The following is a 461,373-nucleotide window of genomic DNA, read 5'->3' as shown; positions in this document are numbered from 1 at the left end:
TTGCCTTCGTGATCATGTAGTTTTGCTCCTGGGAGGGCTAAAGGAACTATGATATCAGGACGGCAATTAGGGGACCCACAAACTATTTGATGTTCTTGTTGTCCATCGAAAAGAGTAGCGACTACGAGTTTATCAGCATTGGGATGGGGAACTGTTTTTAATATTTTTGCTGTGACGATAGAAGAGAATGAACATGTAAGAAGTGTTTCTATTTCAGTTTCTATTCCTATATGATCACAAGCTTCTATAATTTGTTTTATAGGTAAAGGAGAAGAAAAAAATCTTTGTAATGAGGATAAAGAAACTCGCATGGATATTAAAGATGAGACGTTTTTATGACAGATTTTACGAGGAGGAGTGTATAGTGGCAAGTATTTTAATGTTCAGAGAGAAGCTAAGTTTTAGGAGTAATCTTTAATGACCTTGCAAAAAACGAGTCGATGGCTATGGCAAGCATTAGTTTTAAGTGCGGTATTAAATATTGTTTTCTTACTTTTGTTTTACTCAACTATCTTCCGAAAGGATATTTATAAACTACGTTTATTTTCTGGTCCTTTAGTTGCTAAGAGTTGTCGGGTGAAATATATTCCCCAAGATTTTCTAGAGAATTTATCAAAAGCTTCTCTTGAGGAGTTGTATCGTTTATTGGATGAAGATCATTTACTTTATGGACGTCCGCTAAAATTATGGGCATTAAGTGTAGCTATCCATACTTACGATCTGGATGTGGGCAGTGCGCTTTCTCATCCTTTGACATTCACGCAATTGCGCAGCCATGGAAAAACCTGGTTGCTTCCTAATATCGATGAGAGAGAGTACAGCTTAGTGCGTCGTTATTTATCTTATGAGCGTTATCCTTTTACATCTCGAGGTTTATTTGTTTCCATTTCTAAAAACTTGGAGCAAGGTGTTGTTGACGAAGATTGTTTGTATCATTTTTGTCATACTCCTGAATTTCTCTATTTGCGTACGTTGCTTTGTGGTGCTGATGAGCAAGTAGCCTCTGTTGCTTCCTTAGCAAGAATGGTAATACGTAATGAAGAGCAAATATTTTTTTCTCTATGTAATGAAAATAACCGTGCTACGGAAATTTCTGATCAACAACGACAAAAAATTTTATCTGCTTATATGAATGTAGGAGAGCCTTTAGCAGCTTTATTATTACTTGTTCATGATGAAGATTGGGTGATTCATGAGTTTACAGATGAGGACTTAAAGACATTTATTGATCTTCTTCCTAAAGAATCTCCCTATAGTCAAAATTTTATTTCTCGTGTTGCCTCAACACCACGTTCTTTTCTTACAGATGCTATCAATACGGCGAAAACCCTCGATACGGATACGCAAGAGGCTGTTTGCGAAGATTATATTATAAAAGATGGAGATTCTTTATGGCTGATAGCACGTCGTTTTGGAGTGACTATCGATGAGATTATGCGTGTGAATCACATGAGTCATCATCGTCTATTACCGGGGAAACGTCTAAAGCTTCCTCTAAAGTAGTCATAGGCACAAGATCTATTCCTCCTGGATGCCAGGGGCCACATTTTCCTATTCTTTTTATTGTTAATCCGAGACCTTTGATACACCCATGATGTTTTAGAGCCTGCAGGCCATATTGTGAGCATGTGGGGAAAAACCTACATGGATTTCCTAACAAAGGGGAAATTGTCCATCTATAGATATGGATAAGAGCACGACATAAGTGCATGGGTAGATTTGTAAGTAATTTAAATGACATTAAACACATCTTTAAGTAAAGCGACAGAAACTTCTAGCATAATCAACCAAATAATTGTCCATTCTAATGATGAGGAGTGTTGGTGATTGAGTTGGTCATTTAAAATTTCCAATACATCTCCAAGGATCGTTAATCTATGATTGAGAACATTAATTCTAGAGTTAATGTCTAAGCAATTAAGAACGTCAATATAAATGGGTTGTGTTTGCGGATGTTCCCAGAAAAAGTCGGGTTCATCAAGAATATCAGAATGAAGATTTACAGAGGCTTTATCCAAAAATAATTTACCAATTTTTTTTGCTATAGCCTTCCTTGGCATCGAAATTTTTCCTTTTGTAGCCAAGTCTTGAGGTAGGCGTTTAGAATCCTCAATAGTTTTATAAATAGTAGCTTCGAATATGGTGAGCTTTACTGATTGAGCAAGACCAAAAGATATAGCTAGCTTTGTATTGAGTTGCGAATCTGCTAGGATCAATCTATCCCTACGTATTTGAAGCTTTTCTCCATAATGGAAATTGTAACAATCGATTTCTGGTTGGGGAAGGATTTCTGGAGAAGCTGTAACAATAGATTGTAGGACTTTGATTTCTTCAAATTCGTCCCATCCCCAAAATACAGCAACTCCAAAGGGGAAAAATACAGCAATGTTGTCACATTTATCGGGATTTTCCGAGGATACTAAAACGTATTCCCTAGATAAGACCGTAGGGAAGCGAGTTTTTAGTAAGTGAAAGAGCACGTGCAAGTTATAAGATGAAGCTGTGCAATGGGCAGTACAACGCATGATTCTTAGAAACTATTGTTAAATCTTTCCCTAATGTACTTCATTTTTACTCAGTCGGAAACATTTTTTTTCTTGAGGTAAAGGGGATTTCCTAGCTAAGCTATTTTTTTTGCGGAAGTGGCGGAATTGGTATACGCGCTATCTTGAGGTGGTAGTGGAGCTTTCCTTAGGGGTTCGAGTCCCCTCTTTCGCAATAGAAGTTGCTCATAGGCCTCTTCTTCTTGATTTCTTTATCTTGAATTTTCATATTGAGCATAGTTTCAAGTTTGGGGTGTAAACCTTGCGGTTTCTTTCGATTTTTTTCTTTGTATTCTCGGCATTGTTATCGGTAAATCACCCAGTCTTTTCTGAACATTATATTTCCGAAGACGAAAAATTTTATATAGATCGATTTAATTTTTCCGGAGAGTTTCCTGATATGGAAACTATGGAAATTCATGCACAGAGAAAAAAACGGGTGCATTTTGATGTGTCTGGAGAGTTTCCAAAATTAGAATCTATTGTTTATAATGGATCATTCGGATTTTTACGAGCTAAGTTGACGGGGAATTATCCTGAGCTCACCTCTTTAGTATTCGCTTGTTCATCATGTAAGATGGATTTAGATTTCCGAGGAAATTGGCAGCAAAATACTACGATTTCCGTTAGTAATGAGTCAGAACCTCTTACATTGACTTTCCCTAAGAATGTAGGCGTGATTGTGCATACGAAAGTATCTACAAAGGGGAAGGTAGTTCTAGAGGGAGATTTCGAAAAACGTGGGCGCGGTATTTGGAATAAAACGTATCACAATTCTTTAGTAGGTATAGCACCTATTACTTTAGTCTTTGAAGTTCGCAGTGGCTCTGGGGGAACGATTACTCTCCGATAGAGTCTTATTCTTATCTTCATGAATTGTACTTTCAAATATTCGAATAATCTTTTCTGAAAATTCCAAGTGAAAATCTGATAGATGTAAGAGATCTTGGAATTTTTTAGCATGGAGAAGAGCAAAGAGAATTTGCTCTTCTTCATTTTCTATAATGACGGCCCCTTCAGGGCCGTGGTCTAGACAAAATTTGAAGCCTTTATAACGATAGAAATTCGGAGAAATAATAGTTTTTTTACAATATGTGCATATCGAGGACAGGTCTAGCACCCCTTCATATTGTAAAAGTTTAAGTAAGAAAGTTGCTGAAAACATTTCAGGATTTTTACTTTCTGGTAAGCGATATAAGAAATTTAACAATAAGGAAAAAAGTTCTTGAGAGGGCTTTTCCTGCCACTGTGATTCTAAAATACCTTGAGCCATTTTCCCTGCTGCTTGCAGTAAGGGAAGAGAGGATTTTATTTCTGAAAATGTATTTTTTATCTCTGCGCAGATTAGCTTGCGCATTTTTGGCGGAGAGTAATCGAGACTATAGATTCCTAAGGACAGGGGGATAAGAGCTTCTCTGAAATCGCAATAAATAGATTGGCCTTGCTTTGCGAAGAATGTAAGGAGTCCCAGAGGGGAAAATACTGTGGTTACACAATGGTTTTTCCCTATGGGGAGATTTTGTAGTGCAATAGCCGGAGTAAGGGTGTGCATGTCTTTAATTTATAGATTGTAGAGAATTTAATTTAAGATAGTAAGAAAGTAGCTGGGGGTAGCTAGGGAGACCTGGATAAAAATCTAATGTTTGTGTTTTAGGATTTAAAAATCCTGTTTGTTGTTTTCTATAACATACGACAGAAAGACACGGGGCTCCAATAATATAGTTATAGCTTAACAGCTGGTTCATTGTTTGTTGGTTAATTACCCGAGCTTTGCATTCGATAAGCAAAAGTGGTTTTGGATTTCCTAAATTATAAGTTTTTCCTTCAAAATTTGTATAAGTTGCTGGCGTTATAACAAGAAGATCAGGACGACGGCGCGGAAGACGGATATTCTTACGGGTAAGAAGAGGGAATAAGGTTTTAAGCCCCTTTTCCACAATAATCAAAGATGAGGGATAAAGCAATTCTTCGATTAAAAAGGCAATAAGCTCCTGGCGGACCTTCTCTTCAGGTGTTGATGCCAGGATCTTATGTCGTATCGGATCAAAGATTGTTAAAGAATCAGCATTTGTAGATATCTGTTCATTAGAAGATGTGAAATCCTGGGGCGATGATAGGCTCGATGAGGACATAGTTGTCGTCGTTTTGTTTATGGATTAGCTGAATCTTATGCTCTTTTTCATTTAGGAAGACTAGTACTTTATCTCGGGAAGCTTCGAATTTCTTAACGGCTTCATCTTCAGAAAGAACAGGTAAATTGATTTTTTTCTTAGAGAGAGTCTTTTTCGCAGATCCGGGGATATAACCATACTGTTTTAAAGAATCCCATGCATCCATAGTTTCTATGGGTAACATATCATCGTAAAGATGAATAGCTTCTTGAAACTCAACGATATGCTCTTCTTTTTTTGATAGCCCTATGTCATGTTTCTTCTTGTCTTGGCGTATTTTCAGATGTTTATTCGCTAAAGTGCGAATTTTTTTAAAGGCCGAAATTACAGCACTATAAACATTGCTGTGTTGTGTTTTTACTTGGAATGTCTCTTTCCCTACAGTCGCGGTTAGATGCACTTCGGTTCCTTGCTTCTCTTTGTGCGATGTCAATACTACATGAATAGAATCTACTACAGGTAGTTGACCGCTTTTTTCCATGATCAACTGACGTAGAGGTTGGGAAACATGAAAGGATTTACCCGTAATTTCTAGATTGGCAATCTCATCTCTCGGAGTTTTTTTTTGCCTTGCCGATCGACGTTGAGGATTGTGCATACCGTCTCCTTATGGTGAAAAGATTGATACAACATATGGAGATGAAAAAAGTCGAAAAAAGAAAAAGAGATTCTCCTACTTGTATTATACGAGGGAAGCTCTTTATTCTAAAAAGTTTTTAACGCACCGAAGAGGGCTCGAACCTCTAACCACCTGGTCCGAAGCCAGGTACTCTATCCGATTGAGCTATCGGTGCCTAAGGCAGCCCTGTTCCAGGGGATCTGAGACCTTTGAGGATAGAAAGCTTAACAGAAGTTTCTCCGAAACTCAAGAAAAACTCCCTCTCTTGCCGGGTTGGGAGTTTTTAGCATAGGGCCAGCATAGTGTCGGTGAGATAAGTAGGGCTTTCTAGGATAACAACTCTTTCCAATACGTTAGAGAGTTCTCGGATATTTCCAGGCCAGGAGTAGTCAAGAAGCGCGGTCTTAGCACTTGCTGAGAGGGTTTTTATAGGTTTATTGTTTAATCTACAAAATTTTTCTAAGAAGTATTGAGATAGGGGAAGAATATCTTCTTTTCTCTCTCTTAAAGGAGGGAGATAAAGGGGGATGACATTGAGGCGATAAAATAAGTCCTGTCTGAAGATCTTTTGGTCAACAGCTTCCTGAAGATTACGATTTGATGTGGCTAGGATGCGCACATCTACGGATAGAGTTTTTGTCCCTCCGAGATGTTCAAATTCTTTCTCCTGAATTGCTCTAAGGAGCTTTGCTTGAAGATTGATAGGTACTTCTGTAATTTCATCCAACAATAAAGTCCCCGTATGTGCGAGTTCAAAACGCCCGGCTTTTTTTGCTGTAGCTCCAGTAAACGCTCCTTTTTCATGACCGAAAAATTCGGATTCTAATAGGGTTTCTGGAATGGCTGCGCAATTAACCTTTATGTAAGGTTGGCAGGCCCTAGGAGAGTTTTTATGAATGAAAAAAGAAAGTACTTCTTTCCCGCATCCCGACTCTCCGTGAATGAAGATGTTAGCAGAGCTATCAGCAGCTTTTTTTGCTTTAGATAGCAAATCCTTCATAGAAGGGCTTTCAGCAATTAGAGGATGAGATTCCAATGAAATTTGCGACTTTAGCAAAAGATTCTCGTTTACAAGATCTTGCAGTTCTTCAGCTTTTGCTATGAAGGCAAATAAAGCTTCTGAGGAGAAGGGTTTAGTGAGATAGTTAAACGCTCCGTGGTGCATCGCTTTTACGGCGTTTTCTATAGTTCCATAAGCCGTGATCACTAAGACAGGAGTTTGTGGAGAGCATTCTTTAGCTATTTTGATAATATCAATACCACTACCGTCGGGCATATTCATATCCGATATGATCAGGTCGTATTTCTCCGAACGTATCTTTTGACAGCCTTGCTTAACATTATCCGCTGTAGATGGCGAAAATCCTCGGGATAAAAGAAGCTCAGAAAGAAAATCTCTGAGCAAGGGCTCATCATCTACTATTAACACTCTTTCTATAGTCATTAGGCATTTTATTAATTTTTAAGTTAAGATTTCTTATTACTAAATAGAATTACTCGGTGTAAAGAAAGATTTATTTATTCTTAATAATCTTTTTACTTCTGTGTTTAAGGTTTTTTTCAATTGATTTTTAGTAGTTTAAGATAGTAAAATATTTCGACTTAATTTTATTTAGGGCACTTATAGCATGGCTTCTTCTCCAACACCGAACTCTTTGGTTTCTTCGTTGAATCCAGACGTTACACAATCTCGTTTATCCTTGTTTTCAGATTTAACTCCTCTAGAGAGGGGAGAGATTTCCTCTGCTTGGAAAGCGCGGTGTCAGCTTGCCTCGTGTATTGGGCTGTTTTGTTTGTCTCTTCTCGCTATTTGTGCTGGAACTTTAGTTCTTACTTTATTACCGGCCACCCCCATGTTTATTGGGATAGCATTTATTGCTCTCGGGAGCGTTTTGTTGGTTACGAGTTTGCTACTACACTTGTCAACACGACCGAATAAGAAAACAGTAACGCAACAGGTAAATATTCAAGATTTACAGACGCAACTTCAGGGCTTGTTAGCAGCAACGGATGCTCGTGGTTTAGCTATAAACGGTTTTTATTCTAATGGCGATCCAAAATTAATAATTCAAGGACGAGAGAATCTATTAGCAAAATTCGATAGAGATTTGCGTAAAAAGGAAGTGGATTTATACCGTCTCATATCTTCTGAAACAGAAAACAGACATCGTGTTTTATCTGATTTATCGGAATTTCGTGAAATGCAAGAGCGGATCGGTGAGGAGCTTGAGCTTTTATATCGTTCTTACAATCAGCATATAACAGGAACGCGAGATACGGGACGCGATGGGCGTTTAATGGAGCTATATCAAGAGAGAGATTTGCTCATTCAAGATCTTGCTGATGTGAGTATTGAAAAAGCAAATCAAACCGAGACTATTGCACATTTACAGACGACCTTAAATACTCTTATTCAACGTATCAGATCATTGGAAAATCAAATTTCTACTGATGCTGATAATGGTCAGCAACATGCAGGATTGGTAGCGGGTCTACAACCCCTATTGCAAGAGCAAAATATTTTATTATCCAGGCTCTCTCAGGCATACGAGTCGCTAATCAATTTATCCATACGCGATGAGAACTTAACCAATCGACGTATTGACTTAGAGAAAGAAATTCAATCACTTATTGAAGCTACATCTGAAAGGATAGTATTTAATCGTGAATACAGAGATAGATATCTACGTTCTGCGGGGACCATAAATCAATTAACGAATAACCTACGTGAAAAAGAAGCAACACTTTTAGGACTTACCCAGGAAATAGAAGTGTTAACTGAAGAAGTAGAAAGACTGCGTAATCGCCAACTAGGTGGAGAATATACTCAAGAAGATATCGATCGTTACCGCAACACTATAAGTGTTAAAGAAATGGCTATTGAGCAGCTTCAAGAACAGCTTGTAAGGTATAGACAGCTTATCGATGAGGCAGCTGTTGTTAATAGCCGCATCTCTCAAGGGACTCAAGAAAGTGAAAGACGAGCTTTACAGATTGCAGCTTTAGAACAGAGAGAAAGAGTCTTAAATACGAAGATTCTTGCGCTACAAGGGGACATCGATAGACAAGAAGCAGAAAAACAACGTCTACGTCTGGAAAACGAGGAATTGCGAGAGTTGGTATTAACTGCTGAGAGCAATCCCGGCTCTAATGCACAAATAGAGGCTCTTCAAAGAGAAATTCGAAGATTAACAGTAGATTTAGAAGCTGTTATTAGAGAACGAGCAGATCTCTCAGAAGCTCTTTCTATAGCACGTACACAACTAACAGATTCGCAATTGCGCTATGCAACCCTTAGAGAAGAAGTTCTAGCTAAGGATGAGGAAATAGCAGGTCTTAAAATAGAAGTTGATCGACTTCGTGCGAATATCCGTGCTTATGATAACGATATTGATAATCTACACCGTTCTTTACGAGGTGAGGGAGAATTAAGAAATTCTATAGATATCTTAAGAAATGAGATTGATAGATTAGAGCAAGAAAAACTCAATCTTAATGCACGTCTATTAGACACGGTTGAGCAAAACCGTACAAATATAGAACTGCTACAACAAAGTGAGCAGGAAAAAGAAAGGCTTATTCAGGAGATTCAAGGTTTACGCATACGGCATGATCAAGAGAAGGCGGGTTTACAAGAGCAGATATCTCAACTACAACAGACTATGCAGGATCGTCATCTACAGCATACAGAAGAGACCTCGCGATTGAAATTAGAAAATAATCAGCTGGAAGACCTTCTCAGAGATGCAAATAGACTGGCTGAACATAGTGAAGAGGGTGCTATGCAGATGCTGGCTACACAGTTGATTGCTTTATCCTCCCACATTAAGCAAAGGAAAAAAACTGAAACTCAACGTCTCGAATTTTCAGAGATGCTTGCTTTTACTGCTCCAAGATTTTTCGGCCACATAGGAACAGGTCTTTCCTGCAGGCAATTACGTCCTGGAGTATATTTAGAAGCAGAACTACCAGAGGATGCTACAGATGCTCAAAAACGTGCTGTTATCGAACAGCGTTGTTTGCGTGAATGGTTCTTAGCATTGTTGGGCTTCTGCACTATAGATCAAATAGAAGCGATATCGCAAAGAGCTAATGCATTAGTTGCAGCATCTCAGGGACAACCACATTTGGATGAACTATTTGATGAATTGGCCGAAGCATTCCCTGAAATCCGCACTTCTTCGGGAACGCTTACCGAATGGTTATCAACTTGCTATAGCTACGTGACAGATCTACAGATTTTCAGTGATTATCCACGTTGGACAGGTTTCTTATTCTCGATGTTGCAGAAAATGCATAGAGGAGCAGGAGGCATGTTGGAGAATTACTCTGAAGAAGAAAATGACTTCTTAAGAGCTATGTCAAACTTCTCTGGTAAGATTCCTTTAGTTTTAGGAAGTATTGGTCACGGTGAGGGTACAACACCAGGAGCCGCAAATCCTTTAGGAGATTTGAACTATGAGAATCTGGGAAATATTACATGGAATCGTTTAATAAGAGTTGTAGAGCAGCTTTTATCTGTGAGAAGCGGTCTTAATGGCCCGTTTATCTTAGAAGTACATGATATTTGTGAAAGCGCTGTGAGGACCGTAACTGCTGGAGTTTACACTGATACGTTAACTCGACAGTACCAACCAACTAGATGGAATCCTCCAAGCGATCTTTAATTCTTTATTTTAGGGTTGGGGAATCTTTAGAGTGAAGGTGATATTTGCGTTAGCATTTTCTACGTGAATGTCACCACAGTGCAAACGCATGATCTTTAAAGCTTCTGCCAATCCTAAACCATTTCCTTGAGCTTTCGTTGTAAAAAATGGAATAAACAGCTTATCAAAAATCTCTTGAGAGATATGACCCGGATTTGTTACCGAAATATCTCCCGACGGGTGTAGGGTAACTGTCATAGGGGATTCTGTTGCTTCAGCAGCGTTTTTTACAAGATTCCACACCACACTATTCATTCTATCAGGATCTATGGAACGTATTATAGAATTTGAAGTCTCACGTTCGAATTTGCAAAAGGGAAACATGATCGACAATAGTGGAATGAGTGATGAAAAAAAATCTTGTAGGTCTATAGCTTTTAGATTTAGTGGTTGGGATTTTGTGTATTCTAACATTGAAGAAACTAAAGTGTTTAAAGAACGTGTTCCATCAATGATTGAGGAAAGCATACGCTGATGACGTGGGGAAGAGAGCTCTTCTTTTAATAGGGAGGCAAATCCTGCAATACCACTTAAGGGATTGCGAATCTCATGAGCTAGGGTTGCTGTCATTTTCCCTAGTTCGGCTATATTTTTATATCTTTCAATAGCATTTTCTAATTGCTTATATTCTGAGCGATCTCGAATTAATAGAAAAAGATAACCATTTAAGGAGTTTCTTCTTACGAAGATTTCTGCATCACGATCTTGATCATTTTTCGACAATGTTAGGCGTATTGTTTTTGGGGAGGGTAAAGATTGCAAAGCTTCATTTATAGAAAATCCAAAGAAAGTTTCTGGGAAAAAATCTGTGAAGGGTTTTTGCAATATTTCTAATTCTTCAGGAATACCTAAAATTTCACGAGCTTGTGAATTACAAATTAAAATGTTGCCTATTTCTGAGAGCAGGATAATTCCATCAGGAATGGCTGTAAGAATAGTATCCGCTTCTTTATAAGATTGGGTGATACGAGATTTGATCTCTATCAACTCTTGAGTTGAAGAACATGATTTACAATCGTTGCTGCTCATAAATCCCTAATTCTTTTTTTCTCTGCAGATAGTTGAGTTTGTCCGTATCAAGAATTTTCGTGATGATTTCTCGAATGTCCGAGAGTTCTTCTTGAATATCTTGAGGTAATACCGGAGTAAAACAATGCCGAAATTCTTTAATCTGGTTATCAACTTTGTCTATACAAGATAGAAGTGTTTTTTTCTGCTGTAATACTTTTTCAAGTTCTACAGGAGTTAATGAAGGCTCTGTTTCAGTAAGATCAAGAATAGCTAAGAAAAAGCCTTTCTTTTTTTTAAGGAGAAGTAGGAGAGCTTGTTCTTTCATAGGAAGCAAGGGGTTCGGCACGTAGCTTTTCTTAAAAAAAACTACTAACGAATTTATTAGCAACCTGAAAAAACTCAGAAAGAAAACTTATGCCGGCGATTGGACTCGAACCAACACCTTATTGCTAAGAGTAGATTTTGAGTCTACCGCGTCTACCATTCCGCCACGCCGGCATAAAGTGCGTCTACACTGTACGTGTTCTTTTCTAATAAGCGCAAGGGAAATCTCTTAAGATAGGGGAGATGGGGGAGTCTCTATAGGCTGATTTTTTTCTAGATCATAAAGCATTTCTATAGCTAGGTAGGTTCCCTCATTTTTTCGTGTTAGAGTTATGAGAAACTCCTCATTTCTTAGGGCTTGTTCTGTGGTTATAAAATCTATAGAACATGGGTAGATATGTTTCTTTTTATAGAGAGAGCGCAAGAGAGAACTCAGGGTCTCTATAGAAAGTTCTTTATCGGTGAATAAAAGAGCGGCATTTCCATTAAGATGCTTAGTGGATAGCATCTCTCCGGAAGCTTTCAAAAAACGAAAATGTTTATGACAACAAAATCCTTCGATTATGGAGATAGTATTTTGTGTATTTAATAAACGCGTAATGTCAATAATTCTTGAATGAATGGGAAAGATTTTACACAAGCTATGGTTCAATCCATCACAATCATAGAGAGTGCCCGTCTCTGTTTCGATAGAAATTAAGGATCCGTGGCAATGAAACGAATACCCGGTGATTACCCGTTGTTGTGGAGTAGGCCAGGAATATTCAGGTAAAGGATAGTCCTGCCTCTCGGGATAAATAACGACAGAATGTCCTTGTTGTGAGGTGATTCTCCCCGCACATATATGCCTACGCGGTGTCTCTGTAGAATTTGTACAGCTACAGATTAAGGGAAATAAAAATAATCCAAAACTTATCTTAATAAGAATCCTGTGCACAGGTTAGAATCTCACGTAATGTTTTTAGTTGTTTTAGAGAAATAAAGTACAAATTCTAAAGTCTATTTCCTTGCATTGTAGATTTACTATATTCAATTAGCGAAAAAATATAATAGGGTGGGGTTAGGATAGCCATGAATATCAATGATTATCAGGTTTTCTTTTTTGATTTAGACGGTTTGGTTATCGATACTGAACCTTTATATTATAGGGCATTTTTAGAGGCATGTAGAGAGCATAGACTCGATGTTACTATGGATTTCTCTACATATTACTTATTTTCGATGTTGGGAAGAGAAGTTTTTAAACAGAAATTTTTAGAGATGTACCCTAATACAGAATCTTTTTTCCCACAGTGTTTTTATGATCGAGAACGTATCTATAGGGAGTTAATACAAACTGAGGTTCCTTCTTTACTTCCCGGTGTTGAAGATTTGCTAGGATTGCTATTAGCTGAAAATAAAACTATAGGTGTGGTTACGAATTCCTCAGAAGTACTCGTCCAACGTTTTCGAGAGGTTCTTCCTGTGCTTGATCAATTTCAGTTTTGGGTAACTCGTGAAGATTACGAACGTCCTAAACCTTATCCCGATAGTTATCAACACGCTTATGGAGCGTTTGTTCAAGAAGGAGAGAAGGTTGTAGGTTTTGAAGATAGTGTAAAGGGGCTGCGAGCTCTTACAGGGATTCCAGCAACATTAGTTGCTGTGAATGCGATTTTGCCATTGTCTCGAGATAGTCACGAAGATTTTTGTGAGAAAGACTTTCACTATTTCGCATCTTTTAATGAATTGATTACACATTCCGGAGTACAAAACCAATTATAAGGTTTAGGATAACATACGTGATGCAAAGATAACGCATAGCTAGGAGCTGTTGGTGGTCCTTGTCTACGGTTTTTCTTTTCTAGGATCTCTTGGATGTAATCAGGAGGATATTTTCCTTTACTAATGTCTAAAAGAGATCCAACGATGTTCCTTACCATTTTATACAAAAAACCATTCCCTTTACAGATGATGGTTACTGTTTCTCCCTTATCTATAATTTCTAGTTTGAATAGGGTTCTTACCGTAGAGTTATAATTTCTTCCATGATTTGCGAAAGAGGCAAAATCATGAGTCCCTAATAGATATTTAGTTCCTTTTCGCATAAGATCTACATCTAAAAGATGTCGTGGGTAATAGGAAAAGTAACGTTCCCAGGGAAGAGGTTTCTGAGATCTTGTGAGTGAATAGCGGTATTCTTTAGCGATAGCTGCAAAGCGAGAATGAAAATCGTCATCAGTAAGAACAACATCACGAACAACAATATCTTTTGGTAAAATAGCATTGAGCATTTTTTTTATGTTCCGAACTTGTGAAAACAGTGGATGGTCGGGTTGTGAAAAATGCGCTACTTGACCAAAAGCATGAACTCCCGAATCCGTACGTCCTGAAGAGGTTACGACGACACGTTTCCCTAAAATTCTTTCTAGGGAGTTTTCTATAACTTCTTGAATAGAGAGATCATTAGGTTGTCTTTGCCAACCGGCATAAGCAGTTCCTTGATAGGCTAGGAGTAGAACGACTCGTGTCATAGCAAGGCAAGAGCGATGGTTAAATCTTCGGGGTAAGTGATTTTTATCTGAGGATGTTTATTGGATACTAAAGATACGGGAACATTTAACAGTTCCGCAGCCTGTGTATCATCAACCAGGGTAATTCCTTCCTTATTAGCAAACTCAAGACCTGCTAACAGTATCTCTGTCTTTATACATTGAGGTGTATGAACAATGGAGAGGGCGTCACGATTTAAAGTTTTTACAGGATTGCGTTGTTTGATTGTGTAGGGAACACTAGATACTAACGTTGCAGCCCCTGTTTGTTGAGCTATAGCGATAAGTTCGCTAACCTCATCAGGATAGATAAAAGGGCGGACACCGTCATGTACTAATACCCAGGGATTAGTAACATGTTGTAGTCCTGAAAAAACAGAATCTTGACGACGTGATCCAGATTGAGCGAATTTTACAGAATACCCTTCAAAAATATGATGGTAGTTCGCATCACAAACAATGATAATTTCAGTAATTTCAGGGATCTGAAGAGCTGTTTTTAATGCATGTAGAATAAGAGGCTGACCTTGGAAAGGGAGATATTGTTTAGGTTGATTTGCTCCGAAGCGTTCCCCTTTACCCCCACTAAGTAAAATCAAAGAACATTTAGGATCCATATACACACCGTACACAACAAATTTCTGGAGGAGAGCAGAAACGTAATCTTTTAAATCCTCCAAGACCGCGATTTACATATAATTGCCTTTTCCCTTCTCCGAAGAGGAAATGCCCCCGCGCTAGATCTGGATTTTCTAATCCAGAGATTTTGTTCATAATCCTATTGGCAAATTTCGGCCAGGGGATAGAAATTTGCGGTCCATGTGTGTGGCCGGAAAATATAATATCTCCAGGATATGGCTCTAGCTGGTGTACAGTATCAGGATTGTGAGAAAGGATAATACCAGGTAAGGAAGGATTATAGCGCATAAACGCTTTTTCGGGATCAAATTGTTTAGCGAAAAGATCTCCTAAACCAACAATGTTTATCATATCGGTAATTAGATGACTTTCATTATGCAATAATCGGATAGGTGTATTTTTTAATAACTGTAAGAGCGCTTTATTAGGTTCTTGTCTTTCAAGTCCTTCAGCATACGCATAACCTCGAGATCCGAATAGTCCTTGGGTTATTGAAACGAAAGCCCGTTTTAATGGTTGGCTACTTTTCATGGAAATAACATCTATCTTTCCCTGACTATTGCGTGAAATATAAGATTGGTAATCGTGATTTCCAAGAATGGCAAATGTCCCCAAAGGTGCGTGTAAAGTATTTAAAAAAACCTCTAATCGCGAACGATCTTCTATTTGTGCTCGGCAAAGGAAATCGCCAGAAAATAAGAGAATATCCGGAGAGAATCGTGAGATCTTAGAAGAAACTTTTTTAAGAAATTTTTTGGGAACGAATTTGTGAAAATGTAGGTCAGAGATTTGAGCAATGCGCAACCCATGAAGGTGAGCATACTTTTTAGGCAGCTTCCATATTAACAAAGATGTTTGCAACCAGTTCGGCTCTATGAAATTTGCCCACGAAAAGGCGGCGAGAGGAACTGCAGCAGCTAAAGATAAAGAAGCTAAGACCACAATAACACTATAAATATATTTTCTCCTCGTCCTACAGGACGAGGATCCTGAAAAAGAGCCAACTCTTAATTTTATTTTACGATATGAGTGGAAAGAGCTTTTGTCATTTGAAACATATCGATTGGGTTTTTAGAACCAAAGACTTTAGCTAGGGCGTCGTCGGGGAGGATATTTCTTTTATTCTTAGGGTCTTGAAGGTTATTTTTTTTAATGTGCTCCCATACTTTTTTTACAATTTCAGTGCGGGGCATTGGTCCCTTGCCAACGATAGCTGCTAAATCGGGGGTAATATTGACAGGGTTCATAAAAGCAGAGTTTTTGTTTTTTTGACTCATCGGTTACTCCTAGTAAAGGTGGTACGAAGAGACACAAGCTCTTCATCGCAACTTTTTTATCTTTCAAGAAGGTTTCTCGTCAAAACAAAAAAACAGAATTCGTTCCTCAATTACTCTTTATTAATGCTTTAAGTGGCAATCTGGAGGGGGATTGGTGAGATAAAGAATAAGAGGAAATAATGAGAGAATCTCTAGAAAAATTTATAAAAATAGGACACGTTGACTTTATTGTTTTTGCTTTTCTAGAATCCTAATATTAAGTCTTTTTAAGAGTCATGTATGCACGAAAGTTTAGATAAACGGTTAGAATGTCTGGTAGCTGGCTTGGCTTTAGCCGGGAGGTCTCTTTGACCTTGAGGGTAAGAGACAAGAGTTGGCCAAACTAGAAGATCAGACCTTGAAAGAGGACTTTTGGCAAGATGTTGCTAACGCGGGAAAAATTTCTGAACGTGTTGCTTCGTTAAAACGACAAATTTCCGATTATGAAGAATTCAAAAGTAAGATTGATAATCTGACTTTTTTCTTAAATGACAGTGAAGCCTCTTCAGACCCCGAACTTCGTGAAGATTTAGAAAAAGAATTTTCTGTTTGTGAAAATATCCTTTCAGAATGGGAAACACAACGTTTGCTGTCTGGTGAGGTCGATAAAAATCCTTGCTTTTTAACGATCAATGCTGGTGCTGGAGGCACAGAATCTTGTGATTGGGTGGAAATGCTTTTTAGGATGTATTCTCGTTGGGCATCCCAACATCAATGGAAAGTCGAGGTTATAGATCGTCAAGAAGGGGATGTTGCTGGGATTAAACATGTCACCGTAAAGTTTTCAGGAGACTATGCTTATGGTTATGCTAAGGCAGAGCGTGGTGTGCATAGATTAGTGCGTATTTCTCCTTTCGATAGTAACGCAAAGCGTCATACGAGCTTTGCTTCTGTAGATGTGTATCCTGAAATTGATGATGAGATAGAAATTGATATCCGTCCAAATGATTTGCGTATTGATACATACCGATCTTCGGGAGCGGGGGGACAGCATGTCAATGTTACTGACTCTGCTGTGAGAATTACTCATATTCCCACGGGAATTATTGTTTCTTGTCAAAGTGAGCGTAGCCAAATTCAGAATCGTGAAAGTTGTATGAAGATGTTGCGCGCAAGAATGTATCAACAGATTCTTCAAGAACGGTTAGAAAAGCAACTTCTTGATAGAAAAAATAAAAAAGAAATTGCTTGGGGTTCGCAAATTCGTAATTATGTTTTCCAGCCTTATACTTTGGTCAAGGATGTGCGTACAGGGCATGAGACTGGTAATGTTCAGGCTATGATGGACGGAGAATTGCTAGATGATTTCGTCAAAGCGTATTTAGCAGAGTATGGAGAAGTCTCATGACAGAGCACAAAGATACAGGAGTTCCTGGATTAGAAATACGCTATACACTTCCTAGTGATGGCGTGTATATGCAGCAATGGTTAAATGATCCTAAGATCCTTCGAGGATTTCCTTTGAAAACCGAAGCGGAAATTCGTGATAGCGTAAATTTTTGGGTGGGATTTTATCGATATCACAGTAGTTTAACAGCTGTGTATGAGGGAGAAGTGGCTGGGGTGGCTACTCTTATTTTAAATCCCTATATTAAAGTGTCTCATCATTCATTAATTTCCATTATTGTTGGAGAGCCTTATCGAAATAAGGGTATAGGAACAGCTTTGTTAAATAACCTATGCCATTTGGCTAAAAGTCGTTTTCATTTAGAGATTCTCTATTTAGAGGTGTATGAGGAAAATCCTGCCATAGATTTGTATAAACGTTTTGGTTTTGTTGAAGTAGGAAGACAACGGCGTTTTTATAAGGATGAGATAGGCTATCTTGCAAAAATTACTATGGAAAAAGATCTTTAAATGCTTGTGCTAAAATCTATTTTATAAGTCTTAGTATTGTATGGCATTTCAGAAAATCCGTAGGGTCCTTAGAAAATTTTCTCGATCACTTCTTGTCACTAAGTCTTCTTCCACGAATCTACTGGGGATCTATAATCCTGTTCGTGTAAGATCTTCTATTCCTATCGATTATACTCCTGGAAGAGTGTATGATCTAGAAAGAATATATCAAGATCTCAATTTGAGATTGTTTGAAGGTTCTTTGAATTTAAAAATCGGATGGTTTGGTCGAGAACGCTCAGGAAATGCCCGAAGGATTGTTTTAGGATCTTATCATGAAGAAGAACAACTAATACGTATACACCGTTCATTAGATCGTGAAGATATTCCGTTATTTTTTATGGAATATATTATTTATCATGAAATGGTTCATAGCGTAGTTCCTCGTGAATATTCTCCATCAGGGAGAACAATTTTTCACGGGAAAAAATTTAAAGAATGCGAGAAACGTTTTCCGCTATATGAGAGTGCTGTAGCTTGGGAAAAGGCAAATATTTACGTATTATTGCAGGGATATAAAACAAGATTAGGTAGGAAACATGGCAGGACACAGTAAGTGGGCGAATACAAAATACCGTAAGGAAAGAGCAGATCATAAAAGGGGGAAGATCTTTTCTCGGACGATTAAAGAATTAATGGCTGCTGTGAAGATGGGAGGTCCTGATCCCAAAACAAACGCACGTTTACGCGTAGTCATACAAAAAGCCAAAGATCAAAATATTCCCAATGAAAATATCGAAAGAAACCTGAAAAAAGCGTCTTCTGCAGATCAGAAAAATTTCGAAGATGTTACCTATGAGCTTTATGGTCATGGAGGAGTGGGGATTATTGTTGAGGCCATGACGGATAATAAAAATCGTACTGCTTCTGATATGCGCATTGCTGTGAATAAGCGTGGAGGGTCTCTCGTAGAACCTGGTAGTGTTCTTTATAACTTTTCTCGTAAGGGAGCCTGCTATGTTCCTAAGAGTTCTATAGATGAGGCTACTCTATTATCTCATGTGATTGATGTGGGAGCTGAAGATCTCGATAATGATGATGACGAGCATTTTATTGTACTTTGCGATCCTATAGAACTAGCTTCTGTGAAGGAAAAATTAATTGCATTAAGTGTAATATGTTCCGAAGAAAAGCTTATTTATGTCCCTTTGCGTCTCGTAGATTGTGATGAAAAAGATGGAGAGGCAAATCTTGCTCTAATCGAATGGTTAGAACAAATCGATGATGCCGATGAGGTCTATCATAATATGGCCTAAGGCTTTCCTAATATTAGAAAAGCCTTAAGAATTTTGCTTAGGAGCGCCTTTGAGGTGGAGGTGGAGGAGCTCCCGTAACTTTGGATAATGTTTTTGACAATTGTGTTGTTGTCAATCTTGCAGCATTCAATAGTTGTTGACCTTGTGTAGATCCTGTATCCGCACTATCAAGAGCTTCTTGTAATCTTGTACCTTTTTCAAACAGTAAGAGTTTATTAGCAACATTGTTTAATGTTGCTGTAACATTTGCGGCTGCTTGAGGGATCCCCGAAGTAGCCCTTCCTGTTGCCGGAGCGGCTGTTTGTCTAGTCCCTGCTACAGGTGAGGAGGTTGCTGTACCTTGCACCGGAGCCGGGGAGGTTACCGTAGTGCTTGTCGTAGAAGGTGTCGCAGATTGTAATAGATTGGATAAACTACTGGCTACACCTCTGGCAGCCCCATGAAGACCAGAGGATCCTCCGGTAGCGATTGTTTCTGCTGTCTGTGCTTTAGGAAGAGGTGTCACAGTTGCAGATTGTTGTTGCACAGGACTACTAGCGACTACTGTAGCTTGCGCAGCTACAGGTGCAGTAAGACCTCCGGATCCTGTACGCGCTTGAAAAGCCTTGATGAGCTGTCCTACGTTTGTTCTTTGGGGAGTAATAAGATTCCCTTGTTTATCAAACGCATCATCTAGATGGGATCGCAACTGGGGTAAAAGATGTTCTAATCCTCCTGGGCCATCTCCACTTGTAGCACCCATTAAGTTACTTGCTGGTGATCCAGAAGAAGTTCTTGAATTATCCCCGACTATATTTCCATTGTCATCAAGGTTAACTCTTTTTGCAAAGAATACACCGTCATTTCCTCCTGTTCCTTGCGTTGTCGTTGAGCTATCACCACCAATGTTGATACGTCTTGCAAAAAACACTCCTTCAGGCTGGGTAGGCTTTGGTGTGTTTCCTGATTCAACAGCTTTAATTACGTCTCCGAGATTCTGATTTACAGGAATAGGCTCTCCTCTACCGCCTCCAGGATAAACAACATCTAAATGCTGACGGACGTGGCTTAAGATATTACCTAATTCATTACCATCATCGTCATTATTAGAATCTCTTCTTTGTACACCACGTCCACCATCACCTTGATTGTTATTTAACAATACTGTAGGCGTGTATGTGCCATCTTCTGATGTTCTAACAACCGTACCTAGGTCTTGGTTTCCTTGATGATGCACACCATTTTGATCATAGACGGTATCTAAATGCTGACGGGCATTGGTCAATACTTGCTGTAAAGTAGCTGTTGGCATTCCTGTGATATTGACACCACCTTGAGCTGCAGGTGGCGGCCCAGGAGGTGGAGGAGGACCAGGAGGTAGGGGAGCTAAGCTATCCTCACCTTCCCCCTCACTTTCGAAGTATAATTCCTGATCATTTTGAGTGCTGGTACTTTGTGTCTCTACATCGTCAAAATCTGCAGCTCCTGCACCCTGATCATGAGTAACGCGATCGCCATCTCCAGAAGTGTCGGTAGGCGTAGTTGAGGAGCTGACTGTAGTCGTCGTCGTCCCGCCAGTAACGTTTACGCTAGTACTAATGCCCCCTAAGTTAACATTGATAACAGGTTGAGCGTAAGGACCAGGTTGAGGTTGCGGTTGAACAGGTGTCGCTGTTTCTCTTGAGAATGCTGTGCCCTCGTCTGGTTTGGTGAAATTATTCCAGTTAATTCCTTTCAAGCCACCAACATCACCCCAGATAGGTCCGGAATCACACTTGGTACCACGACGCCATACTGAAGGTGTGTAATTACTGCTAGATTCTTTAGCATTCCAAGGACCGTAGAGCACAGTAGTTTTAAACTTCATGCTCATAAGTAGGTGATCGTAATTTCCTTTCTCTCCAGTTTGTCCTGCAATACGTGGTTGAATATTATTTGACCAATCAGCCTGCATGGATTCATAGCCGACACAGAATTTAGCAATACATGTTTCTAAATCTTTAACATCTGTGATGGGCTCTTTTGTTTTTCCGTTAGTTATAGCTATAGACTCCGCTGTATTCCAGTCACCATTTCTTACGAAAATAAAGCTTCCCCTGGCCTCATCCATAAAAACAATATGGTTAGCTTTAGTCTGTAATTTTGCTTGTACAGATGGTTCAGATAGGAATTTGATAATCGAAGCTTTATCTGTTGGATCGTATTTCGGGAGGGTCATACTTGGTAGACCGCCAGGACCCATAGCTCTTTCAGCACCATCGGCAGCTTCTGAACCTCGCAGACCAGCAAGATCTCCCAAATCTACATCAGAAGAAGGTTCTTCGGGTCCCTCTGCTCCTCCTGTAGCTCCGGTATCTTGAGTTGAAGATGCGCTTGAAGTATCGGAGACACTGCTATCACTACTACTACTTGATGTACTATCGGTTCTTGCTCTTCCTGTTCCAAGAATACGAGATCCTAATAGGCTGGCTGCTGTAGCTGTCGCAGCAGCTCCTCCTGTAGTTGGAGCTGTTGTAGTTACATCTCTTTGAGTTGTAAAAATCACCGATCCCGTATCGGATTCTGCCTGAGCCACCGCTTGTTCTGCTGTTGTATTAACAGCTTGTGCAGTTGTTTCTAAAGCTCCAGTCCCTGTGGTAGATACAACGTGACCCCCAAAGGATGTAGATGTCGTTACTACAGGAGTTGATGTCGTAGTAGTCGTGACATTCGTTGTAGACGGATTATTAATAGGACTAGTCATGATTTAACAACTAAATAAAAAAACTCTAATTTAATTAGATTGTAAAACAAATTATTTATTAATATCTCGAGTTTTTATTTAGTTAATAAACTAACTTCCGTTTTTAATAGTTTTTAATTGTTGTGAATAAAAGACCTTTGTTTTTTAAAAAAATGAAAAGTTTGCATGGAAAATAACGCTAGGGAGAGTTAACGTTTCTTTAAGATGATTGGAAAAAGGTGACAAGGAGCAAGGAATGACGGCAGCAGAAGTCTTTGGTGGTTGTGTGTTGCAAGGTTCAGTACGCGTGTCTGGAGCTAAAAACTCTACAACTAAGTTGCTTGTTGCTTCGCTACTATCCGATCGCAAATGTATTTTGCGTAATGTTCCTGATATTGGTGATGTACGTTTGACAGTTGAGCTATGCGAATCTTTAGGGTCTATAATTCATTGGGATAAGCAAGCAGAAATCATAGAAATTCACACACCTAAGATTCACATGTCTGAGGTATCAACACAATTTTCTAGGGTAAATCGTATCCCGATTTTATTATTAGGAGCTTTGCTGGCGCGTTGTCCCGAAGGTGTTATTGTCCCGTGTGTTGGGGGAGATGCTATTGGAGAAAGGACCCTGAATTTTCATTTTGAGGGTTTAGAGCAGCTGGGAGCAAAAGTTGCTTACGATGGGCATGGATATCAAGCTTCTGCTCCTAAAGGTCTTGTAGGAGCTTATATCACTCTTCCTTATCCTTCTGTAGGAGCTACAGAAAATTTAATCTTGGCTTCAGTACGTGCTCAGGGAAGAACGATCATTAAAAATGCTGCTTTAGAAGTGGAAATCCTTGATCTTATTTTATTTTTACAAAAAGCCGGTGTTGAGATCACTACAGATAATGATAGAACTATAGAAATTTTCGGTTGCGATGATTTTTATGAGATCGATCATTGGATAATTCCTGATAAGATAGAAGCAGCCTCATTTGGTATGGCAGCGGTACTTACTGGCGGTCGTGTTTTAGTGGAAAATGCTGAGCAAGATCTGATGATTCCTTTCCTCAAAACTTTACGATCGATAGGTGGAGGATTTTCAGTTACAGAAACTGGGATCGAGTTTTTCTATAATGAACCTTTAAAAGGAGGTGTTGTCTTAGAAACAGATGTACATCCCGGATTCCTCACTGATTGGCAACAACCATTTTCTGTTCTTCTCTCTCAAGCAGAAGGATCTTCGGTAATTCACGAAACTGTTCACGAGAATCGCTTAGGCTATTTACGAGGTTTACAACGGATGGGAGCCAATTGTGAGTTATTTTATCAATGTTTAAGCTCAAAAGCTTGTCGCTATGCTACAGGCAATTTTCCTCATAGTGCTGTAATTCATGGTATGACACCTCTGAAAGCTTCGCATCTTGTTATTCCTGATTTGCGAGCAGGGTTTGCCTACATTATGGCTGCGCTTATTGCTGACGGGGGCCCGTCCTTAATAGAAAATACTCAATTATTAGATCGTGGATATTATAATTGGGTGGAGAAACTCAGTTCGTTAGGAGCAAAGATCCATTTACTATCTTTAGATCCTGTAGCTTCTTAATTTACAATCTGTCTAAAGTTTGCAATCCTAATAAATGCATGCCTGCAGCTAGGGTCTTTTCAACAAGAGCACAAAGATACAGACGTTCTTTTTGATGAGAGGACCCCTCAATATGACAATCTCTAAAGAAGGCATTGAACTTGTTTGTAAGCATGTATAAATAATCAGTTAGGAAATGCGGGCAGAGTTCCTTCAGAGTTAGATCAATGGCTTCAGGGAAGCGCAATAGTGCTAAAGCTAAGGCTTTTTCAGAAGGTTCTTGAATGCTTGCCGTTGCTTTTAAGTCTAATTTTTCAATTCCCAAACGCCGTTTTATTCCTTGAATACGTACGTAAGCATAAAGAAGGAACATTGCAGTGTTACCCTCAAAACGCAGCATTTTTTCAAAAGAAAAGATATAATCACTCACGCGATGAGAAGAGAGATCTGCATATTTAATTGCGTTAATACCTAAAATAGGAGCACGTGTTGTAATCTCTTCATCAGACATTTCTGGACGGTGTTCTCTTAAGGTAGCTTTTGCTTGATCTATAGCAGTATCTAACAACTCTTTGAGTTTTATATTTTCTCCAGAACGAGTTTTGAATTTTTTCCCTTCAGAATCAAGAACAAGACCAAAACCTACATGGGAGAAGGTTTCTTTATTAGGCAGGTAGCCTGCGGCTAATGCCGTAGCTTCGAGAAGTTGGAAATGTAGGGATTGTCCCATATCGGTAACAATGATAATTTTATCGGCACCGTCGTTTTTTACGCGATGGCGCATAGCAGCTAAATCTGTAGTCGCATAGTTATAACCTCCATCGCTTTTCTGCACCATTAGAGGAATGGAAAAGCCCTCATGGAAAACACATTTTGCGTTATCAGAAATAGTAATGAGATTCTTGCTTTCTAAATCTTGAATAATTTCAGGAAGGAAAGGATTATAAAAAGATTCCCCCCGTTTTTCGATAGCAATATCTAAAACATTGTAAATCTTTTGAAAAGCTCGTTCAGAAATATCACAAATTTGCTTCCATAATTTTAAAGCGGCAGGATCTCCAGCTTGTAAAGCAACAACATTTGTTTGTGAGCGTTTTTTAAATTCTGCATCCTCAGCAAAGCGGGCATGCGCTTTTTTGTATAATGCTGTTAGATCTTCGAGATTCTCTATATCTTCGGAAGATTCTTCTTGAAGGTAGGTGATTAACATGCCAAAAGCTGTTCCCCAATCACCAATATGATTCAAGCGTAAAACATCATTGCCTACAAAAGCAAAAACACGTGCTAAGCAATCTCCTATAATTGTGGAGCGTAGGTGTCCCACATGCATATCTTTAGCAATATTTGGAGAAGAAAAATCAATAACAACTTTTTGGGGATATTTAACACGAAATCCTGCAGATAAATCCTCAGAAAATATTTTCAGACTTTTATTTAGAAATTCTTTTGAAAATGTAAAATTGATAAAACCTGCGCCAGCAATTTCTATAGAAGCAAAAATCTCTTTAGGAATGTGATTGACAATGGATTCAGCAATGGCTCTGGGAGCCATTTTTAATGTGCGAGCGAGTTTCATCGCATCATTACATTGATAATGACCAAAATGATCTTTTGTAGATTGAGTAATATCGGGAGAAATGTTGTCTACTTGAGGAAATGCTAATAGAGTTGCTTCTCGACATAGAGAAGATAAATAAGACAGCAGAGTCATATGTAGTTAAGGGACCTCTCCTATACAGCCATTTTCATACCAAGTTTTTAGCTCAGCTATTTTACTCATGATTCTATCAGTAGCTATTTGATAAGCTTCTTTAGAGTTTAGAGTGTGATTATCAATCAAATCGTCAAAAGTTAGCGGTGTACCAAAAACACAGGTAACGGTTTTCCAAATTTTAGGGAACTTTTGATAACGATTAAAAATTTCATAAGTCCCCCCAACATAGACGGGAACTACAGGAACGCGAGCTTTAATAGCTATTAACCCAACCCCAACTTTCCCAGGAAGCAGCTCGCCTGTCGGGCTGCGTTCTCCTTCGGGATAAATAATAAGCTTTTTCTTCTTTTTGAAGAGTTCAAAAGCAGCTTTAAATGCTGCGGAGTTGCCTCCGCCTCTTTTAACGGGATAAGACCCCCATTCTTTATGCAACCACCCTGTAAATCGATTGCTGAATAATGTAGAGCGTGCCAGATGATGTAGACAACCACGAACAGATAAATTTAGAGCTATAGGATCTAAATAGGAATTGTGATTAGAAGCAATGATAGCGGCTCCTTTAACAAGATTCTTTTTTACCCCATAAACCTTATGTCTATAAAGTAGGGTAAAAGCAACTCTGGTAAGGAATTTACAAACTGTAAATATCATGGCAATTTCGGGAAAACTAAAGTTAAAATTTTCTCTAGAACTTGGCTTATTGTCAAATCTGAAGAATCTAAAATGATAGCACCTTCAGGAATGACCAGGGGATCATGGGCGCGTTGGCTATCTGCTTCATCACGCTTTACAAGTTCAGCATGTAAAGTTTCTTTTGACAGAGAGTTTTCTGGTAGATCTTTTAGTCTTCGTGCAGCTCTTACCTCCGCATTTGCTGTGAGAAAGATTTTTACATCAGCATCAGGGAAAACCTTGGAACCCATATCTCTGCCTTCAAAAACACAATTGCCTAATTCTGCATATTTTCTTTGGAGCCTATGCATAAAAGAGCGTACTTCAGGAAGCTGAGAAAGTTTGGATGCTGCATTGGCTACTTCTTGAGTTCCTAGTTGTGCGGATAAGAGTTTCCCATCTAGAAAAGCTTCCAAAGGTTGCCCTGAAATAAATGAAAATGAAAACGGTGGGTTATCTATAAGTTCTTGGATTGATAGATCTTTCCAAAATTCTTGTAAGTGTGTGTAGGCTAAAGCGCGATACATTGCGCCTGTATTGCAATAGTTAAAATTCAAGTCTTTAGCGAGAGCTTTTGCTATTGTGCTTTTCCCCGTTCCTGAGGGGCCATCTATTGTAATAATCATCTTAGAAACATGGACTTTTGTGTAATCAGAAGTAGAATATACACAATAGGGGTAGAAAGTAATAGAGAATCTAGGGTATCTAAAGTACCGCCTACGGCTTTTAGTTGGTTGCTATTTTTAATTTTAGCATCGCGTTTGAAAATAGATTCGATAATATCTCCAAAAAATCCACTAATTCCTAAAATCACTCCTAAGGCAATTAAAATACTTGGCATAGTGATGTAATTCGAAAATCGTGTAGGGATTTGCAAAAAGAATGCCACACTGATTAATGTAGCTCCTAAACATCCTGCAACAAAACCAACAATAGTTTTATGTGGGCTGATTTCTGGAGTAATTTTCTTTTGACCAAATGCTTTCCCAAAGAAATAACCAAAAATATCCGCTCCTTTTGTTGTGGCAATAAGGAAACATGCCCACCAAACACCTAAAAACGGTTCATCCGTATGAATAAATCCGTAAAGGATATGTAAGAATAGACGCACAGGAATACCCACATAGAGCATAGAAAACAAAGTAATACCTGAAGTCTCTAAGGGACCACATTTATTTTTTCTGGATCTAAAGACGTTAATAGTTATCCAAACAAATAAGAAGCACCAGGGGATGGTAGAAATAAATCCAGGAAATATATGATGCCAGCGAATCGCAATAAAGCTGGTTAAAACAAAAATGAAAGATCCTATGGCGCTATATAAACGGAAAGCATAGTGCATCTTAACTTTTGCCATGGTTCCATATTCATAAGTTCCTACAGCACTACAAAGAGCTGTGATAAATCCTAAAGCAAAAGATGTCACAGGAAATAGAGAACTATAAAGAAGAAGTACTAGGAAAGTAAGAACCAACGAGTGTACAACAACTCGTTGAAAAAGATCTCCATAGAAAGGAGTTTTAAACTTATTCAGTTTCAACATGGCTACTTGCCTCCTCGTCGTGATCTGTGTTGGTAAGCTTTAATGGCGTCTAGAAGATGATTGGGTTTAAAATCTGGCCATAAAACATCAGTTACATATAGCTCTGTATATGCTATTTGCCATAAGAGGAAATTACTGACACGCATTTCGCCACCTGTGCGAATTAATAAATCAGGATCAGGAATTTCCGAAGTATCTAAATACAAACGGATTAACTCTTCTGAAATAAATTTCGAAGATATTTTTTGCTCTATCAAATCCTGATGGAGTTTTTTAAATGCACGTACCAGCTCATCTTTTCCACCGTAATTAATTGCTAACACAAGATCTCTATGCGAGTTTTGGTGGGTTTTTAAGGAGATTTCAGAAATTTTTTGTTGTAATTGTAAAGGTAGTGCCAATAAGTTCCCTATACAACGTAGGCGAATCTTATTTTCAATAAGATAAGGAAGCTGTTCATCCAGTTGCGAGTCGAAAAGAGAAAAGAGCTCCCCGACTTCTTCAGTTGATCTTAGAAAATTCTCTGTGGAAAAGGCAAATAGTGTAAGAACCTCAATACCTAAAGAAAAAGCAGATTCGATAATATTGGGTAAAACTTTAGCTCCATAGTAGTGCCCGGAAGAATACTTGACCTTACACTGTGCTTGATGTTGCTGATACCAGCGACGATTGCCATCCATAATGATGGCCACGTGTCTTGGTAAAGACTGGGTGGATAGATTAGCTTGATTCGCCTGTTTTAAGGTGAGAGACATATCTACATCGTTAGTTGTGGCAGTGTGTTATGATTGGGTTTCAAAAACAACAGCTGAACCTCTTCTTAAGCTAAAATAATAGACAAAGAGCTTTTTAATTGTCTCAGAATGTAAAACAATAATGAGGGTTAAAAAAGTTGCGATCTCCGAGAGGCATAGTAGAAGAAACGTCATATCTTGACAAGTTGACATTCTTGAATTGAAAATAATGAACAGAACAAGCGAGTCTTTCTAAGAGTTAAGGTATACATTTTGTAATGTTCTAAACATTATTTCAAATAGGCATTGATACGTGTACTACAGAGTTAACTTATTCAATTCATCTATACATTCCTTAAAATATATTGTTGAACACCATTTTAATTTCTGTCCAAGGCAATGATAGAGCAGTCATCCTGAGGTATCTATGTAACTGATATCCTCAATTATTTAATTACAAAAGTAATAAAAATTTTTTTATTTGGAAGATCCTAGAGGTTTTTTATTTCTTTGATTTGTTATACTTAGTTACATTTATAAAGTAGTTGTTTTTCAGTCATGAGACTAATACTTCCAACTTATAAGGTATCTTAAATGAAATTGCCTCGAATGTGTTTTGGTTATCTTCCGAAACCCGCATTTATGTCTACAAAAGAGAAGGGCAGTATTCATTATATTCCTACAGCTCGCCATGCGGCTAGAAAGGTTATTTCAGGGCTTTTTGCGTTATTGGGTGTAGGCGCATTTTCCTGTAGTATACTTGCTGCTAGTATGTGTCAGACTTTCCTTCCTTGTATTGGGTTATTAATTCTTGGAATCCTTTTATGCATTGTTGCATATCGTCAATACATAAGCGCGTGGACACGTATCGAAATTCCGAAATTACACTATCGAAAACACGTAATCTCTTCAGTAACTGAGCAAGAATATCGCTCTTTATTGCGAACATGGCGTTTGCTATCTCCAGGGGCATACGCTCATCGAGTAAATAAAAACATTCATATCTGTGAAGGGACTAAGGAGAATCTAAAGAAAATTTTAGAAAAAAGATCAGTTAAAAAGAACGGAACGATTTTAATTCAAGAATTAGATTTAGACGCGATTAGAAACGGACAATTAGAAACAGAAACCCTATATCAGGAAGTTTTTCAGCTTCCTTCTACTATGCAGGAGTGTATTAAAAATTCATTAAGAACAAGTCATTCTCAAGATAGAATTGTCACCACTCCTTGGATCGATTGTCTTCACGGGCCCAATCCTCAAGAAGTACTTTATACACATATTCCTGGATTGCGTCAGGAAGAAGCACAAACTGAATCCTCTCTACTTTCCGTTTATACAGAAGCGTATATTGAAGCTTTTAAAGCAGCAATCGAAAGGGTGTCGACTTCTCGTTTTGTAAATAAAGAGGGAATTTGTCTTTTAGTTTGTCCCTTGGGAGTTATAAAAGGATTAGATAATACAGCTCTACGTTCTGCAAAAATTCTTTCTAAAACAGCTTTTCTTCAAGCCGTAGAATTTTTAGCAACTGAAGTCGTTCTTCCAGAGAATAAATCGAGAATTTCAATAACCGTAGCTCTTGTTGATCCAGATAGTGTTGCTCCCTTAAGATCTGTGGATACAAATGTGATGTTCCCGATTAGAGAAAGCTTATCTTTCTCTGATTTCGCTCCATCTAGTTCTTCTTGGTGTCATGTGATCTAATCGACACGAGAATAACTTTCGATGAGTAGATGCATTTTTTATAAATCTAAAATTAGAAAATAATAATTCAAATGGACGACTCTAACTTCATAGATTATGGCCTTAGGATTGTATTGATAATTTCGCAATAAATTACTTGTTTAAATTCCTAAACAGGTCTCCATTTGACGATTTTATTTTCAATTGGTATTTTAGTTCATTAGTATTTCTATTCAAAATATTCGCTAATTTAAAAGAGCCTCACAATGAAACAGAGATTTGGACGCAATTTAAGTATAATTGTTTTTGTTTTTGGATTAGCTCTGTACTATGTGTTGCCCACATGTCTTTACTACTCTAGACCATTGAATAAGAAGGTTGATGAGAAAGAGGCGCAACAGATTATTCGTAAATTAACGAATCAAGTTTCTGAAGTGCGTAGTGACATTATTCCTAGAGTTTCTTCAGTTCTTTCGGCATTGAAATTGCGAGGACATATTACACAACATCCGAGTATCCCGGGAGTAGTGAATATTCATTTCAAAGATAATGCAGATGCGTATGCTTTTCTTGAAAATATGGTTTATGGTGAACCTACGGTCCCCATTAAATCATCACGCTTGTATGTTCTAGGATATGAAAGAAAAGAGAATAGTATTGTCCAAGTTACTGGATCTTTGACCACGGCCTTAACAGAAAATGATTTTTCTTTCGTTTCGTATAATAGAGAGGATGCTGAATCAGGAAAAGAAACCTTGAATGTTGTTTCATCTTTGATTGCTCTGGCTCCTTCTGGTGCATGTTCCTGCGGTTATACCTCTACTTGGAATACAGCATCTATAGATAGAGTAGTCCAACTAGCTAAGAACCTTTCATTGGGTTTAGAAATTCTTCCTAAATCAAGAACATCGGCTTTACTCAACTACTTCTTCTCTTCAGAAAAAGAGTACTCCTCATTTTTAGCGCGATTAGAAAGTCTATCTGCAGATCCCGATCTTGCACAGCAGCAACAATCTATTTTTCGAGATCTATATCATAATTTAAAGACAAGGGCTCATAGATGGAAAAAAACTGCCACACGTATTGTAGATAATTCTTTAGACTGTAGTGCAGTGTCTCCTTTCTTTTCTTCAGTAGAATTTTCCTCCAAGGAAAGAAAAATAGTATTCTATCTCGATCCTCATGTGCTTACTAAACGTGAAGAACTGTCCGTAGAACAACGTTTGGATTTTGATTCATGGCTAGCCAAAGAAAAACAAAGACTAGCGCATAAATTCCAAAAACCTATTCAAGAGTCTTCTCAAGGATTTTCATTTAACCTAAGTGATAAAGATGCCAGTGGAAAAATTGTTTTGCACGGGCAGCGTATCTATCAGGGAATGGTTGAGCATCTAGCTACATTGGCATTGAATAGACCTCCAGCACAATCATGCGATCTTATACGAGAAAATTTTCCTATACATTGTCGTGTGCCTAAAGAAAGCGATACATTTGGTTGTTTTATTTTCTCCCCAGAGAAGAGTTGCGCACACTTTTCTAAAGGATCTGTTTATGTAGTTTTGAAAGGATTACGCTCTGTCGCAGCGAAATATGAAAAGGGAACAGCAGAAGATGCTAAGATCTTTGATAAGGATCTACAGAATTTATATAATTGTTTTGCTCACACAGACGCAGCTCCATGGAGTATCGGAGAAGATGAGGTTTTAGAAGTCAGAGAGCCTCTACAGAGATTTTTTGATGTTTGGGGAGAGAATTTCGTTGTTAATAACGAAGGTGAAACTGCTAGCCTCGAAGTTCGTGATATACGAGATCGTTTAGAAACTTTGAATCGCATTGAAAAGCATCGGCAAGAAGAGTGGGTGCGTTGGCATGAACAATATCAACAATCCAGTTGTTCTATGGATAATCAACAGCGTATACGTGCTGCCGTACCCCATCGCAGTGCTTTTGTTGAAAATCTCAAACTTAATTTACGAAAATACTCTCGTGGAGACAGTGTCTTGCGCTTGGGTATTGATTTTGTCGGAGGGAAACAAATTCGTTTAGCTTTTAAAGATCATCAAGGAAAGCAATTAACGGATAAGGAAGGAATCCTTAAAGTTTCGGATGAACTTTATGCTCGTTTAAATAAATTGGGTGTTGCAGAAGTCGAGATACGCAGAGAAGGAGATAATGTACATCTATGTGTTCCTGGATCTACTAAAATTTCTTCCGAAGAACTTTTAGGTGCTTCTCAAATGACTTTCCATGTAGTAAATGAGAAGTTTTCTCATTATTCTGCATTGCGCTATGAAGTACAAAGGTTTTTGGACTATCTGTGGTTTACAGCACAAAGTCAAGAGACCACATCTCCGGAAGCTATTAATAGATTGGCAAGTCGTATCTTTAATGATCAAGAAATCCATTTGCCTACTAGTGTTAAAGAAGCAATCACGAAATTACAGCAAGAAGGTCTAGCTTTCCCTCAAATTGATGAAGAAATTTCTTCTTCTCATTTAGATACGACGTATTCAATGATTGCTATTGAAAAGAATGTTGAAGGCAAAGCAAATCCTTTGATGATTGTTTTCCGTAACTATGCTTTAGATGGAGCTTCTTTAAAAAATATTCGCCCAGAATTTGCTGTAGGGGAAGGCTATATCTTAAACTTCTCAGTAAAAGATACTGCAATAGCTCAAAGAGTTCATGATATTTCCCCGACAGAGAGTTTTCATGCCTGGACAACTGCTTATTGTCAGGAAGGAGTAAGTGGGACAACCAATAGCCAATATTCTTCTGGAAGAGGCTGGAGAATGGCTGTAGTTCTTGATGGGTATGTGATCAGTGATCCTGTATTAAATGCACCTTTAAAAGATCACGCTAGTGTTTCCGGGAAATTTTCTCATCGCGAAGTACATCGCTTAGCTACTGATTTAAAATCAGGATCTATATCATTTGTTCCTGAGGTTTTGAGTGAAGAAGTTATTTCTCCTGAATTAGGCAAACAACAACGTACACAAGGGATCATCTCTATATGTTTAGGCCTCGCTGTCTTGATAATTTTGATGAGTGTCTATTACAAATTCGGTGGGGTTATTGCTTCAGGAGCTGTAATTTTAAATCTTCTCTTAATTTGGGCAGCTCTACAGTATCTTGATGCTCCATTAACTCTTACAGGATTAGCAGGAATTATACTGGCTATGGGAATGGCTGTAGATGCTAATGTACTTGTATTCGAAAGAATTCGCGAGGAGTATTTATTATCTCGAAGTCTTACTCAATCTGTAGAAGCTGGATATAAAAAAGCTTTCAGCGCTATTTTTGATTCTAATCTGACCACGGTATTAGCTTCGCTGCTTCTTTTGGTTTTAGATACGGGGCCAATTAAGGGATTTGCTCTTACTTTAATTCTTGGTATTTTCTCTTCGATGTTTACTGCTTTATTCATGACGAAGTTTTTCTTCATAGTATGGATGAGTAAAACTCAAGAAACTCAATTACATATGATGAATAAATTCATCGGTATTAAACATGATTTCTTGAAAGAGTGTAAAAGACTTTGGATGGTATCAGGCAGTGTTATTATTTTAGGATGTATTGCCTTGGGTTTTGGAGCGTGGAATTCCGTTTTGGGAATGGATTTCAAGGGTGGTTATGCTTTCACCTTGAATGTGTCTGATCAGGACACGATAGATCTTGCTCAATTCCGCAATAAATTAGGGGATAAATTCAAGCAAGTAGGCTTATCTTCTAGAGATTTTAAAATTAAGACTTTTGATTCTTCTGAGAAGATCAAAATATACTTCAGTCAGAATGCGTTAGCTCGAGTACAAACTCCTGAGAAAAAAGTATTCGAAACTCTTGATCCTAATTTATCGATAGTCATGAACATACTTTCTGATACGGGAATAGATGTATCTTCTGATAATTTTAAAGATACACAGAATTTCTGGCTTAAAGTTAGTGGGCAATTCTCTAACAAAATGCGTCGACAAGCTTGTATAGCATTGATCGGTGCCTTATGCATCATCTTACTTTACGTAAGCTTGCGTTTTGAATGGCGTTATGCGTTTAGTGCTATCTGTGCACTGGTTCACGATCTTGTTGCTACTTGTGCAGTATTAGTAGCTACACATTTCTTTTTGCAAAAGATACAGATTGATTTACAAGCAGTTGGCGCTTTGATGACAGTTTTAGGGTATTCATTAAATAATACTCTGATCATATTTGATCGTATTCGTGAAGATCGTCAGGAAAAATTATTTACTCCAATGCCGATTTTAATTAACGACGCGCTACAAAAAACCTTAGGAAGGACAGTAATGACTACAGCGACAACGCTATCGGTATTATTAATTTTACTGTTTGTTGGTGGCGGGTCAATCTTTAACTTTGCTTTCATCATGACAATAGGTATTCTCTTGGGTACACTATCATCTCTATACATAGCACCACCTCTTCTTCTATTCATGGTTCGTAAAGAGGAAAGAAGTAGGCATAGCTAAAAGTTATTGCCTATTTTGGTACAGAAGGATGAGAAAATTCTCTTTAGAAAAGTAGATTTTTAAAGAGTTTACGGCGCGAAAATCTATGGCAAGTAAAGATAATTCTTCTGTACCCAGTCCCAACTGGGTATACCCTAGGCAAGATCCTACATTGCTTTCTACAGTCATAAAGGAATTGCATCTTCATCCAATAGCTGCGCAGATCTTCATTTCTCGCGGATTTCAAACTGTGAATGAAGTTCGGGATTTTCTCTATGTACACCTAGATAATCTTCATGATCCAGAACTTTTACTTGATATGTCCAAGGCTATAGAGCGTTTGCTTCTTGCTAAAGAACGCAACGAGCATGTCATGATTTACGGTGATAGTGATGTTGATGGAATGACAGGAGTCGCTCTTCTCGTAGAGTTTTTAAGATCTATAGATATGAAAGTGAGCTACTGCTTTTTAGGTGCTCTACTAAAACACTATGGGGAACCGTCCTCTCTGATTGCGAAAATGAAAGAGGAGAAAGTCTCGTTACTGATTACAGTAGATTGTGGCATCACCGCGGGGAAAGAAGTCAGCGATATCAACAAGCAGGGAATTGATGTGATTATTACAGATCATCATATGCCTACGGGTAAAATTCCCCACTGTATAGCAACATTGAACCCTAAGTTAAGAGATCGTGCTTATCCAAATAGGGAATTAACAGGTGTGGGTGTCGCATTTAAGCTCGCTCGGGGTGTTCTTAATGCATTAAAGAAAAAAAATCCGAAATTAAAAATAGATATTAAACATCTATTAGATTTAGTGACTTTAGGGACCGTGACTGATGTGGGGACTCTTTTAGGAGAAAATCGCACTATGGTACGTCATGGTATTAAAGAGATAGCCAATGGTTCACGATTAGGACTTCATAAATTATGTCTTCTTGCTGGAGTAAAGCCTTCTGAAGTTACCTCAACTGATATTGTTTTGAAAATAGCTCCAAAATTGAATAGTTTAGGTAGGCTTTCTGATGCTTCTAAGGGTGTCGAACTTTTACTTACCGAAGACTCAGAAGTCGCGGATGAGATAATCCAGTACCTCGATAAGATAAATAGAGAACGGCAAAAAATAGAAGCCGATGTTTTTCATGATGTACAAAAAATTTTAAAAAATAAACCCGAGATAGTTAAGCAAGCTGCTATTGTATTATCCTCTAAAGATTGGCATTCAAGAGTTATTCCAATTATTTCTGCACGTCTTGCTAAAGCTTATAATAAACCTGTGGCTATTATTTCTAATCAAGGGGGTATAGGTAAGGGATCATTAAGGACTATAGGTTCTTTCCCTCTTCTTGGTATATTACAGAAATGCGCATCTTTGTTCATATCCTATGGCGGGCATGATTTTGCTGCGGGGATTATCATTAACGAAGACCAAATAGAGGTTTTCAGAAAGAAGTTCATTCATCTTGTGAACTCATCATTAAAAAAAGATAAGGCTGTTCTTACCTTGCCTCTTGATGCTCGAGCTGATTTTGATGAGATAGATCACGATTTATTATCTTCTATAGATCTTTTTGAGCCTTTTGGGAAAGGTAACCCCGTCCCAGTATTTTATACCGTAGTCCATCAGGTGCGTTATCCAAAGTTGTTACCGGGGAACCATCTAAAGCTCTATCTTAGTCGTGGGGAAAGGAATTTAGAAGGTATTGCTTTCGGATTAGGGGATAGGATAGATGCACTCAAATCTAATTGGAATAAGCCTCTGGAACTTGCTTATACGCCACGTTTATCTCAATCTTCTAATGGAGGAGTTATTCATTTACTAGTTCGGGATTTCCGAATTCTTCCTCTAAATTATCAAGATGCCAGTATCGAATTTTAATTCTTTGAATACGAAGATAGTGCTTCTTAGATTTGCGTATTTTCTAATACTTTTTTCTTGAGTTTTTCTACAGGCTCGTTTTAAATGATTCACCCAATTTTATTGATGGTGGATGTCTCCTGAAGTTTATTTTCTCTGGATATTTTGTCTAAAGAAAAACCTCCTGATTCAGGACGAATAGTTTTCCTAAGAGCATCTCATAGAAAAGGATACAACAACCAAGAGATCTAAACAGTTTGATAGTAATTCGTAAAGGCAATTTTGACGGTTTTTTATGAAACTGTAAGGATGATAAAAGATGAAATTCTTTATACTTTTTATTTTAAAAATTATTCCTGCTAATAAGAAGTATTTAATTTAAAATAGCAAAATAGAAACATTTTCTTTGTTTTATTCCATATTTTTTTTTAAAATATCCACTTTTAACTCCCATATTTGCAGCAGATATGTTTTCAGTTACCCAATCATCTGTTATAGGTAATCCCCTGTTCACGATGAACCCAAAACCTGAAATTTTTATGTTTTCCTCAGAAGCTGCTCGTAAAGCATATGAGAGGAGAGCACAGTGCCCTTTACTTTACACTTTAATCGATGTGATCTGTGAAGTGGTGAAATTAATTTTTCGCATTATTTTATTTATTCCTATTGGATTATTTTGGGTATTGGGGAAAATTTGCCAGAATGTGCTACTTCCTGCAGCTGGAGGGGCATTCTCGGGACAACTATGCTTTGTGAAGAGGTTATTACAAGAAGCTTTTCATATTCGTGTAAGCTATTGGGTAGATAGCGGCTATGCAAGTTCTGTACAACGTATTCCTATTCAAAATGATGATTTATTCATAGATACACTTCGTATTGAATTTCCTAATGCTAGGAAAGATAGATGGATGCTGATTTCCCTAGGAAATAGCGAATGTTTTGAAAACAGAGCTATTCTTCGTCGGGGTGATGATTGGATGTTGAATATAGCAAAACAATCACAAGCTAATGTTTTAGTATTTAATTATCCCGGAGTGATGCATAGCACGGGTCCTATTTCGCGAGAATCTTTAGGAAAATCTTATCAGGCATGTGTTCGTTATCTTCGTGATCATCCTGAGGGACCGAAGGCAAAGCAAATCATTGCTTATGGTTATTCTTTAGGAACACTAGTGCAAGCATTGGGATTAAGCAAGGAAATCACTGATGGGAGAGATGGGGTTGATTGGTTCATCATTAAAGATCGTGGACCGAAGTCTGTTTCAGCAGTAGCATCTCAATGGGTAGGGAAATTAGGTGAATGGGCAACAAAATTATTGGGTTGGGAGATCAACTCAGCAAAATTAAGTGAGTCCCTTGCTTGCCCTGAATTATTTATACACGGGGTGGACGGTCAGTCTCAGTTAATAGGCGACGGTTTATTCAATAAAAATAATTGTTTTGCAGCACCATTTTTAGATTCCAATGCCCCTAATCTTCCTGGTAAGAAAATGTCTGTAGGAGAGTATCTTCTACTGCATCAGGGCGTTCTTCAGAAGACCACTGTGCAGCAGATAGTTAAACACATTACGGATCACTTTGATCCCGGAGATCCGACTGAAACGCCAGGTTCTGGGGAATAACTTCGATAATACGAAAGCGTATTTTGCCTCAATAGAGAATCTTTTACGTAAAAGATTCTCTATGGCACTGTTGTCTCTGCCTTGGATTTGTCTTCAAAATTAAGGATGCTAGTACGCGTACAGCGACTGAGATACAAAATGCGATTCAGAATAACTTACTACTATAGTTGAATAGACTCTTGAAAATGGTCGGACAAGCTAATGGAGCAAAAATGAACGCTATTACAATAAGATCTAGTTTTTTCTGACCTATCTATTTGATTTTCAGAAGAGTTAATAGTTATTTTCAAATAACTATGTAAAGACTGTTGAATTTAGGAGGATCAGGACTCGATCCGCACTTCCTAAAATTTTTCCATTTTAACAAGTGTTTTAGGAGAATAGGTTTATGACTGAATAAACCACTGTCTCTAAGACCTCTATGTTTTAATGTTAAGAAATATTAATAAATTGAAGGAGTTATTTGGTTTTATTAAGATTTAAACCAAAAACATCAACTTTGTATTAACAAAAAAGCTTGATTAATAAAGCTTTTCTTAGGAAAATACTTATTTAAAAATTTCTAAAAATTAAGGAAGAACTACTAACTATTAAGGTTGTTTTAATTCTAGAATATGTTGAGGGGGGAGGTTTGCTAACGTATGGAATGCATACAACATGAAAGCTGTTTCGATTTAGATGACAGAGAAGATGCACAGCAACTTGGGGTACAAGAAGGAACCGAGATGGTTTCTATTACACAAGCTGCAAAGTTGCATAATGTGACACGTCAAGCAATTTACGTGGCAATCAAACAAAAGAAACTAAGGGCTTCTAAAACAACCCGATGGGAAATCGATCTTAAGGATCTGGAAGACTACAAGCGTAACCGTTATTCAAGAAAAAAGTCCCTTTATCAAGGGGAGCTACTTTTTGATAACGATAGAGGATACTACTCTGTAAATCAGGTGGCTGATATGCTAGGAATTCCTGTGCAGAAAGTTTATTACGCTACGCGTACAGGAACTATGCGAGGAGAGCGTAAAGGTGCTGCTTGGGTTATCAGTCAATCAGAGATCGATAGATATAAGAGCGATTATTTGAATAAGCAAACAGCGAAGAAAATAAAAGAAGCTGCAGTTGAACATGCTACAGCTACTCCAGAGGATATTGTTTCTTCCGGAACCCTCTTATTTGAGAACGACTAGTTCGTATTTATCTTCTTTTGCTCCTTAGCCATTGCTTTTACTTCCTTCGCCCTTCTAATATCTCGTATTTTTTTTGTTTTCTGTTTATAGCAGATAGATTAAGTCTGCGTGTAAATTTTCATAGAAACTCTGTAGCTTTACTAGGGATGCAGAGTTTATTTCTTTGCTCGCTTCTAATTTGGTTAATAGAGACGCCTAGAGAGAATTTCTCTTGAAGAAATAACTAGGTTCAAGGTATCAAGTCTCTTTCGTCTTAGGATTAAAAAAGAATGGCTTGGGAAAACGTACGTGTTAGAGTTGCGCCGTCGCCTACGGGGGATCCCCATGTAGGGACAGCCTATATGGCTTTGTTTAACGAAATCTTTGCAAAACGATTCAACGGAAAGATGATCCTGAGAATCGAGGATACGGATCAAACACGTAGCCGGGATGATTATGAGAAGAATATTTTCTCGGCTCTTCAGTGGTGCGGTATTCAATGGGATGAAGGACCAGATGTTGGTGGTCCCTATGGTCCCTATAGACAATCAGAGCGTACAGAAATCTATAGAGAATATGCCGAGCTTCTTTTAAAAACAGATTACGCCTATAAATGCTTTGCTACGCCCAAAGAGCTTGAAGAAATGCGTGCTGTTGCTACCACCTTGGGATATCGCGGGGGGTATGATCGCCGCTATCGCTATCTTTCTCAAGAAGAAATAGACGAGCGGACACGAGAAGGCCAGCCCTATACGATTCGGTTAAAAGTTCCTCTTACTGGTGAATGTATTCTTGAAGACTATTGTAAGGGTAGAGTTGTTTTTCCGTGGGCAGATGTTGACGATCAAGTTCTTATGAAATCAGATGGTTTCCCGACATATCACTTCGCTAACGTGGTAGACGACCATCTTATGGGTATTACACATGTTCTTCGTGGAGAAGAATGGCTGAGTTCAACTCCTAAACACCTGCTTCTTTATGAAGCTTTTGGTTGGGAACCGCCTACATTCTTGCATATGCCATTACTCCTCAACCCAGATGGAACAAAATTATCTAAAAGAAAGAACCCTACTTCGATCTTCTATTATCGTGATGCCGGATACATCAAAGAAGCCTTTATGAATTTCCTCACTCTCATGGGCTATAGTATGGAGGGAGATGAAGAGGTGTATTCTTTAGAAAAGCTTATTGAGAATTTTGATCCTAAGCGAATTGGAAAATCTGGAGCGGTTTTTGATACTCGTAAGCTAGATTGGATGAATAAGCACTACCTAAATCATGGGGGATCACCAGAAAGTCTATTAGCTAGATTAAAAGACTGGTTGATCAATGACGAGTTTTTCTTAAAAATTCTTCCCCTCTGTCAATCTCGGATTGCAACACTTGCAGAGTTTGTAGGATTAACAGAGTTTTTCTTTTCAGTTCTTCCTGAGTATTCAAAGGAAGAACTTTTGCCGGCAGCAATTTCTGAGGAGAAGGCTGCTATCCTTTTTTACAGCTATGTAAAGTATTTAGAAAAAGCTGATTTATGGGTTAAAGATCAGTTTTATTTGGGTTCTAAGTGGCTTTCAGAGGCTTTTCGATTAAACCATAAGAAAGTAATCATACCGCTTCTTTATGTGGCTATTACTGGGAAAAAACAGGGCTTGCCTTTGTTTGACTCTATGGAGTTGCTGGGGAAACCTCGTACACGTATGCGCATGGTACACGCTCAAAATCTTCTTGGGGGAGTCCCGAAGAAGATTCAAACAGCTATCGATAAGATTCTTAAAGAAGAAAATTTCGAGAGCAAGGTTTTAGAATTCTAGTTCTAGAGTAGCAAAATGCTCATTATCTGGAGCCTGCACAAGATAACACTATATGTTTTGTGGATAGGATGCTTGAAATACTGACTTAGCTAGGGAGAATTCTAAAGAATTCGCCTGCTTAGTTAGAGGAATACGTCCTTGTGCAAGAATATAGCTACGAGGGGGGGGGGCATAGGAACAGCTGGAAACAAACAGAGATGTGAAGAAAACCATATGTAAAAAAGAAAATCTTTTCATTTCCCAACTCCCTATTTGTTTAAATGTTAGAACAACATTTGTTTTATTATCTATTAATTAAAAGTATTGTTTTTATAACAAAGATGCAATCTTATGGCAACCAAGGGCTTAGGGTGCATAAAAAAATTCTCGTCCATCGATGTAGTGAACGTAAGTTGTTCATAATAATATTCTTCTAGTTTCTTCTATAACACAGTTCTATTTAATAAACTTGCTTTAGTTAATATTCTAGTTTGATTTTCTCTATCAGAAAAATAATTAGTTTAAGAAAAATATAAATAGAAAAAAGAATTGATAAAATTTTTATTTTCTATTGTAATATTGTTCATGGGAAAGTGCTTTATTAATTATTAAAAATTGAAAGGGTTTTTTAATAAGAAATCAAGCGCGTTAAGTTTTCTAATTAGAAAGGAGTTATAAACTTATGAAGAAAGCTGTTTTACTAGCTGCAGTATGTTGTGGTGTTGTTGGCTTAAGTAGCTGCTGCCGTATCGTAGATTGCTGTTTTGAAGATCCTTGTGCACCTAAGTCCTGCAATCCTTGCAACGCTTTCAACAAGAAAGACAACGCATGCAGTCCTTGTGGTACCTACACACCTTCTTGCTCCAAGCCTTGTGGCTCTGAGTGCAATTCAGGAGTTCAAGGACCTCAAGCTAAAGGTTGTACATCTCCAGACGGTAGATGCAAACAATAAGTAACGGTTCTTAACTATTTACTTAAATTGGTTAGGTAGTTAGGAGGTAAATTATTTCCCTGCTAACTGCCTTTATGAAAATAAACTTAAATGTTGAGGGTAAGAGTTCGTAACTTTCTACCCGATGGCAGAAGAAAAAATAACACACGCGATAGGAGATCCCTATGTCCAAACTCATCAGACGAGTAGTTACGGTCCTCGCGCTAACTAGTATGGCGAGTTCATTTGCCAGCGGGAAGATAGAGGCCGCTGCTGCAGAGTCTCTTGCTACAAGATTTATTGCCAATGCTGACACCTCAGATGACAATATCTTGCAGACAACAGCCAAGAAAATTAGATTTGGCCGTAATAAAAATCAAAAACAAGAACAAAAAAATAATGGCCCTTGCTGTGATAAAGAATTTTATCCTTGTCAAGATGGCTCATGCCAATCATCAGTAGATACAAAACAAGAGTCTTGCTACGGCAAAATGTATTGTGTGCGTGTTAACGATGATTGTAACGTTGAAATTAGCCAAGCTGTACCTGAATATGCAACAGTAGGGTCTCCTTATCCTATTGAAATTCTTGCTGTAGGTAAAAAAGATTGCGTTAATGTCGTTATCACTCAACAACTTCCTTGTGAAGTTGAATTTGTAAGCAGTGATCCTGCTACAACACCTACTTCTGATAGCAAATTAATTTGGACAATTGATCGCTTAGGTCAAGGTGAGAAATGCAAAATTACCGTTTGGGTAAAACCTCTTAAAGAAGGTTGCTGCTTCACAGCTGCTACTGTATGTGCTTGCCCAGAGCTTCGCTCTTATACCAAATGCGGACAACCTGCTATTTGCATTAAGCAAGAAGGCCCTGATTGCGCTTGCTTACGTTGCCCAGTTTGTTACAAAATCGAAGTTTGCAACACAGGTTCTGCTGTAGCTCGCGGTGTTGTGGTTGATAACCCTGTACCCGATGGTTATACTCACGCTTCAGGACAACGTGTTCTTTCCTTTAACTTAGGAGATATGCGTCCTGGTGATTTTAAATCATTCACTGTAGAATTTTGTCCTCAAAAAAGAGGAAAAGTTACTAACGTTGCTACTGTATCTTATTGCGGAGGACATAAATGTTCTGCCAATGTAACTACTGTTATCAATGAGCCTTGTGTACAAGTAAATATCTCTGGAGCTGACTGGTCTTACGTATGTAAACCTGTAGAATACACAATTGTTGTATCTAACCCAGGTGATCTTAAACTTTACGATGTTGTTATAGAAGATACGGCACCATCAGGAGCTACGATTTTAGAAGCTGCTGGAGCTGAAATTTGCTGTAACAAAGCTGTATGGTGCATTAAAGAAATGTGCCCAGGAGAAACTCTTCAGTTTAAAGTTGTTGCTAAAGCTCAAAGCCCAGGCAAATTCACAAATCAAGTTTCAGTAAGAACAAACTCTGATTGTGGATCATGCACTTCTTGCGCAGAAGTTACAACTCATTGGAAAGGTCTCGCAGCTACTCATATGTGCGTAATCGATACTAATGATCCTATTTGCGTAGGTGAAAATACCGTATACCGTATTTGTGTAACTAACCGCGGTTCTGCAGAAGATACTAACGTTTCATTAATTCTTAAGTTTTCTAAAGAATTACAACCAGTTTCTTCTTCAGGTCCAACAAAAGGAACCATTACGGGTAATACAGTAGTATTTGATGCTTTACCTAAACTGGGCTCTAAAGAATCTGTAGAGTTTTCTGTAACATTGAAAGGGATTGCTCCTGGAGATGCTCGCGGAGAAGCTATTCTTTCTTCAGATACTTTGACAGTACCTGTAGCAGATACGGAAAACACACACGTTTATTAATCTTTTAAATTTCTTTAAAAGTTCTTAAACGAAAAAGCCGTCCTAGATTATGTCTAGGACGGTTTTTTGTTTTCAGCTTCTTGAAAATCTTTGGAATTTCTCGGAGACTCGTCTTTATAAAAATCTAAAAAAATTCAATTAAAAATTTTAATTAATACCAGAGTTGGTTAAACTTTTTCGTCTTACGTGTTTAGAGAAGGAGTTTAACATGACAACAGGTGTATCAAATGGTGACGTCTTAGTCGATCTAATCAAGCCGGGATTAGAGGATGTAATGAAAGACGAAACAGTACAGGTAACTTTGATCAATTCCGTATTGGGATGGTGCAAAGTACATATAGTTGATCCAGTAAGAACATCAAAAATTGTACAATCAAGAGCATTCCAAATTACAATGATTGTACTTGGGATTATCCTACTTGTTGCTGGTTTGGCTTTAACTTTTGTACTGCAAGGTCAGCTTGGCAAAAATGCCTTCTTATTCTTAATCCCTGCGGTTATCGGTTTGATTAAACTTCTAACAACTTCAGTGTTTATGGAACAGCCTTGTACTCCAGAAAAATGGCGTTTATGCAAACGTCTTTTAGCAACAACTGAAGATATTTTAGATAATGGAGTGCTTGATAATTCCAATACGATTTTCACTACGGAAAGTACTGATGCAACGAGCACATCTAAATAGTTAAAACGGATAGTCATTAACTGTATAATATTTTGAGACATTAGGAGGCACTTAGCCTCCTCAAGGAATGAGAGATTTACGATCTCTTAAAAGAATCATATCTTTTAAAATATTTACAGATTCTTCCATTTGTAAATCATTGCTTCCAAAAGGTCGAATTGCCTCTGAAGGGTCTTTTAGTTCATCTAAAAAGATCTTGTAGTTTTTATTTTCACTTAGTCGTTGTTTACTATTTGCAGTTAACTGAGGGAGCATCTCTCTCCATACAGTCTCTTCTTTCTGTAAATTTGGAGTATAGTATTTTTGAAACCATGGACGCATATGGGAGTCCAGATCTCCCAAATTATCATTCATCACATTGTCACAACTATCCGCAGGTAGGGGGTGTTCTAGATAACGTTCTCCTAAAGGTTCTTCAAAATAGCGCGAAGCGATATGGATATCAGAGCGTACACCCTGAAGTTGCGTAGATTTCCCGGAAGGAGAGTAGTATTTCCCTACAGTCACTTTGAAGAATCCCTCTTTATCAGAATCTGCCGTAATTGTTTGATGCTGGATTGTTCCTTTCCCATAAGTCTGTTCATCACCAACAATTATAGCTACGCCATAATCCTGTAGCGTTTGAGCAACAATTTCTGCAGCAGATGCGGAGCTTTTCGAAACAAGAATAGTTAAAGGACCGTCATAGAATTTCTTAGGAGACACTGTCCGGTAACGTTTGATACTGCCATCTGCATAGCGGGATACCACGACGACTCCGTTAGTCATAAATAATCCTGAAACTTTAATGGCTTGTGATAGAAAACCTCCTGTATTTTCTCGGATATCTAAAACTAACCCTAGGAGATTCTTGTCTTGTAGACCTTGAATTGCACGTTTTAGATCTTGTTCGCTAGAGATTTGATTTTCTCCTTCATAAAAAGAATGTAGGGTGATTTTTCCAATAACCCCATTACCGTAAGACTCATAGGAAACATCCACACGACGATCATCTAAACTGATCTTTTCACGTCTTAATTTCACCGTGCGGTTTTGATCTTGGCTGTGTACATCTAAGATGACTTCAGAGCCCTGAGATCCTCTAAGACAGTCTAATACAGCTCTAAAGGGAAGATTTTCTATGTTTTTGCCATCAACACGATAAATCACATCATCAATATGCAGGTCTCCAGCTTTGTCCGCAGGTCCTCCAGGAATGATCTCTTTTACAATAACCCCATCAATATCTTCTTTTAAGATTACACCAATTCCGCACATGCCTTTTTCTAATTGAATACGCATAGCAAGGGCTTCATCTTTGCTAAAGTATGTTGTATGAGCATCCAAACTGTGAGCCATAGCCTTGACTACACGAACATGAAAGTGATGGGATTCCTCTTGAGGTGACATGGGTTTCCCGTAATCATTCACACCTAAATAAGGGTTCTCATATGCTTCGAGTTGGCGTACACAGAGTTTAGTTAAAGAGGCTTCTTTGCCCTGATATCTATCTTTAGAACTATCTGATAGATACACAGAAATATAAGAGAGGAGTAAAGAGCGCTGTCTTTCTTTTACTTCTTGGGTAGACTGTGCCCAATACTTAGGTTTTTTAATAAGTACATGTGTAGAGGCTTCTTTAACTAGTGTCTCAGGATCAGATAACCATTCAGTTCGCCACTGACGTGCTCGAGTAATGCTATCTTTAACTACACGATTTAAATTCTGATACACTGAAAAATTATTCGTTTTATAATTTTTCAATAGGCGCTTTTTGATATCCGTAGATTGGATAAAATTACTTACTTCTTGTTCTGTAAGATAAGCTTTATGGGGGTCGAATGATTGGGAGTATCCTATTAATGAACGCATAAGAATATCAGAAGAGATATCTTGAACATCCACATGATATTCAATTAACTTATCAACAGTTTTTCGGATGTCTTCTTCATGTAGTAATTCAGAAGCAAAAGATAAACTAGGGAAGCACGTTAGAACAAGAGCGCAAAGACGTAGTATTTTTATCATTACAAATATCTTTGTTGATCATGGATATTCGTAACATCGACACAAAATCCTCAGGCTTGAGCGAAGATTTTTAATCTCAAAAAAAAACTATTTAGAATAAACAGTTTGGTAAAAAAAAATATTCTTTCTAAGATGGCGGAGCGAGGGGGCGTAATTTGCTGCACATGTCACAAAGTGTATTGATCAATAATATTCCGGCTGCAATGAAAACTAAGAAGGAACCCATAACAAAATAGGCTCCTGAAAATGGTAGTGTTGCTTGGGGAAGGAAACTTAAACCAGAAAAAATCAAAGCTAGAATCAAAAATACAGCGGCCATTGCGATCATCACAACATTACGGGAAGAAGCATACACTTGTTGTTGAAAGTCTATGCGTAAAGAATTGACTGGAATTTCCGTGGTCATGGGTTTCCTTCGACTTAAAGAATAAATATTATAAAAAAAATGACATAAGAAAACACTGAAAATAAAAGTTTTAAATCTAATATTACACCTTAGATTGTTTTTGAGATTCTTTTATGCATTATCTTTATTTTTTTGCATTGATGGTTTCCTTTTTAATTCCCGGAGCCTTCTCTTGCGCGTATTCTGAAGAGTTCCCCTGGATACCGCCTAAATCTCTTACCCTACTTGGTAGCCCTTTTATTGACGTCGTCCTCGATGTTGATGGAGAATTTATTGAAAGTTGTAATTTGAAAATTGGAGAGATCCAGACTATAAGTGCTTCCGATGTTAAAAAAATTTTTTTTATGTACAAAGGAGCTTTCCCAGAAGACCCTATCCGCGTGACGAGGAAGGAGCCTCTAAGTCTTACAGAAGATCAGCTAGCAAATCTGGGTATCAAGAGTTTTCGTAACGGGAATCCCTACTTTAGTTATCTAAAACAGACGGAGTATGGCCCTGCATTTAATGAGTTAGATCAATTTCGGCTAGTCTTGCGTTGTCCGAATCAAGAAGATACCTTATGTTATTTTCTTCAAAATGTTTCTGAGTATTCAACAGAACTTTGTCTATCTCCAGACGGAGGCTATACTCTCATTGATAGTGAATTATTGATTTCTGGTTTCTGTATAGAAAGTTTTTTAAAAAAGAGTAGAAACCAGTCACAGAAAATTATGTTTGATCTCAATAACTCACGTATTGCGTATCAGTTTAGGGATCGGATTTGGTCATTATTGCCCCATGTAGATGTTCTTTTTTTATCAGAGAATTCAACAGAAGCTTTGACGGGCATTGCAAATTCAACTGTGGCAAGGCGTTTGCTTTCTCGTGTCATCCCTACGATATTTGTACAAAATATATCCGAAGATGGATCGTATATTTATTTTATTCAAAACGGGAAAGAAGCAGCTTATTGTTCAAAAGAAGATCTCCAGCAAATAGTTTTGGGGTTTCTTTTTGGTTATATTAACAATAATGTAGTAGATTATTGTTTTCACTCCGCTGATCTTTTGAATGATAATGCCTAATTTCTTCTCCTATGAAGGTGGGGAGTCGTTTTCTGAATTCTAAAACTGAAAAATAAGTTTTTCATATTAGAATGATTTTTTTGAATATCAGATGATTATGCCCCAATTCCTATCTAAAAATAAGCCCTTGCAAACAAAGGGATCCTTACTCTATATTTTCCCCCTTATAGTAGTTAGGTTGAATTGAGAAGGATACATGCCAACCATTAATCAATTAATACGTAAAAAGCGTCAATCTAGCGCGTCTAGAAAGAAATCTCCAGCCTTGCAGAAATGCCCGCAGAGACGTGGTGTATGCCTACAAGTGAAGACAAAGACTCCTAAAAAGCCGAACTCAGCTTTACGTAAAGTTGCCTGGGTGCGCTTGTCGAATGGCCAAGAAGTTATCGCCTACATCGGTGGTGAAGGGCATAATTTACAAGAGCACAGCATCGTTTTGGTTCAAGGTGGTAGGGTTAAAGATTTGCCCGGTGTTCGTTATCATATCGTTCGCGGAGCTCTAGACTGTGCTGCTGTCAAAAATAGAAAACAAAGCCGTTCTCGATACGGAGCAAAGCGTCCTAAGTAGGACTATTCTTTATTTAGGAATGAGAAGTTAGAGGTTAATTTATATGTCAAGACGACATGCCGCTGAGAAGAAAGTAATTCCAGCAGATCCTATCTACGGAAGTGTAACCCTAGAAAGGTTTATTAATAAGGTTATGATGCATGGAAAAAAAAGCATCGCTAGAAAGATAGTTTATTCTGCCCTAGAGAGGTTTTCTAAGAAAATAGGAGCAGAGAATGTTCTAGAAGCTTTTGAAGAAGCCTTGGAAAATGCGAAGCCTTTACTTGAAGTTCGTTCTCGTCGTGTTGGTGGGGCTACATATCAAGTTCCTGTAGAAGTTGCTTCCGGTCGAAGAGATTGTTTGGCTATGCAATGGATTATTAAACACGCTAGAGCAAAGCCTGGAAAATCTATGGAAATGGGATTAGCAACCGAGCTCATTGATTGTTTCAATAAGCAGGGAGCTACTATTAAAAAACGTGAAGATACCCACCGTATGGCTGAAGCTAACAAAGCATTTGCTCATTATAAGTGGTAAAATAATATTTAATCTCGGTTTGGAAGAGGCATAACAAGTTCATGAGTGATCAGGAATTCGATTTAAGCAAAATTAGAAACATCGGTATCATGGCCCATATCGATGCGGGAAAAACGACAACTACAGAAAGAATTCTTTATTACGCTGGAAGAACTCATAAAATTGGTGAGGTTCATGAAGGCGGAGCCACCATGGACTGGATGGAACAGGAGCAAGAAAGAGGTATTACTATCACCTCTGCTGCAACGACTGTTTTCTGGCTGGATTGTAAAATTAATATTATTGACACTCCTGGGCACGTAGACTTCACTATTGAAGTTGAAAGGTCTCTTCGTGTTTTAGATGGTGCCGTAGCTGTATTTGATGCAGTGTCTGGAGTTGAGCCTCAATCGGAGACCGTATGGAGACAGGCGAATAAGTATGGTGTCCCTCGAATAGCGTTCGTAAATAAAATGGATCGTATGGGTGCGGATTACTTTACAGCCGTAGAATCCATGAAAGAAAAACTTGGCGCTAATGCTATTCCTGTGCACTGTCCTATTGGTGCTGAAAGCCAATTTGTTGGAATGGTCGATCTGATTTCGCAAAAGGCTCTATATTTCCTAGATGAAACTTTAGGTGCTAAATGGGAAGAACGTGAAATTCCCGAAGAACTTAAAGATAGATGTGCGGAGCTTCGGTATGCGCTTCTTGAAGAACTTGCTACAGTAGATGAAAGTAACGAAGCTTTCATGATGAAAGTTCTCGAAGATCCAGATTCTATTACTGAAGAAGAAATCCATGACGCGATGCGCAAAGGGGTTATTGAAAATAAAATTAACCCTGTATTGTGTGGAACCGCATTTAAAAATAAAGGTGTCCAGCAGCTTCTCAATGTTATCGTGAGATGGTTACCTTCACCTAAAGATCGTGGTGTAATCCATGGAATTAATCTAAAGAACAACGAAGAAGTTCATTTAGAGCCTAGAAAAGACGGGCCTCTAGCTGCTCTTGCCTTCAAAATTATGACAGACCCTTATGTTGGTCGTATCACCTTTATACGCATCTATTCAGGAACTCTTAAAAAAGGTTCAGCAATTCTTAATTCTACTAAGGATAAAAAAGAGCGGATTTCTCGTTTGCTAGAGATGCATGCTAATGAAAGAACCGATAGAGACGAATTTACTGTTGGAGATATCGGTGCCTGCGTAGGTTTAAAATATTCAGTTACGGGTGATACACTTTGCGATGATAATCAGGAAATTGTTCTTGAGCGTATTGAGATTCCTGAACCTGTGATTGATATGGCTATTGAGCCGAAATCTAAGGGAGATAGGGAGAAACTAGCTCAAGCATTGAGTGCGCTTTCTGAAGAAGATCCTACTTTCCGTGTTACTTCAAATGAAGAGACTGGACAAACAATTATCTCTGGAATGGGCGAGCTACATTTAGATATTCTTCGCGATCGTATGATTCGCGAATTTAAAGTGGAAGCTAATGTTGGCAAGCCTCAAGTTTCTTATAAAGAAACAATTACCAAGAATGGTAATAGCGAAACGAAATACGTGAAACAGTCTGGTGGTCGTGGACAATATGCTCACGTTTGCCTCGAGATTGAGCCAAATGAACCAGGAAAGGGCAACGAAGTTGTCAGCAAAATTGTTGGTGGTGTTATCCCTAGAGAGTATATTCCAGCAGTTATGAAAGGCGTAGAAGAAGGCTTAAATACAGGTGTCCTTGCTGGTTATGGTCTAGTAGATGTTAAAGTAAACATCGTGTTTGGATCATATCACGAAGTGGATTCCAGTGAGATGGCATTTAAAATATGCGGTTCAATGGCTGTGAAAGAAGCCTGTAGAAAAGCTACTCCGGTCATTCTAGAGCCTATTATGAAAGTCGCAGTCACGACTCCTGAGGATCATTTAGGAGATGTTATTGGCGATTTGAATCGTCGTCGTGGAAAAATTTTAGGTCAGGAATCTTCACGAGGTATGGCACAAGTGAATGCCGAGGTTCCTTTAAGTGAAATGTTTGGATACACAACATCTTTAAGATCCTTGACTTCCGGAAGAGCAACATCAACAATGGAACCCGCCTTCTTTGCTAAGGTTCCTCAAAAAATTCAAGAAGAGATTGTTAAGAAGTAAGGAATATATGAAGCAGCAAAAACAGAAAATCCGTATTCGTCTGAAAGGATTCGATCAAGGACAGCTAGATCGATCAACCGCAGATATTGTTGAGACTGCTAAAAGAACAGGCGCTCGTGTAGCAGGTCCTATTCCTTTGCCTACAAAGAGGGAAGTATACACTGTGTTGCGTTCTCCTCACGTAGACAAAAAGTCTAGGGAGCAGTTTGAAATTCGTACGCACAAGCGTTTAATAGATATCCTGGATCCTACAGGAAAAACTATAGATGCCTTAAAAATGTTAGCTCTTCCAGCAGGGGTTGATATTAAGATCAAGGCCGCATAAGTTATTTTGGCTAGGCCATGCATTTATTAGAGAAATTTAAAGCTCAGAGGGTTTCTCTTCTCTCGCGAGAGCTCATTTCTTGTTGCGATTCTACCATTGCTTCTTCTGATGCAGGCCATGTCTATCAATTGTTTTTCAGTACAACAGATTCTAATCTACTTTATAAGGTAGGGGATTCTTTGGGTGTGTTTCCAAAGAATCCTATAAGTGTTGTTGAGAAGATTCTCGAATGTTTACGTTATTCTCCAAAACAACTAGTGCAGACTCGAGAATCTTCCCACGTTACTTTCTATGATTTTTTAAGATGCCACGCAAATATAGATAAAATTCCAACGAAGCTTAAACCCTTTTTCCCTGATACAGAAGATCCTATAAATTTTTATGATGCTATCCAAAAATACAAACCTAATATTCCTATAGAGCTATTTGTACAAAGTGTCTTACCTTTGCTACCCCGCTTTTATTCGATAGCCTCTGCTCCACATCCCAAAGAAAAAAAGATAGAACTTTTGGTTAGGCTTGTAAGTTACCCTGGAGAGTACGAGCAGCGTCATGGAGTATGTTCTTTCTTTTTATGTAAGGAATTAGAGTTAGATGAGAGCTGTTATGCATATGTACAGCCTACCAAGCATTTTACCATTGGAAATCATGTTCAGAATAAGCCCATCGTCATGATTGGCTCAGGGACAGGAATTGCTCCGTATAAAGGTTTCTTACAGCAGCGTATTTATAATAAAGATCCGGGAATGAATTTACTCTTTTTTGGAGAACGGTTTGAAAAAGCCAATTTTTATTATCAGGATTTTTGGAAACAAGCTATTGACAACCAATTATTGAAGCTTTTTTTAGCTTTTTCTCGTGATAGAGATCAAAAGATCTATGTACAAGATCTACTCAGAAAAGAGACGGATACAGTCTTGAAAGCCTATGAGGAGGGAGCATACTTCTTTGTTTGCGGAAGTAAGGTGTTGGGAAGTGAAGTTAAAAAGACTCTAGAAGATATCTTAGGGAAAGATAAGCTCTCCCAATTGAAGGAAGAGCGTCGTTATGTTATCGATGTCTATTAATTGCAATATTCCATAACTGTGAGTACGCAAAAACATTGTACACCATCACCACAGCCAAAATCACTCAACCCTTCCCCAGAGGTTGCAGTAATACCTACAGATCCTAAAGGAATGTTTAAAGCTGAGGCAATACTTTGTCGCATAGCAGAGAGTTTTGGGAGAAATTTAGGACGATTTCCTTCGATAGTAATAGCTACATGAGAAATCATTTGGTTTGATTTTAAGGATTTTATAGCTTCGGATAAATACACACTACTGTCGGTAATACCACGAGTATGGAAAAGCTCATCGGCAACTTCTCCTAGTATGATTCTATGAGTTACAGAAGAGATAGCGTTACAAATAGCGTGGAAGACAATATCACCATCGGAATTTGCTTGGAAACCAGGACTATTTTCAAAGATTACCCCAGCTAAAATGCAGGGTTTTGCAGAACTTTCGGAAAGGAAACGATGGCTATCTTGCCCGATTCCTACACGATAAATCCATTGCGGTTTAGGCAAAGGAGAGTCATTTTCTGCGTTCATATTTATTGTACCGTTTTAATATTCCTTTTTTGAGATTATCTCCATTTAATAGGGTTGTAAATCACCATAAGCTCAATTTTACCCTAAGTTGAGAATCCCGTGAGAAAATATACAAAATAATCAGAATTCACGCACCTATACATGTATAAAAATTCCTCTACATAGAATCTTAGTCAATCTATAAAAATATTATTTTAATCTATATAGAACCCTAGAAAGTAATTTATTTTTAATATAAAATGATTAATAATATTATGATTTTTTTATTCTAATATAGATTTTAATTACAGCTATGCAAATCAGATTCCAAACAACCCAAGATTTTGACGATAGAATAGGACAAATATTCCCTAGAAATTGTTATATGTTATTTCCTAGAGATGATGAAGGTATTTGGGATATCTCTTATGATTGGGATCTAACGAATCCTACGGCTTTGAAAAATTCAGCTTTAGCAGTAATTCCTGTGATTGGTTCAGTCATTGGATTAATCAAGTTATTCAGCGTATGGTCTGTTAATCTACGTGGTGAAAGTAAAAGAAAAATACTTGCTTATACAGTCACCGGATTGATGGAATTTTGTGGGTTAGGGATTGTTACTTTAGTGCTAAAAATTCTTTGTTTATTTTTTAAAATTATTTGCATTCCATTTAAAAGTATTTTTTCTAGAAATAGAAGAGAGCAAATTCTTCCTGAATATTCCCAAAATCGTAGTTATACATCTGCCGGTCTGATTTTTTCGTAAACTCTTTGATTAGAGTTTATGTTCTTAGAAATATCATTGATTTAAAGCGAATATTTCCCTATGATAACCTACTGAAATGGCTGGATAGCTCAGTTGGTAGAGCAGAGGATTGAAGATCCTTGTGTCGTCGGTTCGACCCCGGCTCCGGCCATACTCGGTTAACGTTCAACGTGTCTAGTTTTTCTTGAAAAACTAAAATCAAGGACTTTGTATTTTTTATAATTTCAGGGTTTGCTAAAGTATTTGGCAAATCTATTGAGTCCTAAGCACAGAATAAAGAATCATAAGGAAAGAATTAATGAAGTCTTACGCGATAATTCAGACCGGAAGCAAGCAATATCAGGTTACTGAAGGAGATGTAATTGACGTCGAATTGTTAGACGGCGTTTCCGAGGGGCAAGAAGTTGTTTTCGATCAAGTGTTGTTTACTTTTGATGGATCTAAAGTTTCTTTGGGGACTCCTACGGTAAAGAACGCTGTAGTAAAAGGTCAGTTGCTTTCTCGAGTTCGTGGAGAAAAAGTAACTGCCTATAAATACAAAAGACGTAAAAATTATCATCGTAAGACTGGACACCGTCAGAACTATCTTAGAGTAAAAATTAGTAATCTAGTGATGTAATCGACTGGTGGATAACTAAAGGATTTTGAAATGGCACATAAGAAAGGTCAGGGAGCAAGCCGTAACGGTCGCGATTCAGAGTCAAAGCGTCTCGGCATGAAAGTGGGCGCAGGACAAAGAGTTTCCACAGGAAGTATTCTTGTAAGACAAAGAGGCACTAAGTGGCACCCTTCTCAAAACGTAGGTAGAGGTCGTGACGATACTTTATTTGCTTTAATAGACGGTATTGTTGTCACTAAGAAGACAGATCGTACATATATTTCTGTTCTTCCAGAATAAGTCTTAAAAGACTCTTCAAAAACCAATTATCTAGGAAGCTCTGTTTTTTGCTCACGCATAAAATGGGGCTTTTCTGTTTTAACAGCGTTTACGATTTAGGGATAAGTATACAATGTTTTTAGATCAAATTACTATAGAGTTACGTGCTGGTAAAGGCGGTAACGGTGTTGTAGCTTGGAGAAAGGAGAAATATCTACCGAAAGGCGGTCCTTATGGTGGTAACGGCGGTGTTGGTGGATCTATTGTTATCGAATCAGCTACACACGTGTACTCTTTTGAATCCTATAGGAATATACGCTTCTTAAAGGCTGAGGATGGACAATCTGGAGCAACTAATAATCGTTCTGGAAGAAACGGAAAAGATTTGGTTTTGGTAGTTCCTGAAGGAACGTTATTACGTGATGTAGAGACTCGAGAAATTCTTTATGATTTTGCCAAAGACGGAGAACGTTTAGTTATTTGTCGTGGAGGCAAAGGTGGAAAAGGAAATACTTTCTTCAAGACATCTACCAATCGTGCTCCTACAAAAGCCACTCCAGGAAAACCTGGAGAAGTACGGCAAGTCGAGCTAGAGTTAAAACTCATCGCTGATATCGGTCTTGTAGGCTTCCCAAATGCTGGTAAATCCACATTATTTAATACTCTTGCTAAAACAGAAGTTAAGGTGGGGGCATACCCATTTACTACACTTCAGCCTGTCTTAGGGTTGGTTCCCTGTCAGGAGAGATTGTACCAGAAACCATGGATTATCGCAGATATTCCCGGAATCATAGAAGGTGCTCATCAAAATCGTGGTTTGGGATTAGATTTTCTAAGGCACATTGAACGCACTAGATTGTTATTATTTGTTATTGATATTTGTGGATGCGAGAGATCCTCTCCCGAAGAAGATCTACGTATTCTCATGGACGAACTTTTACATTATAAAGAAGATCTTGCAGATAAAGGCAGGATCATCGCTTTAAATAAAATCGATGATCTTCTTCCTGATGAGAGGCAGGAACGCCTAGAGAATTTTCAGAGACTCTTTCCCTCTGAAAAATTTGTGATGTTATCCGGACTTACCGGGGAAGGTGTGGATCTACTGAATAGTCTTTTTACAAATAGACTTACTGTATAAGCAATACCCATCAAAATAGCGATCGTTGGTCCTGCAGGGAAATCTAGGGCATAGGCAAGGACAATTCCGGAAAATGAGCATAGGATGTTTAAGAGAACGGAAACAATCATAATGTTGACCATTCTATAGGAAAACCTGCAAGCGATCGATATAGGCAAAACAAGCATGCTTAGCATTAAGATAACACCCATGATGTAAATCAGCATAACAATGGTAATTGCCGTTAAAATTAGTAAAAGGAAATACCATGTTTGTACAGAGTAGCGACTGAGCATCATGTACTTTTCATCGAAACATAGCGCAAGGAATCTTGTATGACAGAGCGCTACGGTTGTGAGAACAACAACATCTAGTATCCCTAAGCTATAGAGATCATGAGTAGTTACCCAAAGAATATTTCCGAAAAGAAAATTCACTAGCTCTGAATTAAAAGCAGGGAGTTGGGAGATAAAGATAATCCCAATTGCCATGCCAACAGACCAAATCATAGCAATGAGGGCATCCTCTCTTTCTTGATACTTGAGATGAATTTTTCCAATACAGATTGCTAGGATTATTGCTCCAACTATAGCCCCGTACATAGGAGAAAATTCAAGATTCAGTCGATATTGAATCCATAAGGTAAGACCAATTCCTCCTAAAATAGAATGGGAGATACTTCCACTAATAGAAACGATACGTTTCACTACGATGTATGTTCCTACAACTCCCCCAGCAATAGATGCTCCTAGAGCTGCAAGTAGAGACGGTAAGAGTAGCGCGGGAAGGATATGATCAAAAAAAGAAATCATAGATCAGCCTTTTTTTCGAAGGAATCGCAGCAAAACTCTTGAGATATTGTTGGTGTATTGGTCAATGTTGTTAGAGTTCTGCTCATATAAAATACTTTATTGAAGTGACTAGTTGTATGATGCAAATCATGTGTGATCATAAGAATCGTACACCGGGCATTAAGTTCCGTGAGAATCTGTAGGATGCGTTGTTGATTTTCAGGATCGATATTTGCTGTAGGTTCATCCAGGATGAGTAGTTTAGGATGAGATGCCAGGGCTCTAGCAAGTAGCACTCGTTGTATCTGTCCCCCAGATAGATGGGAAAAGCAGGTATCCTTATGATGTAAAAGATCTACAGTTTCTAAAGCTTGCTCAGCAGATTCATGATCGTATTTAGAATATTTCCCATGCCAGCGAAGAAAAGAAAGCCTTCCTGATAGAACAACTTCTTTCACAGAAATGGGAAAGGAAAAGTCATAGGAGAAGTGTTGCGGAACCCATCCGATAGTTAATTCAGATTCTTTTCTGCATGTAGAAAATGTTTCTAGAGTTCCTAGAGTAGGTTTTAATAAACCTAGCATGAGCATAGCTAAAGTTGTTTTTCCGCCACCGTTAGGTCCTATAATACCGACAAAATCTCCCTCATGAATCATAAAAGACACATTATTGATGATCCAAGAGCTTTTTGGTCCATAGCGGAAGGAAAGATCCTTAACGAGTATTTGTATTGTCATAAATTAGCAAGAGTTGTTGCTATGGTTTTCAAATTATTTATAACGTTTTCTTCATAGGGATCTAAATTTACTATATCCATATGGAAGCGTTCAGCGAGCATAGCACTACTGCGTTTGCCTGCATGACGGAGTAAAATCATAGATGAAATCCCGTGTTCACGAATACTTTGAGCGGCACGGACAACATCTTTTGGGGAGGGATCAGCATGATTACTTTTTTCGACAACATGTTGGAAAAAATTGTAATCTCTACAGAAATAGCCGAAGGCTCCGTGTGCGACTAAAATATGACGCTGCTTAGCAGAGGCTGTGATTTCTTGAATTTCTATATCTAGGGTTTCAAGCGTCTTAAGTAATTTTTCTCCATTACTTTGATATAACGCAGAATGTTCCGGGAAATAGAAGCACAGGGCTTCTATAATAGTCGCTACCTGTATTTTCAGATTTTTAGGACTTAACCATGTATGGGTATCAAAGCTGTGAAAATGATGAGAACATCCTGTATATCCAGGAATTACTTGAATGTTTTTATTAAGATCTACTTGAGGACAAGAAACGTTTTTCTCGCAGGACTTTTCAAAATTTTCTCCCATACGGAACCAAAGTTGCGCACGAAGAAATTTTTCCATATGTCGGGGAGACAGTTCATAGGTGTGAGGATCATAGTTATTAGTAACTATAGAGCATACCTCACAAGTGTCCTCTGTTATCTGTTCAACTAGAAATTTATAAGGAACTATACTAACAAGGACGTGTTTTTGTTCTGTTTTAGAGTCTCCAAAAGTATAGGAACAACACAAGAGGAACAAAAGAAGGATGAATATTCTACGCATGATCTAAATAGATTGATGAATTCAACTATTATCCTATTGAGCCACAATTTTAATAAAGAATGAATTCAAAATAGCTTTGTAGATTTTTTAAAAATCCTTTGTATTCAGACGAATCTTGATAAAAATGGATGTATTGGGATATCTTCAGTTCAAGTTTTTCGAAAGAATATCCTTATTTAGCTAGTGGAGAGGTGTCCGAGTGGCTTAAGGAGCACGCTTGGAAAGCGTGTGTGCGTTAACGCGTACCGAGGGTTCGAATCCCTCTCTCTCCGTCAATTTCTAGCAATCCATTCTTCTTCATCCTATCAATCTATTAATTGAAAATAAACGTTGAGAAATATCCTTTTGTATTTTTTATTCTTGTATATCAAGGATATTTGCTTTAACCTGTCCTGATTTTTTAATTCTCTAGAACCTCTAAACGTGTGAATCTTTGCTGTTTAGATGAAAAAAGTTCTTAGAACCTGCTCGAGTTAATACTTGCGAAGGGAGTTGCGTTCATTTCTGTTCTTAAGGGTTTTCTTTAGGGATATTTTAACCTCTTCTCTCTTGCGTAAACGTGTGCATATGTAGGGAGGAAACCTTTGGAAGAAGACTTTTTCAAACTCATTCTAATCACCAATAGACAGAACACCCCGGTAGAGGAATATCTCGATTTTATAGCTGTTTGCATACAGTCTGGTGTGACTTCTGTTCACCTTCGTGAAAAGGGGCTTTCACACAGGGAAATTTTAAGTTTTGGAGAAGCGTTAAAGTCGATCCTAGATCCTTGGGAAATTCCTTTAATTGTCAGTGATAGCGTATCTGTATGTTTAGATTTGGATGCTTCAGGCGTTCATTTAGGGCAAACAGATGGAGATGTTATAGAGGCTAGAGAGCTTCTAGGTCCTGATAAGATTATAGGGTGGAATGTAAATACTCTTGATCAGCTTCTCAATGCCAATACTTTACCGATTGATTATTTAGGGTTAAGCGCGATGTTTGCAACTCAGAATAAGCCCGATGCTACCAATCTTTGGGGATTTTCTGGTTTAGAACAGGCTGTTTCTCTATGCGAACATCCTATAGTTGCTATTGGTGGCATCGATGAAAGTAACGCTGCTGAAGTGGTGGAAGCTGGTGCTGCAGGTATTGCTGCTATTGGAGTGTTTCATTCTGCGCAAAATCCGAGTTTAGTAACAAAAACACTAAGAGAAATTGTTGATAGGGGACTTAGATGTTAGAACGAATGAATGAAGCACTGCAGCGCATAAAAAAGGAAAAACCCGTAATTTTGAGCATTACAAATTACGTTTCTATGGATTTTCTTGCGAATTGCTTTCTAGCTATCGGAGCTTCACCTATTATGAGTGTGTCCGATTTAGAGTTAGAAGAGTTAATAGGATTAAGTTCGGTTGTTTATCTTAATATTGGAACTCTAGATCATCTATTTATTCAGAGGTCTTACAGAGCGGTAGACATTGCTTTAAGAAAGAATAAGCCTGTAATTTTTGATCCTGCAGGTTCAGGAGCTACAAAAATTAGAACAGAAGTTTCTCATCATTTGCTTACCCATGCTACGATTGTTCGGGGAAATGCCAGTGAAATTCTCTCTTTTGGAGATGTTCCTACAGAAACACGTGGAGTGGATTCTGTTAATACTACCCATGATGCTAAAGATATGGCAATCGCTTTAGCTAACGAATGTTTATGTGGTTGTGCTGTTGCTGTTACTGGCGCTGTAGATTTTATTACTGATGGAAATCGTAGTGCAACTATAGAGCTCGGAGATCCATTAATGTCTCGCGTTACGGGAATGGGTTGCTCTTTAACTGGGGTGCTTGCTGCATTTAGATCGATAATAGATGATTCTTTTGAAGCTACACGATTAGGTGTAGAATATTTTACTCTTTGTGGAATGCTTGCTCGTGAACGCTGTGAAGGTCCAGGATTATTTAAGGCTTATCTTCTTGATGAATTGTATACTGCGGACTTTGATAGAATGCGTCGTTATTATGAGCAATAAAGATATCTAAATTCTATTCTTTGGGACCGTATTGTTCCGTCTTTAGTTTTGTAATTGAGAACCCTCCTAGGTTCTACAATTACAAAACAAATTCAAATAGATGAGTTTCTCAGCTTTTAGCTTTAAAAGATCATACGTGCGCCACAGTTAGCCATTTGTACTAATGAAGACATTCCAGCATCTACAGTATAGGTGCCGTAGAGTGTCCAGTATGGGCCTAGATAGATTTGCGAGCTATACTCTATTCTTCCTGCATTTCTTGTAGGAATTACACCAGAAACTTCACCGATTTGTCCTGTGGAGTCAACTCTGTAAGTACATTGCGGTTTATTCCTATAGATAACGGGTACATAAGCAAGAGAGAGCTTGTTGTACATCAGGATATCGTATTGTATCAAAGCCCCTTCGAAAATAAAACCTAAAGGAGTTGCAAGATTTCTATAAGCGAAAGAATCGAATGTTCTAGGGTCATAGTCAAGTTCTGTAAATTGTTTTTGACGTACTCCTGTATATTCTGCTTCTGAGTAGAAGGAGAATCTTGTTGTGGAATTGTTTGAAGGCTCTTTTAAATCAATAATCATACGAACATCAAACAGCCAGCCAAGATCTTCCCAATTGCCAAGATTACGCTCTTGAATGGATGGATAGTAGGTGGTTGTATCGTGCTTCATATAGCCATAAGTCATCACACCCTGAAGAAGTATCGGGCGTGGGGCTTTTGTTTGTCTATGAGGCAAATATAAGGCTCTACCGGCATATAAAGTTCCCTGGAAGGAGTGATCAGAACCTTTATGCTTGTAATTCTCAATAGTTTTTTCGGATTTAGCGTGTCCAAAGACTTGGCTAAATGAGGCTCCTAGAATAAATTCAGGACGTGGTTTAGCATCTATAGCGAGTGAATAGCCACGACTATGATAAGAGAAGGATCTAGCTTCTTCTCCTTGTTCTTTCTGTAAGAACGATCCTATACCGCATAACCAAAGGTTATTGTAAGCAGCGTCATCAAAACGTGCGTTATTAAGCATATTGTTGACGATGCCTTGCTTTACAGCAATCAAGGAGTTTTGAGAACCGAGAATAGAGTTAACGTAGAAGTAATTATCACGAGGGATATAGACCCATCGACGATATTCTTCAAATTTCCAGCTAGCTTGTAGCTTGCCGTTTTGATCTGCTGTACCTAATGTCCAGGTACCAATATAACCTTTTTGAGGTTTGGTATCTCCTGCTAAAGTTAGGTCAGAAATATCTACTTTGCTAGATTCCGTAGGTAGTTTTAATAATTCAATTTCACGATCTTCGCCTAAGTAGGGGTTTTGGTAAAAGGCTCCCGAAGGATCTATAAGGGTTAGTGTACCTGTCAGGTAGATTTTTTCCTGATTTACATCAGGTGCAACTTTATTAGCTTGTGGAATTGAGTTTTTCTCACTTCTATGCCCTCTAGGCCCTGCTGCTCGTACTGGTTCAACCCCTAATTTCAAAGCAGGTGGGGTGGCTACTCCGTTTTCCGAAACAATCTCACTAAAATCAATAGTAAGATTATTAATTGCTATACCTCCGGTCGTTCCACCTCCACCTGTTGTTGGCTTCTGAGTAGATAATACCGCACCTGGTCCCATAACGAGTAAAGATCCAGGTTTCTGATCAAAAGAAATAACATTTAATTCTGTATTTTTCCCTAAAACTAACGTTCCGTTATGTAAAACAGTCTTTTGAGGAATGAAGGACTTATGCTCATGAAATTCTCCAGAGAATAGTACAGTTCCTGTATATTTTGGAGGATTGTCCCCTGTAGCTGCTTTATTGATATCTAAGGTCTCATAGCTGCTACCTGTCTTAACTGTTTTAGTATTTACAGCATCGTAGAAGTTAATTGATTGATTTTCTGCAGCGTTAAGAGTGAGTTTAACTTTCCCTGTTATACTACAAAAAGAAGTAGCAGTTTCTTGTGCTGCAGGCAGGCACTGGTTATTTTTAAATGTGATACTACCACCTAAAGCAGTAAGGTTTAATATTGCATCTGTGCTATCAGTTCCTTCACCATAGATCGCTGCACCTAAGTTTTTAACTGCAGATTGTCCTTGAGCGGTGGGAGTTTGTGCTAAGGTAACCTTATTGTTAAGGAACAGAATAGACGAAGCAGCCGTAATATCTGCCTGTTTTGTGAAATAAATCGCACTACCATCATTTGCAGAACTATTGTTGGAAAAGTTCATGTATCCTTTCGGAATAGATAGGGTAGCTGCGTAGATAGCTCCACGATTTTTAGCTATATTCTCTTCAAAGGAACAGTAGACGGAATCGGTAAATGTTACTGTACCGTTTGAACCGTTATTTTTGCATCCAATTGCCGAACCGATGTCTGCAGAGTTGCCTTTGAAAAATAATGCTTGGTTACCTGTAAATGTAACGCTAGTTGTTCCTGCAATAGCTCCACCAAAGGTTTCCTTTGGAGTGATTTGTATAGCTCCCGCAGGAGGTTCTGCTGGTGTACATACAGCTGAGTTATTGACAAAGTTAATAGCTTGAGAACAATTTGTAATTGTAACAGTAGGAGCGTAAATAGCTCCACCGGCTACCTGTCCTGTTGTTGCAGATCGTTTTGTAGTTGCAGAGTTGCCTGAAAAGGTTAGATTTCCAGTGCTATTTTGTAGGGTGAAGGTGGTTTTAGCATAGATCGCTCCACCTTGAATATCAGGATCTGCCGGAGGATTGTTAGTTCCAATAACTGCATTGTTATCAATAGCTTGGTTACCGGAGAATGTACAATTTCCCACCAATTTTTCTAAGACAAGTGTTTCTGCATAAAGGGCACCGCCAGTAATTGCTGTAGGGACACTAGCAGCATTTGGGTCTGTTGTAGTAGTCGAGGTAGTCTCTGCCTTATTATTGCTTATAGTTAATCCTGCAGGAAGGTTTGTGCAGGTAAGTGCTTTCGCATAGATCGCACCACCAGCTTCTTTTGCAGTATTTTCTGAGATCTTTGAAACTTCAATACCTTCAAGAGTCAATGCTTCTGTAAAGTAGAGACCGCCACCACATTTCCCTGCGGAGTTTCCTGTGATGTTTAAATGATCAAGACGAGAGATTTTTCCTTTTTTACCGTAAACACCCCCACCACTTTGTGAGGCAGCGTTTTTCGTGACATTTGTCGTAATAACGTAGTCAACTTTAAAGTCTAAATCATCCTGAGGAGGTTGTCCAACTACAGCCACAACAGCACCTGCTGCAGGTATAGTTTGTGTACAGAGACCAGCACCATTTTTAGCAGCGTTTTGACCAATATCGATCAATTCAAGACTAGTGAAGGAAGCTTTTGTTGTGTAAACACCACCACCATGCTCTGTAGCTTGGTTTCCAGTAATAACAGCACTTCCAAATACAGGAACCGCAGCAGGTGGTGTTGTAGCGGAAGAGTCTGGATTAGGATTAGGGAATGTAAAAATAAGCTCTTTAGGGATGTTTGCCCCACCGCCACTTTTGCTCGAGGTATTGTTTATTAGGCAAAAGCTCTCTAAGTTCGATAAGGTTAGAGATTTTTCTGGTGCTAAGCAGATACCTCCGCCCTCTTCTGTAGCAACGTTACCCTGAAAGAGAGTTTTTCCTGTAAGATTTGTGAATGTCACATCGCTTTCACAATACAGACCACCACCAGATTTTTTTGACGTATTTGTGGTGAATTGTATTCTATGAGAATTTTCACATGTTAGAGTGCCTTTAACATAAGCTCCCCCACCATGATCCGTAGCCTGGTTATTTAAGAATTCTAAAGTTGAAGCAATCTTAGAAACATTAAGATTTTTCTCAACATAGATACCCCCACCTTTCCCTAAAGGAGGAACAATAGGTACAAGTGCTTGCGCTGGTTGAGAAGAAGCTGCAGCAGCAATGGGTTTTTCTTTACTGGGTACAGTGATAGTAAGATCGTAATTTCCAGCTTTGTTAGCCCCAAAACGTGCTTGAGAAAGGTTTGTAAGAGTTACGTCTCCTAGACAATAAATACCTCCACCACCAGTTTTCCCGTTGTTTCCATTAAACTGGGTAAGGATGGAAGAATCTTGTATTGTCAGATTCTCTTTAGAATAAATTGCTCCCCCGCGGGTATCTGCAGAGTTGCTTTGGAATTTTAAATTAGCAACCTTACTAATCGAGATCGTTTTATCTCCATAGATAGCACCCCCAGCCCCTGTAGCAGTATTTAATATGAATAGGGTATCTTCAGATCCATCACTAATAGTAATAGTATCCAAACCAAAGATAGCTCCTCCGGATCCTTTGATAACAGGTTCTGGAGAGGGAACTGGAGCAGCAGCAGCATCGGAAGATAAGATGTTAGAAACTTTAGGAGCCACAGCTTTTGCTTTTTTAATGGCTTCGATTTGTTCTCTGATTAAGTCGATAATAGGAGGGAATTCTGCAGAGTTACCTCTGAAAGTCATATCTTTATAAGTAGAGATGACAATTGCACCTTTAGCAAAGACGGCTCCACCGTTTCCTGCGGTTTCTGTTGTATATGTAGGGAGATCAGGTGTTTGAGAGCTTGCATCAGCACTTCCTGTTTCCGCTATATATCTGCGGAAAGGATGAGTATCGTGAGAACTGCTAGGAGCCACAACACCTCCAGTTCCAGGAACTGCTGGCGTTACAGGTGTGGATGGTTGAAGAGGAATCAGAGGAACAGGAACGCGCGCAGCGTTATTTGTAAATTCGATAGAATTAAGGATGTTCCTGATGGTTAGCGTAGAATCTGTAAATAGAGCGCCACCAGCTTCTTGGGATACGTTATCTTTGAATGTAACGTTTTCTAATCCATCAAAAAATATAGGACCTTTGGAGTATATTGCTCCTCCCTTTCCTGTCATTTTGATTAGAGAGCAGGAGATAGATCCTGGATTTCCAGCATAGGTAATAAATGATAGGGGACCACCTTTATCATTATAAAAAGCTCCACCGCCTTTTGGAGTGGGAGTAGAAGTGGATTGATCTACGGTTGTAACAGGAGCTGCAGCTAGAGGGAAACTTAGTGCATGAGATTCCTCAGATGTGAAATTACTAAGATCAAAATTGTCCTGATGTAATCTTGAAAAATGAGCAAATGATGAGGAACTTAGATTTTGTAGGATAGATAGATAAAGCTGTTCCCGAGGTTGAGCAATAGTGCTAGCTTGTCCTGTTGTTGGCTGTGGTGCGCTACTGCTGGAGGAGCCTTGATCACTTGGTGTGGGTGCTGGTGCTGGTTCAGCTGCTGGAGTTGGCTTAGGCTCGGGAATGTTTGTGAATGTTGTGAATGAGACATTCCCAGAAACTATATAAGTTGTTCCGCTCTCATCTTGTGTTTGTTGCGTGAAGTTATTCGAATGAGAATCTGAAATGCTTGATCCTGATCCTCTATAACTAGAGTTTAATTCTTTCGAAAGGGGTTCACCAAATACTGTAATCGAGGGGAGCACGGCAGCAAAAACAGCTGTAGCTGATAGCCACTTCATAGAACAAAAACCTACTGCGAACATTCACTGACTAGATATGTGTTAGATAAATCAGAAAGGCAAATTAGGCAAGGGATAATAAAAGGGGGTAAGAAAGATCAAGATATTAAAGATGAGCTTTAGGGAGACAAGAGCGCATCTATAATATCTTGACGAATGTTATCCATAATCATTAATAAAGTTCCTAGTCAAGGAAAAATTAGAAACTTAGGGATAAACCACCAAAAGCATCTCCAGAGAGATTGTTTCCTTCGCGTTGTATTGTTGAAATTCCTAAATAAGCTGTAGCTAATCTATATTTGAAGGTAGTGCGGAACTTTAGGTTCATAGCTTCTTGTCCTATAAAGACTCCTGAGACTTTCCAAGAATGTTGATTTAGGATTAATGAAGCAGTTGTTACAGGATTTTCTCTGAGCAAGTCTTTGATATAGGCCATGCTAAATTGCGTAAAGAGAGAATATTTCGCTCCAAAGAAGCGCATTTCTAAAGAAACTCCTGTGGGAAGAGCAAGATTACTCAAATGTGAAGAGGTGAAATACCGAGGATCATATCCTGTTTCTATGAAAGGATTTTGATTGATTATGGTATACTCAAGATCTACAAATGGAGTAATTTTAAGACAACGAATTCCCTTTGGATAGGCATAAGATAAGCCTACACTACTTCGGAATCCTTGGTTCTTCCAAGAGCCTCGGGTAATGTCCTTTTTTGAGAACTGATGTTTCATAACATGAGATTCTTCAGCATAGCTTACAGAAGATCTAAAAGATAAAGCACGCCAGTTCTTAAAAGCTGCTATTGTTCCCAATAGCATATGCGAGTGGCTTTTCCCTGGAATGTTATCCTGAAAGCTAGATCCATGAAGCTGTGTGAATGTGGCACACACAACAGTATTTGGTGAAAAAGGAAGTTTAATTCCTAGATTATGACCAGTTTGTGTTGTAGAAAAGTTATTATAGTTATCAGCATTTTGTTCCATAACACTAGAGACGATACCACCAAAAATACAAATATGCTTAATAGGGATAAGCATATTGTTATTTAAGTAGTTATCAAGGATAGCATCATTGGAAGAGCGCATACCTGTAAATGTTGTCCATGTAGAAGATGGAACTAGATAACCCTCTTTCTCTGGGTTCAAAATGAATGTTCCCGTAGGGATCCATAAAGCTTTTAATGTTTTATGGCGTTTGGAATTTTCACCAGACCAATTAAATTTCCATACACCTTGGTAGCCATAGGCATTTTGTTGCACAGCAATCTCTTCAGGAATAAATCCATCAGTATTGATATTTTTATCAGACTTGAAAATGATTTCCATCTGGTATGGCTGAGATGCTAGATCATGATTATCATAGAAGATATTATCGGGATCATGAATTTGAGGAGATCCCGAAAGTCGGATCCCTGAATTTCCTAATGCGCGTATTTCAGCGGGGAGATGAGAATTAGTAGAATCTAAACCGAAGCTAATATTAGAAATGATTAGATCTTTTCCTAAGCTGTTGTAGCTTGTTAACATAGATCCTGGGCTAAGGTTTAATATCCCACCTAATTGCTTAAATTCTTGAACGGCAAGAATGGCACCGCTTGTAATAGAAAGAGTCCCGTTATTTAGATATACAGGTTGGTTAAAGATAGAAGTTTTATTACTTTTATCCTGGCGATCTATCGCAAGTTTTTCTCCTGAAAAGATAACAGACCCACAATGGAAAATATTATCAACAGAGTTAATATCCACAGGATTTATACTTTGTGATGTTGCAAGAATTGGATCATAGAAAATAATTGATTGATTTTCGTTGGCAATGAGCCGGATAGCTTCGGGAGCACCTTTGATTGTAATCGCATTGTTATTTGTAATTGAAGAGTGCTTGGTAGAGATCTTTGTGGTGTTTCCACTAAATATAATATCTGCATTTTGTGCATGCAAATGTAGTTTTGGCTGCGGCCCACTTAAATAAATTGCGCCTCCTCCAAAATTTCCAGATGAATTTTCAGAGAAGATAATTGGTTGGGAAGCTGTAAGATTGCAGCTTGTTGAGGCTATAGCTCCACCACCTTCTGCGTGATTTTCACTAAAGAAAATAGACTCATCATTGTTTTTAATAATTATCTGTTGAGAATAGACGGCACCACCCAGGTTGCGAGCGCTATTTTTGCAGAAAGATATCGGAGCAGATTGCTTATTTATACTACAGAGATTCGTATAAATAGCACCTCCGGATTCTAAAGCTCTATTTTCTATGAAGGTAATGGTATTTTTATTCTTAGTGAACTCAACAGTTCCTTGGGCGTTATAGATTCCACCACCAGATTTAGCATGATTTTCTTGGAAGAGAATTTCCTGATTCCCATCAAATAAGATAGAAGATCCAGCAACTTCGCTACTGATAGCCCCGCCATTACCTGAATTCGTAATATTTTTTACAACTTCTGCACGATTCTTAATAAAAGAAATTAAGCCACGTTGCTCACTAAATATCATGCGATTTGGTTGCGCTCCTGTAAGAAGAATCGCACCTCCTGGGCCACGGCTTACATTATTTTGAAAAAGTAGATTTGTATTTCTAGTGAAGAACATATCCTGTCTAGAGGTAAGAACTCCTCCAGTGCTTTGATTGTTTTCCACATTGACTGCTTTTAAATTTTCAAAAGTAAGAAAAGATTTAGAAAATACACCCGCTCCCTGACCACCTAGTTGTAAATTAGTGAAATTTAATGTCGCTAGGGGAGTGCTACCTGTAAATGTAAGATTTCCTTCTAAATTGCGAAATGCTCCTCCCGATTTATGGATACTGTAACCAAGAAAATCCTTAAGAGTAAACTCACCTCGTAAGGTGTAATTGGTTCCTTGAGGGGATGTAGTTAACATGGTGAATAATTCAAGGTCTTCACCTGTATGCATTCCCGATAAAGGGAGAACAATCTCCGTTCCTGATAAATGAGAAGTGTAGGCTAATGGTACTAGTGAAGAAAGAAGTACGAATTTCCAAAAAAACATCTGCTTCATGTTTCAGAATCCTAGTCGTTTCACGGTCTAGAGTAAGAGATCTAACTTACATAGAAAGATAAAATAAATACATGGAAATAAAAAATTGATCTAAGCGTATGTTAATAAGAATGGAATAGTTAAAGTCTATTCTATTTTTCTTTAACTATGTTGAGGCATACCTCTAAAGACGATATATATCTTTCTCTTTAGAGGCCATAGAGGGAATAATTAGACGAAATTAATCTTTAGTTTCATCGATCATTGCTTTTGTGAAATCTTTGATTTCTTTAGATATGTTTTTCGCTAGCATTTTTGTTTGTTGAGCAAAAGCTTTCGTGTGTTGTTTAGAGTGTTTGAATAAAGTTTTGCCTTTTTTCGTTCCTGAGGTTTTTACTCTAGAAAGTTTTTTCCTCAACTGCACACCACTTTTTGGAGTGAATAAACAAGTAAGCAATGTAGCTATAAATCCTCCGAATAGTACACCTCTGAGCCAACGCCAACGTTTGCAAGTTTTTTTATTGGGCTTGTGATTTCTAAACATACCTTCTTTTTCCCCCTACGACAGATTAATCTTTTTTGCGAAATACACACCAAACGAGTAGAGCTGCAGCAGTCCACTTCGCTCCTCGACAGATTTTTCCGATCCAACTGCTCTTACTTTCCTCACAGAGGAAATCTTCAATATCTTTAGGTAAACGCTTATTACGTTTGCGCAACCAACCGAAAATTAGCTTTTTCCCTAATAATAAAGGAGCTAGGATCTTAGCTTCAAAATTTAAAATTGTCGTAATTTTACTGACATTTTTAACTATCTTATTGAGCCTGTGTAATAAGCTAATAGTCAAAACGAACATTGTTACCATGCACGTTGATAGCAAGACACAACAGACAATTATTGCTCCCGTGAGGTAAGTATTCATATAAAGTGAATAAAACAATTTTTATTTTTATTAATTAATTTCACTTCTTATTTTCGGTTTATTTTAAAAAAAATTAAAGAAAATACTTTTTAATAAGTAAGTTAGAAGCGTAGAAAAGAAAATCCCCAACAGATGTTGGGGATATGTGCTTGATAATAAATAAGATGGGATTCAAAAGGAAATGAACCCCTTGAAATTCCTATTCTGCTGATGAGTGAAGCTCAATCGCTTTATCGGATGTTGGGAATTCCACCTCTTTTCTCATTAGGAAGACCCCGAACAGGTTAAAGCATAGGAGAAGAGCTCCGGATACAGACATTATCAATAGAGCTGTATTTTGCGATAAGAAGCAAAATGCTGGTAATATAGCAGCTCCGTATAGAGTATAGATCTTTGATCCAGCGTTTCCGTAAAGAAACTTTGCACATTTTTTTCCTACGAGGAAATACGAAATAATTGTTGTATAACCTGTCACAAAGAAGAATGTGGGGAGTAAGATCTTCACAAGAGGGAAGTACGTTGCTAGAGCATGTTCAACAGCTTGAGAAGCGTTGTCAAGGCCTAGAGACCATGATCCTGATGCAAGCACCATAAGTAAGCTTAGAGTACAGATAAGATTATCTATAGCGAGTCCTATGATACTTAACTGAGCTTGTGTTTCTGGACGTTTTGCAGAACTTTCACTTTGAATAATAGAGTCAAAGCCAATACCAATATCTCCAGAATAAGCCGCTCTAGAGATACCTTGGTGAATTGTAGTTGCTAAAGTACAGCCGGCAAATCCGCCAATAGCTCCGTGTCCTGTAAATGCTGATGAGAATACAGCAGAAAATAGGGAAGGAAGTTGGTGGAACTCTTTTACAAGTATGTATAGAGATAGTGCGCAATACACGGTAAGGAAAAATGGAAGCACGAAAGCACAGATTTTTCCAATACGTTGTAATCCTCCTTGAACTGCGTAGAGAATTAAAAATAGCAAGCCAAAAATGGTGAACAATTTTGGAATGCTCCAGCAATGAGAAATCGTGTCGGCAATAACAGAAAACTGATAAATTTCCACGCCGTAGATACAAAGTAGTACAGCTACAATAATAGGTATGAGTTTGGTTCCATAAGCTTTATCTAGGAAGTACATCGGCCCGCCTTGATAAACACCATCATTATCTACTTTGCGGAATTTAATCCCTAAGTACACTTCGGAGTATTTCACAATAGAACCAAAAATTCCTGCGATCCAAACCCAGAATAGGGCTCCGGGACCACCAATGCACGCAGCAGTAACAATGCCTACAACATTACCAATACCGATATTTCCGCTTGCTGAAGCAAAAAATACCTTCAATGGATGAACACCTCTTTCGCTGTCCTTCCCCTTTTTATTGGAAGACTCCTGCGAATACTGGTAGAAAAGCCTGCAGAATTGAGGAAACTTGGTGAATTGAGAAAAACCAGATTTCCATGAAAAGCTTAGCCCCAGAAAAATAATCATGAGAAAAGCCACGTATGACCAGAAGAAGTCATCGAAGGCTGCTAGTAAAGACAAGACTGTGTTCATGGTAAAAACTTTTTTTAATAATTAAAATATTTAAACAGTTGTTCATCAAGACGATGGGGAAACTATTATCCCTATTTCATCTTTTGTTTAGTAGGAAAATAAAGCTTATATACGAAGATTAAAGTTCCTAAAGAGATAAAAATATCGGCAAAATTAAATGTTGGAAAGGACCAACGTTTGTAACCGATAGAAATAAAATCCACTACATGCCTGTAAAATAGGATGTCTCCAACGTTGCCAATAGCTCCGGAACAAAGGAGAATCAGGGAGAAGCGGATTGAAGGGGAGGTTCTTTTCTTTCTTAGAAAAAGAAAGGCAAGAATACCTAAAATAATTGCTATACGTATAACGAATAAGAAATATTTATATTTTGAAAATAATCCGAAGGCCGCGCCTTCATTAAAGGTGGGACAAATGCAGAAAAATAGCTTACCCCAACTACATTGGTATAGTATGGGGCTAGCTTCAGGCAGATTTCCTCGATACAGCAAAACAGCTAGTTTAGTGACCCAATCAATAAGGACGAAAAATGAAATAGTAAGGAAGGTAGATCGGGAGCGACTAGACATTGGGGTTAGTTTCCATAAAGTAAGCCTTTCTCGAATTGTGATTGAGCTTTGACCGTCATTGTAGCATAAGGAATCGCCATTAAACGAGCTAGAGGGATTTCTTCTCCGCTTACATCACAGATCCCGTAAGAAGACTCCTCGATTTTTTCCAGAGCTCGATTAATTTGTCTTAATAATTCGTATTCTTTAGTCGTCACCTCTAAACTGATAGTTCTATCAAAAGTATCGGTACCCTGATCAGCTTGATGTTGAGAATATCCAGTAGCTTCGTTAGGTTTTTTGACTTCTTGAGCATTCCCTTCTAGGGTATGAGATAATTTATATTTCATTTCTAGAAGTCTTTGTTTAAAATTGGCTATTTCGTCCTCAGACAACGGCATAGTTTCCTCTCCTTAACCTTAAAATAATAACTATTTTTCCATATCCGGAGTTGCAGATAGCAAAACCTCCATTAATTCGCCAACATCTTTAAATCTTCTATAGACGCAGGCAAATCTAATGTAGGCAATCATGTCTGCCTTTTTTAGATATTTCATTACTAGTTCGCCAATTTCTTTGGTAGAGATTTCCCTATTTTGTTTACCCAATAGTTCAGATTTTACGTTAGAGGCTATTGCATGCACTTGATCTTGACCTATACGTGTGTGACTAGAGGCGGCATTTAATCCGTTAATTAGTTTAGATTCTTGGAAATTCTCGTAACGACCATCGCGTTTCAATACCTGCAGAGTTAGCTCAACGGTTTCAAAAGTTGTGAACCTTTGACCACAATTTAAGCATTCTCGTCGGCGTTTAATTGCATTTGCTTCTGGCGCATTTCTCGAATCTATAACTTTTAATTCCCCATGATTGCAAAAAGGACACTGCATGGGAGCTACCTCCTAAGGTTAAGGTAGTCTAAGAAAATAATAATTTTAACGTAGGATAAATCTATGCGACTATAAGTTGCAAATTTTTTTTCCCAATCTATAAAAATAGGGCTTGCGACAGATGCAGATAGCGTGATAACTTTTCGCTCTTTTTGCGAAAGGATACTATCTTACCGCAAGGATGTTTTATTGTAAATGCTAGTTGCTTAGGAATTAAGAATGTTTTCTGGAATAGTTCAGGAGCTGGGCGAGATATTTAGTATTCAGCCGAGAGATGAAGGTTTAACTATAGGTGTAAGAGGGTCTTCGAAATGTATTTCCGAGTTGGAAATTGGTTGTAGTGTTGCTATTGATGGCGTTTGTCTTACTGTAGTTAAACTTGAAGAAGAAGGTAAAATGTTTTTTGATATTATTCCTGAAACTCTTGCTTGTACTACAATAGGAGAGAGAGTTGTAGGCGATCGTGTAAATATTGAACGCTCTTTAAGAGCCTCTGATGCAATCGGAGGACATATGGTCTCTGGTCATGTTTGTGGTGTCGGAGAGATTGTATGTATAGAGAAAAATCGGTATTATTTTCGTGTCCCTAGTTCCTTATCTATATATCTTTTTGAGAAGGGATTTGTTTCGGTAGATGGAATTAGCCTGACAGTTGTTACTATAGACAAAGATGTATTTTCAATAGGATTAATTCCCGAGACATTATCTCGAACGACTTTAGGATATAAACGGGTGGGGGCGAAAGTAAATATTGAGCCTGATATGGCAACAAAAACACAAGTGGATACCTTAAGGCGTTTATATCCTCCGAAATAAAATAAATAGTATGGATTACAAATTACTGGATAGTGGTGATGGGAAGAAGTTAGAAAGCTTTGGACCAATAACTCTTATCCGACCCTCTTGCACGGCAATCTGGCCTAAGAGTTCGCCATCTCTATGGAAAAAGGCGCATGCTGAATATCAAAGATCGGGTGAAGATGGGCAATGGCATTGCAGATCTTCTGTTCCTCAAGAATGGCGAATCATTCTGAATAACGTTGACTGTACATTAAAACTCACTCCTTTCGGTCACATAGGTATGTTTCCTGAACATAGCGGTTTTTGGCCCGAATTGAAACAAAGCATAGAAAAACATTTTGAATGTCGTGTGTTAAATTTATTTGCTTACACAGGTTCTACGTCAATCTTTGCTGCAAAGTGTGGAGCAAAAGTATGTCACGTTGATGCTTCGAAATCTGCGGTAAAATGGGCACAAAAGAATGTTGAGAATAACGCCTTGTCTGAGAAAAAGATCTTTTGGGTTATTGAAGATGTATTTTCTTTTCTGCAAAAAGAAATACGGAGAGGGAAGAAATACGAGGTGATTTTATTAGACCCGCCTACTTACGGCCGAGGACCTGATGGCGAGGTCTTTAAAATAGACAGGGATTTCTTTCCGTTATTGCTTTTATGTTCTAAATTACTTTCCGATTCTTCTTCTTATATTTTGATTACCTCGCATACACCAGGTCATACACCTGCTTTTTTATATAGTTTAGCTACTAGAGCTTTATCTTTAGATAAACAGTATTGGTCTTCTGGAGAAAGTTTTTGTGGTGATGGAAATCAAGCTTTACCTTCTGGAGTATTTGCTAAATGGAGTTCGTAGGGAAAAATAACCCTAAAGTGAAAGAGGCAATAGCATTAAAACAAAGTCGCTCTCGCAAGGGCTCTCTCTTTATTTTGGAAGGATTTCGAGAAATTCAAAAGGCTCTGACCTCAGGATATGAATGCGAGCGGATTTTCTGTGGAACTAATATTTCGGAAAAAGAGCAATCTTTTTTAAATCGAATTCAAAAAACCCCCCTGGAAAAGATCTATTGTTTGGAGGAAACTCTTTCAAAACTTTCTTATAAAGAGCATCACGATAATTTTATTGCTGTGATGAAAAAACGTTGGTGGTCTCGAGAAGAGTTTTTAAGTCAGAAAAAAAATCCCCTACCTTTTTATTTAATCATAGAACAGGTTGAAAAACCTGGTAATGTTGGAGCTCTACTTAGGATAGCTGATGGAGTGGGTGCTGACGGAGTGATTTTATGTGATCCTATAATTGACCTTTATAACCCTAATCTTATCCGTTCTTCACTAGGAACAGTATTTACTCTTCCTATCTGGTCCGCCACCTTGGATGAGGTATTACAAACTATTGAAGAGGAAAAATGGCATGTTTTTGTGACTTCTCCTAGGGCAAGTTCAATGTACTTTTGTGAAAATTATAATCAGCCATTAGCTCTAGTTTTTGGTTCGGAAAAGGATGGTCTAACTTCTTCTTGGTTTAAAGGAAATTTTTCAAAAATTTCTCTTCCTATGCTTGGACAAGTGGATTCTTTAAATTTGTCCACAGCCGTATCTGCTGTTGCTTATGAAGTAATTCGACAACGCTGGCTATCCTAGTTTGACGAAAAATTCCCGAAAAACATTTTCTATGAGATCAAAAAATAATTCGTATTATTTATCACTGTGACGTGAATTAATTAAAAAATAGATTCTATTAGTTGTTATATAAGTTTTTTTTAATTTTCTTGTGTAAACTTGATTTTTAATGTTTTTTATGAGATGCTTAACGTTTCCAAGATGCGGCGAAGATTGTGGTTTTAAACAATCATAATTTTCTGAATGGATTGATCAGTGAGTTATAATGAAGTTCGATGAAAACACGCTTTCCTTCGCCCTTTTTTATTTTTTATCGTCGCTTAACCGTAGCAATTAGCTACGGGAAAATCTTGGGTTGGGGGTGTTTTGGGAAAATCCTATCTTGGATATTTGCCCGCACTGCAGGCTTTCGTCGAAAGCTATTTTGTTCAGCACCCTACCGCGCGTCTTCTACTGTAATCAGTGTGGGAAACATTGTTCTCGGGGGTTCAGGTAAGACGCCCACAGTATTGTGGTTGGCTGAAAATCTGAAAGCACGAGGATATTCTTGTGCCGTTCTTTCTCGCGGATATAAAGGAAAATGTAGTCGTCAGAGAAAGCTCATCATAGTCGATCCTAAGACGCATAACGCTGCTTATGTAGGAGATGAACCCTTGCTTATGGCGGGTAAACTCCCAGAGGGTTCTGTTTTTGTGCATAAAGATCGGAGAGTTTCAGCTAAAGATGCCGCTAGGAATTTTGATATTTTGATTTTGGACGATGGTTTCCAGAACAATAAACTACACAAGGACGTGGAAATTGTCGTAGTTAACGGTCAAGATCCCCTAGGGGGAGAAAAATTTTTTCCCCGGGGGCGCCTTCGAGATTCTCCTAATAGATTAAAGGAGGCCGATTTTATAATAGTTAATGGTTCTTGTTGCTTAGAGAATCAAAAACTTTTAAATACCTGGTGTCCATCGCTAAAAATTTTTGTTGAACCTCGCATCTCTCAGGTGTTTTGGGAGTCAAGTGAGGAGAAACTTCCTTTGGACGGTCTTTCTGGACTAGCCGCCGGCGTTTTCTGTGGTCTAGGATTCCCGCAGGGATTTCTTGATATGTTGAAACATGCCGGAGTGAAAATACTAGGAACATATTTATTGCCTGACCACGCGGGAATAACAAAGAAAGAATTGCACTACTTCAGCTCAAAAATAGCTATGCGTCAAGGGCAGGGGATATTGTGCACAGAAAAGGATAGCGTAAAGCTCGGAAACTTAATTCATGAGCAAGGGATTCTTCCGATTGGTAAGGTACAAATGCATTTTGATTTTTCAGATCACGAAGGCTCTACAGCTTCCTTATTGGATAGAATAGATCAAATACATAATAGTAAGAGGTAACTAATGAAACTATGGATGAAAATCTTTATAGGATTATTTGTCGGGGTTACCCTAGGTTTAATTTTAGAAGACAAGGCGATCTTTTTTAAACCAATAGGAGACATTTTTCTAAATCTATTAAGCATGGTTGTCTACCCTCTGGTATTTTGTTCCATGGTTCTAGGTATTGCTTCTATCAGTGATATGAAGAAATTAGGCCGGATAGGAATGAAAAGTGTAGGCCTATATTTAGGTACTACATGCGTAGCCATTGTTATAGGTTTATGCTTCGCCCAATTTTTTAGCCCCGGAGAGGGTTGTGACTTATCACAAAATGTTATCGAAACAACTATAGTTGCTCCTGAAAAAAATACTGCCTATTTCTTATCTTTGATTTCTCAAATTTTTCCTTCAAACCCAGTTCGATCTTTCGTTGAGGGAAATATTTTACAAATCATAGTCTTCGCTATTTTCTTAGGAATAGCTATGCGTCTTTCTGGAGAACAGGGACGACCCGTTGCGAAGTTCATAGAAGGTTTTTCTGAGATCATGTTACGCATGATTAATATGATCATGGCTTTTGCACCTTATGGTGTGGGAGCAAGTATGGCGTGGATTTCTGGTAGTCATGGTTTAGTCATTCTTTGGCAGTTAGGGAAGTTTATCTTAGCTTACTACCTCGCATGTCTATTTCATGCTGTGATTGTTTTTGGCGGTATTATCCGCATGGGCTGTAAGATGTCCTTCTCTAAATTTCTTTCTGCGATGATGGATGCGATATCCTGCGCGATATCCACCTCGAGTAGTTCGGCAACATTACCTGTAACAATGCGTTGCGTATCTAAAAATCTTGGAGTTTCCTCGGAAGTTTCTGGTTTTGTTTTGCCTCTAGGTGCTACTGTCAATATGAATGGCACTGCTATATTTCAAGGTATGGCTGCTGTGTTTATTGCTCAGGCCTATAACTGTCCTTTACCTTTCAGTAGTTTGCTACTGATTGTTATTGCAGCAACTTTCTCTGCTGTAGGCAGTGCGGGTGTTCCTGGAGGAGGAATGATCACTTTAGGGTCTGTATTAGCCTCTGTAGGCTTGCCTATTCAAGGAATCGCTGTTTTAGCAGGAATTGATAGATTGCGAGACATCATAGGAACTCCTATGAATATCCTTGGAGATGCTGTAGTAGCTGTTTATGTGGCTTCTGGAGAAGGTGAGCTATCGACACCGATAAAAGACAAGGTAGCTTTAGAAGACGAAAGTAGAGAGACGGTGTAGGGGAGTTTACGCATGTTTGAATTTCGATTTCCGAAAATAGGAGAGACTGGTTCCGGAGGGTTTGTAGTTCGTTGGCTTAAGCAAGTAGGCGAGTATGTTGCAAAAGACGAACCTATAATTGAGATATCTACAGATAAGATAGCCACTGAATTAGCATCTCCTAAAGCAGGAAAGTTAATTCGTTGTCTTGTAAATGAAGGCGATGAAGTTGCCTCTGGAGAAATTTTAGCTATAATTGATACGGAATCAGATATTCAAGAAGAGGTAGTTTTACAAGAGCCCTGTTCTGAGATTTCTTGCTCTCAAGATTCGGGAAATACTACAGCATGGTTTTCTCCAGCGGTTCTTAGTTTAGCGCATCGTGAAGGTATCAGCATCCAGCAGCTCCAGCAAATTTCCGGAACAGGAAATGAAGGGAGAGTGACCCGTAAAGACTTAGAAAGCTACATTTCTGAAATGCGTGAGCCTTCGTATTCAAAAATAACAAATGCGAATGAAAATCGCATTCCGATGTCTCCATTGCGTAGGGCCATAGCGTCTTCATTATCTAAATCTTCAGATGAGGTGCCTCATGCTTCTCTTATTGTAGATATTGATGTCACAGATCTGATGAATTTAATTTCCGAAGAGAAAGATCGATTCTTTGCAACACACGGTGTAAAGTTAACAATAACAAGTTTTATCATCCAATGTTTAGCAAAAGCTTTGGAGCAGTTCCCGTTATTAAACGGATCTTTAGACGGGGATACAATTGTTGTGAAGAAATCGATAAATGTAGGAGTTGCTGTTAATCTGAATAAAGAGGGTGTTGTCGTTCCGGTTATTCGTAATTGTCAAGACCGCGGTTTAGTAAGTATTGCAAAGACTCTTGCTGATTTATCGACACGATCTCGCGCTAATAAGCTTGATCCTTCAGAAACTCAAGATGGCAGTGTCACAGTTACTAATTTTGGTATGACTGGAGCTTTAATCGGCATGCCTATAATTCGTTATCCTGAAGTGGCTATTTTAGGAATAGGGACAATACAAAAACGTGTTGTTGTTCGCGATGACGATTCTTTAGCTATCCGAAGAATGGTATACGTAACCTTAACGTTTGACCATAGGGTGCTTGATGGCATTTATGGTAGTGAATTTTTAACCTCATTGAAAAATCGGTTAGAGTCTGTTACGATGAGCTAACACACTACGATTTTTTCCAAGGATTAAAGGGATGGGTTCTCCCACAACAGCTATTGATTTATGCCAAGATATTGTTGCTAAGCAAAAGGAATCTTTAGAACGCTTTTTTTCTACTTTCCAATGTGAGGGAACTTGGTTGCTAGCTGAGAAAATACTGAATCACCAAGGTTCTATATTCTTTTCTGGTGTGGGGAAAAGTGGTTGCATTGCAAGGAAGATAGCTGCTACTTTACAGTCCTTCGGAGAACGTGCTTTTTTTCTTTCTTCAGGAGATCTTCTTCATGGGGATCTTGGTATTATTCGCTCTGGAGATATTGTTTGTCTTTTTTCTAAAAGTGGGGAAACTCGGGAGCTTTTAGAATGGATTCCCTATTTAAAGGAACGAGGTGTATTTACTGTAGGTATTACGTCTGCTGCTTATTCCAGTTTAGCAATTCTTTGTGATCATGTGATTATCTTACCCATGATAGAAGAATTAGATCCTTTTAATCTTGTTCCCACGATATCAACAACATGCCAGTTATTATTTGGAGATCTTCTTGCTATTACACTACTGCGTAGTCGGGGGATATCTCTAGCGGATTATGGGAAGAATCATCCTGGTGGGCAAATTGGTTTGAAGGTTGTTGGGAAAATCCGAGATTATATGTTCCCAAAGACAGAAGTTCCTTTTTGTTCTCCAGAAAATACAATCGCAGATTCCTTAGATATTTTTTCTTCTTATGGTTGTGGTTGTGTTTGCATAGTGAATGAAAAATTCGAAATGCTGGGAATATTCACGGATGGAGATTTACGTAGATCGTTATCTCGTCATGGAGGGGATATCTTATTGCAGAAGCTTAAAGATGTTATGACTCCAAATCCTAGAGTAATCAATGAGGATGCTGATGTTCTTCTTGGTTTGCAAATGATGGAAACAGGAAGTCCTGTAACTATCCTACCTGTTGTAGATGCTAAAGATCAACGCTATGTTGTGGGATTGCTTCAGATGCATACGCTGGCAAAAGCAGGACTTATCTAAAGAATTAAAAAAATATCGGAAGAGAGAGTAAGCCGGATTCTGTCTACAAGATGGAAAAGACCATCTTGAGGGCAACCATTCATCTAGGGGATATATTACTATACCCCTCAAGCGATTATGAAAAAGTCTATGAGGAAGAAACTTCCTCACTATGCAGAAACAAAAACTTTTTCTCTTGCTTCAGATAGGGTTTGCATGTCTATTAAGTCACCTTAACAGCTCCTACTCTTAAAGTAGGAATTTTCAGCCTGTCTATAAAAGACCCTTTTATAGCGGAATGTTTTCTGTTGCACTTTCCGTAGCCTTACGGCCCCTGGAGTTTCTCCAGTATCTCTTCTTATGAAGTCCAGACTTTCCTCTCAATATACCTTATTAGAGATATAAAAAGCGGTTGCCTTTCTCTTCCGATGAACTTGTTATACAGCGGCGCGTCTTCGACGACGTTTTGCTGTAGAGCTATCAGCAGCGAGAGTGTCAGGTTCTCGCCAATATAAAATTCTAGAACAATGTTCACAGAAAATCAGTCGATCTTTTTTGCGGACTAAATTCTCATGCTGGGGAGTTAAAACTATGTGACATCCACTACAAACACGATTTTCTATGGGAACAACAACGCGATCTTTTTTATTGTTTAATAAACGTTCGTAAATAAGAAACATTTCAGGATCCGTAGCTTCTTTTAATTCACTACGTTGCTGTAATAAAGCTCTGCCTTCTTGATTAATATTCTTAATACTTTCACAGATTTCTTTTTCAATAGCGAAGCTGCTATTTTCTGTAGATGTTAGACTTTCTTTTAGGGAAACAATCAGGTCTTCACTTCCTGCTTGCTTATCCATAAGATCACTAAGTTGATGTTCTAGTGCACGACGCTCTTTGTTTGCTGCGGTCATTTCTTGAGTGAGCGCATTAAACTCATCCATCTTCTTCACAGCTGCTTGTTGACTTTCTAATTTGTTAATTTGATCAGAAATCTCTTGAATCCGATTCTCACCTTCTTTAATCTGATTCTTTAAGTTTTCCATCTCCAATTCTTTTTCCTGAACTTTACGACGAATGTCAGATTTAAGAGATTGGACTTTAGCGAGCTCTTTTTGATGCTCTTTCTTGACTCGCATCAAGCGAATCATTTTAATATCGAGCTCTTGAATGGCTAAAATGCTCTGGAGGGCTTCATGCATGAAAACTATTCCTTGCTTGGCTTAGTGGTTCCTAAATACGGATACGAAATCATGAGATTTAGGAATGAATACATCTGAAGAAGAAAGCAAGTTTACTGCTTTTTTAGCAAGAAGTAAAGAACGTTTTTTTCAATAAAAGAAATTCCTAAGAGACAATGACTTAAGAAAAGGCAAAAGTTTAACCACCCAACTAGTATGTGAATTAATTTTTACCAGTTCAACCCAAGAGCGAGTTTAAAAGATGATTTGAACTTGTTCCTTTGCCGTATAAGGCAGTCCGCCGCTTTAAAACGCTCCCAGCTTCTCTTTAGTTCTCTTTCCTAAATACGTAATTCACAGGGTTATTATCCTTATGAATCTAAGAGTAGGTTAATGGTGGGAGGAAAAAAATAAAAGGTTCTTTTTTGGGAATTTTTTATTTGAATGGTAGAGGAGAGATTTCTAATTGAAAACTCTCCTTTTTGTATTTCTCTAGGGAAGGGATGCAAACGGATCTTGTAAAAGAACAAGTAATTTTAAAGAATTCGGATTGGCAAGTGCTATGTTATTAATAGCTTCAACTAACGCTTTTTTACATAGATCATTGCAACCTAATAGCCACTCATAGTTTTGATTTCTCCTTGGTAAAAGGTCTCTTCCATTCACTTCATAAACAGAGGAGAATAGAGGGAGAGAAACTATGGAACAGCCTTTTTCAATAGCCTCATTTAAACAGTTCTCGTAGGCAAAAAGCGCGCGATTATAGTAACCATTCATTACTTCTTGATCACTTCCTGAGAATTCTTCAAGTTTAGGACCACGAATGTGTCCTATGAATTCTGGATATCTTTCTTTTTCTGAAAGCGGAATGGACGAGTTGTCTTTTATATTTAATTCTGTAGAGCGTGCTTCTGTTGGGGCAAATGGTATTTTAATAGAGGTTTGTCCCTGATATTGAGACGCGCCCCAATTTGAATGTTGCCCAAGTGAGGTTAATTCTCTAAACAGAGCTCGGGATTGATTTGAATTTGCCGTAATAACTGTTTGTGGACCCGGAGTTACTGCATTGAATGTTATTCCGCTTTGGCTTGTCACCATTCTCACAGTGTTTGATCTAGGAAGAGCGGAGAATTTAATAGAGAAGCCTGTAGTGGTATCTTCTTGGATTCCAAGTTTAATCCCAGGATTTTTCTTATTTTGGTAGAAGGATAGGCGGGTTCCTGGTGTGGTGACAAAGTTCGCATCTGCGGTCTGGGAGGGGAGAGCTCTAAAGTCTTGATCTAATGCTTGCGCCCAGTCTCCATCAGCTTTCTGTGTTAGCTGTTTGTGGACAAGTATAGCTACTCCAGCGAATAACACCGAGGCGATGGCTAAAGCAGCAAATACTGGAGATCCTAAAACAACGGCCAGAGTAATACCAGCTATTGTGGTTCCAACAGCTAATGCGCCAAGAATAGATAGAGAGGCTATCTTCAGTATCTTATTGTGTTTCTGAGTGGAGATCTCTCTGGAAGAGAGTGCGGGAGTCAAATTCGGCGCGTTGCGATTTCCGATTTGGTTATGGGAATCACCCGGGTTAATACTAGGCATAAAAAGTAATAATATTTAGTTTTTGTTAATTAATTTTATTAAAACTAAATGGCAATGACTAGTGATTTTATTCTTTATAATTTCTTAACTTTAGAAGAAAACGATGTCATAGATCTTATCCTCAGAGGGATACACTTTGAATGCGATGTATAGATCGCGAAGTTTATCAGCAGCTAAATTTCTAAGGGATATATAAACAGGGATGATGGCAATAAGAAATATGAAAAACATGGGGTGCATACAACAGCCCAGGGCCATGATTCCTGCTGTGAGCGTTGTTAAAACTAGCGCTTGAATTATACAGTGTACGATAAAATGAATTAGTTTGCCTCTGGCCTCACTTCCCTTGGAGAATAGATTTAGGGGCTCTTGATTTTGTGCTGGTGTTGCTGAAATTGACATACAGAATACTGTAGAGTAAAAGCTTAGGAGCGAGATAATTTTACTCGTAGAAACTGTTTTTTGTCATTAGCTTTCCACGGAGCTCTCCTCTTGAAGAAGTTCTCCAGGATGACTATAAATTTTTTGAAATTCTTTTAATGTGATAGGACCTTGGCAAAGATGTATTCTATTTGGGAGAATAGGGAAAAGTTTTGCATAAGCTCTAACTCCTGAAGGACTGGTTAGAATTACTCGATTACATTGATCAAATATTTTTGATTTTAACCGGAGTTCTTGAATCCTGTAGTGAGGATAAGCAAAAAAATACCTACTTTCTTTTTTTAAAAAATCTTTGATAACAGATCGAGATAGAGCGGAGTGAGGGTAGAGAATACGGGCATCCTCGGGTAACGAGGAAATCATAGGGAGGACTCCCTCTCCTGTTTCAATAGTAGCTAGAGAATACGGTGCTTTTGGAAGAAGTCTTACAAGACGATGTGCTGTGATTTTCCCTAAACAAAGATAATGTTTATTTTCTAAAGTTCTTTTAGATACTTTCCTGCTCATTCTAGAGATAAATAGAGATGTTGAAGAGGGACTGGTAAGTAAAATGTGAGAGGTTTTCTCTAGGTAGCGAAAAGCAAGGCGTAATTGGGGTAGACTTCTTGCAAACGGAACGATCTTCAGGATAGGAACAAAATGAGCACAATATTTTTTTGCCGTTTGTTGATTTAATCCTAGATATATGGTCATGAAAGTATCTTATTCTAGAAATGAATCTAAATATGCAGTTTAGATAGCGCAGGATTGTTTCGCATCTAGAAAACAGTTTTGATCTTCATAATAGTCGTAGTAGAGACTATAGTAATGTACCATCTAAGATGCTCGTTTTTAATGGTGCATGGATTGCATGATGAGCGGATTGACATTTTTCGATGTGGGAGCTAGGATGTCTTTTTCTAGATCTTAGCTTTTTCTCCAAGGGAAAAATGGCAGTAATTCTTAGGCTTTCTTGGGTTAAGTGCGGAGAGCTTCGCTTTATATTTAGTTTTTCGTTTGTAGATAGTTATTAATAGAGGTTCGGCAATGGCATCATTGTTGCATAAATTTTTAGAAAATGCTTCGGGGAAGAAAGGTCAGGATCTGGCTTCTACCGCATATTTAGCTGCATTAGACCATCTTTTGCATTCCTTTCCTTCCATTGGGAAGAGCATCATTGATGAACTAAAGAGTCAACGTTCTCGTTTAAAGATGATTGCTTCTGAAAATTATGCATCTATTTCGGTTCAGCTCGCTATGGGGAACCTGCTTACGGATAAATATTGTGAGGGGAGCCCATTTAAGCGATTTTATTCTTGTTGTGAGAATGTTGATGCTATTGAGTGGGAATGTGTTGAAACAGCTAAAGAACTTTTTGGTGCAGAAAGTGCTTTTGTACAACCACATTCCGGAGCAGATGCAAATTTGTTAGCAATAATGGCGATTATCACTCAGAAAATCCAAGCTCCTGCTGTTAAACGTTTAGGTTATAAAACGATCAATGATCTTACTGATAAGGAGTATGCTGAGTTAAAAGCTGAGATAGGTTCTCATGTATGCCTAGGTCCTTCATTGAACTCGGGAGGCCATTTAACGCATGGAACCGTACGTCTAAACGTGATGTCGAAATTAATGCGCTGCTTGCCTTATGAAGTTAATAAAAAGACAGAGCTTTTTGATTATGCTGAGATTGCACGTTTGGTGCGGATACATAAGCCTACAGTATTAATTGCTGGCTATTCTTCCTATTCTCGTAGGTTAAATTTTTCTACTCTAAAACAAATCGCTGATGATTGTGGAGCTGTTTTATGGGTGGATATGGCGCATTTTGCAGGTCTTGTTGCTGGCGGCGTTTTTGTTGAAGAAGAAAATCCTATTCCTTTTGCTGATATTGTAACCACGACAACTCATAAAACTTTGCGCGGGCCCCGTGGAGGTTTGGTTTTAGCCTCTAAGGAATATGATGGGGTAATTAATAGAGCTTGTCCGTTAATGATGGGAGGGCCTTTACCTCACGTTATTGCTGCGAAGGCTGTAGCATTAAAAGAAGCCCTTACTGTGGATTTTAAAAAGTATGCTCATCAGGTTGTGGACAATGCTAGAACTTTAGCAGAACATTTCCAAAAGCAGGGATTACGTTTACTTACAGGTGGTACAGATAATCATATGTTGATTATTGATCTGACTTCTCTAGGTATTTCCGGACGCATAGCTGAGGATATCTTAAGTTCCGTAGGTATTGCAGTAAATCGCAACACTATACCATCGGATGCTGTAGGCAAATGGGATACTTCAGGAATACGTTTGGGAACACCTGCTTTAACAACTCTTGGTATGAGCAGCGATGAAATGGAAGAAGTTGCGAATATTATTGTGAAAGTATTGCGAAATATTACTTTGAGACGTAATGCTGATGATAGTTTTAGTAAAAGTGAAGGAGAGCTTCCAGAAAACATTGCTCAAGAAGCAAGAGCACGAGTCGCAGACTTATTATCGCGGTTCCCGCTTTATCCTGAAATTGATCTGGAAACTTTAGTTTAGTTAGGAGATATGTTGTTCTATGCCTGATGGGGAAGTAGTTAATAAGTTACGAGATGTTATAGATAAAAAAATCTTAGATGCCCGTCGGGTATTCTTTTCAGAACCTGTAACAGATAAGAGCGCAGCAGATGCTATTAAAAAGCTTTGGTATTTAGAACTTACCAATCCTGGTCAGCCTATAGTATTCGTAATTAATAGTCCTGGAGGATCCGTAGATGCAGGGTTTGCAGTTTGGGATCAGATAAAAATGATGACCTCTCCAGTAACTACTGTAGTTACAGGATTAGCTGCTTCTATGGGGTCGGTATTAAGTTTATGCGCTGCTCCTGGTCGTCGTTTTGCAACTCCTCATTCGCGTATTATGATTCATCAGCCATCCATAGGAGGTCCAATTACAGGACAAGCTACGGATTTAGATATTCATGCCCGTGAGATCTTAAAAACGAAAAAACGCATCGTGGATGTGTATTTAGAAGCCACAGGGCAACCTCGAGAAGTCATTGAAAAAGCTATTGATAGGGACATGTGGATGACAGCAGATGAAGCCAAGGATTTTGGTTTATTAGATGGCATCCTTTTCTCGTTCAGCGATTTATAAGCCTTACTTATACTCTGGGGCAGGAAATCGCTTTATTCTTAGTGAGACCTGTCCTGAGATTGCGACAATCTCCGTTTTATGTAAGGAGGAACAAGTAGATGGATTTTTACTTATTCTTCCTTCGTCAGTTGCTGATGCTAAGCTAATTATTTTTAATGATGATGGTTCTCGACCTAAGATGTGTGGGAACGGTCTTCGTTGTGCTATAGCCCATCTTTCTTCAGTATTGAGAAAAGAAGAAATTTCTGTAGAAACCGATTCAGGAATCTATTTTGGAAAATTTTATTCTTGGGATCGTGTTGTTGTAGATATGACTCTTCCAGATTGGAAATATCATTGTCATAGTCTCTCGTATACTATTTCACAGATTCCTAAAAAAATTTTTAGTATAAACACGGGAGTTCCTCATCTTGTCGTTTTTGTCGATAATGTATCTTGTGTTCCTATAGATCTTTGGGGAAGTTTTCTACGTTACCATGAGGATTTTTTGCCTCAAGGGACTAATGTAAATTTCGTTGAAGGAATAAATTCTAAAGAGTTTCGAATACGTACTTATGAACGTGGATTAGAAAGAGAATGTTTGGCTTGTGGAACCGGAGTTACAGCAGCAGCTCTTGTTGCATCTAGGCGCTACAATTTATCAAATACTCAAATGCGTATTCGGACATGGAGTGATATTTTAATTAAAATTTTTTTAGATGGCGATCGAGTGTATCTTGAAGGTCCTGTAAATAAAGAAGTCTTTCATTAGAGTTTTCAAATTTTTATATTGAATCTGAATAGAAAAGGCTTCAAAAATAGTTGAGAGGAGGAATATCTATCTGTGATTCTATATTGTGAATTTATTTCTTAAGGATAGATCTCTTGCCCTCTAACTCCAATTCTTCTATAATCTTGATTTATGACTACGTATCCTGTACCACAAAATCCTCTTTTATTACGTGCCCTGCGTCTTATGGATGCCTTCTCTAAGTCTGACGATGAGAGAGATTTTTATTTAGATCGTGTTGAGGGGTTTATCCTCTATATTGATTTAGATAAAGATCAAGAAGACTTGGATAAGATCTATGAAGAATTAGAGGTAAACGCGGAACGTTATTGTCTAATTCCTAAGTTAACGTTCTATGAAGTTAAGAAAATCATGGAGACGTTTATCAATGAAAAAATTTATGATATTGATACGAAAGAAAAGTTTCTTGAAATTTTACAATCTAAAAATGCTCGGGAACAGTTTTTAGAATTTATTTACGATCATGAATCTGAATTAGAGAAATGGCAACAATTTTATGTAGAACGTTCTCGTATACGTATTATTGAGTGGTTGCGTAATAATAAGTTTCATTTTGTCTTTGAGGAAGATCTAGACTTTACGAAGCATATTTTAGAACAATTTAAAATTCATCTTTTCGATACCAAAGTATCAAAAGAGTTATCACAAGCACGTCAGTTGCTCGTGAATAAGGCTAAAGTTTATTATTCTAACGAAGCACTAAATCCTCGTCCTAAACGAGGACGCCCTCCGAAGCAATCAGCAAAAGTAGAATCTGAGACTACGATATCCAGTGATATTTATACTAAGGTACCCGCAGTTGCTCGACGTTTTCTTTTCCTTCCAGAAATTACTTCAGCATCTTCAATCACATTTTCTGAGAAATTTGATACTGAAGAAGAGTTCCTTGCGCATTTGCGTGGATCAGGCCGTGTTGAAGATCAATTAAACCTTGCTAATCTTTCAGAAAGATTCGCTTCGTTGAAAGAGCTGTCTGCAAAATTAGGTTATGATTCACTGTCTACGGGAGATTTCTTTGGAGATGATGACGATAGTGATGATGATGAGAAGCCTGCGCCTAAGAGTAAGGCTCCTGCTAAACGTGGCCGTAAGAAGTCCTCATAGACTTCAGATCTTTCGTAATATCCAAATAGTCGCTGCCCCAAAGGCAAGTTTTCTTTTTTTGTTTATTTGGAATTTGGCATTTTTGAAGATTTGCTCTAGGTAATCGTCACTAGGAAGATTCTTAATGCTTTCAGCTAAGTATTGATAAGCTTGTTTATTTTTAGAACATAATCTTCCTAGCCAGGGAACCAAAGATTTTAAATATAACCGATGTGCTAGATACAGGGGATGATTATTAGAAGGTGAGGTGAGTTCTAAAATTCCTAGGGATCCGTCTTGTTTTAAAATACGATAGATTTCATGAAGAGCATTTTTAGAATCAGGAAGGTTTCGTAATCCATAGGCCATTGCTGCTAACGGCTGTGATTCTTGATTGATAGGCAATTGGATAATATCTCCTTCTATAAAGGTGAAAGGAGCGTTAGGGTAACGTTGTTTTGCTTTCAAGAGCATATTCGACGAGAAATCTACTAGTGTTGCTTTTGATCCTGGATAATCCCGAATATATCTATAGGCAACTTTCCCCGTACCTGAACAAAGATCTAAAATACGTTCTGACTTTCCTAACATTTTTGAAAACTTACGATTCCATAAATGATGCATTCCTAAAGATAGGATAGAATTGATCCTATCATATTTAGGTGCCAAAGAATCAAACATCTCCTGAAGATTAGGCTTGTTGATAGATGGTTGCATGATATTCTCGGAATCTTTCTAAGCCTTCATAGTCTTCTTCTCTTAGACGATAACGACAGAGAGAGTAATACTCTTTAATAAGAGTTTTTGGCAACTGGGTGCGTTCTATAGCTTTTGCTATAGCTGTTTCTGGGTGAGATTCAAAATAGCTCAATGAGCTTTCTAATGCTGCTTGTATAACATCCCTTCCCTGAGGATTATTGGACAGGACAACAGCAAAAACAAAAGGTAACTGGGTAAGTTCATACCACCCTTGAGCAAGATCATAAGTTGCAAATCCTGCGATGTAAGGATGGTGTAGAGCTTTATCGCCAATTAATAATAAGCCATCATATTCTTCAGCTTTCTCGATCACTTCCTCGGAAGAGAGCTGAATAATCTCTGGGAGAGGGGTATTCCATAAATGACGACAAAGAACATTCAGTAACATTACTGAAGAGCGGCTTTCTTTTGTTGCTGCAATACGGAGTTTTTCTGAGGTAAAAAATGTCGATGCAGCATAGAGATTTACACTAAGAATTTTCTTATAAGCAGCTATGCCAAATCCTGGAAGCTTTCCTAAGGGATGGGTTAGCAATCCTACTGCAGAGGTAAGAGCAAATTGTAAACTACCGTCAAGGAGTTTCCCAAGTAGATCTGCTGGAGGTGCTGTATGAAGAAGGATATCCTCATGTTTGGCAAGTTCTAAAGAAAAAGGAAAAGCGTTGATATAGCTTACACAACCTAAAGTTATACGTCTCTCGAGTTTGTCAGACATGGTATGCGTCCTTGTTTTTTGATGAGGCTTGCCATTCCCTCAATATCCATTTTTATATTTTGATTCGAAGAGGCCATTTGAAAAACCTTTTCTCCGATATGTGTGGACGAGAAATCGTTGGCTCCACAGGATAACAAATGTAGAGCTTGCTCGATTCCTAGATAATTCCACAAGGCTTTTATATTTCTAAAATTATCTAAAAATAATCTTGCTACAGCAATGATAGATGCTGGCATGATATTATGGGAACTACCTAATTTACGTAATCTTTTCCCTAGAGGATTGTTTTCTGTTGCAAACTTTAACAATACAAAGTTCTTAAATCCTAAAGTATCGTCTTGAAGATTTCGTAATTTATTCATATGTGTGACGATATCTTCAGGACGTTCTCTATGGTAACATAGCATAGTACTGTTACTAGGTATGCCGAGATTGTGCGCTTCTTTATGAATTTCTAAGAAATCTTGAGAAGATAAACGTCCTGGAGCTAGTATTTGCCGTATTTCATCGACAAGGATATCAAATCCTCCTCCAGGAATAGAATCTAATCCAGCATTCTTTAGGATTTTCAATACTTCTATAACAGGAATATTGTGCAGATTGGCGAGATAAGCATATTCGATACCTGTTAATGCTTTGATATGGATATGAGGGAAATTTTCCTTAATCTTACTGAATAGCTCAGTATAATAGTCTAGATTACAATCTGGGAAACATCCAGCAACGATATGTGTTTCTGTAATGGGAACATCTAGGGCGCGGATCTTTTCTATTAACTGATTTGGTGTATAAAACCAACCTTTAGGATCCCCTGGTTTTGCATAAAAAGCACAGAAAGTACAATTGAATTCACAGAAATTGGTAGGATATAAATAAAACGTTGAGGAGTAGTAAACGACATCTCCGACGTATTTTTGACGTACCATATTTGCAAATGCCCATAAAGCATGCTGATCGTCTTCATCTTCGAGGAGAAGTAAGCGTAAGGCATCTTCTGTGGAAAGACGTGCTCCTTCTATATAGTTATCGAATAAATGCTTCAACCAAGAGTTTTTAGGTAGAATGCGGGGGATGCGTGTCGTCGTCATAAGGTGGCGCTTTAGTTGTAGAATCAGATCGAGTTTGTTTATCGCATGCTTTTTTATGGCAACAGTCCGATTTTCCACATCCTTTAGATAGAGGTCTACCTAAGAGATAAGAGCCTATGAGTAAAATGACTATGCCTACTCCTAGTAGTGCTGTAGCGCAGCAAATAAGAAGAAAAAGAGTCATCATAAAAAGATCAGCCTTCAATCGGTAGTATTAATGAAGATCTACCCAAATAGGAGAACTCCATGCCATAGATTGGTCTATTTGAGTTACTCGGAGATAGTAGAACACAAAAGGAATTTTTCCTTTAGGATCTTTAAGAGTTACTTTAGATAGAGGTTCCATATCATCATATTCGTAATCTAGGTTGTTACTATCAGGATGGAATGTTTTTATAACTTTCCCGTTACGGATAATCTCAACAGTTTTTAGTTGAGCTGTTCCTGCAACATATCCTGAGATATGACGATTTACAGCAAGGCCGGGTTTTGTAGTTGTTGACAACTCAGAACCCATGGGAGCTGAGGTAATGTTAAAGCTAACAATAATTCTTGGTCCTGTAGTTGCGTAGCAGTGACGCTGATATAAAGCTTCTACAAGAGATTCTCGATTGTATTTGTTACATACAATGGCAGTGAGTCCTGGAGTGTATTGTTGTTGGTTGACATCGAAAAATTTGCTATAGATACCACGATCATCAAGGCCACCTGCAACAAAACCAAAACGCAAGTTGCGTTTTAATGCTTCTATTAATGTCCCTGATTCAACTTCAGAATCAGATCCCTTGATAGGGAAAATATTCCCTTCTTTTTCTGTTCGTTCTGAGCATCCCCAGGAGTTATAAATTTCTACAACACGTTCAAATTCCGGATGGAAGTTGTTAAAGTTAAATCCATAATGTTTCGATGCAGTGAAACATGGTATTGAGATAATTTCGTGACCCGAAGCGCTTTTATAGAGTTTTGATAAAGAAGCAATCTTACAGTCTTTATGTTTCGAACAAGATTTATTTTCTTTTATATAGAGAATTTGGCGAAGACCTTCTTCTCCAGGTTCTCCAAAATATTGTACGCCAGATAAAGAGACAAAACGATCTTCTTCATTAAAATCTCCTATAGTCTGGTTGATCATTTTCCAAAGATCAGGAGTTAAACCTTCTTGATTATCGAAAGAGGACGACGCATAAAAGTTTAAAGCACAATCATCCCTAAAATGTCTTAAACATGCCTCTATGTTTTCTTCAGAATCTACACGTTCTGATTCTCCGTGTAGTAGACCCCACATAAGATTTGGAGCTGACTCTGAAAAACATTTTATAGGTGCGGAAATGAAGATTTCATTCGTTAAAAGGTTTTTTAATTGAATTCTATAGATTCCAGGTTCGTTGAAGTAGAGATTAGGTAGAATAACGAATCCAGTTTCAGGAATAAATAATTGCCAATTAAGGTTTTCTCTTAGATGTTCATAGGAGAGTTCAATACGTGTATTTTCTGGAGAGAAGTTCGTAAGGTTATTGAACTCATCTTCAAACCGCACGGTGATATCGAAGCGTTTATTCTTTACAACATAGGAAGGTGTAAAAATCTGGATATGTTTAAGAACATTACCTCGAATATCCATGGTAAAGATATCGGGCTCATCATAGTTTCCCTTACCTTCGGTATCTACATAAAGATAGAAAGGTTTTCTACGTTGAGTAAATAGCTGAGCACCATTTCCTGCTTCATCTGTTTGCGGATGTTCTGGAGAAGGCCCGAGAATAATAGTAAGAGTCTCACCGGCTTCTAATTCATAGGGGAGGGTAAATTCGTATTGATGAACCAGGCTATTGGGTATGGGGATCATTACAGCAGTAAGAATATCCCCTCTGGGTGTTTCTAAATAGATAGTATTGCGAGATTGTTTTAGATCGATAGAGGGAGTTTCCCAATCTATTGGCCTTCCTTGACATCCCAAGTCAAATTTAAGTTTTGTTCCTTCAGGAAGATAGTCAACTAGAGAGTAAAGAAATTTCCATGTGGATATTTGCCCAGCTCTAGCTACGGAAGGATTAACATAACAAACAGATCTGCGCATAGTAACATAGCGGGTTGGAATCAACTGAAGGCATTATCATATACGAGAAAAAGGTTTTTCTCAATCTTCGTCTTTGCTTAATGTTTGTAATGCTTCCTGTACGCTATTGAACATTTTAAAATATGAGAGGAATCCGGTAACGTATAAAGTTTGCTCTATTGTTTTAGGGACACAGGTAAGAACAATTTTTCCCGAATGTTTTCCTACTTGGTGGTAGCTTTGTAAAAGAACTCGAATGCCAGCACTAGACATATAGTCTAAATTCGCGCAATCAAGCACGATATTTTTGATTCCTGAAGATAGGGATTGTGAGATATTTTCTTGTACTTCCGGAGAAGAGATCCCGTCAAGTTTTCCTTGGAGATGTAAGACAGCAGTGGTTCCGTGCTCTTCTTTTTGGATGTTATTCATTATCGATGATGCTCCCAAACCTATGGTGATTTCTCAAGACCTAACTCTCGTAAATCTTTAGGTTTTTTGCAAAGAGATTTTTCTATTCTTTTGTTTCTCTGTATATTATAGGAAGTTACGAAGGAGATAGTTTCTTTTTTCTTGGGGTGATTTTGAGTTTGCCTACACTACGTTCTGAGCAAGTGATAATTTCGATATCAAAGTTTTCGTGATGAATTTTCATACCTTTTTGTGGGACAGCACCAACTTTATGAAAAACATGTCCTCCTAAGGTGTCATAGCTATTTTCATGATGGATTTTTAGATTAAAATATTCCTCAGCATCAGAGATATTCATACGTCCATCTACGATCCAAGAGTTTCCAACTTTTTTATAAGGAATATCTTCTTGAACGTCATACTCGTCAGCAATTTCACCGAAGATTTCTTCAATGATATCTTCCATACTGACAATCCCTTCGGTAACACCATATTCATTTACTATGATTGCTAAGTGGCGATGTTTCTGACGGAATTCTTGAAGTAGTGAAGAAGCTTTTTTAATTTCCGGAGCATACAATGGAGGCTTAGCTACTGAAGAGACGGGTTGAGAGGAGTCTATAGATTTAGGATACATGGCCAACAAATCTTTTACCAGAAGTACGCCAGTAATATTATCGATATTTTTTTTATACAGAGGAATCCGGCTATAGCCTTCTTCTACGATAGCTGGGAATGCATTGCGGATGGGTGTATCTTCTTGAATAGCAAAGATATCTACTTTAGGAATCATAATTTCTCGAACGATCAATTTATCAAAAGATGATACAGCTTCAGACAGTTGATTCTCCATTTCTGAACTATGAATTTTAGGATCATCTTTATTGTTATTAATGGATCGTTGGAAGGGGAGAAAAAATGCTTGAAATAGAGAAGAGATGAAACATAGTGCGGAGCCAATTCCTCTGTGGAGTTTTATACAATAAGGAAGGAAACCGTAAGCCAATGAAGCTGCAAGAATATAAATTACCCAAAAGGTTAGAGATAAGCTTTTGGTTGAGAATGTATATTTAGAGTAAATAGTGATTCCCAAAATTCCGTATAAACTGAGTAATACAGAGGCTAAAAGAATAGGAGTATTTGACTGACAATATTGTCGGTGCTGCTTATCATCTTCATCTTGTATTTTGACAGATTTTTGTGTGAGTGCTGTCGCAAACAGAAGAGTGAGGATAGAAATTGCTAATAGGAAATCAAGCATTTTAATCTGATAAAAGCGCGTCTTTTTCTCTTAACATACATAGCGCTTGATTTTCTTTACCTCTCATTTTTTTTCTTTCTTCAGGAGTTAGATCATCATATCCAAGCATGTGAAGGAGAGAATGAACAACATAACGAGAAATCTCTTCATATAGAAGATCAGAATCTTCAGCGCGATCTTTCAAAAATCGTATAGCAGCTTTCGGACTAATGAAGGCTTCCCCAAGAATATGAGGTTGAGAAGTAGTTCCTGGAGAATCTATAGGTAGAGTAATAGTGTCCGTTAGTGAAGGATCTGAGAATATTTTATCGTGAAGGTGTGCTAAGGCTTCGTCTTCTAAGAAATAAATGTATACTTGATCCGTATGAATTTTCCAATGTTGTAGACAACAAAGGACTAACTTTTTCGCTGATTGTATCCGAATGGGAACATCACTTTGCTTGTTGGAAATACAAACTTCTATAGGAACTTCTTTCAAGATAAATCAGCGTAGATTTTTTATTTCATTACCGGAGTTTTAGGAAGACCCGTAGCTTTTTTTGCTGTAGCATCATTCCAACGGCCTAGTCTACGCAAAACGTCTATTCGTTCAAAACGCTTAAGTACGTTTCTTTTAGTTTCCCCTTTAATGGATTTACCGTAACTACGATGTCGTGACATAACTGGTACTCTAGTAACTAACTAATTTGTGGAATAAAAATACTTTCACTGCTTACAACATTTTTACGTTCTTTGTAAGCGATTCTTGGAGCGGGTTTTGGATGAGTAATTGCATAAATAGGTTTACGCTTTTTTGGACTCACTGCTCTTCGACGAGCTTGTTTACTCATGCGTGTCATAAGATAACTCGATATTTAACTTTTTAATTCTCCAAAGTGATCGAGAGAAAGATCGGAGACTTATAATTAAGGAAAAGGATAATCAAAGGAACGTTTTTTTTCAATAGGATGACCCATTTATCACTGAGGATTTTGTCCTAAAGCCTCAGTAATTGGAGAACAGGAGGTATTTGATCCCGAAGTAAGCACGCCACAAGAAATAATATATTTGAAAGCATCCTCAATTTTCATGTCTAAGAAAGTAATATCAGATTTTTTAAAAAGCGTAAGAAAACCTGAAGTAGGATTGGGTGTTGTAGGAATAAATACTGTAATCATAGGATCTTCGGGATCATCGGAGCAGATATTTGGTGCATCCCCTGCAACGAGACCGATACAACGTGTTTGTGCATTGGGGAAGGGAACCATAACAACTTGTTTGAATGATCCGGATTGGGATCCGAAGATTGTTGTCATGACTTGTTGAGCAGCCTTATAGACAGTTTTTATGATAGGGATTTTGTGAAGAACTTTATCGTAAATAGATAGCAAAGATTTGAAAATCATTAAACGTGCGAGAAATCCTAGAAGGACTGTAGCAAAGAATAGTCCAAACAAAAGGATGATCTGCAAGACAAATTTTAGTAGAGCTTTGTGTTTGGAATAAAAGCTGATACGTTCGAAAAATCCTGAAACCAGGCCAACAAACGGCTGAGTAAGAAAATTCATTATCATTCCGACAATAGCAAGAGTAATTGCTAAGGGAAGAAGGATAACCAGGCCTGTAATAAAGTGTTTTTTCATAAATCACTATTTTTGAGTTAGAGGATTTCTAGTTTTAATTGAACTAACATAAGAACAGAGTTTACGATATGACTCCATAATATTTTATTAGATTTTACTTGCCATATCAGAGGTTAGAATACTTATATTCTTTATGTTTAATTTTTTTTAGCAATTTTCAATGCTTTTTTCTCTAAATTTTTCTTAATTTTTTATATTTAATAAAAATCTCCAGGGAAGATCACGGTACTCTTCGGCATAATCAATACCTATGCGAGGTGTTTGTGTAATTATTCCTGAAATTTTTTCTTTGCTTATATGAAGATTTGGTGAGGTAAGAGAAAGGGTATTATGTTCAAGGGTAAGATTGAGTGCTTGACAAACTTTTCCTGGTCCATTGGTAAGCAGGTGTTTGGATTTATTTTGCCAACGACGTCTTTCGATCATAATATCTTCTCCCTCATGAGGAAGGATAGCTCGAATCAGTACTGCGTGAGGGAGATCTTTATCCCCGGTTACTACATTGAACAAAGAGTGCATACCATAGCAACGATAGATATAAGCAATACCTCCACGGCTATACATAGGACTATTTCTTTTTGTTTTTCTATAGTTATAGGCATGGCAAGCTTTATCATCTGGCCCACGATACGCTTCTGTTTCTACGATAAATCCTGAAGTTGTTTTTCCGGAGAGTTTGGTGATAAGAATATGTCCTAATAACTCTTTTGCTAAATGAAGAACGTCATCGTTTAGAAAAAAACTTTCAGGAAGCATTATTCTGTTTTCCTTTTCTTCTAGTTCTAGGTTTCTTTTCCGGGTTAGATTGTTTTTTACTAGTAGTTTTTGGTGTTTTGGTTACCAAAGACCAGGTAATTGCCTGATTCAGAAGGTTCACTTCAGCAAGTTTTACCTCTATTATTGCTCCAGGACGCATTTTGCTTGGAAAATCATCGGGAGAAGTTTTCTTTTTCAAGGAATATTCTTTGGGCAATTGCGCTGCTGGAATACAACCTTCTTGGCAAAACTCTGGAACCGTGAAGGAAATTCCCTCAGGATTTGTTGTAATGATAAAGCCTTTATAAATTGTTTCAGGTTGTTCTTTTAAGAACTTATCTAAAAAACGGGTCTTCTTAAGATTTTCGAAAGCAAATTCGGCTTTCGCAGCTATGCGTTCTTGTGTTGAGCAGGCTCTTACGATGTGTTCTAAGCGAGTTTCTTCTATCGACATGGGATGAAATAGAAGTCTATGAACGACAAGATCAATGTAGCGACGAATAGGACTTGTAAAATGTGTATAGAAATCGAGTTTTAATCCGTAATGCCCCTTATTTTCTGTTGAATATGAGGCTGTTTTCATACTCCGGACAAATTGTGAATGTAGAATCGATTCTAAAGGATGCCCTGCAGAGCTTTCTTGTAGTAAATATTGGTAATCAGGTTCTTGAGCTGGAGTCATAATAATATCAAAACCCATAGCTTTTGCCATCTCTTGGAATGAGAGTAGACTTTCATCATTTGGAGATTCATGAATTCTAAATGGTAGAGTGACCCCTTGATGGGAAATATGATAAGCAATCACTTCGTTAGCTTTAAGCATAAACTCTTCGATGAGTTTATGTGATAGAGTTTGTCGTGTTTCTATAAGAGCTACAGGTTCTTGAAGATTATCTAACGACATAGTAAATGAAGGTAGAACGAGTCGGATGCAACCACGTTTTTCTCGAATATCCGCGAATTTCTCGCTTAACTCTGCCATAGCAAGGAGAGTTTTTGATATGGGATGGGGTTGTTTGTTTTCTACAATCTCATCTACTTCATCGTAGGTCATACGGTATTTACTCCGAATCACGCTACGAAATACTTCGTAATCAGATAAGTGTCCTTCCTTGGTAAAAGTCATAAATACAGACACTGCAAGCCTATCTACATTAGGTTTTAAGCTGCAGAGATTGTCAGAAAGTGCTGAAGGCAACATCGGGATCACTTTCCCAGGAAAGTAAATAGAGTTGCATCTTTTACTCGCTTCTTGATCTAAAGCAGAATGTGGTGTCACGTAGTGAGAGACATCTGCAATATGGACACCAAGAATATAATTGTCGTTGTTATCGTAAGTTAACGATACGGCATCGTCGAAATCTTTTGCGGTTATCGAATCGATTGTAAAGCATAGGAGATCACGAAGATCTTTCCGTGATCGTAGGGCTTGACTAATATGCTTTTGTGAGAAATGGCTAGTTTCTTCAATAACAGCTTCTGGGAAATCTTCTTCAATAGCATATTCTGCTTTTATACAGGGGAAGTCTGATTTAGCATTGGAGATATTTCCGATAAATTCGAGCATTTCCAATGGAGGAGGTTCTTTAGATTCAGGTTTTTCCTTCCATACAGGGGTGCTTAGTAATAAACGATCTCCAAGTTTATAGGAGCGTTTAGGGAGAAGTTTTGCTTTTACAGGGATATCTGGTCCTAAGGCGTTAACACAAACGAGAGCGGTTGTTGCATCAATTACTGAGGTTATGGTTCCTACGAGAACCGTCTTTCCTCTAGACACAACTTGGTGAATTACTCCTTTTCTTTTTTCCCCTTCTTTAGAATTTGGGAAAAGAGAGACAACTACATGGTCTCCGTCTAGAGCACCTTTTAGGTCTCTTGCAGGAATAAAAATATCAAAGGGGTATTCTTCAGGATGGTCAGGAGTAACAAATCCAAAACCTTTCTTGGCATGAACAAATAGGACACCGGAAATTAAGATTTGCTTAGAGCTTCTTCTAAAGCCTTTAGGTCTTCTTTTTCTTATTTTTTTCACCAACTTTGCTCCATGTCTGAAATTATAATTTTCACGGGTTTACCTAGCCTTTGTTGGATGTTTTTAATGCAAAGATATTTTTATGGATAGGGTTAAAAAGAAAATTCCCTATCCCTCTGCAGAGAAATAGGGAATAAAAGATAAGATTTTTAGGATATTAATCGTTAGGTTTATCTACGATTTCAACATCCGCATCTTCAATATTATCATTATTTGAACTTGAGGAAGCAGAATTTCCTGAAGGTGGTTGTGTACTGAAGCTATGTTTTTTCAAATCTTCTGTATTGATATTAGGACCACCTTGAGCGTTAGCAGCTGAAGACGCAGCAGCGGATGCAGATTGTGATTGCATAGCTTCTCCAATCTTTTGCATATGACGGCTGAGTTCTTCGGAAGCTTCTTTGATTTTCTCAACAGAAGCATCTTCTTTAAGAGCTGTACGTACTTTTTCTATACGTTCTTCAATTTCTTTGACTAAAGATTCAGGGATATTTTCTTTATAATCACTGATGGCTTTTTCAGCTCTGAAGATCATACTATCAGCTTCGTTTCTTGCGTCGGAAGCTTCGCGGCGTTTTTTATCTTCCTCTTTATTTTTCTCAGCATCATTGATCATTCTTTGGATTTCATCTTCCTTTAATCCAGAGCTTGCTTCGATACGGATTTTTTGCTCACGACCGCTAGCAGCATCTTTTGCAGACACATGAAGAATCCCGTTAGCATCAATATCGAAAGCAACTTCGATTTGAGGGTGTCCCCGAGGTGCTGGAGGGATATCTGTAAGGTCAAATCTTCCGATTTCTTTATTGTCTTTTGCCATAGGGCGTTCCCCTTGTAAGACAACAATAGTTACTGCAGGTTGGTTATCTGCAGCTGTTGAGAAAATTTGTTTTTTCTGTGTAGGGATTGTAGTGTTTCTCTCTACGAGGGGAGTCATCACACCTCCGAGAGTTTCAATACCTAATGAAAGAGGAATCACGTCGAGAAGTAAGACGTCCTTTACTTCACCACCAAGAACACCACCTTGAATAGCTGCTCCAATAGCAACAACTTCATCAGGGTTTACACCTTTATTTGGTTCTTTACCAAAGATTGATTTTACCACTTCTTGAACCGCAGGCATTCTTGACATGCCCCCAACGAGCAATACATCATCAATATCGCTTGCAGAGAGTTTCGCATCTGCTAAAGCTTTTTGACATGGAGCTTTTGTACGTTCTATTAAACTAGAAGCTAACTTTTCAAAATGTGCACGTGTTAATGTTAATGTTAAGTGTTTGGGCCCACTAGCATCCATAGTGATAAATGGCTGATTAATCTCTGTGGAAGACATCCCTGAAAGTTCGATTTTTGCTTTTTCAGCAGCATCTTTGAGTCTTTGAAGAGCCATATTATCTTTGCTAAGATCAACGCCTTCTTGTTTTTGGAATTCTTCGATCATCCATTTAATAATAACTTCATCAAAGTCATCTCCTCCTAAATGGGTATCCCCATTTGTGGAAAGCACTTCAAATACGCCATCGCCAATCTCTAAAATGGAGATATCGAAAGTTCCTCCTCCAAGGTCAAAAACAGCGATTTTCTTATCACCAGCTTTGTCAATTCCATAGGCAAGAGCTGCTGCTGTTGGTTCAGGAATAATACGTTTGACATCTAAGCCTGCGATACGTCCAGCATCTTTTGTAGAAGCTCTTTGAGAATCGTTGAAATATGCTGGAACAGTAATTACAGCTTCTGTGACAGGTTCTCCAAGATATGCTTCAGCAGTCTCTTTCATCTTTATAAGAACTTGAGCACCAATTTCTTCAGGTGTATATTGTTTTCCATCCACTAGGAAGACGACATCACCATTAGATCCTGAAGCCACCTTATATGGTACTGTTTTAATTTCAGATTCTACTTCAGAATGTTTTCTTCCGATGAAACGTTTTGTAGAGCCTAAGGTTTTTTCAGGATTTGTGACAGCCTGTCTTTTTGCAGGAATTCCTACTAAAGTTTCGTTTCCTTTGAATGCTACGATAGAAGGTGTTGTGCGTGTTCCTTCTGAAGAGGTGATGACTTTAGCCTGTCCACCTTCCATTACAGATACGCAGGAGTTAGTTGTTCCTAAGTCTATCCCTATAATTTTACTAGATTTTTTTTGTTCGCTCATGATTCTTACCTAATCTCTAGGGGGGTTATTTTATTTTTCTACTTCTTCTTTTCCTTGAGGTGCGGGTGCCTTCGCTACTTTGACTTTCGCAACGCGAATAGGACGATCTCCGATTTTATAGCCTTTAGAAAATTCTTCCATGATAGTTCCCTCGGGGACTTTTGTAGTTTCTTCTGTTTCCACTGCCTCATGTAAAAATGGATTAAATTTTTGTCCTACTGAGGAGTATTCAACGATACCCTTCTCTTCAAAAACTTGTTTAAACTGTTGCAGGATCATATTGAATCCTAATGCCCAATTTTTCACTTCATCTGACATTTGTGATGCAAATCCTAAAGCCTTTTCCATACTTTCTATAGGCACTAAAAAGTCTATGAGAGCATTTTCCACTGCATATTGCATCATTTCTTGACGTTCTTTTTGCATACGCTTGCGGGCATTTTCTGATTCCGCAAGGACCATTAAATATTTATCGTTTTTTTCTTTTAGCTCCGCTTTTAACGTGGCTATTTCTTGTTGGAGATCCTGAATCTCATTATCGGGAGTGGGAGTTGAAGGATTTTCTGCCTCATGTTCGTTAGAGGAATCTGTCATGACGTCTCCTTAGGAGGTAAGAGTTTTATAGAAGAGTATCTTGCCAGTAATGTGGGTTCTTTGGAGAGTTTAGGATCGGAAGGACAAGGTCTTCTGAAGGATAATTTAAACTTATAAAAACTTTGTGTCAGGCTTGCTTTGATTTTGTCTGCAAATATTGTGAGGGTTCTATAAATCTCCTTATAAGGAAGATTGATAGGGCCTAGCACACCAAAGGCTCCTAATGGAGTACGATTCATGTAGTAAGGAGTCGTGATAACAGCACACTGTGGGTTTGGAGTTCCAAAAATATCAGAAAGCTCATTACCTATAAATGCTGTGGGGCGGTCTCTGTGCATGCCAATATCTAAAAGTTTGCACATATGGCGGCGATTTTCAAAAAATGATAACCCCAAGGCTAGCATATCAGGATCTTTGAAAGACTCATATCTTAGGAGTTTTGATAATCCTGTTTGATATAAATCCTCCTCACTGAAATTACAGTAACGGGTGAGATAACGCACCACAACTTCGTTATATAACGTCATTCCTAGGTCTTCTTCTTTTTGCGAAAGAATCTCTGTTGGAGGTTGCTTACGAACATAACTTTGAAGAAAAGTTTCGATACGTTTTAAAGAAGCTGGATGTGATGTTTCTGATAGCCATAGGGTATCCGTAAATACCTGACCGAATTCTGTTGATAGAATGACAACAGCGCGTTGTTCGTCTACTAAAGAAAGTTGGATATTGGTTACGGAGTCATTTTCAAATCGCGGAGAGGAGAAGCATGTGGGTAACTGTAGAGCTTCTCCTAAGAGTTCTGATGCCTTTTGTAAATCTTTGACGATATTTTGGCTCTCTTCAGGCAATTGATTTAACAGATTTATTGTAGATTCGGGTAACTCATCCTGAGAAAAATCTGCGCAATGGTCTACATAATAACGAAAAGCTAAATCCGTAGGGATCCTTCCTCCGGAGATATGATTCTTTTTTAGAAATCCTTCTGCCTCTAACTCCGAAAAATAATTGCGAATAGTTGCCGTGCTCAGATTGGAAGATTCATATTCCTTCAGAGTTTTTGATCCAACAGGTTGACCTGTTTTTAAATACAGCTCTGTTGTTGTTAAGAGTATGTAAAGAATCTTAGACTCTCGTTTTGAGATCCACGACCTGGACATGTCAGTTTTCCAATATAAGTAATCTGTTCGCTGGTGATTATTATAGGAAAACGATCCCCTGAGGTCAAGGTTATTTAGCACTCGATTCCAAAGAATGCTAATCTATCTCTAGGAAATGGGGGAGAAACTACGGGATTTTGGAAAATAATTCTCACACCAATTGAAAAAATCTTTTGGTTCTACGGAAAACTTTTCTTTAGATCGAGATTCTATTTCAAGGATCCCAGAACTTTGGAAAGTTTTACCAAGAATGAGTTTATACGGAATTCCGATAAGATCGCTATCCTTTAATTTAAATCCAAGTCTTTCATTGCGATCATCTAATAGGGGTGCGTAACCGTAATTTTTGAGATCTTTATAGATTTTTTCAGCAGCTTCTTCAGATATAGAGTCGCCACCATTATAGAGAATAGCGATATCAAAGGGAGCAATAGCTTTAGGCCAGACGATACCGCGGTCATCAGCAAGTTGTTCTATACAAGCAGCTAGGGTTCGGCCGATGCCAATGCCATAGGTTCCCATCCAACAGGTTTGTTGTTCACCCTGTTCGTTTTGGAAGCCTACCTCAAAACATTCTGTATAGCGTGTGCCTAAATTGAAAATATGTGCAACTTCTACACCTTCAAAGATTTCATAGGGGGCATTGCCATTTGCTGGACAAAGATCTCCTGCTTCAGCAAGAAGAAAATCTGCATATTCAGGTCGAGGAATATCCCGGTCCCAGTTTACGTTTTTATAGTGTTTATCTTTTACGTTTCCTGCACAGACAAAGTTTGTCATGCAGCGTGTAGTTTCATCGGCATAGAATTCGATAGGGCAGTTTAAAGGACCGATGAAGCCCTTTTCTGTGCCCAGATGTTTTTGAATTTCCTCATCAGAAGCTAGACTGCACTCATCAGCATTAAGTTTAGAGCGTATTTTAGTCAGATTGAGCTGACGATCTCCACGGATGCCTATAGCAGCAAACTTGTCTTTTCCTCCATAAGAGAGCTTAACTACTAGAGTTTTAATAATTCTATGGGGAGGAAGGGAGAAAAAGTCCTGGAGATTTTCTATTGTTCGAATATCAGGTGTGACTACTTCTTCTATAGGAAGATGTTCTTTATCATACGTATATTGTTGAGGTTGTGAAACTGCAGCTTCGATATTCGCACCGTAAGCACCACTCACACAAATAGTATCTTCTCCTAGGGAACAGAGAACATGGAATTCTTCAGATTTTCCCTTGCCGATCTTCCCTCCATCTGCTTCTACAATAACATATTTAATTTCTAATCTATCGAAGATATTTTGATAGGCTTGTCTAAGCTTGGCGTATTGCTCGTTCATCTGTTCTGGAGAATCCGAGAATGTATAACTGTCCTCCATTAGGAATTCTCTAGCGCGCATTAATCCGAATCTTGGTCGGATTTCATCTCGGAATTTTGTTGCAATTTGATATAGATGGATAGGTAGCTGTTTTCTTCCTGATAGCCATTGGGAAACAAACATGGAAATGACTTCTTCATGAGTAGGAGCAAGACAGAGTTCTTTATCCTCTCTATCCGTTAGGGTATAAAGCAGCCCTTCAGAGCGGAATGCTTCCCAACGTCCTGTCTTTTGCCAGAGTTCTGCAGGATGAAGAATAGGAAGCACAAGTTCTTGCCCCCCGATAGCATTTAACTCCTCGCGAATGATATCCATCATTTTAAGAGCTACCCGCCAAAATAATGGAGTATAGGTATAGATTCCTTTTGCTGTTTTGAAAATATACCCGGCTTTTTCCAGAAGCTCATAGGATAAAACGGTGGCTTCTTTATTTGCATTTTTAGAAGTTTTGTAAAAAAGCTGGGAAGTTTTCATAGGGTAGCAATCACAGATCTTTGATTTTTAACCGGCAGATACCGAAATAGATACTATTTTCTTTATCAAAATATAGAAGTCTTTACGGATCGACAAATCTTAACACAGCAGCTTTTCTTGATCAATTGCTAGTATTAACTACAAATGATTGTTTTTTAGTTAATATTATTTACATTACTCTTTTGTTTTTAAAAAATAAATATCCAATTAGATATAAATATAATTAGTTAAAAAGAAGATTTTTTTATTTTTTATTCGGTAATCTTATGTCATCAGTAAGTGGAAGTTCTGGTCAAAATCTTAATCCTGTTCCAGAGGATCCAAACGCTCATTTGGATAATGTGGATAATACAGATAGCTCTTCTCAAGATCAAGGAGGCGCTGCTGGTGGTGTTAATGAGACAGGATTAAGTATTGAGGTTTTTTCTGCTGGAGAGGTGGCGAACATAGATGCTGCGATTGCTGATATTCAAGATGTAGCCAACTCGGTAATCGTTGTTGGGATGCCCTCTAGTTTATCTCCGTTATCGCCCGAATCTGCGGGGCTCACTGAAGAAATTGTGAGTGATCTTCATAAAAAAGAAGAAGAACTTTTCGGTAAGGTTGACATGTTCTCAGATGCTTTATTTGATGGCGTCGAAGAAACTAAGACTTTAGTTGATAACTTGAAAAGAAGGATTGAGGATTTTCAAAAGACGAAGCTTGGTGCTGCAGGACAATCATCTAGAAAATCTACGGAAGATGATGTAGATCTCCAGGAAAAATTTCTTGATTTACGTCGTGGAATGGCTTCGTTAAACGGTCGTATAAATGCATTGGAAAGTGCAGCAGTGCGTCTGGTATCTGCTTTGGGGGATACGCATCATGAGATAATGAGCTTGTCTATAGATGATTTAAAGAATGCCTTTGGAAGACGCTATGAGGAAATTATTTCAAACCTAGATCACATTGGATTGCGTTTTGGTGAGGAAGGTTGGAAAATTGACCCTAGGGGTGCTATTCCTACAATATCTCAAGAGATTCAAGATGTGCGTCTTCTTTTAGAAGGGATACATTTTCCTACAGAGGAAGAGTTCATTCGATCAGCTACAGAATCAACCGAAGAGGCAGCTGCAACAGTTTCTTGCTGTCAAGCTTTTATCAATAAGTTAAAGACATTATGGAATACCTTAGTACAGATGTTTCACACTCTGTATGATAAAATGCTATTTTTCTTATTTTGGATAGCGAAAAAGATTCGTAGCAAACTGCAATTTCCTTCTAAAGATAAGAATGAGAAAAATCCTAGATTTGAAAATCCTTTTGCCTCTACATCAGGAACTACTTCGGAGCATCAAAATACGGCTTCCGTAAGAACTTTAGTTTCTGGAAGAGGAGATTTATCTGATGAGGATACGATACGTCGTCCTGAAGATAACACTATAGAAACTCAAGATGTTGATAATCAAGATTGGGAAGGGCAGAGGAGAGATGAGGATGATTCTTAAGAGTAAATAAGTAGAGAAAGCTTCTTGCGATCTGTTTGAGTGTTGTCTTTTTTGAAATGCTCTAGTATGTTCACTCTTGTTACTACGGATTGTTTAGGACACCTTTATTTATGAATATCAAAAGAAAACGCTCATTGCCAGTGTATTTGGGAATGATGTTTCTGCTAATTACGGGCTGTTGTCCCTTTGCAGATAGAAATACTTCCTGTTCTCCTAAAAAGTATCTTCCTATTGTAAGTCATCTTTTAGAGCTTTGTGATTTGCCCGAGGTAGAAACGCCTGAGGAATTAGTAGAGGTAACAAAGCCTTTATTATTAACTCGGGAGCAGCGTATGGCTGCTGATTTCGGTTCTTTACCAATAAAGGATGATCATGCTTTTTATAATGATCTTTCTTTATTGAGAATGACGCAGGTAGTTCCTGCTTATGCAGCTACTTATGGTAGCGCTGTAGTCTTTGGTGGTACACTTGCGACTATTCGTCAGCGTTTAGATTTCCTTATTCGTGAATGGAATCGTGGTGTACGTTTCAAAAAGATTATTTTCCTATCTGGAAGACGAGAACGCTATGCTAAGGTTGAAAACCCTGATCAATTTTATGACAACCGTCATAATCCATTTCCTATAGAAGAAAATTGGAATCCTGGAGAGCATAAACTTCCTTCTTCAGAAGACGAAATCGCGAGGTTTGTCTGGATGCAGATGGTAGTTCCTACTGCGTGGAGAGATGCTTCAGGTGGTATTGAGGTGGAATTTCTAGTTGCTGAACCTGCAGAAGGTCAAAAGTATGGGACGCGCCATGATACATTAAAAATCCTTCGCGCATATCATGGAGATGGTTCTGAGCGCATTTTATTTGTAAGTAGCCAACCTTTTATCCATTTAGATCGTTCTCGGGTAACTAAGCATTTTGATAAGGAAAAATACGATATTTCTGGCCCTGGATTTGCGCAAGCAATTCTAAAACACGATTGGGCTCCTAGAGTATGTCTACATTCTTTAGCAGCATGGGCAAGTGAAACTGATGGTTATCTTATAATATCTCAGGAGTAGTCCTTGAATGAGGAATATTGGATTTTGGAGGTGAAGGTTACCCCAAAATCTAAAGAAAATAAAATCGTTGGATTTGAAGGTGAAGTGTTGAAAATGCGTGTCACCGAAGCTCCAGAAAAAGGAAAGGCTAACGAAGCAGTAATTGCTTTGTTAGCCAAAACTTTATCCCTTCCCAAACGTGACGTTACGTTGATTTCGGGAGAGACCTCTAGAAAAAAACGAATCTTATTACCTAAAGCTACGGAATCTATAATCTCTAATTGGAGAGAATGCGGATTTTAAGCTGGGCTACAAGTCTTTTCACCTTCAGGCTTATCACTTTTTACAGCAGCCTTCTTATCTCTATTTTCTTTAAAGATAATAGAACGGAATTGCTTGCGTTCAGCTCTGTTTATTTTTAATCCTAGACGACGGATAACATCCTCATTAAATGTTGTTGTTTGTGGTAGAGGTTCAGCAATGATTTTTCGTAATCCTTCGATATCTTGATGTCTATTGAGTAAATGATACACCATTTGCGCTGCTTGTTTCCCAGATTTTTTAAAATCAACACCACAAGCAACACATGCTCCTTCGGCTACTAAAGAGAAGTCGTCGGTAATTACAGGGATTTTTTCTTTAAGGATATCTTCGATAAATGTTGTTCTCTGTTTATGAGCTAAAGAGGAAAAAGGAATAAAAATTGCTGAGGGGCGTTTATCGATAGCTTGTTGGATACGTGTTTTAAAATTTGCAGGTGTTACAGTAATTTCTGTAACGGCGATTCCTGAAGCATGGAGTTTCTTCTCAATTTCTTTTTGTAATGCTGATGGGAAGGGTTCAGTAGGTTTTATATAGATTAAAGATTCGGCATTTGTTCTTACTGCTTGTATAGCAAAACAACATTGATTGATATCTAGAGTATCATTAACGCCGTAAATATTTATTTGCTTTTTAGGGAAAACTAATGTTTCTCCTTCAGGTACAGCGGCATAGATAATCGGTTTTTTCGTCTCAATTTGGCTCATAATTTTTGTTGCTATAGAGCCTAGGGTGACAATAGCTACAACATCTTGATCACTATGCAAAGTGCGAGCGAGTTTCCTTGCTTTAACAACGCTATCTTCAGCATTGACAACAAGCACTTCTGGAGAATTTTCTAATGTTTTTAAAACATCTATACAGCTTTGACTACAATCTTCGAGTATGGAGTGGGAAAAAGATAAGAACACAGCGACTTTAGGAGATCCTTGTTCTGGATTTGGTGAGGAGACGACTACCGAAATAAAAGAACAGATAATGGAAAGAAAGAAAGCATATTGAGCAATTTTACGAAGAATCATAGTGACAACACCATTCTATCATGTACAGATGTTAGGGTTAACCGTTGGCAAGCTGCAACAATATCTTCTGTTTTCCCTAAAGAAGAAAAACGAACAAAACCTTTCCCACACGAGCCAAATCCTTTACCAGGAGTGATGGCAATATGATACTGCTGTAAGAAAAAGTCAAAAAAATCTTCGTCAGGGATAATATTAGGAACTTCAACCCAAAGGTAGGGAGCGTGTTCACCACCATATACAGAAAATTCGGCTTTTTTTAGAGCCTCACGCAAAAGTGAACTATTATGGCGATAATGCGTGATGGTTTCTAAATTTGGAAATAAAGAAACTCCGGTAATTGCGGCTTCTTGAACAGGTAAAGAAGCCCCATTAAATGTCGTATGTAGGAAACGTTCCCAATCGCGGATTACAGGAGAACCATCGCTGTATTGAAGATCTTTAGGAATCACATTCCATCCTAAACGTACTCCTGCAAATCCTAAAGACTTAGAGAAAGAGTTAATTTCTACAGCACAAGAGCGTGCTTCGGGAATCTCAAAGATACTTTTTGGTAAGGAAGGGTCAGAAATAAATGCGCTGTAGGCAGCGTCAAATAGAATTATACTTCCATTAGAATTTGCGTACGCAATAAGTTCTTTTAGCTGTTCTTTAGTTAATACGGTGCCTGTAGGATTATTAGGAGAACATAGACAGAAAATATCTATGGCTTCTTCTTGGGGGATCAAAGGAAAGAAATTGGTTTCTTTTGTACAGGGAAGTTTAACAATCTTTTTAGCTCCTACAAGAAGAGCAGCATCTATATATACAGGATAGGAAGGATCTTGAACGGCTACAGTTTTCCCAGGACCGAATAGGGATAGTAGACGGAAAATATCCATTTTTGCTCCGTCTGAGATAAAAACCTCTTCGGGAGAAATTTTCCCATTATAGAAAACTTCAGAGAGTTTTTCTCTTAAAGCTAGCAGGCCTAACTCAGGACCATAACCGCGGTAGGTTTTCGGATTCCCTAATTTCTGTACAGATTTTGTAAAGATATCAATGACTGCCGTATGCAGGGGTTGGGTGGTATCCCCTATAGATAGATCGATAATAGAAGCTTCTGGAAATTCTTCACGAAAAGTACGAATTTTTTGACGAATACTAGAGAAAAGATAATTGGTTTCTAATTGTGAAAAGTTACTATTTCTGCGCATCGAGTTTTTTCGTTATCTGTGGTGTCTGTCGGACATCTTAAAAAAGGCTCTGCTTTTTTCATATACCTTTCTGTTTTTTCTAAAACAAACGTTCTTCGTTATCTAAGATCCACTAGAGAAATATAAATCGTTCTCTCTGAAAAATCATTAAGAATTCTTAATTTATTATTAAATATATTGTTTTTAGCATTTTAATTGGTTCTTATTTTCAAAATAAGTTTTATAATTTAATTAAATATAAAAGATTATTTTTAGGTTTAATTATGAATCCGATTAACCCTTATGGAAGTTCTGCCGCAGGACCATCTCGTGGCCCTGAAGATAATAAAGACGATCCTCTTCGTGGCATAGGGGGAAGTTCAAGATTCACAAGAAGGGGTGCTGTTCGTGGACAAAAAGGTGTGCGAGGTGCTTCGGGATATCTCGAATCTAGAGTAGGCAGAACGGGTGGGAAGAAAGCTCACGAAGCTGCTGCTAAGATATTGGGATTGGGTCAAAAAATCAAAGAATCCGGAGAAAGAGCAGGAGCTGCCGTAGGGGGTGCCGTAGGTGGACTTAGAAAAAGAATAGCTGCTACTGCGAAGCAGGTAAAAGGGAAGATTCAAGAAAAAATTGGCGGTAAGAAGGGGAAGAAAACTCCAGAACAAATAAAAATGAGAAATCTTGCCAAAGAAGCAAAAGCTAGGGTTGGGAAACTGGTTCCCGGGGGCAAGAGAACGAAAGATATGTATAAGCCTGAACCTTTAGGCCCAGCTTTCAAAATCCCCAGACCTGAAGTTAAAATAGATGATGGCTCATCTACCTTTAGCCCAGATTTAGGTGCTACACGAGGGAATAAGAAACCAGTAAAAATCCCTAGAGCTAAAGTTCCAACAGGAAAAGGTGGTCCTTCTAAAGCTGAGGGAGCAAGGAAATCCGCACGTTTACAACAAAAGGCAAAAACAGATGGTAAAACCGAGGGATATGAGTTTAGCCCTGATTTAACCAAAGTGAATCCTGAAAAGTTTATATTCCCCAAAGCTAAGGCTTCTAGTGGAGATGCCCCTAAAGCTGAGGGAACAAGGAAGTCTGCACGTATAGAGGGAAATAAAAATAAGGGAATTCTTAAAAAACCTGGAGGGCCTAAAACAGGTGGTAAAGGTGGAATCCGTTGGGCAGATCAAGACGGCAAGCCTCTCGAACAGTAAATTCTGACGTTTGATTAGATTTTCGTTTTGTAGAAAAAAGCTGCATCTTAAAAATATTAGGATGCGGCTTTTTTTATATAAAAATCCCACCCAGTTAACTGGAGTAACTGGATGGGAAAGGGAAAGTTTTCTTTTTTCGTGATGCTAAATTTACATTTAGAATCACAAGCTTAGGAGTGATAGAGGAGTCACAGGCGGGCTGTTCCTGTGATTTAAGTATTCCAAACTCGTTCTTTTCCTTATAAATATTCTTCTATTTTTGTCGTGCTGTTTTTTAACTTTAATTAATTTAATTTTTCTTTGTTAAAAGAACTATTTTTGTGTTTATCTTCTTCATAAGAGAAGTTTTAGCTGTTAAAAAGTGCAGCTTTTCTCCCTTTTGTCTTATTTTTTTTGTTCTCATAGAGTCTTTGGTTATTAGTTACATATTCCTTTCAGGATATTTTTGAGATCGATTTGATAAGATAGATTTTTGTGAATCCACGTTCGATTGTTGCTAAATAAATCAGCTCTTTCTATAGATTGTGAATACCATGGGAAGACTGTTACATTATAGCTGCTGTTTATGCAGCTTAGTATTTATTTGCTATTTTTCATCTTGTTTAACTGTTGCAGCTCAAGAAGCTGGACGTTGTCCCGATTGTGAGAGTTTTAGAAAAGCTGTTACTCGCTCAGATCAGTTACCAGAAAATATCCAAGAATCTGAAAATGGCTGTTATCTTACGGGATATGTACAAGCCCTCGTGGACATGCATTTTTTAGATAGTTGTACTCAGGTAGTTGTTGAAGATAACGTTGCTTATGTATTTTCCCTTCCTGTGGATACAGTCCTTTCCAATGCGATTGTAGATTTCATCAAAGATTTGCCCTGCATTACTGCTGTAGAGATTTGTGATAGCTCTTATCAAGAATGTCGTAATCGCTATAGAGAAGGTTGTCCTATATTGCCAAAGCAGAGAGCTTTAGGGATGGAGATTGTCTGTGGTAAAGAGGGCGTGTGGTTGCCACAAAATACCATACTTTTTGCTCCGTTAATTGCTGATCCTCGTCAGGTAACAAATAGTGCCGGAATTCGTTTTAATGAGAAGGTCATAGGGAATCGCGTAGGTTCTGCTATTTTTGGTGGAGATTTTATTCTCCTACGTCTTTTCGATATTTCTCGATTTCATGGGGATTTAGATATTGGTCTTCAAGGTGGTGTCTTTTCTGTTTTCGATTTAGACCATCCTGATTCGTGCATGGTAAACTCTGACTTTTTCGTCGCAGGTCTACTAGGATTTGCTGTAGATAAATGGAGTTTTCGTTTACGCCTTTGGCATCTCTCTTCACATTTGGGAGATGAGTTTCTTCTGACTCATCCGAATTTCCCAAGATTTAATCTTAGTGATGAGGGAATCGATTTCTTTGCTTCTTTACGCTATAACGCGCAACTGCGTCTTTATGGAGGTTTAGGTTATATCATCAGTCGAGATCTGACATTTCCTGAGCGCCCTTTATACATAGAGGCGGGAGCAGAATTACGTCCTTTTGGATTACGAGAAGGAAATTTACACGCACAACCCATTTTTGCTATGCACTTTCGCTTTTGGGAAGAGCAGCGTTTTGGCATAGATCAAACCTATATCCTAGGTATGGAATGGTCAAAATTTCGTGATGTAGGCAGAAAAATCCGTGCTTTTGTTGAGTATCACCAGGGATTTTCTAAAGAAGGTCAATTTGTGCGAGAGCCGTGTAATTACTACGGCTTTCGCTTAACCTACGGCTTCTAAATTACACCTCTATGAATCCATCAGGATAGGGAGGGTATTCCGGTCCTATAGGTAATGTATTATTGAGATATCTTCTGAAAATCTCGATGCCCGCCTGAGGGGTAGAAATACAGAATACGCAATTACTTACCCATTCTGAACCGCGATTTGTTCCTGCTTTGCAGTTGCTTTGATATGTAGGGGTAACCTTTTCTCTCCAATAGGAAGCTGGACCAATTAAGAATATAGGAACAGGAGGTTTCTTCCCTGTTTTTATACTGATAAGTTCAAGAGAAAATTCAAAATCTGTTCCCATACCTCCTGTAACAAATAGAGCAAGATCTACATGGAAGTGTTCTTGACGTTGAATTAAAGAGGAGAGTCGGTAGGTCATTTTTGCTTGCGTATAGGGATTCGCAGCTTGGTGTGTTCCTGGAGATTGCTCGAAATCTACAGTATTACCACAAGAGAGAAGGTTTAGTTCTGTAGCGACTTCATTCCCTATGGCCATAGCTCCTGGTCCACCTCCTGTCATAATTGCTAAGGGAGTGTTGGGAGGGAATCCAGGAATAGGCAGAGCTTGGGTAAGATCATGAAGACCTTTTAAAAATGCGCGGAGATCTTCTTTATAACCTTCTGAAACAATACAAGAGCCGTGAATGCCAATAAAATAGGCAGAGCGAAATTCTTGAACACGTTGAGTAGGAACAAACATTCCTGAATCTTTCCCACGACGTTTTACATATTGTAACACGCGTTTAGAGACTTTATCTACCCAGAATGTAGAAATCCCTGCAAAGTATAAGTCCATAAGTAACGAACGGTCATGTTCAGAGAAATATTCTCCATAGGTATAGGAGGGTATTTGGAAATAGATTTGCTTTAGGTAATAGTTTACATGGTAAGAAAGCAACATGCCTTTGAGACAGGCAGAAGGAAAATATCTAGAGAAAATTACTCCTTGGCTTGTGATGTGTCCCGTTTCCATAGCTTGTAGGAAGGGAAAGCAAGGTTGTTCTTCTATGTATTCTTGAAGATTTATAGGGTAGGGTTCTGTTTTATTGTATAAGGATTTTGCGGAACCAACTAACCAGGAATTTTGTGATAACTCTGAAATCTCACTACCTTTAGAAATGAAGGTTGCAGCTTTTTCTTGAGTGCCTGGTGTAGTTTCAAAAATATCAAAAATACATTGTTCAGATTCTAAAGAAGATTTTAGTAGATCACGATAACAGAAGAAAGAGTGTTCTTTATAGGGCTCAATAGTGAAAAATTCCAAAGGAATTGTTTCTACAGGGACTGAACTTGTTCCATAGAATTCGTAAATATCTCCAGACTCTTGTGTCGTGGGCTCTAAAATGTTTGCCGCAGTATGTTTTATCCCTTCAGGAAGAAGAGAATCTACAACGCGAGCAAATACGGTGCGAATATGTAAGGGTTCGGTTTTTATGAGTAATATACGGTCACGGAGAGGTAGTTTTTCACGCTCTACTTTATGTTGGTATAGAGAAAGGAAGTTTCTTACTCTCATGTTGGGCTGACCTAATGCTTTTCCTATTAGAGGAAGTAGGCCATAAATTTTATGATCATAGTGAATCACACCGGGAAGAGTGGGAAGAGAGACTACAAGACGATCATCAATAACATCTAAAGAAATTAGATGTTCTAATTTTTTACCAAAACATAACAAAGGCATGCCTGACTTATCCGTATGTTTCAGCATTCTCTCTAGATATTGTGGAGAACGTACTAATCTACGATCATCAGAAGCAAATAATTTTGCGATGTAGTCACCAGATTCTAATAGGGTGAGCATAACGGAGGCAACGGGATCATGACTGCTAATTTGTAATAATAGACGGGCTCGTGAGCGTTCTTTACTGAGTTCGGCTTCTTTAATCTTTGCATCTACACCTAACTGTGCGAGTGAGCTTTTTAGATTGAGATGTAAGCAGTGCTTAGGTAAATGAAAACCCAAGAAGTACTCGGGGATATTTAGTATTTCTATTTCTCCTTCATAGATATTGGGCGAAAGTATACGCAAAGGAGAGGTTAGATACCCATCAGGAGAAGTTGCGTCATGGTTCCTGTGGAATAAATTATACATGTATCCTCCAAAAAAATCGGCTTTTCTAGCTAGAAGGTTTTGTTTTAGATGAAAAAGATTTTTAAGAAAACGGAAAGAAACGTCTTTGCGATTGAGAATTATTTTTCTCTGGATACAATGGAGGGTTTTTAAAAAGGATGGGAAATATGCGAATTCCAAGAAGCGTTGGTACACACGACGGTTCTTTTCATGCTGATGAGGTCACAGCGTGTGCATTGCTTATTTTATTTGATCTTGTTGATGAAGGGAAGATCATCCGTACGCGAAATCCCGAGAAACTTGCAGAATGTGAGTATGTGTGTGATGTTGGTGGCATTTATTCTGTAGATCAAAAAAGATTTGATCATCACCAAGTGTCTTATGAGGGCCCTTGGAGTAGCGCAGGTATGATATTAGATTATCTTAAAGAACAAAGATTGATTGATTTAGAAGAGTATCACTTTCTAAATCAGACATTAATTCATGGTGTTGATGAACAAGATAACGGCAGGTTCTTCTCAAAAGAAGGCTTCTGTTCTTTTTCCGATATCATTAAAATATACAATCCTGAAGAAGGTAGGAATTCTTCGGATGCAGATTTCTTTTTTGCTTTAAAATTTACTATAGATTTGTTGAAGCGCTTAAGAAATAAATTCCGCTACGATCGCATGTGTAGAGATGTTGTCAGATCCGCTATGGAAAAAGATGAATTCTGTTTGTTTTTCGATCGGCCTTTAGCATGGCAGGAGAATTTCTTTTTCTTAGGTGGAGAACGCCATCCTGCAGCGTTTGTGTGTTTCCCAGCCTGTGATCAATGGATTCTTAGAGGAATTCCCCCTACCTTAGATAGACGTATGGAAGTTCGTGTCCCTTTCCCAGAAAGTTGGGCTGGACTTCTTGGTAAAGATCTCGAAGAGGTTAGTGGTATTCCTGGAGCAATTTTTTGCCATAAGGGCCTATTTTTATCTGTTTGGGATAGCAAAGAACATTGTCGACGCGCCCTGCAACTGGTACTAGAAAATCGAGGATTAGTATGACCATTTTTGAAAAAATTATCGAAGGCTCAATAGAGTGCGAAAAAGTTTTTGAAAATGAGAATTTTATAGCTATTAAAGATCGTTTTCCCCAGGCTGCTGTTCATTTATTAATCATTCCTAAGAAGCACATCGAAAGAGTGCAAGATATGCAAGAAGAGGACTTTCCCTTGCTTGCTGAGGCAGGAAAGATTATTCAACAATTGGCAGAAGCTTTTGGTATTGCTGATGGATATCGTGTCGTGATCAATAATGGTGTCGAGGGGGGACAGAGCGTATTCCATTTACATATTCATCTTTTAGGTGGAAGCTCTTTAGGGGCTATTGCTTAATTTTCCTCTGTTTATTTACGCATGTAGCACAAGGATCGCAGTCTTTGCGCCAGCATTTGCTCATTCACGATTTCCCTGAAGCTATCAAGAAAGCTAAGATTCTTTTGTCTTCTTCCGATTATTCGTTTTTAGATACGCGTCTTGCTTTGAAGGCATTCGCACAAGGGAAGGATTATACAACCTGGAATCAAGAATTTAATAAGTCTCGTCAACGTTATCCACAACTTGCTAAAGATCGCGATATATTAGAAGATTTCGCTCAACAAATTCTCTGCGATGGAATTTCGCATCCTTCGATGACAGTTCGTGCTGTGAGTATTCTTGCTATAGGTCTTGCTAGAGACTTTCGCTTAGTTCCTTTAGTATTATCTAGTCTTTCTGACGATAGTGTTGTGGTGCGAACATTAGCTCTACAGGTTGTTTTGCAATATGGGACACAGAGTTTAAAGGATGCTGTTTATAAGATTGCTCATCATGACGAATCTATGCAGGTGCGGATGACAGCATATCAGATTGCTGCAATGCTAGACATTGACGAATTGCTGCCTCATCTTCAGGAACGAGCAAATAATAAACTTGTTGACGGTGAGGAGCGTCGGGAAGCGTGGAAAGCATCTTTGATGCTTACCCCACAACTACTCACAGGATCTAAAGTAAAAGAAGATATGGATCAGGCACTATTTGCCTGCGAGCTTTTGCGTCACGAAGGAGATGGAAAAGATGAAGACATCCTCTTAGATTTATTATCTATTCAGTATCCTGAAGTACAGGAAACAGCGCTCCGCGCAGCTTTAGCTTGCGGACGTAGGGTAAGCTGTGAATCAAGAAAAATTGCTGATGAAGTGCGGCATATTGCACAAACATCGCCATTTCCTAAAGTACGCTTGCAAGCAGCAGCAATATTATATCTTCAGGGAGATGCTTTAGGGGAGGAGCTTTTAGTTAAAGGTTTACAAGCTCCCTTCGCTTCTATTTGTGAAGCAGCTTCTGTTGCTGTGTGTTCTTTAGGAATACGGGGAAAAGATCTTGCTAATAAATATCTGCATATTGTGACTTCTAGAAAGGCAGCAGCAAATCTTGCGATTTTACTTCTTGTCAGTCGTACAAATATAGAAAAAGCAGGAGATGTCGTCGCTGATTTTATTTGTGATCCCGAAATGTGCTGGGCTATAGAACAATTTCTTTGGAATTCACAATGGAATCCTAAAAGTGCTGCTCTTCCTCTTTATTTTGATATGGTAAAAAGGGAAATTGGAAGAAAGCTTATCCGTTTATTGGCGATAGCAAAATATAGTAAGGTTAAAAAAGTCACAGAAGATTTTCTTTCTAACCGTCAGCAGCAAGGATGGAGCTTTTTTTCAGGAGTATTTTGGGAGGAAGGAGACGAACAGGCTGCACAAATATGGACAGCAGATAAGAGCTTCGCTTCTAAATTAGAGTCGACATTAGCTATGTTATGCCAGAAAAAAAATAGAGAGTCCTTACATAAAGCTATAGATCTTTATCCTAAAAGTCGCTGGCAAGACAAACTTGCTATTTTAGAAGGCATAGCATTTTCTGAAAACACAGAGGCAGTGGATTTCCTTCTAGAATGCTGTTATCATGAAACCCCTTCGCTACGCAGCGCAGCGGCAGGGGCTTTATTTGCTTTATTTAAGTAGGTCCGTTTCTGTCAGCTTGACTAGATTATCTAGAGGATTAGAAGGATCAATAGCTACAGTATCTAGGTTTTCTTTATACTTTTGTAACTCTTCAATTAATGAAGATAGGGCACGATCACATTCTTCTTTAGAAAATAAAGATTTACACTGTTTTTCCAAAGCTTCTAAAAAACCGTCTACAAGATGGATTATGTTATAAATAAATTTTTTTAAATAAATACTAGAATTCTTTTTAATGTTTTTATTCTTCATGAATTAATTTTAATTTGTTTCTTTGTCTCTTTATTTAAAATAACAGAGATTTTTTTCTATATTTTTTAAATATACAACGAGAAACAGAGACTTTTTATAGATTTTTAAGAGGAATTATTTTATATTTATGTGAAAGTCTAAGGCGCTAGGTTTTTTAGATATGCAAACATCATCTTTTTCTTTGAAAATGCTTCGCGCTTCTCTATTTTCTTTAAGCTTCCGCTACTCCGGTCGCTACCTCCATCGAATCTAAACTGTTTTTTAAAGTAATTTTTTTTGCTGAAGATTTGTGTTGTTTCTGTCTTATTTTGACAGTTGCTCTTCGGCGTATTTATTTTTTTACAGTTGAGAGTTTCAAAATGAATTTTGGATTATTTTTAGGTTGTTTGCTTGGTGTTCAAGCTTTTTGTTTATTTGTAGGGCGTAAGGGTGGTTCTACAGTTCAAGATCGCGAGGGCTATTTCCTAGCGGGAAGAAGTTTAAAAACATTTTCGTTAACAATGACATTTATTGCCACGCAGATTGGTGGTGGGGTCTTGCTCGGTGCTGCTGAAGAAGCTGCGCGTTATGGTTATATGGTAATTTTGTATCCTTTAGGAGTCGCTTTAGGGTTAATATTACTTGGCGTTGGTCCCGGAAGGAAATTGGCTTCAGGATCTATTGTTACTGTTGTGACACTTTTTGAAAGTGTCTATAAGTCGAAAAAGCTGCGTAAAATGGCCTTTCTCCTTTCAGCATTATCTTTATTTTTTATTCTTGTAGCACAGATTGTGGCTTTGGATAAGCTATTCAGTGTTTTTACTTGTGGTAAGTATCTAACAGCTATTTTTTGGATAACCTTAGTATTTTATACATCTACAGGGGGATTTCGAGGAGTAGTAAGAACGGATATCATTCAGGCAATTTTCCTTCTCATTGCTGTGACTACCTGTGCTATTTCTGTTTGGTACGGCTCTTCTGAGTTTACTCCTATACTCTCTAGTTCTGCATTCGAGCCTTTGCCAACGAGTAAACTTCCGGGATGGATTTTCATGCCTATGGTATTTATGATTGTTGAACAAGATATGGCGCAGCGTTGTGTAGCAGCATCGTCACCACGACGTTTACAATGGGCAGCAATACTTGCAGGTATTGTCATTCTTCTGTTTAATTTTATCCCGTTATTTTTAGGATCTTTAGGAGCAAAACTTGGCATAGCTCAGGGGTGTGTGCTTATTGATACAGTAGCCTATATTAGTGGTCCATCACTTGCAGCTGTCATGGCAGCTGCAATTGGTGTGGCAATACTTTCTACAGCAGATTCGTTGATCAGTGCTGTTGCACAGCTTGTCAGCGAAGAAATCCCTCAGATATCTTCGATAAACTATCGTTACTTGATTTGTATTATTGCTGTGTTAGCACCCCTTACTGCTATGGGCTTTAGCAACATCGTAGATTTGCTAATGCTAAGTTATAGTCTTTCAGTATGTTGTCTTTCTGTCCCGATAGGTGCAGCCCTTCTTACACGTTATCAAGCTAGTCCTGCAGCAGCTTGGGCAGCGGTTCTTATAGGTGGAGGTGTGTATAGTTGTGGATATTTCATCACTATTCCTTTCTCTAGAGATTTGATTTCTTGGCTATGTTCACTGCTAGCGTTTGTCTTTGTCGAAATTCTCTATGTATATAGTAGAAAGCCTTCAGAGGGGCAAGCCTAGTCTTTTTCTAGGTAAATTTTGCGTTGATCTTAATAGGGATATTCTCTGGGTTCACCTTCTTGTTTTTTTCAACAAGAAGGTGAGTTTCATTAATTAAGTTATCTTACGTCGGGATTCGGAAGTTGTTTTAAGCTAGAAAGAAGATCTATAAGAGAGGATAGGAAGGCTTGGAACAAAGGTTCATCGGGATGGTCGGGTATGCCTCTGAGTAATTTTCTACAATAGTAAATTAGCCAGTATAAGGCGTAAAATAGACATTGTAAAAGGTAGAGTTTGCATGTTTGTGTTACCATATACCTCCATGAAGAAAATACTCTTATTCCTTCATTGTTGTTTCGCAATCAAATAGTTAAAACAAACAAAATTTTTCAATTCAATTCTTTAAGAATTATAAATTTTCTTTTTAAAAAGATTTAATATTTTTAATTTTAATTAAATTATTTTTAGATTTAATTCTGTTTAGTTGTAAACAGAGTGAGTCGGGTAGGTATTCCCTAAAGTTTAGATGTGGAGTGAGAGGATATTTAATTCCCAATTTTTTGATAGATAGCATTTGAACGCTCTTCTTTTATGGAAGAGAATAAATCCGTAAGTTCTTCGGGAGTGATATGCTGTTTCCCATCACAAAGAGCTTTTTCTGGATATTCATGCATTTCTATCATTAATCCGTCAGCACCTACAGCCATAGCGGCTTTTGCGAGCGGCACGACTAATGAGCATTTTCCTGCAGCATGAGAAGGGTCAACAATTACTGGAAGAGGACAAATTTCTTTGAGCAGAGCAACTGTATTTAGATCTAGTGTGTAACGCGTGGATGTTTCAAAAGTGCGTATGCCGCGTTCACAAAGAATTACTCCGGGACATGTCGGAGAGTTAAGCAGATATTCAGCTGAGCATAGCCATTCTTCTATAGTTGCTGAAGGATGACGTTTGAGAATAATTGGACGGTGACTTTGGCTAGCTTCTTGAAGCAAAACAAAGTTTTGCATATTCCTCGCACCTATACGAAGAATATCAACATTTTCTGATGTGATTTCCACATCTCGAACGTCTAGAACTTCTGTTTCTGTGAGTAATCCGTGAATACGCTGAGCTTCTTTATGCCAGATAACTCTTTCTTTTTCCCATCCTTGGAAGGTGTAGGGGCTCGTTCTAGGTTTCCTTATTGACCCCCTCAATACCGTAGCTCCTGCTGCTTTAGCAGCGAGGCCTATGGCTACTGTGTGTTCATAACTTTCTAGAGTGCAGGGACCCGCAATAAGAAGAGGGTTCCCCCCTCCTACGGATATTTCCGAAGATAGGGGAAGGATGATATTTGGATCTTTAGGGGATCGTTTTAGCGTGTGAGGTAGGGGGTAGGTAGTCGTAAGAATAAGAAAGCTTCCCTTAATTGATAGTTTTGGTTCTATGGATTTCCACGATTTGCTGCTCTCGTCGTATCGTTAGCATCTTTTGGTAATAAACAGTTGTAGTGGTTATTAGCACGTAGAACAAAAATCCGTGCTTGTTGTTCTGGGGTGTAGTCTGTCCGGAAGAACCCGTAGCTATTTGCCAGTCGTCTCAATTGGCTTACAGTTTGTGTTAAACCGCCATCTGCTAAATATTGACAAAGCGCTAGAGAGCCTAAAGCGTGAGAAATGGCAGAGATATGCTCATCTTCTGCTTGCGTATTTACAGAGTTAAACATACGCATAAGCTCTCGAATGTCCATAGTATTCAGATCATGGATAAAGGATTGAGATGCTTCTGGATGGGCATTTTCTCGGCGTACTAAAGAGAATAGGAAGACTTTTTGCAAATTATTATAGGTATTTATTTTCTCTAAGTTTGCCCAGAACAATACAGTCCAGCGATCAAAGTTATTCACGATACTCGTTTTAATGCGCGTTGTTTGCTCAGTAATATAAGCAATTAACCTGGTTGTCAACTCTGTAGTATGATCTAAAACCTGAGGATGTGTATTCAAGAAACTATAGAGTAAAATATCTGGACTGAGTGTTTGGCTGAAGGGTCTATTGGCGTTTTGAGGTGTGGCTCTATGTCCTACTATATCTAGATGTTGAATAAAGTTTTCCCATAGCTCAGGGAAGGTTGTCTGTACTTCTTGAATTAAGGCAGAGATCCTTAATAGATTTCCTGAATCCATAATTTGGAAGAAATCATTTCTCATGCTTTGGCAAAGCGAAAGCGCTGCGGGATCCCTAGCTAGGAAGGATAGTGTAGATTCAATAGTTTGAGCATTGACATCATGTCCAAATACAGGACCGGACCAGCAGAAGGTTCCAAAAATACTTCCCCCTGTAGATAAAACACGATGCGCATTCACTTTCTTTCGCAATGCTTGTTGCAGATGCGGTTGATAAAGCAACATAATCTGCTTTGCAGCATTTGCAGTAGCCTGATTTTGAAGTAAAGAAGGATATTGCAATAGGAAGAAGAACATTTTTATTCCCTCTGCGTATATCCTATCTTGAGAATTTGCTGAAGCCTCTAATTCTAATCCTGCAAATATAGGGGATGTGGTCATTTGAAGATACGTTTCCGCGTTAGAGCCTTGATTAATGTGCGCTAAAAGAGTATCTAAAGTGGTTCGTAACTGCGCTTCAGGAATAGTTTGTAATGTGGTTTGCATTAACTTGGCAATGAGTTTATAGGTGATGCCTAGTTGTACAACGGTCCCTGAAGATTTAAATCCGTTACAAAGATCAAGAGCAACCTCAATCAAGCTACCAGCCTGTTTTTGAGACCAGGAGGTTTGTAGCTTTGCATCAAGTACTGCTGCTTTTTCTCCGTTCCATCCTAAAAATGCTGCTAGGGTTATGTCATTTCCTAAAACGCCTTCACATACAGTTTTTGCTTGTTGTAGGAAGTCAGAACATAGATGATTATTTGCGGCACATGAGGGATGGGAAAGAAGGAAAGAAAGAAGAATTAACGGTGTAGGCAGAGGAGTATCAGGTCTGGTTGCAGTAATAGCCTGAGAGAATTTTTGATAGTGTCCTTGAATTTCTGGAGGAAGATTTTGTAAGATGGGCGCAACATTTTCTTCGGTTAAGTTTCCAGAAACTAAGACGGCAGTTATGGTATCCATAAGCTCATTTAATGATGCTTGAAATTGCGTAGCTTCCTGCTGTTGTTCCTGAGGTAATTGTTGAATATCTTGATTATTGAGCAGTAGTTGCGATAGGAACTCTAAAGTGAGTTCGCTTTGTTGCGCAGCTCCTGTTATCGGCAATGTGTTGCCGCGGAAGATATGATTTAAAATAGGACTAGATGGTTCCGTTTGGATGATCTTTCTTAGGGAATCAGCTAACATTTCTGGGGCTTCTGTCATCTGAGCTAAAATTAAAGCACGAACGTTTTCACTTCCTCCCATGCTTGTTATACGATTTTCATCCATAGTGAAAAGAGCGAGATTTTTTAAATAAGAGATGGCCACAGGCGTATGTATAGGCGAGAGAAGAACGTGATCGTATAGGTCTTTAATATTTTGATGGCTTTGGCAGGACCGGATAATTCGAGCCATTTGCTCAGATAATAAGCGATTTCTTATCGATGATTGTGCAAAAGGTAATCCTAGAATACGTTGAGCCTCATTTTCGAATGCTTGAGGATTCGCAGAGCGCCTTAAAGAACACATCCAGCCTATATAGAAAGAACGGTAAAAACAATTCCCATCTCCTGGAACATCCACAAGATAATAGTTGGCGTCTAAGTGTCTTAGCTGATTTAACAATAGGTGAGCAACTTGAGTATTTTCAACCTGAGGATTTCCTGTACGTATGATATTCTCCAAATCTCCTATCATAATTTGGAAATTTGATTGAATACGTTTAGGATACGTAGCTACAAATAAGGGATTAAGAATTTGTGCTGCTGTAATAGTTAAACGCGCGCTATTTGGGGCTAATCCTTGCTCATTAAAATTAGCCATAGCTTCTAAAGATTTTCTATCTACACCTGCAGGTAAGACCCCCAGGTTTTGCATGCGATCTACAATCTCGGTTAAAGTAGGTAATCCTGGTACTGGTCTGGGAGCCGGTGCTGGTGTTGTTATAGGAGTGTCTATTGGAGGAACTGTAGGGGGTGTTGTGTCTAATGGCTGTACCGGTGTTTGTGGTGCTGGAGAGACAGGCTGTTGTTCTGGAGTAGGTGTTGTTGTGGGAGGAAGATCCAGGGAGCCTTTAGTAATGGGTAGCGTAGGAGAGGCAGGTTGTTGTGTTGTTGGAAGTGTGGTAGGTTGAGTCGGTGCTGGTGTTATTAAAGGAGTACCTGCTGGAGGAATTGTAGGAGGTGTTGTGTCTACTGGTTGCGCAGGAGGCTGTGTGGTATCTACTGGCTGTGCTGGTGTTGTAGGAGGAAGATCCAGCGAGGCTTTGGTAACGGGTTGTTGTTGGGGCTGAGGTGTAGGGCTTCTTCTTGGAGAGACAGGAGATTGTATCGGTGATGCTGTTGGAGGAGGTGTCGGAGTTTGTGGTTGTACGGGGATAACGGGTATAGGTGTCTCTTCTATTGCATGATTGGTGCAATAATGGAAAAGTAGGAGAAGACCTAATGTAATAATATGTAATAGCACATAAGCAACCAGTCTCAGAGCTCTAATACATAGAGGATCCTGTGGGTTGGTTTGTAGGTGATAAAGATTGTTTCTTCCTGGAGGAGGGCAGGAAGGAGGAGTGGAAGATGGTGAGCTCATAATTGAATTTTTTTTTATAACTACATACTTACTCGCTATCGATGTCAATTAATTTAAAAGCATATTCGAGTTTGATGATTTATTATTCCGTATGTACAGTATAGCATATTTTTAGTTATTCTAGCATAGTTTTTATGAAACAGTTTACTTTTTGCCTTCGAGCCTTGTTTTGTGTATTTTGTTTATTCTTAGTGGGTTGTAGTTCTTCTGCTAATAGGGATAAAATTTGGATAGTGGGGACAAATGCTACCTACCCACCTTTTGAATTTATTGATGAAAACGGCAAGGTTGTAGGTTTTGATATGGATCTAGCTGAAGCTATTAGCAAAAAACTAGATAAGCAATTGAGAGTTATGGAGTTTTCTTTCGATGCGCTAATTTTAAATCTCAAAAAACACCGTATAGATGCTATTTTGGCAGGAATGTCGATTACTAGATCACGTCAAAAAGAAATCACTATGATTCCTTACCACGGAGAGGGGGTTTGTGAGTTGACCATTGTGTCTAAACAACCTATAGGAAAGGAAGATCTTCTTCCATTATCTAAATACTCATCAGTTGCCGTGCAGACAGGAACTTTTCATGAGGATTACTTGTTATCTTTACCTGGGGTTTGTGTGCGTTCTTTCGACAGTACTTTAGAGGTGCTAATGGAAGTTGGTTGTAAAAAATCTCCCATAGCTATTCTTGAACCTTCCGTTGCCCGTGTAGTATTGAAAGAGTTCCCCGACTTATATACGACAACTATCGATCTTCCTGAAGATTGGTGGGTTTTAGGTTGTGGCTTAGGAATCGCGAAAGATCGTTCTGAACATGTAGAAGAAGTTCAAAAGGCTTTAGATGAGCTGCAAGCAGATGGAACGATTCGTGAATTAGAAAAGAAATGGGGTTTAGATCAAAAAAACTTTTAACATTTCTTTTTATTAAGAAGAATCTTCGTATCAGAAGATTCTTCTTGTCTATCTTCTAAACAGTAATTTTATTTTTCAAATCTATCTTCATACTCTTATTTTTTAAGTTTCTTATATTATATAGCAATTAATTCGTATCTATTTCTAAAAACTCTTTAATTTGATCTTTTCTATTCTTTTTGTTATTTTTTTTCTTTCTGGTTATTTTAAGGGGCTGTGTATGTTTGGTTCCTTCCCGTGTTATCCTGGTTTCAAGGATAGTGCTCAATATGCTAACACGCATTTTTATTGTTCCTCTTGTGAGAGTGTTGTACAACCTAGTGAGGTTTCTGTCCTTGTCGTGGGTAGTGATGGTCATCCTAGTGGCGTGGCTCCTGTTTTGCGATGTAAGAATCATCCAATTAAGGGGACATATTCTTCAGGGCCTTTGACAACATTATGGGGATTGCACCCCAAAGACGCCGAAGCTATTGCTGTTCGTGAGCAAATGCGTAATGTATGTTTTCGAGTGCGTAATTTAGATATCTGCTCTTTATTAAGTTTTCTTGGGGGAGGTATCCTATTTCTTTCAGGCGTTATTCTTGGTGTGATTGTTTCTGCCCCTGTAATTCCTGGCTTACATCACTGGTGTTTCCCCGCAATTTTGTTAGGCGTTGGTTTAGTCCTATGTTTAATTGGGGCAATTCTTAACTATTTTTCACGGGCGCGTGTTCGGGAATGGTTAAGCTTATCAAAGGATTATACTGAACGTTGTGAACTTGTTCATGTGCAAGACGGTACAGAAAAGTATGTCGTACTTACGGATTTCCCTCCTTCATGTCATTTGTTGGATCCTATATTAGCTAACAATTCTCTTCCTCCTTCCGCAATTTCTCTACCTATTTCTGAGGCTATGCCTTCCGAGCCCGCTTCTTCTTTTTCTTAATTTTCTAGACAGCTACAATTTCATTTTTAGGAATGTGTTGAGGACTGTCTGTGGAAAAAGAGACTCGGGGAGATTTTTCGTCAGGTAAATTAATCTTTTTAGGATCAGGAAATCCCGAAGGAATTCCTGTTGCCTTTTGTTCCTGTGCCATTTGCACAGGAAAACAAATACGGCGTTTGCGTCCTTCCGTGCTTATTGAATGGGCAGGAAAGAACTTTCTTATTGATGTTGGTCCAGATTTTCGACAACAGATGTTAGAAAATAACATTCAAAAACTCGATGGAGTATTTCTTACTCATCCGCACTACGATCATATTGGGGGTATTGATGATTTGCGCGTTTGGTATGTGATGCATCAAATTTCCCTCCCTGTTGTCCTTTCCGCATTTACTTATAAATATCTTTGTAAAGCTCGTGAGCATATTGTCTTCCCTCAAGGTGGTGACGCCACACTTCCTGCTTCTTTAGATTTTACCATTTTAAATGAAGCTTATGGTGAGAATACATTTTTAGATCTTCCGTATACCTACGTTTCCTATTATCAAAAATCTTGTGAAGTTATGGGGTATCGTTTTGGAAATCTCGCTTATCTTACTGATATGAATAGGTATGATCAGGAAATTTTCAATTATCTTTCTGGAGTGGAGACCCTAATTTTATCAGTTTCTCCTAGTCAGCCTCCTCCAGCTTTTTATGGACGCGGACACGCACATTTTACTATGAGTCAGGCAGAAGATTTTGCCTCCTATGTTGGAGCAAAGAAATTAATCATCACACATATCAGTCATAATCTACAAAAAGAACTCGCAGATTATTCTGATAAGGTGTGTGCTTATGATGGTATGGAAGTTTCCTGGTCTTTATAAGGATAGATAATGAAAAAAAAGCCTAAAGAAGAGAAAAAGAGTCGTGAAAGTGCGTTAGGATGGCGTTTTTCTCTTCCTAGAGAAGAGCAAGATCCTTCTCAAGCTTTAGCAGTTTCTTGTTATACAGGAAAAGCTGATCAAAAAAATGTTCAAGAACATAGCGAGGAGTTAGTCTCTCTTGCTGAATCATGCGATATCACAGTGTTGGAAACACGTTCGTGGATTTTGCGTATGCCATCATCTTCGACGTATTTAAATGAAGGCAAGCTTTTAGAAGTAGAGGAGATTTTACACGCATTTCCTACTATTGGCACCTTGATAGTTGACGAAGAAATTACTGCTTCACAACAGAGAAACCTGGAAAAACGTTTAGGTCTTGTCGTTTTAGATCGTACAGAGTTGATATTAGAGATCTTTGCTAGCCGTGCTTTTACAGCAGAAGCAGGACTTCAAGTAGAATTAGCCCGCGCACGTTATCTTCTTCCTCGGTTAAAAAGAATGTGGGGCCACTTATCACGTCAAAAATCTGGAGGCGGTAGTGGCGGAGGATTCGTTAAAGGAGAAGGAGAGAAACAAATTGAGCTCGATAGAAGGATGATTCGTGAAAGAATTCACAAATTGACTTCCGATCTTAAATCTGTAGAAAAGCAAAGAAAAGAGCGTCGCAAAGCTAAGGAAAAACGAGGAATTCCTTCATTTGCTTTGATTGGTTATACCAACTCTGGAAAGAGCACGTTATTGAATCTTTTAACCTCTGCAGAAACTTATGCAGAGGATAAGCTATTTGCTACCTTAGATCCTAAAACGCGTAGATGTATTCTTCCCAGTGGTCAGCGTGTTCTCGTTACAGATACAGTAGGTTTTATCCGTAAATTGCCTCACACTCTCGTTGCAGCATTTAAAAGTACTTTAGAAGCTGCTTTACATGAAGATGTTTTACTTCATGTTGTCGATACATCACATCCCTTAGCTTTTGAGCATATAGAGACAACAAAAGCAATATTACAAGAATTAGGAATCGATCATCCTAAAATCATTACAGTATTGAATAAGGTCGATGAGCTTCCTGATGGGAAAGCATCTACGAAGCTTCGTTTGTTATCCCCACGTGCTGTATTAGTTTCTGCAAAAACTGGAGAGGGAATACAAGATCTTCTTGAAGCAATGACCGACATTATTACCGAAGGATGCCCCGAGGTGACATTAAGATTTTCTTATAAAGACTACGGGAAGTTTACCGAGCTTTATGATGCAGGATTAGTACTTTCACATCGTTGTAAAGATGATATTTTAATTGTAGAGAGCTATCTACCAAAAGAATTGGAGAAAAAGTACCAACCGTTTATTTCTCGTTCTTCTCAAAAGAAAAAAGAAGATTAGATTTTATACTAGGAAGTTTTTTACAGGCTAATAAGAAAAAGAGAATCTTTATTAGTGAGTAAAAGTAGGGATACTTTAGAATACTGTTTTCTTATTTTTTCAGATCTCGCTAGAAACTTATGACAGTTGTAGAAGTAAAGGGAACGTTTAAACTTGTTTGTTTAGGATGTCGTGTAAATCAATATGAAATTCAAAGTTATCGAGATCAGCTGAATTTCCTGGGCTATCGCGAAATTACCGACCCCGAGGTTCCTTGTGACCTATGTATTGTCAATACGTGTGCTGTTACAGGATCTGCCGAGAGTTCAGGACGTTATGCTGTACGTCAAGTTTGTAGACAAAATCCCGATGCTTTCTTAGTCGTCACAGGCTGTTTAGGAGAGGCTGATAAAGAATTTTTTAATTCTTTAGAAAGGCAGTGTCTTCTTGTGTCCAATAAGGAAAAACATCAATTAATGGAGAAGATTTTTCCCTCTATTCAAGATCTTCCTGAGTTTCGTATTCGTAGTTTTGAAGGGAAATCTCGAGCTTTTATTAAAGTTCAAGATGGGTGCAATTCCTTTTGTTCGTATTGTATTATTCCTTATTTACGTGGTAGGTCACGTTCGCGACCTATTCAGGAAATCCTCGAGGAAATTTCTGGACTAGTTTCTCAGGGATATCGAGAAGTTGTAATTGCTGGCATTAATGTTGGTGATTATCAAGATGAGGGAAAGTCTTTAGCGGATCTTATCCGTCGGGTAGATGAGATTGAAGGTATAGAAAGGATACGGATTTCTTCTATAGATCCCGAAGATGTTCAGGAAGATCTTAGAGATATTTTACTTTCAGGAAGACATACATGTCATTCTTCGCATCTTGTTTTGCAATCGGGATCTAATGCAATTTTAAAACGCATGAATCGTAAATATTCAAGAAGTGATTTTTTAGATTGTGTAGATGCTTTGCGTTCTGTGGATCCTAAATATGCTTTCACGACAGATGTAATTGTTGGATTCCCAGGTGAAACAGATCAAGATTTTGAAGATACCTTACGGATTATTGAAGATGTTGGTTTTATCAAAGTACATATTTTTCCTTTCAGCCCTAGAGAACGAACAAAGGCCTATACGTTCTCTTCTCAACTGCCCCAATCTGTAATTAATGAAAGAAAGAAGTGTCTTGCTCAGGTTGCAAAAGAAGTAGCCCGTAAGGAGATGGCACAGCGTATTGGAGAAACGCTTTCTGTACTTGTTGAAAGAATTGATGGGGGCATTGCTTACGGTCATTCTCCCTATTTTGATATGGTAGGTTTTCCTGCGGATCCTCATGTAGCTGTGAATACGTTAGTAGATATATATATAGATGCTGTTGAAGAAGATACACTTAAAGGAAAACGTGTATGATTAAAATAACTCAGAGTTTTAAGCCTTATACGTTGATTCCAGGAACATTTATGCCCATTCCAGGATCTGAGCTTTATGCTCAGATATTCCCTACATTATGGCGTATATTCTCTGCTTCTCATGAACTTCTTAATGAAGGTTACGTAGACGCTCGGGGACCCTTAAAACGCTTTGCTGTTTTCCAAGATTTGCATCGTGGAGGCTTAGCTATTGCTTCTGAGCAGTATAAATACTACATTCTTCCTTCCGGGGAAAAGGTAGATTCTTTGAAAGGGCAGCTACCCTGTGCAGATTCCGCAGAACCGCTACTTTCTTTAGGGGTACATAAACACGCAGATCTACATAAGATTCGCCATCGCAGGGATCTAAAAGAGGTTCTTCCTTTATTGCTACGACTTAGTTCTCTTACTCCCGCTTCTTCAAGAGATGAGGAGTATTTAAAGAAGGGAAGTGGGATCTTATTCGTTGATGCTTACGAAAAGATTCAATCAAGAAGGAAAACGGAGATCTATTCGGCATTATCTTCTTTATATCTTGCAGGATTTTCTGAGAATCTTTTGCCTAGGGTATACGATACTGAATATCAGGGAATTCTTGACGAACTTCCTAAAAAAAATAAACGTGAGAATATTCCTTTTGCATTACTTTCCTCCACTATGTCTATGCTATGTGATCTCTTTATTTTGTACGATAAGGAGATCGTGGAAATCCTTCCCTCCCTACCTCCAGAGTTTCCCTGTGGAAGATTTATCAATGTCTATCTTCAAGGAATAGGAAAGTTCTCTTTAGAATGGAGTAAAAAGACAATCCGTCGTGTGTGTTTGCATGCTCAGGAAGCAACATCTTTGCTTTTGGGTTTTTCTCCAGAATTATCCCATTGTCGTTTACGCCAATGGGAAAAGAAACAGTTAGTAAATTCTTCTAAGATTTCTTTAGGAGAAAGTATGGAGATAAAAGCAGGAACTACGTATTTATGGGATTGTTTCCATAAGTAAGCTAGTTTCCCAATGGTCGAGAGGATTTTAAACTCTGAAGATATTTCCTTGTTAATTTCTGGTAGGGAGAGTAATCCTCATAAGTTTTTAGGGATTATTTCTGAGAGTTCTTCACAAGATAGAATCATTCTTTTCCGACCTGGAGCACATTCTGTAGCTGTGGAGCTTCAAGGCAATATTGAGCGTGCTACACATCATCATTCGGGAATATTTTCCCTAGCTACTCCTAAAGGAATAGTTCCCCACGATTATCGCATTTATCATCAAAATGGCTTACTAGCTCACGATCCCTACGCTTTTTCTCCTTTATGGGGAGAGATGGACTCCTTTTTATTTCATCAGAGTACGCACTACAAAATTTATGAGCACATGGGAGCCATTCCCTGTGATATTCTAGGGATTTGGGGAGTTCTTTTCGTTGTATGGGCTCCACATGCACAACGTGTTTCTGTAGTTGGAGATTTTAACTTTTGGAATGGTTTAGTTAATCCTTTACGTAAGGTTTCTGATTCTGGAGTTTGGGAGTTGTTTATTCCCGGTCTTGATGAGGGAACGCTATACAAATGGGAAATCGTTAGTGCTTCCGGAGAGGTTCTTATTAAAACTGACCCTTACGGGAAAGGTTTTGATATTCCTCCCCAAGTTACATCGCAAGTTGTAAATAGCGATCGCTATACATGGCACGATACAAAATGGATGGAAAATCGTAGTAATACAAGAGACCAACCTTTAGCTATTTATGAGGTGCATGTAGGTTCTTGGCAATGGGATGATGGGCGACCTTTAGGTTATCGAGAATTAGCGAAGAGATTGTCTCAATATTGTAAGGACATGCACTATACGCACGTGGAGTTATTGCCAATCACAGAGCATCCTTTAAATGAGTCTTGGGGTTATCAGGTAACTGGATATTATGCGCCTACATGGCGGTACGGATCTTTCCAAGATTTTCAGTTTTTTGTTGATCATCTCCATGGTGAAGGCATTGGAGTGATTTTAGATTGGGTGCCAGGTCATTTTCCTACAGATTCTTTTGCTTTAGCTTATTTTGATGGAGAGGCTCTTTATGAGTGTGTGGATCATAAAGAACCCCTACATCCTCATTGGCATACTTATACTTTTAATTATCGCTGCAGTGAGGTTGTAAACTTCCTTTTAGGAAGCGCTTTGTTTTGGTTAGATAAAATGCATATCGACGGTTTACGTATGGATGCTGTGACATCGATGCTGTATTTAGACTATGGAAGAAAAGAGGGGGAGTGGTCCCCAAATGTTTATGGAGGAAAAGAAAATCTCGATGCTATTGAATTTATCAAGCATTTTAATTCTGTAGTGCATAGGGAATTTCCTGGAGTGTTGACGTTTGCCGAAGAGTCTACAGATTTTCCCAAGGTTACAGAATCTATAAATTCTGGAGGTTTAGGGTTTGATTATAAGTGGAATTTAGGATGGATGCATGATACATTTCGCTATATCAAAGTGGATCCTTTATTTCGTTCTTATCATCATAATGATCTAACATTTAGTCTGTGGTATGCTTTTAACGAAAGATATCTTCTACCTCTCTCCCACGATGAAGTTGTTCATGGTAAGGGAAGTCTATTACAAAAAATCTCTGGAGATACGTGGACGAAATTTGCTCATATGCGTTTGTTACTAAGCTATCAGATATGTCAACCTGGGAAAAAACTTATATTTATGGGAGGGGAATTTGCCCAATGGAGAGAGTGGTCTCCTGATAGCCCTTTAGATTGGCATTTACTAGACAATCCTTATCACGCATCTTTACACGCATGCGTAGCAAAAATGAACACCTTGTATTGTGCTCTTCCTTATTTTTGGCAAGGAGATGATAAACAAGAGTCTTTCCTCTGGGTAGATTTTAAAGATACCGAAAATAATGTGATTTCCTATTACAGATTTTCAGGAGAGGATCGTAGTAGTGCTTTACTATGTGTTCATCATTTCAGCTCGGGATATTTTCCTTCCTATATTCTACATTCCCAAGGTATTAAAACATGTGAGTTGCTCTTTAATAGCGATGATATAAGTTTTGGTGGCTCAGGAAAAGGCAATCGCTTACCTGTGCTATGTATAGATCATAATTTCCCTTGGGGAATCGATATAGAGCTCCCCCCTCTAGCAACTCTAATTTTTCAAGTTAGCTTTTCAAAATAAGATATTTTTATTTTTAAATAATTTTCATTGATTTTGTTGTGTTTTATTTAATTAATTGATCAATGTTTGATATCTGAATTTGTGATTATAATTAATTAACAACGAATTTTATTTTTTGTTTTTTAATTTATGTCAGTTTCTAAAGTTCCAGGCGATGATCATAGACGTTCCGGGCTTATAAGAGCGGGAGCTTCCCCTCAAGTATCTCAGGGTAATACGGTAGGTGCACACCTACACCGTCCTATGCGTATTGAAGATACGACTATGGATAAAAGGAGGTTTTCTCATTCTGTAGGGTTGCTAGCGGGATTGATGGTGTTTGCCTTAGCTATGGTTATCGTTGTTGTAGCTTTGACATGTTTAGCTCCTGGAGTTCCTCAAGGTATTGTATTAGCGTTAGCTTTATCTGGGGTGTCTCTCGGTGGCTTCGCAGTTATGAAAAACGTTGTTAATAAGGTTCGAGATCTTTTTGCTCCTAAAATGTCAGAGAGGCAGAGGTTAAAAAGTGCTGCAGGTATAGGACTTGGGTTTACTGGATTGGGATTGGCCATGAAAGTGGGGGCGAGTTTCATTCCCGGAGGATACGGAGGGGTTGTTGGGAATTTAGGGGGAGCTGCGTATTCTAAGGGTAGTCAGTCGGGATTTGCAAGTATCACGCATTACATATATGTAAAATTTTCTCGTTCTGAAAAAGCTGCTTCTGGAGAGCCCTTATCGCGTATAGAGATTATGCAAGAGGCTAAGAAATTACATCGTATTAGCTTAAGTCTTTTGGTGATAGGTACGGGTTTTGTGATTTTAGGGGTGGCCCTTGCTATTGTGGGTACTATTCTTTTGGGGGGAGCTCCTGCTACAGCTTTGATTGTTCTTGCTCCTCCTTTTGTTTCCATAGGAATAGGATTAATTCTTCAGACGTTATTGCATAGTAGTGTAGGGAAATGGAAAAGCTTTTTAGAAGCGCAAAAAGGTCAGATGCTTTTTGCTGATACAGGATTAAAAAATATTCGTAATGAAGATATTGCAGTAAAAGAGCTTGTTGAAGAGCCTTTAGAAGAAATCTCTAGGAATAAGATTAAAGTAGAAGAAGAAAAGATTACTCTTGTTGAGAATTCCGAAGAGATTTTCGAAAATAAGAGAATCACCACTGAGGAAATTGATAAACGTTTATCCCTAACTCCCAGACAAAAGGTGATATTCGCCTTATCTATGTTACTTGTACTTGCAGGATTAGCTGCTGTCGTTGCTGCAGGATTTGCTGGGCTACCAGCATTACAAGTGCTTCTTATTGCTGCTGTAGGCTCTTCGGTTGCTTCTACAGTGTTGCCTATGGCATCCTCAGGTTTGGTTTACAATGTATTTCAATGTAAGTCCCGATTAAGCATTGCTAAACTACGTTGGAAAGAAGCCAGGGCAAAAGCAAAATTTGCAAAACGCATAGCCAATGCTTCAGATCTTCCTAAGACAGATATTGATAAAGCTTGGTTACATGTTGGCAAAGATACGATTCTCGAAACCGATCGTGCTATTCGTGAAGAAATCGCAGATTTTGAAAAAGGTCGTGGTGTTAATAGCGTTATCGTTGCGGGGATTTTTATTGCCGCAGGTGTCGGAGTCATGCTTCTTACTCTCATTCCTGCGTTAGCTCCTATTATTGCCGGGGTATTGGCAATAGGTTCTACGTTAGTTACTATTGGATCTGCTATGTATTTACAAAAACTCACGGCATGGCTCTATGATCAGTTAGTTATGTTAAGAGAGCGTTTACGTTCACGAAGAACCTATCTAAATGACATTTCCGGAAAATTACAAATCTCCACAGAGGATCTCGTTGTTGATGCGAACTTTGATGATTTTGATCTTGAGGTTGGAGATGACGACGTATTTGCCGATGCTTTTGAAGAATAAGCTATTGGTTGTCTGTGGATTGCGTTAAAATACACTAAGTCATTTCCTTTTACTATTGTAAATAGGTAGTCCTTCTATATTTTTTATTGTTTAAAAATAAATATAGTGTCTTTGTTTTGTTAATTCTTAAAAAGTTGATAAAATTAAATTATAACAATGTAATTTTTTTAGATTTAATATAAAAGAGGCGCGAATATGGCTGGGGTAAGCGGAATTGGAGGTGGCGGTGGGTCAGGAAGAATCCCTCCTCATGGCAATGATGACGATAAAAAATCTGGATCAGCCAGTTTCGGGGGCCATAATATAGTTTATGGGGATGGTAATCGCTCTAGATCAGGTAGTTCGAGTAGTGAAAGTTCAATAGAAGAAAGAACTCGTATGCTCATGGAGAGCGGCTTTCAAGTGCTTACTCCCGATGAGGTAGAAGAGGCTCAGAAATCATCTATTTCTCCAGAGGGGACATCAAAACCTGGCTTCTTTTCTCGTATATGGTCAGCTGTTAAGGGGATATTCACAGGTGGGAAAAAGAGTAAAGAAACTCAAAAGCCTATGGAAATTTCCTCACCTATCATTCCGGGATATCAACAACATGGAGTGCGTCTTCCTGAAGCTCGAGCAATGCAAGCATATTGGAATCAAAGTTCTCAAGATAGTTTTTCAACAGACGCTACAGACACAACAGTAGATATAGATACTGGAGATACAGATGTTACGGATGTTTCTGATGAAGTTCCTGTAGGGCGTCTAGTAGATATTGATACAGAAGATAACTCCAGAGCTTCTACATCCTCAGGGAGATCTGGTGCTAGTGGATTTGCAGCTCGTGTTCGTGGTTGGTGGGATTATGCCACTAGGAAACAAGAAGAGCCTGTGGATGGAATGATCGGTATGACTCTTGGTGAGTTAGTCGATATGGTCAGAATGTATGATCAGATGATTGCCGAAACGGACAATAAAAAAGAGCAGCAGGAATTCACAAAGTACCGCGATACGTATCAAGCTCATGTTAATAAGATGTTAAGTGCCGGAGCAACCTCACTTACAGATAGGTTAAATCCGTTAGATGATTCTATCAATATAACAACATCTTCTTCTAAAAAGTACAATGATGGCGTTGGAGAAGCTGTATTTTTAGATATGGATACAGATTTATCCAGTGTATTTGAAGAAGTACTTTTAGATGACGTAGGAAGGGGCGATGATGCCGATAGTATTTTAGGAGAGATTAGTCCTGAAGCAAAAAGAGTATTAGAAGAAGCTAATAAACTGCGTTTACAATTTGATGCAGGAATATCCGAAAGCGTAACACCTACATTAAGAGAACGTATTAAAGCTGCTCTTGAGAAGTTGCGTCAAGGAATTATCAATATACTTACCATTATTAAACTTAACTTAGTGGCTCTAGCGCGTTTAGTAAGAAAAGGACTGCAATCTCTTGGTGAGCTTGTAAAGCGCTGTTGCGTTCGTAGGAGAGGTTATTATAGCTTCCTTCCCGGAGACAATGCGTATGCTGAAGAAGTCGCAAGATTTATTCAAAAACACACCGACTCAGACGATCCTTATGATCCGGGTACTCTTACAATTCCTGATTCCATGGTGAACGCTTGGGTAAATGGACAACCTGAGGTTGTCTATATTACCGATGTTCGCGGAAATTTTGGTCATGAAATTGTACAAACTCTAGTCGATGGCCATGAAGGGACATACGAGATAATCGGTGCTAGCTGGTTGCCATATGGGAATACTGGCTATGAGGATATGCGTCCTGTTTTGCCGGACAACCATCCAAATGATACAGATTATGAAAATATGGCAGGACGTCCTGATCCCGAAGGTCTTTATACAAGAGCAAATAGAAATCGTAACGTTGGCGGATCTATATATGATCAGCTAAGAGGGAGTCGTCGTAAAAAAGAAGATGATGAAGAACACACTTATGATCTTCCAAGTTCTCAAAATAGAATGTCCATAAAACGTGGTGATAATGACAACAATATTTATGATATGCCACGTCCTGGTGCTTCCCCGATAAGCTCTTCAATAAGAGGAGATCAGGATAATATCTATGATACGCCAAGAGCTGGTCCCGAAATATTTAATGAGATTTATGATGATGGCTATATGGTTCCAGATAATCAATTAGGATTTGCTCTTGGAGTGACCCCAGGATTTGGAAATGGCATAGGAGCAGTTTCTTTTTCAGAACAAATTGATCTGTTAATTGAGGAAACTAGAATGAGACGAGAGGGAGCTACAAATCGTGGTCCTTTACCTCCTCTTCCCGTACCTCCAGCTCTTGATACTTTAGCTAATCGTCCTTTACCCCCTAGACCTGAAGGACCCTATGATCCTAACACTAACCGTCCTTTGCCTGTGCCTCCTCCTTTGCAAACCCCCCCAGAGACTCCTTATGGAAGTGGTAGAATGATGCAAATGATGAGACTAGTACAAGAGAGGGCAAGAATTTTTAGAGATCAACGTAAGGATAAGCAGTAAGACATCAAGATGTGCTGGTGAAAGGCTATAAAATCTCTTTATAGCCTTATGCATTTTAAAAGGTTAAAGCGCTTCCTGCTTTTAGGTAATTAGAGAAAGTAGAGGAGGAAAACTCTCCTTGATAGTTTAAGAAGATCTTCAAATAAGAGAAGAGTTTAGTTTCATTTCCTATTTTATAAGCGAAAGCATGGCGTGTGATTGGTGTCCCTTGGGAAGGCCATGCACCGCTACTTGCCAATAGTGTTGTCAAAACCTTAGGGTAGTGTCTATAAACAACAGGATGATAGGCAAGTTGTACTTGCCAAATCGTTGGCAAGTGTACATCACGTGCCCATTGTATGATCACCCCGATAGGCAATGTGATGCTTTCTAAAGGTCTATTTACTGAGAATTTTCGTGCAAAATCTCCCTGTTCTATGAAGCTTGCGAGGGTAGCTCTAAAGGCTAAAGCTTCTATGAATGGGGAGACGGAAAAAGCATTATTAATTGGGCTAAGATTCAAAGTGCAATTTAGAGAAGCTCCAAACGTATGACTATAAAAATACCCTTCGGAATCCTTGCTATCTTCCATATAGAAATGCTTCGTGGTATGGTCTCCATAATTATAGGCTAAGGATCCTGTAGTAACCAAAGCATCATCTAACCAAGGAAGACGCAGCTGCACGCCTCCGAAGTAATTTTTCGAAGAGACTTTATTGGATGTTGCATGCTCTTTAATGTGAGACATTTGCTGAGAAAATGCAAAGGAGATCCTGTGGTTTATCTCTGTTGCAGCCGACGAGGTCGCTGCATAACCTGCAGATTCCATATGAAATCCACGAATTCCTAAGCGATTACGTTGATGGACAGTCATGAGTAATCCCTGACCGCCGAGTTCAAAATAATTAGGATTAGCTACTGGAGAAGGCAGAGTACGCATTCCTGAAAGTGTAGTATAGACAGATCCCCAGAGGGCATTTGCTACTAAAGGCGTTTTATATTTTGGATTAGGAATATAGCCAGTAGGTGTCCAATCGGCGTAGAGTATACGGTGGGAAGTATTTGCTGTCTCTGGTGAAGCAGAATTGGTGGTTGTCGTGTATTCTTCCCAATATGGAGACCAGACTCCTTGATAGCCATAACGTTTCGTATTGTTAATAGCTTCGATATCTAAATCTGTGACTGTAATTTTCTTTGTTGCGTTATCACAAAGATATAAGAAGGGAACACGTGTAATTCCACTGGATAGATCTAAGGAGTCGTGGGGATCTTCGTTATCACTGTTAAATAGTTGTAGAGGGCCGGAAAGCGTGATGGTCGGATTAGTATCCTCGGTATAAGTGGTCGTATTATTAGTTGTAGAACTTGTAGGATAGATCCAAATCTTGGGAGCTTGAGCTCCCTTTTGAAGCAGAGAGGGGAGATTTAGAGCAAGGCTTTTAATATCAAGAGCAGAACCGTTGCTTGTTTGAGCTGGGGGATTGCTTCCTGAGGTGTTTTCAGCTTTTATATTTGTTCTGACAACTGCGCCATTACCTAGGCGTAATGTACTTTTTTCTTGGGTAATTTTATAGACAGCCAGTCCTGCTCGCTCTTCAATTGCAAGAACTCCGTATTTAATAGTTATCGGATTTCTTATATAGCTAATGAAGTTCCCTTCTCCTTTGAAAGAATCCGGAACAAATACCCCGGATAATAAAATCGTTCCTTGGTGATAATCTTCATTATTAAATGTGACTGATGGAGATTGGTAAACGCATTCAATAGGATCGTAGAATTTCACACAGTAATTTTTTTTTGCACCAACTTTTAAAGTTGTTCCTGTCGTACAGTGCACGGTGTTTCTATACAGTTGACTACTCCCAATTCCACAATTACTATCAAAAATAATATCCCCATTATCTGCGGATAGATCACAAGTCCCATTATTTTTAATGAGGAAGGCTCCTCCCCACTTACTTCGATTATTGATAAATTGAACAGGCCCATTATTTTTAATAGTTAAAAATTGACACCATAAGGCGCCGCCATTACGATCTACGATGTTATTGTTGAAGCAAATAGGACCGGAATTGTTCTCTATGTTTATAGTTGAAGCAGAGACGGCGCCTCCAGAGCTTATCGCTCCTAGAGGGCGATCACATACACCAGAGTTATTGGCGAAGAAAATCAAATCAGAATTATTTTTAATTGTGACAGTAGAAGTTGCGTGACAAGCACCGCCAACAGGAGATGTGTTAGAAGTTATACATATAGGCCCAGAATTGTCTGAAATCTCACAATTTTGACAATAAATTGCTCCGCCTTGTGCGTTTGTTGTTCTATTTCCGTTACTTACGTAAACAAGATGAAAGGCTAAATTGTTCATTAACAGAATAGGAGCTGAATTTCCTGTTATCTTAAAATTCCCATCTGCGGAAATAGCCCCCCCACGAATTCTTGCTGTATTATAAGCAAAACAAATAGCCCCACGATTCTTAGATAACTCAAGATCTCCTCCACAACAGATAGCTCCTCCATAGTTTGTTGAGTTACTAACATTAGCAGGAGCGATAGACTGGTTGCTAATGTAGTATTGTTTTCCTAGATTTTGAGTAATGCTACAGTTTCCTGTAGTATAGATAACCCCGCCTTTATTTCCTGTTATGTTTGCGATGAATTTCACGTCATTTTTAATGTTTTGTAAAATTACCGAGGCAGCATCGAAAACCCCACCACTTTTATTAGAAATTTGCTGATAGCAGATAATATTTTTATAGTTTTCAACAGTAACAGCACCTGTTGAACGTGTAAGTCCTTCAAGGGTATTTTGTTCTTCAGAAATATCAGAGAATATTTCCGGACAAAGAAGCTGTTCATAGCCAAAGCTTTGAAATGGGCATGTAGCTTTTTTTGTGGATGCATCTAAAGAAAGTGATAAGCAAGCTAATAAAGAGGTCAGAAGATAAGCGCTGAAGAGAGAGGAGGACTGTATTTTCATAGAGGTACTTATTTTCTAAATCTAAAATTTGATTTCACTCGTTATGTTTAGAAAGTTACACAGTGTAGATTTTGAAAAATCTCCACGATAGTTAATGCTCAGACTCATAGTATTGAATAGAGCTGTAGTATTTTTTACCAAAATAGAGCCTGCATGGTGATCTACAGGTGTTCCTGACGTGATCCATGTCCCTTGACTTATCAATCGTATAGTGGTGATCTTAGGCTTTTGTCTGTAGATAGTCGGGGTGTAGGCAAGTTGAATTTCCCAGCTGATCTTTAAATTAGCTTCATGTTCTGTGTAACAATAGAGTCCCAAAGGTAATGTTACGTTAATTAAGGGATCTTTGGTTTCAAAACTGCGGATTTGTTCTCCAGTTTCTGTGAAGCTTTCTTGAATAGCATGTATGCCCAAAGCTTTAACGAAAGGACGGAATTGTAAATTCGAGATATTGCCTTCAGGAAGCATGCAGCAAAGTTCGCTTCCTAAAGTATGTCCGTGGAAATGCCCTTCAGAATTTGTATTTGTAGTTTGATTTTTCGTTTTTGCACGGCTGTGTGAATAAGCATAACCTAAGGATGCTGACGAGAGGATATTTTCATTAAACCAGGGGATTTGTAGCTGTGCTCCAGCAAAGTAACAGTTAGAAGAGATTTTGTTTTTAGACTTAGACTCTTTTATTTCACTGTAGAACTGAGAGAAATTTAACGCGAAGTTATGATTTGTATCTGTAGAACGCGAAGCTTGAGCAGAATAACCTCTAGAGAATAAATCAAATCCAGGTTTTAAGTTGCGAGTCTTCTGTGAGATATACGCACCTGATCCACCTCCAGCAACTCCTGTACGACTTGCGTTGGGGGGGGTTAGGCTATGTAGACCAGTGATTACGTTATACGCGGCTTGCCAGAGAGCGTTAGCAACGAGATCACCGCGATATTCTGGATTGGGGATATAACCCGTAGGGGTCCAATCTGCGTAGAGGTATTTATGATGTGTGTTTGCTGTTAGATCGGATGAAGAATTTGTCGTTGTTGTATATTCTTCCCAATAGGGAGACCAAACCCCTTGATGGCCGTAGTGTTGTTTATCATTGATGGCTTCAATGTTTAGATCGTCCACAGTAATTTTCTTATTTGTATTGTCACAAAGATAAAGAAAAGGGATGCGTGTGATTCCGCTGGAGAGATTTAAAGAATCGTAGGGATCCTCATTATCACTATTTAATAGGGTTAGAGGTCCAGAAATAGTAATTGTCGGGTTATCGTCTTCTGTATAGTTATTGCTACTAACAGAAGGGTAAATCCAGATTTTAGGAGCTTGAGCACCTTTAGTAAGAATAGAAGGGAGATTTAAAGCAAGTTTAGTAATCGTGAGCGTGCACCCGACCGTTGTTTGTTGGTTGCTAGTGGCATTTTTAATAGTAGTAATAACTGCGCTATTCCCTAGGCGTAAGGTTCCTTCATCTTGAGTGATTTTATAAATAGCTAATGCTGCTCTATCTTCAACAGCAAGCACCCCATGAGCAATTTTTGATATATTTCTCATTTGACTCTGGAGATCAGCAAAATTAGTATTATTTGGAGATACATCTGCTCCAGAGAATAATACGGTTCCTAGGTGATAACTTTCTGGATTAAATATAAGAACTGAAGATGAGGGGTGCCCGTTTTCAATAGGATCATAAAATTTAACGCTATGACCTTGCCTTGCTCCTATCTGTAGATTTAAGTTAGGGGTCGAGTGGAGAGCATTTCTATAACTTCCCGAAGAGTTAAAACAAAAATTCCTTTTAAATACGATGTCGCCAAGATCAGCTGACAGATAAAAGTTCGATGTATTTCCACGATTTTGAATAGCAGCTCCCCATGTCGAAGAGTTGTTTATAAATAAAATGGGTCCATTATCTTTGATAGTGAGATCTTGAGCATAGATTGTGCCTGCATTACATTTTGAAGTATTATTCTGAAAAATCAAGCCTTGAGGATTATTAGTGATTGTACAGGTGTTACAATAAATAGCTCCACCGCCGGCTGGATTGTTTTGGCGTGTCGAACTATTATTAAGAAATTTAACAATACCTGAGTTATGAGAGATCGTACAAGTTCCTGTAACGTATATGCCGCCAGTACAACCAGCCTGATTATCTATTAAGGTTATGGGAGCATAGTTGGATGTAATAGAGCAATTAGCACTGTGTATACAACCCCCATAACTATCTTCTTTTAAGCACTTATTGTTCCTTAAAATTATTTCGCCATAATTATTGGTGATACTGACATCATTATCAGTTTTAATTGCTCCTCCTGATAGAGAAGCTGTATTATTTAAAAATTGACACTGTCCAACATTGTCAGAAATAACGAGTTGGGAACATTTAATGGCTCCACCAGAACGAACATTGGATTGATCAATAAGGACATTAGCCATGTTGTTGATGAAACAACATGCTTGTTTATTGTATGTAATGTTGCAATTGGTTGAGGAAATAGCCCCGCCATTGTCATTGGTGATATTTTCTCTAAAAATTATAGGACCAATGTTTTTCGTAATATTTAAAGTTTGAGCTGTAACAGCTCCACCGCTTCCTCTATTATATTGATAATTAACACAAAAATACTTTTGGTTAGTGATATCTATATCAGCATTTTGATTATGGAGCTCTCCGACTGACATAGGAGATCTTTTAAGAATTTGATCAATTCCATAAGGGCTTGACCATGGGCAGATATGACCAGTTTCAGTAATTTCATGGAAAGAGCATACTTTCTTTTCTTTGGCAAGACAGCCTACTTTCTGAGAGCAAATACTCAGGCTAATTAAGCATAAAAATGGATAGGTGTAGGGGCGCATACTGGGATAATAAAGATCTGAGACCACACATAGCCGCCCCTATACGCGAAGAAATATAAGATTGTCTAGGGTTTTATAAATCCGTGATAGTCTCAGTATTTATGCGTGACTTGTTCTTGAATTGTGGATGTTTTAGAGATAGAAGATTGATTTTAAGCAATCTACTAACAACAAAACATGCTGGAAATATAAAGATGTGTTTCTTAAGTCATAGTCTTTCTAATTCTAATATTTTTCATCAGCTTCAGTTTATTATGAGATTTCAAAGATCTCGAATTTCTCCATATTTCTTAAAATTCTAGGGCACTTCCTGCTTTTAGGTAATTAGAGAAGGTAGAGGAGGAAAACTCCCCTTGATAGTTGAGGAAGATCTTCAAGTAAGAGAAGATTTTAGTTTCATTCTCTATTTTATAAGCGAAAGCGTGGCGTGTGATTGGTGTTCCTGATGAGGGCCATGAACCACTACTTGCCAGTAGTGTTGTCAAAACCTTAGGGTAGTGTCTATAAACAACAGGATGATAAGCAAGCTGTACTTGCCAAGTCGTTGGTAAGTGTACATCTCGTGCCCATTGCATGATCAATCCGATAGGCAATGTGATAGTTTCTAAAGGTCTATTTACTGAGAATTTTCGTGCAAAATCTCCCTGTTCTATGAAGCTTGAAAGCGTAGCTCTGAAGGCTAAAGCTTCTAAGAATGGCGATACAGAAAAAGCGTTATTTATGGGGCTGAGATTTAGCATGAAATTCAGACGAGCTCCGAATGTATGACTGTAAAAACACCCTTCGGAATCCTTGTTATCTTCTGTATAGAAATGCTTCGCTGTGTGGTCTCCATAATTGTAAGATAGAGATCCCGTGGTAACTACAGCGTCTGCTAACCAAGGAAGACGCAGTTGCACGCCTCCGAAGTAATTTTTCGAAGAGACTGTATTGGATGTTGTATGCTCTTTGATGTGAGATATTTGGTGAGAAAATGCAAAGGAGATCCCGTGATTTATCTCTGTCGCAGTCGATGTCGTTGCTGCAAAACCTGCAGACTCCATGCGGAATCCGTGTATACCTAAGCGATTACGTTGACGAACAGCCATGAGTAATCCCTGACCACCGATTTCGAAATAATTGGGATTAGCTACTGGAGAAGGCAGAGTACGCATTCCTGATAGTGTGGTATAGACAGATCCCCAAAGAGCGTTGGCGATGAGAAGAGTTTTATACTTTGGATTAGGAATGTAGCCGGTAGGTGTCCAGTCGGCGTAGAGTATACGATGGGAAGTATTAGCAGTATCTACAGAAGTATTAGCAGCAGTAGTTGTGTATTCTTCCCAGTAGGGAGACCATAGTCCTTGATGGCCATAATGAGCGTTTCGATTGATAGCATGAATATCTAGGGAATCAATATTGATTTTCTTTGTTGCATTATCGCAAAGATACAGGAGAGGTATTCGTGTAATACCGCTGGAGAGATCCGTATCATCATACGGACTATATCCTTCTTCGTTAGCTAGTATTAGATCGCCGGAAACACTGATTGATGCTTGTGTGTTCTCTTGAAAAGAATCAGTGGAATTTTGTGTGGTTTTGGATGGATAAATCCACAATTTTGCTGCTTTTGCCTTACTTGAAAGTAGTTGAGGAAGGATTAATCCAAGATTATTTAATTGCAGATCGGCAGCTTGGTTATTACTAGCGTTTTCTCTTGTTGTTAGTGTGCCTCCTGTTCCTAAACAAATGAGCCCTCCCGTTTGTACAAATTTAAATGTTGCAATCCCCGCGTCATTTTCAATTGCTAGAACACCGTTTTTAAGCTCTATAGTGTTTTTGCATTTTGAAAATAAGTTATCCTCTGTTTTAAGAGCATCGATAACTGTAGCACCCGAAAAGATAACACAACCTTGATCCTCACTATTAGGATTAATGAGCATATTATTGGATGTAGGAAGGTTATGTTCAATAGGATCATAGAAAAGGATATGCCGTCCTATTTTTGCTCCAAATTGGGTAGAGGTAGAGTTGCTACTGCCTATGTGAATAGCATTTCTATAGATAGTATTTGCTGAGGATAGAGATAAGTTGTTATTGAAAATGATATTTCCATTGTCTGCAGATAAATCAACGCTACAGCCATTGCCTATAACGATTATAGCTCCTCCTAATTGAGAAGAGTTATTTGTAAAATAGACATCATTGTTGCTGCGGATAATAAATTTAACGCATTTGCAAGCTCCACCATAGACCGCGGAAGAGTTATTATGAAAAGAGGTTATTCCTTTGTTATTTTCTAAGGTAATAGTTCTTGCTTCTATAGCTCCACCAGAAATATTATTATTGCCTGTGGAAAAAGCTATGTTATTTTTAAAAATAATGTTTCCTAGATTATCTGAGAAATGACAATCATATAATGAAGAGATCGCGCCTCCAGATCCTGACTGATTGTTAATAAAAAGTATGTCATCGTAGTTCCTCTTACAATTGAAATACTCTAATCTTAAAGCGCCTCCTGAACCATCCGATAAGGTTTCGTTATCATAGAAAATACAGGAAGATAGATTGTCAGATAAATTAAATGTTTTCCCTGCCATGATGGCACCGCCATTAGAAGTAGCTGCATTTCTAAGGAAATAAATAGGCTCTTTGTTGTTTGTAATATCGAGATATCTCGTGTACAGAGCCCCTCCCATATTTGAACGAACTTCAATCGCCGTACTTCTAGCTAGATTATTTGAGAAAATAATGAATTTATTATTATTTCTGATCTCTAAGTTATTATCAGCATAGACTCCGCCTCCTGAACGTGGGGTGATATTGCCAATTAGAATAATAGAACCTTGAGTATCTTGAATATAGATTTTATTACACTTTAAGCATGCTCCCGCTGAATCATTAGAGAGTTGGGAAATAGAAAAGATCTCTTCATAATTTTGTAATGTTAATGAATCAGAAGAACGTGTCTTTCCAGTTAAGTTTGTTCCCTGCAGTAGTAATTCTATAGATTCAGGGATGTAGAAGTATTCCACAGAGGGCATTGGGGAAGGAACAATCACTTCTCTAGCATCTATACTATAAAAATAAGCCAACCAAGATGTTGAGAGAATAAGATTGTTAATAAACTTATGTTTCATAGCGAGTTTTCTCAAGTTCATAATTTATCAAAACACCACTCTACTTCCGGCGTTTATATAGTGAGACGTCGTAGATGAAGATAGATCTAGTTGGTAGTTCAAGAAGGCAACTATATTATGAAATAGATAAACGGAGTTTCTTCCTTCAGCATGTAAGCTGTGTCGTGTTGCTGAAGATCCTGAAGATATCCAAGATCCGTTACTTGCTAGTAGTGTGGTAAGGATTTTCGGATTTTGTCTATAGATTGAAGGCCGATAGGCGAGTTGGATTTCCCAGAAGCTTGGTAGATGGGTTTTAGGTGCCCAAGAGGTTTGAATTCCTATAGGTAGAGTTACATCAATCATGGGATGCTTGTTAGAGAATTTCCTAGGGAAATCTCCAGTTTCATTGATTTTAGTTTGTTCTGCACGTACACCACTTAATTGAATAAATGGTGTAAAGTAATGATTCAAAAGAGAAAGTTTTTCATAAAGATAACAACTTATACGTGCACTTAGAGCATGATCTTCGAATTGTGTTTCTGATTTCTTATTTTGTGTGTAAAAACTTTGCATATGATGATCCCCATAACAATAGCCTAAAGAGGCTGTAGTTATAAGATGTTCATTAAACCAGGGCATTTGCAAAGATAGGTTTACTAGGTAGTTGTGAGAGCTAATTTTATTTGTTGATATGTGTTCTTTTATTTCTCCAATCACTTGTGAGAATGTGAGCAAGAACTTATGATTGGTTTTTGAGGAAAGAAGACATTCTCCACTATATCCTAAAGAACTAGAAGAAAATCCTAAAATTCCATTTTTATCTTTTTGGTATGTATGCATTCCTAATCCCTGACCTTGTAGATAAAAGGATGGGTTGCTATCTATTAGGGAAGGGTAAAAAGTAGTTGCTTTATAGGCTGTTTGCCGAAGTGTATTGGCTACAAGATCTGCTCGATGTTGTGGATTTACTATGTAACCTGTGGGCAGCCAATTAGCATAGAGGTACCGATGTTTCGAATTTGTTGTATCTGATGATGTCGTAATAGATGGTGTTGTGATTTCTTCCCAATACGGAGTCCAAATTCCTTGATGACCGTAATGTTGATGAGAATTTATCGATTGAATATCAAAATCATCAACTGTTATTGGATTATTTTCTGGTTCAGAAAGATGTAGGAGAGGAATTCCGTCAATAGGTTCAGAAAGATCTATGCCATCGTAAGGATCGCAATAACATTCATTCCATAAAGTTAGAGAGCCTGATACCGAAATTTTTGCATCAGAGTTCGGAGAGTACCTACCCCCCCCCCCCCCTGGATAAATCCAGAGCATAGGAGAAATAGCTTTAGGTTGTAGGACTTCTGTGAGAAGAATTGCTATATTTTTTATTTGTAAACTACTGTCTTTTATTGAATCACTTTTCTGTTGAGTTTTAACAACGGCACTATTGCCTAAGCAAAAATATGTATTAGCTTCGGAAGTGATTTTATAGGCTGATAACTGCGCACCATTTTCGACAGAGATGATACCATGTTTGATTCTGAGCTCATCATTATAGCTAGTTTGAATACTTTTTAGATTTGTAGTTAAATTTGGTTGAACGTGAGCTGCTGAAAATACTACCGCTCCCGTGTGTTTAGCTTCAGGATTAATAGTAAAAGAGCTTACATTGCTAGTATCTATTGTATCGAAAAAGCATACACGTTGATTGCTAGCCGCGCCTAACGATAATGTGTGATTGCTAGAGAAATACATGGCTGATCGAGAAGCACCATTTCTATCTATCGCGATATTATTATTGAAAATTATATCACCATTATCTGCTGATAGCACGGTGGAACCGTTTTCTGTTTGTCCATAAAATGCACCTCCCCAACAAGCAGTATTATTGAAAAAATAAATAGGCCCGTTGTCTTGGATAGTTAAGTTTTGATAGGATAGAGCTCCTCCAGCATGAGCTGCTGAGTTGCCATCAAGCATAATAGCTTGTTTATTGTTTTCGATTATGATTGTTGTAGTGCTATTAATTGCCCCACCATTTCCCTGAGCATAAGGCGTCCCATTACAAGCAGCATTATTGAAAAAAGTAATAGAAGCACGATTATCGGCAATACTTGTAGAAACAGTAGAATAGATAGCCCCGCCCTTTCCACATTTATTTCCAGCAAAGAGAATTTTTCCAGTATTACGAGAAAACTCACAAGATTTTGCATAAATAGCTCCCCCGAGTCCGTCTAGGTGATAACCTCTATTGTTTTCAAAGCGTAAAGAGGAGGAATTATCGGTAAATTTACATGTTTCTGATGAATAGATCGCGCCACCATTCATTTTAGTAAAATTAGAAATGAAAAATGTTTCTTTATTATTAAAGGTGGCTTCAAAATTTTTCGTATATATAGCACCTCCCGCAGTGTCTCTAGAAGGATTTTTCTGACTGAAAGCACTATTTTGATAAAAAATTACTTGGGAATTTTTTGAGACTATTACGTGTTCAGTAGAACAGATTGCTCCGCCGTTATCAGTGGCTCTATTATCTCCAAAGAAAATAGGTTGGGTATTGTTTGTAAGATTGCAAGATCTACAACTAATCACACCACCATTATCTACATTAGATTGGCATATAAATACTTTAGGTTGCTTATCATAGGAGATGACAATGTCTTCTGAAGGACTACGCAATACTCCATAATTCTTTTGTAAAGGAGCTTGATTTATAAGAGTTAATGCAAAATCTAAATAATAAAGTTGTTTATGGATCCCCTCAGAAGGTATCATAATGTCGTTGCTATAGATAATGCTGTGAGCACAAGTCGATAAGATGAGAGAATAAAGAAGAGATTTTAGAGACATATCTGAAAAAAAACATAGTTATGATATGGTTTTCCCTCCTATAAAATACTTCTTTTATCTTTGTCTAGAATTTCTATACGAATTTACTGCTGATATTGTAGATATAAAAAGATAAGTACCAGTTTCTTTTGTTGTTAGAATATAAGGCTATTTCTTTAATATTATTCTATAAATGAAGAAGGTTTGTTTTTAGTAAAACAAACCTTCTAATATCGTTTATTTTTAAAAATAAATTAGCAGATTGAGAGCTTCCTAAACTTTATCTTTATAGTTTTAGAAAGAGAGTTTCCCTCCACCCAGTATGTAATGGCTACATGTAGATGAAGAGATATCACATTGATAATCAAAGTTTATATGTAGATGTTTGAATAATCGCGTTTCATTTTTAAGATTTATAGAAAAAGCATGATAGTTCACATCTGTAGGTGAAGAAATCCAAGAGCCGTTATCTGCTACTAATACGGAACCCACTAAAGGTGTTTTTCTTAGGAGTGTTGGTCTATAAGCAACTTCTAATTCCCAAATGGATGGGCAGCATCCATGGAAGGCTAATTTATTATGCAATCCGAAGGGTAGGCTGACATCAACAAGATCATCAGGTGTTACGAAAGTACGTACGCGAGCACCGTCTTCTGTGAAGCTATCTTGTTTTGAGATAAAGGCTTGATAGCGGAAAAATGGAATGATAGTCAAACGATCATTTGTTCTAGCCTTTAAAGGGAAGTAAAAGGAGAGAGCGCTACCTACGGTTTGACTTTCGAATGAGCCATAGCAAGCTCCTAAAAGTTGACGATGAGTATAGTTTAGCTCATGAAGACCTTGGGTATAGAGATAGTTTCCTGATAGGATAAATTTCCCTTTAAAACAATGGATTTCCCAGTAACTTCCTAAGGATAAATAATCTGATGCTACTTCATTATGACCAATATTAGCATTAGCATTGGTATGCTGGGAAGCAAATTTAAAACCAATTTTGTAAAGGGAAGGAGATCCAAAGGAGATACCAGTATAGTATCCTGTACCATCCATATGGAATCCTACTTTTTCCCCGATATCTTGTTGATAAAGACAGAGACCTAAAGCACCACCTTCAATATCAAAATAAAAGGATTTATCACTTAGAGATTCTAAAGATAACCTGGATGCATTCATTCCAGATGTTGCAGCGTAGGTAGATTGCCAAAAGATATTCCCTACAAAATCCCCTTTGCGATCTGTCTTTATTTCGATTTCTTTAGTTGTTGGATTTGTAGAGGTTTGAGTTGCATCATCAGCATATGCATTGCTAAACAGTGCAAGAGTAAGACTTATAGATGTGAAGTATTTCGTTAATTTAGATCCCATATCATTCTCTCGGGGCTTATGTAGATTGCGAACATAATCCCCGTAGTATTTAGAGTATCGTATAATCGAGATGGGGGATTTACTCTAAATAATCTACAGATAATCAAACATTTTGGGAATACATAGATTATATTTTATTCTTTCTAAATGAATGTTTTTATTGTGTATTTTGTGAAGTAGATGTCTGTGTTATTATGAGAATTTAGAAAGTATTAACTTTTACTTCATAAGCGATTTCTGAGATCCCATGCCCTTTTTTCATTTAGGATAGATAATACTTTCTTATAACAAGTTTGGCATTTCTTAAAATTCTAGGGTACTACCTGCTTTTAGATAGTTGCAGAATGTAGAAGAAGAGAAATTCGCTTGGTAATCTAAAAAGACTTTTAGATTTGAGAATAGATAGGTTTCATTGCCTACAGCAAACGCTAGTGCATTACGTGCAACGTGAGTACCTTCGGATTCCCAAGATCCCTTACTTGTTAATAGTGTAGTGCGCAATTCAGGATAGTGTCTATAGATCACAGGATGGTAGGCAAGTTGTAGTTTCCAAGAGGATAGAAGATGTACATCATGTGACCATTGGCAGAGAATCCCCATAGGTAGGGTAACATTATATAGTGGATGAATAACCGCAAAGCTTCTTGCATAATCTCCGATTTCTGAGAAACTAGATAATGATCCTCTAAAGGCCATAGCTTCTATGAATAGAGCACAGTCAAAACCTTCATAAATTGGATTTAGCTCAAATGTGGTGTTGAAAGATGCTGCAAAGCTATGGCTATAGAAATCTCCACGAGAGATTTTGTTCTCTTTTCTATAGTTGTGTTTTGTTTTGTGAGAGCCATAGTTATAAATCAATGTTGTGGTTGTAATTACATCCTTATCAAACCAAGGAAGGCGCAGCTGCATACCCGCAACATAGTTTTTCGAAGAAAGCTTATTTTCTGATTCCTTTTCTTTAAGATGGGCAAAATGCTGAGCAAAGGAAAAAGAGATTCTCTGTTGTGTTTCTTTTACTGAAGATGTGCCTACAGCATATCCTGAGGATTCCATGCGGAATCCAGGTTTCTTCAGACGATTGTCTTGATGAATCGATGTTATCAATCCCTGTCCTTGCAGTTCAAAGATAGCGGGAATTTCCATGATATCAGGAAACGTGCGCATGCTTGACATCGTTGTATAGAAAGTCTCCCAAAGAGCATTAGCAACAAGTACTGTTTGGTATTTTGGATTAGGGAGGTAGTGCGTTGGTGTCCAATCTCCATACAGGTATTTATGATTAGTATTGGCTTTATCTGCTGAGGTACTGTCTGTGACGGTTGTCTTAGCTTCCCATTTTAAAGCCCATAATCCCTGATAACCGTAATGCTCTGTATCATTAATCGCATTGACATTGAGGTTGTCTAAAGTAATTTTCGAAGCCGTATTATCACAAAGATAGAGTAGGGGAATATGATTCCTACCTTGAGATAGATCTAGAGTATCGTAGGGGTTATTGCCTTCTTCATCAGTTAGTGTAAGATTTCCCGATAGGGTGATGGAAGCTGCAGTATTTTCTGCAAATGTTGTTGTGGCCCCAGCTGTTGTTGTAGCTGAAGGATAGATCCATAATTTTGCAGGTTGTGATCCTGAAAGTAGTGAAGGAAGGTTTAGACCAAGATCTGTTATTGTCGCTGTAGCAGTTTTCACACTATCACTTTGTTCTTTTGCTGCGAGAGTTCCTCCGCTTCCAAGGCATAACCTGCCACCGGTTTGCTCAAATTGGTAGGTAGCTATTCCTGCACCATCTTCGATGGCAAGAACCCCATTTTTAAGCTCTACTTTAGTTTTAGATTGTGAAAACAGATTCTTCTCTGTTTTCAGATCTTCGTAGACAGTAGCTCCTGAAAAAACCACACAGCCTTGATGATCGCTATGGGGATTGATGACTATACTAGATCCCGTACCGTCATGTTCTATAGGATCGTAAAAAAGAATAGCTCGGGAGTATTTCGCTCCTAACTCTATTTTAGAGTTATTTCCTACATTTATGGCATTTCTATATATATCCCCACTAACAGGAAGACAAAGGTTATTGCTGAAAGTTACATTGCCGTAATCTGCAGATATAGATAGAGATCCGCTGCTTATAGCTCCGCCTTTTTCTGCAGAATTATCAAGGAAATATATGTCATGATTTTCGCTAATATTTAAAGAGCTACATTGAACAGCTCCTCCTGATCCTGTGGAGGAATTATTTTGGAAAATGATTTTTCCAGAATTTCCAGTAAATCCTAAAGAGTTAGCTGTTATACCGCCTCCATTAGAATTATTTGTTCCGCCTAGATTAGAAGATACATTATTTGAAAAGACGATATTTCCTTGATTGTTAGAAAAAGTACAACCACCGTATGAAGCAATTCCTCCACCTGTTCCTGCACGATTATCAATAAATAAAATGTCTTTAGTATTCTTCGAGCTTTCGAAACTATTTGTTCGTATAGCCCCACCTCTACCCGTATCCCATAGGGATAAGTTACTATAAAAGAGACATGGCGCTTTATTATCTGATAACGTGATGGTATTTGTTGTTTGTATAGCCCCTCCATCAGTAACTGAGGAGTTCATTAAGAAATAAACAGGTTGTTTGTTATTAGTTATTCCAAGTTGGTCTGCTCGTATAGCTCCTGCCAAAGAAAATATACTAGCGTTGATATCGGTAGAGCTATTTCTTGCTGAGTTATTGGAAAATAGAATAAAGCCATTGTTACCAGATATCTGCAATTTATTTGCAAAAAATGTTCCCCCTGCTTTTTGTGTACTGTTGTTTACAAAGATCATAGGGCCTTGCGTATTGCAAATATCTAAGTTGTGACAATCTAAAACAGCGCCTTGTGAAATTGTTAGTTGTGCGGAGGCTATGAGTTTTTGATAACCATCTAAAGTAAGGGAAGTTGCTCCACGTGTATTTCCTAATAAATTTGTCTCCTCCATATAAGCTTCTAAAGAATCAGGGAAAGAGGGAAGACCTAAGGAAGGGATAATGAAGGGGAAAGATAGATCTCTAGCTTCTAAGGAAGTAATAAAGGTTAGAGAAAACAGAGCAAGTAGACGTAGAGAGAGATTGCGCATGAGTATCTTTTTAAGCTTCATAATTAAAATAACCACCTACTTCCTGCATGTATATAATGTGCTGTTGTAGATGAAGATAGGTCGAGTTGGTAGTTCAAGAAAACACGTAAATTAGGGAAAGGATCAATGGAATATTTTCCCTTAGCATGGAAGGCATTTTTCGTTACGGAGGTTGCTGAAGATGTCCATGATCCTTTACTTGCAAGTAAAGTGGTGAGCACCTTCGGTTTATTTCTATAGATTGTTGGCCGATAGGAAAATTCTAATTCCCATGTTGTAGGAATTTTAGAATAAGAAGAACCGGAGATTTCTCCTCCTATAGGCAAGGCTATATTTCTTAGGGGATTTTGATTAGAAAATGTACGCGCATGATCCCCAACTTCTTTTATATTTGTTTGCTCTACTTGTAGAGCAATCATCTGCATGAATGGTGTGATTGAAAAATGAGAAAAAGCATACCATTCGGGTAAAGCCCATCCAAAAACTGCACATAAAGCGTGATTGTAGAACTCAGCTTGTGATTTTTCTTGTCCATGATTGTAAGAGTTTTTCAGATGATGATCTGAATAGCAGTATCTAAAAGATGCTGATGTAATTAAAGACTCATCAAACCAAGGCACATGGTAGGAAAGACTAGCAAGGTAGCTGTGGGAGTTACTTTTATGATTCGTTTGATTTTCTAGAGTTTTCTCAATAACCTGAGCAAAAGATAAAGCGAAGCACTGATTTGTTGCTGATTTTGCTTGCCCTTTTACGGCATAGCCATAAGCTCGAGAAGAAAATCCTGAATTTCCATGTTTATTCTTTTGATGGATATAGAGTCCTAATCCTTCTCCCTCGATAAACATATTTTCTTCGAGATTGCTTTTAGGCATCGATGAGGGAATATTTGCTATAAGGTAGGCAGATTGCCAAAGGAGATTAGGAACAAGATCTCCTTTGTATAAAGGATTTGGTGTGTAGCCTAACGGTGTCCAATCAGCATAGAGATATCTATGTTTAGTATTAGCTGTAGCTGCACTAGCATCGTTTGTTACTGTTGTAATTTCTCCCCAATAGGGAGACCAAAGACCTTGATAACCGTAGTGCTCACCAGGATTTATCGTTTGGATATTCAAATCTGTAGTTGTAATGGGATTGCCAGAAGTCTCGGAAAGGTGTAGCAAAGCTACACCATTGATAGGTTGAGAGAGATCTAAACTGTCGTAAAAATCTTTTTCTTTCCCGTCGTAAAGCTCCACAGAGCCTGTTATCGTGATTTTCGCCGTAGTATTTTCCGTAAAATTACTATTATTTGTATCTGGATAAATCCATATCATCGGAGGTTCAGATTGAGGACTTAAAACTTCCGGAAGATCAATGAGGAGATTTTTTAGCTCTAAAACGCTAGTTTTATCAGAAGAACTTTTCTCTTGTGTTCTAACAACAGTATTTTTCCCTAGAGCTAGGTAGGTAGATTCACTTTGTGTAATTTTATATGCGGAAAGCTGAGCACCGCTCTTTATAGCTAGAGTGCCGTATTTAAGGGTGATTTCTCCAGTATAGCTGGTTTGAAAATTCTCTATGTCATTAGCTAAAGCAGGCTGTACATGCTTTCCTGAAAATACTACGGCCCCTATATGGTAAGCCTCAGGATTGATAGATAAAGTCGTGAGATTAGAGGTATTTATCGTATCATAGAGACATATTTTATAATCTTGGCGAGCTCCTAAGGATAGAGTATGAGAACCCCGAAAATAATTTATGGACCGGCGAAGACGATTGCCTTCATTCATAACGTTATTATCAAAAATAATATCTCCATTATCTGCGGAGATAGTGGTTGTGCCGCTACCGTTTTTTACATATAAAGCAGCCCCTTGATGTGCACTATTATTTAAGAAATATACAGGGCCATTATTTTTGATGGTAAGGTTGGTATAATCTAGTGCTCCTCCGTAAGCAGAAGCCATATTCCCATCGAAGTAAATAGGTCCGGTATTGTTTTCTATAGTAATTTGTGAACTAAGAATACCTCCGCCTTCGGAATATTCATCATTGGCTGTGAAAGGATTCATACCAGATATAGATGCACGATTATTCATAAAAATAATTGTGCCAGTGTTATCTTTGATAGTTGTTGATGTGGTGGCTTGAATAGCCCCACCTTGTCCTCCATTATTAATAAAAGTGATTTTCCCTGAATTATTAGTAATTTCACAAGTTGCTGTATAAATTGCCCCACCAAAACTAGGCATAAACGTAGAGAGATTCCCTTCAAAAAGAATATCAGCAGAGTTGTTGGAAAAAGCACATTTTGTTTCTGCATAGATGGCTCCGCCATACATTTTAGCACTATTGGCAATGAATTCTAAAGATTTCGTGTTGTAAGAAGCTTCGAAGTTCTTTGTAGCTACAGCTCCTCCAAAACAAGTAGAATTCATTGGTGTAGAAAATAAATCTAAAGAGTTGTTTTTAGAAAAAACAACACTAGTGTTTTTGGATATTGAAACATTTTCTACGGCATAAACGGCTCCACCGTTTTGTAAAGCCCTATTTCCTACAAAGAAAATGGTCCCCAGATTGTTCGTTAGATTCAGAGATTTGCAGGTAACCGCGCCCCCCTTATCTCTGTTAGATTGATCAGAGAAGAATTCCGTCTGAAGATAATTCGATATTGACAGATCTTTAGAGACATCTCTCGATAAACGTTTGTCTATCGGAGAATATTCCCTCATAGGAATAGGAAAGTCGAAATGAGAAAGAGAAGAATTATCATCCGTTGTAGAATGCTCTTTTCCGTATCCGTAAGAGCAGAAACAAAGGAACAAAACTAAAGAGAGAGGCGCTAAATACATATCTGAGAAGGTCGTAGAGGATATGGTTTCCCGCTATATAAAGTTTTTTTGGATCTTTGTCTAGTGCCTACTGAAGATATTTACTTTGCTAGCAAAAGGTTAGAGAAAAACAGCTAAATTTTCTGTGGTATTACGGGTAACTTGTGAATTAAAAGAGTGTTGAATGAAGCAGAAGAAAGAGAGAGAAATTCCCCTAGGGCAAAGAAAATTTCTCTCGGTAGGTGTTTAAAATCTTCCTTGCAGTCCTGTCGTGATGCGATGGCCTGCATAAGATTTTTTCGAATCAAATACGTAATCTACGAATCCTGTAGCGTGTTGGGAGAGTTCTACACTGTCATGCATCTGTAGGTAGAATCCATTACGAGGGATTTGTGCTCCCGTTATAGGAATACTCTCACCGTTAGCTAAGATAGTGATTACGTTATGTGGGTTCACTCTATAGACATCAGGCTTATAAGCGAGTTTTAATGTCAGAGTTGAAGGTGCCTTTTTAAATGGTGTGTACCATTCGGAAGTAAATCCAATAGGTAGGGTAATGTTGTGCCCACGACCTCTAGAAAAACTACGTGGTAGCGCACCTTTTTCAGAAAATGCATTTTGCCAACCACCCATAAACTCTGCGGATATAAATCCTGAGAGCTCAAGATCACGAGCAACTTTACGTGTAAGAGTGCACCATGTTAAGAACGGATGTTCTACAGATACGGAAGCATAGTATGTATTGTTATGCCAACGTCCCTTAGACTTTCTGGTTCTTTGCGTGATGGAGTTTAGGTAATTTGTTTTCATATGGTTTACTGCGTAACCATATGAAGCTTCCCAGGAGATGCTCGTTGCAGTATTTTCTGTAACAACGGGGAATTTCCCGAAGAAAGCAACTAAACTGATTTGTTCTGTACTTTGTGCATCGTAAGGTTTGCTCTTTACCTGACCATAAAGCTGACCAAAAGCTAAGCCTACAGAAGCATCATCAGGATAATGGATACCAATAGAGGCTTGATAACCTCCGTATCTTCCTTTAAATCCATCATGTGTCTTCTGTACAGGATGACGGACATAGCTACCGATAGCTTTTGCAGAAACAAGAACACCTTCGTGTTCAGAAAGGAAGGTTTCTTCTAAAGCTTCTGAGAATGCCTGCGTTGCTAAGAAGGAAGTCCATAGGGTATTGGATACAAGTTCTCCACGACGTTCAGGATCTAAAACATAGGGAGCATGGTAGGCGGGATCTGGTCTCCATACAACATAGAGAGTACGATTATTTGTTCCTGTTGGGATGCCGCCATTAGGTGTAGGAGCTAGTAATGGTGTTGTCCATGTAGATGACCACACTCCTTGATAGCCGTAATGTTGAGAAACAGCAAGATCTCCTACGGTGAAGTTCGTTTTTATTGGATCAGTAGCGCTACCGTTATTACTTGTGAAGGTAGCTATAGGAATAGACAATGAGGCTAACAATAAGGGATTATCATAGAGATCTTCGTTATCCTCAGAAACAACATCTAAAGAACCTTCTAATGTAATTGTCTTACTATTAGATGTTGTGACAGTGGCGGTGGTATAATTGGGATTTAGATAAGACTTAACATCAAAACCTAATTTTTTAATGCTAAAGTTTTCTGGAGTAGGCTGATTATTTGTTGTTGTAAGCAAGCCAACAGATGCTCCAGAACCTAAAGTTAGTCTGCCTGTTTCTGCAGTTAAACCAAGAACATTGACTGTAGCATTGTTAGTTACAACAAGTTGACCGTCTTCAATAACAACTTTACCAAATAAGGAAGTTGTAGAGTTTGCTGGGTTTAACTTCTCTGATATGGTAAGTGTCTCTGAAGTGAATTTTACTGATCCAGCAAAGCCAGTAGAGTTGATTTTAATCGTGTCTAAAGTTGTGGGATTTGTAGTTGTGGGACCCTTATTTGTAATAGGATCATGAAAGATTATATTAGATAATCCTGTAGCATTAAGAGAGGTGATTTTACCATCTCCTTCAACTTGGATAGCATTACGTGTTCCTGGACGATTGTCGAGCATATTGCCGATAAAGACCATATCCCCAGAACTTGCTGTTAAACTTAACGTTGAATTTGGAGGATTATTAGTTTCACCAACAGTAGAAGCAACATAAATAGCCCCACCTTTCTCTGCCCTGTTGTTAAAGAACACCATAGGGCCTTTAGAATTTATAGTAAGAGCCTTTGTACAGATAGCTCCACCGTTTCCTTTGGCAGCATTTTTATTTAAATAGGTATTAGAACTAGTTGTAAGATCACATGTAGTCGCATAAATTGCCCCGCCGTCTTTTTCAGCAAGGTTATAATTTATGGCACACTCACCAGTATTATTAGCAAAGCTCACAGACTTTGTTGGTGCGCAAATCGCACCTCCACAACCTGCACCTATAACTTTAGCAGGAGTGGGAGTAGTTGTTAGTAATCCATTTGCTGCAGTGTTTCCCGCTAGGGTAATCGGTCCGGAGTTATTCTTAAAGGTAATCGTTCCGTCATAAATAGCTCCTCCACCACAAGCAGCAAAGTTTTGAGAGAAAGAGATTGCTGCGGAGTTATTCTCAATGTTGCAGGTGGCTGCCGTATCATTAAGGAGAGCTGCTCCGAAGTTTCCGGAGTTGCTATCAAAGGTAATATTACCACGAATTTTCGTAATATCTAATTTTGTCTCTGTACGAATTGCAGAACCGCAAAAACAGTTTACTGTGGTTGAGGCGTTAGGAGTGGTAACGCTAGTAACTACAGGAGTATAGGGGGTTCTGTTATTTGTAACTATTACGGATCTTGAGGAAGTGACTGAGATATTTTTCCCTGAGATAAGGCCATTCTTTCCTGTAGAGACGTTTTCGTTAAGAACAAGCTTAGAAAGATTTGTCAATGTCAGTGCTTCTGTAGCTGAGATTAACGATGAACCTTCTTTTACAGGAGCATGACATTGCGCAAATGTTAGTGAGCGATTTCTTCCGAATATAGTGAAGTTTGTGCTCGATCCTAAGAAAGATGAGGGGAACTTAGCTCCATAGGCATCTTCAATGAAACAATTCGAAGTCAGGTGGAAAGCTTCTCCTATATCATACAAAGGAGGCGTAAGCTTAGCTTGATTTATGGTTTGGGCAGAAACCCACCCCGAGCTGCATAAGCAAGCCAAAAAGCAAAAAGAAGAAGATCTTAAAGAAAGAGGCATGCCTCAACCCTATCGTTAGTAGTATTTAGAATCGAAATTTACTTCCTACATTTATATTGTAGTTGCGTGAGGATCTACGTAATTCGCAACTGCCATGGCTAAAGATTTCAATATTATTGTTCACAGCTGTATGTGTGGATCCTTGCATCAATAAACCATGTCTATCTAGATTTGTTGCAGGTGTTTTCCAGCGGAATCCGTTTGCAAGTAATAAAGTGTCACATCCTGGATTCCTTCTCCATACATCAGGAACGTAGGATATAGCTAAGCTATAAAAATCCGGATGGGAGTGGGAACGCCTATCAATTTTAAATCCACAAGGAATCGCTAAGTTAATCAAACGAGACGAACAGAATGAGCGTGCTTCTGCAAGTTTTTCTCTAAAGGATCCATGTTCAGCATAGCCAAGCTGAACATTCACAAAAGGAACAAATTGATTTAGATGTAATTTAGTGGTTTGTAAAACAATAGGTAAGCTTCCACCTATTTCTCCTAACCAACAATTGTTATCCCAATTGCCATCTTCTTCAGGCATGAAGGTATAGCGTGTTTTCATATCTTCGTTAGTATGGCTGTAGTTAATTCTTGCAGCAAAGGATGTGAAGATAGTGTTGCTTAACGGATGTTTTATGGATAGGTAGGCACTACCTACTATAGCTTGTGATTTTGTTGTGGAGACTACGTAATCTTTAGATTTACCGAATACCTGGGAGAAGGCTACTCCAAATACAGAATCAGAAATTGTTTGTGAATTTGCTCCAATAACGTAGCCACCACTAATACGTCGGAAACCATGGGATACGCTGTTGCGATCATGATGGAAGACATTCGAAAGTCCAGCCACCCATAATCCCTTACCGTAGCCAAAGCCATCACAGCTTGCTGTAGCTAGGGCATTCATAGAGCGTAGGTCTATGAAAGCTCCCCATAAGCTATTAGGGACTAAAGATGCTTGACGTTCAGGACTAGGAATGAATCCTGTTTTTGTCCAAACAGCTTTTAGAGTTTTCTTTTTATTTAAATCACTACCTGTACCGTCTTCCCATGTAAGTTTCCAAGATCCTTGATAGCCATATTGTGGCTCAGCATCTCCTCTAGGAGTGAGTGTAAGAGCATCTGTAGTGGTTTTGCTATCTCCAGCTGTAGAAAGAGAAAGCACTTTGAGAGTAACAGTATCTTTATTGAAAAGATCATGATTCTCGTAAGCAGTTCCTGAGACATCGTCTAGAGATACATGACCTGTTAATGTAATAGATCCTGCAGTATTTTTTGTTTCAATTTTAGCTCCTTCACCGGCTTGTGTAAGTGAGCTAATATTGATATGTAAATCTTTTATTGAGATGGTTCCGTTAGCATTATCTTGATTGGTGGGAGCTGCGGCACCGCCGCCACCTCCTCCGCCACCTCCTGCAGCAGCAGTTGCGTGAGAGTGCTCTGTAATTGCTAGGGTAGTTCCATTATCCATTAGGAGAATAGAATCAGCTTCTTGATCAAAGGAAACAACAGACAGACTTGCTTTATCGGCTAGGACAAGTTTCCCGCCACCTAGAACGACTTTTTGATAGATAGTTGACTCAAAATTAGCTGTAGTATTCGCACTTTGACTATCTACATGGGCTCCAGAGAATAGTACGGTTCCGATGTGGTTAGTAAAGGGAGTTGAGGATGTTCTATCTTGGTTGATAGTTAGAGTATTATTGCCGTTCGGAGCTGTTGTTGGGAGGACAGACACAATAGGATCATAAAAACAGAGATTATGATCTCCAGAGGCTGCTAATAACTTAATAGTTGCTCCTGCACCGAGGCTAATGGCGTTTCTAGTGACTGCAGAACCATCATTTTTTAGATTTTCATAGAAAATCATATCACCATAGTCAGCAGACAGGCTTAGATCTCCATTTTCAGGAATATAGATAGCTCCGCCATCTTTTGCGATGTTGTTTGTAAACACCGTTTTCCCTGAGGAAGTAATGCTGACTTTTTCTCCGTAAATAGCTCCACCTGCAGTTGCAGCGAAGTTATTGGCAAAAAAGATTTCATTTTGATTAGTTATAGTTAGCCCTGTAAATTCGGGATTATTTGCAGGAGGAGGAGGGGAATTGCCTGTTTGCTGTGTGCAATAAATAGCTCCGCCTTGTCCTAGTGTCTCCCCAGAAGGAGCAACTTCAGGAGATGCAGAGTTATTCTGCATGAGTAATTGTGCGTTATTTGAGAAGTTGATGTTCCCTTTGGAATAAATAGCCCCGCCAGATTTCGCATTATTCGCATCAAATTGTATGGAGCCGTTACCTGAAAAATTAATGACAGTATTCACAGGTCCGTTTGGAGGTGGAGGTGGTGTTGTTGTAGGATCAACTGAATGAATAGCACCACCAAGTTTTTCAACAGAGTTAGACCTGAAAAGAACCGAAGGACATTGTGTAACATCTAGACTTTTAGATGCACCGATAGCTCCGCCGTTTGCACCGACGTTGCTAAGGAACTGCATGGATTTTTTGATATTGCTAATTCCTACTACTTGTGCCCATAGAGCACCACCGTTATCTGCAGCACTGTTATTTTTAAATATCAGATTCTGAATATTTTGTAGAAATACAGGAGCTTTGGAGTATAATGCTCCACCCTTTGGATTAACTGTAGTGTTTGGAGGTGTAGTACGAGCCATCAGGGCTACGCAGTTAGAAAAGGACAGGGTGTTCATCCCCGTAATCGTATAAGGAAACGATTCAGGAGTTGTTGCCGGAATAGAGCTTAGGGCAGCACCATTTACTGATGTGCGAAGGTTTGTAAATGTTAGATTATGGTTTTTACCCACAATTGTCATGGGCCCAACAGAGTTGAAAAAGCAACTTGAAGGTGTTGCTACCATTGAGTTGTCAAGATTTAAAAGGTTTAGATTTCCTGACAATATCGCCGTGGTTCCCTCAGGATTTGATGTAATCGTATAGGGAAACATTTCTCTAAGGTTACCGTCATAAGTTCCGTTAGGAACCACGATTTCCAAAGAGAAGGCTTGGAATGAACAAGGAAGTGTTAGCGTTGTTGAAATTAGAAACTTACGGAGAGACGCTTTCATTTGCTCAAGAGGATGCAACAAGATTGATTTTGCTAATAAATAAAAAGTATTAAAAGATCAATAGGCTAGGAAAGCGTTTCAATGAAATCCTTAGCATTAGAAGCTTTATATTATTTGATAATCTATTGTGTAGATGAGAATTTTTGTTGATTTTCTCTCTGAGAGGATGATCATTACATGAGCGATTCTTCCGAAAATATTACAAGTTTAGCCATAGAAGAAATTCAGAATTTTTTTACAAAAAGTTTTTCTGAATTTCTTAGGATGTCATGCTTTTTAAATGTTATGTCTTAAAATAAGAACTGACTACCGATATCTCCCGAATAGTATTGTGAAGATTTGCGTATCTCTGCGCAGCATTTTGAAAATAGCGTAATGTTATTTAAGATTGCACAATGCATCGACAATTGCGCTGCTAGTGCTTGCCTTGAGAGATTTGTTCCTGAAGTTTTCCATGTAGCAAAAGGTGCGTAGGTGGAGGTAATTGTAGAACATGGATTTTGTCGGAATAGATCTGCAATAAAGGCTACAGATGTTGAGTAGAAAATAGGCCAACGCGAAGTATGTCCTTCCAAACGTACGCCGATTGGTAGGGAGACATTACCTAATTTACTACTGGTAATTTCATGTTTTTTCTCTCCTTCTTCTTTAAATTTCCTTTGATAGGCATAGACACCTTGAAGATTCATAAAGGGAAGGATCTGATGGAAGATATTATGCTCTTCATGGAAATCAAAGGATAGAGAAGATCCTAATTCAGCACCTACACAATGGGTATTCCAATACCCATGAGTAATTTCTGAAGATTTTCGTGTTATCGTGAGTTTATTTTTACTATGGCTGTAGGTTGCTTGAAGATTTAAAATTAGAGGAAGATCTGAAGAAACCTTCGATAAGAATTCAGGACGAGCGAATAGGTTCCCTAAAGACCAATTTAGGATAGGCTTTATAGGTGTGCTATGTTGCAGATATACAGATCCTGCGAGGATATTTTCACGATTTTTTGCTAAGGAGGCATCTTTAGAAACCCCGAACATCTGGAAAAAGCCTATGCTAAAAATATCCTTAGAGGGAGTTTGTTGTGAGAGTCCTAAAGCATAGCCTCCGCTGGTATGACGGAAGCCGCGATTATCTTTATGATGATCTTTATGGAAATAATTAGAAACTTCCGAAACCCATAAGCCATTGCGATATAAGCTACCGTCAGAAACGGTATCCATAAGGTTATGGATACCACGAATCTCTACAAAAGCGTTCCATAGGCTATTGGGCACTAGGGAATTTCCCTGAGAGTCAATAAGACGAGGTCGGTAATGTTTTGGTGTCCAGACAAGATGAGCAATTTTTTCTGCATTCGTTCTTGAACGTGTATTTATTTGTCTCGGTGCTTTTTCTAACCATTCGAGTTTCCAAGATCCTTGATATCCATAAGGATCTGTTGGAACATTCAGATGATCTATTTTTATACGTGCATCGTCTAATTCTGTACTTTCAATTTTAACTAGGGGAATTCTTGTGGAATTCGCTAGTTCTATATTTTCGTAAAAATCTTCATCTTGAATATCGATATTGATAGATCCTGATAAGGACAATTTTTTATCTCTTGATAAGAGTAAAATTTGTCCAGGTTCTCGATGTGATAATGAACGAAATTTTATTTTTGAATCTTTCAGTTTCGGATTTAAAATAAAAAGTTTTACAGGAACAGTGATATTTAGAAATTCAGCATTTTGCTGCACCCTAAGCATTGTGCTTTGATCTAGAATAAACGTTGTATTGGGACGTTGAATGAAATTAAAAATTGAAAGAATTGCTCCTGAATTTAAGTTTAGAGTGCCTCCTGCTAATATCATGTCTTGTGAAATCCTAGACATGTTTATAGAAGCTAAAGAAGAGCATGATCCAATACATTCTCCTGATGAGAATACAACCGTCCCCTTGTATATGTTCCCACCCGTTATTTGATTAATTAGCAGAGGAACGTCAGATACAGATGTTGAGGTAATTGCGTCATAAAATCTTACAGTTCTTCCTTCTCGAGCTCCTATATAGCTAATAAATGCATCATTTTCTAAATGAATGGCATTTTTTTCGAGGTGGCCACCTCTTATTGTAGTATTTCCTGCGAAGGTAATATCTCCTTCTTCAGCAAATAGAGAAAGCTCTCCGTTAGGAGCGATAGCGATAGCCCCGCCACCAGGTCTCGAATTGACATCCCCAGAAGCTGTGTTATCTATGAAATTAGTAGGGCCCATAGCTGTTAGGTGCATTTCCTTAGCATAGATCGCCCCGCCACCGTTTACGGACATATTATTAGAGAAGGTGATTTTCCGATTTCTAGAGAATGATAATGAGCATGTTTTTTGTGATCCTGCAGTAGGTAAACAACAAATCGCTCCTCCCTTATCTGATGAGTAACATCCTGTAAAGAGGATCTCGTCATTGGATCTAAACATTAAAGATCCTTTAGAGATAATTACACTTTTCCCTTTTCTTGAGCCGGTTGGTTCTAAAAATTGCAATTTAGAGAAACACGACATAGTAAAGAAGGTATCCGCAGAATTAAGAATCATCTTACCTTCAGTTGCGGTAGTGATTTTATCAAATGTCAAACTACGGTTGTTCCCGTTAAAGAGAAGATCTCCTTTGGTGTTTTTAAAACAGCTAGTATTTGCGGGTTTGGTAAGCGCAACATTTTGTATCAAAATGTCGTCGGATAAAATATAGGTAGTTCCTTCTTCACTATCAGAAGCTTTAATAGAAAAAGCCGCGTTATTTATGCCGTCAAAATTATCAGCAGAGGTGAGTGTTTTTAACACAGCAGAATATGCTGGTGAAAAACACAAACAGGACATAGCACAGCAGCAAAAAATCCATGGATTAGGTCTTTGCGTCATATGTTATTTCAAAAGTATATTTTCAGAATGTTTTTTTGCTTAGGGGAGGGAAATGAGAAAAAGCCTTTCCTCACATAGAAAAATTTCTGAAATTAATCAAGATCAATAAGGGATGTTTTCTCAAAGATCTTTGTATCTAAAGGGGTAGAGAAAATAGATTTTTCATGAATATATTTCCCCTGCTCCTATAGAGCAGAGGAAATCCTTTAGAAATGGATAGAGCTACCTGCATTAGCGTGATAGCTTCTTGCAGATTTACGTAGCTCAATACTCCCTTGAGCAAATAGTTGGATATAGGAGGTTAGGGCATAATCTCCAGCACCTTGGAATCTTGCTGCATGTCTTTGTAGATTTGTAGCGGTTGTTATCCATGGTGTGGCAACAATATTCGTTACAATTGGTGTTGTTGTATTTTTAGGATTGTGACGATAAGCATCACCTACATAAGCTGCAGAAAGTTCGTAATGGAGATCTTTAGATGCAGAATCTCCATAAACTTTCAGCCCTAAAGGTATAGAAATGTTTGTCAAATAGGTATGATCAAAAGCTCTACGTCTTAAGCCTTTTTCATGGAATCCTTTTTGATATACGTAGACACTTTGTACTTTTACAAACGGCGATGCCATTTGGATAATGCCATCTTTACTCTGTATAGGAATAGCTATAGATGTAGCGATATCACCAGAATAACAATGGTTTTCCCAAGAGCTGTTTGTTTGTGTAGCGTCGAGATATTTTATTTTCATGGAGTTGTCTCCATAAAAATAACCAAATTGTGCTTGGAAGGTTACTGGGAAATCATCAGCTATCTGTTTTAAAATTTTTGGTCTGAATACAGACGTTCCTGCAAGGAATTTTAAAATAGGTAATAGCTCTGTGTCATATTGTGTATACAAAGATCCTGAAAGGATTTTCTCATGAATTCTTGCACCTGCGTAATCTTTCGCTCTTCCAAATAGCTGGCAAAAACCAAAGCTAAATTTAAAACCATGAAGGGATTGAGAGCTTGTCCCTACGGCATAGCCTGAGCTGAAATTTCTGAACTTGCGATTCTTATTTGTTTTCTTGCCTTTTAAGAAGTTAGATAATCCTGCGCCCCAGATATCCTTACCTTGTGCAGAATTTGCTTCTCCTTCAATTAAACATTGGATAGCAGCAACATCAGAAACCATTCCCCATAAGCTATTAGGAACTAAAGAGGTGTAGCTTTGTGTGTCTCCAGGAGTGGGGAGGTAACCTTGCGGTTGCCAACCTAAAGTCGCTACTTTTTCTTTGGCATTTCCAGATCCTTGAGGAGCATCTGCCCAGGTCAATTGCCACACACCCTGATAACCTAAGTGTGACGAGATATCTTGACTAGGTGTGTTGGGACTATTTTCAAGTGTGATAGCTCCACCATTTGTGGATAACTTTATAAATTCTCGATTTAATTGCTTAGCAAGATCTGGATTTTCATAAAATGCGGGGTCAGAAACAGCAAGTGTGATGGCTCCTGTGACTTTGATAGTTCCGGTACTTCCTGTAGTACTAACTCTTGCAAAATCTGATGAATTTACGTTAGTAACACCCACCCATAAGTTTTTTAACTCTATATTTTCTGAAGTCTGTAGTTGTGTATTTTGTTCTAGTAGTACTACAGAAGTATTATCCGTCTGTGTGAAAGATTTTGCAGAAAATAAGGCTCCATCTTCTAAAACAAATGTCCCACCAGCTAGTTCTACAGGTTGTTTTAAGGTGGAGTTGCTAGTTAACGCTTTAGTCTTCGATGCATTTTGCTTTTTACCAGAGAAAACTATAGTACCTTCATAAAGTCTAGGTACTGGTTGAACAGCTGCTGCGGATCTGATTGAAATTGGGCTAGAAGAACCCCCCCCCCCCCCGGAAGGTTGTAATGGAGCATTGATTGTCAGTTTGCTTGCGGTGTCAGCTGAATCATTTGATGTAATTGGATCATAGAAAATGATGGATTGGCCTTTTAAAGCACATAAATCTCCAATTTTAGCAGTTGCTCCAAGATCTATAGCATTAGGCGTACCATTTACTGTATTTCCTTCAAAGATAATATCTCCTAATTCTGCTATCAAAGATATGACGCCGCCATCAGCAATCGCAATGGCCCCGCCTTTTTCTTTAGCTGTATTATTAGTAAATAATGTCTGACCAGTAGCGGTAATGATTAAATCATGAGCATAGATAGCTCCACCACATTTATCAGATGAGTTACCTGAAAATGTTAGACTGTCGTTACCACCGAAGGCGAATGTATTTTGAGCTACTTGTTGTGCTCCAGAATCTGGACCAGCAGGAGCCGCGCTCGGTCCTCCTGGTCCAGGATCGCCAGGCGTACCCCCTGGTCCTCCTGGTTGGGTGGGTGGAGGGTTAGAGGATAAAATCGACGTTTTTGGTAGTGAAATTGTAGTTGTGGGGGATGGTTGTGGCGACACCGGAATCGGAGAGGGGGAAGCAGCTGGTGCTTTATAACAAACTGCTCCACCATTTTCTACGGAATGGTTATTTGAAAACGTAACATTCCCATTATTAATTATCTGTAGTTTAGAATCTTCACAATAAATTGCTCCCTTACCTGTAGCAACGGTAGATACTGGAGAATTCGAGAAAGTAAGATTAATAAAATTTGTTAACAGTAATGTCTTCCCTGAAGCCGTGTTGCTAATGGCTGCACCTTGTGCTGTGAGAGAAATATTTTCAAATGTCAGTGATATAGTTTCTCCTGAGAAATTTAGGTCCCCAGCAGTATTTTTAAAACAATTTCCTTCAGAGCTACCTTGCCCCACATCCGAAGAAGGTTGAGATCCTGATGAACTAGAAGAACTTGCTGCGGTGACCGAAGAAATATTCTTAAAAGAGATATTAGATTTAACAGTATAAGTTGTCCCATCAGCATTACTCGATGACTTAGTAGTAAATGGTTGAGTGTCTGTATTTCCATCAAACCCATTGGTTAGCTCAGTGATGGTTTTACTAGCTCCTGCCGCGGGAGCACTTTGCGGAGCTGATGGAGCTGCTGAAGCATTTTCAGCAAATGCTATGTGGGTGGATAGCAAGGAGGACGAGAGTAAAAACCCATAAACAGAGAGTTTCATGAAGGTATCTTGGGTTATGAGGAACTATCTCGCGAAATAGATAAAAAAATAAAAAATTTCAAGCTTATCGGAGAGGATTTGTGGGGAGGAGGAGAGGCTTCCTGCTCTTAAAGAGCAGGAAGTGAGGGAGATCTAGAAATGTATTTTAGCGCCAAAATCATAGTTATAACTATGAGATGAGGAGCGTAATTCACAGTTGCCTTCTGCGAAAATTTCGATGTTTGGTCTAACAGCGAATCTTCCAGAACCTTGAACAACCACAGCTTTGGTATCTAAGTTGGTGGCTTGTGTAGCCCAAGGAGCTAAGCCTCCAATTAGAAATAGTGTCATACTTTCAGGATTAATGCGAAATACATCATGAACATACATAGCGGATAGATCATAGGCAAGTAGTTCTCTAGGACATACTCCATGGATCTTAATCCCTAGGGGAAGAGCTAGGTTAGCTAAATATGTACTCGAGAATAAGCAGCGACGTAGTCCTTCTTCTGTAAATTTCCTTTGTTCAGAATATACACCTTGGAGTTTGACAAAGGGAGATATGTTTTTAAGTATAGAGGGACATTTGCTCAAAGTATAGACAAATGTGGATCCTAATTCTGCAGCTAAGGAATAGTTAGACCATATTCCTGTTGTTTGCGTTGTATCTGTGTGATTTATTATAAGGTGATTATTGCTATGGCTATAACTTAGCTGAGCATTCATGATAACAGGGATAGAAGGAGATGCTTGAAGTTCAGGAGGGCAATCTGTAGATCCCCCACAAAGGAAGCGCAACATAGGTAGCGAGCCTATGTGATGTGCATAAAAAGATCCTGAAAGTGTTTGATGGTCTACTTGACCATTAGCGTCATCTCTATCCTTACCAAATAGCTGGGAAAATGCTGCGGAAAATACGTTGTCTGATAGCGTATGTTTATTCATACCAATGACATAGCCAGTGTTATTATGTTGGAAGACATAATTTTTTGCAGAGCTATTAGAATGTAGGAAGTTTTTAATCCCCGCAGCCCAGAAACCTTCAGTGCATAGGGAATTTGTTGCTAAAGATTCTACAGTTCTTTCTAAATTACGAATGTCTGAGAAATTTCCCCATAGAGTGTTAACCACTAAAGGAGTAGTGATTTCTTGAGCTCCTCCAAAAGGAATATAGCCTGTAGGTCTCCAATGTATCGTTGCTGTTTTTGTCCCTAAAGTTGTAACGCCAGCATTTGTAGAACCTGGAACCGTTTTCCAATCTATAGTCCAATCACCTTGATATCCACGATGGGAATCGATATTTTTCCTAACAGCTTGGGGGATATCTACTAAGGTAATCTTTGTTATATCTTTATCAGCAAGTGTTAAGAGTTCTTGATCTACATTATGAGCAAGAGATTGATTGTCATAGAAGGTTTCCTGATCTGAGAAGATCCCCAAAGGGCCTTTAATTGTGACGGTATGAGCATTTCCTGATGTAGAGATATTTGCTGCTGTAGGATTTTTGAAGTCATCAAGACGTAACCAAAGTTCTTTAATATCTAGATTTTCTTTTGTTTCTATACTGGATGTTTGATCTAGGATAACTTTAGATCCTGCAGTTTGTGTTAGAGATTTAGCTTCTAGGTGCGCGCCTTTTTCTAAAACCAAAGATCCTGCGGATAGAGTCAGAGGTTGTGTGAATTTAGAAATGTGCTTCATTCTTTTGTGAGGGCTTTCTATATATCTTCCCGAAAAGATTATAGATCCTGTGTAGGTGGTTGCGCCGGCAGCTTTATTAATTTCTAAATTATCAGCAGCAGTTCCTTCAACAACCACAGGATCATAGAATAGAATAGACTGGGATTCTTTAGCTTCTAGTTTTAAGAATTTCCCGTTAGCTCCTACATGAATTGCGTTATTTACCTTATTTCCTGCGTCAGTAATGGTATTCCCTTTAAAGATAATACTTCCGTCATCTGCAGATAGGCTAATCTCCCCAGACCCTACAATAGAAATCGCCCCGCCTTTCTGTGTGGCGTGATTATTTTCGAATAGGGTAGCTCCGCCAGCTTTAAGGACAAATTTCTCTGCATGAATAGCTCCCCCTGTAGTTGCTGAGGAGTTGTTTCTGAATATCATAGATTCATTTTTTTCAAGAGTTAGCGTTGCTGCTGTTGCTCCTGTTTTTGCACAATGGATAGCTCCGCCTGCTGCTGTAGAGTGGTTTGTATCAAAAGTTAACTTCTTATTTTCTTTGATGGTTGTTGATGCCACACTATAAATAGCTGCGTTTCCTGTGGTTGCTTTTGGAGCAGCAATAAAGGATAAGATGTTAAATCCTGACATCGCAAGTGTTTTTGCATCAGTATTATTACTGATAGCAGCTCCTTGAGCTGTGGATATGATATCTTCGAATATTAAAGAGTAATTAGCTCCTGTGAAGGTGATATTCCCCGTAGAATTTTTAAAGCAGCTTGTATTTGCTGGTGTTGTTGATTTTACGTGTTGGATGGTTATATCACCGGTGAGTGTATAGGTAGTACCTCCAGAAGCTGTTGTTTGTTTCGAAGTAAATTGTCCAGCTCCTGTAGAACCATCAAAACTTGTTGAAGATGGTAAGTCGGTAGCGTCTGCAAACGCCATAGATGCGGTAAAAGAAGAAAAGATTAAAAACCCGTAGAGAGAGTTTTTCATAGTACATTCCCTGTTGTTTTATAGGAAAAAATGTTTTCTGCTTTTAGGAGTGGGCATAACCTTAGGAGTGATGCCTACTCAAAAAAGCAGATTAATTCGGTATCAAAGGTGTCATTAAGAGTGTAGATCCCTGATATCAGGGATTTACACTGTTAAAAATGCACCCTACTGCCAAAATCCATGTTGTAGCTATAGGAGGAACGGCGGAATTCTACAGTTCCTTGAGCAAAGATATTGATGTGTGATGTAAGGGAGAGGTTTCCTGATCCTTGCAACAGAGCAGCTTGTTTACCAAGATTTGTTGCTGTTGTTGTCCAGGGGAGCAAACCTCCGGATATTAATGAAGTCACACTCTCAGGATTGCAACGATAGAGATCGGCAATATACATCCCAGTGAGTTCATAAGAGAGACGATGTAGTGATTGTCCTTGGATTTTTAGACCAATTGGTAATGAGAGATTTTTTAAATTACTATTACTAAAAGAGCGTCGTTTTATTCCTTGTTCTTGAAATTGGACTTGATGTGCATAAATCCAATGCAATTTAATAAATGGAGAGACGTATTGGAAGAATGTATGGGAAACATCTAAAGCAAACGGTAAAGAACTTCCAATCTGGGCAGAATACCCATAGGTATTCCATGAACTTGTTGTTTGTGTGCGATCAGAGTATTTTACTGTCATATGATTTCTACCATAGCTATAGCCTAGGAGAGCATCAAAGTTGATAGGGAAATCTTTAGAGATTTTTAATAAGAATCTTGGTTTATACGTTGATGTTCCTGAAAGGAATCGCATAATGGGGAGTAAGTATCTCGAATGCTGAGCATAAAAAGACCCTGAGAAGAATTTATCTTTAGATCTTGCAGATCCAAAGTCTTTAGATCTTCCAAATAGCTGACAGATCCCTATGCTAAATATGTCATCTTGAGGAGTATGTATTTTTCCTCCTGCAATATATCCCGAACTTTTGTGACGAAATCCATGATTATTGTCAGTAGAGCCTTTACGGAAAGAGTTGGTAAGTGAGGAAATCCAAAGGTTATTTCCTGATGATTGAGCATTGGTTTCTATAGCCTGTTGAGCAAAGCGTGTATCTAAGAAGAGATTCCATAAGCTATTAGGAACCAAAGAAGAGGTAAATTCTCCAGTTCCTCCTACAAAAGGAATATATCCGGAGGGTTTCCAAACTAGGGACATCTTTTTATTAGGTTGCATTGGGACGTTGCCAATAACAATCTGAGGTTGTTCTTCCCAAGAAATCGTCCATTTCCCTTGATATCCACGATGGGTTTCCATAGTCATCGTAGGAATATCAGGAATATCATCAACAAGGATGTTGTCTAAACGTTGTGCACCTATATTTAAACATTCGAAAGATAATGTGTTGGCTAAAGCTTCCTGATTGTAAAAGATTTCATCATCGAGGTGCATAACCACAGGCCCACGGACATCGACAGCAGCAGCATCTGCAGTTGCAGTGAGTATTGCAGGAGCATTTACTATATGCTTAAGATCTAAATGAAGATTCTTTATCGAGATATTATTAGCAGTTTCTAATTTGGTTCCAGGATGCATGAACAATAGAGACTTTTGATTCTGCTCGAAAGATTTTGCCTTTATGCATACCTCTTTTTCTAAAATTAAGGTTCCTGCTGCTAGTGTGAGATCTTGAGAGAATGAGGTGAGTTTAGAAACAGGTGAATTTACATAAGATTCTCCTGAGGAAAATACAATTGTCCCTTCATAGGGACTAGCTCCGTTAGGAGCATTGATAGTTAAGCGATCGGCTACATCCCCTGTAGTAGTAATCGGATCATAGAAATAAATAGACTTATTCTTAGCAGCACGTAGCTGAAGAAACTTCGCCCCATCCTCTAGATGAATAGCATTACGGATAGTTTGATTATTTTTGATTACAATATTTCTTTCAAAAGTCAGGTCTCCCTTATCTGCAGATAGACTAATTTCACCATTGGCGGCAATGTTAATAGCCCCGCCCTTATCTCTAGTAACATTAGATTGAAATAAGGTGTTTCCTCCAGTAGATAGGAGCATTTTTTCTGCATAAATTGCTCCTCCAGAAGCTGAGGATAAATTACCTAAAAAGATAAGCTCGCCATTATTTTGTATTGTTAATGTAGGTGATGTTGCACCTGCAGATGTGCTTTTTTCGCAGCAAATAACACTGCCTTTCCCTGAAGATTTATTATAGCCAAAGCTGCATTCAAGATTGTTCTCTACTAACATGGAGCTATTCGAATAAATTGCTCCGTTTCCTGTTTCTGCTCTAGGGCACGTATAGAAAATCAATCTCAAACATCCCGATATGGTAAGAGTCTTAGCATCTGCAGTAGTGCTAATCGCGGCACCTTTTGCTGTTGATATGATATCATCGAAATAGAAAAGTCGACGATTCCCCGTAAAGGTAAGGTCGCCAGCAGAATTAGCAAAGCAGCTTGTGTTTGCTGGATTTAAATTGCTTACCTGTAAAAAGGAAATCGGGCCAGTTAGATTGTATGTAGTTCCGTCAGCATTATTTGTTTGTTTAACATTGAAAGTTTCACTAGAGGAGCCGTTGAATCCAGTTGCAATATTGACAGTATCGGCATCTGCAAGAAGTTCGGTAGCAATGGATAAGGCAAAAGAGGAAAACAGCAAAACCCCATAAATAGAGTTTTTCATTAGTATTCCCTGCATATTTTGCGGCTCTATACGACATAGGGGAAAGCCGAAAATAAAGCAAGAGTTGCTATATATTGATGTGGAAAATATGGGGAATATTCCCTGTTTAATTTAAACAGGGAATATATAAAAATCTTAGAAGCGGACTTTGCCACCAAGATCAAAGTTGTAGCTATATGCAGATCCACGAAGTTCGAATCCTCCGTGTCCAAATAACTCTACATGTTCTGAATAGGTAAAGTTATTAGCAGCACGAACTACAAAAGCATGACGAGCTAAGTTGGTAGCTTTTGTTTCCCAAGCAGCTCCTGTAACAACTAAAGAAGTTGCACAATGGGGATTGTCTCTATAGACATCTGGAGAATAGGCAAGTGTAAGATCGAAAGTATCCTTATTATTCGAAGATACATTTTCAAACTTCACTCCGATAGGTAAAGCTAAGTTCACAAGATGGCTATTTTCAAAAGAACGTCCTTCACTTGTAGGTTCTTGGAAGCTCTCCTGTTCACCGTAGATCATCTGTACCTTCATGAAAGGAACAAATCTTTCAAAGATGTAGGAATCAGGAAGCTCCATAGGGAAGCTTCCGTTAACCTCACCAGCGAAGCAATTAGTTCCCCAGCTACCTTTAACCTCTGGATATGTGAGAGGTTTAGGAGAATAACGCTTTGTATAGCGTGTTTTCATATCATTTTCAGCATGACTGTAGCTAAATAGTACATTGAAAATCATAGGAACATTTTCAGGGAGTTTTGCTAAGAACGAAGAAGGAAATTTCGAGCCTGCTTTAATGAAATAAGCCTGAGGATGTAGCATATGGAAATGTTCAAAGAATAAGGAACCCGCATACACATGCGTGCGGTTTTTAGATACTACATAATCCTTATCATGATCGAAGAGCTGACAAAAAGCTAAAGAAAATAGATCTTCAGTTGGTGTTTGTACGCTAGCACCTACAGCATAGCCAACACCAACGTGACGGTATTTCTTGCTTGTCGTTGTTTTTTTTCTATGTAAGAAATCTGTAATAGCAGCTCCCCAAAGACCACGTTCGTGTTCTAAACCTGTAGCGCTTATGCTCATTAGTTGATGCAAAGCACGCATGTCCGTGAAAGATCCCCATAAGGTATTAGGAACTAACTGAGCTTGACGTTCAGGGTTGGGGAGATAGCCTGTTTCTGTCCAGGTTAGGGTGGCTTTTTGTTCGTTGTTGGCAGTGCCTTGTTGCCAAGCAATTTTCCAATTGCCTTGGTAACCATAGTGAGCTAAGGGTGTATTGGGTGCGGTAGGAATAGTTGGTGCGGTTACAGGAGTTCCTGAGGGTCCCTCTAGTGTTACGGTATTTGCAAAATCGCGAGTTTTGGAGAAAATAGGATACTCGTAACCATTGCCGTCTTCATCTACGAAGCTTATAGCATTAACTGTAAGAGCCTGACCGGTTGTTTGAGAATGGACTTTAGCAGTCGAAGAAGAGGTAACCCCCCCCCCCCCCAACGAGGCGACGTTGATGCCAAGGTCAGGTAGGGTGATGGTTTCTCCACCACTGCTAGGAGTTTGTAGGGTGGTGCCTACGTCCATGATAACAGCAGAGCCGGTTGTTTGCTCGAAAGATTTAGCCTCTAGAGTTACTCCATCTTTAAGAATAAGAGCACCGGCAGATAATGTGACTGGTTGTTTGAATGAGGATTTTAAGTTTTCTGTTACTGTTTTCTCTGTAGGAGATAGGGTTTCTCCTGAGAAAACAATCCTTCCATTATAGTTAGTTGAATTCTCAGTTTTATTAATTTCTAGTTTTGTATTTGTTTCTCCATTGTTGGCTATAGGATCATAGAAGAAAATACCGAAACCATCTTTAGCGCTTAATTTTGTAAATTTACCATTGGTTCCCAGATCTATTGCATTTCTTTTTGTAGATCCTGGACTTCCTGTAGTAATCAGAGTATTACCATCGAAGATAATATCCCCAAGACCTGCTGTTAGGCTGCATTCACCACTTGAGTCTAAACAAATAGCCCCGCCTTTTGGATCAGCAGTAGCGCTAACAGAATTATTTGCAAATATAGTGGTTCCACCAGAAGTAATTGTTAACTTTTTTGCAAATATTGCGCCTCCGCTAACTTGGGATGAGTTCTCCAAAAAGACTAATTGTGTATTACCTTCTAATTTTAAATCAGGATTGTTAGTTGTATCACTGCAATAGATAGCTCCTCCAGAAGAAGTTGCATTTCCTGTTGTTGTGTTTTTTGAAAATTCTACCCTACTATTGCTAGAAATTGTGGTGGTTGAATTTGAATGAATAGCCCCACCTTGTTTTGCGGAAGTATTTCCTGAAAAATTAATAGTTCCTGAGTTGCCTGTAATAGAACTATCCCCTGAAGCATCTATTGCGCCACCATTGTCTGTAGATTTATTTTCTATAAAATTAGCAGTTCCTGAAGTTCCCTTCAAAGTAAGTCCTTTACAAGAAATTGCCCCGCCAGCGGCTGAAGAGCAGTTTTTCTTAAACAGAATATTAAAATCATTATCGAAAGTTGCGGCACCACCGGATTTAATAGCACCTGATCCTGTCACTCCTGGGGGACAAAAAGAGCAGTTAAACATAGAGAATCCTGAAACGGATAAGGTTTTATCAGTAATTGTTTCAATGGCACCAGGTTTATTTGAATCTGTAGTGATATACTCAACACATAAGGAGTGGCCATTACCTATGAATGATAAGTTCCCTGCTGTTTGAGAAAAACAGCTAGTTGTTAAAGCCGTTGGAGTGCCAGCATTAGCAATACATACGTCACCCACGCATATATAGTTTGTACCATCTGCACCTGTGGTTTCCTTGGGTTTAAATACATCATTACCCGCAGTGTTGCCATTAAAATTATCATTAGAAGATAGGGTTTGATTTTCTACTTGAGCAAAACTCAATGAGGTCGAGGCAATTAACCCCGAAGATATTAAGAACCAGTAGACTGGATGTTTCATATTTCATGCTCTGGGTGATTTGAGATAGGCTAAAACGATCACAAAAATATTTAAAAGTCAAGGTGATTGAAGGGGTGTCCCGAGAGGCCCTGTCCCGGAATGGGACAGGGGAGGTGGATGGAATTAGAACTGGATCTTAGATCCAAGGTCTACGTTGTAGGTTCGAGAAGAGCCTCTGAGCTCGAAACCAAACTGACTAAAGATTTCAAAGTTAGAAGATAGGGAAAGATAATTTCCTGCTCTTATAATGAAAGCTTGTCGAGCTAAGTTTGTAGCTTTAGTTAACCAAACAGCTGTGGTTTGGCTAACTAACAGAGAAGTTGTACAATCAGGGTTGCTTCTTGCAAGATCCGGAGCATAAGCCAAAGTTAAGTTGTAAGAAGCATTATCATTGTCTGAAAATCTCTCAAACTTCACGCCAATAGGCATAGAGAGGTTTGTGAGATTACTGCTCTCAAAGTATCTTCCTTCGGTGCTGCTGTTTTCTTTAAAGTCTTCTTGGTGAGCATGAACCAATTGGAATCTTAAGAATGGTGAGTACATATCAAATAAGGAAGAATATTGAGATTCAATAGGCACAGTAGCTCCGAGTTCTACTCCAAAACAATCGTTACCCCAATCACCCTTTATTTCTGAGTATGTTGTTTTTGGAGGAGCATAACGTTGAGTCATGTTAGTCTTCATATCGTTAGACGTATGACTATAAGTTAACTGTGCATTGAGTACTAACGGAGCTTGCGCACCGATAGTATTTTGTAGCAGTCTATCCCAAGCGCTCCAGAATGAAGTATGCTGATAATAGATAGATCCTGCATAGATGTTGGAACTGTTTTTAGATACTAAGTAATCTTTATCTTTACCAAATAATTGGCAGAAAGCGGCACTGAAGATATCTTCAGAAGGCGTTTTTGCAAATGCTCCTAGAACATATCCAGCACTATTGTGACGAAACTTACGTTTCGTAGCAGTGCCGCTTTTGTGTAAGAAATTAGCTAATCCTGATACCCAGAAACCTCTTTGATAGTCAGCGCCATTGACACCAACGTCCATAAGATTTTGAATAGCGCGTACATCTGAGAAAGACCCCCATAATGTATTAGGAACTAAGGGTCCTTGGCGTTCTGGATTGGGGAGGTAACCGGTTTGTGTCCATGTTAGATTAGCTGACTTGGTGTCAGTGCCATTGTTCCAAGCTGTAGTCCAATATCCTTGGTAACCATAATGCGATGAGGGAATATCTGGAGAATTAGATGCTACTGGTGTAGTTGGTGTAGTTCCTGTTGCTGCTTGAATTGTCAATGCTGAAACAAAATCTCGAGTTTTAGAAAATACGGGATATTCGTAACCGTTGCCATCGTTATCAACGAAACTTATAGCTGTAACAGTAATAGCTTTATTTGTTGTTTGAGAGTGAACTTTAGCAGTTGAAGAAGAGGCGACCCCCCCCCCCCCAATGAGGCAACGTTGACACTAAGATCAGTTATAGTAATAGTATCACCATCGGTAGCTGGAGTTTGTAGGGTGGTGCCTACATCCATAATGACAGCAGATCCGGCTGTTTGAGTGAAAGATTTAGCTTCTAAAGTTACTCCATCTTTAAGAATAAGAGCGCCNTGGTGTAGTTCCTGTTGCTGCTTGAATTGTCAATGCTGAAACAAAATCTCGAGTTTTAGAAAATACGGGATATTCGTAACCGTTGCCATCGTTATCAACGAAACTTATAGCTGTAACAGTAATAGCTTTATTTGTTGTTTGAGAGTGAACTTTAGCAGTTGAAGAAGAGGCGACCCCCCCCCCCCCCAATGAGGCAACGTTGACACTAAGATCAGTTATAGTAATAGTATCACCATCGGTAGCTGGAGTTTGTAGGGTGGTGCCTACATCCATAATGACAGCAGATCCGGCTGTTTGAGTGAAAGATTTAGCTTCTAAAGTTACTCCATCTTTAAGAATAAGAGCGCCGGCAGATAATGTGACCTTTTGAGCTAGAGAAGACTTAAGATTCGTTGCTATTTTTTCTTCGTGGGATAGAGTTTCTCCAGAGAAAACAATTTTCCCTGTATAGGTTGAATTTCCATTTGTTTGGTTGATTGTTAAATCATCTGCGGTTCCTGTTGCTGTAATAGGATCGTAGAAAAAAATGCCAAAATTATCTTTAGCATTTAATTTTGTAAATTTCCCATTATTACCTAGATCTATGGCGTTTCTTTTTGTTGATCCAGAGCTACTAGTATCAGTTGTAGTATTACCGTTGAAGATAATATCACCGAGATCGGCGGTGAAACTACATTCACCACTAGTATCTAAACAGATAGCCCCACCTTTAGGATCAGTATCTTTAGAAACAGAGTTATTAGTAAATATGGTGGTCCCCCCAGAAGTTATTGTTAATTTTTTTGCAAATACAGCTCCTCCACTAGTCCCAGAAATATTATTGGAGAAAATAAGAGATTTATTTCCTTCTAATTTTAATTCAGGGGAATTAGATGTATCGCTACAATAAATGGCTCCTCCGGAAGAATCGGAGCTTCCCGTAGTTGTATTCCCTGTAAATGTTACATAATTATTATTGGAGATATTTGTAGTGGAGTTAGAATATATTGCCCCACCATGCTTTGCGGATGAATTCTCAATGAATGTTGTAGAATTCGATGAGTTTTGTAGAGTTAACCCTTTGCAAGAAATTGCCCCGCCATTATCTGTTGAACAATTTTTACGGAAAAGTAATTTAGAGTCATTATCAAGGGTAGTTGTTCCTGCTGATTTGATGGCTCCATGACCTGATGTTCCTGGAGGGCAGAAAGAGCAAGATAATGATGAGAAACCATTAATAGATAAAGTTTTATTGCCTCCACTTACATTAATGGCTGCTGGATTGTTAGCCCCAGCATTGATATTCTCGAAGCATAAGGCGTGTCCATTTCCCTGGAATAGTAAATTTCCTTGACTATCTGTGAAACAACTCTTGCTAAGACCGGTACTGATATTGGCAATACATACATCTCCGGTACAATTATAATTCGTTCCGTCAGCATTAGATGTTTCTTTCGGAGAGAAAGGTGTATTTGCTGAATTATTACCGTTATAACTATCTGATGAGGGTAATACTACTTCTGCTGGAGCTGCAAAGCTTAATGAATTCGAGGCAATTAACCCCGAAGATATTAAGAACCAGTAGACTGGATATTTCATATTTTTATGCTCTGGGTGATTTGAGATTTCTTAAAACGATCACAAAAATATTTAAAAGTCAATAGAATTACAGAGAGTGTTTGGAGAACCCCTGCCCGTAATAGGGCAGGGAAGATGAGAGAAATTAGAACTGGATCTTAGATCCAAGATCTACATTGTAGGTTCGAGAAGAGTCTCTGAGCTCAAAACTAAATTGACTGAAGATTTCGAAATTCTTGCTAAAAGACTTATAATTTCCTGCTCTTATAGCAAAAGCTTGTCTAGCTAAGTTTGTTGCTGTTGTTGTCCAAATAGCTCCAGTAGGATTGGATAGAAGAGAGGTTGTGCAATTAGGATTGCTTCTCACAATATCAGGAACATAAGTAAGTGTTAGATTGTAAGAAGAACGATTGTTTTTAGCAGATTTTTCATATCGTATTCCTATAGGTAGGGAGACATTTGTTAGATGACTATTTTCAAAATGTCTTCCTCTATCATTGTTGTGTTCTTTAAAGTCCTCTTGATGAGCATATACGAACTGAACTTTCATAAACGGAGCATATGTATCAAAGAAAGCGTAGCCTAATTCGATAGGTGCTGTAGCCCCAAACTCTACTGCAATGCAGTCATTACCCCAATCGCCTTTAACTTGTGAATAAATAGTATCTTGAGGAGGAACAGTTCCAGGGGCATTTGTTTTTATCTCATTGGAAGCATGACTATAAGTTAGTTGAGCATCAAGAACTAAAGCTACTTGTAGACCTAAAGCTCTAGTTAATAATCTCTCCCAAGCAGCAAGGGATGAGATATGTTGATAGTAGATAGATCCTGTGTAGATATTAGCAGTATTTTTTGAGACGAGATAATCCTTATCTCGACCAAATAACTGACCAAATGCAGCACTAAATATATCTTCCGAAGCCGTTTGATTAAATACTCCCAAGAGGTATCCAGCGCTATCGTGACGGAACCTCGGTTTTGTTGCGGTACCACTTTTATGTAAAAAGTTTGCTAATCCTGATACCCAGAATCCTCTATGATAATTAGCGCCATTTGCATTAACTTCCATAAGGTTTTGAATAGCTCTTACATCTGAAAAAGCTCCCCATAAGGTATTAGGAACTAAAGTTCCTCGACGTTCAGGAGAGGGGGCATAACCAGTTTTATTCCAAATTAATGTTGCAGTTTTTGTGTCACCGGTTCCTGCCCAGGTTACTGTCCAATTGCCTTGATAGCCATAGTGAGCTGGTGGAACATAATTAGTCAGATTTTGTGCAGGAATATCAGGAGTGCTAGCTGTAGCTGCAGTAATTTCTATACCTGTGAAGGGTTTATCTGTGGCAAGTATAGGGTAGTCATAACCATTACCATTATCATCAACAAAGCTAACCGAATTAATGGTAACTTTCTTTCCGGTTGTTGTTGCTTTAATTTTGGCAGGAGTAGCCACTCCACCATTGCCTAATGAAGCAACATTTATAGAAAGGTTAGTAAGGGTTATACTGTCTCCATCTGTAGATGGTGTTTGTAGTGTTGTACCTAAATCCATGATAACAGAAGAGCCTGCTGTTTGTGTGAAGGATTTGGCTTCTAAAGTTACACCGTCCTTTAGAATCAATGAACCAGAATTTAGGGATGTTTCCTGAATAAGTGTAGACTTAAGGTTATCCGCAACTTTTTTTTCTTCCTGTGTCAGCTTTTCTCCTGAGAAGACAATTTTTCCAGTATAGGTTGAATTCCCATCTGGTTGATTAATAGTTAATCTGGTTGCTTGTGTCCCTGATGATGTCACAGGATCATAAAAGAAAACGCCGAAGCCGTCTTTAGCTCTCAGTTGAGTGAATTTACCATCAGTACCTAGATCTATGGAGTTTCTAGCAGGTGTTTGATCAGTGACTACTGTATTTCCTACAAAAGTAATATCACCAAGATTTGCGGTTAGACTGCATTCTCCGTGAGTGTCTTTTAGACAAATAGCCCCACCTTTAGGTGATGAGGTATGGATAACATAATTATTAGAAAACAAGGTGGGTCCACCAGAAGTAACGGTTAACTTATCAGCATAAATAGCTCCGCCATTTTTTCCTGTTATGTTTCCTGAGAATAAGAGCTTTTTATTATTTTCTAATTTTAATTCTGCATTATTATTTGTTGCATCAGTGCAATCAATAGCTCCACCTGAAAGAGATCCTCCTGAGCTATCATTTGCTGTAAAAATTACACTATTGTTATTGGAGATCGTGGTTGTCCCTGTCGCATAAATAGCGCCGCCGTTTTGTACGGATTGATTGTCTGTAAAATTAGCAGTTCCAGTGACGCCTGTTAACGTGAGTCCTTTACAACTGATTGCTCCACCATTCTCGTTAGATTGATTCTTCTCAAATAGAACATTAAAGGTGTTTTCAAACTTTACTGCTCCTCCCGATTTAATAGCTCCTGCTGCTTGTACAGCTGATTTCTGTGATGGCGGGCAGTAGGAACATGAGAAAGAAGAAAATCCTGAAATAAGCAGAGTTTTGTCAGCTGTTACTTCAATGGCAGCAGGTTTTGGAGTGTTGTTGACAGTATCAATATTCTCAAAGCACAATTTACGCCAATTACCTATAAATGTCAGATCGCCAGTTGATTCAGTAAAACAACTAGTTGTTAGAGGAGTTCTTTTCCCTGCATAGGCAATACAAATATCTCCACTACATCTATAGATAGTTCCCTCATTATTGGATGTAGATCGTGTTGTGAATGTTGCATTCGTGCCATCGTTTCCGTTGAAACTATTTTCGGAAGTTAAGATTTCTTCTGTTGCTGCGGAGAAGCATAAAGAGGTCGAGGCTATCAACCCGAAGGATAAGAACCAACAAACTGGATATTTCATATTTTTAGATCATAGATAGGTTTAGATAGACTAAAACGATCATAAAAATAATTAAAAGTCAATGGTATTGAAAGAGTTGGTAGGCCCTGCCCCGTGGTGGGGCAGGGGAGGTGGAGGTGAGTTAGAACTGGATTTTAGATCCGAGGTCTATGTTGTAGGTTCTGGAAGAGCCTCTGAGCTCGAAACCGAACTGACTAAAGATTTCAAAGTTTGGACTGAAAGATAAGTAATTTCCAGCTCTTACAATGAAGGCTTGTCTAGCTAAGTTTGTTGCTTTAGTTAACCAAACAGCTGTAGTTGGGCTAACTAGCAGAGACGTCGTACAGTCAGGATTGCTTCTTGCAATGTCTGGTGAGTAGGCCAGAGTTAAATTGTAAGAAGCACTATCGTTTGCAGAGAATCTCTCAAACTTCACACCGATGGGCATAGCAATGTTTGTGAGATTACTGCTCTCAAAGTATCTTCCTTCAGTACTGCTATTTTCTTTAAAGTCCTCTTGGTGAGCATGAACAAGCTGGAACTTTAGGAAAGGCGAATACATATCGAATAGGGTAGAGTATTGAGATTCGATAGGCACAACAGCGCCAAGTTCTACTCCGAAACAATCGTTGCCCCAATCACCCTTGATCTCTGAGTAGACGACATTTTGCGGAGCATACTTATCAGTCATGTTGGTCTTCATATCATTAGAAGTATGACTATAGGTGAGTTGTGCATTAAGGACTAACGGAGCTTGAGCACCGATAGTATTTTGTAGCAGTCTATCCCAAGCACTCCAGAATGAGGTGTGTTGGTAGTAGATAGAGCCTGCATAAATGTTAGAAGAGTTCTTTGAAACAAGATAGTCCTTGTCTTTTCCAAAGAGTTGGCAGAAAGCAGCGCTGAAGACATCTTCGGAAGGCGTTTGAGCAAAGGCTCCTAACAAGTATCCTACACTATTGTGACGGAACTTGCGTTTTGTTTCTGTCCCACTTTTGTGTAAGAAGTTAGCCAATCCTGATACCCAGAAGCCTCTCTGATAGTCAGCACCGTTGACGCTAACATCCATAAGATTCTGAATAGCGCGCACATCCGAGAAGGATCCCCAAAGAGTATTAGGAACTAATGGACCTTGACGTTCAGGATTAGGGAGATAACCGGTTTGTTTCCAATCTAAAGTAGCTGTTTTAGTGGTATTGGTGTTTCCTGCCCAGGTTACAGTCCAATTTCCTTGATATCCGTAATGTTGAGATGGAATGTGGTTAGGGAGATTTTCCGGAATAGTTACTGTTCCGGAACCGTTTGCTTTAGCTTCTATGGAAGAGAATTTTTGAGTGGTAGAAAAGATAGGATATTCGTAGCCGTTCCCGTCGGAATCGACTAGATTAACAGTAGTGATTGATATGTTTTTATCAGCTGTTGTTGCTGTAATTTTAGCAGGCGAGGAACCCCCCCCCCCCCCAATGAGGTAACGTTAATGGCTAAATCTGTTAAGGTAATAACATCTCCGTCTGCGGACGGGGTTTGTAATGTAGTGCCTAAATCCATCACAACTGAAGAACCTTGTGTTTGGGTTATCTTTTTTGCTGTAACTGTAACACTATCTTTAAGGACTAAAGAACCGGCATCTATTTTTAAAGGTTGTTTAAAGTAGGATTGAAGATTTTCGGCTTCAGTTTTTTCTTCAACCGTTAATTTTTCTCCAGAAAAGACAATTTGACCTGAATAGGTTGTAGTTCCTTCAGCTTTGTTGATTTCTATTTCTGTGTTGGTGTCTCCATTATTCGCTATAGGATCATAGAAGAAAATCCCAAAGCCGTCTTTAGCTCTCAATTGGGTAAATTTCCCACCAGTACCTAGATCTATAGAATTTCTGACAGTTTTCGCATTACCTCCTGTTGTTATTATTTTATTTCCATCAAAGATAATGTTTCCGAGGTCTGCGGTTAAGCTGCACTCGCTACTAGTATTATTTAAACAAATAGCCCCACCCTTTGGATCACTGGCTTTAGAGACAGTATTGTTAGAAAATAAAGTCAATCCGCCTGAAGTAATGGTTAATTTATCTGTATATATAGCTCCACCGCTACTTTTTGATAAATTTCCAAAGAATACAAGATGTTGATTTCCCTCAAACTTTAAATCAGCATTATTACTTGTGCTCGTGCAGCTGATAGCGCCACCATTAGTCGAAGAGCAGTTTCTATTGAAGATAAGGCTAGTATTATCTTTTATAGTTGTATTTCCCACAGCTTTAATAGCTCCCATTCCTGTTGTTCCAGGAGGACAAGATGCACATGAAAATGACGAAAATCCTGTTACGGATAATGTTTTATCGTTCCCACTAACATTAATAGCTCCAGGATTATTAGATCCGGCATTGATGCTATCAAAGCAGAGAGAGTGTCCATTCCCTATGAAAATGAGATTACCTGCGGTTTGAGAAAAACAACTTCCAGTTAGAGGTGTTGGATTTCCTGCATTAGCAATGCACACGTTGCCTTCACAGGTGTAGGTTGTACTTGTTGAATTGCTTGAGGTTTTCGGCGTAAATGTTCCATTGCCATTATAACTATCTGCAGGGGTCAAAGTTTGACTTTCTCCTTGAGCGAAGCTCAATGAGGTCGAGGCGATTAACCCCGAAGATATTAAGAACCAGTAAACTGGGTATTTCATATTTCATGCTCTGGGTGAATTGAGATAGCGTTAACCGATCACAAAAACAATTAAAAGTCAAGGGGATTGAGAGTGTGGAAGGGAAGAAGCCCTGCCCAGGTATGGGCAGGGGGGTGCTTTTTAGAAAGAGACTTTAGCTCCAAGATCTACGTTATAGTTTCTTGAAGAGCTTCGCAATTCGAAACCAAATTGACTGAACATCTCAAATCCAGATGTTAAGGCGATATGGTTACCTGCACGAACTATGAAAGCTTGTCTAGCAAGATTCGTAGCTGTTGTTAACCAAGTAACGTCATTAATAGCTAATCCTGTTATACAGCTTGGGTTATGACGATATACATCGGGTACATACACGAATGTAAGATCGTAAGCTGTTCTTTCTCCATAGACAAGCTTCTCAAACTTTATACCGATAGGTACGGAAATATTGAGAAGATCACTACTTTCAAAGACACGACCTTCGCTTGTAGGTTCTTTGAAATCTTCTTGATGAGCATAGACAACTTGCAATTTTGCAAATGGTGCATAGCTATCAAAGAAAGAAGAACTAAATATGGGAATGGGCACGCTAGTAGATAACGCTACGCCAACAGTATCATTACCCCAAGAGCCTTTAACTTCAGGATAGTCTGTATAGGTAGTTGTCATATTATTGCCGGAGTGACAATAGGTAATTTGAGCATCTAAGAAAATAGGGATTTCTTTAGAGAATCCTGAACAACAAGTGTTTGGTCCATTAAATAGTCTTGTTAGATCATCAAACTTACTTACATGTTGATAATAGATAGAACCTGCATAGATATTCGCAGCATTTTTTGCTACAAGATAGTCCTTATCTTTTCCAAATAGCTGACAGAAAGCTACGCTAAGCGTATCTTCCTTAGAAGTGTTAGTTGTTGCACCTAATACATATCCGGAGCTGATATGACGGAATTTACGATTTGCCGCACTTTGATCTCTATGGAAGAAATTTCCCACTCCAGAAACCCAAAGACCACGACGTGTCTCTAATATGCTATCTACGCTACGTTCCATTACGTCCTGAATAGAACGTACATCCATGAAGGATCCCCAAAGACTATTTAATACTAGGGGAGCACGACGCTCAGGATTTGGAATGTATCCTGTTTTATTCCATTTAAAAACTGCTGTTTGCGTTTTAGGATTTGATGTAGTGTCTTTTACCCAAGCAACGGACCAGTTCCCTTGATAACCATAATGTCTTTCAGGAGTTCCTACAGTAGTGCTAGGTACGTTTGTTGTTGTTACAGCTCCTTTTGCAGAAAGTTGTATTCCTTGAAGAGATAACGCTTCATTTAGCTTATGATCTTCATAAAACTTCCCGGTAGGATCGATAACACCAATAGCCCCTGACAAAGTTACATTTTTAGCATTTGCATCTGCGACAACTACGGCTAATTTTTTTCCATCCAAAGAATTTGGATTGATGGCTAAGTTTGTCAAGGTGACGTCTTCTGTTTTCGCGGATAGCTTTGTTCCTGTATCCATGAGAATTCGAGAACCCGCTGTTTGCGAAACAGTTTTTGCTTCTACTTCAACACCATTTCTTAAAATCAGCTCACCAGCTGCTAATGTAATAGGCTGTGTGAATATAGTCTTTAAGTTGTCGGCAACAGCAGCTTCTTCTTTAGTGTGCTTTTCTCCAGAGAAGATAATTCTACCATTGTAGACTTTATCACCTTCAGCTTTGTTTAAAGTGAGAAGATCAGCAGCAGTGCCTTCAACAACTACAGGATCGTAGAAGGTAATAGTTTTCCCGGAAGCAGCACGTAGATTTATGAATTTTCCATTGCCCTCAATGTTAATTGCGTTTCTTTTTATCGTAGCATTATTTGCTGTAGAGGTGAGGTTATTTTCAAAGGTAATATCCCCATGTTCAGCTGTTATACTACATTCTCCGTTAGCAGCAATACCAACAGCTCCTCCCTTAGGCGAAGCATTGATAGCTTTGTTATTTGCAAATAACGTAGGCCCACCAGAAGTTAGATAGAGCTTATCTGCATAAATAGCCCCGCCTTTCGCTGCAGAAGTATTTTCCTTAAAAATCAAGACTTTGTTATCTCTTATAGTAAGGACCGGTGTCGAACCTGTTTTGCTACAATGGATAGCACCACCGCAACCATCTCCTGTTCCAGAAACAGCATTGTTGTTAAAAACAACAGAGCTGTTTCCTGAAATAGTCGTATTGCCTTCTGCATATACTGCTCCTCCAGAATTAACAGCAGTATTTCCAGAAAATACGATTTTTCCTTGGTTGTCTGAGATGTTAGTAACTCCCGTAGCAGCAATCGCACCACCTTTTTTCGCAGTCGTGTTGGTGGTGAAGCTGATTTCCTTGCTCGAGCCGGTTAGAGAAAAAGCTTTGCAAGAAATAGCTCCACCATCTTCAGCGGAGTGGTTCTGATCAAAAAGAACACTAGCATTATTTGCTAAGTTTAATGCTCCTCCGGATTTAACAGCTCCTTTCCCAGTATTTACCGTAGCCTCTGGGCATTTTGTGAAACTTAGCTTAGAGAAATCTGTTAGAGTAAGGACTTTATCTGCAGTAGAAACGTTAATCCCTCCGGGGTTTGCTCCAGAGTTTACGTTTTCTATGGATAGGCTATGTCCGTTTCCTTTGAAAGTTAGATCAGCTGCAGTTTGAACAAAAGCAGCCGAAGCAAGAGCTGCTGTTTGTCCTGCATCTACAATAGAAATATCACTCTCAACATTGTAAGTAGTTCCTCCCGCAGTGCTTGTAGATTGCGGACTGAATGCTCCATTTGCATCGAGAATAGATTCTTGAGTTAAAGTCACTTCCGCATGCAATTGCGAGAAGTGAAAAGATAATGGTATCGTCAGGGTTGACGATATTAAAATCTTATATAAAGAAGGCCTCATTTTATACACTTGTGGTGAAATGAAAAAAACAGTTTCGTTAAATACTCATTAGTACAAAAGAAAGCAAGTCTAATACAGAAAAGACTTGACATGTTTTATTCATTTTTGTTAAGAGGCCCGATCGTTTCAGAGAAAGCGGGGTTTTAGAATTTGTACCTACCTCCTAGGTCAAGGTTGTAATTTCTAGAAGATCCGCGTAGTTCGAAAGCTCCATGACAGAAGACCTCGAAACTATCTGTTAGATGGTGATGATTACAGCCATCAATTATTAAAGCTTGTCTAGCTAAGTTTGTTGCTCCTGTAGACCACCCAGTATCTGCAGAGGGTAGGAATACTTTAGATTTTGGAGCATCACGATAGATGTCAGGCTGATAGATAAGGCTGATATTATAAATGTTATATTTGTTTGTTTTCTCAAACTTCATACCAATAGGTAGGGAAATATTTACAAGGTGAGCACTTTGGAAATTCCTATTTGCATCATTTCCTTTAGTTTCTTTGAAGTCTTCTTGCTGTACGAAGACAACATGAAGTTTCATGAATGGAGAGAACTCTTCAATAAATGGATTATCAATAACTATAGGAAGATAGCTTCCTAGTTCTCCAGCTACGCAGTGGTTATTCCATTTACCTCTTGATGAAGGATTAGGAGTGTGTTTTGTAGTCATGGAGTTATGACTTAAACTATAGCTAAGTTGAGCATCAAAGATTACAGGAATTTGCTCAGGAAGTTTAGTAAGGATAGAACCTTTCTTATTCGAGAGCTTGTAGTGGTTGAGTAGTTTTTCACGTTTTGTATGGATAGATGCTGCATAGATATGCGATCTAGTTTTTGCAAGATGGTAATCTTTAGATTTACCAAACATCTGACAGAAAGCAATATCAATAACCTTATCAGTTATAGGTTGTGTGCTTGCGCCCACAACATATCCCGAACTGATATGACGGAATCCTTTCTGTACTTTCATTGAGTCTCTATGGAAGAAGTTAGAGATTCCTGAGATCCATATACCCTTATGGAAGTCTTCGCCTTGGGTGCTAACTTCAACAAGTTGTTGAATAGCACGAATATCAATAGCAGAGCACCATAAGCTGTTAGGCACTAAAGTTGCACGGCGATTTGGAGTGGGTGTGTAACCTGCGGATATCCATTTGAGTTCAAAATAGGTTTTTCCGTTTTCTTCTTTCTTAACAACTTCCCAATTACCTTGATAACCAACATTAGAGCTTGTGGATCCTTGAGGAATCATATTGAAACCGTTGGTATTTACGGTTCCGCCCCCCGTTGCCGAAACATCTAAGATATTTGCGGTGAAGTTTTTATTTAACAAGGGATTGTCATAAAAATTCTGACTGCTATCTTGGAATTTCAGATCTCCTGTCAAAGTAACATTTCCCGTTCCCTGTACAGCAAGAGTAATCATTTTACCATTGCCTAAGGAGTCTAAGTTAACAGCCAAATTATTGATTACAATGGATCCGTTTGTATTTGATTGAGATCCTGCTACAACACCTGAAGATGCGGATGCAGATGCAGAAGGCCATTTTTGTTTAAAGTTCATCAAAGAGGAGGCTACTAAATCAGATATAATTTTCAGGTCTGATTTAGAGGATGCATTTAGAACAGGAACTACATTATTAGGAGCTGCTGGTACTGAAGCAGCCTTGGAACTAGGATTTTCAGCAGCTGGGACATTCGTTATGATTGATGTTCCGCCATCCATAATGATCAAAGAACCATCTTTCTGTACAAAAGAATCTACAAGTAAGCCAGCTCCACTTCTTAAAACAAGAGTTCCTGCTTCAAGAGATACTTCGGTATTGAAAACGCTCGTTGCATTCAATGGATTTGCAGCTTCTTCCTTAGTGAGCTTCTCTCCAGAGAATACAACCGTACCATTATAAGTGGCTTGTTTTGTTTCTCCAGAAACAGGAGCTTCTTTTACTACTGGGACCTGTTCATCAAGAGCATTGATTTTTAGAGGAGTTTTAGCAGGAGCAGCTCCTGGTCCAGCTGCAGCATCAGAAACTGCGGCAGCTCTTAAAATTACAGAATGTCCTGAAGGACCTGCAGGTCCAGAAGATCCTGGGCTAGCAGCAACTGGTTTTGTAGTTGTAATAGGATCGTAGAAGAAAATCGTTTGCCCAGTTCCAGCACGTAATTGTGAAATTATCGCTCCACTACCTAAATGAATAGCATTGTGGGAAGGTTTTTGGGATTGGTTTTGAGCAGCTTTAGCATCTACTTGAGCTTCAGCTTTATTAGCAAAAGTTGCAAACGCAGCTGCAACTTTTCCATCCTCAGGTTGAACAGAGTTGGCCTGAGGAGCATCAGCTTGATTCTCAGCTTGACCATTACTAGAGACTGATCCAGCCACTGCAGAATCTGCGGCCCCTGCTTGGGGTTTGGCAGGAAGAGTAATTTCGTCAGCTGCTGTAACTGTATTGCCTTGGAAAGTAATTGATCCTGTAGCAGCAGTAATGCTGATATCTCCATTATCAGTAATGAAGATAGCTCCACCTTTCCCGGAAGAGTTATTAGAGAAGGTAATATCTCCACCTGAAGATAGAACTAATTTCTTAGTATGAATAGCTCCACCGCTAACAGTAGAGGAATTATTATCACATGTAACTGTAGTATTTCCTGAGATGGTTACACATGGATCAGCAGCTGCAGCGGCATCTGCTTGTTTTGGTGCGGGAGCGCTATCTGTTGATAACGATACAGCTCTTATAGAAGGAAGAACTCCTCCTGTGGCAGCGGCAACAACTTTTTCTGAAACCTTTGCGGGAACAGAAACAGGAGCTGCTAAACAATGAATGGCTCCACCGGTACCTGTGGTAGGTGTTTGACTTGCTTCTTTTTCTACAGCTGGCTCTGTGGGAGTTGCAGGAACAACTACGGCTTTATTGCCGGAAAAGACGACTGTTTTATTTCCAGTGATATCGAAATTTCCAGTAACAGATACAGCACCACCTTGCTCTTTAGCATTGTTATTTGAGAAGATACACGTCCCGGTATTATTTTGTATTGTTGCTGAACCACCGTCAACATTAATAGCACCACCAGCTTTTTTAGAAGAGTTGCCAGAAAATGTGATGTTGACGTTTTCTTTAAGAACGATGGCAGGAGCAGATGCATCAGGCGCAGCGCCTTCAGCTTTCGGATTGGCAATACTGTTTTCACCAGAACTACCTTCGGCAGCTATAATTCTGTTTTCGTATGCGTCTGTATCTGAAGATATCGTCCAAAGGCTTGCAGCAGCATTTGGTTCTGAGACAGTGGCAGAGCTAGCTCCTCTAACTTCAGCAGCTCCTGCTTCACCACTACCAGATGTGGCTTTAGGCCCAACATAGATAGCACTATCTGCGGATGTTTGAGTTTGGCTTGTAGCATTGGTAAAGGATAAGTTATTAAATCCTGACAATGTTAAAGCTGATCCAGCACTATTGTTAATAGCAGCTCCTTGAGCTTCTATGGTTACAGTATCAAAAGTGAGGGAATGACCAGCTCCAACAAAAGTAAGAGGGCCCGCAGTATTTGAGAAACAACTTTTAGTCGGGGTCTGAGAGACTTGAGATCCTTCAGAACTTGAAGAATCGGAGCTAGATGAACTGCTTGCATCTGAAACAGTAGCATCAGCTCTTAGTATCCCGGATAAAATTCTAGATGTTGTTACCGTTTCAGTATCTGAACTTGATGAAACTTCTGTGGGTTCAGGGCTAGAGTTAGAACTTTCCGTGCTAACAACTGTAGTACTTGGTTGTGAAACTTCTGTTCTGGATGATTCTTCTACTCTAGGTTCTGCGTCTGAATGCTCTTCTGAAGATCTTGAAGAATCTCCTTCCGCACTTGCGTTCTTATTTTCCTTATCCTTTTCACTACTAGCCTTACCATTTTGAGATTCTGCACCATTTCTCTCTACAGATTCAGCAGCTGGTTTTGCTTGAACTTCAGACTGACTACTGGAGGCTGGTGCCTGGGTAGCGGTTACATTAGATATAGATACATCGCCATTAAGAGTATAAGTAGTCCCGGAAGCGTTCGACGTCTCTTTATAAGTAAATCCTGCTCCATTACTTCCTGATCCGGGATAATTATCGTTAGGACCTAAACTTACGTTTCCATTTTGAGGTTCGGAATTCTTAGGAATCTCTGCTACCACTGCTTCTTCGGCAGCAACAATGGAGGATAATGGAAGTGTAATTGCTGATGAGATTAACAACCAAGGAACGGAAGACTTCATAACAAGGTTCTTTTGGTGATATGGAAGATTCCTTCACGCAATAGGAGATAGAAATTAAAAAATCAAGAGACAACAGAGAAGGAAACAGAGAGGAAATGCTTTGAGTGTTGGAAATGAAAAACATCAAAAGCCACATTATTTTATGTGGCTTTTGATTTTCTCGTTGATGTCTATAAAACTAGGAGAATTATTTTAGGAAGAAATCTCAGGTTTTGAGAAGAGAAGGTCTAATTTTTAGGATCGCAATGATGAGATGTATGACCCTTTGTACAGCAGTCCCCACCTTGATGCTTCTTAGAACAACAACTACAATAGCTTATTAAAGAAATAATCCCGGCGATTCCAATAACAATATAAGTAATTTGTGTTGCTGTTGCGCTTGCGCCTCCGCATAGTCGAGCAATAAGGTTTACTTTATGATGAGTTAATCCTATAATTCCTACGTTCAATGCACAAAGAACAACAATAAGAGAGGATAATCCCCGAACGAGTTTGCCTAGCATTGCTTTTCTCCTAAGTGATGTATACTTAATTCCATCTTTTAATCTTTTTTATAATTTAATAAAGTTTTTTTTTGTTTTCAGGCATTTGGGGAGACATTGACTTTTTGCATACAACGAGTTAAGTTGAGCAAGAAGTTTTTTCATGAAAAACTCAAAATGGACATTAGCTTCATTACAATAAATTATCGAGATTAGGAAATGACACAACCCTATGTAACTAGAGAAGAAATTTTACTTTTAGCGAAGAGCTCAGCTTTAGAATTAAGCGAAGAGCTTATTCAGGAATACGAGACTTCGTTAAACGAAGTCATCGGTATTATGAAAGCATCTATTTCCATGGATGTAACAGATGTAGTTATTGAGGTTGGTTTATCCCATGTCATCAGCCCTGAAGATTTAAGAGAAGATGTCGTCGCCTCAAGTTTCTCTCGTGAGGAGTTTCTTATTAATGTCCCCGAATCTTTAGGGGGATTAGTAAAAGTACCCACAGTAATTAAGTAGAGATCGCGGTTTTAGGAATATGTATCAAAAGAGTGCCTTAGAGTTAAGAAATGCTGTAGTGAGCGGGGAATCTTCAGCTACAGCGATAGCAGAGTATTTTTATAATAGAATAGAAACAGAAGATAGTCGCATAGGTGCTTTTCTTTCTCTTTGCCAGGAAAGAGCTTATGAAAAAGCTGCTAGTGTGGATGCGAAACGTGCAAGGGGAGAGCCTTTAGGGAAACTTGCAGGTGTGCCTATAGGGATAAAAGATAATATCCATATTATGGGATTGCGTACGACTTGTGCTTCTAAGATTTTGGAAAATTATATAGCACCTTTTGATGCTACTGTAGTTGAACGTATAGAAGCTGAAGATGGGATTATTTTAGGTAAGCTCAATATGGATGAGTTTGCCATGGGCTCTACAACTCAGTATTCTGCTTTTCATCCAACAAAAAATCCTTGGGATTTATCTTGTGTTCCTGGAGGGTCTTCCGGAGGATCTGCAGCTGCTGTTTCTGCAAGATTTTGTCCTATAGCCTTAGGTTCTGATACCGGAGGTTCTATACGTCAGCCCGCAGCATTTTGTGGCGTCGTTGGATTTAAACCTTCATACGGTGCTGTGTCTCGTTATGGTTTAGTTGCTTTTGGTTCCTCATTAGATCAGATAGGCCCTTTAACGACCGTTGTTGAAGACGTAGCTTTAGCTATGGACGTTTTCTCGGGGAAAGATGAAAGAGATGCTACTTCTCAGAAGTTTTTCTCAGGATCTTTCCAAGATGCATTATCCTTAGAAGTGCCTAGTTTGATTGGTGTGCCTATGGGATTTTTAGAAGGCTTGAGAGATGATGTTAAAGAGAACTTCTTTGAATCATTAAATATTTTAGAGCGTCAGGGTAGTCGGATCGTTGATATAGACCTCGATATTTTACATCATGCTGTTTCTGTATACTACATAGTAGCTTCTGCAGAGGCTACTACAAATCTCGCAAGATTTGATGGTATCCGTTATGGATACCGCTCTCCAGAAGCTCATAGTATGGAAGATGTTTATACTATTTCTCGCGTTCAAGGTTTTGGTAAGGAAGTTATGCGTAGGATCCTTTTAGGAAACTATGTGTTATCTGCAGAGCGTCAAAGCGTATACTATAAAAAAGGTACAGCAATTCGTGCGAAAATCATTCAAGCTTTCCAAACAGCTTATGAAAAGTGTGATGTAATTGCTATGCCGGTATGTTCTTGCCCTGCATTTGCTGATGGGGATATTCTTGATCCTATCTCTCTATACCTACAAGATATCTATACTGTTGCTATGAATTTAGCCTATTTACCTGCTATCGCTGTTCCTTCAGGATTTTCTAAAGAAGGCTTACCTTTAGGATTTCAGGTGATTGGTCAAAAAGGTAAAGACCAGCAGGTATGTCAGGTCGGTTATAGTTTCCAAGAACATGCAGGGATTAAGAATTTATACCCTAAAGGATGTAACAAACTTTTTGATGGAGAGGTGAAATAATGAGCGATATTTATGCTGATTGGGAATCCGTCATAGGTCTTGAAGTCCACGTAGAGTTAAATACAAAATCAAAGCTATTTAGTTGCGCACGAAATCGTTTTGGTGATGAGCCTAATACGAATATCTCTCCTGTGTGTACAGGAATGCCAGGGTCTTTGCCTGTATTGAATAAAGAAGCAGTAAGAAAGGCCATTTTATTTGGTTGTGCAGTTCAAGGTGAAGTAGCTTTATTAAGCGGTTTCGATAGAAAGTCCTATTTTTATCCCGATAGTCCTAGGAATTTTCAAATTACACAATTTGAGCATCCTATAGTGCGGGGAGGACATGTAAAAGCTATTGTTCAGGGTGAAGAACGTTATTTTGAACTTGCGCAAGCGCATATTGAAGATGATGCGGGGATGTTAAAACATTTCGGAGAATTTGCAGGAGTAGATTACAACCGTGCCGGTGTACCTTTAATAGAAATTGTTTCTAAACCTTGTATGTTTTGTGCGGACGATGCTGTTGCTTATGCTACAGCTCTTGTATCTTTATTAGATTACATTGGGATTTCTGATTGTAATATGGAAGAGGGATCTGTGCGTTTCGATGTGAACGTTTCTGTACGCCCTCGGGGTAGTGAAGAATTACGCAATAAGGTAGAAATTAAAAATATGAACTCGTTTGCTTTTATGGCGCAAGCTTTAGAAGCAGAACGCTGCCGACAGATAGATGCCTATTTAGAAAATCCTAATAAGGATCCAAAAACTGTCATTCCTGGAGCAACATACCGTTGGGATCCTGAAAAGAAAAAAACGGTATTGATGCGTCTTAAAGAGCGAGCTGAGGATTACAAATACTTTATAGAACCGGATCTTCCTGTATTGCAGTTAACAGAAGCGTATATCAATGAAATACGTGATACGCTTCCTGAGCTTCCTTATGACAAATATCAAAGATATTTGCGTGAGTATGCTCTTGCTGAGGATATCGCTGCTATTTTAATTAGCGATAAGCATATTGCAAACTTCTTTGAATTAGCCGCTACAGAATGTAAGAATTACCGAGCTCTTTCTAATTGGGTGACTGTAGAGTTTGCAGGACGTTGTAAAATACAAGGTAAAAACCTTGCCTTTTCAGGGATTCTTCCTAGCAGCGTAGCTCAGCTTGTCAATTTTATTGATAAGGGAGTGATTACTGGGAAGATAGCTAAAGATCTTGCCGATATGATGATGGAATCTCCAGAAAAGAGTCCTGAAGATATTCTTAAAGAACATCCTGAGATGTTGCCAATGACAGATGAAAGTGCTTTAGTTGCGATTATTGCTGAAGTTTTGGGTGCTAACTCGCAATCTGTTGTTGATTATAAGGGTGGTAAGACCAAAGCCTTAGGGTTTTTAGTTGGGCAAATTATGAAACGCACTCAAGGAAAAGCTCCTCCAAATAGAGTGAACGAGCTTTTACTTATTGAATTGGGTAAATAATAGTTGAAAAATCTTAAGGTTTTTTGTAAGCTGTTGAGTATCTAAGGGAAAAATGGCTCTTTTGAGGTTGAAAAACATCAAGAGAGCCTTTTTATTTTATCCTTAATTAGAAAAATTTTAGAAACCTAGCTTTTCTTTCTTTTCTTTTTTCTACTTTGTTTACGTTGTGAATCGGAATTCTCTAGATCTGAAGATTCATCATCACCTTGACTTTGATCTCTTTCTTGTCTTTCTTCATCCTCATTTCTATTTCTAGATCGTGATGATCCTGCAGCTCCTATGCGAGATACTCTACGAGGTGTTGAGGTGACGGGGCCTGTTGTAGTAGTGTCTCCAGAGACAGGTTGACCTAAAGGGACATTTTGTATGGCAGAGGAGGAATCTTCTAGAGATTGAGGAGGTTGATATACGGATGAGAATGGGTTATAGGTATCATGTAAAAAAGAAAAGTCATCTTGTGCTTGAGGAGAAAATTCATCACCCGAAGATAGATAATCGGGATCAGCTTGTTCAACTTCTATTTGGTTTCTCGATCTATGTTGAAGCACTCCCTGCGAGCTTCTAGAGATATGTCGCTGACGTGTATGCGTGCGGGTTTCTTGATCTTCGCGCTCACGTCTAGCATCTGCAGCATGATCTCTTCTTCTCTCTTGAGAAACACGCTTCACATCTTTTTCGGAAGGTGTAGTTGGGGTTATTGATTGCTCGGAAACTTCAATAACCTTTTGCTGAGCTTTAATCAAAGCTTCAGTTTTAAAATGCTGGAATGTGACATTGCTCAATGAGACTAAAGCCAATCCTATGGTCATGAAGCCCATAAGGAATTGCGGGTTAGCAAGAATAAGGGTACTTCCTCCAGCTGTAAAGTATGCTGAAGCAATTAATGCTGAAGCTATTCCCAAAAGAATGAATGGTAAGAGAACAGCAGTAATAGTGTCGGCGATTTTCTGAGATCTTGGTGTATTGGCAACATCAGAAATGAGCATAGTCACTCCTAGGGCACCAAAAATAAACCCGGGGATTAACCCAAATAACAAAAGACCTTGTCCCTGAGAGGCAACAAGAATACCAATAATGGAAATAACAGCAATCGCGATAATCCCAATATCGAACACATAACGCATCTTGGGGTTGCGATCGGGGAGAGAGAGAAGTCTTCCGAAAAATCCTGTGGAAGAAGTACGAATACGACTTCCGATGCCCGTATGTGGCGTGGGTATCTGACTTTTAGGAACCGGTCGGTGTGATTGCCCTAAAGGATCTATAGGATTACTCATGCACGTAGCTCTGTTTTTTTATATTGTTTTAGATATGAATATAACTTTTTTAAAACCGTTATTTCATAACCACTTAATTATATTATAAAAGTTGTTGTTGTTTAGTTGTGATAGTTTTGTTTGTTTAACTATGTTAACTTTTAGTAAAGACCCTAGTGTTTATTGAAACATTAGGTGAGGATTTTCCAAGAAAGAGTAATATTAGAGGCTGTGAAAAATTAGGAATTTCCGTTTTCTAAAGTGGTTTCCACGTTGTGGTTCGCAACTTCGGAAGAACCTTTCCGGCTAGGAGGAGAGAGGTCCGGGGATGATGAGGAAGAAGATAGGGTTTCTTCTGAAGTCGTGGATAGTTTAATTTCTTGGGTTTGTAAAGATCTTAAAGAAAATAATTCCCTATGGATATTTAAAAGCGTAGCGCTGGCACCTATAGCTCCGCAGATACCGATCATGAAGAAGACAACCTCGGGAGCGACCATAACCAAGCCAAAAATAGCACCAATAATAAGAGCAGAGACCAAAAGGCTGATGAACCATGCCGCCAAATAAGGAAGGGCGTGTTTGCAGCTTCTCGTAGAAATCGCTTTTAATGCGCAGGTAAAGGGAATCACTCCTAAAGCTGAGAATGTTGCTATTGGGAAAGTAATAATTTTGATTGTGCCGAGAATAACAGATACCGCTACCTCAATAGCCATTGCCGTTTTCGGGTGTTGCTGAGCCTTATTTTGACAGCGACGTGCAAGGACCCTCTCAGGAAATGTACAATCGAAATAAATTTGTGAGCTTTTTTTACAAACTTCACGACAATTCATTTTAACCTAAAAATGAACTTATATATTAGAATGAAAAAATTTTAGATAGTTGTAAAATTTAGTACAATCGAAATTCCAATTAAAACTAATTATCTACAACACAACTATATAATATTTTTTAATTCTTATTTAGAAAGAAAGCACAGCAGATCCACCAAAGAAGGCTGAGGATTTAAAAGGATGATTTGTCACGTTATTATTATGGCTATCTGCTAGAGAGATGTCACTGCCGATAGACCACCCATAAAAAAGTTTGATGAAGCTTCCTGGCCAAGGACAGAGTCTTACGTTACCTTCAATTTCACGGCCCTGGTATTCGAAAATACCTTCAGAAGAGGCGAGATCATTGGAATGGAGTTTCTTTCGTAATCGCGTTAGACGATACGCAGCTCCAAAATCACAAACCGAGGTGCAGTTATACTCCACAGAGAAATTCACTGGATAGATGCAGTTGATTGTGAGTTTATCATTAGGTTTGTAGGTGGCACCTAGTAACGGCCAGGCCTTTTCTTGGTGTAAGCCTGTTTCATTGATTACACCAAAAATCACAGAAAGTTGTTGCGTAGCTTGATATTTTCCAGAAAGTACGGCTTGATATAGCCCATAGCCTGCTTCCATATTTTCTGGATCGATAAGGCTAGAAAGAACCACAGACCATTGCCAATTTTTTAAGGATAGTGTGTAGGCTCCTGCGGATAGCAAAATATAGCTATAATATGACTTGTCTTGGAAGGTATAGTATCCTAGAGAATTTGGGTCTCCGGGTACAGGTTGAGTATTATCCCAAAGAATATTCGCCCCTACATAACCTGTAGAAAATAGTATTCCTGATTGTGGAGTTAAGGGAAGAGTACAAAGGAAGGTTGCGTCAAATTGGCGATAGCCAAGAGATTGATTGGGGAGTTTTTTAAAATCAGCACTTTCTACTTGTAAGTACTGCGTTTGTAGAGAAAAAGGACGTGGCTTGGGACAGGCATCACGGGCTTCTTTATCAACGCCGCAGGCATCATGAACAATGTAGATGGGTGTGGAGAGTAGATGACCAGCAAGAGTCATCACATGAAATAACAACTTCAACATATCTCTATTTACAGCTCCTGCAGGAAATATCTCTCAGAATATCTTGTTAAGAGGAAGAGATGCTATCCCGGTTTTTGGAAATGAGTCTTAGCTATTTTGATCTATCTTAATAAAAGTTAGACTATACTTTCATAGGATAGATTACTACTTATTTTCACAGGAGCTAATGATGAGCGCATTTTTTATTTCAATAGCAATCGCCGTTCTTTCCACACTATGTTTTTAAGGGGATATAGAATCACAAATTTCATCAAACGTTTTAAAATGTGTCTTGCAAACAAGAGATAAAACATCTTTTCCATGTGTTTTGAGAATAGATTTTCCAGCAGTTTTTACATGTGCTGAGGCGCCTTTTGGAAGCTTAATAGAAAAGCGTTGTTCTAACTTCGTCATCGCAGTGACAAAAGCTTCTCGAGCTAGTATAGATGCAGCAGCGACAATGATATCTTGTTCTGCGCGTACTTTCTGAATTACTGAGATATCGGTATTTTTCTTTTTCAAAGCATTGAGTAAAACGCTTTCTGAAGAGGCAAATTGATCAGAAATAGCGAACACCTCACCGGAAGGATGTGGAGCGAGCTTATCAATAACTGTAGCATGTGCCCAGGCTAAAAGGATGTTGAGATTACGGAATTTTCCATAAAGCTCATTATATTTTTCAGGATAAAGAATCATGACATCGTAGCTACAGCATGAACGAACAGTTTTTGCCAACGATACAATTTGTGTATCATTGAGCATTTTTGAATCTTGGATTTTTGTCTTATAGAGATTTTTCAGAGTATCTTCATCACGAGCATAAACTCCCGCAATGCACAGGGGACCGAAAAAATCTCCTTTTCCTGATTCATCTACACCTATACGAGGACGAAGATCTTCTTCTATACGATTATGGGTAAAGGTTAGTAAGATTTCAGGCTCTAGGAAAAACTCGATAAATTCTTGAGCTCCCTTTCCCTGTACGACAAGTTTCCCTGAAGTATAGAGAGTACAACTTACTGAAGGAGAACGTGCTTGAAAAATCGTATGCTGAGGTTGTGTTAAAGCAAAGCCTTTTTCTTCAAGACGATCTTTTAATAGACCGTGCAAAGAAGGAGATAGTTGGGTAACAAACGGTGTAGACATAAAAAAAAGTGTCGAATTATCTTGGCATACTAAGGATAGAAGCTTTTATCCTTATGTTTTACTAGGCATATTTATCGCTATGCTATACATAGCATAAGGATATATAGTGTATATGCGGATTTCGAAGTACAAATTAAACGTTAATCCTGTATATTCCTGCAAGTGGGCAGGATCTTAAAACAGGGGAGAGTTTCTCATTTTCTATAAAATGAGATTAGGAAATCTCTAATAAGATCAAGAGGTTTTCATTTAAGGTGCCTGCAAAGGAATCTCTATGGCGGAACAAATTCATAAAGAGCTTCTACATCTAGGAGAGGTATTTCGCACGAAACGTGAAGAACAATCCTTATCCTTAAAAGATGTGGAAGCAGCGACATCTATACGTTATTCATGCTTAGAAGCTATAGAAAATGGCTATTTAGGCAAGCTCATTTCTCCAATTTATGCTCAAGGATTTATAAAGAAATACGCAGCTTATTTAGGATTAGATAGTGAACGTATTCTTCAAGACCATCCTTATGTTATGAAAATCTTCAAAGAGTTTTCAGAACATAATATGGAGATGCTTTTAGATTTAGAATCAATGGGAGGAAGAAACTCTCCAGAAAAAGCTATTCGTAGTTGGTCAAATCTTTGGTGGGCAGGACTTATCGTGACCAGTGGCATTATAATTTGGTGGTTGGGATCCCTACTATCTATTTTCTAAAATAATGAGAAATCTCATTGTAAAATACAAAAGAGGCAAAACTTTGCCTCTTTTATTTATCTATTTTAATCTGCCTTGAACTCCTTATCCAAGGATTCCAGATAGCCCCTTTATTTTTCCAGAAAGTTGGAGTAACTCGTCCTGACGCTGATTGGAGAACCAATCATCATCATCATCTTGATTATTTCCCGTATCTGTCGAAGATGAGGAGCTGCTTGATTGATTTTGACCATCAACCTCAGTATCGTCATTTGGATCGTCAGGATCGCCTGGTCCAAATATATGCTCATTATGATTTCTTCGTTCTCTTAAGAACTGAGAAAGTGTTGTTAAATTAGGAAGTGTAGTTGTAGGAGCACCTCCTCCTTTATCCGTAGGGGCGTAACCTAATGATAGAAGAGAAAGAAGAATCAGTTTCAATAGTTTACTAGAGGTAATCGTAAGACCGTAGCCCGTTTCTCCTTTTTCAAAGCATGATGCGTTTCGAGTCAGCCAATAGAAGGTATTTTTTAATACTGCTATAGCTTTTTCCCCTTCTTTCCCTCCTAGAGGAAAATTTTCATTATTATCTAATTGTAAAACGCTAAGATGATTTAATTGGTGACGGAGTTTTGTCCAATCTAATTGCTTAGTATAGTGTATTTTTTGAGTGCCTCCTGTAGCTCCCTTAGAATCATCTTTAGAGTCCTCATCATTATCATAGACAATCCAAATATTTGGAGGTTTATGGTGTAATCTAGACATAACATCACCGTAACCATATTTTACCATCAGTGTATCGTTGTCATTTATTTTGGGGAGTTTTTTAGGATCATTAGCCGTATCGAATAACTCTTTTTGAAGACTACCCATTAAAAGTTTTTTCAGACTCGCTTTTATCTCTAAACATTGTTTATCGAAATCGTCTTTTTGATTCTGATTTAAAGTTTTCCCTTCAGACATAAGAGAGGGGAAATCTATTCCATTGTGTTGCATGCCCATCCCTAAAACAATAGAGCCATGCTTTTTTTTCACATCTGATAGGAATTGTGAAAGATCCTGATTTATGCTTTGAGAATCACTGGGATTTATAATACAAGTGCATAAACATTGGAAACAATGTGATAGCCAATTCGGACAGTGATTATCACACCAAGAGCCACAATGTTCCCTACAATATCCAGCACCACGTTGTGTACTAGGGGCGTTTAATACTGAAGATACTATCTGTCCTGCACATTTTATTTTTTCTAATAGATCATTGCCGTCGCCAAGCTTAATCTCTAAAGATACTTTCCCTCCAGGCTGTGTAGTTATAGGACTTTGTAGTGGTTGGTTTTCTTGCTGGCCAGAATGGTGACCTTCTTCTACAGTAAATTTACAACCACACCCAATGGGACAGCACATAGCTCTTCTCCGAAATTATAGTAAAAGACAGGGCATAAGATGTTCATGGCCTGTATTTTGCGATTAAAAAAATACAAAATAATCTCAAAATGCGATTTTTTTTGGCTAGGAGTTTTTTCGATAAGGCATTGAAAATCTGTGAGATGAGCAATAGGGTTTTAAAGATAGATACAAGGAGCAGAGTCGTGTGAAAATTCATAGATTTTCACGTAGTCAAGATTTTGGAATATCTGTATAAGTTGAAGGGCTTGTTGGATCGAAGAGGCGGAGGAAGCCGCCTCTAAATCGTGTGTTGATAATTATCTTAGAAATAGACTTGAAGTCATAGCTGTGATGCTTTTAGCCGTTTTCAAGAGGGCTTCTTGAGATTTAGGATTTGTAGGATCCCAAAGCTCAGCTCCATTTTTGGCTCCTGGTGTTACTCCATCAACGCACGATGTTCCAGCAGCACTTGCAGGTAAGCGTCCGTTGAGAATAACTCTTTGTCCATACTTAGGTAGAGGAAGAGTTGTTCCAGCATTGACTCGTACTTCGGTTCCTAGGGAACGTGTGTCGAGTCTTGGAGATTTTGGGGCAGTTTTATCTTTTGTGCGTAGTTCCTTACTTGTATTTTGTAATTGTTCTAAGCATACAGGCTGTTCTTGCTCGGCACCTAAAGGAACAAATCCTAAAGATAGTAAAGAAAGAAGAAGCAAAGTACGGTATTTTGACTCTTCAATATTCAAGCCAAATCCTGGGGAATCAAAGGTATTTTTTGCCTCATCCACATATTTATTCAAAGTGAGCTGTAAAACACTCACAACTGCTCGAGATTGAAATCCTAAGAAACCAGTATCTTGAGAATTTAAATCCAAAACTTCTAATTGGCTAAGCTGATGCTGTAATCTTTGGATATTAAGATTGTAACCTGATCTTTGATCATTAGAAGCTCCTTCATTAGCTTCAGAAGGATAAAGAATCAGACATGTAGGAATAGAAGGAATAAAAGCACCATCAATAGATTCTTCTAAAGACTTTCTCACATTTTCTACTTCTGTAGACCCTTTTGAAGGGAGTTGATGTGCGTTATTAGCTACTTTAAAGAGTTCTTGTTGAGATCCACCTTTTAAGCATCTTCCTAATTGATCTTTTGCTTCTCTACATTTCTCAGAGAATTGATACTTCTGTTCTGCGGATAAAGTAAGACCTTCTGCTAATAATTTAGAGATATCCCAAGGACCATTTTTCATTGCGATACCAACGCAAATAGGACCAAACTCATCTCTTTGGTGTTGAATAAATCCAGATAAATCGTCGTATTTCTCTTCAGATCCCACTTGATCATCTGGGGTGATCATACAAGTACAAAGGCAGTCAAAAAAGCATAGGAAAGGACTCCAGCAATTATCTGCACACCAGGGTCTGCAAGAATCTTGACAGAATTGGCTTGTACGTTGAACTCTTGCAGAGTTTAAGGCGTCTGAAACAAGATCACCAGCAGCTCGAATAGTATCTAATAACGTTGGATCACCCACTTTCAAACTAAATTCTGAAGAGGATCCAGGTTGTGTTGTAATCCCATTTAAAGAAACTGTTTCTTCTGTATAGGCATCTTGATTTGAGCGGCAGCTCATGCTAATCCCAGGGCAGCACATAATTTACTCCATAAATAACAATGTTTTTTACTAAGAATCCTCATACTGTTGATGATTCTTAATCCCATGCTAAATGGCTTTATGCACTTTTAAGTCGTTTTGAAGAGGGTTCATAAGCGTTATTCACCCTTATGAAATTAGGGAGTATACATTGCTAAGTTTGAAGAAAATTTTTAAGAAACCAAAGCGTGGATTATCCTCATTTTCTGTGCTAAAAAGCATTTAGGCGGGCACATGTTATTCAAGAAATTATTTTAAGTCTATAAAATTTTTTTGAATTTAAGTGGTCTCTCATTTCAAGAAACCACTTAAACAAGTTTGATCGAGAAGACCTACATCTTATCATGAAATCTTCGCATAGCAGCAAATACATCCTTCAAACCATTAGAGCTACCGATGAGCATTCTTTGTTGGAAAATATCCTCGTCATCATCATCGTCATCATCATCACCACCATCGATCATTTTCTTTAACCAATCATCATCACATCCAGGTTGATAATCATCGACAGGGTTGTGTATGCTATGCTGACGTTGAAGTATTTTTCTCTGTGATTGGCTAGATCCAAATCCCGTTGTTGTTGAAGTCGTAGATACAATTGTTCTCACAGAAACGTGGGATCTCCCTAGAGGCGTCGTTATTGGTTGCTGTGTTACAACGCCACCAACAGCTCCAAGTGGATCTGGAGTCGTTGCAGGGGCTGCAGCTGCGGCCTGTGCCTGTTGTTGTTTGTGGGTATAACTCCGTAGAGATTGTTTATATATTTTCACAAATGGATCTTCGTCATCATCATATTTTACTGTGGTATCGCCATCTTTATCCACGGGGACATAGCCGCAGCAAAGTAAAATCAACATAAAGAGTTTAATGAAGCGGTTTATGTCGTAGCAGACACATCCGCCACTTTTTACCAGTGGAGAATTCTCTCCAGCAATTAAACAAAGAAAAAATTCAAATATTGTGACAACTAGGTGAGCATCTTTAGCGCCTAGATTTCCTACTGCTCCTGTTTCTAGTGATAAAACGTCAAGATTAGCAAGGCATTTTGTCATTTTCTTCTTATCATATTTTGTAGCTGTGGCACGGTCATAGTTTTCACCTGTTTCTTGAGGCGGAAATAACGAAGGTCTACGTAAATCTAACCGGAGTGGAACCGAAGTGGGTGATGTTGAATCAGTTTTTACTGCAGGCTCTAAAACCCAACATTTTGGAGGATGAGGTTTATGCTCAGGGTCTTTCCAAGCCTGATCTCCTATAATTTTAAGTAAAGTAGGTAAAACGTCTTCTAAGTTTGAATCATCGGTAATCTCTGTAGATTTATCATAGAAGCATTGTTGAGAAAGTTGATTAAAACTTCCAGTAAGTTGTTTTTTAGCTCTTTTACATTCATTTTCTAAATTTTTTTCATCTTCCGTTGATAAATCATGTCCGCGTTTCACCATATCAGGGATATCCCAATCTAAATGTTGTACAGCCATGGCTAAGCTTACAGGTCCATATTTTCCATCCATATTTCTCATAATATCAGGAATATTGGTATCCATAGGCGTTTCTAAAATACAGCAGGCTTTAAAACAGGCGCAAAACCAACTTCCAAACCACCCACAACGATTAATGCATGGACCACTGCAGTGATCGTAACAGACCATACAGCCTTTTTGTACTTGAGGGTTATGAATGATATTTTGCGTTGTCTCTACTATTGTTTGAATTTGCGCGGCGGTACTCTCGACTCCGCCTTCTTCATTTTCTTCATTATTACCACCACCGAAAGAAATTTTTACTTCTGTTTTTGTTTTGCTTTTTGATTGCGTGGGAGTTGGTTGTTGTGTAACTAACGGAATGGATTGATTACTCGTACCAGGTTGATTTTCATCAGTTTCATGTTCTGTTGTTCTCTGAAAACTGAATGAAAAACCAGGAATATTGGGGAAACCAGGAAAGCACATATTATCACCTCTTTTAAAAGTTGTTCAAAGCTGTGCACCCGTGATGTATTTCTTACGCATAGCTAGCTTTCTAAATACATAAGGAAAAACAGCCGAAATCTGTCTTTTGAATTCACAACTAAAAACGAACCTTTTTGTTTTTTTAAGCACTCATGGGGAAGAGTTCATAGAAATTTCCTATCTCTAAAAAGCTCTTATTTCTGACCCTCAGCGCTTTAAGTGGGGAGCATTATTATCAAATAATTTTTTTAAAATCTATATTTTTCAAAAAAATACTTTACACTTTGATTTGGTTGTGGAGAGGGGTGATAAAGTTTTTCTTTAGAATTTGTATTTTGAGAACGGAAGAAAAAATGGTTGAGAATGGGTTGTGAGTGGGAGAAGTTTTTCTTTAGATAAAATTTTTCTTGTTGATTTTATTTCAAAAAATTCCTATGACTTTTCACCTTATTATAACCAGAACGTGGTAAATCGTAATGGGATTGCTGAAATATCTTCCTAAGTGTGCTGTAGTTACAGTTATTGTCTTAGGTATGTTGACTACAGCTGAAGCTGCAAAGAAGAAGCCCTTGCCGATGACAATGGCTTATTCTTTTAGCGATATTTTCTCACATTTAGAAAAAAGTAGTGAAGAGACGTTATTTTGCATTAACGTAGATAGCGTAATTCAACATCGGTATATAGGTTCTCCAGGTTGGTATCAAAATAGGTTGACTAAGCTATCCAAACGTTATGGAGATTTTTTTCAAGCAAAAAAGCAGGCTAATGAAGAGCAGATTATTATAGATACACTAATAAGCAAAGAGTGTTTAGAAGCTAGTGTTATTGATCAGTTTTCCCGAATACTTTCTGAATGTCGATGTTCGGTGTTGGGAATTTCTTTATTAGGAATTGAAGGGGTTTCTTCAACCTTAAAAAGTCTTAAAGATTGTGGTCTAGAAATACATTCTCGAGCATTCCCTACAGAGGATTTTTTCTTGAGAACAGGAACGAAGTGTAGTGATTCTGCGTTAGTACAAGAGGGAATTTTGTTTTGTGGAGCTTCAGAACTTTCTGAAGCTATGAAGCAATTGTTTATTTATGAAAATAAAATCCCAAAGCATATTGTATTTTTGAGTGATAATCCTGAGGAGATTAAATCCTTAGGTAGAGAATGTATAGATTTTGGGATCACATTTTTTGGTATAGTATATTATCCTGCTGCGGAAACTCTATTTTCCTATGTATATCCGTATTCAGCAGCTGTAGAGATTCAAGAAGAACAGGCATTGACGGTTATATCCGATACTACCGCGCAATTATCTCTAGATTCTCTTAATCAAAAGAGTTAACATCATTTATCTGAAACAAGCCTTTAGTGTCCTCTCTGTCCCCCTGAGAGGATGCTTGGGGCCCTTTTTAATTTCTTTTCACATAGAAAAAAGTTCAACAGATAACTTTATATAAAAAAATATTTCCTCCTAAAGAGATGCTCCGTACAATGAGACGATTTTTTTCTTTGAGAGCGTTGCTATGAAGGTAGTATTTTTTATCACGTTTTTCTTTTCCGTATTTTCCTTAGAAGCAAGTATTATCAAAGTTTCTGATGTGCAAGCTATCAATAAATATGCAAAAAAAGGTTCTTTAGTTTTACTAGCATTAGATGAAACGGTCATATTTCCTAAACAAATGTTAGGCACAACAGCATGGTTTCAAGAACGTCTGGAAAATTTGAAAAAAGAAGAATCGGATCTTGATCCTATTGAAAAGGTTTTTGGTGAAAAAATTGCTCTATCTTTCGCTATAGACTATGAGCTCATTCATCCTGAAGTTCCTAAGACTATAGCTGCCTTATCACTTTCCGAAGCTTGGGTAATGGGGGTTTCCCAATTACCGATACCTATAGCAAGCCATTTTCTTCGTTCTGCTGTTGCTTTAGGATTACGATTTTCATCATGCTTACCTCCTCGTAGTGACGGATGGATGCACCACCTAAAAACATTCGGAAGACCTCAACACGCCATGTTTATAGAAGACCGGGTACTCTTTACAGGAGGTCTTATTAACAGAATTACCATGGAAGAGGTTCTTTCTACTCTATTTGCAACTTTAGATACTCTTCCGCAGCAAGTGATCTATTTAGATGCAAATAAAGATAATCTAATTTCTGCAGAGGCAGCTTGTAAACAAGCCAATGTCTATTTTATAGGTATGCACTACAGCCCAGCTGTAAAACGTATAAAAGAATATAAATCAGATATTGCGAATTTACAATGGCTCCAGCTACACAACCAACTTTCTGATAAGTATTTTCAATCTTTGCTTACCTATGTGATTGGTCCTGAGGGTCAAGGATAAAAGTCTTAACAAATTAGGGACAAGACTCTTAAGACAAAGTCTGGGACTTTTCCTTAATTTTTAATCATTTAAAAAATAGAAAACGGAAGAGAAGGGATTCGAACCCCCGGTTCCTGTAAGAGAACTTCTGATTTCGAATCAGATGCATTCGACCACTCTGCCACTCTTCCGTGAATACATTAGTTTAGGCATTCCTAGGTAGGAAATCAAGCTCAACCATAATTTTCTCTACAATCCTTAAAGTACTAAAAACAAGATCGCAGGGCTATTTTTTTACGTTTTTATATTTCTATGTCTTAAAACAAATTCTTAAGTCAGTTTATTGAAAATAAAAGAGATAGGAATCCCTTTTGCTTGTCTGGTGAGTATAAAATAAAATTAATTAGAATTATATGTCTATATATAAGCGAGTTAATAAAATTAAATATATAAAAATCATATTAAAAGTACATTTTTTGATTTAAAATGAATTATAGATTTTTGGTTTTTTATTTTATCATGTCGCAGCCGCTATATACGAACAGACTTATCAGTGAAAAATCTCCGTATTTGCTTCTTTATGCTCATACGCCGGTGAATTGGTATCCATGGGATAGCGAGGCTTTTGATCTTGCTATAGCGCAAGATAAGCCGATTTTCCTCTCTATTGGTTGTGCTCATTCACGATGGTGTCAAGTGATGCTTCAGGAGAGTTTTGAAAATCCAGAAGTTGCTGCAATGCTAAATGAACATTTTATTAATATCAAAGTAGATAAAGAAGAACTTCCTCATGTGGCGAATCTCTATTTTGATCTTGCGCAAATGCTTTCTATATCTGAGGAGCATCAAAATTCTTCTTCTTGGCCTCTGAACGTATTTTTAACTCCTGATTTATTGCCATTTTTTTCAGCGAATTACTTAGGGGCTGAGGTGAAATTAGGTTTACCTTCATTTTCACAAACGATAGAGAAACTCAATTTGATGTGGCAGGATCCCGAAGAACGCGAGGTTCTTGTTCATCAGGCACATAAAATCCTTGAAATTGCTTCATTTATAGAAAGATGTTCAAGAAAAGAAATGTTAGAAGAGGGGACTTTACGTAAGACGGTAGAGGCATTATACAAAGATGTCGACCCTCATTATGGAGGAGTGAAGGCGTTCCCAAAAACCCCACCTGCACTGTTGATTCAGTTTTTCCTGCGTTACGGCGTGGAGTATCAGGATAATAGAAGCTTATTCTTCGTGGATCGTTCTTTGGACATGATGGCCAAGGGAGGGATTTTCGATCATTTAGGTGGGGGATTTTACTGCTATAGCATAGACGATAAGTGGTTAATTCCCTGTTTTGAAAAACGCCTTATTGATAATGCCTTCTTAGTGGTTGATTATCTTGATGCTGGTATATGTCTTAAAAAACCTGAGTACTTGTCTATTGCTAAGCAAACCTTACGCTATATTCTTTCCGAGCTTTATAACTCTGAAGTGGGAGCTTTTTATACCTCAGAACATGGAGAACATTGGGGAAATTCTGAAGGGAGATATGCTACGTGGTCAGGAGAGGAAATTCGCGAGTTGCTTGGAGAAAATGCCGAGCTATTTTGTGAATATTATGGGATTTCTCGAGAAGGCTTCTGTAATGGAAGAAACATCTTACATATCCCTTCTCATATCGATATCGAGGAAATTGCAGATAAATATGGGTGTAGTGTTGACGAGTTTCACGAAGTTATCGATAGGCTAAAAGAAAAATTACGTCTCCATAGAGATACTAAAGCACGTCCTTTTAAAGATGATCAATCATTAACATTTCAAAATGGTTGGATGCTCTATACGTTAGCATATGCAGGGAGAATCCTTGGGGACTCTTCCTATATAGATATAGCGAAGAAGTGTGGGGAGTTCATCTGTAAGAATTTATGTAAGCATTCTACCTTAATGCGTCGATGGCGCGATGGTGATGCTAAGTATCCGGGAGGTTTAGAAGATTACGCAGGAGTGATTTTAGGGGCTCTCGCACTTTATGAGACAGGCTGCGGTGCACAATGGTTGCTATTGGCTGAAGATCTTATGAAAGAGGTGATCGTATCTTTTCGTTCAGAAAGTGGAGGATTTTATACCACAGATGGTAGGGATGCTGCATTACTTTTAAAACAGGAGAATCTCTCTGATGGAGAGACAATATCCGGAAATGCTCTTGTTTGCCAAGCATTGATAAAATTGCACATGCTTACAGAAAAGAAGCATTATCTCACCTATGTTGAAGATATCTTACAAATTGCCCAAGCTCGATGGCATACGCATAAGTTTTCTTCTTTAGGAAATTTATTAGCGGCGCAGGCATATTTTTCACGTAGCCATCAAAAAATTCTTATTTCTTTAGCTAACGATAGCGATCGTGAAGCTGTTTTATCTTGCTTTGCAGGATTATTTCTCCCTCAAGTTTCTGTTGTATGGATGAGTGCAAAAGATCGTGAATCTTTAGAAGAGATTCTTCCTGAATATGAGCACTGTCTAATCCCTAAGGAAGGACAAACATCCACAATCATTTGTCTTTTAGAATCAGGAATGGGAAGGAAATTTTCTAATATTGAAGAATTTCGCACCTATCTAAATTCAAAATAACTCTTTGTGTTTCATGCATTTCGTATGAAGATTTTTCTCGAAGTGGTCAAAATTTGGTTAATTTCTTATAGTTAATCCCTAGACACGTCAACCATTAGGGAGTAGCAAATCATGAAGAACAAAACACTAAGCGTTTTCTCTTTGGTGGGTTTAGTTTGTTCGCCGGGATTTTTAATAGGGCATGAGGGTTCTCTTCCTACGCAACGCGAATATCAAAATCTTTCAGAAAAAATTCCTGAAGATCCTGCAGGAATTGCTATTCATGATCGTGTACTGTTTAAAATTGATGAAGAGAATGTCGTCACTACTTTAGATGTTATCCAAAAGTTAAATCTTCTTTTTGCTTCTTCTTATCCCCAGCTCATAGATTCTTATCCCGCACGTTCACAATATTACACAGCGATGTGGCCGGTAGTCTTAGAATCGGTTATCGATGAGTTTTTGATGGTTGCTGACGCTAAGGCTAAAAAAATTTATGTAGATCCTACTACAGTGAATCAAGAAATTGAAGCAATGTTTGGTAGGGATTTGTCTTATTTTTACGTACATTTCGATATGACTCCGGAGGATATATTTAACGTAGTAAATCGTACATTGATTGCTCAAAGAGTCATGAGCATGATGGTACGCTCTAAAGTCATGTTAAAAGTTACTCCAGGAAAAATTCGCGAGCATTACAATCAATTAGCTCAGGAAGCAGCAAAGACCACAGTATGGAAATACCGCGTAGTCACAATTAAAGCGGCTACAGAATCATTATCAAGTCAGATTGCTGATAAGATATGTGCACGACTAAATGAAACACAAAGTTGGAATAAAGAGCGTTTATCTGCTCTGGCTCTTTCTCAAGGAGGACAGTTTGTCTGTTCCGAAGAGTTTATGCGTAATGATAAGGAGCTGTCCGATGCTCATAAAACAGAATTATCTAGTGTGGACTATCCTATAGCTATTTGTAGTCAGCCTAAAGCACATAAATCTGGATACAAGCTTTATGTGCTTCTTGATAAATCTCCAATGGCAATGCAGTCTTTAGAAGACATGGAAACACAGATTAAGCAAACGTTATTTATGAATTATGCTGAAACAATAGAGGGTCAGTATAAAATGAAATTACGTACCCGTTATGGTTTTGACTCTTCTATGATTGCTAAATTGCTTTCCGAAGAAGCTCCCCCACTATTTTCATTGCTTTAGGAGACCTCTTGTCACGTAGTTCTCCAGAACAACTTACTAAATTTTTAGCTCAGGTTCATGGTCGTCCTAAAAAAGGCCTGTCGCAGAACTTTTTAATAGATGGGAATATCCTAAGAAAAATTCTTTCTGTTTCCTGTGTGGAAGCGAAAGACTGGGTACTAGAAATAGGACCAGGATTCGGTGCTCTTACCGAAGTGCTCGTTAATCAGGGAGCTCACGTTATTGCTTTAGAAAAAGATCCTATGTTTGAGGAAACATTAAAGCAACTTCCTATAGATTTAGAAATTACAGACGCTTGTAAATATCCTTTGTCACAACTGCAAACTAAAGGTTGGCAGGGGAAAGGGAGAGTTGTTGCAAACCTTCCTTATCATATCACAACACCTTTGTTAACGAAATTGTTCTTAGAAATTCCTCATCAATGGAAAACAGTCACGGTAATGATGCAAGATGAAGTCGCCCGTCGTATTACTGCTCAGCCGGGAAGGAAAGAATACGGATCGTTGACTGTCTTTTTGCAGTTTTTTGCTGGCGTGCGCTACGCTTTTAAAGTTAGCCCGGGCTGTTTTTTACCCAAACCTCAGGTATCCTCAGCAGTTGTCCATATGACAGTGAAAGATACCTTTCCCCTAGAAACCTCTCTTCATACGGAATTTTTTGCTCTCACTCGGGCCGCTTTCGGACAGAGAAGAAAGCTTCTAGCTAATTCTCTTAAAGATCTTTATCCTAAAGAGCAGGTTTTTGAAGCTCTAAATCAATTAAAATTTTCTGAAAAAACTCGTCCGGAAACGCTCTCTCTCGATGATTATCTAAAACTCTTTCACCTTCTATCTTCTCATTCTTAAGTAGACCTCGAGACGTTCTTAAAGAAGGTTTTGACTTTATATATTTAAAATATAAATTTTTAATTTCATTTTTTATTAGTGATTTTTTTATTTTATAAAGGAGTTTTTTTTAACGAAAAAGAAAGAAATAGAAAGCACAATATGGTATTATCTTCCGTCGAGATTGCAGAAGAATAGGGGTGTTTAACCTTTAGGATTTTGTTTCTAATAAATATTTCAATAAATACTCTAGGAATCTCTCATGGAGACTTGGTTATATTATTCCAAAGTGCGTACGCGTAATTACATTCCCTGCCTTCCGATTTTATCTCCCATCATGTTGCAAGCGGATCAATGTCTTCCTACGTTATATTTATCACCCTTTAGCCGTTGCAGTGGAACAACTACATTTGTAGCTTCTGTAATAGGTTAATTGCTGGAAAGGCTATTCAGAGCGTTTCGTGCTTCTCAAGCAAATCATATTTAGACAATACTCAGTTTGTTAGAGGGGGATTTTTTTGTGCGGAAGTTAAAGTGTGTGAGAATACGTTTAACCATGCTATCAGTATCTAATCCTACTCTTTTTAATAGATTCTCTTTATCCCCATGAGAAAAAATAGCATCAGGAATGCCAAAGTGTAAGACATCGACTTTAAAGCTGTAGGTAGCTAGGAAATCATTAAATTCCGAGGCTAAACCTCCACGGATAGAGTGCTCTTCTATAATGATGACTTTAGAATGATGCATCAATAGAATGCTGAAGAGATTGTTATCAAAAGGTTTGATAAATATAGGATCAACAACAGTTGCGGAAATTCCGTGAGCGAGTAGCTGCAATTTTATCGATAGCGCAGCGCTACACATGTGTCCAAGACCTACGATTAACACGTCCTCTCCCTGACTGAGAATTTCTCCTAATCCTGGATCACGATGCATATTGATATCTGTAGCTATAGGATCACCTTGAAGTGCTGCTATATTAGGATAGCGAATTGCAGAAGGACGTGTCCATTGAAGTGAAGATTGGAGAAGCTGCTGGAAAACTATTGCGTTTCTTGGCTGGCAGATGATCATATTGGGCATGGCACGAAGGAAACTCAAATCGTAAATACCATGATGGCTGCAACCATCGCCATAAGCTAAGCCTGCACGATCTATAGCAAAGATTACCGGCAAACTTTGCAAACATACGTCATGGAATACATTATCCATAGCACGATGTAAGAATGTAGAATAAATAGAACAAATAACCGGAACATTAGCTTTAGCGATTCCTGCTGAAAATGTTACGGCATGGCCTTCGGCAATGCCAACATCAACAAAACGTTCTGGGAATTTCTCTTTAAAAGTTTCTAAGCGTGATCCCAAAGACATAGCGGGAGTAATAACATGTAGATTTGGAGAGCTTTCTCCAAGAGAGCAGAGTGTTTTCCCAAAGATATCGGGATAGGTAAGTTGTGGTTTAACTACGGGAAGGAGTTTGTTTTCTGCCGGAGCATTAAAATTTGCCTTCACTCCGTGGTATTTTGAGGGATTTTCTTGGGCAATTTCTAGGCCTTTACCCTTTTTTGTACAAACATGAATGAGAATAGGGAAGGGTAAATCACGTACAGTTTGAAATAAGGATATTAACTTTTTTATGTTGTGACCATCCACAGGTCCCATATAGGCTAAGTTAAACTGCTCAAAAATAGGAATTGGACAAAAGAAAGACTTTAAGCAGGTAGATATTTTATGTGAGCGTCTAGCTATACTATTGCCGTAACGTGGGATCTTCATTAACCACTTTTCTAACTTTCTAGAAAGTAAGCTAAACTTGGGATGGTGTATCCAGCGAGATAAACTCTTGGACATGACACCCACGTTTTGCGAGATAGACATGTTGTTGTCATTTAAAATGACAATGAATTTAGATAAGTCAGGATTTATATTATTCAATGCTTCTAAAGTTAGTCCGCAAGAAAATGCTGCGTCACCAAGAATAGGAAGAACATGAGTTCTAGAATTTTCTGTAGCCTTTGCCATTCCTAAAGCTAACGAAAGTGCATTACCTGCATGACCTGAGAAGAAAAGGTCATGAACACTTTCGAAAGGCGAGGTAAATCCACTCAAACCGTGATCATGACGAATCCGATTGAATTCCGCAGTATTCCTCCCAGTAAGTAATTTATGAGGATAGGCTTGATGACCGACATCAAAGATAAATTTATCCTCAGGAGAGGAGAATACATAATGCAAAGCTATCGTTAATTCAATAATACCTAAATTAGAAGCTAGATGTCCTCCAGTTTTCGTGAGAACAGAAATAATTTTATGACGCATCTGCTCAGCAAGAAGAGAAAGATCGGCAAAAGAAAGCTTTTTCAGATCTGCAGGAGAGGATATCTGACTTAAAATAGAGGAATTTTGAGAAGTCATGGCTTTGTAGTCATAGCAAATGTTTGTAAAACAGGCTGATCTAACGTATCTTTTAAAATCGTGCCATTAGGCTGTACGGAAAGAATGTAACATTGTTGATCTTTGACTAAGATCTGATCTAAACCTTCGTGTATTAGAGAAAACATTTTTTCATATGCAACTAAAATATCATCCAAAGAGTCAAGAGAATCTAAGTGATTTTGTAGAGAACGAAGTTCTTGAGTTGTGGAATCTAAATTCTTGCGCGACATCGCTCACTCTAAAGTTAATGCGCGAGAGATTCTTCTTCAGAAAGAAGATCTTCGTTTCGCTTTTCTGATAACTCACGTACACGTTCTTCCGCTTTATGAATGCGCGACTCGCAAATGCGCATCAGTGCGTCTGCTTCTTCATAAAGTTTTAAAGAAGAATCTAAAGAGGTTGAAGGTTGATTCATAAGATCTACGATCTCCTCTAACCTTTCCATAGCCTTTTCAAAGGGCATTTCTTCCATAATTTAGGACTCTTGAGTTTCAAAATTCTGAATATCCGTTACAGTAAGAGTCGCTTCCCCATCCTGTAGACGTAGTCTTACACAACTATGTTTATGTAAGCTTTTTGCGGAGATAATAGCGAAATTTTCATTAAAGTCAAAGAGCATAGCATAACCACGTTTCAAAACATTTCTAGGATTTAATGAACTCAGTTGTCTAGAGACTGTATGATATTTTTCCCGATTTCTTTCTACGAGGTGGTGTAGGGAAAGTATAAAATTTTTGCGAGTACAAAAATAATGCTCTCGATTCTCGTATACAGTATTAGTAAAAATATTAATCAAACGTTTCTTTAAAAGATTAAGAGCATATTTTTCCTTAATGACTTGTTGACTTAATTTAATTTTAAAATGTTTTAATAGTGTCTGCTTATGCTCTAAAGATTGATGGCAATATCTTAGGCGTTGATATAAAGTTCTATGAATTTGTTGTTTCCAAGGATCTAATCTCTGAGCAAATTGCTGTGTATTATGAAAAACAAGATTTTTTTTCATATGTACGCAGAGATGTTTTAAAGCGCGTAGGCGATTGTGAAAGGCCTGAACAATCATTTTCCAAAGATCATGAAGACGATACGTCATACGTTGTAATACATCACTTTGCAACCACCGCGTATATTGCGTATAACGCTGTTTGCATTGTGAAAGTTTTGTCTGTATGGACCGTTCTACGGACAAGCAAAGATAGTCTAAAGACTGCTGCGCCGAACGGAAAAAATCTACGTGATCTAAATAACGCTTCCATTGCTGAATTTGTTTTGTTTTTCCTGAAAGAAGTTGTTGTGAATGTGCATTCAGGTAGTGCAAATAACTTTTAAATATCTGGATTTGCTGTTGACTGCTTTGACAAACAATTTCTGCAGCAGCAGAAGGTGTGGGAGCACGGACATCCGCAGCAAAATCGCATAATGTATAGTCAGTTTCATGACCCACAGCAGAAATGATGGGAATCGAACTAGCATCTATCGCTTTTATAATGATTTCTTCATTGAAGGCCCAGAGGTCTTCAATGCTACCGCCACCACGTGCTAAAATAAGAACATCAGCTAATTGTTCTTGATTCATTACTTCAATAGCTTGGGCAATCTCTTTTGCTGCGGTTGTTCCTTGGACTGTTACAGGATAAATAAGAAGTTTGTATTGATAACAACGACGAGAAAGAATACGCAAAATATCTTGAATTACAGCACCCGTAGGGCTGGTAATCACTCCGATGCTTTTAGGGATAGTAGGAAGGGTTTGTTTTTTTTCTACAGCAAAATAACCTTCAGCAGCGAGACGCTTCTTAGTCTCTTCGAATTTTTGTAAGAGATCTCCCTCTCCAGCATAAACTAAAGCATGGGCCACAATTTGATATTGACCTCGTGGAGCGTATACCGTGAGTTTCCCATGAATGATTACAGAATCACCATCTTTGGGACGACGATCGAAATATTTACTTTTAAAATGGAAAAAAGCCCCATTTAAAAAAGATTTATTATCTTTAATGCCGAAATATAAATGCCCACTGGGTTGTAGTGAGACATTACTTAACTCTCCCTTGACCACAATATGGCAAAAATTTGACTCAAGGAGATTCTTTATAGATTCTGTAAGAGTCGTTACTGCTTGAGGAGAAGATGAAGTCGTCATGCTCTGGAATGCCGAGAGGTTTCAAGTTCTATTTATTTTTAAAATAAATTACCTTCTTAGTAGAAAACTAGCAAGAACGGTGAATCCATGTTTATAGTGAGATATGGGTGTTAAATAACAAATTAAGGACATAGATGGAACGTAAGAGTTATGTTTTTGGTAATTGGAAAATGTATAAGACTATTAAAGAAGCTAAAGAATACCTAGCTGTCTTAGGTCCATTACTTAAAGAGATATTACCGGCATCTGTGGTTGGCATTACTCCCGCATTCACGGCATTGAGTGCTTGCAATGAGGTGATAAAAAATTCTAACTATCCTATTTGGTTGGGTGCACAAAATATCCATCAGGATAGTTCTGGAGCCTTTACCGGAGAAATTTCTCTGCCTATGCTCAAAGAATTTAATGTAGATTACGTACTTTTAGGACATTCAGAACGTCGTCATATCTTTCATGAAGAAGATGCTACAATTGCTCTTAAAGTTGTAGCTGCATCTCGTGAGGGAGTTGTCCCAGTGTTATGCATCGGGGAGACTTTAGAAGCCAGAGAGAAGGGCACAACAAAAGATATTTTATCTAATCAGTTAACGCTAGGTTTGGCTCAGCTTCCTGAAACAGCTTCTTTAGTCATTGCTTATGAACCCGTTTGGGCAATAGGTACCGGTAAAGTTGCCTCAACTGCAGATGTACAAGAAGTTCATGCGTTCTGTCGCGAGGTTCTTGCTCGGATATTCTCTAAAGAAAAAGCAGATACGATTTCTATTCTTTATGGAGGTTCTGTAAAAGCAAATAATGCTGAGGGATTTGCTCATTGTCCAGATGTAGATGGTTTGCTAGTTGGGGGAGCCTCTTTAGATCCTAAAGTTTTTGCCAGTGTTATAGAGAATTTTAATCTCTAGATTTTGTGATATGAAAAAATTTATTGGTTTCTGAAACCGTAGTTTATGAAAAATTTTCATAAATTGTGCTAAGGTTCTGTCTGAGAATAGTGTTTCAAAGCAATAAAATGTTTTTCAATATGGTGATTAATTTAGTTTTATAAGAGAATGTTATCTGAGCCTTTTTAGGGATTTTTACAGACTGTTGACAAGACTGCGTAGAAAAGATTTTTTATACGTTAAGTAGTGCTTTGTTTTTGGAGACTGTAGATAAGAAGACAATAAATTAAAGGGCTAGGAATTCACCTCAAGTAGGTTTGTTGATTTAGGAGAAGCGTCGTGACTGGCTTGTTTTATTCATTTTTATTTGTTTTTCTTCTTTTGTGCGTAATTCTTTGTGGATTGATTTTGATTCAAGAAAGCAAAAGCATGGGACTAGGTTCTTCTTTTGGTGTAGATTCTGGAGATTCTGTTTTTGGTGTATCCACCCCAGATATTTTAAAAAAAGTAACAGCTTGGCTTGCCGTAGTTTTTTGTTTTAGCTGCCTACTTTTATCTTTCGCCACAACACACTTAGGGAAAAATTCTCAAGAGCTCCCTGTAAATGCTCTAGAACAAGTTTCTCCAGATGGAGAGGAAGTCCCTAACGAATAACATCTGTATAAAGATGATCAATCTTTATGTAAGGTGAATCATTTATTCTTAGGAAATAAATTTTAATAGTCATGATCTTATGAAAAAAATCTTCTATATATTCTGTTTCTGTGGTCTACTACCTGTCGCTACAACGTTTTCTGTAGAAGAAGTTCAAGAAGAGATAGAGCATCCTTCATTATTACCTACGGTCTGTCCCTTCTATTTAATAGAAGAAGCTAATTAGTAGCTTAATCTGCGGGTGATAAATAATGATTAGAGAATTAGAATACTATGGCAGCCATACATTGCGTAGAAAGGCTGATATAATTCCTGAAATTACTGCTGAGATTCGTCAGTTAGTTCAGGATATGTATGAGACTATGGTAGCTCATAAAGGTGTTGGTTTAGCCGCTCCTCAAGTGGGAGAAAGTGTAAGTCTTTTTGTTATGTGTGTTGCGGGAGAAACAGAGGACGGAGATTTGATCTTTTGTGACTTTCCTAAGGTGTACATCAATCCAGTTCTTTCCGATCCTTCTGAAGATCTTGTGATTGGTAGGGAGGGGTGTTTATCTATCCCTGGATTGCGTGCAGATGTTTATCGCCCTCAAAGTATTACCGTAACAGCTCTTAATCTTGATGGTCAGGAATTCACAGAAAAATTAGAGGGATTCCCAGCACGTATTATCATGCATGAAAACGATCATCTTCTTGGTGTCCTGTACATTGATAAGATGGAAGAACCTAAAGATTCTAAGAAATTTAAGGCAGCATTAGAAAAGATACGACGTCGTTATAACGCTCATTTAAAAGAAGAAGATCGCGCCTCTTAATTCTCTAAGCTCTTTAATTCATTGTTTTAAGGAGTTCTCTAAGTCTTTTAAAAATTCTTATCTTTCTTAGCCAAAGATTACTTATTAAATGGGCGTTTAGGTTTATCTAGTTTTAGATAGAAGAAGAAGCGGTTATCCGCTTCTCGTTTTTCATACACAGAATATAGCTGCCAGTGTTCAAAGACTTTTGTTCCTAAAATCATCTGATATTCAAGATAACTTGGTGTATTTGTTCTATGCCACCCATATCTTAGTGTTAAATGGTAATTCCAACAGGGATGAGGACGAATAAACACCTTCCCCAAAATAAGATTACGACGGTCAGATAGGGGAGAATTAAAAAGCTCTTCAGGAGGACGGCTAACATCTAAAATATAGTTGTCCCTATCACATTTAAGAAGACTATATTTACTTCTATGCAGAAACTCTAAGGTTAAGCCTACGTTATCGCTTCCTACCCATTGCCAGAGAAGATTCATGTGATCCCAGCAATGTTTTTTCCATATCCATTCAGCATCCAAAGATAAAGTGTTTTTACGATCTAAAGGTAGAGAAATCGTACATGCTGTTTTTGGAAATGTTGATCTAGCAAATGTATTTTTAAAGATTTGCGTCGTCCAGAGTTTTGCCGATGCTCGCGGAGAACTAGGGGAAACCCTATTTAATATGAAAGACTCTATACCAATTTTACATAAATGTAGAGAGGAGAAGGCATCGTTTATAGAAAAGATATAGTGTTCATGATTTTTTGATAAAGGATGCGTCGCCGAGGAAAAAGAAATAAAAGGTTCTACAATATGTTTTGTATGGAGGTAATTTTTATATGCTGAGAAACGATAGTCTAAATTTACTTGTGCAGAGGCTTGAGTATGCCTTAAAGAAGTTTTCGGAACATTACTGTAGTAAATTGCCGATGCAGATACAGTCGGTGTTAGCGTTCCTACAAGCAAAGGAATCGTACGGTAGATCTTAGGAGATGCCGAAGCTCGTAATGAAGAAAAGTTCGATCCTGGAATATTATTGCTAAAGGCAAAGTTTAAGTACCCACACTCGAAGAGGTTCTCAATAAAGATTCCCGTATTTTTAATATTCACGGGGTGCTGTTTCAAAGATACATAAGGAAGTTCTTGGTTCACATTCTGGAAAGGATTAACCTTCACCGAAGAAGATAAGCTACCATCAAATAATGTATCTCGCCATGTAAGGCTAACTTGCGTAGGACCCGTGTTTTTTAATGAAAAATTATTAGGGAAAATATCTGCAACGGTTTCCCAACTATCACTAACATGATATTCTCCTGATAATTTTGCTTGTTTTCGCGATAGAGAAAAGTTCCCATGAAAGCGATAGCGATCTCTAGGTTCGGCCATATCAATCGCTAGGCGATGGGCATAGTAACTTTTCATATTAAAGACATTTTTAGGATTGTCTTTTTGGCAAAAATGCATGTTATAACCAACACCAATACCGTGCTTGAAAAAACTATCTAAGAAAAATGTAGATTGAAAGTGTTTTTTAGAAATCGGTGAATAGCTAACTCCTAAATATGACCCTAAAAAGCCTCCTGTACCTCCACGGAAATTAATAGGAGGTTTAGGAATTTCCATAGGCATAATGGAAAATTGCGGAAGAAAAAGTATGGGAATATTACAAATGCTAAATGTTGTTTTCCCTATGGAGAGCACATTGTCAGAAGAGTATTCTAGATAATCTCCAGAAAGGCGAATATGTTTTCTAGGGCCCTCAGATGTGGATATATAGCCCTTATGGATAATCAGAGTTTCTGGAGTCAATGTCATCATAGACCCGCCTAAAAACCATGGATACATGGCAAATCTACCGTTTGTCAAAAGACATGAATCGGTATCTTCGTAATATTCTAGGTAATCACAAACTAATGTCTTCCCTCGATAATTAACCATCACGTTGCCATGGGCAATTAACTTCATTCCACGATCAGGAACGTTATCTACATAGGCACGATTTGCCTGTATGCGAAGATTGTTATGAATATTAAGCACGCCATCTTCGATATCTAAAGTTCCTGATAACCCTTTAAAATGACTAAGATAAGAGACTTTTTTCTTTGCAGCTTCTTTATGTGTTAATGCGTCTACTGAAGATGAAAACGCTAAGAGGGAGGATATAAGGAGGTAGGGAAAACAACGCTTCATATATCTCCCACTATTCTACGATTTTCATCAACAGCCCAGCTAGAATATGACTATTTTTTGCTTTCGTTTGTGTCATAAGCTGGATGAGTAAGCGGATATCTTCATGAGTTTTCGATGCCACCAGAGTTTCAAGGATGTCTAACATAAGCTTAGCTCGTGTTTCTGGAGTGATTTGATAGCGAAGATAGGGAGAATCGGGATGGGGTTGTTTATCTTCCGTATCAATAAACAATAGGGTTTCTTGAATGAGATCCTGAGCATAACGATGTAAGGATAATTTTTTCTCAGGATCTTTAGTAAGATTATATAAAGCTAAATCAGCATAAGCACGAATTACAGGTTCTCCAGGAAGCTGGGAAGCCCGCGAAAGAATTTCTAAAGCTTGTTGATGAGAAGAATGTGCTAAAAAAGTTATTGCCTTAGAAGCGAGGGGTGTTTTTTGACTTAACAGTATCTTTTCTATATAGGGAAGATACGCTTCTTTAGGAAGCTGCAATAGAGACATAAGAATTTGTTCTTCAGAACTCTGAATTGCTGATAAAGCTTTAGCACGTTCTGTAGGATTTTGAGGAAGGATAATTCCTCGACATTTCCATGCTTGTGTAGCGCGTCCTTTAGAAAATCCTGGGATGAGTGCTTGGCTATAGTGCGGCTGTATTAACCATTCTGTAATGTAGTTAAGAAGATGAGGATGATCACATCCTAAATGTATTAAGGCTAAGCCGGCATTTAACTTTGCTTCGCTATTTTTAGTATTTAAAAATACAGGAAGCACGAGAGGAACTCCTACTTCTTTTGATAATAATCGTGCTGTGTAGAGAGCATTCGAGCGTTCTTCTCGTACCTGTTTTTCAAAAATAGGAAGAGCGTCTTCTTCTTTGCCAATAGCAATTAATGCTTGAGCAGCGGCCAAGGATAAATCAGGATCATTTCTCTCTGAAAGTTTTTTTATAGCATTGTAGCTTTGGCCATCTTTTAACATGCCTAAAGCATAAACAGCAGCTTCACGATCTAGAGGAGAAGCACTTGTTAATAAATGGCGTAATGTAGGTAAAAACCGTTTTTGTTGATATTCTCCAATGAGTAAGGCTGCGTAATTTCTTGTTGTACTTTTCGTTGATGAGAGCAACTGACGTACATAAGTGTCCGATTCTTCAGTTTCCAATCTTAGAAAGATAGCAGCAGAAAGACATTGGATTTCTTCAGGCAGCTTATAAATAAAAGAATGGAGATGATCGATAACTTTAATATTTTTTGATCCTGCCAAGCGATAGGCAGCTTCTAAACGAATCACAGGATAGGCAGAGGCAAGAGCTTTGAATAAAAGCTCATCAGATGTTTTCCCTAGGTGCGAAGATAAAGCAGATAATACTAATAATTGCTGCAGGGGATCTTCTGTTTCCATAGCCTGTGAGAGAATCTCGAGAGCTTCCGAAGAACCTACAATCCCCGCACCTATAATTGTACTCTTTCTTACATAGGGATCTTCTGAACGTAATCCTTGTCGTAAACAGCTCTCAGAAATTTTTCTTAATAAAGGAAAGTCGTGTTCCCCATGAGTATCTAAAGCTTCTAAATAGGCAATAAGAGCTTGTTCTACAGATTTTTGGCTAGTGTAAAGGATCTTATGGCTTACAGGATCAGGGAAGTTTCCAAAGAGTACACTGGGAAAACTCAATAGTAATCCTAGGGGTGCGATTAAACGAGATAATCCCATAAATTAACGTCGAACTCCAACAAGAGATGTTTCAATGTTTTAATAGGAAGACCCTGGACGTTATATGAGCAGCCCTGAATATTATTGATAATCAATCCCCCGCCTTCTTGAATGCTATAGCCCCCACATTTATCTAAAGTGGAGAATGCCTCGACATACCTTCCTAAATATTTTTCAGGGAGCTCAGTAAATGTCACTTGTGTTGTCTCTTCTCCAGTTACTAATTTCTGATCCTGGAGAAGAGCAACACTGGTAATTACGGAATGTGTTTGACCACTTAATGTTTTTAACATCTCAATAGCTTCATCATAAGAGCTCGGCTTATTGAAAATTTCTCCTTTATAGACGACAACAGTATCGGCAGTAAGGATCAAACCTTCAGGATTATGGTCTTTGACTATAGATTCAGCCTTTCCTACGGCTAATTCTCGTGAATATGCAATAGGATCCCCTTGATAGGGAACAGCGTGTTCTTCAAATTTTGATGAGATACAAGTAAAGGGAATACGAAAATATTGTAGAATTGATTTTCTTCGTGGAGAAGAAGAGCCTAAGATCAATTGTGGTTCCATATGCCCTCAATAAAATATGTTCTAGACTGTTACACAACTTAGGCTAGCTTACTGCTGCTTGTGTAGTCTGCCATGGTTCCATCAAAGAAAGTGATCTTACCTTTATCGAAGATAAGAAGTTTTGTTGCGCACTCTTCGATTAAAGTCCTGTCGTGAGAAACAAATATGGATGTCCCTTTATAATCGTTAATGGCCCAGGCTAATGCAGAAACAGATTCTAGGTCTAAGTGATTATTTGCTTCATCAAGAATAAGTACGTTGTGATTTTCCAACATCATCCCTGCCATAAGCAAACGTGCGGTTTCTCCTCCAGACAATGCCTTAATTTGCTTAAAGGCATCATCACCGCCAAATAACATCTTTCCTAAAACACTACGGATTTCTTGATCATTGATACCTGTTTTACGATTACGCAACCATTCAAATAGTGTCTCATCTCCGCAATCCTTTAAGACGTCAGAGTGATTTTGGGGAAAATAGGAGTAAGCAACCTGATGACCAATTTTAATGGATCCTTGATTCGGGGACTCTACACCAGCTAACAGCTTCATTAACGTAGTTTTTCCAAGACCATTGTTTCCAATAATTCCTAACTTATCTCCTTGATAGATCTCTAAAGAGAAAGGCTGAAATACAGGATCTTCATCATTATAACTTTTGGTGATACCTTCTATAGAAAAGACCACCTTTCCAGAAGCTTTTTCTGATAAGGGAAAGCGTATGTAAGGACGCTGAATATTGGATTTCTTTAATTCTTGAGGTTGGAGTTTTTTAATTTCTCTTAAGCGAGACTGCACCTGACTTGCTCGAGAACCTGCTCCAAACTTAGCGACAAACTCTTTAAGCTGGGCAATTTTTTTCTCTTTAGATTTAATGTCAGCCTTCTCTTGATCTCTAGAGGCTGTTTTCATTTCTACCATGGCGTCATAATTACCTGGGTAGATGATAACGGTATCATAATCAATATCAGCAATGTGAGTGGTAATAGTATTTAGGAAGTGCCTATCGTGGCTAACAACAATTACAGTACCGTCGTAATCTTTTAAAAAATTTCCCAACCAGTTGATCGAATAAATGTCTAAATGGTTTGTAGGTTCGTCAAGAAGTAAGGCTTCTGGATGGCCGAATAAAGACTGACATAAAAGCACACGAAACTGCAAATCTATAGGAATCGTGGACATTTTATTATTGAATAGTTCTTCAGGAATACCAATGCCTGTGAGAAGCTCTTCAGCTTCAGATTCTGCTCGGTAACCATTTTCTTCGCCAATGATTTCTTCCATTTCGCCAAGTTTGATACCAATAGCATCTGTGAACTCTTCTAAGTATAAAGCATCTCTCTTTTGCAGAGCATCCCATAGACGGGCGTTGCCCATAATCACACAATCTATGACAGAGATGTCTCCAAAGCTATCAATATTTTGACGTAAGATTCCGACTTTTTTAGGTAAAGAAATTGACCCGCGAGTAGGCTCTACGAAGCCCGTAATTATTTTTAATAATGTGGATTTCCCTGCGCCGTTAGGTCCTGTTAATCCATAGCGATTTCCAGGATTGAAGACGACAGAAACGTCGTCGAACAGTACGCGTGTGCCTAAAGTTTTGCCGATTTTGTCAAGTACGATGCTCATAGCGTCTAGCATAACAAAGAGGACCTTAGAGCACAAGAGGTTTGCCTAAGGTTTAGCTATGGGGATGAGACTCATCATGGGTTTGCTTTTTAAGCTTCATAGATACATGAGTATAGATAGTTGTGGTTTCTAAAGAACAGTGCCCAAGAAGCGCTTGAATTGTTTTTAGGTCCATACCGTTTTCTAGCCAATGTGTAGCAATCGTATGGCGAATTGTATGAGGTGTGATATTCGCTGATAAGCCTGATTGACGAAGATATTTTTGAAATTTTCTATCAATAGAACGAGTGGTTAATCTTTTTCCAAAACGATTTAAAAAAATTGCTTGAGCATCTTGTTCTATAGTAGTTCTTTCGGGATGATTTAAGTATTGTTGTAACCATTGGGCTGCATGAGGGGTAATAGGGACAAGACGTTCTTTTTTTCCTTTTCCTTGAACGCGGATAAGATTAGAATTAAAATCAATATCCCAATGATTAATAGCCACGATTTCGCTAATACGTAGTCCTGAGCTATAAAATAGTTCTAATAAGCAACGATCACGAAACCCCGTATATTTCGATAGATCGGGGGTTGCCATGAGGATTTCCACTTGTTCATAAGTAATAGGTGAGGGTAATTCTCTAGGAAGCCTAGGCCCGTGGATAGTCTCTGTAGGATCCTCAAGAATAATCCGGTGTTTTATACAATATTGTGAGAAACTTTTAATTGCTGAGAGACGACGTTTTATCGTACGTTTTGCTTTATTTTCCTGCATCAATTCTAAAATATAGAGACGTATTAGATCTTTCGTAAATAAAGAGAATGAAAGCTGAGCGTCTTTTCTTTCTTGTACAAATAAGCAAATAGGTGCAGATGGGGAGAGTTTATTCTGTTTTTCTAAGAAACTTTTAAAGCTATTTAAATCTATACAATAGTTTCTTAAAGTATGAGGAGATGCTGTTTTTATATTTTTTAGGTAATCAAGAAAAGCATAAAAAGCTGAGACCATAGTTTCCCTAAATATTTTTCTAAAGTATCTCCTTACCCAGATTTATTTAGAAGAGAGGTTTTTAGGAAAGGGATAACTGCGAAATTCTTCAGCAGCAGCAACATTAGGGAAAATTTTCCCAGCTTCCAATTCAAATTCTTTAGAACTTAAATAACGTGCAGAAAAGTGTGTAAGTACAAGTTGTTGTGCTCCTGCAGCTAAAGCTTGCGTAGCAGCTTGTTTTGCTGTCATATGGTAATGACTTTCTGCTAGATGACGATGCTCTTCAAGATACGTACTTTCACATAACATAATTCTTGCATCTTTAGCTAAATCTATAACAGATTGGCAGGGAAGAGTATCGGCAATAACAGCAACGCTATCGCCTTTTCTTACGTAGCTTACATCTTTAAGGTATACAGTGTTTCCATTTACTGTTACTTGATCATTGCGAATGAGATCTTGCATGATGGGCCCGCGCAATCCCGAAGCTTTGATTTTCTCTGGAATGAATTTTATCGTGTCGGGTTCAGTGATTCTCCATCCCAAGGTGTCTACAAGGTGATCCAGTTTACGCGCTTCAATACGAAAATTTCCAAAATCTTCAACAATCCCTTCTTTATCTACAGGATGCTCCACAACATTTATAGTCTCGTGATAGATAGTGCCGTAACGCAATCGATCGAAGTACTTTTTCCCTGAAGCTGGGTAGTAACAGTGTATGGGATGGGTAACTTTATCTAAGTTTAGTCTCATAAGCATGGAGCTCAAACCTAGACAGTGGTCCCCATGAAAATGGCTGATAAAGATTCTGGAGACTACAGTAGGGGCAATATTAGCAAAAATGAATTGTCTTTGTGTTCCCTCACCTGGATCAAAAAGTAAACCTTCATTATTCCAACGAAATAGATAGGCTCCTTGATTACGCGTTCGCGTAGGTTGTTGACTAGAGCAACCTAAAATAATTAATTCTCTACAGCTCATAAATTTAGGAGAAAGTTTCCGGGGAAAAAAATAGAATAAACTAATCTAATAAAAATACTCTACTAGAACTTACCTATAGATATTATGAATTTTATTTTTATTTAATCCACGCAGTTGAAGTAATCGCTGTACTTCGAGGGTAAACAGGGTTTGACTATAGCGCTAGGTTGTGTTCTGGGGCTGGAAGAGTCAGAATCTGAGTCAGAATTAGAGGAGGATAGATTAGAAGATGCACTAGAAGAGGAATTTTTTGGCCGGATTAAATTTAATACAGGTGAAGTTTTTCTTCGTGGTCGCGGTGTTTCATCAGAAGATGTTTCTTGAGCTCGTTTTTGTTCAGGGCGAGCTCTTAAAGTTTTTCGTTGTCTTCTTTGGACTTTTCCTTCCTGTTCTTGGACATATTTTTTCTCATCATCTTTGATGATCTCATGAAGTAGACGATTATGTCGTGTATCTAGTTTGGACAGATCTAAATCTCTAGGTCGTACGGGGACAGGAGGTTTTGATAAACAGCTCATGATGATAGGGAATAATACCAGACCCACGAGAAGTGAGGCTAAAGCGGTAATACCGATGTAGATTCCTTCAGGAATAAATGGTGTAGCTAGAAACCCTCCTAGCATTACTGCTGTTAGTAAGGCTAAGACGAGCATACAAATCAAGGCAATAAGGTTACTACCTTTTTTGCCTTCTACTTTCTTTGCCGCATCTGTTGTTATAGTATGGTTGGTATGATTTTTTTGGACAGCAACATCGGGAGTTAATCCAGGGACGGTCATGAAAGTCTACCGCATGGGTTTATTTTAAGAACGTGAAGTTTAGAAATTTTGGGAACGTTTGTAAATATACAGTTTTTTTTCTAGGAAGAATTTAGAGCCGTTAATTTATAAAGAAAACGGCTCTAAATTATCTCGTGAGAGTTAATTAATATGCGGAAAAGCAACTTTGAAAACATCATCATAATGTGCAACAAAATGAATCTTTAGACCTTTTTTTAGATAGGCAGGCAGTTCTTCATAATCACGACGATTATCTTCAGGGAAGATTAAGACATTTAACCGTGACCGACGTGCAGCTATGAGTTTCTCCCGAATTCCTCCGACTCCTAATACACGTCCTGTTAGTGTAATCTCACCCGTCATACCTAAGTTTTCTAAAATGGGTGTGTCCAAAAGTAAAGACAATAAGGAAGTCACCATCGTTACACCTGCTGAAGGACCATCTTTAGGTGTTGCTCCCTCAGGAATATGAATATGTACCTGAGATTTAGAGAAAAAGCTGTAACCAGGAGCATAACGTTCCAATGCACTATGCAGATATGTCCAAGCAATCTGGGAGGATTCTTTCATAACATCCCCAGCTTGTCCTGTAAGATGCATATCAGTTTTCATTGAAGGAACTTGAACACTTTCAATATATAAAGTAGCTCCTCCTAGAGATGTCCAAGCTAACCCAGTAGCGACACCGACAGGTGTGTTGTCGTAAAAACGATCGCTAGAGAAGATAGGTTTACCCAAATAATCCTGAAGATTACTTACATTAATTTTATATTGTGTATATTTTGAATGCGTTTTTTCCTGATTTTTAACTATTTTAAGTGCGATTTTCCTTAGGACTTTCTTAATATTTCCATTTAATGTACGCACACCAGCTTCTCTAGCATAGTTATTAATCATATGCTTTAAAGCTTCGGGTTGGAATACAATCTCACGAGCTGTTAGCCCCATTTCTTTGCGTGCTCGGGGAACAAGATATTTTGTTGCTATCTGAAGCTTTTCCTCAAGAATATAACCAGAAAGACGGAGGATTTCCATACGATCTAAAAGAGGATCGGGAATAGTATCCAATACGTTTGCTGTTAGAATAAATAGAACGTTGGATAGATCTACTCGTACGTCTAGGTAATGATCTAAGAAGTCTTTATTCTGTTCCGGATCTAAAACTTCTAATAAAGCCGATGCGGGATCGCCATGATAGCTCGCACCAATCTTATCAACCTCGTCAATCATAATGACGGGATTCATAGCTTGACTTTGTTTTAATGCTTGGACCATTTTCCCTGGCATAGCACCAATATAGGTGCGTCGATGCCCTTTAATCTCGGCTTCATCACGCATTCCGCCTACTGAGAAACGGAAGAATTTGCGATGTAAAACTTTTGCTATACTACGACCAATACTTGTTTTGCCTACTCCTGGAGGGCCTACTAGGCAAATAATACTCCCTTTAAGACCCTTAGATAATTTTCCAACACTGATGAGTTCTAGAATGCGTTGTTTAATATCTTCTAAACCATAGTGGTCCTTATTGAGGATCACTTCAGCTTTCTTGAGATCGTGATATTCTTTACTCTGAATTCCCCAAGGAATGATAGTTAACCAATCTAGGTAGTTACGGCATACGGTATATTCTGCTGAGGATGTTTCCAAGGTTTGAAGTTTTTCCATCTCATCTTGAATAACTTCCATCGCATAATCAGGGACCTGGCGTTTTTTTAACCGGTCCATGAATTTTTCTAAATCAATAGCTCGATCTTCTTTTTCTAATCCCAGCTCCTTTTTGATCGTTTTCAGCTGTTCTTTTAGAAAGAATTCTTTTTGACTTTTGGTGATCGTTGCTTCGATTTTTTGATTGATACTACTTTGTAGGCGGCTAAGATCTAGCTCTTTTTTAAGGAGGATCAAAGCTTTATCAATGCGATCGTGCATATTCGTTGTTTCAAGAACTTCTTGCAGCTCTTCCCTAGTAGCTGTTGTTAGCGCTACAGAAAAATCGGCAAGCTTCCCTGGTTCAGTAAAATCTGAGTGTCCAAGAAAGATTTGGAGTTCTTCTTTAAATAGGGGGTTAAGTTTTAAGAGGTCTTTAATTACAGAAACAATACTAATAGAATATGCTTTTAGCTCTTCTGTTAGTTCTTTATTATCTTTGTGATAGGAGACTCGTGCTTTAAGATATTTATCTTTGAGAGGCTCTACAATACGGATACGTTCTTCTATGCTGAGTAGTATTTGGGCGCTGCCTCCTTCTATAGGCATGATACGCAAGATGCGTGCCGCTACACCTACACGATAGAGCTGGTTGAAACCAACTTTTAAAATATCAGCATCTTCCTTTTTGGTAAGAACTAAACCTATGTATTTTTGCGAAGACTTTGCTAGAAGCTTTAGCACTTCGTAATAAGGTCCCGATTCTATAAGAATCGGAGCCGCCATACCCGGGAAAAAAGGACGTTTGTTCAGTGGAAGGATAAATAATTCAGAAGGTAAGGAACGATCATCTGATTTTTCTTCGACTTCCTCGGATTCATCTAAAAGTTTTTCTACTTCTTCAGGATTGGGATCCAAGATCTGAGAGTCGTTATTTATTGTAGAGTCCACAATTGTCCTTATACTAAAATCATCGGATACATTTATCTAAGTTGCTCTGATAACTTATTGATAGCAGCACTTTCAACAATAAAGATCCTCTTTTCGATATATTACAAAATAATCGAAATTAGTGCACCTACACAACTACTAGAGAAATAGCAGAGCCAAGGAATAAGAATTAAAAAAGATGAGGGTTTTACGCAAATCGTTTTTCTTGATTTTTTAAAAAAACAATTCTCGAATATTTTTGCCTATATGTTTCAGATTAAATAATTTCTCATGTTTTTTTATCAGATCTTGATTTAGAATAATTTTCAGATCATCGGTATCACTCTTGTTACTAGCTATTTGAATTGTCTAAAATCTGTAAAAGATTTTCTGATATCAAGGAAATTATTATCAATTTTCTAGTTTGGGAGAGGTTGTCCGAATTCTCTTTGCAATAAGAGAATGAACGGTCGTTCAATCAAAATAATAACATTTTTAGATTAAAGGAAAGTCTTAAAGACTTTTTAAAAACATAATAAATCTACTTTAGATTTGTTGTGTTTGTGTGCTGAGTTTAAATATTTCTAAATCTTTAGAACTGCTTATTTATTATTTAGTTTTGTTATTTTTTTTGATTAAAAGTTTTTTAGTTGCTATAGTTTACCTGTTCTATTCTAATTTGAATTATGCATTTTCATAGATATGTTATTATTGATACTTCTGGGTATCAACCATTTTTAGCTTATGTAGATCACCAGAAGGTATTGAAACACTGGCATCTACCTGTTGGTCCAGATCAAGGATTGGTTCTAGAATTTATTTTTAAAAATAGTTCTTTGTGTTTTCAGGGGATTGGGGTTGCCGCCGGTCCGGGGAATTTTTCTGCAACACGCGTTGGGTTGTCTTTTGCTCAGGGATTGGCCTTATCTCGAAAGGTGCCTATGATAGGGTATAGTTCCTTGGAGGGATATTTGACTCCCAAGGACAAGGGAAAGGCTTTGATGCTTCCCTTAGGAAAGAAGGGCGGAGTATTAACTCTTAGCTCAGATCTCTCGGAAGATGGGTTTATCTATGAAAAGAATGGGGTTGGTCCCGGAATTTTATTGCCCTATGGAGAAGCTTCCGAGTATTGTTTAGCAAATAATTGCTACCACGTCATCTCTCCTAATCCACAACTTTTCATTGATAGTTTTTCAAATAGTATTCGTATAGAAGAAGTAGCACCTTCAATTGACCATATCAGGAGGAATGTAGTTTCTCAACTTATGCTTTTGGAGTGTAGTCAGCAACTGATCCCAGATTACCGCAGTTGTTCTTGTTTTTTTTAATTTAAAAATATTTCAATCAGTAGGCGCGCTGGATTAAAATCAATCCTACTGCTTTTTCAGTGCGTTGCACGTCAACTAACTCTTGAAGGGTAATAGATCTGATGTTACAATCGAGGCGCCTCTAACATAGCAGAGTGAGACGTATAGCTGTATTGTTTTAGGCTTAACAGTGATTATTATGCGAAATAAGGTAATGCATGCCCAGTGTTAAAGTTAGAGTTGGTGAGCCTGTAGATCGAGCTCTGAGAATTTTGAAAAAGAAAGTTGATAAAGAAGGGATCTTAAAGGCTGCTAAAGCACACAGGTTTTATGATAAACCTTCAGTAAAGAAGCGAGCTAAATCTAAAGCCGCAGCTAAATACCGCAGTCGTTAGAAAAATGTCCTATCTAGTGGTGTTTGATTTATGGATTACTATGATGTTTTAGGTGTTTCTAAAACTGCCTCTCCCGAGGAAATAAAAAAATCTTATCGTAAGTTGGCCGTTAAGTATCATCCCGACAAAAATCCAGGAGATGCTGAGGCAGAAAAACGTTTCAAGGAAGTCTCCGAAGCCTATGAGGTTTTGAGTGATCCTCAAAAGAGAGAGTCTTATGATCGCTATGGTAAGGACGGACCTTTTGCCGGAGCCGGTGGTTTCGGTGGTGCGGGTGGCATGGGCAATATGGAAGATGCTCTTCGCACTTTTATGGGAGCTTTCGGTGGAGAGTTTGGTGGTGGCGGAAGCTTTTTTGAAGGTCTATTCGGTGGTCTTGGAGAAGCTTTTGGCATGCGTGGCGACCCTGCGGGAGCCCGTCAGGGAGCTAGTAAGAAAGTTCATATCACCCTAACATTTGAAGAAGCTGCTCGTGGCGTAGAGAAAGAGCTCCTTGTTTCCGGATATAAAACTTGTGAAACTTGTTCTGGTAGCGGTGCTGCTAGTGAGCAAGGAATCAAATGCTGTGATCGATGCAAAGGTTCTGGGCAGATTGTTCAAAGTCGTGGATTTTTTTCTATGGCATCAACATGTCCTGAATGCGGTGGAGAAGGGCGCGTGATAACAGATCCTTGTTCAAACTGTCGAGGACAAGGAAGAGTTAAAGATAAGCGAAACGTTCATGTGCAGATTCCTGCTGGAGTTGATTCTGGCATGCGTTTAAAGATGGAAGGTTATGGAGATGCCGGACAAAATGGCGCTCCTTCTGGAGATCTTTATGTTTTTATTGATGTGGAAACGCATCCTGTTTTCGAACGGCGTGGAGATGACCTGATTTTAGAGTTGCCTATCGGTTTTGTCGATGCAGCTTTAGGAATGAAAAAAGAAATTCCGACCCTCTTGAAGGAAGGTACGTGTCGCCTTACGGTTCCTGAAGGGATCCAAAGTGGCACAATTCTTAAGATTAAGAATCAAGGATTCCCGAATGTTCATGGTAGAGGACGCGGGGATTTACTCGTTCGAGTTTCTGTTGAGACTCCACAAAATTTATCAGAAGAGCAAAAAGAATTACTCCGTAAGTTCGCAACTACGGAGAAGGCAGAAAATTTCCCTAAGAAACGTAGTTTCTTAGATAAAATAAAGGGTTTTTTTTCTGACTTCGCCGTATAGATAAGGGATAGCGTTAGTTGTCTATCCAAGGAGCAGATATGGAAGCAATACAGCATGAATTAGGATCTTCTATTAAAGAAGTTCTGAAATTAGTCTGGAGTTTAAGATTTGCTGAGAACAAGATGCTCCTTCTTTCTCGACAAAGCGATTCTGGAGGAACTTTCCAGCTGTCCTGCGCTGGTCACGAACTTGCAGGAGTTGTTGCAGGAAAGAGTCTCATCCCAGGTAAAGATTGGTCTTTCCCTTATTACAGGGACCAAGGATTTCCTATAGGGTTGGGGTGTGATTTTTCCGAGATCTTTGCTTCTTTTCTTGCTAGATTAGCCCCTAATCATTCTTCTGGTAGAATGATGCCCTACCACTATTCCCACAAAAAACTGCGTATTTGTTGTCAATCTAGTGTTGTTGGCACACAATTTCTTCAGGCTGCAGGACGAGCTTGGGCTGCGAAACATACAAAATCTAAAGAAGTAGTCTATGTCTCAGGAGGAGACGGATCTACATCTCAAGGAGAATTCCATGAGATGTTAAATTACGTTGCCCTACATAAGCTACCGTTAGTTACAGTAGTGCAAAATAATGCCTGGGCGATTTCTGTTCCTTTTAAAGATCAATGCTCTACAGACTTAGCTCGTTTAGGGGAAAGTTATCACGGTCTTTCAGTATATGAAGTGGATGGCGGTGATTACTTCGGTCTAGTGGATGCATTTTCTAAAGCTGTAGATCAAGCTAGGTATGCTTCTATTCCCGCTTTAATTCTTATCAAAGTTATGCGTTTAGAACCGCATAGTAACTCTGATAATCATGAGAAATATCGTAGTCGTGAAGATTTGGATCATTGCATAAGTAATGATCCTCTAATACGTTTAGAACGACAAATGATAGAAGAATGTGGTATTTCATCTACTGAGATTTTAGAAATAAAAGCTGAGGCAGAAGCTGAGGTTGCTCGTGCTTGTGAACTTGCTGAAGCAATGCCTTTCCCTAGTAAAGGTTCTACAAGTCATGACGTGTTTTCTCCACATACGATCTCTCTAATTGATTATGAAGATTCTTTAGAAGCTCAGAATTTGCGTGATACGCAACCAAAAGTAATGCGCGATGCAATTACGGAAGCTTTAATTGAAGAAATGAATAGAGATTCTGGAATAGTTGTTTTCGGTGAAGATGTTGCTGGAGATAAAGGTGGAGTTTTTGGCGTTACAAGAAATCTGACGGATAAATTCGGTATAGAACGTTGTTTTAATACGCCATTAGCAGAAGCTACAATCATAGGAACTGCTATCGGTATGGCTATGGATGGTATTCATAAGCCTGTTGCTGAAATCCAATTCGCTGATTATATCTGGCCAGGAATTAACCAGTTATTTTCCGAAGCTTCTAGTATTTACTACCGTTCTGCAGGAGAGTGGGAAGTTCCTTTGGTTATTAGAGCTCCTTGTGGAGGGTATATACAGGGTGGTCCCTACCACTCTCAAAGTATAGAAGCATTTTTAGCACATTGCCCGGGAATTAAAGTTGCGTATCCATCTAATGCTGCAGATGCAAAAGCTTTATTAAAGGCTGCTATTCGTGATCCTAACCCAGTGGTCTTTTTAGAACATAAGGCGTTATATCAACGGCGTATTTTTAGTGCTTGTCCAGTATTTTCTTCGGATTATGTTTTACCTTTTGGTAAAGCAGCAATTACCCATCCAGGTTCGGATCTTACGATCGTTTCCTGGGGCATGTCATTAGTTATGAGTATGGAGGTTGCCAAGGAATTAGCAGCTTTGGATATTTCTGTAGAGGTTATAGACTTACGAACAATAGTTCCTTGTGATTTTGCCACAGTTTTAGAATCTGTGAAGAAAACAGGGAAACTTCTTATTGCTCATGAAGCTTCAGAGTTTTGTGGATTCGGTAGTGAACTTGCTGCGACTGTAGCCGAACAGGCATATTCTTATCTTGACGCTCCTATTCGTCGTGTTGCTGGATTACACGCTCCTGTTCCTTACTCAAAGATATTAGAAAATGAAGTTCTTCCTCAGAAGGAGAAAATTCTTCAAGCAGCAAAAAGCTTGGCTGAATTTTAATTGTTGTAAGCTTTCTGCAAGATAGATAGTAAAGGAAGTTCTTTTTGATGGTTTACGGTAATTTGTTTTACCGTTCGTTCTTTGCATTTTTCCTCTATACATATAGCTTCTAGTAAGGCTAAGGCACACTGAGAATGCCACATTTCGTATTCTTCTTGATGCGAACTAATATCATTTAATCCTAAAAGTTCAAGCTGCAATGAGCTAATTTTATTCTCCCTACAAATGCGGAAGCACTTGAGATAAGCATCTACGAGATTTTTAAAAGCCTCCTCGTGGTTGAAATCTTGAAAGGTAATAGCTTTTTGTAACTGCCTAGTATACAGAAGAACTTCGATAGTAGGTGGATTGATAAAGATCAAATGAGAAGCAGGAGTTCTTTCCTGAGACTTACTTATCCATGGTCCATAAGCTATAGAACCTGGAGGAAATTTTGTGGAATTAGGTTTTGTAATATCATTCCAACATTCCTTTTCTATACGTCCAATTAATGCTAATGTTCTATTAATTACATAACTGGAATCTCTTTCAGAGTTCGTACAGAGCATAATCGCGGAATCTTCATTTTTTAATAGAGGGTCGTTTATAGGATGTCCTTTATAGAAGGATAGCTGCACACCGGTCTTTGGATTACTTACAAAGACATATTCCGTATTCTTATTAATTTTATTTGCATATGGAAACACCAGGCCTAGGGCATAAGTGTTTTTTAAGCGTTTTGCAACACCGGATAACGTAAGATCTAAGAATGTCGGTGTGGAAATAGGTAAGAGGCATTTTCTTAGCATTATTAAAATCAGACCGCTAAGAATAAGAAAAACAGCTCCTAAAGCAAATAAAGGAGAGGAAAAAGCAAAAGATTGTCCTGAAGATAGCGCCAGCACACCTCCTAATAAAAATGCCAATCCTAAGGCAGCTACTGCCTGTATAATATGCAATGTTTTTATTTTTAGATTGCATAGGCTTACATATGCCTCTGATAACCTTAAAGAGGTGCTTAAGGTTTGATTTTTCACATAATGGTGAATTAAAGGCATGCAGGGATCCTAAGATAAATACAACCAGCGATATAATCGTAAAATAAGCAAAGGAGCTTAACAATAAAATTTTTGATAGCAACAAGAATTTTTTATAAATTCTTGTTGTTAATTAGAAAAAGGTAGCCATTGTGTTAGCATGCTCAACAATGTTTCAGGTTGGTAAGCTTGTTGCAAAGATAGATGGAGAGGCAAATCTGAGAGGTTATTTACAGTAATATGAGTAAGTGTTCTGAATTTATTTTCCTCTTCTAAACGTATAGCTTCTAATAAAGCTAAACCACATCCTGAATACCAAGCTTCGTATTCTTCTTGATGTGAGCCGATGTTATTTAATCCTACGAGTTCTATCTGTACAGAGGTTATTTCATTTTCTCTACAGATCCTGAATATGGCTTGATACATTCTTACAGCAGCTTGGAATTCTGTTTTGTAATCGAGATCTATAAAGGTAATTGCTCTGTTGAGCACTTCATTTGTAAGAAGAATAACCGGGGGATTAGCACAAATGAGATGGCTTGCGGGAGGAATTCCCGATGGATTTACCCAAGGTCCGGAAACAATAGTTCTTGGTGGGAACTTTTTAGAGAGAGGCTGGGTAATCTTTTCCCAACATTTTTTTCCTATCTGTCCTACCAAAGCTAGCGATCTTTCTAATAAAAGGTGTAACTGTCTATCTGCATTTGTCAGAACAAGTATTGCAGAATTTATTTTCTTTAAGAATGGATCATTCAAGGGATGCCCTTTTAAGAAACATACATTGAGATCAGTATTTTTACTCCGTATGGTCACATACTCCGTATTTTTATTCATACGTCCTGCAGGATGTATCCCAGTAAGTTCAAAGCGTGTTTGTAAAAGATGAGCGGTATACTCAGGTGTGAAATCCAAAAAATCTGGAATTTCAATTTCGGGAATAAAGATTTCTATGGGATGTTGCGTAGGTGTGGTTACTGAAGTGGGTTTAGGAGTTTCTATTGGTGTTGGTGGTTTTTTTACTATAGGAGATTGTGGTGGTGTGATGTACTCCGTCTCTACAGAAGGGATTGGGGCTATATGAGGTTTTTTTAGGCGTGTTAATAAAATGAAACAGCTAAGAATAAGTAGAGCAAAGCCAATAATTAATAATGGTAGGGCAATAGCTAATGAAGAACCTAAAGCCAGGGCTATGACACCTCCAAGATTTAAAGCCATTCCTAGAGTAGAAATCGTTTGTATAATCTGTATGAGTGGTAGTTTTATATTCCCTAAATATATGTAAGTAATTGCAGTTGGATTAACTGAACACAGACTTTGATTATTTATAGGTGAAATGGACATGGGCTTGACCTAATTTGAAGATAGTCAAGACTATACTTTCTTATTGGAAGCTCATTTTAAGTCATTTAGATGACCGTTCACAATAAAATTTCTTCAGTTTTATGATTGTAAAGAATCTTTTTATAAAAGATGGGAAGGTTCTCCAGATTATAGAGATCTGGAGAACACCATGTTAAGATCCATACGCTTGTTGCAAAGCAGAGAGTAAAGGAAGTTCTGTTCTACTATTTACAGTAATATGCGTGAGCGTGCTTCCCTCGGTTTCTTCTTCGATACGTATAGCTTCTAATAAAGCCAGACCGCATCCTGAGTACCAAGCTTCGTATTCGTCTTGATTTGATCCAATATTATTTAATCCTAGAAGTTCAAGTTGAATCGAGGTAATGCCATTTTCTTTACAGATGCCGAATATGGCTTGATACATTCTTACTGTGGCTCTGAATTCTTTTTCATAATCGAAATCATCAAAGTTAATTGCTCTTCGGTGTACATCACGTATAAGCGTAATAAGAGGAGGGTTTGCGCAGATAAGGTGACTCGCGGGTGGAATATCTTTGGTTTTGTTCACCCAAGGGCCAGCAACAACAGATTCTGGAGGGAATTTCGTAGACTCCGGTTTTGTAATATCATTCCAACAAGCTTTTTCTATATGCGGACCTAAAGCTAAGGATCTCCCTAATAGCAGATGCTTCTCTCTTTCACAATTTGTCAGAACAAGCATTGCAGAATTCGTTTTCTTTAAGAACGGATCTTCAAGAGGATGTCCTTTTAGGAAGCATATATGTAGATTATGTCTATCACTACGTACCGTTACGTATTGCGTATTTTTATTGATACGTCCTTGAGGATGTATTCCAGTAACTCCAAAGCGTATTTTTAACAAATTAGCTATGTATTTTGGTGTGAAGTCTAAAAATCCCGGAATTTGAATTTCTGGAACACGTACTGTCACAATAGGGTGTACGGGAGGTGTAGTCACGGGAACTGGAGTTGGAGTTTCTATAGGAACCGGAGGTGTTTCTACTACAGGAGAGGTAGGGGGTGTTGTTACCGGAGATTTTGTTGGAGGTGTCGTTGGTGGAGGTGTTCCTCCAGGTTTAACTCTTGTCGGTTTTGGTGTGATTGGAGGGGAAGAAGGCGCTGGTTTTGGCAGAGGGGGTTTTCTTAACCGCGAAGCTAAAAAGAAACAGGTAAGAATCAATAAGGCAATGCCAATAACAAGTAGAGGTAGGGCAATGGCTAATGAAGAACCTAAACATAAGGAAACAATACCCCCAATATTTAATGCGATGCCTAATGCAGTAATTGTCTGCAGAATGCGCGTAAGGCGTATTTTCAATTTCCCAAGATTCACATAAGTAATTGGTGTTTCTGGAGAGGGATTTGTACTTTGATTATTGGTAGGTGAAGTAGACACAAGCTTGCCTTAAGTTGAATATAATCAATGATATACTTACATATTTTCTCTCTAGTTTAAGCAAAGCGCGTAGGTTTCACAATAAAAAAATTTTTTACATAGGAATTTTATTGTGAATGAAAAATTTTTCTATAGTTCAGAAATAGAATTGGTTAAGGGTAGATTTCCTGTTGTTTTTGTTTTTTCTAGGCTAACGCCAAGCAAAAATAGAAGAATGAGAATCACAGTGAGTTTTTCTGGAGACGTAGGGGCGGGGGATAGGGATGTCAGAAAATTATGACTATGAAGAAGCGGATGCGAGATAATCCACGAAATACAAAATTTTGTCATCGGGGCGACAAACGGAAAAATCAAAGAAATGAGAATAAGGGAAAAAATCGGAAGGATAATTAGGGGAAAAAAGAGGTTATAGATTAGACCATCCAGTGGAAAATACCCAAAGAAGTTCACTGCAGGGAAAAAGAGAAAGATCTGTGAGGCTAGTGCTATAGATAGGGCTCCCCAGAAATAGCGAATAAAGGGAAGTAAATATTCAGGAGTTATTTCTTTCCAGGGTGTATAGAAAAAACGAAATAGATGAGGGAAGAAAAGTAAAATACCCAAAGTAGCTAAAAAGCTGAGAGCGAAAGCTGGAGATAGGGGCGAGAATACTAAAGAACACAAAATACATCCGATCCCTAAACGATTCAGACTAGAGCAGTATCCTGAAGAAAAAGGAGAAAGACAAATTAGTGATAAAGAAATCCATGCTCTCCATACCGAAGGAGACCAGGGAAACAATAGCGTTAGTCCCGAAAGCACAACAAAAGTAAGAAAATATTTTATTTTTGTTGGGAAAATACCAAAAAGGAAAAATAGAGCTGAGGCGAATAGGGAAAAATGCCATCCAGAAATAGCAAATAGGTGGGCTAGTCCTTTACTTTTGAAAATTTCTTTTAGATGTTTTGGTAAGGGAGTGCCAAGAAGAAGGCTAGAGGCGAATCTTCCTGATTCCCCAGAAGAAAATAAATGTAAAATACGTTTATGACATGATTCTCGTAATTTATGTTGAATACATGCTATTTTTATTGGCTGTATTTCTTCATAGCAACCATTAGACTTAAAAATAATTTGGGATGTATGATCTAGCGTTGTTCCTTGGATGTAGTATTTTTTATTTAGTTCTAAATGTGCGTCTATAAGAATAATACAAGGAACATGCCGGTGTTTTTGTCCACAGGGATATTGTAGGTGAACAGCTTCTCCAAAATATCTATTTTCTCTTCCAGATTTAATGATAAAGCTTCCTGATGATTGTCCTTTATGAATAGAAGAAGGTTCTGATAGAGTCATCAGGGGTATAATCCAGAAAATTCCCATAAAGAGTTGTTGTTTACGTTGTTGTTTGGGAATAAAAAGGGAAAGAACTAGAAGTAAGAATATCCCGCATAAAGGATGGGTACGCGCTAGAGTCCCCGTTAGCCAATAGAGTGCGCAGATTAATAGAGGGTGTTGTCGTTGAAAGTATCGACAAGAATGAATTAGCTGTATCCACAGGGAATAAAAAGTTTGAATAAGGACAGAGGATGAAAAAGTTTCAAAACGTTTTAACATCGGTTCATTCTTTTCCCACTCTTGAAGTGTATTCTATAGAGCAATTACGTGAAGAAATGTCTTGGGAAGAGATCTCCAAGAAAGCTCCTCGTTTGCCCCGAGGCTGGTACGAGCTGATGGGATTATCAAAAAAGGATAGATTAGATTTTTGCCAAGAGTATTGGCTTACTGTTTTGGGAGTTGATGATAATCAATTCCCGGGTATTTGTCGTTTTTTTTCTCTATTAGATAGTCTGGATGTTTATATTTATCGCTCTGCTAATGAACCCTATGATGTAAAAATGCTCTATACTTTTGGCGATGGGCGTTGTGGTTTTCAAGGTGAGCCTCCTTTATTAGAGGTCGATGGACATTGTTTTCCTAAACTAGGGGATAGTGATTATCAGAAGTTTTTCACGATTCATAATGGATTTGGAAAATGGGAAGATGAGGGAATTTTTCCCTGCCGTTCTTTAGCCAAAGTTCAACATAAGTTGCGAGAGTTGTTACTACGTTTAGAAAAGATCTCTCCCGAAGATAATTGTACTTCTTTGGGGATTTTTCCTTTCTATGGTTATGAAGAACCTTTGGCTTACCAATGTTTCCTTTTTGATCCCGAAGTGCGTAGAGATTGTCCTTCACCAAATGTATTGTTGAGTGAGGATAGTTTACTTCATAGAAGTTTAGAAAGTATTGAGCTTTTACATTTAACTACAAGTCATTATCCTTCCTTTCTTTCTTGGTTAGAAAACTACTTACATAGTGAAGAGGTATATGGTGGATGAATGTCGAGAATGTGTTTTAGATGTCGAGGATGTGGAAGTTCCTGTGGATTCTCAAGGTGATGATGAACTGACATGTGTATGTGTTGTGAAAAATACTTCTGGAATACACGTTCGCCCTGCTGGCGCTATTGTTAAATTGTTTGATGGTGAAGATTGCGAAGCAAGCTTTACCTATGCAGGGAAAACAGTAAATGCGAAAAGTATAATGAGCATACTCATATTAGGAGCACCACAAAATGGAAAGATTTTTGTGCGTATTAAAGGAAAAGATGCGAATCGAGTACTGCAGAAAGTGCAGGATGCTTTTGATTCAGGTTTTGGAGAGTTGTAGATGAACACGCCCGCGCCTTCTGTAGAACAAAATGAAGAATGGCGAGTTCCCGGAATGACTTTAGTTTCTGGGGTGGCCATAGGAAAAGCTTTTTTTCTGGGAACCTCTCCTTTGCAAATTCATGAACTTACTTTACCCCAAGAGGAAGTAGAACATGAGATACATCGTTACTATAAAGCATTGAATCGTTCTAAATCTGATATTGTTGCCCTAGAACAAGAAGTTCAAGGAAAACAAGGGCAACAAGAGATATCTTCGATACTACAGGCTCATTTAGAGATAATTAAAGATCCTATTTTGACTGAAGAGGTTGTGAATACTATCAGAAAAGATCGTAAGAATGCTGAATACGTCTTTTCTTCTGTCATGGGGAAAATAGAAGAATCTTTAACAGCTGTACAAGGAGTCTCTTTAGCTGTAGATCGTGTTCAAGATATTCATGATATTTCTAATCGTGTGATTGGTCATTTATGTTGTCAACATAAGAGTTCTTTGGGGGATGCAGATCAAAATATCATTGTGTTTTCCCAAGAGCTTACTCCGTCAGAAGTTGCCAGTGCTAATCCCTCCTATATTCGAGGATTCGTTTCCTTAGTTGGTGCTCCGACGTCGCATACTGCTATTGTTTCTAGAGCAAAAAATATTCCGTATTTAGCAAATTTTTCTCATGAAAACTGGGAACGTATTCAAGAATACTCGGGTAAGCTTGTACTTATTGATGGTATTCGTGGTGAGATTATCTTTAATCCTAAGTCAAAGACGCTTGAGAATTGTTATAAGCAAAAAAGCACATCTTACAGTGTAAAATCCTATCCACAAGCATCACCTCATGCAATAGTGTCTTCTCATGCCGCTAGTCTTGAAGAAGTGCGTATGCTTTCAGAATTTTTCCCTCAAACATCTATTGGGCTATTTCGTTCCGAATTCCTGGCGATTGCGGAAGATAGGTTGCCTACGGAAGAAGAACAAGCCGTGGTATATAAATCTTTAGCTTTATTTCCAGAGCGCGTGTCTGTTTTGCGTTTATTTGATTTTGGAGAGGATAAGCCGTGCCCTGGTCAAGATCCTATTCAAGAACGTTCAATACGTTATTTATTGAAGAATTCTCAAATGCTTGATGATCAGCTTAGGGCTATTTTAACAGCTTCGGTATTAGGTCCTTTAAAAGTATTAATTCCTGGAACAGCGGATGTTATAGAAATTATAGAAGTGAAACGTCGATTAGAGAATGTACGTCGTTCGTTTAATAAGGATCATAATATAGAAAATATTGTCTGGGGAAGTATGATAGAAATTCCCTCAGCTGTATTGATGATCGATGAGATTCTTCAAGAATGTAATTTTATTTCTATAGGTACCAACGATCTTATGCAATACGCCTTAGGAAATAACAGAGAAAGAGTTCTACCTTATTACCTCGATAATCCACTTCATCCTTCGGTAATGCGAATGATTCGCCATGTAGTGTCTAATGCTAAGCAGCATGACGTCTATACATCTATTTGTGGAGAGGCTGCAGCAAATCTATCTTTAACACCATTTTTCTTAGGATTGGGAGTTCAGGAATTGTCTGTTGCTATGCCAGCTATTGTAGAGCTAAGAGAGAAAATAGCTTCTTTGAATTTGAGTAATTGTGTAGAGCATACCGAGAAATTATTAAGAGCAAGGACCTGCGAAGAAGTTCAGGCCCTACTATCTTAAAAAGGCATTCCTGCACGCATTACAGACATCTCTTTATCCATAGCTTCTTTGGCTTCTTTAAATGCTGAACGAAAGAGATCTTCAATAACTTCAGGTTCTTCAGGATCAAGACATGTGGGCTGTACTTTTACAGAAACAATATCACATTTGCCATTGATCACTACAGAAACGAGTCCGTTACCTGCTTGTCCTTCATAGCGTTTTTGTTCTAGAGAAGCTTCCATTTCTAGGAATTGCTGCTCCATGATTTTTGCTTCCTTTTTCTTTTTAGCATATCCACTGCCCATGTTTACTCCTTAGTTAAAATTCCTGAAAACTCAACAACAGCAAATTGTAAAAGCGTATCTATAGTAGCTGATCCTACTAAAGAAGGGGAAGTCTCTTTTTGATAGGAAGGTTCTTTAGGAATGGGAGATTTCGAAGATGAAGACAAGAAACTTTGTTCTTCGTAGTGCTTTTCAATTGGTATAATAGATTTAGGCGATTCTTGCTGTTGGGAGATAGTTTTAGGTGTGTCAAAAGTTGATGTTTTAAGTTGTGAAAACAGAGTTTCTAAAGAAGGACGTTGGCATATCCGAATTAGATGAACAATTACGGTCTCTAAAAATGTTTTTTCGAAGATAGTTTGTTGTAGATGTTTCGCTGCTTCTCCGAGAAAGTCAATGATTTCTAGTAAACATTCGCTAGAATAATGCATTGCCGTTGCTGATAGAGGGGAATTTACCTGATCTTTATTAAGAAGTACGTCACGATAGAAAACAGTAAGGTCATGAAGAAAGGTTATTGGCGCTACTCCAGAATTTATTGCAGTAGTCACTGGCTGTAGGGCTTCGGCGTATTTTTGTGTGCGGATGCACTCCGCCAAAGTGCAAAGAGTATCCTGAGAGACTACACCTAAAGCATCAGATACAGACTCTTGGGATAAGGATTTAGGAAATAACCCTATGACATAATCATAAAGAGATTCTGCATCGCGGAGGCTTCCTTGAGCTGCCCTAGCAATAGGAAGAAGAGCTTCACGAGAAGTCTCTATGGAGTTTTCTTGAGATATAGATACTAACTTATCTACAATCATTGTCTCTGGGATTCTTTTTAAGTGCATTTTTTGACAACGGCTTAAAATTGTTCCAGGAATTTTATAATTTTCTGTAGTGGCCAAGAAAAATTTTACATGACTAGGAGGTTCTTCCAGAGTCTTCAATAGGGAATTAAAAGCCTCTTTTGTCAGCATATGCACTTCATCGATGATATAGATTTTGTATTGCGATTTCGCTGGGGTGAAGAGGACCGTTTCATTGATCTGACGAATATCTTCGATACCTCTGTGGGAAGCGCCATCAATTTCTATAACATCTAGGGAGTTTCCTAAAGAGATTTCTTTGCAAACACAACAGTGATTGCAAGGTTCGTTATTAGAAGTTGGTTCTATACAATTCAATGCTTTAGCAAAAATTCTTGCTAAGGTTGTCTTCCCTGTTCCGCGAATTCCTGAAAATAAATAAGCATGCGCTACACGTTGAAATTTTAAGGCATTTTTTAAAACAGTAACTACAGCATCTTGTCCGAGAATTTCGGAAAATGTTTGTGGACGGTACTTTCTAGAAGAAACTTGATATGTTGTAGATGTCATTTATTAAGCCTCTAAAAATTCTTGCGAGGAGTTTTTTTATTTAATTCAGGTGACTATTTTTCCTGGGATTCCTAGACTGAGTGTCCCAAAAATGCGTCCACTAATGAATTTGCAATTAGGGACAGTTTTTCTATGTTCACTATAGTATAAAGGGTTGGAAATTGTCCCTCTTTAATGAATATATTGGTGCATTAGATAGAACATGGTGTTGTTTAGATAAGGTATGGAGTGCCATGAGAAATCGTCATTTTTCTTTGTCATATATCAAGCTATAGTCAATAGTATGAAATTCTTAATTAAAATAGAGCAAAGTTCACAAATCATGATAATGTGCTTTAAGTGATGTCATTTCCTATGAATTTTTTGAGTTTTCTTGTTTGCAAGTGACAGAGTTTATTTGTGAAAAGATAGAAGTGCTAGTTTTGAATAAAAAATGGTGTTTTGTTCTTTGGTGTGATAGCTAAAAAATAATAGATATAGCCTGTATTGAGCATATGATCAAGCAAATGGAAGACCGTAGGCAAACTTACCGTAGCTGTACTACTGCTGAAATAGATCGGCCGTGGTCAAGATATCTTTTATATTTTGGTATTACGGCTATTTTTGGTTTAACGTTATTTTCTTTTATCTACCTTAGAGTTCTTCATATTCCTGTATATAAGGAGGGGGATATTGCTCAAGTATCTCTGAGTTCTCCTATCGAATTTTCTATAAGTTGGAACGTACATGCATTCTATAGTAAGACTGCCGAAGTTCCTGAAGTATTTGGAAAGGTCTACCGTATTTCTGAAAACACTTGTTTTGAAGAACCCGAAGAAGAAGAAACACGACGGTGGCTAAAAAAAACTCAAGATTTTCTCGGCGCCGTGGGATTTATAGATAACTCTACAGAAACTTGTCTTCAAGATCTTCATTTGCGTCCCTCGGCTCTGAAAGAAAGAGATCGTTTGCTGGGAATTCATGTAAGTGCTGATTCTAGGGAAGTTATACATCAATGTGTTGCACATGTGGATAATTTCTTAAGGTCTGAAAATTGTCCGGTATCTTGTAGATTGCATATTATAGATAATCTAAAAGAGAAGTCTTTAGATATCGCTGTTGATAAGGAAAAATCAGGCTATGTTAAAGGAGATTTACTTGGAACACGGCGATTGGAGCATTTTCCTAAGGGCAGTTCTATTATAAGGCAGTATCAAAGGATTAGTGCAAGAGATGCAAAAATCCTTCGCTGCTTACGTCACCAACTCGTCTCCTCAACAACGTTATTTTCTTGCCGGGGAGCTTTAGGAGTTCTTATTTTGGTGGTAGTTATTTTAATTTGGGGCTATCGTTCATTGGTAACGTTTTGTCCTGAGTTATTGATGTCGCCAAAACGTTTTATGCTCTATATTGCTATCTTTTCCCTATCATTGATCGGAGTAAAGATTACAGAGACTCTTTGTGCTCTAGGCCCACAAAGTTGGGAAATTTATCTTTCCTATCCGCTGATTCTTCCTTTTACAGCTATTCTTCTTGGTCATCTTGTAGGCATTCCTCTTGCAGGAGCTTCCTGCACATTTTTAGGAGTTCTCTATACTTTAGAATCAGATATTTGGAACAATAGTTGGTTCCTTGCTATGAACTTATTAAGTTCATGGAGGATTTTATTCACATTGAGCCGAGTAACGCGTCTATCTTCACTGTTTTGGTGTTGTATGAAGTTATGGTGGGTATCCACGGCAATTTTAACAGGATTCCGTTTGTTCTTCGGTGCCGCATCTATAACAGCTTTCCGTGCGGATTGTTTAGGAAGTTTTGTTTATAGCTTGATTACTGCTTTAGGTGTTGGAGCCTTAATTCCTGTATTTGAATCTTCTTTCGGCGCCTGTACTCATAATCATTTATTAGCCTATTTAGACTCCGACTACCCTTTATTAAAGAGACTCTTCGAACAGGCCCCTGGGACTTACCAGCATTCAGTTTTAGTAGGTATCCTTGCAGAATCCGCAGCTAATGCTATTCATGCTGATGGGCTTTTCTGTCGTGTTGTGGCGCAATATCACGATATTGGTAAGTTAATTAATCCAGGATTCTTTCTTGAAAATCATCAAATGCTTGGAACATCAAAAAGTAGTCTCTCTCCGATAGAGAGTGCTAGAATGATTATGCGGCATATTCCTGAAGGAGTAGAGTTGGCTAGGAAGGCCGGTCTTCCCGACTCTTTTATTCGTGTTATTGAAGAGCATCATGGTACATCAGTCATTCTTTCTCCTTATCATCGTCATTTACAAAATAATCCCAACACAGGAACTTCAGACGAGGAACTTTTCCGTTATCCAGGAAGAAAACCATCCTCTAAAGAATCCACAATTATTATGATTGCAGATTCATTTGAAGCAGCGGCGCGTTCTTTAGAGGGAACAAGTATGGTGGCTTTACGGGATCTCGTAGATAAGATTGTGTCTGGGAAAATACATGATGGACAATTTGCAGATTCTCCAATAACTTTGGATGAGCTTACGACCATCTGTGAGACTATGGTCAAAACACTCTATAGCGCTTTACATTCTCGTGCAAAGTATCCTGAAATGGCTTTGAAGCCTTGTGTCTAGTATAAGCTTGCAGATAGGTTTTAAATATCAACGTTATCCAGATTTCTCTTTGAGCAGTATTTTATTCCCGCCGCTATCCCTTTACCAATACCAAAAATAGCTTTCGATAAGCCTATAATTAAAAGAATAGGAATAAGAAGAATAAGTAGAGGTAACATAAAGCCTAAACCACCCAAAACACTGATGATTATAGGTAAACACATAATCTGTGCCGTTTCTCGGCATCGAGGGCATTTTGTATTTGGGGTGAAATTGTTCACTCCTTTGAAGGCGGCCCGAGCCTGTACATATCTATAGTAGAAGATACCAGCGTAAATCAGCCCTACAATGGGAATCAAGACCATAGGGATATGCTGAAGTCTGGTCATCATAGCTTCTATAGCCATAGGACAGCCGTGAATTGCCTCAGGTAATATGGCAACGGATGTTTGACAAATGCTGCCGTTTTCGTTCACGTGTGTATGTTGAGGAATTTGAACTATTCCCATAAATCCCTACTTGTTAAATTAGAATTTAGAAAAGGTCGTAGTGAATTATATTTCAATGAGAACAATAAGTTTTGAACTAAAACCAAACTATTTTATTTCTATTTATTAAATTAGTTCCATAACTTTTCTTAAACACAAGAAATCTTAATTTAGTTTGCACTGCAATCTCTATGGCTAATTCAACAATAAGTTAAGATATTTTAACAAAATATCATTAAAAAATAGTTTTATTAGGATTTTATTTTTCTTAAGAATCTTGTAATTCGCAAAAACTCAAATTTAATAGTTTCAGGGCATTTTATAATAAAAACACCCTCAAACTCAATCTTAAGCACGTTGATTACTCATGGAATGGACTTTATAACAGTTGATTAGGTTAAGAACCACGGCAATATGCTGTTATTTTCGAATAGAGAGCCATGATCAATAGAGCAAAGCCTACAAGCAGTATAATTGGGAATAGCAGACCTAATCCACCGAAAATAGCAACACCAATACCAAGATTTAAATGACTTGGATCTAATTTAGAACAGATTGAACTCGTACATTTTTGGTTGGGGGTGTAGTCTAGCTTCGCATATTCCTTATTCATCAGAGATTTTTGATAAATAAGACGGCCTGCTATCAATAAACCCGCAATGGGAATACAGGAAACAAGCTTTTGAATTCGATGTAATTTGGCATCCGGATCGAGTAGATATTTTGGAGCATGTAACACAGTAGATGCTGCTACATCTGATCTATACCCGTTTGAGTTTACATGGGGGTGAGCAGGAATAATTGTGGCAACAAGAGGCATAAGGGAACTACCTTCTTTAAAAATTTAATTACTGGCTATTTAAAGTTTTTCTCTAGAGATTTTTTCTTTATTTAGAAGTTGGGTGTGTCAGTTTTTAAAAAATTTGATTGTTTATTTCAGTAGAGAAAAAAAATAAGCGAAAGCATTTTCCCATAAACTCAAATAAAAGTATAGAGTTTTTTTAAAATTTTGATAATCAAGTAAGCAATAATTCCAATAATAAGAAAGGGGGCTAACACTCCTATACCTCCTAAAATTCCAAATGCAGTTAAGGGAAGATAATATTTAGGATGTACACGAGAGCAAAGTTTATTAGCACAGCTTTGATTAGGAGTATAATTTAAAATTGAATAGGCATTGCGCATTACCGTGAATCTACGATAAATTAGGAAAATTGTAAAAATGAGTCCTGAAATTGGGAAAACTAAGAAGCGCATGCTAATTTCAGGAAAATATGCTGATTTACACACAGCAATTTTTGTTGTGGGAACAGATATCAAAGTATTTCTACTTGTAGTGTGTATATGAGTAGGCAGGGTAACGTACGCGGTAAACATGATATTGCCTCATGAATTTTATGATTTATGATTGCAACATTGTTTATTTTAATTATTTATTAACGCTATTTTTTACTGATTTATTCTAATAACGTTTATTACAGTCTGCTTTAGATATAATCTAAGCTATATTTTTAGATTAAATGGAGATTAAGAGTTTGTCTTGAGCAATGTTCGATGTATTTAACGGGAGTAAAAATTTTTTCCAAGCTTCGATATTTTTTGCTGCAGTAATGCTTAGACGTCCTTGAAGAGGATGATAAGGGGGAGGAAGTACTTTAGTGTAAGGTAATTTTAAGTGTAATCTAATAATGGCAGCTTTGGCAACAACAATAGCGTCATATTTTCCGCTTTCTAGCTGCTCCAGTCTCTCTTCTATTGTACCTCGAATATCCAGAATCTGTCCCTTAGGAAATAGGGTTTTTAACATTTCTCCCCGACGCAAAGAAGAGCTCCCGAGCCTAGGGTTTTTAGGAAATCGTTTCCAAAGGTAACGTTCGCCATAAATTAAAAGGTCTGAAGGGTCTAAACCTTTTGTTATTGCTACAACGGAGGTCGTTGATGGATCAGGGAGGTCTTTAGCGGAATGCACAGCAAGATGGCAGTGGCCTCGAAGGACAAGCTTATCCACAGCATCCGTGAAGAATTGTGAATTTTCTACGAGGCGTAGAGGAGTAATTTTATCTTTATCTCCACGAGTGTTTACTGCATGTATCTGAATCCAAAGTTTAGGAAACCATGAATGAAGAAGACGAGCGCATTCGTGTACCTGAGCTTGTGCTAAGGTAGATCTTCGAGAAGCTATGCGTAAGGGACGTCGTCCTACGCAAAAATCAGAAAGAAAAGGATCAGTGTAGCAGTCGGATAGCATCTTTTATAGTTTTCACCCCTCGAATATCTAAATGATCTTTAATTTCAGAAGATAATCCCGAAATTTGTCCTTCCGGAATCACAGCACCTTCAAAACCCATGAGCTTACTTTCTTTAAGACGTCTTTCTAAATGGGTAACGTGACGGATTTCGCCTCCTAAGCCTATTTCTCCAGTAAATGTATAATTTTGAGGAGAAAGGCGATTATATAATGATGACACTACAGCAAGTCCTGCACCTAAATCTGCAGCAGGTTCTGTGATTTTTAATCCTCCAGCTATGGATAGAAAAACATCAGCGGTATGGAATTTTATTTGAGCGCGCTTTTCTAGGACAGCTAAGAGTAGCAAAAATCGATTCTGATCGAATCCTGAAGTTTTTCTAATCGGATTTGCAAACGGAGAAGATGATGCCAAAGCTTGCATTTCGATAAGAAGAGTTTCAGATCCTTCGATAATAGGAATAATTACGGAACCCGTGGTTTCTGTAATTTTTTCTTGTAAAAAGAGACCAGAAGGATTAGTAACTTCTTTTAATCCATCAGTATGCATAGATAGAATAAGCAATTCATTCGTAGGGCCAAAACGATTTTTTACAGAGCGTATCATACGATAATTGGCGTGTGAATTACCTTCAAAGTATAAAACAGTGTCTACAAGGTGTTCTAAGACTCTAGGACCAGCAATTTCTCCAGATTTTGTTACATGACCTATAACAAAAGTTGTGATTTGTGATTGTTTAGCAATATGCATCAGCTCAGAAGTCACTTCTCGTACTTGAGCTACGGATCCTGGAGAAGAATGCAATGCAGGATTAAATACGATTTGGATAGAGTCGATGATTAAAATATCGGGGTTGAGTGTTGCTATTTGTTGTTTAATATCATCAAGGTTTGTTTCGGGGAATAGGTAGATGTTTGCACTGGAAATTTTTAAACGCCGTGCTCTTAAAGAGGTTTGCGTTACAGATTCCTCTCCGCAAACATAGAGGACTTTAAGACCTCGATTAGCAAATTTTGCTGATGTTTGTAAAAGTAAAGTAGATTTTCCAATTCCTGGATCACCACCTAATAGAGTAAGACTACCACGAACGGCGCCACCGCCTAGAATCCGATCCCAACCGGGTTCTCCTATGCATAAACGTTCTTCTTCGCGAAGCTCTACAGTATTCAAAGATACTGCAGTTGCTTGCGATCGAGAACGTCTTCCATTTTGAGAAGGGGAGACGAGTTCTTCAATAAATGTATTCCATTGTAGGCATCCTGGACATTGACCTAACCATTTTGGTGTATTGGTTCCGCATTCATTACAAGTCCATTGTGTTTTTATCTTCGTAGTCATGGGCATCTAAAGCTTCTTGAGCCGCTAACTTCTCGGCTTCTTTTTTCGATAAGGCAAATCCTTCACCCCAAACTTCATCATTGACTGTTACCCGAATATGGTAACCTGGGGCACCTTGTTGGGATGTCCACGGGGTGGATTGATATATGGGTAATGTACGCAATTGTTTTTGCGTGAGCTGTTGCAGACGATTTTTCGGATTTCCTAGCATAAGGGGAAGGATATCCTTTTTTGAGGGCAGCAGAGGTACGGTAATTTGTCTTGCTGGAGCTAAGCCCCCATCTAGATAAACAGCGCCTAGAATAGCCTCAAATAAATTAGCATAAGCTGAGGTTCTTCCTCGCTCATTTTGAATCCTTTCTCCTTTACCTATAAGTAAGTATTCTCCTAATCCTAATGCATCAGTATATTGGCAGCAAGAAACTGCATTTATCAAAGCTGCACGTGCTGTGGACAACGTGCCCTCATCCATGGAAGGAAATAATAGGAATAAGTGTTCGGTTACGATTAAGCATAACACGGCGTCTCCTAAGAATTCCAAACGCTCGCTATCTTCGGTAATAGTCACAGTCTCATTCCTATAAGAAGGATGTGTGAGAGCAGTAACTAAGAGTTTCGGTTGAGTAAATGTAAAATTTAATTTAGCTTCAACTTCTTTAATGTTGATCAGATTATTCATAAAATTATGAAATGTTGCCCTATTAAAATATAACGCATTAGTTATCGGAGTTTTTTTATAGGCGGAAAAGGGCTTAAAGTCTATAGTACTTTTGGTTACACTCTCTTAAATGGATAAGTATGAGGATTGTTCTACATTTAGAACACCTGCGCCATTTTCAAAATCAAGGTAGTATATTATTCGAAGATCTGGTCTCTGCGGACGATTGTTTTTCTCTAGAAACAAAACTAAGACATTTCGTGGAATCCATCTCCAAAAATACACTAGATGCGCGCTGGAGAGACAATATTTTCCGCACCCTTCCTGAAGTGGCAGCTTTAGTTAAAAAGCGACATTTGGATATTTTTGCTGCTAATCTCGTACATCGACCTAGATTATTATTAGTCAGTGATTTTTGGGTTTTCCCTGAAGATAGCATCAGCGAAAGGGAAGAAGATTGTCAGTTACTCTTATCTCTATCAGGCGATAAGGTAGGTCAGGGAGTCTTTTTTGTTGGATCTTATCCCACCGAGCTTTATTTCCCGAAGCCAGGAGAAACAGCTCTTCTACTTGCTTTTTCCTCTGCAGGGATTCCTGTTGCCTAAAGAGATTTCTCTCTTTTAGATAAATATACGAAATTGTTTGCCTAGAGCTATTTTTATGTTATGACTGCATAAGATCTCGATTTGTTTTTAGGAACTTTTATGAAGCATCTTCCGCAGAAAATAGAAACTCTTTGTAACCCTATAACAGCCAAGAATATCTTGACTTGGCTATCTAGTGACTTTGGTAAAAACGATGAAGATATTATAGCTGAGCTTCTAGAAAACAATCCGCAGCGTCTTGAGGAACTATTTGGGAAAACTCTTGCCTTTGGTACTGGGGGATTACGTAGTCCTATGGGATTGGGCACCAATAGAATTAATATCTTCACAGTGCGACGTGCTACTCAAGGTTTGGCACAAGTATTAAAAAAACATAACCCTCATCCTGGGGATTCGATTCGCGTAGTCATTGGTTATGATACGCGGAATCATTCCTTTGATTTTGCTAAGGAAACTGCGAAAGTTCTCGCGGGTAATAAAATTCATGCGCTTATATTTAAAGATCCTGAACCTCTAGCCTTGGTTTCTTTTACTGTAAGATCTCAACAGGCTTTAGCAGGAGTGATGATTACCGCTTCTCATAATCCTCCAGAGTATAATGGCTACAAGGTTTATATGGCTTCAGGAGGGCAAGTATTACCTCCTTTAGATCAGGAGATTATTCGAGCATCAGTAGATGTTGAAGAAGTTTTACTCGTTGATTCTTTAGAAGATCCCTGTATTCATTTTGTGGGAGAAGAATATGAGGCTTTATACACGAAAACCGTACACCAATTGCAGCTATATCCTGAAGATAATCGTCTTTCAGGACCGGCAATTCACGTAAGCTATTCTCCACTCCATGGAACTGGAGTTACTATGATTCCTCGAGTTTTAAAAGATTGGAATTTTCCTATGGTTAAGCTTGTTGAGAAACAAGCGCTTCCTGATGGAAGTTTTCCTACGGTACATTTGCCTAATCCTGAAGATCCTGAAGCGCTAACTTTGGGAATTCAGCAAATGATAAAGAATCAGGATGATATTTTTATAGCTACAGACCCTGATGCAGACCGTTTGGGAGTTGTGTGTTTAGATGAGAACCGCCCCTATATATTTAATGGAAATCAAATTGCCTGTTTGCTTGCTGATCATATTTTGCATGCTTGGTCAGCTTACTCTCCTTTGGGTAAAGAAGACAAGGTGATTAAAAGCTTAGTAACTACAGAAATGTTGTCAGCAATCACAAAGTTTTATGGTGGCGATATTGTGAATGTAGGGACCGGATTTAAGTATATTGGAGAGAAAATAGAAGATTGGAGAAATAAATTAGAAAGGTATGTGTTTGGCGCTGAAGAATCCTATGGCTATCTTTACGGCACACATGTAGAAGATAAAGATGCTATTAGTACATCAGCGTTAATTACAGAAGCTGCTTTGCAGAAAAAGCTTCAGGGGAAAACCCTTCGAGAGGCTATTTTAGATTTATATGAGACTCATGGATATTTTATGAATAAAACAGTCTCCTTATCTTTTGAACCAGAGAAGGAAAGCTTCATGAAATCCCAAATAGAGAAGTTGGCAGCTCTTGATCCTTCTACTATGTCCTTAGTAGGGGATAGCGTAGTAACATTTGAAAATTATCATCAGGGTATAGGAATTAATACGGCCTCGGGAACTACTTATAAACTCTATCTTCCCAAGATGTTTATGTTGTGTTACTACTACAATAGTGGGGGTAAGATTATAGTGCGTCCTTCAGGTACAGAGCCTAAAATAAAATTATATTTTGAGCTTGTAAACCGTTATGATGTGGTAGCAGAAAAGAAACAGGAACAAGTCCAAAGAGAACAAGAAAGTCAGAAAAAATTAGAAAATTTTATTTCCGAATTTAAAGAGAAATTTTCCTCCTTACAGGCCGAATAATAAAAATTAAAATCCCCTTGTAGTAATATCTTCAGCGCATCTACACTGGCGCTGCAGAAAGCTGGCTAGATTTTTGTTCTCGGTCTATCTCTTTTATACGAGATCTGAGTCAAGATTTGTCCATTATGAAATAGAATATCTCCAAACCATGTTCTTGATGAACTCAAGACAGATATGAAGGACTTCCCTATGACCTTTGTACCCTATACTTTACCTGAATTGCCCTATGATTACGATGCTCTAGAACCAGTGATTAGTGCAGAAATTATGCGTTTACATCATCAGAAGCATCATCAAGGTTATATAAATAATTTAAATGATGCTTTGAAAAAATTAGATATTGCCGGTGCTCAACAAGATCTTACACGTCTTATTTCTTTAGAGCCTGCCATACGTTTTAATGGCGGTGGGCATATCAATCACTCCCTATTTTGGGAAATGTTGGCCCCAGTAGATCGAGGTGGAGGCATGCCTCCAAAACATGGATTGCTTAAGCTAATTGAAAAGTTTTGGGGGACTTTTGATAATTTCTTAAAAGAATTTATTGAATTTGCAGCTCCTATTCAAGGTTCAGGATGGGCATGGCTAGCTTTTTGTCCCAAAAAACAAGAGCTTATGCTACATGCAACAGTTAACCAAGATCCTCTAGAGGCGACCACTGGTAAGGTGCCCCTCCTAGGAGTAGATGTTTGGGAGCATGCTTACTATCTCCAGTATAAAAATGTTAGATTAGATTATTTAAAAGCAATTCCTCGAGTAATTAATTGGGGATATATTGAAAAAAGATTTTCTGAATTAACTAATTAAAAGAGTATTTTTAATTGAAGAGTTAATAACTTTAATTTAAAATTACTCCTGCTAAAAAGTTTGGATTGGGTGGCTTGTGCGTTTATTTTCTTACGATAAACCTAAGATTAAAGTGCAAAAGATAAAGGCTGATGGTTTTAGCGGTTGGTTGAAGTGCACGCATTGTCACGAGATGATTCATGCGAATGAATTGGGACAAAATTTTAACTGTTGTCCCAAGTGCTCTTATCATTACCGTATTACTGCGGCTGAGAGGATAAAATTGTTAGCTGATAAAGATTCTTGGCGTCCTCTCTATACAAATCTCAAATCACAAGATCCGTTAAAATTTGTTGATACCGATACTTATCCAAATCGTTTAGCTAAGGCTAGAAAAGATAATACAGAAAGTGAGGGAGTACTTGTTGGTATTTGTGCCATAGGTGAACATCCTGTAGCTTTGGCTGTCATGGATTTCAATTTTATGGCGGGATCTATGGGTGCTGTCGTTGGAGAAAAACTGACACGACTGGTAGAGAAGGCTATAGTATCAAAGCTCCCCGTAATTATTGTTTGCGCTTCCGGAGGTGCAAGAATGCAAGAATCTGTGTTTTCTTTAATGCAGATGGCGAAAACTTCCGCAGCTTTAGCAAAATTACACGAAGCAGGCCTACCTTACATCTCTGTTTTGACTAATCCTACATCTGGAGGAGTCACAGCTTCTTTTGCTTCTTTGGGCGATGTGATTATTGCAGAACCTAAAGCTCTTATCTGTTTTGCCGGTCCTCGAGTTGTTGCCCAGGTTATAGGTGAAGATCTTCCTGAGGGGGCTCAAAAATCTGAATTTCTTCTTGAACATGGAATGATTGATAAAGTGGTTGAGAGGAAACAATTAAAGAGTACTTTGCAGAGTTTGCTTGATTACTTTTGTGCTCAAGAATACACTGGCGGCCAAGACAAAGCACCTAGGGATCTATCTAAGACCCTTAAAGAAATTTTTTTATTGACAGATGACAGTGAATGAAACATCATACCCGATACTTATAGTAACCACGGCACTGTTCTTATGACTATATTTTGTGAATTAGAATCTGGAGTAGATCTTCCAGAATATTCCACAGAAGGCGCCTCGGGTGCAGATCTTCGAGCCAATATTGAAGAACCTGTTGCCGTATTGCCGGGACAACGCGTATTAATTCCTACAGGAATAAAAATGCAAATTCCTCAAGGTTACGAAGTGCAGGTACGCCCACGTAGCGGTTTGGCTCTAAAACATGGGATTATGGTTGTTAATTCTCCGGGAACAATAGATGCTGATTATCGCGGCGAAATTTGTATTATACTTGCAAATTTTGGAGAGAATACTTTTATTATCGAGCCTAAGATGCGTATTGCTCAAGCTGTAGTTGCTCCCGTAGTCCAAGCAAAGTTTATAGTCGTGGATCAAGAAGAAGGATTAACGGCAACATCTCGAGGAAGTAGAGGTTTTGGGCATACCGGAGAGAAGTGACATGCCTTTCTATTGTGAGAGTCAACCTGATTTTTCCTTGTTTTCTCTTTTATCCCCCAATCTTATTATGTTTTTGAATAAAAGCTCTCGGGAGGAGATTCTTCAAGATCTTACAGATCTTGCAAGTACCGCAGGCTTACTTGAGAATAAAGAAGAGTTCTTTCAAGCTTTAGTGACTCGTGAAAATATTATGTCCACGGGTATTGGCATGGGAGTGGCAATCCCACACGGTAAATTACATAGTTGTTCTGATTTTTTTATCGCTATAGGTATCCATTCTCAAGGGATTCTTTGGGATGCGATAGATGGAGCTTTAGTACGTCTAGTATTTTTGATCGGAGGTCCTGATAACGCTCAAGCTGAATATCTCAAGCTGTTATCTACACTAACTCTTTCACTTAGAGATGAATCTCGGCGTGAGAAATTGCTACAAGTTACAACGATTGAAGAAGTCATGAATGTGTTTTTAGGAATGTAGTAGTTATGGATTTAAAATTAGAAGAATTAGCTTCTTTATTAGATGTTTCTGAAAATACTGTCCGCCGATGGCTGGATGAGGGGGCTATCCCTAGTTATAGTATGAATAATGAACATAGATTCAATCGAGAAGAAATAGAGGATTGGATCTTACATAATCAAGCTTTAGTAGGATTAGAAAAAGACGAGAAACAAGAAGAGGAGTTTCGGGATCTTTCTCTAAAGTATAGCCTATATAAAGCAATTTATCGCGGAGGAATTATCCGTGATGTATCTGTGAAAAATAAAGCAGAAGCCCTCCAATATGCCTCTTCTTACATAGCAGAGAAATTTAACCTAGATGCTAGTGTGCTTTTCGAGATGCTTACTCATCGGGAAAATCTTATGTCCACAGGTATTGGAGAAGGAATCGCTCTTCCTCATGCTAAAGATTTTCTAATTAATGCATACTATGATGTCGTTGTTCCTATGTTTTTATCAACAAGCATTGATTTCGGTGCTCTTGATGGTAAGCCTGTGAACGTATTATTCTTCCTTTTTGCCTCCCAAGATAAAAGTCATTTAAATTTAATAAATAAAATCGTGCATCTTGGAATGTCTTTAGAAGCACGGAGTTTTCTAACAAACTATCCAGAAAAAGAACAACTCCTTGCCTATATTAAGAATTGGGAGTCGCAAATCCATTAACTATCAATCTCTATAAAAGATTTGCAACTCCGAGTTGTGAAAAAAGTCCTATTGTTGTTATGGTGATCTCATAGGCTGATCTAGGAGATTATAGCAGCATGATGAGTTCTAAGCGTACTTCGCAACTTGCAATGCTTTCCATTTTGTTAACTTTTACCCATTCTGTAGGTTACGCAAGTGCTGCAGTTGCTCCTTTTGAAGTTAGCTCCGTATATTCCGAAGATTCTTTAATTGCTTTGGAAAGCAAAAAAAGCAAGAAAGAGCAAAGAATCCAAAAGATTCAAGAGAACAGACGTGCACGACAAGAAGCAAAAGAAGCTGCCGAAGCTAAAAAGAATGCTAAAGCGGCAGCAAAAAAAGCTAAAAAGTGCAAAAAGGTCTCCTTTTTATTCACAGACAGATTGAATCAAGAGCAAAAAGCTCGATGCCAAGAGCGTAAGAAACAACGCGTTTCTTTTAGAGAACAACGTCGTTTAAAAACTGAAGAGCGTAAGGAACAACAACGAGTCTTTGCTCAACAAATTAAACAGAGTGTGGATTATTGCTGCGAAGAGCTTGTTCAATATGGAACAGGAAGTCTTTTAACTCGCGGTGGAAAGTATTCTAAAAGATATCACAGATCTAATAATTGCGATCAAAACGCTGTTGTAAATGAACAATCTAGGCAAACAACGCCTCGCTTGTCAGCTAGAGAAAAAGCTAAAATCAGAAAAAGAGCCGGTACAATAGTACGTGCAGCTCCTAATACTGAAACTCCTAGATCATTATTAAAAACTATGATCGTCAATAGGGAAGCAAAGGCCTCTTCTGAAGATAAAGAAGCAATTCAAGTTGTTCACGATATCAAAGAAGGCCCAGTATTACCGATTTTTGTTCGTCCTGATGTCAAAGTAGTTCATGAAGATAGAAATAAACTTATTCAGGATTTAGCCAGAGAACAGAGAGTCGCCAAGAGGAAATCTTCAAGAGAAGCTCTTCAGGCTCGTGTAAAAGAAAGTAAAATTCCTAGAAATGGGAAGATTACTTCAACACTGCGTTATGATGTTGAAAAAGCTGCGGCTGTCAAAGTTAGACGCAACGGTTCTGTAAATCCTCAAGTTCGTGCTCAGAAAGCATCAAATACTCGAAGAAACGCAGGTAGTGAACAAAGTCAACAAGAATCCACACAAAATGTAAAACCTGGTTCTCCAGATCAAAAAGAACAAATTGCTAGCAACACACCTACGGATGATTTCTACAGTACATCTTCTGCTTCAGGAAATACTAATGTGAATAGCTATCTTAATGCGAAGCAATACCGTTGTGATTCTTCTGAGACAGATTGGCCTTGTTCCTCATGCGTTGCTAAACGTCGTACACATACAAGCATTTCTGTATGTACCATGGTCGTTACAGTTATAGCCATGATTGTTGGAGCCATCATCATTGCAAACGCTTCAGATTCTACAACAACTACTGGCGGTGGCACAACCCCTCCAAATCCTACACCACCTACTCCATAACCTAATCCTTAAAGATCTACTTAGAATGTGAGTTCTAATACGAAAGAGACAGAGCCTTAATGGTTTCTGTCTTTTTTGTTTTTATAAACTCTGTTTTAAATATAGTTTATTAATTTTTATAATTAATTAATTGGTCTCAAACAGTTATTATATGATTAAAGTGTTTTATTTATTTTTATTCTTATTATGTCTGAGCCCAAGCCAATATATCAAAGTCCTGCTTTAAATCAGGTAGAGATTGGAAAATCATCCCTAGATAATAATCCAAAAATCGCTAAGGCTATTCAAGCTACAGGAATAGTACTAGCTATCTTAGCTATAGTTGCTTCTGTATTTTTAATTATAGCAACACCTGTAGGTTTACCGATTTCTATGGCATTAGGAGGAGTTTTGCTTGGAGTTGGCGGAAGTATGCTATTCACTTCTGTGAACTCTCTGGCTCAAACTATGAAAAGGGCAGCTGTTGAGCATAAGCGTCAGAAGATTCTACTCCAGGAAAATCCTGAAAAAATAAAACCAAAAAATGAACTCTTAGAAGGAATGTGGCCAAGATATAATCATATGGTTGACGGGTTTGCTCATTTAAATATGGAAATAGGCAAACATGAAAAAAATATTTTAAAGCAGATGGGTAGAAAAGAAGGTCTTGAGTTTATAGAGAGCTTCGATCAAATCACTAGCGATTATTTGACTTGTGTTAGTTTACTTGAGGGACGTCAGTCTGTTTATTCCAAAGAAGATTATGCTCAGCGCGATGATAGTTATCCCAGTGTTGCTAGGAAAAATGAATTACTTATTAGATTAGGAGATAGTATCACTTCTAGATTGTCTAAAGGTGGTGGGGTCTTTTCTTTAAAGATGCAGGAATTAAGTAGTACGATGTCGAAGGTTCATGCGGGAGTAACTCTAGGTTTAGTGGCTGGAGGTATCGCTGCTGTAGGTGTTATTGCTGCAATCATTCCTGGAGGGATCTTTGCTCTGCCGATGATTTTAGCAGCTGCTATAGGAATCGGTCTTGCTGTTTTAGGTTTGTCTTATGCAATAAAAACAATATTAAAGCGATCGAAGACAAATAAAAAACAATTATTTAAAGATCTTGCATCTACGATTGATATTAAAACTCTTAAAGATATAACCAAAGATCAATCTGTTCTTATGAATATGTTGAAAGTCTCTTTGCAAACTGATCAGAAGATGACGTTGGATAATAGAGACTTTTATACGCAATATAACAAAGTGAGAGACACATTACAGTTCTTAAATGAACATCTAGAAGAGATAGAGTTTAAATATAAGTATCTCAGTAAAGAATATCAGCAACGAGCTAATAGGTTGGAGAGAGGGGTGTCTGTCCTTTCTGATAGGAAGAATGCTCAAGAAGAAGATGATTATAATCCTCAGGTACCGGCAAGTGATCGAGAAGGTCTATTGAATGATACTGGAGGATTTGATGAATTAGTGTCTAAAGGTATAGATGCTGCTAGACGTAGACGACAAAGCGATAGCAGTGGTGTGACATTTATAGGTGATTACGAACAGCATTTAGATGAGGATGAGTTAGGATTTGGTGGTGGATGGAGTCCTTCTGGTAAACGTGCTCTTGAAAAAATGTGGTCAGCAAAGCCAGCAATAATGAATGAGGAAGATTATTTCATTTTAAATGAAGACGTGAATAAAGTACTTGCTTCTTATCGTAATGATATACAAGCAATGAAGGCAGATATTCAGAAGGTTGAGCAACTCTTTGTTGAGATGCAAGCTGGGAAAAATAGACTTGAGAATTACTCGGAACAAGTCATAGGTATTTGGACTGATGTAAGTAGCAATTGCCACATGATCCTCAATCACTTGGTGGGAATGCAAATGCGGCTGATAGCTTTTGTAGAATCTGGTGGGATAATCCGTCCTAATGTAGGGAATGTTCCTAAGGGGAAGATTCCCTAAGAAGTAGAGTGTCTCCTTTTAGGAGAACCTTTCTGTTCAAATTGATCCCAACGATTTAATTGTTCTTGTAGTGCACGAGCTTGAGGAGAGTTGGGATTACTTTCCATCCATATCGCTAATTCCTGACGTTTATCATTTACCATAGAATCTAGGTTTTGAGATAAGTCATGAATTTGCGTTTCTTTTATAGATATGGCCACGTCATAATCATTTTGTAGTTTATTATGTAGGTCACGCATATTTGGTATAAATGTATTCCGTATATTTGCAAATGCTGCACGGAATTTTTCGATAGATTCTACCCCTAAGTTCGATATATCTTGAGAAATCTCATTAGTCAATGAGGTGCCAAAAAATTTATTTTTTACAGGTAAATCTAAGATAAGGGCTACGGAAATGAGAAGAAGGATTATACCTAAGCTAATACCAAAAATTAACCAGTTGCCATAGAGTATAGCATAGCTCATTAAGGCTATCACTCCTAAACACGTAAGTATCGATATAGCAAAACACACCGTAGTGCGTAATATTAAATTAGCACGATAATTGTCCCAAGGAAGGAGAAGAACTACCTTTTTGTCTATAGATACAGGCGCTAATGTCATGGGAACGTGACTCAATTTATTAAATTCGGATTGCTTGATGGGGAAGAATAAATTTCTAGAGCTGAATTTGATATTTCCTGCCAAGTTTGCAGTCTTATCAGAAGACGTTGTTCTTCTTGTTTTAATTGTTCTATGCGCTGTTCCTTCTCTATGATTGAATAAATCAATTTTGAATAAGCAGTTTGAAGTAACTGGAAAGAAGATAAGGAGGACGTTTTGTTTTTTACTAGAGTTATGGTTTGCTGAACTTTAGAAGGTAGGCATTTGATTAAATAAATCATACTAATAAGTAGAAGAATACAAACCAAAGAAGCAACCATTAAAGTCACACCACTAATTATTTCCGGAAGACTAGCAGATACACATCCAAAAGCCACAATTACAGCTCCACCAATCATCGTAGCGATTAAAAGTATAATAGCTAAAACATAAGAAAAGGAACTTTGCTCAATGAAAACGGCAACTTTTTTTTGTAACATTGTAGCATCCCGTTCTACGTTGAAAAGAAGAGAGCATTGACTGGGTAAGGATAAAAGAGTTGGGGAAATAGAATTAGAAAGACTTAATACCACAGAATTCCTTAAAATATAGTGGTGAAATTTAAAGAATGTATTCATTTTATTCAATACGTAACATAAAGTAATTCTTTTTAAATTCTTTTCTATTTTAGTTTTTTATGAATAAAACTGTTGTTGTTGCTATGTCTGGAGGCGTAGATTCCTCCGTAGTTGCCTACTTATTAAAAAGATTTACTTCTTACAGAGTTCTGGGACTCTTTATGAAAAATTGGGAGGAGGAAGATAGTGATGGCTTTTGTTCTACAGCTAAAGATTATGAAGATGTGGAGAGAGTTGCTAATCAATTAGACATTCCCTACTACACAGTATCTTTTGCTAAGGAATACCGTGAGCGAGTTTTCTCTCGTTTCCTTGCAGAATATTCTAAAGGTTATACACCTAATCCCGATGTTCTTTGTAATCGCGAAATAAAGTTTGATCTTCTTCAGAAAAAAGTTCGCGAGTTGGGAGGAGATTTCCTGGCTACGGGTCATTACTGTCGTTTATCTTCAGATAGCGACGGAGTTCATTTACTTCGTGGTATAGATCCCCAAAAAGATCAAAGTTATTTTTTATGTGGAACACGAAGAGAATCCCTAGATAATGTGCTTTTCCCTTTAGGGGATATGACAAAAACAAAAGTGCGCGCTATTGCTGAAGAAGCTGGATTAGCTACCGCTAAGAAAAGAGACAGCACAGGTATCTGTTTTATTGGGAAACGTCCTTTCAAAAGTTTTCTTGAAAAATTTGTGCCAAACTTAGAAGGAGATATTGTGGACTATGATTCTCAGAAAGTTGTAGGTCGACACGAAGGCGCTCACTATTACACGATAGGGCAACGACGTGGGTTAGATCTGGGGGGCTCAGAAAAACCTTGTTATGTTGTTGGCAAAGATATAGAGCAAAATATTGTATATATAGTACGGGGAGAAGATCATCCTTTACTCTATCAGAAAGAACTTACAGCTAAGGAATTGAATTGGTTTGTATCTCCAGAATCTATAACGCAGTGTAGTGCGAAAGTGCGCTATCGTTCTGCAGATGAAGAATGTGAAATTCTTGATTCAGAGGAGAATGGTGAAGTGCGTGTACGATTTTCTTCTCCCGTTAAGGCAATCACTCCCGGGCAAACAATTGCCTTTTATGATGGAGAGAAGTGCCTTGGGGGTGGGATCATAGAAGTTTCTATGATTCCCTATTTGGTATAGTTGCTGCAATACTTTCAGTAGCCTGTTCTTCATCACGTTCAAAAGTAACGCGATCTTCAGAAAGATTAGCGCGAAGTTTTCGTGCTTCTTGACGGCAAGATTCTTTAAGTAAAAGCTCTGCAAGAGGGTCTTCAAGATATTGCTCAATAACACGACGTAAAGGTCGTGCACCCATTTCTGGGGAATGTCCTTTGGTAACCAAAAAAGAAATTACAGAATCTGGAATACTTAATGCCATTTGGTAATTTTTCAAACGGGAATCCAGTTTATTAATTTCTAAATGAATTATCTCAGATAAGGCATCTTTTTCTAAAGGACGGAAGATAACACTTTCATCTAAGCGGTTAATAAATTCCGGTTTTAAATGTTTCTTCACAGCATTTTCGATTTTTTCTTGAATTACTTTATAATCGAAATTTGATCGAGATCCAAATCCAATCTCTCCGCTTTTCTTAATTAAGTCAGCGCCTAAGTTAGAAGTCATGATAATAATTGCATGACGGAAATCAATCTTACGGCCGAATGAGTCTGTAAGACGTCCCTGTTCTAAAATCTGTAACATTAAATCCATAATGTCAGGATGCGCTTTTTCAATCTCATCGAATAAAACAACACAATAAGGTCGGCGACGTACTTGCTCTGTAAGATGGCCTCCCTCTTCGTGACCAACATATCCTGGAGGCGATCCCATCATTTTTGTAGCAGCAAATTTTTCCATGTACTCAGACATGTCTACTTGAATTAAGGCATCCTCGCCACCGAACATTTCAATAGCAATTTGTTGAGCAAGTAATGTTTTCCCAACTCCTGTGGGGCCTAAGAATAAGAAGGAGCCTGTAGGACGATTGGGATCTTTAATCCCTGTTCTTGAACGACGAATAGCACGGCAAATACTTGCTACAGCTTGATCTTGGCCAATAACCTTTTTACGTAAAGTGTCTTCTAATTTAAGTAATTTTTCACTTTCTGCTTCAGTAAGTCTTGCAGAAGGAATTCCTGTTTGTAATGAGACTACTTGAGCAACAGCCTCTTCATCTACAGGAATCTGATGCTCTTCTTTATGATTCTCCCATTCTTGTTTCATATTGGAGAGACGTTCTCGAAGCTTTTTCTCCTCATCACGCAATCCCGCGGCTTTTTCATATTCTTGAGTTCCGATAGCTTGTTCTTTAGCAAGTTTCGTAGTTTCAATCTCAGCTTCGAGTTTCATTAACTCTGTAGGTTGATCCATGGTATTTACGCGTACGCGAGCTCCAGCCTCATCTAATAAATCAATAGCTTTATCAGGAAGGAAACGTCCGTGAACATACTGGTCAGACAATGTGGCTGCAGCTTTCAAAGCTTCTTCGGTAATAGCAACGTTGTGATGCTCTTCGTATTTCTTTTTCAGCCCACGTAGGATTTCGATAGTTTCGTCTACATTAGGTGGTTGGACAATGATTTTTTGGAATCTACGTTCTAAAGCTGCATCTTTTTCAATATGCTTGCGATATTCATCAATTGTTGTTGCTCCGATACACTGGATTTCTCCACGTGCTAATGCAGGTTTTAAAATGTTTGAAGCATCAATAGCGCCTTCAGCAGCTCCAGCACCTACAATAGTGTGCAGTTCATCGATAAATAAAAGGATGTTTCCATGTTTGCGTACTTCATCCATAACAGCTTTGATACGTTCTTCAAATTGACCGCGATATTTCGTTCCTGCAATCATTAAAGCAAGATCTAAAGTAATTAAACGCTTCTTACGTAAAGTATCAGGAACTTCATTAGAAATGATTTTTTGTGCTAATCCTTCAACAATAGCAGTTTTCCCTACACCGGCTTCACCGATAAGTACGGGATTATTTTTTCTTCTACGGCAAAGGATTAAGATTAAACGTTCAACTTCCGTAGAACGGCCAATAACAGGATCAAGCTTAGATTCACGAAACATCTCTGTTAAATCATAACCGTAGGCTTTTAACGCTGATAGCTTATCACTTTTTTCTCCACCCAGGGTATGGCCTAAAGAAGAAGATTTGGAAGAAGAGGAAGAGTTGCCTCGAGGATTAGAAGAAGATGTGGGAGGGAGTTGAAGATTGAATGTTTCTAATTCTTTAAGAATTTCTTTGCGAACTTCTCTAGGGTCAATATGTAAGTTTTCTAAAACTTGTAAAGCAACACCATCAGCTTGATTTAAAATCCCCAAAAGGAGGTGCTCGGTACCTACATAATTATGTTCTAAAACACCAGCTTCTTCATTTGCTGATTCAAAAGATTTTTTTACTCTACCGGTAAGTGCGGGGTCGCCATAAACCTGAATTTCCGGTCCATAACCGATTAATCTCTCGACTTCTTGCTTTGCAGTGTCGAAGTCTACCCCTAAATTACGCAAAACATTTACAGCTACACCCTGGCCTAGTTTGAGTAGGCCTAAGAGTATGTGCTCTGTACCTAGATAGTTATGATTTAACCTCTGAGCTTCTTTTTTAGCCAATTTAATGACTTGTTTTGCTCTGTTAGTAAACTTCTCAAACATAAAAACCTAAAAGACCGGGTAGAACTTTCCTTAAGCATATACGAAATTTAAAATAATGATGCAACTCTTCGATAAATAGATAAAGTATTACTGAGACAAAAGAATTTTTTTCACGAAAATAGTAAAGAATCCATCTCCTATGCTATACTATTTCTACATTTTTAACGAATGATTCACCACTGACACCCCTCCATTTCATTATGACTGTTCGCATAGTAGATTCCGGAAAAGGAAGTTCTGAGGCCCATATGGCCAGAGATAAGTATTTGCTAGAACACATCAAAAAAGGAGAAGCGATTCTGCATCTCTATGAGTGGGGTAGCCAATACCCTCTCACTTACGGCTATTTTATGCGTCCAGAAAAATTTTTAATTGATAATAGGGCCGACCTTGGAATGGACGCGGCTATCCGACCTACGGGAGGAGGCTTTGTTTTTCATCACGGAGACTACGCATTTTCGTTATTAATGTCATCGGAACATCCTATGTATGCACCAACTGTGTTGGAGAATTATTATACTGTTAATCAGATGGTGTTACAGGTTTTGAATAAGGTTTTTCGTATCAAGGGCACGCTCTCTTTTAACGAGGATATGCATCATCCTCAGACGTCTAATTTTTGTATGGCTAGAGCTTCAAAATATGATGTTTTAATGGGAGATAGGAAAGTAGGAGGTGCTGCTCAGCGTACTGTAAAACAAGGATTCTTACATCAGGGATCCATATTCTTATCCGGGAGTTCTTTAGAGTTTTACCAAAAGTTTCTTTTGCCTGAGGTTATTGATGTTATAGTCCCTGCAATTGAAAAACGGGCATTTTTTCCTCTAGGTCTGTCAGCGCCTTCTTCGGATCTTTCAGAGGCAAGAAAAGAAATAAAAGAAGGGTTAATTCAAAGATTTTCAAGTGGCCATCTATGAATAAAATGCGATGGGGTTTAGTTATTGCACTCTTTTGTTCATTTATAACAAAAGATACTTTTGCCTTTATGGTGCATTTTCCCGCCTCTAAGGAACATGTGGGTGTTATTGTTCATGATAATAGTATTGAGGTTTACGAAAAGCTGTTATCAGCAATAGATGTTGCCGAGCACTATGTTGAATTGTGTCCCTGCATGGCTGGTGGAAATCTACTGAAGGAAATCGTTGAACATCTAGATAAGCGTATGTCTGAGGCTCCTCATCTGTGTGCTTATATACTTATTCAGCCTACATTTATTGATAGTAAGGATAAGCAAATACTCGAAAATGCAAGAATCAATTGGCCTAATAGATTTTTTTATTTATTTACTGGATGCCCTCCGGGGTCGAGTATTCTAGCGCCCAATGTTATAGAAAGTCATGTTAAGATTTCTATCGTGGATGGGAAGTACATTTTTATGGGGGGAACAAATTTTGAAGATTTTATGTGTACTAAGGGGGATGCTGTTCCTGAACCTGTCGAGTCTTCACGTTTAATTATAGCAGGAACTCAAAGACCTAGAGCTTTTCGTGATCAGGATATCACTATTAGCTCTGCGCAACTCGGGACAGAGTTAAGAAAGGAATTTCACGCGCATTATGGTCTTTGGAGTGCCTACGCAAAAAAACCCTGGTTTAATAAAAATCTCGATGATTTTCGGGTGCTTTCTTATCCAGAATTAACTGTTGAAGAAGCTGAATCTACATATTGCAATGCCATTGAAGAAAGTCCTGATCTTGTGTCAACAGATCTTAAAAATATTCGTGTGATTTTTTCTGGTCCTGATGAAAGTAAAAATGCAATCACCCAGGAATATGTAGATTTAATAAACAGGTCAGAGAAATCTATCAAAATTGCGAATATGTACTTTATTCCCAAGGATGAAATTATTGAGAGTTTAAAATCTGCTTGTTTTGATCGGGGTGTCCGATCGGAAATCATTACTAATGGATGTACGGAAAATAGTCCTGATCTTACAGCAGTATATGCTTGGGGCAATCGTATGAACTATTTCTTTTTATCTTATGGCGAGCGCCCCTCACTATGGAAAAAATTCATATTTTCTAGAAAACAACCTAGTAGTTCTCTTTCTGTGAGTGAATATTTTGTTCGGGATACCCAGCTACATAAAAAATGTATGATTGTGGACGAGCGTTTCTTTGTAATAGGGAGCTATAATTTTGGTAAGAAAAGTGATCTTTTTGACTATGAAAGTATTGTTGTAATTGATTCTCCAGAAGTTGCTCAAAAAGCCAGCATTGTCTTTAAAAAAGATTTAAGCCTATCCAAACCCGTAGATAATTCTGAGATTTTTGATTGGTATTTTAACCCTGTTCACAATCTCATTGGTCATTTACAAATTAATTTTATGCCTGCTTAAGCCTGGAATAAAATTCGATAAGGAAAAGAGAGGGATTCTCTCTTTTCCGTTTCTCAGGGGATCCTTCTTGGTTTTTTCCGATCAATAGTTTACACTAAGTTTTTTACTGTTTATTCCAAGAGGGTGGCTTTGCTAGCGTTCTTTTATAAGCATCAGAAAAAATTCATCGGTTTAGTTATTGTCGGCGTATGCGTATCTGGAATAGGTATAGGCTGGGGGCGCTATCCAGGAGAATCTGCGCGTAATGGTTCTAGGAAAGTTGTATTTTCTGTATCTGGGAAAAAATATTCCGAAAGAGAGTTTCTAGCTATTAAGAGATTCTTTATAAATGAGGCTTATCCCTTCACAGGAAATCCTCAGGAATGGAATTTTTTAAATGAAGGATTACTTACAGAGCGCTTTTTAACAAATAAAATTGGGGAAAAGCTCTTTTTAAAAATCTACTCTCAAGACTATCCAGCTTTCAGTAAAGAGAAGCGTTATCAAGCTTATCGAAGATTTGATACTCCTTTCATTTCTTCTGAAGAAGTTTGGAAGTCTTCGGCCCCTCGCTTATATCAAGCTTTGACGACCTTACAGGAAATAGATAATCCTGTATCTCCTGAAGGGTTTGTCGCTAGAGTTCAACTTTTTTTAGAAGAGAAAAAATTTCCCCATTATATTCTTAAACAGATGCTTGAATATCGTAGACAGATGTTTAATCTTCCTCAAGATGCTGCTTTGGCTCAGGGGAAAGATCTACGCTTATTTGGTTATAAGAATATTGCCGATTGGTTTGGAGATGCGTATGTTTCTGCCGCTGTTGAAGCTTTAATTCGCTTTGTCAATGAGCAGAAAAAAAATATTGCTATGCCTTCTTTAAAAGAAGCTCGACAAGATTTTGAAGATAAAGCTCAACATGCATTCACTAAATTAAGTAAACATGCTGGTCTTACTTTAAGTTTTGACCAATTTGTGGCTTCTTATTTTGATTTCCTTGGAGTGAACGAATCAGAATTTTTTAAAATGTATCGTGAGATACTTTTGTGTAAGAGAGCCTTTTTACAATTAGAGGGTAGTGTAACTTTTGATTATCGTCCTCTACAAGAATTTTTCTCTATGGGTAAAGATTCTACATCTGTGGAAATGGTTAAGCTACCTCGTGAATACCAATTTAAGAATAAAGAAGATCTGGAAGCTTTTGAAACCTATATCAATCTCGTAGGCGTTCCAGTTAAGGATTGTCTTGATGTTCCACGTTTTGCTTTGCCTGTTAAAACTATAAAGGCCAAAGAACCGAAATTAGTAGGTCGAAGATTTTTAGTTTCCTATAAGAGTATAAGACTTCAAGATTTGGAAACGAAAGTGCCTATGGTGGAGGCTCACCAGTGGCAACAAAATCCTGAGAATTTCCAAATTCTACTTCAACAGTTTCCTAAAATTGAAACATGCAATTCGAGTAAGGATTTCCAAGCTCTTAAACCCTCTCTTGTGGAAAAGATCAATTCTTTCACCAGAAAAGAGATTTTAAGAGCGCATCCCAAAAGAATTCTGGAAGGCCTAGCTCAGTGTAAGCACGAGAGTCATGAAGTTTTTCTATCTTGTGGGAAAGATAGTGTTTTAGAAGGAATTTTGGATGGAAATGAGCTAGCTACATTATTACTAGATAATGAGATTTTAGAAGCCTACAGTCAGGATGGTGAACATTACTATACATTTATCGTAGATACGTGTTTTGAAGGTGAAGAAGTAATTCCTTATCGCGAAGTGTTACGTAAGGATCTGGCTAAAACCTTAATTTCTTCACATAAAAACTCCTCACAGATCGATAAGGTGATTTCTGCTTTAAAATCTCGATATCAAGAGGAAGAAGGCAAAGATCTCTGGCAAAAACGTCTATGGTCTTTGATAGAAGAATATAAAGACGGAACGTATCAAGCAGGAACTCTATTTTGGAATCTTGAAAAGTCTATAAAAATATTTGCTCGTGGAGATCAAAATATTCCTCAATCTTATCCTGTTTTAGCTTCTATGGAGGAGGGGACATTATCAAATATTGAATTTAATCCTGAAGAAGGGCCTTTTTTCTATAAATGTTTATCACATCAAACATGTGTTGATCCCGCTAGTGTAGAGAAGCTATTCCTTGCTAAGAGTCATTTAAATGAAGAAATTCTAGGGAATTATATAGAACATTTTATTGATGAAGGAGTCAGATAATGTGGGATTCTGATTATCATGTATGGATTCTACCGATTCATAATGATGTTGTCCGTTTGGGATTGACAGCTAGAATGGGTGAAAACTTGGGCCAAATTCTTCATGTTGATTTACCTGGGATAGGTAGTTTTTGTAAGGAAGGTGAGGTTCTTGTTATCCTAGAATCTTCAAAATCCGCTATTGAAGTTTTAAGCCCTGTCTCAGGAGAAATTATAGAAATTAATGAAAATCTTAAAGAGAATATACAGCTTCTTAATAACTCTCCTGAGGAATCTGGGTGGTTCGTGGTTGTCAAACTCAATCAAAAATTGAATACAGAAAATCTTTCTCCTAGACAACAGTTAGGTTAGTATTTCAAAAAAAGTCTTACATTAGTTATATTTTTTTGAGTTTTGATAAGAGTTTTTTTTTATTTTCTGAAGGAGTAAAATTTTTCCCTAAAAGAGTTTAACACACATTTTATCATGTCCTCGTTAATAGTTGGCAGCGTCTCTACTCCTATAGAGATAAAGAGTGTTCAGTTGAGGCTTTCAACGCAACTTAAGGTATTAACTGCGGTTACAGTATTGTTAGCCTTAGCTGTGATAGGTCTAGCTTGTTATGGGCTTTTTGGGACCCCTCTGATAGCAACGCAATTAATGATATGGATTATGAGTGCTTCTATGACCTTAGTGGCACTGATTTGTTCTTGTGCGAAATATCATCTTCTTCGTCGTTATGAAAAAAACCTCCTTAGTAGCGGGGAGCCCATACAGGAATAGATAAAGGAATTATGACTTATGATGATTAACATCCAAAGATTTCAACGACCTTCTCCAGAGAATCCGAATACAGCAACTCTATTATATCGATTACATGAGGGACCTTTAGGGGAATCTGAGGGATTGCGCACTTTTCGTAGAGTATTATCAGCGCTTATGACCTCCCTAGCAATACTCGTTATGATAATATTTACCGTTCAATCACCAACAATTACCCCTGCAGCATTGTACACGGCAATTTTCTTTGCTTGCTGTACTCTTGTATGCATAGCAATGTTTATGGTGAAACACGTATTATGTCAGTTCCCAGAAATTGCTAAGGATACTATTGAGATTTCCTCTAATAGTTAACCTACTGAGCTTTTCCCCTTTTTATATTCGCTGCTTTGGATTTAGCTGCACGTTGTTGTGCTATTCGTGCTTTTTTCAAAGGTCTTAGACCTTTTGCTGCTATAGAAGAAGCATTGGATGTTTCTAGGATGTCAGATACTGGTGTTGCTGCTGATGGCTTAGAGATGTCAATACCTGTAAGACTCATAAAGGCCATGGCTATAAGTCCTGTGGTAATGAAAGAGATTCCCATTCCTTGGAGGTTTTTAGGAATATCGGAATAGGCAAGTTTTTCTTTAATAGTTGCGAATAAGACAATAGCTAACCACCAGCCACATCCCGCACCTAAAGAGAATATCATCATAGGGATAAATGGGTAGTTGCGTGTGATTCCAAAGAGCACTCCTCCTAAAATTGCACAGTTTACAGCAATTAATGGTAAGAAGATCCCTAAGGAGAGATAGAGATTTCTGGATACCTTTTCTAAAAGTAATTCCAAAATCTGTGTAAAAGCTGCAATAACTACAATGAAGATAATCAGCTCAAGGAAATTTAGATTTACGTTCGCTAATGAAGGGGATATCCAGGTCAGAGCTTTAGGTCCTGTAATAAATTTATGTACTACCCAGTTAATACTTCCAGTAACTGTCAGAACCAATGCTACAGACATTCCTAGGCCGTTAGCAGTAGAAACTCGTGCTGAACAGGCAAGATAGCTACACATTCCAAGAAAATTCGATAGAAGGATATTTTGGATGAAGGTTGCTTGTAAAAAAATACCAAAGACATTTAGCCATGTATATTCGCCTAACCACATAAAGCTACCTTTTTGCCTTCTTAGATCTAAGAATATTCACTCCCCAAATCATAATGCCTAAAAGGAAAAATGCTGAGGGAGCTAAAACCATCAAACCAAAGTTTTCATATCCGTCAGGATGAGCTTCAGAAGCATAAAAACATTTTGGGATAAGTTGTAATCCAAGAATAGTACCGAAGCCGAAGAATTCTCTTATTATACTCACAGAAACTAGTACCCAGCCATAGCCTAATCCCGATGAGAAACCATCTAAAAATGCTGGAATAGGAGGTACATTTCTCGCTAAACTTTCAGCTCTTCCCATAACAATACAGTTGGTGATAATCAATCCGACGAACACGGACAGTGTTTTTGAGATATTGAAGAAAAAGGCTTTTAAAAACTGATCAATAACAATCACGAATAAGCTAATGATAATTAGCTGAGTGATCATACGGACGCTGTCAGGAGTAGCTTTTCGTAATAAGGATACAAAGAATGAGGAACATCCTGTAACAAAGCTTACAGCAAGGCCCATAGTAATGGCTGTGTTGACTGTTGTCGTTACAGCAAGTGCAGAACAAATCCCTAAAATAGCAATTAGAGGTTGGTTATTGTCCCAAAGAGGATCAAGGAAATAACTCTTGTATGATTTATTTGCTGCCATTGTGATCTCTCTGGTTATTAAGCTTAGCGAAAGACATCAACAAGCTACGGTAGGGAGCTAAAGATCGTGCATAAGCCTCGGTAACGCCGTTACACGTTAATGTTGCTCCAGAAATACCATCGATCGATGATAGTGCTTTTGGAGAGGTTCCAAATGCTGATTGTACTGATCCTTTAATTACCTCAAGACCTAAAGGTGTTGTAGCAAAATCTGTATTTCCTGAAGCTGCTTGTAAGAAGATTTTCTTCCCATAGAACTGCTTTTGCCAATGGGGATTGGCAATATTTGCTCCTAATCCTGGAGTCTCTGCTTGTTGATACCATGCTGTTCCTAAAACGGTATCACCGTTATTTTCTACAGCCAGATAACCGTAAATAGGGCCCCACAAACCGAATCCAGAAATAGGAATAATAATAGCACGAACTACTGAGGGATTTTTAATAACCTCGGAAGCGCTCATTGCTCTAGCTTGTTCAGTATTCGCTAAGATTACGTAGAATAATAGTAAGGGTTGTTGATAAAAATGACCGTTTTGATGTTTTTCAACAAATTCTGTCACATTGATATTTTTTTCTTCGAAAGAAAACATTTGACCACGTTTATCCGCAAGTAGGGGACGAACAAACCCTTGTGCGTACGAATCTAAAACCGAGCTCGTGACAACAGGCGCACGTTTATCTGTAACTTTAAGTAGGTGGGAGGTTTTATCATATACAGCAGGTTTCCAAGAACCTTTCTCATAGATTTGAAATTTTCCAGAAAAATCTAAAACATGTGCTGCGGTTAGCATTTGTTGATCGCGATCAAAAATAGCCGCTCTTTCTTGGAAAGGGGCTAAGATATAATACACGGTAGAAAGGAAAACGCTAGAGAATAAACTTAAAGCGAAAATGAAAAGTACAACATACCATGTTTGATTCAGATGGGATTTAGATTTCTCTGAAGACATAGTTTTATATTCTCCTTCGTCTATACTTTCTTACAGCAAAGTAATCAAGAAGAGGAGCAAATACATTTCCAAGAAGAATGGCGAGCATAACTCCTTCGGGGTATGCTGGATTTATCAATCGGATAACAATTGTCATAAAACCAATAAATAATCCATAAATCCATTTTGCTAATTTCATGGTTGGGGATGATACAGGGTCTGTAGCCATGAATACAAGACCGAAGGCTAAACCTCCAAGGAATAACTGCCGGTAGGCTGGAATAAAGAATTTTGCAGGAGCCCAAGCTCCATGTTTCCCAACAATAAGAATGCTAAAAATTTTAAATAACCAAGCGGTGATGAAGGCTCCTATACCGAAGGATACCATTGTTCTCCAAGAAGCAATGCCCGTAACAATCAGAAATATAGCACCAAGTAAACAAGCAAATGTTGATGTCTCTCCTAAGGAACCAATAATATTTCCCCAGAATAAATTTCCCGAAGAGAACTTCCCAATACCGTAGATAACATCAGTAATTGAATAAGCTGAATCGAACTGTGTTGGCAATAAACCAAGACCCCCTTCACTAAGAGGAGAGGTTACAAAATTTTGTAATTGTTCTAGAGTCAGTTTATCTAACATTAATCCAGGATGAGACTCTGTCCAGATAGAAAATTGTGAGTGTATCACACTTTCTGTAGGAACATGTGTCATATGTAATATATTAGAAGCTATAGCATCTACGTGAACTCTTTTTACGGCAGGAGATGTAGAGTTTAATGTTTGTAGGCAGGTAGATTGAGAGAAGCCATCAATAATCGATTTTCCTGCTGTAGAATTCATAGCAAGAAGGCTTTCTTTAATTTTTGTTGGATTACTCCCTACCCAAACATCTCCACTCATCTTTGCTGGAAACGTGAAGAATAAGAAAGCTCTTCCTGAGAGAGCAGGGTTGAGAATATTCATTCCTGTCCCGCCAAACAATTCTTTACTAACGACAACCCCAAAAGCAATTCCTAAGGCAGCCATCCAATAAGGAATTGTTGGTGGTAATGTTAGGGGATAGAGAATTCCTGTGACGAGTAATCCCTCAGCAATTTTATGCTTTCTAACCACAGCGAAGAGTACTTCGCAAGCACCTCCTACGGAATAGCTAATTATCAGTAGGGGAATAAAAATCTTACATCCTGTCCAAAGAACCGAAAACAAGCCGATATCGTGGAAAATAAATGAGAGATAACTACGAAATCCAGAGATATGTAAGAATGATTCCATGAGCTGGGCATTTCCAGACCCATAGACTAAAGCTTGAACTCCCGAATTCCATATGGCTAAAAATGTTGCTGGAAATAGGGCGATAACAACAAGCATCATCCAACGTTTGACATCTACGGCATCACGAATAAACGGAGGAGATGAAGACTTATGGATAGGCTCGTAGCAAAACGTATCGATAGCGTCTGCAACTGGAGTAAAGCGTTGAAACTTGTCCTTTTGACAAATTTCCCAGATGGAATTAACAAATCGTTTAAGCATTGCTACTGAGAGGGAAGTTGAAGCTTCTACACGTTTAAGAACGTAACAAATTGATTGGAATTTTAGGAATAAAAATTTTGCGTGATTCAGAGATTCTTTAGTTTTTTTCTTAGTCTAATTTTCCCTAAGCTCTGTTACGGTTGCCAAGAACCCGGGGAATTTTTATGTCGTGAATGTTTGGAAACTTTAAAAATAGAAAAGGTAGTAGGGCGTTGCCCACACTGTTTTCATATTTTAGGAATAGATGAGATAGCGACTTGCCGAGCTTGCCTTCCATCATTTTCTCGGAAATCTTATTGTTTATATGTTCCTTCTGTGAAAGCACTTTCTCTATACTCTCAGGCTCGTCTTGGAAAATTGCCCACCATTAAATTTTTCACAAGAGTTATAAGATATCAGTGGGAGCTTTACGAAATTTTTCCTAAAAAGATTTTTTATCTAATATCAAAAATTCCTAAAGATTTTGTGAAACAGTTATCTAAAGAAACAGGAGTTCCTTATCAGGGAATTTTACCTCTAGGACGCCAATTAAATAGTCTAAAAAAATACATAGATACGGGACCTATATGTATTTTATCTGACTATCCATTATCTCGTGAATGGCAGAATAATATTGAAAGGTATGCTCCGCGACCTGCAATACTTATCAGTCTTTTTCTTTCTGAGACTCTTCGTTGATTCCGACAATAGCTACATAGCCTAAAAGACGCACTCCTTCATCAACGCATAGAGTTCCTGCTTGGATATCACCTTTAACCATCGCTTCACCGCGGAGTTCTAATTTCCCACTGACTGTAATATTACCTTCAACAACACCTTCAATAACTGCTTCTTGAAGTTGTATATCAGCCTTTACACAACCTTTAGGACCTATAACTATTTTTCCATTAGAAACTAAAATACCTTCAAAGGTGCCATCAATGCGTAATAAACGGTCAAAAGCTAATTCACCTTTAAATGTTACGCCCTCTCCAAGAGTGGTTTCGGGTTCTTCTGTAAATGAGGGTAGGGAGTCAACTTCAGAAGATGGAGACGTCCATTTTTGTGGTTCTTCAATTAAAGGATAAGAAGAAGATAACGGACGTGTTTCTGGAGATTTTGGAGAATCAAAAAGATTTGGTGGAGAATCTAAACGCTCAGATCTAGGATAGGAGGGATAATTAGAATGTGAAGGTGTTTCTTCTTCATATAATGTCTGAACATCTTCAAAGGGACTTTTTCCAGTTCTACGGAACATTAGGAATTCTCCTAGATTACCCAACAATGTGGTTTTTACATAAACTAATTTGACGCGTTAAAGTTTCATCTTTTTCTATTTTCTGTTCTATAGTTTTGCAAGCATAAAGTACGGTCGAATGAGTTTTCCCAAAGGCAGAACCTATAGCAACTAGAGAATCTGTGATTAAGGTTTTTGCGAGATACATAGCGACTTGCCGAGCTAAAACAAGTTCTTTAGAACGTGAGGTTCCTTTAAGGTCTTGTAGCTTGACTTGAAAGACAGTAGCAACACTTTTTAATATACTTTCTACAGAGACTTTTTGTTTGGAAGGGGAGCGGAAAAGCTCTTTTAAGGTATCTCGAACAATACTTTCTGTAAGTGTCTTTCCAAATAAACGACAGTAGGCAGTAAGCTTATTAATAGCTCCTTCAAGTTGTCTAACATTTCCATAAATATGATCGGCAATATAGAAGGCGATTTCATTAGGAATAAGCAGACCTTTTTGTTCTGCTTTATGTTGTAAAATTGCTACACGAGTTTCTAAATCAGGAATTCCTACGTGAGCCACCAATCCCCATTCCATTCTAGCAATGATACGCTCTGACAATTTCAGTTGTCCTGGAGGCTTATCACTAGTAATAACGATTTGTTTATTTAAATTAATTAGAGTCTCAAAAGTATTACAAAACTCTTCTTCAAAATTTTGTCTATTTTGCAAAAACTGGATATCATCGACAAGAAGTAGATCTAAAGAACGATAAAAATTTTTCATCTTATCGATAGATTTCAGTCTAAGGTGTTGTACCAAATCATTGATGAAAGCTTCTGTAGTAATGCAATGAACGCGAAGATTTTTATGATGTTCTCTAACGTAGTGACCTACAGCATGGAGCAAATGAGTTTTCCCCAGGCCCACACCTCCATGGATAAATAGAGGGTTATAAGAACGCCCAGGACGTCCTGCTATACCTACAGCTGCAGATTTGACAAATTGGTTTGAAGGGCCTTCTATGAAATTATCAAAACGGTAAGCTGCGTTTAATTTTAGTTCAAAGTCTTTAGATTCTTCAAAAGTTTCTGCAGGGCTCTCTTGTTGCTCTCGAGGTGTAATAGGTTGCGCGGGAGCTTTTTTGATTTCTGCAACAACAAATTCTAAAGCTGGCTCTCCTTGGGCATCAAGGGGAACGAAAGAACACAGATCTTGTTTGTAATTATCAAGAAGGTAATTTTGAACAAAGATGTTGGGAACTTCTAAACGGATTTTTTCTTGTGTTTCTTCTATGATTTGAATAGGAGAAATCCAATTTTCAAAAGCCGTTTTTGAGCAACGTGTCTTAACATAATTCACAAACTGTTCCCAAGTACTACAATCGTTACAGGTTAACATGCTGCTCTCTTTAACGTGTCGAGAATTTTCTTATAGACGGGCAACTTATGCTCGTTTAAGAAGAAATTGCCAATGTACCATTGGTATTGATAAGCAATCAATAGTTTTTCTGTAAAAAAAACAGCAGGACGATTTCAAATGGATCAGGAATTATTATAAAAATGAACGTGACCGTTCTTAATAAATACACGCAAGATTAGTTAGAAAGAGCAATAGGTTTTTTGATTGTTCTTTTAGTGTAGCTCATAAGCAAAGCCTCGGCATCATTAGCGATTATAGGATCGTCGCATGATGTAAGATAGACAGCTATGGCAGAGGCTTCGTCAATACGATTCAAACAAAAGAGAGCTTTAGTTTTGTTTAGTAACGTAGGAAGATGATCTCCTTGCATACGTAAAGCTTGATCTAAGACTCCTAAAGCTTTAGCATTCTCTCCAATTTGCAAATATAATCCGCCAAGAGTTTGGAAATCATAAATACTTAATGGGTCTAAAATAACCAAGGCTTCGAAAAAGAGGATGGCTTTTTGGTAATGTCCCTGACGAAGAAATATATATCCAGAAATGCGTAATTCTTCGAGTTCTTCATCTCCCCATCCTAAGATGGCTTTCCATTCATTATCCAACATATTTTAGCCTTGAACAAATTGAAAAATACGAGAAATAACGTAATCGATCATGATATTAGAAGATTTCAATCCTAGATCAATAGCTTTGAGTAAGATTTTTCCTTCTTGAACGAGAACGTCTTCTTCAGAATCAGAAGCTTCTTCTTCCTCTTCTTCACTTTCTTCTTGATCTTTATAAGAGAGAAAAGGTGTTACACGACTTTGATAAGAGAATTTTCCTCGAGTCAGTACCTTTAAGTAGGAAGAAATTTTCTCTAAATCATCATCTTGTTGATCTGGAGATCCTAATGAAGGGGCTAAATAAGGAGTCGAGAATCGCTGTTTATGGAAGTTATTAGGAGGCGAAAAGAAAGCCCAGTGGGTTTTCTTATTCGTCTGCATAAGAGAAGATAAAGCCGAAGGTTTTGGTGTCATGTCCAAAATTTGGGCATGCTTGGCTACATCACGGATCGTCAAACTTTCCATGTGAACTTCCTTGCGGAAATCGTTCACTACTTTATTGTTAGACGCGTGTTTTTCGTAAACAGAGGTACTGTAATTAAAAATTTCTACCATAATACAGCCTTTAAAACCCTACTTTCTAAATCATAATAGGGTAAAGGAAAAAGTCAATAGTCTTAATTAGTCTTAAAATCAAAAATGACAAATAATAGAAATCTTTCCCCATTCTCTCTAATGGTGTATATTTTTCTCGTATTGTTGTTTTTAGAATGATTTAGGCGTTTTTGTGTCTGAGACCCCTTCCCATATTCCGGTATTAGTAAACGAATGTTTATCATGGTTTTCTAATCGAAATCCACGATCTTTCTGTGATGTCACTGTAGGAGCCGGGGGTCATGCTGAGGCGTTTCTTTCTGCCTATCCTTCTATAATTTCTTATGACGGATCTGATCGTGATACATCTGCTTTATCTTTAGCAAAGGAACGTTTGGAAAAATTTGGAGATCGCGTACATCTTCGTCATGCCTCGTTTGAAGATCTGGCTAAAGATTCTAGGGAAGATGTTTATGATGGTATACTTGCTGATCTTGGGGTTTCCTCTATGCAGCTAGATACTTTATCTCGAGGTTTTAGTTTTCAAGGAGAAGGTCATGATTTAGATATGCGTATGGATACTTCTAAGGGAATTACTGCAAGTGAAGTGTTGAACACGCTTCGGGAAGAAGAGTTGGGTAAGATTTTTCGTGAATATGGAGAAGAACCACATTGGAAAAATGTAGCTAAAGCTGTAGTGCATTTTAGAAGACATAAGAAAATTATTACTGTGAAAGATTTAAAAGAAGCAACAGGAAAGGTTTTCCCTTCATATCGTTTGCGTAAGAAAATTCATCCATTAACTTTAATTTTCCAAGCTTTACGGGTGTATGTAAATCAAGAGGACGTGCAGTTGAAAGTATTGCTAGAGTCTGCTATGCGTTGGCTTGCTCCTGCGGGGCGTTTAGTGATTATTTCGTTTTGCAGTTCGGAAGATCGTCCTGTAAAATGGTTTTTTAAAGAGGCTGAGAAGTCAGGACTAGGACAAATTCTTACTAAGAAAGTCATTATGCCTACATATGAAGAAATAAGAAAAAATCCTCGTTGTAGATCGGCAAAACTCCGTTGCTTTGAAAAGAAATCCTCATGAATAAATATCGTTTTTTGCGCTTGTTTTTTTGTTTTTGTTTTCTAGGTGGTTTACTTTATTCCTATATTAATAAACAAAATGACCTGACAAAACTACGATTAGAAATTCCTTCTTTATGGTCAAAGTTACGCCAAAGAGAACAAGAAAATATTGCTTTGGGCTTTCTTATTGATAAAATCGAAAGTCCTGAACATCTCATGCATATAGCAAGCCTACCCGAATATCAATATCTCCAATATCCTACAGAAGATAGTGTTTGTGTTGTGACCTATGAATCATCGTAAATACTTAACAATGATTACTTGTGGAGTGTTGCTAGCCTACTCTTTCCTTATTGTACGTTATTATAAAATTCAAATTTGTGAAGGGAAACGTTGGGCTGCTGAAGCATTGGGGCAACATGAATTTCGAGTTAAGGATCCTTTTCGTCGAGGAACGTTCTTTTCTCAGATGAATGTACGTAAAGGAGATCCTGAGCAGCGACAGCCTCTAGCTGTTGATATTACTAAATTTCATCTTTGTTTAGACGCTGTAGCAATTCCAGAAGAACATCGCGATACCATTGCTGAAAAAATATTTAATCTTGTTGCTGATGGGGATTATGGAAAGTTACGCGGAGAATTTGATAGGAAGTCTAGACATAGAAAGTTATTTTTATGGCTAGATCGTACTGAACGTGATCGAATTCTTTCTTGGTGGCGCGGTTATGCATCTAAATCTAAAATACCTTCTAACGCTTTATTTTTTATAACCGACTATCAAAGGTCATATCCTTTCGGAAAACTTTTGGGTCAAGTTCTCCATACTCTTAGAGAAGTGAAGGATGAGAAAACAGGAAAAGCCTTTCCTACCGGGGGATTAGAAGCATACTTCAATCATATTCTTGAAGGAGAACCTGGGGAGCGTAAGTTTCTTCGTTCTCCTTTGAATCGTTTAGATCTTGATAAGGTTACAAAAATTCCTAGGGATGGATCGGATATCTATCTGACTATTAATCCATGTATACAGACAATTGCTGAGGAGGAATTAGAAAAAGGTGTGAAAGAGGCTCGAGCTAAGGGTGGGCGCCTAATTTTAATGAATGCCTATACTGGGGATATTCTAGCCTTAGCGCAATACCCTTTTTTTAATCCTGCAGAGTATAAGGATTTTTTCAATGATAAGGAAAAGATAGAGGATACGAAAGTAAAATCAGTAAGTGATGTTTTCGAACCAGGTTCTATTATGAAACCTCTTACCATTGCTATTGGATTGCTTGCAAATGAAGAGATGTTAAAAAAATCAGGGAAACCTTTATTTGATCCTTCTGAACCTATAGATGTTACTCGTACCGTTTTTCCTGGAAGAAAGCAATTTCCACTTAAGGACATTTCATTAAATCGTCGTTTAAATATGTATATGGCGATACAAAAATCATCTAATGTCTATGTTGCGCAACTTGCCGATCGTATAGTACAGAATTTAGGAAGTCATTGGTATGAAGAGAAGCTGTTGTTATTGGGATTTGGAAAGAAAACAGGAATAGAGTTGCCTGGAGAGGCGTCGGGATTAGTGCCATCACCAAAGCGTTTTCATATTAATGGTGTTCCTGAATGGTCTCTATCGACACCATATTCTCTTGCTATGGGTTACAATGTTCTTGCCACAGGAATACAGATGGTAAGGGCTTATGCGATTCTTGCTAATGGTGGTTATGATGTGCGTCCTACTTTGATAAAGAAAATTGTGACCACTTCTGGACAAGAATATATATTACATTCTCGAGTTAGGGGAGAAAGGATCCTTTCTCAAAATATCGTTGATGAAGTATTGAAAGCTATCCGATTTACTACATATCCTGGAGGCACAGGATATCGAGCTTCCCCTAAAAATCATTCTAGTGCTGGTAAAACAGGAACAACAGAAAAACTTGTTAATGGAAAGTATGACAAGCATCGTCATATTTCTTCATTTATCGGAATCACACCTATATATCCTGGAGAAGAAACCAGTGTTCCTCTTGTTATGCTTGTTTCTATAGATGATCCTGATCATGGGGTTCGAGAGGACGGTACTAAAAATTATATGGGGGGTAGATGCGCTGCTCCGGTATTTGGTCGTGTGGCTGATCGAGCACTATCTTATCTAGGGGTTCCTGAGGATAAACAAAAATATGATTACAAGAAGGAAGTTGTTTCTATGAAATCTTTATATGAGGAGTGGAATCGTTCGGGGAAATAAGCCTATGCTGCTAAGTTGTAATAAATAGGGGTTTGAGAAAATTCCTGTTGTTGCTGGCAAAGACGGGTTAACAACGATATAATTGTAAAAATTATTTTTAATACCAGTATAACGAAACCCAAGCTGAGTGTTTCAAAGATTGCTGCGAAGGTATGAAAAGTAACGTCTACTTTACTATCTGTTTTCGTGGGTGCTGCAAAGATGCTAAATAGTTTAGCTGCTCCTAGGATGTTCCCTAATATGGGAATCGCACGTGCGATGGTTTCTAAAATAGAATTTTTATTATTTAACAGCCAGTCATTGTGCATGATACCCTGATGATTGCGTATGCAGCCCCATCGAATGATTTTTGGGAGATTTCTCGTATGCGCAACGAATTGCTCGTTATCTCTATAAAAACAGCTATTTCCTATTAAACTAGCCTGATATTCAAGACGCCGTCTCATCTTTATCCTTATGGATTTCACTTCTAATCGAAGAGGAAAAGATTTTATCAGCAAAGAGGCTCTTATCACTATAAAAATATCATATTTTTTAAGCAGAAGAAAAAATTAGATGGACTATTTTAATTGTTGTAAGTAAACTAGTTCGGCGGTAATTTTTTTGAGCCATCGTTGATATTCGAAAGTTTATTTATAATGCGTGAGCACGAACGAAACTTTTTTTCTGCATTCACAGACAAAAGAGTATCTACAGACATATTAAGAACAATTTTGTATATAGAAGGAGGCATTCCTTGAAAGAGGAGCCTCGGGCTAAAAAATGAATTTAAAAGAACTCCTTAACAACATAGAAGCAAAGGTTTATGGAAAAATTTCTCCCATAGATGTGAGAAATCTTACCAAAGATTCCCGTAATGTTGGATTAGGAGATATTTTTATAGCCAACAAGGGCAAGCATTGTGACGCGAACGATTTTTCAGTGCTTGCTGTTGAAAACGGAGCTATTGCTGTAGCTTCTTCAATTTATAATCCTTTTCTATCTGTTGTTCAAATTATCTCTTCAAATCTTCCTCGGCTTGAAGCAGAGCTTTCTGCAAAGTATTATAATTATCCCTCTAAAAAACTCTGTATTATAGGTGTTACAGGTACCAACGGTAAAACTACAGTTTCCCATTTAATAAAATTCCTGTTTGATTCCTGTGATAACCCCTCGGGTTTGATAGGAACGATCGAGCATATTTTAGGAAACAATCGTATTCAAGATGGTTATACCACTCCCGAATCTTGTCTATTACAAAAGTATTTAGCCGAGATGGTGAAAAACCGTCTAACATCTGCAGTTATGGAAGTTTCTTCCATAGGTCTTGTTTTAGAGAGGCTAGCTCACATCGATTTTGATATTGGAATTTTAACTAATATCACTCTTGACCATTTGGATTTCCATAGTTCATTTGAAGAGTACGTAAATGCGAAGCTGAAATTATTTTCAATGCTTCCGGCTACAGGATTAGCGGTCGTAAATAGTGATCTATCTTATGCTTCGCGATTTTTAGAAGTCACTCAGGCACAGCCCATTACTTATGGAATAGAGAGGTCATCAGATTATCTGGCTGCGAATTTAAGACCCTCTCCTTTTGGAACAGACTTTGATTTGATCTATAGAGGGGAATCTTTCCCGTGTCGCCTACCTTTAATAGGGAAACATAACGTTTATAATATTCTTGCATCTATAGCAGTCACGCATCAAAGGTGTGATTGTGATTTACAGAAGCTGATCTCTTTAGTCGCGAATGTGGAATCTCCTAGAGGACGCTTAGAACCTATATTTTCTGGCCCCTGTCCTATTTATATTGATTACGCGCATACTCCAGATGCTTTGGAAAACGTGTGCAAAACATTACATAATTTACTTCCTGAAGAAGGAAGGCTCATTGTTGTTTTTGGATGTGGAGGAGATAGAGATCATAGCAAACGAAAAATTATGGCTAATGTAGTCGAGAGATACGGATTTGCTGTTGTGACTTCGGATAATCCTCGAGGGGAAGATCCAGAAAACATCATCCAGGATATTTGTTCAGGATTTGTAAAAAGAAATTTTTCCATCGAAATCGACAGAAAACAAGCAATTACATATGCTTTGTCCATTGCCTCAGATAGGGATATAGTGTTAGTGGCAGGGAAAGGGCATGAGACATACCAGATCTTTAAACATCAAACCATCGCTTTTGATGATAAGGAAATTGTGCGCGGGGTATTGTCATCTCATGTCTAATCGCTATACGTTGCTTACTTTCTGTATCTTTGGAATGACTTTTGGAGGAATCGCAGCTGAGAGTGCGCCTCCACAGCGCGTACGTCGCAATGAAGTGATCTTTATTGACCCAGGACATGGAGGTAAAGATCAAGGCACGGCGAGTAAAGAATTTCATTATGAGGAAAAGTCTTTGACCTTATCTCTTGCGTTTTCACTACAGAGTTATCTCAAGAGAATGGGGTATAAGCCAGTTCTTACCCGGACATCAGATGTTTATGTGGATCTAGGGAAAAGGGCGGCTTTAGCAAATCAAAACAAAGCTGATATTTTTGTCAGTATCCACTGTAACCATTCGTCTAACACATCAGCCTTTGGTACTGAAGTATATTTTTATAATGGTAAAAATAATGTTGCTTCCAGAAGCCGTGCTTCAGAAGCTCTAGCTAAGGATGTCCTAAACGCAATGCAAAAAAATGGGGCGTTGAAAAATCGAGGAGTGAAGAACGGGAACTTCGCTGTTATTCGAGAAACAACAATGCCTGCGATTTTAATTGAAACTGGATTTCTTTCTAATTCTAGAGAACGAGCTGCGCTTTTAGATGCACGTTACCGAATGCATATAGCCAAAGGCATGGCCGAAGGCATCCATACGTTTCTTACTGGTCCTAATTTTCAAAAAACGAGTTTAGCAAATATTAAGGCCAGAAAACTTTCTGCAAAGGCGAGTTAAATTTCTAATGAGAAAAAATGAAAGGAAGAAGAGGTCGTCCTCGATGCGATTCGAACGCATGGCCTGCTGCTTAGGAGGCAACCGCTCTATCCTACTGAGCTACGAGGACACCAGGTCCAGTACTTTATCAAGTTAGATTAAAGAAGTCACGCGTTTGCCGTTATTAAATTAGAATATGAAAGCTTAGAATTTTTTTGTCGGACTATAAGATGCAGCAATCATAAGTTTTGGCAAATATGAATCTTCGTTACTTATAACGATATAGAACAACTACGTATTTTTAAAAAATGTCTTGAATCCAAAGGATGAATAGATATGATACGCATATACTTCAAAAGTTTATTATTTAGGGCTACTCAACAAGTTACTTTAGGGCACTTTAATTAGGAGGCAACGGCTAATATGGCTACCATGACCAAGAAAAAACTGATCAGTACAATATCACAGGATCACAAGATTCATCCGAATCATGTGCGTACTGTAATCCAAAATTTTTTGGATAAAATGACAGATGCTCTAGTCAAAGGTGATAGGTTAGAGTTTAGAGATTTCGGCGTTTTACAGGTTGTAGAAAGAAAACCTAAAGTAGGGCGCAACCCTAAAAACGCTACTGTTCCCATTCACATTCCTGCAAGACGTGCCGTGAAATTTACTCCAGGAAAAAGAATGAAACGCTTAATCGAGACTCCTTCGAAGCATTCCTAATTTCGTGCCTTTCTCTTTTATCTAATTTATCAGAGTCAAGTTTTTAGGATTACTTAGGGACTTGACTCTAAAGTTTTTTGTTATTATTGTCTGGACGCAATCCGTTTCTGAGTAAAAAAATTGTGAATAGTGATGGGATCACAGCTAAGATTGCAAGAATGTATCGAAGTGTTTCCCCATTCGAATTTTGATTTGCAGGTTAAGCAGTTAATCTATGCTTCTCAGGATAAAAAACTTCGTAATTTTGTTTTTAAGTTTTTCCGACATCATCCTTTATTAAAAGTTCACGACATAGCGAGAGCAATTTATTTGCTTATGGCTTTGGAAGAGGGACAAGACTTGGGATTAGATTTCTTGAAATTAGAACAAGAATGTTCTGGAGCTACACGTTTATTTTGTCGTGGAGGTTTCCCTTGGAAAGGTCTTCCTTATCCAGGAGAACATGCAGAGCTTGGACTTTTACTTTTGCAAATCTCTAGATTTTACGATAATAGTTTAAAATATGCTGAAAAGATGAACTCTTTCCAGCAGGCATTATTTATGCATGAATCCACGATTTTTCCTGCTTTATGGAGCCAAGAACATACTCGATCTATCAAGGAAAAGACCACGTTAAGTAAATCCTTTCTATATCAGCTAGATCAACAGGTAGCTAGTGAATATAGCTTTACAGATCCTAATCTCGGTTTTTGGATGCAACGAACACGTTCCGCATCCATTTTTGTTTCTGGATCAGGATGTAAAAGCGGTGTCGGGTCTTATTATTCCGGAGATGTGGGTATAGTAAACTATGGCCCGTGTTGCGGAGATATTAGTGATTGCAAGGGATTCGGTCTTTGTGGAATGGTTAAAGATTTTTCCATTTTAGAAAGTCAGAGTGTTACGGAAATCTCTTTTCTTTGTGCTACAGCAATACCTTATTCGAGGATTACGGGGTTTTCTTACTTACAAGATGCTTATCTGGGGTCAAAAATTCGTCATCATATCAAGATCTCAGAGAGGCAGTGTGAAGTGCTCTCTTTGATAGAAGAAGACCCTTGTAAGTCTACATTTTCGATTTTCTGTAAGGGAAAAAGTTGCCAAGTAGTTGAGGGTCCTAGATTGCGATCAAGTTCTCTGGACTCTTATAAGGGGCCGTCAAATGATGTAATAATTCATGGAGAACGGGATTCTCTGCGTATTCTGTGTTCCAGTCCCTATATGGAAATTTTTTCTTTACAGGGAAAAGAAAGATTTTGGGGAAGTAATTTTTTGATTAATATACCCTATAAGGACGCCAGCGTCTCTGTTGTTTTTGAAAAATATAATTAATAGTTTATTATTTTTTTGAAAGTTCGAAATAAAACAATCTTATAATTGTTTTTTAAGAATTATTTGTATTAAAATTATCCTTTCTGTAAGAGGAGAAAACGTTATTATGGAGCTTCTTCCCCACGAAAAACAAGTGGTAGAGTACGAGAAAACGATAGCCGAGTTTAAAGAAAAAAACAAAAAAAATTCTTTACTATCCTCCTCAGAGATACAGAAATTGGAACGGCGTTTAGATAAGTTAAAAGAGAAGATCTATTCTGATTTGACACCGTGGGAGCGTGTGCAGATTTGCCGTCATCCCTCTCGTCCTCGCTCTGTGAACTATATCGAAGGAATGTGTGAGGAATTTGTTGAGCTTTGTGGGGATCGTGCGTTTCGTGATGACCCTGCCGTTGTGGGGGGATTAGCTAAAATCCAGGGCCAGCGCTTTATGCTTATTGGTCAGGAAAAAGGGTGCGACACCTCCTCTCGTATGCATAGAAATTTTGGGATGCTTTGTCCCGAAGGTTTCCGCAAGGCATTACGCCTAGCAAAAATGGCTGAGAAATTTGGTTTACCTATCATTTTCTTAGTAGACACCCCTGGAGCTTTCCCCGGTCTTACAGCCGAAGAACGTGGTCAGGGATGGGCTATTGCTAACAACCTTTTCCAATTAGCTAGATTAAAAACCCCGATTATAGTTCTCGTTATTGGTGAGGGGTGTTCCGGAGGTGCTTTAGGAATGGCAATCGGCGATGTCATTGCTATGCTAGAGCACTCCTACTATTCTGTAATTTCTCCCGAAGGTTGCGCTTCTATTCTTTGGAAAGATCCTAAAAAGAATAGCGAGGCAGCTGCTATGTTAAAAATGCATGGTGAGGATCTCAAGCAATTTGCTATTGTGGATGTTGTAATTAAGGAGCCGGTAGGTGGGGCACACCACGATCCTGCTACTGTATATCGCGATGTTCAAGATTTCATTCTTCAGGAATGGTTGCGGTTAAAAGACCTATCGATAGAAGATTTATTAGAAAAGCGGTATCAGAAATTTCGAACTATAGGTCTCTATGAAACTTCTTCTGAAAGCGGTCCTGAGGCATAAAAAGCATCTTACGCTATTAGGTTTTTCCCTATTTGCTATTTTAGGACTAACTGTTTCTTCTCAAGCGGAGATTTTTTCTTTAGGCATTATAGCAAAAACAGGACCCGACGCTTTTGTTCTTTTCGCTCGCAAGGAAAACAATCGACTTGTGAAAGCCTCTCAGTTAAGCCAAGATCAGATTCTAGAGAGATGGTCTGACATCTCTCCTGATTCCGACACGATAACTTCTGCACAAGCACATGCCTATATTTCTCGTTATGGAAAAGGAACTACGTCCATAACCAGCAGATTATCATGTCTTATTTCTCAGCATATAGATCTATCACGTTTTGGTTCTTTAGCCTTATTTTTAGTCATTGTGGCGATTTTTAAAGCAGTAACTTTGTTCTTTCAGAGATTTTTATCTCAAGTAGTGGCTATTCGTGTAAGTTGTGATCTTCGTAGAGATTATTTCAAAGCTTTACAAAAGCTTCCAATGACATTTTTCCATACTCACGATATGGGAAATCTTAGTAGTCGTGTGATTACTGATTCCACAAGCATTGCTCAAGCAGTAAACTCTTTAATGGTTAACTATGTTCAGGCTCCGATAACCTTAACACTAGCTTTAGCAGTATGTTTATCAATATCCTGGAAATTTTCTCTTTTGGTGACGGTTGCTTTTCCTGTATTGATTCTTCCTATTGTAATCATTGCTAGAAAAATTAAGGCCTTAGCGAAGAGAATACAAAAAAATCAGGATAAATTTTCTTCGGTGCTTTTAGATTTTCTCGCAGGAATTCTCACTGTAAAGGTCTTTCGTACAGAATCTTTTGCTTTTAAGAAATATTGTGATCAAAATAATCAGATTGCTGCTCTGGAAGAAAAAAGTGCAGCTTATGGTTTGCTTCCACGCCCACTATTACATACGATAGCTTCTTTATTCTTTGCTTTTGTTGTGATCATTGGTCTCTACAAGTTCAATATTCCTCCTGAAGAGCTTATTGTATTTTGTGGATTACTATATCTTATCTATGATCCTGTGAAGAAATTTGGAGATGAAAATACAACCATTATGAAAGGTTGTGCAGCTGCTGAAAGATTCTATGAAGTGCTTTGCCATCCTGATCTTCATAATGAGTCTGAAGATAGTCAAGAATTCCTTGGTTTAACAAAAAGTGTAGAATTCAGAGATGTTTCTTTTTCTTATGATAATGAGAAAACAGTTCTTAAGGAGCTGAATTTTACAATAAACAAAGGTGAGGCAATTGGTATTGTTGGCCCTACAGGAAGTGGGAAAACAACGATTAGTAAGTTATTGCCTAGACTATACGAGATATCTCAGGGAGAGATTCTTTTAGACGGAATTTCTATTAAAGACTATAGCAAATCTTCTCTTAGGAATCATATCGGCTGTGTTTTACAAAATCCGTTTCTATTTTATGATACTATTTGGAATAACCTTACTTGCGGTAAGAATATCCCCGAAGATGATGTCATTCATGCGTTAAAACAAGCCTATGCTTACGAATTCGTTCAAAAAATGCCCCAAGGAATCCATAGTCTTCTTGAGGAATCTGGGAAAAATCTTTCTGGAGGACAGCAGCAAAGATTAACTATAGCACGAGCCTTATTGAAAAATGCTTCTCTCTTAATTTTAGATGAGGCTACATCTTCTTTAGATGCTATTAGTGAAAACTATATCAAAGAAATCATCGGACAGCTAAAAGGTCAATGCACCCAGATAATCATTGCTCATAAGCTCTCTACTCTTGAATACGTAGATCGGGTAATTTATTTAGAGCAAGGAAAGAAAGTCGCGGAAGGAGTAAAAGATGAGCTTTTATCATCGTGTCCTGCTTTCTTGAAAATGTGGGAATTATCAGGAACTAAGGATTGGGAATCATCTCCATCCACAAGTTCAGAATTGATTACACCACTTTCTTTCTAAAGCAAGAATTAGATTTGGCTGGGGATAGAAGTTTCTACAATATCATAGATAGAAGAAGTGAATGCGTAAGAAAGTTTTTCTGCTAATATACTTCTATGTTTTTTAAGGTATTCCTCACCTTCTCGCGTAGCATAATCTGAAGTGATTTTCATCATCATACAAGGCAGGTTATGATTTTTGCATAATCTAGCAATAGCATACCCTTCCATATCCACAAGCTGGAATGTCTCATGAAATCCATATTTATAAGGAGCGTGAGCAGAAACTAAATTGGCTTTTGGGAGATTAGGAATAGCTACGATCTCTAATTCAATTGCAGAGTCGAGTTGCTCTGGAGTGGTTTTGCTAAGCTTTGATACTTTATCGATAGTATAGAAGGTCTGCAAAGGAAGATCAGGAGAACAACTTCCAGCAAAGCCAAGATTCACACAGGAATCATAATTTTCTAATTTAATATCTCTTAAGGCTTGTATAACGCCATCTTCTCCCCATTGTTCTAAAAGAATCATGTCCATAGCTATAGACATATGTGAATCTCGACATTGATAAAAATTTTTATCAGCTCGATTAAAAGCAAAATCTTCAATAAGAGATTTTGCTTCATCCATATCCGCGAGAATAAGAAGAATTTTACAAAGGTAATTAGATAAGGCAGCTGACATAATTTGATAATGTATAAAGAGATTTTTTCCCTGAATTAGATAATACAAGAGTTTCATCGTTTACATATGTATCGATGAACTTACGAATAACTGTGGTATCTTTATTTCTAGAATATTCTAAAGCTTTATCTTCAGAGCCTCTAGGATCTTTCAATGCTAGAAATAGAGATTTTCTTAATGCTAGGGTTAAAATATCTACAACAGTTTGTGGAACTGTTTTTGACACAACAAGACATCCTAAAGGTAAGGGGAGTTGTGTTCTCTCTTCCCATAGTTTCCCTAGATCTGCTCTTAAAAATAGTTGTGAGTTGTAGCTGAACCTTTCCTCATGAATGATCGCACCTGCATGTACATCATCACGTAAAATGGCTGCAAGGATCTCACCATATTTCATGGGGATCAGTTTTGCATCAGGATAGAATATCTTACAGAGTAAATGTGCTGTTGTTGTTTCTCCAGGAGTTGCTATAGAGGTTATAGGTGCCGTAGGATCCGAAGATAATATTAGAGGTCCTACACCATAGCCGATAATAGTGCCTACTTCCATGAGGATATAATTATCCGCAACTTTTGGAAATAATGCTGCCGATATTTTTATTAGAGAACAGCGATGTTGCAAAGCTAATTCATTTAATGTTGCAATATCTGCAATGGTAATTTGATTTAATAATGAGAAACCTTCATGACGTTCTAAAAAAGAACGAAATAAAAAAATATCATTGGGGCAGGGTGAAAAAGCAGCTGAGAGTATCATGTCATTTGTTTCATTAAGTCGATGGCAGCTTTCATGTCTTTATCCAGATTGCCTTGGTTTTCTAACCATTGGATATAAGATGCGGGAACCTCGGTTAGAGGTTTGCCTCTATATTTTCCGAAAGGCATTTTAAATGCTTTAGGATGACGGCTCTCTTCCATTAGAGCAAGTACTTGTTCTGCAGAAAGATCTCCTATAAGTGCAGAAAATACATTGTGTAGGGTAATTACATCATCTAAAGCGCGGTGGGCTTGGTTTTCTGCAAAACCGTATACCTGACGTAAATATTGTAAATTATGTTTGGGTAAATCTGGGCGATATTTTTGTGCCCATTTTAATGAATCTATTGTTCTTAAAGATAAGGGTTCTAAGGAATGTCTACGACATTCCTTTTCAAGTAGTGGGAAGTCGAAACTATCATTATTATGTGCAACAAGGACAGCTTCATTTCCGCAAAAATCACAAAATTGCTTGTAGGCTTCTGGAAATTTCGGGGCTGAAGTCACTGTAGATGTAGTAATCCCATGAATTTTTGATGCTTCCTCAGGAATAGGAATCTCAGGATTTACATAAGTGACAAAGGATTCTTTAGTAGCGTTGTTATAAGCAGCAATTTCTATAATACGATCTTTATCTATCTGAGTTCCTGTAGTCTCCGTATCGTAAAAAATTAGTGCAGTCATCAAATCTTCCTAAATTATTCCTGTCTTTCTTTACGTGCTTGTTTTTTCAATTCGTCAAGATTCATATTTCCTGAAGAGATCAAGCCTATAGCGTGAGAAAAACTATCGCAAACCAACCTAATTGTGTCGATATATACACGCAATAGTCTTTCATTAATTTCACCATTTAGACAAGGAACTACTAAACGATAAAAAATTAATCCTTGTTCCTCATCCATTCCAAATCCAGGAACGTCCACATCTCTATTTAGCAAGTGAAGAAGGCGTGCTGTGGCTTCTTTTTGGTTGTCATAGAGTTGATAAGGGAAGTAGCAAATCATTTGAAGAATTTCTCCTTCACTACGAATCACAAAAAACAAAGGCAACTCGTGATCTTCTACTTGGATATTGATATAAGTTAATCCACTTTCTCTTTCTAAAAGAGGCTCTAATCCTGCATGTGTGAGATATTTTGATAGATTATTTTGATTTAAAGACCATGTTGTCATTTAAAAACACTCCAAGTTGTTCATAAAATATGCTTAAAATTCTTTGTCAGTAAGATTAGAGGTCTGAGTATTATCTACTTTTTTATTCTTATGAAATTTTCGTATGCTCTTGCTAAGAAAATCAGAAGTAGATGAAGGTTCTTTCTTTTCATTTTGTTGTAGGAGTTCATTGATGTCTGTGTCGGGAGGAAATTCTGAAAGTAGTGTAATTTTCTCTCCTGATTCTGCAATGATAAGAATTTTGTTTACCACGCGAATGATGTAGATACAAGTTTTTTGATTTAAGGAGCGTCGATCAAGAATTTTAATTGTTGAAGTATTTCCAAACCCCTGACCTTTAGATTTTAGGAACTTCTTAAATGCCCATACTCCAATACCAAATAGTGTAAGAAGTAACATTAAAGATCCTAACATCTTAAACATTTCCAGTTTCATATTTTCTGGAAACATTCCTTGAAGATTTATTTGCTCATTAGAAGTATCAGCAAGAGCAAGATCGTCCATACAAAATGTTAGATAAGAAAGAATTTTATAAGGCATATTTAAGACCTTTTTGAGTTTCTATAGTCATAAAATAACTAAGAAACAATTTGATTTTAGGACATTTCACTAACGAATTGTTTTCGATCAGTTCTTTATAAGTTAATGTTTGATAGGTTCCAAGAATAAATTAAACTGTAACTTTGTATATTCCTGCAAGAACGATGTAATTAAGATGACTAATTTTGAAATTTAAGAAAATATACTCCGATCGATCTTGAAGTGTTTTTAATAGTCTCTTTCTTTATCGTGTTTTATGTTGATTTTGTTCTTTAGAATAGATGTAATTTTTAACAATCGATCTATGCAGATATTGGGATGTATAGGAAAATCATAATAGGTTTAAGGGGAGTGGTAAGATTGCTTTATGGATAGATTACTGATTACAGATATAGATGGTACAATTACGCATCTTCCACATCATTTGGATCCTGAAATTGTTAAGAATTTAAATTATCTTCATAATTCTGGATGGAAAATATTTTTCCTTACTGGGAGATACTTTTCTTATGCGAATCAATTATTCAAAGATCTTTCGATTCCATATTTATTAGGATGTCAAAATGGTGCTTGTGTTTGGTCATCTGAGGATAAGAAGTTTCTTTATTTTCAAGATATCCCTAATGAGATTTTACATACGTTAGAGATGTGTGTGGAAGATAGTGATGTGATTTTTTCCATAGAATCCGGAGCTGTGAATCAAGATCAATATTATCGATTTACATCCTGTCCTAGTGAAAAAGAGCTTTTACGCCATTTAGATCCTGTATATTTCCCTTTTGTAAAAGATAGGGAGAGGTTAGTAGAGAGTAAAAAGCTTTCTAGAGATTATCCTCATAAAATGTTCGCTGTCGCAAAAATTTTTGGTAAAAAAAATGAAGTAGAAAAGATAGAAGAAAGAATTCATAAGTCTAAAGAGTTAGTAGAGAATTTGACTATCACATGCATGCGATGGCCCTTTGATTTTGATTACTCCATCTTATTCATGACAGACAAATCTGTATCTAAAGGTTATGCTGTTGATCGTATTGTCGATTTGCTCTACGAAGGTCAAAAACCTTTCATTATGGCTTCTGGGGACGATGCTAATGATATTGATTTAATTGAGCGTGGAGATTTTAAGATCGTGATGAATTCTGCTCCAAAACACATGCATGTCATAGCGGATTTCCTTGCCTCCCCAGCGAAAGATTTGGGAATTCTTCGAGCGTGGGAGGCGGGTATAAAAATGTATCAAAGAATTAAGAATTCTTAGGGAGCATTTCAGGTCCAATTCCCATAATGTTTGCTCCGTGATCTACATAGAGAGTTTCTCCGGTAATAGCACTGGCTAGCGGAGAAACTAGAAATGCGGCAGCAGCTCCGACTTGTTCTGTTGTCATAGGTTTAGGGATTGGAGACCAATCTAAGTAATAATCTACCATTTGTTCGATAAATCCGATAGCTTTCCCCGCACGGCTCGCTAGAGGACCTGCAGAAATAGTATTTACACGAACTCCCCATTTTCTTCCTGCTTCCCAAGCAAGCATTTTGGTATCACTTTCTAATGCGGCTTTTGCTGCGCTCATACCGCCTCCATAGCCGGGTACAGCACGTGAAGAAGCCAAATAAGTTAAGGAGATACTGCTGCCACCAGGGTTCATAATAGGTCCAAATTGTGCTAATAAGCTAACTAGAGAATAACTCGAAGTGCTTAACGCAGCTAGATAACCTTGACGCGATGTTTCTAAAAGCGGTTTAGAAATTTCCGGACTATTAGCTAGAGAATGGACTAGAATATCAATATGACCGAAATCCTTTGTTACCTGTTCAACGACCTCAGAAACGGTATACCCCGAAATCCCTTTGTAGCGTTTGTTTTCTGCAATATCTTGAGGAACATCTTCAGGTTTGTCGAAACTTGCATCCATGGGATAAATTTTTTTGATTTCTAGGAGTCTTCCGTCAGACAATTTTCTTGATTCATTAAACTTTCCCAAATCCCAGGATTGGGAGAAGATTTTATAAATAGGTACCCAAGTGCCTACAATGATAGTAGCTCCAGCTTCTGCTAATATTTTAGCGATTCCCCAGCCATAGCCCTGATCGTCGCCAATGCCTGCTATAAAAGCTACTTTGCCAGTTAAATCGATCTTTAGCATATGCCAACCTTATTATCTAAGTCCGTATTGATATGGGGAGGTTAGCAGATTCCTTATTATTCCGAAACTCTTTGAAAATGCATTTTGCTCATTAATCATCAAAGCATTTTTTTTGCTTCATTGTCCCGGCTATCAATTAAAATTTTTATTTACATTTTAATTTCACAACCATAAACTCTCTGCCCCTTGCGCAAGTTTGCAAGGAGAATCCTATGTTTAGTGTGATCTGTAAGTGAATAGGATAAAATTAAAATAGGAGAAAAATCATGGCATTTCCATTAGGGAATATTCGTTCTTTTTTAGGTTTTGGAGAACCCCAAGAAGAAGCAAACGCTACAGAAAACACATCATTGGTTTCTACTGTTGCTGAAACAGTGTTGACTAATTCAACCACAACATCTACTTCACAAGTATCACAAAGTACTTCTACGCTGACCTCGTCTGCTTTTGTTTCAGAAGCAGGGGATGCTGCTATGGCTGCAGTTAATGTGGCTTTATCAGCTTTAGATGCAAGCCTGGAAGATATATATGTAGATATGGAGCCAGTCCTATGTGATAGCGCGTCGCAAACAGATCAAATAACTTGTGAAGAATTTTTAAAAGAAATGTATAAAGATCAAGTTGTTTTTCGAGACCATGTCAGGGAAGTTATTTCTTCTCGTTCTGTTTCATGCGGAGCTGATCTTTTTGCACGATCGTCAATACTCACACAGCCTCCTCGTGCAAGTATGGAGTGCTTGGATGATATTTCAATTTTTGAAGATGCTGAAACGACACCTCTAGCAGCTGCATCAGAGTCTACAGAGGATACATCCCCAATACTACGGACACAAGTGTTTGGTTTTTTCATCGATCTTTTAAAACAAGACTTACTTCACGATAGCATCAGCGGAGGCAGAGTCAAAGCTCTCTTCGATCACATATCTGGGGGTATGACTAGGGAAGAATACAAAGAATTATTGGATTTAATTAAAGAGGGAGATTTCACCTCTACACAAGACATCTCTAAGTTTTGCGATATATTTATGTCGACACCCGTATTCAAGTCTTCAAATGAATTGCAGACATTATTTACGTTCTTTAAAGGAGAAGGGGGTGCTGTTACTTTGGTCATGTTGCATGAACTAATGGGTGTATTGACGGGAACGTTTGGTTTGCCGCTTCCTGAAGGATTGAGCTCTTTCTTACTTGCACTAAAAAATTTGTATGAGACCACCCATCCTGGTGGGGAATCGAACATAGCTGCTGCAGTATCTATTGTTTCTTTAGTTGCCGGAGTATTACAAAGTGAAACGACACGTCGTGTTATGCAATCATGTTACGATGGTTGTGCAGATTCTTGTTCAGGAAATTGCGGTTGTGCGGGTTGTGGATGTGCTGATGGTGCTGTAGGTTGTGGAGGCTTTGGTTCATTCTTATGTGGTATTTTCGCAGGATGCTTTAATTTAGATACTCGTCAAGGTGGTATTACAGAAGAAGAATTTAAGAAGTTAGAAAGCAAATACAGCTCTGCTGTAGTTTTGATTGCTTTAAATAATTTGGGTGTAAACACAGTAGATCTTCTTGCTGGTAAGCACGTAGTATTGCCTAATTTAGATCAGGTTAAGTCTGAATGTGAATCTGCTTCTAAAGATCTTAACCGTATTATAAAAAGTAAGACTAAAGAGATGTGGGGAGAGGCTGCGTCGAATTACTCTAATCTTTTGTCTCACCCAGTTCTTAAAGAGGGAATTATTGCAGGCTTGTCCAATCGTCATATCATTATTAATGATAATAGATTGCGAGCAAAAGTGCTCATAGATTGTTCTTGGGGGTCTCATGGATTTGTTTCGACTAATGAACCTTTTGATTCATCAAGATTAGTAGGTTCTCTTACTTCTCTTGTTGTTATGAAACGTGGGGATACGGTACATCGCAGATTGGGTGCTGCTGATGCTTCTGACGTTATGACTTGTGTATCTAGAATACTTTCTGCATCTGTATCTACGGGAAATAATATTTGGTTGTCTACTGAAGATCTCATGACATTAGTTTGTATCGTTTTAGCATACAGAAATCTTTCTGTTGTTGATGGGGAAGGCTCTGAGAATACCAGAATCCATGATGTTCAAGAGGTCAAAGATCTCTTCGCCGTAGTTGAAGAGAATCGCGTTCGAGTAGAAAGGAATAAACCAAGTGATATCAGAGCTAGTATGAATGCTTCAGTTCTATACACTCATATAGCTAGAAATGCATCTAAGAAAGAAAACAACTATAGATCTTTTAAAGATAGAGCAAGAACTGAAGTGAGGGACAATCTTGTTATTAAGATGTCAATGCCGTGGATGAGAGCCTCGGGTTTGGTATTAAAGAATGCCTCCACACAACCATGTGATGAAGTGGATCGTCCTGTTGTAAGATCTCCAAGAGCTTCTGGAGGTATCTATGTTGCTCAGGAGTATAGAGAAACTTCTGTATAACCTAAGTATATTAAACCGTTTCTGAAAATAGCTAAGACTATTTTGAAAACTAACACATCCGAGCATGTAATAACTCAACCACAGTTGTTTATAGGTATCTCAGCCGTAAAGGATACGAAAATAAACAACAAATATGGCTATTACATGCTCATTTTTTTAAAAATTCAAATTTTTTCTATACATTTCATCTTATCTTCTCTAATCTCCCGTACACTAATTTTTAAAAATCAATGACTTGGGTTGATTTACCCTATGTTTGTTGTTTTAGTTAAGGAGAATAGAAATGACATCGCCTACAGGTAGAGGTAATACGAATCCCGGTTTTATTTTTGATGATGGTAGTTCAAATACTGGTACAAATTCCACGGGTGGGGCAGGAAGTGGAGCGCAGCGTCCAGGAGGGGTTAGAGGGCTAGCTGCTGGTATTTATGATTGGTTTCAACGTGGTGGTTCTTCTGGAGGAAATATCACGTCACAAACTGATGGAGTTCCTCGTAATCCTCCTATAATTACAGGACAGCCTGGCCCTAGTGGCGGTGTGAATACTTCTGCGAATATTCAAACGCTTTTAGGTTTGCTTACACAAGGTGGTACGTCTCCAGCTCCAACATCTACTCCTATTCCGTCTCCAACCCCTACACCCGCACCTACTGCGGATCCTAATATGCAAGCGCTTTTAAATTTACTTACACAATCTTCGGGAGGCACAGTGCCAACGCCTACTCCAGCTCCGACGCAACCTACAGGACCTGTTATTACCGCACAACCTGTGCCAGGGATTACAACACCACAGGTAAATGTTCCGGTTCCTGGAGTTAATCCTGGAGTACAAGCGCTTTTAACTCTACTCACACAAGCTACAGGAGGAACAGTAACAACTCCTATTCCAGCTCCTGCGCCAACACCTGTGATTACACAACCGGTGGTTGCAGGAAACCAAAATCAACAAATGCTTCAGGTGCTTTTAAGTTTATTTGCACAAAGCCCTGGAGGTGCTCCCAGTCAAGGTTCACAAATACTTATAGGTTTGCTGCAGGGTATTGCGTCCACTTCTGGTCCTTACCAGCAAGGTGCGCAATCTATTTTGAGCTTACTTCAGGGACAAAATGGCGCAGCTTTGCAGCAAGGGCTTGGAGCTTTAGCAAACTTAGTGAGCGGTCAGGGAACTACTTCGTCTAATATAGGAACAGCTGTACAAGCATTAAGTGGATTAGCGGGTTTGGCAGGTCCTGCAGGTGCTGCTGTAGGATCGTTAGCTTCTATTATTGCTGCAGCGGCAACCAGTGAGTCCGCACGTCGAGGTGGAAGGTTCTGCTACGATAATTGCCATACATGTTGTGAGGGAAATTGTTGTTGTCCTCGATGTGGATGTAGTGATGGACAATGTGGTTGTGGAAGTTTGGGAAGATGTTTATGTGGTCTATTCGGAAATTGCTGTGGTGTACAAGTTGATTCAAGAAGAGCTTTAGAGCAAGAATTACAAGAAATCGAGAATGAGTTCGGTGCTTCTATATTTTTGATGGCATTAAGCAATCTAGGTATGGATACCGTCAGTCTCTTATCTGGGAGTACGGCTGTAACACTTCCTTCTATGGATAGGATTCGAGAGGAATGTAGGAACTGTTCTAGAGATCTTCCAGGGATTTTGAAAAATAAAACAAATGCTATGTGGGCAGTAGCTGCACAAGGATATCGCAATATTTTGCAAAATACATTTTTACGAGGATATTTTGTTTCTGGAATGGCAAGTAACTGTGATATCAATACTAATCAATTAAAAGACTGTGTGCGCATACTTCATAAATGGGGAGGAAATGGAGGGGTTATAGCAGCATCACAGTTTGATATGGAACGGCTAGCCCTTACTCTTCCAGAACTTACCGTGACCTCGCGTCGTAATCCAGCAGTAGGACCCCTAGGTGTGATTACAGCTGCAGCTGTAATGCAGGATTTGGGAAAGATTTTAATGAAAGCATCTCACGGAGGACGACAAATTTGGATGGATGTCAATGATTTGATGACTCTCGTATGTATGATTCTTGCTTATCGAGGTATCTGTGTTGTTTCTGATACTGTAGATCCTGAAAGAGCAAGGATATATGAGAGAGGTAGAATACGACAGTTAATTTCTGACATAGATAATCGTCGGTTAATGAATGAGCGTAATCGTGGACCTGCTCCTTATGTTCCCTCAGTAAATCCTTATGCAGATCTAGCGGCGAGATGTTTCGCTGAACACGCTCAACGTGCTGAGAGAATGAGAAATCCTGGAGATGCATCTAGACAACAGCTGTTAACAAGCCTATCCAGTAGATGGATGTTAGCAGCAGGAATTACTCCCACGACTTCTGTTACAACACAACCCCCAACTTCAACAGCTCCTATAATTACACGTGCTACGGTTAGCGGATTGAGAGCAACGCCACCTAGAGAAGAGGGACAAAACGAACGTAATTATGATGAGGAAGGCGCACGCCCTCGAGGAGGCAATGGCACTAATCAAGGAGGAAATAATCAGGGACAAGAGGGCAACGGCAATAACAATGGAGGAGGTAATACCGGAGGTTTAACAGAAACTAGAGTTTAACGTTTCTGTAGTAGGTGAGGGACTACTTCTCTAGGATCTCCAGATGAGGACGCTATAACATCTATCTTTTCTTGAGAAAATGGCGATGTAAAGGTTAGGGCGTGTGCATGGAGTAGAGGACGGAATACATTTCTTGGTTGTTCTTTCCTGCCATAATCTACATCGCCAACAACCGGATGGCCTAAAGTTTGCATATGTAGACGGATTTGGTGCGTCCTTCCTGTAATTGGTTCACAACGCATTAAAGTATAGTGTTTATAAGTACACAATACCGACCAATTTGTAATTGTTAACTTCCCACGATCTTTATTTGTATTTCCGAAAATTACAGCACCACAACGACGTGATTTAGGAGCAGTATGAGAAATTAACGTCCCCGAAGATTTTTTTGGATGACCAAAAACTAAAGCAGTGTATTGTTTATGTATTTTTCGTTTCTTGAACAGTTCCGCGAGGGCATTAGCAGCATCTGTATTTTTGGCAAATAGGATACATCCTGTGGTGTCTCTATCTAGCCTATGGACTATGTTGAGTTCTGTTGTTTTTGCCAGATCTTCCGTAGAGATATGGGAAGGTTTGTCATAAATACAACAATTTAGATCTTCCCAAAGGATTTTTGGCTCTGATCTTATTTGTAAGGTTAAAGTAATGCAATCCCCGGGTTGAACTTTATAAGATTCGAATCTTTCCAAATGACCGTTTACACGACAACCGTGATAACGCACCGAATCAAGAATGATATGTTTTTTATAATCGGGAAGTCGAGAACGTAAGAAAGATGATAATCTTTCTACATGATCAGCAACCCATGAGAATTCTTTCATAAAGTAGCAAAATTTAGAACTTAGGTAAAATTTTACGAGAATTTGTATGGCAAAGATAGCTTTTTCTGAAAGAGCAAAGAAATTTCCTGTGGAAAAGTTAAAAAAATGGTTTACAGATAATAAGCGTAGCTTCCCATGGAGAGACAATCCTTCACCGTATAATGTCTGGGTTTCCGAAGTGATGCTCCAGCAAACTCGAGCAGAAGTTGTAGTAAATTATTTTCTTGAGTGGATGGAGAAGTTCCCAACTATAGAAGCATTAGCCACGGCTAAAGAAGAAGATGTGATCAAGGCTTGGGAAGGTTTAGGTTACTACACTCGAGTGCGGAATCTTTTGTATGGAGCCCGGATGGTGATGAAGGATTTTGGAGGAGAGCTTCCTGACGATCCTTTAGATTTAATGCAGATAAAAGGATTAGGTCCATATACGGTACATGCCATTTTAGCTTTTGCTTTTAAAAGAAGAACAGCTGCAGTAGACGGCAATGTTTTGCGGGTAATTAGTAGAGTATTTTTAATAGATGCTTCTATAGATTTAGAATCTACTAAAACTTGGGTATTTAGAATTGCCTTATCTCTTTTGCCCGCTAGAGATCCGCAGATAATTACCGAAGCTTTGATAGAGCTTGGAGCATGTATTTGTAAACGTGCTCCGAAATGTGAAATTTGTCCTTTAAATATTATGTGTGGAGCTTATAAAGAAGGTCGGCAAAAATCTCTTCCGATACGTCATGCCAGGAAAAAAATTGTTACATTATTTCGTTGGGTAGCGATTGTTCTCTATGAAGATGCTATCGTTCTTGAACAGAGAAAACCTGAGGAGATGATGGCTGGTTTATACGAATTTCCTTATATAGAGGTTGAGTCTTTTGATGATCTTTCGGATATAGAAGGGCTTATTCAAGAAATGGAGGAACGTGTAGGAACTCCATTGGTATTTTATGGAGAATTAGAGGAACAACGTCATGCCTTTACCCATTATAAGGTACGTCTTATTCCGAGAATTTTCCATGCAAAATCTAAACCAAAATCTGAGTTTCTCTATCCTATAGAGGTCTTGGATTCCTTACCTTTTTCTTCCGGACATAGGAAAATAAAGGCCTGGTTATTAGAGAATGCTTATACTATTTCTAATCCTGAACTTGTGAAGGTTTAAGTTCATGAAAAATATAGACTTTTCTCAATTGATAGAGCTTGTTAGAAAAATGGTCTCAGATGGTATCTGTCCTTGGACAGATCATCAGGATTTTGATTCTATACTTGGCCATATTCTCCAGGAGTGTAAGGAGCTTTCCGAAGCTGTTCATGAGGGCTATCCTATTAAGGAAGTCACCTCGGAAGCTGGGGATGTTCTTACTCTTGTATTGTTGTTGTGCTTCAAGATGGAATTTCTAGGAATGTCTTCAGTAGATGCAATTATTACTGAAGCTCTTGCTAAAATTCGTCGTCGTGCTCCTCATGTTTTCGATCCAAGTAAAACAATTTCTTATGAGGAAGCAAGAACGGCATGGGCTCTTGCTAAGCTCGAAGAGAAAAGTGAAAAATAGGACATTTACTAAAGGCTTTCCTCTTTAGTAAAATTCACTGACTGTGATATCAAAGAGCAGTAAGTTGGGGACCTTTTAAGAGAAGAGACCTACGAACCGGGTCAGGACTGGAAGGTAGCAGCCCTAAGAAGAGCTTTCTTTTGCTAGAAGTGTTTCTCCAACTTACTCTTTTTCTTTTTCAATTTTAAACTGATAACATTCCGATATTTGTAACGTTGAATAGTATATGCAATACTATGGGCGCAGCAATATGGCGTTCTTTTTCGTAAAGAAACCCTGTAAGTAGAGAAAAAATTACAAGAACAGGGACAAATACCAGGCTCCCCCAAGAATGCTCTACATGGGTAAGGGCAAAGATTACTGAAGAATATAAGAGAGCATAAATTCTGTTCATTTTATTTTTCAGAAAGGTTTGTAGAAAACCCCTAAAGAATATTTCCTCAGCAAAAGGAATTAAAATCCCTAAACTTAAAATAAATCCACGATCATATACTGTAGATGTCAGTGTATCCTGGACTTCTTGAGTTAATGTTTGTTCTTGTAGAGCCTCGATAGGCAAAATAAGCATTAATCCTTTATTTAGCACGAGACCAATGATCTGAGTAATAGGGATTACAATAATCCACATCCGTATTGCGGAAAAAATTGCGCCTAAAAATGTTGCTTCAGGCTTATTCCCCGAATAAATTACACTGCGTGTAACTTCAATAGGTAGTCCTAGAAGGTAAAAGATATAGGCAGACGCTAGAAAGATCCCGTGTAATGAGCGTGCAGCGATATCAGAATGCGATCCTGTAATAAAAGGAATTAATCCTGGAAGAAACAAAAGAACAACTCCGACAAGAATATGTCGTAGTTGTAAAGGGGTTTTTTCTGAAGGCTTTGGCCAAATAAAAAAATTTCTAGATACAACAGCTGCTAGAGCTAGAAATACAAGAAGGAATAACCAAGAATGCATCATAAATTTTACGAATAATTTGCACAGACATAACCTTCAACTCTGGCAACGACTTCTCGAAATAGACGGTGATGCATGAGCCCCATAGGTGTAGATTCGAAATGTTTTGTTTGCCATCCGTAACGATGATAATCACTTGCTGTTGTAGCAAGAGGTTGACTAGATTCAATGATTTCTTGATAGATCATCGAAACCTTATTATGACGAATATCGAAAACACGAACACGAACAGAGGCTGTTATAGAGTCGTGGCCAAACATATCTTGTGATGTTTTCTGTTCTAAAAGTTCTGTAGCTACCACAAACTCTGCTGGAAGAAATTCAACTATTGCTTGTGGAGAAAACTCAGGAACCACAGGAGAATAAAATTGTGAGACGACCTGGGGAGATGCAGAATGTTTAATTAAAAATAATCTTTCGGAAGAGTGGAATCTCTTGCCAATCTCTTGAGTGAATTCTGCTTGTAAATTCCATGGAAGTACTTCAGAGATTTTTCCAGAACGATAAAATACTGGTAACATTGCGACAACGCCCTTGGCTTTACTTCCTGATTTGTAAAGCTTAGGATGATAGCTCCCCGATGCTGGTAGAGAACAGCCAGATAGGTTTATAGACAAAAGTCCACAAGAAACTAATAAGAGGAGTTTTCGCATAATTGCTGTCCTTACATTAACGAATACCGTTTGCTCGGGTATTGAATTTTACTTTTGTAAAACACCCTATTCTTTCAAAGGAATTCGTGTTTTCCTACGAATAGGGATACTGAGTTATTGTTCCTGTTAAGTTATAACAAAGAAAAAAATAAAAACAAGCCCCGAAATCATAGAAAACCCTAGATTCATTCCTATAGGTTTTCGTTATTTTACTTGAGAAGATTCTTGTTGATGATGCGAACAAGGACAATCCCATTCTTTAGGAATTAATGTGCATCCAGGAATTAATAGCGCAGGGGATGAGAATACAAGAATAGAAAGAAACCATTTCATTACTATACTTATCCTTAACATTGTCTTTTTCTATCTGTTCATAAGCGTAAGAATACTTTTATGCCAAGTCTATTTACATATTTATTTAGAGTGAATTTGATCTTTTTTAGATATCTACAGGGATAATCTGGGAATAATAAAAAATGCCCGTAAACTTACGGGCAGAATTTTCCTAAACAAAGAAAAAATTAGACAGCATCTTTAGGATTAACTAATCCTCAGTTCCATTAGATATAGATGACTCTGTATTTTCAGAATTTTCTACTTCTTTATGTTTGTCGGGGTTTTCAGTTTTTGAGGAATTTTCTACATTGTTGTTTTCCCCATCACCAGTTTTTTTAGAACTATCTACACCGTTCTTGCTATCATCAGTGGGTGATTTTTTATCTTCATCTACAGGTGTTTTTGACCCGTCCTGTGGTGTCGGTCCCCCATCTAGATCTAGATCTTTTTTCATTTTGTCTACATCTATCCCTTCAGGACCTGGTAATACAGGAACCTGTAATTTAGACTCCAAATAGGAGCAATGTTGATAAATAGCCATTAATAAAACTATAGCAGAGAGTATCGCACCTACTGGTAAGGCCCAAAGTCCACCAATTCCGGTTACAATGGCGCAGATAATGCCAATTGCAGATAGCAAGGCAGCGGCTACTATAACCACGATAGCTAAGATGTTAGATCTTTTTATTTTCTTCTCTGTGTCTAGAACTAACTTCTCTAAATCAGTCTTTTGTACGGTAGGTAAGTCAAATGTAGATTCTTTAGTTGGTGATGAAGGTACAGATGTCATAATTTTCACCTAAATTAGTGTTGATTGCAGGCATTCTAGGGGAAATTATGATTTTAAGTCTTTTAATTAGTGAGATTTAGTTTAATTTGATCTCTTTTTCTAGAGAAACAATGCGCTAGTTTAAGAAACGCGCTTTATTAATCGCTTATTGCTAACGGTTTTATAATGTTCTGGGGACTAGCTTAATTGAATCTCGTATTAGGTCTATAAAAGATCTATAAAGAATTTGGAAATAAAAAAGGAACCACAGACATTCATCTGGGTTCCTTAACGTTCTTAAAAGCATATAGTAAATATTTTACTATTGTTTAAGAATTTCAGCTCCTAATCCCTCGGAAAAACCCGGTTCAGTATTAGCAAATCCTAGTACTGGAGGACTGGAGAAAGAGTCATCACCAAAAGGCACAAAAGAGAGTTTGGGTCGTGCTCTATAAATTACTAGAACCAAAATTACGGAAAGGACGAGAGCAACTACAGGTATGGCCCATAGACCCGCAATCCCAGTAAAAACAGCGGCCGCTATACCCGCAGCGGATATTAACGCCATAGCCACAATCGTAATGGTGGAAAGGACTTTCGCCTTTCTTAGTCCTCTATGATAAGCTTCGGGAGTAATAAAACTCTGTGGTTTTACCACTACATCCGGATTTAAAGAGGATGTTGAAGATGCTGAAGATAATGACATGCTTTTACCAAAAATTAAAAGTATTAACTACACTATTTTAGCAAAAAATGGTTTTTAAGTCTTTTAATTGTGGGTATTTAGTTTAATTTAATTCTCTAGATGAGAAGAGAAGCGATTCTATAGGCATACCTTGTTCCCTCACCACAACAACTGTTAAGAATATGTTAGGATTTCTCTCTGAAAATTCTTGAAGGGCAACGACAAGAGCAGCTTTTGCGGCTTTTAGGTGAGGGTTATCTATAGATAGGTCTTCATCATCATAGCGATCTTTTCGGTTTGCTTCAGAGAATAATAAGGGGATTTGCACCATGGTTGCTGGAATTTCCCCGGAAATGGCTTCTTCAAAACATTTTGTATAGGTTTCTTTACATGCATAGAAAGCTACTCTCGGATCGTAATATTCTGGTGTTAGAGGATTATAGGCATGCGAGAAGTAGAAGGGTAGGCCAGTGTTCGGAGGGTTTTTTAGTCCCTCGGTAGTCTCCCAGATACATTTTTTTGAGCAGGAACCTGGAGTTAATATAGTATTATTGTTTGAAGTTTGTTTTGCCCTCTCCCAGCAGCTAGCGCTTACAGTCCTATAAAAAGAATAGCGTCCCCAAAATAGATCTTCTCTATTCATTTCCGGATCTGTAGGATTTACCATCATTAATGTGCACTCAGAGGTGGTTCTCGGTTCTGTAGTATCACCTACAGTGGAAATCAGGATAATTCCTGGATTGCTATTTAATCGCCATACGACCTGCTGTATGCTATCTGGAAGAGGACGTATTTTATAGGGAAGATTGTGCCATCGAGACTCTGTCCACAAAGTGGTTAATAAATCATCGTATTTAGGAATAGTGAATGGTGCGCGTATGGGTGAATCCTCATCAACGGGACTACTTTCCTCTAGAGGGAATCCTCGACAAACAAAGGAGGTTGGTTGTATGGCTGTAGGATCGGATTGTGTATTTATCAAATCTAGAAGACAACACAGAACCATCAAAATGGAGGCTAGAGATAAGATTACGATAGATGCTGTTAGTGGAAATACTATAGCAAAGATAATTCCTGATAAAATTAAAATCCCGGCAAGGCCCAGAATACACCCTACAAGTCTTTTCTCATATTTTTTTAAGAATTGAGAACAAGTTCTAGATGGGTCCACATCAAACAAAGGCGTATCTGGTTTTAAAGATGCTTGTTGTATTGACATTTGTAATTTTAAACAGCGCGATGATTCTATTTTAATCGGGATCATTTTAAAAGATTCCCGAATTTAACTAACTATTTCCTGCAAGATGGTAATTATAACTCAACTTTTTCTATTTTAGCCAATTAGTATTAATTTATTTGTAAAAAAACAAGCAAATGTAACTATAAAAAATTTCTATAAATATTGTTATTTTGGTATACCCCAGAGAGAATGTTAAATTATAATTTTCTATTGATTGCACTAATCAGTCATAGAGAATCTCTAATTTTTTATCCGTATTTAGTACTTTATAGTTTCCATGCAAAATACTGTAGATTTTGATTATTTTGGTCTAAGCGATATTGGAATGGTCCGCTCTAGAAATGAAGATTTTTGGCAGGTAAATCTTTCCTCAAGAGCTGTTGCTATTGCAGATGGTATGGGAGGATGTTTAGGAGGCGATGTAGCTTCTCATGAAGCTATTTTTAGCTTAATGGAACTAATTGATGCCAGGCAATCCCAGCTAGCAGAGTTTAAGGATGATCAGTATAGAGAAACATTGAGGGTAATTCTTTCTGAAGTTAATGGTTTGATTTATGAGCATGGTCTTATGGAATCACGTCTTCAGGGTATGGGAACTACATTGAGTTTTATGCAATTTCTTAGAGAAAAGGCTTGGCTGCTGCATGTAGGAGATAGTAGAATTTACCGTCTGCGCGGTGAAAAGCTCTCTTGTTTGACAGAGGATCATTCTTTAGCAAATCAGTTGAAAAATCGTTATGGGCTTTCTAAACAATCGGATAAGGTGTATCCTTATCGGCATATTCTGACTAATGTTTTAGGAAGTCGTCCCTATGTAATCCCCGATATTCGGGATATTTCTTATGCAAAAGAAGACTTGTTTATTTTTTGCTCAGACGGCTTAACAAACATGGTTTCTGACGCAGATATGCGGGATATCCTACTTCAATCTATGACTTTGGAAGAAAGTGGAAACATTTTGATTTCCCTAGCAAATAGTCGTGGGGGATCCGATAATGTTACCGTGGTGTTAGTCCGAATACAGTAATAGCCAATTTAGGGAACTGTATAATGATCTACTTGGATAACAACGCCATGGCTTCTCTAGAGCCAGGTCTTTTGCATTTTCTACAACAACTTTTTCATGAGGGGATTTATGCCAATCCTTCAAGTGTACATAGTCCGGGGAAAAAATCTCGGCAGATAATTCATGAAACGACTGAGTTAATTCAGAAGACGTTGTCTTTTCCTGGACAGGTAATTTATACTTCGAGCGCTACGGAAAGTTTAAATTTAGCTATTGCGAGTCTTCCTAAGGGAAGCCATGTGATTACATGCAGTTGCGAGCATCCTGCAATAATAGAGCCTTTAAAGAATGCCCATCTTATCGTTTCGTATTTAGATCCTCAGATTGGAAGTTGCGTAATTAGTCCGGAACAAATAGAGGCTGCTATTACACCAGCAACCTCGGCAATCGTATTGGGATGGGTAAATAGCGAAATTGGTGCGAAAATAGATATAGAAGTAGTTGCTGATATTGCTAGAAAGCATAATTTACAATTTATTGTGGATGCTACAGCAATTATTGCTAGAGAAAAGGTAACCATTCCTAGAGGTGTCACTATGGCTGCTTTTAGTGGGCATAAGTTTCATGCTTTATCAGGAATAGGCGCTCTTCTTATAGCTCCAGGATTGAAGGTCCCTCCTTTACTTTTGGGTGGTGGTCAGCAAGGGGGTATACGTTCTGGGACGGAAAACCTCTGGGGAATCGCTTCATTATGTTATATTTTTAATATTCTTATTGAAAAACAAGAAGAAATAACTTCAAAAATCTTACAGTATCGCAATTACTTCGAGGCATGCTTAAAAGAGCGTATTCCTGAGATTAAAATTCATTGTGAATATCAGCCTCGTGTCAATAACGTTTCTGCCGTTGCTTTTCCTCCGTTAGAAGGCGAGGTAATGCAAATAGCTTTAGATATTGAAGGTGTGGCCTGTGGTTATGGATCGGCGTGTTCTTCTGGAGCAACTACAGCCTTCAAATCTTTAGTTGCTATGAAAATGGATCAGAACATATCTCTAGCTACACTACGGTTTTCTTTTTCTCATTTGCTAACGCAAGAAGATCTTGATTTGGCTATAGAGAAAATTATAAGGGTAAATACTCGTTTGAAAAATGCTTGGTGAAGTTATGAAAGTAGATTTTTGATAGATACACTTTTGATTCCGTATAGTGATACCTCTTTAACTTCTAGAAGAAGATTATCGGTGATTACTGATGTTCCAATTTCTGCAGGAGTATCAAGTAATTGTAAAACTAGCTGTGCTAGAGTTTCTACTCCATAACGTGTAAGCTCAATCCCCAACTCTTTCTGTAGATCTTTTAATGGTGTATTTCCAGGAAACGTTCTTTCTATTAAGGAGACAGTTTTAGGCTTTAATTGGGCAATATTTGACGTATTAAATAAGATTTTAAAAATTGCATTTAGACTGAGAATACCCATGGGTTCTCCAGAAGAATTCAATACAACAGCTACGCTAGAGCGGTTATCTCTGAATTCTTTTAGGATACGTATTAATTTAGATTTTGCTGTGATAAACCATGGAGAATGGAGGTTATGAATTAATGCGTCATCAGGATTTTTATTCACAAAATCTTTAGGCAATGCTATCCCTATCACATTTTTACGTGCCTTATGGTATACAGGAATAAACTCCATATCTGTATTTTTTATCTTACGACATAAATCCTTAACATTTGCTGTAGAAGGCAACATTGTAACTAGATCTAGGGGTTGACATACCTGCTCTGCCGATGTTGCACTTAAAGAGAAAATGTTTGTGGCAATAACATTAAAATCTTGTTCTTCATGATGTGTCTCTAAAGCTTTTTGAAATTCATCACGACTTAGTGTTGAGTTTAACTTCTCTTTTTTTATCTTTAGTAGATAGTAAATTCCTTCTGTAAGACTCCCTATGAACTGAATTAATGGATAAAATAGATAATGAGAATAATACAGTATAGGAGCACCCCAAAGTGCTAACCTTTCTGGAATTTTACGTGATATCGTCAAAGGGAAAAGCTCAGCAAAAATTACGACAAGAAAGATCTGAGTGAAAGGTGCGTAATCTGGAGAAAATCCCAAAGCTTTATAACAATTCCTAGCTGATTCAGAACCAATTTGAAGAGCTATATTTACTCCAAGCATCACGGTCCCGAATAAACGATAAGGACGACGAATAAGAAAATTAATATAACGTGCTTTCTTATGATCTTTTGTTAGATAGTATTGCAGGCGTACACGATTGAAGGAAACACAAGCCATTTCCATCATAGAATAGAATCCTTGAAGAACAATACATACAAAATTGACTCCAAGCCAAAAGAAAGGAGAATCAGTCATGCATTTTCCTTATATATACTCGGCGTATGCGATTGGGAGCGGCATCCAAAACTTGAAACATAAGGTTGTTCCAATTAAGTTTTGTCCCCGTAATCGGAATAGATTCCATCTGTTCAGTTAACCATCCTCCTAAAGTTGCACTATTGTTATTTGTAGGGAGATTAATATTGAAAATCTCACTGAGATCACTCAATTCTAAAGTACCTGCTGCGATAATAACATCTTTCCCAGACATTGTATAAAGAACTTTTTCGCTTCGTTGATCTATGATCTCTCCAGAAACGATCTCAAAGAGATCCTCCTGAGTAATTAATCCTTCGATTGAACCATATTCATCAATGATCATACCTAAAGTTTCATCTTCAGCTGCAAGATGACATAGGGCAGTTTTTGCTGATATTGTTTCAGGCATATAATAAGGCTTATTCAATAAAGGTAATAGGTCTTCAGATGACTGTAGGGGTTTACCATGAAGTAGCAAAGCTTTAGCTGTGCAGATTCCTAATAGATTTTGTAAATTGTCATTACATACAGGAACTCTTGAGCAATGTTGCTGAGAAAATAGATCATAGAGATTGTCCAGGGGTGTTTGAATGTCATAGAATAAAACATCTTGACGAGGTTTCATACGCTCTTTAACACTACAATCACTAAGAGATAGATAACCATATAGCAGACGACTTTCATCCTGATTAACAACACCAAAGTCTTTGCAACTTTGTAAAACCTCTTTCAATTCTCGAGGTTGGATAATATCTATCTTTTGAGATGAAAGAATCCATTGTACAATATAGTTAATACCGCTAATTGCCCAGTAGAGTAAAGGTCGAAGTATCTTTGTAAATACTAAAATAAGAGGAGCAACAAAAGCGGCTATTTGTGTGTTAAACGGAAGAGCTACTGCCTTAGGTAAAATTTCACATAAGATCAGAGTTAAAGCTAAAGGGAAACCAACAATAAGTAACCACGAAGCTTTATCACCAACAAGTATAGCTACGCAGTTTTGAATCCCAATATTTAATCCGATATCAAGAAAGATTAGAGTAATGAGTAGATGATGAGGATGAGAAAGTAGAGACGCTACTAACTGCTGCTTTTTATACCTAGAACGCTTGTAATGAGAAATTAAAGAGGTTGGAAGCGAGAAAAGTGCTATCTGTGATAATGAAATAAATCCAGAACACAGGGTAAAACATATGATTAGGAAAATCAGAACAGTAGAAATCATGCTTGTGTCTCAATCCATGCTTTTCGATTCTATAATCGGAGAGAAACATACTTTCGTATAGCCCTTAGGAATTAACCCTAGTCTACGAATTAAAGCAGATTCAATCACTGCAGGATCATCCCAATATTGAATATGCAATCGAAGTTGTTTTTGCTCTTCTTCAGCATAAAGGATTTTCTCTTGAAGTTCTGATACACGCTTCTGTAAACGTATTTCCTCTTGTTTCAGTTCACGAATAGCGCGGTCATACATAAACCCGCTAATAAGCATGCAGAGGATTAACCACCAAGAGTTAACCACAATTTCTTCAAGGCACCTCTGCCAGTGAACTTTTTGCATCTTCTAACTTTAAACAAAAGGAACAGTAATTCCCTGCTGTTTTTGATACTTACCTTTTCTTTCTGCGTAAGAAATCTCACACATCTCGTCTGCTTCAAAGAACAAGACTTGTGCTATTCCCTCATTAGCATAAATTTTTGCTGGGAGGGGAGTGGTATTAGAAATTTCTATGGTAACGTATCCTTCCCATTCAGGTTCAAAAGGAGTTACATTAACAATGAGTCCACAACGTGCATATGTGGATTTTCCTATACACATTGTTAAGACGTTTCTTGGAATACGAAAATACTCTACACTATGAGCAAGAGCAAATGAATTCGGAGGAATGATACAAACATCATCAGTAATGGAGATAAACGTATCTTCTGTAAAATGCTTTGGATCGACAAGAGAATTATATACGTTAGTGAATACTTTAAACTCTCTAGACAAACGAAGATCATAACCATAGCTAGATAGACCGTAGCTGATTAATTTCTCTCCAGTTTCTGCGTCTGTATTTACTTGGCCATCTGCAAAAGGCTCGATCATTCCGTGAGCCAGTGCCATTTTGCGGATCCATTTATCTTCTTTAATGCTCATTTAGAAACCTTAGTAGTTAGATTCTATAGAACGTTTTCATAGTATTTTGATTTCATAGAAACTGTAATCTTGGTAATGCCAGGGATACAGTTTTCCATACGACAATAGAATACATCTTTTGTCGGTATATGCAAATACCTAAAAAATTCAAAGGTCTTTTAACTTTTGAAATAGAATACACTGTCTCTCTAAGAAGAGAAGCACGTTGTATTCGATGTGATTCTACGGCGATGTTAGATAATAGCGTAGGAAAAAGGCAAATCTTATTTTTTCTTAAGATTTTTTTTAATCATTCTTAGCTATGGGTATGCACTCCTAAGTTTCTCTTTTTATGCGAGAGAGCTATCTTAATTAGTTTGTTCTCATTTTTTTAAGATATTCTTCTCTATATTTTTCTAATGACTTGTGTTGACGTTATAGAATTAGCCTATGTATAACGATATTTTTGCAGATGTGCTATGCGATGGAAACTTCGGAAAACAGAGATCTTAATTTTTTCTCTAAGATTTCTTGAGAAGAAGAGCAAATAATATAGCTCATGCAAATTTCTTAGAAGACAGAAATTCCTATCCTTTGTGAGACTAAGGGAAATGCGGTAACATATGACACATCAGGTATCTGTCTTACATCAAGATAAAAAGTTCGATATTTCTTTACGCCCCAAGGGATTAAGGGAATTTTGTGGTCAGAAGCAACTTACAGAACGTTTGGAATTGTTCCTTCATGCTGCTGTCCAACGGGGAGAAGTTCCCGGTCACTGTCTTTTTTTCGGTCCTCCGGGATTGGGTAAAACATCACTTGCTCATATCGTTGCTCATACCGTAGGTAAAGGGTTAGTCGTTGCTTCAGGACCTCAACTTGTTAAACCATCTGATTTATTGGGATTATTGACAAGTTTACAAGAAGGTGATGTGTTCTTTATTGATGAAATTCATCGTATGGGAAAAGTTGCCGAGGAATATTTATATTCTGCAATGGAAGATTATAAGATTGACATTACTATTGACTCAGGCCCTGGTGCGCGATCTGTTTCTGTGGATCTTGCTCCTTTTAGTTTAGTAGGAGCAACGACACGTTCTGGAATGTTAAGTGAGCCCTTGCGCGCTCGTTTCTCTTTTACCGGACGTATGTCATATTACTCCGATGAAGATTTGACAACAATTCTTAAACGATCTTCTAATTTATTAGGAATTGATGCTGATTCTTCAGCATTATACGAGATTGCCCGAAGATCTAGAGGAACGCCTAGATTAGCCAATAATCTCTTGCGCTGGGTTCGGGATTTTGCTCAAATGCGCGAGGGTAATTGTATTAATAGCGACGTAGCCGAAAAAGCTCTGGCTATGCTATTAATAGATGATTGGGGATTAAATGAGATTGATATTAAACTCCTCACCACAATAATAGACTATTATCAGGGTGGCCCTGTGGGTATTAAAACTTTATCGGTCGCCGTAGGAGAAGACATCAAAACCCTAGAAGATGTGTATGAGCCCTTCTTGATTTTAAAAGGTCTATTAAAGAAAACATCTCGAGGAAGAATGGTTACCCAAATTGCTTATAATCATTTGAAAAGGTGTTCAGATAACTTGCAGAGTTTAGGAGAAGAAAAGTGAAGATATTGAAGTACATCCTTTTAGGACTTGCCTTCAGTATGGGCGTAGCCGGGTATACAGAAGTTAAGGTTTCTGATACTTTTATGGTTCAACCTATTGTTTCCGAACCTAAAATTCGCGTTCTTCTTTTGAATGAGAGTACCACGGCTCTAATAGAAGCTAAAGGTCCTTATCGCCTTTATGGTGACAGCACGTTATTGCAACATTCACCTCAAGGTTTGCGTTGTGCTGCTCACGCTCTTTACGGAGGTGTTCGATGGGGAGAAAATTTCCCTGGAGTTCAATGTTTAAAGATCGAACCTGTGGATGATTCTGCATCACTATTTGTAAACGGTCTACAATATAAGGGAGCTCTTTATATTCATAAGACAGATAAACATTGTATTGTTGTGACTAATGAGCTAACTGTTGAAGAGTATCTTAAATCGATTCTTTCCACAAAATATCTTAGAGAATTAGATAAAGAAGCTTTATCAGCATGTGTGATTTTAGAAAGAACCGCTTTATATGAAAGGCTTCTTGCTAAAAATCCTCAAAACTTCTGGCATGTCACGAGATCCGAAGATAATTACTCTGGTTATGGAGCTACGCGACAATTCTATGGTGTTGAAGATGCTGTAGATTGGACATCACGATTGATTGTTGATAATCCTGAAGGATTAGTTATTGATGCTGATGGCTTGCTTAAAGCTAATGTTGATCGTCTTGCGGTAGAAGGTTATAATGCACGTCAAATTCTTGAAAAATTCTATAAAGATGCTGATTTTGTAGTTATAGAATCTTGGAATGATGAGGCTAATGAAATTAGCTAGGCTGACTTGTATAGCTTATAGCAACTAGCATCATATAAGAATCTAAAAAGACTTTCTCTACTAGGTTTTCTGATCCAAAACCTGAACTATCTGCTACTTTTTGATAAGGAAGAAAATTCTCTCTTGTTTTTGGTAGATTAATTTCTATCCTTTCTTCTCCTGTATAGAACGCTGTGAATAGGCTATACTTGGAATCTCTAAGCTCATAAGCTAAAAAATTACTAGGATGCCAATGTTCCATAGGATTCGCGTTTACATCAAGCCAGATAGTATTTTCATGAGTAAGGAATCCTTTATTGAAAATTTCCTTATGTTGTTTTCTGAAACGAATGGCGCTACAGACAAAATCAAAAAGAGAAGTATTTTTAGATAACTCGTCCCAAAGGAAATGATTAACATCCGTATCTAATGCCCAACGATTATTATTTCCTTGTGCCGTATGCCCATACTCATCTCCTGACTGTAGCATAGGAATCCCTTGAGAAAGGAATAAGGTTAATAGGAAATTACGCATCTGGCGTTGGCGTAAAGTAAGAATTTTCGGATTTGTGGTTTCTCCTTCTTCTCCAAAATTATAGCTATAGTTTGCATTGCTTCCATCGCGATTATCCTCACCATTTCCTTCATTATGTTTGTTATTGTAGGAAACCGTATCACGCAAAGTAAATCCATCGTGACTACAAATATAATTAATCGAGTTGCAGGGAGAACCTTTTGGATAGAGATCTTGAGATCCAGAAATCCTTGAGGCAAAAGTCCCAATAAGATGTTGATCTCCATTTAAAAAGGATTTTATGGTGTCGCGATATTGCCCATTCCATTCGCTCCAGCGTGAGTTTAAGGTAGGGAAGTAACCTACTTGATACAAACCAGCGGCATCCCAAGGTTCGGCAATAATTTTTGTTTCTGAAAGTACAGGATCATAACTGATGGCATGTAAGATTGGCGAAAAAGGAAGAGGATTACCTAAAGGATCACGTGAGAATACAGAAGCAAGATCGAAACGAAACCCATCTACATGCATCTCCTGAACCCAATAACGTAGGGAATCCAAAATCCATTGCGTTGTGGGTGTATGGTTGGTGTTCACTGTGTTCCCGCATCCTGAATAGTTTGCGAATTCTCCTTGAGAATTGACCATATAATATGAAGACAGGTCTATCCAAGGCAAAGGGCAAATTGTGTTTTCTAATCCTGTATGATTAAAAACAACATCGAGAATCACTTCAATATTTGCTTTATGTAAAGCTTTCACTAGAGTTTTAAATTCTCTGATTGGTGCACAGGGATCTGAACCATAAGCATAGCGTCGACAAGGCGAGAAAAAGTTTACAGAAGAATATCCCCAGTAATTGCAAAGATAAGGTGTGTTAGCAGTTCGAAAAGGGTGGTAAGTTTCATCGAATTCAAAAATAGGGAGAAGTTCAATAGCGTTGACCCCAAGTTTTTTTAGATAATCTATCTTTTCGATAATACCTAGAAAAGTTCCTGGATAGCGTACTTGAGAAGAATTATTCCAAGTAAAAGAGCGGACATGCATTTCATAAATGATTGATTCTTCTTTGGGTAAATTGAGACAGCGATCTCCTTCCCAAGAAAACTCTTCATTTTTTAAATAACTAAAGGCATAGTCTCCAGAAGTTTTTATAGAACCGAAAGTTTGTGGAGAACGGAGATTTTTTGCATAAGGATCAGAAAGGTATTTTTTAAAATCAAACTTAGCTGTTGCGTTTGTAGGACCATCTATGCGAAAAGCATAAGACCACTGATCAGAAATTCCCTCCACTTCTATATGCCAGATAGCTCCCGTGCGGTTTTTCTCATATGATAAAACTATTTCTTGGATATGGAAATTTTTATCAGCAAGAGCAAGAACTACTTGAGTGGCTTGTGAAGAAAATAACGCGAAACGATAACGGTTAGAAGAAAGCTGAGTTGCTCCCAAAGGTAGTGGAGAGCCTGGATAAAAACTAATTTTGCCCATTGTCAATTCGATAGCACAATGGGTTGAGAAAAACAAGAAAGTTTTTGATTTTAAGTCTTTGAAATCGTTTACTAACAAATCTACAATATGTTAACTTAAAGAAATAATAATTATCACAAGGAGATTCCCTCATGTCCAGGCAAAATGCTGAGGAAAATCTAAAAAATTTTGCTAGAGAACTAAAGCTTCCTGATGTAGCTTTTGATCAGAACAATACGTGCATTTTGTTTGTTGATGGCGAATTTTCCCTTCACCTCACTTACGAAGAGCATTCTGATCGTTTGTATGTCTACGCTCCCTTGTTAGATGGTTTGCCAGATAATACTCAAAGAAAATTAGCTTTATATGAAAAGCTTTTAGAAGGATCTATGCTTGGTGGACAAATGGCTGGAGGCGGCGTTGGAGTTGCTACTAAAGAACAGCTCATTTTGATGCACTGTGTTTTAGACATGAAATACGCCGAAACAAATCTTTTAAAGGCCTTTGCTCAATTATTTATTGAAACTGTGGTAAAATGGCGAACTGTTTGTTCTGATATTTGCGCTGGCAGGGAACCTTCTGTAGATACTATGCCTCAAATGCCTCAGTCTGGTGGTCCTGGTGGTGGAATACAACCTCCTCCTACGGGCATTCGTGCATAACTTAATCCAGGGTGCGTCACGGGTCTTTTTCTATATGGCAAAGACGCTCCTTGTTCTTAAATATGATGGTTTGATTTTTAAACAGAAAGCGCGCTGAGATTTTCTAGAGTTTTCTTTGATAAGTTAATTCTATAGTTTAAATCATAGATGGGATGTTTTTCTGTTTTAAGTATCCTCTAAGGTTTCTTTTTTCTTATTTTCCTAATGACTCATATTGACGATATTACTTGGCAGATGTATAACACATTGTCTCGTGATATTAGCTTTTAAGATAAGTTGACCAAGACTCTGATATTGAAGCTTAGGCCATAGGCCATATCTAACTAGATATTTAAAAAGTATTTGGTATGTGAATGTTCTCGCAAATAGTACAGAATGCTTTTCAAATAAACTGTGGGTAGTTCAAATTTATGGATAAAATTACAAATAACGTGATTTTCTCGATAAGTTCATGGTATGCGTATGAGTGTCTTTTGTTGTATCTTTGAGATTAATTAAGGCCGCTTAACAGAAGTCAGATTTTAAAACCTTTAGGCTTAAGCCTTGTAGGTGTGTCAGATTTTCGTAATATTAAAATGGCAATACGACGCTCGCTATAAGCAGAGAAGCGTTAGCTCTAAAGGAAATAGGTGATTTTATGATGTTTGGTTATTTTGTCGGTTATTTAGGAGCAGATCCTGAAGAAAGAATGACCTCGAAAGGTAAACGCGTAGTTGTATTGCGTCTAGGCGTAAAATCTCGCGTAGGAACCAAAGATGAAACTGTGTGGTGCAAATGTAATATCTGGCATAACCGTTATGATAAAATGCTCCCTTATTTGAAAAAAGGATCGGGGGTAATTATCGCAGGAGATATCTCTGTAGAAAGTTATATGAGTAAGGACGGAACTCCCCAATCTTCTTTGGTGATTAGTGTTGATACAATTAAATTTAGTCCTTTTAGCAGAAGCGAATCTCGTTCTCCATCGGCTGAAGACAGCTCATCTCAAACCTCTTATGATAATGTATCTGTAGGATTTGAGGGAGAAAGTTTGGATGCTGAAGCCATAGCGGATAAAGATATGTATGCTGGCTATGGTCAAGGTCAACAATATGTATCTGAAGATGTGCCTTTTTAATGGCTAACGAAATAACGATTTTTATAAAGAGGTAATTGTGGTTCTATTTCATTCTCAAGCGTCTTGTAGTAAACGTGTTAAAGCTGACGCGATTATTCTTCCTTTTTGGAAGTCTAAAGATAAAGTTAAATGCGCAGCTTCAATTGGAAAAGAATATGAATCACTTTATAAAGTTGCCTTAGACAACTTTTCGGCAAAAAGCGGAGAAGTCGAACTTATTTATAGCTCTGGACAGGGAAAAGAGAAACGTCTCGTACTCCTAGGATTAGGAAAGAATGAAGAGTTAGCTTCTCAAGAAGTTTTAGAAGCTTATGCTAAAGCAACACGTGTGTTGCGTAAGGCAAAATGTACAACGGTGAATGTTGTGCTCCCTACAATTTCTGAATTACGTATTTCCATAGAGGATTTCCTTATAAATCTAACTTCAGGGATCCTATCTTTAAACTATAATTATCCTAAATACACTAAGGAATCATCGAACGATCCCTTATTGATCAAAGTCAATGTAATGGGAATTGTTCCTAAGATTGCCGATAGAATCTTTAGAAAAGAAGAAAATATTTTTGAAGGTGTTTACCTGACTCGAGATCTTGTAAATGGTAATGCCGATGAGGTAACGCCTCAAAAATTAGCAAATATTGCTAAGGGATTGGCTAAGGAGTTTCCCAGCGTTGATGCTAAGATTTTAAATAAGGATGCTATTCTTAAAGAAAAAATGGGTCTTTTAGCTGCCGTTGCTAAAGGATCTGCTGTAGATCCTTGTTTTATTGTTTTAAGCTATCAAGGTAAGCCAAAGTCTAAAGATCACACCGTACTTATTGGAAAGGGTGTAACTTTTGATTCTGGAGGCTTGGATCTTAAGCCAGGCAAAGCTATGTTGACCATGAAGGAGGATATGGCTGGTGCTGCTACAGTATTAGGTATTCTTTCAGGAATAGCTGCTTTAGAGCTTCCCGTAAATGTTACTGCTATTATTCCTGCTACAGAAAATGCTATAGATGCTGCTGCTTATAAGATGGGCGATGTCTATACAGGTATGTCAGGATTATCAGTAGAGATTGGTAGTACAGATGCTGAAGGGCGCTTAATACTCGCAGATGCAATGACTTATGCTTTAAAACACTGTAAACCTACAAGAATTATTGATTTTGCTACATTAACAGGGGCCATGGTTGTCTCTTTAGGAGAGGATGTAGCTGGTTTCTTCTCTAATAATGATGTATTAGCACAGGATCTTTCAGAAGCTTCAGCAGAAACTAGTGAGGCTTTATGGAGACTTCCTCTTGTTGAAAAATATGACAAAGCTTTGCATTCTGATATTGCTGATATGAAAAATATTGGTAATAACCGTGCAGGAGCTATTACGGCAGCACTTTTCTTAAGACGTTTTCTTGAAGATCAATCAGTAGCTTGGGCACATTTAGACATTGCAGGTACTGCATATCGTGAGAAAGACGAAGATTTCTATCCAAAATATGCTTCTGGTTTCGGTGTTCGTTGTCTTATTTATTACATAGAAAAATTTCTATCTAAGTAATTGTTTTTAAACTTCTTTTGATTTAGTAATGCGTATTTGTTTTTAAATTATTAAAAATAAATACGCGTTTTATTAAAGTTTTTTCAATTTCCTGCCGATAGATGAGGTAAGTAATTACCTGTCTAATTAGGGGAAATGAAAATGTTAGGAGTACAAAAAAAACGTAGCAGCAAGAAAACAGCTACTAAAGCTGTTCGTAAACCTGCTAGAAAAGCTGCTACTAGAAAGCCTGCTGCTAGAAAGACAGTTCGTAAGACAGCTGCTAAGAAAACTACAGCTCGCAAAACAGTTAGAAAAACTACGGCTCGTAAGACTGTAGCTAAGAAGACTGCCACTAGAAAGCCTGCTGCTAAGAAAGCAGTTCGTAAGACAGCTGCTAAAAAAGCTACTGTTCGTAAGACAGTTAGAAAAACTACGGCTCGTAAGACTGTAGCTAAAAAAGCAGCTACTAGAAAGCCTGCAGTTAGAAAAACTGTTCGTAAGACAGCTGCTAAGACTACAGCTCGCAAAACAGTTAGAAAAACTACAACAGCTCGTAAGACTGTAGCTAAGAAGCCTGCAGTTAGAAAAACTACAGTTCGTAAGACAGCTGCTAGAAAGACAGTAGCAAAGCCTGCTATGTCATGCCACAAACATCATAGACATACAGCTTCTTGCAAGCGTGTATGTTCTTCTTCAGCTAAAAGAAGATGTGGTTCTAAAAGCCGTGTTCGTACAGCTCATGGCTGGCGTCAACAGTTGATGAAACTTGTTTCTCGATAGGAACTAGCTTCATTAGACGATGGTGAACGGTAAGGGTATAAAAACCTCTTACCGTTTTTTTTTGCCTACATTGTAGATTCTACAGACTCCCTCTGTACAGTTAGATGAGTAAAGGGTATAGTAAATCTCTACGCGTATATGTGCTAGGAGGTTTAGGAGATGCAAGAATACACTTGCTTCCAAGATTTTTCCAAATTCTATAAGGAAAAGGCTCCTGCTCTTACAGTCATTGGTTCGAATTCTGAAGAGGATAAGAATGTATGCATTGAGCTTCTTGTCTCTGGGAAAGCTCAGGAATTCGATGCTTCGGGATTGACAGTTAGTGATTTATCAAAGTGGACAGAATCTTATGGATTATTTGCCACCAAAGAGGTGATTTCTATTTTTCAAACTGAGAAGTTGTCTCAACAAACTCGCGATTTTCTTATCCGTTATGCCAAAAATCCTCACCCACATCTCACTATATTTTTATTCACTACGAAACAATCGTTCTTTCAATCTTTACGTAAGGATTTAGCCTCTACTGCTTCCCTATCACTATTTGGTGAGTGGCAATCGGATAGAGAGAAGCGTATGACTGTTCTTCTTTCTCAAAGAGCCACGTCTTTGGGAGTCTCGTGTTCTTTAGCTCTAGCCTCTGCATTTATTAAGAAATTTCCTCAGGGGGAGATGCATAACCTTATTGGAGAATTTCATAAGCTGCTCTGTTGCATAGGGAAAAAGCCAGCAATCGAGTATAGCGATATTGAAAGCTTTATAGTAAAAAAAGAACAAATATCTCTATGGAAATTGCGTGATGCTATTTTGCAGAGGAATACTTCAGAAAGTCAGACATTACTACGAGCTTTGCTCTATGAACATGGAGAAGATCCTCTAGGATTGATAGCTTTTCTTCGTGGTCAATGCTTATACGGTCTGCGTAGTTTAGAAGAAGAAACAGGAGATAGAAAGCATCGGTTTTTCATTACCTATGGGAAAGAACGACTTCATCAAGCTCTGAGTTATTTATTTTATGCCGAGAGTATTATTAAGAATAATGTCCAAGACTCTATAATAGCTGTTGAAACTTTGCTGATTAGGATGACAAATTCATGACTTTGTATATTTTCCCAAATACTTTAGGTAATCGACGTGTGGACCTTTTGCCTGCGGTTATCGGAGAGATTATCCCTAAACTTCAAGGTTTAATAGCAGAAAGTGATCGTGGGGGACGTGCTTTTCTTAGTCTCTGGAAAGTACAAGAGACACATAAGTTTCCCATCGCTGTGCTAAATAAAAATGATCGTTCTGTAAAAGCTTGGGATTTTTATCTCGAGCCTATTATAAAAAAGCAGGAAAATTGGGGATTAGTTTCAGATTCCGGGCTTCCCTGCATTGCGGATCCTGGAGCAGGACTCGTGCGTCGTGCTCGTGCTCTTAATCTGTCGATTCAGGCGTTTTCAGGTCCATGTTCTATAACATTAGCGCTAATGCTATCAGGATTGCCCGGACAGAATTTTACTTTTTTAGGGTACCTTCCACAAAATCCTAGGGATAGGGAACGTTGTATAAAGAGTAGCTCAGGAAAACAACATACGCAAATATGTATTGAAACGCCGTATCGTAATATTCATACGTTCCAAGCGTTATTAGAAACTCTACCGGGATATGCTGAGCTATGTGTAGGTGTAGACATTACCGGAGATCAAGAGTTTGTCTCTACAAGATCAGTAAATACTTGGTTGCAATCTGCAGATCTTGATAAGGTAACTAAACAAATCACAAAGACCCCGGCAATTTTTTTATTTCATAATCCGAGATAACCTCTCGTTTAGAAATAAGATAGAAACCTTTGAAGTAAAGGTTTCTCATCATGAATTTCTTAGATATCCATATTGCTGCAGCAAGAACCTTCTGAGCAGCATCTTTCAACAAGAGGTTGCTCTTGTTTTACAGGAGTACTTTCTGCTTCTTTAGCAAGTTTTGCGTAATGGTTTTTTACTTTACGCATTTTCTTACAAAGAATGAATGGTTCTATTATTGACCAGACAAATAAGACGAGAATAGGCGTGCCCATCAGTTTTACATAAGATGGATCCATAGAGGGCACATGCTTACGCATTCTTATTTTCCCAGAGGCCATGGCGCAGATGTACAATACATTCCATAAGATCGGGGTGGCGATAATAATAAAAGCACAGAGGTATATAAGATTCTTGTACTTTTTAAAATGCTTTTTAGGAGCTAGGGGTTCATTTTTAAATAAGAGTCTATAAAAAATCAATACAGGTACGGACGGCGATAGGAAAAAAATTAAATTAACGATCGTCGACATAATACTTTGTTGGGGCACAGTATTCTCCTTGTTTTTCGATCAATATACCTTAGCTTTTCCTCCGTAAATCCGTCGACATTTTTATTATTAAATAATTTTTATATTTAAAAAAAATATTTTGTTCTATTTGTTTATTAAAAATTGATCAATATAAGTTTAATAAATTAAAAAATGAAAAATATAATTAAAGATATAAAAGCGCAAAATTCTGGAAAAACTATTCCTGACGATCAGATTCAATTTTCTTGCGGAGGTGATGGTGTTACCGAGAATGCTATGCGTAAACCTTGGAACGTTTCGAATCAAAGAATTACAAATATAGCTCGTGGATCTGGAGATCCTGCTAGTGGGAGTATCGCTTTAAAAAGTGATCTTAGTGATTATCTTCAAAAGGGAGGCGTCACTACAAGAGGAATCTTTCTAAGGACGACAGGTGGGTTGATGATTGGGGATATCGATATGGGGAGCAGTAACACTGTGGTTGGTCTGCCTACATCATATAAAACCACTGTTGTTAATGATAATGATATGGCTTCTGTAGGTATGGTCTCAGAAGATATAGGTTCTCTTGCTGCTAAAGTAACCGATCTTATCGATCGTATAAATCAACTTACTTCACAAGATGGTTTAGATAAAATTATAAAAGATTTAGGAACGCCATCCAATGGAACACTTTCGAAATCCTCTGAAGCAAAATGGTTAGTGCGTGCTGGAGGAAACTCTATGACTGGCAATTTAGGATTCAAAAAAAGCGAGCAAAGTACACCCACAGATCCAGAACCTACCATTAAAAATCTTGCAATAACAGGTGCTACAGCAAGTGGTGTTTCAGCTGTTGGAGCTATTTCTACGGCAACTCCAAAAGATAATCTTCAAAGAATTGTTGCTGTAAATGACCTTACAGAAACTCTACAAGAAATAGGGAAGAATACTTCATATCCAAAATGGACGGGTATGGACGTTTCTTTTGTTTGTTTAAAACAGACGAATAGCGGATCACCTTCAACCCCAGATTATACAAAGTCTCAAAATTCTGATAAGTACATTACATCTAATAGTGAAACTAGTGCGACACTATTGCGTAGAGGCATTTATTGCGTTTCTTTTATCTATGATTTTACTCAACCAACTCCTCCTTCGCCACCTGGAACGCCTACTCCAGCTACAGATGTCAGTTGTATACTATCCCTCACGCCTACTGGTGGTACAAAAACAGAGTGCTATAGAGTGACAGGTAAGTCTGATACTACATTGATAGGAAAGACTTATGTGTTTGTTGAGGGCACACAAGCATCTACTTCAACAACATTAAGCTTCGATGTTACATCTGCTCCAGCAGTTTCTAAACAAACATGGGTAGTATCTTTTGTGGGAGCCGCTTATTAAATTATGGAATAAGGCTAAGAATAAACTTAGCCTTATTTTAAGGAACTACGGTGTAGATGGAGAGGATGTAGTTGGGAATGTTGATGGAAGAAGAGTTGCTTGCCATGACCAAGAAGTAACAGTTAGATCATTTCCTCCACTACCACTACCACCAGTTGTCGGAGGAGTGAATTTTAATTTAAGGTCAGAAGGATTTTGAACAGGAATTTGACAAAATAAATTTTGTCCAGAACTTAAAGCAGCAACGCTGTAGATTACTGTATCAGTATTTGAAGGAGTTGCACTGCTGCTTGACCCCGAACTAGATCCACTTGTTGTCGTTGTAGATGGATTTAGTATCACACCAATATTTGCAGTAGAACCCCCAGACCAGTTGGCTGTCACAGATAGTGTGACAATTCCTGGAGCAAGAACTTTGATAGTTTTTGTATCAGAGTCTTCAATCTTTAAATACTGTTCTGTTACCGGAGTGGTAATTATATTATCAGTTTTTGGAGTTGCCGTTGGCCCTGTGGTTGTTGCTGCGGTTACATCAGATCCCATTCTTATAGGTTGTGGAAGTGATGGTTTCGGGAGAGGTGATGTAGGCACGGAGGGTGATGGACTTGGTAAAGCTGGTGTTGGAGAAGGTGTAGCTGCTGTTTTCCAATCGAAATCACCTGTGACTGTAGTTGAAGTAGATATTGTATTCCCCAATAGTCCAATCTGTGGTGTTGTGACTCTAGCTTGTAGGTATTCAACATTTACCGCGTCTTTAGGATCAGTGGGTGTTCCTAAACCCTTGACAGTACGTTGAGACATGTCTAGATCACCCGTCATGGTACTTCCTTCAATTTTTACAAATAGCGAAGTGTCCGGTGGGGGTGGCGCATCTGGATCTGGATTGTTAGTTGAAGTCAATCCTAAAGCAGCTTCAATAGTACTGACTTTTGTAGATACCTCAGAGATTTTATTTACTGCATCATTAATTTGAGGGTTATTCGTGACTGTAGTAGCCGTATCCATAACATACTTTACAGTTGCAGCAGCAGATGGATTTAAATCTGTTGATCCTGGGGCTTTTTCAGGCATCTTTACATTAATGATTGAATGACCACTCATATCAATATTCCCCGTCATGGTTCCACCTGTTGTGGGGAGATACCCAGATTGAGGATCACTCTTTGATACGTAATTGGATTTTAAATAATCTAAAGATACCGCATCCGAGTCTTGTCTAGGCTCAGGTAAACCACTAATATTTTGGTTATTCATATTAATGGTTTTCATTGATGTGATTGTTGTTCCTGTCAGAGTAAATAAAGATGGATCAGGATCTGTCGTTGCTCTTGTTCTACTAGTATTAGATGATAAATCTGTAGTGTAGTTATTATCTATTTTATCTTTCATATTTTTAATAACAATTAATTGTTGTTTTTAATAAAAGCTAATAACAATTATTAATGTTTTTATTAAATTAAAAAGAAAGATTCATGATTTCTTCAGCAATAGTATCATGAAATAATCGACCCTGTTTATTTAAGAATAGAAACTCCTCGTTATGATTGAACAGTTCTTTAATTAGAGGAATGGACGTGAGAGATTGTATTAGTGAAGATGGGAAATCTTTTAATCGCGCTCCTTTGGTAAGACGTAATCTTAAGGCCAGAGCTTCTTTTATACGTTCTTCTTCTGGTAGGGATTCTGTAGATTCATGAGTGGGAAGATTTTTCCGCACAGCACGTAGATACTGTGAGATTCTTGAGAAATTTTTTGAGCGTACATTATCAATATATTGTGATGCAGAAACGCCTAACCCTAAAAAAGGCTTATCTGTCCAGTAGTAGAGGTTATGTTTTGATTCTGCTTGAGATTTTGCATATGAGGCAAGTTCATAGCGAGAAAATCCCCGCGAAGATAAAAGTTCTTCGGCTGAGAGACTCATGGCTGCTAATATATCATCATTAGCAATAGAGGGCGCTAGAATACGACGGTGCTTATAAAACGATGTATGAGGATCTAGGGTCAGGTTATAAAGCGAGATGTGGGTAATAGGTAGATTAAGAGCTTGATGAAGATCTGAAAGAAAGTCCGCCAAAGATTGTGTAGGGAGACCATAAATGAGATCTATGGAGATATTATTAAATTCATGCTCGTAGCAACGATGGACAGCGTCCATAGATGCTGATGCAGAGTGTATTCTTCCTAGAGCTTTAAGAAGGGGATCATGAAAGGTCTGTGCTCCAATACTAATTCTATTAATGGGGGTTAGAGTAAGATCTCTTAAATACGATTCGGATAAATCCTCAGGATTTGCTTCTAGAGTGATTTCTTGTGCATGAGGAGCTAGGACTTTGATTATATTATGCAAATGATGGGGAGGAATTAACGAAGGTGTTCCTCCACCAAAAAATATAGTATCGATAAAATATGTATCTTGAACAGTAGCTAACTTACTCAATCCTTCTTGAAGAATCGCATTACAATACAAACTTACAGATTCCGGGTTATGGGGAATCGTATAAAAGCTACAGTAGTGGCATTTCTTTGAGCAAAAAGGAAAATGGATGTAAAGGGCTAAGGGTTGTTTACCATTCATTAGCATCGGGGTCAACAATACCCCCACGTCTCCAACGATTGCGATCACTGAAAGGATCTTCGTCATCATCACTGGAATAATCGATTTCTACAGCACCTTCTTCGCGATCTTCATCAGGAAGTTCGAGCTCAACAGTTTCACCTGGATCAATATCGATTTCTGTTTCCGTAGCTTCAACAAACTCCATATCTGACATGCTTGGTCCATCAGGATAAACAGTTTTTGCAGGACTACGTCTTGGAGTAACAAACTCTTCAACCTCGCCACTTTCTTTTAGAAGTTGCAGACGCTCCTTCTCTTCATGGATTTTGTTTTCTAAAGAACGTATTTCTTCCTTATGTCTATCGATTTCTTTTTTTGGTACTAAACCCAATTGCATCCACTGGGTTAAGTCACGTAATTCAGATTCGAGTTTTTTGAGACGTTCACTTTTCATCTAGTGGGCACCATCCTGTATTCTAGAGAGCAGATGTAATGTATCCCTTGCTTTTTTTCAATAATAGAAAAAAAAGCAAAGATTGTTTTTTTTGAAAAATAAAAATTTGCTATGAAACGAAATTCAGATCGCATCTATCGAGAACAAACATCATATGGATTCTGAGTTTGCTGGACAAGTCCATTCTTCGGATATGGACTGGATCGAGGCTATGTTTCAAAGGTTTCTAAATCATGAAACCTTGGATCCTTCATGGAAATATTTTTTTGAAGGATACCAATTAGGTCAAGAAGGTGCTGCTTCAGTATCTTCTGGAAATGAAGAAGCATATGCTACTTTACAAGAAAAGAAAGCTCATTTTCTTTGTATGATATACCGCTATTACGGTTATCTACAAAGTCAGATTTCTCCTTTATCTCCTGCTAATCCTTCTCCTTTAATTCAAGAAAAGATTAAGAATATAGATCTTAATGAAACTGTCCCTTCTTTAGGTCTGCTTCCCCAAACTAAAGTTCCTGTTCGTGATTTGATTCAGGCCCTAAAAAACTTTTATTGCCGAAGTATTTCTGTAGAGACCCTTACGTGTTCTCCTCAATTACAGGAATATGTATGGAAGCTCATGGAGAGCAAGCCTCCTCAAAGATCTCCTACCGAACTTTTGCGCACATATCAAGATATGTGTAAAGCGACATTCTTTGAGGAATTTCTACAGATAAAATTTACAGGACAGAAAAGATTCTCTTTAGAAGGTGCTGAAAGCTTAATTCCCATGCTTGAACATCTTGTGCACTATGGCGTTACTCAAGATATCACAAACTATATTCTTGGTATGGCTCATCGTGGACGATTGAATGTCTTAACAAATGTATTAGGGAAGCCTTACTCTCATGTATTTATGGAGTTCGAAGATAACCCTAAAGTTCGAGGCTTGGATGTTGTCGGAGATGTCAAGTATCACAAAGGCTATGTTTCTAGATCTCATAGTAAAAATGGTGAGGAGGTAACCTTTGTTATGTTGCCAAATCCTAGCCATCTGGAAGCTGTAGACCCCGTTGTCGAGGGTGTTGTTGCTGCTTTACAACATCAAGTAGACTCAGGAAAAGAGCATTCGTGTTTGGCGATTCTTGTTCACGGAGATGCTGCATTTTCAGGACAGGGAATTGTTTATGAAACTCTACAATTAAGTCAGGTCCCGGGGTATTCTACAGGAGGAACTCTCCATATTGTTGTAAACAACCATATAGGATTCACTGCGCAGCCTAGAGAATCACGATCCACACCTTACTGTACAGATATTGCTAAGATGTTGGGGATTCCTGTATTTCGTGTGAATGCTGAAGATGTTACTGCTTGCTTACAAGCTATAGAATATTCTTTAAAAGTACGTGAAGAATTTAATTGCGATGTTATCATCGACTTTTGTTGTTATCGGAAATACGGTCATAATGAAAGTGACGATCCTTCGATAACAGCTCCTTTGCTTTATGATGAAATTAAGAAAAAATCAACAATTCGTGAGATCTACAAGAAGTATCTATTAGATAATTATTCTTCGGAAATTTCTGAGGATAACCTAACAAAAATCGAAAAAGGTGTTCAGGATATCCTCAGTAAAGAATTTCAAACATTAAAACAGGAAGAAAGTCAAACTCTACCTAAAAGAGATTGTCGTCATTGTGATCGTATGGATCTCGGTGAGTTATTAGTAAACGATATCGATGTTTCTTTAAGCAGGGATACTGTATTTCATATAAGTTCTAAACTATGTGGTCTTCCTGAAAATTTCATACCCCATCCTAAGGTTAAAGCTCTTCTTGATAAGAGAATGAAAATGGCCAATGGGGAAATTGGTTATGATTGGGGAATGGCTGAAGAGCTTGCTTTTGCTTCTTTATTAATAGAAAAGTTTTCCTTACGTCTTTCAGGACAAGATGCCATTCGTGGGACATTTAGTCAGCGGCATTTGTTATGGAGTGATGTGAAATCCGGAGAGACCTACACGCCCCTATATCATCTATCCCCTGATCAAGGATCTGTAGATATATATAATTCTCCATTATCAGAATATGCTGTTTTAGGTTTTGAGTACGGCTATGCTCAACAAGCAGAGCGGACACTTGTTTTATGGGAAGCGCAATTTGGAGATTTTTCTAATGGAGCGCAGATTATTTTCGATCAGTATATTTCTTCTGCGATTCAAAAATGGGATTTACATTCTGATCTTGTTGTTCTCTTACCTCATGGCTATGAGGGCCAAGGACCGGAACATTCCTCAGCACGTATAGAAAGGTATTTACAACTAGCTGCAAATTGGAATTTCCAAGTTGTTATACCTTCAACTCCTGTACAGTATTTCCGTATACTTCGTGAACATACGAAGAGGGATTTATCCTTGCCTTTAGTGATCTTTACTCCAAAAATGCTTTTGCGCCATCCTGAATGTACAAGCTTTATAGATGAATTTACCGTTCCTGGAGGATTTCGTCCTATCCTTGAGGATGTAGAACCTAATTACGATGCTAAGGTTTTAGTGTTGTGTTCTGGAAAGGTATATTATGATTTCAAAGGAGCTTTGCCTCAAGAACGTAAGAAAGACTTTGCTTGTTTACGTATTGAGAGTTTGTATCCTTTATATCTCGAAGATCTTCTTTCTTTAATTAGCAAGTATTCTAAAGTCGACCATTATGTATGGCTTCAAGAAGAGCCTCAGAATATGGGTGCTTTTGATTACGTATTTATGGCAACTGAAGAGATTTTTCCTAAAAAACTTACATGTATAAGTAGACCAAGAAGTAGCTCTACAGCTACAGGATCTGCACGTCTTAGCCAACAAGAATTTTTAACATTAATGGAAACGTTGTTTTCTCTAGGTAATGTATGATTACAGAAGTACGCATTCCCAATGTCGCTGAATCCATAAGCGAAGTAACAATAGCTTCTCTTTTGGTGACTTCAGAAAGTCTGGTTCAGGAGAATCAAGGTATTATGGAGATCGAAAGCGAGAAGGTAAATCAGCTTATCTATGCTCCTACATCTGGAAGGATTATCTGGTCAGTTGCTGAAGGAGATATTGTTGCTGTTGGAGGGATAGTTGCTAAAATCTATGATGCCAATGAAGCTGTTCCTGACAGCCCTATAGAGGAAACTCCTGCTACTGAACCTGTAGACGCGGAGATTATTTGTTTCCCAAGATCTAAAGCTCACGAACCTCCTGCAGAGGGAAAGAATTTTGTTCCTTTACGTGATAAAATTCAGAATACACCACAATCTTCAGGATCTAAAAATGAAGTACGTGAGCGTATGTCCTCAATACGCAAAACGATTTCTCGTCGTTTAGTTTCAGCTCTTCATGAATCAGCAATGTTAACAACATTTAATGAGATTCATATGACTCCTCTTATGAAGCTTCGGAAGGAGAAACAAGAGACCTTTTCTTCTCGTTATAATGTGAAATTGGGCTTGATGTCTTTTTTCATAAAAGCAGTTATTGAAGGATTAAAGGCTTATCCTCGTGTGAATGCATATATTGACGGTGATGAAATCGTTTATCGTCAATATTATGATATTTCTATTGCTGTAGGAACAGATAGAGGTCTTGTTGTTCCTGTGATTCGTGATTGTGATAAGCTCTCTAGCGGGGATATTGAAGTAAGGCTTGCAGATTTGGCAAGTAGAGCTCGTGACGGTCTGATTTCTGTTCCAGAGCTTGAGGGAGGAAGCTTCACCATTACTAATGGTGGTGTTTACGGTTCTTTACTTTCTACGCCTATTATTAATCCTCCTCAAGTGGGGATATTAGGCATGCATAAAATAGAAAAACGCCCTGTAGTTATTGATAATACCATAGCTATTGCAGATATGATGTATGTTGCTTTTAGCTATGATCATCGGATTATCGATGGCAAAGAAGCTATAGGTTTCCTTATCAAAATCAAAGATGCTATAGAGCAACCAGAAAGTCTGCTTGATTTTTAGGTTTGTTATCTAGGAAGAAGAAGAACAGCTGTAACGTTGTTCTTTTTTATTGGTGTATCTATCACATTGGGCTCCGGATGATAGTTGCGATAACGAGAAGAGAAGAAAATCTCATGCTCAGTATACGTACATCTTTCGGAGATTGTTATTTTAGAACTAGAAATTCCCTGATCTAATAACTGTTTTCTGGCGATAGCTCGGAAGTCCATATGATTTTCTTTCGGCATAAAAGTAAAGAAGCTTGGAGGAAACAGTTCTCTATAATCAGGGTAAATCGCGTAGTCAGGTCCTAAAGAAGGACCGATAACGACAATTAAATCTTGAGGATGCGAGTTATAAACACGTTTCAACGTGGCTATTGTTACAGCATAAATATTACCCACGAGCCCTCGCCATCCTGAATGCACATTGGCAATAACATGCTTTTCTGGATCATAAAAGATAGCTGGCTGACAATCCGAATGACGGATATGTAAAGAAATCAGGGGATCTTGGGTATACAACCCATCTGCAGGACATCCTGCAGGGGTCGTATACGTAGCGTGGCGTAAGCTTGTACTGTGTACCTGATGAAGGTCGCAGAAACGTTCGGCACCTAGATTTTTGCGGATGTGTTCGTTTTTAGGAACATAGACGTAGCCTTCCGCATCTTTTTGTTTGGGAAATAATCCATGACGTAAAGGCAGATCAGAAAGTTCTGGAAAGGTCAGTTTAATTAGATTATTTTCAGAATTTGATTGCGTCATAGTTAAAAACCTATTATTCAGGATCTTTCCATACACCATGTTCTTGTAAAAGATGGACAAGTTCTTCTTCAGCATCTTCCATAGGAATATGCGCTTTCACACATGTGTGTTTTACATAGAGGTCGATCATCCCCGTTTTAGATCCTACAAATCCAAAATCAGCATCTGCCATTTCTCCAGGCCCATTAACAATACATCCCATAACAGCAATTTTTAATCCTACAAGATGTTTTGTTCTCTCTCGAATACGTTTTGTCACTTCAGGAAGATCGAAGAGCGTTCTTCCGCATCCAGGACAAGAAATATATTCTGTTTTTACTAAGCGTACGCCAGCACTTTGTAAAGTGCCGAAAGCAATTTCTCGAATAGCGGGTAGAGGGATATTAGGAAGATCTAAAATTACAGCTTCACCTAAGCCATCAAGAAGAAGCGCCCCGAATTCTGTAGCTATAGACACAGCTGCTTCACATTCATCGTCAAGATCTTTTGAAAACACTAGTTTTACAGGTTGCTCTGCACACTGTTTCTTTTCGAAGAATGCTCTTGTGCTGTGAATAAACGGAGTTGTAGCGTGACAGTGAACAAAGGGAGCGTTTACTACTTGGTCGCTATTCCATATTTCTTCGTTATAATCATAAAGACAAGGGACTTCATGATGATGGAAAACCAACATGTGTTCTTTTAATTTTTTCACAAGAGAAGTCCCTATAAAACTTTTCGGAACAACTACTCCATCGGGAGCTGTAAAATCTTTTTTGCCGTTTGTGGGATTAACGCCGAGTTGTTCAAGTAGCTTTTCAATAGGATTGTTTAAAAGATGTTCTTCTATAAGTTTAATGAAAACACCGTAAACAGAACCCCAAGGGGTTGTTTTTGTGATTTTTTTAGAAGCATTGACGAAGCTTTCTGAATTTTCTAAAGCGAAAGGATTTTCTTTTTTAGGAAGATCAAGGTACGTCGTAGTGTGCTTTAGTAAACTTTCGCAAACAGGAATCTCTGTAGTAGGACATCCTGTTAATGAGCAGCGAATAGTATCTCCTAAACCTTCTGTAAGGAGAGTGCCGATACCTACTGCAGACTTGATAATCCCATCCATACCCATCCCTGCTTCGGTAACACCTAGGTGTAGGGGATAATGCCAGCCACGGGCATCGAGATCTTTTGCTAGCTGACGATAGGCAGCAACCATGACTTTCGGATTACTAGATTTCATAGAGAAAACAACATCACGATAGTCAAGTTTTTCGCACACTTCGATATATTCAAGAGCAGAAACCACCATACCCTCTATAGTATCTCCATAACGCTGCATAACACGTTCGGATAGGGAACCGTGATTCACGCCAATTCTCATAGCTTTGCCTAAGCGTTTACACTTTTCCACAAGGGGAGTGAATTTCTCTTCTAATCGAAGAAGGCTGTCAGCATAGTTTTTATCTGTATATGTTTTTCCAGTGAACATATTGCGTTTGTCAACGAAGTTTCCTGGATTAATACGTACTTTATCTACGAAATCAGCAACATGCATCGCTGCTTGAGGAAAGAAATGAATATCTGCTACAAGAGGGACATCAATTCCCATAGCAAGTAAACGTTCTTTAATATGTTCACACGCCTGAGCTTCTTTGATTCCTTGTACAGTCACGCGAGCAATTTCGCATTTGGCTTCTACTAAAGCACAGATCTGTGCAACTGTAGCTTCAACATCCGCAGTCGGTGTTGTTGTCATAGACTGTGTCTTTATCGAATGCTCACTGCCTACATAAAGATTCCCAATTTTAACTGAGTGCGTATAACGTCTAGTAGCTTGTTTTTTAGAGGGCGAAATAACCATAAAAACCTAAAATAATTTTTATTGTGGGCATGAAGATTTATTAACTAAAAGAGAGCAAAATAGCTCTGGAGTAAAAACGACAATAAATTTTAACCCATTTAAGGGTATTCATCAAAAAGAAAAGAATAGATTCAGTAAAGGAAAATCTTGGTCTAATAAAGATGTTAGATTTGCAATAACATTTCTATTTTAAAAATTTTAATTTCAAATGAAATGTATACAACTTATTCTTATGAATTAAGAAGGATCAAGGCTTAGCAATAGACCATGCTTAAGTAGCGTAGATTTGTGAAGACCGCGATAGAAATTTTTAAGAAAAGTTTTTCTTTAATCGTCATCGTCGAAATCATCGATTGTTCCATAGATTATAGGTTTATTTTGGCGCAGTGGGTTGCCTCCTATGCCGTAAAGACACACAGTTAGATTGCTATTTCTATCATTAGCTACTTCAGATAGGGCTAAAGATAACGCGACTAACACCCTACTTTCGAATTGTGCATCAAGTGGTGCGAATGTATTGATATAGAATTCGTTTTTGTGATCTTTTGGGAACATGATATCGTGTCCATAAATCCCGATATTGTGTACTCCATCCGAAATTAAGGATTTAAAGAGTGCAACAAACATCTTTTTTTGATCTTCTAAGCTGCCTTTGCCATAAAGAGGATGACGTTTATCCCCAGGTCGTTCATTTGCTGTTTTTGGGTAATGCCCAAAGGGATTCCATATGTTAATGAGATGCTTTGGATTATTATCCTGAGGTGAGGAATATCTAGAATTTATCCATTCCGTGCGTGCCCATTTCCCAGGAATTTTAGGTGTTTGGGAAAATGCCGTTAAGTTTGCGTTCCAATTGTGATCCCCAGTTTCGAATTTAAACAAATCTAAAGCACTATTGTGAATAGTATTAGGATGTGTGAGATCGGCTTCGGGAGGTATGAAACAAACCCGAGATACTTCTGTACCGTGAGATACAATCGGAGAAAAGAAGGTTGGAATTTTAAATGTTGCCAACCGGACGTTAGAGTTGCTTTTCGTTGTGAATACATTGACATCTTCTACACTAGAAGACTGCATGTCTTTGGGTAGAGAAAAACTTTCCTTAAAATTTGCTTTCAAAGTCTCAGCAAGATCATTAGAAAGAAAATCATAGTCTCTACTTTTTTCAAACGCACCGTGAATTCTTTTCCTGATATTTCCTTTAGTACCACTAGGTAAAAGTGCTAGAGATGTTCCTAATAAAATTGTTCCCAGAGTAATCCCTACAGCTGTAGCAACTGCTAAGCCTGGGGCTCCAAGTACTCCTAAAGTAATTCCACAAGCAACTCCAGCAACCAGAGCGATTCCTCCTAGGATTGCAAGAACCTTCTGAGTAGTCTCTCTGGTGCGTGGATTATATAAAACCCTATTCAGACATCCTTTTAAAGAGAAACGCTCTTTAGGAGTTAAATTAAATATTTGATGTGGTGGTAACGGATTATTATCCGATGAAATTTTTTTTGGCGACATAATTAAAATTATAAATAAATTTAAAAATAAAATAATTTATTTTTGATAATTTTTATTTAATAAATTTATATTACATTCAGAATTAGTTGTTTATAGTTTTAATTTTATAGAGAAAGTCCTAATCCAGGAGAACTCACGACAACAACGTTCATAATTGTTTCGGGATATGAGGTTGCGAATTTAGTTAACGCAGTAACTAGGCCTGTTTGTATAGCTGCTTTCCAAGAAGCAGCCTCTTGAGGATTTTGAGAAAGCTGAGATGGTGCTGTAGATATTAAGGGCACTTGAATCATATCAGCACCTTGATTGACAGCTTCATTTAAACAATTTGTATAGGCAGTTTTTGCTAGAGCAAATGCCACAACGGGATGATGGTTATGGGATTCAGGATCAGGTCCTTGAATGAAACCTAGGAAATTTGGTAGGCCAAGTTTCTTCTTATTGCTAGATCCGTCAGAGTTTTTCCAAGGCATGGAAACACACTGCCCCTCTTGTATATTAGGAATTTCACAAGAAATATTTAATGTGTCTAGGTTTGAAATGCTTGTATTATGTTCTAACATGATCAGAAGATTGCAGCAGCAATGAACACGTGGGGAATAGATAACTCCTGTGGTGGCAAATAAAGCTGTCTTTGAATGATTAATTTTCCAAGCCTTATTAAGTAGAGAGGGTGTAGTTTCTCCAAAAATACGAGGTAGACTATTCCAGTCTGTAATTACCTCTCCGTATTGTTCCAAGATTGTTGTGTGCTTTGTATTTTCATTGATTTCAAGAAGGAAGGGTAAACTCTTCGGAAGAGATTTTATATCTGTTCTTTTGGGTGTTTTAGTTTGTAACCATGATTTTCTAAGAAGGAAAAGGGATATAAGGAATAGTGGAATAGCTAAAGCACAGATAGAAAGAAGAGGGAGAATTCCTGTAATTACAGAAGAAATAACTGCTCCAAGTGTTGCTAAAGCTGTAATGATAAGCGTAATAATATGGAAAACTCTTGATGCCTCATAACTTTTTTTAGGAAGTATTTCAGATGAATGCTGCGTCTGTTCAAAGGATGGGGCAAGAGAGATATTTGTCATGTAGTCATCGGGGTGCTTTAACGTTGACCCGTATATTTGCAGTGAGCGAAAAATCGTACAATCTATGTTTTAAGCAAAAGTAATGCTTTATTATAGTTTCATGCGTATTTTTCTTAATTGCTTATATCTTATTATCTAATATTTGTGGATATAGTAGATGCTACACAACAAAGTTGGCAACTTAGATTTGAACTAGGAGGCTATTCTTGAAAGGATCTTTTAACTAAATACCAGAAAATTTTTAACTAGGTCCTAAAATATATTTAGGCAATAGATGTTCGGAAGATCTAAGAAAGGAATGATAGTCATTTTTGCGGAAAAATTATCATGCACCTCAAATAAGATTTCTATTTAAGATGCACGACTTTTCCTGACCTATCTTATTCTATCCTAAGGGAGGATTGTTTATGTCAGTAACGACAAGAATCATCTCTGTATTAGGATTTTGTATTGCAAAGTTTTGAGCAGCAGTTACCAAAGCAGCTTTCACAGCATCTATCCATTGATTGCGAACACTACGTCCATTTACAACTAAATTAATGGAGGGGGCGTAAATGCTAGATGAGATAAGAGGGACCTGAACATATTTAGAGCCTTTCTCTAAAGCCTTAGCTAAGCAGTTTTCATAAGCTTGAGTAACAACTTGATAGCATCTCTCTGGGTCATTATTTAGCTGGCTGGCCATAGGTCCTAAAAGTTGTGCAAGGAATGCAGGGCCTGCAGGATTAGAATCATTGTTTGTGCCGTCAGAATTTATCCATTTTCCAGCAGTACACTCGCCAATTTGTAACTCTCCTTTGTTTTCTGTAGAGTTATGCCATCCTTCTGGGCTTACTGCTTTTGTGAAGAACTTATTTGTCCCTCCTCCTCCTCTGTACATCGTATTGTTAGCAGCGTTTACCAGCATGGGGGAAAGACCCTGTGTGATAAATCTAGGTTGGGTAATATCACCGCAGGTAGATACTAGGATAGTTTTAGTATTCGGAAATTTCCAACCTTTGAAGGTGGTTGTAGGATCGATGGCATCGAATTGGGGTGTATTAATAGAATTTGAGGAAGGGAGTTGTGACCAGCCATTAAGTAGTTGTTGAGCACTAGGGATAAGTAATAGGGATGCGGGTACATCCTGAGGTTGTATTGGGGCTGGTGCGGGAGTTTCTGTAGGTCTGTCAATAGGAGAAGGCTGTCCTTCGGTCTTTCTCACTGGTTGAAGTGTGGGAGGTGGAGTAAATTCTGGAATAGTCAAGCCGGGACGTTCAGGAATTCCTTCTTCTATAGGTTGAGGAAGAGGAGCGACTCTTGCAGGTGTCTTCCTAAGAAGAACACAGCAAGCTACAGCGATTATAGAGAACACCACGACAGCGGCTGCAAGAGCTGGCATAGTCAGGGTAATAGCTAAAGCGAGGGTTGTCACAAACCCCACAAGGGATAAAGCGGCCACGGTGGCAAGAGCTACTCTCTTAGCGATTCCCTGTTTATTTTGGCTACGCTGTGTTACAGAAAAAGGTGTCCCAGGAATAGGATGAGACGATCCGTGAGTATTGATAGGCTGTGACATAAGATATTGATTTTTTTAAAAGCTAAACATAATCAATATTTTAAATTATATGTCCTTAAGATACAGGAGGTTTTTTTTCAAGAAATTTGTCTCTGAAAGACTGAGAGAGAAAGAAAATATCTCTGTTTGAAAATGAAATTCTTTATTTTTTGATTTAATAAATAAAAAGATCAAGATGTTTACAATTATGCAAATGTAAACATCTTAATATTTCACATTATTTTAAGAATGGATCTAAAAGGTGACTTTAACGCATCCGCCATTGATTTTACACTGACAGGCTAAACGTTCGTTGGAATCTTCAGGTTCGCCAAGAAAATCTTTCTCTTCATCAGTAAAATCTGAAAGATTCTCTTGTCCTTCTAAAACTTCAATAACACACGTACCGCAGACACCCTCAGTACAAGCAAAAGGAACACCAGAAGATTCACAGGGTTCAGCAATACTAGAACCATCTTCCAGCTCAAACTCTTGTGTTTCGTTATCAGATGAAATGATTAACTTTGCCATCGGATTCCTTGAAAATCTTTTGTTATAAAGAACCAAACAATTCGGAGTAGAGGGATTCGAACCCCCGACCTATTGCTCCCAAAGCAACCGCGCTAACCAGGCTGCGCTATACTCCGTACAAATGTCTCTAAGAAATAAAGACGTTAGCATAGAAGAAAATAGTCTACAAGATAAACATAAACTAAAATTCTCTATTTTGTGACATAAGAGTTTTTCTTGAAGATATATATTTTTTGTCATTATTGAAGAAAATAAGAGAGTCTCAGAAGGGAGGAGCTTGGTGACAAGCAAACAAGAGAAACTATGGAGAATGGCTCTCATTCCCTTGGGCATTCTTCTTTCTTTTTTAATACCTTTACCTCAAGAGATTTTAGATACTGGTCTGTGTATCAATTTCATCCTGTCTTTAACTGCTGTCTTTTGGGTATTTTCTTTAAAATCTAGTTATGAGGCTAAGCTCTTTCCCTCATTATTTCTCTATCTTTGCTTATTTCGTCTGGGGTTAAATCTTGCGTCAACCCGATTGATTTTATCTTCAGGTTGGGCTTCACCTATGATTTTTTCATTAGGAAATTTCTTTTCTCTAGGAAGTTTGGGAGCAGGAACTGTTGCCTGCTGTCTCTTCTTTCTAGTTAATTTCCTTGTGATTGCTAAGGGATCGGAAAGAGTGGCCGAAGTTCGTGCACGATTTGTTTTAGAAGCGCTCCCTGGAAAGCAGATGTCATTGGATGCTGATCTTTTATCTGGAAGGGCGTCTAGTATTGATGTTGAAAAGCAAAAACGAGATCTTTTTGAGGAGAGTGATTTCTTTTCCTCTATGGAAGGAGTTTTTCGCTTTGTAAAAGGGGATGCGATTGTTAGCTGTATTTTGCTTATTATCAATTCTATAGCTGCTTTTTACTTTTCATACTCTTTAGATGGTGTTGCGAATAACTTATGGCTAACAGTGGTAGGAGATGCCCTAGTAAGTCAAGTACCGGCCTTACTGACATCGTGTGCCGCAGCTACGTTGATATCCAAGGTAGGGCAAAAAGAATCCTTGCTTGAGCATATGATGGATTATTATGAGCAAGCTAGGACTCATTTTAAAATAATCGCTATTTTGCTTTCTTCATTGCTATTTATTTCGGGAACTCCTAAGGGGCCTATACTTGTCTTTGTGATAGCGCTATTCATGGCACATAAACAGAAAGGTAATATTCAAGGACTTGAACTTATACCCGAAGAGTTTCAACAAATACAGCTATTACTTCCAATAGATTATAGAGGAACTAATCCCAGAGAAATATATACGCAAGCTTGTGAAGTTATCTTCAATGAAACAGGAGTTTTGTTGCCTAGGGAAATACGGATTGTTCATAGTGAGAAAAAAGCTTCGTTAAGTTATGGTGGGCAACATTTTTCTATCAAAGAAATATCTTTGAGTGATCTTTTGCCAATACTAAGAAATCTAGCTCCAGACGCTATTCATGGAAAACATATTAAAGTTCTGATAAGAGACACGCAAAACGTTTTTGGAATCTCCATTGATGAGATCATTCCGAAAAAAATTTCTGAAAACTCTCTTCTTTTTTTAATAAAGGCTCTGGTTAAAGAACGCGTATCCTTAAGGTTGTTTCCTAAGATATTGGAAGCAATAGCGTTATATGGATCTCATGAAGAAAGTTTGGAAATCCTTTCTGAGAAGATCAGAAAATATTTAGGTAAACATATAGGAAGAGCTCTTTGGGATAAGGAAAATACTTTAGAAATTATCACCGTGGATTCACATGTAGAACGAATGATAGGTGACTTATACTCAAAATCTAATCCCTTAATGTGTGATAAAGTTGTTCATCAAGTGCAACATCTCCTAGAGCAATCAGAAGACGGAGGGTTTCGAGCTATTGTTACCGGATGCGAATCTCGTTTTGAATTAAGGAAAATGATCGAACCTCACTTCCCAGATCTTCTTGTTTTATCGCATAATGAACTTCCTGAAGAAATCCCTATTTCTTTACTGGGGTCTGTTTCAGATGAGGTTTTGACACTTTAATTACGAAATCAATCTAATTAAAATGAATAAATTATTTTAATTAGAATATTGTTTAAAATATTTTTTTTATTTATTCTTAAAATAATTACCGAAGAAAAAAATTTGTGAAAACACAAAATACGCAAAACATTTCTGAGATTTGGGATTTATACTGGGAGACTCAAGCGATTGAGTATCGAGATAATCTAATCGATTTTTACCTACATTTAGTCAAATGCGTAGTTCACCGTTTGATTTCAGGTATGCCTTCCCATGTAAAAACCGAAGATCTGTATGCTTCCGGAGTTGAAGGATTAGTACGGGCCGTAGAGCGTTTTGATCCAGAGAAAAGTCGTCGCTTTGAGGGATATGCCCTATTTTTAATAAAAGCTGCGATTATTGATGATTTAAGGAAGCAAGATTGGGTCCCAAGAAGTGTTCATCAAAAGGCAAATAAGCTTTCAGATGCAATGGATACTCTAAGACAGTCTCTAGGAAGAGAGCCCACTGACGGAGATCTGTGTGAGTATTTCCAAATTTCCCAACAAGAGCTTTCTGGTTGGTTCATTTCAGCGCGTCCTGCATTGATTATCTCTTTGAATGAGGAAAGACCTTCATTATCCGATGGGGAACCTGGTGTAGCTTTAGAAGAACGTATTCCTGATGAACGAGCGGAAACAGGATACGATATCGTCGATAGAAAAGAATTCTCCTCGTTTTTAGCAAATGCTATAGAGGGCCTGGAGGAGAAGGAACGAAAAGTCATGGCCCTATATTATTACGAGGAGCTAGTTCTTAAGGAGATTGGAAAAATCTTAGGAGTTAGCGAATCGCGTGTGTCCCAAATTCATTCCAAAGCCCTTATTAAACTTCGAGCGGCTTTATCAGCCTTCCTTTAACAAATATGTTGGGCTTCTTTCTTAACAGGAAGCATAAAGTTTATAATAACTCCAAGACTTAAGAATAGTCCTCCGGCAGCACTTAACAATAAGAACCAGAGATTTGTAGTAAGTATTAAAGCTGCACAGCTTCCTACTACAGCTAAAATTGCTAGAGTAATAAGAATTGCGGAAGTGATCCGCACACACAAGGTGGAGGGAACAAATTTCCCTGTTTTACTTTGTACTTGTTGAATACTTGCAGTGTTGATTGAATTTGAAGTTATAGCAGCCACAAGAAACCTTTAAAAGATAAAAAAATCGATATATTTTAATATAAAAACGGATTTTTTTTCTATTATTTTTTCTTTATGATATTAAACTTAGAAGGGAATCTTGCATATAAGAAGACCGATGGTTAAGATGGTACTTCAATTATTAAGATTTTTTTGTAGTCGCCATGCGGGATTTCATAAGACATTTGAAGGATAGAGGAATTTTAGAAGATTTTTCCTCTGGATTAGACAGTGTAACCTCTTCTACTTCCGCATATCTTGGGTTTGATCCTACAGCAGCCTCTCTTCATATTGGACATTGGATAGGAATATGCTTTCTACGTAGAATGGCAAATTTCGGTATCACTCCTGTGGCCTTAGTAGGCTCTGCCACGGGAATGATAGGAGATCCTTCAGGGAAAAGCACAGAACGCACCCTATTGGAAAGTAATCAGGTAGAGCACAACAGTCAGAAGCTTTCCGAATGCCTCTCTCACTATTTGCCTGGAGTGCAAATAGTGAATAATATGGATTGGTTTAAAAATACTACAGTCATCGATTTTCTTCGGGACGTAGGTAAGCATTTTAGATTGGGAACGATGCTGGGCAAGGATACAATTAAACAGCGTATCCAATCTGAAGAGGGCATTAGCTATACTGAGTTTAGTTACATACTTTTGCAATCGTATGATTTCGCCCACTTATTTGAAAAGTATGGCATATCTTTACAGTGCGGCGGGAGCGATCAATGGGGGAATATTACCTCTGGAATTGATTATATTCGTCGTAGAGGACTGGGACAGGCCTACGGCTTGACTTATCCTTTATTAACAAATAGTCAAGGTAAGAAGATCGGAAAGACTGAGTCGGGAACTATTTGGTTAGATCCTGCTCTGACATCTCCCTACGAGCTATACCAGTACTTTCTAAGATTACCAGATTCAGAGATCTCTAAAATAGCACGTACGCTAACTTTATTGAGTAATGAGGAAATCTTTGATTTAGATCAGCAATTTCTTTCGGATCCTATAGCTGTGAAAAAGTTTGTTACTGAAACTATAGTAGCTTCTATACACGGTAAAGATGGGCTAAAGGAGGCCCAGACGGTTACTCAAAGTATGCATCCCGGTAAGGTATCTTCAGTTTCTGAAAAGGATTTCCAAGATCTTATTGCTATGGGACAGGGAGTGTCTTTAGAGAGAAGACAAACTATCGGGAAACGATGGATAGATCTCTTTGTTGAAGTAGGATTTTGCAACTCTAAAGGAGAAGCGAGAAGATTAATTGAACAAAAAGGTCTCTATGTAAATAGCGACCCCATAGCTGATGAGCAAAGTGTGTTTGAAGACTCTCAAGTGTGTTACAATCAATATGTTTTATTAGCACAGGGGAAAAAGAAAAAATTAGTTTTGCGTCTAATTTAAGTGTTGAGGAGGACTAGTGGCAGAGCAAGCAGATATTGGGCTAATTGGTTTAGCGGTTATGGGGAAAAACCTTGTATTAAATATGATAGATCATGGTTTTTCTGTTTCTGTCTACAATCGGAGTCCAGAGAAGACCCGAGAGTTTCTTCAGGAGCATTCTCAAGGCACAAACCTTCAGGGTCATGAAAATTTAAAAGCTTTTGTTTGTTCTTTAAAACGTCCTAGAAAAGTAATGCTTATGATCAAAGCAGGAACTCCTGTAGATCAAAGTATTGAATTGCTACTACCTTATCTTGAAGCCGGAGATATTATTATCGATGGAGGAAATAGCTACTATAAAGATTCGGAAAGGCGATGTCGGGACCTTAAGGAAAAAGGCATTCTTTTTATAGGTATGGGGATTTCTGGAGGCGAAGAGGGAGCTAGGTACGGGCCTTCTATTATGCCAGGAGGCAATAGTGAGGCTTGGCCGTCTATAGCGCCTATTTTTCAAGGTATTTCTGCTAAGGTTAATGGTAATCCCTGTTGTTGTTGGGTTGGCCCTGGCGGGGCAGGACATTATGTAAAAACTGTACATAATGGGATTGAATACGGAGATATACAATTAATTTGCGAAGCTTATGGATTGCTAAGAACACGTTTAGATATATCTCCTGAAGCCGTATCAGCAATTTTTTCTGAGTGGAATAGTCGGGAATTAGAAAGCTACCTTATGAGAATTTCCGTAGAGGTACTTTCTTTAAAAGGTCCTGACGGCTCTCCAGTTATTGATACAATTTTAGATGTTGCTGGGCAAAAAGGTACAGGTCGATGGACTGCAATGGATGCTATTGATTCTGGAGTTCCTCTTTCTTTGATTATTGAATCTGTATTAGCACGCTTTCTTTCTTCATGGAAAACTGTTCGAGAACAGGCAGCAAAAGAGCTTCCTGGTATTCCTATAGTTTTTGAAAAACCTAAAGATCCTCATCTTTTTATCGAAGATGTGTTCCAGGCACTATATGCTTCAAAGATCATTAGCTATGCTCAGGGATTCATGCTGTTGAAACAGGCATCAGAAGAGCATCAATGGAATCTAAATTTCGGAGAGCTAGCTTTATTGTGGAGAGGGGGATGTATTATCCAAAGCGTATTTTTAGACGCTATCCATAAAGGTTTTGAAAATGAACCTCAAGCACCTTCACTAATTTTACAAACTTATTTCAAATCCACACTGCAAAACTCTGAGTCCGGATGGCGTAGAACGATTGCTTATGCAATTGGCTCAGGATATCCCGTGCCTTGTTTAGCAGCTGCTTTAACATTCTATGATGGTTATCGAACAAAAGATTCCTCAATAGCTTTAGCTCAAGGATTGCGAGATTATTTCGGAGCACACTCGTATGAACGTAAGGACAGGCCTCGAGGAGAATTTTACCATACAGATTGGATAGGAACTAAAACTACAACGCTTATAAAATAATTTTTGAAAAAATGTAGGGATTCTGCCATAATGGCTAGCTCTCCTGACAAGTCTCTTGTTTCTTTAGGGGTACTTCTGTACCCCTTCTTTTTATTTTTTATTTATTCTAAATATTTAAGTTTCGATTGCTTGTGCGATAGCAGCAAAGAGAGTAGGGAGTACCACTTGAAAATATTGATTTTTGGGTAGAATGAATTAATCTATTTTAAGAACTTCAATAAAAGCTGTATTGGGAATAGAAACTTTACCAAACTCTTTCATACGCTTTTTACCCTTTTTCTGTTTTTCCCAGAGCTTGCGTTTTCTCGTGATATCTCCACCATAACACTTTGCAGTGACATTTTTTGAAAGAGCACGAATGGTTTCTCGAGCGATTACTTTTTTATTGATAGCAGCTTGAATAGGGATTTTAAAGAGTTGCTGTGGGATTACATCAACAAGCTTTTCACAAATACTTCTTCCTCGGGCTTCTGCTTTGTCCCTATGTACTAGACATGAAAAAGCATCAACGGGTTCGTCATTGATTAAAATTTCAAGCTTTATAATTGAGCCCTTGCGATAATCTCCTAAACGGTAATCAAAGGACCCATAACCTTTGGTTACGGATTTCAATTTATCATTAAAATCAGAGACGATTTCATTTAAAGGGAGGTCATAAGAAAGGACTAACCTATGCTGATCTAACATTTCCGTCTTTAGGCACACACCGCGCTTATCTAAACACAGATTCATAATACTACTTAGGTATTCTTGAGGAGTGATGATATTTACATGTACCCAAGGTTCTTCCAAATGCTCAATAATTGAGGGGTCGGGGTAGGCTGTAGGGTTGTCTATTAATAGTGTTTTTCCATTTTTTAAGACGACTTTATAGATTACACTGGGTGCTGTAGCAATAATATCAAGGTCAAATTCTCTAATAATTCTTTCAAAAATAATCTCTAAGTGTAGCAGGCCTAAAAATCCACAGCGAAAGCCGAAACCTAGAGAATGACTACTTTCTTGCTCTATAGTTAAAGCAGAATCATTAAGCTGTAGACGACCTAAAGCATCTTTTAAAGTATCAAAATCTGATGAATCAATAGGATAAATGCCAGCAAAAACTACAGGATTAATTTCCTTGAATCCGTCTAAAGGCACTTTTGCTGGATGTTTTACTGTAGTGACAGTATCACCGATTTTTACATCTTTTACCTTTTTCAAATTGGCAATGAAATAACCTACCTGGCCTGCTCTTAGTGATCCCTCAATTAAAGTGGCTTCAGGAAGGAAAGCTCCAACACCTAAAACTTCAAAAGCAGAACCTTTTGTTGCCATAAAGGTAATACGATCACCTTTTTTAATTTCTCCACTGATAACACGAACATATACCATGATCCCTACATAAGGATCGTAATGAGAGTCAAAAATTAAAGCCTTTAGTTCAGTTTCCTCGGGAAGTTTTGGAGGAGGAATTAGTTCAATTATGGCCTCAAGAATTTCTGAAATTCCTTCTCCAGTTTTTGCTGAACAGGCAATCGCATGAGTAGTGTCTAATCCTATGTAATCTTCGATTTGTTTCCGAATTCTCTCAGGATTAGCAGCAGGCAAATCAATCTTATTTAAAATAGGAATGATCTCTAAATCACGCTCTAATGCTAGATAAACATTGGCTAAACTCTGAGCTTGCACACCTTGAGCTGCGTCAACAATGAGTAAAGCTCCTTCACATGCAGCTAAAGATCGTGATACTTCATAAGAAAAATCTACGTGACCGGGGGTATCTATGAGGTTAAGCTGATAAACTTCGCCATTGTATTCATAATACATAGTTACGGGGTGGGCTTTAATAGTGATACCGCGCTCCCTTTCAAGATCCATAGAATCAAGGAGCTGCTCACGCATCTCTCTTTGCTCAACGGTACTCGTACTTTCAAGTAAGCGATCTGCAATTGTAGATTTTCCGTGATCAATATGCGCAATAATAGAAAAATTTCGAATATTTTCTAATTTATACTCTTTCAAAATACAATAGGAGTTTTGTCAGTTTCAGAGAGAGTCATGTTAGACTGAGCATAGTTAGTTGTCAATACTACTAGAATACAAGAAGGTGAGTTTAATTTATTTACGAAGATCAAAATAGAATAATACTTGTATTTGCAACTTACATGTTTTATTGTTTTCAGAACATTGTGTTGTAAATATAAAAATCTAGAAATTCAATAATTATAATTTAATATTTTGATTTTTATTTCATTTAGTATGACTCATGAGATCTTCGAATCTTTTTGTTCTCCAAACACTTCCGAAACAAGAAGTGGTTTGTCGATACATGCAATCGAAGAGACCGACAATATTTCAAATAATTGTACTCGTTGTTTCGAGTATTTTATGTATTGTTGCAGGTCTGATTTTTTTATCAACTTTACCCTCATCAATGAATCTTACCGTTTCTTTACTCCTCGGTGGTTTAGGTTGGTGTATTCTATCTTTTGTCACCGCGCAGCTTATAATTAAGCATTCGCAACCAAAAAACATCCAAATTCCTTTAGGGTTTCGCCAGGTGATTAAATCAAAATTCCCTAAGGTTTTTTTTGATTTAGTAACCACTCAGGACTTAGATATTATGAGATTTAGAGAGTTGATAACTTCTATTTCTGATTTCAGAGGATATCAAGACTCATTAGTTAAGAATAATTTGGATAAACTTTCTTCACAGTTAAGAAGTGCTATAGAAGCTTTCGGTGTTGACGATTTAGATAGAGAAATCAGGAACCAGGAGATTCTTAATTTGGATGACTTATTTGTAGAAAATTGCCCTCTATATTGGATGAAACGTTTTATAGAGTTAGGTGATGATGAAGTGTTAAATCAAAATGAAATAAGACGAAGCTGGAGTCATTCTGGAGCCTATTGGTTTTCTGAACTAGGTCTGATTCATCAATCTTCTGATAATAATTTAAAACCACAAACAATTTTCACCCTACATTTGTATGGACTTGTTCAAGAAATAAATGAATCAGAATATTCTTGTTTGATGCGTCATATTAAAAATAATACCTGGAATCATCAAGATGTAGCAATGATAGTTGATAGATTATTGATTATTTGCCAGGGGGATTATAGTAGATATATCAGTGAAAAAGATAAAGATAAGACATCAATAGAGTTTCGTGTACAATTTACAGAAGAAGAAGTAAGAAATCTTCTTTTATGTATGTGTCTACACGGATTGTCTTGGAGACAACTATTACTTATTCGATCGATGCCAATTTCTTCTTGGCAATTTTTATCATGGATAGATAGATCTACTCCTGAGCGAGGAATGCGAATACTTGCGGGATGTTTTTTAAAAGATTTTATTAACGAATCTAATCCTAATTATGAACCCGGCATAGCTTTATCAACTTATTCAGAATACAGAAATGTTACTCAATATAGAAGGTATAGAAGTCAAAAAGATACTAATACTATTAGCAACATTTGTGGCTATCTTAGTCATCGAATGAGATTTCATAAGAAAAAAATAGAAATAGATTTTCATTTAAAGAATATTACGAATTTTCATAGATACGTTGTTGATTCAAAAACTGGAATAAGAACCAGAATCTCTGAAAATATTTAAAGACAAAAAAAATCCTCACTTGTGAACACAGGTGAGGATTTCTTCTATTAAGATCCTTACTTCAATTACGAAGAAGCATTCTCAACAGCGGGTGTTCCCTGGATTGTTGATGAAGAACTAGCAGCTTCAGCAGCAACAGAGGCTTCTTCTCCTGCAAGTTCTTGTTCTTTGATCGCAGATTGAATTAAGAACAGCTTATTAAGTTTCGTTGCCGAGACCAACCATACAGCAATAATCACAAAGAGGGCTACTGCTAGGTAAGGAGTCATAGCTCCGATACTTCCGCAAACCACTAGAAGGCTTTGTTGGATTAAAGAACCTCCGGATTTGCCGAAACGAGCTGCAACCACGTCAATAGCAGCCTTTCCTTTGACTTTCTGTTCTTGATCCAATGGAATATAAGCCATTTCTTTAGTCGCGTCAAAGAGAGCGTACTTTGTGGATTTAGATAGAATATTTTGGATAGCTCCCACCATAACAGCAAGCATTAGTGGTGTGGTGCCTAACATAGCTACGATTCCAGAAGCCTGATCTCTAAAGATAACTAGAATAAAGAAAAGCACGCCCGTTAATAATACCATGACGGGTGTTACAAGAGCTCCTGTTAACCAACCAAATTTACGGATGACGTTACCACCGATAAATAGCATTACGATAACAGAAACGACTCCGGTCCAGAATGAGAAATTACCCATAAATTGGCTATATTCGTTAGCATTTGGGTATTGCATCTTTAATTGACTCTTCCAGGTAACTTCTACTAGATTAATGCAAATCCCGTAACAAATAACAAGGAGAGCTAGCAATAACATGTAAGGAGATCTTGCTAAATAGGCAAAGCTTTCCTTCATGCTCATTTTTGGTTTAGATTTCTTAGATTTGTTTAATTCTTTAGGATCATAGAATCTAGGATCAGTAAGAACACACTTGTTCATCCACCAGTAGCATAGGATAATAACACCACCGGAAAGAATAACCATACTCATTAAGAGATATAGAGAAAGTCCCCAAGGATCTGTGTTGCCTGCAGCACTAGCACGTAGCTTAGAAGCCCAGATAATAGAACGTCCAGAGGCTAACAAAGCGATATTCGCGCCTACTCCAAACAAAGCATAGAAACGCTTAGCTTCACTGATTTTGGTAATTTCATTAGCAAAACCCCAGAACATTAAAGAAAGCATAACACTTCCCCATAGCTCGGAAAGCACATAAAATGCGGCAAAAGTCCAGTTTCTTAACATCGCGACACAGCCCATCAATCCTTGAGGAAGGATAGTTTGTAATTTATCAGCGAAATCCGTTGGATGCAAAATGTGACGGAAAGGATAAATTACTGTTGGAAATAGGGCGAAGAATAAAAGAAATGGGGTGATAACTGTGTAGAAGAGGGCAGGTTTACTTAAAATGTTGCTTAGCTTGGCGTAGATAAGCATAAAGACAACAGCGCAAGGAACGACAAGCCACAGTTTGATGAAGGGTATAGCCTCTGCACCAGAGCCGGGAGCCGTTACGATAAGAGTGTCTTTTGTATCACGCAATACGGTGTAGTTGAACGCAATACAGAAGAACATTAGGAACATTGGCAGCACCTTTTTCAGCTCATGCATGTGTATTGGCCAAAGAAAGGAGCGCAATTTTCCAAAAGGTTTTTCCGCTGTTTGTGTCATATTTACCCTCTGAAATAGCTTAGTTTTATAATTTATAAGTTATTAATAGTTTTGTCTTTAAAACAATTAATTTTTAGTTTTTTAGCCTTCTAGCATACCAATTTTTTTCTCTATTGACAAGAAAAAAGGAGAGGAGAAACCAAAGGCTCTCCCAGAACACTCGAGAGACTGGGGAAAATCGGCTAAAATATTTACTTTACCTAGCCGATCATTAAGGTCTTTTTAAACAAAAGACTGGGGAGAATCTAAACTTGAAGAATTAGTTCTTACAGCTTCTACATATGCATTCCACAGCTCAATACTAACCACTCCATTACGGATGGAACGAATAAGCTCTCTTTTTAAAGAAGGTAGGGGCTTTTTTGGGCTAAATCGTGCTAAGAGGTCTTTATCTCCTACCTGTCTAGCTAATTCTAGAACACGTTCTATATCGGTTTTTGTGAAGTTGATAAAGTCTCTACGTTTTTTAGATCCTCTAGGGGCGCGAGGTTTTGGATTAATGGCTCGTGGTGAATCAGATTCTAAAATAAATGTTTTTAACATTTTTAGAAACTGTTCGGGGGCGGCGCTTTTCATTTTTTTTAATGTAAAATGGTGCATATAGCCACCACTCGGTCCAGGAAGATAGCGACATAAATCGTTTTCCTTATCTCCGCAGACCTTTCTAATAGCTTTTAAGATCAGTTTTTCTATTTCTTCATTTATATTCGACTGTTCTACGGCCATGAAACCCACCTTTATAACTTGCTAAATCTTCGTAAAAATTAATCGATGCTTACTTTATAAATTTTATAAGAAAGAATTTGGCATACTTTCAATTTAACGTTTAGAAAAATAAAATTAAAGTTCTGTTTATTTAGAGACGTAATTTATGTTGGATTTTGCTTTTTTTCGCAATGTTATTTTCCGGGAAAAGATCGTTTTGTTTCATAAATAACTTTAAAAGAAACAATCATAAGGACAAGAAGTCTTGCTATAACATTTATTTCTTTATAATTAAAAGACTTTTCATTGCCATGAAACTTGTTTTTTTTGTTTATTTTATAAAATGCAAAAAACATGAAATTCATTTTTCTGATTTCTTTTCATTGTTTCCATCTTTATTAATTCTTACGCCAGATTTTCTAAATAAATAGCGGGATTTTTTTGTCTCTTTTATATACCTTATGATTTTCATTGTTCCGATTTTATTAATTTCTTGAGAATAATCTCCCTAAATGGAGGCATATGTTGTTAGCACGTCTGTTCAAAAGAGTAAAACTTTCAATCTCCCTAGTTTTAATTTTTATTGTTTCCGGATGCTCTTCTTCTAAGGTGCACAATAGTGATAATAAAATTTATGTATTGTCTATGAATCGGATGATACATGATTGTGTGTCTAGAATTGTAGGAGATAAACTTTGTTCAATAGTCCTTATCGATGGTGCTATAGACCCTCACGCATACGAAATGGTCAAAGGTGATGAAGATAAGATGGCAATGAGTAGACTCATCTTCTGTAATGGTCTTGGTTTAGAACATACAGCAAGCTTACGCAAGCATTTAGAAGATAATCCTAAAGTTGTGAATATAGGAGAACGATTAATAGCCCGAGAAGTATTTTCTCCTTTGAAAGAAGACGGATTCTATGACCCGCATATTTGGACAGATATTAGTATTTGGACAGAGGGAACTAGAGAGATAGCCGGTGCTTTAATTTCTGAATTTCCAGAATACGAAAAAGAGTTCGCTGCTAATTCCAAGGAATTAATAGAAGAAATGCAAATGTTGGATAGTTGGGCTAAAAGGTGTTTATCTACAATACCTGAAGAATCTAGATATTTGGTTTCAGGTCACAATGCTTTTAGTTATTTCACAAGACGTTATCTAGCGACTCCAGAGGAGGTGAAGGCCAATATTTGGAATAAGAGGTGCATTTCTCCTGAAGGAATATCCCCTGAAGCTCAAATTAGTATTCGCGATATCATGCTCGTTGTAGATTATATCCATGAACATAATGTTACTGTTATGTTTCCTGAAGATACTTTAAATCAAGACGCACTTAAAAAAATTGCTTCATGTTTGAAAAAGGGACATAGTGTCCGCTTGGCAAGCCGCCCTTTATATAGCGATAATGTTAAAAATGACTACTTGAGTACGTTTAAGCATAACGTTTGTACAATTACTGAGGAGCTAGGAGGAACTATTTCTTGAATAGACAAAATGAAATTGCTTGGTCAGTACATGATCTATGCGTGAACTACGATCATTCAGATGTTTTATGCCATGTTTCCTTTTCTTTAAGAAGAGGATCCTTGACAGCAGTTTTAGGCCCCAATGGTGCGGGAAAGAGTACTCTTTTAAAAACTTCACTCGGATTAATACGACCCTCTGCGGGCCATACTTTATTTTTTGGAAATAAGTTTAAAAAAGTACATCAGCGTGTTGCCTATATGCCACAGAGAGCTAGTGTAGATTGGGATTTTCCTATGACAGTTCTAGATCTTGTTCTCATGGGTTGCTATGGATATAAGGGGATGTGGGGAAGAATAACAGCTGATGATCGTAAGGAGGCTTACAATATTTTAGAGCGTGTAGGTTTATCTGCTTTAGCCAATAGACAAATAGGAAAGCTATCGGGTGGGCAGCAACAAAGAGCATTCCTTGCTCGAGCTCTTATGCAAAAAGCAGATCTATATCTTATGGATGAATTGTTTTCTGCTATAGATATGGCTTCGTATCAGACTGTCGTAGATGTATTGCGTGATTTGCAAGAACAAGGACGAACTATTGTTGTTGTACATCATGACCTGAGTCATGTACGCCAATTATTTGATCACATTATCTTACTAAATAAGCATCTTATTTGTTCCGGACCCGTTGATGAATGTTTAACTAACAAAAACATTTTTCAAGCCTATGGTTGTGAACTAGAGCTTTTAGATCGCACTCTTAAATTATCCAGGGGAAAGCAACAAGGAGCGTATTAAATGCTCGATTGTGTTTTTATTGATTCTATTTTTTTATCGAGCTTTTTAGCTGTTACTTTAATTTGTATGACCACTGCTTTATGGGGGACTCTGCTACTTGTAGGTAGACAACCTCTTCTAAGCGAAAGTCTTTCTCATGCTTCTTACCCAGGACTACTTCTGGGGGCTTTATTAAGTTATAAAGTATCTTTTTTCACAGATTCTATTATTTTAGTGATTGTTTTTGGTTGTCTGGCTGCTATTTCTGGTTATGGAATCATAGTATTTTTAGAAAGAGTATTAAGAGTTCATAAGGATGCTTCTCTATGTTTTGTTCTCGTTGTTTTTTTTGGCGTGGGAGTTATTTTAGCCAGTTATGTGAAAGATTGTTGCCCTTTATTATATAATCGTATCAATGCCTATTTATACGGACAGGCTGCTACTTTAGGTTATGTAGAAGCTAAACTTGCAGCCTTCGTTTTTCTTGTCTCTTTAGTGACTTTGTGGTGGTGGTATCGGCAAATTGTCGTGACTATCTTTGATAAAGATTATGCTTCAACTTGTGGACTGAGCACTCGTATTTCTGGAAGCATTGTTCTTATATTTATTTCCTTAGTGATCGTAAGTGGTGTACGTTCTGTAGGTATTGTATTGATATCTTCTATGTTTGTTGCGCCTTCCTTGGCAGCTCGTCAATTATCTGATAGGTTAAATGTTATTTTCCTTCTTTCCTGTGTATTTGGAGGAATCTGTGGTGCTCTCGGTAGTTATATTTCAGTCGCTTTTAGTTGTAATGTTTCTGGACATGCAGGTGTAATCACTTTACCTACAGGTCCACTCGTTGTTGTTATATCCGGTTGTTTAACCTTCCTGTGTTTGATGTTTTCTCCAAAATCAGGATGGGCAATACGCTATATACGTAGGAAACACTTCTCGTTTTCTAAGAATCAAGAGCATTTGCTGAAAGTATTTTGGTATTTACTAGAAGATCAATTACCCGAGGTCGGTGCACGTGATTTTGTTTGTTCTCATAAATATCAAGAATATTTTGGACCTAGGCCTTTTCCAAGATTTAGAATTTGGCTTCTTGAATATCAGGGGTTTTTAAAACATAGAGATTATCGCTGGAGTCTTAGTGAAAAAGGAAAGATCAGAGCAAAAAGATTAGTTCGAGCTCACAGATTATGGGAATGCTATCTTGTACATTCTCTAGAATTCAAGGAAGAAGATGTTCACGGTTTCGCAGAAGAAATGGAGCATGTTTTAACAGATGAATTAGATTATGCAATTACAGAAATATTAGATAATCCTCATTACGATCCACATGATAAATTAATTCCAGAAAAACCAAAAAAAAAGGAGGAACTATGATAGGAGCCTTTTCCCCATATCATGGGGTTTCCTTTATTCAATTTTTCGTTGTATTTTTCTCAAGATTCTTTTCTGGAGAACTATTTCTAGGACACTTGTTTATCGATGATATTCAGGTTGTAGTATTCTTGGCCATTGCTCTTTCTGGAGCATTTGTAGGTAGTTTTTTAGTTTTAAAGAAGATGGCGATGTATGCTAATGCTGTTTCTCATACAGTATTATTTGGCTTAGTGAGTATTTGTTTATTCACTCATCAATTAACGTCATTATCTTTGGGAACCCTCACTCTGGCGTCTGTTTCAACGGCCCTACTTACTGGTTTTCTTATTCATTTTATAAGAAATATTTTTCAGGTTCCTGAAGAGGCTAGTACGGCTCTGGTATTCTCTTTGTTATTTTCAATGAGTTTGCTGCTTTTAGTATTTCTAACACGTAATGCACATATAGGAACTGAACTTATTTTAGGTAATGCAGATTCATTAACTCGTAGCGATATTTTTCCTGTGTATACTATTCTTTTGGTTAATCTATTTGTTTCTGTGATTGGATTTCGTAGTTTTGTGTGTGTTTCTTTTGATTCTGTATTCTCCTCTTCTTTAGGAATCCCTGTAAAAATCATTGATTACTTAATTATTTTACAATTGTCAGCAAGTTTAGTAGGAGCATTTAGGGCAGTGGGAGTTTTAATGGCGTTAGCTTTCTTATTAATTCCTGGACTTATTGCGAAAATTTTTGTTGTCTCTGTGCGAGGGATGCTTTTTTGGTCTTTAATTTTCGGTGCTCTTACAGCATTAGCTGCTCCTGCATGTTCTAGAGCAATTTTAACATCATATGGCGTGGGATTATCAACTTCAGGCATTTCAGTTTTTATATTAATGGCTTTTTATATTGTTGTGTCTTTATTTCATTATGGAAAGAAGTTAGCCTATAAAAGATTTTATTCAAAAATAGCCTGAATACAGAATTGACAACTCTCTAATCTAGGAGTTATGATTTTTTTTTCAATTTGTTAAGGTTACTATTTGAAACATTTAGCCATTTTCGGATCCACTGGAAGTGTAGGGCAGCAGACTTTAAAAATTATTCGGTCTCTTCCTCATTTGTTCAATGTGGTCGCTCTTGCTTCATACGGTAATAATAAGGATTTATTTTTCGAACAAATTCGAGAATTTTCTCCTTCTATAGTTTCTGTATATGACGAACCAATTTATTTTGAAATTCGTAAAGAATTTCCTAGTATCAAAGTATTTCTTCGTGAAGAAGGGTTATTAGCAGCTGCTACAGCTGTAGAAATTGATACTGTTGTTGCCGCATCTTCAGGTGTTGTAGCTTTACCGGCAATTATAGAAGCAATGAAATTGGGGAAAACCCTGGCATTAGCGAATAAAGAAGTTTTAGTGTCTGCTGGTGAGATTATCAAAGGGATTGCTAAGCAATATCAAACGACAATTTTGCCTATAGATAGTGAACATAACGCCCTATATCAATGTTTAGAGGGGAGGAATGCTTCGGAAGTAAAAAAGTTAATGCTAACTGCTTCTGGCGGCCCTTTATTATACAAATCTAGAGAAGAATTAAATCGTGTAACTATTGAAGATGTATTGAAGCATCCTATATGGAATATGGGGGCTAAGATTACTGTGGATTCTTCGACATTGATAAATAAAGGCTTGGAAATAATAGAAGCCTATTGGTTATTTGGATTGGAAAATGCAGAGATAGATGCTGTAATTCATCCTCAAAGTTTAATTCATGGTATGGTAGAGTTTCAAGACGGGACGGTGCTTTCTGTAATGAATCCCCCTAGTATGCTCTTTCCCATACAACATGTATTAACCACTCCAAAACGTTGTCCAGCACCTCACAAAGGGATAGATTTTTCTGTAAAACAAACATTAGAGTTTCTTCCTATAGATGAGGATCGTTTTCCAAGTATTGGTTTGGCTAGATGGGTATTAAAAGAGAAAGGATCCTCGGGACCATTTTTTAATGCCGCTAACGAGGTCTTAGTTCAAAGATTTTTAACAGAGGAAATTGCTTGGTGCGATATTCTAAATAAGTTAACAAGGCTTATGGAAAATTATCGAGTTTCTTCGTGCAATTCATTAGACGATGTCTTTGCTGTTGATAAAGAAGCTCGGGCCCTTGCTCAAGAGATATAACCCGGTACGTATATGACAATAATATATTTTATTCTTGCAGCCCTTGCTTTGGGGGTTTTGGTATTGATCCATGAATTGGGTCATTTACTAGCAGCCAAGTCTGTAGGTATGGCTGTTGAGAGTTTTAGTATTGGTTTTGGACCGGCTTTATATAAAAAGAAAATTGGAAATATAGAATATCGTGTAGGTATTTTCCCTTTTGGTGGTTATGTTCGTATCAAGGGAATGGATAAAAGAGAAAAGGGTATAGATGCCGACCCCGATTCTGTTTACGATATACCTCAAGGTTTCTTCAGCAAATCCCCATGGAAAAGAATCGTTGTTCTTGCTGCGGGTCCCGTAGCTAATATTTTATTGGCTTTTGTTGCCTTTGGTGCATTGTATATCTCGGGGGGTAGAAATAAAGCTTATTCTGAGTACTCTCGTATTGTTGGTTGGGTGAATCCTATTTTAAAAGAAAAAGGTCTAAATCTTGGTGACGAGATTCTTACATGTAATGGCAAACCCTATTATTCGGATAAGGATGCTATTACCTCTGCTTTATTAGACAGACATCTATCTTTTAAGGGAGTGCATCCCGCGTATCTTTCAAAAACTTCTACTGAATTTTCCCTAGATACAGAATTCGATGTTAATAAGAATGGTATCCCTCTTGCTGGAGCTAGCTATCTTTTATACCGTTATCAGGAGCCTATTTCAAAAGAATCTCCTATGTATTCAGCAAATATATTACCGGGCGATCGATTGGTATGGATGGATGGACAAATCTTATTTTCTCCGATGCAAGTTTCTCAGATACTTAATGAAACCTATGCATTTGTTAAAGTTTCTCGTTATGATAAGGAATTATCATTACGCATTCCTAGGATGCTGGCGAGCACATTATATCTATCTCCTTATGTAAGGAACGAACTTATCGATAATCAGTATGAAGCTGGTATTAAAGGTAAGTGGTCTTCTTTATATACTTTACCTTATATGATCAATAGTTACGGTTATGTAGAAGGGGAATTACAGCCTATAGATCCAGAATCTCCATTTCCTCCTATGGAAGATAAATTAGAATTAGGAGATCGTATTTTAGCTATAGATGGTACTCCTGTTAGTGGAAGTACTGATATTTTACGTTTGGTCCAGAATCATAAGGTATCCATAATTGTTCAAAAAATGACTCCCGAGCAATTAGAGGATGTAGACTCTTCAATTGCTGATGAGAAATTTATCCGTTCTTATGATGCTAAAAGCCTATTGGCAATTATTAATTCAATAGGAAGTGCTGAAGAAGTGCGTGAGTCAGGTCAATATCGTTTATTATCTCCGATCCAACCTAAACCATGGATAAGCATTTATTCTGATGATCTTTTAAATAAACGCCGTGAAATGGCGAAAAAATTTAAGAATCAGGATCAACAGCGTTATTATCTAGATAGAATAGAAATAGAAAAACAAAAACTGTCTCTTGGAATTCCTTTAAAGGATATGACAGTAAAGTATAATCCGACTCCAGATGCTTTAATCATTAATATCTCTAAAGATAGTCTACGTACTATGAAGGCTTTAGTTGTGGGTCGACTGAACCCTCAGTGGTTGTCAGGACCAGTAGGGATTGTTCATATGCTACACAAAGGATGGTCCTTAGGGATCTCTGAAGCTTTATTCTGGATTGGATTAGTAAGCATCAATTTAGCGGTTTTAAATCTTCTTCCGATTCCTGTATTGGACGGAGGCTATATTGTGCTTTGCCTCTGGGAGATGATTTCAAGACGTCGTTTGAATATGAAGCTTATTGAGAAAATGTTAATCCCATTTTCTCTATTATTGATAGCCTTCTTTATTTTCCTAACGTTTCAGGATTTATTTCGTTTTTTTGCTGTGAGTTAGGTTTCCAGGTTTTAGGAAAACCATAAAGATTATAAGGATGAGAGCCAAAACAATGGATAACATAGATATCCTTGTTTTTGCTCGTATTTAGTCTAGAGCTCTTTTGTTTATTTTCCTTTACCTTTTGTTCTATTTCTTCAGGAACTTGTTCTATAGCTGCAGTTTTGCTTCCATGTTTTAGAAATTCCCTCATGAGAAAAATAGATTTCCTATTTGTGATGATATAGGTGTGATTTGTGTTAATCACATAACCCTTGTGTGGAGTGTCTAAGCAAGTCTCTACCGTACATACTTTTCCATCATTTTCACATTCCAAACGGAAGGGAAGAAACTTACTCCGCTTATTTCCACTAAGTATAAGAACCTCTACTGTAGAAGGGAGCTTTCCGACATCAAGCATTTTTCTTGGGCAATAGGTAAGTAGCTGTCTACCTAATTTTCCGCCAAAGATAAATTGCACAATGGCTAAAGATCTGTAACGTCTTGCTAATGTAGATCCTGCATTTGGAGGAGCCATGAGTATGGCTTTACCACACTTTGCTTCTTGAGGGCAGTCAGGTTTAGCCAAGGCAACTCGAACAATAACACCTCCTATAGAATGTGTTACAAAATTGATGGGAACACCCGGCTTTAACTCCGCTATCTTTTTGATTAATTTAACAAGATGATCCGCATGTCTTTCTAATGTAAATTTGCGCGTTTCGTAGTTCCAGATAAATACGTCGTAATTTTCTTTTTCTAAGACATTACCAATAGGTTTTAACGACCTATAAGATCTTAAAAATGCGTGAACGCAGATTACTGACTCTTTTTGCTGAGATGTTTCTCTAATTCCACCAATTCCCGAAGGAAGTGTTTGAATTATAGAAGTATCCGCTAAAAGGGACGTTCCAGATATTAAAAATAGTAAAATTAATAATAATTTATTCATTTGCACACCGATATAATTATTTTAATAAGTTTTTTATTAAAAACCAGCGCGTTTAATTAACTTATTTTAAAAAATAATTAATCGATTAATTATAAAAGTAATAAAAATTACTATTTAATAATCGAATGTGAATGAATTGATATTTGAGCTTGATTAACCAAAAAGATCCTACTGTCTTCAGATAATGTTTGATGAGGGGTATTTGTAGAGGTCATTAAGGTTTGTCCTAGAGTAGGAGCAAGGTCGAGTAATTGTGAGATTCTGTGATTGTCTAACCCTGCATGAATATCGTCCATACAGAATAAGGGACATGCGTTGTATATGTTTTTTATATAAAGACATTCTGCGAGTCTAAGAATTGCGAGTAAACTGTGTTTCTGCCCTTCGCTAGAGAATTGTGCAACGGGGAGATCATTAATCATTAAAGTAAAGTCCTCGCGATGAGGACCTACGGATGTAGTTCCTAATTCTACATCACGATGTAGTGTTGTTGTTAGTTGTTTTCGAAGTTCCTCAGCAATAATCTCTTGAGAAATCTTATCTTGTTTAATTAGTGAGCTTTTGAATTTAATACGCAGTTGTTCTGATAAGGAATTATTCCATAATTCTTGAACTAGTTTATTTAATTGTTCGCAGCAAGAGTATCGGCTTAACGTTAGATAAGCACCTAAAGTTGCAAGTTGCTCATTCCAAACTGATAACGTGGAAGTTTGTTTGGTTTTCAGTAGAGTGTTTCTTTGTAATAAGGCGCGATGATAATAAGACAAGGAGTGTTTATATTGAGGATCACATTGAGATAAAAGTAGATTAAGAAATAGTCTACGGTCCGCAGGAGCTCCAGAAATCAGAGAGCAATCTTTAGAGGAAAATAGAACAATAGGCACTATCCCTATCAATTGTGATAAAGTTTTTATAGGGGAATGGTTACAAAGAATCTTTTTCCCTTGCTTATCTACATAGATAGATAGCGTATGAGGAAATTCGTCTTTTTCAAAGGTCATCTCCAGAAAAAAATAAGGAGAGCCAAAGGAAATAGCCTCTGTAAGATGTGTAGTACGGAAAGACCTGCCTAAAGACAAAACATAAAGGGCCTCAAGAAGATTGGTTTTGCCCTGAGCATTTTCTCCAAAAATGTAATTCATATCTGGAGATAAAGAAATCTCAGTTTCTTTATAATTCCTGAAATTTTTAAGACGCAGGGAAATAATCTTCATTAATCATCATGCAATCTCATTGGCATAATAACGAATAGGCTACGGGTAGAATCAGTAATAATTCCCGGATTGTAAGAATCTGAAATGCCTAAGCGTACTAACTCATCTTTACTATGCTTTAAGATATCGAGGAAGAAGAAAGGATTGAAGGCAATTTCTAACAGCTCTCCAGAATAGTTTACTGCCATACTAACCTTGCCTTCACCAACCTTTGTACAGTTTGCTGTTAAAGTGAGCTCGCCAGGAGTAAAAGTGAACTTTACGGAATGGGAAGATTCATTGGTAAATAACGCTACCTGTTTTAGTAAGGTAATTAACTCTTCTCTGTGAAGGTCTAACTGTACACTACTTTCTGTAGAGATTACTGGAGAAAAATCAGGAAATTCCCCAGAAAGTAGTTTGGTAATTAATAACGTATTACCACACTCTACAGCAATTTTTGCTTGATCTAAGAAGATAGTAGCTTCAGAATCTTCGGAACAGAGTTTAATAATTTCTTCAACAGCTTTAATAGGAATGATGTAATCGCCAGAAAAGCTTTTATCTAAAGAGATCTCGGCATCGGTCTTTGCTAATCGTTTTCCATCTGTACCTACTACAGTGACAGTACCATTAGCAATGGTTAATAAAACTCCTGTAAGAACATAGCGACTTTCTTCTCGAGAAACGGCGAAAGATGTACGTTGTAACATTTCTCTAAGCTGTTCTGCAGGGAGAGTAAATCGTACGGAGTTTTGGATATCGGGAAGCATAGGGAAATCTTCTTTGCCCATGCTAAGTAGACGGAAACAAGAAGACCCTGAAGTGATTTTTGCCATTTCTCCAGTATTTGCGGAGATTTCAAGATTAGCCTCTGTTAGTTCTTTTACTAGTTGAAAAAATCTTTTAGAGGGAATGGAAATGGCGCCAGATTCATAGACTTTTGCCTGAGCTACGCATCGGGTACTTACCGTAAGATCTGTAGCGGTAAAGACAAGCTCATCGTTACATGTTTCGATAAGTACATGGGTAAGCACAGGGATAGGAGTATTTTGAGGAACAACGCTTTGGATTTTTTTTATAAGATTTCCTAACTCATTTCGGGATACGACGAACTTCATATTTTCCTACAACTGTAAGTCATTAAATTCAATCCTGCCCCTAAGAGAATAGGGGTTCCTCAGGATCTCTTCGAGAGAGCTTCCCGGGATAAAGCAGGATATTACTATAAAGGGATTTTATGGTCTTCTAGATATTTCCTAGGATTTTTCTAATCTAGCTACTTGCTAAGTTCAAGAAAGAAAATTGGGTTTTTTGTTATACTCCCTCCCAACTCTCTATGTTGAGAAATGGGAAAAAATTATGGCCAGTAAGGAAATTGTTTCTAACCGCAAAGCCTTACGTAATTATGAGGTTTTGGATACTTTAGAAGCTGGAGTTGTGCTTACCGGAACCGAGATAAAATCGTTGCGTGATCACGGTGGAAACCTTGGTGATGCCTATGTGGCTATTTCCAAGGGTGAGGCGTGGTTATTGCATGCCAGCATTGCTCCCTATCGTTTTGGTAATATCTATAATCATGAGGAACGAAGAAAACGCAAGCTTCTTCTTCATAGATATGAGATTCGAAAATTAGAGGGTAAGGTAGCTCAGAAGGGAGTAACGATCATTCCACTAGGAATGTTTCTTTCTAGAGGGTATGTAAAAATTCGTCTTGGCTGCTGTCGTGGTAAGAAAGCTCACGATAAGCGACAATCGATTATCGCTAGAGAGAAACAACGAGAAGTAGAATCTGCTATGAAGCGTTATCGTTGATGAATACTTTGATATGATTTTCTTTAGCCCAAGCCAAAGCTTCTGTTTTTGTAGAGAAGGTCATGAGTACTGTAGCCATGGCATCAGCAAACGCGCAGCTCGGATGCATGACAGTTGCAGATATAATAGGATAGTTGTGTAATTCTAAGGGTTTCCCCGTATGGGGATCTAAGATATGCGTATAGATTTTTCCATCTACAGACCATTGTTGATGGTAATTTCCGCTTGTGGCAACTGCGGTATTTTTTAATTCTATGATTTCAGATGTCGCTGAAGAAGCAATACGCCAGAGCCTTCCTGAGGGATGGCACCCTGAAATTTTAATTTCTCCTCCCCATTCTGCATAGCTATTAAAACAAAAACTCTGGCAAGTTTCTAATAAACAATCGACAGCAAATCCCTTTACTGCACCACAAAGATCAAGTTGTAGATCAGAGTGTTTTTTGGTAAGTGTTTGGTTGGTTATATCAAGATCAACATACTTCCATCCTGAATGTTCATAATAAGATTTCCATACTTGTTCATCGGGGATCGAATGTTGCTTAAGATGTAACAGCCAAAGAGTTTTCAATGGTCCTAAAGTAGGATCAAATCTGCCACCAGATATGCGGTAAAAGTTATCTACCATTTCTAAGAAATTACATAATTCCTTAGATAGAGGAATGGCCACTCCTGCAGGTGTGCGATTAATTTTTGAAAGTTCCGATTCTCTATTCCAGTTATTGTAGACAGTATCAATAACATGAAAGACTGCATTGATTTCTTTTTGTAACTGTTCGGTTTCTTGATTTGATAGATACTTCCCTATGACAATACGATAGGGCATTGTCATTTTTTCTCCCTCCAAAGTCGTAAGCTTTGGGGCGCTGCAGCCATTAAAAACCCAGGAGGATAGAATTATAAAGAGGATTTTTTGTAACTTTCCCATGTATTTTTCATCAACATTGCCACTGTCATAGGTCCTACGCCTCCAGGTACCGGAGAAATAGCTTGGCATTTGGTAACAACATTATTGAAGTCTACATCGCCAACTAATGTGTACCCTTTATCATTATTTGCTGTTACTCGTGATGTGCCTACATCAATAACGACAGTTTGAGGAGACACCATATTTTCTTTAATAAATAAGGGTACACCTACAGCTGCAATAATAATATCCGCTGTTTTTAGAATTTCAGTAAGATTTTGTGATTGGCTATGAAGTAAGGTCACTGTAGCGTTTGTTGAAGGATGTTTTTGCATTAGCATGGCAGCTAAAGGCTTGCCAACAATATTACTTCTTCCAACAACAGCAACATGACGTCCAAGAAGAGGAATCTCATAGTAATTCAGTAATTCAATAATACCTGCGGGTGTGCAAGGAGCAAATCCTCCTAACTGTCCTAATAGAAGTTTTCCCATATTAATAGGATGAAGACCATCCACATCTTTTTCTGGAGCAATAGCTTGAATCACAGCATTTGCATCTAAATGTTTGGGCAAGGGAATTTGTACTAAGATACCATGAATAGTAGGATCATTATTTAATCTGTTAATAAGCTTAAGAATATCGGTAAGAGTAGCGTCAGAAGGCAATCTATGAGCTTTGGATATCATACCCAGATCTGTAGCTTTTTTTACCTTCATTCCAACATAAACTTCGGATGCAGGATCATTACCGATCAACACTACTGCAAGACCGGGAGGTGTTGGGCTGTTAGAGATTTCCTGTTTGATTGTTTCTAAGACCCGCTCGGCAACGGGTGAACCTTTTAGTAACATGAGCGACTCCTTAAGAAGCCTCTCATCTTACGGATTCCTTGAGTTATTGTACAAGGGAGTAGGTAAATTATTCCGCTATAGATGAAATCAATAGTAAAAGCGTGTTTTGCGTCTAATAGTAAGGAATGCAGACTCCAATTAATTTTATGATTAAAAAAGGCGAGGGTTGGATAGGAGAAATAGGAAAATACTAGAGCAAATATAGAGTTAATGATGGGTATCGATAGCCACCTATCATTAAGAAAGATTTTATGCATTTTATGGAGAAGTGCTGAAGTAATGATATATAGAAATGTATGAATTCCAAATAAATACGAAGATCCAATGTCGCAAAATAATCCAAGAATTAACGCATGAATCAGTATTTCTTCTTTGGGTAATCTATAAAAATTAGCTACCAGATAGGGAGCAAAGAAAATTGGACGTAGGTCAGGATAGTATTGAGGACAGATAAAGAAGCTCAATACGGAGAGAGAAAGGCATTGAAGAGATACTAACCGGTCCATGAGGGGATACAAGATGGGTTCACTAAAGTTCATATCAAGATTCAAGATTGTTTTCTCTTATTTTCTTAATATTTTCTTTATTTTTCTTATTTATCCAAACATTCTGTTAGTTAGAGATTTTTATTAATTTAAATTAATTACTTTGTTTAATTAATTAATTTTTAACTAAAATTAATTTATAGGTTTGATTAGAAAATTTTTATTTCTATGAGCGGGACAAAAAAGAAAAGAAATAGACGAGATTTGTCTCGGGTGATTCAGAAGAAGACAGAGCAACTTCTGAATAAGCCTAAAAAATTAAAAGGAAAGAAGTCTAAGTTCCTTATTTCCAAAGATCAAAAACAACTTCGCGATCGTGCTGAGAAGTATGACAATTTAGTGCGTTCCCTATTAGGTAGGAAAACTCATGATTCTAATCATGTTTTAATTTTTAACTATCAGGATGGTTTCGTTTTTACTGATATTAATAATTTTGGAAAGTATTCCATAAAGCTTTAAGGATGAACGCAAAAAGCTAATAAAAACTTGCAGAACGGGACAAACCCGTAATAAGGCTGGGGGTGGCCTGGGCTAATTTTTGCGCTCCAGAAGCTGCCGCAATATTGAGATCTCCACAATCTCAATATTGCCGGACAGTTTGGTACGAGTACCTCATCTGGAACGACGGCGGTGCACTTTCTTGCGCCTACCGGCTCTCTTCCCTCTTCCCTTATTTTTAGGTTTTTTCGCAAGGTGCCGCCACCTTGCGTTTTTTTTTGTCTTTTTCTCTTTTAATTATTTCTTAAGTTCTTTTTTTTGAATTAATTATTTTTTATTTTAAAATTAAAACATAACTAATGAGTATTTTTTTAAAAACTCTGAGAATAAATTATGTCAATTTCTGGAAATAGCAATATTTCTCCTTCAGGACCTGATAAATGGGACCCCGCAATTATGGGGAAACAACCTGAGTCATTATCGGGTCCTAAAGAATCTGTATTTTCTGAAACAAAGGAGACCTCTTCTAGAAAGCAGGAGGCTATAATCCAGTCTGGGGCCAGTGCGAATTACGAGACTGATCTCCAGATTAATGAGGGAAAATATAGAAAGACCCAGGAAAAAGCCTCGTCATCTCCTAAATCAAAATTACGAGGTGCCTTTTCCAAAGTTCGAGCTAGTGTTCAGGGATTCCTCTCGGGGTTTGGCACAAGGGCCTCTAGAATTTCTGCTCGCAAGGCAGAGGCCGATGGAGAAGGAAGATCCATGTTGCCCAGCGATATGGAAATGGTCAGTAAGAAGGGGAATCGTATCTCTCCAGAAATGCAGGGATTTTATTTAGATGCATCTGGAATTAGTGACACTTCTTCTGACGTTTCTATGCTTTCTTTAGGGTCATTACGATCCACATCGTTATCCTCATTCTCGATATCAAGGGAGGATATCAGTGCTGCAGAAACCTCTTCAATAGCTTCATTTGGTTCATTTCAGATGGCTAGAGCATCGATAACAGAGTCTACAGTGACTGCCTGGACCGTGAATCGCCTAGGTGGAGAAATGATTAGTACAATCTTAGATCCAAATATAGAGACCTCTTCTTTATTGCGCAGAGCTTCTCTTGTTGGTAATGAGGGCATGGTAGATCTATCGGATTTAGAAAATCGCAGTCTTATTACAGATATGCGTGTAGAAAATACCTCAAAAAATACAAAAATTATTGATTCAGGTCGTGATGCTGGAAAAGTTGAAGATGTGGACTTAGAGGGATCAGGGATTTTAGAAACCTCTGCGAAAGAAGCTGAAAAGAAAGAAAGTCGAGAAGATCTTTTAAAAGACCAGCTTGCTATAGCAAAAATGATGGAAAGCTTGCTGTCTTCCGGGGCTCCCGCATCTGTTTATGTGCCTTTAGGAGCCACATGGTCGGAGGGAAGTACAAGCTTTCCCCCTCCAAAATTTTCTGGGACAGTGACGCAAAGTTATAACGATAAACCGGAGCATTCTCCTATGGGAGTCTCTAGTAATCAAGGACATACGGATTTTTCATCTATAGATAAATCAGGAAATGTGATAAAAAGTTTTCCGTTATTTACAGATCATAGTGAAAAACCTTACCGATTTCCTGCCGATCCCTCTTCTAATGGTAGTATTCTGGATTTGAGTGACAAGGGGACTGTAAGTTTTTCTGGTTTGTCGGATAATGACCCAGTATTTTTACCAGTTCCTGAAGAAAACCCTGAACCGAAATATGATGCCTCTGCAGGATCAACGGGATTTGATACGGTAAGTTCAGCATATTTATTTTCCTCTCATCAAGGAATATCTCTGCTAGCACCACTGCCGCGCTCTTTATCTGAATATAAACATGAAGTGGAGAAGCGTAAAGGCCCTGGAGCACCTCCAGATCCTTTAATTTATCAATACCGTAACGTGGCTATAGACCCGCCCTTAATTTTTAGACCTCCGCAACCATTTGCTTCCTCATCGCGTCTTGGGGTGCAAGGGAAGCCAGAGGCCGCTTCTGTCCATGATGATGGAGGAGGAACTGGTGGAGGATTTTCGGGACAAAACCAGGATCGAAATAACAGGCGTTTTTCTGATAAAGATGAAAAAGGCAAATCTATGGAATTAGATTAGGGAGTTTAAAGTGCGCATACTACCTTTTGATCCTTACGGAGCATTTCCTCCTCAGGGAGTGAGTAAAGATCCTCATAGCAATATACCATTAAATCAGAAGATCTCTGATGAAATAGCTAAAAATGAAGCTATGCGCTTGGCTTTATTGGCTATTGCTGATCAAGAGAAAGATGAAAGGCAGAGAAGGCATCGCTTTAAAATTCTCAATCGTAAACAGGCAAAGGTTCTTCTATCCCAATTGCGCAATGTAGATTTAGATTTTAGAAGTTTGAAAAATGCGGGATTTAAAGAAGACGAAGATAGCCAAGAAGATCGTGAATCTCAAAAACAAGAGAAGACTTTCAATATTGCTAGAAGTAAGAAACCGGTAAAAATAGGGGCGTCTGCAGCTCAGGCTATTGCTAATGCCGCAGAAGCTTGGGTTATTGCCCGCAATAGAGGTGTCTTGGATATGGCTTCTCTATTGTTTTGGAATAAAGATGACGAATGCTAGGCAGCACGTTTTTCTTTAGGCAGTTGAATGACTTTTTGATCCTCATCACTAATCGGGTAAGAAAGAGCGCTTTGTTTCTCTAGATCTTCCCAGATTCTATTCAATTTTTTCACCTGTTTATCTGTAAGATTATCTAGGATAAGCATGTCTTCGGAATTTATACAAAATCCGGCTTCTGACCAATTCACAGATCCTGCAATCAGAATTTTTTGATCTACAATCGCAAATTTATGATGTAGACGATAACGAGTTGTTTTCGTGTGTAGTGTCAGACTGGAATCTTTTAAAGCTTGAATCTGCTTGATTGACAATTTCTTAAAATCTTTATCAATCAAAATTTTTACGTCTACACCGCGTTTTTTAGCCTCATTAAGCTCACGAAATACGGGAGGATAGGTTAGGGCAAACATGGCTAATCGGATGGTTTTCTTTGCAGTTCTTAGTGTTTGTAATACGGCTGACAATGCTTTTCCCTGATCACCTGGTAGAGAGAAATATTGTACATTTTGACCATCGACAACACAGTTTCCGCAAGACTCGTTCTTAATATATTGACAAAGTTCCTTACTTTTTAAACCAATGATTAAATTGCTATCTTGAAGAAAGGAAACATGTGTATAGTTTGCCGATCCTAGCCAAACTTGCTTATCATCTATTGCTAGGGCTTTTTGATGCATTAGCTTTCTTCCTTCAGAAGGATGTTCGACTAATGTCACATGCTTGTTTTTAGGGAATTCTTGAATTTTTGCCATTTTTTCATAGTGAATGGCGACATTGCGTTTTGCATTAGCTTGATTGGCGAGGCTTGAAAAAATCTCAGGAGCGCTCAGACGATAAATACGAAGAAATATACTTTTTTCTGCAGAATCTATGGCGTCACAGATTACCTTAAGGGAATCATCACCACACTGTTTGGAATAAATCACAGGCTCTTGCGAAGCAGTAAAAGTTTGAAATGTATCGGGAGTTTGAGATTTCGTAAGAACACCAAAGAATAGTAGTGATCCTACAGTTAAAATAATTTTTAATTTCGAATTTGTTTTCTTTTTCATAGCTTTAATTGGATTTAGTATTTTTCTTTTAAAAATTAGTAATAATAGTTTTGTTATAAAAAAATCATCATTTTTAAAGAAAACTTAATAAATCAGCTAGAATAACTTAGATGAATATTTAGGGAAATACTCATTCCATCGGTAAGAAACTTTTTGGATAGTGTCTTCGTCAGCTTCGACTTCTTTAGGATAGTGAGGCTTCATTAGGGAATTAAGGATAATAGGAAAGGTGTATTGAGGTCTGTGGTTAACGACTTTATTGAAACGTACATGCAAATCTGTCGCAGGAGCAGCACGTGTGAATGTTTTCCATAGGAAATTTTTAGGACTTGTTAATGTCTCTTGGAGATTTTCTGTTAGGACAATGAATGGCCACGAATAAAGATCAGTATTATCTAATAACATGTTGATATTTAATTGTTGTAATTCAGTCTGAAGAACGAGACAACCTGGGCAAAAACTTCCTATATCGGTGATATTAGGGATGATTTTTCCCTGATATTTATACGGAAGATCACGAATTACTGGGCCTATACCCATGAAAATAGCTTTAGAACCTTTATTCAATTTAGGTCCTGTATAATCTAGAGTATCATTTGATGTTTCTGAGAAGATAAGCAGGTCACGTTCGGGAATAATGCGTGATAATACTGTTTCTAGAAGTTTAGGAAAGTTATCTAGATCAACGTAGTGATCTGTTACTATTAGGAATTTTGTTAATGATAATTGTCCTTCTCCAAGAATTCTTAAAGATGTTGCTAGAGATTCTCTCCAATATCTCTCTTTAACAACAGCAGCTGTTAACGCATGAAATCCTGCTTCACCATAGCTCTTTAGTTGACGTACTCCTGGCATGACCATAGGAAATAGGGGTGAGAGGTATTCTTGAAGCTTATTTCCTAAGTAGAAATCTTCTTGATAGGGTTTACCTACAATTGTAGCAGGGTAAATAGCATCTTTTTGGTGATAGATTTTTCTACATTTAAAAATCGGGAAGTCATGTTGAAGGCTGTAGTAGCCAAAATGATCTCCGAAAGGTCCTTCAGGTTTTCGTATGTTGCAAATACCCTCTCCAATAAGGATAAATTCAGAATCATAGATTAGAGGGTGTGGTGTATCGGGATCGTTTTTATAGCGTAATTTTGATCCTTGTAAAAATGTGCAAAAGAGAAGCTCTGAGATATTTTCAGGTAGGGGAGCTATTGCAGAGAGTATCAAAAAAGGGTTTCCTGATAAAAACACAGTAACTGGAAGATTTTTATTATTCTGTTCCGCCTCATGAAAATGCATACCACCTCCTTTTTGGATTTGGAAATGCAGTCCTAAGGTATCGCTATCAAACCTTTGCATGCGATACATCCCTAAATTAGGAATTTTAGAACTAGGAGATTCTGTATAAACCAAAGGAAGTGTAAGAAAAGCACCGCCATCTTCTGGCCAGCTCGTTAGCATAGGCAGCTGATGTAGATCTACAGAAGCCATTTTTTTATAGGGAAACTTTGAGAAACGCGCTTTACGTAATCCTAGAGATAATCCTCTAAGTAACAAATTACGATTTTTCCATAATTGAGATATCTTAGGAGGAGAAGATAATAAACGAATAGCCTGAGGTATTAAATCTTTAGGGACTCTAGAAAAGATTTGATCTACACGTTTTTGAGTGCCAAATAGATTTGTAAGAACAGGAAATGAGGCCCCTCGAACATTATGAAATAAAAGAGCGGGACCTTGACTTTCAATAACCCTACGATGAATCTCGGGAAGCTCCAAATAAGGATTTACAGGAGCAAAGATATCAATGAGGTCATTTTGAGATCGCAAAAGGGAAACGAGACGCCTTAAAGAAGACATGGTTATTCCCCTTTGTTATAAAAATTATAGGCCTTTACTTTTAGCTCTTGCTATTACCTTCTCTAAGCCAAGCTTATCGATAAGACGTAGGGCAGAGGCTGAGATTTTAAGTTTAAGGAACTTATTTTCTTCCGTAGACCAAAGTCTCTTGGTAACCATATTAGGGAAGAAACGACGTGGGGTTTTCCCGGTAACTTTTAAACCAATTCCTTTTTTCTTTTTTGCAATACCTCGGATGGTGCAGCTATTGCCACGGCGAGGTCTTTTTCCAGTAAGTGGACACTTTCTTGACATGATTTCCCTACATTAACTTCGTCGTTATCGCAAGAATAAGACATATATAATTGAAAAGAACCTATGTTAGACATTTTCTGATATATCTGAAAGATTTTTTCTTCAAAAAATTTTAATTATAGATACTTAAAAAGAAATTTTTTCTTGATTTTACTTAGAATAGTAAGATCTAGATCTTAAAGATGGGAAAAGATATCCATTATATTTGCGTTGAATGCATCGTGAGATAGAATTTCTTCTACAGAGGGTTTCACTCTATATACCCAATTATTTTTCGATAAGGTGCCCGGCATATTTATGCGCTCATATTTTAGATTATTGGACACTAAATCAGGACAAAGGGCCAGGTAGTCATTAATTAAATTAATATGAAAAATAGATGATGTTTTATGAGATAATGTAAGAATGTGTTTTTGATCTTCTTCTGATAGGACTGGTTTAAAAAACATTCCTAGAAATTTCGCAAATTTTTGAGCTTCTTTTGGGGCATGACGCCACCATAGGGCTAGCGTATCAGAGTCGTGTGTGGATAAGGAAGTCACTGAAAGAGGGGAGTAGTTCTCTAGGGGAATAAAATTTCCGTCTCCCTCCCAATTGCGCTCCCATCGAGGAATTCTTGTTCCACATATCCCTAATTTTAATAATGTTTGTTTTACATCTGTGGGGATACTCCCCAGGTCTTCTCCTATTGGAAGCATACGAGATGCTCGTAGGATCTGTGTAAGCATCTGAGTTCCCTGGCTAATATATTCTTCGGGATCTTCCGGTTGGAATTTTCCATTTCCTGAAGTGTCCCAAACCCATAAGCGAAAGAATCCTACGATATGATCCAGTCTATATAGAGAATAAAAATTTTCTGCATAACGAAGACGAGCTTTCCACCAGGTATAATTATCTTGAGAAAGATTATGCATATTATAGATAGGAAGGTGCCAGTTCTGTCCCTCAGCATTGTAAATATCGGGGGGAGCTCCGGCAGATCCTGAAGAAGAAAAAAACTGTCTATAATACCAAACATCACAACTATCCTTACTAATAAGGATAGGAAGATCTCCCTTAAGGAAAACTTGGTTGTCGTCTGCAAAAGCCTTTACCTGAGACATTTGTTGAAAGCAGAGATATTGTAGGTAAGCAAAGAATCTACATTCATTTTGGAATTCTTTTTCGAATTTTGAGAAGTTTTTAGTATCTGTATATACTTTAGGCCAATTGTTTATAGGAGCTCCCTTTAGGTGATACTTAATCGCGCGGAATACTGTATAGGGACGTAACCAATATTTTTCCTTTTCACAAAAAATCTGAAAATCTTCGTCTTTTAGTGCTCCAATTTGAACCGCGTACTGATAATAGTCGCGGAGAAATTCCCATTTAGCAGCTTTGACTTGTGGATAATGTATATAGGGAAGTTTAGAAAGCTGCTGCATAGTTCTTAGCTTGGCGTTAGCATAGGAAACTGATTGAGAGTAGGGAAGGCTTGCTAAGGAGATGTAAAGAGGATTAAGAGCTACTGAAGATATACTATTGTATGGACTACTATCTTCACCACTATCGTTAATGGGAAGAATTTGTATAATTTGAAATCCATGTTTTCGACACCAGGAGATCATAGGAATAAGATCTAGAAACTCTCCGATACCACAGCTATTTTGTGTATGTAAGGAAAATAGGGGAACACAAATCCCTTGTTTAGGCATGGTTCCCAGAGTTTTCCAGCTTTGCTTAGCTGGGGAATTTTGGATATAGCGTAGAGCTTTAGAAAATGGGGTCATAAATCATACGAACCTAAAACGTGCATGTTTAGATAAATTTGCAGTTGTTAGTAGTTATAAATGATACATACCTAAGACATGTAGATCAGGAAGATTGCCAGTTTCTAATGCAGCTATCCAAATTTTTGCGTGCATAGAAAATAAGGTTAGATAGTGGAAAAGCTTATCTCCATTTAGATAATTCATATTTAAGACATCAGATAGGTAAAGCTGTTGCGAAATTTCCCCATAACCAAGAATTCCTTTGATATTTGATTGAGGAGAAGCATTAACAGAAAGAGCAGCTTTAAAAATCCGTTCTCGGAATACGTTTTCAGGAAGCATTCCAAGAATTGTGCCTACAGCAATATCACCCGAATTTCCATCTTCTTCAAGTTGTACTGGAACTTGAGTGTCACTGAAACGAATCAAACATGCTTGGTTTTTATCAGGAACTAAAGAGGTATTTAGTTTTGTTCCTAAAGATTCCAGAAGTTGTTCGAACTGATTTTGCATGATAATCCGTAAAAATTAAGACCAAGGATAGGGTTTGGGGAAGTCTGTAGCTTTTGGGTAATCTTCGTTGTTAATATTCACAGTGTCCAAAGCATTAGCCATCATCGTGCCTAATTGCTGACGTTTTTCTGCTGAAGTAAATAATCTTGGTGAAGTTCCTCTTAAGGCAACGAAGAAGAGATTTAGCATACCTGTAATAGCTTCTGTATCATCACCAACGAGATCGCGAACCCCACGTTCCATTTTTGAGGCTGTAGGGAATTTATCATTAATTAACTTAAAAAAAGTATCTGCTACTTTATCAAATTTAAGATCAGGAACTGTTACTCCATCAGCTTTTAAGGATGCAGTAAGTTTAGGTAATTTTGTTTGAAAGAAATCGTAACCAGTAAGCACAGCTTGAAGATTACGGGTTTCTGACATCATTACTTGTAATTTTGGAGGTGGAACTGAAGATCCTTCTGATTTTAAATCTGCAGCCATGCCTTTAAGTATGAAAGAGGAAACGGTACCCATTTCTTCGAAGCTGTAACGTGATTGAAGAGTCGTTAATAATTGCTCACAAGAGTGGAAATCAGAGGTTACCTGAAGATAGAGATCACGCAATCCTGGAGCAGAAGTATTTAATAAAGACGCATATTCTTGAGAGGCAAACAAAATATTTTTACCACCGACAACAGCTTGTCGATTCTGTTGCATGTGGTTTTGTTGTGCTTTAATTAAAGTATCTTTTAAAGCACCTTTAGAAGCAGGCGTTGTTTGGACCAAGTAATCTAGAGCAACGCTTTGTAGTGCGGGGTCAGAAAATTTAGATTTAACAAGATCTAAAATATCTTCTTCAGAGGAATCATCATGCAGAGAATCTCGAATACTACGTAAATCTTGACCCGAGATTTCTGCATTATTTTCGGTATACTTATCAGCAAGATCCGCGTCAGATTTATCTCCAGTACCTTCAGACTTTTTCTCTGTTTGAGCAGCACCTTTTCTTCTAGATTCTAGAGTTTGGAATTTTTCTTCTTTCTTTTTAGTGCGTGTCGCTGCTTGAGGATTTGATAAATCCTGAGAATCCTTAATCATACTGATGTCGGATTGCTCTTGGCTAGCTACAACTTCTTGGGCATCAGCTTTTGCTGCTGCAGCTTGCACTTGCGCAACGTCAACAGCTTGTGAACCACCTAAGCCACCAGCTCCTCCAGATGCAGCCATATATCCTCTTTAAGAATCGACAGATACTTATTAGAAAATCTGAATTCTTCCTAATGGCTGGATACGAATCTCTGGGAGAATCTCTTGATAAGAAATCACAGCGATATCAGGGAATTCTGTCTCTATTAATTTCCTTACATATCGTCTTACGTCAATTGCTGTCAACAGCACAGGGGGTTGACCTCCAGGAGGTGTTGGCGTAATTGTATTTCTCATAGATTTTAAGATGAGGTTTACGGAATCAGGATCTAAAGCAAGATAAGATCCTGCAGAGGTTTGCTTAATCGCTCCACGGATCATCTCTTCAATTTCTGGATCTAGTAAATAAACAGAAATTGCAGATTGGCCCTGAGAAAATTTAAAGCTAATATATAGTTTAAGAGAAGAACGTACATATTCAGTAAGTAATACAGTATCTTTTTCTGTTTGTGCCCATTCACTCAATGATTCTAAAATCGTACGCAAATCTTTAATAGAAATTTGCTCTTGGACTAAGCGTTTGAAAATTTCGGTAAGCTTCTGTAGTGGAATAAGTCGAGTAACTTCCTTAACAAGATCAGGAAACGAACGCTCCATAAATTCAATCATAGAACGCACTTCTTGAATTCCCAAGAATTCTTGAGAACTTCTATGGAAGAAATACGAAAGATGAAGAATAATCACCTCTAAAGGCGTCCAGTATTTAATAGCGGCTTTTTCTAAAATGGCTTTAGCATCTTCACTAACCCAAGCAGAAGGTAGGCCTGCAGCATTTTTATAAGTTAAGAAAGGAAGATTATATCTCTTAAGATTCTCTTCTACTTCATTGGTTAATACATGATTTGGGGGAACCTTCCCTCGAACATAGGGAACTTCATTGAGAAGGATCATATAGTCGTATCCTTCTAGTGAAGGAGAATCAGTACGTACGTGAATTCCTGGATAACGAATACCAATATCTTGATACAGAGCCTGACGCATTTTAGGAATCATATCGTCGATGAAGCTTTGCCCTGATTTTGTTCTCTGTTGAATTAACTTAGATAGATCTTTACCTAGCTCCAAAATTACGGGTAGGGTTAGTGCATAATCGTCTGGATTGTCACCAGCTGTTGCAGCTCCATCAGCAGCAGCTCCCACTGTTGTTGATGCTCCTGACGCTCCTTTTTTAGTGGTACTGTTTTTCTTGGCAAGAAGAATAACACCAAGAAGACCAAAGATAAAAGATAGAATGGAGAATGACCAAAGCGGGAATCCTTTAAAGAAACCCACACCTAAAGTTGCTGCAGAAGCCAGGAGCAATGCTCTAGGTTCTTTAACCAACTGAGAGGAAATCTCTTTACCCAGGTTCGTGTTTTTATCACTAGAGACTCGAGTAGTAACGATACCAGCAGTTAAAGAGATAAGTAGTGAAGGAATTTGAGAAACTAGTCCGTCACCGATAGATAAAAGAGTGTAGACGTGTGCAGCTTGGGCGAGATCCATACCATGCATAGCCACACCAATAGTCAAACCACCGACGATATTAATCAAGGAGATAACGATACCCGCGATAACGTCCCCTTTAATGAACTTCATAGCACCGTCCATGGCTCCATAAAGTTCACTCTCTTTCTGAATCATTCCTCGTTTATCACGAGCCTGTTGTGCATCAATCATTCCTGCTCGCAAATCGGCGTCAATAGCCATCTGCTTACCAGGCATAGCATCTAATCGGAATCTCGCAGCAACCTCAGCAACACGCTCAGCACCTTTAGTAACAACGATAAACTGAATGATCGTAATGATTAAGAAGATAATAAATCCAACAACGTAGTTCCCTCCAACAACAAAATCTCCGAAAGCTTGAATAACGTGACCCGCATAAGCTTTAAGAAGAATTTGTCTTGATGAAGAAATATTAATTCCTAAACGAAACATCGTTGTAATTAAGAGTAGAGATGGGAAAACCGATAACTGCAACGCGCTAGGAATATATAAAGCCACCATCAATAAGAAGACAGAAACCGCTAAATTGATAGTGATCATCAAGTCGACAATAGTCGGAGGTAGAGGCAAGATGATCATTAAAACGACGCCAATCATCCATAGAGCAAGGATGAGGTCACTCGATTTATTGATCATATTTAGGGCTGCATCTCCCCCAAAGGTTCTACTAACAAAATTGAGTAGCTTGTTCATTATAGATTATCGGGTTGGTTAATATTTTTATTGTTAGGATTTTGCGCATTAAGAGAAGTGATGTAGAGAAGGATTTCTCCAATAGCTTCATACGTCGATTCTGGAATAAACTTCAACTCTTTTCCCTCATCCCAAAGCTGATGCGCCAAAGGCACATTCCTCATGATAGGAATACCATATTTCTCAGCTTCTGTAATGATTCTTTTTGCACGCAAATTAATTCCCATAGCAATAATCCATGGAGCTTTATATTTTTCCGGCATATAACCGATAGCTACAGCTATATCCTTAGGATTGGAGACCACCGCACTCGCATGCTTAATTTGAGAAGAGGTATCTTCATAAGCGATTTCTTGAGCAATTTGACGACGGCGTCCCTTGATCTCTGGATTACCTTCTGTATCCTTAAATTCCTGTTTAACCTCAAACTTTTCCATTTTTAGTTCTTTAGCAAAGTTCTTTCTTTGATACACTAAGTCAAGAACAGCAACGACTAAGAAAAAAATACCAATTGATGTGACCGCTTTATAAAGTATCTGTTTAAAGATCACAGCAATAACAATCGGAGAGACTCCTGCAGTTTCTATAATCAATGGTACGCGGTTTTTTAGTGTAACGTACAGAATTAAGGCAGCGCCAAAAATTTTCAAAATAGACTTTAGCAACTCTATTAAAGTCTTTACTTTAAATTTTTGTTTTAAATTCTCAATAGGATTGAACTTTTTTAAGTCGGGTTTGAAAACCTCGGTAGAAAAAGTTGGACCTACAACAAGAAATCCAACAAGAATACCAACAAAACCTACTGCTCCAAGTAATGGAAGAGAAGTCGTGAGAATTAAAGTTAAGCAGTTATGCAAGTAGTATAACGTGACTCTAGGATCATGATTTGTAGGAGCTTCCTTAAAAATAGAAACTAAAAAACTACCAAGATGTTTTGCAAAAAACGACGATAGATAAAATGTTGTGAACATCGAAACGATAAAGGTAACCGCGGAAGGAAAATCCTGAGATTTTGCTACCTGGCCTTTTTTCCTGGCGTCTCTAAGACGCTTTGGGGTTGCCTTTTCTGTTTTTTCACCCATCGCTTGGCCAAATTTGGATAAAGAGCATTAAATAGGAATAATCTGCAAATTACCTTATAAGCGTGTTTTTCACAAGAGAGAAGCCTAGGGGATTGAATCTTAATTATTATAACTTTGTATTTTCTTAATAAAGTTTTTTAGATTTTTCTTAGAAAGATCTAATAATAAGTTGTTAAGAAAATATTGGTCAGGAAACATCTAATCCTTTATTGTCTTTAGTGATCACACTAAAGGTACTAGGTTCAAAATACTAAAGAGCCTAGTGCAAACTCCCACAAGCGTAGAACCAACGGTTCTAATGTTTGTGGGAATTCTTGCCTACTGAAAGGTGAACATTAAACAAAAGATGACATATGGGGCATACAGAGTGTGGGATTGTAGGACTTCCTAATGTGGGTAAGTCAGGGCTATTTAATGCCCTTACTGGAGCACAAGTAGCTTCTTGTAACTATCCCTTTTGTACAATTGATCCAAATATTGGTATTGTTCCGGTTATTGATAACCGTCTAGATATTTTGGCTAAGATGAGCCAAAGTCAGAAAATTATTTATGCCGATATGAAATTTGTTGATATCGCAGGTTTAGTAAAAGGAGCTGCAGACGGTGCAGGATTAGGAAATAGATTTCTTTCTCATATTCGCGAGACTCATGCTATAGCTCATGTTGTTCGTTGTTTTGATAATGATGACGTTACCCATGTATCCGGAAAGATAGATCCTAGTGATGATATTTCAGTCATAAATTTAGAGTTGATTTTCTCCGATTTCTCTTCAGCAACAAGTATTCATAGTAAATTAGAAAAACAATCTAAGGGTAAAAAAGACCTTGGAATTGTCTTACCTTTATTAGATAGGGTGATTAAACATTTAGAAAGTGGTCAGCCTGTACGTACTTTAGATTTGTCTCCTGAAGATGAGATGCAGTTAAAGCCTTACCCATTTTTAACAGCCAAACCTATGTTATATATAGCCAATATAGGAGAGGATTCTATAGCAACTATGCACAATGATTATGTTGCTATAGTTCAAGAGATTGCTAAGAAAGAAAATGCTGAAGTGGTTCCTATTTGTGTCCAATTAGAGGAAGAGGTGATCTCTCTGCCCGTGGAAGAGCGTCAGGATTTTTTAAATAGTTTAGGTCTTCAAGAATCCGGATTGAATCGACTAGTACGTGCCTCCTACCAAACGCTTGGATTGATTTCGTACTTTACAACCGGACCACAAGAAACTCGAGCTTGGACTATTCCTATAGGATCGACGGCTGCAGAAGCAGCAGGACAAATTCATACAGATATCCAAAAAGGATTTATTCGTGCAGAAGTTGTTACTCTTGAAGATATGATAACTTATGACGGTCGTTCAGGAGTGCGTGAAGCTGGTAAATTACGAGCAGAAGGTAGAGATTACATCGTTCAAGACGGCGACATTATGCTTTTCTTACATAATTAGTAGTAAAAAATACTTTCGCATCAATAATGTCTTTATGAATGGCTTTTGATAAATCTTCTCTAGAAGGAAATTTTTTTTCTTTCCGAAGGAATTTCTTAGGGATTACAGAAACTATTTCATCATATAAGTTTCCAGAAAAATTAAATAGATGTGCTTCTAAGCACAGGGAATTCCTACCTATTGTAGGAGCTTCTCCAAGATTCATAATCCCTTGATATGACGTATTGCGATGTTCTATTTCACATGCATATACTCCGTAAGGCAGTAAGCACTGCTCTTGAGGAAGGTTAATAGTAGCGACGCCTAATTTTGTTCCTAAACCATAGCCTGTTTCGATTTTTCCTATGTATTTATAGGAATATCCTAAATGTCGGTTAGCGTTATCTAGATCGCCTTGTGTTAAAAATTGGCGAATTTTTTTACTAGAGACTATCTCGTTATCAATCTTGTATGGAGGTATCTCGATAATTTCGATGCCTAAAGATTTTGTCAGAGGTTGCAATGTTGTGGCATTTCCTTGTCCTCCCTTGCCCAATCTAGAATCATATCCTAATATTAAATGTTTACATTTTAAAATTTGATGTAGGGAAAGTATGAAACTTTCAGCAGATTGATTAGCAAAATCCTTTGTAAAAGGAAGAATACATAAATAATCTATAGAGAAATCTTGTAAAAGTAGGAACCTTTCTTTTGTACTTGTAATTAGCTTGGGAGTGGGGGATTGTAAAATCGCTTGAGGATGTAAATCAAAGGTAATTATCCCCGATGTTCCTGAGAAAGAAGATAGAGCAGTAAGCAGCTGTTTATGACCTAAATGACAACCATCAAAAAAACCTATAGTTATAGAATCCACAGAAGATGGGATCGATGTTAAACTATAGAATGTTTCCATTAAAGTCTCTTAGGTAAGGAGAGATGTCAAATTCAGGACAGTCTAAAAGACAACCATCGATGCATTGATCTATAGAAAAACTTCCACTACGTAAACGTCGGAGTTCTTCCAAATAAGCTCCACAGCCTAACATGTTTCCTAGTTCATGAGCAATACTACGAATATAAGTTCCTTTACTACACTGCACGGAAAAATGTAATAGGGGATATTCGTATTTTGTGATTTGTAAACTTACCTGAACTGTAGATTGGCGACGCTCTATTGATAACCCTTGTCGGGCATATTCATAAAGTTTTTTCCCGTTAATCTTTTTTGCAGAAAACATTGGGGGGATTTGTTGGATTTCTCCCTGAAAATATTGTGAAGCCTCGATTATTTGTTCATAAGTTGGGATCTTTTTTGATCTACCAACAATTTTACCATCGCAATCGTAAGAATCCGTAGTTGTGCCTAGATGGGCAACTGCAGCATATTCTTTATCTTCAAATAACAAAACATCAGAAAGTCGTGTAAATTTACGACCTATTAACATGACCATCACGCCTGTAGCAAAAGGATCAAGGGTACCCGCATGACCAATTTTTTTTACGCCGATTGATTTTGTTAAAGTGCGAATGAGACTAAATGAAGTTCTTCCTTGAGGCTTATCTACTAGAAGAATACCTTCTTTAAGTTCTGTAGCAAGTTCCATAATGATGTCGTCAATGTTAGATCTTTCTAGGCAGATAATATTAATTCTTATCTTGTTCTCGTATTTTCCAGAGCAAGTTTTCTATATGATCTTGTGGAGAAAAAATATCTTCGAGATAAAAATGTATCTCAGGAAAATACTTAAGCACAACGCCTTTAGAAGCCTTATAAGCAATGTATCCTGCTGATGCTTTTAATGCTTCCAAAGTTTCTGCTGATGTAGTTTCGTGAGGCATAATTGAAACATAGACACGAGCTGCGTGTAAGTCTTTAGATAAACACACCCTAGTAACCGTAATCCAACGATTCGAAATTTTCGGGTGCTTTACATCTTTTAAGATCACATTGGCAATCGCTTCACGAAGTAATGAATTAACCTTTTTTATGCGTCTATTTTCAGTCATAATATTTTAAAGCTTTTGAGGATGATAGATCACTTCGTAACATTGTAGAATATCACCTACCTGAGCATGTTGATATCCTTCTAATAAAATACCACATTCAAGCCCTTTCTTAACCTCTCTAACATCTTCTTTAATTCGTTTTAGAGAGGATAAATTGCCTTTCCAGATAACTTCATTATTACGTACAACACGAACTTTTTGATTTCTAGTCATTATACCTTCAGAAACCAAACAACCGTAAATTGTACCTAATTGGGAAGACTTAAAGGTTTCTTTAATTTCAGCAGAACCTAGATTTTTCTCTTCAGCAATAGGATCAAGTAATGCTGTCATCATTTCTTTAACAGCATCTACAGCGTGGTAGATAATATTAAATAGTTGAACCTTGACTCCCAAATTCTTGATTAGAGATTCGGCATGACTTTCTATTCCAGTGTGGAAACCAATAATAACGGCTTTAGAGGCTGCAGCTAAACGGATATCTGATTCAGAGATCTCTCCAACGCTATTAGAAAGAATTTCTGCACTCACTTTATCGGATACAATTTTTAATATGGAATTAGCTAAAGCTTCAATAGATCCTTGAACATCCGCTTTGATAATCAGTTTCAAGATCTTTTTATTCTGCAACATGGCGTCAAAGTTAGGACGTTTTTTCTGCAAAGCAAATTTCTGTTGGCCAGCAAGTCTAGCTCCAATGATTTCTTTAGCTGTTTTTTCGCTCTTAACAACTACGAAAGGATCACCAGCTTTTGGCATACTAGATAAGCCAGTGATTAAAGCAGGTACGGAAGGGCTGGCCAAGGTCATTAGCTGATTGTGTTCATTATGCATTGTTTTAACTTTACCGTAGCAATCGTTAAAGACTAATGCTTCTCCAAGATGAAGAGTTCCATTTTGTACTAAGATAGTCGCAACTGCGCCTAAGCCTTTATGTAATTCAGATTCAATAACAATTCCGCGAGCTCGAGCAGATGGATTAGCTTTCAGTTCTAAAACTTCAGCTTGTAGAGCGAGCATTTCTAAAAGTTCAGATAAACCTTCTCCAGTTTTCGCAGATGTATTAATCGTTACAGTTGTACCACCCCAAGCTTCTGGTAATAGTTCGATTTCAGAAAGCTGTCTGTAAATAGTTTCTGCATTAAAATTGGGTTTATCACATTTATTAATAGCTACAACAATTGTAATATTTGCAGCTCGAGCGTGTTTGACGGCTTCTAATGTTTGTTCTTTTATTCCTTCATCACCAGCAACTACAAGAACAACAATATCACAAACTTCTGCTCCTCGAGCTCTCATAGCAGAAAAAGCTTCGTGGCCAGGAGTATCTAGGATTGTAAGATTGCCAACAGGTGTTGAGCAACAAAAGGCGCCCATATGTTGAGTAATGGCTCCAGCTTCTACAGCAGCTACATTAGTTTTTCTTAATGAGTCAATTAAAGTAGTTTTTCCATGATCGACGTGACCCATAAAAGCTACAATAGGCGGGCGAATAATCAGTTTACTTGGATCTGTTTCTTGAATTTCTTCTTTAACAGTATTACTTTCAATACAGAGTTTATCTTGTTCAGATGAATCAATATCGATTGTACAACCAAACTCTAAACCAATAAATTGCACTGTTGTTTCATTATCCAGAATATCATTTACAACATAAGTCATACCATGAATAAACATCTTCTGAATAAGCTCGGAAGCCTTGAGCTTCATCTCTGCTGCAAGATCTTTGATTGTGATAGGCAGAGGTACTTTAATATGTGTAGGCCGTTGTATGGTGTGTTCGTCATAGTGTTTTTTGGTTTTTTGAACACGTTTTTTTCTCCACTTATCATCGTCGCTACTATCATTCAGTCCATAGCGATCTCTTCCAGTAAATGCTTTAGGATTGTCATCTTTTTTAACACGATCTCTAAAATCAGATCCTGGTTTTTTGGATGTATCTCTACGATAAAATGGCTGAGATGTCCGATTATTCGGAGAATGTTGTTTATCGTTTGTAGTCTCAGAAGATTGCTGTGGCTTTGCCTGAGGCCCTCCTGTTCGCTCTTTCGGAGCAGGTTTATCCTCTTTTTTTGGGGCTTTAAACGTTTTAGCTAACAAATGATTAATATGCTTCCCAGTAGGACCGAAATTGGATTTTATAGAAACAACGTTCCTAGGGGGTTCTTTTTTAACTACAACTTCAGGCTCTTTTTTTGGAGCAGGAGGTTCCTTAGCAATTATTTCTGGTTCTTCAATTGCAGAAGGAGAGGCGGACTCTGAGATTTCTTGCTCCGCATCTACAAAAGAATCCGGCTCTTCTATCACAGAATCGGACAACACAACAGCGTCAGAATCTGATGAAACTGAGGAAGAAGTGTTTAAATCTTCAGATACAAATGATGAACGATTTTTAGCTCGAATTCTACGTGGAGAAATTTCAGTGGAGACAGGTTCAGTCATCGTAGGCACACTTGGATCTACAACACTCTTTTTCTTCACGACTTTTTCTTTTGCAACTTTTTCAGGAACCTTGGTTGAAGGCTTTTCTGAAGAGCTTTTCGTGTCTGAAGATCCTGCCTGAGCTAATTTTTGCTTTAACTTGTCTAATCCAGCAGCTTTCGTTAATTGAGCGTTTTTAATCTTCAATTTTAGGTTTTTCGTCAACTTTGCCTTCTCCATATTTGCTGACTTGCTCAAGGATCTTATAAGCAAGTTCTAAACTGATTCCAGGAACAGAAGCAAGATCATTAGCACTAGCTAATAATACCTTTCTGATCGTGTCGTATCCTGCGTGTACAAGATTCTGGACAACCAACTTACTAATGCCTTCCATATCTAGCGGCTCATCTAACTGAGGATTATCAAATTCCGCTAATTGTAGGCGTTGAATTTCTAATAGTTTATTGTATTCGCTCATACGTTGGACTTCGAGCTCGTAGTCTAAAATTTGACTAATCAATCGAGCGTTAATTCCTCGCTTACCAATTACTGTTGCGTAATCAGTATCTTGAACGACTATAGCAATAACCTTGTCATCTTCTAAGATCGCAATCTTTTGAATTTCTATGGGGCAAAGCAAATTTTGTAATAATTCTGTAGTCACGGGAGAATAGTTTACAATATCTATTTTCTCGTCGTTTAACTCTCGAATGATATTCTTCACTCGGGAACCTCTCATTCCAACAAAAGCTCCTACAGGATCTGTTTTTGGGTCAGATGAGCTTACGGCTAATTTAGTTCTGTAGCCTGCTTCACGAGCAATTTTAACAATTTCTACAGAACCTTCTTCCAATTCTGGAACTTCTTGTAAGAAAAGTTGTTTAACAAATTCAGGATGGCTACGGCTAAGAATAACTTCAGCTCCACCATTTTCAGATTCTTGAACTTCGTATAATAAAGCGTAAATCTTATCACCGACTTTGTGTTTTTCTGTTTTTGGATAACAACGGGCGGGTAAAAGCCCTTCAACTTTTCCTAAATCTATGACTAAATTTGACCCTTTGGCAAATCGTTTAACGACACCAGAAAGGATTTCATTGACCCTATGTCGATATTCTTCATAGATAACATCTCTTTCAGCATGACGTAGCTTTTGACCGATAATTTGTCGGGCTGCGTGAGCAGCGATTCTTCCGAAATGCTCAGAAACAAAGGGAACGTCCATATACTGCCCGATTTGGCACTCAGGATCATATTCTCTAGCTTTGTCCAAAGGAATCTCTTTACTAGGATTCTCACATACTTCTACAATTTCTTTCTCGCAGAAGACTTCTATGTCACCAGTTCGAGAATTAATATTTACAGAAACGTTAGCATCATCTCTTAGTGTTTTTTTTGCTGCAATTTTCAAGGCTGATTCAATAGCGCCTATGATAACAGGACGTTGAATTCCTTTTTCCTTCTCCATGTAGTCAAAAATAGCTACAAGATCTTTATTCATTATACTCCTCTTATAAATAAGGAAACAGACAGAGTGCTAAACCAAGGCAAGCTTATGCTATAAAAAACATAAGCTCAACCTTTTAAGTAATATTATTTCCCTTTTTTCTTTTTGTCTGAACCAACTAAATCTTCTAGGTCCAAATTATTTAAATCTGTGTCCATGTGATCGTGTTGTTTATCAGCTAAGTATTCTTTCACAGAAAGAGATACTTTCTTGTGATCTGGGTCGAGTTTGATTACTTTTGCAGATACAGAATCGCCAATTGAGATAATGTCTTCAATTTTTGAAAAAGGTTTTTCAGATAGCTCTGAAACGTGAATCAGACCTTCAATACCATTTTGCAGTTCTACAAATGCACCAAATGCAGTGATTTTTGTTACTACGCCAGAGATATTACTTCCTGTTGGGAACATTTCTTCAATTTCATTCCATGGATTTGAACTTAATTGTTTGACTCCGAGAGTGATTTTTTTACTTTCTTTGTCTACAGAAAGAATAACAGCTTCAACAGTGCTGCCTTTTTTGAAGAGTTCTGAAGGATGAGATACTTTTTTTATCCAGCTCATGTCAGAGATATGAATTAGACCTTCAATACCGGGCTCTAATTCAACAAAAGCTCCGTAATTCGTTAGATTTTTGATTTCTGCATGTACATGTAGACCAATAGGATACTTCTCTTCGATGTTATCCCATGGATTATGTTCTGTTTGTTTTAGACCTAAGGAAATTTTACCTTCGTCTTTTTGAATAGATAGAACGATAGCTTCAACTTCATCGCCCTTGTTCACTACTTCGCTAGGATCAACAACATTTTTCACCCAAGACATTTCGGAAACGTGGATTAGGCCCTCGATACCTTCTTCAATCTCAATAAAGGCACCATAAGGGAGAAGTTTAACAATTTTACCAGTAACACGTTTCCCTGGAGGATATTTCTTTTCAATATCTTCCCATGGATTATGTTCTTTTTGTTTCAGACCTAAGGCAACGCGTCCTTTTTCTTTATCGACGCTTAGAATAATAACTTCAAGTTCTTGATTAAGTTCTACCATTTCAGATGGATGACGGATTCGCTTCCACGTCATATCCGTAATATGTAGGAGGCCATCGATGCCATCTAGGTCTAAGAATACACCAAAATCTGTAATATTTTTAACAACACCGCGGCGGCGTTCACCAATATTAATTTGTTCGATAAGTTCTGCCTTTTTAGAAATCCGTTCTGCTTCTAGGAGTTCTCTTCTTGAAACAACAACATTTCTTCTATCAATGTTGATTTTAAGAATTTTAAATTCGCAGACTTTGCCTACATAATCATCTAAGTTTTTAATTTTTTTATTGTCGATTTGTGATCCAGGGAGAAAAGCTTCCATCCCAATATCGACAATGAGACCACCTTTGACTTTGCGTATAATTTGTCCCTTGACGATAGAGCCCTCTTCACAATGAGCTAGAATATGTTCCCACTGTCTTTGGCGAGTAGCTTTTTCTCTAGATAAAACAACCTTTCCTTCTTCGTCTTCAGTTTGGTCTAAGTATACCTCTACTTCAGCACCGAGAACTAAGCCTTCAGAAGAATCTATGAATTCTGACATTGGAATAACTCCTTCGGATTTTAATCCAACGTCAACGACTACGAAGTCCTTATTGATATCAACTACAGTACCTTTTAGGATGGCGCCAGGTTGTATCTCACTGGTGGTTTCCTCGTCGCTTGAAGTAATTCCGTGTGTTGAGCATAGAAGATCTTTGAATTCAACAACGTCTTCCGAGAGGCAATCTATAGTATCAAGAATTTTTTTGGATCCCCAAGTGTATTCGGATTGTTTTGGCATTTAATGTTATTCTCCTAAAAACTACAAAGTCAAAAAAGATAGTGTAAATATAAACCTTAAAAAAGGCAAGATCTCCCTTGCAGCAGTTTTTTATTCTAATTTGTTGCTTAAAAATTTTTTATTTGTTTTAGATTTTATTTCTAAATCATTCGGTAAGGTAAAAATAAATGACTCACACTAAAGTAATTATTATTGGCTCTGGTCCCGCAGGTTATACTGCAGCGATTTATGCTTCAAGAGCACTTTTAAGTCCTATTTTATTCGAGGGATTTTTTTCCGGGATTGCTGGTGGTCAATTAATGACTACTACCGAAGTAGAAAATTTTCCCGGATTCCCTGAGGGCATACTAGGTCAAAAGTTAATGGATAATATGAAATCTCAATCCGGACGTTTTGGGACTCAAATTCTTCCAAAAGATGTCACTTCAGTTGATTTCAGCGCACGTCCTTTTGTGGTGATGTCCAATGAAGAAAAATATACCTGTGATACATGTATTATAGCAACGGGAGCTTCTGCAAAGCGTTTAGAAATTCCTGGAGCATCCGATAATGAATTCTGGCAAAAAGGTGTTACAGCATGTGCTGTGTGCGATGGAGCTTCTCCTATTTTTAAAAATAAAGATTTATATGTGATAGGAGGAGGAGACTCTGCTTTAGAGGAAGCAATGTTTCTAACTCGTTATGGAAAACGTGTTTATATTGTTCATCGAAGGGATACTTTAAGAGCTTCTAAAGTCATGATAAAAAAGGCAGAATCTAATGAAAAAATTACTTTCCTATGGAATAGTGAAATAGTGAAAATTTCCGGAGATACTGTTGTTCGTTCGGTTGATATTTTAAATAATATTTCTAATAAAATCTCTTCACATGATGCTGCAGGTGTATTTTTTGCCATTGGGCATAAACCGAATACCGATTTCTTGGCTAGTCAATTAGCTTTGGATGAACATGGCTACATTATTACTGATAAAGGAACCTGTAGAACTTCTGTTCCTGGAGTATTTGCAGCAGGAGATGTCCAAGATAAATATTATAGACAAGCTATTACAGCTGCAGGAAGTGGCTGCATGGCTGCTTTAGAAGCTGAACGTTTTTTAGATTAGAGCTATAGCCACAGCTGTAGCATATTCACGACTATGGCTAATGGATAGTAATACTTTAGAGATTCCTAATTTTTTATATATCCTCGAAGGTAAATGAACTTCAGGTTGTTTTGATGACTTAAGAATCTCTATATCTTTCCAGGAAACGACTTTTCCTATTCCTGTCCCTAAAGCTTTGGACACAGCCTCTTTTCCAGCAAATCTTGCTGCAAAAGAAGGATAGGGATTAGTTAGTCTTAAACAGTACTCTTGTTCCTTTTTAGTGAAAATTCTATCCAACATTCTTTGATTGTGAGTTTGTATTGCTTGGCGAATTCTAGAAATTTCAATGATATCTGTTCCTATATGTGCAGTTTGCATAATGAAAATCGATATTTAAATACTTTCTAAGAGCGTTTTGTGAGATTTAGCAAAATAGGTCAAAGCCGTTTTAATAAGAGCATAACCAATAGTAGAGCGGATGAAAAATAGAATAGCGTGGTTATCAATATATCTACGTAGCAATAAAGATATAGAGATCATTGCTGCCATGATTAAGAAGCGTTTGGAAATAAAAGATTTTTTTATGTAATTTTTTTTTGATATAGTTTCCGAGATTAGTTGATGGGATAGTTCATTTTGAGAAGACACGGATTTTAATAATAAATACCGATACTTTAAAGATGCAATAATCCACGCTCCCATAGCTAGGGGAGCAAAAATTTTAAAGGAAAAATCGGGTTGATAAACAACTGCGGAAGCTTTTAAAAGTAGTTTAACTCCTGCTGACAACCAAAGAATGCCTGGGAGACAAATAAGTAAATGATTTTTATTATTAGTCATATGTTTTTGTCTGTTGTAGTTTAACCATTCTATATGGAAGTTATATTTTTTTCTATTTTGGATTGAATAATGCGAGTCTTCTTATCAGCAATATATTGGGATCATTCAAAATTTTTATGGAATTCAGATAATTTGCCAATTAGGGTCCCTTGGTATGGTCTGTGCTTTTCTGTAGGTATTTTACTTGCTTCTATACTTGGTATTTATCTCGCATTATCTTCTTATACTATAGAAGATGGAAAAAGATTTTCTAAAAATCAGCTTCGTGAAGCTTTAGAGAATTTCTCTCTCTATTCTCTTTTATTTATAATTCCAGGATCGCGGATAGCTTATGTTTTATTTTATGGAGGTGATTTTTACTTTAAACACCCCCAAGAGATTTTAAAAGTTTGGCATGGGGGATTAGCAAGTCATGGGGGTATGGTAGGTCTAATTCTCTGGGCGATTATTTTTTCTTGGAGATATGGGAAAAAAATCCCTGTCCTGACCTTTTTATTTCTTTGCGATCTTTGTGCTTCTGTATTTGGATGCGCAGCCTTTATGATTCGCATTGGAAATTTCATGAATCAAGAAATTATAGGCAAGCCTACAAACCTACCTTGGGGGATCATTTTTTCATCTCCTACACAAGGAAGTTTGGGTGTGTCTGTGCACCCTGTACAGCTGTATGAAGGAATTGGTTACTTATTGCTTTCCATAGTGCTATTTTTCTTAAGTTATAAACGTTATCTTCGTTTAGGTTCTGGATGGGCCACATCCCTGGGGTTAATAGGCATATCTTTAATCCGCTTTTTTGCTGAATTTTTTAAAAGCCATCAAGGTAAAGTTATAAGCCCAAATAGTTTATTAACAATAGGACAAATTCTATCGTTACCCTTACTTATATTGGGCGTGTCTTTAGGGGTGGTTTGTTTTATTAAAAATAAAAAGGGTGCGTAGGTACATCTTACACTTTATCTATAAAATAGAAAAAGTTCCATGTGTAGTTAGGAATCTCTTATGGGAGATAAATAGATACTATGGTATTTTAGCTTTTTAGTTTAATTTTTCAGAGTTTATCAGATGAATAAACGTTCATTGTTGTTTGTTTCTTTAGTTGGCGTAGCTTTTGTAGGATGCCAAATCTTTTTTGGTTATAATGATTTTCGTTCTTGCAAGGCTCTCACAGAGAAACAGAAAACAATTTCAGAACAAGTGCTTGCTGCAACGAAGTCTATGGGATTAAGTGTTTCTCCTTGGACTGCATCTCTTGAAGAAGAGGTAAATAAAAATCATTACGCTGTGCGTGTTGGAAATAAGTTACTCCTTTTAAATCAAGGAGGATCGGCAAGTTCTGTTTATTCTTCTGGAATTCGCTGGGATTTTATAGAAGAAACAACAGCTTGTGATAATATTCATGTTGCTTTGTATAGCGAAGTCAACGAATCCACCGACCCTTTAAATACAGGAAAAGTATTTCTTCCCGTAACTAGCGAAGCTCTTCCTGTTTTAGTTGTTGAGTTTCGTAATAATCAAGAACCTGTGGTGTTCTTAGGTCAATATAAGCAAGAACAAGGTAAGATTTATAATAAGGATAGTGTTGTTTACGGCACTTCTTTAGTGTTTTGGAGATCAGGGAATGAATATTTGCCTTTAGGTATTTATAACTCCAAGGAAGAAAGACTAGAATCCTTAGACCTCCCAATTACTAAAGCTGCTATTTTTAATGATTCCCAATCAGCAAGCATCAATGTAAATTCTGGACAATATTTTGTTCTTTCCAATGAGTATATGCAATTGGTTATTTCTCAAGAAAGTGGTTCTGTAGAGGGAATAAACCTTCCATTTTCTTCTGAGAACAATAAGAGTATAGTTAATGAAATCGGTTTTGATAGAGACTTAAAAGCTCAAGTTCCTAGTGAAGCTTCTTTTCCCGGACTTCCTTCGATAGGAGCGAACAAAACAGAAATTTCTGATACCATAGGAGGATATTATCCTTTATTGCGTAGAGGAATTCTTTCTGATGTTAAAAAACGCACGCCATCTAGTTATCATGCTTTAAACATTGTTTCTGGACGGGATCTTGTTAATTCCGTAGCTTCGGGATACCGTGTTTCTGTTTTCAATAGCACTATGTTGGAATTAGAAAGCAAAGACGGTTCTATTAAGAAAACTTATAAGTTACCTCAAAAGCAACCCTATGCTTTTGAAGTTGAGATTGGTATAAATCGCGCCAGCGATGATATATGGATAACTTCTGGAGTTCCTGAAGTTGAAATTATGTCCAACGCATTTACTCCATCTATTAAATATCATGTTATTAAAAAGAATAAGGGACAATTAGATAAGGTGAAATTGCCTAAAGCGAAGGATCCTTTAGCTTTGCATAGCGGAATATATCCCCAGTGGATACTAAACTCTAATGGATACTTTGGTATTATCTTATCTCCACTTACAGATATCCCTGCAGGATATGCCGCTTCCTATGTTCCTGGGGGTTCTGTCCCTACACGTTTATCTCTATTATCTCCTAAAAATCAAGCTTATCCTGCTTCTAAATATCCTGGATATGAAACTTTACTTCCTTTGCCTAATCAGAAAGGAATGCATCGTTTCCTTGTTTATGCAGGACCTCTAGCTGAGCCTACTTTACGAGCTTTGGATCAAGCTTATACCAATTCTAAAGGTGAAAGTCCTCAGTATCTCGATTGTATAACTTTCCGAGGATTATTCGCATTTATTACTGAGCCTTTTGCAGCTTTACTTTTCATTATTATGAAGTTTTTCAGAATGATCACGGGATCGTGGGGGATTTCCATCATTCTACTTACTGTATTCTTAAAGTTATTACTGTACCCACTGAATGCTTGGTCAATACGTTCTATGAGACGCATGCAAAAGTTGTCTCCTTATATTCAAGAAATTCAACAGAAATATAAGAAAGAGCCTAAACGTGCTCAAATGGAAGTCATGGCTTTATATAAGACTAATAAAGTGAATCCTATTACAGGTTGTTTGCCGTTATTGATTCAGCTACCATTTCTTATAGCTATGTTTGATTTATTGAAGTCCTCATTCTTACTTCGAGGAGCATCCTTTATTCCCGGATGGATTGATAATTTAACAGCTCCAGACGTTTTATTTTCTTGGACTACACCAATTTGGTTTCTTGGAAACGAGTTCCATCTTCTTCCTATCTTATTAGGGATTGTAATGTTTGCTCAGCAGAAAATTTCTGCTTTGAAGAAAAAAGGACCTGTTACGGATCAACAAAGACAACAGGAAACAATGGGGACAATGATGGCCCTCTTGTTTACCTTTATGTTCTATAACTTCCCTTCAGGTTTAAATATTTATTGGTTTTCTTCTATGCTTCTTGGAGTGATTCAACAATGGGTTACTAATAAGATTTTAGACAGCAAACATCTTAAAAATGAAATTTCTGTTAATAAGAAAAGACAAAGGTAATAACTGAAAAAAAAGCTTTTTTATATTAGAAAAGATATATGAAAACTATTTAGATGAGATAGTTTTATGCGGGCGTGGGAAGACTTTCTTTTGCTACAAGAAAAAGAAATTGGTGCAAGTACTGTAGACAAATGGTTAAGGTCGTTAAAAGTCCTCTGTTTCGACGCGTGTAATCTATATCTTGAGGCTAAAGATTCTTTTCAAGTGACCTGGTTTGAAGAACATATACGCCATAAGGTTAAAACTAATTTAGTGAACAATAATGGGAAATTAATCCGAGTTCACGTAACTTCTTTAGATAAAACCACACCTTTTTATAAAGAAAAGCAAATCCAACAGGAAAAGACTGCCTACTTCACTATGCAATACGGCAATGTAAATCCTGAAATGACTTTTTCTAATTTTCTTGTAACTCCTGAAAATGATTTACCGTTTCGTATTCTACAGGAGTTTACTAAGCCTGGAGAAGATGCTACAGGCTTCCCATTTAATCCTATTTATCTTTTTGGACCCGAAGGTTCTGGAAAAACACATTTGATGCAGGCTGCAGTAAGTGCTCTTCGAGAATCTGGGGGAAAAATTCTTTATGTTGCTTCGGATTTATTTACAGAGCACTTAGTTTCAGCTATTCGCTCTGGAGAGATGCAAAGATTCCGTTCTTTTTATCGTAATGTCGATGCTTTATTTATAGAAGATATAGAGGTATTTTCAGGTAAAGGAGCCACTCAGGAAGAGTTTTTCCATACTTTTAATTCTTTACAGACTGAAGGTAAATTAATAGTAGTTTCCTCGGCATACGCACCCGGAGATTTAAAGTCTGTAGAGGAGCGACTTATCAGTCGTTTTGAATGGGGAGTTGCTGTTCCTATTCACCCTTTAACAAAAGAAGGGTTAAGAAGTTTTCTTATGCATCAAGCACAACAGTTATCTATTCGTATAGAAGATACTGCTTTAGATTTCTTGATTCATTCTCTATCTTCAAATGTAAAAACATTAATAGACGCACTCACGTTGTTATCGAAACGGGTTGCCTACAAGAAATTAGCACAACAACTACTTTATGAGGATGATATACAATCTTTGCTGCATGATGTGTTAGAAGCTGCAGAGAGTGTTCGTTTAACTCCCTTAGGAATTGTTCGTGCTGTTGCTAAATATTACGGTGTATCTTCGGAGAGTATTTTAGGGCGTTCGCAATCTCGAGAATACGTATTGCCTAGACAGGTGGCTATGTATCTATGTCGTCAGAAACTATCTTTATCTTACGTGCGTATAGGAGATGTATTCTCTAGAGATCATTCAACAGTAATTTCATCAATACGTACTATTTCTCAGAAGGTAGAGGAAGGGGGGCATGATATTAGTATTGCTACACAAGAACTAATGAAATCTCTTACCTCAGCGTATAAGAGTTTTGAATTCTTCCCAGAAGAAGAAATCCCTTGTTAGTATTGGCTGCTAATCTTGTCCGCAGAATTTAGAGGTGATCTCTTTTCTATACTTAATAATTAAGCAAGCAACAGATACAACTATTAAGATAATTTGTATAATTAATGCCCCGATAATCGCAGGTATTGAAAGACAACCACTCACTAACAATAAGCAAGTTGATAAAGCAGCAGTCAATCCTAAAATTACCCATAGAGCTGTATGCTGAATCATCGGACATGTAGGATGTCTGTCGATACAAGGTCTAGCTATACTTACCGTGCGTCCGGTTGTACGTCCGGAAGTTTCAGAATCATGAGAATCTGTAGAGCCTTTGTTATTAAGATCACTTAATGTAAAAACGTTTCTACCTGGACGTCCAGCAAATGCTCCATACCCATGCGCCGTAGTCATAATATTCTCACAGATGACAAAATTTTCAAAAAATTTAGCATATTTTTATTTTTAAATCAATTTAAACGATAGGCAGTTCTTTGATTTTCAGCTTTTTAAACTAAAATATTTATTAATTTTTAAAATTAAAAATTAATATTTTACGCGAAATATACCGTATTTTTTTTGATTCTATTGTTTCCCTTTTCTAAGAGCTTTCCTTTTTTTTAGATTTTTCTTATGGAAATACAAAAATCACTTTCTAATTACTTCTTGATTCGGACGACTTATGAGTTTTGATAAGAATTTGGTAAATATAGAAACAATGAAGCAGGCGATTTTAAATCGTCTATATTTTGGAGTAGTTCAATCTCCAGAATCAGCTTCAACCAGGGATATATTTACAGCAGTTTCAAAAACTGTAATGGAATGGTTAGCTAAAGGCTGGCTAAAGACTCAAAATAGTTATTACGAACAAGATGTTAAACGTGTCTATTATATTTCTATGGAGTTTTTACTTGGTAGAAGTTTAAAGAGTAATCTTTTGAATTTAGGAATATTGGATCTTGTGCGAGATGCGTTAGCAGAGTTAAATTACGATTTTGATAGTTTAGTGCAAATGGAGTCAGACGCAGGATTAGGAAATGGTGGTTTAGGACGACTTGCAGCGTGTTATTTGGATTCCATGGCGACATTAGGGATTCCAGCTTACGGTTATGGGATTCGTTATGATTATGGAATTTTCGATCAGAAAATTGTAAATGGATATCAAGTAGAGGCTCCTGATGAGTGGTTGCGCTATGGAAGCCCTTGGGAAATATGTAGGGGGGAGTATCTTTATCCTATTCGTTTTTATGGTAGAGTGATTCACTATACAGATGCTAGGGGAAAAGAAGTTGCAGATCTTGTAGATACACAAGAAGTGTTAGCTATGGCTTATGATGTGCCTATTCCAGGATATGGAATAGACACTGTGAATACTTTGCGCTTATGGCAAGCGCAGTCTCCCCACGGATTTGAATTTAACTATTTCAATCATGGGAACTATATTCGTGCTATAGAGGATATCGCATTAGTAGAAAATATTTCGAGAGTACTCTATCCAAATGATTCTATTTCCGAAGGTCAGGAGCTGAGATTAAAGCAGGAGTACTTTTTAGTGTCTGCGACAATTCAGGATATCCTTCGTAGATATACAAAAATGCATATTTCTTTAGATAATCTTCCTGATAGAGTATCTGTTCAGTTAAATGATACCCATCCTGCTTTAGGAATAGCGGAAATGATGCATATCCTTATTGATAGGGAAGAGCTTCCTTGGGATAAGGCATGGGATATGACGACTCGTATATTTAATTATACGAATCATACGATATTACCCGAAGCTTTAGAGCGTTGGTCTATAGACCTATTTTCACGATTATTACCCAGGCATTTAGAAATTATCTATGAAATTAATTCCCGATGGTTGGAGAAAGTTTCTCAGAGATTTCCTGGAGATAATGATAAGCGAAGAGCTTTATCTATCATTGAAGAGGGAAGTGATAAGCATGTGAATATGGCAAGCCTTGCTGTTGTAGGCTCTGCTAGAGTTAATGGTGTATCTGCTTTTCATTCTCAACTTATAAAAACAACCTTATTCAAAGATTTCGTAGAATTTTTCCCTGATAAATTCATTAACGTAACTAATGGAATTACTCCGAGACGGTGGTTAGCTCTATGCAATCCTCGTCTAAATACCTTATTAGATCAGACAATTGGAGATGCACATCTTATAGATCTTTCTCAAATTCATAATGTAATACCTTTTGCTAATGATGCGAGTTTCAGAGAACAGTGGCATCAAATTAAGCTAAAAAATAAACAAGACTTTGCATTAAAACTTAAAAAAGAAATCGGAGAAAAAATAGATCCTGAATCTCTCTTCGATTTTCATGTAAAGCGTATTCATGAATATAAACGTCAATTAATGAATATCCTTAGAGTTATTTATCTTTATAATGATCTTAAGGAAAACGCTGCCTCCAGCATCGTTCCTACAACAGTAATTTTTTCTGGTAAGGCCGCACCAGGATATGTTTTCGCTAAACTCATTATTAAACTTATCAACAGCGTTGCAGATTGTGTAAATAATGATCCTCAAGTTAATGAAGTTTTAAAGGTTCTTTTTCTTCCTAATTATTGTGTGACCATGTCTGAAATGATCATGCCCGCTTCTGATATATCGGAACAAATTTCAACAGCAGGAATGGAAGCTTCTGGTACCGGAAATATGAAATTTGCTTTAAATGGTGCTCTAACAATAGGGACTATGGATGGAGCTAACATAGAAATGTCAGAATATATTGGTCGCGACAATATGTTTATTTTCGGTTTGTTAGAAGAAGAAATAGCAAAAATACGTCGAGAGTATTATCCGCAAGGAATATGCAATGATAATCCTAAGATCGCACATGTATTAAAATTACTAGATCAAGGATTTTTCAATACTTCAGATAAAGATCTTTTCAAATCTATAGTCCATAGGTTACTTCACGAGGGAGACCCGTTCTTCGTTTTGGCAGATTTAGAATCTTATATTCGCGTTCATGAATCTGCAGCCACTTTATTTACGCAAACTGACGAATGGATTAAGAAATCCATTTATAATGTTGGTGGTATGGGTTTTTTCTCCAGTGATAGAGCGATTTCCGACTATGCTAAAGATATATGGAATGTCCCCACGAATTATAAATCTTAAGTAAAAAGGGCTTCTATTTTAGATGGGAATTTATCTTATTAGAAACGCTTTTTACTATACCAAACACAGTATGTCTTAATTTAATAGAAGTACAGAGGGTGCCTCTAATATCTTCTGTAAACGTTTCATAAACATCGCTGCGGGATAACCATCGATCACACGATGATCTATGGATAATGTCAACATGCATGTAGAACCAATCACAATATCTTCATTCATTACCACAGGCTCTTCTTGAACACTACCTACAGCAAGAATAGCGGCTTGGGGAGGATTAATAATTGCTGTGAATTCGGTAATTCCTGTCATACCTAAATTAGAAACGCAAAAGGACCCACCCTTATACTCTTCCTCTTTTAAGGATTGAGATTTAGCTTTAGAAGCTAAACTCTTAATTTCTGCAGATATCATTCCAATATTCTTACGATCAGCACAACGTACAATCGGAGTAATTACACCGTCAGGAATGGCTACAGCTATCGAAATATCAATAGTTTCAAAACGTACAATTTTATTGTCCACGCTATTGAATCCTGAATTTACTTCTGGAAACTCTTTTAAAGCTAAAGCGCAAGCACGAACAATACAATCGTTAATAGAAAGTTTGATTCCTTGAATTTGCAATTCTTTAAGTAGGGATAATAGTGGAGATGTATAAACTTTTTGCCGTACATAAAAATGGGGAACGAAAGTTTTTGCAGCTTGTAATCTTTGTGCAATAATTTCTCGAACAGGGGAGAGAGTTTCTTCATGATACGCTCCTGGGTGGACTTCAGGAGCTTCAGGATAACCAAAGCCTGCAATACCTTTGGCGGGAGCCTTTTCAAGATCTTTTTCAACTATACGTCCTCCAGGACCGCTACCTTTAATTCCAGAAATATCCAAATTTTTTTCTTTGGCTACGCGTTTAGCTAAAGGAGAAACTGGGGATTTTGAAGAAGCTTGTTTTAGGGATAGAGGTTCAGAAAGGGGAGGTTCGGGTTTAAATCCAAAAGCCACCATCATTGAGGAACCTTGATGAGATATATCGGATACAGATTTTTCTTCTTGTTCGTTATTCTCTGTAGAAGGTTGTGAAATCGGAGATTTTGGAAGTAATTCCTCTAAGTTGAAAGACTCATCTTTTTCAGAAGATATGACAGCTATGGGTGTACCTATTTGTACTTTTGTGCCTTCTTTAATAAGACATTCTCGAAACCAGCCTTCTTCAGATGCTGTATGTTCTAAAACAGCCTTATCGGTTGATATTTCGACGAGAACATCACCAAATCCTATCTTATCACCACTGTTTTTATGCCACTTTACTATTGTGCCAATTTCCATAGTTGGAGAGAGTTTAGGCATTTTTAATAGAGAAATCACAAATTTACCTCATGATTTTTTCGATAGTATCTAAAATACGATTTACATTTGGGAGAGTTGTCTGTTCTAGCGTCTTGTTATAAGGCATAGGAGTTTCTTTTTGGCACACTCTTAAAGGAGGACTATCCAGGTAATCAAAAACGTGTTCTGTAATTTCAGTAATGATTTCCGCAGAGATTCCTGCAAAGTAGTGACCCTCTTCTACAACTATACAATTTCCTGTTTTCTTTATTGAAGAAAATATTCCAGAGATGTCTAGAGGTTTAATTGTACGTAGATCAATAATTTCTACAGAAAGACCGTAACGTTGTTTGGCTACCTTTACAGCTTGTTTTACTACAGAAACCATACGGCCGTAAGTAATAATTGTCAGGTCTTTACCTTCCTCAATAATATGAGACTTCCCAATAGGAACTAAATATTCTTCAATAGGAACTTCACCTTTGAGATTGTATTCCAACTCATTTTCTAAGAAAAGAACAGGATTATCATTTCTAATTGCGGATTTTAATAATCCTTTAGCATCATAAGGATTTGAAGGGGAAATGACAATTAAACCTGGAATATTAGCGTATAGAGCTTCTACGCAATGAGAGTGCTGACAAGATACTTGTGCTGCGGCTCCATTAGGTCCACGGAATACAATAGGAACTGAAAATTTTCCACCAGTCATGTAATGCATTTTTGCAGCATGAGAAATAATCTGATCCGCGGCGACTAAAGAGAAGTTCCAGCTCATAAATTCTATAATTGGACGCAGGCCTGTTAAAGCGGCTCCTATACCAATACCTGTAAAGGCAGCTTCACTGATTGGTGTATCAATAACTCTTGATGGTGACCATTTATCTAAAAGTCCTTTTGTAACTTTGTAGGCACCGTTATATTCGGCAACTTCTTCTCCTAGTATACATACATTAGGATCCCTGGCCATTTCTTCATCAATAGCTTCTCTAATAGCTTCTCGGATTTCTAATGTAACGTACTTAGGCATAAACCCCTTCTTCTAATGTGGCAATCGCTGGTTCTGGATCTGATTTTGCTTCAGTGAAGGCTTGCAAGACTTCATTCTTACATTCCTGACGTAGCTCTTGAAATTTTTCTTCTGAAAGTGCTCCCAGTTGGATTAACCAATTTTTAGCAAAAGTAATAGGATCTTTTTTTATAAGACATTGCATCTCTTCTTTACTTCTATAGAGATTAGGATCAGAAATAGAGTGTCCCCTAAATCGTGAGCATAGACATTCGACAAGAACAGGAAGATGTGTCTTTTGCATGTATTCGTAAGCTTCCTTAAAGCCTAGAAGACAATTAAAAAGATCAAAACCATTTAAAGTAAATGAACGTATTCCGTAAGAAGATCCCTGAGATTCTCCTATAGGTTGCTTCGCAATAGCACGATTAAGAGCTGTCCCCATACCCCAACCATTATTTTCTATAACAAGCATAAGAGGAAGGCTGTGTAGAGAAGAAAAATTTAATGTTTCATGAAATACTCCTTGAGCAACGGCACCGTCTCCAATGAACCCTAGAGAAATTTTATCTTCACCGCGATATTTCATAGCAAATGCTGCTCCAGCAGCTAAAGGAATTTGCCCTCCTACAATACCAAATCCCCCGGGGAAATTTGGACCACACATATGCATAGATCCGCCTCGACCTAGCGCACAACCCGTTTCTTTCCCTAATAATTCTGCTGCGAGTGAGCGTAGGGGAATATTTAATAATACTGCTAGAGCATGACAACGATAGGATGAGAAAAACCATTGATCTAACCCTGTATTGGCTAATGCTGCAGTAGCAACAGCCTCTTGACCACTGTAGGAGTGGTAGAAACCACCAACTAATCCTTCTAAATATGCTTCTTCACCGCGAGCTTCAAATTCGCGAATTAATAACATATTTTTGATGAACTTTAGACACCGGTCCACGCCGTATATAGCAATAATATTTTTTATTGTAGCCTCGTCCGATTCGATAGAGGCGATATTGTAATGAGAAGAGTCGGGCATACTTGATACGAGAGTTGCGTCAAGGATTAAGTTCACCCCATTATAAAGTCATGGATTTGAAAAGACAAGACCAAAAAAGTAATTAAGTTTTTTAAAAAAAAGAAAAATCTTTAATATCTTCCCATTTGTATATTTCCGACCAAGAAGTAAAGGACTGTGGACACATGGACGTTTTTAGCAGACTAAATCGTCAGAATCATTTTTATGTGGAACAGATAGATGGTGTCATGAGAGACCCGAATTCTCGTGATAACAACAATAATAAGAAAGATAATGAATTAAAGAAAAAATTATTAACCATAACGAAGCGAGTTGTTACTTCAGCTCAAGAATTTCAGCGTGGAAGAGAGGATGCTAGTAATTATTTAAAAAAAACCCAATGGATGCCGTATAAAAATGAGGAGTTAGAGGAGACTAAAGAGTTATTCTCGATGCTTACCTCAATAGATAGGAAATTAGCTCAATTATTTTTTTATGCCCCTTCTTGTGGTTTAGAATGGGATGACTTCACTACAACTATAAACCAAATTGAAGAGAATTGTGGCTTAGGTGGTGTATTATTATCTTGCGGTTCTTTTGAAAAGCAATGTAGATACATTCATGATTTCAATAAATCTCTGACAATTCCATTACTTTTAGGGTGTTCTATATCTCATAGTTTACAGTTTTATTTATCATATCAGAACTTATCTTTGATGGATTGTGAAAATCTATACGACATAGGAGTCAATATAGGAACACTGCTCAAAGATTACGGAGTTGCTATTTCTTTAATTTTTAAAGAAATTGTGAGTATGGATTTGACTAATTATTCTGAATTGATCAGAGGATTAAAACATTCGGGGAGTATACAAGGAAAATTACATCATTGTGATTTTTCTTCTACAACAACTACACCGAGTCCTATAGCATTACGTTACAGCTTGGCAAATACTATTCGTGGTCTAGCTATAGACGTGGATTTTTCCAGTGTGAAATTTATGGGATGTTCTATGCTTACGAATGTCGAAAACACGATTAAAGCATTAAATTATGGAGTTGAGTGTTTTACTTTTTCTAGTTTGAAGGAGCTAGGAGAAGGTATAAAGGCCTTAACTCGATTAATTTCCGCAGGAAAAGTTAGTCCAGCAATTATCAATAAAAATGTAATCAAAATGTTAACTTTGAAAAGACGCTTTAAAACAATGAAAATATAACCCAACTAAGGGATTATTTGTGCTTCTTCGGATTCTTCTGATAATCCCTTTATCTTTTCTTCCAATAATCCTAAACGTTCTTCTAATTTAGGTAGACTGCGGATCTTTGCAATTTGACGATGAATTTCTTGATAAGGGCGTGCCGGAGCTCCTCCATAGATTCCTGGAGAAGAAATAGATTTAGTAACTCCTGTTTGAGCCATCATAATTACATGGTCCGTTATTGAAATATGACCTGTAATTCCTGTCTGCCCGCCAATAATGACGTGGTTACCAATTTTCGTAGAGCCTGCGATTCCTGCTTGGGCAACAATCATACTATGTTTCCCTATCTCGACGTGATGAGCTATTTGAACTTGATTATCAATTTTTGTACCCTCACGTATGATACTATTTTTGAAACGACCTCTATCTACTGTAGTATTTGCTCCTATTTCAACATCATCTTCGATAATTACCTTGCCAAGGTGCTTTAAATGCTTATGACGACCAAAGGCATTAGTTATATAGCCAAAGCCACATGATCCAATAATAGCTCCGGGTTGAATAATGACCCTTTTGCCTATTTCAACACGTTCACGGATAACTACTTTAGGATGAACAAGACAACTTTCTCCAAGACTAGAATATGCCCCTATAACACTCCCTGCTCCAATATATGAAGAATCCCCAATATAAGCATGTTGGCATATAACAGCATAGGGTTCTATACAGACATCTTTGCCGATATGGGCTGTAGGATGAATAATAGCTGTAGGGTGGATTCCAGGAAATCCTGATTCAACAGGAGGGATAAATAGCTCTATACATTTCTGGAAAGCTATTGATGGGAACTCAGAAACTATAAGAAAGTTCTTGTTTAAATGCCCATACTTTTGAGCTTGAGCTTTTGATAGGATGATAGCCCCAGCCTCAGTAATTTTTATAAAACGAGAATACTTCTCATTATCTAAAAAAGTAACATGATGAGCTCGAGCTTCACTTATTTCTTCGACACCAGAAATAGGAGTTGCTGTATTTCCCTGAACTTCAACTTTTAATAAGTCTGCTAACTGTTGAAGAGTATAAACCTGTTCCTGAGGCATACAAAACTCCTTGGTTCTTGAGGTATCTTAATTATTTTTGAAAGATTCATCAAGAATTTTGATAATCTCATTAGTTTTATCAGCACTAGAAGCAATGGATAGGACTACTTCATCATTCAAAATAGCTAGTAAACCTTCTTTTATACGTACTACTTCAGAAGCTTTTTTTACTTCTTGTATCAATTTCTGCACTCTTTTCATATTGCTTTGGTTCAACATTTGATAATATTGAGACTGTAAAGCATTATATTCTGCGGAGAGGCTTTCAAACTTTTTTCTTAGTTCATCAGCAGCTGAAGAGGAGAGACTCTCTATATAATCTTCGTCTTGTAACTTATTATAAAGTGCTGTCAGTTCTTCTTCCATTTTCTCAGAATTCTTTGAGAACTGCTGCTTCATATTTTCAAGTTCTTCTGTTTCTTTTTTCCCAAAAGCAGATTCTTCTAAACAACGCTTTAAGCTAACGACGCCTAAATTACCCTCAAGAGAGTCGTTGTCAGCAAAAACTTGTTGTGTACCTGCTAAAGTTAGTAAAGCTAGAAAAACAGAGCGTAATGATTTTTTCATATTAACCTTTATAAGATCTAAGAGATGAAGAGCTTTAGATTAGCAAAAGCTCTCTCTGAAGACAACCAAAGATTTAGAGTTTCTTTTACTTTCTTGCTTAGCTATATTTAGAAGACGCCTCCTAAAGCAAAGAAGAAACGTTGTGAAACATCGATCTTTTCACCTTCAAATACTTCTGTAGGACGGAATGGCCAACCAAAACCTAACATAACAGGTACGTTGTTCATTACGTCGAAGCGTAGACCAAATCCTGCACTACCACAAAGATCTTTTAATCGGATAGTGTATTCTTTAAGTCCAATAAATCCTGAATCTAGGAAAACAAAAGCACTAACGTTAGGCTGATTGATTAAAGGATATTGGAACTCTTCAGTAAGTAGGAGAGAGGATAAACCTCCCTGAGGTTCTGTAGGAGAGAATTTAGGACCAATGATAAATGGCTTATATCCACGAACCGTAGTTTCCCCACCTAAGAAGAAACGTTCACTAATGGGAATACCTTCTAGATTTGTATCGCCAAACGGTTTAAGAAATTGGGCTTCTCCTTTAATTTTCAATACACCTTTTCTTGTTAATTTTCGGTATATTGAGCTGTTTATGGAGAGCTTTGTAAAATGATATGTACCACCAAGACCAGAAACTTCAAAGTTTATACCACTGCGTATTCCTGTAGTTGGATTTCTAGGATTGTTTACAGAATCATAATTTAAATTTACACCAGCAGCAGATACGAAACCTTTATTAGCAGCAAGATCTGGTCCTGCTTGATTCCTTTTCTTTTTATGTAAGCTAGTCTGAGTGCCGCGATAATAGATTCCATATTTTAATTGTTGATTTAAGATGTATGTGGTGCTGACATTTCCACCATAAGTCTCAACAGAATAATCTTTAGAGAGAGCTCTGTTGATTGACTTATCAAGCTCAACACCTAGAATCCATGGCGTATTTAAAAAGTGAGGCTTAGTCCATTTGACAGTATAATCAGTAACCTTATCTCCAAAATTAGCTTTCAGAAATAGATATTCTCCACCACCTCTTAAGCATTTAAAGCCTTTAGAGAATAGATGTCTAATACCCAGAAGGTCAAAATTACTTTCAGATAATTCAACTCCTCCAAACAAATTGTCCAAGGAGCTAAATCCTAGAAATAGCCCTAAGTTTCCTGTTGTGGTTTCTTTAACATCTATGAAGATGTCACGATATTCTTCAGAATTATCTAAAGGATCTAATTGAGAGCGTACCGTGTAAACACTGACACTTTGAAAATAACCCGTATTTCTTAAACGTTGTTCAGTATCTTCAAGTTTTAGTCTATTGAAAGTATCTCCTGGAAATAGGCTGCTTTCGTGTAGGATAACATCGTGTTTTGTATGAGTATTTCCCGTAATTTTGATTAAACCAACTTTATAAGGAGAACCTTCACTTACTTGATAAGTCACATCATAAACAGAACGTAACGCGTGAGGAGAAAAAGTCACATCAACATTAGTGTTGATATATCCATATTTAGCATAGATATTTTTAATTTTTTGAGCGCCGTCCCATATGTTTTCTGGACAGTAAATATCATTAGGACCCGCAGACAATTGTTTTTCTACGAGTCGTTTAGGTAGCAGATTAAATCCTTCAATATGAACATGTCCTAAGGTATAAAGGGGACCTTTGTCTACATCCATATAAAGTATGATATTTCCACATTCATCAACTTCACGTTTTGGAGTAACTGTTGCATCTGCGTAACCTAGATTATGTAAGTAATTAGTAATTGCAAATGAATCTTGTTCAACGACATCTGGATGATATAAACCACTCCCTGTAAACCAACTAGTGGTTTTTGAGTACTGCTTAGTAAGGATGATTTCTTTGACATCAGCCTTTTCACATCTATTAAGACCGCAGATCTCTAATTTTTTAATTTTACCACAAGGACCTTCTTGAATTCGAACAGTGATATCAATATAGCCACGATGTTCGTTATGATCTAAGTCGTAGCATAGATTAGACTCGAAATAGCCACGTTTAAGATAGTAAACTCTAAGTTCGTCAAAGTTTTTTAAGAACTTCTCTCGATCAAATACATCATTTTCGTAGATTTGTAGAGTTTTAAGAATCTTATGATTAGGTACGGCTTCATTTCCTGTAATACAAATCTTTCGAATACAAGGTTTGGCAACAAGAACTAAAGAGATGGTAGTCTTTCCATTGGAAAAATCAACTTTTGGCTCCACTCTATCATAGTCCTTAGATAGATTCCGTAGATCTTCGTCAAAGTCTGCTTGAGAAAACAAGGCCCCACTTTTCGTCTTTAGTTTTGGTAGTGGATGTTTGTTTAAAGAATTTTCACCTTCGGTCGTAATCGTAATAGATTCAACTAGTGTATATCCTTCCTTAACTGTTTCTGTAGCCACTAGAGCCAATGGGGCCTGGATTAGCGCCAAAACAGTAAACCGCAGAATAACTTTATTTCGTATCATGAACATTCGAAAGAATTTCCCCTAGGACAGAAAAACTTGTTTATTGAAGTAAGCACAAAAATAAGGACTAGGATGTTTTTTAACAAGATCTTACTATCTTGAGTATTTACAGTGCTTCTAAAGGTATTTATGTTTTTATAGCCAAAAAAATTTAAAAATAGAAAAATTTTATTTCAAGTTTAATATGGATTTCTTCCAGAAAATGCTCTGGCAAGGGTTCCCGAGTCTATATAATCAAAAGACAACCCGATTGGCAAGCCTAAAGCTAAACGAGAAATAGAAACTGAAGAATGAGCAAGCTCTTGTTTTAAAAAAAGAGCGGTAGCGTCTCCTTCTAGAGTAGCGTCTAAGGCTATAATGATTTCTTTTGGTTTTAAAAATTCTATACGCTGTTTCAATAAATCCATTCTTGCTGAATCAATATTTTTTCCTGTTATTGGAGATAATAGTGCTCCCAAGACGTAATAATGACCTTTGAAAATTTGAGAGCGTTCTAAAGAAAAAATATCTTTAGGAGTTGCTACGATGCATAATTTAGAGGTGTCACGGTTGGTTTGACAGAACTCACAATGACTATCTGGAAAATTCTTCAAAGAAAAACAGGTGGAACAGTGACTTCGCGCCGAAGACACTTCAGAAAAAGCTTGACCCATAGCTTCTAGTTGATCTTGATCCCAGTCCAACAATTCAAAGGCTAATTTTTCCGCTGTCTTAAATCCTATTCCTGGAAGTTTCCTAAGAAAAGAGATCAATTTGGATAAATAATCTGGGTACTTTAACATTTTAAACTATCCATATTTTTTTTGTTTCGTCTTAGGGCTTCAGAAGGGACTTATATACCCAAAATAAAAGTTAGGGTATAAACTCTTTGAATAGTATACTAGCTTTTTTCTTTATTTGTGGTTGTGTGTGAAAAAAACAAGAAAGGCATCTATTTGGGCTACGGGTTCTTATCTACCCGAAAAAATCCTATCTAATTCTGATCTTGAACAGATGGTAGATACTTCTGATGAATGGATAGTAACAAGAACCGGAATCAAAGAAAGACGTATTGCTGCAGTTGGTGAGTATACATCGATTATGGGAGCTAAAGCAGCAGAGAAAGCAATCCAGAAAGCTGGTCTCACAAAAGACCAAATAGAATGCATTATTTTTTCCACCTCAGCTCCCGATCATATTTTTCCGTCTAGCGCAGCTTTGGCTCAGGCTTATTTGGGAATAAAAGAAATTCCTGCATTTGATTGTATGGCTGCTTGTACTGGTTATTTATATGGTTTATCAGTAGCTAAAGCCTTTATTGAATCAGGAATGTACAACAATGTTTTGCTTATTGCAGCAGATAAACTTTCTTCTTTTGTAAATTATGAAGATAGAAACACCTGTGTGCTTTTTGGTGATGGGGGGGCTGCCTGTGTTATTGGAGAAAGCCGTCCAGGAGCTTTAGAAATCACTAATGTAAATTTAGGAGCTGACGGAAGTGTGGCAGATTTATTAAGTTTGCCTGCCGGAGGGAGTCGTATTCCTGCTTCTATGGAGACTGTAGCAGAAGGCAAGCATTTTATTGCCATGGAAGGAAAAGAAGTATTTAAGCATGCAGTAAGACGTATGGAGTCTGCAGCTAAAACATGTATTGCTGAGGCGGGTCTAGCAGAAGGTGATATAGACTGGTTAGTTCCACATCAAGCTAATGAAAGAATTATCGATGCTATAGCTAAGCGTTTCGAAATAGACGAGGCTAAAGTATTCAAAACTTTGTCCAAGTATGGAAATACGGCAGCCTCTTCTGTGTGCATAGCTCTAGATGAATTATTGCAATCACATGTAATTAATTCTGGAGAATATCTGCTCCTAGTTGCTTTTGGAGGTGGATTATCTTGGGGAGCAGTTGTTTTACAGCAGGTAGAAGGTTAATTCATGATGAGAAAAATAGGATTCTTATTTCCAGGCCAAGGTAGTCAATATGTTGGTATGGGTAAAGATTTGGTAGAGCATTATCCAGAAGCTGCTGAAATATTTACTTTAGCTGATGAGACATTAGGCTTTTCTTTGTCTTCAATTATGTTTGATGGACCTGAAGAAAAATTACTTGAAACAGCTTACAGTCAATTAGCTATATATTTACATAGTTTAGCTGTAATAAAAATTTTAGCTTCAAGAACTTCTATAATACCCGCTGTAGTTTCTGGATTAAGTTTGGGAGAATACACTGCTCTAGTTGCCTCTGGACGTATTTCTCCAATTGATGGTTTTAATATCATTAGTAAGCGTGCTCAGTTTATGAATCAAGCTTGTCAACAAAACCCGGGAGCTATGGCAGCAATTCTTGGATTGACTGTAGATATTGTTGAACAAAATCTAGAAAGTTTAGGAAAGGGTATTTGGATTGCTAATTATAATGCTCCTAAACAGCTTGTGATTGCTGGTTTGCGAGAAAAAATAGAAGAGGCTGTTGTATTATTTACGGATTTAGGAGCAAAAAGAGCAATTTTGTTAAAAGTATTCGGTGCTTTTCACACGCCGCTCATGCAGGCAGCAGAAGACGAGTTAGCTCCTTATTTATATAATTTAGATATGAATAGTTCTGAAATACCTTTCGCATCTAATGTGGTGGCAGATTTTTTAACAAATAATGATGAAATTCGTCAGTGTTTAGTGAAGCAGATGACTTCTCCTACATTATGGTATCAAAGTTGTTCTAAGATAGATTTAGAAGTTGATGAATTTTTAGAAATAGGCCCTGGCAAGGTTCTTGCGGGCTTAAATCGTTCTATAGGGTTAAACAAACCCATTAAAAGTTTAGGCACAGTAGAGAGCATCAATAATTTTTTAGCGGAGCTATAAATGTATGAATAATGTGTTGTTGGGGAAAAAAGCGATCGTTACGGGAGGATCTAGAGGTATAGGATTTGCCATAGCCAAGCTTTTTGTTGAGCAGGGTGCTGATGTTGAAATATGGGGATTAAATGTTGAAGGTGGCAAACAAGCTGCTGAAGAATTATCTAAAATAGGAAAACCGACAACTTTTGCTAAAGTTGATGTTAGTAATAATCAATCTGTGAAAGACGCTGTTCAGAATTTTATTGCAGCACACGGTAGTATTGATATTTTAGTAAATAATGCGGGGATTACTCGAGACAATCTTTTAATGCGTATGTCCGAAGAAGAGTGGTCTGCTGTTATCAATACGAATTTAAATTCGCTATACTATGTGTGTTCGAGTGTAATTCGTTCTATGATTAAAGCTCGTTCTGGATCCATAATCAATATTAGTTCTGTTGTTGGTTTAATGGGTAGTCCGGGACAAACTAACTATGCAGCTGCAAAAGCAGGTATTATAGGATTTAGTAGGGCTTTAGCAAAGGAAGTTGCTGCAAGAAATGTTCGAGTGAACTGTATAGCTCCAGGATGCATTGATACTGACATGACTAAAGTGTTAAATGATAATTTAAAAACAGAGTGGTTAAAAAATGTTCCTATGGGGAGAATGGGTTTCCCAGAAGAAATTGCTAATGTTGCACTATTTCTTGCCTCACCCTTATCTTCTTATATCACTTCTCAGGTAGTGAGTGTTGATGGAGGCATGACACACTAAATAGATTACAAACGATCTGGATTGAAAAATTAGATTTTTGTGATACTAGTTGTTCTTCTCTTTTTCAGGAAATTTTAGATAATTGTGTAGATAAAACATAAGGATATAGCAATGAGTTTAGAAGATGATGTAAAGTCAATTATTGTTGAGCAGCTTGGCGTAGATGCGGGTGAAGTAAATGAAAATTCTTCATTTATCGAAGATCTTAATGCTGATAGTTTAGACTTAACAGAATTGATAATGACTTTGGAAGAAAAGTTCAACTTTGAAATTTCAGAGCAAGATGCAGAGAAATTACGTACTGTAGGCGACGTCATTACATACATTAAGACACGTCAGGGTTAGTAATTCTACATGCCTTTTCTGGGTGCGTTTGTATCCTTAGTGCATCATCTTTTCACTAAAATAGCGCACCGTTTCGTTTTATTTTTCCAAGTTCATTTTCTAGATTGTATTTTTAGATGTGCTTCTATGATGAAGGGTGTCTAAAAGTTATTTGCTTTGCGTAGAGTTCTAAAAGTGACAAGGCAACGGAGGGGCATTCTTCAACAATACTAAGAAATTGTCCTTTGCTTAAGATGAGCGTCCGCACTTGAGTTATAGCTTCAGCGTTATATTCTCGAAGTTTATTACTAAATAAACTTTCTTCACCAAAACAATCCTGAGAAGAAATTGTAACCGATAAAGAGGAATTATTCTCAGTAATTTTAACGTAGCCTTCTACTATAATATATAGGCTGAAACTAGGTTCTTCTGTCGAGAATATCTTCACCCCAGGTTTGAAAATCATAATTTCAGTTTTATCTGAAATAGCTAAGAGAACATCCATATCTAAAGAATTGAAAATAGGATTCTTCTTTAGAAGGAAGGCGCGGTCAATTAGATTCATCAAGAGACTCCTGGCTAAATAGTAAAGAAGGGAACTAGACTGTCAGAGTCGTCTTTATTATGATGATCATACTCTTCATCTAAAGTTGAATATGGTGGTGCTGGTTGAAAATCAGCATCACAGTTTGCTAATTCTTCCTTTAACTGTCTCGATGTAAGTTTGCTTAAATACGAAGGAGAATTTTCCATCATATTCAATAACTCTTTTAAAGTTAAAGGAATAACCCCGCATTTCAGGTAGTATTTTTCACTACGCTTTCCTGTATCATTAATAAAGGGATCGATTAGAGAAAATAGGTAATCTTCACAGTTTTTCTCTAGAGATTCTAAAGCTTGAGCTTTTGCTTTTTTATTTTTCCCTGTTAGGGCTCTTATAAGAATGTCAGAATGTTCTACAGATCCTAAAATACCTAGAAATTCAAACATGAAGTTAACTTCTGATTGATAATTGGATTCTAAGGTATTAACCAATAGGCTGAGATTGTATTTTGGATAGGATTTTTGAATATAATTTTTATGATAATCATAAAAAATTGCTTTGAGTGCTTTAGATTTTACAATTTTATAAGCATTCTTTTTGAATAGCTTATTATCAATTTTACAGAGAGCTTTTGCGGCAAGAATTCGACACCGATTATGTGTGCTGTTATCAGAAAGAATCTGAAGGAATGAGTTTGCTGTCTCTTTAGGAAGTTCTATGATTATAGCCTCAGCACGTTTTCTAGATGCGCTTTTTAATAAAGATGTGGTGATAAGGAAGTCTTTTACTAGTGAAGCGTCTAAGATTACTCCGATTGTTTTTAGTAGATAATAGCAAGCCTCATCGTTATAAACATTCTGTTTTAAGACTTGTATCAATTTTTTACAGTAGGGTTTATGAGTAGCCTTTACAGATGCTTGTAACGCTTTGCATGTTTGAATGAAAATTTCATTGCCTACGTTGTCTAAAAACTCCATTAAAATTTGAAAATTATCAGGATTTCTTTCTAGAGTTAAAATAGAAAGACCAATGGATACTATTTGAGGATCCGTAGAAGTAAGAAGTTCCTTAAGTCTTGAATCTGCAATATCACGATATTGCCCACTAATTTCCTGACGTCGTACTGTAAGAATTGCGGCTAAAAGTCTATCCCCCGGTTCATCGTAAAGATCTTCAGAAATATCAGATATTCGCAATAGATCGTGTTCTGCAAAATAAAGATGGATTCCTGTGGCTATTGAAGGATGTGGAGTTGTCGATGACCAGCGTTTAAGGAGTTCTAGAGTAAGAAAATCCCTGGCCCAGAGACTATTTTTTAACATTTCCATAGTCTTTAGCTTACTAGGCAAGCTTAGTTTATTCATATGAGCTAGTAAGCTAGGAAGTACACTACGGCTTCCCAAATTTAATAAATGTTGAAAAGCGAATATTTGATGTCGTTCATGTTGATGCTTGAGGTGTGTAAGTAATAGGAGTTCAATTTGTCTTCTCTCTTTTGAAGTCATGGCTTTTATCCATTCCAACATTGTCTTTTTTAAATGAATGGCTTGGGAAGAGAGATTTCTTAGAATAGCCCGTGCATAATATGAACGTAATAAACAGGCGAGGACTACTGTAATCAAAGATATAATAAGACAAACTGTATATTGATAAGAAATAGCGAAACACACCAGAGCCCATACAAACATTCCTATGGGTTCAATAAAGCATTCTATTGCGATTCTAATTTGATTCCGTATGCTATTTGGAACGCCATAAATCAATAACTGTAGATTGTTATCATCTAGTGCATAGGTGAGCCCTTCTCGAGCTACCATACCAATTGTTGCAATTCCAATTGAGGTTTTAAAAGACCAACAAAGGAATAGATTGGTGAAGCATAGGGGAGCGAATAGGATGATATTATTCACACCTATGTTCTTTACTATTCTGCTATAGGCAAATAGAGCAAAACACATATTGGTTAGTGAAATCCATGAGGACCACTTAGTTATATGTGCTGTAAGTTCGTATGTATTTCCATCTGCAAAGTGAGTTTCAAAAATTTTTAGGTAATTGAATTCTGTTGCAATAGCAAGTAGCTGCATTAGGAAATAAAAACATAACAGATAAAAAGTATAACTATCCTTCAAGCAGAGTTTAAAAGCTTTGGATACAGATGGTGGGTGACCAGTATCTAAGAAGTGATCATGATCTTCTGATAACTCTTTCAAAGATTTCGACACATAGTGCACTAATGGATAACAACTTAATAGAATGACTATGAAGAGTATTAGAATTCTTTCTATACCTATATATTGGATGCGGTTGACGATACCGGAACCAATAGCGTCCCCTAGAAATATAATGGCATTGAATACACTGAAATGTCTTTTGGCATCTTGAAGATTAAAGAATTGATCTACGAATCCCCAAAAATTTGTATACGCTAATATGATCAAGCTCCAAGAGAGCATGCGATAAACAAGCAAAGGTGTTGAAGGGATTTCACTACATGTTGTTGCGTAACAAAGGAGATAGAGGTTACAAACAATTATGCTAGTTATAGGCATTAAAAATAATGTTTTAGGTGAAACCCTTTTTTTGAATAAATTATAAAGAATAAGTGAAGATAGAAGACATAGAATGGAAGATGAACCTAGGTAAATAGAGGGGAGTCCCTCGGTCCCGACATTTTCAAGAAAAAGCCCTTCGCTTAATGCCAGGGATCCGTAGCAGCCTATTCCCCAGATTAAGCCTAAAACAAGGAATAGAAGTGCTCTCCTCTCTTCTCCATGATGCAAGTTCAATAGCAGACGAAGGGCTTTTTGCATAACAAACCCACCTAAGAAAATAATATATTAACTGATGAAATTAATTAATTTCAAGGTGAGTATAGGAGATTAAACAAAGAATAAATTTATATAATTTATTTTTTAATTTCCCGAAGGTCCAGTTTCAATAGGCAGTGGTTTATGATGTCGAATTAGCGTTACGCATAATACGCTAATTAGGCAGATTACTGTGACTATTGAAGCGCTAACAATAGCCCATACAGAGTTTGCTGTATTAACTAAAATAGCTGCGGCTTGAGGTAATATACCTGCAAGGCCTAAAGAGGCTAAGACAATAATGATAATAGCGACTAAAGAGATCGCCAAAAGAAACGAGGCTAGGGCCATAGGACCACTGCAAACACCTGTTGGGGTAGATAATCCCTGCAATCTTGTTTTTATTGCAGTAACTTCGGTTCTTAATTCGGCCACTGATGTTGCAGTAGTTGCCATATGAGACTGCATCATACGCATCAGATAATTCTGATCTATACCAGGTCCTGTAGGATGTTGCGGCCATCCACCTAAAGGATGTTGCTGTATCCCGGCTAGAGTCGTTTGAAGATTGGATAATTGTGTTGCAAGATCACTCGGATTTAATAAAGAAGATGGGAGTGTGGTATCGGCCGGATTTAAATCATTTCTTACAGAGGTCATAATACTTAGTTTCTCCTAAATATTCTTTTATAATAATTAAGATTCTATTTGAGAATTATTGATCATATAGATTGCGGGTCTGCTTCTTAATAAAGAGCCGATAGACAGTGAGCAAAGAATCATCATTGAAACTGCGGCACACGAAATAATGGGTAGGGATATACAAGCACCAACTGTATACATGTTAAGTAGAGAAATAAATAAAGGAAAACCACCACAAACAGCAACGATACAAATAATAAGCATTGTGATAGAGATTAAAGCTAAAATTGTTAACGCTAATGCTGTGAGTTTAGAACAAAGAGAAGGAGGTGTGCGTCCTACTACGTAACTGGTGCCTTCCGAACGAGGCGTGGCTCCGGGGGTTCCTGAAGAACCTGATTGAATTAACAATTCCGTAACCGTAGCTAAACATCCTTTTAGCTCTATAACTTCATCTCTTAAATGAGTTAGATCTGCGGCTACATTATCACCCGTAGTAAGAGCTAGGGAGGAAACTCTATCTATTTGATTAACTTTACCTTCAAGGCTTTCCACCTTTCTTTGCAATTCATTTATTTTTCCATTGAAGCTCAGTAAAACTCTATCTAGTGAACCCTCTTGAGTTTGTGTTTGACTGGGTGAAGATACTGATGTTGTTGCCATATGCTTCCTTAAGTTATCTTGGGAAAAAATAATAAAACTTAAGATAGGATATCTTAAGGAAGAGAATATATCAAGATATAAGCTTTTAATTTTCTAAGTTGTAGAAAGCAAAGCGTTTAGAAAGTTTTTTATTTAATGACCATAAAATAATTAACCCAATAGACCACTGTAAAATCAAACTAGAAAGACTATATACCGATATAGGATTCCACCAGTGCCCGTCTTCAGGAAAAAGCCCCTCATAAAAATACCACGAGAGTAACACAATCCCTTCAATAGGAAGTAAATATTTTACCATAGAATCAAAAACTTTATTGAGGTGAATATCTCCTGGAACTGCATTAATGATTTTCTTTTTTAAATGTGTTAACCCATAACTAATTGCGGCATAGATAAAAATAAGACCATTAATAATTAATCCAATTCCCCAAACAGTATCTTGGTTTGCAAATATTGCAAGACTTAAAGATGAGGGTACGCCAAGGATAAAAGCTATAACTGTTGCTAAGGACTCCGCTACGTGCTTTTTTATTCCAAATTCTGAAAGAGTTTGTGATAACAAAAACAGCATTGAAATCATTGATGAGAGAGCTGCCATAGCAAAGGCAAGGAAGAATATAGAACTGAAAATAGCTGGTAAATATGTAGATCCAGGAATTCTAGTAAATAGTTCTGGTAGGTAGATGAAAGCTATGCCTATGCTTGAAGATCCCGCGCCTTGTTGTAGCTGTGTAGTCCCTAAAATATCTAGGGAAGAGCATGTGGCAAATACAATAATCCCCATAATTAGGGAAACCAAGTTATTCGATATAGCGGTAAGAGCTCCATTGCTAACGACGCCGGTTTTTTTTGAAGCAAATCCAGAATACACTAAGAGCAACCCCCATCCAGCTCCTGTATCCCAAGCATTTTGTGTTAGAGCTTCTAACCATAACTTATAACTAGAAAGTGAGGCAAAATCAAAAGTGAAAAGTTGTTTGATTCCCTGAACAGCATTAGGTAGAGTCACTGCTCTAAGGAGGAGTACTAGAGTACAGACAAAGAATGAGGGGATAAGAATTTTATTGCACTTCTCAATACCCTGTACAATACCCTTACGAATAATCATATAGGCTAGAAATAAAGACAAGAAATGGAACAGTAGAGGAAAAGAACTTTGATAATGAGTCTCCCATAACTGAGAAAAATTATTCCCGGCGTAAATTTTTCCAGAAATTGAATAGTAAAAATAGCTCAGACCCCATCCAACGATATTAGAGTAGTAGGCTAAGATACACGTTGTCACTAAAGTAACAAAGCCTCCTAACCATGCGCATTTAGGTCCCGCTGTTTTAATTAACGTTCCTATAGGAGCTTTTTTAGTTAATTTCCCTAGAGAAAGCTCTATAACAATCAGAGGAATTGACCAGATAAATAGGAATAGAAGCCAAATTAAGATAAAGGCTCCACTACCATTTTGCGCCGCAATTCTAGGGAAACGCCAGATATTTCCAGCGCCAACAGCTATCCCCATCATAGAGAAAATAAATCCTAGTCTTGAAGAAAAGTGGGTCTGACTTTTGTTCATTTATATTTACCCTAATTCAACAAGTTTATCCGAAAAGTGTTTGTCTGTCATACTAACAACGCAACAATCAGACCAGACATTTAATGATGTTTCGATCATGTCTAATATAGTGTAGAAAGGGAGAATTAATCCCAATAAATGTAGGGGGATATGCATTGAAGTGATCAAAGAAGATGCAAGGAAGAAGCATCCCATAGGCACCCCGGCATTACCAATCGCGCATAACGTTGCAATAAATATCCAACCGATCATGGAAAGTAAAGAAAAGCTAAGACCATTAGATGTTCCTACAAAGAGTACTGTAATTAAAATAAAGGCAGCACAACCGTTCATGTTGATAACAGAACATAAAGGAAAGGCCAGTCTTGATAATGAGGGTTTAATTTTGAGTTCTTCTTCAGCTAATTCCATTGTTAGAGGTAGAGTGGAGGCTGAAGATTTTGAAAAGAATGCTGTAACTAATGCTGGAGACATGCTCTTAACAATTTTCAAAGGTGAAAGCTTATTTGCTTTCAACAGCCATGGTAAAACAATAAACCCTTGGATTAAGTTAGCTCCCACTACGCAAAGAAGATACTTACTAAAGATAACCAAGTTTCCTTGACTCTGTGTAACTTCTTTATAGAAGAGAATAGAAAAAGCTAGTGTGGCCGGAGCAAGTAACTTAAGAACACCTTTAGCAATATTCAAAAGTATAGAAAAGAATGTCGAAAATAGTGTGTGAGTAAAATCCTTTTCTTTTTCAGGGAGAAATAGAGAGGCGATTCCTAGCAAAGCGGCTAAAAATGTGGCTGAAATAACATTATTATCTATAAATGGCTCTAGAATATTCCCAGGAATAGTAGTTGATAATACCTTAAGATAGCCTGTTGAGCATGTGGTTGAAGATGTTTCTAAACTACCTTCTAAAGGCATGACAGGATAGATAATAATAAACAATCCTAGACCGACTGTGGCAGCTATAATTGTAGTAAGTAGTGTGTAGTATAAGATTTTTCTACCCAAGGACAACATTATCTGAAAATTTTTAATTGATGTAATCGTTGACCCAATAGCAAAAAATACTAGAGGAAGACTTAAAAACCTTAACAGTTTTAAAAAAATTCCTGATACAATTTCTGCACTTTGAAAAATTATGGGGGAATTAAAGGAAGCTAGGACCAAGCCTATTAGCATGCTTCCCAGTAATAGGAGATTATAACTTGATTTTGCGATTTTCTTTCTCATGAATGGTACTAAAAAATTTTAATAAAAGCGTAATGAGAGTATAGTGGTTCGAGGATTTCTTTTCTTTGAAATTGAAATAAAATAAAAACTTTTTAAAAGTGTAACATGTCTTGTTTTAATTTGCCCACGGTTAATGAAAAATTAGCCCCCGTTAGATCTAGTAGTTTTCCAGACCAAGAAGAATGGAAGAATACTTTCCAAACAAAGCTCACAAAGAATTCCCATACTCATTTGGATTTAGAAAAGTATCAGGCAAATCGTCAAACACGTGTTGCTTTGTTAGCATTATCCGTATTGATCACTTTGGTTTTATTAGCGATGCTTCTTGGCACCCTGCAACTGCAAGCATTTGTTATGACATGGGTTTCGGTTGTGGTGGCAGTGGCTATTCCAACTATTTTATTAACCGGTGGAATGTACATTTTACATAGGATTAGCAAAAAGGTAGATGTTCTATCCGGTTCAGTAATTAAACCTTTTGGGAATAGAATCTGGGCTCCTATGCCTGTATGTTACTATTCTATACCTAAGGAGGGTGAGAAGGAGAATATTCAAGAGAGAGTTCATGAAAGCCATATAGATTTATCTACTTTAGATGCAACCAATTCTGGTGTGGCACTAGTGTATTATTATCCAGATGGTGTGGATTATAGAATTCCAACTTTCGTTTTCCCTCTAATTGCCACCCCTTTCGTTGTTCTTATTAAGATGATCTATAACTTAATTAGATTTATTGTGATCCCCTTTCATATACTTTTGCAAATGGTCATCCAATACTTTTCTAAAAAGGATATTTCCATAGAAGATCGTTTTATTTTCAAAGATATTGTTAGGGAAATGTCCCGATCTTTGGTCAATATGCTTAGGGCTCCTTTTTATGGCACGGCTACAATGATGACGGTCTTTTACGGGTTACTTAATCCTTTAGCAGGTCGTGTTGCCTATGCGTGTGTAGAAAGAGATTGGAATGATGATGTTATCCGTTCTCGTGGGTTGTGGTTAGCTAATCCTCAACGTAATTTTAAATTCGAAGGTGGTGGTACACGTCAGGGATTGGGACAATTTAGTCACTACTTGATTGGATGTTTCCAGCCGACTTGTATGTTCCTATTTAAAGATGGTCAGATTGTTTCAGGATCGCATATCTCTGCCCAATATTATCCAAATTCGCACCTTCCTGTTTATCCCGGAATAGCCGTTGTCACTGCTCCAACTCTAGAAGATAGTCAGGGTAGTGAGGCAGAGACTAATTCTACAGATACAAGGTCTTAAAGCGTTATATAGACTGGGTTTCTTTTAGTATTCTCATGTAAAATATTTTTGATGAAAAACTTAAATACGCTAAACTAGTCCCAAAGTTTTTCTGTCAGACGCTCTTATATTTAATATCTAAATATATCAGTTTTGAAATTCTTATCTTTTCGTCTCGGAAAATCTTAAACAGTAGTATATTATCTGGGATTGTATCCTGCATTGGGGATAGAAATTCAATCTTTTAGAACATCCTCTAGATATGAGGAAAGAATATGACAGTACAGCAGTCACAAGATGGGATCATCCTTACCTTTCATTTCTTCTAAAAATTTCCATAGACAATCCGATGTATTCGATGAATTCGGTTGCTCTGAAGCATTTGTAGATTTTCTTGTTTCTGAATTGATAGATTTAGAGGGAAGTTCAGAAATCGGAGAGGGATATTTATCTCTGTCTGAAAGTTTATTGATGCTTACTCGCGATCACGTTGTGATCCTAAAGAAGGTTATCTTCTATGGAATGCATTATGGCATTAATAAGAAGAACTCTCAGATTTTAATAGACGGTTTATCATACATAGACATTTTATTCAAAAAATTGGGAATCAGTTCTTCAGACAGACTGTCTCTATGCTCAGCTAAAATATGTGCGAATTTTGAATTGTTTTCTTTAACTGGAGATGCGACGTTTCTTGATCATGTCGTTAAAGATTTTCATTTGATGGAACAATTACTAAAAATTAATCCTCATTTAGATAATAACTTGGGTTGGCAACACTTTTGTCGGGGAGAAAAACATGAAGAGGCCTCTCATTCAGCTACTGCCTATGTATATGAAGTTATAGGCAAGACTTTTTTGACATTATATTATAAGAATAAAGAAAAGGAAGCTCTCGCACGAAGTTTAAATTCTTTTCTTAAGGTATTAAATTTGCTTCCACATCGAGCAAGTGCTCATGCAGATTATGCTGAATGCCTACAAATTCTCGGATTAGAATCAGGAAATTCTTCATACCTACAGCAAGCTATAGACCATTTATCTAAGGCAATTTTCTTAAGTTTTAATCGTTATATTGATAACTCTGCTTATGAAAATTATCGTTATAGCTATGCTGTGGCTAAGGTAAGACTATTTGATCTTACTTATGAAAAAGAACATTTTCATCAGGCAAATAGGATATTGTATCAAACTGTTCAAGCTTTTCCTCATATTGCTGAATTGTGGGTTTTATGGGGAGAATTATTAATTCGTTCCGGCTGGCTTAACAGTAATATGAAACATATAGAAATGGGTTTAGATAAGTTGGCTTCAGCTCAGAAGAAAGGGGCCGATCCTATTCTTCTTTCTGCTTTATTAGCTAACGGTATAGCTGTATTGGGATTATACTTGGATGAGCCAAATTTATTCAGAGAAAGTCGGATACGATTAGTTGCTGCTATGAGAGCTTTCCCCGGCAATTCTCATTTAATTCATGCTTTAGGAGTGGTTCAGCTTTGCTCTGCTTTATATTTTGGCGATGATGCTAATTTCGCAGCCTCTGCTTCTTGTTTTAAATCTTGTATTGAATGGGATTCCGAAAATATCAACAGTTGGCAGAAATTATTTGATGTATATTTTGCCTGGGGTGTGAGAAAAAAGAATGTAAGATTACTTCAGAAAGCTGTTGGAGTAGTGAAAAGACTATGTTCTTTACGCCCTGAAGTATTTTTATTTTGGAGTGATCGAGGCCTTGCTTTAAAATGTTTGGCCGAGGTGACAACAGATCTTGTTTATAAGGAAATTTATTTAGAAGAGTCTTTATTCTATTATCGTAAAGCTTGGGATCTTACTCATCGAATGGAGATCTTGGAATTATGGGGACATTCTTGCTATTTGCTGGCCGAGCTTCAAGAATCTCAAGATTATTATGACGAGGCGTACGCCTTATTATCTAATATAGATGAGGAGAAGCAGTCTTTCAGAGCTAAAATTATTCTTGCTTCTACCCTTTTAGGAAAAGGAAAACTATTGCAAGATGAAGCTCAGGTCGAAGAAGCTTTGATTATTTTAAATCCATTAATCGATGAATATCCTGATCAAGAGGATTTATTACTCTTATTAGGAGAAGCCTGGTTATTTCTATTCTGGAAGCGACGTTCTTTGGAATCTGAAGAGTTCGTTAAGGTATACTTAGAACAGGCGATTGCTTTAGGGTGTGGTGAGGCTTACTATACTCTAGGTAAATTCTATGCTGTTAAAAAAGAGATTGGTCAGGCTTGGGCGATGGTAATGCGTTCTGTAGATTTTGGTTTCAAAATCACAGAATCACGATGGCTGAATGATCCATGTTTAGCAAATTTAAGAGCTGGACATGCATTTCATGAAGTCGTAGCTAATCAAAGAGGTAAACTATGGTGGGTGAACAAAACAGAGGCGAAGAGAAACTAGACGCGGCTCTTGGTTCAGGAAACTTAATGGATTCAAAAACTAGTCATCTGGATGATGAGCTAAGTTTTAAGTTGGAGAAAGCGTTTACTTGTTTATCTACCGATATACATTCTCATGATCTTTCCAAGATTGTCAGTGAGTATAATCCTATAGATTTAGCCTATGCCGTTTCTTGCCTTCCTCCAGATTCTCGTGCGATTCTTTATAAAAATCTCTCATGTATAGCATCTCGAGTAGCTTTCATTATTAATACAGATTCTGCTTCTCGATGGGCTATTTTTCGTAAGTTGACTGATATAGAAGTTTGTGCACTCATTGATCAGATGCCCCCAGACGAAGCTGTATGGGTCTTAGATGATATCCCTGATCGACGCTATCGTAGAATATTAGAATTGATCGATTCTAAAAAATCATTAAAAATTCGCGACTTGCAGAAACATGGCCGCAATACTGCAGGGAGACTTATGACTAATGAGTTCTTTGCATTTTTGATGGAAACTACTGTTAAGGATGTTTCTGCATGTATTAGAAATAATCCTGGGATAGATTTAACTCGACTTGTTTTTGTTTTGGATTTTAAAGGAGAACTTCAAGGTGTTGTTACTGATAGAAGTTTAATAATTAACCCCCCTGAAATTTCTTTAAAGCAGATTATGAATCAGGTAGAGCATAAAGTTTTGCCTGATGCAACTAGAGAAGAAGTTGTTGACTTAGTAGAACGTTATAAGATAGCTGCTCTACCTGTTGTTGATGAAGAAAATTTCTTAATAGGTGCTATTACTTATGAAGATGTTGTAGAGGCTATAGAAGATATTGCTGACGAAACAATAGCGCGTATGGCAGGGACCACGGAAGATGTGGGATATCATAGCTGTCATGTTGTTCAGAGATTTTTACTTAGAGCACCTTGGTTATTAGTAACTCTTTGTGCGGGGTTGGTCAGTGCTTCGGTAATGGCATACTTTCAAAAAATTGCCCCCTCATTATTGGCTCTGGTTATTTTCTTTATTCCTTTAATTAATGGGATGTCTGGAAATGTTGGTGTTCAGTGTAGTACAATTTTAGTCCGAAGTATGGCTACGGGGACGCTTTCTTTTGGACGCCGTAGAGAAACAATCTTTAAAGAGATGAGCATTGGTTTATTAACAGGAGTTGCCTTAGGGATTCTTTGTGGGATTGTTGTTTATCTTATGGGATTTATAGGTATGAATCTCTTTTCTGGAGGCGGGTTGCAGTTAGGAGTTACTGTAGCAGCTGGAGTGTTGGGAGCATCATTAACAGCTACAACTTTAGGAGTGCTTTCACCATTTTTCTTTGTGAAATTAGGAGTGGATCCTGCTTTAGCCTCAGGACCTATAGTTACTGCATTAAATGATATTATGTCGATGGTGATATTCTTCTTAATCACAGGATTTTTAAACTTTTTCTTTTTCAGTTAATAGTTCTTTTTAAATTATTATTTGATTACTTAATTTCATAAAGGTCTTTATTTCTTCTATATTTCACTTACATTCTAAAAAAGATCCCCCGGATCTACCTTTAGATACTCATGGGTACAAGCGATGTGTTTCTAGAGATGTCATTATCATGGTCATCTTTTTTTCTATCGTTGTTGTTCTTGCTATTGTAGGTGCAGTACTTGTTGGATCTAATGTTCTCACATCTTTGATGGCGTTACTTTTCTTTTCTGGTATTGCTACATCGGTATGTTTATTGGGTTTGGTTTTAATTTTCATTTTAAATGCAGAAAAGAGAATTTTTCCAAAAATCACTCTTCCTGATGAAATGGAATTTTCTAAAGAGGAACAAATTTTTCTACAAACACTACTAAACTTATCTCTTCCTGAGCAGATTAAAGAAACGGAAATTCCAACATTATCAGATGGCGTTCCTGAACATGTATTTATTAGAGGAACATTTTACAGAGAGAATTCAGAGTATAGAAATAATATTTCTACACGAGTAGAAAGCCTAGAAACGTCTCTAATGAGTTTTACTTCTACCTTTACTAAAGCTGTTGTACATTGTGGTCAGGTTTCAGGAAACTTAATTCAAGGGATAGTTAGGGAAATTAAGGATCTATTTATTCCTTCAATACGTTCTAGAGAAAAAGAGACCTCGCTTTGTTATTGTTTGCAAATTTGGAGTGAACTTTTAATACAGCACTCTTTTGTAGACTTTATTGTTCTTGTTCTTGAAAAGCCTGATATTAATCGTTTCTTACTTGGGAATTTTATAGAAATTGCTGAATCTTGGCGTATCAATCACGGAGATCCTACTTATATCTGTAGAGCTCTACAGTCATTTAATCTTTGGCTTTACGGTTTATATATGGGCGAGCCGTGTATAGATATTCTAGAATCTTATAATCCTGATCTTCTTACTGAAGATGTTCGAGCTTATTTAGAAAGTGGCAATTTTGTTCAGCTAATTTTCTCGCGAGCGGAACCCGATTTACGTGATAGATTTGCTGAGTTTTTGGAAGGATCTATTCAAGCTTTAGCTGCTACAGAATGCCATAAGATTCGTCGTGGGATGAACTCTGATGGATATATACAAAATGACCCTTCGTTACGTTCTGTTATCGATAATCTAAACTTGAGAATGACTTTTTGCTTGAATTTACCTTCATGTTCTTCTTGGAAATTTAGATTTGCTTTAGCAAGAAATTTAAACGGAATTTTCGATTTAAACGAATTTATTAGGGATAATTATTATGGCTTAGTTGCTAACCCCTTTTTGCTTATAGAACTTCTTCATAGCCATTCTAAATATCAGAGTTTTATTCAAGGATTGCTCATAAAAGCCATGCCTATAAGTCATTGGAAATCTTTATTTAAACCGATGATTGTAGGCTTATTCAGTGCGGGGATAGCTAATAGAAGAGAGCTAGAGGTAATGGCGAATCATCTGGGAGTAAATGTAGAAGATTTAACCAGTGTAATTTCTTCAGGCCGTTTCTTAGAAGTTTTATTTCCCAACTTATTCGAAGAATAGCTATTTAAATTCGATTTTCTGTTTTCCGGGTGCTTTACTTAAAAGAGAAGCTAGAAAATATGAAAAAGCAATTCCTTAAAAATTTTTAAGGAATTGCTTCAATGGTTGTATTAGACCTATTTGATTAGTTTCTTATGAGCATAGTAAATACCAAAAGGTATCATGCAGTTTGTAGAAAAGGCTAATAGTAAGAAGGCTGAATAACCTATTTTACCAGCTCCTGACAACTGCGTAACCTCTTGAGGAGGTAAAAAGCTAATCCATAAGGCAAATAAACAGGAAAGTATTCCTAAGAATGAAAGTAGACAGATACCAAAAAATTTCCCGGGAACTGAATACAAACGTTGTGCTTTTGGTTCTTTAATACGAAGAACCGGGCCCGCGATAAACAAACAAATGTACATAGCTAAATACATTTGTATGCTTAATGCACTAAGAATCCAGTAGGCTAAGTCTGCTGAATCTAAGCATAAAAAGATTAAAGTAAACAAGGTAACTACAACTGCTTGAAATAGCATAAGGTTTGTAGGAACATTCCTCGAGTTTACTTTTTTAAACATTCTAGGAAGACAATCGTTTTGTGTAGAGACGAATAGTCCTTTAGTTCCTGCGAACATCCATGCATTCAGTTCCCCTAGGGATCCGGCAATTGTCATAACAACAACAATACTAGTCATCCAAGAAAGATTGTACTTATCAAAGAATAGGGAAAATGCTTTAACAAGACCTGAAACTAGGCTAATTTCTTCTTTAGGAATAACGATAGCTATAGAAAGTGATCCTAAAACCAAGATAGCTAATGTGGCAATTGCTCCAATAAATACGGCTCTAGGGTAATTTTTTCTAGGATTTACCATATCCGAAGCCAGGTTAGCATTAGCTTCTAATCCACAGAGAGCTAAAAGCATGCCCGCAAGCAATACAAAAGATGACATACCATTAATTTCAGGAAGTAGATCGCCCCAAGAAAGAGAAATAGCTATGGGATTTCCAAAGACGATCCAAAAAATAGCCAAAGTGACTAAAATGGCTCCTGGAATTAAAGTTCCTATAATAACACAGACCGAACTGAAAAGAGCTGACGTACTAATTCCGAAGAAATTAAAAAAAGTCAGTCCCCAAAATCCAGCAAGAATAACTGTCGCTAAATAGATTTTATTATGGGCCAGATCCGGATTGATTTTATATACAAGTGTACTTGCTATGAAAGCAAGCATTGCAGGATACCAGGTCATATTATGAAACCATTGCATCCATATAGAAAAGAACCCCCACCATTTACCCAAGGCATCACGAGTCCAGATATAGATTCCTTGAGGTTTAAAAGATGCTAGTTCGGCTGAAATAAGCGCGTAGGGGATCATAAAACAGCCTACGGCAAGGGCATAGAAAAAAAGTGTTGATAAGCCATGCTTTGCTGTTAAGGGCAAGTTTCTTAAACTAATCACTACTGCTAGAGATAACATTCCAACAGTAAACGTGCCCAGGGGTTTTGATGGTTTTGAATGGGTATGCATAAGAGCCTTCTATTAGATTACGCTATTGTAATACTCGGGTCTAAGTAAATATCTTGAATCAAATTTAATAATTGTACGCCTTCGGTAAGAGGTCTTTGAAAAGCTTTTCTTCCCAAAATTAATCCCATACCTCCAGCCCTCTTGTTAATCACAGCAGTTTTCGCTGCCTCTGCGAAATCATCTTTTCCTGAGGGGCCTCCGGAATTAATAAGACCTACCTTACCACAGTAACTGTTGAGCACCTGGTAACGACAGAGGTCTATTGGATGATCCGAAGAGAGTTCAGAATATACTCTATCATCTGTTTTACTAAATTTGATAGCTTTAAAACCACCCTGACGTGTAGGTAGTTTCTGTTTCACGATATCAGCACCCAAAGTTGCTCCTAAATGATCTGCCTGACCAGTTAGATCTGCAGCTGTATGATAATCTACGCCATTAGTCACGAAGTTAGAGTTTCGTAAATAACACCACAATACTGTGGCTAAGCCTAATTCCCTAGCTCTCGCAAAAGCTCGAGAGACTGCAACAATCTCTTCGGAAGATGTCTCGGAACCAAAATAAATCGTTGCTCCCACAGCAACAGCACCCATATTATAAGCACTTTCTACTTGGCTAAAGAAAATTTGATGATATGTTGTTGGATAAGATAGAAGCTCATTATGGTTCAGCTTCAACATAAAGGGGATTTTATGAGCATATTTTCTTGAAAGTAGGCTCAAAACCCCATAAGAAGAGGCTACTGCAGAGCAACCGCCTTCAATGGCTAATCGAACGATGTTTTCTGGATCAAAATAAATAGGGTTTGGGGAAAAAGATGCCCCGGCCGTATGTTCTATGCCTTGATCTACTGGGAGAATTGAAAGATAGCCAGTATTCCCCAGCCTTCCATGAGCGAACATAGATTGCAAAGATCTTAATACGAGATTACTTCTATCAGAATAAAAGAAAACTTTATCAATAAAGTCAGGAGAGGGGAGAGTAAGGCTTTCTTTAGGGATATGTTTGCATTCGTATTTCAACAAATTTTCCGCGTCATTGCCTAGCAAATCATATATCTTCGACATACAGTTGAGACTCCTTAAGTGGTAACAATGGTCAGTTTGTGGGTAATCAATAAGATTTGTCAAGAATCTTTATAAACAATCATTGAAAAATAAAAAACTATACTTTTAAAAACCTTTAAACATTTAAAATGGAGTAGCACTTCATTTGTTTTAGAGTAAAAATTAAATGTCACAACCTGCAATCAATCCGCATCCTCCTGCAGATAACCACACGGAATCTCCCCCTATTACCCCAAAACAGAAAGATACCGCATGTAAAATAAGACAATCACAAATTATCAGCTTGATTTCAGCAGTGGTTGCAGCTGTTTTATTATTAACGATTCTTATTCTTCAATTGATTCCAGGAATTCCTGTTGCCTTCAGCATAGTACTGGGGTTAGCTCTTATTGTTGCGACAGCAGTATCTTTAATATTTTTTGCCTCTTATTTTCTCAAAATTAGAAAAGTACTTTTTGAGCTTTCTGCAGCTTCCACAGAACTTCGAGAAGTGTTTGCTAATTTCTCCTTAGATTTAATACGGAATATAGAACCACAGAAAATCACACGACCTCCACGATATGGTTCGAGAACTCGACCTAGAGGTCCGAGACTGGTTTCAACTCAAGTGTCTTCACCCACACCCACACCAGCTCCTACACCAACCTTACCAACTATACCGCCAGTCTCTACAGTGCCTACCCAAGAACAAGAACCAACAGAAACTCCTACCCCAACTCCTGGAGAAGGACCCTCATTGCCTCCAGAAATTCCAAGTCAAGTTGAGGAAGAAGTAAGCCCAGGCGTTGTTCCTGAACCTGTTGCCGGGCCATCAGTAGAAATGGACGTAGATTCCCTATTTCAAAGCAATCTATTGCGGTTACTTGATCTTGCTGAGGAGGGAACTATATATCCTGGAATAGATACACATTCGAAATACGAAAAAGAGCATCGAAACGCCTGTAAAGTATTTTCTAACTTTTGCGGAGGAGTGTCGAGATTTTGGGATAAGGTGAGAAGAGGAGAGCCACCTGTAACTAATGGGGAAATACTCTCAATGTTTACTCTCCCAATTTTTGGTAGGGATAGCCATCCAATATTATGTATTACCTATAACGGAAAAGATGCATTTTCAAGCGATCTTTTAGGCGCTTTTTGGTTGCATGATGCTTTTAAAGATCCTAAATGTTCAGAAAAATTATTTGATATTATTCGGATATTGAAAAAATCGAATCAGTTAATAGAGAGCGTTGAGGATCAACAGACAGCCTATACAGCAGCTCTAGTTAGTTTAAATGTATTATTGTCTGGTTGGTGTCTATGTAATCAGAGTCTTGCTGCGAATATCGTGGGTTCTGTACAGGCATTAAGAAGATCCGAAGAAGATAAAATGATCATCCTTGAGATGTTGAATTCTGGGAATATTCTTGGAGCTTTGGTGTTTATACACGGCGATAGAAATCCGGATATAAAAGCAATTATGCGTATCAATGATTTAGATTCAGAAGGTGAACCTCTACCAAATCCGCAAAATGCGATTGAAATACTGTATGAAAATATTGATCCTTATAGCGTACGTGCAATCACGATAGTGGGAGACTTGGCAGAAACATCTCAAGAACAAGGTGAGAATCTTATCAGAGAATCCCGGAGTATGTTCGAGAAATTGAGTGAAAGCTTGCCAATAACTGCAGCGGGATTAGGTTATGACATATGGAATGGTGGTAATGACAATCTAAATAGAGCATATGAGGAAGTGACAATGTTCTTAGCTGATCATCCACCCACATCTACATCTATGATGTTTTCATTTCTACGAGCTGTTCGTGGTGCACCAAAATTACAGTCACGTGTGAAAAATTATCTTCCTTATGCAGGTAAGGAAGCCGTGGGCTCTCTTCTATCGACATTAATATTGGGCGGATACTCTCTAGGGTTGTTTACCTATCGCCAAATTGATTGTCTGCGCGATGCTTTAGGGATTTCTGAACGAGACTTAATACGACTTATTCTGTCTAGAAAAATAGCAGGAACAATTCTTCCTAGACTCTTATAACAAGAATGAATTTCAAGTGTGTTAAGCGGGTGTCATAAATAGGGATTTTCATAATTTAATCCCTATTCACTTTTTATATTTCAAACATTAAACTCGATCTTGAAACATAGGTCTTGTGTTAATAACACAGACGTGATTTTTATAAATTTTCGGGTTCATTTTGTGTTTGAGAAAGACTCTCCTATCATTTCTGTAAAAAATTTAAATAAAGAAATAGGGAATCATCGTATTTTAAACGATATTTCTTTCTCTGTTGACCCGGGAGAAATTTTTGGAATCATTGGACATAGTGGTTCTGGAAAAAGTACGTTATTGCGTTGTTTAGACTTCTTAATTTCACCAACCTCAGGATCTATCTCCATTGCAGGATTTCATAATCTTGACTCAAATAAAAGAATTTCACGTTTAGTTTTTGCCAAGCGAGTTGCTTATATTTCTCAAAACTGCGGATTGTTTTTAGCAAAAACAGTATTCGAAAATATAGCTTATCCTTTGAAGATTCGTTATCCCGATATGACGAAATCTCTAATTGAAGAGAAAGTAGACGATGCTTTGTATTTCTTAAATTTGTATGAGAGGAAGCATGCATACCCTAGTAGATTAAGTGGGGGACAGAAACAAAAGGTCGCTATCGCTATAGCTATTGTATCTGATCCCATTGTTTTGCTTTGTGATGAAATTACCTCAGCCTTAGATCCAAGATCTACAGAAGATGTTACTGATAAATTACTACAGTTAAATGAGGAAAGAGGGATTACTCAAGTTTTTGTTTCTCATGAAATTGAGGTAATTAAAAAACTTTGTTGTCAAACTTTAGTTATGCATCAAGGTGCTGTTGAAGAATTGGGCCCTACGGAGAAGCTTTTTTTAAGTCCTCATAGCTCGGTTACCGAAGAACTTTTTCATATGAATTCAATTGCTAAAGGAATCTACGATCATAGAGAGAATGAGGAAATTTTGAGATTAGGTTTCCCAAAAGGTTTAGCAGTTCAAGGAATGATCAGTCAACTGATCCAAAATGGAGAGATAGCTATCAATATCCTTTCTGGAGATATCAATCTCTTTCGTAAGGCCCCCTTGGGTTTCTTGATTGTGGCTTTATCTGGAAATAGAGAACAAAGAGATCGAGCAAAAGAGACTCTTATAGACAAGGGAGTTATTATACAACAATTCCAGAAGTCAAGATAGTGAGGGTGAAATATGCAAATAGATATGCTCTATCTGTTAATTAAAGAAACGGGAAGTACCCTGTATATGGTGGCTGCATCTTTCTTCTTCTCATCAATTCTAGGTGGGCTTTTAGGATTAGGACTTTTTGTAACAGCTCCCTATGGCTTAAAACCAATGAAGAGCGTCTATTCAGTAACTTCCGTTGTGCTGAGCTTCCTCACGGCTATTCCTTTTGCTATTTTAATTGTTATCCTATTCCCAGTAACGCGATGGATCGTGGGAACATCTTTAGGAGCAACGGCCTCCATAGTCCCTTTAACTTTTGGAGCTTTGCCTCTAGTGGCTTCTTTTGTTTCCGATGCGTTGCGTACAGGAGCATTGACATGTGTTGAGCCCTCTATTGCTTTAGGGATACCTAAATTGAAAATAGTAAAAGATATTCTTTTCCCAGAAATTTTTCCTCAGCTGATCTTCTCATTAAAATCGTTAATCGTACACCTAATTGCTTGTTCTACTTTTGCTGGATTCGTTGGAGGTGGAGGATTAGGGCAGATTTTATTGCAATATGGCTACTATCGTTTTGACTTTTCTATAACTTTATCTGTGTTGGTTATTACTTTGTTTTTTATTGAGGGTATCCGGGTTTTAGGAGATACTTGGGGCCGGCGTATATTAAGACGTCGGGGGATTTTATGAAAAAAATAAAAATACTAGTTCTAATTGCTTTACTAGTCTCTTTAACTGGATGTAATAAAAATTCTGAGGAGATTGTACGCATTGCTGCAAGTCCTACACCACACGCACAGCTTCTCTACAGCTTGCAAAAAGAAGCAAAATCTTTGGGATTATATCTTAAAATACTTCCTGTAGATGATTATCGCGTGCCCAATCGTTTGCTTTTAGATAAACAAATAGAGGCGAATTACTTTCAACATGAAGATTTTTTAAAAGATGAATGTTCACGTTATCAATGTGAGGGAAAGCTGATTGCTTTAGCTAAAGTACATTTAGAACCTATGGGATTATATTCTAATAAAATTCAGTCTCTTGAAGAGCTTAAAAATAAAAAGCAATTACGCATAGCTGTTCCTATAGATAGAACAAATGAACAACGTGCCTTGGATCTATTGCGAGATTGTGGTTTAATTGCTTATAACGAAGTTTCTAACCTAGATATTACTGCAAAAGATGTTTGTAGTTGTGGAGATAGAAAAGTTATTATTATAGAGATAGCAGCACCTTTATTGGTATCTTCGTTACCTGATGTAGATGCTGCCGTTATTCCTGGAAATTTTGCTATTGCTGCCGGATTTTATCCCCATAAAAATAGTCTTTGTTTAGAAGATGTGCTCACATCTAAATATACTAATATTGTTGTCGTGCGTGCTGAAGACATAAATGATCCACGAATTCAAAAACTACGTCAATTATTTGAGAGTGATTCTGTGAAAGACTTCTTTGACACGAAATACAAAGAAAGTTTTTTAGTCCAATAATAAATCGAGCCCACACATTAAAGTGGGCTGAATCAATTTCTAGGTTTCTGAATAAAAATATACATTTTCAGATAATGATTTTCCTTGAGGGATTTTTTGTTATAACCTATCCTTTTTCCTGGTTGTTAGAGATTTACAAAGAAATAAGGGTGGGTCTATGTCAGGTTTTATAAATTTAGGTCCTAAAACTCCTTTAGGTTCGCCTTTTGATATCTCTTTATTGCCAGATAATGCAGGAATGAATCTTTTGGGCTCAATTCCTATAGTCGGAATATTTGTTGGTGTAAAACGTATTGCTGCAATTTCCGAATATAATGCAACTTTCGGACGTGATACCGGAGTGAATCGCGTTATTATTGAGGATCTGGGTGATGGTAACTACCATACACAAAGTATGACCTCTTATACGCGAGGCCACTATTTCAGAGGGATTGCAGAGATTTTAGGCTTGGGAATTGTTCTAACAATTCTAGAATTTATCGCTAGTATCTTTCAGACTATTATTTTGCTTGCGCTTGTTTTGATAGCACTTCTCACATTTATCCTTGTTATTCCAATTACTTTCGGGTGTTCAGTGGTTTTAGACCTATTGCCTAGAAAACAGATCGTTAATAAGGATACATTCAAGGAAATGAGTGAGAGTGATTATGAAGAAAAGGTGAGAGATAAGAAAAGTGACTGGTCTGAAGAATCAACTAGCATGGTTTCAATTTTTAATAAATTTATGCATGAAAAAATTTTCCCTTCTTAAATATTTTGTTTGATTGTTGTTTAATTTTTATCAAAAACACGACATGAATAAGTCATGTTGTTGTCTAGAAAAGATCGCCAAAAGTAACGTTTAAAGCTATATTGACTTTTTTCGTGTTGCTGGATATAAGGCATTCTTTTAATGCAACGTATGATTAGACATTTATGTTGTATTTCTTTTAGGTGTTTTATGTTTCCTTTCTTTAAAAATCGAGAGTTGCACAAAACGAAAACTTCTAAAAAAACAGCTTCTACAATTAAACATGCAAAGCATTACTTAAACGGGTATTTAAAGAAGATAGAGCACATTGTTGCTGCCAACCCTAAAGAAGTAATAGAAGCATGGAATGAAATGTTAGGAACAAAGTATAATGGAATGTTCCAAGCTTTAGGATTTAAGGATCATATTCTATTGGTAAAGATTTACAATTCTTCTTTATACGCTTCGCTAAAGCAAACGCATCAAAGTAGTTTAATCGCTCGCTTGCACCAAGTAGTTCCTCACGCTAAGATCAAGGAAATACAGTTTTTGTTAGGATAATGTATGGACGCAAAAGAAAAAAGTTACGACGCCTCAGCTATTACCGTTTTAGAAGGGCTTCAAGCCGTTCGTGAGCGTCCTGGGATGTATATTGGAGATACTGGGATTACAGGACTTCATCATTTAGTGTATGAAGTTGTGGATAATAGTATCGACGAAGCTATGGCGGGTTTTTGTTCTGAAATCCATGTAAGGATTTTAGAAGATGGCGGTATTACTATATCCGACAACGGTCGAGGTATTCCGATACAGATTCATGAAAAAGAATCTAAAAAACAAGGTAGAGATGTTTCTGCTCTAGAAGTTGTTCTCACTGTACTTCACGCTGGTGGAAAATTTGATAAAGATAGTTACAAAGTCTCTGGAGGATTGCATGGCGTTGGCGTGTCTTGTGTTAATGCTTTAGCAGAAAAACTTATCGCAACAGTTTATAAAGACAAGCAAGCTTATCAAATGGAGTTTTCTAGAGGGATTCCTGTAACAGCTTTGCAAGCTTTAGGAGCTGCGGATAAGCAAGGAACAGAAATTACTTTCTATCCCGATAATAAAATCTTTTCCTCTTGTGTTTTCGATCGTTCTATTCTCATTAAAAGGCTAAGAGAACTCGCGTTCTTAAATCGAGGCGTAACCATCGTTTTTGAAGATGACCGTGATGTGAGTTTTGATAAGGTTGTTTTTTTCTATGAAGGGGGAATCCAATCTTTTGTTAGTTATTTAAACCAAAATAAAGAAAGTCTTTTTCCTGAGCCTATTTATATTTCAGGGATTCGTGCGGGAGATGACGGCGATATTGAATTTGAAGCAGCTCTTCAATGGAATTCTGGATACTCTGAGTTAATTTATTCCTATGCAAATAATATTCCTACCCGTCAAGGGGGGACGCACCTTACAGGATTCTCTACCGCATTAACTCGTGTACTTAATGCTTATATTAAAGCTCACAATCTAGCTAAAAATGACAAATTGTCCTTAACAGGAGAAGATATCCGCGAAGGACTCACCGCGGTAGTTTCTGTTAAAGTTCCTAACCCTCAGTTTGAAGGTCAAACTAAGCAGAAATTAGGAAACAGTGATGTAGGATCTGTGTCACAACAGATTACAGGAGAAACTCTAACAACATTTTTCGAGGAAAATCCTCAAATAGCCAAAATGATTGTTGAGAAAGTTTTTATTGCAGCTCAAGCTAGAGAGGCTGCGAAGAAAGCTCGAGAGCTAACGTTAAGGAAAAGTGCTTTAGATAGTGCACGACTTCCAGGAAAACTTATCGATTGCTTAGAAAAGGATCCCGAAAAATGTGAGATGTACATTGTGGAGGGAGACTCTGCTGGAGGCTCAGCTAAGCAAGGTAGGGATCGTCGTTTCCAAGCTATCCTTCCTATTCGAGGTAAAATCTTAAACGTAGAGAAAGCTCGTTTACAAAAAATTTTCCAGAACCAAGAGATTGGAACGATCATAGCAGCTTTGGGTTGTGGCATTGGTTCGGACAATTTCAATTTAAGTAAGTTACGTTATCGACGTATAATTATTATGACAGATGCTGATGTTGATGGTTCCCACATTCGCACACTACTATTAACATTCTTCTATCGTCATATGACTGCATTAATTGAAAATGAATGCGTTTATATAGCCCAACCTCCTTTATATAAAGTAAGTAAGAAAAAAGATTTCCGCTATATCCTTTCTGAAAAAGAAATGGATGATTACCTCTTAACACTAGGAGTAGGAGATAGTAAGCTTGTTTTTAAAAATGGAGATCGTGAAATAAGCGGAGAAGCTTTGGATAGCTTTGTGAAGCTTATTTTAAACGTAGAAAACTTTATAGTTGCTCTAGAGAAGAAAGCTGTGCCTTTCTCTGAATTCTTAGAGATGCGAAATGAAATTTCAGGATATCCTCTATACTACTGTCCTCCAAAGAGTGGAAAGCAAGGAGGACGTTATTTCCATTCTACAGAAGAGAAAGACGAAGAGATTTTAGCATCAGAAGATCCAGATTCTGTAAAAGTTATTGAATTGTATAAAACAGCTATTTTTGCAGAGATCCAAGAAGAACTCCGCGATTATGGTTTAGATATTCGTCATTATCTCAATCCAAAAGACTCTGAGATGGTGATTACAAATGAAGATTCAAAAACGCTTCCATACACCTGTTATACTTTGAAAGAAGTCATTGATCATCTTAAAACCCTTGGAAGAAAGGGAATAGAAATTCAACGTTATAAAGGTCTTGGAGAGATGAACGCAGATCAGCTTTGGGATACGACTATGAATCCTGAACAAAGAACTTTAGTGCGTGTATCATTAAAAGATGCTGTAGAAGCGGATCATATCTTCACTATGCTTATGGGAGAAGAAGTTCCTCCAAGAAGAGAATTTATCGAAAATCATGCTCTATCAGTTAAGATGAATAATTTAGATATTTAGGAGACGGTTATCACTATGTTTAACAAAGAAGAAATCATTGTCCCTAAAAATCTAGAAGAAGAAATGAAGGAAAGTTACCTTCGTTACTCTATGTCTGTGATTATTTCCCGGGCACTTCCTGATGTTCGTGATGGTTTGAAACCCTCACAGAGACGCATTCTTTATGCGATGAAACAATTAAATCTTACTCCTGGAGCCAAGCATCGTAAATGTGCTAAAATTTGTGGTGACACCTCCGGAGACTACCATCCTCATGGCGAACGTGTTATTTACCCTACATTGGTGCGTATGGCTCAAAATTGGGCAATGCGCTACCCATTGGTAGACGGTCAAGGAAACTTTGGTTCTATTGATGGTGACCCTGCGGCTGCTATGCGTTATACAGAAGCCCGTCTAACCCATAGCGCAATCTTCCTAATGGAAGATTTAGATAAAGATACTGTAGACATGGTCTCGAACTATGATGAAACGAAACATGAGCCTGTCGTTTTCCCTTCAAAATTTCCTAATCTTCTTTGTAATGGTTCTTCTGGTATTGCTGTAGGTATGGCAACAAATATTCCTCCACATAATCTTGGGGAATTAATTGAAGCTACACTACTTGTATTAAGTAATCCTAATGCTTCTATTGAAGAAATCTTAGAAGTCATGCCTGGTCCTGATTTCCCCACAGGGGGGCTAATTTGTGGGGGTGAGGGTATTCGCTCTACATACCATACAGGAAGAGGTAAAATAAAAGTCCGTGCACGTCTTCATGTAGAAGAGAATGCGGATAAGCATCGAGAGAATATTATTCTTACTGAGATGCCTTATAATGTAAATAAGTCCAGGTTAATCGAACAAATTGCAGATCTAGTTAATGATAAGACCTTGGCTGGAATTTCAGATGTTCGAGATGAATCAGATAAAGATGGTATCCGAGTTGTTCTTGAGCTAAAGAGAGGGGAATCGTCAGAAATTGTTATCAACCGTCTCTACAAGTTTACTGATATTCAAGTGACTTTTGGAGCAAATATGCTTGCCTTGGATAAAAATCTTCCAAGGACCATGAATATTCATAGAATGATTTCTGCTTGGATACGTCACCGTACGGAAGTTATCCGTAGAAGAACGCGCTATGAATTGAATAAAGCTGAAGCACGTGCGCATATTCTTGAAGGTTTCTTAAAAGCTCTTTCTTGTTTGGACGATGTTGTTCGCACAATTCGCAACAGTGATAGCAAGGAACATGCTAAGCATCAGCTTATTGAGAATTTCGGTTTTACCGAGTATCAATCTGTAGCTATTCTCGAATTGCGTTTGTATCAACTTACAGGATTAGAAGCTGAGAAAATTCAAAAAGAATACGACGAGTTACTAAATAAAATTGCTTATTATAAACGTGTTCTTGCTGATGAGGGTCTAGTCAAAGATATTATTAGAAATGAGCTGCAAGATATTCAGAGAGTCCATAAAACTCCTCGTAGAACTACGATAGAATTTGATGCTGATGATATTCGTGATATTGAAGATATCATCACTAACGAGCCTGTAATTATTACCATATCAGGTGATGATTATGTAAAAAGAATGCCTATAAAAGTCTTTAGAGAGCAGAAACGTGGTGGTCACGGAGTTTCTGGATTCGACATGAAGAAAGGTTCAGATTTCTTAAAAGCGGTATATTCAGCATCCACAAAAGACTACCTATTAATCTTCACTAATTTTGGACAATGTTATTGGCTTAAAGTATGGCAATTGCCCGAAGGTGAAAGACGGGCTAAGGGTAAGCCAATTATTAATTTCCTTGAAGGTATCCGTCCTGGAGAACAACTTGCGGCGGTTCTTAACGTTAAGAATTTTGAAAATGCAGGATTCTTATTCCTGGCAACAAAGCATGGTGTTGTTAAGAAGGTAGCTCTTGATGCCTTCAGCAACCCTAGAAAGAAAGGTATTCGTGCTTTAGAAATAGATGATGGAGATGAACTCATCGCTGCTGCTCATATTACCAGTGAAGAAGAAAAAGTCATGCTCTTTACTAGATTAGGCATGGCAGTACGTTTTCCTCATGATAAAGTGCGTCCTATGGGAAGGACAGCACGTGGTGTACGAGGTGTTTCATTGAAAAATGAAAATGATCGTGTAGTTGCTTGCCAAATTGTTAGGGATGATCAATCTGTTCTTGTTGTTTGCGATAACGGTTTCGGAAAACGTTCTCAGGTAGGAGACTTCCGAGAAACTAATCGTGGTGGTGTTGGAGTACGCTCTATCCTTATTAATGAGAGAAACGGGGATGTTCTTGGGGCTATTTCTGTTACAGATCACGACAGTATCTTATTGATGTCAGCACAAGGGCAAGCTATCCGTATTAATATGCAAGATGTACGTGTTATGGGAAGATCCACTCAGGGTGTGCGCTTAGTTCATGTTAAAGATGGTGATATCCTAGTTGCTATGGAAAAACTCTCTTTAAATGAAGATGAAACTCTATCAGATCTTGAAGAAGAGACTACCTCACCACAAGTATAGAGGAATAACGCTGTGTTTATAGTTATTGAAGGATGTGAAGGTTCAGGGAAAAGTTCCTTAACAGAACTTCTAAAAGATAGACTAATAGCTGAGGGGAAAGTAGTTGTCGCCACTAGAGAACCCGGAGGGTCTCCTCTAGGAGAACAGGTGCGTAATTTAATTTTAGATCCATCAACAATATCAATTTCTCCCTATGCAGAATTATTTCTATTTCTTGCTGCACGCGCGCAGCATGTAACTGAAAAAATATTTCCAGCTTTAGAATCAGGAAAAATTGTCATTTGTGATAGATTTCATGACTCTACAATTGTCTATCAGGGAATAGCTGAGGGATTAGGTAAAGATTATGTGACAAACCTTTGTCACCATGTCGTAGGAGAAAAAAAGTTTCTTCCTAATCTTACCTGTCTCCTGGATATTCCTCCTGAAGAAGGACTAAAAAGAAAACAACAGCAAAAATCCTTGGATAAATTCGAAGATAAGCCTTTAGCATATCATAAAAAAATCCGTGAAGGATTTTTATCTCTTGCCGAAGCACGCCCTGATAGCTATCTTATTTTAGATGGGAGGCAACCTATCAAAGAGTCTCTTAATAAAGTTATGACTGCCTATACAGAATTAGCGTTATGCAAATAGAAGAAAAGGTTGTTAATCAACCCTGGGAAGCCTTACTTGATAATATTAATCAAGGGAAGATCTCTCATGCAATTTTATTGTATGGGAATTCGTTAACTTTACTTTCACAATATGCATATAATCTAGCGGCACATATTCTTCTTAAAGATACCCCTGAAGCACAATATAAGATTTCCCAGCGAATCCATCCTGATATTCATGAATTTTTTCCTTCTGGAAAAGGAAGATTACATTCTATAGAGATTCCTAGGGATATCAAAAAGGAGATAGGAATTCTTTCTTATGAAGGGTGTTATAAGATCTATATCATTCATGAAGTAGATCGTATGACTTTACCAGCGATCTCTGTGTTTTTAAAAGTACTTGAAGATGCTCCTTCACATAGTGTCATTTTACTCACATCTGCAAAACTACAACGTATACCTGCTACGATTCTTTCTCGTAGCTTATCTATATATATTCAAGGTGATGAGAATATAGCTCCTAATAAAGATGATATTGAATATCTCTTAAAATATGCTTCTGGAAAAATGAAAATCACAGAAGTAGGACAAATAGTTAAAGGCAGCGCTGATACAGATAAGCAAGTGCTTAGAGATAAAGCGAAATACCTTTTAGAAATCCTTCTTAAGCTATTTAGAGATCGATTTATGCTTTCTTTAAATATTAGCGCAAGCGCGATGACATATCCTAAATATGCTGAGGATATTCTTAACCTACCCATACTACCTTTAGAAAAGGTGTTGATTATTGTGGAGAAAGCTTACCAAGCTTTGGATAACTCTTCATCAGCGACAAGTTGTATGGAATGGGTTGCCTTACAACTCTCATCACTGAATAATCGTTTTAACGCGTTAACTTAAAGCGCTTGTCCATAAAGGAATAGTTTCTTGCATTCTTTGTAAGACAAGAGCAGGAATCTCATGACCTCCATTAAAAGAAATAAACTCTCCATGTAGACGTGAGGATAAGAGTTTATTTAATCTTTCACCATGATAATAGGGGAGAATGGTATCTTGATATCCATGACTTTGAATAAAGGGAACTTTAGCACAAAGATTCACATTATTTTCCCAACCTTTGTCGAGTAATAAAGCTCCAGAATAAATTAAAGCTCCTCGATAGGGAATTTTAGAAGATAGTACAAGATGTGTGGTCATCATAGCACCTTGACTGAATCCTCCAAGAATAACGTCATATCTAGGACGGTCCAACTCTTCAATAAGATTTTCTAAAGCTGTTTTTGGCTTTTCAAAATCAATATTAAATAATTTTTGATATTGTTGCTCTGTTTCTGGAGTAATATCAGGATTCGAAATCAAACTTTGAAATAAAGGAACATCTAAAGGAAACCATGCTCTTCCGCCACCAAATTCATAAGGAAGTTGTTCTATCCCATGGGGAAATATCCATGTAGGGCGTACACCTTTGAAAGGGCAGGCTGAAGGAAAAAATGCTAGGTTATCAGCGTCTGCTCCATAACCATGACAAAAAACAATAACAGGATCATCGGGATCTCCAGGACATACTATAGCGTCTAATCCAGCAAACTTACGACGAAAAAATGAATACTCCATGAATGCTCTCAAAGGTAATTTTTTATAAAATTTTAGATCAAGTTAGTCAGATTGATTTTAGAGATCAAGGCTTTCTTATAAATCAGTAAGATATAGAGAAAATTATAATTTTTCTTCTATAAAGGAGAGGATTAATGTCGTTAATATTAAATAACTTTAATCTTCTTTATAAAACAGAAGCTGTATTTAAAAAACTTGGATTTAGAAATATACCTATGCTAAAGTCTTTTCAGGCAAACATTAAACCAGGTTTTTACTAAGTTAATCATTTGGTTTTTGGTTAAAATGTACTAAAATTGATTAATTCTGGAGCTTTTATGTCCGGTACTGATCCAGATTTTTTCTTACGTCAAGCTGCGGATTATTTACATGAGGGAAAGGTTATAGCCTTTCCTACAGATACTGTCTATGGTTTAGCTGTAGCATTAAATGCTTTAGATGCTGAAGAACGTATTTATTCTCTAAAACATAGAGATAGAGGAAAGTCTTTAGTTATTTATGTAAATACACTTGAGGATATCGAAAAATTCTCAGGCTATCCTTTATCTTGCCGAGCTATTAAACTGGCTCAGAAGTTCCTTCCAGGACCTTTAACCCTACTTGTAGATCATAAAAATTCTAGATTTTCCCAAGAAAAATTAGGATTTAGAATTCCTTCTCTTCCTATAATAAAGAGATTAATCGATATATCAGGGCCTTTAATTGGAACCTCTGCGAATATTTCAAATTTCCCTCCGGCAGTAGCTTCTGATGAAGTCATCGAAGATTTCCCGAATGAAGATATTGTTATTATTCCTGGTCAATGTTCCTTTGGATTAGAATCTACAGTAATATCTGCAGATCCCTTAAAGATATATCGTGAAGGGATAGTCTCTCGACACGCTATTGAAGAGGTTCTGGGAGAAAGAATAGAACCATGTCGAGCTTTCCACACATTTTCTCAACATATTAAAATTTATACTGTAAGAGATAATGAAGTGTTAAGAGAGTTTCTTCAACACCACCCTAATTTTCAAGGTATTATTTGTGAGGATCCTCAACCATGGAATTTCTATCCTTCGTTACGAAAAGCATTAAGATCTTCGAAACCAGTAGTTGTATTTGTTTATAATCAACAGACATCTTTATATCCCGAGCTTACGCCTTATCTAATGCCATATACTTATACCCGTATCAGGTGAATTTCATGATTATAGATATGCATTGCGACCTTCTTTCTCATGAAAATCTTTCGGATCAAGATCCTTCTGTTCGTTGTTCCCCTGGTCAACTACTCTCTGGAGGAGTTGATAAGCAAGTGTGCGCTATATTTACTGAGCATAGTGGAAGCTCTCCTAGTGCTGACAAACAAAATCAACTATTTTTCAGCCTTCCAGAATCTGACAAACGCATCCAACTTATCTCCTTTGATTCCGATATTTTAGATAAAGACAATCATAACAACTCTCTTTCGATCATTCGTAGTATAGAAAATGCCTCTGGATTAGGTTCCGACTACCAAAATCTCAGCGAACTTCTGAATAAGCTGATAGACCTATTTTCTATGGGTCCTATTGCTTATTTAGGTATTGTCTGGAATGGAAGAAATCGTTTTGGTGGCGGTGTTTTTGATCCCCACAAATTGACTACTGATGGCAAACGTTTATTAGAGGTTATGGAACAATTAGCTATTCCCATAGATCTCAGCCATTGTTGTGATAGGCTTGCTGATGATATTCTAGATTATACCTTAGATAAATTGCCTACTATGCAGGTTCTTGCTAGTCATTCCAACTTTCGAGAAGTTCAAAACATCCCTAGGAATCTTACCGGTGCTCACGCAAAAGAAATTGCATCTAGAGGCGGTGTCATTGGTTTAAATATCGTGAACTACTTCGTGGGATCATCTTTAAAAGATTTGCAAAAGCATATTTACCATGCTGAAAAAATTGGGATCTTGGATAAACTTGTCTTAGGGACAGACTTTTTCTATTCTGATGACCAAGAGAAGTTTTTCCCTGAATGTTCTACAGCTAAAGATCACCCAAACATTCATAATATTCTACGAGATAGTTTGCATACAGAAGATTCGGAAAATATACTTTGGCGATCTGCTCAGACATTTTTAAATCGAACACTACGTCGTCAACAGGAAAGAAAAAAAATTAGTTTGGATATATAAAAAAAGCCCGAAGTATACACTTCGAGCTTGTCTCCTAAGATGATGCCAAGGAAGGCTAATTTTATAAGTTTTCGTTAGCCTCTTCAGTTTCGTCCGGATCGTCATTTTTGATGGTTTCCTTCACTAGAAGATTGCTCGTGCGAGGAGGAACTTTCAGAAGAGGAAGTAACTGTTCCAGATGATGATCCGCTTCTTGATGTTTTCCTATTTTCCCACCAGTTATTAAAACGAGAGCGTACGGTTGGGCTACCAGCATTAACATCTAACGAAAGAGTAGAGCTACTTTTTCTTATTGGTGTAGGAGACGGTGTTGGCTTGGCTCTATTTAATCGTTGTTGTATTTGATCTATTGTTACTTTGGCTGCATCTAATTCTATTGTTTTTTCCATCAACAGACGATTTAACCTAGTAATTTCTGTCTCAAAATCCCTAGTCAATCTTTCTATCATGCCTTGCTGGTTAATAAGAGCTTTATCAAGATCCTCACTAAGAGAAGCTATGCGAGAAGATTTCTCTTGAGCATCAGCAACTAGATCTCTAACCATATCTTCAAGTTGCTGTACTTTAGCTTGTTCAGCAGTCAATTCAGCCTGAAGTGCTTGAATTTGCTCTTCTTTTTGCTGAACGGTAGTCTCAGCTTCTTGTAGACGTGTCTGCAGCACGCTATTTTCTTCTCTGACCTGCGTTAACCCTTCTTCAGCTTGCTGTACACGTAATTGTAGGTCAGAAATAGTTTGTCTTTCTGTTTCAAGTTCTCCGGAGACCTCTGCAAGCTGTCTTTGAGATTCATCCAGCTGTGCTTGTAGACGAGTGACCTCTTCTGTTTTCTGTTCGACCAACCCCTTAACTCTTATAATTTCGCTAGCTAATACATCTTCTTCTTGATGGGATAAAGAGGGCTTTCTAAAAATACGCATAGCTATCCCAAAGGAGATCAAACTTGTGCCTAAGGCAAGAACTGTAGCGCCCAAAGCAATAGAGAATGTAGAGGGTAAACTAGCAATCGTAAGGGTTAAAAGTAAGATCCCGGATATAACTAAAATAATACCTACAGCGACAAGGGTGAGACTAACAACCTTACGACTAACATGAGAATCCTGACAAACCCGCTTTAATACGGAAACCTTTTCTATTGCCTCTTCGTGAGAGGAGGAACGTGATATAGGAGAAGCCATACTTGAAACTATTTAAAATAATAAAATCGATGAAAATTTTAACAAATATGTTATTAATTTTCAGTAAAAAGAGAGAAAATAAGATCTTATAATATAACAAGATTTTAGTTTTCTTCTCTTAGATAAACATAAAAAACACAAGATCCTAAGATTAAGGGGACAATATTCTGTAATAAAATTTTTAACGCTTTGAAAATTAAAGGGTTGTCAAGATTTCTTTACAGTTAAATGCTATTGCGACGGTGTAAGTTTATCGATACTATATCGAATCCTTCAGTAGCATCCTCAAAATCCTCATCAGACTCATTGTCATCATTATTAATAGGCGAGTTTTCCTTCTGTTCATCTCCTCTTTGTGTTTCAGTTGCAGACGGTGGAGGAGTAATAGCTAGTAAAGTTCCTGGAATAGGAACAGCGGTTTTTTGCACACCACCAGGTAGGAAAGAACTTAAAAAGTGCGATGTAGATGAAATGGATGAAGAAATTGCACCTAACCATGACGAGGTTGTAGGAGCTGGGGTAATCGATTTTTTTATCTCTAAACTTGAAATCCGATTTTTATAGTGGGTAATTTGAGCATTTTTTGAAGTGAGTTCGGTAGTCAGGTTTAAATTTCTAGTATTAGCTTCCTGAAGATTATGCTCTAATAGAGTTGAGCGCGACACCGCGCTTTTTAAACTTTTTTCAAATATTGTTCTTTCTGTCTTTCTTAATTCTTGTTCGTACTGCATTAAATACAGATGGGTAACTCCCTGAGCGCTTAAACTAAAGGCTCGAATATCTTGAAGACCTCCGATAAATAGAGCGGCTCCTGTAATACCTAGACCTAAACTAATTCCAGGACGGAACCAGGTAGTTATCAAAAGTTCAGCAATAACAGCACCAACTATACAGCCTATACCGAGAATAATTTCACTTAGGGCAATTAGTGTTCTAGTTTTCCCCATACAATGGACCTTACCATAGGTTAATACATCTAACGAGGAAGGGAAGAGTATAGATAAAACGGGTTCTGTGTTCTTTTCTTTTGGAATGGGCAGACCTTGACTTCTAAGAGCACTTTTTATTTCTAGGTAGTTCTTTCTCCAAATAGCGTTTTGAAAATAGACAACCTTGAGACAGTAAGCAATAACCGCAGAGCCTATAATGATTCCAGAAACTCCTAGAGAAATACTCAAAGCTGAAGTAAGTCCTAAAGGAAGAATTAATACGCATACCCCAACAAGAAGTAGGATAATACCCAGAGCAAAAGCACCGATAACAGCTAGAAAGGTTTGTCTTTCATTTTTAATAAAGTTTCGGTTATTCGCCAAAACAGAAATATTTCTTACTTGATTCTCTGAATTTCTAACTTGAATCTCAGCGGGAATAGCCATAAAATTAACAAAAAAACATTCTCAAAAGAAATATGCTACCATCTGATTATAAATCGTGTAAATCTAATTTTGTTTTAAAAAATCCAAAGTTAGTTCGCGTTATTATTACAATATAACGAAGCATATATAATATTATTTTTTTGAAAATAAGAAATGAGAGTGGCTCCACAAGGACGTGGAGCGAACTCTCAAATTTTGATTAATTAGAAGAAAAGCTACAAGACTGATTCTTGTAATGAAATTGAATAACTTCTACAGCATCTTCTGATGAATCAACCAGGTATAAATTTTTTGGACATGTATGAGTATAGTGTAAATTTTTTATCCACTCTACTAACGGCCCCCAAAACTGTGTGCCCACAAGGACAACTGGGTTTGGTACCTCTTGATATCTAAAGTTATCTAAAGCAAAGAAGACCTCATCTACGGTACCTAGCCCTCCAGGAAACACGATGCAACCTAAAGAATTGCCGATCATTCCTTGTAGACGGTGGGAAATATGGGAAACCTGACAATAATTTCCTTGGGGTATATGATCATTCAGGTCTTCACCTTTTAAGATGAACCCTAAAGACGTTCCTCCCGCCTGTACGGCCCCAGCATTAGCTGCTTCCATAACGCCAGGACCCGATCCTGTAACCACGGAATAACCATTCTTAGCTAATAAAAGGCCTGCATCTCTAGCCATTTGATAATTTTCCTGTGAAGTCCAGCATCCTCCGGCTACAACTATCCATGGACCGTGATCCTGATGAAATTGAGTCGAAGAGACGATCTGTTCACAATCATTAATGTGCTTAGCTTCCCAGTCCTGAGAAGATGCTACTGATGTGGGAACACACATTAGTAATGCAAAACAAATAAACCGAATTTTATAAAAAATTAATCGCATAAACAAATATAAGTTTTATATCTAAAGCTAAGTATTTTAATTATTTAGAAATATAAAAATCTATGTGCAAGAAAGTATTTTATAAACTTTACACAATTTTAATTATAAGATAGCGTGTATGACGCATTCCTATTTCAGGTGTATATTGAACCGCGAATCGGTTGCATTTTTTGAGAATCTATTAATTAAATAATTTAAGAATTAAAAAGTTTTCATTATGCAAATGAAATATTTTAATCAGTTATTAAACATGAAATATGCCCTATTTTCGGTAGTATTTCTATCTGCGACCACAGTATTTGCTTTGACATTCCCTGAGATTTCATCGGCATTTTCTGATAAGGGATTGACAGCACTATTGATTGGGGGATTTGCTTGTTTCTGTGCTAGAACAGTGGGGATCTTAATAAATCAGATCATCGATTACAACATAGACAAAAAAAACCCCAGAACCTCTTTTAGGGTATTACCTTCAAAAAAGCTTTCATTCAATTTTGTTTCATTAGTTACAGCTATCGCTTTGTTCTTCTTTGTCATTTTATGCATGTTTTTAAATAAGGAATGTACGTGGTTAGCTTTAATATCTATCACTCTTATGGTTGTTTATGCTTACGCAAAGCGTGTTACTTACTTATGTCATTGGATGCTGGGATTAATTTACTATCTGGCAATTCTTATGAATTTTTATGCTCTATCTTCAGGACCTCTTTCGTTAAAGATGTTTACCATAGTTTCTTTATGGGGAATAACAGCAGCTATGATCATTGCTGCTAATGATATTATCTATGCGATTCAGGATTTGGATTTCGATAGAGAAGAAAAGCTCTACAGCATTCCTGCGTGTTTTGGAAAAGAGAAGGCCATTCGCATTGCTTCAGTATGCTTAGTAATCAGCTTAGCATCCTATATAGCGATGTCTGTGCTAGCATCTTTCACTAATCTAGGTTTTGTACTATCTCTTTTCCCAACCCTAGTCATTTGTAAAACCATTAAAAACTATCATGAAATGCACAAGAATAAAGCTAATCTTGAAAGATGTTTCTTTAGGGGAAATATTTACCTTGCTTTATCCTTTTTCGTGGTCATGGTAAGTTTATTACTTTCGTAATGTTAACGGATACGCATGAAACGTTATATTGTAGGTATCTCAGGAGCTTCTGGAATAGTCTTAGCTGTAAAGCTGATAGAAGAACTATCTAAAATGAAATACGATGTTGAGGTAATTCTTTCTCCAGCCGCTATGAAAACACTTTATTACGAACTTGAGACCTCTTCTTTGCTTTCTTTGATTCCTGAAGAAAACCATTCCTATATTCATCAACACAATATCAAATCTATAGAGAGTAAATTAGCTTCAGGATCTTATCGTGTGGAAGGCACCGTTATAGTTCCTTGTAGCATGGCGACAGTAGCAGCTCTTTCGATGGGATTAGGGGATAATCTATTAAGAAGAGTAGCTGATGTTGCTCTAAAAGAACGTAGGAAGTTAATTTTAGTTCCTAGAGAAAGTCCCTTACACGCGATTCATTTAGAAAACTTACTCAAATTATCTCAAAATGGGGCCATTATTCTTCCTCCTATGCCTATGTGGTACTTTAAACCACAAACAGTCAAGGATATTACTAATGATATTGTTGGGAAAATTCTATCCCTATTAGATGTAAAAAGCGACTTAGAAAAAGTTTGGGTAAATCCTGCTTAGTTCGTACGTTTACCATTAATTACTTCGTGAAGGTTTTCAATTGCAATAAATGCATAGGGATCTTCTCTGTGGACGATTTCTTTAAGTTGTGAAAGCTGTAAACGTTCTACAACAATATAAAGAACATTTCTAGGTTCTCCAGAATATCCACCTTCAGCATGGATATAAGTAAGACCAACACCTAAGTTTTCCATAAGAATATGGCCTAGTTTTCTTGGAGAAGAGGTAATAATAGTGACAGACTTGGTGTCTTCAAGTCCTAAAATCACCATATCCATAACCTTCGTTGCAATGCCATAAGTTAAGAATGATACGAATGCTGTGTGCCAATTTTGATAAACAATTCCAGCTAATGCAAAGATAAAAAAATTCGCAAAGAGGATAACTTGACCAACAGTATAACCTCTTTTCTTATTGATGATAATACCTAGAATCTCGGTGCCATCTGTAGATCCTCCATGACGGATAATCAAACCACAACCTACACCGATAATAGCCCCACCAAAAACTACTGTTTCCATCTCGGATCCCTTAAAAACTATGGGATTGAAACCAAACCATAGAGGGAGGGAGTCAATGAGCCATAGAGCGCAAGAAAAGATGATCACGGCAGTCATCATTTGGATTACAAAATATTTACCAATTTGTTTAAAGGCCAGGATAACAAAAGGTAAATTAAACAATATTAAACAGAATGGAAGGTACTTATGACCAAAGAAATGGGAGGCAATAAGAGATAAACCTACAATACCACCGTCAATAAGTTCATTAGGCACTAAGACCATTTGAACTCCGCAGGCAGCAAGAAACCCTCCAAGAATAAACCAACTTAGGGTCTTGGAAAAGTACAGAGGAAAGCTAAACTTCGTTAAACGAGTTCCATGGGGCATTTTCAACCTCTGATTGAATGTTCGCGAGAGACGGGGCTTGAACCCGCAACTTCCGCCTTGACAGGGCGGTGCTCTAACCAATTGAACTACTCCCGCAGATGGACACGACAGGATTTGAACCTATGACCCCCTGTGTGTAAGACAGGTGCTCTAACCGCTGAGCTACGCATCCAAACAAGATTAGGTGCATACATTAACAGAAGAAATAGTTTAATCACAACCATTTTCACTCCGATAATGAAGAAAGCTCTCTATTCTAAGTGAATACTAGGAAGATTACTCTTATTTTCGTTCTGAAAGACATATAAAGGCATATTTTTTGTATGTGGTAATAGGGCCCTGGTCGACCCTAAAAAACGAGAATCCAACGATTATTTTCTCATAGCGATAGTATTGGCAAAGTTATGAAATCCGGCCTGTAGTTGTTGGAATTCTTTCAAAGAAAGAGTTGCTATAGGAGAACTTCTAACTACTAAAGGAGCCACAGAAATATAGTTGTCTAAGATTGCTTGATATTCTTCAGAAGGAGCTTCTCCTATAACCACAGGGCAATTAGTTAATGCGAAAATCTTAGCATCTCCATTGCAAAGTAAGAGTTTAGGAACCCCGCAGGAATATTCTTCTCCACCAGAAACAAATCGCATTCCTCGCCAAGGCTTGCTATTGGCAGGAAAGTTAACATTAAGAACTATAGGATATGAACCAAAAGGCCTGGATAAAGCGTACAAAGATAAAGACTTTAGTATCTCTGGAACATTAGGATTATTCTCCTGGAAAGAACAGATTCTCTTCTCTTGAGAAAGCCCTATTGCAGGAATTCCATATAGAATAGCTTCCATAGCTGCGCCGGTAGTTCCAGAATAAAAAACATGCCTTCCTGCATTAGATCCACTATTAATCCCAGATAATACAAGATCTGGCAAAGCATCTTTAAATAGGTAGCTCAAAGCAATTTTTACACAATCTACAGGAGTCCCAGTAACAGACCAAGCTCCTGCAACGGGTTGAGGATAATCATAAGGTTGTAAAACTACAGATTCACGGCAGGTGAATGCCATACTTTTTGCAGATTGTTCTGTAGCAGGAGCTACTATATAAATATCAGCAAAATCAGCCTTTAATAAATTGGATACTAATAGGGTCATTCCTTTAGCAGAAATACCATCGTCGTTGGTTAATAAAATCTTCATTCTTTTTTTGCTCTGATCAGATTTCTCTGAAACACTAATCTCTCTTTCTTTAGAGAGAGCAGTTGTTAAAGGGAAACATATTAGTAGCGCGCAAAAAAGATACTGAATTCTAAAAAAATGAATTTTCATAAAAAATACTTGTTTAGACTATCTAGGGCACAAAAAATAAACAGATAGAATCATAAATAGCTATGATAAAATATCTGTATGATTTTAAAAAAATTAATTTGCAGACGGCAAGGGAAACTTATAAAGCACTTATGCATTGTGAAAAATGCTAATATCCATTTCTTATATGAAATATAAGTCGATATCTATAACGAGAAATAAGGCGCATACTTTTTTTGGCTAAAGAATTTATGAAGTAGATAGCTTTAAACTCTGAAAGCAGTTTTCGATCGGAAATACCTACTCCATTTATTTATTTTAGACATCAAATAATCTAGTGTCAGCTTCAGAACCGATGAACTCTTCGAAATTTTCCTGTAGCTGTTGAAATTCTGATTCACTAGTTAAAGCTAGTGGAGAATTTCTTACCAATAAAGGAACTACTGTAATGTAGTTATCTAAAAGAGAGCGACATTCATCAGAAATATCTTCATCTATTACTATCTGACAATCACTTAAAGAAAAATTCTTGCGTTTCCCTTCACTACTTAAGAGTTTAGGCAAACCACAAGCAAATTCTTTTCCTGTAGCAACAAGTCGCATGCCTTTCCAAGCTTCATTACGTTCACTAGCAGGAAAATTGACATTAAAACCCGTAAGAATAGGGAAGGGAGTCGATAAAGCATATAATGATAGCTTTTTCAATTGTTCAGGAGCAGAATCTTCTTGAAAGAAGGAAATATGTTGCTCTTGAGAAAATGCTATTGAAGGAATGCCTGATAAAATAGCTTCCATAGCTGCTCCGGCAGTTCCAGAGTAAAAGATGTTTCTACCCGCATTAGATCCGTGATTGATTCCTGATAATACAAGGTCGGGTAAGGAATCACGAAATAAATCACCTAGAGCAAGTTTAACACAATCTACAGGACTACCAGAGACTGCCCATGCACCCACAACATCCTGTGGGTAATCAACGCTTTCGATAGATACAGATTGAGTATAGGAAAATGACATGCTTTTTCCCGATTGTTCTGTGCTAGGGGCTACTATATATAGCTCAGCAAAATCAGCCTTTAGCAAGTTAGAGACTAAAAGACTCATCCCTTTTGCTGAAATACCATCGTCATTAGTTAATAGAATCTTTAATCTTTTGTTCATAAAATTACCGAAAAATAAATCTTACTATAAATATTTCAGCAAGACTAATTTATGAAATATGTTTAATTAGTTTTAATTTTTTTTGGCTTTCGATAAACCATGTTGTTCAATTGCTAGAGCAATATTATGTCGCGCTTGAGGAAAAACATCTTCCAGTAACTTCAAAACGGATTCTGTTTTTGTTCTTAAAGATACAACGGGGCAACGACAGGTAACACGAGCGAACCCGCTTTCTTTAGCAAACTTACGTATCCATGATTCAGGAGTAAGAATCAAGGGGCGTAAGATCGTAATATCAAAATGCACCATATCTAAAACAGGTAGCATACCTGCAAATTCTGCTTTATGTAAAAGGTTCATTAAAGCTGTTTGTACTACATCGTCTCGATGATGTCCAAAAGCTACAGCAGTAGCACCTATCTCTTTTGCCGCTTGAAAAAGTAGACGTCTTCTAACCTGCGAACATGAATAACATTCTGGAATTTGAGGATCATAAGGAGAGACTATTGAAGTAAAGGGTACCCGGATTTTATCACAGATATTAGCTAAGTATTGTTGGCTAACTTCTGCACCGCAAGAATATTTCCCCCCAATATTGACAGCATAAAGATCAAGCTCAGGAAACCCCCTTCCTGAAATCGCATTGAGCATTAAAAGTAAAGAAAGACTATCTTTACCTCCGCTAAGAGCTACAACGATCTTAGTGTGATTTTCTAACATAGAATAAGTATATAAAGCTTTGCGAACCAAACTTTCTATGCGTTTGCCAGCTTTAATCCAAGGAGGATGTAAGTGCAGAATAGACATAGAAAAATAGTAAAAGGATAGAACAAAGCTTGCAATACAATCTTAATTTATAGCAAAACTTGTAATTGGTTTTTATCTTTATCTTATTTAAACTTTCCTTTAAGCACTTCGCTTTGAGAAGGATTATATGTCAAAAAAAATTAATAGAAATGATCCATGCCCATGCGGTTCTAATAAGAAATATAAGCAATGCTGTCTTGCTAAAGATAGTCAACCTGCACGTTATACTTCTGAAGGTAAGTTCAAATTTTCTGCAGAAGTTCTCACTTCAGGTCAAACAGGGGATAGTTGTACACAACTATTTCAACGTCTTTCTGAAAGCTTAACATCTGAGCAAAAGCAAGCGATTGATAAATATCACGAAATTACCAAGAATAAAACAGCACCTGGAAAGAAAACTGTTAAAAAAGCTCAAGCCAAAGAAGACCGTTTGGTTTCAGAGCAACTTAAGAAGCATAATTTTCAAGTTATGGAAACGAATCTCTCTCCAGAGCATTCGATTGAACAAACTAATCAGGACACAAGTTTCGTTTCTGAAGACTTTATTCCTACACAAGAAGACTATCGCATATCAGAAAATACTGATTCTGACTTGGAAGAAAATAACCAATAGCGTATAAATTGATTTCCTATTGGTTAATAAAGTTTTCTCTTCAAGCAATAGGTATCCCAAGTTTTTCGCTGGAGTAGCTCAATTGGCAGAGCATTCGATTTGTAATCGAACGGTTGAGGGTTCAAGTCCTTTCTCCAGCATTTTTTGGGGGTGTCGCATAGCGGTCAATTGCATCGGACTGTAAATCCGACTCCTTACGGATACGTTGGTTCAAATCCAGCCACCCCCAATCTCTTCTTTAATCTCTCATCTTTTTTTATTACCAATTTAATTATTAAAAGTTAATTTTATTTTAATATAAATAAACTAAACATATTAAAATTGACCAATATTTTATTATCTGATTTTTATTAGAAAAAAATTGGAATAATAAAATAATAAATGACTACTTCTAATTCTAATGATAATAATGACTGCTATTTCTCTGTAGATTCTACTTTAGAAGGTAACGTTGTTGCGGGAAATGTACAAACCAACGACACACAAGCTGATTCGATAGTTTCTACAAATAGTTTTTCTGTAACTGCACCAGGGAATGCTTCTTTTCAAGGAGCCATAAATGTTTCGGGTCTTACATCAGTTAACTCACTTAAAATAGAGAACCAACAAAACTCTGCTTCTATAGATCTGCATGGCAATAGACTCAGTAACGTAGCTCGGCCTACTGATGATTCTTCACCAGTTCCAGCAAACTATATACGTTCTCCAGAATATTTTTTCTGCTCACTCGCTCAATTCGGAAGAATCTATGTTAATACAGATGATCCTATTCCGATTATAGGTTCAGATAGAATGGTATACCAATCACAAAACATTTTTTCTCATATAAGGTTCGTTGATTACAAAAGAGGAAGCAATTCCCAAGTTACATATCCAGGAAATCGCTGGGTACAATTACTCAGCAAAGGGATCTATATGATAGATTACGGAATTAATAAGCGTTGGGGTTGGGATAATGGTTGGGGAGGAGACATTCATTTAAGAGACGCAGCAGATGTTGTTTATAGTGCAAATACTATCTATAGTGGCGGAGGGTATGCAGACCAAGGAGCTTTAAGCACATCAATACGCTTACAAGATGTTCCCTCAGATCCGAATGCCGCCGTTTCTAATGGGAATAACGTAGCAAAATCTCTATTTTGTGCACTTTTAATGCAAAATACTGCGGTATTAAGCGGGTTCTATTTCGGTCTCATTTTTTACCCAGAGGATGATACATAGCCATGAACAATAAAAATAATGATATTTTAAGCTCTACACCAGCTAATCCAGATAATAAAACTATAGAAGCAGATGCAACTGGGATAAAAGATCAAAATCTCTATCTAAACAATGCCACATTAAATATTGATGGAAATTTAAACATCGAAGATGAGTTTAATGCTGACTCACTGACTGTACAAAAAGATGTAAACTCAAATTGTGATTTCTTTATCGGTGGAAATCTTTCGGGGAATGATAGTTGCTCATTAAAAGAAACTATTCTCAATGGAGATATTACCGTCTCATCTAATTCTAGTACACAGCCACTTTTTAATAATATCTCGGATCCTGTTTCTCAACGTGATGCTATTACATTTAATTATTATAGAAAGAGTTGTGTACAAGCTTACACTTGTTTTATAGATCACCGTGGGACATCTAATATTGATAAAGATTCCTTAGTATATTTTAAAACAGGATCTTCAAAGGATTTTGAAAATTACACCCCAATGTATCGAAACTATTTTTATGTTGATCCTCAACATATTCGAATCCGAACTCCAGGTATCTATCAGGTAACTTTTCAAGTGACAAGAATGAATGGACAGCACTCAGGAAATGATGAGGTAAATTTATTCTTAAGATTAAATTCCAGTGGAGAATCCCAAAATTTATGTACAGCAGATACTCGTGGTCATTATAACACAGATAGAACGTGTACTTCCTTATACGCTATTTTCTCAATCACAGATGTAACTGGTTCTGATTTACCTTCAGTAACTGTCTTTACAGGAGGTCATATAAATAGCATGTTTTCTGCTGTAAGCGTGATTTGGTTTCCATTTGCATCAAGATTTTCTGAGGAGGATTAAAAAAACTATGTCCACACCTAAAACCAATATAAGCTTCCCTACGTTTGTTCGTTTTAATATCTACTCTAAAGACTTATCAACTGAGAAAAAAAAACGAGCTCTTACTGTACGAGATAACATAACGTCAAAGAACACCACTGTTACTAATCTAACTTGCACTGCTGGAAAACTTAACTGTAGTCAAGACTTGTTTGTCGGCGGAAATATGGATGTTAAAATTGGAAGCAATCGCAAGATAGATTTCTACGGACGAGTAAATCTGACAAACCATACTGTGAGATATCCTAGTAGTTATAATAATAATCAGGAGTATGGACAACAATATGTTTCCTATGGACGCTTTAAACAAACAAAAACCTCTGTTGCTATGCGTTCAGCACTTTCAGGGGGACATGTAAGAACAGGAGAAGTAAAGACAGGAATTTGGGATATTCCCTGGAATAGATTTGGTCAGCAAACTGAGCAGATGGGAATTTCGGCCTTTTACATTCAAAATCAGAGACCCGCTGAACTTACATTTGAAGCAAGTCCATCAAATCCTAAACTCTTCCGTATTACAGTCATTATGGCAAAACATGGGGGGTGGCTAGATAACGGAACAGGGGGAGAATGTCTTTTGATGGCTGTGATCGGCGATAAACAAATATTCTTACAAGGATCCACATGCTCAGGAACAAGTTACTACAGATCTAAACCTATGAAATGGGTTGCAACTACATACCTTGCTACACAAAATGGGTTCTTCTTATTAAGAAACTTAAGTTATTGGTGGCGTGTTGCTTCATTTTCTTGGAATGTAGTTCAGCTACCTTATTTTAGATAAAATATTGAACAACAACTTTGCCCGGTAAAATTTATTCTCCGGGCACTTTTTTTATTACTCGACCAACAAGATCATAACCTACATAACCTGTGATCTCGATTAAATAACGCTCTCCGAATCCTGAAACCAAACGTGCTTCATTAACAATAATACAAGGATCAACTTCAGGAGCTTGTCCATAAAAACGTGCTGTTAGCAAGAGTTCGCTATCAGGGTGATATCCATCAATAACAGCCTCAACAATCTGTCCAACAAGTTGCTTGTTATGTTTCTCAACATTTTTCTTTTGTGTTTGAGAAAGAATCTTAAGTCTTTTCGATTTTATGCTCTGAGATATTTGATCAGGCATTTTCGCAGCTACAGAACCGTCTTCTTGAGAATAAGAAAAGACCCCTAAATTATCGATCCATCCTTCACTAACAAAATCCACAAGATCTTGAAATTCTTTATCGGTTTCTCCAGGGAAACCAACAATGAATGAAGAGCGGATATAAATATGTGGAATGCGTGTGCGTAGCTTAGTTAATAAGTCTAAAATTTGTTCTTTAGATGTGGTTCTTAACATATTTTTTAAGACGCGATTATTAATATGTTGTAGAGGAATATCCACATAGGGGAGTAAACGAGGGTCGCTTTCCATAAGATCAATAATCGTGTCATCAACTTCATCGGGATATAGATAGAGCATACGAATCCAATAATCCCCAGGTTCTTTGAGCATCTCCTGTAATATATTATCTAAACAAGACTTACGGTCTGCAGAGAGATCTTTACCGTAATCACCTAAATCCTGAGCAATTAAAATAATCTCCTTCACTCCCATTTTCAATAATAGGCGGAATTCTTTAATAATTTGATCTAAAGATTTACTTCTTAGTCCACCCTTAATAGTTGGAATAATACAAAAAGCACAACGTTTACGACATCCCTCTGCTATTTTTAAATAAGCATAGTGCTTGGGCGTTGATAGTTTTCTAGGGATCTCTCCCATTTCCAAATAACTTTTGGAAGATAACTTTTCTCCAGCTTCTTTAGATTCAATTGCAGATAAAATATGCTCTACATCTCCAGAACCTAAAACATAGTGTATGTAGGGGAGCCAGGGTTTTAACTCTTCCTTATGCTTAGATACCATACAACCAGTTAGTATAATCTTAGCGCTTTCCTTTTTTGCCTTAATTATACGTTGGAGATAATCCATGGACTCATCTCGAGCTGCTTTTAAAAAAGCGCATGTATTTAAAATCAAATAGTCAGCTTCCTGAAGCATTTCTGTAGCTTCATAACCAGCTTTCAATAAAATACCGAGCATTACCTCACTATCCACAAGGTTTCGAGAGCAGCCTAAACTAATAAAATGAATTTTATTTTGAAGTTGCCTGTTTAAAAAAACCTGTTCTTTAGTTGTCATGAAAATTCTCTTCTAATTATGGGGAAGTTTGCTTGATTCTTTTTGAAAATAAATATAGTATCATAAGCGATTTATCATTTTCTTAAAAGGATTCATCAATGGCTAGTAAGAATCGTGAAATCATTAAATTAAAAAGTTCTGAAAGTTCCGATATGTACTGGACTGTTAAAAATAAAAGAAAAACAACAGGTCGACTAGAACTCAAAAAATATGATAGAAAACTGCGTAGGCACGTAATTTTCAAAGAAGCTAAGTAAAAGATTTTATTTACCTGCTAGCTTCTATTCAAAGTTGTTGAGTAGGTCATGAAATTAGAACTTTTAATCGCATTTAAGTATCTAATACCAAGGAAGAAAAGGTTATCTTCTGCCATTGTTTCCCTATTTTCAATAGGCATCATTTCTTTAGTTACTTGGTTATCCATTGTTTTTATTTCCGTAATCTATGGTTTAGAACAGCGTTGGATTCATGATCTTTCCCAGCTTCACGCTCCAGTAAAACTCTTACCTTCGTCCGCATACTATGATTCTTATTACTATCAAGTAGATAGACACGCGGATCTCTCTCAATATACAACAAAGACCATAGGAGAAAAACTTGCTTCGTCTTTTGTGGATCCTTATGATTCGGATTCAGACTATTCTCTTCCTGAAAACTTTCCAAAACGAGACACAACTTCAAACGGAAAGCTAAAGGATCCTGTAAAAATTGCCTTTGAATCTCTCACTCCTTACCTAAATCAAAATCAGGGTCAACTTCTAGAATTTGAAGAGGGAATTGGTTATATACAGATGGATAGAGTTGCTGATCCCAGTAAATCAGAATCTCGAACATTCTCCCAATTTATTGCCTATCCATCAGATGAAGTTTATAAAACCAGAGTGCTTCCCTACGACCACACAGATTATAGCTCTGAAATTTTAAATCCTTTTAATAGTTCTAATGAAGGCTGGGAAAAAGATTTTGCGAATTTACAAAATACTTATCGAGGATCTGCTATTATTCTTCCTATTAACTATCGTGATATGGGCTATAGAGTAGGGGATAAAGGCGATCTTAGTATTTTCTCTTCAGAAACTCAGAAGGAAATTAAACATCCCATACATGTTATTGGGTTCTATAATCCTGGTTTATCTCCCATGGGTAGTAAGATCGTATTTATTGATATGGATCTAGCTTCTCTAATACGCTCGCAATCTACAGGATTAGGGATGCATAATGGCTTACATGTTTTCTTTCCTAATACTAAGCAAATAACTCCGATTAAAAATCAGATCCAAGCTATCCTATACCAAGCAGGTGTAGATCAATATTGGGAAGTGTCATCTCTTTATGATTACCAGTATTTCAAGCCTATTCTAGATCAGCTTCGTAGTGACCAGATATTATTCTTACTTGTCGCTATTATTATCCTAATCGTTGCTTGTTCAAATGTAGTGACCATGTCCATTCTTCTAGTAAATAATAAGAAGAAAGAAATAGGGATCCTTAAAGCTATGGGGACACCTTCACGAAGTTTAAAAATTATTTTTAGCTTTTGTGGAGCACTTTCTGGGGCTGTTGGTGTGCTTTTCGGAACAATTTTTGCTATTATAACGATGAAAAATCTCTCACTAATTACCCAAGGATTAAGTTATCTACAAGGCAGAGAAGCTTTTAATTCTACATTCTTTGGTCAAGGATTGCCTCAAGAAATCCATATACCAACGATCGCTATACTGGGTTTAGGCACCTTAATCTTAGCAGCTATTTCTGGAGCTTTGCCAGCTAGAAAAGTTGCTGAAATGCACGTGTCAGATATCTTAAAAGCAGAATAATTATGTTACCTCTTATTGAAGCGAAAAATCTTTCCAAGGTTGTCCAACAAAGCAATCAAAATATTGAGATATTACGTAATGTAAGCATCAATCTATATCCTGGGGAAGTTGTTGCTATTACAGGAGCTTCAGGAAATGGGAAAAGCACGCTCCTACATTTGTTGGGAACATTAGACACCCCCTCATCTGGCGAGATTATTTTTCTAGGAAAGAAAAAGGAAACTTATAATCTCTCTAAGTTTAGAAACCAGCACATTGGTTTTATCTTCCAAAACTTCTATCTCTTAGAAGATGATACTGTAATCAAAAATATCTTAATGCCAGCAAGCATTGCTCGACAAAGCATTGCTAAGGGATCTTCAGCATATGAAAAAGCATTAACATTAATAGAATCCGTAGGTCTATCTCATAGAACACATTCACGATGTTGCAATCTATCGGGGGGAGAAAAACAACGTGTGGCTATTGCTAGAGCATTAATAAATGATCCATCCATTTTATTGGCAGATGAACCCTCGGGAAATTTAGACGATCAAACTTCGGAATACATTCATGATCTTCTTCTATCTCAATCACATAATTCACGTGGAGTGCTTATCGTAACACATAATAAGCAACTCGCACGTCAATGCCATCGTGAAGGAATTTTACAAAACGGGGAACTTGTTTTTTAATATCATTCTTCTTTTTCTCCTGTGGATAAATTTAAAGTATATCTAGGAAGATTATCCAAGACTACCTCTTCATTTAGGGGGTCTATAGATCTATGATAGCGTGATTGTCTGTTAAAATATTTAAGAAGCCTATTCTCAGGATTCCTTACTTCTCCCATAAAAATAGATTCTTTTTTCAAACCTAAATTATCGAAATCTTTCCAGGTTAGAAGAGAAATTAAAGGTTCATATAAAGGATGCCTCTCATCTGAAACCTCTCCAAGGCAAGGAACAACAAATTTACGTACTCCTTGTTTACTGCCATCAAGAGCGCATA

The 461,373-nt window shown here is 37.8% G+C and carries 382 protein-coding genes, 12 tRNA genes, 2 other RNA genes and 3 pseudogenes (2 of these 399 running past the window's edge); 182 read left to right on the top strand and 217 right to left on the bottom strand.

Features of this window, described 5'->3' with window-relative positions; all coding sequences use genetic code 11:
- Positions 1-311, bottom strand: the 5' end (the start) of a protein-coding gene (gene pheT / locus O1W70_RS02165; RefSeq protein ID WP_375797322.1) for a phenylalanine--tRNA ligase subunit beta. The gene continues 2,074 nt to the left of window position 1, outside the view; 311 of the gene's 2,385 nt are visible here — the first part of the coding sequence; it begins with the start codon at positions 309-311; the stop codon falls past the left edge of the window.
- A gap of 106 nt (positions 312-417) precedes the next feature.
- Between pheT and O1W70_RS02160 the strand changes: the two genes are divergently transcribed.
- On the top strand, positions 418-1,503 hold the full coding sequence (locus O1W70_RS02160; protein WP_332380699.1) for a LysM peptidoglycan-binding domain-containing protein: 1,086 nt from the start codon (positions 418-420) through the stop codon (positions 1,501-1,503).
- Here the strand turns inward: O1W70_RS02160 and yidD are convergent.
- Positions 1,433-1,741: a membrane protein insertion efficiency factor YidD gene (yidD, locus tag O1W70_RS02155; protein ID WP_332380698.1), complete on the bottom strand. Its 309-nt coding sequence runs from the start codon at positions 1,739-1,741 to the stop codon at positions 1,433-1,435. The two genes, O1W70_RS02160 and yidD, sit on opposite strands and share 71 nt — an antisense overlap.
- The gene (locus O1W70_RS02150) at positions 1,731-2,525 is read right to left on the bottom strand and encodes an RMD1 family protein (protein ID WP_332380697.1); all 795 of its coding nucleotides are present in this window, start codon (positions 2,523-2,525) and stop codon (positions 1,731-1,733) included. The genes yidD and O1W70_RS02150 overlap by 11 nt, the downstream gene beginning before the upstream one ends.
- Positions 2,526-2,636: 111 nt before the next feature.
- Here O1W70_RS02150 and O1W70_RS02145 point away from each other — a divergent pair.
- Together O1W70_RS02145 and O1W70_RS02140 are read left to right on the top strand one after the other, a co-directional pair.
- A tRNA-Leu gene (locus tag O1W70_RS02145) sits at positions 2,637-2,718 on the top strand.
- An 87-nt stretch (positions 2,719-2,805) separates the two neighbouring features.
- Positions 2,806-3,396, top strand: a complete 591-nt coding sequence (locus O1W70_RS02140) for a hypothetical protein (protein WP_332380696.1) — start codon at positions 2,806-2,808, stop codon at positions 3,394-3,396.
- Here O1W70_RS02140 and recO read toward each other — a convergent pair.
- The 5 genes from recO to O1W70_RS02115 form a co-directional block, all read right to left on the bottom strand.
- Positions 3,346-4,095 carry a DNA repair protein RecO gene (gene recO / locus O1W70_RS02135; RefSeq protein ID WP_332380695.1) on the bottom strand — a complete coding sequence of 250 codons (750 nt, stop codon included), beginning with the start codon at positions 4,093-4,095 and terminating at the stop codon, positions 3,346-3,348. The two genes, O1W70_RS02140 and recO, sit on opposite strands and share 51 nt — an antisense overlap.
- A 4-nt stretch (positions 4,096-4,099) precedes the next feature.
- Positions 4,100-4,675, bottom strand: coding sequence for a type I restriction enzyme HsdR N-terminal domain-containing protein (locus O1W70_RS02130; RefSeq protein WP_332380694.1), 576 nt, complete (start codon positions 4,673-4,675; stop codon positions 4,100-4,102).
- A complete protein-coding gene (locus tag O1W70_RS02125; RefSeq protein ID WP_332380693.1) occupies positions 4,629-5,312 on the bottom strand; it encodes an HPF/RaiA family ribosome-associated protein in 684 nt (227 codons plus the stop codon). Before O1W70_RS02125 ends, O1W70_RS02130 begins: the two co-directional genes overlap by 47 nt.
- A gap of 122 nt (positions 5,313-5,434) precedes the next feature.
- Positions 5,435-5,508 (bottom strand) — tRNA-Arg (locus O1W70_RS02120).
- Between the two features lie 108 nt (positions 5,509-5,616).
- Positions 5,617-6,777: a sigma-54 dependent transcriptional regulator gene (locus tag O1W70_RS02115; protein ID WP_332380692.1), complete on the bottom strand. Its 1,161-nt coding sequence runs from the start codon at positions 6,775-6,777 to the stop codon at positions 5,617-5,619.
- 184 nt (positions 6,778-6,961) lie between these two features.
- Here O1W70_RS02115 and O1W70_RS02110 point away from each other — a divergent pair, with 184 nt between their 5' ends.
- Positions 6,962-10,000 carry a hypothetical protein gene (locus O1W70_RS02110; RefSeq protein WP_375797311.1) on the top strand — a complete coding sequence of 1,013 codons (3,039 nt, stop codon included), beginning with the start codon at positions 6,962-6,964 and terminating at the stop codon, positions 9,998-10,000.
- Positions 10,001-10,009: 9 nt separating this feature from the next.
- Here O1W70_RS02110 and O1W70_RS02105 read toward each other — a convergent pair whose 3' ends face one another.
- The 4 genes from O1W70_RS02105 to O1W70_RS02090 all read right to left on the bottom strand — a co-directional run bounded on the left by O1W70_RS02105 (position 10,010) and on the right by O1W70_RS02090 (position 12,311).
- Entirely contained in the window at positions 10,010-11,068 is a 1,059-nt protein-coding gene (locus tag O1W70_RS02105; RefSeq protein WP_332380690.1) for a histidine kinase dimerization/phospho-acceptor domain-containing protein, read from the bottom strand.
- Positions 11,049-11,375, bottom strand: coding sequence for a hypothetical protein (locus tag O1W70_RS02100; RefSeq protein ID WP_332381148.1), 327 nt, complete (start codon positions 11,373-11,375; stop codon positions 11,049-11,051). Before O1W70_RS02100 ends, O1W70_RS02105 begins: the two co-directional genes overlap by 20 nt.
- 90 nt (positions 11,376-11,465) lie before the next feature.
- Positions 11,466-11,548: transfer RNA gene (locus tag O1W70_RS02095), tRNA-Leu, on the bottom strand.
- Positions 11,549-11,603: 55 nt separating this feature from the next.
- Complete coding sequence (locus tag O1W70_RS02090) at positions 11,604-12,311, bottom strand: hypothetical protein (protein ID WP_332380689.1); 708 nt, start codon at positions 12,309-12,311, stop codon at positions 11,604-11,606.
- A gap of 134 nt (positions 12,312-12,445) precedes the next feature.
- Here O1W70_RS02090 and O1W70_RS02085 point away from each other — a divergent pair, with 134 nt between their 5' ends.
- The gene (locus O1W70_RS02085) at positions 12,446-13,138 is read left to right on the top strand and encodes an HAD family phosphatase (RefSeq protein WP_332380688.1); all 693 of its coding nucleotides are present in this window, start codon (positions 12,446-12,448) and stop codon (positions 13,136-13,138) included.
- Here the strand turns inward: O1W70_RS02085 and truA are convergent.
- From truA to O1W70_RS02065, 4 genes are all read right to left on the bottom strand, one after another.
- Positions 13,081-13,887, bottom strand: coding sequence for a tRNA pseudouridine(38-40) synthase TruA (truA, locus tag O1W70_RS02080; protein WP_332380687.1), 807 nt, complete (start codon positions 13,885-13,887; stop codon positions 13,081-13,083). The two genes, O1W70_RS02085 and truA, sit on opposite strands and share 58 nt — an antisense overlap.
- Positions 13,884-14,522, bottom strand: a complete 639-nt coding sequence (ispD, locus tag O1W70_RS02075) for a 2-C-methyl-D-erythritol 4-phosphate cytidylyltransferase (protein WP_332380686.1) — start codon at positions 14,520-14,522, stop codon at positions 13,884-13,886. The genes truA and ispD overlap by 4 nt, the downstream gene beginning before the upstream one ends.
- Positions 14,512-15,486, bottom strand: a complete 975-nt coding sequence (lpxG, locus tag O1W70_RS02070; RefSeq protein ID WP_375797310.1) for a UDP-2,3-diacylglucosamine diphosphatase LpxG — start codon at positions 15,484-15,486, stop codon at positions 14,512-14,514. The genes ispD and lpxG overlap by 11 nt, the downstream gene beginning before the upstream one ends.
- Positions 15,487-15,557: 71 nt before the next feature.
- Positions 15,558-15,821: an SWIB/MDM2 domain-containing protein gene (locus O1W70_RS02065; RefSeq protein WP_332380684.1), complete on the bottom strand. Its 264-nt coding sequence runs from the start codon at positions 15,819-15,821 to the stop codon at positions 15,558-15,560.
- 279 nt (positions 15,822-16,100) lie between these two features.
- Between O1W70_RS02065 and prfB the strand changes: the two genes are divergently transcribed.
- The 4 genes from prfB to O1W70_RS02045 all read left to right on the top strand — a co-directional run bounded on the left by prfB (position 16,101) and on the right by O1W70_RS02045 (position 19,012).
- Positions 16,101-17,208 (top strand): peptide chain release factor 2 gene (gene prfB / locus O1W70_RS02060; protein WP_332380683.1). Its coding sequence is split into 2 segments (ribosomal slippage): positions 16,101-16,169 and positions 16,171-17,208, totalling 1,107 coding nucleotides; the frame shifts between segments, so codons are not numbered across the junction.
- The gene (locus O1W70_RS02055; protein ID WP_332380682.1) at positions 17,205-17,717 is read left to right on the top strand and encodes a GNAT family N-acetyltransferase; all 513 of its coding nucleotides are present in this window, start codon (positions 17,205-17,207) and stop codon (positions 17,715-17,717) included. The genes prfB and O1W70_RS02055 overlap by 4 nt, the downstream gene beginning before the upstream one ends.
- A gap of 40 nt (positions 17,718-17,757) precedes the next feature.
- Positions 17,758-18,312, top strand: coding sequence for a hypothetical protein (locus tag O1W70_RS02050; RefSeq protein WP_375797309.1), 555 nt, complete (start codon positions 17,758-17,760; stop codon positions 18,310-18,312).
- On the top strand, positions 18,296-19,012 hold the full coding sequence (locus O1W70_RS02045; protein ID WP_332380680.1) for a YebC/PmpR family DNA-binding transcriptional regulator: 717 nt from the start codon (positions 18,296-18,298) through the stop codon (positions 19,010-19,012). The genes O1W70_RS02050 and O1W70_RS02045 overlap by 17 nt, the downstream gene beginning before the upstream one ends.
- Before the next feature lie 37 nt (positions 19,013-19,049).
- Here the strand turns inward: O1W70_RS02045 and tarP are convergent, their stop codons facing one another.
- Positions 19,050-21,734 carry a type III secretion system actin-recruiting effector Tarp gene (tarP, locus tag O1W70_RS02040; protein WP_332380679.1) on the bottom strand — a complete coding sequence of 895 codons (2,685 nt, stop codon included), beginning with the start codon at positions 21,732-21,734 and terminating at the stop codon, positions 19,050-19,052.
- 235 nt (positions 21,735-21,969) lie between these two features.
- Here tarP and murA point away from each other — a divergent pair, with 235 nt between their 5' ends.
- A complete protein-coding gene (gene murA, locus O1W70_RS02035) occupies positions 21,970-23,304 on the top strand; it encodes a UDP-N-acetylglucosamine 1-carboxyvinyltransferase (RefSeq protein WP_332380678.1) in 1,335 nt (444 codons plus the stop codon).
- Position 23,305: 1 nt separating this feature from the next.
- Here the strand turns inward: murA and argS are convergent, their stop codons facing one another.
- Genes argS through O1W70_RS02010 form a run of 5 tightly spaced genes read right to left on the bottom strand, consistent with a single transcriptional unit; the run spans position 23,306 to position 27,967 of the window.
- Positions 23,306-24,994, bottom strand: coding sequence for an arginine--tRNA ligase (argS, locus tag O1W70_RS02030; protein ID WP_332380677.1), 1,689 nt, complete (start codon positions 24,992-24,994; stop codon positions 23,306-23,308).
- A gap of 6 nt (positions 24,995-25,000) precedes the next feature.
- Positions 25,001-25,648: a lysophospholipid acyltransferase family protein gene (locus tag O1W70_RS02025; protein WP_332380676.1), complete on the bottom strand. Its 648-nt coding sequence runs from the start codon at positions 25,646-25,648 to the stop codon at positions 25,001-25,003.
- Positions 25,645-26,295 carry a (d)CMP kinase gene (cmk, locus tag O1W70_RS02020; protein WP_332380675.1) on the bottom strand — a complete coding sequence of 217 codons (651 nt, stop codon included), beginning with the start codon at positions 26,293-26,295 and terminating at the stop codon, positions 25,645-25,647. Before cmk ends, O1W70_RS02025 begins: the two co-directional genes overlap by 4 nt.
- Positions 26,292-27,212 (bottom strand): phosphatidate cytidylyltransferase, encoded by a 921-nt coding sequence (locus O1W70_RS02015; protein ID WP_332380674.1) that lies wholly within the window; start codon positions 27,210-27,212, stop codon positions 26,292-26,294. Before O1W70_RS02015 ends, cmk begins: the two co-directional genes overlap by 4 nt.
- Before the next feature lie 2 nt (positions 27,213-27,214).
- Positions 27,215-27,967, bottom strand: coding sequence for an isoprenyl transferase (locus O1W70_RS02010; protein ID WP_332380673.1), 753 nt, complete (start codon positions 27,965-27,967; stop codon positions 27,215-27,217).
- A 573-nt stretch (positions 27,968-28,540) separates the two neighbouring features.
- On the opposite strand from O1W70_RS02010, the gene O1W70_RS02005 reads away from it, so the two are divergent.
- The 6 genes from O1W70_RS02005 to gltX all read left to right on the top strand — a co-directional run bounded on the left by O1W70_RS02005 (position 28,541) and on the right by gltX (position 40,546).
- Positions 28,541-29,650 (top strand): hypothetical protein, encoded by a 1,110-nt coding sequence (locus tag O1W70_RS02005; RefSeq protein ID WP_332380672.1) that lies wholly within the window; start codon positions 28,541-28,543, stop codon positions 29,648-29,650.
- A gap of 245 nt (positions 29,651-29,895) precedes the next feature.
- On the top strand, positions 29,896-34,113 hold the full coding sequence (gene secD / locus O1W70_RS02000; RefSeq protein ID WP_332380671.1) for a protein translocase subunit SecD: 4,218 nt from the start codon (positions 29,896-29,898) through the stop codon (positions 34,111-34,113).
- An 85-nt stretch (positions 34,114-34,198) separates the two neighbouring features.
- Positions 34,199-35,971, top strand: coding sequence for a single-stranded-DNA-specific exonuclease RecJ (gene recJ, locus O1W70_RS01995; RefSeq protein WP_332380670.1), 1,773 nt, complete (start codon positions 34,199-34,201; stop codon positions 35,969-35,971).
- A 494-nt stretch (positions 35,972-36,465) separates the two neighbouring features.
- Positions 36,466-37,572: a CPn0927/CPn0928 family alpha/beta hydrolase fold protein gene (locus tag O1W70_RS01990; RefSeq protein WP_332380669.1), complete on the top strand. Its 1,107-nt coding sequence runs from the start codon at positions 36,466-36,468 to the stop codon at positions 37,570-37,572.
- Between the two features lie 641 nt (positions 37,573-38,213).
- The gene (locus O1W70_RS01985; RefSeq protein WP_332380668.1) at positions 38,214-38,759 is read left to right on the top strand and encodes a helix-turn-helix domain-containing protein; all 546 of its coding nucleotides are present in this window, start codon (positions 38,214-38,216) and stop codon (positions 38,757-38,759) included.
- A 269-nt stretch (positions 38,760-39,028) separates the two neighbouring features.
- On the top strand, positions 39,029-40,546 hold the full coding sequence (gene gltX, locus O1W70_RS01980; RefSeq protein WP_332380667.1) for a glutamate--tRNA ligase: 1,518 nt from the start codon (positions 39,029-39,031) through the stop codon (positions 40,544-40,546).
- A gap of 48 nt (positions 40,547-40,594) precedes the next feature.
- On the opposite strand, the gene O1W70_RS01975 is transcribed toward gltX, so the two are convergent.
- Positions 40,595-40,783 carry a hypothetical protein gene (locus O1W70_RS01975; protein ID WP_213240297.1) on the bottom strand — a complete coding sequence of 63 codons (189 nt, stop codon included), beginning with the start codon at positions 40,781-40,783 and terminating at the stop codon, positions 40,595-40,597.
- A 424-nt stretch (positions 40,784-41,207) separates the two neighbouring features.
- On the opposite strand from O1W70_RS01975, the gene O1W70_RS01970 reads away from it, so the two are divergent.
- From O1W70_RS01970 to O1W70_RS01960, 3 genes are all read left to right on the top strand, one after another.
- The gene (locus tag O1W70_RS01970) at positions 41,208-41,477 is read left to right on the top strand and encodes a small cysteine-rich outer membrane protein (protein ID WP_375797308.1); all 270 of its coding nucleotides are present in this window, start codon (positions 41,208-41,210) and stop codon (positions 41,475-41,477) included.
- Between the two features lie 164 nt (positions 41,478-41,641).
- A complete protein-coding gene (gene omcB, locus O1W70_RS01965; RefSeq protein ID WP_375797307.1) occupies positions 41,642-43,318 on the top strand; it encodes an outer membrane complex protein OmcB in 1,677 nt (558 codons plus the stop codon).
- A gap of 208 nt (positions 43,319-43,526) precedes the next feature.
- Entirely contained in the window at positions 43,527-44,000 is a 474-nt protein-coding gene (locus O1W70_RS01960; protein ID WP_375797306.1) for a cysteine-rich outer membrane protein, read from the top strand.
- A 60-nt stretch (positions 44,001-44,060) separates the two neighbouring features.
- On the opposite strand, the gene O1W70_RS01955 is transcribed toward O1W70_RS01960, so the two are convergent.
- Positions 44,061-46,007 carry a S41 family peptidase gene (locus O1W70_RS01955; protein WP_375797305.1) on the bottom strand — a complete coding sequence of 649 codons (1,947 nt, stop codon included), beginning with the start codon at positions 46,005-46,007 and terminating at the stop codon, positions 44,061-44,063.
- A 127-nt stretch (positions 46,008-46,134) separates the two neighbouring features.
- On the bottom strand, positions 46,135-46,413 hold the full coding sequence (locus O1W70_RS01950) for a hypothetical protein (protein WP_375797304.1): 279 nt from the start codon (positions 46,411-46,413) through the stop codon (positions 46,135-46,137).
- A 113-nt stretch (positions 46,414-46,526) separates the two neighbouring features.
- On the opposite strand from O1W70_RS01950, the gene O1W70_RS01945 reads away from it, so the two are divergent.
- From O1W70_RS01945 to O1W70_RS01920, 6 genes are all read left to right on the top strand, one after another.
- On the top strand, positions 46,527-47,477 hold the full coding sequence (locus tag O1W70_RS01945) for a hypothetical protein (protein WP_375797303.1): 951 nt from the start codon (positions 46,527-46,529) through the stop codon (positions 47,475-47,477).
- Positions 47,478-47,673: 196 nt separating this feature from the next.
- Positions 47,674-48,045 (top strand): 30S ribosomal protein S12, encoded by a 372-nt coding sequence (gene rpsL / locus O1W70_RS01940; RefSeq protein WP_006342868.1) that lies wholly within the window; start codon positions 47,674-47,676, stop codon positions 48,043-48,045.
- A 43-nt stretch (positions 48,046-48,088) separates the two neighbouring features.
- Complete coding sequence (rpsG, locus tag O1W70_RS01935) at positions 48,089-48,562, top strand: 30S ribosomal protein S7 (RefSeq protein ID WP_375797302.1); 474 nt, start codon at positions 48,089-48,091, stop codon at positions 48,560-48,562.
- Between the two features lie 41 nt (positions 48,563-48,603).
- On the top strand, positions 48,604-50,688 hold the full coding sequence (gene fusA / locus O1W70_RS01930; protein ID WP_375797301.1) for an elongation factor G: 2,085 nt from the start codon (positions 48,604-48,606) through the stop codon (positions 50,686-50,688).
- 7 nt (positions 50,689-50,695) lie between these two features.
- The gene (gene rpsJ, locus O1W70_RS01925) at positions 50,696-51,013 is read left to right on the top strand and encodes a 30S ribosomal protein S10 (RefSeq protein ID WP_006342871.1); all 318 of its coding nucleotides are present in this window, start codon (positions 50,696-50,698) and stop codon (positions 51,011-51,013) included.
- 17 nt (positions 51,014-51,030) lie between these two features.
- Complete coding sequence (locus O1W70_RS01920; RefSeq protein ID WP_375797300.1) at positions 51,031-52,080, top strand: sulfite reductase flavoprotein subunit alpha; 1,050 nt, start codon at positions 51,031-51,033, stop codon at positions 52,078-52,080.
- Here the strand turns inward: O1W70_RS01920 and ispF are convergent.
- Complete coding sequence (gene ispF, locus O1W70_RS01915; RefSeq protein WP_375797299.1) at positions 52,077-52,607, bottom strand: 2-C-methyl-D-erythritol 2,4-cyclodiphosphate synthase; 531 nt, start codon at positions 52,605-52,607, stop codon at positions 52,077-52,079. The two genes, O1W70_RS01920 and ispF, sit on opposite strands and share 4 nt — an antisense overlap.
- A gap of 364 nt (positions 52,608-52,971) precedes the next feature.
- On the opposite strand from ispF, the gene O1W70_RS01910 reads away from it, so the two are divergent.
- The 5 genes from O1W70_RS01910 to obgE all read left to right on the top strand — a co-directional run bounded on the left by O1W70_RS01910 (position 52,972) and on the right by obgE (position 55,370).
- Positions 52,972-53,352, top strand: coding sequence for a hypothetical protein (locus tag O1W70_RS01910; protein WP_375797298.1), 381 nt, complete (start codon positions 52,972-52,974; stop codon positions 53,350-53,352).
- A gap of 78 nt (positions 53,353-53,430) precedes the next feature.
- A tRNA-Phe gene (locus O1W70_RS01905) sits at positions 53,431-53,503 on the top strand.
- A 147-nt stretch (positions 53,504-53,650) separates the two neighbouring features.
- Entirely contained in the window at positions 53,651-53,971 is a 321-nt protein-coding gene (gene rplU / locus O1W70_RS01900; RefSeq protein WP_213240322.1) for a 50S ribosomal protein L21, read from the top strand.
- A 30-nt stretch (positions 53,972-54,001) separates the two neighbouring features.
- A complete protein-coding gene (gene rpmA, locus O1W70_RS01895) occupies positions 54,002-54,250 on the top strand; it encodes a 50S ribosomal protein L27 (RefSeq protein ID WP_117273882.1) in 249 nt (82 codons plus the stop codon).
- A gap of 112 nt (positions 54,251-54,362) precedes the next feature.
- Positions 54,363-55,370 (top strand): GTPase ObgE, encoded by a 1,008-nt coding sequence (gene obgE / locus O1W70_RS01890; protein ID WP_375797297.1) that lies wholly within the window; start codon positions 54,363-54,365, stop codon positions 55,368-55,370.
- Here obgE and O1W70_RS01885 read toward each other — a convergent pair.
- The 3 genes from O1W70_RS01885 to O1W70_RS01875 are packed head-to-tail and all read right to left on the bottom strand — an operon-like array spanning position 55,268 to position 57,710.
- The gene (locus O1W70_RS01885) at positions 55,268-56,161 is read right to left on the bottom strand and encodes a metal ABC transporter permease (protein ID WP_375797296.1); all 894 of its coding nucleotides are present in this window, start codon (positions 56,159-56,161) and stop codon (positions 55,268-55,270) included. The genes obgE and O1W70_RS01885 overlap by 103 nt on opposite strands.
- Positions 56,158-56,877 (bottom strand): metal ABC transporter ATP-binding protein, encoded by a 720-nt coding sequence (locus O1W70_RS01880; RefSeq protein WP_375797295.1) that lies wholly within the window; start codon positions 56,875-56,877, stop codon positions 56,158-56,160. Before O1W70_RS01880 ends, O1W70_RS01885 begins: the two co-directional genes overlap by 4 nt.
- Positions 56,874-57,710 carry a metal ABC transporter solute-binding protein, Zn/Mn family gene (locus O1W70_RS01875; protein WP_375797294.1) on the bottom strand — a complete coding sequence of 279 codons (837 nt, stop codon included), beginning with the start codon at positions 57,708-57,710 and terminating at the stop codon, positions 56,874-56,876. Before O1W70_RS01875 ends, O1W70_RS01880 begins: the two co-directional genes overlap by 4 nt.
- A gap of 185 nt (positions 57,711-57,895) precedes the next feature.
- On the opposite strand from O1W70_RS01875, the gene O1W70_RS01870 reads away from it, so the two are divergent.
- From O1W70_RS01870 to thiM, 3 genes are all read left to right on the top strand, one after another.
- A tRNA-Ser gene (locus O1W70_RS01870) sits at positions 57,896-57,982 on the top strand.
- A gap of 312 nt (positions 57,983-58,294) precedes the next feature.
- Positions 58,295-58,933, top strand: coding sequence for a thiamine phosphate synthase (thiE, locus tag O1W70_RS01865; protein ID WP_375797293.1), 639 nt, complete (start codon positions 58,295-58,297; stop codon positions 58,931-58,933).
- A complete protein-coding gene (thiM, locus tag O1W70_RS01860) occupies positions 58,927-59,715 on the top strand; it encodes a hydroxyethylthiazole kinase (protein WP_375797292.1) in 789 nt (262 codons plus the stop codon). Before thiE ends, thiM begins: the two co-directional genes overlap by 7 nt.
- Positions 59,716-59,837: 122 nt before the next feature.
- On the opposite strand, the gene O1W70_RS01855 is transcribed toward thiM, so the two are convergent.
- From O1W70_RS01855 to nrdR, 8 genes are all read right to left on the bottom strand, one after another.
- Positions 59,838-65,201: a polymorphic outer membrane protein middle domain-containing protein gene (locus O1W70_RS01855; protein WP_375797291.1), complete on the bottom strand. Its 5,364-nt coding sequence runs from the start codon at positions 65,199-65,201 to the stop codon at positions 59,838-59,840.
- A gap of 199 nt (positions 65,202-65,400) precedes the next feature.
- On the bottom strand, positions 65,401-68,214 hold the full coding sequence (locus tag O1W70_RS01850) for a polymorphic outer membrane protein middle domain-containing protein (RefSeq protein ID WP_375797290.1): 2,814 nt from the start codon (positions 68,212-68,214) through the stop codon (positions 65,401-65,403).
- 220 nt (positions 68,215-68,434) lie between these two features.
- Positions 68,435-68,737: a YtxH domain-containing protein gene (locus O1W70_RS01845; RefSeq protein WP_213240341.1), complete on the bottom strand. Its 303-nt coding sequence runs from the start codon at positions 68,735-68,737 to the stop codon at positions 68,435-68,437.
- A gap of 25 nt (positions 68,738-68,762) precedes the next feature.
- Positions 68,763-69,116: a hypothetical protein gene (locus O1W70_RS01840; RefSeq protein WP_213240343.1), complete on the bottom strand. Its 354-nt coding sequence runs from the start codon at positions 69,114-69,116 to the stop codon at positions 68,763-68,765.
- Positions 69,117-69,315: 199 nt separating this feature from the next.
- The gene (locus O1W70_RS01835) at positions 69,316-70,671 is read right to left on the bottom strand and encodes an amino acid carrier protein (protein ID WP_213240345.1); all 1,356 of its coding nucleotides are present in this window, start codon (positions 70,669-70,671) and stop codon (positions 69,316-69,318) included.
- A gap of 71 nt (positions 70,672-70,742) precedes the next feature.
- Complete coding sequence (gene lspA, locus O1W70_RS01830; RefSeq protein WP_213240346.1) at positions 70,743-71,240, bottom strand: signal peptidase II; 498 nt, start codon at positions 71,238-71,240, stop codon at positions 70,743-70,745.
- Positions 71,241-71,245: 5 nt separating this feature from the next.
- Positions 71,246-71,620 (bottom strand): TraR/DksA family transcriptional regulator, encoded by a 375-nt coding sequence (locus O1W70_RS01825; RefSeq protein ID WP_006342889.1) that lies wholly within the window; start codon positions 71,618-71,620, stop codon positions 71,246-71,248.
- Between the two features lie 30 nt (positions 71,621-71,650).
- Positions 71,651-72,109 (bottom strand): transcriptional regulator NrdR, encoded by a 459-nt coding sequence (gene nrdR, locus O1W70_RS01820; RefSeq protein WP_006342890.1) that lies wholly within the window; start codon positions 72,107-72,109, stop codon positions 71,651-71,653.
- A 219-nt stretch (positions 72,110-72,328) separates the two neighbouring features.
- Between nrdR and O1W70_RS01815 the strand changes: the two genes are divergently transcribed.
- The 7 genes from O1W70_RS01815 (at position 72,329) to O1W70_RS01785 (ending at position 79,357) form a co-directional block, all read left to right on the top strand.
- Complete coding sequence (locus tag O1W70_RS01815; protein ID WP_213240348.1) at positions 72,329-72,925, top strand: riboflavin synthase subunit alpha; 597 nt, start codon at positions 72,329-72,331, stop codon at positions 72,923-72,925.
- 10 nt (positions 72,926-72,935) lie between these two features.
- Entirely contained in the window at positions 72,936-73,760 is an 825-nt protein-coding gene (locus O1W70_RS01810; protein WP_213240350.1) for a class I SAM-dependent methyltransferase, read from the top strand.
- The gene (locus tag O1W70_RS01805; protein WP_213240352.1) at positions 73,748-74,545 is read left to right on the top strand and encodes an RNA methyltransferase; all 798 of its coding nucleotides are present in this window, start codon (positions 73,748-73,750) and stop codon (positions 74,543-74,545) included. The genes O1W70_RS01810 and O1W70_RS01805 overlap by 13 nt, the downstream gene beginning before the upstream one ends.
- A gap of 254 nt (positions 74,546-74,799) precedes the next feature.
- Complete coding sequence (lpxK, locus tag O1W70_RS01800) at positions 74,800-75,903, top strand: tetraacyldisaccharide 4'-kinase (RefSeq protein ID WP_213240354.1); 1,104 nt, start codon at positions 74,800-74,802, stop codon at positions 75,901-75,903.
- Positions 75,904-75,906: 3 nt separating this feature from the next.
- Positions 75,907-77,154: a dicarboxylate/amino acid:cation symporter gene (locus O1W70_RS01795; protein ID WP_213240356.1), complete on the top strand. Its 1,248-nt coding sequence runs from the start codon at positions 75,907-75,909 to the stop codon at positions 77,152-77,154.
- A 12-nt stretch (positions 77,155-77,166) separates the two neighbouring features.
- On the top strand, positions 77,167-78,336 hold the full coding sequence (locus tag O1W70_RS01790) for a dihydrolipoamide acetyltransferase family protein (protein WP_213240358.1): 1,170 nt from the start codon (positions 77,167-77,169) through the stop codon (positions 78,334-78,336).
- A gap of 31 nt (positions 78,337-78,367) precedes the next feature.
- Positions 78,368-79,357, top strand: a complete 990-nt coding sequence (locus tag O1W70_RS01785; protein WP_213240360.1) for an SIS domain-containing protein — start codon at positions 78,368-78,370, stop codon at positions 79,355-79,357.
- Positions 79,358-79,369: 12 nt separating this feature from the next.
- Here O1W70_RS01785 and rnpB read toward each other — a convergent pair.
- From rnpB to O1W70_RS01760, 5 genes are all read right to left on the bottom strand, one after another.
- Positions 79,370-79,764, bottom strand: an RNA gene (gene rnpB, locus O1W70_RS01780) — RNase P RNA component class A.
- A 9-nt stretch (positions 79,765-79,773) separates the two neighbouring features.
- Positions 79,774-80,538, bottom strand: a complete 765-nt coding sequence (cdsZ, locus tag O1W70_RS01775; protein WP_213240362.1) for a zinc ribbon domain regulatory protein CdsZ — start codon at positions 80,536-80,538, stop codon at positions 79,774-79,776.
- Positions 80,539-81,009: 471 nt separating this feature from the next.
- Positions 81,010-82,107 carry a hypothetical protein gene (locus O1W70_RS01770; RefSeq protein ID WP_213240364.1) on the bottom strand — a complete coding sequence of 366 codons (1,098 nt, stop codon included), beginning with the start codon at positions 82,105-82,107 and terminating at the stop codon, positions 81,010-81,012.
- Between the two features lie 90 nt (positions 82,108-82,197).
- Positions 82,198-82,509: a hypothetical protein gene (locus O1W70_RS01765; RefSeq protein ID WP_213240366.1), complete on the bottom strand. Its 312-nt coding sequence runs from the start codon at positions 82,507-82,509 to the stop codon at positions 82,198-82,200.
- Between the two features lie 66 nt (positions 82,510-82,575).
- A complete protein-coding gene (locus O1W70_RS01760; RefSeq protein ID WP_213240368.1) occupies positions 82,576-83,241 on the bottom strand; it encodes a uroporphyrinogen-III synthase in 666 nt (221 codons plus the stop codon).
- A gap of 333 nt (positions 83,242-83,574) precedes the next feature.
- On the opposite strand from O1W70_RS01760, the gene O1W70_RS01755 reads away from it, so the two are divergent.
- The 4 genes from O1W70_RS01755 to O1W70_RS01740 all read left to right on the top strand — a co-directional run bounded on the left by O1W70_RS01755 (position 83,575) and on the right by O1W70_RS01740 (position 87,560).
- Positions 83,575-85,068, top strand: a complete 1,494-nt coding sequence (locus O1W70_RS01755; RefSeq protein WP_213240370.1) for a glycine hydroxymethyltransferase — start codon at positions 83,575-83,577, stop codon at positions 85,066-85,068.
- Positions 85,069-85,087: 19 nt separating this feature from the next.
- The gene (locus O1W70_RS01750; protein ID WP_213240372.1) at positions 85,088-85,666 is read left to right on the top strand and encodes an ATP-dependent Clp protease proteolytic subunit; all 579 of its coding nucleotides are present in this window, start codon (positions 85,088-85,090) and stop codon (positions 85,664-85,666) included.
- Positions 85,635-86,417, top strand: coding sequence for a bifunctional diaminopimelate epimerase/glutamate racemase (gene dapF / locus O1W70_RS01745; RefSeq protein WP_213240374.1), 783 nt, complete (start codon positions 85,635-85,637; stop codon positions 86,415-86,417). Before O1W70_RS01750 ends, dapF begins: the two co-directional genes overlap by 32 nt.
- Positions 86,418-86,567: 150 nt before the next feature.
- Complete coding sequence (locus O1W70_RS01740) at positions 86,568-87,560, top strand: UPF0158 family protein (protein ID WP_213240376.1); 993 nt, start codon at positions 86,568-86,570, stop codon at positions 87,558-87,560.
- Between the two features lie 3 nt (positions 87,561-87,563).
- Here the strand turns inward: O1W70_RS01740 and ubiE are convergent, their stop codons facing one another.
- The 17 genes from ubiE to O1W70_RS01655 form a co-directional block, all read right to left on the bottom strand.
- Positions 87,564-88,256 (bottom strand): bifunctional demethylmenaquinone methyltransferase/2-methoxy-6-polyprenyl-1,4-benzoquinol methylase UbiE, encoded by a 693-nt coding sequence (gene ubiE / locus O1W70_RS01735; RefSeq protein WP_213240378.1) that lies wholly within the window; start codon positions 88,254-88,256, stop codon positions 87,564-87,566.
- Entirely contained in the window at positions 88,231-89,013 is a 783-nt protein-coding gene (locus O1W70_RS01730) for a menaquinone biosynthesis protein (RefSeq protein ID WP_213240380.1), read from the bottom strand. The genes ubiE and O1W70_RS01730 overlap by 26 nt, the downstream gene beginning before the upstream one ends.
- Positions 88,986-90,101, bottom strand: a complete 1,116-nt coding sequence (locus O1W70_RS01725) for a CofH family radical SAM protein (protein WP_213240382.1) — start codon at positions 90,099-90,101, stop codon at positions 88,986-88,988. The genes O1W70_RS01730 and O1W70_RS01725 overlap by 28 nt, the downstream gene beginning before the upstream one ends.
- Positions 90,067-90,288, bottom strand: coding sequence for a hypothetical protein (locus O1W70_RS01720; protein ID WP_213240384.1), 222 nt, complete (start codon positions 90,286-90,288; stop codon positions 90,067-90,069). Before O1W70_RS01720 ends, O1W70_RS01725 begins: the two co-directional genes overlap by 35 nt.
- A gap of 27 nt (positions 90,289-90,315) precedes the next feature.
- Positions 90,316-92,178 carry a DUF3604 domain-containing protein gene (locus tag O1W70_RS01715; RefSeq protein WP_213240386.1) on the bottom strand — a complete coding sequence of 621 codons (1,863 nt, stop codon included), beginning with the start codon at positions 92,176-92,178 and terminating at the stop codon, positions 90,316-90,318.
- Positions 92,179-92,238: 60 nt separating this feature from the next.
- On the bottom strand, positions 92,239-92,589 hold the full coding sequence (locus tag O1W70_RS01710) for an anti-sigma factor antagonist (RefSeq protein ID WP_213240389.1): 351 nt from the start codon (positions 92,587-92,589) through the stop codon (positions 92,239-92,241).
- Positions 92,590-92,704: 115 nt separating this feature from the next.
- Entirely contained in the window at positions 92,705-93,829 is a 1,125-nt protein-coding gene (locus O1W70_RS01705) for a hemolysin family protein (protein WP_375797289.1), read from the bottom strand.
- 1 nt (position 93,830) lies between these two features.
- On the bottom strand, positions 93,831-94,307 hold the full coding sequence (gene ybeY / locus O1W70_RS01700) for an rRNA maturation RNase YbeY (protein ID WP_375797288.1): 477 nt from the start codon (positions 94,305-94,307) through the stop codon (positions 93,831-93,833).
- Positions 94,308-94,327: 20 nt separating this feature from the next.
- The gene (locus tag O1W70_RS01695; RefSeq protein ID WP_375797287.1) at positions 94,328-94,489 is read right to left on the bottom strand and encodes a small basic protein; all 162 of its coding nucleotides are present in this window, start codon (positions 94,487-94,489) and stop codon (positions 94,328-94,330) included.
- 17 nt (positions 94,490-94,506) lie between these two features.
- Positions 94,507-94,668: a hypothetical protein gene (locus O1W70_RS01690; RefSeq protein WP_375797286.1), complete on the bottom strand. Its 162-nt coding sequence runs from the start codon at positions 94,666-94,668 to the stop codon at positions 94,507-94,509.
- 120 nt (positions 94,669-94,788) lie between these two features.
- Positions 94,789-95,451, bottom strand: a complete 663-nt coding sequence (locus tag O1W70_RS01685; protein ID WP_375797285.1) for a DUF502 domain-containing protein — start codon at positions 95,449-95,451, stop codon at positions 94,789-94,791.
- Positions 95,452-95,634: 183 nt separating this feature from the next.
- Positions 95,635-96,207, bottom strand: a complete 573-nt coding sequence (locus O1W70_RS01680) for a DNA-3-methyladenine glycosylase (RefSeq protein ID WP_375797284.1) — start codon at positions 96,205-96,207, stop codon at positions 95,635-95,637.
- Positions 96,197-98,230: a ribonuclease R family protein gene (locus O1W70_RS01675; protein WP_375797321.1), complete on the bottom strand. Its 2,034-nt coding sequence runs from the start codon at positions 98,228-98,230 to the stop codon at positions 96,197-96,199. The genes O1W70_RS01680 and O1W70_RS01675 overlap by 11 nt, the downstream gene beginning before the upstream one ends.
- Positions 98,231-98,396: 166 nt before the next feature.
- Positions 98,397-100,391 (bottom strand): molecular chaperone DnaK, encoded by a 1,995-nt coding sequence (dnaK, locus tag O1W70_RS01670; protein ID WP_375797283.1) that lies wholly within the window; start codon positions 100,389-100,391, stop codon positions 98,397-98,399.
- A 30-nt stretch (positions 100,392-100,421) separates the two neighbouring features.
- Positions 100,422-100,985, bottom strand: a complete 564-nt coding sequence (locus O1W70_RS01665; RefSeq protein WP_375797282.1) for a nucleotide exchange factor GrpE — start codon at positions 100,983-100,985, stop codon at positions 100,422-100,424.
- Positions 100,982-102,142: a heat-inducible transcriptional repressor HrcA gene (hrcA, locus tag O1W70_RS01660; RefSeq protein WP_375797281.1), complete on the bottom strand. Its 1,161-nt coding sequence runs from the start codon at positions 102,140-102,142 to the stop codon at positions 100,982-100,984. The genes O1W70_RS01665 and hrcA overlap by 4 nt, the downstream gene beginning before the upstream one ends.
- A 108-nt stretch (positions 102,143-102,250) precedes the next feature.
- Positions 102,251-103,984, bottom strand: coding sequence for a proline--tRNA ligase (locus tag O1W70_RS01655; RefSeq protein ID WP_375797280.1), 1,734 nt, complete (start codon positions 103,982-103,984; stop codon positions 102,251-102,253).
- 266 nt (positions 103,985-104,250) lie between these two features.
- Between O1W70_RS01655 and O1W70_RS01650 the strand changes: the two genes are divergently transcribed.
- The 3 genes from O1W70_RS01650 (at position 104,251) to O1W70_RS01640 (ending at position 106,805) form a co-directional block, all read left to right on the top strand.
- The gene (locus O1W70_RS01650) at positions 104,251-105,471 is read left to right on the top strand and encodes a CT392 family protein (RefSeq protein WP_375797279.1); all 1,221 of its coding nucleotides are present in this window, start codon (positions 104,251-104,253) and stop codon (positions 105,469-105,471) included.
- Positions 105,472-105,581: 110 nt separating this feature from the next.
- Positions 105,582-106,523: a hypothetical protein gene (locus O1W70_RS01645; protein ID WP_375797278.1), complete on the top strand. Its 942-nt coding sequence runs from the start codon at positions 105,582-105,584 to the stop codon at positions 106,521-106,523.
- Between the two features lie 3 nt (positions 106,524-106,526).
- A complete protein-coding gene (locus O1W70_RS01640) occupies positions 106,527-106,805 on the top strand; it encodes a DUF167 domain-containing protein (protein WP_375797277.1) in 279 nt (92 codons plus the stop codon).
- Here the strand turns inward: O1W70_RS01640 and O1W70_RS01635 are convergent.
- A complete protein-coding gene (locus tag O1W70_RS01635) occupies positions 106,802-107,845 on the bottom strand; it encodes an ABC transporter substrate-binding protein (protein ID WP_375797276.1) in 1,044 nt (347 codons plus the stop codon). The two genes, O1W70_RS01640 and O1W70_RS01635, sit on opposite strands and share 4 nt — an antisense overlap.
- Positions 107,842-109,038 (bottom strand): LL-diaminopimelate aminotransferase, encoded by a 1,197-nt coding sequence (locus O1W70_RS01630; protein ID WP_375797275.1) that lies wholly within the window; start codon positions 109,036-109,038, stop codon positions 107,842-107,844. The genes O1W70_RS01635 and O1W70_RS01630 overlap by 4 nt, the downstream gene beginning before the upstream one ends.
- A gap of 263 nt (positions 109,039-109,301) precedes the next feature.
- Here O1W70_RS01630 and O1W70_RS01625 point away from each other — a divergent pair, with 263 nt between their 5' ends.
- The gene (locus O1W70_RS01625) at positions 109,302-110,225 is read left to right on the top strand and encodes a hypothetical protein (protein ID WP_375797274.1); all 924 of its coding nucleotides are present in this window, start codon (positions 109,302-109,304) and stop codon (positions 110,223-110,225) included.
- 533 nt (positions 110,226-110,758) lie between these two features.
- Positions 110,759-111,994, top strand: coding sequence for a DUF1207 domain-containing protein (locus O1W70_RS01620; RefSeq protein WP_375797273.1), 1,236 nt, complete (start codon positions 110,759-110,761; stop codon positions 111,992-111,994).
- 1 nt (position 111,995) lies between these two features.
- On the opposite strand, the gene O1W70_RS01615 is transcribed toward O1W70_RS01620, so the two are convergent.
- Positions 111,996-114,080: an LOG family protein gene (locus O1W70_RS01615; protein WP_375797272.1), complete on the bottom strand. Its 2,085-nt coding sequence runs from the start codon at positions 114,078-114,080 to the stop codon at positions 111,996-111,998.
- A 146-nt stretch (positions 114,081-114,226) separates the two neighbouring features.
- Between O1W70_RS01615 and O1W70_RS01610 the strand changes: the two genes are divergently transcribed.
- Genes O1W70_RS01610 through O1W70_RS01600 form a run of 3 tightly spaced genes read left to right on the top strand, consistent with a single transcriptional unit; the run spans position 114,227 to position 117,086 of the window.
- Positions 114,227-115,096 (top strand): MYG1 family protein, encoded by an 870-nt coding sequence (locus O1W70_RS01610; RefSeq protein ID WP_375797271.1) that lies wholly within the window; start codon positions 114,227-114,229, stop codon positions 115,094-115,096.
- The gene (locus tag O1W70_RS01605) at positions 115,093-115,425 is read left to right on the top strand and encodes a histidine triad nucleotide-binding protein (RefSeq protein WP_375797270.1); all 333 of its coding nucleotides are present in this window, start codon (positions 115,093-115,095) and stop codon (positions 115,423-115,425) included. Before O1W70_RS01610 ends, O1W70_RS01605 begins: the two co-directional genes overlap by 4 nt.
- A gap of 44 nt (positions 115,426-115,469) precedes the next feature.
- On the top strand, positions 115,470-117,086 hold the full coding sequence (locus O1W70_RS01600) for a HEAT repeat domain-containing protein (protein ID WP_375797269.1): 1,617 nt from the start codon (positions 115,470-115,472) through the stop codon (positions 117,084-117,086).
- Here the strand turns inward: O1W70_RS01600 and O1W70_RS01595 are convergent.
- On the bottom strand, positions 117,075-117,338 hold the full coding sequence (locus O1W70_RS01595) for a hypothetical protein (RefSeq protein WP_375797268.1): 264 nt from the start codon (positions 117,336-117,338) through the stop codon (positions 117,075-117,077). The genes O1W70_RS01600 and O1W70_RS01595 overlap by 12 nt on opposite strands.
- A 359-nt stretch (positions 117,339-117,697) precedes the next feature.
- Here O1W70_RS01595 and O1W70_RS01590 point away from each other — a divergent pair, with 359 nt between their 5' ends.
- The gene (locus O1W70_RS01590) at positions 117,698-119,032 is read left to right on the top strand and encodes a sodium:solute symporter family protein (RefSeq protein ID WP_375797267.1); all 1,335 of its coding nucleotides are present in this window, start codon (positions 117,698-117,700) and stop codon (positions 119,030-119,032) included.
- Positions 119,033-119,130: 98 nt separating this feature from the next.
- Here the strand turns inward: O1W70_RS01590 and O1W70_RS01585 are convergent, their stop codons facing one another.
- The 3 genes from O1W70_RS01585 to O1W70_RS01575 form a co-directional block, all read right to left on the bottom strand.
- Entirely contained in the window at positions 119,131-119,325 is a 195-nt protein-coding gene (locus O1W70_RS01585; RefSeq protein WP_375793542.1) for a hypothetical protein, read from the bottom strand.
- A 231-nt stretch (positions 119,326-119,556) separates the two neighbouring features.
- Positions 119,557-120,405 carry a 3-deoxy-7-phosphoheptulonate synthase gene (aroF, locus tag O1W70_RS01580; RefSeq protein WP_375797320.1) on the bottom strand — a complete coding sequence of 283 codons (849 nt, stop codon included), beginning with the start codon at positions 120,403-120,405 and terminating at the stop codon, positions 119,557-119,559.
- 32 nt (positions 120,406-120,437) lie between these two features.
- Positions 120,438-123,728: a hypothetical protein gene (locus O1W70_RS01575; RefSeq protein WP_375797266.1), complete on the bottom strand. Its 3,291-nt coding sequence runs from the start codon at positions 123,726-123,728 to the stop codon at positions 120,438-120,440.
- 134 nt (positions 123,729-123,862) lie between these two features.
- Here O1W70_RS01575 and O1W70_RS01570 point away from each other — a divergent pair, with 134 nt between their 5' ends.
- From O1W70_RS01570 to O1W70_RS01530, 9 genes are all read left to right on the top strand, one after another.
- Positions 123,863-124,639, top strand: a complete 777-nt coding sequence (locus O1W70_RS01570; protein WP_375797265.1) for a transporter substrate-binding domain-containing protein — start codon at positions 123,863-123,865, stop codon at positions 124,637-124,639.
- Positions 124,640-124,859: 220 nt separating this feature from the next.
- Positions 124,860-125,564, top strand: a complete 705-nt coding sequence (locus O1W70_RS01565) for a hypothetical protein (RefSeq protein WP_375797264.1) — start codon at positions 124,860-124,862, stop codon at positions 125,562-125,564.
- A gap of 50 nt (positions 125,565-125,614) precedes the next feature.
- Complete coding sequence (locus tag O1W70_RS01560; RefSeq protein WP_375797263.1) at positions 125,615-126,430, top strand: MBL fold metallo-hydrolase; 816 nt, start codon at positions 125,615-125,617, stop codon at positions 126,428-126,430.
- A 9-nt stretch (positions 126,431-126,439) separates the two neighbouring features.
- The gene (hflX, locus tag O1W70_RS01555; RefSeq protein ID WP_375797262.1) at positions 126,440-127,810 is read left to right on the top strand and encodes a GTPase HflX; all 1,371 of its coding nucleotides are present in this window, start codon (positions 126,440-126,442) and stop codon (positions 127,808-127,810) included.
- Positions 127,811-127,929: 119 nt separating this feature from the next.
- A complete protein-coding gene (gene mtaB, locus O1W70_RS01550) occupies positions 127,930-129,195 on the top strand; it encodes a tRNA (N(6)-L-threonylcarbamoyladenosine(37)-C(2))-methylthiotransferase MtaB (RefSeq protein WP_375797261.1) in 1,266 nt (421 codons plus the stop codon).
- The gene (locus tag O1W70_RS01545; RefSeq protein ID WP_375797260.1) at positions 129,192-130,190 is read left to right on the top strand and encodes a hypothetical protein; all 999 of its coding nucleotides are present in this window, start codon (positions 129,192-129,194) and stop codon (positions 130,188-130,190) included. Before mtaB ends, O1W70_RS01545 begins: the two co-directional genes overlap by 4 nt.
- Before the next feature lie 12 nt (positions 130,191-130,202).
- Positions 130,203-132,368 (top strand): 1,4-alpha-glucan branching protein GlgB, encoded by a 2,166-nt coding sequence (gene glgB, locus O1W70_RS01540; protein ID WP_375797259.1) that lies wholly within the window; start codon positions 130,203-130,205, stop codon positions 132,366-132,368.
- Positions 132,369-132,497: 129 nt separating this feature from the next.
- Positions 132,498-134,273 carry a hypothetical protein gene (locus O1W70_RS01535; RefSeq protein WP_375797258.1) on the top strand — a complete coding sequence of 592 codons (1,776 nt, stop codon included), beginning with the start codon at positions 132,498-132,500 and terminating at the stop codon, positions 134,271-134,273.
- 195 nt (positions 134,274-134,468) lie between these two features.
- Positions 134,469-136,769 (top strand): hypothetical protein, encoded by a 2,301-nt coding sequence (locus O1W70_RS01530; RefSeq protein ID WP_375797257.1) that lies wholly within the window; start codon positions 134,469-134,471, stop codon positions 136,767-136,769.
- Between the two features lie 55 nt (positions 136,770-136,824).
- Here O1W70_RS01530 and O1W70_RS01525 read toward each other — a convergent pair whose 3' ends face one another.
- The 23 genes and pseudogenes from O1W70_RS01525 to O1W70_RS01415 all read right to left on the bottom strand — a co-directional run bounded on the left by O1W70_RS01525 (position 136,825) and on the right by O1W70_RS01415 (position 192,757).
- Complete coding sequence (locus O1W70_RS01525; protein ID WP_375797256.1) at positions 136,825-139,728, bottom strand: polymorphic outer membrane protein middle domain-containing protein; 2,904 nt, start codon at positions 139,726-139,728, stop codon at positions 136,825-136,827.
- Positions 139,729-139,749: 21 nt separating this feature from the next.
- Positions 139,750-142,605 (bottom strand): polymorphic outer membrane protein middle domain-containing protein, encoded by a 2,856-nt coding sequence (locus O1W70_RS01520; RefSeq protein WP_375797255.1) that lies wholly within the window; start codon positions 142,603-142,605, stop codon positions 139,750-139,752.
- A gap of 263 nt (positions 142,606-142,868) precedes the next feature.
- Positions 142,869-145,697: a polymorphic outer membrane protein middle domain-containing protein gene (locus O1W70_RS01515; protein ID WP_375797254.1), complete on the bottom strand. Its 2,829-nt coding sequence runs from the start codon at positions 145,695-145,697 to the stop codon at positions 142,869-142,871.
- Between the two features lie 27 nt (positions 145,698-145,724).
- Entirely contained in the window at positions 145,725-148,454 is a 2,730-nt protein-coding gene (locus O1W70_RS01510) for a polymorphic outer membrane protein middle domain-containing protein (RefSeq protein WP_375797253.1), read from the bottom strand.
- 348 nt (positions 148,455-148,802) lie between these two features.
- Positions 148,803-149,873: an autotransporter outer membrane beta-barrel domain-containing protein gene (locus O1W70_RS01505; RefSeq protein WP_213240469.1), complete on the bottom strand. Its 1,071-nt coding sequence runs from the start codon at positions 149,871-149,873 to the stop codon at positions 148,803-148,805.
- A gap of 303 nt (positions 149,874-150,176) precedes the next feature.
- Positions 150,177-153,008, bottom strand: a complete 2,832-nt coding sequence (locus tag O1W70_RS01500) for a polymorphic outer membrane protein middle domain-containing protein (protein ID WP_213240471.1) — start codon at positions 153,006-153,008, stop codon at positions 150,177-150,179.
- A gap of 2 nt (positions 153,009-153,010) precedes the next feature.
- Positions 153,011-155,824 (bottom strand): polymorphic outer membrane protein middle domain-containing protein, encoded by a 2,814-nt coding sequence (locus O1W70_RS01495; RefSeq protein WP_213240473.1) that lies wholly within the window; start codon positions 155,822-155,824, stop codon positions 153,011-153,013.
- 225 nt (positions 155,825-156,049) lie between these two features.
- A complete protein-coding gene (locus O1W70_RS01490) occupies positions 156,050-159,013 on the bottom strand; it encodes a polymorphic outer membrane protein middle domain-containing protein (RefSeq protein ID WP_213240475.1) in 2,964 nt (987 codons plus the stop codon).
- Positions 159,014-159,038: 25 nt separating this feature from the next.
- A complete protein-coding gene (locus O1W70_RS01485) occupies positions 159,039-162,089 on the bottom strand; it encodes a polymorphic outer membrane protein middle domain-containing protein (RefSeq protein ID WP_375797252.1) in 3,051 nt (1,016 codons plus the stop codon).
- Between the two features lie 290 nt (positions 162,090-162,379).
- Complete coding sequence (locus O1W70_RS01480) at positions 162,380-164,986, bottom strand: polymorphic outer membrane protein middle domain-containing protein (protein ID WP_375797251.1); 2,607 nt, start codon at positions 164,984-164,986, stop codon at positions 162,380-162,382.
- A gap of 206 nt (positions 164,987-165,192) precedes the next feature.
- Positions 165,193-168,090: a polymorphic outer membrane protein middle domain-containing protein gene (locus O1W70_RS01475; protein ID WP_375797250.1), complete on the bottom strand. Its 2,898-nt coding sequence runs from the start codon at positions 168,088-168,090 to the stop codon at positions 165,193-165,195.
- 132 nt (positions 168,091-168,222) lie between these two features.
- Complete coding sequence (locus tag O1W70_RS01470; RefSeq protein WP_332381686.1) at positions 168,223-170,745, bottom strand: polymorphic outer membrane protein middle domain-containing protein; 2,523 nt, start codon at positions 170,743-170,745, stop codon at positions 168,223-168,225.
- Between the two features lie 152 nt (positions 170,746-170,897).
- On the bottom strand, positions 170,898-173,429 hold the full coding sequence (locus O1W70_RS01465; protein WP_332381687.1) for an autotransporter domain-containing protein: 2,532 nt from the start codon (positions 173,427-173,429) through the stop codon (positions 170,898-170,900).
- Between the two features lie 135 nt (positions 173,430-173,564).
- A complete protein-coding gene (locus O1W70_RS01460) occupies positions 173,565-176,408 on the bottom strand; it encodes a polymorphic outer membrane protein middle domain-containing protein (protein WP_375797249.1) in 2,844 nt (947 codons plus the stop codon).
- Between the two features lie 123 nt (positions 176,409-176,531).
- A pseudogene (locus tag O1W70_RS01455) lies at positions 176,532-178,048 on the bottom strand (autotransporter domain-containing protein); the annotation flags it as partial.
- Positions 178,005-179,600 (bottom strand): polymorphic outer membrane protein middle domain-containing protein, encoded by a 1,596-nt coding sequence (locus O1W70_RS01450; RefSeq protein ID WP_375797248.1) that lies wholly within the window; start codon positions 179,598-179,600, stop codon positions 178,005-178,007. The gene O1W70_RS01450 and the pseudogene O1W70_RS01455, both read right to left, overlap by 44 nt.
- A 124-nt stretch (positions 179,601-179,724) precedes the next feature.
- The gene (locus O1W70_RS01445) at positions 179,725-182,451 is read right to left on the bottom strand and encodes an autotransporter domain-containing protein (protein WP_332381690.1); all 2,727 of its coding nucleotides are present in this window, start codon (positions 182,449-182,451) and stop codon (positions 179,725-179,727) included.
- Positions 182,452-182,572: 121 nt separating this feature from the next.
- Entirely contained in the window at positions 182,573-183,520 is a 948-nt protein-coding gene (locus O1W70_RS01440) for an autotransporter outer membrane beta-barrel domain-containing protein (RefSeq protein WP_375797247.1), read from the bottom strand.
- Positions 183,521-183,655: 135 nt separating this feature from the next.
- A pseudogene (locus tag O1W70_RS01435) lies at positions 183,656-183,829 on the bottom strand (autotransporter domain-containing protein); the annotation flags it as partial.
- Positions 183,811-185,106, bottom strand: coding sequence for a chemotaxis protein (locus tag O1W70_RS01430; RefSeq protein ID WP_332381193.1), 1,296 nt, complete (start codon positions 185,104-185,106; stop codon positions 183,811-183,813). The gene O1W70_RS01430 and the pseudogene O1W70_RS01435, both read right to left, overlap by 19 nt.
- Before the next feature lie 120 nt (positions 185,107-185,226).
- On the bottom strand, positions 185,227-188,007 hold the full coding sequence (locus O1W70_RS01425) for a polymorphic outer membrane protein middle domain-containing protein (protein ID WP_332381194.1): 2,781 nt from the start codon (positions 188,005-188,007) through the stop codon (positions 185,227-185,229).
- A gap of 143 nt (positions 188,008-188,150) precedes the next feature.
- Positions 188,151-192,254, bottom strand: a complete 4,104-nt coding sequence (locus O1W70_RS01420) for a polymorphic outer membrane protein middle domain-containing protein (protein ID WP_332381196.1) — start codon at positions 192,252-192,254, stop codon at positions 188,151-188,153.
- 227 nt (positions 192,255-192,481) lie between these two features.
- Complete coding sequence (locus O1W70_RS01415) at positions 192,482-192,757, bottom strand: DUF378 domain-containing protein (protein WP_213240498.1); 276 nt, start codon at positions 192,755-192,757, stop codon at positions 192,482-192,484.
- A gap of 198 nt (positions 192,758-192,955) precedes the next feature.
- On the opposite strand from O1W70_RS01415, the gene gatC reads away from it, so the two are divergent.
- Genes gatC through gatB form a run of 3 tightly spaced genes read left to right on the top strand, consistent with a single transcriptional unit; the run spans position 192,956 to position 196,216 of the window.
- Positions 192,956-193,258, top strand: coding sequence for an Asp-tRNA(Asn)/Glu-tRNA(Gln) amidotransferase subunit GatC (gene gatC, locus O1W70_RS01410; RefSeq protein ID WP_332381200.1), 303 nt, complete (start codon positions 192,956-192,958; stop codon positions 193,256-193,258).
- A 19-nt stretch (positions 193,259-193,277) separates the two neighbouring features.
- Positions 193,278-194,753, top strand: coding sequence for an Asp-tRNA(Asn)/Glu-tRNA(Gln) amidotransferase subunit GatA (gene gatA / locus O1W70_RS01405; RefSeq protein WP_213240500.1), 1,476 nt, complete (start codon positions 193,278-193,280; stop codon positions 194,751-194,753).
- Positions 194,753-196,216, top strand: a complete 1,464-nt coding sequence (gatB, locus tag O1W70_RS01400) for an Asp-tRNA(Asn)/Glu-tRNA(Gln) amidotransferase subunit GatB (RefSeq protein ID WP_375797246.1) — start codon at positions 194,753-194,755, stop codon at positions 196,214-196,216. The genes gatA and gatB overlap by 1 nt, the downstream gene beginning before the upstream one ends.
- A gap of 125 nt (positions 196,217-196,341) precedes the next feature.
- On the opposite strand, the gene O1W70_RS01395 is transcribed toward gatB, so the two are convergent.
- The 4 genes from O1W70_RS01395 to rnhC form a co-directional block, all read right to left on the bottom strand.
- Positions 196,342-197,493: an IncV family inclusion membrane protein gene (locus O1W70_RS01395; protein ID WP_332381204.1), complete on the bottom strand. Its 1,152-nt coding sequence runs from the start codon at positions 197,491-197,493 to the stop codon at positions 196,342-196,344.
- 218 nt (positions 197,494-197,711) lie between these two features.
- Positions 197,712-198,302 carry a DUF5422 family protein gene (locus O1W70_RS01390; protein ID WP_332381205.1) on the bottom strand — a complete coding sequence of 197 codons (591 nt, stop codon included), beginning with the start codon at positions 198,300-198,302 and terminating at the stop codon, positions 197,712-197,714.
- A gap of 129 nt (positions 198,303-198,431) precedes the next feature.
- The gene (locus O1W70_RS01385) at positions 198,432-199,382 is read right to left on the bottom strand and encodes a hypothetical protein (protein ID WP_332381206.1); all 951 of its coding nucleotides are present in this window, start codon (positions 199,380-199,382) and stop codon (positions 198,432-198,434) included.
- A 222-nt stretch (positions 199,383-199,604) separates the two neighbouring features.
- Positions 199,605-200,507 carry a ribonuclease HIII gene (gene rnhC / locus O1W70_RS01380; RefSeq protein WP_332381207.1) on the bottom strand — a complete coding sequence of 301 codons (903 nt, stop codon included), beginning with the start codon at positions 200,505-200,507 and terminating at the stop codon, positions 199,605-199,607.
- Positions 200,508-200,781: 274 nt separating this feature from the next.
- Between rnhC and O1W70_RS01375 the strand changes: the two genes are divergently transcribed.
- Positions 200,782-201,213, top strand: coding sequence for a RodZ family helix-turn-helix domain-containing protein (locus O1W70_RS01375; RefSeq protein WP_332381208.1), 432 nt, complete (start codon positions 200,782-200,784; stop codon positions 201,211-201,213).
- An 84-nt stretch (positions 201,214-201,297) separates the two neighbouring features.
- On the opposite strand, the gene O1W70_RS01370 is transcribed toward O1W70_RS01375, so the two are convergent.
- The 3 genes from O1W70_RS01370 to O1W70_RS01360 form a co-directional block, all read right to left on the bottom strand.
- A complete protein-coding gene (locus O1W70_RS01370; RefSeq protein WP_332381209.1) occupies positions 201,298-202,599 on the bottom strand; it encodes a hypothetical protein in 1,302 nt (433 codons plus the stop codon).
- Between the two features lie 299 nt (positions 202,600-202,898).
- The gene (locus O1W70_RS01365; RefSeq protein ID WP_332381210.1) at positions 202,899-204,233 is read right to left on the bottom strand and encodes a hypothetical protein; all 1,335 of its coding nucleotides are present in this window, start codon (positions 204,231-204,233) and stop codon (positions 202,899-202,901) included.
- 332 nt (positions 204,234-204,565) lie between these two features.
- Positions 204,566-206,182, bottom strand: a complete 1,617-nt coding sequence (locus O1W70_RS01360; protein WP_332381212.1) for a hypothetical protein — start codon at positions 206,180-206,182, stop codon at positions 204,566-204,568.
- Between the two features lie 476 nt (positions 206,183-206,658).
- Here O1W70_RS01360 and O1W70_RS01355 point away from each other — a divergent pair, with 476 nt between their 5' ends.
- Positions 206,659-207,513 (top strand): DUF2608 domain-containing protein, encoded by an 855-nt coding sequence (locus O1W70_RS01355; RefSeq protein WP_332381214.1) that lies wholly within the window; start codon positions 206,659-206,661, stop codon positions 207,511-207,513.
- A 181-nt stretch (positions 207,514-207,694) separates the two neighbouring features.
- A complete protein-coding gene (locus tag O1W70_RS01350) occupies positions 207,695-208,519 on the top strand; it encodes a DUF2608 domain-containing protein (protein WP_332381215.1) in 825 nt (274 codons plus the stop codon).
- An 83-nt stretch (positions 208,520-208,602) separates the two neighbouring features.
- On the opposite strand, the gene O1W70_RS01345 is transcribed toward O1W70_RS01350, so the two are convergent.
- A tRNA-Ser gene (locus O1W70_RS01345) sits at positions 208,603-208,689 on the bottom strand.
- Positions 208,690-209,017: 328 nt separating this feature from the next.
- Here O1W70_RS01345 and O1W70_RS01340 point away from each other — a divergent pair.
- The 4 genes from O1W70_RS01340 to O1W70_RS01325 all read left to right on the top strand — a co-directional run bounded on the left by O1W70_RS01340 (position 209,018) and on the right by O1W70_RS01325 (position 213,571).
- Positions 209,018-211,120 (top strand): thioredoxin domain-containing protein, encoded by a 2,103-nt coding sequence (locus O1W70_RS01340; protein WP_332381216.1) that lies wholly within the window; start codon positions 209,018-209,020, stop codon positions 211,118-211,120.
- Between the two features lie 111 nt (positions 211,121-211,231).
- Positions 211,232-212,314, top strand: coding sequence for a hypothetical protein (locus O1W70_RS01335; protein ID WP_332381217.1), 1,083 nt, complete (start codon positions 211,232-211,234; stop codon positions 212,312-212,314).
- Positions 212,315-212,322: 8 nt separating this feature from the next.
- Positions 212,323-213,159 (top strand): 16S rRNA (adenine(1518)-N(6)/adenine(1519)-N(6))-dimethyltransferase RsmA, encoded by an 837-nt coding sequence (rsmA, locus tag O1W70_RS01330; protein WP_332381218.1) that lies wholly within the window; start codon positions 212,323-212,325, stop codon positions 213,157-213,159.
- A gap of 241 nt (positions 213,160-213,400) precedes the next feature.
- Positions 213,401-213,571, top strand: coding sequence for a hypothetical protein (locus O1W70_RS01325; protein WP_332381220.1), 171 nt, complete (start codon positions 213,401-213,403; stop codon positions 213,569-213,571).
- A 50-nt stretch (positions 213,572-213,621) separates the two neighbouring features.
- Here O1W70_RS01325 and O1W70_RS01320 read toward each other — a convergent pair whose 3' ends face one another.
- Genes O1W70_RS01320 through xseA form a run of 4 tightly spaced genes read right to left on the bottom strand, consistent with a single transcriptional unit; the run spans position 213,622 to position 217,720 of the window.
- On the bottom strand, positions 213,622-215,556 hold the full coding sequence (locus O1W70_RS01320) for a 1-deoxy-D-xylulose-5-phosphate synthase (RefSeq protein ID WP_332381221.1): 1,935 nt from the start codon (positions 215,554-215,556) through the stop codon (positions 213,622-213,624).
- Positions 215,553-215,807, bottom strand: a complete 255-nt coding sequence (locus tag O1W70_RS01315) for a hypothetical protein (RefSeq protein WP_332381222.1) — start codon at positions 215,805-215,807, stop codon at positions 215,553-215,555. Before O1W70_RS01315 ends, O1W70_RS01320 begins: the two co-directional genes overlap by 4 nt.
- Positions 215,808-215,821: 14 nt before the next feature.
- The gene (locus O1W70_RS01310) at positions 215,822-216,049 is read right to left on the bottom strand and encodes an exodeoxyribonuclease VII small subunit (RefSeq protein ID WP_332381224.1); all 228 of its coding nucleotides are present in this window, start codon (positions 216,047-216,049) and stop codon (positions 215,822-215,824) included.
- A gap of 3 nt (positions 216,050-216,052) precedes the next feature.
- Complete coding sequence (xseA, locus tag O1W70_RS01305; RefSeq protein ID WP_332381226.1) at positions 216,053-217,720, bottom strand: exodeoxyribonuclease VII large subunit; 1,668 nt, start codon at positions 217,718-217,720, stop codon at positions 216,053-216,055.
- Positions 217,721-217,854: 134 nt separating this feature from the next.
- Here xseA and tpiA point away from each other — a divergent pair, with 134 nt between their 5' ends.
- The 4 genes from tpiA (at position 217,855) to def (ending at position 220,064) form a co-directional block, all read left to right on the top strand.
- Complete coding sequence (gene tpiA / locus O1W70_RS01300) at positions 217,855-218,619, top strand: triose-phosphate isomerase (protein WP_332381227.1); 765 nt, start codon at positions 217,855-217,857, stop codon at positions 218,617-218,619.
- A 318-nt stretch (positions 218,620-218,937) separates the two neighbouring features.
- Positions 218,938-219,252 (top strand): preprotein translocase subunit SecG, encoded by a 315-nt coding sequence (gene secG / locus O1W70_RS01295; RefSeq protein ID WP_332381229.1) that lies wholly within the window; start codon positions 218,938-218,940, stop codon positions 219,250-219,252.
- 79 nt (positions 219,253-219,331) lie between these two features.
- Positions 219,332-219,478 carry a hypothetical protein gene (locus O1W70_RS01290; RefSeq protein ID WP_332381230.1) on the top strand — a complete coding sequence of 49 codons (147 nt, stop codon included), beginning with the start codon at positions 219,332-219,334 and terminating at the stop codon, positions 219,476-219,478.
- 25 nt (positions 219,479-219,503) lie between these two features.
- A complete protein-coding gene (gene def, locus O1W70_RS01285; RefSeq protein WP_332381231.1) occupies positions 219,504-220,064 on the top strand; it encodes a peptide deformylase in 561 nt (186 codons plus the stop codon).
- Positions 220,065-220,141: 77 nt separating this feature from the next.
- Here def and O1W70_RS01280 read toward each other — a convergent pair whose 3' ends face one another.
- The 8 genes from O1W70_RS01280 to lon all read right to left on the bottom strand — a co-directional run bounded on the left by O1W70_RS01280 (position 220,142) and on the right by lon (position 231,489).
- On the bottom strand, positions 220,142-222,238 hold the full coding sequence (locus O1W70_RS01280; protein ID WP_332381233.1) for an Organic solvent tolerance protein OstA: 2,097 nt from the start codon (positions 222,236-222,238) through the stop codon (positions 220,142-220,144).
- Between the two features lie 10 nt (positions 222,239-222,248).
- A complete protein-coding gene (locus O1W70_RS01275) occupies positions 222,249-223,955 on the bottom strand; it encodes a HEAT repeat domain-containing protein (RefSeq protein WP_332381234.1) in 1,707 nt (568 codons plus the stop codon).
- The gene (locus O1W70_RS01270; protein WP_332381236.1) at positions 223,937-224,527 is read right to left on the bottom strand and encodes a Maf-like protein; all 591 of its coding nucleotides are present in this window, start codon (positions 224,525-224,527) and stop codon (positions 223,937-223,939) included. The genes O1W70_RS01275 and O1W70_RS01270 overlap by 19 nt, the downstream gene beginning before the upstream one ends.
- A 38-nt stretch (positions 224,528-224,565) precedes the next feature.
- On the bottom strand, positions 224,566-226,158 hold the full coding sequence (locus O1W70_RS01265; RefSeq protein WP_332381237.1) for an ABC-F family ATP-binding cassette domain-containing protein: 1,593 nt from the start codon (positions 226,156-226,158) through the stop codon (positions 224,566-224,568).
- A 52-nt stretch (positions 226,159-226,210) separates the two neighbouring features.
- Entirely contained in the window at positions 226,211-227,149 is a 939-nt protein-coding gene (locus O1W70_RS01260) for a tyrosine recombinase XerC (RefSeq protein ID WP_332381239.1), read from the bottom strand.
- Between the two features lie 42 nt (positions 227,150-227,191).
- Positions 227,192-228,112, bottom strand: a complete 921-nt coding sequence (locus O1W70_RS01255) for a ribonuclease Z (protein ID WP_332381241.1) — start codon at positions 228,110-228,112, stop codon at positions 227,192-227,194.
- 101 nt (positions 228,113-228,213) lie between these two features.
- Positions 228,214-228,891 carry a hypothetical protein gene (locus tag O1W70_RS01250; RefSeq protein WP_332381243.1) on the bottom strand — a complete coding sequence of 226 codons (678 nt, stop codon included), beginning with the start codon at positions 228,889-228,891 and terminating at the stop codon, positions 228,214-228,216.
- A 141-nt stretch (positions 228,892-229,032) separates the two neighbouring features.
- Positions 229,033-231,489: an endopeptidase La gene (lon, locus tag O1W70_RS01245; protein WP_332381245.1), complete on the bottom strand. Its 2,457-nt coding sequence runs from the start codon at positions 231,487-231,489 to the stop codon at positions 229,033-229,035.
- A 665-nt stretch (positions 231,490-232,154) separates the two neighbouring features.
- On the opposite strand from lon, the gene O1W70_RS01240 reads away from it, so the two are divergent.
- From O1W70_RS01240 to O1W70_RS01225, 4 genes are all read left to right on the top strand, one after another.
- Positions 232,155-232,796 (top strand): tRNA (adenosine(37)-N6)-threonylcarbamoyltransferase complex dimerization subunit type 1 TsaB, encoded by a 642-nt coding sequence (locus O1W70_RS01240; protein WP_332381246.1) that lies wholly within the window; start codon positions 232,155-232,157, stop codon positions 232,794-232,796.
- 197 nt (positions 232,797-232,993) lie between these two features.
- The gene (rpsU, locus tag O1W70_RS01235; protein WP_006343002.1) at positions 232,994-233,170 is read left to right on the top strand and encodes a 30S ribosomal protein S21; all 177 of its coding nucleotides are present in this window, start codon (positions 232,994-232,996) and stop codon (positions 233,168-233,170) included.
- A gap of 30 nt (positions 233,171-233,200) precedes the next feature.
- Complete coding sequence (gene dnaJ / locus O1W70_RS01230; protein ID WP_332381248.1) at positions 233,201-234,379, top strand: molecular chaperone DnaJ; 1,179 nt, start codon at positions 233,201-233,203, stop codon at positions 234,377-234,379.
- 38 nt (positions 234,380-234,417) lie between these two features.
- Positions 234,418-236,454: a thiamine pyrophosphate-dependent enzyme gene (locus tag O1W70_RS01225; RefSeq protein WP_332381250.1), complete on the top strand. Its 2,037-nt coding sequence runs from the start codon at positions 234,418-234,420 to the stop codon at positions 236,452-236,454.
- Here O1W70_RS01225 and O1W70_RS01220 read toward each other — a convergent pair.
- The 4 genes from O1W70_RS01220 to O1W70_RS01205 form a co-directional block, all read right to left on the bottom strand.
- Positions 236,451-237,491, bottom strand: a complete 1,041-nt coding sequence (locus O1W70_RS01220) for a hypothetical protein (RefSeq protein ID WP_332381251.1) — start codon at positions 237,489-237,491, stop codon at positions 236,451-236,453. The two genes, O1W70_RS01225 and O1W70_RS01220, sit on opposite strands and share 4 nt — an antisense overlap.
- A gap of 108 nt (positions 237,492-237,599) precedes the next feature.
- On the bottom strand, positions 237,600-238,811 hold the full coding sequence (locus O1W70_RS01215) for a hypothetical protein (protein ID WP_332381253.1): 1,212 nt from the start codon (positions 238,809-238,811) through the stop codon (positions 237,600-237,602).
- A gap of 172 nt (positions 238,812-238,983) precedes the next feature.
- Positions 238,984-240,228: a hypothetical protein gene (locus O1W70_RS01210; protein WP_332381254.1), complete on the bottom strand. Its 1,245-nt coding sequence runs from the start codon at positions 240,226-240,228 to the stop codon at positions 238,984-238,986.
- 129 nt (positions 240,229-240,357) lie between these two features.
- Entirely contained in the window at positions 240,358-241,821 is a 1,464-nt protein-coding gene (locus O1W70_RS01205) for a ComEC/Rec2 family competence protein (RefSeq protein ID WP_332381256.1), read from the bottom strand.
- On the opposite strand from O1W70_RS01205, the gene O1W70_RS01200 reads away from it, so the two are divergent.
- From O1W70_RS01200 to ptsP, 3 genes are read left to right on the top strand one after another with little or no spacing between them, the layout of a single operon-like run.
- Positions 241,794-242,585: a hypothetical protein gene (locus O1W70_RS01200; RefSeq protein WP_332381258.1), complete on the top strand. Its 792-nt coding sequence runs from the start codon at positions 241,794-241,796 to the stop codon at positions 242,583-242,585. The genes O1W70_RS01205 and O1W70_RS01200 overlap by 28 nt on opposite strands.
- Positions 242,575-242,916 (top strand): HPr family phosphocarrier protein, encoded by a 342-nt coding sequence (locus tag O1W70_RS01195; protein WP_375797245.1) that lies wholly within the window; start codon positions 242,575-242,577, stop codon positions 242,914-242,916. The genes O1W70_RS01200 and O1W70_RS01195 overlap by 11 nt, the downstream gene beginning before the upstream one ends.
- Positions 242,917-244,617, top strand: coding sequence for a phosphoenolpyruvate--protein phosphotransferase (ptsP, locus tag O1W70_RS01190; protein ID WP_332381260.1), 1,701 nt, complete (start codon positions 242,917-242,919; stop codon positions 244,615-244,617).
- On the opposite strand, the gene O1W70_RS01185 is transcribed toward ptsP, so the two are convergent.
- Together O1W70_RS01185 and dnaX are read right to left on the bottom strand one after the other, a co-directional pair.
- The gene (locus O1W70_RS01185; protein ID WP_332381263.1) at positions 244,614-244,904 is read right to left on the bottom strand and encodes a YbaB/EbfC family nucleoid-associated protein; all 291 of its coding nucleotides are present in this window, start codon (positions 244,902-244,904) and stop codon (positions 244,614-244,616) included. The genes ptsP and O1W70_RS01185 overlap by 4 nt on opposite strands.
- A pseudogene (dnaX, locus tag O1W70_RS01180) lies at positions 244,885-246,247 on the bottom strand (DNA polymerase III subunit gamma/tau). The gene O1W70_RS01185 and the pseudogene dnaX overlap by 20 nt, the downstream one beginning before the upstream one ends.
- A 494-nt stretch (positions 246,248-246,741) precedes the next feature.
- Between dnaX and O1W70_RS01175 the strand changes: the two are divergent.
- Positions 246,742-248,838 carry an HDIG domain-containing metalloprotein gene (locus O1W70_RS01175; RefSeq protein WP_332381266.1) on the top strand — a complete coding sequence of 699 codons (2,097 nt, stop codon included), beginning with the start codon at positions 246,742-246,744 and terminating at the stop codon, positions 248,836-248,838.
- Positions 248,839-248,858: 20 nt separating this feature from the next.
- Here the strand turns inward: O1W70_RS01175 and O1W70_RS01170 are convergent, their stop codons facing one another.
- The 6 genes from O1W70_RS01170 to rnc all read right to left on the bottom strand — a co-directional run bounded on the left by O1W70_RS01170 (position 248,859) and on the right by rnc (position 253,571).
- On the bottom strand, positions 248,859-249,326 hold the full coding sequence (locus O1W70_RS01170) for a hypothetical protein (RefSeq protein WP_332381269.1): 468 nt from the start codon (positions 249,324-249,326) through the stop codon (positions 248,859-248,861).
- A gap of 376 nt (positions 249,327-249,702) precedes the next feature.
- The gene (locus O1W70_RS01165) at positions 249,703-250,125 is read right to left on the bottom strand and encodes a hypothetical protein (protein ID WP_332381271.1); all 423 of its coding nucleotides are present in this window, start codon (positions 250,123-250,125) and stop codon (positions 249,703-249,705) included.
- Positions 250,126-250,283: 158 nt separating this feature from the next.
- Positions 250,284-250,682 (bottom strand): hypothetical protein, encoded by a 399-nt coding sequence (locus O1W70_RS01160; protein WP_332381273.1) that lies wholly within the window; start codon positions 250,680-250,682, stop codon positions 250,284-250,286.
- A 139-nt stretch (positions 250,683-250,821) separates the two neighbouring features.
- Positions 250,822-251,553, bottom strand: coding sequence for a hydroxymethylbilane synthase (locus O1W70_RS01155; RefSeq protein WP_332381275.1), 732 nt, complete (start codon positions 251,551-251,553; stop codon positions 250,822-250,824).
- The gene (gene radA / locus O1W70_RS01150; RefSeq protein WP_332381277.1) at positions 251,531-252,892 is read right to left on the bottom strand and encodes a DNA repair protein RadA; all 1,362 of its coding nucleotides are present in this window, start codon (positions 252,890-252,892) and stop codon (positions 251,531-251,533) included. The genes O1W70_RS01155 and radA overlap by 23 nt, the downstream gene beginning before the upstream one ends.
- The gene (rnc, locus tag O1W70_RS01145; RefSeq protein ID WP_332381278.1) at positions 252,858-253,571 is read right to left on the bottom strand and encodes a ribonuclease III; all 714 of its coding nucleotides are present in this window, start codon (positions 253,569-253,571) and stop codon (positions 252,858-252,860) included. Before rnc ends, radA begins: the two co-directional genes overlap by 35 nt.
- Positions 253,572-253,690: 119 nt before the next feature.
- On the opposite strand from rnc, the gene O1W70_RS01140 reads away from it, so the two are divergent.
- From O1W70_RS01140 to O1W70_RS01100, 9 genes are all read left to right on the top strand, one after another.
- Positions 253,691-254,155, top strand: coding sequence for a DUF5070 domain-containing protein (locus tag O1W70_RS01140; protein WP_332381279.1), 465 nt, complete (start codon positions 253,691-253,693; stop codon positions 254,153-254,155).
- 99 nt (positions 254,156-254,254) lie between these two features.
- Positions 254,255-256,057: a phospho-sugar mutase gene (locus O1W70_RS01135; protein ID WP_332381280.1), complete on the top strand. Its 1,803-nt coding sequence runs from the start codon at positions 254,255-254,257 to the stop codon at positions 256,055-256,057.
- A gap of 189 nt (positions 256,058-256,246) precedes the next feature.
- On the top strand, positions 256,247-256,864 hold the full coding sequence (locus O1W70_RS01130) for a superoxide dismutase (RefSeq protein ID WP_332381281.1): 618 nt from the start codon (positions 256,247-256,249) through the stop codon (positions 256,862-256,864).
- A gap of 76 nt (positions 256,865-256,940) precedes the next feature.
- Entirely contained in the window at positions 256,941-257,867 is a 927-nt protein-coding gene (accD, locus tag O1W70_RS01125; protein ID WP_332381282.1) for an acetyl-CoA carboxylase, carboxyltransferase subunit beta, read from the top strand.
- A gap of 42 nt (positions 257,868-257,909) precedes the next feature.
- Entirely contained in the window at positions 257,910-258,353 is a 444-nt protein-coding gene (gene dut / locus O1W70_RS01120; RefSeq protein ID WP_332381283.1) for a dUTP diphosphatase, read from the top strand.
- 1 nt (position 258,354) lies between these two features.
- Positions 258,355-258,831 (top strand): PTS sugar transporter subunit IIA, encoded by a 477-nt coding sequence (locus O1W70_RS01115; RefSeq protein WP_332381284.1) that lies wholly within the window; start codon positions 258,355-258,357, stop codon positions 258,829-258,831.
- Positions 258,832-258,836: 5 nt separating this feature from the next.
- Positions 258,837-259,517 carry a PTS sugar transporter subunit IIA gene (locus O1W70_RS01110; RefSeq protein ID WP_332381285.1) on the top strand — a complete coding sequence of 227 codons (681 nt, stop codon included), beginning with the start codon at positions 258,837-258,839 and terminating at the stop codon, positions 259,515-259,517.
- 98 nt (positions 259,518-259,615) lie between these two features.
- Complete coding sequence (locus tag O1W70_RS01105) at positions 259,616-261,019, top strand: hypothetical protein (protein ID WP_332381286.1); 1,404 nt, start codon at positions 259,616-259,618, stop codon at positions 261,017-261,019.
- 186 nt (positions 261,020-261,205) lie between these two features.
- On the top strand, positions 261,206-262,963 hold the full coding sequence (locus O1W70_RS01100; RefSeq protein ID WP_332381287.1) for a stage II sporulation protein M: 1,758 nt from the start codon (positions 261,206-261,208) through the stop codon (positions 262,961-262,963).
- Here the strand turns inward: O1W70_RS01100 and O1W70_RS01095 are convergent.
- A complete protein-coding gene (locus tag O1W70_RS01095; RefSeq protein ID WP_332381288.1) occupies positions 262,960-263,568 on the bottom strand; it encodes a hypothetical protein in 609 nt (202 codons plus the stop codon). The genes O1W70_RS01100 and O1W70_RS01095 overlap by 4 nt on opposite strands.
- Before the next feature lie 11 nt (positions 263,569-263,579).
- Positions 263,580-264,140 carry a hypothetical protein gene (locus O1W70_RS01090; protein WP_332381289.1) on the bottom strand — a complete coding sequence of 187 codons (561 nt, stop codon included), beginning with the start codon at positions 264,138-264,140 and terminating at the stop codon, positions 263,580-263,582.
- 104 nt (positions 264,141-264,244) lie between these two features.
- Here O1W70_RS01090 and mnmA point away from each other — a divergent pair, with 104 nt between their 5' ends.
- Complete coding sequence (gene mnmA, locus O1W70_RS01085; protein WP_332381290.1) at positions 264,245-265,333, top strand: tRNA 2-thiouridine(34) synthase MnmA; 1,089 nt, start codon at positions 264,245-264,247, stop codon at positions 265,331-265,333.
- Here mnmA and O1W70_RS01080 read toward each other — a convergent pair.
- The gene (locus O1W70_RS01080) at positions 265,311-267,851 is read right to left on the bottom strand and encodes an ATP-dependent Clp protease ATP-binding subunit (RefSeq protein WP_332381291.1); all 2,541 of its coding nucleotides are present in this window, start codon (positions 267,849-267,851) and stop codon (positions 265,311-265,313) included. The two genes, mnmA and O1W70_RS01080, sit on opposite strands and share 23 nt — an antisense overlap.
- A 200-nt stretch (positions 267,852-268,051) precedes the next feature.
- Here O1W70_RS01080 and O1W70_RS01075 point away from each other — a divergent pair, with 200 nt between their 5' ends.
- From O1W70_RS01075 to O1W70_RS01050, 6 genes are all read left to right on the top strand, one after another.
- Positions 268,052-268,768, top strand: coding sequence for a lipoate--protein ligase family protein (locus tag O1W70_RS01075; RefSeq protein ID WP_375797244.1), 717 nt, complete (start codon positions 268,052-268,054; stop codon positions 268,766-268,768).
- Positions 268,765-270,189, top strand: a complete 1,425-nt coding sequence (locus O1W70_RS01070) for a phosphatidylserine/phosphatidylglycerophosphate/cardiolipin synthase family protein (RefSeq protein WP_332381292.1) — start codon at positions 268,765-268,767, stop codon at positions 270,187-270,189. The genes O1W70_RS01075 and O1W70_RS01070 overlap by 4 nt, the downstream gene beginning before the upstream one ends.
- A gap of 129 nt (positions 270,190-270,318) precedes the next feature.
- Positions 270,319-272,388: a hypothetical protein gene (locus O1W70_RS01065; protein WP_332381671.1), complete on the top strand. Its 2,070-nt coding sequence runs from the start codon at positions 270,319-270,321 to the stop codon at positions 272,386-272,388.
- Complete coding sequence (locus O1W70_RS01060) at positions 272,388-272,738, top strand: glycine cleavage protein H-like protein (RefSeq protein ID WP_332381293.1); 351 nt, start codon at positions 272,388-272,390, stop codon at positions 272,736-272,738. Before O1W70_RS01065 ends, O1W70_RS01060 begins: the two co-directional genes overlap by 1 nt.
- Positions 272,739-272,852: 114 nt before the next feature.
- Complete coding sequence (locus O1W70_RS01055; protein ID WP_332381294.1) at positions 272,853-273,149, top strand: hypothetical protein; 297 nt, start codon at positions 272,853-272,855, stop codon at positions 273,147-273,149.
- An 18-nt stretch (positions 273,150-273,167) separates the two neighbouring features.
- A complete protein-coding gene (locus O1W70_RS01050) occupies positions 273,168-273,500 on the top strand; it encodes a hypothetical protein (protein ID WP_332381295.1) in 333 nt (110 codons plus the stop codon).
- A gap of 1 nt (position 273,501) precedes the next feature.
- On the opposite strand, the gene nqrE is transcribed toward O1W70_RS01050, so the two are convergent.
- From nqrE to O1W70_RS01030, 4 genes are read right to left on the bottom strand one after another with little or no spacing between them, the layout of a single operon-like run.
- Positions 273,502-274,296 carry an NADH:ubiquinone reductase (Na(+)-transporting) subunit E gene (gene nqrE, locus O1W70_RS01045; protein WP_332381296.1) on the bottom strand — a complete coding sequence of 265 codons (795 nt, stop codon included), beginning with the start codon at positions 274,294-274,296 and terminating at the stop codon, positions 273,502-273,504.
- Positions 274,297-274,300: 4 nt separating this feature from the next.
- Positions 274,301-274,942: an NADH:ubiquinone reductase (Na(+)-transporting) subunit D gene (gene nqrD / locus O1W70_RS01040; protein WP_332381297.1), complete on the bottom strand. Its 642-nt coding sequence runs from the start codon at positions 274,940-274,942 to the stop codon at positions 274,301-274,303.
- On the bottom strand, positions 274,929-275,891 hold the full coding sequence (locus O1W70_RS01035; protein ID WP_332381299.1) for a Na(+)-translocating NADH-quinone reductase subunit C: 963 nt from the start codon (positions 275,889-275,891) through the stop codon (positions 274,929-274,931). Before O1W70_RS01035 ends, nqrD begins: the two co-directional genes overlap by 14 nt.
- Before the next feature lie 4 nt (positions 275,892-275,895).
- Complete coding sequence (locus tag O1W70_RS01030) at positions 275,896-277,407, bottom strand: Na(+)-transporting NADH-quinone reductase subunit B (protein ID WP_332381300.1); 1,512 nt, start codon at positions 277,405-277,407, stop codon at positions 275,896-275,898.
- Between the two features lie 81 nt (positions 277,408-277,488).
- Here O1W70_RS01030 and O1W70_RS01025 point away from each other — a divergent pair, with 81 nt between their 5' ends.
- Complete coding sequence (locus O1W70_RS01025) at positions 277,489-278,085, top strand: hypothetical protein (RefSeq protein WP_332381302.1); 597 nt, start codon at positions 277,489-277,491, stop codon at positions 278,083-278,085.
- On the opposite strand, the gene O1W70_RS01020 is transcribed toward O1W70_RS01025, so the two are convergent.
- The 4 genes from O1W70_RS01020 to O1W70_RS01005 all read right to left on the bottom strand — a co-directional run bounded on the left by O1W70_RS01020 (position 278,054) and on the right by O1W70_RS01005 (position 281,196).
- Positions 278,054-278,644: a polymer-forming cytoskeletal protein gene (locus O1W70_RS01020; RefSeq protein ID WP_332381303.1), complete on the bottom strand. Its 591-nt coding sequence runs from the start codon at positions 278,642-278,644 to the stop codon at positions 278,054-278,056. The two genes, O1W70_RS01025 and O1W70_RS01020, sit on opposite strands and share 32 nt — an antisense overlap.
- Before the next feature lie 16 nt (positions 278,645-278,660).
- Positions 278,661-280,013: a chromosomal replication initiator protein DnaA gene (dnaA, locus tag O1W70_RS01015; RefSeq protein WP_332381304.1), complete on the bottom strand. Its 1,353-nt coding sequence runs from the start codon at positions 280,011-280,013 to the stop codon at positions 278,661-278,663.
- Positions 280,014-280,209: 196 nt separating this feature from the next.
- The gene (locus tag O1W70_RS01010) at positions 280,210-280,641 is read right to left on the bottom strand and encodes a type III secretion chaperone (protein ID WP_332381306.1); all 432 of its coding nucleotides are present in this window, start codon (positions 280,639-280,641) and stop codon (positions 280,210-280,212) included.
- Between the two features lie 3 nt (positions 280,642-280,644).
- Positions 280,645-281,196 (bottom strand): DUF5399 family protein, encoded by a 552-nt coding sequence (locus tag O1W70_RS01005; RefSeq protein WP_332381308.1) that lies wholly within the window; start codon positions 281,194-281,196, stop codon positions 280,645-280,647.
- Positions 281,197-281,368: 172 nt separating this feature from the next.
- On the opposite strand from O1W70_RS01005, the gene rsmH reads away from it, so the two are divergent.
- From rsmH to O1W70_RS00990, 3 genes are read left to right on the top strand one after another with little or no spacing between them, the layout of a single operon-like run.
- Entirely contained in the window at positions 281,369-282,265 is an 897-nt protein-coding gene (gene rsmH, locus O1W70_RS01000; RefSeq protein ID WP_332381309.1) for a 16S rRNA (cytosine(1402)-N(4))-methyltransferase RsmH, read from the top strand.
- The gene (locus O1W70_RS00995) at positions 282,262-282,549 is read left to right on the top strand and encodes a hypothetical protein (protein WP_332381310.1); all 288 of its coding nucleotides are present in this window, start codon (positions 282,262-282,264) and stop codon (positions 282,547-282,549) included. The genes rsmH and O1W70_RS00995 overlap by 4 nt, the downstream gene beginning before the upstream one ends.
- Positions 282,536-284,485 (top strand): penicillin-binding protein 2, encoded by a 1,950-nt coding sequence (locus O1W70_RS00990; protein ID WP_332381311.1) that lies wholly within the window; start codon positions 282,536-282,538, stop codon positions 284,483-284,485. The genes O1W70_RS00995 and O1W70_RS00990 overlap by 14 nt, the downstream gene beginning before the upstream one ends.
- A gap of 2 nt (positions 284,486-284,487) precedes the next feature.
- Here the strand turns inward: O1W70_RS00990 and O1W70_RS00985 are convergent, their stop codons facing one another.
- Positions 284,488-284,931 carry a hypothetical protein gene (locus tag O1W70_RS00985; RefSeq protein WP_332381312.1) on the bottom strand — a complete coding sequence of 148 codons (444 nt, stop codon included), beginning with the start codon at positions 284,929-284,931 and terminating at the stop codon, positions 284,488-284,490.
- A gap of 316 nt (positions 284,932-285,247) precedes the next feature.
- Here O1W70_RS00985 and O1W70_RS00980 point away from each other — a divergent pair, with 316 nt between their 5' ends.
- Together O1W70_RS00980 and O1W70_RS00975 are read left to right on the top strand one after the other, a co-directional pair.
- Positions 285,248-286,699 (top strand): UDP-N-acetylmuramoyl-L-alanyl-D-glutamate--2,6-diaminopimelate ligase, encoded by a 1,452-nt coding sequence (locus O1W70_RS00980; protein WP_332381313.1) that lies wholly within the window; start codon positions 285,248-285,250, stop codon positions 286,697-286,699.
- The gene (locus O1W70_RS00975) at positions 286,692-287,411 is read left to right on the top strand and encodes an N-acetylmuramoyl-L-alanine amidase (RefSeq protein ID WP_332381314.1); all 720 of its coding nucleotides are present in this window, start codon (positions 286,692-286,694) and stop codon (positions 287,409-287,411) included. Before O1W70_RS00980 ends, O1W70_RS00975 begins: the two co-directional genes overlap by 8 nt.
- 35 nt (positions 287,412-287,446) lie before the next feature.
- Here O1W70_RS00975 and O1W70_RS00970 read toward each other — a convergent pair.
- A tRNA-Arg gene (locus O1W70_RS00970) sits at positions 287,447-287,520 on the bottom strand.
- Positions 287,521-287,813: 293 nt separating this feature from the next.
- Here O1W70_RS00970 and O1W70_RS00965 point away from each other — a divergent pair.
- From O1W70_RS00965 to O1W70_RS00950, 4 genes are all read left to right on the top strand, one after another.
- Complete coding sequence (locus tag O1W70_RS00965) at positions 287,814-288,116, top strand: HU family DNA-binding protein (RefSeq protein ID WP_006344016.1); 303 nt, start codon at positions 287,814-287,816, stop codon at positions 288,114-288,116.
- A gap of 126 nt (positions 288,117-288,242) precedes the next feature.
- Positions 288,243-289,427 carry a hypothetical protein gene (locus O1W70_RS00960; protein WP_332381672.1) on the top strand — a complete coding sequence of 395 codons (1,185 nt, stop codon included), beginning with the start codon at positions 288,243-288,245 and terminating at the stop codon, positions 289,425-289,427.
- 106 nt (positions 289,428-289,533) lie between these two features.
- Positions 289,534-290,508 (top strand): acetyl-CoA carboxylase carboxyltransferase subunit alpha, encoded by a 975-nt coding sequence (locus O1W70_RS00955; protein WP_332381316.1) that lies wholly within the window; start codon positions 289,534-289,536, stop codon positions 290,506-290,508.
- Entirely contained in the window at positions 290,474-292,438 is a 1,965-nt protein-coding gene (locus O1W70_RS00950; protein ID WP_332381318.1) for an ABC transporter ATP-binding protein, read from the top strand. The genes O1W70_RS00955 and O1W70_RS00950 overlap by 35 nt, the downstream gene beginning before the upstream one ends.
- Positions 292,439-292,446: 8 nt before the next feature.
- Here O1W70_RS00950 and O1W70_RS00945 read toward each other — a convergent pair whose 3' ends face one another.
- Genes O1W70_RS00945 through O1W70_RS00925 form a run of 5 tightly spaced genes read right to left on the bottom strand, consistent with a single transcriptional unit; the run spans position 292,447 to position 295,565 of the window.
- Positions 292,447-293,100, bottom strand: coding sequence for a hypothetical protein (locus O1W70_RS00945; RefSeq protein ID WP_332381320.1), 654 nt, complete (start codon positions 293,098-293,100; stop codon positions 292,447-292,449).
- Entirely contained in the window at positions 293,081-293,854 is a 774-nt protein-coding gene (locus O1W70_RS00940) for a 1,4-dihydroxy-6-naphthoate synthase (RefSeq protein ID WP_332381322.1), read from the bottom strand. The genes O1W70_RS00945 and O1W70_RS00940 overlap by 20 nt, the downstream gene beginning before the upstream one ends.
- The gene (locus O1W70_RS00935) at positions 293,851-294,537 is read right to left on the bottom strand and encodes a putative quorum-sensing-regulated virulence factor (RefSeq protein WP_332381324.1); all 687 of its coding nucleotides are present in this window, start codon (positions 294,535-294,537) and stop codon (positions 293,851-293,853) included. Before O1W70_RS00935 ends, O1W70_RS00940 begins: the two co-directional genes overlap by 4 nt.
- Before the next feature lie 14 nt (positions 294,538-294,551).
- Positions 294,552-295,025: a YbjN domain-containing protein gene (locus tag O1W70_RS00930; RefSeq protein WP_332381325.1), complete on the bottom strand. Its 474-nt coding sequence runs from the start codon at positions 295,023-295,025 to the stop codon at positions 294,552-294,554.
- A 33-nt stretch (positions 295,026-295,058) separates the two neighbouring features.
- Positions 295,059-295,565, bottom strand: a complete 507-nt coding sequence (locus O1W70_RS00925) for a FliO/MopB family protein (protein WP_332381326.1) — start codon at positions 295,563-295,565, stop codon at positions 295,059-295,061.
- Positions 295,566-295,932: 367 nt separating this feature from the next.
- Here O1W70_RS00925 and O1W70_RS00920 point away from each other — a divergent pair, with 367 nt between their 5' ends.
- Entirely contained in the window at positions 295,933-296,820 is an 888-nt protein-coding gene (locus tag O1W70_RS00920) for an HAD-IIB family hydrolase (RefSeq protein ID WP_375797243.1), read from the top strand.
- Here O1W70_RS00920 and O1W70_RS00915 read toward each other — a convergent pair.
- A complete protein-coding gene (locus O1W70_RS00915) occupies positions 296,807-297,706 on the bottom strand; it encodes an enoyl-[acyl-carrier-protein] reductase (protein WP_332381330.1) in 900 nt (299 codons plus the stop codon). The two genes, O1W70_RS00920 and O1W70_RS00915, sit on opposite strands and share 14 nt — an antisense overlap.
- Before the next feature lie 266 nt (positions 297,707-297,972).
- Here O1W70_RS00915 and O1W70_RS00910 point away from each other — a divergent pair, with 266 nt between their 5' ends.
- Positions 297,973-300,165, top strand: coding sequence for a hypothetical protein (locus O1W70_RS00910; RefSeq protein WP_332381332.1), 2,193 nt, complete (start codon positions 297,973-297,975; stop codon positions 300,163-300,165).
- Positions 300,166-300,448: 283 nt separating this feature from the next.
- On the top strand, positions 300,449-302,752 hold the full coding sequence (locus O1W70_RS00905; protein ID WP_332381334.1) for a hypothetical protein: 2,304 nt from the start codon (positions 300,449-300,451) through the stop codon (positions 302,750-302,752).
- Here O1W70_RS00905 and O1W70_RS00900 read toward each other — a convergent pair.
- Positions 302,749-303,576: an RluA family pseudouridine synthase gene (locus tag O1W70_RS00900; RefSeq protein ID WP_332381335.1), complete on the bottom strand. Its 828-nt coding sequence runs from the start codon at positions 303,574-303,576 to the stop codon at positions 302,749-302,751. The genes O1W70_RS00905 and O1W70_RS00900 overlap by 4 nt on opposite strands.
- A gap of 46 nt (positions 303,577-303,622) precedes the next feature.
- On the opposite strand from O1W70_RS00900, the gene mutY reads away from it, so the two are divergent.
- The 3 genes from mutY (at position 303,623) to ffs (ending at position 305,287) form a co-directional block, all read left to right on the top strand.
- Positions 303,623-304,732 (top strand): A/G-specific adenine glycosylase, encoded by a 1,110-nt coding sequence (gene mutY, locus O1W70_RS00895; RefSeq protein WP_332381337.1) that lies wholly within the window; start codon positions 303,623-303,625, stop codon positions 304,730-304,732.
- Positions 304,733-304,736: 4 nt separating this feature from the next.
- A complete protein-coding gene (locus O1W70_RS00890; protein ID WP_332381338.1) occupies positions 304,737-305,123 on the top strand; it encodes a MazG nucleotide pyrophosphohydrolase domain-containing protein in 387 nt (128 codons plus the stop codon).
- 63 nt (positions 305,124-305,186) lie between these two features.
- An RNA gene (gene ffs / locus O1W70_RS00885) (signal recognition particle sRNA small type) lies at positions 305,187-305,287 on the top strand.
- A gap of 20 nt (positions 305,288-305,307) precedes the next feature.
- On the opposite strand, the gene O1W70_RS00880 is transcribed toward ffs, so the two are convergent.
- From O1W70_RS00880 to O1W70_RS00855, 6 genes are all read right to left on the bottom strand, one after another.
- Positions 305,308-306,084 (bottom strand): CPBP family intramembrane glutamic endopeptidase, encoded by a 777-nt coding sequence (locus O1W70_RS00880; protein ID WP_332381339.1) that lies wholly within the window; start codon positions 306,082-306,084, stop codon positions 305,308-305,310.
- Positions 306,085-306,089: 5 nt separating this feature from the next.
- Positions 306,090-306,734, bottom strand: a complete 645-nt coding sequence (locus O1W70_RS00875) for a CT253 family lipoprotein (RefSeq protein ID WP_332381340.1) — start codon at positions 306,732-306,734, stop codon at positions 306,090-306,092.
- Positions 306,735-306,938: 204 nt separating this feature from the next.
- Positions 306,939-307,067: a hypothetical protein gene (locus O1W70_RS00870; protein ID WP_332381341.1), complete on the bottom strand. Its 129-nt coding sequence runs from the start codon at positions 307,065-307,067 to the stop codon at positions 306,939-306,941.
- Between the two features lie 211 nt (positions 307,068-307,278).
- Positions 307,279-307,860: a hypothetical protein gene (locus tag O1W70_RS00865; RefSeq protein ID WP_332381342.1), complete on the bottom strand. Its 582-nt coding sequence runs from the start codon at positions 307,858-307,860 to the stop codon at positions 307,279-307,281.
- Between the two features lie 301 nt (positions 307,861-308,161).
- The gene (locus tag O1W70_RS00860; protein ID WP_332381343.1) at positions 308,162-308,545 is read right to left on the bottom strand and encodes a hypothetical protein; all 384 of its coding nucleotides are present in this window, start codon (positions 308,543-308,545) and stop codon (positions 308,162-308,164) included.
- An 82-nt stretch (positions 308,546-308,627) separates the two neighbouring features.
- A complete protein-coding gene (locus O1W70_RS00855) occupies positions 308,628-309,743 on the bottom strand; it encodes a hypothetical protein (RefSeq protein ID WP_332381673.1) in 1,116 nt (371 codons plus the stop codon).
- A 298-nt stretch (positions 309,744-310,041) separates the two neighbouring features.
- Between O1W70_RS00855 and O1W70_RS00850 the strand changes: the two genes are divergently transcribed.
- Positions 310,042-310,791: a protein phosphatase 2C domain-containing protein gene (locus O1W70_RS00850; protein WP_332381344.1), complete on the top strand. Its 750-nt coding sequence runs from the start codon at positions 310,042-310,044 to the stop codon at positions 310,789-310,791.
- A gap of 23 nt (positions 310,792-310,814) precedes the next feature.
- Positions 310,815-311,930, top strand: a complete 1,116-nt coding sequence (locus tag O1W70_RS00845) for a cysteine desulfurase family protein (RefSeq protein ID WP_332381346.1) — start codon at positions 310,815-310,817, stop codon at positions 311,928-311,930.
- A gap of 2 nt (positions 311,931-311,932) precedes the next feature.
- Here O1W70_RS00845 and O1W70_RS00840 read toward each other — a convergent pair whose 3' ends face one another.
- Genes O1W70_RS00840 through dcd form a run of 4 tightly spaced genes read right to left on the bottom strand, consistent with a single transcriptional unit; the run spans position 311,933 to position 315,296 of the window.
- Positions 311,933-313,147, bottom strand: coding sequence for a hemolysin family protein (locus O1W70_RS00840; RefSeq protein WP_332381347.1), 1,215 nt, complete (start codon positions 313,145-313,147; stop codon positions 311,933-311,935).
- Positions 313,140-314,375, bottom strand: coding sequence for a hemolysin family protein (locus O1W70_RS00835; protein ID WP_332381349.1), 1,236 nt, complete (start codon positions 314,373-314,375; stop codon positions 313,140-313,142). The genes O1W70_RS00840 and O1W70_RS00835 overlap by 8 nt, the downstream gene beginning before the upstream one ends.
- Positions 314,376-314,384: 9 nt before the next feature.
- Positions 314,385-314,714: a hypothetical protein gene (locus tag O1W70_RS00830; protein WP_332381350.1), complete on the bottom strand. Its 330-nt coding sequence runs from the start codon at positions 314,712-314,714 to the stop codon at positions 314,385-314,387.
- A 9-nt stretch (positions 314,715-314,723) separates the two neighbouring features.
- Positions 314,724-315,296 carry a dCTP deaminase gene (gene dcd / locus O1W70_RS00825; protein ID WP_332381351.1) on the bottom strand — a complete coding sequence of 191 codons (573 nt, stop codon included), beginning with the start codon at positions 315,294-315,296 and terminating at the stop codon, positions 314,724-314,726.
- A gap of 602 nt (positions 315,297-315,898) precedes the next feature.
- On the opposite strand from dcd, the gene ruvB reads away from it, so the two are divergent.
- Complete coding sequence (gene ruvB, locus O1W70_RS00820; RefSeq protein WP_332381352.1) at positions 315,899-316,912, top strand: Holliday junction branch migration DNA helicase RuvB; 1,014 nt, start codon at positions 315,899-315,901, stop codon at positions 316,910-316,912.
- A complete protein-coding gene (locus O1W70_RS00815; RefSeq protein WP_332381353.1) occupies positions 316,909-317,724 on the top strand; it encodes a SpoIID/LytB domain-containing protein in 816 nt (271 codons plus the stop codon). Before ruvB ends, O1W70_RS00815 begins: the two co-directional genes overlap by 4 nt.
- Here the strand turns inward: O1W70_RS00815 and O1W70_RS00810 are convergent.
- Positions 317,717-319,708, bottom strand: coding sequence for a glycogen-debranching protein (locus O1W70_RS00810; protein WP_332381354.1), 1,992 nt, complete (start codon positions 319,706-319,708; stop codon positions 317,717-317,719). The two genes, O1W70_RS00815 and O1W70_RS00810, sit on opposite strands and share 8 nt — an antisense overlap.
- Positions 319,709-319,839: 131 nt before the next feature.
- Here O1W70_RS00810 and O1W70_RS00805 point away from each other — a divergent pair, with 131 nt between their 5' ends.
- The 6 genes from O1W70_RS00805 (at position 319,840) to O1W70_RS00780 (ending at position 325,567) form a co-directional block, all read left to right on the top strand.
- The gene (locus O1W70_RS00805) at positions 319,840-320,349 is read left to right on the top strand and encodes a type III secretion chaperone Slc1 (RefSeq protein ID WP_332381355.1); all 510 of its coding nucleotides are present in this window, start codon (positions 319,840-319,842) and stop codon (positions 320,347-320,349) included.
- A 637-nt stretch (positions 320,350-320,986) separates the two neighbouring features.
- Positions 320,987-321,466 carry a single-stranded DNA-binding protein gene (locus tag O1W70_RS00800; RefSeq protein WP_332381356.1) on the top strand — a complete coding sequence of 160 codons (480 nt, stop codon included), beginning with the start codon at positions 320,987-320,989 and terminating at the stop codon, positions 321,464-321,466.
- Between the two features lie 37 nt (positions 321,467-321,503).
- Positions 321,504-323,003 carry a leucyl aminopeptidase gene (locus O1W70_RS00795; RefSeq protein WP_332381357.1) on the top strand — a complete coding sequence of 500 codons (1,500 nt, stop codon included), beginning with the start codon at positions 321,504-321,506 and terminating at the stop codon, positions 323,001-323,003.
- Between the two features lie 141 nt (positions 323,004-323,144).
- Positions 323,145-323,765 (top strand): histone H1-like repetitive region-containing protein, encoded by a 621-nt coding sequence (locus tag O1W70_RS00790; RefSeq protein WP_375797242.1) that lies wholly within the window; start codon positions 323,145-323,147, stop codon positions 323,763-323,765.
- Positions 323,766-323,924: 159 nt separating this feature from the next.
- A complete protein-coding gene (locus O1W70_RS00785) occupies positions 323,925-324,860 on the top strand; it encodes a DNA polymerase III subunit delta (RefSeq protein WP_375797241.1) in 936 nt (311 codons plus the stop codon).
- A complete protein-coding gene (locus tag O1W70_RS00780) occupies positions 324,857-325,567 on the top strand; it encodes an SAM-dependent methyltransferase (RefSeq protein ID WP_332381360.1) in 711 nt (236 codons plus the stop codon). The genes O1W70_RS00785 and O1W70_RS00780 overlap by 4 nt, the downstream gene beginning before the upstream one ends.
- Positions 325,568-325,626: 59 nt before the next feature.
- On the opposite strand, the gene O1W70_RS00775 is transcribed toward O1W70_RS00780, so the two are convergent.
- Entirely contained in the window at positions 325,627-326,079 is a 453-nt protein-coding gene (locus O1W70_RS00775; RefSeq protein WP_332381361.1) for a hypothetical protein, read from the bottom strand.
- A gap of 171 nt (positions 326,080-326,250) precedes the next feature.
- Between O1W70_RS00775 and O1W70_RS00770 the strand changes: the two genes are divergently transcribed.
- Complete coding sequence (locus O1W70_RS00770) at positions 326,251-327,465, top strand: hydrolase (RefSeq protein ID WP_332381362.1); 1,215 nt, start codon at positions 326,251-326,253, stop codon at positions 327,463-327,465.
- Between the two features lie 45 nt (positions 327,466-327,510).
- Here the strand turns inward: O1W70_RS00770 and O1W70_RS00765 are convergent, their stop codons facing one another.
- The 3 genes from O1W70_RS00765 to O1W70_RS00755 all read right to left on the bottom strand — a co-directional run bounded on the left by O1W70_RS00765 (position 327,511) and on the right by O1W70_RS00755 (position 330,479).
- Positions 327,511-328,854 carry a hypothetical protein gene (locus O1W70_RS00765; RefSeq protein ID WP_332381363.1) on the bottom strand — a complete coding sequence of 448 codons (1,344 nt, stop codon included), beginning with the start codon at positions 328,852-328,854 and terminating at the stop codon, positions 327,511-327,513.
- A 67-nt stretch (positions 328,855-328,921) separates the two neighbouring features.
- Positions 328,922-330,043: a radical SAM family heme chaperone HemW gene (hemW, locus tag O1W70_RS00760; RefSeq protein ID WP_332381674.1), complete on the bottom strand. Its 1,122-nt coding sequence runs from the start codon at positions 330,041-330,043 to the stop codon at positions 328,922-328,924.
- Positions 330,033-330,479, bottom strand: a complete 447-nt coding sequence (locus O1W70_RS00755; RefSeq protein WP_213240747.1) for a hypothetical protein — start codon at positions 330,477-330,479, stop codon at positions 330,033-330,035. The genes hemW and O1W70_RS00755 overlap by 11 nt, the downstream gene beginning before the upstream one ends.
- Positions 330,480-330,633: 154 nt before the next feature.
- On the opposite strand from O1W70_RS00755, the gene O1W70_RS00750 reads away from it, so the two are divergent.
- Entirely contained in the window at positions 330,634-333,360 is a 2,727-nt protein-coding gene (locus tag O1W70_RS00750; protein WP_332381364.1) for a 2-oxoglutarate dehydrogenase E1 component, read from the top strand.
- Positions 333,357-334,454 (top strand): dihydrolipoyllysine-residue succinyltransferase, encoded by a 1,098-nt coding sequence (gene sucB, locus O1W70_RS00745; RefSeq protein WP_332381365.1) that lies wholly within the window; start codon positions 333,357-333,359, stop codon positions 334,452-334,454. The genes O1W70_RS00750 and sucB overlap by 4 nt, the downstream gene beginning before the upstream one ends.
- 5 nt (positions 334,455-334,459) lie before the next feature.
- Here the strand turns inward: sucB and pgeF are convergent, their stop codons facing one another.
- From pgeF to O1W70_RS00710, 7 genes are all read right to left on the bottom strand, one after another.
- Complete coding sequence (pgeF, locus tag O1W70_RS00740; protein WP_332381366.1) at positions 334,460-335,200, bottom strand: peptidoglycan editing factor PgeF; 741 nt, start codon at positions 335,198-335,200, stop codon at positions 334,460-334,462.
- A 13-nt stretch (positions 335,201-335,213) separates the two neighbouring features.
- Positions 335,214-337,034, bottom strand: coding sequence for a 4-hydroxy-3-methylbut-2-en-1-yl diphosphate synthase (locus tag O1W70_RS00735; protein ID WP_332381367.1), 1,821 nt, complete (start codon positions 337,032-337,034; stop codon positions 335,214-335,216).
- 327 nt (positions 337,035-337,361) lie between these two features.
- Positions 337,362-338,543, bottom strand: coding sequence for a hypothetical protein (locus tag O1W70_RS00730; RefSeq protein WP_332381368.1), 1,182 nt, complete (start codon positions 338,541-338,543; stop codon positions 337,362-337,364).
- A 104-nt stretch (positions 338,544-338,647) separates the two neighbouring features.
- Complete coding sequence (locus O1W70_RS00725) at positions 338,648-339,622, bottom strand: hypothetical protein (RefSeq protein WP_332381369.1); 975 nt, start codon at positions 339,620-339,622, stop codon at positions 338,648-338,650.
- A gap of 385 nt (positions 339,623-340,007) precedes the next feature.
- Positions 340,008-341,180: a macro domain-containing protein gene (locus O1W70_RS00720; RefSeq protein ID WP_332381370.1), complete on the bottom strand. Its 1,173-nt coding sequence runs from the start codon at positions 341,178-341,180 to the stop codon at positions 340,008-340,010.
- A gap of 234 nt (positions 341,181-341,414) precedes the next feature.
- Entirely contained in the window at positions 341,415-341,690 is a 276-nt protein-coding gene (locus O1W70_RS00715) for a 2Fe-2S iron-sulfur cluster-binding protein (RefSeq protein ID WP_332381371.1), read from the bottom strand.
- A gap of 41 nt (positions 341,691-341,731) precedes the next feature.
- Positions 341,732-341,806 (bottom strand) — tRNA-Pro (locus tag O1W70_RS00710).
- A gap of 194 nt (positions 341,807-342,000) precedes the next feature.
- On the opposite strand from O1W70_RS00710, the gene O1W70_RS00705 reads away from it, so the two are divergent.
- Positions 342,001-343,725 carry an EscV/YscV/HrcV family type III secretion system export apparatus protein gene (locus O1W70_RS00705; RefSeq protein WP_332381675.1) on the top strand — a complete coding sequence of 575 codons (1,725 nt, stop codon included), beginning with the start codon at positions 342,001-342,003 and terminating at the stop codon, positions 343,723-343,725.
- A gap of 104 nt (positions 343,726-343,829) precedes the next feature.
- Entirely contained in the window at positions 343,830-344,603 is a 774-nt protein-coding gene (locus O1W70_RS00700) for a FliA/WhiG family RNA polymerase sigma factor (protein ID WP_332381372.1), read from the top strand.
- On the opposite strand, the gene O1W70_RS00695 is transcribed toward O1W70_RS00700, so the two are convergent.
- Entirely contained in the window at positions 344,600-344,878 is a 279-nt protein-coding gene (locus tag O1W70_RS00695) for a hypothetical protein (RefSeq protein WP_332381373.1), read from the bottom strand. The genes O1W70_RS00700 and O1W70_RS00695 overlap by 4 nt on opposite strands.
- Before the next feature lie 164 nt (positions 344,879-345,042).
- Here O1W70_RS00695 and tyrS point away from each other — a divergent pair, with 164 nt between their 5' ends.
- Both tyrS and gnd read left to right on the top strand, forming a co-directional pair.
- The gene (gene tyrS, locus O1W70_RS00690) at positions 345,043-346,281 is read left to right on the top strand and encodes a tyrosine--tRNA ligase (protein WP_332381374.1); all 1,239 of its coding nucleotides are present in this window, start codon (positions 345,043-345,045) and stop codon (positions 346,279-346,281) included.
- 16 nt (positions 346,282-346,297) lie between these two features.
- Positions 346,298-347,743 (top strand): decarboxylating NADP(+)-dependent phosphogluconate dehydrogenase, encoded by a 1,446-nt coding sequence (gene gnd, locus O1W70_RS00685; protein ID WP_332381375.1) that lies wholly within the window; start codon positions 346,298-346,300, stop codon positions 347,741-347,743.
- 195 nt (positions 347,744-347,938) lie between these two features.
- Here gnd and lepA read toward each other — a convergent pair whose 3' ends face one another.
- Positions 347,939-349,747, bottom strand: a complete 1,809-nt coding sequence (gene lepA, locus O1W70_RS00680; protein ID WP_332381376.1) for a translation elongation factor 4 — start codon at positions 349,745-349,747, stop codon at positions 347,939-347,941.
- Between the two features lie 244 nt (positions 349,748-349,991).
- Between lepA and O1W70_RS00675 the strand changes: the two genes are divergently transcribed.
- Positions 349,992-351,347, top strand: a complete 1,356-nt coding sequence (locus O1W70_RS00675) for a DUF1389 domain-containing protein (protein ID WP_332381377.1) — start codon at positions 349,992-349,994, stop codon at positions 351,345-351,347.
- 65 nt (positions 351,348-351,412) lie between these two features.
- Here O1W70_RS00675 and npt1 read toward each other — a convergent pair whose 3' ends face one another.
- Positions 351,413-353,014, bottom strand: a complete 1,602-nt coding sequence (npt1, locus tag O1W70_RS00670; protein WP_332381378.1) for an NTP/NDP exchange transporter Npt1 — start codon at positions 353,012-353,014, stop codon at positions 351,413-351,415.
- Positions 353,015-353,236: 222 nt separating this feature from the next.
- A complete protein-coding gene (locus tag O1W70_RS00665; protein ID WP_332381379.1) occupies positions 353,237-353,740 on the bottom strand; it encodes a hypothetical protein in 504 nt (167 codons plus the stop codon).
- A 501-nt stretch (positions 353,741-354,241) separates the two neighbouring features.
- On the opposite strand from O1W70_RS00665, the gene O1W70_RS00660 reads away from it, so the two are divergent.
- From O1W70_RS00660 to O1W70_RS00635, 6 genes are all read left to right on the top strand, one after another.
- Entirely contained in the window at positions 354,242-355,207 is a 966-nt protein-coding gene (locus O1W70_RS00660; protein ID WP_332381380.1) for a metal ABC transporter solute-binding protein, Zn/Mn family, read from the top strand.
- Positions 355,204-355,983 carry a metal ABC transporter ATP-binding protein gene (locus tag O1W70_RS00655; protein WP_332381381.1) on the top strand — a complete coding sequence of 260 codons (780 nt, stop codon included), beginning with the start codon at positions 355,204-355,206 and terminating at the stop codon, positions 355,981-355,983. Before O1W70_RS00660 ends, O1W70_RS00655 begins: the two co-directional genes overlap by 4 nt.
- The gene (locus O1W70_RS00650) at positions 355,984-357,333 is read left to right on the top strand and encodes a metal ABC transporter permease (protein WP_332381382.1); all 1,350 of its coding nucleotides are present in this window, start codon (positions 355,984-355,986) and stop codon (positions 357,331-357,333) included.
- Positions 357,330-358,289 carry a metal ABC transporter permease gene (locus tag O1W70_RS00645; protein ID WP_332381383.1) on the top strand — a complete coding sequence of 320 codons (960 nt, stop codon included), beginning with the start codon at positions 357,330-357,332 and terminating at the stop codon, positions 358,287-358,289. Before O1W70_RS00650 ends, O1W70_RS00645 begins: the two co-directional genes overlap by 4 nt.
- 66 nt (positions 358,290-358,355) lie before the next feature.
- On the top strand, positions 358,356-359,495 hold the full coding sequence (dxr, locus tag O1W70_RS00640; protein WP_332381384.1) for a 1-deoxy-D-xylulose-5-phosphate reductoisomerase: 1,140 nt from the start codon (positions 358,356-358,358) through the stop codon (positions 359,493-359,495).
- 12 nt (positions 359,496-359,507) lie between these two features.
- Entirely contained in the window at positions 359,508-361,376 is a 1,869-nt protein-coding gene (locus O1W70_RS00635; protein WP_332381385.1) for a site-2 protease family protein, read from the top strand.
- Here the strand turns inward: O1W70_RS00635 and O1W70_RS00630 are convergent.
- From O1W70_RS00630 to dnaN, 3 genes are all read right to left on the bottom strand, one after another.
- Positions 361,327-362,307: an alpha/beta hydrolase gene (locus O1W70_RS00630; protein WP_332381386.1), complete on the bottom strand. Its 981-nt coding sequence runs from the start codon at positions 362,305-362,307 to the stop codon at positions 361,327-361,329. The two genes, O1W70_RS00635 and O1W70_RS00630, sit on opposite strands and share 50 nt — an antisense overlap.
- 110 nt (positions 362,308-362,417) lie before the next feature.
- Positions 362,418-363,521 (bottom strand): DNA replication/repair protein RecF, encoded by a 1,104-nt coding sequence (recF, locus tag O1W70_RS00625; protein ID WP_332381387.1) that lies wholly within the window; start codon positions 363,519-363,521, stop codon positions 362,418-362,420.
- On the bottom strand, positions 363,521-364,621 hold the full coding sequence (dnaN, locus tag O1W70_RS00620; RefSeq protein ID WP_332381388.1) for a DNA polymerase III subunit beta: 1,101 nt from the start codon (positions 364,619-364,621) through the stop codon (positions 363,521-363,523). Before dnaN ends, recF begins: the two co-directional genes overlap by 1 nt.
- Before the next feature lie 241 nt (positions 364,622-364,862).
- On the opposite strand from dnaN, the gene smpB reads away from it, so the two are divergent.
- Positions 364,863-365,315: an SsrA-binding protein SmpB gene (smpB, locus tag O1W70_RS00615; protein ID WP_332381389.1), complete on the top strand. Its 453-nt coding sequence runs from the start codon at positions 364,863-364,865 to the stop codon at positions 365,313-365,315.
- On the opposite strand, the gene O1W70_RS00610 is transcribed toward smpB, so the two are convergent.
- The 3 genes from O1W70_RS00610 to mreD are packed head-to-tail and all read right to left on the bottom strand — an operon-like array spanning position 365,296 to position 367,582.
- Entirely contained in the window at positions 365,296-366,243 is a 948-nt protein-coding gene (locus O1W70_RS00610) for an FAD:protein FMN transferase (protein WP_332381390.1), read from the bottom strand. The two genes, smpB and O1W70_RS00610, sit on opposite strands and share 20 nt — an antisense overlap.
- Positions 366,213-367,076: a bifunctional methylenetetrahydrofolate dehydrogenase/methenyltetrahydrofolate cyclohydrolase FolD gene (gene folD, locus O1W70_RS00605; protein WP_332381391.1), complete on the bottom strand. Its 864-nt coding sequence runs from the start codon at positions 367,074-367,076 to the stop codon at positions 366,213-366,215. The genes O1W70_RS00610 and folD overlap by 31 nt, the downstream gene beginning before the upstream one ends.
- A complete protein-coding gene (gene mreD, locus O1W70_RS00600) occupies positions 367,067-367,582 on the bottom strand; it encodes a rod shape-determining protein MreD (RefSeq protein WP_332381392.1) in 516 nt (171 codons plus the stop codon). Before mreD ends, folD begins: the two co-directional genes overlap by 10 nt.
- A 207-nt stretch (positions 367,583-367,789) precedes the next feature.
- Between mreD and ltuB the strand changes: the two genes are divergently transcribed.
- The 3 genes from ltuB to O1W70_RS00585 all read left to right on the top strand — a co-directional run bounded on the left by ltuB (position 367,790) and on the right by O1W70_RS00585 (position 370,685).
- The gene (gene ltuB / locus O1W70_RS00595) at positions 367,790-368,080 is read left to right on the top strand and encodes a late transcription unit protein LtuB (RefSeq protein WP_332381393.1); all 291 of its coding nucleotides are present in this window, start codon (positions 367,790-367,792) and stop codon (positions 368,078-368,080) included.
- 372 nt (positions 368,081-368,452) lie between these two features.
- Positions 368,453-370,192 (top strand): hypothetical protein, encoded by a 1,740-nt coding sequence (locus O1W70_RS00590; RefSeq protein WP_332381394.1) that lies wholly within the window; start codon positions 368,453-368,455, stop codon positions 370,190-370,192.
- Between the two features lie 10 nt (positions 370,193-370,202).
- Complete coding sequence (locus O1W70_RS00585; RefSeq protein ID WP_332381395.1) at positions 370,203-370,685, top strand: hypothetical protein; 483 nt, start codon at positions 370,203-370,205, stop codon at positions 370,683-370,685.
- On the opposite strand, the gene O1W70_RS00580 is transcribed toward O1W70_RS00585, so the two are convergent.
- The 8 genes from O1W70_RS00580 to sctU all read right to left on the bottom strand — a co-directional run bounded on the left by O1W70_RS00580 (position 370,682) and on the right by sctU (position 380,597).
- A complete protein-coding gene (locus O1W70_RS00580) occupies positions 370,682-371,737 on the bottom strand; it encodes a phospholipase D-like domain-containing protein (protein ID WP_332381396.1) in 1,056 nt (351 codons plus the stop codon). The genes O1W70_RS00585 and O1W70_RS00580 overlap by 4 nt on opposite strands.
- Positions 371,738-371,833: 96 nt before the next feature.
- Positions 371,834-373,588: a menaquinone biosynthesis decarboxylase gene (locus tag O1W70_RS00575; RefSeq protein ID WP_332381397.1), complete on the bottom strand. Its 1,755-nt coding sequence runs from the start codon at positions 373,586-373,588 to the stop codon at positions 371,834-371,836.
- A 24-nt stretch (positions 373,589-373,612) separates the two neighbouring features.
- Entirely contained in the window at positions 373,613-373,882 is a 270-nt protein-coding gene (gene rpmB / locus O1W70_RS00570; protein WP_332381398.1) for a 50S ribosomal protein L28, read from the bottom strand.
- 176 nt (positions 373,883-374,058) lie between these two features.
- Positions 374,059-375,651, bottom strand: a complete 1,593-nt coding sequence (locus O1W70_RS00565; RefSeq protein WP_332381399.1) for a 4-alpha-glucanotransferase — start codon at positions 375,649-375,651, stop codon at positions 374,059-374,061.
- Between the two features lie 54 nt (positions 375,652-375,705).
- Positions 375,706-376,146 carry a CesT family type III secretion system chaperone gene (locus O1W70_RS00560; RefSeq protein ID WP_332381400.1) on the bottom strand — a complete coding sequence of 147 codons (441 nt, stop codon included), beginning with the start codon at positions 376,144-376,146 and terminating at the stop codon, positions 375,706-375,708.
- Positions 376,147-376,161: 15 nt separating this feature from the next.
- Entirely contained in the window at positions 376,162-377,355 is a 1,194-nt protein-coding gene (gene sctW, locus O1W70_RS00555) for a type III secretion system gatekeeper subunit SctW (protein ID WP_332381401.1), read from the bottom strand.
- 30 nt (positions 377,356-377,385) lie between these two features.
- Entirely contained in the window at positions 377,386-379,515 is a 2,130-nt protein-coding gene (gene sctV, locus O1W70_RS00550) for a type III secretion system export apparatus subunit SctV (protein ID WP_332381402.1), read from the bottom strand.
- Positions 379,515-380,597 carry a type III secretion system export apparatus subunit SctU gene (gene sctU / locus O1W70_RS00545; protein ID WP_332381403.1) on the bottom strand — a complete coding sequence of 361 codons (1,083 nt, stop codon included), beginning with the start codon at positions 380,595-380,597 and terminating at the stop codon, positions 379,515-379,517. Before sctU ends, sctV begins: the two co-directional genes overlap by 1 nt.
- A gap of 353 nt (positions 380,598-380,950) precedes the next feature.
- On the opposite strand from sctU, the gene ychF reads away from it, so the two are divergent.
- The gene (gene ychF / locus O1W70_RS00540) at positions 380,951-382,045 is read left to right on the top strand and encodes a redox-regulated ATPase YchF (RefSeq protein ID WP_332381404.1); all 1,095 of its coding nucleotides are present in this window, start codon (positions 380,951-380,953) and stop codon (positions 382,043-382,045) included.
- On the opposite strand, the gene O1W70_RS00535 is transcribed toward ychF, so the two are convergent.
- The 6 genes from O1W70_RS00535 to rpsA all read right to left on the bottom strand — a co-directional run bounded on the left by O1W70_RS00535 (position 382,023) and on the right by rpsA (position 389,791).
- Positions 382,023-382,937 carry a bifunctional riboflavin kinase/FAD synthetase gene (locus tag O1W70_RS00535; protein ID WP_332381405.1) on the bottom strand — a complete coding sequence of 305 codons (915 nt, stop codon included), beginning with the start codon at positions 382,935-382,937 and terminating at the stop codon, positions 382,023-382,025. The genes ychF and O1W70_RS00535 overlap by 23 nt on opposite strands.
- On the bottom strand, positions 382,921-383,628 hold the full coding sequence (gene truB, locus O1W70_RS00530) for a tRNA pseudouridine(55) synthase TruB (protein WP_332381406.1): 708 nt from the start codon (positions 383,626-383,628) through the stop codon (positions 382,921-382,923). Before truB ends, O1W70_RS00535 begins: the two co-directional genes overlap by 17 nt.
- Positions 383,629-383,668: 40 nt before the next feature.
- The gene (rbfA, locus tag O1W70_RS00525; RefSeq protein ID WP_332381407.1) at positions 383,669-384,031 is read right to left on the bottom strand and encodes a 30S ribosome-binding factor RbfA; all 363 of its coding nucleotides are present in this window, start codon (positions 384,029-384,031) and stop codon (positions 383,669-383,671) included.
- A 6-nt stretch (positions 384,032-384,037) separates the two neighbouring features.
- Complete coding sequence (gene infB, locus O1W70_RS00520; protein ID WP_332381408.1) at positions 384,038-386,692, bottom strand: translation initiation factor IF-2; 2,655 nt, start codon at positions 386,690-386,692, stop codon at positions 384,038-384,040.
- Positions 386,649-387,953 (bottom strand): transcription termination factor NusA, encoded by a 1,305-nt coding sequence (gene nusA, locus O1W70_RS00515; RefSeq protein ID WP_213240838.1) that lies wholly within the window; start codon positions 387,951-387,953, stop codon positions 386,649-386,651. The genes infB and nusA overlap by 44 nt, the downstream gene beginning before the upstream one ends.
- Positions 387,954-388,045: 92 nt before the next feature.
- The gene (gene rpsA, locus O1W70_RS00510; protein ID WP_332381409.1) at positions 388,046-389,791 is read right to left on the bottom strand and encodes a 30S ribosomal protein S1; all 1,746 of its coding nucleotides are present in this window, start codon (positions 389,789-389,791) and stop codon (positions 388,046-388,048) included.
- A gap of 167 nt (positions 389,792-389,958) precedes the next feature.
- Between rpsA and trxB the strand changes: the two genes are divergently transcribed.
- Entirely contained in the window at positions 389,959-390,894 is a 936-nt protein-coding gene (gene trxB / locus O1W70_RS00505) for a thioredoxin-disulfide reductase (protein ID WP_332381410.1), read from the top strand.
- On the opposite strand, the gene acpS is transcribed toward trxB, so the two are convergent.
- Together acpS and O1W70_RS00495 are read right to left on the bottom strand one after the other, a co-directional pair.
- Positions 390,886-391,254, bottom strand: a complete 369-nt coding sequence (gene acpS, locus O1W70_RS00500; protein WP_332381411.1) for a holo-ACP synthase — start codon at positions 391,252-391,254, stop codon at positions 390,886-390,888. The genes trxB and acpS overlap by 9 nt on opposite strands.
- 15 nt (positions 391,255-391,269) lie before the next feature.
- Entirely contained in the window at positions 391,270-391,716 is a 447-nt protein-coding gene (locus tag O1W70_RS00495; protein ID WP_332381412.1) for a hypothetical protein, read from the bottom strand.
- A gap of 69 nt (positions 391,717-391,785) precedes the next feature.
- Here O1W70_RS00495 and O1W70_RS00490 point away from each other — a divergent pair, with 69 nt between their 5' ends.
- The 3 genes from O1W70_RS00490 (at position 391,786) to dnaA (O1W70_RS00480) (ending at position 396,612) form a co-directional block, all read left to right on the top strand.
- The gene (locus O1W70_RS00490) at positions 391,786-392,655 is read left to right on the top strand and encodes a prolipoprotein diacylglyceryl transferase (protein WP_332381413.1); all 870 of its coding nucleotides are present in this window, start codon (positions 391,786-391,788) and stop codon (positions 392,653-392,655) included.
- Positions 392,656-392,778: 123 nt separating this feature from the next.
- Positions 392,779-395,163 carry a membrane protein insertase YidC gene (gene yidC / locus O1W70_RS00485; RefSeq protein WP_332381414.1) on the top strand — a complete coding sequence of 795 codons (2,385 nt, stop codon included), beginning with the start codon at positions 392,779-392,781 and terminating at the stop codon, positions 395,161-395,163.
- Between the two features lie 66 nt (positions 395,164-395,229).
- Positions 395,230-396,612 (top strand): chromosomal replication initiator protein DnaA, encoded by a 1,383-nt coding sequence (dnaA, locus tag O1W70_RS00480; protein ID WP_332381415.1) that lies wholly within the window; start codon positions 395,230-395,232, stop codon positions 396,610-396,612.
- A 9-nt stretch (positions 396,613-396,621) separates the two neighbouring features.
- Here dnaA (O1W70_RS00480) and O1W70_RS00475 read toward each other — a convergent pair whose 3' ends face one another.
- Positions 396,622-397,005, bottom strand: a complete 384-nt coding sequence (locus O1W70_RS00475; protein ID WP_332381416.1) for a hypothetical protein — start codon at positions 397,003-397,005, stop codon at positions 396,622-396,624.
- 268 nt (positions 397,006-397,273) lie between these two features.
- On the opposite strand from O1W70_RS00475, the gene O1W70_RS00470 reads away from it, so the two are divergent.
- Entirely contained in the window at positions 397,274-399,724 is a 2,451-nt protein-coding gene (locus O1W70_RS00470) for a glycogen/starch/alpha-glucan phosphorylase (RefSeq protein ID WP_213240856.1), read from the top strand.
- Positions 399,725-399,799: 75 nt separating this feature from the next.
- On the opposite strand, the gene O1W70_RS00465 is transcribed toward O1W70_RS00470, so the two are convergent.
- From O1W70_RS00465 to pdhA, 3 genes are read right to left on the bottom strand one after another with little or no spacing between them, the layout of a single operon-like run.
- The gene (locus O1W70_RS00465; protein ID WP_213240858.1) at positions 399,800-401,086 is read right to left on the bottom strand and encodes a pyruvate dehydrogenase complex dihydrolipoamide acetyltransferase; all 1,287 of its coding nucleotides are present in this window, start codon (positions 401,084-401,086) and stop codon (positions 399,800-399,802) included.
- Positions 401,087-401,090: 4 nt separating this feature from the next.
- On the bottom strand, positions 401,091-402,077 hold the full coding sequence (locus O1W70_RS00460; protein WP_213240860.1) for an alpha-ketoacid dehydrogenase subunit beta: 987 nt from the start codon (positions 402,075-402,077) through the stop codon (positions 401,091-401,093).
- On the bottom strand, positions 402,070-403,095 hold the full coding sequence (gene pdhA / locus O1W70_RS00455; RefSeq protein ID WP_213240862.1) for a pyruvate dehydrogenase (acetyl-transferring) E1 component subunit alpha: 1,026 nt from the start codon (positions 403,093-403,095) through the stop codon (positions 402,070-402,072). Before pdhA ends, O1W70_RS00460 begins: the two co-directional genes overlap by 8 nt.
- 164 nt (positions 403,096-403,259) lie before the next feature.
- Here pdhA and O1W70_RS00450 point away from each other — a divergent pair, with 164 nt between their 5' ends.
- Positions 403,260-404,291, top strand: a complete 1,032-nt coding sequence (locus tag O1W70_RS00450; protein ID WP_213240864.1) for a hypothetical protein — start codon at positions 403,260-403,262, stop codon at positions 404,289-404,291.
- 5 nt (positions 404,292-404,296) lie between these two features.
- On the opposite strand, the gene lpxD is transcribed toward O1W70_RS00450, so the two are convergent.
- From lpxD to recR, 4 genes are all read right to left on the bottom strand, one after another.
- Complete coding sequence (gene lpxD, locus O1W70_RS00445; RefSeq protein ID WP_375797240.1) at positions 404,297-405,376, bottom strand: UDP-3-O-(3-hydroxymyristoyl)glucosamine N-acyltransferase; 1,080 nt, start codon at positions 405,374-405,376, stop codon at positions 404,297-404,299.
- Positions 405,377-405,403: 27 nt separating this feature from the next.
- Positions 405,404-405,943 carry an OmpH family outer membrane protein gene (locus O1W70_RS00440; RefSeq protein WP_213240868.1) on the bottom strand — a complete coding sequence of 180 codons (540 nt, stop codon included), beginning with the start codon at positions 405,941-405,943 and terminating at the stop codon, positions 405,404-405,406.
- A gap of 107 nt (positions 405,944-406,050) precedes the next feature.
- Entirely contained in the window at positions 406,051-408,423 is a 2,373-nt protein-coding gene (bamA, locus tag O1W70_RS00435) for an outer membrane protein assembly factor BamA (protein WP_213240870.1), read from the bottom strand.
- Between the two features lie 173 nt (positions 408,424-408,596).
- A complete protein-coding gene (gene recR, locus O1W70_RS00430) occupies positions 408,597-409,199 on the bottom strand; it encodes a recombination mediator RecR (RefSeq protein ID WP_213240872.1) in 603 nt (200 codons plus the stop codon).
- A 127-nt stretch (positions 409,200-409,326) separates the two neighbouring features.
- On the opposite strand from recR, the gene O1W70_RS00425 reads away from it, so the two are divergent.
- The 4 genes from O1W70_RS00425 to acpP all read left to right on the top strand — a co-directional run bounded on the left by O1W70_RS00425 (position 409,327) and on the right by acpP (position 412,354).
- Complete coding sequence (locus tag O1W70_RS00425; RefSeq protein ID WP_375797239.1) at positions 409,327-410,328, top strand: beta-ketoacyl-ACP synthase III; 1,002 nt, start codon at positions 409,327-409,329, stop codon at positions 410,326-410,328.
- A gap of 3 nt (positions 410,329-410,331) precedes the next feature.
- Complete coding sequence (gene fabD / locus O1W70_RS00420) at positions 410,332-411,258, top strand: ACP S-malonyltransferase (RefSeq protein WP_213240877.1); 927 nt, start codon at positions 410,332-410,334, stop codon at positions 411,256-411,258.
- 4 nt (positions 411,259-411,262) lie between these two features.
- The gene (gene fabG, locus O1W70_RS00415; RefSeq protein WP_213240879.1) at positions 411,263-412,009 is read left to right on the top strand and encodes a 3-oxoacyl-ACP reductase FabG; all 747 of its coding nucleotides are present in this window, start codon (positions 411,263-411,265) and stop codon (positions 412,007-412,009) included.
- A gap of 111 nt (positions 412,010-412,120) precedes the next feature.
- The gene (gene acpP, locus O1W70_RS00410) at positions 412,121-412,354 is read left to right on the top strand and encodes an acyl carrier protein (protein ID WP_213240881.1); all 234 of its coding nucleotides are present in this window, start codon (positions 412,121-412,123) and stop codon (positions 412,352-412,354) included.
- 124 nt (positions 412,355-412,478) lie between these two features.
- Here the strand turns inward: acpP and O1W70_RS00405 are convergent, their stop codons facing one another.
- The 6 genes from O1W70_RS00405 to O1W70_RS00380 all read right to left on the bottom strand — a co-directional run bounded on the left by O1W70_RS00405 (position 412,479) and on the right by O1W70_RS00380 (position 419,786).
- On the bottom strand, positions 412,479-412,898 hold the full coding sequence (locus O1W70_RS00405) for a cyclic nucleotide-binding domain-containing protein (RefSeq protein WP_213240883.1): 420 nt from the start codon (positions 412,896-412,898) through the stop codon (positions 412,479-412,481).
- 14 nt (positions 412,899-412,912) lie between these two features.
- Positions 412,913-415,690, bottom strand: coding sequence for a hypothetical protein (locus O1W70_RS00400; RefSeq protein WP_213240885.1), 2,778 nt, complete (start codon positions 415,688-415,690; stop codon positions 412,913-412,915).
- Between the two features lie 102 nt (positions 415,691-415,792).
- Complete coding sequence (locus O1W70_RS00395) at positions 415,793-416,347, bottom strand: hypothetical protein (RefSeq protein WP_213240887.1); 555 nt, start codon at positions 416,345-416,347, stop codon at positions 415,793-415,795.
- Between the two features lie 36 nt (positions 416,348-416,383).
- On the bottom strand, positions 416,384-416,992 hold the full coding sequence (gene incB, locus O1W70_RS00390; RefSeq protein ID WP_213240889.1) for an inclusion membrane protein IncB: 609 nt from the start codon (positions 416,990-416,992) through the stop codon (positions 416,384-416,386).
- 85 nt (positions 416,993-417,077) lie between these two features.
- Complete coding sequence (locus O1W70_RS00385; RefSeq protein ID WP_213240891.1) at positions 417,078-418,559, bottom strand: sodium-dependent transporter; 1,482 nt, start codon at positions 418,557-418,559, stop codon at positions 417,078-417,080.
- 6 nt (positions 418,560-418,565) lie between these two features.
- Positions 418,566-419,786: a dicarboxylate/amino acid:cation symporter gene (locus O1W70_RS00380; protein WP_213240893.1), complete on the bottom strand. Its 1,221-nt coding sequence runs from the start codon at positions 419,784-419,786 to the stop codon at positions 418,566-418,568.
- Positions 419,787-419,891: 105 nt separating this feature from the next.
- Between O1W70_RS00380 and O1W70_RS00375 the strand changes: the two genes are divergently transcribed.
- The 4 genes from O1W70_RS00375 to O1W70_RS00360 all read left to right on the top strand — a co-directional run bounded on the left by O1W70_RS00375 (position 419,892) and on the right by O1W70_RS00360 (position 426,464).
- Positions 419,892-421,058: a hypothetical protein gene (locus O1W70_RS00375; protein WP_213240895.1), complete on the top strand. Its 1,167-nt coding sequence runs from the start codon at positions 419,892-419,894 to the stop codon at positions 421,056-421,058.
- Between the two features lie 276 nt (positions 421,059-421,334).
- Positions 421,335-423,467, top strand: a complete 2,133-nt coding sequence (locus O1W70_RS00370) for a lipopolysaccharide assembly protein LapB (RefSeq protein ID WP_213240897.1) — start codon at positions 421,335-421,337, stop codon at positions 423,465-423,467.
- A gap of 26 nt (positions 423,468-423,493) precedes the next feature.
- Positions 423,494-424,906, top strand: coding sequence for a magnesium transporter (gene mgtE, locus O1W70_RS00365; RefSeq protein WP_117274764.1), 1,413 nt, complete (start codon positions 423,494-423,496; stop codon positions 424,904-424,906).
- Between the two features lie 148 nt (positions 424,907-425,054).
- Positions 425,055-426,464, top strand: coding sequence for a CT214 family putative inclusion membrane protein (locus tag O1W70_RS00360; RefSeq protein ID WP_213240899.1), 1,410 nt, complete (start codon positions 425,055-425,057; stop codon positions 426,462-426,464).
- A gap of 116 nt (positions 426,465-426,580) precedes the next feature.
- Here O1W70_RS00360 and O1W70_RS00355 read toward each other — a convergent pair whose 3' ends face one another.
- Both O1W70_RS00355 and O1W70_RS00350 read right to left on the bottom strand, forming a co-directional pair.
- The gene (locus tag O1W70_RS00355; protein WP_332381417.1) at positions 426,581-427,981 is read right to left on the bottom strand and encodes an amino acid permease; all 1,401 of its coding nucleotides are present in this window, start codon (positions 427,979-427,981) and stop codon (positions 426,581-426,583) included.
- 17 nt (positions 427,982-427,998) lie between these two features.
- The gene (locus tag O1W70_RS00350; protein WP_332381418.1) at positions 427,999-429,048 is read right to left on the bottom strand and encodes a class I fructose-bisphosphate aldolase; all 1,050 of its coding nucleotides are present in this window, start codon (positions 429,046-429,048) and stop codon (positions 427,999-428,001) included.
- Between the two features lie 166 nt (positions 429,049-429,214).
- On the opposite strand from O1W70_RS00350, the gene O1W70_RS00345 reads away from it, so the two are divergent.
- The 10 genes from O1W70_RS00345 (at position 429,215) to O1W70_RS00300 (ending at position 441,471) form a co-directional block, all read left to right on the top strand.
- Entirely contained in the window at positions 429,215-431,083 is a 1,869-nt protein-coding gene (locus tag O1W70_RS00345) for a CT214 family putative inclusion membrane protein (protein ID WP_332381419.1), read from the top strand.
- Between the two features lie 162 nt (positions 431,084-431,245).
- Positions 431,246-432,271 (top strand): methionine ABC transporter ATP-binding protein, encoded by a 1,026-nt coding sequence (locus O1W70_RS00340; RefSeq protein WP_332381420.1) that lies wholly within the window; start codon positions 431,246-431,248, stop codon positions 432,269-432,271.
- A 12-nt stretch (positions 432,272-432,283) separates the two neighbouring features.
- Positions 432,284-432,949, top strand: coding sequence for an ABC transporter permease subunit (locus tag O1W70_RS00335; RefSeq protein ID WP_332381421.1), 666 nt, complete (start codon positions 432,284-432,286; stop codon positions 432,947-432,949).
- On the top strand, positions 432,946-433,749 hold the full coding sequence (locus O1W70_RS00330) for a MetQ/NlpA family ABC transporter substrate-binding protein (protein ID WP_332381422.1): 804 nt from the start codon (positions 432,946-432,948) through the stop codon (positions 433,747-433,749). Before O1W70_RS00335 ends, O1W70_RS00330 begins: the two co-directional genes overlap by 4 nt.
- 157 nt (positions 433,750-433,906) lie before the next feature.
- Complete coding sequence (locus O1W70_RS00325) at positions 433,907-434,500, top strand: hypothetical protein (RefSeq protein ID WP_332381423.1); 594 nt, start codon at positions 433,907-433,909, stop codon at positions 434,498-434,500.
- Between the two features lie 189 nt (positions 434,501-434,689).
- A complete protein-coding gene (locus tag O1W70_RS00320; RefSeq protein WP_213240915.1) occupies positions 434,690-435,040 on the top strand; it encodes a DciA family protein in 351 nt (116 codons plus the stop codon).
- A 3-nt stretch (positions 435,041-435,043) separates the two neighbouring features.
- Positions 435,044-437,464, top strand: coding sequence for a DNA topoisomerase (ATP-hydrolyzing) subunit B (gyrB, locus tag O1W70_RS00315; protein WP_332381424.1), 2,421 nt, complete (start codon positions 435,044-435,046; stop codon positions 437,462-437,464).
- 15 nt (positions 437,465-437,479) lie between these two features.
- Entirely contained in the window at positions 437,480-439,972 is a 2,493-nt protein-coding gene (gene gyrA / locus O1W70_RS00310; protein ID WP_375797238.1) for a DNA topoisomerase (ATP-hydrolyzing) subunit A, read from the top strand.
- 12 nt (positions 439,973-439,984) lie between these two features.
- Positions 439,985-440,608 (top strand): dTMP kinase, encoded by a 624-nt coding sequence (gene tmk, locus O1W70_RS00305; RefSeq protein ID WP_213240921.1) that lies wholly within the window; start codon positions 439,985-439,987, stop codon positions 440,606-440,608.
- On the top strand, positions 440,599-441,471 hold the full coding sequence (locus O1W70_RS00300; RefSeq protein WP_213240923.1) for a DNA polymerase III subunit delta': 873 nt from the start codon (positions 440,599-440,601) through the stop codon (positions 441,469-441,471). The genes tmk and O1W70_RS00300 overlap by 10 nt, the downstream gene beginning before the upstream one ends.
- On the opposite strand, the gene O1W70_RS00295 is transcribed toward O1W70_RS00300, so the two are convergent.
- Complete coding sequence (locus O1W70_RS00295) at positions 441,463-442,185, bottom strand: alpha/beta hydrolase (RefSeq protein WP_213240925.1); 723 nt, start codon at positions 442,183-442,185, stop codon at positions 441,463-441,465. The genes O1W70_RS00300 and O1W70_RS00295 overlap by 9 nt on opposite strands.
- A gap of 317 nt (positions 442,186-442,502) precedes the next feature.
- Here O1W70_RS00295 and O1W70_RS00290 point away from each other — a divergent pair, with 317 nt between their 5' ends.
- Both O1W70_RS00290 and O1W70_RS00285 read left to right on the top strand, forming a co-directional pair.
- Entirely contained in the window at positions 442,503-443,366 is an 864-nt protein-coding gene (locus O1W70_RS00290) for an L-threonylcarbamoyladenylate synthase (RefSeq protein WP_332381425.1), read from the top strand.
- A gap of 5 nt (positions 443,367-443,371) precedes the next feature.
- Positions 443,372-444,346: a membrane dipeptidase gene (locus O1W70_RS00285; protein WP_332381426.1), complete on the top strand. Its 975-nt coding sequence runs from the start codon at positions 443,372-443,374 to the stop codon at positions 444,344-444,346.
- Positions 444,347-444,447: 101 nt separating this feature from the next.
- Here the strand turns inward: O1W70_RS00285 and O1W70_RS00280 are convergent, their stop codons facing one another.
- The 3 genes from O1W70_RS00280 to O1W70_RS00270 form a co-directional block, all read right to left on the bottom strand.
- On the bottom strand, positions 444,448-445,521 hold the full coding sequence (locus tag O1W70_RS00280) for an incA family protein (protein WP_375797237.1): 1,074 nt from the start codon (positions 445,519-445,521) through the stop codon (positions 444,448-444,450).
- A 224-nt stretch (positions 445,522-445,745) separates the two neighbouring features.
- Complete coding sequence (locus tag O1W70_RS00275; RefSeq protein ID WP_332381428.1) at positions 445,746-446,897, bottom strand: IncA family protein; 1,152 nt, start codon at positions 446,895-446,897, stop codon at positions 445,746-445,748.
- A 199-nt stretch (positions 446,898-447,096) separates the two neighbouring features.
- Entirely contained in the window at positions 447,097-447,741 is a 645-nt protein-coding gene (locus O1W70_RS00270) for an LOG family protein (protein ID WP_332381429.1), read from the bottom strand.
- A 265-nt stretch (positions 447,742-448,006) separates the two neighbouring features.
- On the opposite strand from O1W70_RS00270, the gene O1W70_RS00265 reads away from it, so the two are divergent.
- Both O1W70_RS00265 and O1W70_RS00260 read left to right on the top strand, forming a co-directional pair.
- Positions 448,007-448,897, top strand: a complete 891-nt coding sequence (locus tag O1W70_RS00265) for a 4-hydroxybenzoate octaprenyltransferase (protein WP_332381430.1) — start codon at positions 448,007-448,009, stop codon at positions 448,895-448,897.
- A 15-nt stretch (positions 448,898-448,912) separates the two neighbouring features.
- Positions 448,913-449,491 carry a flavin prenyltransferase UbiX gene (locus O1W70_RS00260; protein ID WP_332381431.1) on the top strand — a complete coding sequence of 193 codons (579 nt, stop codon included), beginning with the start codon at positions 448,913-448,915 and terminating at the stop codon, positions 449,489-449,491.
- Here the strand turns inward: O1W70_RS00260 and O1W70_RS00255 are convergent.
- The 6 genes from O1W70_RS00255 to O1W70_RS00230 all read right to left on the bottom strand — a co-directional run bounded on the left by O1W70_RS00255 (position 449,488) and on the right by O1W70_RS00230 (position 453,644).
- Entirely contained in the window at positions 449,488-450,381 is an 894-nt protein-coding gene (locus tag O1W70_RS00255) for a YitT family protein (protein WP_213240939.1), read from the bottom strand. The genes O1W70_RS00260 and O1W70_RS00255 overlap by 4 nt on opposite strands.
- A 22-nt stretch (positions 450,382-450,403) precedes the next feature.
- Positions 450,404-450,477: transfer RNA gene (locus tag O1W70_RS00250), tRNA-Asp, on the bottom strand.
- Between the two features lie 3 nt (positions 450,478-450,480).
- A tRNA-Val gene (locus O1W70_RS00245) sits at positions 450,481-450,553 on the bottom strand.
- A 199-nt stretch (positions 450,554-450,752) separates the two neighbouring features.
- Positions 450,753-451,571, bottom strand: a complete 819-nt coding sequence (surE, locus tag O1W70_RS00240) for a 5'/3'-nucleotidase SurE (protein WP_332381432.1) — start codon at positions 451,569-451,571, stop codon at positions 450,753-450,755.
- Between the two features lie 426 nt (positions 451,572-451,997).
- Complete coding sequence (gene surE / locus O1W70_RS00235; RefSeq protein WP_332381433.1) at positions 451,998-452,837, bottom strand: 5'/3'-nucleotidase SurE; 840 nt, start codon at positions 452,835-452,837, stop codon at positions 451,998-452,000.
- Positions 452,838-452,909: 72 nt separating this feature from the next.
- Complete coding sequence (locus tag O1W70_RS00230; RefSeq protein ID WP_332381434.1) at positions 452,910-453,644, bottom strand: tRNA 2-thiocytidine biosynthesis TtcA family protein; 735 nt, start codon at positions 453,642-453,644, stop codon at positions 452,910-452,912.
- A 127-nt stretch (positions 453,645-453,771) separates the two neighbouring features.
- Between O1W70_RS00230 and O1W70_RS00225 the strand changes: the two genes are divergently transcribed.
- The 6 genes from O1W70_RS00225 (at position 453,772) to O1W70_RS00200 (ending at position 457,155) form a co-directional block, all read left to right on the top strand.
- Complete coding sequence (locus tag O1W70_RS00225) at positions 453,772-454,257, top strand: SEC-C metal-binding domain-containing protein (protein ID WP_332381435.1); 486 nt, start codon at positions 453,772-453,774, stop codon at positions 454,255-454,257.
- 67 nt (positions 454,258-454,324) lie between these two features.
- A tRNA-Thr gene (locus O1W70_RS00220) sits at positions 454,325-454,397 on the top strand.
- 6 nt (positions 454,398-454,403) lie between these two features.
- A tRNA-Tyr gene (locus O1W70_RS00215) sits at positions 454,404-454,486 on the top strand.
- Between the two features lie 152 nt (positions 454,487-454,638).
- Positions 454,639-455,478: a hypothetical protein gene (locus tag O1W70_RS00210; RefSeq protein WP_332381436.1), complete on the top strand. Its 840-nt coding sequence runs from the start codon at positions 454,639-454,641 to the stop codon at positions 455,476-455,478.
- A 2-nt stretch (positions 455,479-455,480) separates the two neighbouring features.
- Complete coding sequence (locus tag O1W70_RS00205) at positions 455,481-456,332, top strand: hypothetical protein (protein WP_332381437.1); 852 nt, start codon at positions 455,481-455,483, stop codon at positions 456,330-456,332.
- Between the two features lie 7 nt (positions 456,333-456,339).
- Positions 456,340-457,155: a hypothetical protein gene (locus tag O1W70_RS00200; RefSeq protein ID WP_332381438.1), complete on the top strand. Its 816-nt coding sequence runs from the start codon at positions 456,340-456,342 to the stop codon at positions 457,153-457,155.
- A 31-nt stretch (positions 457,156-457,186) separates the two neighbouring features.
- On the opposite strand, the gene rimO is transcribed toward O1W70_RS00200, so the two are convergent.
- Complete coding sequence (rimO, locus tag O1W70_RS00195; protein ID WP_332381439.1) at positions 457,187-458,566, bottom strand: 30S ribosomal protein S12 methylthiotransferase RimO; 1,380 nt, start codon at positions 458,564-458,566, stop codon at positions 457,187-457,189.
- A 98-nt stretch (positions 458,567-458,664) separates the two neighbouring features.
- On the opposite strand from rimO, the gene rpmG reads away from it, so the two are divergent.
- From rpmG to O1W70_RS00180, 3 genes are read left to right on the top strand one after another with little or no spacing between them, the layout of a single operon-like run.
- The gene (rpmG, locus tag O1W70_RS00190; RefSeq protein ID WP_006343203.1) at positions 458,665-458,823 is read left to right on the top strand and encodes a 50S ribosomal protein L33; all 159 of its coding nucleotides are present in this window, start codon (positions 458,665-458,667) and stop codon (positions 458,821-458,823) included.
- A 48-nt stretch (positions 458,824-458,871) separates the two neighbouring features.
- On the top strand, positions 458,872-460,383 hold the full coding sequence (locus O1W70_RS00185) for an ABC transporter permease (protein ID WP_375797236.1): 1,512 nt from the start codon (positions 458,872-458,874) through the stop codon (positions 460,381-460,383).
- A 2-nt stretch (positions 460,384-460,385) separates the two neighbouring features.
- Positions 460,386-461,057, top strand: a complete 672-nt coding sequence (locus tag O1W70_RS00180; RefSeq protein ID WP_332381441.1) for an ABC transporter ATP-binding protein — start codon at positions 460,386-460,388, stop codon at positions 461,055-461,057.
- 2 nt (positions 461,058-461,059) lie between these two features.
- Here the strand turns inward: O1W70_RS00180 and O1W70_RS00175 are convergent, their stop codons facing one another.
- Positions 461,060-461,373 carry the 3' portion of a DUF1389 domain-containing protein gene (locus tag O1W70_RS00175; RefSeq protein ID WP_375797235.1) on the bottom strand. The gene runs 973 nt beyond the window's last position, so 314 of the gene's 1,287 nt are visible here — the last part of the coding sequence; its start codon lies beyond the right edge, outside the window; it ends in the stop codon at positions 461,060-461,062.

Source organism: Chlamydia sp. 16-02 (genome assembly GCF_042235055.1).
Classification (GTDB): Bacteria; Chlamydiota; Chlamydiia; order Chlamydiales; family Chlamydiaceae; genus Chlamydia.
Note: the sequence above shows the minus strand (reverse complement) of the source record. Positions and strands in the feature narration are given on the sequence as shown.

Excerpts from the sequence above, each read along its gene's own strand:
- O1W70_RS02160 (WP_332380699.1), top strand. The coding sequence starts at position 418 with ATGACCTTGCAAAAAACGAGTCGATGGCTATGGCAAGCATTAGTTTTA.
- yidD (WP_332380698.1), bottom strand. The coding sequence starts at position 1,741 with ATGTCATTTAAATTACTTACAAATCTACCCATGCACTTATGTCGTGCT.
- O1W70_RS02150 (WP_332380697.1), bottom strand. The coding sequence starts at position 2,525 with ATGCGTTGTACTGCCCATTGCACAGCTTCATCTTATAACTTGCACGTG.
- recO (WP_332380695.1), bottom strand. The coding sequence starts at position 4,095 with ATGCACACCCTTACTCCGGCTATTGCACTACAAAATCTCCCCATAGGG.
- O1W70_RS02130 (WP_332380694.1), bottom strand. The coding sequence starts at position 4,675 with ATGTCCTCATCGAGCCTATCATCGCCCCAGGATTTCACATCTTCTAAT.
- O1W70_RS02125 (WP_332380693.1), bottom strand. The coding sequence starts at position 5,312 with ATGCACAATCCTCAACGTCGATCGGCAAGGCAAAAAAAAACTCCGAGA.
- O1W70_RS02115 (WP_332380692.1), bottom strand. The coding sequence starts at position 6,777 with ATGACTATAGAAAGAGTGTTAATAGTAGATGATGAGCCCTTGCTCAGA.
- O1W70_RS02110 (WP_375797311.1), top strand. The coding sequence starts at position 6,962 with ATGGCTTCTTCTCCAACACCGAACTCTTTGGTTTCTTCGTTGAATCCA.
- O1W70_RS02105 (WP_332380690.1), bottom strand. The coding sequence starts at position 11,068 with ATGAGCAGCAACGATTGTAAATCATGTTCTTCAACTCAAGAGTTGATA.
- O1W70_RS02100 (WP_332381148.1), bottom strand. The coding sequence starts at position 11,375 with ATGAAAGAACAAGCTCTCCTACTTCTCCTTAAAAAAAAGAAAGGCTTT.
- O1W70_RS02085 (WP_332380688.1), top strand. The coding sequence starts at position 12,446 with ATGAATATCAATGATTATCAGGTTTTCTTTTTTGATTTAGACGGTTTG.
- truA (WP_332380687.1), bottom strand. The coding sequence starts at position 13,887 with ATGACACGAGTCGTTCTACTCCTAGCCTATCAAGGAACTGCTTATGCC.
- ispD (WP_332380686.1), bottom strand. The coding sequence starts at position 14,522 with ATGGATCCTAAATGTTCTTTGATTTTACTTAGTGGGGGTAAAGGGGAA.
- O1W70_RS02065 (WP_332380684.1), bottom strand. The coding sequence starts at position 15,821 with ATGAGTCAAAAAAACAAAAACTCTGCTTTTATGAACCCTGTCAATATT.
- O1W70_RS02055 (WP_332380682.1), top strand. The coding sequence starts at position 17,205 with ATGACAGAGCACAAAGATACAGGAGTTCCTGGATTAGAAATACGCTAT.
- O1W70_RS02050 (WP_375797309.1), top strand. The coding sequence starts at position 17,758 with ATGGCATTTCAGAAAATCCGTAGGGTCCTTAGAAAATTTTCTCGATCA.
- O1W70_RS02045 (WP_332380680.1), top strand. The coding sequence starts at position 18,296 with ATGGCAGGACACAGTAAGTGGGCGAATACAAAATACCGTAAGGAAAGA.
- tarP (WP_332380679.1), bottom strand. The coding sequence starts at position 21,734 with ATGACTAGTCCTATTAATAATCCGTCTACAACGAATGTCACGACTACT.
- murA (WP_332380678.1), top strand. The coding sequence starts at position 21,970 with ATGACGGCAGCAGAAGTCTTTGGTGGTTGTGTGTTGCAAGGTTCAGTA.
- argS (WP_332380677.1), bottom strand. The coding sequence starts at position 24,994 with ATGACTCTGCTGTCTTATTTATCTTCTCTATGTCGAGAAGCAACTCTA.
- O1W70_RS02025 (WP_332380676.1), bottom strand. The coding sequence starts at position 25,648 with ATGATATTTACAGTTTGTAAATTCCTTACCAGAGTTGCTTTTACCCTA.
- cmk (WP_332380675.1), bottom strand. The coding sequence starts at position 26,295 with ATGATTATTACAATAGATGGCCCCTCAGGAACGGGGAAAAGCACAATA.
- O1W70_RS02015 (WP_332380674.1), bottom strand. The coding sequence starts at position 27,212 with ATGTTGAAACTGAATAAGTTTAAAACTCCTTTCTATGGAGATCTTTTT.
- O1W70_RS02010 (WP_332380673.1), bottom strand. The coding sequence starts at position 27,967 with ATGTCTCTCACCTTAAAACAGGCGAATCAAGCTAATCTATCCACCCAG.
- O1W70_RS02005 (WP_332380672.1), top strand. The coding sequence starts at position 28,541 with ATGAAATTGCCTCGAATGTGTTTTGGTTATCTTCCGAAACCCGCATTT.
- secD (WP_332380671.1), top strand. The coding sequence starts at position 29,896 with ATGAAACAGAGATTTGGACGCAATTTAAGTATAATTGTTTTTGTTTTT.
- recJ (WP_332380670.1), top strand. The coding sequence starts at position 34,199 with ATGGCAAGTAAAGATAATTCTTCTGTACCCAGTCCCAACTGGGTATAC.
- O1W70_RS01990 (WP_332380669.1), top strand. The coding sequence starts at position 36,466 with ATGAACCCAAAACCTGAAATTTTTATGTTTTCCTCAGAAGCTGCTCGT.
- O1W70_RS01985 (WP_332380668.1), top strand. The coding sequence starts at position 38,214 with ATGGAATGCATACAACATGAAAGCTGTTTCGATTTAGATGACAGAGAA.
- gltX (WP_332380667.1), top strand. The coding sequence starts at position 39,029 with ATGGCTTGGGAAAACGTACGTGTTAGAGTTGCGCCGTCGCCTACGGGG.
- O1W70_RS01975 (WP_213240297.1), bottom strand. The coding sequence starts at position 40,783 with ATGAAAAGATTTTCTTTTTTACATATGGTTTTCTTCACATCTCTGTTT.
- O1W70_RS01970 (WP_375797308.1), top strand. The coding sequence starts at position 41,208 with ATGAAGAAAGCTGTTTTACTAGCTGCAGTATGTTGTGGTGTTGTTGGC.
- omcB (WP_375797307.1), top strand. The coding sequence starts at position 41,642 with ATGTCCAAACTCATCAGACGAGTAGTTACGGTCCTCGCGCTAACTAGT.
- O1W70_RS01960 (WP_375797306.1), top strand. The coding sequence starts at position 43,527 with ATGACAACAGGTGTATCAAATGGTGACGTCTTAGTCGATCTAATCAAG.
- O1W70_RS01955 (WP_375797305.1), bottom strand. The coding sequence starts at position 46,007 with ATGATAAAAATACTACGTCTTTGCGCTCTTGTTCTAACGTGCTTCCCT.
- O1W70_RS01950 (WP_375797304.1), bottom strand. The coding sequence starts at position 46,413 with ATGACCACGGAAATTCCAGTCAATTCTTTACGCATAGACTTTCAACAA.
- O1W70_RS01945 (WP_375797303.1), top strand. The coding sequence starts at position 46,527 with ATGCATTATCTTTATTTTTTTGCATTGATGGTTTCCTTTTTAATTCCC.
- rpsL (WP_006342868.1), top strand. The coding sequence starts at position 47,674 with ATGCCAACCATTAATCAATTAATACGTAAAAAGCGTCAATCTAGCGCG.
- rpsG (WP_375797302.1), top strand. The coding sequence starts at position 48,089 with ATGTCAAGACGACATGCCGCTGAGAAGAAAGTAATTCCAGCAGATCCT.
- fusA (WP_375797301.1), top strand. The coding sequence starts at position 48,604 with ATGAGTGATCAGGAATTCGATTTAAGCAAAATTAGAAACATCGGTATC.
- rpsJ (WP_006342871.1), top strand. The coding sequence starts at position 50,696 with ATGAAGCAGCAAAAACAGAAAATCCGTATTCGTCTGAAAGGATTCGAT.
- O1W70_RS01920 (WP_375797300.1), top strand. The coding sequence starts at position 51,031 with ATGCATTTATTAGAGAAATTTAAAGCTCAGAGGGTTTCTCTTCTCTCG.
- ispF (WP_375797299.1), bottom strand. The coding sequence starts at position 52,607 with ATGAACGCAGAAAATGACTCTCCTTTGCCTAAACCGCAATGGATTTAT.
- O1W70_RS01910 (WP_375797298.1), top strand. The coding sequence starts at position 52,972 with ATGTTATTTCCTAGAGATGATGAAGGTATTTGGGATATCTCTTATGAT.
- rplU (WP_213240322.1), top strand. The coding sequence starts at position 53,651 with ATGAAGTCTTACGCGATAATTCAGACCGGAAGCAAGCAATATCAGGTT.
- rpmA (WP_117273882.1), top strand. The coding sequence starts at position 54,002 with ATGGCACATAAGAAAGGTCAGGGAGCAAGCCGTAACGGTCGCGATTCA.
- obgE (WP_375797297.1), top strand. The coding sequence starts at position 54,363 with ATGTTTTTAGATCAAATTACTATAGAGTTACGTGCTGGTAAAGGCGGT.
- O1W70_RS01885 (WP_375797296.1), bottom strand. The coding sequence starts at position 56,161 with ATGATTTCTTTTTTTGATCATATCCTTCCCGCGCTACTCTTACCGTCT.
- O1W70_RS01880 (WP_375797295.1), bottom strand. The coding sequence starts at position 56,877 with ATGACAATACAAATACTCGTTAAGGATCTTTCCTTCCGCTATGGACCA.
- O1W70_RS01875 (WP_375797294.1), bottom strand. The coding sequence starts at position 57,710 with ATGCGTAGAATATTCATCCTTCTTTTGTTCCTCTTGTGTTGTTCCTAT.
- thiM (WP_375797292.1), top strand. The coding sequence starts at position 58,927 with ATGTTAGAACGAATGAATGAAGCACTGCAGCGCATAAAAAAGGAAAAA.
- O1W70_RS01855 (WP_375797291.1), bottom strand. The coding sequence starts at position 65,201 with ATGAAGTGGCTATCAGCTACAGCTGTTTTTGCTGCCGTGCTCCCCTCG.
- O1W70_RS01850 (WP_375797290.1), bottom strand. The coding sequence starts at position 68,214 with ATGAAGCAGATGTTTTTTTGGAAATTCGTACTTCTTTCTTCACTAGTA.
- O1W70_RS01845 (WP_213240341.1), bottom strand. The coding sequence starts at position 68,737 with ATGTTTAGAAATCACAAGCCCAATAAAAAAACTTGCAAACGTTGGCGT.
- O1W70_RS01840 (WP_213240343.1), bottom strand. The coding sequence starts at position 69,116 with ATGAATACTTACCTCACGGGAGCAATAATTGTCTGTTGTGTCTTGCTA.
- O1W70_RS01835 (WP_213240345.1), bottom strand. The coding sequence starts at position 70,671 with ATGAACACAGTCTTGTCTTTACTAGCAGCCTTCGATGACTTCTTCTGG.
- lspA (WP_213240346.1), bottom strand. The coding sequence starts at position 71,240 with ATGTCTAGTCGCTCCCGATCTACCTTCCTTACTATTTCATTTTTCGTC.
- O1W70_RS01825 (WP_006342889.1), bottom strand. The coding sequence starts at position 71,620 with ATGCCGTTGTCTGAGGACGAAATAGCCAATTTTAAACAAAGACTTCTA.
- nrdR (WP_006342890.1), bottom strand. The coding sequence starts at position 72,109 with ATGCAGTGTCCTTTTTGCAATCATGGGGAATTAAAAGTTATAGATTCG.
- O1W70_RS01815 (WP_213240348.1), top strand. The coding sequence starts at position 72,329 with ATGTTTTCTGGAATAGTTCAGGAGCTGGGCGAGATATTTAGTATTCAG.
- O1W70_RS01810 (WP_213240350.1), top strand. The coding sequence starts at position 72,936 with ATGGATTACAAATTACTGGATAGTGGTGATGGGAAGAAGTTAGAAAGC.
- O1W70_RS01805 (WP_213240352.1), top strand. The coding sequence starts at position 73,748 with ATGGAGTTCGTAGGGAAAAATAACCCTAAAGTGAAAGAGGCAATAGCA.
- lpxK (WP_213240354.1), top strand. The coding sequence starts at position 74,800 with ATGAAAACACGCTTTCCTTCGCCCTTTTTTATTTTTTATCGTCGCTTA.
- O1W70_RS01795 (WP_213240356.1), top strand. The coding sequence starts at position 75,907 with ATGAAACTATGGATGAAAATCTTTATAGGATTATTTGTCGGGGTTACC.
- O1W70_RS01790 (WP_213240358.1), top strand. The coding sequence starts at position 77,167 with ATGTTTGAATTTCGATTTCCGAAAATAGGAGAGACTGGTTCCGGAGGG.
- O1W70_RS01785 (WP_213240360.1), top strand. The coding sequence starts at position 78,368 with ATGGGTTCTCCCACAACAGCTATTGATTTATGCCAAGATATTGTTGCT.
- cdsZ (WP_213240362.1), bottom strand. The coding sequence starts at position 80,538 with ATGCATGAAGCCCTCCAGAGCATTTTAGCCATTCAAGAGCTCGATATT.
- O1W70_RS01770 (WP_213240364.1), bottom strand. The coding sequence starts at position 82,107 with ATGCCTAGTATTAACCCGGGTGATTCCCATAACCAAATCGGAAATCGC.
- O1W70_RS01765 (WP_213240366.1), bottom strand. The coding sequence starts at position 82,509 with ATGTCAATTTCAGCAACACCAGCACAAAATCAAGAGCCCCTAAATCTA.
- O1W70_RS01760 (WP_213240368.1), bottom strand. The coding sequence starts at position 83,241 with ATGACCATATATCTAGGATTAAATCAACAAACGGCAAAAAAATATTGT.
- O1W70_RS01755 (WP_213240370.1), top strand. The coding sequence starts at position 83,575 with ATGGCATCATTGTTGCATAAATTTTTAGAAAATGCTTCGGGGAAGAAA.
- O1W70_RS01750 (WP_213240372.1), top strand. The coding sequence starts at position 85,088 with ATGCCTGATGGGGAAGTAGTTAATAAGTTACGAGATGTTATAGATAAA.
- dapF (WP_213240374.1), top strand. The coding sequence starts at position 85,635 with ATGGCATCCTTTTCTCGTTCAGCGATTTATAAGCCTTACTTATACTCT.
- O1W70_RS01740 (WP_213240376.1), top strand. The coding sequence starts at position 86,568 with ATGACTACGTATCCTGTACCACAAAATCCTCTTTTATTACGTGCCCTG.
- ubiE (WP_213240378.1), bottom strand. The coding sequence starts at position 88,256 with ATGCAACCATCTATCAACAAGCCTAATCTTCAGGAGATGTTTGATTCT.
- O1W70_RS01730 (WP_213240380.1), bottom strand. The coding sequence starts at position 89,013 with ATGTCTGACAAACTCGAGAGACGTATAACTTTAGGTTGTGTAAGCTAT.
- O1W70_RS01725 (WP_213240382.1), bottom strand. The coding sequence starts at position 90,101 with ATGACGACGACACGCATCCCCCGCATTCTACCTAAAAACTCTTGGTTG.
- O1W70_RS01720 (WP_213240384.1), bottom strand. The coding sequence starts at position 90,288 with ATGATGACTCTTTTTCTTCTTATTTGCTGCGCTACAGCACTACTAGGA.
- O1W70_RS01715 (WP_213240386.1), bottom strand. The coding sequence starts at position 92,178 with ATGCGCAGATCTGTTTGTTATGTTAATCCTTCCGTAGCTAGAGCTGGG.
- O1W70_RS01710 (WP_213240389.1), bottom strand. The coding sequence starts at position 92,589 with ATGAATAACATCCAAAAAGAAGAGCACGGAACCACTGCTGTCTTACAT.
- O1W70_RS01705 (WP_375797289.1), bottom strand. The coding sequence starts at position 93,829 with ATGCTTGATTTCCTATTAGCAATTTCTATCCTCACTCTTCTGTTTGCG.
- O1W70_RS01695 (WP_375797287.1), bottom strand. The coding sequence starts at position 94,489 with ATGTCACGACATCGTAGTTACGGTAAATCCATTAAAGGGGAAACTAAA.
- O1W70_RS01690 (WP_375797286.1), bottom strand. The coding sequence starts at position 94,668 with ATGACACGCATGAGTAAACAAGCTCGTCGAAGAGCAGTGAGTCCAAAA.
- O1W70_RS01685 (WP_375797285.1), bottom strand. The coding sequence starts at position 95,451 with ATGAAAAAACACTTTATTACAGGCCTGGTTATCCTTCTTCCCTTAGCA.
- O1W70_RS01680 (WP_375797284.1), bottom strand. The coding sequence starts at position 96,207 with ATGCTTCCTGAAAGTTTTTTTCTAAACGATGACGTTCTTCATTTAGCA.
- dnaK (WP_375797283.1), bottom strand. The coding sequence starts at position 100,391 with ATGAGCGAACAAAAAAAATCTAGTAAAATTATAGGGATAGACTTAGGA.
- O1W70_RS01665 (WP_375797282.1), bottom strand. The coding sequence starts at position 100,985 with ATGACAGATTCCTCTAACGAACATGAGGCAGAAAATCCTTCAACTCCC.
- hrcA (WP_375797281.1), bottom strand. The coding sequence starts at position 102,142 with ATGTCCAGGTCGTGGATCTCAAAACGAGAGTCTAAGATTCTTTACATA.
- O1W70_RS01655 (WP_375797280.1), bottom strand. The coding sequence starts at position 103,984 with ATGAAAACTTCCCAGCTTTTTTACAAAACTTCTAAAAATGCAAATAAA.
- O1W70_RS01650 (WP_375797279.1), top strand. The coding sequence starts at position 104,251 with ATGTCATCAGTAAGTGGAAGTTCTGGTCAAAATCTTAATCCTGTTCCA.
- O1W70_RS01645 (WP_375797278.1), top strand. The coding sequence starts at position 105,582 with ATGAATATCAAAAGAAAACGCTCATTGCCAGTGTATTTGGGAATGATG.
- O1W70_RS01635 (WP_375797276.1), bottom strand. The coding sequence starts at position 107,845 with ATGATTCTTCGTAAAATTGCTCAATATGCTTTCTTTCTTTCCATTATC.
- O1W70_RS01630 (WP_375797275.1), bottom strand. The coding sequence starts at position 109,038 with ATGCGCAGAAATAGTAACTTTTCACAATTAGAAACCAATTATCTTTTC.
- O1W70_RS01625 (WP_375797274.1), top strand. The coding sequence starts at position 109,302 with ATGAATCCGATTAACCCTTATGGAAGTTCTGCCGCAGGACCATCTCGT.
- O1W70_RS01620 (WP_375797273.1), top strand. The coding sequence starts at position 110,759 with ATGGGAAGACTGTTACATTATAGCTGCTGTTTATGCAGCTTAGTATTT.
- O1W70_RS01615 (WP_375797272.1), bottom strand. The coding sequence starts at position 114,080 with ATGTATAATTTATTCCACAGGAACCATGACGCAACTTCTCCTGATGGG.
- O1W70_RS01610 (WP_375797271.1), top strand. The coding sequence starts at position 114,227 with ATGCGAATTCCAAGAAGCGTTGGTACACACGACGGTTCTTTTCATGCT.
- O1W70_RS01605 (WP_375797270.1), top strand. The coding sequence starts at position 115,093 with ATGACCATTTTTGAAAAAATTATCGAAGGCTCAATAGAGTGCGAAAAA.
- O1W70_RS01595 (WP_375797268.1), bottom strand. The coding sequence starts at position 117,338 with ATGAAGAATAAAAACATTAAAAAGAATTCTAGTATTTATTTAAAAAAA.
- O1W70_RS01590 (WP_375797267.1), top strand. The coding sequence starts at position 117,698 with ATGAATTTTGGATTATTTTTAGGTTGTTTGCTTGGTGTTCAAGCTTTT.
- O1W70_RS01585 (WP_375793542.1), bottom strand. The coding sequence starts at position 119,325 with ATGGTAACACAAACATGCAAACTCTACCTTTTACAATGTCTATTTTAC.
- O1W70_RS01575 (WP_375797266.1), bottom strand. The coding sequence starts at position 123,728 with ATGAGCTCACCATCTTCCACTCCTCCTTCCTGCCCTCCTCCAGGAAGA.
- O1W70_RS01570 (WP_375797265.1), top strand. The coding sequence starts at position 123,863 with ATGAAACAGTTTACTTTTTGCCTTCGAGCCTTGTTTTGTGTATTTTGT.
- O1W70_RS01565 (WP_375797264.1), top strand. The coding sequence starts at position 124,860 with ATGTTTGGTTCCTTCCCGTGTTATCCTGGTTTCAAGGATAGTGCTCAA.
- hflX (WP_375797262.1), top strand. The coding sequence starts at position 126,440 with ATGAAAAAAAAGCCTAAAGAAGAGAAAAAGAGTCGTGAAAGTGCGTTA.
- mtaB (WP_375797261.1), top strand. The coding sequence starts at position 127,930 with ATGACAGTTGTAGAAGTAAAGGGAACGTTTAAACTTGTTTGTTTAGGA.
- O1W70_RS01545 (WP_375797260.1), top strand. The coding sequence starts at position 129,192 with ATGATTAAAATAACTCAGAGTTTTAAGCCTTATACGTTGATTCCAGGA.
- glgB (WP_375797259.1), top strand. The coding sequence starts at position 130,203 with ATGGTCGAGAGGATTTTAAACTCTGAAGATATTTCCTTGTTAATTTCT.
- O1W70_RS01535 (WP_375797258.1), top strand. The coding sequence starts at position 132,498 with ATGTCAGTTTCTAAAGTTCCAGGCGATGATCATAGACGTTCCGGGCTT.
- O1W70_RS01530 (WP_375797257.1), top strand. The coding sequence starts at position 134,469 with ATGGCTGGGGTAAGCGGAATTGGAGGTGGCGGTGGGTCAGGAAGAATC.
- O1W70_RS01525 (WP_375797256.1), bottom strand. The coding sequence starts at position 139,728 with ATGAAAATACAGTCCTCCTCTCTCTTCAGCGCTTATCTTCTGACCTCT.
- O1W70_RS01515 (WP_375797254.1), bottom strand. The coding sequence starts at position 145,697 with ATGAAACATAAGTTTATTAACAATCTTATTCTCTCAACATCTTGGTTG.
- O1W70_RS01510 (WP_375797253.1), bottom strand. The coding sequence starts at position 148,454 with ATGATACCTTCTGAGGGGATCCATAAACAACTTTATTATTTAGATTTT.
- O1W70_RS01505 (WP_213240469.1), bottom strand. The coding sequence starts at position 149,873 with ATGGGATCTAAATTAACGAAATACTTCACATCTATAAGTCTTACTCTT.
- O1W70_RS01500 (WP_213240471.1), bottom strand. The coding sequence starts at position 153,008 with ATGAAGCTTAAAAAGATACTCATGCGCAATCTCTCTCTACGTCTACTT.
- O1W70_RS01495 (WP_213240473.1), bottom strand. The coding sequence starts at position 155,824 with ATGTATTTAGCGCCTCTCTCTTTAGTTTTGTTCCTTTGTTTCTGCTCT.
- O1W70_RS01490 (WP_213240475.1), bottom strand. The coding sequence starts at position 159,013 with ATGCCTCTTTCTTTAAGATCTTCTTCTTTTTGCTTTTTGGCTTGCTTA.
- O1W70_RS01485 (WP_375797252.1), bottom strand. The coding sequence starts at position 162,089 with ATGAAAGCGTCTCTCCGTAAGTTTCTAATTTCAACAACGCTAACACTT.
- O1W70_RS01480 (WP_375797251.1), bottom strand. The coding sequence starts at position 164,986 with ATGACGCAAAGACCTAATCCATGGATTTTTTGCTGCTGTGCTATGTCC.
- O1W70_RS01475 (WP_375797250.1), bottom strand. The coding sequence starts at position 168,090 with ATGAAACTCTCTGTTTATGGGTTTTTACTCTCGTCCTCCTTGCTATCC.
- O1W70_RS01470 (WP_332381686.1), bottom strand. The coding sequence starts at position 170,745 with ATGAAAAACTCTCTCTACGGGTTTTTAATCTTTTCTTCTTTTACCGCA.
- O1W70_RS01465 (WP_332381687.1), bottom strand. The coding sequence starts at position 173,429 with ATGAAAAACTCTATTTATGGGGTTTTGCTGTTTTCCTCTTTTGCCTTA.
- O1W70_RS01460 (WP_375797249.1), bottom strand. The coding sequence starts at position 176,408 with ATGAAACATCCAGTCTACTGGTTCTTAATATCTTCGGGGTTAATTGCC.
- O1W70_RS01445 (WP_332381690.1), bottom strand. The coding sequence starts at position 182,451 with ATGAAATATCCAGTTTGTTGGTTCTTATCCTTCGGGTTGATAGCCTCG.
- O1W70_RS01430 (WP_332381193.1), bottom strand. The coding sequence starts at position 185,106 with ATGAAATACCCAGTTTACTGGTTCTTAATATCTTCGGGGTTAATCGCC.
- O1W70_RS01425 (WP_332381194.1), bottom strand. The coding sequence starts at position 188,007 with ATGAGGCCTTCTTTATATAAGATTTTAATATCGTCAACCCTGACGATA.
- O1W70_RS01420 (WP_332381196.1), bottom strand. The coding sequence starts at position 192,254 with ATGAAGTCTTCCGTTCCTTGGTTGTTAATCTCATCAGCAATTACACTT.
- O1W70_RS01415 (WP_213240498.1), bottom strand. The coding sequence starts at position 192,757 with ATGCTAGGCAAACTCGTTCGGGGATTATCCTCTCTTATTGTTGTTCTT.
- gatC (WP_332381200.1), top strand. The coding sequence starts at position 192,956 with ATGACACAACCCTATGTAACTAGAGAAGAAATTTTACTTTTAGCGAAG.
- gatA (WP_213240500.1), top strand. The coding sequence starts at position 193,278 with ATGTATCAAAAGAGTGCCTTAGAGTTAAGAAATGCTGTAGTGAGCGGG.
- gatB (WP_375797246.1), top strand. The coding sequence starts at position 194,753 with ATGAGCGATATTTATGCTGATTGGGAATCCGTCATAGGTCTTGAAGTC.
- O1W70_RS01395 (WP_332381204.1), bottom strand. The coding sequence starts at position 197,493 with ATGAGTAATCCTATAGATCCTTTAGGGCAATCACACCGACCGGTTCCT.
- O1W70_RS01390 (WP_332381205.1), bottom strand. The coding sequence starts at position 198,302 with ATGAATTGTCGTGAAGTTTGTAAAAAAAGCTCACAAATTTATTTCGAT.
- O1W70_RS01385 (WP_332381206.1), bottom strand. The coding sequence starts at position 199,382 with ATGTTGAAGTTGTTATTTCATGTGATGACTCTTGCTGGTCATCTACTC.
- rnhC (WP_332381207.1), bottom strand. The coding sequence starts at position 200,507 with ATGTCTACACCGTTTGTTACCCAACTATCTCCTTCTTTGCACGGTCTA.
- O1W70_RS01375 (WP_332381208.1), top strand. The coding sequence starts at position 200,782 with ATGGCGGAACAAATTCATAAAGAGCTTCTACATCTAGGAGAGGTATTT.
- O1W70_RS01370 (WP_332381209.1), bottom strand. The coding sequence starts at position 202,599 with ATGTGCTGTCCCATTGGGTGTGGTTGTAAATTTACTGTAGAAGAAGGT.
- O1W70_RS01365 (WP_332381210.1), bottom strand. The coding sequence starts at position 204,233 with ATGTGCTGCCCTGGGATTAGCATGAGCTGCCGCTCAAATCAAGATGCC.
- O1W70_RS01360 (WP_332381212.1), bottom strand. The coding sequence starts at position 206,182 with ATGTGCTTTCCTGGTTTCCCCAATATTCCTGGTTTTTCATTCAGTTTT.
- O1W70_RS01355 (WP_332381214.1), top strand. The coding sequence starts at position 206,659 with ATGGGATTGCTGAAATATCTTCCTAAGTGTGCTGTAGTTACAGTTATT.
- O1W70_RS01350 (WP_332381215.1), top strand. The coding sequence starts at position 207,695 with ATGAAGGTAGTATTTTTTATCACGTTTTTCTTTTCCGTATTTTCCTTA.
- O1W70_RS01340 (WP_332381216.1), top strand. The coding sequence starts at position 209,018 with ATGTCGCAGCCGCTATATACGAACAGACTTATCAGTGAAAAATCTCCG.
- O1W70_RS01335 (WP_332381217.1), top strand. The coding sequence starts at position 211,232 with ATGAAGAACAAAACACTAAGCGTTTTCTCTTTGGTGGGTTTAGTTTGT.
- O1W70_RS01325 (WP_332381220.1), top strand. The coding sequence starts at position 213,401 with ATGGAGACTTGGTTATATTATTCCAAAGTGCGTACGCGTAATTACATT.
- O1W70_RS01320 (WP_332381221.1), bottom strand. The coding sequence starts at position 215,556 with ATGACTTCTCAAAATTCCTCTATTTTAAGTCAGATATCCTCTCCTGCA.
- O1W70_RS01315 (WP_332381222.1), bottom strand. The coding sequence starts at position 215,807 with ATGTCGCGCAAGAATTTAGATTCCACAACTCAAGAACTTCGTTCTCTA.
- O1W70_RS01310 (WP_332381224.1), bottom strand. The coding sequence starts at position 216,049 with ATGGAAGAAATGCCCTTTGAAAAGGCTATGGAAAGGTTAGAGGAGATC.
- xseA (WP_332381226.1), bottom strand. The coding sequence starts at position 217,720 with ATGACGACTTCATCTTCTCCTCAAGCAGTAACGACTCTTACAGAATCT.
- tpiA (WP_332381227.1), top strand. The coding sequence starts at position 217,855 with ATGGAACGTAAGAGTTATGTTTTTGGTAATTGGAAAATGTATAAGACT.
- O1W70_RS01290 (WP_332381230.1), top strand. The coding sequence starts at position 219,332 with ATGAAAAAAATCTTCTATATATTCTGTTTCTGTGGTCTACTACCTGTC.
- def (WP_332381231.1), top strand. The coding sequence starts at position 219,504 with ATGATTAGAGAATTAGAATACTATGGCAGCCATACATTGCGTAGAAAG.
- O1W70_RS01280 (WP_332381233.1), bottom strand. The coding sequence starts at position 222,238 with ATGAAGCGTTGTTTTCCCTACCTCCTTATATCCTCCCTCTTAGCGTTT.
- O1W70_RS01275 (WP_332381234.1), bottom strand. The coding sequence starts at position 223,955 with ATGGGATTATCTCGTTTAATCGCACCCCTAGGATTACTATTGAGTTTT.
- O1W70_RS01270 (WP_332381236.1), bottom strand. The coding sequence starts at position 224,527 with ATGGAACCACAATTGATCTTAGGCTCTTCTTCTCCACGAAGAAAATCA.
- O1W70_RS01265 (WP_332381237.1), bottom strand. The coding sequence starts at position 226,158 with ATGAGCATCGTACTTGACAAAATCGGCAAAACTTTAGGCACACGCGTA.
- O1W70_RS01260 (WP_332381239.1), bottom strand. The coding sequence starts at position 227,149 with ATGGTCTCAGCTTTTTATGCTTTTCTTGATTACCTAAAAAATATAAAA.
- O1W70_RS01255 (WP_332381241.1), bottom strand. The coding sequence starts at position 228,112 with ATGAGCTGTAGAGAATTAATTATTTTAGGTTGCTCTAGTCAACAACCT.
- O1W70_RS01250 (WP_332381243.1), bottom strand. The coding sequence starts at position 228,891 with ATGACCGTCCCTGGATTAACTCCCGATGTTGCTGTCCAAAAAAATCAT.
- O1W70_RS01240 (WP_332381246.1), top strand. The coding sequence starts at position 232,155 with ATGCATTTTCATAGATATGTTATTATTGATACTTCTGGGTATCAACCA.
- rpsU (WP_006343002.1), top strand. The coding sequence starts at position 232,994 with ATGCCCAGTGTTAAAGTTAGAGTTGGTGAGCCTGTAGATCGAGCTCTG.
- dnaJ (WP_332381248.1), top strand. The coding sequence starts at position 233,201 with ATGGATTACTATGATGTTTTAGGTGTTTCTAAAACTGCCTCTCCCGAG.
- O1W70_RS01225 (WP_332381250.1), top strand. The coding sequence starts at position 234,418 with ATGGAAGCAATACAGCATGAATTAGGATCTTCTATTAAAGAAGTTCTG.
- O1W70_RS01220 (WP_332381251.1), bottom strand. The coding sequence starts at position 237,491 with ATGCCTTTAATTCACCATTATGTGAAAAATCAAACCTTAAGCACCTCT.
- O1W70_RS01215 (WP_332381253.1), bottom strand. The coding sequence starts at position 238,811 with ATGTCCATTTCACCTATAAATAATCAAAGTCTGTGTTCAGTTAATCCA.
- O1W70_RS01200 (WP_332381258.1), top strand. The coding sequence starts at position 241,794 with ATGAAAAAGTTTCAAAACGTTTTAACATCGGTTCATTCTTTTCCCACT.
- O1W70_RS01205 (WP_332381256.1), bottom strand. The coding sequence starts at position 241,821 with ATGTTAAAACGTTTTGAAACTTTTTCATCCTCTGTCCTTATTCAAACT.
- O1W70_RS01195 (WP_375797245.1), top strand. The coding sequence starts at position 242,575 with ATGGTGGATGAATGTCGAGAATGTGTTTTAGATGTCGAGGATGTGGAA.
- ptsP (WP_332381260.1), top strand. The coding sequence starts at position 242,917 with ATGAACACGCCCGCGCCTTCTGTAGAACAAAATGAAGAATGGCGAGTT.
- O1W70_RS01185 (WP_332381263.1), bottom strand. The coding sequence starts at position 244,904 with ATGGGCAGTGGATATGCTAAAAAGAAAAAGGAAGCAAAAATCATGGAG.
- O1W70_RS01175 (WP_332381266.1), top strand. The coding sequence starts at position 246,742 with ATGATCAAGCAAATGGAAGACCGTAGGCAAACTTACCGTAGCTGTACT.
- O1W70_RS01170 (WP_332381269.1), bottom strand. The coding sequence starts at position 249,326 with ATGGGAATAGTTCAAATTCCTCAACATACACACGTGAACGAAAACGGC.
- O1W70_RS01165 (WP_332381271.1), bottom strand. The coding sequence starts at position 250,125 with ATGCCTCTTGTTGCCACAATTATTCCTGCTCACCCCCATGTAAACTCA.
- O1W70_RS01160 (WP_332381273.1), bottom strand. The coding sequence starts at position 250,682 with ATGTTTACCGCGTACGTTACCCTGCCTACTCATATACACACTACAAGT.
- O1W70_RS01155 (WP_332381275.1), bottom strand. The coding sequence starts at position 251,553 with ATGCTATCCGACTGCTACACTGATCCTTTTCTTTCTGATTTTTGCGTA.
- radA (WP_332381277.1), bottom strand. The coding sequence starts at position 252,892 with ATGACTACGAAGATAAAAACACAATGGACTTGTAATGAATGCGGAACC.
- rnc (WP_332381278.1), bottom strand. The coding sequence starts at position 253,571 with ATGAATAATCTGATCAACATTAAAGAAGTTGAAGCTAAATTAAATTTT.
- O1W70_RS01140 (WP_332381279.1), top strand. The coding sequence starts at position 253,691 with ATGAGGATTGTTCTACATTTAGAACACCTGCGCCATTTTCAAAATCAA.
- O1W70_RS01135 (WP_332381280.1), top strand. The coding sequence starts at position 254,255 with ATGAAGCATCTTCCGCAGAAAATAGAAACTCTTTGTAACCCTATAACA.
- O1W70_RS01130 (WP_332381281.1), top strand. The coding sequence starts at position 256,247 with ATGACCTTTGTACCCTATACTTTACCTGAATTGCCCTATGATTACGAT.
- dut (WP_332381283.1), top strand. The coding sequence starts at position 257,910 with ATGACTATATTTTGTGAATTAGAATCTGGAGTAGATCTTCCAGAATAT.
- O1W70_RS01115 (WP_332381284.1), top strand. The coding sequence starts at position 258,355 with ATGCCTTTCTATTGTGAGAGTCAACCTGATTTTTCCTTGTTTTCTCTT.
- O1W70_RS01110 (WP_332381285.1), top strand. The coding sequence starts at position 258,837 with ATGGATTTAAAATTAGAAGAATTAGCTTCTTTATTAGATGTTTCTGAA.
- O1W70_RS01105 (WP_332381286.1), top strand. The coding sequence starts at position 259,616 with ATGATGAGTTCTAAGCGTACTTCGCAACTTGCAATGCTTTCCATTTTG.
- O1W70_RS01100 (WP_332381287.1), top strand. The coding sequence starts at position 261,206 with ATGTCTGAGCCCAAGCCAATATATCAAAGTCCTGCTTTAAATCAGGTA.
- O1W70_RS01095 (WP_332381288.1), bottom strand. The coding sequence starts at position 263,568 with ATGACATTAGCGCCTGTATCTATAGACAAAAAGGTAGTTCTTCTCCTT.
- mnmA (WP_332381290.1), top strand. The coding sequence starts at position 264,245 with ATGAATAAAACTGTTGTTGTTGCTATGTCTGGAGGCGTAGATTCCTCC.
- O1W70_RS01080 (WP_332381291.1), bottom strand. The coding sequence starts at position 267,851 with ATGTTTGAGAAGTTTACTAACAGAGCAAAACAAGTCATTAAATTGGCT.
- O1W70_RS01075 (WP_375797244.1), top strand. The coding sequence starts at position 268,052 with ATGACTGTTCGCATAGTAGATTCCGGAAAAGGAAGTTCTGAGGCCCAT.
- O1W70_RS01070 (WP_332381292.1), top strand. The coding sequence starts at position 268,765 with ATGAATAAAATGCGATGGGGTTTAGTTATTGCACTCTTTTGTTCATTT.
- O1W70_RS01060 (WP_332381293.1), top strand. The coding sequence starts at position 272,388 with ATGTGGGATTCTGATTATCATGTATGGATTCTACCGATTCATAATGAT.
- O1W70_RS01055 (WP_332381294.1), top strand. The coding sequence starts at position 272,853 with ATGTCCTCGTTAATAGTTGGCAGCGTCTCTACTCCTATAGAGATAAAG.
- O1W70_RS01050 (WP_332381295.1), top strand. The coding sequence starts at position 273,168 with ATGATGATTAACATCCAAAGATTTCAACGACCTTCTCCAGAGAATCCG.
- nqrE (WP_332381296.1), bottom strand. The coding sequence starts at position 274,296 with ATGTGGTTAGGCGAATATACATGGCTAAATGTCTTTGGTATTTTTTTA.
- nqrD (WP_332381297.1), bottom strand. The coding sequence starts at position 274,942 with ATGGCAGCAAATAAATCATACAAGAGTTATTTCCTTGATCCTCTTTGG.
- O1W70_RS01035 (WP_332381299.1), bottom strand. The coding sequence starts at position 275,891 with ATGTCTTCAGAGAAATCTAAATCCCATCTGAATCAAACATGGTATGTT.
- O1W70_RS01030 (WP_332381300.1), bottom strand. The coding sequence starts at position 277,407 with ATGCTTAAACGATTTGTTAATTCCATCTGGGAAATTTGTCAAAAGGAC.
- O1W70_RS01020 (WP_332381303.1), bottom strand. The coding sequence starts at position 278,644 with ATGTTCCGTAGAACTGGAAAAAGTCCCTTTGAAGATGTTCAGACATTA.
- dnaA (WP_332381304.1), bottom strand. The coding sequence starts at position 280,013 with ATGTTAACCTGTAACGATTGTAGTACTTGGGAACAGTTTGTGAATTAT.
- O1W70_RS01010 (WP_332381306.1), bottom strand. The coding sequence starts at position 280,641 with ATGTTGGATAATGAATGGAAAGCCATCTTAGGATGGGGAGATGAAGAA.
- O1W70_RS01005 (WP_332381308.1), bottom strand. The coding sequence starts at position 281,196 with ATGGTAGAAATTTTTAATTACAGTACCTCTGTTTACGAAAAACACGCG.
- O1W70_RS00995 (WP_332381310.1), top strand. The coding sequence starts at position 282,262 with ATGAATAAATATCGTTTTTTGCGCTTGTTTTTTTGTTTTTGTTTTCTA.
- O1W70_RS00990 (WP_332381311.1), top strand. The coding sequence starts at position 282,536 with ATGAATCATCGTAAATACTTAACAATGATTACTTGTGGAGTGTTGCTA.
- O1W70_RS00985 (WP_332381312.1), bottom strand. The coding sequence starts at position 284,931 with ATGAGACGGCGTCTTGAATATCAGGCTAGTTTAATAGGAAATAGCTGT.
- O1W70_RS00980 (WP_332381313.1), top strand. The coding sequence starts at position 285,248 with ATGAATTTAAAAGAACTCCTTAACAACATAGAAGCAAAGGTTTATGGA.
- O1W70_RS00975 (WP_332381314.1), top strand. The coding sequence starts at position 286,692 with ATGTCTAATCGCTATACGTTGCTTACTTTCTGTATCTTTGGAATGACT.
- O1W70_RS00965 (WP_006344016.1), top strand. The coding sequence starts at position 287,814 with ATGGCTACCATGACCAAGAAAAAACTGATCAGTACAATATCACAGGAT.
- O1W70_RS00955 (WP_332381316.1), top strand. The coding sequence starts at position 289,534 with ATGGAGCTTCTTCCCCACGAAAAACAAGTGGTAGAGTACGAGAAAACG.
- O1W70_RS00950 (WP_332381318.1), top strand. The coding sequence starts at position 290,474 with ATGAAACTTCTTCTGAAAGCGGTCCTGAGGCATAAAAAGCATCTTACG.
- O1W70_RS00945 (WP_332381320.1), bottom strand. The coding sequence starts at position 293,100 with ATGTCAGCTGCCTTATCTAATTACCTTTGTAAAATTCTTCTTATTCTC.
- O1W70_RS00940 (WP_332381322.1), bottom strand. The coding sequence starts at position 293,854 with ATGATACTCTCAGCTGCTTTTTCACCCTGCCCCAATGATATTTTTTTA.
- O1W70_RS00935 (WP_332381324.1), bottom strand. The coding sequence starts at position 294,537 with ATGACTGCACTAATTTTTTACGATACGGAGACTACAGGAACTCAGATA.
- O1W70_RS00930 (WP_332381325.1), bottom strand. The coding sequence starts at position 295,025 with ATGACAACATGGTCTTTAAATCAAAATAATCTATCAAAATATCTCACA.
- O1W70_RS00925 (WP_332381326.1), bottom strand. The coding sequence starts at position 295,565 with ATGCCTTATAAAATTCTTTCTTATCTAACATTTTGTATGGACGATCTT.
- O1W70_RS00920 (WP_375797243.1), top strand. The coding sequence starts at position 295,933 with ATGGATAGATTACTGATTACAGATATAGATGGTACAATTACGCATCTT.
- O1W70_RS00915 (WP_332381330.1), bottom strand. The coding sequence starts at position 297,706 with ATGCTAAAGATCGATTTAACTGGCAAAGTAGCTTTTATAGCAGGCATT.
- O1W70_RS00910 (WP_332381332.1), top strand. The coding sequence starts at position 297,973 with ATGGCATTTCCATTAGGGAATATTCGTTCTTTTTTAGGTTTTGGAGAA.
- O1W70_RS00905 (WP_332381334.1), top strand. The coding sequence starts at position 300,449 with ATGACATCGCCTACAGGTAGAGGTAATACGAATCCCGGTTTTATTTTT.
- O1W70_RS00900 (WP_332381335.1), bottom strand. The coding sequence starts at position 303,576 with ATGAAAGAATTCTCATGGGTTGCTGATCATGTAGAAAGATTATCATCT.
- mutY (WP_332381337.1), top strand. The coding sequence starts at position 303,623 with ATGGCAAAGATAGCTTTTTCTGAAAGAGCAAAGAAATTTCCTGTGGAA.
- O1W70_RS00890 (WP_332381338.1), top strand. The coding sequence starts at position 304,737 with ATGAAAAATATAGACTTTTCTCAATTGATAGAGCTTGTTAGAAAAATG.
- O1W70_RS00880 (WP_332381339.1), bottom strand. The coding sequence starts at position 306,084 with ATGATGCATTCTTGGTTATTCCTTCTTGTATTTCTAGCTCTAGCAGCT.
- O1W70_RS00875 (WP_332381340.1), bottom strand. The coding sequence starts at position 306,734 with ATGCGAAAACTCCTCTTATTAGTTTCTTGTGGACTTTTGTCTATAAAC.
- O1W70_RS00870 (WP_332381341.1), bottom strand. The coding sequence starts at position 307,067 with ATGAAATGGTTTCTTTCTATTCTTGTATTCTCATCCCCTGCGCTATTA.
- O1W70_RS00865 (WP_332381342.1), bottom strand. The coding sequence starts at position 307,860 with ATGACATCTGTACCTTCATCACCAACTAAAGAATCTACATTTGACTTA.
- O1W70_RS00860 (WP_332381343.1), bottom strand. The coding sequence starts at position 308,545 with ATGTCATTATCTTCAGCATCTTCAACATCCTCTTTAAATCCGGATGTA.
- O1W70_RS00855 (WP_332381673.1), bottom strand. The coding sequence starts at position 309,743 with ATGTCAATACAACAAGCATCTTTAAAACCAGATACGCCTTTGTTTGAT.
- O1W70_RS00850 (WP_332381344.1), top strand. The coding sequence starts at position 310,042 with ATGCAAAATACTGTAGATTTTGATTATTTTGGTCTAAGCGATATTGGA.
- O1W70_RS00845 (WP_332381346.1), top strand. The coding sequence starts at position 310,815 with ATGATCTACTTGGATAACAACGCCATGGCTTCTCTAGAGCCAGGTCTT.
- O1W70_RS00840 (WP_332381347.1), bottom strand. The coding sequence starts at position 313,147 with ATGACTGATTCTCCTTTCTTTTGGCTTGGAGTCAATTTTGTATGTATT.
- O1W70_RS00835 (WP_332381349.1), bottom strand. The coding sequence starts at position 314,375 with ATGATTTCTACTGTTCTGATTTTCCTAATCATATGTTTTACCCTGTGT.
- O1W70_RS00830 (WP_332381350.1), bottom strand. The coding sequence starts at position 314,714 with ATGCAAAAAGTTCACTGGCAGAGGTGCCTTGAAGAAATTGTGGTTAAC.
- dcd (WP_332381351.1), bottom strand. The coding sequence starts at position 315,296 with ATGAGCATTAAAGAAGATAAATGGATCCGCAAAATGGCACTGGCTCAC.
- ruvB (WP_332381352.1), top strand. The coding sequence starts at position 315,899 with ATGACACATCAGGTATCTGTCTTACATCAAGATAAAAAGTTCGATATT.
- O1W70_RS00810 (WP_332381354.1), bottom strand. The coding sequence starts at position 319,708 with ATGGGCAAAATTAGTTTTTATCCAGGCTCTCCACTACCTTTGGGAGCA.
- O1W70_RS00805 (WP_332381355.1), top strand. The coding sequence starts at position 319,840 with ATGTCCAGGCAAAATGCTGAGGAAAATCTAAAAAATTTTGCTAGAGAA.
- O1W70_RS00800 (WP_332381356.1), top strand. The coding sequence starts at position 320,987 with ATGATGTTTGGTTATTTTGTCGGTTATTTAGGAGCAGATCCTGAAGAA.
- O1W70_RS00790 (WP_375797242.1), top strand. The coding sequence starts at position 323,145 with ATGTTAGGAGTACAAAAAAAACGTAGCAGCAAGAAAACAGCTACTAAA.
- O1W70_RS00785 (WP_375797241.1), top strand. The coding sequence starts at position 323,925 with ATGCAAGAATACACTTGCTTCCAAGATTTTTCCAAATTCTATAAGGAA.
- O1W70_RS00780 (WP_332381360.1), top strand. The coding sequence starts at position 324,857 with ATGACTTTGTATATTTTCCCAAATACTTTAGGTAATCGACGTGTGGAC.
- O1W70_RS00775 (WP_332381361.1), bottom strand. The coding sequence starts at position 326,079 with ATGTCGACGATCGTTAATTTAATTTTTTTCCTATCGCCGTCCGTACCT.
- O1W70_RS00770 (WP_332381362.1), top strand. The coding sequence starts at position 326,251 with ATGAAAAATATAATTAAAGATATAAAAGCGCAAAATTCTGGAAAAACT.
- O1W70_RS00765 (WP_332381363.1), bottom strand. The coding sequence starts at position 328,854 with ATGAAAGATAAAATAGATAATAACTACACTACAGATTTATCATCTAAT.
- hemW (WP_332381674.1), bottom strand. The coding sequence starts at position 330,043 with ATGAATGGTAAACAACCCTTAGCCCTTTACATCCATTTTCCTTTTTGC.
- O1W70_RS00755 (WP_213240747.1), bottom strand. The coding sequence starts at position 330,479 with ATGAAAAGTGAACGTCTCAAAAAACTCGAATCTGAATTACGTGACTTA.
- O1W70_RS00750 (WP_332381364.1), top strand. The coding sequence starts at position 330,634 with ATGGATTCTGAGTTTGCTGGACAAGTCCATTCTTCGGATATGGACTGG.
- sucB (WP_332381365.1), top strand. The coding sequence starts at position 333,357 with ATGATTACAGAAGTACGCATTCCCAATGTCGCTGAATCCATAAGCGAA.
- pgeF (WP_332381366.1), bottom strand. The coding sequence starts at position 335,200 with ATGACGCAATCAAATTCTGAAAATAATCTAATTAAACTGACCTTTCCA.
- O1W70_RS00735 (WP_332381367.1), bottom strand. The coding sequence starts at position 337,034 with ATGGTTATTTCGCCCTCTAAAAAACAAGCTACTAGACGTTATACGCAC.
- O1W70_RS00730 (WP_332381368.1), bottom strand. The coding sequence starts at position 338,543 with ATGTCGCCAAAAAAAATTTCATCGGATAATAATCCGTTACCACCACAT.
- O1W70_RS00725 (WP_332381369.1), bottom strand. The coding sequence starts at position 339,622 with ATGACAAATATCTCTCTTGCCCCATCCTTTGAACAGACGCAGCATTCA.
- O1W70_RS00720 (WP_332381370.1), bottom strand. The coding sequence starts at position 341,180 with ATGTCACAGCCTATCAATACTCACGGATCGTCTCATCCTATTCCTGGG.
- O1W70_RS00715 (WP_332381371.1), bottom strand. The coding sequence starts at position 341,690 with ATGGCAAAGTTAATCATTTCATCTGATAACGAAACACAAGAGTTTGAG.
- O1W70_RS00705 (WP_332381675.1), top strand. The coding sequence starts at position 342,001 with ATGGCTCTCATTCCCTTGGGCATTCTTCTTTCTTTTTTAATACCTTTA.
- tyrS (WP_332381374.1), top strand. The coding sequence starts at position 345,043 with ATGCGGGATTTCATAAGACATTTGAAGGATAGAGGAATTTTAGAAGAT.
- O1W70_RS00675 (WP_332381377.1), top strand. The coding sequence starts at position 349,992 with ATGAGATCTTCGAATCTTTTTGTTCTCCAAACACTTCCGAAACAAGAA.
- npt1 (WP_332381378.1), bottom strand. The coding sequence starts at position 353,014 with ATGACACAAACAGCGGAAAAACCTTTTGGAAAATTGCGCTCCTTTCTT.
- O1W70_RS00665 (WP_332381379.1), bottom strand. The coding sequence starts at position 353,740 with ATGGCCGTAGAACAGTCGAATATAAATGAAGAAATAGAAAAACTGATC.
- O1W70_RS00660 (WP_332381380.1), top strand. The coding sequence starts at position 354,242 with ATGTTGTTAGCACGTCTGTTCAAAAGAGTAAAACTTTCAATCTCCCTA.
- O1W70_RS00650 (WP_332381382.1), top strand. The coding sequence starts at position 355,984 with ATGCTCGATTGTGTTTTTATTGATTCTATTTTTTTATCGAGCTTTTTA.
- O1W70_RS00645 (WP_332381383.1), top strand. The coding sequence starts at position 357,330 with ATGATAGGAGCCTTTTCCCCATATCATGGGGTTTCCTTTATTCAATTT.
- O1W70_RS00635 (WP_332381385.1), top strand. The coding sequence starts at position 359,508 with ATGACAATAATATATTTTATTCTTGCAGCCCTTGCTTTGGGGGTTTTG.
- O1W70_RS00630 (WP_332381386.1), bottom strand. The coding sequence starts at position 362,307 with ATGAATAAATTATTATTAATTTTACTATTTTTAATATCTGGAACGTCC.
- recF (WP_332381387.1), bottom strand. The coding sequence starts at position 363,521 with ATGAAGATTATTTCCCTGCGTCTTAAAAATTTCAGGAATTATAAAGAA.
- dnaN (WP_332381388.1), bottom strand. The coding sequence starts at position 364,621 with ATGAAGTTCGTCGTATCCCGAAATGAGTTAGGAAATCTTATAAAAAAA.
- smpB (WP_332381389.1), top strand. The coding sequence starts at position 364,863 with ATGGCCAGTAAGGAAATTGTTTCTAACCGCAAAGCCTTACGTAATTAT.
- O1W70_RS00610 (WP_332381390.1), bottom strand. The coding sequence starts at position 366,243 with ATGGGAAAGTTACAAAAAATCCTCTTTATAATTCTATCCTCCTGGGTT.
- folD (WP_332381391.1), bottom strand. The coding sequence starts at position 367,076 with ATGTTACTAAAAGGTTCACCCGTTGCCGAGCGGGTCTTAGAAACAATC.
- mreD (WP_332381392.1), bottom strand. The coding sequence starts at position 367,582 with ATGGACCGGTTAGTATCTCTTCAATGCCTTTCTCTCTCCGTATTGAGC.
- ltuB (WP_332381393.1), top strand. The coding sequence starts at position 367,790 with ATGAGCGGGACAAAAAAGAAAAGAAATAGACGAGATTTGTCTCGGGTG.
- O1W70_RS00590 (WP_332381394.1), top strand. The coding sequence starts at position 368,453 with ATGTCAATTTCTGGAAATAGCAATATTTCTCCTTCAGGACCTGATAAA.
- O1W70_RS00580 (WP_332381396.1), bottom strand. The coding sequence starts at position 371,737 with ATGAAAAAGAAAACAAATTCGAAATTAAAAATTATTTTAACTGTAGGA.
- O1W70_RS00575 (WP_332381397.1), bottom strand. The coding sequence starts at position 373,588 with ATGTCTTCTTTAAGGCGTCTCGTTTCCCTTTTGCGATCTCAAAATGAC.
- rpmB (WP_332381398.1), bottom strand. The coding sequence starts at position 373,882 with ATGTCAAGAAAGTGTCCACTTACTGGAAAAAGACCTCGCCGTGGCAAT.
- O1W70_RS00565 (WP_332381399.1), bottom strand. The coding sequence starts at position 375,651 with ATGACCCCATTTTCTAAAGCTCTACGCTATATCCAAAATTCCCCAGCT.
- O1W70_RS00560 (WP_332381400.1), bottom strand. The coding sequence starts at position 376,146 with ATGCAAAATCAGTTCGAACAACTTCTGGAATCTTTAGGAACAAAACTA.
- sctW (WP_332381401.1), bottom strand. The coding sequence starts at position 377,355 with ATGGCTGCATCTGGAGGAGCTGGTGGCTTAGGTGGTTCACAAGCTGTT.
- sctV (WP_332381402.1), bottom strand. The coding sequence starts at position 379,515 with ATGAACAAGCTACTCAATTTTGTTAGTAGAACCTTTGGGGGAGATGCA.
- sctU (WP_332381403.1), bottom strand. The coding sequence starts at position 380,597 with ATGGGTGAAAAAACAGAAAAGGCAACCCCAAAGCGTCTTAGAGACGCC.
- ychF (WP_332381404.1), top strand. The coding sequence starts at position 380,951 with ATGGGGCATACAGAGTGTGGGATTGTAGGACTTCCTAATGTGGGTAAG.
- O1W70_RS00535 (WP_332381405.1), bottom strand. The coding sequence starts at position 382,937 with ATGGAAACATTCTATAGTTTAACATCGATCCCATCTTCTGTGGATTCT.
- truB (WP_332381406.1), bottom strand. The coding sequence starts at position 383,628 with ATGGAACTTGCTACAGAACTTAAAGAAGGTATTCTTCTAGTAGATAAG.
- rbfA (WP_332381407.1), bottom strand. The coding sequence starts at position 384,031 with ATGACTGAAAATAGACGCATAAAAAAGGTTAATTCATTACTTCGTGAA.
- infB (WP_332381408.1), bottom strand. The coding sequence starts at position 386,692 with ATGGAGAAGGCAAAGTTGACGAAAAACCTAAAATTGAAGATTAAAAAC.
- nusA (WP_213240838.1), bottom strand. The coding sequence starts at position 387,953 with ATGAATAAAGATCTTGTAGCTATTTTTGACTACATGGAGAAGGAAAAA.
- rpsA (WP_332381409.1), bottom strand. The coding sequence starts at position 389,791 with ATGCCAAAACAATCCGAATACACTTGGGGATCCAAAAAAATTCTTGAT.
- trxB (WP_332381410.1), top strand. The coding sequence starts at position 389,959 with ATGACTCACACTAAAGTAATTATTATTGGCTCTGGTCCCGCAGGTTAT.
- acpS (WP_332381411.1), bottom strand. The coding sequence starts at position 391,254 with ATGCAAACTGCACATATAGGAACAGATATCATTGAAATTTCTAGAATT.
- O1W70_RS00495 (WP_332381412.1), bottom strand. The coding sequence starts at position 391,716 with ATGACTAATAATAAAAATCATTTACTTATTTGTCTCCCAGGCATTCTT.
- O1W70_RS00490 (WP_332381413.1), top strand. The coding sequence starts at position 391,786 with ATGCGAGTCTTCTTATCAGCAATATATTGGGATCATTCAAAATTTTTA.
- yidC (WP_332381414.1), top strand. The coding sequence starts at position 392,779 with ATGAATAAACGTTCATTGTTGTTTGTTTCTTTAGTTGGCGTAGCTTTT.
- dnaA (WP_332381415.1), top strand. The coding sequence starts at position 395,230 with ATGCGGGCGTGGGAAGACTTTCTTTTGCTACAAGAAAAAGAAATTGGT.
- O1W70_RS00475 (WP_332381416.1), bottom strand. The coding sequence starts at position 397,005 with ATGACTACGGCGCATGGGTATGGAGCATTTGCTGGACGTCCAGGTAGA.
- O1W70_RS00470 (WP_213240856.1), top strand. The coding sequence starts at position 397,274 with ATGAGTTTTGATAAGAATTTGGTAAATATAGAAACAATGAAGCAGGCG.
- O1W70_RS00460 (WP_213240860.1), bottom strand. The coding sequence starts at position 402,077 with ATGCCTAAGTACGTTACATTAGAAATCCGAGAAGCTATTAGAGAAGCT.
- pdhA (WP_213240862.1), bottom strand. The coding sequence starts at position 403,095 with ATGCCCGACTCTTCTCATTACAATATCGCCTCTATCGAATCGGACGAG.
- O1W70_RS00450 (WP_213240864.1), top strand. The coding sequence starts at position 403,260 with ATGGACGTTTTTAGCAGACTAAATCGTCAGAATCATTTTTATGTGGAA.
- lpxD (WP_375797240.1), bottom strand. The coding sequence starts at position 405,376 with ATGCCTCAGGAACAGGTTTATACTCTTCAACAGTTAGCAGACTTATTA.
- O1W70_RS00440 (WP_213240868.1), bottom strand. The coding sequence starts at position 405,943 with ATGAAAAAATCATTACGCTCTGTTTTTCTAGCTTTACTAACTTTAGCA.
- bamA (WP_213240870.1), bottom strand. The coding sequence starts at position 408,423 with ATGTTCATGATACGAAATAAAGTTATTCTGCGGTTTACTGTTTTGGCG.
- recR (WP_213240872.1), bottom strand. The coding sequence starts at position 409,199 with ATGTTAAAGTACCCAGATTATTTATCCAAATTGATCTCTTTTCTTAGG.
- fabD (WP_213240877.1), top strand. The coding sequence starts at position 410,332 with ATGATGAGAAAAATAGGATTCTTATTTCCAGGCCAAGGTAGTCAATAT.
- fabG (WP_213240879.1), top strand. The coding sequence starts at position 411,263 with ATGAATAATGTGTTGTTGGGGAAAAAAGCGATCGTTACGGGAGGATCT.
- acpP (WP_213240881.1), top strand. The coding sequence starts at position 412,121 with ATGAGTTTAGAAGATGATGTAAAGTCAATTATTGTTGAGCAGCTTGGC.
- O1W70_RS00405 (WP_213240883.1), bottom strand. The coding sequence starts at position 412,898 with ATGAATCTAATTGACCGCGCCTTCCTTCTAAAGAAGAATCCTATTTTC.
- O1W70_RS00400 (WP_213240885.1), bottom strand. The coding sequence starts at position 415,690 with ATGCAAAAAGCCCTTCGTCTGCTATTGAACTTGCATCATGGAGAAGAG.
- O1W70_RS00395 (WP_213240887.1), bottom strand. The coding sequence starts at position 416,347 with ATGACCTCTGTAAGAAATGATTTAAATCCGGCCGATACCACACTCCCA.
- incB (WP_213240889.1), bottom strand. The coding sequence starts at position 416,992 with ATGGCAACAACATCAGTATCTTCACCCAGTCAAACACAAACTCAAGAG.
- O1W70_RS00385 (WP_213240891.1), bottom strand. The coding sequence starts at position 418,559 with ATGAACAAAAGTCAGACCCACTTTTCTTCAAGACTAGGATTTATTTTC.
- O1W70_RS00380 (WP_213240893.1), bottom strand. The coding sequence starts at position 419,786 with ATGAGAAAGAAAATCGCAAAATCAAGTTATAATCTCCTATTACTGGGA.
- O1W70_RS00375 (WP_213240895.1), top strand. The coding sequence starts at position 419,892 with ATGTCTTGTTTTAATTTGCCCACGGTTAATGAAAAATTAGCCCCCGTT.
- O1W70_RS00370 (WP_213240897.1), top strand. The coding sequence starts at position 421,335 with ATGGGATCATCCTTACCTTTCATTTCTTCTAAAAATTTCCATAGACAA.
- mgtE (WP_117274764.1), top strand. The coding sequence starts at position 423,494 with ATGGATTCAAAAACTAGTCATCTGGATGATGAGCTAAGTTTTAAGTTG.
- O1W70_RS00360 (WP_213240899.1), top strand. The coding sequence starts at position 425,055 with ATGGTCATCTTTTTTTCTATCGTTGTTGTTCTTGCTATTGTAGGTGCA.
- O1W70_RS00355 (WP_332381417.1), bottom strand. The coding sequence starts at position 427,981 with ATGCATACCCATTCAAAACCATCAAAACCCCTGGGCACGTTTACTGTT.
- O1W70_RS00350 (WP_332381418.1), bottom strand. The coding sequence starts at position 429,048 with ATGTCGAAGATATATGATTTGCTAGGCAATGACGCGGAAAATTTGTTG.
- O1W70_RS00345 (WP_332381419.1), top strand. The coding sequence starts at position 429,215 with ATGTCACAACCTGCAATCAATCCGCATCCTCCTGCAGATAACCACACG.
- O1W70_RS00335 (WP_332381421.1), top strand. The coding sequence starts at position 432,284 with ATGCAAATAGATATGCTCTATCTGTTAATTAAAGAAACGGGAAGTACC.
- O1W70_RS00330 (WP_332381422.1), top strand. The coding sequence starts at position 432,946 with ATGAAAAAAATAAAAATACTAGTTCTAATTGCTTTACTAGTCTCTTTA.
- O1W70_RS00325 (WP_332381423.1), top strand. The coding sequence starts at position 433,907 with ATGTCAGGTTTTATAAATTTAGGTCCTAAAACTCCTTTAGGTTCGCCT.
- O1W70_RS00320 (WP_213240915.1), top strand. The coding sequence starts at position 434,690 with ATGTTTCCTTTCTTTAAAAATCGAGAGTTGCACAAAACGAAAACTTCT.
- gyrB (WP_332381424.1), top strand. The coding sequence starts at position 435,044 with ATGGACGCAAAAGAAAAAAGTTACGACGCCTCAGCTATTACCGTTTTA.
- gyrA (WP_375797238.1), top strand. The coding sequence starts at position 437,480 with ATGTTTAACAAAGAAGAAATCATTGTCCCTAAAAATCTAGAAGAAGAA.
- O1W70_RS00300 (WP_213240923.1), top strand. The coding sequence starts at position 440,599 with ATGCAAATAGAAGAAAAGGTTGTTAATCAACCCTGGGAAGCCTTACTT.
- O1W70_RS00295 (WP_213240925.1), bottom strand. The coding sequence starts at position 442,185 with ATGGAGTATTCATTTTTTCGTCGTAAGTTTGCTGGATTAGACGCTATA.
- O1W70_RS00290 (WP_332381425.1), top strand. The coding sequence starts at position 442,503 with ATGTCCGGTACTGATCCAGATTTTTTCTTACGTCAAGCTGCGGATTAT.
- O1W70_RS00285 (WP_332381426.1), top strand. The coding sequence starts at position 443,372 with ATGATTATAGATATGCATTGCGACCTTCTTTCTCATGAAAATCTTTCG.
- O1W70_RS00280 (WP_375797237.1), bottom strand. The coding sequence starts at position 445,521 with ATGGCTTCTCCTATATCACGTTCCTCCTCTCACGAAGAGGCAATAGAA.
- O1W70_RS00275 (WP_332381428.1), bottom strand. The coding sequence starts at position 446,897 with ATGGCTATTCCCGCTGAGATTCAAGTTAGAAATTCAGAGAATCAAGTA.
- O1W70_RS00270 (WP_332381429.1), bottom strand. The coding sequence starts at position 447,741 with ATGTGTGTTCCCACATCAGTAGCATCTTCTCAGGACTGGGAAGCTAAG.
- O1W70_RS00265 (WP_332381430.1), top strand. The coding sequence starts at position 448,007 with ATGCAAATGAAATATTTTAATCAGTTATTAAACATGAAATATGCCCTA.
- O1W70_RS00260 (WP_332381431.1), top strand. The coding sequence starts at position 448,913 with ATGAAACGTTATATTGTAGGTATCTCAGGAGCTTCTGGAATAGTCTTA.
- O1W70_RS00255 (WP_213240939.1), bottom strand. The coding sequence starts at position 450,381 with ATGCCCCATGGAACTCGTTTAACGAAGTTTAGCTTTCCTCTGTACTTT.
- surE (WP_332381432.1), bottom strand. The coding sequence starts at position 451,571 with ATGAAGATTTTATTAACCAACGACGATGGTATTTCTGCTAAAGGAATG.
- surE (WP_332381433.1), bottom strand. The coding sequence starts at position 452,837 with ATGAACAAAAGATTAAAGATTCTATTAACTAATGACGATGGTATTTCA.
- O1W70_RS00230 (WP_332381434.1), bottom strand. The coding sequence starts at position 453,644 with ATGTCTATTCTGCACTTACATCCTCCTTGGATTAAAGCTGGCAAACGC.
- O1W70_RS00225 (WP_332381435.1), top strand. The coding sequence starts at position 453,772 with ATGTCAAAAAAAATTAATAGAAATGATCCATGCCCATGCGGTTCTAAT.
- O1W70_RS00210 (WP_332381436.1), top strand. The coding sequence starts at position 454,639 with ATGACTACTTCTAATTCTAATGATAATAATGACTGCTATTTCTCTGTA.
- O1W70_RS00205 (WP_332381437.1), top strand. The coding sequence starts at position 455,481 with ATGAACAATAAAAATAATGATATTTTAAGCTCTACACCAGCTAATCCA.
- O1W70_RS00200 (WP_332381438.1), top strand. The coding sequence starts at position 456,340 with ATGTCCACACCTAAAACCAATATAAGCTTCCCTACGTTTGTTCGTTTT.
- rimO (WP_332381439.1), bottom strand. The coding sequence starts at position 458,566 with ATGACAACTAAAGAACAGGTTTTTTTAAACAGGCAACTTCAAAATAAA.
- rpmG (WP_006343203.1), top strand. The coding sequence starts at position 458,665 with ATGGCTAGTAAGAATCGTGAAATCATTAAATTAAAAAGTTCTGAAAGT.
- O1W70_RS00185 (WP_375797236.1), top strand. The coding sequence starts at position 458,872 with ATGAAATTAGAACTTTTAATCGCATTTAAGTATCTAATACCAAGGAAG.
- O1W70_RS00180 (WP_332381441.1), top strand. The coding sequence starts at position 460,386 with ATGTTACCTCTTATTGAAGCGAAAAATCTTTCCAAGGTTGTCCAACAA.